Source organism: Azospirillum formosense (assembly GCF_040500525.1).
Classification (GTDB): domain Bacteria; phylum Pseudomonadota; class Alphaproteobacteria; order Azospirillales; family Azospirillaceae; genus Azospirillum; species Azospirillum formosense_A.
Map to the genome: position 1 here is coordinate 749,349 of NZ_CP159403.1, position 343,152 is coordinate 1,092,500.

The window sequence follows — 343,152 nt, forward strand, 5'->3', positions numbered from 1 at the left end:
GCCGGGGTCAGGCCGGGCTTCAGCATCGGCGCCGACTCGCACAGGTTCCAGCAGACGTGCAGCGCCGTGTGGCTGCCCGTCTTGGTGATCGACAGCATGTCGTAGCCGGACGGCGCGTGCAGCACCGACGCCTCCAGCGTGTTGGCGAGGACGAAGCCGGCCGCGGCGAGCGGGGTGATGGCGCCCTCCGCCCGGCAGCGCTCCTCCTCCAGCGTCACCTTGATCGCCCAGTCCTTTATGATCGCGTCCAGCAGATGGCACACGCTGTCGCGCAGGAAGCCGATCAGGGTCTCCGCCGGGGCGGCCTCCAGCCCGGCGGCGTCGGCGACGTCCAGCCCGTGCGGCGAATCCGGCGGGTTGCACAGCAGCAGATGGCCGTCGGCGTCCAGCGGCATCCGGTTGGTGATGTGGTCGCGCAGGTCGTTGTAGAGAAAGGCCAGCAGCGTGTTGATCGCGACCTTCTCGTAATCCTCCTTGCGGGTGTCCGCGTGGGCCGGGCAATGGCCGGCGAGGCGCTGAAGCTCCTCGGCGAAGAGGTAGTTCGGGTCCTCGGTGATGCGGTGCAGGATCGGCGCGAGGTTGACCCGGGTCATCCCGGCCTCCTCATGCGCGGCGAGATAGGTCAGGGCGAAGTCGTTGGAGCGGGCCATGATGGGGCGTCAATCTCGTGAATGAGGACGGTCAGCGGTCGCGAAGCCGGTCGTAGACGCCGTAGTCCATGGCGATGCTGGCCACGATGTCGAGATACAGTTTGATGAAGCCGGGCGTGTAGAAGGCCGGGCAGCCGGTGTAGTGCCGCTCCTCCGGCTTGGCGAAGCGGGTGATCGGCTCCGGGTTCAGGCAGATCAGCCCGGCCTCGTCGAGGACGAAGGCGGTCTGGTCCTTGGGCAGCAGGTGGATGGCGAGGCCGTCATGGGGTTCGATCCCCGATGCCTCCATGTAATGGACCAGCATGCCCAGGCTGGCCATGGACAGCGGCACCACCTGCTTCAGGCTGCGCCGCACGAGGTCGTCGTAGGCCGCCGCGTCCCTGTCCGGGAGCAGAAGGGGAGCGGCCTCGACCATCGCCCAGCAGATGTGGATGGCGGTGTGGCTGCCGGTCTTGGTGATCGACAGCATGTCGTAGCCGGCGCGCTGGTAGAGGGCCGAGTCCTCCAGCGTCGTGCGCAGGATGAAGGTGGCGGCGGCGGCGGCGGAGATCTCGCCGGTGCCCTGGGCGCGGTAATGCTCCTCCTCCGACAGCAGGTCGGCCGCCCAGCCGGTGATGAGGCCGTCCAGCAGATGGCAGGTGGCGTCGCGCAGGACCGAGGCCATGACGTCGAGCGGCGCCGCGGCCATCGCCGCGCGGTCGGCCGGGTCGATGCCGTGTGGGGAGCGCGGCGGGATCGGCAGCATCACCTGCCCGCGCTCGTCCAGCGGCAGCTTGGACGCCACATGGTCGCGCAGCCGTTCGAACAGATAGGCCAGCAGCGTGTTGACCGTCACCTTGTCCGCGTCGTCGGCGTTGGGGGCGGCGTGCATGGGGCACTGCCCGCCGCCGCGCCGCAACTCCTCGCTGAACAGGAAGGCGGGGTCCTTCTGGATGGTCTGGAGGATGTGGGCGATCGAGACGCGCTCCAGCCCGGCGTCGGCGTGGGCCTTGATGAAGCTGCTGGCGAAATCGTTGGAACGGGACATCGTGGCCTTGCCGGAACAGGGTAATCCCGTTCAGCCTAGGGCGATTGGCGGGGCGGTTGCAACGGCAACCTCTGTGACCGGTTGCCGCCGTCCCGTTGAAACAGGCGGTTTCAGGCTTCCGGAACCAGCCAGTCCACCGTGCAGCCGCCGCCGGTGGAGGGCAGGGCGGCGTGCAGCGCCGGCAGCAGGCCGCGCAGCGTGTCGTCCAGCGTCCAGGGCGGGTTGACGATCAGAAGCCCGGACCCGTTCAGCCGCAGGTGCGTGTCCTCCGGGTGCCAGGTCAGCTCGACCCTCAGGATCTTGCGGATGCCCGTGTTCTCGACCGCCTCCTGGAAGCGCCAGACGGCGGCACGTTCCTTGATCGGGTACCACAGGGCGTAGATGCCGGTGGACCAGCGCCGGTGCGCCGCCTTCAGCCCTTCGGCCATGCGGGCGAACTCGTCCGGCTGCTCGAAGGGCGGGTCGATCAGGACGAGGCCGCGCTTCTCCCGCGGCGGCAGATGCGCCTTCAGCGCCTGATAGGCGTCCGTCCTGAAGGCCGAGACCTGACGGTCCCCGGCGAACTCCGCCTTCAGGGTCTGCCAGTCCTCGGGGTGAAGCTCGTTGAGAAGTAGGCGGTCCTGCTCGCGCAGCAGCGCGCGGGCCAGACGGGGCGATCCGGGGTACCAGCGCAGCCGCCCGTCCGGGTTCAGGGCGGACACCGCGTCGAGATAGGGCCGCAGCGCCGGATGCGGCGCCGGCTGGCCGAACAGCCGTCCGATCCCGTCCTGGAACTCCAGCGTCTTGCGCGCCGGTTCGGAGTCCAGGTCGTAGCGCCCGATGCCGGCGTGGGCGTCGAGCACGCAGAAGGGCGCCGGCTTGGCGCGCACATGATCGATGATCAGCGCCAGGACGGCGTGCTTCATCACATCGGCGGGGTTGCCGGCGTGGAAAATGTGACGGTAGTTCATGGGGCAGGGATTTAGCCCATCAGGGCGTTCCGCGCCATCCCCTGAAAACGGGCCAGGGCGATGCCGAAATCACGGACGCCGGGGGCCGTAACCCCAGGGTCAATCCAGGGAGGCGACCTGCTGGGCGTTGCGGAAGGTGCGGCGGGTGCTCGGCGCGATGCTGGCGGGTTCGGAGTCGCCGCAACGGGCGGATTCCAGCAGCTTGGCGCTCTTCGGGTCCAACTCGTTCAGGTGCTGCCAGATCTTGCAGACGTAGTTCTGGGCCTGACGGGTGGAGCCGCCGTTGTAGCGGGCGACGGCGGTCTTCCAGCTGCCCTGCTCGCCGTGAAGGCGGAGGAGCAGGCGACCGGCGTAGTTGACGTTCTCGCGGGGGTCGACGATCCGCTCGATCGGCTGGAACTCGCCGCGGTGGGTGCCGAGCGAGATCTGCATGCAGCCGACATAGACGTTCTGCCGGAGTTGGCCGCGCTTGTCGCGCAGGTGCCGGGCGGCGTCGTTGGCGTTGCGGGCGTAGACCGGGCGGCCCTCCACGCTCATCGCGAAGGGGGTCGGGGCGCCGTCCTGGCCGCTTTCCACCAGAGCGATGGCGACGAGCAGGCCGGAGGGGATGTTGAACTTGCGTTCGGCTTCGACGGCGTGGGAGACGCAGCTGCTGTCCTGGGCGGCGGCGGGCTTGGCGAGGAGGACCGGAGCGGCGGCTAAGCCCAGCGCAAGAGCGATCCAGCCGCCATACGTGCGTCGCACGCGCTGAGTTCGATCCTGCATATCCTCGGTCCCCTCTTCGTTGCCGGGTTCATCCGGCTTCGTTTTGGCCCCCCGCGCGGGGCCGCCATTACCGGTCACCGAGTCGCTTACGGTGACCGCCTCCTACCCGAAAGTTCAACGCCCACCATCGGGCGCCGAAGCCACACTTCCAAAAATTTTATACAGCGTCAATCTATTTGCTGCCCGGTAATACCACGCCTTTCGCTCGAACGATGTCACAAGGCCGTGGGAAGAGCCTACTCACAGCCTCGGACTTAGCCATTAAGGCACTGATTCCGAAGCCGATTGAAAAACCGAAAGAGGTGGATCGCGCAAAGGGCGTACAATTTCATCCAAACGGTCTAATGCGACGGTCTGACGCTCGATTCGTCGCCGGACGACCTCCTTCGGATACCTCTTGCGCGCGCGCGCAAGCTGGTGCAGGAGTTCGCGTCTTCCATCGCATTCCGGAGTCTCCCGGAGCGGGGACGGCGACAGCGCATCTCCCATAGCGAAGTGATCGTGGATCGCGATTCGACGGCTCAAGCCGACCGTGAGGGGGCAGGTCCCCTCGTCCAGCCCGGAGACGTACCGGGCATTCTTTTCCAGACCGGCTACGACCGACTCTACGCCGCCGACGCGGCGGGAGCGGCCCGCGCCTTCCGCCTTGCCTGCGCCGCCGACCCGGCGTCGGGGGAGGCCTGGGGCGCCCTGGCCGACAGCACGCGGGACGCGGGCGAGGCCGCCGGGGCGCTGGCCGCCTGCGGGCGTGCGGTGGCCCTCGACCCGGGCATATGGCCCTGGCGGGTCGCCCTGGCCGAGGCCCTGCGCGCCGCGGGCCGGTTCGAGGAGGCGGTGATCACTGGGCAGGTGTTGACGGCGGAGCGGCCCGATTCCGCGACGGCCCGGCTCGCCTTCGCCCGAGCCCTGGCGGCGGCGGGGCGGCGGGACGCCGCGCTGGAGGAGTACCGCGAGGCCGTGGCCCTGCGTCCCGGCGACCGCGAGGCGGCCTTGGAACTGGCCGCCCTGCTGGTCGAGGCCGGCGACGCGCTGGGCGCGGTCGAACTGCTGCAGCCTCTGTCCCGCCGGGACCCGGAGAACGCGGAGTTGCTGGCCGCCATCGGGCGGGCCTGGATCGCGCTGCAGGAGCCGGAGAAGGCCCTGACCGCGCTGCGCCGTGCCGAGGGGCTCGACCCGGACGGGCGCCTCGGCTGTGCGGCGCTGATCGGCGCGCTGGAAAGCGGTGCGGGAGGGGACCTGTCGGCGGCGTATGTGCGCGCCCTGTTCGATCGCTACGCCGACCGTTTCGACCAGGACCTGGTGGGCAAGCTGGGCTACTCCGCGCCGGCCCTGCTGCGCGAGGCCGTGGACCGGCTGGGGCCGGGCTCCGGACCTGCGGCGTCCGGTTTGCGCGTTCTGGACCTCGGCTGCGGCACCGGTCTGGCAGGCGTGGCGTTTCGTCCGTTGGCGGGGCATCTCGCCGGGGTCGATCTCGCTCCGCGCATGGTCGAGAAGGCGCGCACCCGCGCTCTTTACGATGAGTTGACAGTCGGCGACGTGGTCGCGGCGCTGGCGCCGGCGCCGGCAAGCTGGGACCTGCTGGTCGCCGCCGACGTTCTGGTCTATCTCGGCGACCTGACCGCCCTGTTCGAGGGGGCCGCCAAGGCCCTGCGCCCGGCGGGCCGCTTCGCCGCGACGGTGGAGCGTCTGGACGGCGAGGCGGCGGCCTCGGGCTACGCGCTCGGCCCATCGCGGCGCTACGCCCACAGCGAAGCCTATCTGCGGGAGATGGCGGCGGCGGCGGGCCTGGCGGTGCGGCTGATGGAGCCCTGCTCCCCCCGCCGGGAAAAGGGCGTGGGTGTGCCGGGACTCCTCTTTATATTGGAGAGGCCGGCGGCCTGACGGACAGGCCGCCGGGGGCGGGGACGGCCGTCACGTCTCCGCCCGGAACGGCTGCAGGCTGAGCAGAGCGCAGTCCCAATAGGGGCGCGGGCCGAAGCGTTCGGCCAGGAAATCGACGAAGACACGCACCTTCGGCGAGAGGTGCCGGTTCTGTGGGTAGACCGCGAAGACGTTCGACTCCGCCATGTAGTAGTCCAGCAGCAGGCACTGGAGCTGCCCGTTGGACAGCGCCTCGCCGCACAGGAAGGTGGGCAGCACGATGATGCCGACGCCGGCGATGGCGGACTCGCGCAGCAGGTCGCCGTTGTTGGTGCGCAGCGACCCCGACACGCGGACCGACCGCATGGCGTCACCGACACGGAACTGCCACTGCTCGGCCGTCGGGATGTTGGTGTAGATCAGGCAGTTGTGATTGGACAGCTCATCCGGCGTCTGAGGCGTCCCGTGCTTTTCCAGATAGGCCGGGCTGGCGCAGACCACCTGCCGGTTGGGGGCCAGACGCTTGGCGATCAGCGAACTGTCGCGCAGCCGGCCGATGCGCACCGCCAGATCGTACCCCTCGTCGATCAGATCGACGTAGCGGTCGTTCAGGTCCATCTCGATTTCGATGGACGGGTAGCGTTCCAGGAACTCGGCCACCGCCTTGGCCAGATGCAGCAGGCCGAAGGACACCGGCGCGTTGACCTTCAGCCGACCGCGCGGGGCGGCGTGCAGGTCGGCGACGGCCTGCTCCGCCTCCTCGAGGTCGGCGATGATGCGGGTGCAGCGCTCGTAATAGGCCTGCCCGACCTCGGTCAGGCTGAGCTTGCGCGTGGTGCGGTTCAGCAGCCGCGCGCCCAGGCGGTTCTCCAGCTCCGCGATGCGGCGGGAAACCACGGACTTGGACAGGTTCAGGCGCTCCGCCGCGGTGGTGAAGCTCTTGGTGTCCACGACCTTGATAAAGGCCGTCATGTCGTCGAGGCGATCCATGCCATTGTTCTACACCGTGGAACAATGAAGTTCCAGCGCCCTGGATTTGCTGGAACGTGGCAACGCGCTATTTCTTTGGGACGCCGCAGCCTCCAGCGCGGCCGCAACGACAGAGGGGAGACGAGACATGGCGAAAGTTCTGGTGCTCTATTACAGCAGCTACGGCCACATCTCCACCATGGCGCAGGCGATGGCCGAAGGGGCGCGCTCGGTTCCGGGAACCGACGTGACGGTGAAGCGTGTGCCCGAGCTGGTCCCCGAGGAGGTGCGGCAGAAGGCGCACTTCAAGGAGGAGCCGAACATTCCCATCGCCGACCCGAACGAGCTGGCCAACTACGACGCCATCATCCTGGGCGTGCCGACGCGCTACGGCAACATGCCGGGCCAGATGAAGAATTTCCTCGACCAGACGGGCGGCCTGTGGGCGAAGGGCGCGCTGGTCGGCAAGGTGGGCGCCGCCTTCTCCTCCTCCGCCACCCAGCATGGCGGGCAGGAGAGCACCATCCTGACCACCCACACCGTGCTTCTGCATCTGGGCATGGTGATCGTCGGCCTGCCCTACAGCTTCCAGGGCCAGATGGGCGTGGACGAGGTGATGGGCAACAGCCCCTACGGCGCCAGCACCATCGCCGGCGGCGACGGCTCCCGCCAGCCGAGCGCGGTCGAGCTGGAGGGCGCCCGCTACCAGGGGCGGCATGTCGCGGAGATCACCAAGAAGCTGCACGGTTGACGATGGAGTGCGCCTCTTCCGCCGTCCGGGCGGGAGAGGCGGCACCAGGAAGAGGGGAGTTCAGGGCATGGGCCTGTTGATCGACGGCCGCTGGCACGACCAGTGGTACGACACCAAGACCAGCGGCGGCGCCTTCGTCCGTCCCGAAACCCAGTTCCGCAACTGGGTGCGGGCCGACGGTTCGACGCCGTTCCGGCCGGAGGCCGGGCGCTACCACCTGTTCGTGTCGCTGGCCTGCCCCTGGGCGCACCGCACGCTGATCCTGCGCAAGCTGAAGGGGCTGGAGGACGCCATCGGCGTCACGGTGGTCGATCCCCTGATGCGCGAGGAGGGCTGGACCTTCCCCGAGCCCGACCCGGTGACCGGCTCCACCCGCCTGCACGAGGTCTACACCAAGGCCGATCCCACCTATTCGGGGCGCGTCACCGTCCCGGTTCTGTGGGACAAGAAATCCGGGACCATCGTCAGCAACGAGTCCGCGGAGATCGTCCGCATGCTCAACCGGGAATTCGACGCCTTCGGCGACGCCTCGCTGGACTTCTACCCGGCGGATCTGGCGGAGGAGATCGACCGGCTCAACGCCTTCGTCTACGACCGCGTCAACAACGGAGTCTACAAGGCCGGCTTCGCGACCAGCCAGGAGAAGTACGAGCAGGCGTTCGACGCCCTCTTCGCGGCGCTCGACGAGCTGGACACGCGGCTGGCCGAGCGGCGCTATCTGCTGGGGAACCGGCAGACCGAGGCCGACTGGCGCCTGTTCACCACGCTGGTGCGGTTCGACGCCGTCTATGTCGGCCACTTCAAGTGCAACCTGCGCCGCATCGCCGACTATCCGAACCTGTCGGGCTATCTGCGCGACCTCTATCAGGTGCCCGGCGTGGCGGAGACGGTCGATTTCCACCACATCAAGCGGCACTACTACGCCAGCCACACCATGATCAACCCGACCGGCGTCGTGCCGAAGGGGCCGGCGCTGGACCTCGACGCGCCGCATGGACGGGATTCGGTGGGCTGACGGCGTGAGGTGATCGGGCCTCAGGGCTTGTAGCAGCGCGCCATGTCCTGGTTCTGGCCGATCATCTCGCACTGGAAGCTGTTGGAGAATTTGAAGCGGAACGGCCCGGTCTTGCGCACGCTGACCAGGGTCTGTCCGCCGGGGGTCTTGAAGGCCACCCAGGCCGAGGAATCGAAATGGGTGGTGATCCCGTTGCTCAGCCGCACGCGGCCCTGGTTGTCCTTAATGACCTGCACGCCGGTGTTGAAGGCCATGACGCCGTTCGGCGTCTCGGACGCCACGGCGAGGCCGTTCGTGCAGTTCACCCCCTCCGGCTGCACCGTCACGCACTCGTAGGGGCGCGGCTGCGACGCGGTGAGCACCATGGCGTAGATCGCCACTTCCAGAACATTCATGGGCATGCGGAATCTCCCGGCAATCCGCACAGGGGTGCAGCAATGCACCGTGTACAGAATAATTCCGCCGTGGTTACGAAAAGTATAATGTCGCGGTCAAGGTTCTACCCTTTCGCGGACAGCGCTTTTTCCAGCTTCTCGCGCAGGCCGACCGGGGTCAGCGGCTTCACCAGATAGCCGGTCGCCCCGGAGCGCAGGGCCGACAGAACGACGTCGGACCGGTCGTGCTTGGTCAGCATGATGACCGGCGCCCGGCCGTCCAAAGCCTCCAGAAAGGCCAGACCGCCCATCGGTGCCATGTCCACGTCGCAGAAGATCGCGTCGAAATCGACCCGGTTGCAGCGGGCCAGCGCCTCCGCCCCGTCGGCGGCCTCGATCACCGTGCCGACGCCCAACTGCCTCAGCAGCCGCACCGAGACGCTGCGGGTCACCACCTCATCCTCGACGACCAGCACCGCGCACGAATTGAACGACACGGCCACCCTCGCGCTTCGTCCTGTGGGAACCCCTGAGGGTTACGCCGGCATGATATATCAGCGCGAAAGAAACTCAAATGCGTGCGATCAGAATTTTCACGTCCGCCAGCGCGCGGTCGAGGGCCGCAGCGTCCCGCCGCGCCACCGACGCGTCGCCGCGCAGGGCCGCCTCCTCCACCGAGCCGAAGAGGTCGGCGAGCCGACCGGCCCCGGCGGTGCGGGCGGCGCCCGCCGCCGAATGGGCGGCCAGCCGGACGCCGTCCAGGTCGTCGAGGGCCAACCGCTCTTTCAGAACGCGCGACAACTCGTCCGCGTTTTCCAGGAACAGGGCGTAGAGCATGGTGACGGTGGGGCCAGGGCCACCGAAGTTGCGCAGCATCGGCTCCGCATCAAGGATCTCACGATCACGCGGCGTCGCGTTGGCCGGCGCCGGTTCGGATGGGCTGGACGGCGGCAGGGGCACGGCGGCGGCTCCCGGCTGGACACGGTATGGACGTAAAATGCGTTCAGCAATTCAACCCGGTCAAGCCGCGGCCGGCGCGGCGAATGGACGCTTTGGCGCTGCAGCATCCGGTCGCGGAACCGGGGCGCGCGCAGCCTGTTCCCCAACGTCGTCAACGACCGCTGGACCGCCCGAGCGATGACCGCCGCACCCGAAGAACAGCGTCTGGACACCCTGATCGTCGGCGGCGGCCCCGCCGGGCTGACCGCGGCGATCTATCTGGCGCGCTACCGCCGCCGCTTCCTGGTGGTGGATTCCGGGGCGAGCCGGGCCTCCTGGATTCCGCTGTCCCACAATCACGCCGGCTTTCCGGACGGGGTGAGCGGCGACGAGCTGCTGGCCCGCATGCGGGCCCAGGCGGAGCGCTACGGGGCCCGGATCGTGCCGGGAACGGTGACCAGGGTGGAGCGGGGCGATGAGGGCTACCAAGTGCGGACGGAGGACGGGCGGCTGTTCCGCGCCCGCACGGTGCTGGCCGCGACCGGCGTGATCGACCGCGAGCCGCAACTGCCCAACCTCTATCAGGCGGTGCAGCGGGGGCTGGTCCGCCATTGCCCGATCTGCGACGGGTTCGAGGTGACCGGCCATCGCATCGGCGTCATCGGGCACGGCACCGGCGCCCTGGGGGAAGCGCTGTTCCTGCGCACCTATTCCCGCGACATCACCGTCCTGACGCTGGGCGAGCCGATGAATCTGGAGGAGGCCGAGGAGCGCCGCATGTCCGAGGCCGGCCTTCGCGCCGTCGAGGAGCCGGTGGTGGAAATCCACACCGAAGGCGGGCGGATCGCCGCCCTGACCACGGCGTCCGGCGAGCGGCTGACCTTCGACACGCTGTACTCCGCGCTGGGCTGCCACCCGCGCGTCGAGCCGGTGAAGGGGCTGGGGGTGCGCATCGGTCCGGACGGCCGGCTGGTCACCGACGGCCACCAGCAGACCGGGATCGAGGGGCTCTACGCCGCAGGCGACATCGTGGAGGGGCTGAACCAGATCTCGGTCGCCATGGGGCAGGCGGCGATCGCCGCAACCGCCATCCACCGCCGACTCCTGGCGGAGGACGGGGACCTCTGACGGGATGATGCCGTCCCGTCGGGCGGACCGTTGTGCCGGGCAAAATGTCGCATTTGACATTAATGACCGGTAATACCACGCCGGTGGCTTGAGCTATGCTCTTGGTTTGATGGATCTTCCGGGAAGGGCATAAAGGGTTATGCCTTTTGGGCTCGGCCGGACGTTTACACCTGATTAAGAATTTGGGCCTTAGGACTCTCGCCATTGCGAAAGGCGGTCCGTGCGACGGGGTGTGGCCCGGCGCACAGCGGGACGAGCGGGACGGCGGCATGATGCCGTCACCCAGCAACCCGGCCAGCCTGCCAGAACGAACGGAACCTGCTTCATGGCCCAATCCGTGACCCGCGCGCTTCAAGCCATCAAACGCCACAACGCCAAGCCGGAGCAGATCGACCACGCCATCCTCAGCGCCATCAACGTGACGCTGTGCATGCAGTCCGGCGGCAACGACCGGGTCGCGGAAGGCTTCAACCAGGACATCGCGCTGAGCGGACGGGCCTTCGGCGTCCGGAGCTGATCTACTCCTCTTCTACCCCCCGCTTCCGCAGCTCGTCCTGCAGCAGATAGCGGGCTTCCGGCGGCAGATCGCCGATGGCTTCGGCCAACACGCGCAAGCGCCGCCGCAGCCCGTAGACGGTATCGAGCAGCGACAGCACGACCGGCATCGCCTCGTCGTCGAGCGCCAAATCCTCCCGCAGATCGCAGATCAATTCCAGCCGGGCCATGTCGGCCGCGCTGAAGACGAAACCGGTCCCTTCGTGCCGCGGCCTCAGCCAGTGCCGCTCCACCCACACCGTCAGCTGGCTGGAGGAGACGCGCCGGCAGGTGGCCAGCACCTCCTCGGTCCGCCACCCCGCGCCGTCCGCTTGCCTGTCGTCCTGGCCCATGTCACGCGGCCTCCATGTCCCGTCTCGGGTTGTGGTCGGACTTCCAATCCCGGACGAACGCCTCCAGCGCCGGGTCGGGCGCGTCGGGCAGGGCGATGCGCAGCGTCACGTACTGGTCGCCGCGCGTCCCGTCCGCTCCGGAAAGGCCCTTTCCCTTCAACCGCAGGCGCGTGCCGTTGTTCGCCCCCTTCGGGACGGTCAGCATCACCGGCCCGTCGATCGTGGGCACGCGCACCTTGCCGCCCAGCACCGCCTCGGCCAGGGTCACCGGCAGGTCGAGCTGGATGTCGTTGCCCTCGCGGCGGAACCAGGGATGGGGGGCGACCTTGACCGTCACCAGCGCGTCGCCGGGCGGACCGCCGTTGCTGCCGGGCAGGCCCTGGCCCTTGAGGCGGATGGTGCCGCCGTCCTCCAGCCCGGCGGGCAGGTCGATGTCCAGAGTCTTCCCGTCCGGCATGGTGACGCGGCGCTTGCCGCCCTTCGCCGCCGCCAGGAAGTCGACCGTCAGCGCCATGCTGAGGTTGCCGCCCTTCATCGGCATGGCGGCGCCGCGTGCGCCGCCGCGTCCACCGAACAGGTCGGCGAAGATGTGCTCCAGGTCGTCCGACGCGAAGCCCTCGGCGTGGGCGTAGCGGGCGCCCGCCGGGCCTTCGGCGAAGTCGCGGTAATATTGACGCTGCGGCCGTTCCTGGCCGGTGGCGTCGATCTCCCCGCGGTCGAAGCGGGCACGCTTGTCGGGATCGGACAGCAGGCTGTAGGCGGCGCTGATGTCCTTGAAGCGCTGTTCGGCGTCCGCCTTGCCGGGGTTGAGGTCGGGGTGGTGCTTCTTGGCCAGCTTGCGGTAGGCCTTGCGGATCTCGTCGTCCGACGCGGAGGGTGAAACGCCCAGAATCTCGTAAGGATTGCTCATAGCGATGACCGTATTTGAAAAGCGGGGGTCAGCGGCAGAAGGGTGAGCACGTTCGACGTGTATGTGTTCAACGCTCCCCCGCAAATCAAGAGGGCTGCCCTTTCGTCCGGTGCACGGGGCCTGTGCTTGCGGCCGGGATGACGACGGGACGGCGCGCGCCAATATGAGGCGGGCCGGACTTGCCTCCGGTTGAGCGGTCCCGAAAGGAACCCGAAAAGGAGATGGTGAAGGAGGGAATCCCCGTCATGCCGCACACGCCTCGGTCCTTCATGCCCACGGATCAGGCCGTCGCCGACCTGCGGCGGCGCCACAAGACCGCCAACGTGCTGCAGTCCCTCCTCCTGCTCGGCGGCATGGTGCTGTTGCTGGCGCTGTGCGGGATGATCCTGGCGGGGGTGGAGGGGGTCCTGTGGGCGCTGATCGGCGGAGGCGTCAGCCTGCTGTTCAGCCCGCGCCTGTCGCCGCGCATGATCCTCGGCATGTTCGGCGCCCGCCGCCTGACCTACGCGGAGGCCCCGGTCCTGTTCGACGCGCTGGCCGCCATCGCCCGCCGGGCGGAGCTGCCGACGGTGCCGGAGCTGTGGTACGTCGCCAGCCCGGCGCTGAACGCCTTCGCCGTGGGCAACCGCCGTCGTTCGGCCATCGCGATCACCGACGGGCTGCTGCGCGCGCTCAGCCTGCGCGAGCTGGCCGGCGTGCTGGCCCACGAGGTCAGCCACGTGCGCAACAACGACCTGACCGTGATGGGGCTGGCCGACACGGTGACCAGCCTGACCCGGCTGATGTCGGTCTTCGGCATGGCCCTGCTGATTCTCAACCTGCCCCTGCTGATGATGCGGCAGGAGGCGGTTCCCTGGCTGCTGGTGCTGCTGCTTATCGCCGCACCCTGGATCGGCGTGCTTCTGCAACTCGCCCTGTCGCGCACGCGGGAATTCGACGCCGACCTCGACGCCGCCCATCTGACCGGCGACCCGGAGGGCGTGGCGTCGGCGCTCGCCCGGATCGAGCGGCTTCAGCACAGCCCGTGGGATGGGCTGCGCTTTCCCGGCCGCCGCCGGGCGCAGAACATCCCGTCCCTGTTGCGCACCCACCCGGAAACCGAGGAACGCGTGCGCCGGCTGATGGCGCTGCGCACCCCTCCGCCGGTCCTGCCGGGGCTCGACGCCCACCCCCTGCACGCTCCGCCGCGCCTCGCCATGCCCGCGGCGCTGCGGCGCCCGCGCTATCGGATCGGCGGCTACTGGTACTGAGGTTGCCCGGTGCCGAGGTTACAGGCCCATACGTCCGCCACTCCTGGACTCGGGATGCCCGGCTGGGTAGAACCGACGGGCGCGGTCGGGCAATTTTCCCAAATCCCAGGCTTGTCCAGGGACGGCGGAGCGCCCGCGGCGGTCGGTTGGCTACAAAAGGCGGGTCCCCTCCATGACCTTTCAAGGGCGTTTGGTCCTCCTGATTTCCGGGCTGGTGACGCTGGCGGTGGCGCTGGTCACGATTCTGCTGGCCTGGACGACCCATTCGGCGATCCAGTCGCGGGTGGAAGCGGACGGCCGCAGCGCGGCGACCCTGCTGGCCCGCGGCGCCACCCTGGCGCGCGAGGTCCCGCGCGACGTCGAGGCTCTGCTCGGCGACCGGCTGCTGTCGGAGGCGACGCTCGCCGCCCACCTCGTGGCGGTGATGGAGGCGGGAAAGGCGCCGGTCAAGGCGGTGACCGACCGGCTGAAGGCCGTCGCCGACGGCGGCGGGCCGGACGAGATCTGGGTCACCGACAACCGGGGCCGCGCCTATCTGCACAACATTCCGGGTCCCGACATCACCTTCGGCCCCGACTCCCGGGCGCAGCCGCGCCAGGCGCCCTATTACGGCCTGCTGAACCGCGCGCCGGAAAAGGTGGTGACCGACGCCGCCACCGAAGGCGGCAAGCTGATGAAGTTCGCCGGCGTGGCCGGCGTCGACAAGCCGCGCATCGTCCAGGTCGGCGCCGACGTGCGCCGGCTGGGCGACATCGCCCGCAAGGCCGGTGTGGACGGGGTGTTGGCCTCGCTTCTGGCCGGCGGCACGGTCGAGGGCGCTTGGCTGCTGGAGCGTGACGGCCGGCTCGCCGCGCACGCCACCGGGCCCAGCGCCGGGCCGCTGTCGGAGCGGGCGGTGGAGGCGGCGAAGGCCGCGGCGGCGGCCGGCGAAACCGGCCTTCTGCGCGAGGGCGACCGCCTGACCGCCTTCGCTCCGGTGCCAGCGGTGGCCGGACAGGGGGCGGGGATCGCGGTGGTCCGCCTCCCGGCGGAGGACCTGTCCTCGGTGGTCGGCCGCCATGTGAAGATCGGCGTGCTGGTCGGCCTGCTCGTCCTGGCGGCGGGCGTCTACGGCGCCGTCCGCTTCGCGCGCAGCCAGATGGCCCCGATCGAGCGGCTGGGCGAGGCGGTCGCCGCGGTGGAGGCCGGGCGCTTCAACCCCTTCACCCTGAACGAGGCGATGGAGCGCAACGACGAGATGGGCCGCCTCGCCCGAGTCTTCCGCAGCATGGCGCTGGAGGCGTCCTACCGCGAGGAGACGCTGGACGCCCAGCTCCTGATGCGCACGGCGGAGCTGGAAACCCGCACCGAGAAGCTGGCCGCCGCCGAGAACCTGATCGAGGAGGAGCAGCGCGCCGCCCGCGACGTCCAGGCGAACCTGCTGCCGCAGCAGCTTCCCGCCGGGCGCGACAGCCAGTTCTTCGGCCTGCTGGTCCCCGGCCCGGCGGTCAGCGGCGACTTCTACGACGTGATCGAGCTGGACGAGCGCCATTGCCTGCTGGTGGTGGCCGGGGTCTCCGGCTGGGGTGTGCCGGCGGCCTTCCTGATGCTGCTGGTGCGCGGCGCGGTCCGCGAGGCGGCGGCCCGGTCGGGCATGTCCCCGGCCGCCATCCTGGCGGCGGCCAACGACCGGCTGTGCGGGCAGAGCCCCTTCGACGGCTTCGCCACCGCCTTCGTCGCCCTCTACGACCGCGAGACCGGGACGCTCAGCCATTCCAGCGCCGGCAACCGCGCGCCCTGCCGCATCCGGGCGGACGGCAGCGTTCTGACCCTGGCCGACGCTGGCGGCCCGGCGCTGGGCGTGCGCAAGGGCATCCCCTACGGCGAGGCAGTGACCCGGCTGGAGCAGGAGGACACGCTGTTCCTGTGCACCGAGGGCGTGCTGCGGGCGGTGAACGCCCAGCGCGAGCCGTTCGGCGAGGAGCGTCTGGCGGCCGTCCTGCACCAGGGCCGCGGCCTGTCGGCGCGCGACCGCTCCGAACTGCTGCTGCGCGCGGTGGAGGCCCATGTCGGACCGGGCGGGCAGACCGGCGACATCGTCTGCCTGACCGTCCGCCGCCTGCTGCCGGCGTCCGAACTGGCGCCGGAGTCCGAAGCGACGGCGTGATTCTCGAACCCTGGGAAAAGGGTGCTCAAGCGGGCGTTTCCGCCAAGATCGCCCACTCCCCGGCATCCTCCACCAGTGCCTCGCGGGTTCCGGCGCGGGTGGTGACGAGCTCGGCCAGACGGGCATAGGCGTCTTTCGCCCGGTCCACCGACTCGACCCAGATGTAAGGGATCGTCCATCCCTCCAATGCGGCGAGGCTGCCGCTTTGGAAGTCTCCCGCCATGAAGGCGGTGCTGCACAGGATCATCTGCGACGGCCCTGCCCGAAGCCCCACGCAGCCGGGGTCCTCCGTCTCGATGAGCGCGAACCTCAAACTCCGGTAACGGGCGAGGCTGGGGGCGATGTTTGGCAGGATTGTCAGCGGCGTGACGCGCCGGGCCATGCCCGTGCTGGCGGCCAGCGCTTCGAAGGGCAGGGCCAGAGCCGCCGCCATCGCCATCAGGGACGCGGGAGTCGCGGCGCCACTCCGTTCCAGACGCTGAACAGTGCGGACGCTGATTCCGCTCGCCTCGGCAAGATGCTCTTGCGACCAACCGCGGCGGCGGCGTTCAGAGGTCAGGCGGCTGCGGTTGACGTGAGTGCTCATCGGGGACGCTCCCGTCTGATGGGGGTGGCCCAACTGTAGCGCCGGATCACCCGTGCGACCACGACGCGGAGCCGCCATGCGCCCCCATGTCTGTCCTGAGTTCCGCCGTTCAGCTTCGGTTCAGTCGCCGCCGGACAGAATCGGCAGGACTTGCACGTTTCTGCCGATGAGAGGACTTCCAATGTCCAACGCTTGCTCCGAAGCGGCCGCCCGCCCGCCCGTCAAGACCCGCCCCGTCAAGACACGCTACGACGGGATGATGCTGTTCCTCCATTGGAGCGTCGCCCTGCTGATCCTCGTGGCCTTCGCCATCGCACAGGGGCGCGGGCTGGTGCCCCGTGGGCCGGAGCGGACCGCCCTGATGGATGTCCATCGCTCGCTCGGCGTTCTCGTGCTGGCGCTCGTGGCGCTGCGCATGGTCTGGCGCGCCGTCAGCCCGCCGCCGCCGATGCCCGCCGACACCGCGCCGCTGCTCCTGCTGGCGGCCAAGGCCGGGCATTTTGCTCTTTACGCCCTGATGATCGCCGTGCCGCTGGCCGGTGTGGCGATGACCCAGGCCCACGGCCACCCCGTCGCCTTTTTCGGCCTGTTCGCCCTGCCGACGCTGGTGGCGGAGAACCATGGCTTCGGCGACACCCTGGAAAAGCTGCACGAGCTTCTCGGCACCGCCATCATCGTGCTAGCCGGCCTGCATGCCGGCGCCGCCCTGATCCACCACTATGTCCTGAAGGACGGGACGCTGAGCCGCATGCTGCCCTGGGGAAACCGCTGAGATGAGAAAAGGGCGGGCGGCGCCGGTACCGGGGTGCCGGTGGGCGCCGCCCGCCGAGTGGCGAGGTCCTGCCTCCTCCATGGAAAGACCCACGCTCGGGTCCCCCATGGTCTGATGAACCCGCCCAAGCGGCTTCTCTTCCCGGCGCAATGGCGGTACCGCCCCCCGCTTTGACGCACCGCACCTGTTTTCCGGCTGTCCAGCGGGGGAGGTGGCGCGGTGACGGGCAAAGCGATTCGTATGGCGGCGGGAGCCGCGTTGCTGGCGTCGGCACCCGCCGGGGCGGTGCCGTTCGACCGGGTGTTCGTCTTCGGCGACAGCCTGTCCGACACCGGCCGCGTCTATGAGCTGACGCGCGGCGCCATTCCGCAGAGCCCGCCCTATTACGACGGGCGCTTCTCCAACGGCCCCGTCTGGGTCGAGCGGCTGGCCCCGCTGATCGGCAGCCAGCCCGACCAGAAGACCAACTTCGCCTATGGCGGCGCCGAGACCGGGACCCTGTCGCAGACCGGCGTTCCCGGCATCCAGGGACAGGTCGGGCAGTTCCTGCTCAGCCGGCCGGGCGGCACCGGCGGCGGGCTCTTCGCGGTGTGGGCGGGCGGCAACGACTATTTCAACCGCGTCTCCGCCGGGTCGGACCCGTCGGGCCTCGTGACCCAGACGGTCGGCAACATCGTCACCACGGTGGAGCGTCTGGCGGCGCTCGGCGGGAAGACCTTCCTGGTGCCGAACCTGCCCGACCTCGGCACGATCCCCGACACCCGCAATTCCGACCGCGCCGCCCTGCTGAACGCGGCCACCGCCTCGCACAATGCGCTGCTCTCCCAGGCGATGGCCGACGTGGAGAAGCGGCTGGGCGTCACCGTCGTGGTGGCCGACGTCAACGCCCTGTACCGCGCGGTGGCGGCCAACCCCACGGCCTACGGTTTCACCAACGCGGTGACGCCCTGCCTGTCGGACAACGCGCCGACCGGCGCCTGCGGGACCGAGGCGCAGGCCGACCAGACCGTCTATTGGGACGAGATACACCCGACCCGCGCCGCCCATCTGCTGATCGCGCAATACATGCAGGGCGCTCTGCTCGCCCTGAACGACGCTGCCGAAACCGTGGCGATGCAGCCGGAGCTGGCCTTCGAGGCGGCGCGGAGCTGGCACCGCGCGCTGCTCGGCTCCATCGCCGGCCCCGCCTCGACGCGGGTGGAGGCGCCGCTGGGCAACGGTGAGCTGAGAGCCTTCCTGATCGGCGACGCCGCCTGGGGCCGCCTCGGCGGCACGGCGGAGCGCCAGGGTTTCCGCTTCAACACCCAGTCGGGCGGTGTCGGCGCCGAACTGCCGGTCGGCCCGGCCTCGCGCGTCGGCCTGTCGGTCGGCGGGTCGCGCGGCCGCGCGAGACTGGACGAGGGGGCGGGCACTCTGGACATGACCAGCACCGTCATCGGCCTGCACGCGGTGACCGAGGCGCGGGGTTTCCAACTGGCCGTCGCGGGCAGCGTCTCCTTCGACCGCTACGGCGACATCGACCGGACCACCGGCTTCGCGCCGTTCCCCAACGCCTCGGCGGAGACGGACGGGCGGACCTACGCCCTGTCGGTCGCCGGGGGCTACACGGCGCAGCTCGGGCCGGTGGCGCTGGGGCCGCGGCTGGGCCTGCGCTACATCAACACGCGCATCGACGGCTATCAGGAGAGCGGCGCCGGCCTGCTGTCGCTCGGCGTCGAGCGGCAGAGCGTCGAATCCCTGGAGAGCAGCGTGGGCGCCGAAGCCTCGACGGTCGTGGAGATCGGACGGACTTTGCTCCAGCCCAGCCTGGGCATCGCCTGGGAGCACCAGTTCGCCGAGGACGCGCGCACCGTCACCGTCCGCCTGCCCGGCGGGGCCGCCAACAGCGTGAGCCCCAGCGGCGACGGCCGCGACTCCCTGGTGATCGGCGCCGGCCTGTCGGCCCAGCTCTGGCAGGCGGTCGGCGCCACGGTCGGCTACCGCGGCGAACTGTCGGGGGCGGAGGGCCACAACCACGCCTTCACCGCCCGCTTGCGAATGAGCTTCTGAGGAATCGCCCCCTCCATCCTCCCGGGCCGCTTTTTCCTTCTGGCGTTGCAGCGCCGCAGAAGGAACAATCGGAGCCGGTGCGTCGCCATCAGGCGCGCCCGTCCGAGCAAGAGCAACGGCCCGAACAAGAACAACGGGAGGAGTTTCATGGCCTACAAGCACATCCTCGTGCATCTCGATTCCGGCCCGCAGGTGGAGACCCGCCTCGACGCGGCCATCGCGCTGGCCAAATCCAGCGGCGCCTTCCTGCGCGGCCTGTTCGCCCAGCCGGACCGCAGCGCCACCAGCGTCATCGCCCGCCGCTCCAGCGACCATCTGGAGCAGGCCGCCGCCCGCAGCGAGGCGATGTTCCGCGACAAGCTGCAGGCGTCGGGCCTGCAGGGGCAATGGCACGGCCTGACCCACGGCGAGCACAACCACGTCATCCGCGAGGTCATCATCTGGTCGCGCTTCGCCGACCTGACGGTGCTCGGCCAGTTCGACCGCAGCGCCCCCGCCGACGGCGTGGCGCCGGAGGAGCTGAACGAGCAGGTGGTGCTGAACTCGGGCCGCCCGGTGCTGGTGCTGCCCTTCGCCGGCACCTTCCCGGTGATCGGCAAGCGCGTCGCCGTCGCCTGGAACGCCGAGCGCGAGGCCGCCCGTGCCCTGTCCGACGCCATGCCCTTCCTCCAGGCCGCCGACGAGGTCACGGTCATCACCGTGCTGACCCAGGCCGCCCCGCCCGCCGGGTCGGAGCCGCAGCGCATCGGCCTGCTCGACCATCTGGCGCTGCACGGCGTGACGGCCGAGCAGACCCACTTCACGGTGACCGACATCGGCGCGATGGACGCGCTTCTCGCCCGCAGCATCGACTCCGGTGCCGACCTGCTGGTGATGGGCGCGCACGGCCATTACGGCTTCCCCTTCCTGCACCGCGGCGGCGGGACGCGCCACGTCCTGCGCACCTGCCCGGTTCCGCTGCTGCTGTCGCACTGAGGGCATCCGGCCGGGGAAAGCGGCGGTGGGCTTTCCTCCGCCGGGCCGGGCAGCCATGTAGAGGCTTCCCGGCACCGGCTGGAGAGCGTGCATGTCCTGGCTCCGCGTCTTCCTGATCGCCTGTCCCGTCCTCGTCCTGGCGGCGCTGTTCGCCGCCTGGGCGGCGACGGGCTTCGACCTGTTCGGCCTCAGCCTGCCGGGCCTGCTCGCCCTGGTCGGCGGCGCCGTGCTGACCAGCGCCGTCGCCATCGGGCTGATGGCCCTGGTCTTCCTCAGCAACCGCAGCGGCCACGACGAGGCGGCGGGCCGCCCCGACCCCATGGACGGGCCGGACCGACCCTAGAAAATCCAGAACGCGAAAGGGGCCGTCGGCCCTTTCTTCCGTCTGATGTCCGCATGGTCGGCGGAACGCCTGCGACTCCCCACCGTTGCTGATGGGACGAAGGAGCCCCGGTTCTTGCGGCCGGACAGGCCATGCCTGCGGCCGGGGCGGGAAGGAGGGGAACGCCGCGATGGACGAACACCGCATCCGCCACCGTGCCTACGCGATCTGGGAGCAGGAGGGGCGCCCCGAAGGCCGCCGCGCCGAGCACTGGGAGCGCGCTTGCCGTGAACTCCAGGAGGAGGACGAGCGGGCGAAGGAGAAAGGTGCCGAACCGCGCGACCTTGCCCAAGCCTCCGCGGATACCGGCGCCGGCATCTGACGTCCATCACACCCTTTCCCCAAGGAGACGCCATGCCGCCCCGCCGTGACCCCGCTTCCTTCATGTGGTCGGAGGCCGTCGAGCTGCTGGACCGCGCCGAGCGGCTGCACCGCCAGTTCTTCCGCCCGGCCCCGCCCGGCCCGCGCCGCGCCTGCTGGACCCCGCCCATCGACGTCTACGAGACGGAGGACGCGGTGACCATCGTCGTCGCCCTTCCAGGCGTCGGCGCGGACCAGCTCCACGTCGCCGTCGAGGACGGCGTTCTGGTGGTCGCCGGCGAGCGGACTTTGCCGCTGGGCTGCGACGGGATCATCCACCGGCTTGAGATTCCCCATGGCCGCTTCGAGCGGCGGATCGAGCTGCCCGCAGGGGCCTTCCGCATGGGACGGCGCGAGCTGTCGGCGGGCTGCCTCGTGCTGACGCTCGACAAGATGGGATGAAGGACGTTCGAATGACTGACGAGCACGCTGCCGACGCCACCCCGACCCCCGAGACGCCACCCGCCCCGGCGCCCGCCTCCGGGCTGCCGGAGGATGTGATCCCGGTTATCCCGGTCCGCAACCTCGTGCAGTTTCCGGGGGTGGTGCTGCCGGTGACGGTCGGTCGGGCGCGCTCGGTCGCCGCGGCGCAGGAGGCGGCCCGCACCGAGCGGCCGGTCGGCATCCTGCTCCAGCGCGACGAGGCGGTGGAGGAGCCGACCGGCGCCGACATGCACCGCGTCGGGACGACCGCCAGCATCCTGCGCTACGTCACCACGCCCGACGGCTCGCACCATCTGGTGTGCCAGGGGCAGCAGCGCTTCCGCATCGTCGAGTGGGTGCCGGGCCATCCCTTCATGGCCGCCCGCGTGGAGATGATCGAGGAGAGCGACGCCGCCACGCCGGAGGTCATGGCCCGCTTCCTGAACCTGCGCAACGAGGCGGTGGAGGCGCTGCAACTGCTGCCCCAGGCCCCGCAGGAGCTTCTGGCCGCCGTCCAGGCCATCGAAAGCCCAGGCGAGCTGGCCGACATGACCGCCAGCTACATGGACCTGAAGCCCGCCGAGAAGCAGGAGGTGCTGGAGACCGTCGACCTGCCGGAACGGCTCGACAAGGTCGGCGGCCTGCTGGCCCGGCGGATCGAGGTGCTTCGGCTGTCCCGCGACCTCCGCGAGCGCACCCGCGAGGCGATGGACGAGCGGCAGCGCGAATATCTGCTGCGCGAGCAGCTGCGCGCCATCCAGAAGGAGCTGGGGGAGGCCGACGAGGGCCGTCAGGCCGAGATCGGCGAGCTTCAGGACGCCATCGCCAAGGCCGGCATGCCGCCCGACGTGCGCGAGCACGCCGAGAAGGAGCTGCGCCGGCTGGAGCGCATGCCGGAGGCGGCGGCGGAATATTCGATGGTGCGCAGCTATCTGGACTGGCTGATCGAGATGCCGTGGGACCGCCGGTCGGAATCGCGCATCGACATCGCCGAGGCCCGCCGCATCCTCGACGAGGACCATTACGGTCTGGAGAAGGTCAAGCGCCGCATCCTCGAATTCCTGGCGGTGCGCAAGCTGAACCCGGAGGGGCGCAGCCCCATCCTGTGCTTCGTCGGCCCGCCGGGTGTGGGCAAGACCTCGCTCGGCCAGAGCATCGCGCGGGCCACCGGCCGGGCCTTCGCCCGCGTCTCGCTGGGCGGCGTCCATGACGAGAGCGAGATCCGCGGCCACCGCCGCACCTATGTCGGCGCGCTTCCCGGCAACATCGTCCAGGCCATCCGCAAGGCCGGGACGCGCGACTGCGTGCTGATGCTGGACGAGATGGACAAGCTGGGGCAGGGCTTCCACGGAGACCCGTCGGCCGCCCTGCTGGAGGTGCTGGACCCGGAGCAGAACGCCACCTTCCGCGACCATTACCTGGGCGTGCCCTTCGACCTGTCGAAGGTGATGTTCATCGCCACGGCCAACATGCTGGACACCATCCCCGGCCCGCTGCGCGACCGCATGGAGGTGATCGAGCTGTCCGGCTACACCGAGGACGAGAAGCTGGAGATCGCCAAGCGCTACCTGCTGGCCCGCCAGCTCGCCGCCAATGGGCTGACGGCCGACCAGCTGGAGATCCCCGACGACACGCTGCGGGCGATCATCCGGGACCACACGCGGGAGGCCGGGAACCGCCAACTGGAACGGCTGATCGGCGCGGTCGGACGCTACGCCGCCGTGCGCATCGCCGAGGGCGAGGTCGAGCGGATGCGGGTCGAGCCGGCGGACCTGACGGCGATCCTCGGGCCGCCGCGCTTCGAGAACGACGTGGCGATGCGCACCAGCGTGCCAGGCGTGGCGACCGGCTTGGCCTGGACCCCGGTCGGCGGCGATATCCTGTTCATCGAGGCCAGCCGCTTTTCCGGCTCGGGGCGGCTGATCCTGACCGGCCAGCTGGGCGAGGTGATGAAGGAGAGCGCGCAGGCCGCCCTCAGCCTCGTCAAGTCGCGGGTGAAGGACCTCGGCCTCGACCCGGAGGGGCTGGACCGCTTCGACATCCACATCCACGTCCCGGCGGGCGCCATCCCGAAGGACGGGCCGTCCGCCGGGGTGGCGATCTTCACGGCGCTGGTGTCGCTGCTGTCCGGGCGCTGCATCCGTTCCGACACGGCGATGACCGGGGAAATCAGCCTGCGCGGTCTGGTGCTGCCGGTCGGCGGCATCCGCGAGAAGGTGGTGGCCGCCCAGCGCGCCGGGCTGAAGACGGTCATGCTGCCCGCCCGCAACCGCAAGGATTTCGACGACATTCCCGCGGCGGTGCGCGAACGGCTGAACTTCGTCTGGCTGGAGCGGGTGGACGACGCCGTCCGCGCCGCCCTGGTGCCGGAGTCCTCCGTGGAGGCGGTGGAGCGCAAGGCCGGGTAGCGTCTTCGCCGCGTCCGGGACCCTTGCGCACCGGGGGTGCGGTGCGCCACATGAATGGCGCGCCCGCACGGAGCGCGCACAGGAGACGATCATGACGCCCGAGGAACGCACCCTCCTTTCTGATCTGTTCACGCACCTGCGCGAGGTGGAGAACCAGCCCCGCGATCCGGAGGCGGAACGCTTCATTCAGCAGATGATCCAGGGCCAGCCCGCCGCCGCCTATTACATGGCGCAGTCGGTCCTGGTGCAGCAGCAGGCGCTGACCGCCGCCCAGCAGCGCATCGAGGATCTGGAGCGGCAGGTGAGGGAGGCGCAGTCCCGCGCCCAGCAGACCCAGCCGCAGCCGTCCGGCGGCAGCTTCCTGTCCAACGCCCTGGGGTTGGGGCGCAGCCCGTGGGCCGGCGGGGGCAACCGTCCGGCGGAACAGCGGCCCGCTCCGATGCCGCCGTCGCCCCAGGGGCCGGCCTACAACCCGCTGCAATCGCCGATGCAATCCCCCTCGGCCCCCTCGGCCCCCTCGGCCCCCTCGCGCAGCCCGTGGGGCGCCGCTCCGCAAGCCGGCGGGCAACCGGGTTACGGCCAGCCCTCCTATCCGCCCCAGCCCGGTTACGCCCCTCAGCCCGGGTTCGGGCCGCAGGGCTATGCGCCGCGCGGCGGCGGGTTCCTGAGCGGTGCCGCCCAGACCGCGGCGGGCGTGGCCGGCGGCATGCTGGCGGCCAGCGCCATCTCCTCCATGCTCAGCCATTCGCCGGGACCGTTCGGCGAGGCCGCCGCCGCGGCCGGGCAGACGGCCAGCCATGGCGAGACGATCATCAACAATTACTACGGCGACTCCGCGGATCAGGCTTCCGACCAGGGCTTCCCGCCGGAGGACAACAACCTTCAGAACGTCGATTACCAGACCGACGATTCCTCGTTCGACGACGGTGGTGGCGACTCCGGCGGCGACGACAGCTGGATCTGACCTTATCCAGTCCTTGGCGGAAGGCGCACCAACCCTTCGGGACGGCGCGGTGCGCCTTCAGGCCGCCATCACAGTTAATATAAATTAAACAGTTGGGTCCCTACGGTGCGTTGGGCAAGGCAGGCCACATTTCCCGATCCCCACGCAGAACCCGAGGCCCATGACGACGCTCGTTCAGCCCCAGCCGACCGAAGACGCCGAGCGCACCGACGCTGAGCGCAAGGCCTCCGCCACCCAGATGTACCACGAGGTGGCGCGGATCATCGAACGGATGCACCGCCGGTTCCTCGACGTTCTGCGAATCGAGCTGTCCCGCATCGGCATCGACGACATCAGCCCGGTGCAGGTGATGATGCTGCTGAACATCTCCAACGGCGAGATCAGCGTGCGGGACCTGATCGAGCGCGGCTACTACCTCGGGTCAAACGCCTCCTACAACCTGAAACAGCTGGTGGACAGCGGTTATGTGGACCGCTCCGCCTCGCCGCGCGACAAGCGTGCCGCCCGGCTGAAGCTGTCGGCGCGGGGGCTGGAACTGTGCGAGCGGCTGCGCCACATGGCGTCGGTCCATTCCGACGGGCTGATCCGCACCGATGGCGACAGCCAGGACTTCGAAGTCACCTACCGCACGCTGCGCCGTCTGGAGCGCAAATGGACGGATGTCATCCGCTCCGACGAAACGGAAATCCTCTGACGCGCATTGACCTCCCTCAGTGCGCGCGGCGGTGCGCCGTGCCACGGTAAGGCCGCTGGGCTTTACGGGGGTGTGGGATGAGGTTCGCCGTCGGCACGCAGGATTACCGCAGCATCGCCACCCATGGCGGCCGCATCCGCCGCTTCCTGGTCTTCGAGGCGGAGGCGGGCGGCGACCCTGTCGAGGTCGAGCGGATCGAGCTGGCCGAGAACGAGGTTCTCCACCTTGCCGGTGACGGGCGCCCACACCCCATCGACGCGGTGCGGGTGGTCATCACCGGCTCCTCCGGCGAGGGGTTCATCAACCACATGAAGCGCCGCGGCATCGAACCGGTGACCACGCTGGAGAGCGATCCGGTGCAGGCGATCCGCGACTGGTTCGCGGGGACCGTCAAGACGGCGCCGCCGCCCCAGCACCCCCACGAGCATCACGACCACGGCCCCGGGGGCGCCCCGCAGGAATGCCACGGGACGCCGGCCTAGATCATCGAGCCGCCGCCGCCGTCAGACGGGAAAGGACACGCTGGCGGTCGTGCCGGCGGCGTCGCTTTCGGTGTTGAGCGTGTCACCGAGCTGGGCGGCCAGCGCCTCGGCCAGCATCAGCCCGTCCTCCGCCGTCGTGTCGAAGCCGGCGGGCAGGGCGCGCCCGTTGTCCTCGACGATCAGGCGGGCGCGGCCGTTCTGCTCCTGAGTCACCGACACGCGGATCCAGCCCTGTTCGGGATAGGCGTGGTGCAGGCTGTTGGTGATCAGCTCCGCGGTGATCAGGCCCAGCGGCATGGCCTCGTAAAGGCCGATCTGGATGGGATCGCTCTTCACCTCGATCGGCACGTTGGCGAGGCCGCCGGGCGTCCCGTGCTTCACCGCGTCGGCGAGCGATTCGATGTAGCGGCCCAAATTCACATGGGTGCCGGTGCCCGACTCGTGGAGCTGGCGGTAGAGGATGGCCAGCGCTTCGATGCGCACCAGAGTCTGCTCGTAGGCGGCGCGGGCGTCGGGGTCGCGGATGCGGCCCGTCTGGAGCTTCAGCAGGCTGATGACGAGCTGAAGGCTGTTCTTGGCCCGGTGCTGAAGCTCGCGCAGTTCGGCCTCCAATTCGCGGATGCGTTCCGCGATTGGGTCCTCCGGCGCTCCCGAACCGGTGGCGGGGCGATCAGCAGGCAGGGCGACCGGCTGGGACCGGAGGGGATTGGGCATCACGCAATTCTCGGCTGAGGCGGGGCAATGTTTTACTTAGGTACAGAACAATTTATGCGCTTGAACCCACTCCCGAATTGGTTCTGAGGAAGTAACCCTCAGCGCATATCCAATTCGTTCGTCCACGTTTGGACGGAGGGGCAGGGCTTATGAGGCCGGCGGACAAAGGGTCGGAATCGCGGGCAGGCGGGGCAAGCCGGAAAATGCGTTCCCCTGGCCGCCCCATCGTGGCATGAGTGCCGCCATGCGTTTGAGAACCCTGGTGATTCCTTTCTGCGCCCTGCTGGCGGTGGCCGGCGGATGCGCCGCGGTGGCCGGCAACGGCGGACCGCTCGAGTCGTCTGTTCCTGTCGCGTTGGACCCGGACCGCCCCACTCTGTCGGAGGTCGGCGCCCTGCGCTTTCGCGGTGGCCTCCGTCTGCCCGGCGGGGCGGGGGTCGGGGGCTTGTCCGGTCTGTGGGTCAGCGACTCGGGCGACCGGTTCGTTGCCATCTCCGACCTCGGCAAGAGCGTCACCGGTCGGCTGTCCTACGACGCCCAGGGGCGTCTGGCCGGCGCCGGATCGTATGATGTCCGCCCGCTGGTCCTCGATAAGAACCCGGACTACCGCGGCCGGCTCAATGATTCGGAGGACCTCGCCCGCCTGCCGGACGGTGGCTGGCTTGTGCCGTTCGAGCGCAACCACCGCATCCTCCGTTACGAGGGCGCCACCCGGCCCGAGGGAACGCCGCGCAAGCTTCCGACCCCTCCGGGCCTGGACACGGCCCCGTCGAACGGCGGGGTGGAGGCTTTGGCGGTGCTGGCGGACGGCCGCATCCTGGCCATTGAGGAAGGGGACGACAACGGCGTCCGGGAGCGCCACGCCTGGATTGCTCCTCCCGACCTGAAACGGCGCGGGGACTGGGAACCGCTGACCTACCGCGCGGCGCCGCGCTTCCGCCCCACGGCGGCGGCGGCCCTGCCGGACGGCGGGGTTCTGGTGCTGGAACGGCGGGTGTCCCTGCTGGGCGGATGGGCGGCGCGCATCGTCCATGTGCCGGCGGAGTCGCTGCGCGGCGGCGCGACGATGGATGGGGTGGAGCTGGCGCGTTTGGAGCCGCCTCTGCCGACCGACAATTTCGAGGGGCTGTCGGTGCGGCCCGGGCCGGACGGCGACTTGCTGGTCTACGTCGTTTCCGACGACAACCGGAGCCCGCTCCAGCGGACCTACATAATGATGTTCCAGCTTCCGGCCAACGCCCTCAAGCCCAGCGTGGCGGGGCGCTGACCGGACAAGCGCGCCCCGCGGCGAACGGCACGGATCAGAAATTGGCGTAGGGGCCGCCCTGGCCGGGCATCTCCGGAGCGCCCGGAGCGGCTGGCCCTCCCATCGGCTCGCGGTGGTGATGGACGCGGGCGATGCTCGGGGCGAGGTCCTGAAGCTCGATGAAGTTGTCGGCCTGACGGCGCAGCTCGTCGGCGACCATCGGCGGCTGGGAGCGCACGGTGCTGATGACGCTGACCCGCACGCCCTTGCGCTGCACCGCCTCGACCAGCCGGCGGAAATCGCCGTCGCCGGAGAACAGCAGGATGTGATCGACGCGCTCGGCCATCTCCATGACGTCGATGGCCAGCTCTATGTCCATGTTGCCCTTGATCTTGCGGCGGCCCGAGGCGTCGGTGAACTCCTTGGTCGGCTTGGTCACCATGGTGTAGCCGTTGTAATCCAGCCAATCGACCAACGGCCGGATCGGCGAATATTCCTGATCCTCCACCAGGGCCGTGTAATAGAAGGCACGCACCAGTCGCCCTTCCGAGGCGAAGCCGTCGCGCAGGCGCTTATAGTCGATATCAAAGCCCAGGGACCGGGCAGCCGCGTACAAATTAGCGCCGTCGATGAACATCGCCAGACGCTCTTCCTTGTAAAAGAGCTTGGTAACATCTTTCGGCAAAGTCGTATTGCGGTCCAATTCCGTAATCCTTCCACGATGGATTGTATTATATGTCGGGCATACGCGAAATTGCGATTCACCAGATAAGTAACGTAGGGGGTCGTCTACGCACGAGCAAGGGGGCGCGCGGGCATGGAGCCCCTGCGGGCGGGGTACGGCGGGTGGACCCGACGAGGCTCGAAGCGCTTGCGCAGGCGCGAACGCATCAATATATTCGGTTCCCTTCGCAGATCCCGGAGTTGGTTTGGTATGGCCCGCGTTACCGTCGAAGATTGCGTCCTCAAGGTTCCGAACCGGTTTGAGCTGGTCATGATGGCGGCCCAGCGCGCGCGTGAGATCGCGTCCGGCGCCCCGCTGTCGATCGACCGCGACAACGACAAGAACCCGGTCGTTGCCCTGCGCGAGATCGCCGATGAGACGGTGATGCTGGAGCATCTGAAGAACGCCCTGATCAAGGGCCACCAGAAGCACGTCGAGCCGGACGAGCCCGAGGAGGAGATCGTCGAGCTGATGGCCGGCGAGCACGACTGGGCCGCCCGCGGCGACACGTCGCTGGAGGACGAGGACGGGATGAGCGAGGCGGAGGAGGTCGGCGAAGGCGACGACCTGCTGTCCGACATGGAGAGCGATCCGGCGGCGGCCTTCGGCATGACCGAGGACGACGTCGTCGGCCGCGATGCGGACGGGGATCTCTGACGCTGACCGACAGCGACCGGTATTGGGGGCCGACGGCCCCCCATTCCGTCGACCAACCAATCATTTGCGAAACTTCATGGCGCACGCTGCGCCGGGTCGGGTGGCATGATCCGGCAATATGAGCTTGTCGAACGCGTCAAGGCGTACGACCCCTCGGCGGACGAGGAGCTGCTCAACCGCGCCTACGTCTTCTCCATGAAGGCGCACGGCTCCCAGACCCGCGCCTCGGGCGATCCCTATTTCCTCCACCCGTTGGAGGTCGCCGGCATCCTCACCCAGCTCAAGCTGGACGCCGGGACCATCGCGACGGCGCTGCTGCACGACACGGTCGAAGACACGGTCGCCACGCTGGAGGACATCGAAAAGCACTTCGGCAAGGAGATCGCCCGTCTGGTCGACGGCGTGACCAAGCTGTCGCGCCTGGAACTGCACAGCGAGCAGGCCAAGCAGGCCGAGAATTTCCGTAAGCTGGTGCTGGCCATGTCGGAGGACATCCGTGTCCTCCTGGTGAAGCTCGCCGACCGCCTGCACAACATGCGCACGCTGTTCCACCTGAAGAATCCGGACAAGCGCAAGCGCATCGCGCGCGAAACGATCGAGATCTACGCGCCGCTCGCCGAGCGCATCGGCATGCACCAGGTCAAGGACGAGCTGGAGGATCTCTCCTTCGCGGAGCTGAACCCCGACGCCCGCGACAGCATCCTGGCCCAGCTCTCCCGCCTGCGCACCGAGGGCGAGAACCGCGTCCAGCGGATCATCCAGGAACTCCGCGGCACGCTGGCGGAGGAGGGGCTGCCCAACGCCGGGGTCACCGGGCGCGAGAAGACCGCCTATTCGATCTGGCGCAAGCTGCAGCGCAAGAACGTCAGCTTCGAGCAGCTGTCGGACATCATGGCCTTCCGGATCATGGTGGACACGGTGCCGGAATGCTACCAGGCGCTGGGCGTCATCCACGCCCATTACCCGGTCGTTCCCGGCCGCTTCAAGGACTACATCTCCACGCCCAAGCCCAACGGCTACCGCTCGCTCCACACCGGGGTGATCGGTCCGGAGCGCAACCGGATCGAGGTGCAGATCCGCACCAGCGACATGCACGAGATCTGCGAACTCGGCGTCGCCGCCCACTGGGCCTACAAGCAGGGCGAACAACGCACCCAGCAGGGGCGCGAGTACCGCTGGCTGCGCGAGCTTCTCGACATCCTGGAGCACGCCCAGAAGCCCGAGGAGTTCCTGGAGCACACCAAACTGGAGCTGTTCCAGGACCAGGTCTTCTGCTTCACGCCGAAGGGCGATCTGATCGCGCTGCCGCGCGGGGCGACCCCGGTGGACTTCGCCTACGCCGTCCACTCGGAGGTCGGCGACCACTGCGTCGGTGCCAAGATCAACGGGCGGATGCTGCCGCTGCGCACGCAGCTGCAGAACGGCGATCAGGTCGACATCATCACGTCCAAGGCCCAGACCCCGGTTCCGGGCTGGGAACGCTTCGTCGTCACCGGCAAGGCGCGGGCGCGCATCCGCAAGTTCCTGCGCACCCAGCAGCGCACCCAGTACATCGAGCTGGGCCGCGCCATCCTGCAGCGCCAGTTCAAGTCGGAAGGCTACGAGTTCTCGGAAAAGGCGCTGGAAGGCGTCATCAAGATCTTCCAGCAGCCGAGCGCCGACGACCTGCTGGCCAGCGTCGGGTCGGGTCTGCATTCGGGCCGCGAGGTCTTCCACGCCGTTTTCCCCGGCCACAAGCCGCATGTGGCGACGCCGAAGGAAGGCGACGACAAGAACGCCATCACGGTGCCGAAGCCCAAGCCGAAGGTGAAGGGCCACAACGCGCCGCTGCCGATCCGCGGACTGATCCCCGGCATGGCGGTCCATTACGCACGCTGCTGCCACCCACTGCCGGGCGACCGCATCGTCGGCATCGTGACCACCGGCAAGGGCGTGACCATCCACACCATCGACTGCGAGACGCTGGAAAGCTTCCACGAGTCGCCGGAGCGCTGGATCGACGTCGCCTGGGACATCGGGCCGGACAGCCCCGAGGAGCATGTCGGGCGCATCTCGCTGGTGGTCAACAACGAGCCGGGCTCTCTCGGCACGCTGTCCACGGTCATCGGCAAGAACGGCGGCAACATCACGAACCTGAAGATCACCAGCCGAAACACCGACTTCTTCGAGCTGCTGATCGACATCGACGTGAAGGACGCCAAGCATCTGACCAACATCATGGCGGCGCTGCGCGCCACCCCCGCCATCAACGCGGTGGAGCGGGCCCGCGGGCGGTGAGGGCACCCGCCCGGCCGCGCCTATCGGAGGCAAGGGAAGCATGTCCAGCCCGACCATCTTCAGCCGCCTGATCGCCGGGGAGCTGCCCTGCGCCGTGGTGTACGAGGATGCGGAGACCTTCGCCTTCATGGACGCCGGGCAGGTCAATCCCGGCCATGTGCTGGTGGCGCTGAAGCGCCCGGCCCCGACCATCCTGGACGTGACGGAGGACGAGGCGGCGGCTCTGTTCCGCACCGTCCACAAGGTCGCCCGCGCCGTCCAAGCGGCCTTTTCGCCGGAGGGGATCACGATTCTCCAGACGAACAAGCCGGCGGGCTGGCAGACGGTGCCGCACATCCATGTGCATGTGGTGCCGCGCTACGGGAACGACGGCGCCGATCTGGTCTGGCCGCGCCACGACCCGCCCATCGAGGAGTTGAAGGCGCTCGCCGCGCGGATCGCCGCGCATCACGTCGTCGAATGACGGCGTGACGCGACGCCACACCGCCGCTATATAGCAGGGAGAACCGGTGCCCGCCGGATGCAGGAGGCGGGACCGGCGCGACACAGGAGTTTCGAGCCTATGCCCCGCCCTCTGCGCCTCGGCGTGAACATCGACCATGTGGCGACCGTCCGCAACGCGCGGGGCGGGCGTCACCCCGATCCCGTGCGCGCGGCGAAGCTCGCCGCCGAGGCCGGGGCCGACGGCATCACCGCCCATCTGCGCGAGGACCGCCGGCATATCGTCGATTCCGACATCGAGCGGCTGATGGCGGAGATCCGGCTGCCGCTGAACCTGGAGATGGCGGCGACCGACGAGATGCTCGCCATCGCGCTGCGCCACAAACCGCACGCCTGCTGCCTCGTCCCGGAGAAGCGCACCGAGGTCACCACCGAAGGCGGGCTGGACGTCGCCGGGCAGATGGACAACCTCAAGCGCTTCGTCGGCGAACTCGGCGCCGCGGGCATCCGCGTCTCGCTGTTCATCGACCCGGAGCCGGCGCAGCTCGACGCGGCGAAGGCGCTGGGCGCGCCGGTGGTGGAGTTGCACACCGGCGCCTATTGCGACGCGCCCGCCGGGGAGCGGCGCGCGGCGGAGCTGGAGCGCATCGTCCGGGCGGCGGCCCACGCCGAGGCCATCGGGCTGGAGTGCCACGCCGGCCACGGGCTGAGCTACGAGACGGTCGGCGCGGTCGCCGCCATCCCGACCATCGTGGAGCTGAACATCGGTCATTTCCTGATCGGCGAGGCGATCTTCGTCGGGCTGGGCAACACGCTCCAGCGCATGCGCGCCGTCATGAAGGACGCCCGTGCGGCGGCTGGAGGCGTCTCATGATCCTGGGCATCGGGAACGACCTGATCGACATCCGCCGGATCGAGCAGTCGCTGGACCGCTTCGGCGACCGCTTCATCGCCCGCATCTTCACCGACGTGGAGCGCGCCAAGTCCGAGCGCCGCGCCGGTGCCGCCGGCAAGCACAGCGCGCGGGCCGCGACCTACGCCAAGCGCTTCGCGGCCAAGGAGGCCTGTTCCAAGGCGCTGGGCACCGGTTTCCGCGACGGCGTGTTCTGGCGCGACATGGGGGTGGTGAACCTGCCCTCCGGCCAGCCGACCATGCGCCTGACCGGCGGGGCGCTGGAGCGTCTGCAGGCGATCACCCCGCCGGGCATGCAGGCGCGCATCCACGTGACGCTGACCGACGAGTACCCGATGGCCGAGGCCTTCGTCATCATCAGCGCCGAACCGGCCGATACTTCCATCACCACCTCCACGGCACCCTCCGCATGACCATGAACAGAGAGACCGCCTTGACCGGCAAATCCAAAGAGACAGGCGGCTTTGCCGAGACGGTGAAGACGGTCTTCTACGCGGTCATCATCGCCTTCGGCGTGCGGACCTTCGCCTTCGAGCCCTTCAACATCCCGTCCGGGTCGATGATCCCGACGCTGCTGATCGGCGACTACCTGTTCGTGTCCAAGTTCTCCTATGGATACAGCAAGTACACGGTCGGCTTCGGGCTGCCCCTGTTCGAGGGCCGCATCCTGGGCCACGCGCCGGAGCGCGGCGACGTCGCCGTGTTCAAGCTGCCGCGCGACAACAAGACCGACTACATCAAGCGCGTCATCGGTCTGCCCGGCGACACCGTCCAGGTGACCGGCGGCGTCCTGCACATCAACGGCCAGCCTGTGAAGCGCGAGCGGATCGAGGACTATGTGTCCCGCGACGCGCTGGGCCGCGAGGTCCGCATCGCGCAGTATGTCGAGACCCTGCCGGGTGGGCGCAGCCATCGCATCATCGAGGAGTCGGACAACGGTCCGCTCGACAACACCCCGGCCTTCAAGGTGCCGGCGAACCACCTGTTCATGATGGGCGACAACCGCGACAACTCGCTGGACAGCCGCGTCCCGTCGCAGGTGGGGTATGTCCCGATGGAGAATCTGGTCGGGCGCGCCGAATTCCTGTTCTTCTCGCTGGAGGACGGGACGCGCTTCTTCGAGGTGTGGCGCTGGCCGGCGGACCTGCGGTTCAGCCGCCTGTTCAACGCTGTGAAGTGAGCCCCGTCGAGCACCGGGGCGTGGAGATCTGTTATTGTGAGCCCTGAAGAACGGGGGACCCCCATGGCGTCCGACGCGGACGTGAGCGCCGATTCCGCCGACCTTGCGGAGCTGGCCGCGGCCATCGGCCATCGCTTCGCCGACCCGCAGCGGTTGGCCGACGCGGTCACCCATCCCAGCCTGATGGGGCTGGAGCGCAACGCCCACGGCGGACGGCCCGAGCAGGGACCCGGCCTGGCCTACGAGCGGCTGGAGTTCCTGGGCGACCGGGTGCTCGGCCTCGTCATCGCGGAATGGCTGCTCGAACGCTTCCCCGGCGAACGCGAGGGCGCGCTCGCCAAGCGGCACGTTTCGCTGGTCCGGCGGGAAGCGCTCAGCCGCGTCGCCGACGCGCTGCAGCTCGGGCGCTACCTGCGCCTGTCGCCGTCGGAAGCGCAGGGCGGCGGGCGGAGCAACCGCACCATCCTGGCCGACGCCTGCGAGGCGGTGATCGGGGCGCTCTATCTGGACGGCGGCATGGACAAGGCGCGGGACTTCATCCGCTCCGCCTGGGCCGACCAGATCGACCGCGCGGACCCGCCGCCGCTGGATTCCAAGACGGCGTTGCAGGAATGGGCGCAGGGCCACAAGCGGCCCATCCCCACCTATGAACTGATCGAGCAGAGCGGCCCGGCGCACGAGCCGGTGTTCCGCATCGCGGTCCGGCTGAAGGGCATGGAGCCGGTGACGGCCACCGGCCCGTCCAAGCGGGTCGCCGAACGGAAAGCGGCCAGCGCCTTGCTGCGCCAATTGGGAGTGCAGGTCGATGACTGACGGCCGCGACAAGTTTGAAGACGACGATTTCGACGACAAGGATCAGGGCGTGGACGCTGCTCCGGACGGGACGGACGAGGATGCCGACGAGGGCACCTATGTGCCCGAGAACCCGCGCTGCGGCTTTGTCGCCCTGGTCGGCGCGCCGAACGCCGGCAAGTCGACCCTGCTGAACGCGATGGTCGGCTCCAAGGTGTCGATCGTCAGCTCCAAGGTGCAGACCACCCGCACGCGCGTGCTGGGCATCACCATCGCCGGCGACAGCCAGATCATCTTCGTCGACACCCCGGGCATCTTCAAGCCGAAGCGCCGCCTGGACCGCGCCATGGTGGCGGCGGCCTGGCAGGGGGCGGAGGACGCCGATCTGGTCGGCCTGCTGTTCGACGTGTCGCGCCGCAGCATCGACCAGGACACGCTGGGCATCATCGCCCGGCTGAAGGAGCAGGGGCGCAAGGCGATCCTGATCCTGAACAAGATCGATCTCGTGCCGCGCGAGAAGCTGCTGGGCCTCGCCGACAGCTTCAACCAGGAGGGCATCTTCACCGACATCTTCATGCTGTCCGCCTCGACGGGCGACGGCGTGGAGCATCTGCGCGGCTTCCTGGCCGCCCGCATGCCGGAAGGCCCCTGGCATTACCCGGAGGACCAGATCTCCGACATGCCGATGCGCCTCCTGGCGGCGGAGATCACCCGCGAGAAGCTGTTCCAGCAGCTTCACCAGGAGCTCCCCTACGCGGCGACGGTCGAGACCGAGCAGTGGGAGGAGTTCGAGAACGGGTCGGTCAAGATCTCCCAGGTCGTCTATGTCCAGCGCGACAGCCAGAAGGCCATTGTGCTCGGCAAGCAGGGCTCCCGCATAAAGGCGCTGGGGCAGGCCGCCCGCACCGAGCTGGAGGAGATGCTGGAGCAGCGCGTCCACCTGATGCTGTTCGTCAAGGTGCGCGAGGATTGGGAAAACGATCCGGAGCGCTACGAGGCCTGGAACCTCGACTTCGGGGCGTCCTAAAGCACCGGTCAGGGTATAGGCGTGGGCGGACGGTCTCCCATATAGAAGGGCGATCGTCCCCAACACTGACCGGCTGACCGTGCGCGTGCCCATTTTCAACGACCTGTACGACGCCGGCTCGCGCCTGTTGGGGCGGGCCGGCGATCTCGTTTCCGGCGGCATCCTGGAGCAGGACGTCCGTCTCGGCGTCACCGGCCTGCGGCGGGCCGGCAAGACCGTGTTCGTCACCTCTCTGGTTGACAACCTGCTGAAGGCCGGGCGGCTTCCCTTCCTCGACGTGGTGTCCTCCGGGCGCTTCCAGGCGTCGCGCCTGCGCCCCCAGCCCGACGCCCAGGTTCCCCGCTTCGAGGTCGAGCAGCGGCTGGCCGAGCTGACCGGGCCGATTCCCCGTTGGCCGAAGGAAACGCAGGGCATCAGCCAGCTCCGCCTGTCGATGCGCTACCGCCCGAACGCGGTTCTGAAGCGTACGGTGCAGCCGGTCGCCACGCTGAATCTCGACATCGTCGACTATCCCGGCGAATGGCTGCTCGACCTGCCGCTGCTCCACCAGTCCTTCGCGGAATGGAGCGCGCTGACCCTGGAGCTGGCCGGGCGGGCGCCGCGCGACGAGCTGTCGGTGTCCTGGCGCGGCTGGCTCGCCACCATCGACACGGCGGCCCCGGCGGAGGAGGAGCAGGCGCGGCGTGGTGCTGCGCTGTTCACCGACTATCTCCACGCCTGCCGCCGCTCCGACAATCTGCTCAGCCTGATCCAGCCGGGGCGGTTCGTCGAGCCGGGCGACATGGCCAACGCCCCGCTTCTGACCTTCTGCCCGCTGCCGGGCGACCGTCCGCGCACCCGCGGCAGCCTGTGGGCGCTGATGGAGGACCGTTACGAGGCGTACAAGTCCAAGGTGGTCCGCCGCTTCTTCGCCGAGCATTTCGCACGCCTCGACCGCCAGATCGTCCTGATCGACGTGCTGGGGGCGCTGAACTCCGGCCCGGCGGGCATGGCGGACATGAAGCGCGCCCTGGAACTGAGCCTGGAGCCCTTCCGCCACGGCTCCAGCAGTTGGCTCGACTGGCTGCTGGGCCGGAAGATCGACCGCGTGCTGTTCGCCGCGACCAAGGCCGACCATGTCGCCTCGCACCAGCACAGCAGCCTGCGCCACCTGCTGGACCGGCTGGTGTCCGACGCCCGTGCCGGCATCCGCTTCGAAGGGGCGCGGGTGGAGACCATGGCCATCGCCGCGCTGAAATCGACCGAGACGGTGGTGACCGAGCATGAGGGGCGGCAGTTGCGCTGCGTGCGCGGCGTGCCGCTCGGGCGCGACCGCCCGACGGTGCTGTTCCCCGGCGAGATTCCCGAGGACGCCGACTTCCCGCCGGGGCAGGAGCGGCCCTACAACTTCATGGCCTTCCAGCCGCCGGCCGACCTCGCCCGCGAGGCGCGCGGCCTGCCGCACATCCGGCTGGACCAGGCCATGCAGTTCCTGCTGGGGGATTATCTGGAATGAGCGAGCGCGCCCGCGACCGCCACTGGGTCCCGCCGATGGAGCTGGACCCCGCCCGCGCCGCCGCCGTTCCCGCGGCGGAGGAGGAGGCGATCATCGCCGGTCCCCTGGCCGGCCCCCTGTCCGGTTCGGCGGCGGAACGCCTGCCCGCGCTGCTGGCGGAGGACCGGCCGCGCAGCCGGTTTGGCCGCTGGCTCGCCGGGTCGGTCGCCGCGCTGGTGCTGATCGCGCTGGGCTTCGACACCTGGGACCTGTTCAACCGCGCCTTCGCCACCAGCGCCGCGCTGGGCGTGCTGGTGGCCGCCGCCGTGACGGTGGCCGGTGGGGCGGCGCTGGCCATGCTGCTGCGCGAACTGCGCGCGCTGCGCCGCCTGCGCAAGATCGAGGAACTGCGCGGCGAGGCCGGGCGCCTGTCCACGGAGATCGTCACGCAAGCCGGGGAGCCGGGCCACGCCGAGCGCTTCGCCGGGTCTCTGACCCGCCTCTATGAGGGCCGCGTCGATCTGGCGCCCGCGCTGGAGCGGGTGCGCGACCATGTGACCGACGCCCACGACGACGCGGAGATCCTGCGTCTGCTCGACCGCGAGGTGATGGGGCCGCTGGACCGCCGCGCCTACCAGACCGTTCTGCGCGCGTCGCGCGACACGGCGGTGGCGACGGCGCTCAGCCCGGCGGCGATCGTCGATCTCGCCGTGGTGCTGTGGCGGAACCTGAAGCTGGTGCGGGAGATCGCGGCGCTCTATGGCGCGCGCCCCGGCTATGTCGGGTCGCTGCGGCTGTTGCGGCGGATGCTCGCCAACCTCGCCGTCGCCGGGGTGGCGGAAAGCGCCCACCACGTCGCCGTCGAGGCGCTGGGCGGCTCCATCGCCGCCGCCATCTCCACCCGCATGGGGCAGGGGGTGATCAACGGGCTGCTGACCGCGCGGGTCGGGCTGACCGCCATGCATCTGTGCCGCCCCATCGCCTTCGGACCGGACAACCGCCCGAGCATGGGCCAGATCCGCAAGGAGCTGCTGTCCCTGCCGAAGCAGGTGTTGTAGCCGCTCACACCGTGGGGAAGGGCCGGCCGTGCCGGGGATGGGCGCGGTCGTGGATCAGGGCGCGATCGCGGATCATCGGCCAGACGATGCGGCGCAGGAACCGGTGGTCCTGCGCCCGGTCCGCCTCGGCGGCGGCGTGGCGCTCGGCCAGCGGCAACAGGTCGGGCAGCAGTCCGGCGACGCCGCCCCAATGCCCGCCCGTCATCACCTCCGTGTGAAGAACCCCGTCGCGCAGGACGTGGAAGGGCTGGCCGGAGGCGACCCAGGCATCGACGGCCGCCTTTCCGTCGGCGGACGGCAGCGCGTCCCAATCCCGGCAGAGGAAGCGCGCCACGGTCGGATCGTCGGCGGCGGCGAGGCGCCAATAGGGACCGCCGGTCGACGCGTCGGAGGCCAACGCCACGAGGTCCGCCCCCGCCGCGGCCAACTCGGCCAACCGGTCGGCGGCAAAGGTGCCGTCGTGATAAACCCGGCAGGCCCAGCCCGGATAGAGCGCCACGGTCCGCCGCAAAATCTCCGCCGGGTCGTGGGCGCCGGCCGGCTGGCCGTTCCACAGGCTGAAGGCGACGATGTCGCGGTGACGCCGCTCCACGCCGCGCGGCTGGGCGGGCAGCGGGGGCAGGGCGGGGGCCGTGTCCATCGCCGTCCGGTCCTTCAGGTCCAGCGCGCGCTCACCCCACACCGCGGCCTCGTCGTCCCGGCCGAGAAAGGCGAGGGCGACGACCAGCCGGTCGATGGCGTCGAGATGGCGTGGGTCCAGACGGGCCGCCCGCTCCAGCGCGCGGGCGGAGTCCCCCAGCCGGTCCACGACCCCCAGCGCGACCCCCAGATTGAAGGCGGCGGACGGGAAATCCGGGGTGATGGCCAGGGCGTTGCGGTAGGCGAGGGTGGAGTCCTCCCGCAGCCCCATGGCGAACAGAGCGTTGCCGTAGAGAAAGGCGACGTCGGCGTCCAGCGGCAGCAATTCCGCGGCGCGGGCCAGCGGGGGCAGGGCTTCGGTGCCGCGCCCCTGCTCGACCAGGAGGCGCCCCTCCTCGTGACGCAGCGCGCCCAGGCGCTCCACCGCGATGGCGAGGCTGGGGGCCGACGCGACGGCGCGTTCCAGAGCGGTGATCGCCCCGGCGGAGCGGCCCAGGCTGCGCAGGGCGTTCGCCATGTCGGTCCAGGCTTCCGCGAAATCGGGCCGGAGGGCGACGGCGCGCCGGTAGTCCCGCACCGCCGCCTCGGCTTGCCCGGACGAACGGCGGATGTTGCCGCTGTTGGCGTACATGTCCGCCGCCTCGGGGCGCTGGGCGATGGCGCGGGCGATGAGTTGCAGGCCGAGCGCCTGTTCCCCCACCTGCCCGGCCAGGACACCCAGGAAATGCAGGGCGTCCGGTTGCTCCGGCTCCACATCGAGGATGCGGTGGTAGAACTGCTGGGCCTCGGCCAGCCGGCCGGCCAGATGATGCTCCAGGGCGAGCGCCAGCGCTTCCGCGATCGTAGCCATGCCCACAGGCTTAAGCACCCCGGCGCCCCTCCGCAAGTGCCACGGCTGTGAGAAAGGGTGGGGAACGGGCCCGGCGGTCCTGGAATGCGAAACCTTGGTGCCGCAAACAGCCTGAGGGAGTCCGTCCTTCGGCATAGCCGGAAAAAAGGTGAACGAACCCTTTACAATGCACGAGTGCGGCTGCAATATATGATCTGGATTGTCCAAACATCGGTGTAATGTCATGAATGTGGCCCTCGCCACCGCAACGGCTGCAAGGCCGTTGGCCTTCATGACGGCCCGCAACAGCGACGCTGTTGAAAACGCGGCCGACGCCGGGACTCCGTCCGCAAAAGACCCCGCCACCGGACAGTCCGAACCGCTCACTTCCGGGCGCTACACGAAGACCGCCTACCGTTACGACGCCGAAGCGTCGCGGCTGGTGCTTCTGTTCCGCAGCCCGGAGGACGGGGCGACTCTCGACCAGATCCCCACCGAGGCGGCGTTGCGGCAGTACCGCGAGGCCCAGAAGGACCGGAAGAGCGGCAAGGCATCGCTTGAGCTTCTGGTCGGCGGCTCGGACGGGCAGGACCAGCCGAACGGCGCCGGCCAGAATGGAACCTCCGCCAGCGGTTCGAACGTGCACCGGTGGGCGGCGGTTCCTTCCGCGACCGGCGGGGGCCGCTCCAGCCCGTCACAGGGGACTTCCGCGCACACGCCGCCGGTGGTAGCCTCGACCCCGATGGCGGCTCACGCGGCGGCCGCTCCCTCGGCGGGTGCCGGCTCCGTCAACGTGGTCATCTGACCGGCGCGACGCGGACCGTGCGGCGTCGGCCGGCTGTTTCCTTTGAAGGCATCCTCCGATGGCTCTCGACATCTCCTCCTCCACCCTGGGTGCCGCGGTCGGCCTGCGGCAGGCGCAGGGACAGATTGACTTCGGCGTGAAGACGCTGAACCAGACCGCGCAGCAGCAGGACCAGGCGATCGCCACCCTGCTCCAGGGCGGCTCGGACGGCGCGTCGGCCGGTGGCAACGTCACGGCCACGCGCGGGCAGAATCTGAACATCGTCGTGTAACTGGCTGATTCGACGGGCTTGATCGCTCACGTCAAGCCGCGGCCATAAAAAAAGCCCCTCTCGCAGGAGAGGGGCTTTGTGCGTTCCGGAGATCCGCTTACTTCAACTCGTCGAAGCTCTCGATGACGTGGCTGACGATGCCGTACTCGCGGGCTTCGTCGGCCAGCATCCAGTAGTTCCGGTCGGTGTCCTTGGACACCTTCTCCACCGGCTGGCCGGTCTCGCGCGCGATGATGCGGTTCAGGCGCTCACGCATGCGGATGATTTCCTTCGCCTCGATGGCGATGTCCGTCGCCCGGCCACCGGTGCCGCCCAGCGGCTGGTGGATCAGGAAGCGGGTGTTCGGCAGGCAGAAGCGGTCTTCCTTCTTCGCGGCCAGGAAGATGTGGCAGCCGGCGCTGGCGACCCAGCCGGTGCCCAGCATCTTCACGCGCGGCTTCACAAAGCGGATCATGTCGTGAATGGTGTCGCCCGCCTCGACGTGGCCGCCGGGGGAGTTCACCACGACCGTGATGTCGTCGTTGCTCTCGTGGGCCAGAGCCAGCAGCTGGGCCGAGACGGCCTGCGCCAGCTTCATGTCGATCTGCCCGAAGATCAGCACCGTGCGCGCCTTGAACAGGTTCGACTGCACGGCAGCGAACGGCGGCGGGGCGCTTTCCTTCGACTTCTCGTCCGGCTCCTGCTCGGGTTCGTCGTCGAAGCGGGTGTATCCGTCTTGCGCCATCGTTTTTGAACTCCCTGAGGTCGGCGTGTCTACCGGGGGGCTTTGGCTTGCGGGGGCCTGGGATGTCGGATGGGGACCGAACCACGCCACTCGTTTCTCCACATAGCCCGTATCGGTTCCTTGTTCAACGGGCCGCGACGCCAAATCCCACCCCCGCACCGTCATAGTCGCGCTCAGGCTAGCCGCATCGGTGCGGATCGGCGCTTGCCGACCGTCCATCGGGACCGCAAACTGCTTCCCTGCACAATCGGAGGGCGGTGCATGGATGAGGGCGGCGGGAGCGGCGTCTCGGTCATCATTCCGGCCTTTCGGGCGCAGGACACCATCGCCCGCGCCGTCTCCAGCCTGCTGGCGCAGAGCTTTCCCCACTGGGAAGCGGTGGTGGTCAGCGACGACGGCACCGACTACCGCGCCCTTCTGGCGGCCGCCGGCATCGCCGACTCGCGCCTGACCTTCACCGGAACCGGCCGCGTCGGGTCCGGCGCTCCGGCGGCGCGCAACGCCGGGCTGCGCTGCGCGCGCTTGCCCCTGATCGCCCCGCTGGACGCCGACGACCGATTCGCGCCGGACCGGCTGGCGCGCTTGGCCCCGCTGGCGGCGGCGCAGGGGGCGACGGCGGACAATGTGGCGGTGGTGCGCGACGGCGACGGCGCGCCGCTCTGCACCCTGTTTCCGCCCGATGCCGGGACAACCACGCTGGACGCGGCGGCCTTCCTGGAGACCTCTGTCCCGATGTTTTTCGTGGTCCGCCGCGACCTCGTTCCCGGATGGGAGGAGGGGGTGGACTTCTGCGACGACGTGGTCTTCAACGTCCAGGTTCTTGACCGGCTGGGGCGCCTGCCGCTGGTGCTGGAACCGCTCTATGAATACCGGCAGCGGGAGGGGTCGATCACCTGCTCCGCCGACAGCGGCACGCGGGCGGACCTCTGCTATCGCCATGTCCTCGACCGCTTGAACGGCGACGGGCTGCGGATTGCCGACGCCGCGCTGCGCGACCGCTTCGCCGCCGCGCTGGGCGCCAAGCGCGCCCTGAACGCCGCCTACATGACCGCGCACGCCGCCGGGCGCTGCGCCAGTTTTCAGGAGTTCCTGGCCTTGCGCGAAAACTCCCTGCCGGGATAGTCGCCGATCACGCTGAGATGCGTGACCACCGACCCATCCGGACGGAACTGGTGGAGGGCGAGCGCGGAGGGCTCGTCCGTCCAGCGGTAGGGCGGTTCCGGCGCGAGGTCCAGGGCGATCTGGTAGGCCACGGATGGGGCGACGTAGCCGTGCGTCCCGTTCCAGGCGACCGCGGTCTGGCGATGGGTGTGACCGCACAGGACGGCCCGGACGTTGGGGCGGCTGCGCGTCAGCCGACCCAACTCCTCCGCACCCTCCAGGCAGCGCAGCGTGTCGAGGAAGGCCAGCCCGGTGTCGAATGGGGGATGGTGCAGCGCCAGCACGGTCGGCCGCTCCGGCTGCTCGGCCAGACGCTCCGCCAGCCAACGCAGCCGGTCCGCGCACAGTCCACCCACCGCGCTTCCGGCAACGACCGAATCGAGCATCAGGACGCGGACCGGAAACTCCTCGACGGCATAATGAAGGAAGGGACCCTCCATGGGCATCCAGCCGGTCGCGGCGAAGGTGCGGCGCAAGCCGTCGCGGTCGTCGTGGTTGCCCGGCAGCGCGCGGACGGGAAGGGCAAGCGGCTCCAGCAGGGCGGACAGCGCCTCGTACTCGCCGGGTTTCGGTCCGTTGATCAGGTCGCCGGTGATCAGGACGAGGTCGGGGCGCGGCACCAGCGCGTTCAGATGGGCCACCGCGGCGGCGAGCCGTGCGTTCGTGTCGTGGTCGGTTGTCGGGGCGGTGCCGGGGGCCGTGACGTGCAGGTCGGACATCTGGGCGATCAGCATCGGGCACCCCTGGCAAGGCGAAGGTCTGAGGACCAAGCCTTGTCACATCGCCGATTTCCCGGAAGTCTTCAAGAGTCCAACCAGAGCAAAACTTCCTTTACGCTTCCGTGACAGGCTGAGCCATCGGCCGAACGACAGAATTGCCGCCACTGCATCGGATCGGGGAATGAGCGCGTCCACCTCCTCCTGTCTGCTCGCCCGGTTGCTGGCGTCCGGGAAGTTCTGGTTGAAGCGTGCCCGCATCGACTCCCCGGACCTCGGCGAGGGGACCCCGCCGCCCGGAGCGGATGGCGCCCTGCTGGCTGATGTTCGCATTGAAGGCGATCGGATTCGCGCGGTTCTACCGGCGGGCGAGGCGCCCTGCTGCGCGCCCGGTCTCTGCCTTGATGGCGGGCCGGTTCGTCCGCGCGGCGGCTGCACCGCGGTCGGTCCCGGTCAACCCGCTGATTTGACGGTGATTCTTCCCGATGGCGCGCGGCTGGACATGGAGAAGGGACGGGTCGTGCAACCCGAACCGCCGCGTTCACGCGCCTGAACCCTTGCAACCGTCTCGACTCCGGAACTGAACTGAACGATATAGTTCAGTTTACCGCCCGCCGATCACAGCGGCCCGGTTGACACGAAACGCCCCGCGCGCCCGCCCGGCGGGCCGGCGGGCCTGTGCGGGTTCCGTATCCATGCGCCACACGCTTCGCATCGTCGCCCTTCTGGTCCTGGTCGCTCTCGGCGGCGGCGCCTACTGGTACTTCGTCAAGCAGGGCGGAACCATCAACACGCTGCTCGCCGGCAAGGTTCCGTCCCCCGGCGGCGCCTCCGCGGGGCCGGGGGCGGGCGGACCGCCGGGCGGCGCGCCGCCGATGCCGGTGGAGGCCCTGCCGGTCAAGATCGGCACCGTGTCGCGTCAGGTCACCGCGGTCGGCTCGCTGCTGTCCAGCGAGTCGGTGGTCATCCGGCCCGAGGTGGCGGGCAAGGTCTCCGAGATCGCCTTCCTGGAAGGGCAGGCGGTGAAGAAGGGCGCGGTGCTGATCCGGTTGGACGATTCCATCGCCCGCGCCACGCTGGCCCAGGCGCAGGCGAGCATCGCTTTCTCCCGCGCCGAACTCGCCCGCGCCGACGAGCTGTACCGCCAACGCACCGGCCCCGCCCGCAACCGCGAGCAGGCGCTCGCCAAGCTCCAGTCCGACGAGGCGGCGGTGCAACTCGCCAAGGCCCAGCTGGAGAAGCTGACCCTGACCGCGCCCTTCGACGGCGTGCTGGGCCTGCGCAAGGTCTCGGTGGGCGACGTGGTGGCCGCGGGCAAGGACATCGTGAACCTGGAGGCCATCGAGATCCTGAAGCTCGATTTCCGGGTGCCGGAGCTGTATCTGCCGACCGTCCGCACCGGCCAGACCCTGAAGGTCGCCGTGGACTCCTTCGGCGGGCGGACCTTCGACGGCACGGTCTACGCCATCGACCCGCTGGTCGACGTGAACGGCCGCGCCGTGGTGATCCGCGCCCGCGTCCCCAACAAGGACGGCGCGCTGCGCCCCGGCCTGTTCGCGCGGGTGGCCCTGACGCTGGACCAGACCCCGAACGCCGTTCTGGTGCCCGAGCAGGCGGTGAGCGCCTTCGGAAACAAGCAGTTCGTCTTCAAGGTGGTGGACGGCAAGGCGGTGCAGACCACCGTCACGCTGGGCGAGCGCCGCAACGCCGAGGTGGAGATCACCGCCGGCCTGCAGCCCGGCGACGTCGTGGTGACCGCCGGCCAGCTGAAGATCCGCGACGGCGCGCCTGTGGTGGTGATCAACAACAAGCCGGCGGGGAGCTGAGCCGATGGTCCTCTCCGACATCTCCATCCGCCGGCCGGTCCTGGCGACGGTCATGAGCCTCGCGCTCATGCTGATCGGCATCGTGTCGTACCAGCGCCTGTCGGTGCGCGAATACCCAAAGATCGACGAGCCCGTCGTCACGGTGGAAACCACCTACAAGGGCGCCTCGGCCGAGATCATCGAGAGCCAGGTCACCCAGATTCTGGAGGACTCGCTGTCGGGCATCGAGGGCATCGACGTGATGTCCTCGATCAGCCGCGCGGAGAAGAGCCAGATCACCCTGCGCTTCCGGCTGGACCGCAACGTCGACACGGCGGCCAGCGACGTGCGCGACCGCGTCGGCCGCGTGCGCGCCCAGCTTCCCAACGAGATCGACGAGCCGGTCATCGCGAAGGTGGAGGCCGACGCCCAGCCGATCATCTATCTGGCCTTCTCCTCCGACCGCCATTCGCCGCTGGACGTGACGGACTTCGCCGACCGCTACGTCAAGGACCGGCTGCAGAACCTGCCCGGCGTCGCCCAGGTGCGCATCTTCGGCGAGCGGCGCTTCGCCATGCGGCTGTGGCTCGACCCGCAGCGCATGGCCGCCTACCGCGTCACCCCGCAGGACGTCGAGAACGCGCTGCGCAAGCAGAACGTCGAGATTCCGGCCGGACGCGTCGAGAGCAAGGCGCGGGAGTTCACCGTCGTCTCCGAGACCGACCTGCGCACGCCGGAGGAGTTCGACCGCATCATCCTGCGCGACGACGGCGGTTATCTGGTCCGGCTGAAGGACGTCGGCCGGGCCGAGCTGGGGGCGCGGGACGAGCGGGTCAGCGCCCGCTTCAACGGGCGCGGCGCCGTCGCCATCGGCGTGGTCAAGCAGTCCACCGCCAACCCGCTGGACGTTTCCAAGGCGGTGAACGAGGCGCTGCCGAAGATCCGCGCCGCCCTGCCCGACGGCATGGGGGTGGATGTCGGCTACGACAGCTCCGTCTTCATCGCCAAGTCGATCGACGCGGTGTTCAGCACGATCTTCGAGGCCATTGTCCTGGTCGTGCTGGTCATCTTCGTGTTCCTGCGCAGCTTCCGCGCCACGCTGGTGCCGCTGGTGACCATCCCGGTGTCGCTGATCGGCGGCTTCGCGCTGATGTACGCTTTCGGCTTCTCGGTCAACACGCTGACCCTGCTGTCCATGGTGCTGGCCATCGGCCTCGTCGTGGACGACGCCATCGTGATGCTGGAGAACATCTACCGCCACATCGAGGAGGGCGTGCCGCCCTTCCAGGCGGCCTTGCAGGGGTCGAAGGAGATCGGCTTCGCGGTCATCGCGATGACGATCACGCTGGCCGCGGTCTACGCGCCCATCGGCTTCATGACCGGGCGCACCGGCCGTCTCTTCTCCGAGTTCGCCCTGACGCTGGCGGGAGCGGTGATCGTCTCGGGCTTCGTCGCCCTGACCCTGTCGCCGATGATGTGCTCCAAGCTGCTGAAGCACCAGACCAAGCACAACGCGCTCTACAACGCTATCGAGCGGCTGCTGAACGGGCTGACCAACGGCTACCGGGCCATCCTGCGCCTGTCGCTGAAGGCCCGTCCGCTGGTGCTGCTGGTTGGCGCGGTGGTGGCGGGGCTCAGCTACACGCTGTTCACCGGCCTGAAGTCGGAGCTGGCGCCGGTCGAGGACCGCGGCACCATCGTCGGCATCGCCATCGCGCCGGAGGGCTCGACGCTCGACTACACGGAAAGCTACGCCAAGCGCATGGAGGACCTGTTCCGCCAGATCCCCATCGTCGAAAAGTTCTTCGTCGTGGTCGGCTTCCCGGTGGTCAACCAGGGCATCTCCTTCGTCCGCCTGATCGACTGGGACGAGCGCGACGTGAAGCAGCAGGCGATCACCGCCCAACTCTTCCCCAAGATGTTCGGCATCCCCGGCATCCTCGCCTTCGTCACCAACCCACCTTCGCTGGGCCAGAGCCCGGTGGACAAGCCGGTCAACTTCGTCATCCAAAGCTCGCTGCCCTACGACGAGCTTCAAAAGATGGTCGACGGGCTGATGGCGGAGGCGCGGAAGTTCCCCGGCCTGACCAACCTCGACACCGACCTCAAGCTGAACAAGCCGGAACTGCGCATCACCATCGACCGCGACAAGGCCGCCGACCTCGGGGTGGACGTGGAGACGGTGGGCCGCACGCTGGAAACCCTGCTCGGCGGACGGCAGGTCACCCGCTTCAAGAAGGAGGGCAAGCAGTACGACGTGGTGGTCCAGGTCGGCGACGTCGACCGCCGCAACCCGGACGACATCGCCTCCATCTACGTCCGCGGCACGCCGACCATGGCGGCGGAGGCCGGGGTTGCCACCAGCGCCGGGGCGATGATCTCGCTCGCCAACCTCGTCCGCATCGAGGAGCGGGTGGCGCCCAAGGAATTGAACCACTTCAACAAGCTGCGCTCCGTCACCATCACCGCCACCCTGGCGCCCGGCACCTCACTGGGCGAGGCGCTGGGCTATCTCCAGGCGGCGGCGAACCGCGTGCTGCCGGCCACGGCACAGACCGACTATGCGGGGCAGAGCCGCGAGTTCCGGGAATCGGCGACGGGGCTCTACTTCGTCTTCATCCTGGCGCTGGCCTTCATCTATCTGGTGCTGGCGGCGCAGTTCGAGAGCTTCATCGACCCCTTCGTGATCATGCTGACGGTGCCGCTGTCGATGACCGGCGCGCTGGCCGCCCTGCATTTCACCGGCGGGACGATGAACGTCTACAGCCAGATCGGGTTGGTGACGCTCGTCGGCCTCATCACCAAGCACGGCATTCTGATCGTGGAGTTCGCCAACCAGCTCCAGCGCGAGGGGGTGGACATCCGCAAGGCGGTGGAGGAGGCCGCCGTGCTGCGCCTGCGGCCGATCCTGATGACGACGGGCGCCATGGTGCTGGGCGCTGTGCCGCTCGCCAACGCTCATGGGGCCGGTGCGGAGAGCCGGCAGGCCATCGGCGCGGTGATCGTCGGCGGCATGCTGCTGGGCACCTTCCTGACGCTGTTCGTGGTGCCGACGGTCTACAGCTACATCGCCAGGAAGAAGCCCTTCCCGGCGGTGGACGGCACCGCCAGCCACCCGACCGGCCATCCTCCCACCGGCGCGCACCCGCAGCCGGCGGAGTGATCGCCAAGCATTGGGGTTCATTGCAAATCCCCTCTCCCCTCTGGGGAGAGGGTTAGGGTGAGGGGGGTGTGCGTGGCAGTACGTCCGGCAAAAGCGCAACCCCCTCAGCGGCCCTCCGGGCCACCCTCTCCCCGGAGGGGAGAGGGTTGAAAGGACATCAGGACGCCCTGTTCTCCTCCAGCGGCTCGACATCGACGCTGACCGACAGCGTGTGGCCGGCGGCCCCCATCAGGACGCCGCGGGCGGGGCTGACGTCGTCGTAGTCGCGGCCCCAGGCGATGGTGATGAAATCCTGGTCGGCGCGGCGCGCGTTGGTCGGGCAGACGTCGACCCAGCCGGCCTCGGCGCCGCACCAGACTGAGGCCCAGGCGTGGCTGACGTCGGCGCCGATCAGGCGCGGCCGCCCCGGCGGGGGCAGGGTGCGCAGGTAGCCGGAGACGTAGCGGGCCGGCAGCCCCATCGCCCGGACGCAGCCCACCACGATGTGGGCGAAGTCCTGGCAGACGCCGCGGCGGTGCCGCATCACCTCGGCCAGCGGGGTGGCGATCGTCGTCGCGGCGGGGTCGAAGGTGAAGTCGTCGTGGATGCGCCGCATCAGATCCAGCGCGGCCTCCGCCGCCGGCCGGCTGGGCGTGAAGGATTGCGCGGCGTAGTCGTGCAGCGTCGGGCTGGCCGCGGCCAGCGTGCTGTCGAAGCGGTACTGGACCACCTCCGCCCCGTCCTCCGGTCCGCTCAGGCTGCCCAGCGAGTCCCGCACGCTTTCCCAGGACGGAGTCGCGGCGGCGTCCAGCGGCGGCGGCGGGCCGACCTCCACCTCGCTCTCCGCCGTGAGGACCAGTTGCCCGTGCGGCTCCTGCATGGCGACGTAGGTGACGGTGTTGCCGAAATAGTCGGTGTGGGACGACTGCACCGCCGGCGCCGGCAGGATGGTCAGCGCGCTGTGGTGGACGCGCTGGCGCGGGTGCGGACGGGCGGTCAGGTGCAGCAGATGGTGCGACACCGACACGTCCTCGCCATAGTCGTAGCGGGTCGTGTGGCGCACGCGGAAGCGCACGCCAAATCCGCCACCGGAGTGATCGTCAGCGGGGGCCGCGCCGGCCACGGACGGGGAGAGGTCAGGCCGGTCGGGCAAAGGCATGGCTGAAATAGGCGTGGGTCAGAAGGTTGGAAATCTCGGGCAGCGACAGGGCGAGCGTGTCCAGCAGCGTGTGCAGGGCGGCGCCCGAATCCAGCGCGTCCGGCGCGCGCAGCGAGGCGCGGGCGGCGCCGAGGATCGAACGGGCGGAGGCCGCCGTGTCGCCCGGCACGGCCTGCGACCCGCTGGGCAGGGCGGCGACGTGCCGTTCCAGCGCGGCCAGCTGGAAGTCCAGGGCGCGCGGGTTGGACTCGTCGGCCAGCAGCAGTTCCAGGACCGGGCGGCGGCGCACGCTGGTCAGGTAGCGGGACCGGTAGGTCATCACGCTCTCCCCCAGCTCCAGCAGCACGCTCAGCGTCGCCACCTGCACCGGCTCGTCCTGGCGGTCGAGCGCGTGGACCTGGGTGCCGCGCATCACCGAGATGATGTGGAGCGCCCGCTCGATGCGCCGGCCGATGTCGAGGAAGCGCCAGCCCTGGCCGCGCGTCATGCTCTCCTGCTCCAGCCCGGCGATGGCGGCGAGGCACGTCATCAGATCGTCCAGCCGCAGCAGCATGGCGGCGGCGTCGAGCTTGTGCGCAGGCGGCTGGCTCTGCCGCTCCAGCATCGTCACCACCCGCCACATGTCGAGCGACAGGCGGTCGCGCACCGAATAGGCGGTGCGGTGCACCCGCTGCACCTGGGCGCGCAGGCTGTTGGGATGGTCGGGATCGACGACGGAACTGTAGAGCGCCGCCCGCAGCGCCCGCCCGCCGCCCAGCGCGGTGACCCGCGTCAGGTCCCAGGGGATCATGCCTTCCCAGGCCATCAGATGGAGCAGCGGGCGCAGCTGCAGCGACGCGCCCGGCACGTTGCCGTCGGTCAGGCGGGAGTGGGTGGAGCGGAGCAGGCGCACCGTGCCCTCCGACCGCTCGGCGTAGCGGCCCAGCCAGTAGAGGCTGTCGGCCACCCGGCTGGGCAGGTCGGCGGAAGCCGCCTTGGGCGCCGGCTGCGGTTCCTGCGCCGGCTGGGCGCGCGGCGTCGCCGGGGTGGCCTCGGCGCGGCGGCCGGACAGGATCCAGGTGTCCTTGCTGCCGCCGCCCCGCTGCATGGAGACGACGAGCTTGCCGGATTCGGTGGACACGCGGGTCAGGCCGCCAGGCATGACGGTGTAGCTGCCGTCCGGGCGGGCGCAGAGAAAGACGCGCAGCACCAGGGGGCGCGGCTGCAGCCGCCCGCCCTGCCAGACCGGCGCGGTGGATAGGGCGAGCCGCTCCTGCGCGACGTAGCACCAGGGGCGGGCCTTGATGCGCTCGACCAGGGCGGCGCGCTCGGCCGAGGACAGGTCGGCGCCGAAGATCGGCTCGAAGGACAGGGAAGGGAAGGCCGGCTTCACCACCAGCCCATCCAGATGCTCGATGACGTAGGCGCGCTCGTCGTCGTTGCCGCACCACCAGACGGCGACGCCGGGCATCTTCAGCTCCTCGCCCAGCAGATGGCGGCAGAGCATGGGCAGCGACGGCTTGACCGCCATGGACTCCAGGAAGCCGGAGCCGAGCGAGTTGGCCACCACCACGTTCCCGGCGCGCACCGCCTCGATCAGCCCGGCCACGCCCAGAGAGCTGTCGGCGCGCAGCTCCAGCGGGTCGGCGAAATCGGCGTCCAGGCGGCGCAGGATCACGTCCACCGGTTCGAGACCCGACAGCGTTTTCAGATAGACCTGACGGTCGCGCACGGTCAGGTCGGCCCCCTCCACCAGCGTGATGCCGAGGTAGCGGGCCAGATAGACGTGCTCGAAATAGGTTTCGTTGTACGGGCCGGGCGTCAGCAGGACGATCCGCGGCTGGTCGCGGCGCGGGCTCAGCGACAGCAGAGTTTCCTTGTACGCTTCGAAGAAGGGCGTGAGGTGTTCCACCTGGCAGTGGCGGAAGCTGTCCGGCAGCACCTTCGCCAGGACCGCCCGGTTCTCCAGCGCGTAGCCGCTGCCGCTCGGCGCCTGGGTGCGGTCGGACAGCACCCACCAGCGCCCGTCCGGCGCGCGGGCGAGGTCCGCCGCGTAGAAATGCAGGTGGATGTCGTTGGGCACCGGAATCCCGTGCACGGCGCGGCGGAATCCGGGGTCGGCGTGGATCACCGCCGGGGACAGCCGCCCGCTGCGCGTCAGGGTCTGCGGCCCGTAGATGTCCGCCAGAACCGCGTTCAGCAGCGTGGCGCGCTGGATCAGGCCCGATTCGACCGCCTTCCACTCGTGGGCGGGGATCAGCAGCGGCACCATGTCGAGGGGCCAGGGCCGCTCCATTCCCTTGGGGTCGCCGTAGATGTTGTAGGTGACGCCGTTCTGGTGCAGCAGGCGCCGCGCCTCCTCCCAGCGCTCGGCCATCAGCTCCGGGTCGAGCGGCCCCAGCGTGCCCATGAAGGTCTGCCAGTGCGGGCGCAGTCGGCCCTGCCCGGTGACCATCTCGTCATAGACCTCGCCGCGGCCATAGCCCATGGCGTCAGCCTCGCCGAACAGCGACCCCTGGAGAAACGGCACCGGACGCAGCCCCGGAGGAGGGGGAGCGCTGGGGTCAAGAAAGGGCGAATCGCGGTCGGCCAAGGTTCGGATCGTACGTTCACGGCGGTGCAATGCGCGGCAAGTGTGAACGCCCGCCCCCGCCGATGCAAGCGGTGCATCGGCGTCCCCCGGCCGAAAGGCGTATTCCGGCCGGGGGAAGGGGAGGACCGGTCAGCCGCGCCGCAGGTCCAGGGTCATCGGGAACTGCGGATTGCGCTCCTCCGCCGGCGCGTCCATTGGACCGGGCGTGTGGCCGAAGGGGAAGAAGCGGGCGAGGCGCCGCCCCTCCGCCTCGTTGGCGTTGACCGGGAAGGTGTCGTAGTTGCGCCCGCCCGGATGCATGACGTGGTAGGTGCAGCCGCCGATGGAACGGCCCGCCCACAGGTCCAGGATGTCGAAGACCAGCGGCGTGTGCACCGGGATGGTCGGGTGCAGGCAGGCGGGCGGCTGCCACGCCCGGTACCGCACGCCGGCGACGAACTCGCCCTCCGTCCCCGTGGGGATCAGCGGCACGCGGCGGCCGTTGCAGGTGATGGCGTAGCGCGCGTCGGTCAGGCCGGTGACCCGCACCTGCACACGCTCGACCGAGCTGTCGACGTAGCGCACGGTGCCGCCGCCGCCCGGCTCCTCGCCCAGGACGTGCCAGGGCTCCAGCGCCATGCGCAGCTCAAGCGCGATGCCACGCTGGTTGACGTGGCCGTAGACCGGGAAGCGGAAGTTCATGTGCGGGTCGAACCAGCGCTCCTCGATGGGATAGCCGTGTTCGCGCAGATCGGCGACGACGTCCGCCAGATCCTGCTGCACGAAGTAGGGCAGCATGAAGCGGTCGTGCAGCTCCGTCCCCCAGCGCACCAGCTTGCCCTTGTAGGGGGCTTTCCAGAAGCGCGCGACCAGGGCGCGCAGCAGAAGCTGCTGGGTCAGGCTCATCTCGGCGTGGGGCGGCATCTCGAAGGCGCGGAACTCGACCAGCCCGAGGCGCCCGGTGGAGCTGTCCGGGGAGTAGAGCTTGTCGATGCAGAATTCGGCCCGGTGGGTGTTGCCCTGGACGTCGGTCAGCAGGTTGCGCAGCACGCGGTCGACCATCCAGGGCGGGCAGTCCCCCGTCGCCGCAGCCTTGTCGATCTGGTTGAAGGCGATCTCCAGCTCGTAGAGCGCGTCGTCGCGGGCCTCGTCCACGCGCGGCGCCTGGCTGGTCGGGCCGATGAACAGGCCGGAGAAGGCGTAGGACAGCGACGGGTGGTTCTGCCAGAAGGTGATCAGGCTGCGCAGCATGTCGGGCCGCCGCAGGAAGGGGCTGTCCGCCGCGGTGGCGCCGCCCATCACCACATGGTTGCCGCCGCCGGTGCCGCAGTGGCGCCCGTCGATCATGAACTTCTCGGCACCCAGCCGTGACTGGCGGGCGTCCTCGTAAAGCTCCAGCGTGTTGCGGACCAGCTCGTCCCAATCGTGCGCGGGGTGGATGTTCACCTCGATCACGCCGGGGTCGGGGGTGACGGCCAGCGAGTTCAGGCGCGGGTCCTTCGGCGGCTGGTAGCCCTCGATGACGACCGGCATGTCCAGCTCGACCGCCGTCGCCTCGATCTCCGCCAGCATCGCCAGATAGTCCTCCAGCGTGTTCATCGGCGGCATGAACAGGTGGATGCGGCCGTTGCGCGCCTCGCAGGTCAGGGCGGTGCGGACCACCCACCAGGCGGACTTGCCGTGGTCCGGCATCTCGCTGCGCACCTCGGCCATGGCGCGCTGAACGCGTTCGTTGCGCCGGGAGGCGTCCTGGCGGTCGGCCTCCTCGCGCAGGGTGTGCTGGCGCAGCGGCACCCGGTTGGGCGGCAGCGGCGCGCGCTCCTCGAACGGGTCGGTCTCCCAGGAATAGGGATAGTCCTGAGGCGCCACCCAGGGCAGCGAGCCGAGCGGCAGGCGGTAGCCGACCGGACTGTCGCCCGGCATCAGCAGCAGCCGTTCCTGGCGCAGCGGCCAGGCGCTGGACAGCCACACCGGCCCCTGCTGGGTCATCTTGCGGTTGATCGGCAGGGCGAAGCCGACCGGTTCGTTCAAGCCGCGGGTGAAGACGCGGGACAGGCGCGCGCGTTCCTCCTTGTCCTCCAGCTTGCTGTCCAGCGGATCGACGTTGACCGGCAGAAGCGATTCGCGGCGCAGGTAGTGCCACGGGTCCTCGTAGGCGGCCAGCACCAGCGACGGGTCCAGCCCCAGCTTACCGGCCAGCGTCACCAGGAAGGCGCCGGCGTCCTCCGCCGTGTGGCCGTAGTCGGTGTCCTCGCGGGCCAGCAGGTCGCTGTTCGCCCACAGCGCCTCGCCGTCGCGGCGCCAGTAGACGGTCATCGCCCAGCGCGGCAGCGATTCGCCGGGATACCACTTGCCTTGGCCGAAATGCAGCAGCCCGCCCGGCGCGAAGCGGTTGGCCAGCCGGTGCACGAGGTCGGCGGCGAGCTTGCGCTTGTTAGGGCCCAGCGCCGTGGTGTTCCACTCCGCCCCGTCCATGTCGTCGATGGACACGAAGGTCGGCTCGCCGCCCATGGTCAGGCGCACGTCGCCGGCGGCCAACTCCTCGTCGATGCGGTGGCCCAGCGCCTCGATCTCCGCCCACTGCCGGGGCGTGTAGGGCTTGGTGACGCGCGGCGCCTCATAGATGCGGGTGACCGACATCTTGTGGCCGAACTCCACCTCGCACTCGTCGATGAGGCCGGAGATGGGGGCGGCGGAGGAGGCGTCCGGCGTGCAGGCCAGCGGGATGTGCCCCTCGCCGGCCAGCAGGCCGGAGGTGGGGTCGAGACCGACCCAGCCGGCGCCGGGCAGGAACACCTCGGTCCAGGCGTGCAGGTCGGTGAAGTCCTCCTCGGGGCCGGACGGGCCGTCGAGCGCCTTCTGGTCGGCGGTGAGCTGGATCAGGTAGCCGGAGACGAAGCGCGCGGCCAGACCGAGGTTGCGCAGGATCTGCACCAGCAGCCACGCCGAATCGCGGCAGGACCCGGTGCGCTTGCCCAGCGTCTCCTCGCAGGTCTGGATGCCGGGCTCCAGGCGGATGACGTAGCCGATGTCCTTCTGAAGCCGCTGGTTGATGTCGACCAGGAAATTGATGGAGGCCGCCGGCTCCCGCGGAATACCGGTCAGGTAATCGGCCAGCAGCGGCCCCGGCTCCTCCACCTCCAGATAGGGGCGCAGTTCGCGCTCCAGCCACGGCTCGTAGGCGAAGGGGATGGTCTGGGCCTTCTCCTCCAGGAAGAAGTCGAAGGGGTTGATCGCCGCGATCTCCGCGACGAGATCGACCTCAACGATGAACTCGCGGGTCTTTTCCGGGAAGACGAAACGGGCCTGGTAGTTGGACTGCGGGTCCTGCTGCCAGTTCAGGAAATGATGCTTCGGGGTGACGCGCAGCGAATAGCTGAGGATCGGAGTGCGGCAGTGGGGAGCCGGGCGGAGCCGGATGATCTGTGGCCCCAGATTGACCAAACGGTCGTAACGGTAGACGGTCTTGTGGTTGAGAGCGACGTGGATCGCCATGAAGTTCCACCCGTTGTCTGCGCTGGCCGGTCCTCTGCGGCCCTCCGCCGCACGGACAAGGCATAGTACCATCGAAGAGTTCGCGCAGACCAGAGTGCCTTCGCGGGCGCGGCACGAACTGGTTGCACAAAAAACATGCAGTGTCAGAGTGGACCGGTTGCGCCTTTCATCATCGCTCCGCCCGCTTTATAAAGACCTGATCCCTGACCGTCGGCCCCGTCCGCCGAACGGGAGCGACCCAGGCAGAGTGTGAATCGGAAATGGCGACGCTGGCGGGCCTGTCCATGGGTGGCGGTGCTCCGGCGGGCGATGGAGCGCCCGGCGGTGCCACGCGCGGCGTCGTCACCGGAAAATACTTCAATTTCAACCCGCTGCCGCCGCCGTCGGACGTGCTCGGCAACCCGCTGGTCGTCGGCAACCTGCCGACGCACAAGGCGCCGAGGGAGACGTGGCGCAGCCGGTGGCAGCGCCGTCTGGCGCGTTTCCACATCGGCAAGCAGTCCGCGCAGGTGAAGCGGCGGTGGAAGATCCAGGACACCATTTCCTCGGTGATCGCCTCGGTGTCGCCGACCGCGACCATGCTGGGGGAGCGGGGGGGACGGGAAAAGCGTCCGGCGTCGAGCGTTCCGGTCATCATGGTCCGGCACCCCTACCATCTCCGCCACGTCTTCGAGATGATCCTGCAGACGCCCGATGATCTCGCGGCGGAGCGGCGCTTTCTCGAACTGCTGATGGGGCGCGTTCTGCGCAAGTATGGGGAACAGCTGGCCCAGATCCGCGGCTCCGCCTTCTCTTTCGAGAACGAAGCTCGGGAGTATTTTTTTGCCGGATTCAAACTGGAACGGCAGATTAAGAAATACACCAGCCCCGATGAGCGCTTCGCCGCCCTGCAGTCAATCTATGTCAATTATTTTCATGGTCGGAATTATTATCTTTACGCACTGCTGCGCCGGGAGAAGATGGCGCCGGACAACAAGCTGTTCATGTTGAACTCGCGTGCCGTCTATTTTATGGCGCGGATCGGCTGGAACGGTGAACTGCTGGACAAGCCCAACCCGCGCTCCCTGCCCAGCCGCGAGGACATCTTTTTCCTCGTTCAGCGTGACAAGACGGTCCTGACGCGCTATCGCAGCGACCAGGATTTCCAGCGGCAGGTGAAGGCCGTTCTGGAAGCGTTTCCGGCGTAAGGGATGTGTGCGATGCGGGCAGCGATTCTTCTGGCGGGCATGCTGGTGGCCGGAACGGCCATGGCGGCGGACACCGGCGGGGAGGCGGCCAAGCCCGCGGACTGCGCCGGGGATGCGCCGGTGGCGATTCTGCTCTGTCGCGACCCGTCGCTCGCCGCCGCCGCCGATAAGCTTGAGTTGGCGCTGCGGGCGTTGTCCGACGAGGCTGGAAAGGCCGGAGAGGAGGCGGTCGCCGCCGGCCAGCGCGCGTGGGTCCAGCGGCGGGACGCCGCCTGCCCGGTGGCGGAGGCCGACGTGGCCGACCCGAAGAAAGGCAAGGACCGCGCCGCCTGTCTGGCGCGCCAGATGGCCGACCGCACCAAGGCGCTGGAGACCGAGCTGGCCGCCCGCCGCGCCCCGGTGGCCGACGAGCCGCTGACCGTGTCGGCGTCCGCCCCGCAGCGCCCGGTTGCCACCGTCGCCCAAAGCCCGGCGAAACCGGGCCCGGCGAAGCGCTCGGCGGACCTGCCGGCCCTGACCGGCCGCTGGGCCAAGGCCGACCCGGCGACCCGGACGCCCATCGACGATTGCCGGACCTCCTATCTGGAGATCACCGGCGACGGCGGATTCAGCCTGCACGACCCGCGCATTGCCGCCTTCCCGCTGGAGGGCCCGTTGGCGCCCGGCGAGGGCGATCTGGCGGACGGCCTGTCCTTCGGCGGGGAGGAAGGGCTGCCGGAAGGCGTGCTGCGCCTGGACGCCGCCGAGGCGCCGCGGCTGGACCGCCTGTTCCTGACGCTCGACCCACCGGCCTTCGGCGCCACCTTCGTCCGCTGCCGCTGAGGCGGCGGACCGGACGTCCGAGCAGCGGCGTTCAGCGGAGGAGCGGTTCCAGGCGCAGGCGCAGGGTCCCGCTCAGCTCCTCGCCCGGTTCGAGACGGCGCAGGCCGCTGCCGGGTTCCTCCGGGCGGTTGACCGCGTCGGTCATGTGCGACACCGGCTCGACGCAGAGATAGTCCGCGTCCGGCGGGGCGTAGACGATGAGATGGCCAAACGGACCGTCGGTCTCGATCCACAGCCGCCGGTCGAGCGTCGGCCAGTCCAGCGCCGCCACCCCGTCCCAACCGGTGAAGCCATTGTCGAGAACGGTCCGGTCCATGACGACCCCGTCCGTAAAGGCCCATGCGGGCGGCACTGCGACACGCTCGACCGGGAGGATCGTCGGGCCGTTCAGCCAGACGCCGCCGACCCGGGCGGTCAGCCGGGTGCCCGGCGGCTTCGGGAAATAGGGGTGCAGTCCAATCCCGGCGGGCATCGGCCGGTCGTCCTCGTTGACAAGGGATAGGGTCAGGCTGGCCCCGTCCTCCTCCAGCGCTACGGTCTGCGTCGCGCGGTAGCGCCACGGCCAGGCGCCGGCGCGGTGCCGGAAGACCATGCGCGCGGACGAGGCGCTGGCGTCCTCAACCGTCCAATCGGCCCGCCAGCCGTGACCGTGGATGACGTGCGGGTTGCCGTCCCCGTCAAGCGGCAGCCGCACCCGCCGCCCATCGAAGGTGAATTCCCCCCCGGCGATGCGGTTGGAGAAGGGCACCAGCGGAAAACAGCCCATGTCGATCGCCGAACCGTGGCGCAGCGCCCAGTCGGACGCGGGGCGAAGCAGGTCGATGATGCCCTCCGCGCCGTGCCACGCGAGGCGGGCCACGACTCCCCCCCGCCCAGGGCACAGCATACACTCCAAAGAGCCCTTCGCAGCGCTGCGATTCAAGATTAGGGTGTGGGCGCCGATTCCCTGGTCGAACTCGACCTGCTGCATCCGGACCTCCTGCCGGCGGTGGTTGGACGCCGGTTTCGTTCGGGTATCGCACAGCCCGCGGGGGAAGGGAAGGGCGGGGCTGCGCGCAAAGGTGTGCCATGGGCCAAGCCCTATGGCCTCTTGCAACACCTTTGCGCAAGGCGAGCGGTGTCTTGCGCAACCGGACCGATCAGCCATTTTGGACCCCGTATACCGGCTGTTTACCGGATCGCCCGGATGATGACGCACCGTCCACGCCATCCGCGCGCCGCGCCGATTCCGCCAGCCGATTCCGCCCAAAGGCCGCCCGTGTCATTGCCCGCCCCCAGGACACCCGCTCCAGCAGGGGCGCCCGGCCCCGCCGGCGCGCTCGACGAGGCGGTGCTGTGCCACACGCTCGCCGATCACCATGGCGGGCCGGCGCGGATGGTCATCGGCATCGTTCTGCGCCAGTATCTCGACGGTCTCGTGCTGACCCCGACGGAGTTGATCCACAACAGCCGGCATTTGAAGGCGCTCCAGGTCAAGGTCACGCTGATGGAATCCGCCTTGGGCCGGATCGCCACGGTTCAGGCCCGCCTGCCCGGCCAGGAGGCGAAGGCCCGACGCCGCGTTCTCGACAACGCGGTGTCGGAAACCGTGGCGAAGGCGCGCGCCGCCCACACCGCCTTCTCCGGCGCGGGGCGGGGGCGCACCCTGATCGAGTCCATCCTGCGCGGCGCGCCGGGAACGTCGCCGACCGGCGACGCCGGGTTCGATTTGCGCGCGGCGCTCTCCATGAAATTGGAGGAATGCCGGACCTGGGCATCGAAGCTCGACGCGCTGATTCAGCTGTTCCCGGCGGAGCGGCAGGAGGCGCTGTCCGCGGCGCTCGACGAGCTGATCGGCGACGTGCTGGCCTCGCCCGCCGCCACACAGGAATTGTTCGGAAGCACGCCGGCCGACGGGGCGCCGCTGATCACGCTGTGCAACCTGCTGTTCGGGCGCGTGCCGATGGACGCCTTCGGGCCGAACCGGCTTGGCGTTCTCAACGGCCTGTTCCGCCAAGGCCGCCTTCCCGCCGCCCGCGCCATGGTGCTGGAGCGGTTGCGGCGCCAGCTCCGGGCGCCGCAGCCGCTCGGCCGCGGCACGGCGGAGCAGGAGGCCGAGCTGTTGCGGACGGTGACGGGGCATTTGCTCTCACCGGCGGGGCTGACCGGCGGCCCCCCCATGGCCGATGCCTTGACCGTCCGCTACTCCCGTCGCCTGGAGCAGGGCGGGGCGAGCGCCTACCGGCGGTCCATCGTCGGGCTCAGCGAAACGCAGCCGGACCTGATCTGCCGAATCCATTATCTGGCCGCCGTTTCCGCGGTGCCCGCCGCGGAGCGGCACATGGGCGAGATCGTGGACGCGCTGGACGCCGCGCTGAAGAACGAGCTTCTGGTGGAGAAAATGGTGCTCCAGACGCCGGACACGGCGCTGGTGCGGCAGGCGCTGACCGGCGCGGTGGAGGCCATCCGCGCTTCGGCCCTGGCGGAGCACGACCGCGAGCGGATCGCCGCCCGCGCGGCGTCGGTGGTCGACGAGTTTGCCCGCCGGGGCCGCCTCGTCCAGCGTCTGCGTCAGATCGAACCGCTGCCGCGCCGCCGGATCATCCGGCTGGCCGAGCTGGCCTGCGCCGGTCTGGTCGGCGATGACGGAGCGCTTTCGGTGCTGCGCCAGCACATCCTGGAAACGGTCCGCCAGCCGCAGTTCCAGGCCGAGCTGGCCGGGTCCCAGGGCGACGACATCGCCCAGGCGGAAATCCGCCGCCTCTACGAGTTGCTGGACCGGCTGAGCCAGATGCCGCTGCCCTCGGCCAAGCCGTCCCCGCCAGCCGCGGTGGAAGGCGCCGGTGCGTCCTTCGAGCCCTGCGGCGCGACGGCGCTGCCGACCGTGGTGGCTCCGGCGGTCCGCGCCGTCGCTCCTCCGCTCGGCGTCGCCGCCATGACGGCCGCCGTAACGGTCCAGGCGCCGGCCACCGGCGCCGCCGCGGGCCTGTGCCCGGCCTGCTTCGTGCCGAAGGCGCCGCGCGAGACGTGCCGGGACTGCGGCTATCCGGTCCGCGTGCAGAACCGCGCCGGAATCCATCTGCTTCCGGGAACGCGGCTTCTCGGGCGCTATCTCGTGGGCCGGGTGCTCGGGCAGGGGGGCTTCGGCGCCACCTATCTCGGTTGGGACGAGCGGCTTCAGATCAGGGTCGCCGTGAAGGAGTTCTATCCGGCCAATCTGGTGTCCCGCGTCGCCGGATCACCGGGGGTCGTCCCTTTCTCCGATGAGCATGCGCGCGGCTTCTCGGCCGGGCTTGCGAAGTTCCTGGAGGAGGCGCGCATGCTCGCCCGCCTGCGGGAGGTGAAGGAGATCGTCAGCGTCCAGGACTTCTTCGAGGAGAACGAGACCGCCTACCTCGTGATGGAGCTTCTCGACGGACGGACCCTGAAGCGGCACGTCTCGGACAGCGGTGGGCGGATCGTCGCGCGCCAAGCGCTGACCCTGCTGTCGCCGATCATCAAGGCGCTGCACGCCGTGCACGAACAGGGGCTCATTCACCGGGACATCAGCCCCGACAACATTTTCCTGACGAGCGGCGGCGAGCGCAAACTGCTGGATTTCGGGGCCGCGCGCCACGCCGCGGGAAAGAGCGCCGACCTGACGGTGATCCTGAAGCCGGGCTACGCGCCGCCCGAGCAATACGCGCCGGATGGCAAGCAGGGGCCTTGGACGGACGTCTACGCGCTGTGCGCGACCATCCATTACGCGCTGACCGGCAGAACCCCGCCCGACGCCACCAGCCGCTTCATGAACGACCGGGTGCCCCGTCTTGCCGACAGCGGCGCCACCGTGCCGGCGGGATTCGAGAAGGTGCTGCTGAGCGGGTTGTCGATGCGCTGGCAGGACCGTCCGCGCAGCATGCGGGACCTCCTGGTGGCGCTGACCGCGGCGATGAACGGGGCCTGAGCGCCGGGATGAGCGCTCAACAGACGCCCGGGGGCGTGCGACCGGAAACGGGGCGGTGCGCGGTATCACCGCCCCGGTCGCCTGAATAGGATCACCCGAGAAGGATCGCCGTGACGGGCGATCCTTACCCGGCGCCGTTACTTGGCGTCGGCGGCAACCTGCATCTTGACGATCTTGTCCGGGTCGCTGACCTGACCGTTGCGGGACTGGCTGCCCTTCTTGATCTTGTCGACGAACTCCATGCCTTCGACGACCTTGCCCCAGACGGTGTACTGCTTGTCCAGGAACGAGGCCGGGGCGAAGCAGATGAAGAACTGGCTGTCGGCGCTGTCCGGGTCCGGCGTGCGGGCCATCGACAGCGTGCCGCGGACATGCGGCTCGTTGCTGAACTCGGCCTTCAGCTTCTTGCCGGAGCCGCCGGTGCCGGTGCCGGTCGGGTCGCCGGTCTGGGCCATGAAGCCGTCGATCACACGGTGGAAGACGACGCCGTTGTAGAAGCCCTGACGGGTCAGCTCCTTGATGCGGGCGACGTGGTTCGGTGCCAGGTCGGGGCGCAGTTCAATGACCACGCGGCCGTCCTTGAGGTCGAGGTAGAGGGTGTTTTCCGGATCCAAGGCCTTGGCCTCCCCCTGAGCGAAAAAGAAAGTGGCGAACAGGGCCACCATGAGAATGCGCGTCCACCGCAACATGCGAAACACTCCGATGTGCCGATTCCGCGGACGCGACCATAGGGGAAACCGGCGCGGATGCAAAGACGCCCTGCGGGGCTGCCTTCATCGGCGCGGTCGGAGCCCCGTCCGGCGCCGGCTCATCATTGTCCCAGCGCTGCACGGTCGCGCCCGCCCCGCGATGGACGATAGACTGCCTTCGGGGTGTTCATACCCGAAAGAGACCGATGACGAGGGGTGGGGCGTGCGGCAGCAAGGCGTGCGGCGGTTGAGACGATGGCTGGTTCTGGTGAAGCTGGCGCTGATCGGCGGGGCGGTCGCCCTTGCCGTCGAGCACCGGGCCGATCTGGCCGGCGCTGCCGCCACCCAGGCGCTGCGCCGCGCCGGCTTCCCGGACGCCGCCGTGACGGTGACCGAGCTGTCGCTGGAGCAGACCCGCGCCATGGTCCGCCTGGACCGGCAAGGGACGGTCGGGGGCGCCCTCACCCTGCGCCACCCGCTGGAGGCCGTTCGGGAGGGGCGAATCGAACGCCTGGATCTCGCGGACGCCCGTTTGAGGCTGGACGTGGCCAAGGACGGCAGCCTGCGCATCGCCGGGTATCCGTTGACCGGCTCCGCCGCGGCGGGAGGCGACGCCGGCGCGACGGACGGCGGGACCTTCGCGATTCCCATCGACACCATCCAGCTCGGCGACACAGCCGTGAGTTTGGTCACACCGCGGGGCACCGCCAACGGGACGCTGCGCCTGACCATGACCCGCGACGGCGCGCTGCATCGGGGGCAGGCGACCCTGATCGCCCCGGCCAAGGGCCTGCCGGTCCTGACCCATTGGACCGGCGCCGGCACGATCGCCGAGACGGTCGGCACCCTGACGGCCAAGGCCCGCCTCACCTGGGACGGCACGGCGATGAAGGCCCAGGGCGACCTGCTGCTGGCCGACCTCGCCGGGCGGTTCGGGCCGGTGTCGGCCGGCGGCATCAACGGCGTGCTCTCGCTGCCCAGCCTGTTCCCGCCGGTGGTGGCGCCTGGCCAGACGCTGGCGGTGAAGCTGCTCGACGTCGGGTTGCCGCTGACCGACGGGACCGTCCGCTTCGGCTACGGGACGAAGGGGCGGCTGAGCGTGGAGCGCGCCGAATGGCATTGGGCCGGCGGGGTGTTGCGGGCGGACCCCTTCGCCATCGACCCGGTGGCGCCGCGCGGGACCGTCACGCTGCGGGCGGAGCGCGTCCATCTCGGCCCCATGCTGGCGATGGTCGCGGTGGACGGGCTGGAGGCCAGCGGAACGGTCAGCGGGCGCCTGCCGGTGCGCATCGGGTCCGACACCGTTCATCTCGACGGCGGGCTGCTGGAGGCCGACGCTCCGGGCACCCTGCGCTACGACCCCGAAAATCCGCCCGGCTTCCTGAAGGGGGAGGAAGGCAGCCCGACGGCCTTGCTGATGGGGGCGCTGACTGACTTCCGCTACGACACGCTGACCGCCACCGTCGATGGCCAGGCCGGCGGCGAGCTGGCGGTCGGCATCGCCATCCGGGGCTCCAACCCGGCATTCTACGATGGCTATCCGGTCGCGCTTAATCTTAAGGTGAGCGGCGCGCTCGACCGGATTCTGCGGCAGAGCCTGGACACCTACCGCATCCCCGAGACGGTGCGCGACCGCATGACGGAGTTTCAACGAAAGAATCCATGAGACACACGGTTCAAAGCCGGCGCGTCCCGACCGCCGCACTGATCGCCGGGTTGGTGGCCGGACTGGGCGCCTGCACCCCGACCGTCAAGGTCGAGGCACCCGACAAGCCCATCGAGATCAACCTGAACATCCGGATCGAACAGGAAGTCCGGGTGAAGGTCGAACGCGACCTCGAAAAGGCCATCGCGGACGATCCGGCCCTGTTCGGCCTGCCGCCGTCCCAGGACAGCCTGGGCGGCGCGAAGGGAGGGAAGAAGCCATGAAGCGCATGTTTGCCGCCGCCGGGCTGGTCCTGGCGCTCGCCCTGTCGGGTCCCGCGACGGCGCCGGCCCAGGACGCCCTGGGCGCCGCCAAGGCCGCCGGGCAGATCGGCGAGCGGCCGGACGGGCTGGTCGGGGCGGTCCCCGGCGCGCCGGCCGCCGCGGCCCAGCTCGCCGAGCAGGTCAACGCCCAGCGCATCGCCCGCTACCGCGAGATCGCCGGCAGCAATGGAACGTCGGTGGATCAGGTGCAGGCGCTGGCCGGAAAGCAGCTGATCGAACGCACCCCCGCCGGCCAGTATGTGCTGTCGGGCGGGCGCTGGATCCGCAAGTAAGCCACCGGCGCCCATGACCGCCGACCTCCGCGCCCGTATCGGGGAGTGCCGCTCGGCGCTGGCCGCCAAGCCCGGCGATCCCGCGGCGCTGGCCGGGCTGTTCGGCGCGCTCGACGCGCTGGGCGAGCCCGGCACGCCGGAGGAGGCGGTGGCCCGCTCCGCCTTCGGCGAGGCGCTGCGGCGGCAGGGCCGGGCGGCCGAGGCCGAGGCGCACCATCGCGCGGCCCTGTCCTGGCTGCCCGATTTCGGCGGCAACCATTTCAATCTGGGCCTGACGCTCCAGGCGCTTGGCCGCGCCGCCGAGGCGGCGGAGGCCTATGGGGAGGCCGCGCGACTGATGCCGTGCTTCGCCCCAGCCCCGTGCAACCAGGGCGTCCTGCTGCGGGCGCTGGGGCAGCGGGAGGCGGCGGAGGCGGCGTTGCGCCGGGCTGTGGCGCTCGACCCCACGCTGGTTCCCGGCTGGCTCAACCTCGGCGCTGTGGTCCAGGGGCACGGCCGGGCGGAGGCCGTCGCCGGTTGTTACCGCAACGCCCTGACCCTGCGCCCCGATCTGGCCGAGGCCCACGCGAATCTCGGGCTGCTGCTCAAGGAGGCCGGATGGCTCGCCGAGAGCCTCCCGTCCTTCGAGCGCGCCCTAACGCTCGGCCTGCCCGACGCCGGCGGGGCGCTCGCCCAGCTGGTCCAGCAGATGCGGCATCTCGGCCGCTGGGACGGGCTGGCGGAGCGCTCGGCCCAGCTGGGCGCGCTGGTGCGCGGCGGCGCGACGCGGCAGGTTCATCCCTGGATCTTTCTCGGCGAGGGAGCCGGCCCGGCGGCGGAGCTGGACTGTGCCCGCCGCTACGCGGACTGGCGGACGCGGGGCATCGCCGCCATGCCCGCCCGCCGCGACACCGGCCCGCGCGGCCGGCTGCGCATCGGCTATCTGTCCGCCGACTACCACGAACACGCCACCGCCGCCCTCATCGCGGAGTTGATCGAGCGGCACGACCGGAACCGGGTCGAGGTCGTCGGCTACAGCTATGGGTCCGACGACGGCGGCCCGATGCGGCGCCGGCTGGCCGCCGCCTTCGACCTCTTCGTGGACCTTGCCGCTTGCTCCCACGCCGACGCGGCGGCGCGCATCCGGTCGGACGGAGTGGACATACTCGTGGACCTCAAGGGCTACACCCAGCACGCCCGGCCGGAGATCGCCGCCCACCGGCCCGCCCCGCTGCAGGCGCAGTGGCTGGGCTATCCCGGGACGATGGGCGCCGGCTTCATCGATTACGTGATCGGCGACCCGCAGGTCACGCCGTTCGACCACCAGCCCTTCTACACGGAGCGCATCGTCCAGCTCCCGGTCTGCTACCAGCCCAACGACCGAATCCGGCCGATCGGCCCGGCGCCGTCGCGCGCCGCCTGCGGCCTGCCGGATCGGGGCATGGTGTTCTGCTGCTTCAACGCCGCCTACAAGATCACCCCGGACCTTTTCGACCGGTGGTGCCGCCTGCTGCGCGCGGTGCCGGACAGCGTGCTGTGGCTGCTCGACAGCCATCCCGAGGCAAGCGCGAATCTGCGGCGGGAGGCGTCATGCCGCGGCGTGGCGGAGGACCGGCTCATCTTCGCCCCCCGACGCCCACCGGCGGAGCATCTGGCGCGCCACCGTCTGGCCGATCTGTTCCTGGACACCACGCCGGTCGGCGCCCACACCACGGCCAGCGACGCGCTGTGGGCCGGTCTGCCGGTTCTGACGGTGCCGGGGGAGGGGTTCGCGTCCCGCGTCGGGGCAAGCCTGCTTCGCGCCGCCGGTCTGCCCGAACTGGCGGTGCGCTCGCTCGACGAGTACGAGGCCACGGCCCTGCGGTTGGCCGGCGATCCGGACGGAATCGCCCGGCTGAAGGCGCGCCTTGCCGCGGAGCGGGGCAGCGCGCCGCTGTTCGACACCGACCGTTTCGCCCGTGCCCTGGAGCGCGCCTACGCGACGATGTGGGACATCCACGCAGCGGGCCGGCCGCCCCGCCCGTTCTCCGTTTCGGACGGGGGTTAAGGGAAGGGGCAGCGGTCGGCGGTCACGTCCACGAAGGAGCGGGCGCCGGGCGCGAAGGTGAAGCGGTATTCGGTGTTGTCGATCACCACCGTCTGGTGGAGCGGCAGGACGCCCTTGGCGACCGTCTCCTTGCCGCCCGTGCCGGCGATCTTGATGGTCACCGGCTGGGCCGGATCGAACCAGCTCTCGGCATTGCCCTGGGCGTTGCGCGACGACTGGCCCTCGCCGCTGACCGTCACCGCGCCGTTGTTGAAGCTGGTGCTGCGGTTGCCCGATTTCAGGAGCGGGGTGGCCAGGGCGAAGCGTTTGGTTTCCGCCGGCTGGCAATTGCGCACCGCCTGGACCTGGGCGATCACGAAGGCGAGGCGGTTGGGGTCCATGCCGCCCTTCAGACGCTCCGACACCAGGCCGGCCAATCGGGCGAGATCACCCGAGGGCACCTCGCGCTGGAGCCGGGCCTCCAGCTCCGTCGCACGGGCTTCCGCCGTGCGGGCGGCGTGCTGCATCTGGCTGGCCAGCAGTTCCAGCTCAGCCTTCTGGCGCGACAGGGTGGAGATCTCCTCCCGTAGCGTGACGTCGCGGCCCTTCAGCTGCTCGATGCCCATCTGGTAGGCGAACAGACCGACACCGAGGAGAACGGCGGCGAACAGACCGAACTTCGCGAACCCCGCCCAGAAGCGGCGGCGATAACGGCGTTCGTAGTCGTAGCGTCCCAAGGCCATGTGCAGCAAACCCGAGCGGAGGAGGAGGGTGCTATGGCTACCCAGATCGGCCGTCCGATGCAACCCCTTGACCCTGGCAGCAAAAGCCCCTTCCGGTCAGTTGCTGGCCCCGGACGGGCCGAGGAACCCGGCGCTGATGCCCGGCGTGCGGAACTCGCCCACATTCTTGAACACGAAGCGGAAGAAGATGGTGTTCCCTTCCTGCTCGCCGTTCTGGATGGTGGTGTAGTCGCGCTGGGCGATGGTCTCGAAGGTCAGGCATTCGTCCTGATAGCGGAGCACGCCGGCGCTGGAGCGCGGGCCCGCATCGGGACGGAACGCCTGGGAATGCGACAGGCTGAACGACCAGTGTTGCGAGACCTGCGACGCCAGGGTGAGGCTGCCTTGCTCGACCTCGTTCCGCTCCACGACGTAGGGGTTCTCCGTCTGGTCCACGTAGGTGTAGGTGCCGTAGAGGCGGAGCAGCGGCACGCCGGCCGATGCGTTGACCGAATGGCGGCGCGGCTTCAGCGTGTCGTGGTCGATGCGGAAGCCGTAGTTCAGGTCCAGCCAGTCCGCCGGTCGCAGGTCGAGGCGGCCGACATAATCGGACGACTTCTTGTCGAGGCCCGATCCGCCGCGGAAATTCTCGGTGTCGTCGGCGCGGAAGCTCTGACCGACGAACAGGCTGGCCGACCCCGTCTTGTAGCCCTGGAACGTCGTGCGCAGGCCGTAGGTGGCGCGAAGGCCGCCGTCCAGACGATCGATGCCGGTGAAGCGGTTGGGCATCAGCAGGTTGATCTCGTCGAACTCGACGTCGAGGCTGTCCTCGTTCGGGAAGGCCGGATCGTTGTCCACCTTCGGCGACACGCTGATCTGACCAATGGGCTCGATGGTCTGGAAGTTGCTCTCGCCGTAGCGGACGAAGGGGTAGCGGACCGTCGTCGTGGCCTGCGGGAAGAAGCGGAGACGCTGCACGCTGTCATTGCCGGTTCCGGCCGGGTCGTTCGGATCGAACCGCTGGGCGGTGTAGCCGGCCAGCAGGACGCTTCCTTCAACCGTAGTGACGAAACCGAGATTGGAGTAGATGTCGCGCTGCCAGCCCGGCTGCATGGCCAGACGCTGGGTGTCCGGACCACTGCTGCCCGGCCGGGCGACGGCCAGAAGGCTGCTGTCCAGGGACCAGCGCCCTCCCATCAGGCTGCCCGGCTCGCCCAGCGCGTTGTAGCGCGCCTCGGGCAGCACGTAGGGTTCCTGCACCGCGTTGCCCCAGCGCAGATCCTGGAAGCTGTATGCGTTGACCGCGGCGTAGTTGCGGCCGTTGAAGCCTTCGACGAAGGCCCGGCTGGTCAGCACCTCGTCGCGGATGTTGAAGTAACGGCGCAGATACAGCTCGTCGCTGGCCCGCTTCAGGTTGAAGCCCCAGCGCCATGTCTCGTCGATGTCGAACAGGCCGGTGGCGAAGGCGTGGCCGCGCCAGCGCCGGTCGTCGGCGTCCTTCAGCGTGCCGTTGGGAATTTCGCCCCGCGTTCCCGACACGTCGAGCTGCAGCCGCCCGTTCTCGAAACGCTTGCGGTACTGGCCGCCGAGGAACAGGCCCTGGCTTGAATAGCCGCCAACGTCGAACGTCGCATCCTGATCGGGCGTGATGTCCCAGTAATAGTGGGAGATGACGCCGAAACCGAGAGTCGAGTTGTTGCGGAAGCTGGGCGTCAGGAAACCCGAGCGCCGGTCCACAGTCGGATCGGGGTGGGAGAGATACGGGGTGTAGAAGAATGGAACGCCGAACATTTCCATGAAGGCGTCGCGGTAGCGGACCTCGTGATCCTCGTTGTCCTGCACCACACGGGCGGCGCGGATCTGCCAGACCGGCGCGCGGGTCGGATCGGTCTTGCAGAGATCGCAGGGGCTGTAAACGGCGCGATTCAGGCGGATCAGGCGCCCGCCGCGCCGCTCGCCTTCGGTTCCGGCCATACGGCTGTTGTCGGTCATCAGCACGCGGACGTTTTCGACGAACGCGTCGCGCATGTCGTCGGTCAGTTCCGCGTAGCTGGAGAACAGGATGTCGCCCGATGGCTCGACCAGACGGACGTTGCCGGCGGCGATGACCACCTTGGTCTGCTGGTTGTAGGTGATCGTGTCGGCGTGGACGGACCGCGCGCCTTGCGACAGCTCCACGTTGCCCGACGCCGTGACGAGGCTGTTCGCCTCGTCAAACGTGACCGAGTCCGCTCCCAGAAGGACCGGGGGGTCCTGCAGCTTGCCGTCCGACGGCCCAGGCGATGGAACGACGACTTCGAGCCGTCCGTTCTGGTCCTGCCCAACCGGCGGCGCGGCGTTCGCCTGGGGCGCCGGAGCGGGAGGCTGCTGCGCGTCGGCCAGATCGGCCATGACGACGCCGCAGGCGGCCATCAGGGCGACGATGCCGGATCGCAGGACCAGCGACCGGCGGTCCAACGGGCGGTGCATCTTCGGGCTGGTGGCGCGGGCGCGCCGGGCATGTCGGGACGGGAGCTGGGACATGCCGAACGTTTGAGGTAACCAACCGGCCAAGTCAACGGTTTCGCGGCATCTTTCGCGAATTGTCCGAGGTCTGTTGCCGGCCGGTCGGGGCATGAAAAAAGGGGACCGGCCGCAACAGGCGGGCGTCCCCTTTTTCCGGCCCTTTCCGAGGCGGCGCGAGCGCCGCCCAAGCCTCAGGCGAAGGCCTTGTAGGCGATGAGGGTGAAGGTGTCCCTCACTCCGGTCAGGGTCTGGATGTTCTCGGTCACGAATCGACCGATGTCCAGATCCTGGGGCAGATAACACTTCATCAGCAGATCATACTGCCCGGAGATGGAATGCACCTCCGACACCTGCTCGATGTCCTGAACGGCCTGATCGGCGACCTGATAGGCCTTTCCCAGCTCGCACTTGACCATGACGAAGATGGTCTGCATGGCGATCAGCCCTCCTGCGAGGATTGCTCGGCGGGTTCGGCCGGGGCCGGGCGCCGCGCGGAGCGGAGCATGAAGGCCGGCATATGGTCGCCGAAGCCGATCACGGGTGTGTCGTCCTCGTCCTCGTCGCGGCGGCGGCGGCGATCGCGGTCACGATCCCGGCGCGGCTCCTGGCGGCGGCTCTCGGCGGCGGCCAGCGATTCGCGCGGCTGGCGCTCGTCACGGACCTGACGCTCCTCGCGCACCCGCTCCTCACGCACCGGGCGCTCGTCGCGGCTGGGCCGCTCCTCTCGCGGTTGCCGCTCCTCACGGGCCTGACGCTCCTCGCGGGGCGCCCGCTCTTCGCGGTCGGGACGTTCGGCGCGCTCGGCACGGGAAGCGCCGCGGTCGCCGCGCTCCTTGTCCTTGCCACGGCCACGGCTGCGGCCACGGCGCGCCTCGTCCTCGCTGAGGAACTCCGCCGACTCGAGGCCGTCAATGGCGATCAACGGAATCTCCCGCTTGATGAGGCGGCTGATGGCCGAAACCTGCTTTCCGTCCAGCGGGCTGGCCAGCGTGAAGGCGCGGCCCGAACGGCCGGCCCGGCCGGTGCGTCCGATGCGGTGGACATAGTCCTCCGCGTTGATCGGAACGTCGAAGTTGAAGACGTGGCTGAGTCCCTGCACGTCCAGGCCGCGCGCCGCCACGTCGGAGCAGACGAGCAGCGTGATCTCGCCCTTCTTGAAGGCGTCCAGCGTCTCCATCCGCTTGGACTGCACCATGTCGCCGTGCAGCGCGCCGGCGTTGAAGCCGTGGCTCTCCAGCGACTTCTGCAGGATGGCGACGTCGCGCTTGCGGTTGCAGAAGATGAAGGCGTTCTTGACGTCCTCGGTGCGCAGCAGGTGGCGCAGCGCCTTGCGCTTGTCCTCCTCCTGCACCAGGACCATGGCCTGGGTCACCGTCTCCGCCGGGGAGGCGGGCGGGGCGACGGTCACTTCCTTCGGGTTCGACAGGAAGGCGTCGGCCAGACGGCGGATTTCCGGCGGCATGGTGGCGGAGAAGAACAGCGTCTGGCGCAGCTTCGGCAGCTTGCTGACGATCCGCTCGATGTCCGGGATGAAGCCCATGTCGAGCATCCGGTCCGCCTCGTCGATGACGAAGACCTTGATGTCGTTGAGCATGATGTTGCCGCGCTCGAACAGGTCGATCAGGCGGCCCGGCGTCGCGATCAGCACGTCCACCCCGCGGTCCAGCCGCTTCACCTGCTCGGTGAAGGTCTCGCCGCCGATCAGGAGCGCCATGCTGAGCTTGTGGTGCTTGCCGTAGGTCTCGAAGCTCTCGGCGACCTGCGCCGCCAGCTCGCGAGTCGGCTCCAGGATGAGCGACCGGGGCATGCGCGCCCGGGCCCGGCCCGACGCCAGAATGCTGATCATCGGCAAGGTGAAGCTGGCCGTCTTCCCGGTGCCGGTTTGCGCGCAGCCGAGCACGTCGCGGCCTTGCAGGACCCAGGGAATGGCCTGTTCCTGAATTGGCGTCGGCTGGGTGTAACCTTTGTCCTCGATTGCCCGCAGGACGTCAGGTCCAAGCCCAAGTTCCGAAAAGAGCATCCAACCTGTTTCTGTCTGGAGTGCGAAAATCGTGCCGATACGGCCCGACGAGTAGATGGTGCGGCAGAATATGAAGTCAAAGGGCGCTGTCAATAGACCTTGTGATGGAATCGCGCATCGCGCGGGTCCGGACGGGCCGCTTGGCGCGCCGCGCCCGCTCGGCTAGGCTGTGAAAAGGCCGCGGAAACCGCGGAAATCCGGGGTCCGGAACGGTTGAAAGGCGGATTTCGGCCTCTTCCTCCGTCCGGGCCGGACCAAGAAAAAAGGCAGCCCTCCGATGCTACTGTCTCGCGAACGTTCCGTCCTGGTGGTGGTCGATATCCAGGAAAAGCTGATGCCGGCGATCGCCGAGTCCGCACGGGTGGAACGCAACGCCGCCACGCTGCTGAAGGCGGCCGCCCTGCTCGGCGTGCCCGCCTTCGCCACCGAACAGTATCCCAAGGGCCTCGGCCCGACCGCTGCGTCGCTGCGCGCATTGCTGCCGCCCGACGGGGTGGTGGAGAAGATCAGCTTCTCCGCCGCGCGGGAGCCGGCCTTCCTGGAGCGGCTGGAGCGGCTGGGCCGCCGTCAGGTCGTGCTGGCCGGGTCGGAGGCCCATGTCTGCGTCATGCAGACCGCGCTGTCGCTGGTCGGGCTAGGGTTCGAGGTGGTGCTGGTGGCCGACGCCGTGTCGTCGCGCACGCCCGCCAACGCGGAGTTGGGCATCGCCCGCATGCGCGCCGCAGGGGCGACCATCGTGAGCACGGAAATGGTTCTGTTCGAGTGGATGGAGCGGTCGGACATCCCCGCCTTCAAGGCGGTGCTGGACCTGATCCGCTGACGTTTGGAAAGGACGAGGAATGAGCGACCGGATTCCCCTGATCCTGCTGCCCGGCATGCCGCTGGACGCGGCGCTGTGGGAGCATCAGGCCCGCCATCTCGCCGATGTGGCGGAGCCGGCCGTCGGCGACCTGACCGGCCATGACTCGGTGGCCGCCCTCGCCGCTGCGGTGCTGGCGTCGGCGCCGGAGCGGTTCGCCCTCGCCGGCCTGTCGATGGGCGGCTACGTGGCCTTCGAGATTCTGCGGCAGGCGCCGGAGCGGGTGGCAAAGCTCGCCCTGCTCGACACCAGCGCCCGCCCGGACACGCCGGAGCAGACCGCCACCCGCCAGGACGCCGTGCGTCTGGTGGGGCAGGGCAGGTTGCGGCAGGTGGTCGCGGCCGGGATGCCGCGCCTCGTCCATCCCGACCGGACGGGCGAAGCGGCCTTGGTCGAGTCGGTGCAGGCCCAGGCCCAGCGGGTCGGGGCGGACGGCTACATCCGCCAGCAGACGGCCATCATGAACCGCCCGGACAGCCGCCCCGGGCTGGGGGCCATCGCCTGCCCGACGCTGGTGCTGTGCGGGCGGCAGGACGCCATCACGCCCCCCGCGCTGCACGAGGAGATCGCCGGGGGCATCCCCGGCGCCCGCCTCGCCCTGATCGAGGATTGCGGCCATTTGTCGGCCATGGAGCAACCGCAGGCGGTCACCGCCCTGCTGCGGCAGTGGCTGCTCTACGCCTGACCGCCGTCCTTCCCCGCCTCAGCAGTCAGGACCCCCGCCGCAGCCGTCCAGGTCGGCGCGGCGGGCCGGAAAAAGGGCGAAGGTCATGTCGCTGATGAGCGAGCGGAAATCCGGGTCGTTCGGTCCCTGCGGACGGTCGAGCCAGCCGGTGGCCGAGGACAGCGTCCCGCCGCCGCGGCAGAAGGCGCCCTGCACGACGATGGGGCCGCCGGGCGGGCTGGTGCGCAGGGGCTGGCCGCTGCACAGGTAGGAGTTCAGCGTCGTCTCGGCGGGGTTGAAGGCCAGGACGACCCGGTAGTCGGGGCGTGCCGTCTGGTTCGGCGTGGTGGTGAAGTTGGTGCGCACGCCGGAGATGCGGTTCTGCATGTTGGCCGTCACCAGCGGACCGAAGGTCTGCGGGTCCATGCCGAAGGGGTTGCCGTGGATCACCACGCGCAGGTCGCGGTCGGAGGCGGCGTAGGACACCTCGCTCAGCGTGTAGGCGGGGACGGGAAGGTCGGCCACCACGCGCTCGTTGGTGCAGGCCGCCGCCATCGCGCAGAGGGCGAGAAGGCTGGCACGGGACAGGAAGGTCATGGCTCGCCTGGGCTGCTGAGTGGACAGGGGGAACAAACATGGAATGCCGCCGGTCCGGCCGCAAGCCCGCGCCCCCGGAAGAGCCGCCGCTCAGCCGACCGCGTATCCCGGCGGAGTCCAGTCGGTGCGTAGCCAGTTCCGGGCGGCGCGCTCGATCAGCTCCGGGTAGTTGGCGACGTCCGCGGGGCCGATCAGCGGCAGCCCCATGCCCTCGACGATGCGGGCCACCGATGGTGCGTCCAGGGGCAGGCCGAGCTGGCGGGCGCGATGGACGATGTCCATCTCCTGGGCCCAGTAGTAGACACGGGAAGCGCCGGTGTTGTCCCGCATGCGGCGAACCTGCTCCAGCCGGTCGTCGCCGTAGAGCGGTTGCCAGATGTCGGCCATCAGGGTGTCCGCCGCCCCGTCGGGCGCATGGGCGAGGGCGTCGCCCTGGATCACCGTCACCTTGGCGGCGGCCTCGGGCGGAAGCTGGCCGAACACGTCCATGATGGCGTTCACCGCGATCACCTCGGGATCGAGTTCCACGACGGTCACGCGGGTCACCTCGGGCCGCAGGGCGGCGTTGGCGGCGGCCCAGCCCATGCCGAGCCCCATGACCACCGTGTGCCCCGCCGCGAAGCGGCAGCCGATCTCCTGGCTTTCGATCTCCATCGGGGTCATCGACATCCAAGTGCGCGACGCCGGCCCGTCACGGCGGATCAGCCCGGCCATGTCGGTGACCAGCATCGCCTCGCTCCAGTAGCCCTTGCAGATCAGCATCGGGGCGAGCAGAAGCTCCCAGCGTTCCCCCTTCCACGGGCGGTAGGTCGGGCGGAACAGGTCCGTCTGGAACAGGGTGAGCGGTGTGCTCATGCGGGCGGAGTCCATGCTGTTGGTTTGTGCACCAACGAGCGTACCGCGCCGCGGCTTACACGTCGATGTCGTCGACCCGCACGAACTTCGCGTTCTCCTGGATGAACTGGAAACGCAGCTCCGGTCGGCGGCCCATCAGCTCCTCCACGCGGGTCCTGGTGGCCTTCACGTCCTCCGCCTGCTCCGGATCGGCGCTGTTCGGCACGACGACGCGCAGCAGCGTGCGCTTGGCCGGATCCATCGTCGTCTCGCGGAGCTGCGCCGGCATCATCTCGCCCAAGCCCTTGAACCGGCTGATTTCCACCTTCTTGCCCTTGAAGGTCTTGTTCAGGAGTTGGTCCTTGTGCGCGTCGTCGCGGGCGTAGACCGACTTGGCGCCGTGGCTGATGCGGTAGAGCGGCGGCAGGGCGAGATACAGGTGCCCGTTCTGGATCAGCCCGCCCATCTCCCGGTAGAAGAAGGTCATCAGCAGCGAGGCGATGTGCGCGCCGTCCACGTCGGCGTCGGTCATGATGATGACCCGCTCGTAGCGCAGCTTGTCGCTGGAGAAGTCCTTGCCCACCCCGCAGCCCAGCGCCTGGGTGAGGTCGTTCAGCTCCTGGTTGGCCTTCATCTTGTCGGAGGAGGCCGAGGCGACGTTCAGGATCTTGCCGCGCAGCGGCAGGATGGCCTGGGTCTCGCGGTTGCGCGCCTGCTTGGCGGAGCCGCCCGCCGAATCGCCCTCGACCAGGAAGATTTCCGTCCCCTCCGGCGAATTGCGGGAGCAGTCGGCCAGCTTGCCGGGCAGGCGCAGGCGGCGGGTCGCGGACTTCCGTCCCAACTCCTTGGACTGCTTGCGCTTGGCGCGCTCCTCCGCCTTCTCGATCAGCCGTTCCAGAAGGGCCTTGGAGGAGGACGGGTCGCCCGACAGCCAGTGGTCGAAGTGATCCTTGATCGCCGCCTCGACCAGCCGGTGGGCTTCCGCCGTCACCAGCTTCTCCTTGGTCTGGCCCTGGAAATGCGGTTCGCGGATGAAGACCGACAGCAGGATGCAGGCGTCGCCCATCACGTCGTCCGCGGTGACCTGGGCGGCGCGCTTGTTGTTGGTCAGCTCGCCGTAGCCCTTCAGCCCGCGGGTCAGCGCGGCGCGCAGGCCGGCCTCGTGCGTGCCGCCCTGCGGCGTGGGCACCGTGTTGCAGTAGGTGTGCGAGAACCCCTCGTCATCCTCCGGCCAGGCGATGGCCCATTCCACGCGGCCCTGCTGGTTCGGGAAGTCCAGCGCGCCGGAGAAGGGCAGGCGGGTCAGCGTCCGGCGTTCCTTCAGGGCGGCGTTCAGGTAGTCGAGCAGGCCGCCGGGGAAATGCAGCGTTTCCTGCGCTGGGGTGGTGCTGTCCGGCGCCAGCAGCGACGGGTCGCAGCTCCAGCGGATCTCCACGCCCCGGTACAGGTAGGCCTTGGAGCGCGCCAGACGGTACAGCCGGTGCGGCTCGAAATGGGCGGCCTCGCCGAAGATCTCGGGGTCGGCGTGGAAGCGGATGGTCGTGCCGCGGCGATTCGCCGCGCCCTGGCGGGCCAGCGGCCCCTGCGGCAGCCCGCGGCTGTAGTGCTGCACGTAGAGCTGGCGGTCGCGCGCCACCTCGACCGTCAGCCGGTCGGACAGGGCATTGACCACCGACAGGCCGACGCCATGCAGGCCGCCGGAGGTCTGGTAGACCTTGTTGGAGAATTTGCCGCCCGAATGCAGGGTGGTGAGGATGACCTCCAGCGCCGACTTGCCGGGGTATTTCGGGTGGTCGTCGATGGGGATGCCGCGCCCGTTGTCGCGCACCACCACCGTGCCGTCGGCGGTCAGCTCCAGGTCGATGCGGCTGGCGTGTCCGGCCACCGCCTCGTCCATGGCGTTGTCCAGAACCTCGGCCACCAGATGGTGCAGCGCCCGGTCGTCGGTGCCGCCGATGTACATGCCGGGGCGCCGGCGGACGGGCTCAAGCCCCTCCAGAACCTCGATATCCTGGGCGGAATAGGTCTCGGCCTTGCGCGCCGTGTTCTCGAAAAGATCGCTCATGGCCCCAGTTATAGGAATTTCGTCAGGGCTGCGCAAGCGCATGCGGTGGCTCCTATATACTCCCCGCACCATATTTTGTGATGCGCTTTTTCGACCCCGGAACGAACGAGGGCGGAGGCACGATGAGCGACGGCACTCCCACCGATCAGAACCAAGTCCACCCGGATATGGCCCACCCGGATATGGAAGGCGGCCCGGCGCTGCGAACCATCGCCATGCCGGCGGACACCAACCCCAACGGCGACATCTTCGGCGGCTGGCTGCTGTCCCAGATGGATCTGGCCGGCGGCGTCGCCGCCCTGCGCCGCGCCGGCGGGCGCGTCGCGACGGTGGGGATCGAGGCGATGACCTTCCACAAGCCGGTCTATGTCGGCGACGAGGTGAGCTGCTTCGCCCATGTCACCAAGGTCGGCCGCACCTCCATCCGCGTCCGGGTGGAGACCTGGGTGCGCCGCCAGCGCAGCGCGGGGGAGGCGATCAAGGTGACGGAGGGCGTGTTCACCTACGTCGCCATCGGCGAGGACCGCCGCCCGCGCGAGGTCCCGCCGGAGTGAAGCGCAACCCGCCTTCTTTCGAAGGTTGTGCGCTGTGTCATTCTCCTTTGGGGGTGTAGGCCGCCTATTACTCGGCGGCGCAAAGAGCATGGCGCGGTGAATTCTTTCGGATTGCTTCTTTTCCGTTTGACCGAAGGAATCGCGTATGATTCCATCATGCCGCCATGACCATGCTCCAGAACCTCACCGACTCGCTGAAACGCGCCGCCAAAAGCGCCCTTCGCCAGGCTATCGGGCCGGCCATCGGCTCCTGCGTCGTCGCCTACTTCGTCTATTACGCCGTCCAGGGGGACCGCGGGCTGCTCGCCATGAACCACCTGAAGGCGGAGATCGCCACGGCGGAATCCGTCCTGGACCAGGTGAAGGCCGAGCGCGAGCGGATGGACCGCCGCGCGCAACTGATGCGCAGCGACCACCTCGACCGCGACATGCTGGACGAGCGCGCGCGCACGATGTTGAACCTTTCAGGGCCCCGCGACGTCATAATCGCACTCCCCCCGGCGCAGGTCGAAGGTGATGCTAGCGCTGAGAAGTAGGTCATATCAGTGAATTAACCGAAAGCCGGTTAACGCCGAATTTCGCGTTTAAAAACAGATATTTGCGTCCTGTGCGCTTGTCGTGTACTGTGCGCCCCGCATCCGCTTCCGGTGCGAGGGGGATGCACCCTCATAAGTGGGATGTACCCTCGCAACGTGCTGCAGCCCTAGCTGTTCGCTTGCCGTCGCTGCATAAACCCTGGGGAGGAAACATGGCCGCGTCACGACGCCGTCCGAAGGCGCAGACTGACTCCGCTTCGAAGCAGGCCGCTTCGACCGAGGACCTGATCAAGTACTACCGCGAGATGCTGCTGATCCGCCGCTTCGAGGAGAAGGCGGGCCAGCTCTACGGCATGGGCCTCATCGGCGGTTTCTGCCACCTCTACATCGGCCAGGAAGCCGTCGTGGTCGGCATCCAGGCCGCGCTCAAGGACAACGACGACGTCATCACCAGCTACCGTGACCATGGCCACATGCTGGCCTGCGGCATGGACCCGAAGGGTGTGATGGCTGAGCTGACCGGCCGCCGTGGAGGCTACTCCAAGGGCAAGGGCGGCTCGATGCACATGTTCAGCCGCGAGAAGAACTTCTACGGCGGCCACGGCATCGTCGGCGCGCAGGTCCCGCTGGGCACCGGTCTCGCCTTCTCGCACAAGTACAACAAGGATGATGGACTGTCCGCGGTCTATTGCGGCGACGGCGCCATCAACCAGGGCCAGGTTTACGAGAGCTTCAACATGGCGGCGCTGTGGAAGCTGCCGGTGCTCTACGTGATCGAGAACAACAAGTACGCCATGGGCACCTCGCAGGAGCGCGCCTCGGCGGGCGAACTGCACCAGCGCGGCGCGGCCTACGGCATTCCCGGCCATCAGGTCAACGGCATGGACGTCCTCGAGGTCCGCGAGGCCGCCGACAAGTGGGTGGAGTACATCCGCGCCGGCAACGGCCCGGTCATCCTCGAGATGAAGACCTACCGCTACCGCGGCCACTCGATGTCCGACCCGGCCAAGTACCGGACCAAGGAGGAGGTCGAGAAGATGCGGAGCGAGTCCGATCCGATCGACAACCTGAAGCGCGTCCTGCTGGAAGGCGCTTACGTGACCGAGGACCAGCTCAAAGAGATCGACCGCGAGGTCAAGGCCGTGGTGACCGAGGCTGCCGAATTCGCGCAGCAGAGCCCCGAGCCCGATCCCTCGGAGCTGTGGACCGACGTCCTGGTCGAAGCCTGACGACAACGATAAGCAGGAGCGGCGCCGAGGGCCGGAGGCTTCGCCTCCCGGTGAACCCGCGCCGCCGGAGGTTGAGGAATGCCGATCGAAGTGCTGATGCCGGCCCTGTCGCCCACCATGACCGAGGGCAAGCTGGCGAAGTGGGTCAAAAAAGAAGGTGACGAGGTCAAGTCCGGCGACGTGCTCGCCGAGATCGAGACCGACAAGGCGACCATGGAGGTCGAGGCGGTCGACGAGGGCCGCATCGGCAAGATCCTGGTCGCCGAGGGCACCGAGAACGTCGCCGTGAACACCCCCATCGCCGTGATCCTCGGCGAGGGCGAGAGCGTCACCGATGCCGTGTCCGGCTCCCCGGTGCCGGCCCCGAAGGTCACCGCCGAGCCGGTGGTGAAGGACACGGGCGCGCACGCCCCGGCCACCCTGCCGGTCGGTCCGGCCAGCGGCCCGGCCGCCGCGCCGCCGGCTTCGGACGAGGACAAGTTCTTCGACAAGACGGTGAAGAAGACCGTCCGCGAAGCGCTGCGCGACGCCATGGCCGAAGAGATGCGCCGCGACCCGACCGTCTTCCTGATGGGCGAGGAGGTCGCGCAGTACCAGGGCGCCTACAAGGTGTCGCAGGGCCTGCTCCAGGAGTTCGGCGCCGACCGCGTCATCGACACGCCGATCACCGAGATTGGCTTCGCCGGCCTGGGCGTTGGCGCGGCCTTCCGCGGCCTGCGCCCGATCGTCGAGTTCATGACCTTCAACTTCGCGATGCAGGCGATCGACCACATCGTGAACTCCGCCGCCAAGACGCTGTACATGTCCGGCGGCCAGATGGGTTGCCCGATCGTGTTCCGCGGCCCGAACGGCGCGGCCGCCCGCGTCGCCGCCCAGCACAGCCAGGACTTCACCCCCTGGTACGCCAGCGTGCCCGGCCTGAAGGTCGTCGCCCCCTACAGCGCGTCGGACTTCAAGGGCCTGATGAAGTCGGCCATCCGGGATCCGAACCCGGTCATCTTCCTCGAGAACGAGATCCTCTACGGCCAGTCCTTCGAGGTGCCGGAGAGCGAGGACTTCATCGTTCCGATCGGCCGCGCCAAGATCCGCCGCGCCGGCACGGACGTGACCATCACCGCCCATTCGCTGATGGTCAGCTACGCGCTCGCCGCCGCCGACCTGCTGGAGAAGGACGGGATCAGCGCCGAGGTCATCGACCTGCGCACCATCCGTCCGCTCGACACCGAGACCATCGTCAACTCGGTCAAGAAGACCAACCGCCTCATCACCGTGGAGGAGGCCTGGCCGACCTGCGGCATCGGCGCCGAACTGTCGGCCCTGATGATGGAGCAGGCCTTCGACTATCTGGACGCCCCGGTGATCCGCGTGACCGGCCTCGACGTGCCGATGCCCTACGCGGCGAACCTGGAAAAGCTCGTCCTTCCTTCGCCCGACCGCATCGCGGAAGCGGCGAAGAAGGCCTGCTACCGCAAGTAAGGAGGGCGAGCGAATGACCATCCAGATTCTGATGCCCGCCCTCTCTCCGACCATGACCGAGGGCAACCTCGCGAAGTGGCTGAAGAAGGAAGGCGACGCGGTGAAGTCCGGCGACGTGATCGCCGAGATCGAGACCGACAAGGCCACCATGGAAGTGGAGGCGGCCGACGAAGGCCGTCTCGGCAAGATCCTCGTGCAGGCCGGCACGCAGGGCGTCGCGGTGAACACCCCGATCGCCGTGCTGCTGGAAGAGGGCGAGGACGACAGCGCGCTCGCCAAGGCCGCCGCTCCCGCTCCGGCCGCGGCGCCCGCCGCGGCTCCGGCCCCGGCGGCTTCCGCTCCGGCGGCGGCTCCGGCCCCGCAGGCTGCGGCTGCCCCCGCTCCGGCACCGCAGGCCGCCGCCTCCGCCACCCAGGGCGGTGGCCGCGTGTTCGCCAGCCCGCTGGCCCGCCGTCTGGCCGAGCAGGCCGGTCTCGACCTGAAGGCCATCACGGGCACCGGCCCGAACGGCCGTATCGTCAAGGCCGACATCGAGGCCGCGAAGGCCGGCGGCACCGCCAAGGCCGCCGCTCCGCAGGCCGCCGCCCAGGCTCCCGCCGCGGCCCCGGCGGCTGCTCCGGCCGCCGCCGCTCCGGCCCCGAAGGCCGCGGGCATCGACGCCAAGGACCTGTCGGACAAGCTGGGCATGCGCTACAAGGCGCAGCCGAACAGCTCGATGCGCAAGACGATCTCCCGTCGTCTGACCGAGGTGCAGCAGACGGTGCCGGATTACTTCCTGGCCATCGACTGCGAGCTGGACGCGCTGCTGAAGGTCCGCGCCGACCTGAACGCCCGCTCCAAGGACTACAAGCTGTCGGTCAACGACTTCGTCATCCGCGCCGCCGCGCTGACGCTGAAGAAGTTCCCGAACATCAACGCCGCCTGGTCGGAGGAGGCCATCCTCCGCTACGACCACGTCGACATCTCGGTCGCCGTGGCCACCCCGACCGGCCTGATCACGCCCATCGTCAAGAAGGCGGAGACCAAGGGGCTGGCCGAGATCTCCAACGAGATGAAGGGTCTGGCGGAGCGCGCCCGCGACGGCAAGCTGAAGCCGGAAGAGTATCAGGGCGGCACCTTCTCGATCTCCAACCTAGGCATGTACGGCATCCGGGAGTTCGCGGCGATCATCAACCCGCCGCAGGCCTGCATCATGGCGGTCGGCGCCGGCGAGCAGCGTCCGGTCGTGAAGAACGGCGCGCTCGCCATCGCCACCGTGATGACCGTCTCGGTCACCGTGGACCACCGCGTCGCCGACGGCGCGCAGGGTGCGGAATTCCTCGCGGCTTTCAAGAAGCTGATCGAGGACCCGCTGAGCATGCTGCTGTAAGGGGACGCGGACCATGGCTGACATGAACTACGACCTCATCGTCATCGGCGGCGGTCCGGGCGGCTATGTAGCGGCGATCCGCGCCGCCCAGCTCGGCCTCAGCACCGCGGTGGTGGAGCGTGAGAACCTCGGCGGCATCTGCCTCAACTGGGGCTGCATCCCGACCAAGGCGCTTCTGCGCTCCGCCGAGGTGCTGCGCAACGCCAAGCACGCCACGGAGTACGGGCTGGTCATCCAGAACCCGTCCTTCGACCTGGACAAGGTCGTCCAGCGGTCCCGCAAGGTGGCGGGGCAACTCAACGGCGGCGTCAAGCACCTGCTGAAGAAGAACAAGGTCGCCGTCATCGAGGGCGAGGCCAAGCTGCTCGGCAAGGGGCAGGTGGCCGTGACCAAGGGCGGTGCGGCGGTCGGCACCTTCGGGGCGAAGAACATCATCATCGCCACGGGCGCCCGCGCCCGCACCCTGCCGGGTCTGGAGGACGATGGCAACCTCGTCTGGACCTACCGCAAGGCGATGACCCCGAACACGACGCCGAAGTCGCTGCTGGTCATCGGCTCCGGCGCCATCGGCATCGAGTTCGCCAGCTTCTACAACGAGCTGGGGGCCAAGGTGACGGTGGTCGAGGTGATGGACCGCATCCTGCCGGTCGAGGACGAGGAAATCTCGGCCTTCGCCCGCAAGCAGTTCGAAAAGCAGGGCATGCGGATCATCACCAACGGCAAGGCCGGCAACCTGCGCAAGGGCGCCGACAGCGTGACGGTGGCGGTTGAGGCCAACGGCAAGACCGAGGACATCACGGTCGACCGCGTGATCCTCGCCGTCGGCATTTCGCCGAACACGGAAAACCTGGGCCTGGAGAACACCAAAGTCCAGACCGACCGCGGCCACATCAAGACCAACGCCAACTGCCAGACCGACGAGCCGGGCGTCTACGCCATCGGCGACGTGACGGGGGCTCCCTGGCTCGCCCACAAGGCCAGCCACGAGGGCGTGATCGCCGTCGAGCACATCGCCGGCAAGCACCCGCACGCGCTCGACGTCCGCAACATCCCGGGCTGCACCTACTCGCACCCGCAGATCGCGTCGGTCGGCCTGACCGAGAAGAAGGCGAAGGAGGCGGGCTACGAGGTCCGCGTCGGCCGCTTCCCCTTCATCGGCAACGGCAAGGCCATCGCGCTCGGCGAGGCGGACGGCATAGTGAAGACCGTGTTCGACGCGAAGACCGGCGAGCTGCTGGGCGCCCACATGGTCGGCGCCGAGGTGACGGAGCTGATCCAGGGCTACACGGTCGCCAAGACCATGGAGACCACCGAGCAGGAGCTGATGCAGACGGTGTTCCCGCATCCGACCCTGTCGGAAATGATGCACGAGTCGGTTCTTGATGCCTACGGCCGGGCCATCCACTTCTAAGTGGCGGGTCTGATCGGCGGTCGTTTTCTCCCTCGCCCTCCGGGGCGGGGGAGCAACGTTTGCGACTCCGTCATCATTTTGGCGGCGTTGTTTCGTCGCGGCCGATAATCAGACTTGACCGGTCGGTCATTCCGGCCTATCCGGCGGGACCGCGACCGCCGGCTTTGCGCCGTTCCCTGCGCCCCCCTCGTGCGGTTGGCGGCGCGTTACCGTTCAGCATCGGCGCTGCCACCGGGCAGCCCGTGGGAGCACTTCAGACCATGACCGTGGCCGATCACCCCGAGAAGCTTCGCCATCCCGAAAAGGCCCACAAGCCCGACAACCCGATCCAGCGCAAACCGGGCTGGATTCGCGTCAAGGCGCCGACCAGCCAGGAATACAACGAGACGCGCAACCTGATGCGCGGTCTCAAGCTCAACACCGTGTGCGAGGAAGCCGCCTGCCCGAACATCGGGGAGTGCTGGAAGCACAAGCACGCGACCTTCATGATTCTCGGGTCCGTCTGCACCCGCGGCTGCGCCTTCTGCAACGTCGGCACGGGGCGCCCGGACCAGCTCGATCCGCACGAGCCGGACAACGTGGGCGAGGCGGTGGCCCAGCTGAAGCTGAGCCACGTCGTCGTCACCTCGGTGGATCGCGACGACCTGGAGGACGGCGGGGCGGAGCATTTCGCCCGGACCATCCGCGCCATCCGCGCGGCGTCGCCCGACACGACCATCGAAATCCTGACCCCCGACTTCCAGAAGAAGAAGGGTGCGGTGGAGGTGGTGGTCGAGGCGAAGCCCGACGTCTTCAACCACAATCTGGAGACCGCCCCGCGCCTTTACCCGACGATCCGTCCGGGCGCGCGCTACTTCACGTCGCTGCAGCTTCTGGCGCGGGTGAAGGAGCTGGACCCGTCCATGTTCACCAAGTCCGGAATCATGGTCGGGCTGGGCGAGACGAAGGAGGAAGTCGGGCAGGTGATGGACGACCTGCGCGCCGCCGATGTTGACTTCATGACGATCGGCCAGTACCTCCAGCCGACACCCAAGCACGCGGCGGTGGACCGGTTCGTGACTCCGGAAGAATTCCAGAGCTACGCAACACTTGGCCGCGGCAAGGGTTTCCTGATGGTGGCCTCGACGCCGCTGACCCGCTCCAGCTATCACGCGGGGGCGGACTTCGCCAAGCTGCGGGAGGCTCGCCTCCGCAAGCTCGCGGCAACGGCGGGCTGAAGGGCGGCGGGCTGAGAGGCGGCCGAAAGAGAAACGGAGCGGGTATGCCGACGCACGCGGAAAAGAAGGTTCTTCCCTACACGCCGGAGCAGATGTACCGGCTGGTCGCCGATGTGGAGAAGTATCCGGAATTCCTGCCCTGGTGCCTCGCCGCCCGCATCCGCCGTCGCGAAGGCGACGTGATGTTCGCGGACCTCGTCATCGGCTTCAAGATGGTCCGCGAACGCTTCACCTCGCGGGTGGAGCTGGACGAGGCGAACCGCCGCATCAACGTCCAGTACACCGAGGGGCCGTTCCAGTACCTGAACAACCACTGGATCTTCACCCCGCACGAGGGCGGCGTCTGCGTGGATTTCTATGTGGACTTCGAGTTCCGCTCGAAGATGCTGCAGAAGATCATGGGCGTGCTGTTCAACGAGGCCGTGCGCCGCATGGTGCAGGCCTTCGAGACCCGCGCCGCCCAGCTCTACGGCGCCGGCGCCACCCGGCCGGCCGCGGCGCGGACCGCCTGAGGCCCGCTCCCTCTCAGCGAATCGCGGTTTCCGGGCGGGCCGTGCGCAGCCGCTCCAGCGCGGTCTGCACGGTCGCCAGCCGCACCGCCTCGCGGTCGCCCGGGAACGTGTATTCCTTGTGCTTGGCGGCGCCGCGGCGGACCGCCGTGGCGATGTAGACCCGCCCGACCGGCTTCTCCGGCGTTCCACCGCCGGGGCCGGCGACTCCGGTCACCGCCACAGTCACGTCGGCCTTCGACTTCGCCAGGGCGCCCACCGCCATGGCCACCGCCACCTCCGGGCTGACCGCGCCGTGGGCGTAGATCAGGCTGGGTGGCACGCCGAGCATCTCGGACTTGGCGACGTTGGAATAGGTGACGAATCCGCGGTCCACCACCTTGGACGAGCCGGCGATGTCGGTCAGCGCTCCCGCGATGAGGCCGCCCGTGCAGGATTCGGCGGTCGCCAGGGTGTAGCCGGCCAACTCGTACTCGGCGAGCAGCTTGGCGGCGAGTTCGCGGATGTGATCGGGAAACATGCGGGTCCCTTTCGTCGTCGTTCAAGATCCCCTCTCCCGGAGGGGAGGGGGCTGAGAAGACCTATCCCGGTAGGCGGACCGTCGCCATCGCCTGCGCCGCGATGCCCTCGCCGCGCCCGGTGAAGCCCAGCCGCTCCGTCGTCGTCGCCTTCACGCTGACCCGGTCCACCGGCATGCCCAGAATTTCGGCAACACGCGCGGTCATCGCCTCGCGGTGCGGGCCGACCTTCGGGCGCTCGCAGATGATCGTCACGTCGACATGGGCGATCCGCCCGCCGCGCGCCGTCACCAGCTCCGCCGCGTGTTTCAGGAACAGCGCGCTGTCGGCGCCGCGCCATTGCGGGTCGCTGGGCGGGAAATGGCTGCCGATGTCCCCGGCGCAGAGCGCGCCCAGGATGGCGTCGGTGAGTGCGTGCAGCCCGACGTCGGCGTCCGAATGGCCTTCCAGCCGGTGCGTGTGCGGCACCCGCACACCGCAGAGCGTGACGTGGTCGCCCTCGGCGAAGCGGTGCACATCGAATCCCGATCCGGTGCGGATGTCCGACAGGGCGGCGTCGAGCGCCCGGGCGGCGCGGGTCAGGTCGTCGGGGGTGGTCACCTTGAAATTCTCCTCACTGGCGGGGACCAGAGCGACCGGCAGCCCGGCGCGTTCGGCGACCGCTGCGTCGTCGGTCAGTTCCAGCCCGGCGGCGGCGCGGTGCGCGGCCAGGATGTCGGGAAAGCGGAAGCCCTGCGGGGTCTGGGCGCGCCACAGGCCGCCGCGGTCCACCGTGCCGGCCACCAGCCCGTCCGTGCCGCGCTTCAGCGTATCGATGACCGGAACGGCGGCCAGCGCCGCGGGGTGGGTGCCCAGCGCGGCGATCACCGCGTCGATGGTTTCGGAATCGATCAGCGGGCGGGCCGCGTCGTGGATCAGCACGAGGTCCGGCGCCGACTCGGCCAGCGCCTCCAGCCCGTTGCGCACCGAATCCTGGCGGGACGCCCCGCCGGCAACCGGCTCGGGCAGGTCGAGCCCCGCGACCGCCGCATCGTAGAGATCGCGAAACGCGGGATTGATGACGACGCGCACCGCGCTCACCTTGGGGTGGCGCCGGAAAGCCTCGACCGTGCGCCGCAGAACGGGCCGGCCGGCCAAGTCGAGATATTGCTTGGGCCGCTCGGCGCCGAACCGCTGGCCGGTCCCGGCGGCGACGATCAGGGCGATGCAGGAAGACGCGTTCAAGGAAGACGCGTTCAAGGAAGACATGGGGCGTTTCCCCGCCGTTTGGGCTATGGTATCCGCGCTTGACGGGCCGTCCGCGTGACGCTTACGTCATGGCGGCCGAACGCCCCGGAGCCTAGCCGCTCGCCGGCGTTCCGCCAAGGGCTTCAGAGACTTGTCCGACAGCGACTTTGGGTTTCCGCAGAGAAGGGCACGGGTCCGCCGCATGTCGCAGAACATCGTGTACAGCCTGACCGCGCTCGTGGCGCTGCTGCCGGCGTCCATCTACCCGTACCACCGGATCGCGGGGCAGGGGGCGGACGGGCGGTCCGCCTATTTCTGGGGCGCCCTGGCGCTGGGATTCGCCGGGCCGGCGGCCTGGGCGCTGACCCAGGTGGCGGGACGCTGGCACACCGGCCTGTCCACGGCGCTGTGGGTGACCATTGCCGCCTGCATGCTGCTGTTCATGGCGATGAGCGCGGTGACCCGGTCGGCGTGGCGGCTGTCGCCGCTGCTGCTGCCCTATCTGCTGACCGTCGGTGCCTTCGCGACGCTGGCCCAGCAGGCACCGGCGCCGGTGCTGCGCGGCGGGGCGCCGGGCATCTGGATCGACCTACACATCGCGGTGTCGGTCATCACCTACGCGCTGCTGACCATGGCCGCGGTGGCGTCGCTCGCCGCCTTCCTGCAGGAGCGGGCGCTGAAATCGAAACGCCCAACTCCGTTGACCCGCTTCCTGCCCCCGGTGGCGGAAAGCGAGCGCATGCAACTCCATCTGCTCGCCGCGTCGGAGGCGGTGCTGGGCGCCGGTCTCGCCACGGGAATGGCGGTGCTCTATTACGAAACCGGCGCGCCGCTGCGCCCCGACCACAAGACGCTTCTGTCGGTCGCCAGCTTCGTCGTCATCGGCGGGTTGCTGCTGGCCCATGCCCGCACCGGCGTGCGCGGACGGATGGCGGCGCGTCTCGTGCTGATCGCCTATCTGCTGCTGACCCTCGCCTATCCGGGCGTCAAATTCGTCACCGACGTTCTGATCGGCTAACCCCGCCGCATGACAGCCACCGCGGCGCTCGCGGGATGTGCGCTTGCAACATGCCGAAACGCTGTGCTACCCTGCACAAATTCTCATCATATCGCTAATGTGCCCATCATGTGGGCAGGTGAACATGGCCATTCAAATCGGCACCATCTCGCTTGAGGGTCCGGTGATCCTCGCCCCTATGTCCGGCGTCACGGACCTGCCGTTCCGGCGGCTGGTAAAACAGTCCGGCTGCGGGCTGGTCGTGTCCGAGATGGTCGCGAGCCAGGCGATGATCCGCGAAAACCGCCAGACCCTGCGCATGGTCGAATGCGAGCCGGAGCAGTTCCCCATGGCGGTCCAGCTCGCCGGCTGCGAGCCCGAGGTGATGGCCGAGGCGGCGAAGCTGAACGAGGACCGCGGAGCGGCCGTCGTCGACATCAACTTCGGCTGCCCGGTGAAGAAGGTGGTCAACGGCCACGCCGGTTCCTCCCTGATGCGCGACGAGGCGCTCGCCGCCCGCATCCTGGAGGCCACGGTGAAGGCCGTTTCCATCCCGGTGACGCTGAAGATGCGCAAGGGATGGGACGACAACAGCCTGAACGCCCCCCAGCTGGCCCGCATTGCGGAGGAGTGCGGGATCAAGCTGGTCACCGTCCACGGCCGCACCCGCGAGCAGTTCTACACCGGCACCGCCGACTGGTCCTTCATCCGCTCCGTGAAGGAGGCGGTGTCGATCCCGGTGGTGGTCAATGGCGACATCACCTCCTTCGACGCCGTGGACCGCGCGCTCGCCGAGTCCGGCGCCGACGGGGTGATGATCGGGCGCGGCGCCTACGGGCGGCCCTGGTTCCCCGCCCAGGTGATGCATTACATCCGCACCGGCGAGCGGTTGCCCGACCCGCCGCTCCAAGAGCAGCTCGACACGCTGCTGGAGCATTACGACGCCATGCTGACCCATTACGGCGTCGAGGGCGGGCTGCGCGTCGCCCGCAAGCACATCTCCTGGTACTCCACGGGCCTGCGCGACTCCGCCGAATTCCGCTCGGAGGTCAACCGCATGTCCGATCCCGAACGAGTGCGCGGCTTCATCCGCGACTTCTACGCCCCGGCGATCGAAAGGATGGCTGCCTGATGGCCCGTGCATCTGCCGCTGCTCCACTGCCCCGCCGCCCGACGCGGCCCCGTGCGCCCTCCGGTTCCTATCGTCCCGTCCGCTCCAGCATCGACCCGTCCATCATGTTGAACGCCCTTCCGGACCCCGTGCTGGTCGTCGATGGCGCCGGCGACATCCGCTACGTGAATCTGGAGGCGCAGGAATTCTTCGGCCTGTCCGCCGCCATGATGGAAGGCATGCCCCTGGCGGAGCTGCTGCCACCCAACAGCCCGGTCAGCCAGCTGATCGAGCAGGTGCAGCAGGGCCGCCATCGCGCCTCCCAGGAAGGTGTCGTCATCGACACGCCGCGCATCGGTCCGCACCACGTCACCGTGCGGGTCACCGCGCTGGGCGAGCCGGCCGACCATGTTCTGCTGACGGTCAACGAGCGCACGCTGGCCCGAAAGATCGACAACTCGCTGACCCACCGCAACGCCGCCCGCTCGGTCACCGCCATGGCGTCGATGCTGGGGCACGAGGTGAAGAACCCGCTGTCGGGAATCCGCGGCGCCGCTCAGCTCCTGGAGGAGAACTGCAGCGAGTCCGACCGGGTGCTGACACGGCTGATCTGCGACGAGGCCGACCGCATCGTCGCCCTGGTCAACCGGATGGAGGTGTTTTCCGACCAGCGGCCTCTGGAGCGGGACGCCGTGAACATCCACACCGTCCTGGAGCACGTCCGGAAGGTGGCCCAGAGCGGCTTCGCGCGGAACATCCGCTTCATCGAGCGGTACGACCCGTCCCTGCCGCCGGTCTACGGCAACCGCGACCAGCTTATCCAGATTTTCCTCAACCTGATTAAAAATGCGGCAGAAGCTGCACCGGAATCGGGCGGCGAGATCATACTCAGCACATCTTATCAGCATGGCGTCCGCATGGCCCTGCCCGGCGGCGACACCCGTCTGCATCTGCCGTTGCTGGTGTCCGTTCAGGATAATGGGGACGGCATACCCGACGACCTGCGGTCCAACCTGTTCGATGCGTTCATTACGACGAAGGTCAATGGGACTGGCCTGGGGCTTGCATTGGTAGCCAAAATCGTCGGCGATCACGGCGGCGTCATCGAGTTTGACAGCCAGCCGCGCCGCACCGTCTTCAAGGTTTCGCTACCCATGTTCGATGAAGCGCAGATGAGCGGCGATCCGGCACCGGCCAGAGGCATCCGAGGGACCATCGGATGAGTGCAGCCACGATCCTGGTCGCGGACGACGACCGCGCCATCCGCACCGTCCTGACCCAGGCGCTCGCCCGTCTCGGGCACGAGGTCCGGACCACCGGCAACGCCTCCACGCTCTGGCGCTGGGTGGCGGACGGGCAGGGCGACCTCATCATCACCGACGTGGTGATGCCCGACGAGAACGGGCTGGACCTGATCCCGCGGATCAAGAAGATCCGGCCGGACCTGCGCATCATCGTGATGAGCGCCCAGAACACGCTGATCACCGCCGTGAAGGCGGCGGAGCGCGGCGCCTTCGAGTATCTGCCCAAGCCCTTCGACCTGAAGGAGCTGGTCTCGGTCGTCGAGCGGGCGCTGAACTCCAACACCCCGCCGGCTCCGCTGCCGGCCGACGCCGGGGAGGCGGACGAGCAGCTTCCCCTGATCGGCCGCTCGCCGGCGATGCAGGAGATCTACCGCGTCCTTGCCCGTTTGATGGGCACCGACCTGACGGTGACGATCACCGGCGAGTCGGGCACCGGCAAGGAGCTGGTGGCGCGGGCGCTGCACGATTACGGCAAGCGGCGCAACGGGCCCTTCGTCGCCATCAACATGGCGGCCATCCCGCGCGAGCTGATCGAATCCGAACTGTTCGGCCACGAGAAGGGCGCCTTCACCGGGGCGACCAACCGCTCCACCGGCCGCTTCGAGCAGGCCCAGGGCGGCACGCTGTTCCTCGATGAGATCGGCGACATGCCGCTGGAGGCGCAGACCCGCCTGCTGCGCGTCCTGCAGGAGGGCGAGTACACCACGGTCGGCGGGCGTACGCCCATCAAGACGGACGTACGCATCGTCGCGGCCACCCACCGCGACCTGCGCACCCTGATCCGCCAGGGCCTGTTCCGCGAGGACCTGTTCTACCGCCTGTGCGTCGTTCCCATCCGCCTGCCGCCGCTGCGCGAGCGTACGGAGGACGTGCCGCTCCTGGTCCGCCACTTCCTGAACCAGTGTTCGGCCCAGGGGCTGCCGGTGAAGAGCATCGACCAGCCCGCCATGGACCGGTTGAAGCGCTACCGCTGGCCGGGCAACGTGCGCGAGCTGGAGAATCTGGTTCGCCGCCTCGCCGCGCTTTATTCGCAGGAGGTCATCGGGTTGGACGTGGTGGAGGCGGAGCTTGCCGACGCCACACCAGCCGCCCAGCCGGTGGAGGAGCCGCAGGGGGAAGGGCTGTCCGCCGCCGTGGAGCGGCATTTGAAGGACTATTTCGCCGCGCACAAGGACGGCATGCCGTCGAACGGCCTGTATGACCGGGTGCTGCGCGAGGTGGAACGGCCGCTGATCTCGCTCAGCCTCTCGGCCACGCGGGGCAACCAGATCAAGGCGGCGCAACTGCTCGGTCTCAACCGCAACACGCTGCGCAAGAAGATCCGCGATCTCGACATCCAGGTGGTTCGCGGGTTGAAGTGATCCGGCGCCCGGCGGGTCGGCCGGGCGTCGCTCCCTTCCCACAGCGTGTTCTTTTTGCGACAGGCATCCGGTGCCTCTGTCCTTCGCAATGCTCCTTCGGGACTGTGCGAAAGGCAGAGGGGTTGCCGCTTGGCAGGACGGCAACAGCTCGTGTATCATTCTGGCAACAGACTGGTTGCCGGATTGATGTCGCCCACACCCCCTGAGACCGCAACGCCGCTTTGGCAGCAGTTCCTTCGCTGGGCAACCCGGATCGGGTTGGCGAAGCGGCTTGCCTTCGCGCTGTCGTTGGCCGCCCTGGTGGCCGGCTTCGCGACCTACACGGCGCTGACGGAGAGCGCGCCGTTCGGGGAAACCAACCCGCGCACCGTCACGTGGCTGCTCACCCTCGATCTGGCGCTTCTGCTGCTGCTCGGCGTGCTGATCGCCCGGCGCATCGTCTATCTGTGGATCGGACGGCGGCGCGGCCTCGCCGGGTCGCAGATGCATGTGCGGCTGGTCGCGGTGTTCAGCCTGCTCGCCGTCGCGCCGGCCATCATCATGGCCATTTTTTCCACGGTCTTCTTCTATGTCGGCGTGCAGTCCTGGTTCAGCGAACGGGTGCGCACCGCGGTCAACGAATCGCTGGCCGTCGCCAGCGCCTATCTGCACGAGCACCAGCAGAACATCCGCGCCGACGCGCTCGCCATGGCGAACGACCTGAATCAGGAGGCGGCGCGCCTCGCCAGCGATCCGGAGCGGTTCGAGCAGGTGGTCGCCACCCAGGCGATGCTGCGCGCCCTGTCGGAGGCGATCGTCTTCAACGGGACGACCGGCGCCATCGTCGCGCGCTCCGGCTACACCTTCGCCCTGGAGTTCGATCCGATCCCTGACGACAAGCTCGCCACCGCCCGCCGCGGCGAGGTGGCGATGATCGTCAGCGAGAACGACGACCGCGTGCGGGCCCTGGTCCGGCTCGACCGCTTCGCCGACACCTATCTCTATGTCGGCCGCATGGTCGAGCCGCGCGTGCTGTCGCACATGGCCTCGGCGGAAGGGGCGGTGCGGGAGTTCGGGGCGCTGGAAAGCCAGCGCGGCAGCCTGCAGATCACCTTCACCCTGATCTTCCTCGTCGTGGCGCTTCTCCTGCTGCTGGCCGCGGTGTGGGCGGGGCTGATCTTCGCGACGCGGCTGGCGCGGCCGATCAGCGCCCTGATCGGCGCTGCGGAGCGCGTGCGCGCCGGCGACCTGACCGTCCGCGTCACCGAACCGCCGGGCGAGGACGAGCTTGGCCTGCTGTCGCGCGCCTTCAACCGCATGACGACCGAGATCGAAAGCCAGCGGCACGAACTCCTCTCCGCCAACCGCTTGATCGACGAGCGCCGCCGCTTCACCGAGACCGTGTTGGGCGGCGTGTCGGCAGGCGTGATCGGGTTGGACGCCGAAGGGCGCATCACCCTGCCGAACTTCTCGGCCGCGCGTCTGCTGGGCGTCGAGGACGCGGAAAGCCTGATCGGGATGCGGCTGGCCGAGCTGTCGCCCGAGATGGGGGAGCTTCTCGACCACGCGCCCGGCCGCCCCGGCCGGGTGGTGCAGGACCAGATCCAGATCCGCCGCCCCGGCACGACGCCGCTGACCCTGCTCGTCCGCATCTCCACCGAAGGGCGGGGCAGCGGGGAGATTCGCGGTTATGTCGTGACCTTCGACGACATCACCGAGCTGGTTTCCGCCCAGCGCAAGGCGGCCTGGGCCGACGTCGCCCGCCGCATCGCCCACGAGATCAAGAACCCGCTGACGCCGATCCAGCTCTCCGCCGAGCGGTTGCGCCGCAAGTACCTGAAGGAGATCACCAGCGACACCGAGGTCTTCACCATGTGCACGGACACCATCGTCCGGCAGGTGGACGACATCCGGCGGATGGTGGACGAGTTCTCGGCCTTCGCGCGCATGCCGCAGCCGGTGATGAAGCCCTGCAACCTCAACGACCTCGTCCGGCAGGCGGTTTTCCTGCAGTCCAGCGCGCACGCCGGCAAGATCAAGTTCGACATGGCGCTTCCCCAGGGGCCGCTGACCGTGCCCTGCGACAGCCGCCAGATCAGCCAGGCGCTGACCAACCTTCTGCAGAACGCCGCGGACGCCATCGAGGGGCGCCCGCCGCCCGCCGATGGAACGGAACCGCCGCCCGGCCATGTCGCCATCCGGGTCGAGGCCGATGCCGAGCGCATCGCCGTGATCGTCGAGGACAACGGCAAGGGCCTGCCGACCGAGGAGCGCGACCGGCTGACCGAACCCTATGTGACCACGCGCGCCAAAGGCACGGGGCTGGGGTTGGCAATCGTCAAGAAGATCATGGAGGACCATGGCGGCGTGCTGACCCTGGAGGACCGCGAAGGCGGCGGGGCGCGCGTCGGTCTGGTCATCCCCAACACGTCCACCAGCTCCGGCACGGCCGCGGGCGACGTCCCCGGCGGCGTTGGCACGCCGGCGGAGAGCGGTGAAGAGAAGAGGCACGCAGCCCATGGCGCATGACATTCTGATCGTCGACGACGAAGCGGACATCCGGATGCTGATCGCCGGCATCCTGAACGACGAAGGTATGAAGACGCGCGAGGCCGCCGACGCCGACCAGGCGTTCGCCCAGGTGTCCGCGCGCCGGCCGAGCCTCGTGGTTCTGGACATCTGGCTGCAGGGAAGCCGGCTGGACGGGCTTCAGATCCTCGAGCAGCTGATGCGCGACCACCGGAACCTGCCGGTCATCATGATCTCGGGCCACGGCAACATTGAGACCGCCGTTTCGGCGATCAAGATCGGCGCCTACGACTTCATCGAAAAGCCCTTCAAGGCCGACCGGCTGCTGTTGATGGTGGACCGCGCCATCGAGGCGGCCCGGCTGAAGCGCGAGAACGAGGAGCTGAAGCTGCGCGCCGGCGGCGAGGTGGAGCTGGTCGGCCGGTCCACCGCCGTCAACCACGTCCGCCAGAGCATCGAGAAGGTCGCGCCCACCGGAAGCCGCGTCCTCATCACCGGCCCCGCCGGTTCCGGCAAGGAGGTGGTGGCCCGCCTGATCCACGCGCGCTCGCGCCGGGCCGGCGGCCCCTTCGTCGGGCTGAACTGCGCCACCATGCGCCCCGACCGGCTGGAGATGGAGCTGTTCGGGACGGAGGCCGGGGTGGACGGCGGCGGGCGCAAGATCGGCACCTTCGAACAGGCGCACGGCGGCACGCTGCTGCTCGACGAGGTGGCCGACATGCCTCTGGAAACCCAGGGCAAGATCGTCCGCGCCCTGCAGGAACAGGTCTTCGAGCGGGTCGGCGGCGGCCAGCGGGTCGAGGTGGACGTGCGCGTCGTCGCCACCTCCAACCGCGACCTCCAGGCGGAGATCGACCAGGGCCGCTTCCGCCAGGACCTGTTCTACCGGCTGGCCGTCGTTCCGATCCGCGTGCCCTCGCTGGCCGAGCGGCGCGAGGACATTCCGCTGCTGGCCCGCCATTTCATGCAGCGCTCCGCCGAAGCCGCCGGCCTGCCGATCCGGGAATTCGGCGAGGACGCCATGGCGGCGCTCCAGGCCTACGACTGGCCGGGCAACGTGCGCCAGCTGCGCAACGTGGTCGACTGGCTGCTCATCATGGCGCAGGGCGACCCCAAGGAGCCGATCCGCGCCGACCAGCTTCCGCCGGAGATTGGCGCCATCACCCCCACTGTCCTGAAATGGGACAAGGGGGGCGAGATCATGGGACTGCCGCTCCGCGAGGCCCGCGAGGTGTTCGAGCGCGAGTATCTGCTGGCCCAGGTGACCCGCTTCGGCGGCAACATTTCCCGCACCGCCTCCTTCGTTGGGATGGAGCGCTCCGCCCTGCACCGGAAGCTGAAATCGCTCGGCGTGCACGGCAGCGAAAAGGGCAAACTGTTCGTCGAGTGAGCGCGTCACCGACGCAAGTGGGGCAGGGAAGGGTGCAAAGGCCGTGAAGGTCATCGTTTGCGGGGCCGGGCAGGTCGGCTCGAACATCGCGCGCTATCTGGCGTCCGAAGGCAACAACGTCACGGTGATCGACCATTCGCCGGAACTCATCCAGCGGATCAGCGACACGCTCGACGTGCAGGCCATGGTCGGTCACGCCTCCCATCCCGACGTTCTGGAGGCGGCGGGGGCGGGCGAGACCGACATGATCATCGCGGTCACCCAGATCGACGAGATCAACATGGTGGCCTGCGAGGTCGCGCACGCGCTGTTCAAGGTGCCGACCAAGATCGCCCGTGTCCGCAACCAGAGCTACCTGAAGCCGATCTGGGCGGACCTGTTCAGCCGCGACCACATGCCGATCGACGTCATCATCTCGCCGGAGATCGCGGTGGCGCGGGCCATCGCCCGCCGGCTGCAGGTGCCGGGGGCCTTCGACATGATCCCGCTGGCGGACGGCAAGGTCCGCGTGGTCGGCGTGCTGTGCACGGAAACCTGTCCGGTGCTGCACACGCCGCTGCGCCAGCTGACCGGGCTGTTCCCCGACCTCGGGCTGGAGGTGGTGGCGATCATCCGCAACGACCGCTCCTTCATTCCCGGTGGCGACGACCAGATGCTGCCCGGCGACGAGGTCTATTTCGCCTGCGACAACCGCCACCTGAACCGCGCCATGGCCGCCTTCGGCCACGAGGAGGTCGAGGCCCGCCGCATCATCATCCTGGGCGGCGGCAACATCGGGCTGTGCCTGGCCGAGGAACTGGAGGCGAAATACCCCCACGTCACCGCCCGCATCATCGAGATGAACCGCAGCCGCGCCCAGTTCGTGGCGCAGCGCCTGTCGCGCACCATGGTGCTGCACGGCGACGGGCTGGACCCGGAAATCCTGGAGGAGGCGAACGTCCGCGCCACCGAGACGGTGGTCGCCGTGACCAACGACGACGAGGGCAACATCCTCTCCTCGCTGCTCGCCAAGCGGCACGGCGCGAAGCGCGCCATCACGCTGATCAACAAGGCGTCCTACACCTCGCTGGTGTCGCCGCTGGGGATCGACGCGGTGGTCAGCCCGCGCGCCATCACCGTGTCGAACATCCTCCAGCACGTCCGCCGCGGCCGCATCCGCGCGGTGCACAGCCTGCGCGACGGCTTCGCCGAGGTCATCGAGGCGGAGGCGCTGGAAACCTCCGCCGTGGTGAACACGCCGCTGCGCGAGGTGAAGCTGCCCTCCGGGGTCATCGTCGGCGCCATCGTGCGCGGCGACGAGGTGATCATCCCGCGCCCGGCCACGGTGATCCGCCCCAAGGACCGCGTCATCATCCTGGCCACCGCCGGTCAGGTGAAAAAGGTGGAAAAGATGTTCGCCGTCCGGCTTGAATTCTTCTGATCGCCTCCCGTATCGTTTTTGGCACCAACAAAAAAGAATCTCCATGGCTCGATGGGCATACGTCAACGGCCGCTACCTGCCGCACCGGCAGGCGGCGGTTCATGTCGAAGACCGCGGCTTCCAGTTCGCCGACGGCGTCTATGAGGTGGTCACCCTCCTCGACGGGCGCTTCGCGGACCTGGACGGCCATATGGAGCGTCTGGGCCGCAGCCTGTCGGAGCTGCGCATGGATTGGCCGGCGGCCCCGCGTGTCGTAACGATGATCGCCCGCGAGCTGGTGCGGCGGAACGGCGTCCGCAACGGCTCGCTCTACATCCAGGTCACCCGCGGCGTCGCCCCGCGCGACTTCAAGTTCCCGGCGGAGATCCCGGCGACGCTGGTGATGACCGTCAAGAAGGTCACCGCCTTCGCCAAGCCGGAGCAACTCGAGAAGGGCGTGGCCGTGGTCACGGTGCCGGACATCCGCTGGGGACGGCGCGACATCAAGACGGTCGGTCTTCTCGCCCCGGTGCTGGCGAAGCAGCAGGCCGCCGAATCGGGCGCCTACGAGGCGTGGCTGGTCGACCCGGACGGCACGGTGACGGAGGGCTCCTCCTCCAACGCCTGGATCGTCACGCAGGACGGCGTGCTGGTGACCCGCGCCCCGTCGCAGAAGATCCTCAACGGCATCACCCGGCTGTCGCTTCTGCGGTTGGCCGGGGAGCGCGGTATTCCGGTCGAGGAGCGCAGCTTCACCGTGGAGGAGGCGCTCGCCGCCCGCGAGGCCTTCGTGTCCTCCGCCGGCACCTTCGCGCTGCCGGTGACCCGCATCGACGGCAAGCCGGTGGGCGAGGGCAAGCCGGGGCCGGTCACCCGCACGCTGCGGCAGGCCTATCTCGATTACGTGGCCGCCGGGGTGCCGTCGTCATGAGCGACGCCGCCGCCGTCATCGACCGCCTTCCCGTTCTGCCGCGCGCCGTCCTCTATGACTGGGACAACACGCTGGTCGACAATTGGGGCACCGTGCGCGCCGCGCTGAACCACGCGCTGGTCACCTTCGGTCTTCCGGCCTGGAGCGAGGAGGAGGCGCGGGAGCGTATCAAGCAGTCGCTGCGCGACAGCTTCCCCCGCATCTTCGGCGAGCGCTGGACCGACGCGCGCGACCTCTTCTACGCCTATTTCGAGGCCCATCACCTGGAGCATCTCCGCCCCCTGCCGGGCGCCGAAGCGCTGCTGCGCGGCTTCGCCGAGCGCGGAATCTACCAGGCGGTGGTGTCGAACAAGACCGGACGGTTCCTGCGGGCGGAGGCCGACGCGCTGGGCTGGACCGGCTATTTCGGCCGTCTGGTCGGCGCCCAGGACGCCGAATTCGACAAGCCGCACGGCGCGCCGGTGTTGATGGCGCTGGAACCGGCGAACATTCCGCCGGGCCCGGACGTCTGGTTCGTGGGGGACGCCGACATCGACATGGAATGTGCCCATGGCGCGGGAATGGTGCCGGTGCTAATAGGGGCAGGCGAGGGCAGCGGCTTCACCCGCTTCCCTCCGGCCCATCGGTACGACACCTGCCATGCATTGTGCGGCTTGGTGGGCAGCGGTGGTGACACCATATCGGATGACCAGTAGTCGAGACGGTTGCGACCAACCATGACCTTATCGCTGCAGGGGGCGGGCTTCCAACAAGGAGCCCCAAAAAACACTGAAGAAGGGGGCGACATAAAATGTCTGAAAAAAGCCAAAATGTGCAGGACGTGTTCCTCAACCACGTCCGCAAGAACAAGACTCCCGTGACCGTGTTCCTCGTGAACGGTGTTAAACTTCAGGGAATCATCACCTGGTTCGACAACTTCTCGGTGCTTCTGCGGCGCGATGCGCATTCGCAGCTCGTCTACAAGCACGCCATTTCCACCGTGATGCCCGCGCATCCGATCCAACTTTTCGAGCCGCCCAAGGAAGGTGAAAACGTCTGATCTTCCGACCAATGGCAACGGCCGGACGCCTGATGCCTCCGGCCGCGCCATCGTGGTCCACCCCGTCCTCCGCAATGAGGCGGACGGGGTCCTGCGCCGTCCCGAATCCTGCCTGGACGAGGCGGTGGGCCTTGCCCGCGCCATCGATCTGGAGGTCGTGCACGCCGAATGCGCGCGGGTGAACCGCCCGCAGCCTTCGATCCTACTCGGGTCGGGGACGGTGGAGCATTTTGCCCAGATCGTGGAGGAGACGGAGGCATCCCTCGTCATCCTCGACCACGCGCTGTCGCCGGTGCAGCAGCGCAATCTGGAAAAGGCCCTCAAGGTCAAGGTCATCGACCGCACCGGCCTGATCCTGGAGATCTTCGGCGCCCGCGCCCGCACGCGCGAAGGCATGCTCCAGGTCGAGCTGGCCGCCCTGACCTACCAGAAATCGCGCCTCGTCCGCTCCTGGACCCACCTGGAACGCCAGCGCGGCGGCTTCGGCTTCCTCGGCGGCCCCGGCGAATCCCAGCTTGAGATGGACCGCCGCCTGATCGGCGACCGCATCGTCAAGATCAAGAAGGAACTGGAGGAGGTCCGCCGCACCCGCGGCCTGCACCGCAAGGCGCGCGCCAAGGTGCCCTACCCCGTGGTGGCGCTGGTCGGCTACACCAACGCCGGCAAGTCGACGCTGTTCAACCGGCTGGCCAACGCCGACGTCTTCGCCAAGGACCTGCTGTTCGCCACGCTGGACCCGACGATGCGTCAGGTGACCCTGCCGTCCGGGCGCAAGGTGATCCTGTCGGACACGGTCGGATTCATCTCCGACCTGCCGCACGGCCTCGTCGCCGCCTTCCGCGCCACGCTGGAGGAGGTGGACGCCGCCGACATCATCCTGCATGTCCGCGACGTGTCGCACCAGGACAGCGAGGCTCAGAAGGCCGACGTGCACACGGTCATGAGCGACATGGGCATCGATCCGGACGCAGACGACCGCGTGATCGAGGTACTGAACAAGATCGACGCGCTGGACGAGGAGTCCCGCGAGGCGGTCCTGGCCCAGACGGCCCGCAACCCGCGGGCCGTGGCGGTGTCCGCCCTGTCGGGGGCGGGTATCGCCGATCTCGACCGCCTGCTCGACCAGCGGATGAACGCCCACCGCCATGTGGTGGACCTGTCCGTCGAGTTGGGGGACGGAGCGGCGCTCGCGTGGCTCTATGCAAAAGGTGAGGTGCTGGAGCGGCGGGACGACGAGGTCCAGGCCCACATCCAGGTGGCCATCGACCCGGCGGATCTGGCCCGTTTCGAGAAACGGTTCGTGCACGGCTGATCTTTCGCCATAAAGGAAACGGGCGCGTCATAATTCGTTCGTGCACATGCGACGACATGACGCGCCCGATTTCAGCCCCGTCCTACGACGTCCGAGGTGTAGCCTTTTCCCAACGCGCCCCCGATATTTGAGCCGGGGAGCCGATGGGTTATCCCCGGGAGGAGGCCCGCCTATGCGTTTGCAGACCGATCCAACACACTTTTCGATCACCGCCTTTCTGGCCGACCAGGTGACCCTGGTCGCCCGGCAGGAGCAGTTGTCGCCCGGTGCCGCGGTGCTGCGCATCCAGGAATTGTCGCGCGACACCGCCGGCCGCGCGCGTCTGCTGGAAATCATCAGCGACGCCTGGCGCAAGGAGACCAACCCGACGGAAAGCAGCAAGATTGCCGCCCTGCGGTCCGAATTGGCCGCCTGGGCGCTGCACGCCACCCCGAGCGACAGCCTCCCGCGCTCCTGACCGGGGGCGGGCGTCGTGCCGGAACAAGGATTTGTCCGTGGCTATGCAGCGGGCAGGGCGCCATAATGGACGCTCGGCCCGCTTTCTTTTTTCGGATTCCCTTGCGCGTCCCGATCGCTCTCCTGTTTCTGGCGTTCCTGGCCTTCGCGGGCTCCGCCACCGCCGCCGAGCGGGTGCTGCCGCCGGGATTCGTGGAGGAGCCGCCGGTCGCGCCGGAAGATCCCCTGCCGCCGGAACCCGCGGAGTTTCCACCGGCGCCGCTCGGCCCGCTCGTGGTGGCGCCGGACCCCAAGGAACTGTTGAAGGCCTGCAAGGAAGCGACCTTCACCGACTGCTTCCGCCTGTGGCGTCCGCCCCCGCCGCCGCCCAAGGAGGAGACGCGCGAGGCGCGCGACGTGCCACAGTCCCCGCCCGATCCGAACGCGCCGCGCAAGCCGCCGGAACCCGGTCCCCTGACCGGCGCGCCGCCCGCCCCGAACCCCGCGGCCGATCAAGCCACCTATGACGCGCTGGTCAAAGCGTTGAAAGACAGTGGTTTGGACGGCAAAGTCATGCTGCCGGAACCGCCGAAGGATGGCGGAACGGTCCTGAGACTAGACCCCCGATCCAACAAAGCGGCACCGAAACCGTGACAGATTTTCCTATTCCCGACGTCGACCGTGTCTCCGCGATCATCCGCGAGGTCGCGGAAAGCGAAATCCTTCCCTATTTCCGCGATCTGGCGAACGCCGGCATCCGCGAGAAGACCGGGCCGGCCGATCTCGTGACCCTGGCCGACGAAGCGGGCGAGCGCGCCCTGACGCCGCGCCTGCTGGACCTGCTTCCCGGCAGCACGGTGGTGGGGGAGGAGGCCGTCTCCGAGGACAAGTCCCTGCTCGACCGCATCCACGGCGACGCGCCGGTCTGGATCATCGACCCGATCGACGGCACGCTGAATTTCGCGAACGGGCGGCCGCTCTTCGCGGTCATCATCGCCCTGGCTTGCCGCGGCGAGACGCTGGCCGGCTGGATCTACGACCCGTGCGACGGGCGCATCGCCACGGCGGTGAAAGGGCAGGGCGCCTACCTGAATGGCACGCGCGTCACGGTCGCCCCGGCGGTCCCCCTGGCCGAGATGACCGGAGCCCTGTCGACGCGATTCTGCGCGGAGGACCTGGGACGCCAGTTGGACGAGCGCGGCCGCTCCCTCGGCCCGCGCGTCTGCCTGTCCAGCGCCGCGCAGGAGTATCTGCGCCTGCTCGATGGCCGGGCGCATTTCTCGATGTACCATCGCCTGATGCCCTGGGATCACGCGGCGGGCGTCCTGCTCCACGCGGAAGCCGGCGGCTACAGCGCGCTGTTCGACGGCTCGCCCTATCGTCCGACCGCCCTCAACGGTGGGGTGATGCTGACACCCGACCGTGCGAGTTGGGAAGCGATGCACCGGCATCTGTTCGGCTAAGGCGGGGGCGCACCGGACTACCGCACACGTCCTCCGGCGGGGACCGGATTCGGCGGGAACTCCGTGGGCACGGCGGCCTTATAGTGCCAGGATGCCGGAAACGGCCGCCGTGAGCCTTGCGGAGCGCCCGATCATGAAGGCCATTGCCCTGAAGCGCGTGCTGTTGGTGGCGTCCCTGCTGGCGCCCACGGCCTGCGCGGAGCGGATCGCCGAGTGTCAGCCCCCAGGCGGCGCGGCCCAAGCCGCCGGCGTGACGCAGTGCTCCACCGAGTCCGAATCCGCGGACGTCGCCTTGGATCACGAGGTGGTTCGCGCGATCGACGCCGAGCCGGTGCTCAGCGTGGCGCCGCCACAGCGTCGGAAGGCGCGGCCGGCCACGCACGCACATTCCATGGAGTGAAATGGACCGAGGTCCCTCGGAACCCGCCATCGCCACCATGTGTTGGACCAACGCAACAACGGCGGGTGATCCATGCAAACGGCCAACATCCACGATCCCTCAAGCATCGAGAGCGTCTATCCGCGAAGCGCCTTCGACAACGACGCGCGGCAGAACGCGCGGGACAAGGAGGCGGTGGAGCATGGCGTGATGATCCTGTCGATGCCGGACACCGACGGGAATTTCTCTTTGACGCGTTCCCAGCGCCATGTCGGCGAACCGGACGCGACGACCCATTCGATTTTCCTGTCGCCAACCCTGGACAGCGCGGAGTATGGAGCGCTCGTCCCGAGCGACACCGGCTATGACGGGCCGATCGAGCCGGCGGAGGCGCCCCAGACGTCCGGCGATCCGTACCGGTCCTTCGTGGACTCGCTCATCCAGGCCGCCCGTGGAGCGGATTTCCCGCCGGCGCCGCCCGCCGAAAGCCTGAAAGGGTTTCGCGGAGGCTGACGCATCGGAGTGCAGAGGGCGCCCAGAGCCGCCCTCCTCGCTTCCTCCCGATCTTATTTACCATAATCTTACTTATATGATTTTGATGGGCCGGCAGGGCGTGTTTGCTTTTCTCCCCGCGACGGGTCGGCTAAGGTCGCTGTCCCGTCCCACCCCGCCGCCGAAGAAGACCTTCCCATGGCCCGCAACATCGACCGCCTGATCGACGTCATGGCCCGCCTGCGCGATCCCAACGGCGGATGCCCGTGGGATCTGGAGCAGACTTACGCCACCATCGCGCCGCACACGATCGAGGAAGCCTACGAGGTGGCCGACGCCATCGAGAAAGGCGACATGCCGGCGCTGCGCGAGGAGTTGGGCGACCTGCTTTTCCAGGTGGTCTATTACAGCCAGATGGCGCGTGAAGAGAATCTGTTCGACTTCGACGAGGTTGCGGGCGTCATCGCCGACAAGATGATCCGCCGCCACCCGCATGTCTTCGGCGCCGAGGAGGTGAAGGGCGCCGACATGCAGACCTCGCGCTGGGAGGACCACAAGGCCGCCGAGCGCGCCGCGAAGGCCGCCGAGGAGGGCCGCGCCCCGTCCGCCCTGGAAGGCGTGATCGCCGGTCTCCCTGCCCTCACCCGCGCCCTGAAGCTGCAGAACCGAGCCGCGCGCGTCGGCTTCGACTGGACCGACGCACGGGACATCCTCGACAAGATCGAGGAGGAGGTCCGCGAGCTTCGGCATGAGATGGACAGCGGCTCCGCCCCGGACCGGGTCGCCGACGAGCTGGGCGATCTGCTCTTCGCGCTGGTCAACCTCGCCCGCCGCCTGAAGGTCGAGCCGGAATCGGCGCTGCGCGGCACCAACGCCAAATTCGAACGGCGCTTCCACCGCATCGAGGCGCTGCTGTCCGAGCAGGGCCGCACACCCAAGGAGGCGACGCTGGACGAGATGGAAGCCTTCTGGCAGCAGGCCAAGCGCGAGGAACGCGGGGAGGCCTGACCGGCCCGTCAGCGCGCCGCGCTGGTCTCCAGCAAGGCCAGCAGTCCGGCCAGCAGATCGGTCGGCCGCGGCGGGCAGCCAGGAATGCGCAGGTCCACCGGCAGCACCGCCTCCACCGGGCCGACGCAGGCGTAACCGCCGGCGAACAGCCCGCCGCTGACCGCGCAGTCGCCGCAGGCCACCAGCCATTTCGGACCGGGCGTGGCGTCCCACGTGCGGAGCAGCGCCTCGCGCATGTTGCGGGCGACCGGTCCGGTGACCAGCAGGACGTCGGCGTGGCGCGGCGAGGCGACGAAGCGGATGCCGAACCGCTCCAGATCGTAGACCGGGTTGTTCAGCGCGTGGATTTCCAGCTCGCACCCGTTGCAGGACCCCGCATCGACCTCGCGGATCGACAGGCTGCGGCCCAACCGGGCCCTGGCGGCCTTGTCCAGCTTTCCGGCCAGCTCGGCCAGGGCCGGATCGGCGGGCGCCGGGGCGGTTTCGGTGACCGGGCCGCTGGTCAGGGAGGTCAGGATGTGCTTCAGCATCGGCGGCCTCCTTACAGGTCGTGTCCCGCGTAGGAACAGCTGAAGGACTTGTTGCACAGCGGGAAGTCGGCAACGATGTTGCCCCCGATGGCCGCCTCCAGCAATGGCCACTGGAACCAGGAGGGGTCGCGCGGGTGGCAACGGGTGACGACGCCCTCCCCGTCCAGCCGCACCCAGGTCAGAATCTCGCCGCGGAAGGATTCGACCAGGGCCATGCCCTCCCCGCCCCGCCCGGAGTCCAGCGCGACCGACGGATGGTCCAGGCCGCGGGAGATCGCCGGCAGGCGGGTGACGATCTGCTCGATCAGCGACAACGACTGTTCCACCTCGCGGATGCGCACCCAGACCCGCGCGTTCACGTCCCCCTCGGTCAGCACCGGCACCTCGAAGGCGAGTTCGTCGTAGGGCGCGTAGCCGGGGCTGCGGCGGGCGTCCTGGTCGCGGCCGGAGGCCCGCCCGACATGGCCGCCGGCGCCGAAGCGGGTGACCAGCTCCGCGGACACGAATCCCGTCGTGACCGTGCGGTCCTGCAAGGACGCCTTTCCGTCATAGATGGCGACCAGCGGCGGGAAGCGTTTGCGCAGTTCGGCCACCAGTTCCAGCAGCAGGCCGGCGCCGCGCTCGGGCAAATCGGTGGCGACGCCGCCGGGGATCACCCGGTCCATCATCAGACGGTGCCCGAAGCAGGCATCCGCCGTGCGCAGCACCCGCTCCCGCAACTGGCTGGTCTGGGCCAGCATGAAGGCGAAGGCGGCGTCGTTGCAGATGGCGCCGATGTCGCCCAGATGGTTGGCGATCCGCTCCAGTTCCGCCATCAGGGCGCGCAGCCACACCGCCCGCGCCGGCACCTCGACCCCCAACGCCGCCTCGACCGCGCGGGCGAAGGCGAGGCTGTGCGCCACCGTCGCGTCGCCGGAGATGCGGGCGGCCAGCCTCGCCGCCTGTGCCGCCGGCTTGCCCTGCATCAACCCTTCCACCCCGCGGTGGACGTAGCCGAGCCGCTCCTCCAGCCGGACGACCGTCTCACCGTTGGCGGTGAAGCGGAAATGGCCGGGCTCGATGATGCCGGCATGGACCGGGCCGACCGGAATCTGGTGCAGACCTTCGCCTTCGACCGGCAGGAAGGTGTAGGGGCCGGGGTTGGGCACCGGGGCCGCCGGCTGATCGGACAGCGGGCGGCGCACACCCCACGCATCATGATCCAGCCAGGAACGCGGATCGGTCGTGCGCTCCGCCACCAAGCCGTAGAGGTCGTGGGCGGCGCGCTCCAGCCGGTTGGCGGCGGGGCGCACGGCGCTCAGGCTCGGGAAACGGCCTTGCGGGCAGTCAAGGCTGACCACCGCGACGTCGCCGGAGAAATCCTCGCGGAAGGCGGCGTGGACCGCCTTGGGCTCGCCCCACAGGCCGAGCAGGCTCCAGCCGTTGCCGGCCAGCCCCTCGATCAGGCGCAGCCAGCCGTCGCGGCCCAGCCGGTAGCGCGGCCAGGGCCGGTGCCCCTCGACCAGAGTGCCGATGCGGTTCAACAGGCCGAACAGCGGTTCTTCCCCGTACATGCCGCCTCCCCTACCCCAGCAGCGCCGCGACGGTCTGGAACCACGCGACCAGCGGTCCCGGCAGCCAGATTCCCGCCACCAGCACCAGCGCCAGATGCGCGTAGAGTGGAACCAGCGTTCCCTGCACCGGTACCGACGCCACCGGCACTCCGCTGCTCTCCACCGTGCCGGGCGCTCCGAAGCACAGTTGCTGGACCCGCAGAACCAGCGCCCCGAAGGCGACCAGAATACCGGCCACCAGCGGCAGGGCCAGCAGCGGTTGCCGCGCGAAGGTGCTGGTGACCAGCAGGAATTCGCTCATGAAGACGCCGAAGGGCGGCAGCCCGGCAATGGCCACGACCCCGGCCAGCAGACCCCAGCCGAGGGCGGGATGGCTGACCGTCAGGCCGGAAATCCGCTCGATCCGCTGCGTCCCCGTCACCTGCACGGCGTGGCCGACCGCGAAGAAGATGGCCGACTTGGTCAGGCTGTGCATGGCCATGTGCAGCAACCCGGCGAAATTGGCGAGCGGCCCGCCCATGCCGAAGGCGAAGGTGATGATGCCCATATGCTCGATGGAGCTGTAGGCGAAGAAGCGCTTCACGTCGCGCCGCCGGTAGAGCATCAGCCCGGCCAGCAGCAGCGAGGCCAGCCCCATGGCGATCATCAGCGGCCCCGGCGCGATGGCCTGCCCGTTCGCCGCCAGCAGCATCTTGAAGCGCAGCACGGCGTAGAGCGCCACGTTCAGCAGCAGGCCCGACAGCACCGCGGAGATCGGCGTCGGCCCCTCCGCGTGGGCGTCCGGCAGCCAGGCGTGCAGCGGCGCCAGCCCGACCTTGGTGCCGTAGCCGATCAGCAGGAAGACGAAGGCGAGGTTGAGGATCGCCGGGCTGATCTTGGCGACGTGACCCATCAGCTCGGTCCAAGTCATCGCCGCCATCCCTGGTCCCATCACCGGCTGGGCGGCCATGTACATCAGGATGGTGCCGAACAAAGCAAGCGCGATGCCGACGCCGCACAGGATGAAGTACTTCCACGCCGCTTCGATGCTGGCCGCGGTGCGGTACAGGCTGACCATCAGGACGGTGGTCAGCGTCGCCCCCTCCACCGCCACCCACATGACGCCCAGGTTGTTGGCCGACAGGGCCAGCAGCATGGTGAACATGAAGGCCTGGTACATGGCGTGGTAAAAGCGCAGCTTGCGCTCGTCCAGCTTCCCGACCTCGATCTCATGCGCGATGTAGCCGGCGGAAAAGACGCTGGTGGTCAGCCCGACAAAGGCGGTGAGCGCGATCAGGTAGATGTTGAAGGCGTCCACCACGAACAGCGCACCGCTCGACGGCTCCAGCCCGAACAGCACGAGCGACGCCAGCAGCGTGACGGCCGAGAAGCCGATGTTGAGCCGCGCGCCCAGCCGGTGGCCGGGAACCAGGGCGAGGACGGCAGCGCCGATCAGCGGGGTGGCGACGATGATGGCGACGGCGCTCAATCGCTCTCCCCCCGGAAGCTCTCGATCTTCTGCATGTCGAGCGTGTCGAACCGCTCGCGGATGTGGAACAGGAAGATGCCGAAGATGATGAAGGCGACCATGACGGAGAAGGCCACCGACATCTCGACCACCAGCGGCATGCCGGCCGCCCCGACCGCCGCCAGGATCAGCCCGTTCTCGATGGACATGAAGCCGACGACCTGGCTGACCGCATTGCGCCGGGAGATCATCATCAGCAGGCCAAGCAGGACGACCGACAGCGACAGCGCCAGATTCTCGCGGGTCAGGGCGGTGGCGTCGGCGGTCACCGGCAGCACCAGCAGGATCGACAGGGTGACCAGGGACACCCCCGCCACCATGGTCAGCCCGATCCCCAGCGCCGGCTCGATGGTCCGGTGGATCTTCATCTTCACGATGATGCGGTGCAGCGCCACCGGGATCAGGATGGCCTTGAGGACCAGGGTCAGCAGGGCCGTGATGTAGAGATGCGGCTCGCCATGGGAGTAGGCCTGCCACGCCGCGGTCGCGGTCAGGGCGAGCGCCTGCATGGTGAAGACGTTGAGCAGGGAGAACAGCCGCCGCTGGTAGAGCAGAGCGAAGCTCATCAGCAGGACGACGGCCCCCAGCATGTGCGCGGCGTCATAACCCAGGTCGCTCACCTCACACCCCCCGCGACACGTAGAGGAAGATCGCGCCGAGCAGGCTGAGCAGCAGGGCGCCTCCGAGGAACTCGCCGACCCGGAAGACGCGCATCTTGGCGATGGAGGTCTCGAACAGCGCCAGCAGGGTGCCGCCGACGGCCAGCTTCGCCGCGAAGACGACCACGCCGCCCAGCGCGGCGGCCACGCCGGACCCGGCGGTGGCCATGCCCCAAGGCGCGAAGACGCAGGCGATCAGCGCCATGTAGAGCAGCATCTTGAGCATGCTCGCCGCCTCGACCAGGGCGAGATGGCGGCCGGAATATTCCAGCACCATGGCCTCGTGGACCATGGTCAGCTCCAGATGCGTGGCCGGGTTGTCGATGGGGATGCGCGCGTTCTCGGCGATCGCCACCATGACCAGCGCGATCAGCGCCAACGCCAGGGAGATGCGCAGCCCGACCGCGCCGGACACCATGAAATCGGCGATCTCGGCGAGCGAGGTGCTGCGGACCAGGATCGCCACCGAGAAGACGATCATCAGCATCGCCGGCTCGGCGAGAGCCGCGATCATCATCTCGCGCGACGAGCCGATGCCGCCGAAGCTGGTCCCCGTGTCCATCCCGGCGAGCGCCAGGAAGAAGCGCGCCGAGCCGAGCAGCGCGATCAGCGCGATCAGGTCCGCCGTGGGGGCGAGCGCCAGCTGCGTGGTGAAGATCGGCACCAGCCCGGCGGCCAGCCAGATCGCCGTGAACATCATGTAGGGCACGGCGCGGAACAGCCAGGAGGCGTTTCGGGCCAGCACCACCTCCTTGCGCAGCAGCCGCAGCAGATCGCGGTAGGGCTGGAGCATCGACGGCCCCCGCCGCCCGACCAGCCGGGCCTTGACCAGCCGCACCCAGCCGGTCAGCAGCGGCGCCAAGGCCAGCACCAGCAGCATCTGCAGGATCTGGTACAGCGTGGCGAGCAGAAGCGTCATCGTTGCGTCACCGCCACCATCACCAGCAGCACGACCAGCGCCAGGAACATCAGGGTCAGGTAGCGGCGGATGGTCAGGAACTGCAACCGGTTGGCCTTCTCGGCCAGCCACCCCACGGCGCGGGCCAGCGGCTCCACCACCACGACCCAGGCCGGGTCGGTCCAGGTCACCGACAGGCGTGCCGGGCGCGTGTCGCCCGGCGCCGGCATGTCCACATGGTCGCGGGCGCGGAACACCGTGCTGCCGAAGGCGCGGCGGATCGGCTGGCCGAAGCTGGAGGCCGTGTATTGGGTGACCGCCGCCGGGTCAGGCCCGTCGAAGCCGCAGCCCCAGGGGATCGACCAGCGCACCCGGTCGCTCGCCTTGCGGTGGATGCCCAGCACCAGAACGACCGACAGCAGCGCGATCACCACCAGCATGATCAGGCCGTTGTAGGAGTTGCCGATGGCCGAGGTCGGGGCCAGCCAGAACCACGGCTGGTAGGCGCGCCCGTCAAACGGCCCGGCCTCGACCAGCAGGCGCAGCGCCGGCTCGAACAGGCGGATCAGCGGGGTCGGCAGCACGCCGAGCACGACGCAAAGCACCGCCGGAACCGCCATGCCCAGCCGCATCGCCCGCCCGACCTCCACCGCCTCTCCGGCGGCGCGCGACCGCGGACGGCCGAGGAAGGCGATGCCGTAGAGGCGCACGAAGCAGGCGCCGGCAAGCGCGGTGGCGAGCGCCAGGGCGGCGCCGACCACGGCGATTTCGATCTTCAGCGACCATTCCGACAAGGCCGGGGCGTTCAGGATGGCCTGGAACAGCAGCCACTCACCGACGAAGCCATTCAGTGGCGGCAGTGCCGAAATCGCCGCGGCGCCGATCAGCGCGAGGACCGCGGTGGTCGGCATCCGGTGGATCAGCCCGCCCAGCCGGTTCAGGTCGCGCGCCCCCGTGGCGGTCAGCATGGCGCCCGCCGCGAAGAACAGCAGGCTCTTGAACAGGGAGTGGTTGACCACATGGAGCAGCGCCGCCGCCAGGGCGAGCGCGGCGATCACCGGCGTGTGGGCGGCCTTGAAGACCAGCGCCAGCCCCAGCGCGATGACGATGGCGCCGATGTTCTCCACCGTCGAATAGGCGAGCAGCCGCTTCACGTCGTCCTGCATCAGCGCGTAGAGCACGCCCATCACGGCGGTCAGCGCGCCGAACCCCATCGTCACTCCGCCCCACCACCACTCCGGCTCGCCCAGCAGGTCGAACAGCACGCGGATCATCGCGTAGACGGCGACCTTGGTCATCACCCCGGACATCAGGGCCGACACATGGCTGGGTGCGGCCGGATGGGCCAGCGGCAGCCAGACGTGCAGCGGCACCAGCCCGGCCTTCGACCCCGCCCCCAGCAGGATCAGCACGACGACGAGCGCCGCCGCCCCGGCTTCCGGCGCGTTGGCGCGGATGGTGGCGAAGCTGTAGTCGCCGTGGGCCGTCGCCAGCACCCCGAAGGCCAGCAGCAGGCAGGCCGTGCCGAAGCTCGCCATGATGATGTAGAGGCGCGCGGCCTTCGGTGTTTCCGGCTCCCGGTGCGTGGAGAGCACGAGCAGCCAGGAGGCCAGCGACATGAATTCCCAGGACAGCAGGAAGGTGAAGGCGTCGGCGGCGATCAGCACCATGTTCATGCCCGCCAGGAACAGCGGGTAGAGCGGCAGGACGGGACCGTCCTGGGAGCCGCCCTGGGAAGCGCCGTGGGACTCGTGGTGAGCGCGCCCGTATCCCCAGCCGAACAGGCTGGCGGTGATGCCGCCCAGATTGACGACGATCAGGAAGACCGCGGACAGCGCGTCGGCGCGCAGATGGGCCTGGATCCAGGGCAGACCGACCGGCAGGCTCATCGTCGCGTCCGGCCCGCCCCCGGCCAGCCGGAGCGCCGCCCACAGCGCGATCAACGCGCAAGCCCCCGCCGTTCCGCCATAGACCAGCGTGGACGCCTGCGGCAGCCGCTTCGCCGCGGCGCCCGCGACGGCGACGGCGAACAGGAGGGCGATTGCCGAAACGACCAGTCCCAAGGCAGCGAATCCGTTTGGATTAGACCCACATTCAGTAAGGATGTTTCCCCCAACGAACGCAAGGGGAAAAACTCTGTCGCATTCATCTTGCGGGTGCGCGTGCCTTGGGCGCCACGCGCACAGAAAAAAGGCGGCTCACCAAATCGGGAGCCGCCGGAGTCTGTTCGGGAGGAAACGCAACCAAGTTGCAGGGGAAGATATACGTCCGTTAAGGTTAACGACGCGTAAAGGGCGCGGTTTTTTTCTTTGACTATACTTTTTCGCAAAGACCGGACCCGTGACTCGCGCGTCCACTCCGGAACGGTCTGTCCGGCCTCTCCCAGATCGGCACTGGCCGGGCAGGCCCGCTTCGCGCTATAGGAGGCCCCCTTCCCTTTCACCAGTCACCGGTCCTCCATGCCGTCCACGTCCATCAGCCAACGCATCGCCGACGAGCTCTCGGTCCGCGAATCCCAGGTCGCCGCGGCCGTCAAGCTGCTCGACGAAGGATCGACCGTTCCCTTCATCGCCCGCTACCGCAAGGAGGCCACGGGCGGGCTCGACGACACGCAGTTGCGCACGCTGGAGGAGCGGCTGTCCTACCTGCGCGAGCTTGAGGACCGGCGCGAGGCCATCCTGTCCTCCATCCGCGAGCAGGAGAAGCTGACGCCGGAACTGGAGCGGCAGATCCGTCAGGCCGACACCAAGACGCGCCTGGAAGACCTCTACCTGCCCTACAAGCCGAAGCGCCGCACCAAGGCCCAGATCGCCCGCGAGGCGGGGCTGGAGCCGCTGGCCGATCGCCTGCTCGCCGACCCGTCCCTCCAGCCGGAGGCCGAGGCCGCCGGCTTCGTCAGCGCCGACAAGGGAGTGGCCGACATCAAGGCGGCGCTGGACGGCGCCCGCCACATCCTGGTCGAACGTTTCGGCGAGGACGCCGAGCTGGTCGGCAAGCTGCGCGCCGCCATGGCCGACAAGGGCGTGGTGACGGCCAAAGTGATCGAGGAGAAGCGGGCCGAGGGCACGAAGTTCTCCGATTACTTCGAGTTCGACGAGCCCTGGGCGAAGGTGCCCTCGCACCGCGCGCTGGCGCTGTTCCGCGGCCGGACGCAGGGCGTTCTGGACATCCGCCTGGACCTGCCGGTCGAGGAAGGCCAGCCCCACCCGGCGGAGCGCACCATCGCCGCCCACACCGGCATCCGCGACCAGGGCCGCCCGGCCGACAAGTGGCTGTCCGACGTGGTGCGCTGGACCTGGAAACTGAAGATCGGCCCGCATGTCGAGACCGACCTGATGGGCGACCTGCGCGAGCGCGCGGAGGACGAGGCCATCCGCGTCTTCGCCCGCAACCTGCACGATCTGCTGCTGGCCGCGCCCGCCGGCCCGCGCACCACCATCGGCCTCGACCCCGGCATCCGCACCGGCGTGAAGGTCGCCGTGGTGGACGCCACGGGCAAGCTGGTCGACACGGCCACCGTCTACCCGCACCAGCCGAAGAACGACTGGGACGGCTCCATCGCCACCATCGCCGCCCTGGCGGTGCGCCACAAGGCGGAGCTGATCTCCATCGGCAACGGCACGGCGAGCCGCGAGACGGACAAGCTGGTCGCCGACCTGTTCAAGCGCCACCCGGAGCTGAAGCTCACCAAGCTGGTGGTCAGCGAGGCCGGCGCGTCGGTCTATTCGGCCTCCGAGACGGCGGCGGCGGAATTCCCGAAGCTGGACGTCAGCCTGCGCGGCGCCGTCTCCATCGCCCGCCGCCTTCAGGACCCGCTGGCCGAACTGGTGAAGATCGAGCCGAAGTCCATCGGCGTCGGCCAGTACCAGCACGACGTGTCGGGCGGCAAGCTCGCCCGATCGCTCGACGCGGTGGTGGAGGACTGCGTGAACGCGGTCGGCGTGGACCTGAACACGGCGTCCGTTCCGCTGCTGACCCGCGTGTCCGGCCTGAACGAGACGATCGCCCGCAACATCGTGGAGCACCGCGACCGCAACGGCGCCTTCCGCTCGCGCAAGCAGCTGCTGGACGTGGCGCGCCTGGGCCCGAAGACGTTCGAGCAGGCGGCCGGCTTCCTGCGCATCCGCGAGGGCGACAACCCGCTCGACACCTCGGCCGTCCACCCCGAAGCCTACCCGCTGGTCGAGCGCATCCTGAAGAAGACCGGCAAGGATCTCGGCAGCGTCATCGGCGACGCGCGCTTCCTGCGCGGGCTGAACGCCGAGGACTTCACCGACGAGCGCTTCGGCGTGCCGACGATCGAGGACATTCTGAAGGAGCTTGAGAAGCCGGGCCGCGACCCGCGTCCGGAATTCAAGACCGCCACCTTCCAGGAGGGGGTCGAGGAGCTGAAGGACCTGCAGACCGGCATGGTTCTGGAAGGGGTGGTGACCAACGTCACCGCCTTCGGTGCCTTCGTGGACATCGGCGTGCACCAGGACGGCCTGGTTCACATCTCGCAGCTGTCCACCAGCTTCGTGAAGGACCCGCACACCGTCGTGAAGGCCGGCGACATCGTGAAGGTCAAGGTGATGGAGGTCGATATCCCGCGCAAGCGCATCGGCCTGACCATGCGCCTGACCGACGCCGCCCCGCGCCCGGAGAAGGGCCAGGGTCGGGGAGACGGCCAACGGGGAGATGGTCCGCGTGGCGACGACAGACGCCGCGACGACCGCCGCGGTCCGCCGCCCGGCAAGGGCGGTTCGGCTCCCAAGCCGGCCCCGAAGCCCGCCAAGGCGCCGGAGCCGATCAACAACGCCTTCGCCGAAGCCTTCGCGCGGGCACAGGCCGGCAAGAAGCGGTAAGGCCGCGACGGGCGCAGCGTGGGGCGGGTGCCGGACACACCCCGGTACTCTCCCCATGGACGGTTCGTGCGCCAATAGCTAGTCTGCACCGACGCCAACCGCAGCTGCGCCCATGCTTTCCTCGGCAACCCGAATTGTCGGCCTGTACACGGGCCTTGCCACCGCGTGGGTGGTGGGGTCGGACCGCGTTTTGGACGCCGCCGGGCTGGGCCAGGTGGTGCTGATCCAGAACGTCAAGGGCACGGCCTTCGTCCTGCTCACCGCCCTGGGGCTGTGGGGTGTCCTGCGCCAGGAATTCCGGCGGCGCACCCGGTCGGAGGACGCCCTGCGCTCCACCCTGGAGCGGCTGGCCCAATCGGAGGCCGATCTTCGCTCGGTGATCGAAAAACTGCCGGATTCCTTCTTCCGCACGGACCTGGACGGCCGGGTCAGCATGGCCTCCCCCCAGTTCGCGCGGCAGTTCGGGCTGAGTCCCGAGACGGTGATCGGCACCCGGATCGCCGACCATTACGTGGAGGCGGACGGGCGCGCCAAATTCCTCGCGGCGCTGGATGAGGCGGGCGGCGAGGTCCGCGACCACCGCATGCCGATGCGGCGGCAGGACGGGACCGTCTTCTGGATATCCGCCAACGCCTATACCCGCCGCGATCCCGCCGGGCGGCCGATCGGGATCGAGGGGATCGCCCGCGACACCACCGCCCAGCACCATCTGGAGGAGCGGCTGCGCTACCTCGCCGGTCATGACGCGCTGACCGGGCTGTGCAACCGCATCCGCTTCGAAGACCGGCTGGAGCACGCCATCGCCCGCGCCAAGCGTGAGGACAAGAGCTTCGCCCTGCTCTTCCTCGACCTCGACGGGTTCAAGGAGGTCAACGACACCCACGGCCACCAGAAGGGCGACGAGGTGCTAGTGACCACCGCCGGGCGCCTGTCCGGCGCCCTGCGCAGCAGCGACACCACCGCCCGCATCGGCGGGGACGAGTTCGCCGTTCTGCTGGAGGGCGACATCTCCGTCGAGAATGCCCGGTCCGTGGCGGAAAAGGTGATCGAGTGCATCGACCGGCCCATCCCCGGCCTGGACCTGCCGGTGTCGGCCAGCGTGGGCATGGCCTTCTTCCCGTCGGACGGCGCTGACGCCGGCGTGCTGCTGCGCTGCGCCGATCAGGCCATGTACCGCGCCAAGCGCCTGGGCAAGAACCGGTTGGAACTCGGCACCGCCTGACCGGGGCGGCCGCCATCGGGGATGGCCGTCAGGACGGCTCGACCGCGTCCACCACCAGCCGAACGCCCAGCGCACCGATGACCGAGGCCGCCAGCCGGTCGATCCACGTCTTGGACCGCAGATAGGCGGCGCGCGGCCGGCCGGCGGAAAAGGCTAAGGCGACGATGGCGTACCAGCCCGCCTCGATCAGGAACACGGCCGGCGGCAGGATCAGCAGAACCCAGGCCGGCGGCGCGGCCGGCAGGAGGGCGGCGAAAATGCTGCCGTAGACGATGGCGGTCTTCGGGTTGCTGATCTGCGTCGCCAGCCCGATCCCGAAGGCGCGCCAGGCACCGCCGGTGTCAACACCGGCGGCGGCCGGGTCCGGAACGTGGATCGGCTCCGCCGCCCCCCGCCAGATCCGCAGGGCCAAATGGACAAGGTAGAGGCCGCCGGCGACCTTCAGGGCCAGATGGAGCCAACTGACCTGTGCCAGCAGGGCGTTCAAACCGAGAAGGGCGAGTGTGGCGAACGCCACGCCGCCGATGCCCATGCCGACGGCGGCGGCAAGCCCGGCTCGGCGCGACACGGCGATGGAGGTGCGGGCCACCAGGACGAAGCTGGGGCCGGGGCTGACGGCGCCGACGGCCAGGGCGCCGAGGATGCTCAACAGGGCGAGAGTGGGTCCATCCATGGGCGCGGCTCCGCCGGTCGGGAAAACCGCAGTTTATGGATGGCAAGCGGGATCGTCAGCCCGAATCGGGACCGACGCTCCCGCCCGCTCATTCGGCGGCCATCAGAAAGCTCGTGCCGTGATGGGCGCGTGGCGGAATCTCCGGCAGCCCGATCGTACGGCCCACCTCTTCCGTCGTCGGCTGGCGCCGATAGGTCTCCACATAGCGGTCGAGGGCGGCGAGGCACTCGGCGATCGAACCGGAACCGACCGCCCGGCAATCCTCGAAGGCGTGCGGGTCGGGGCGGAACCAGTGGGTGATGTAGCCGTCCTCGGTCCCGTTCAGGGTGAGGGTCAGGGCGAAGCGTCCCTCATGCCCGATCCGGGCGTGGGCCGCGCGCAGCCGGGACTGGACCTCTTCGATGGTCATGGCGCGTGCATCCTTCTTCAACATCAGGCGGCCTTTCGATCACGCGGCGTTGCGGAGCAGCCGGTCTTCCAGGCTGCGCGCCCATTCGGCGTCGCGGGCCAGCGATTCGACCAGCAGGCGGGCCGGACCGGCGGAGTCCGCCGGGGTGTCGGGGCGGAGCAGCCCGGCCAGCCGCAGGGCCAGCGTTTCCGCCTCCGCCTCGACCCAGCGGGCGTACTGCTTGCGGCGCTCCGCCTCGTTCCAGTACCAGCGCGGAAGCTGGGGATGGCTGCGCTCCATCTCCCCTTCCCAGGCGCTCATGCGGAACAGGCCGCTGGGGGAGCGTTCGGCGTTGGTGTGTTGGGTGGTGGTTGCGGGTGTCATACAGGGCATCTCCCTTCCACGCCGCGGAGTGGCGTGGCTCAGGCGGCCTCCAGATCGCCGCCCTCGTCGTCGTCTTGCTTCAGGATTTCCGCCTTCTTCTGGGCGAACAGGCTGGTGATGCGGTGCTGGGCCGTGCGGTCCACCGTGCCGATCTCGCGCAGGCGGGTTCCGGCGCCGGTGCGCCACAGCTCCTCCAGGTCGTCCAGGTCCAGGCAGGCGCCGAGCCGCTTGCGGATCTCCTCCTCGAAGGCGGCGATGGCGGCCGGCTGCAGGTCCGGGTTCGATTTGGCGGCGTAGAAGGCCTCGGCCTCCTCCCGGTACTTGCTGTCGTCGAACTGGCCCATATGGACATCGGCGGCGAGGCCGAGCTGGACGAGGCATTTGCCCACCGCGTCGGTCATCGACATCTTGAAGCACTCGTCGTCGGGCGCCTCGATGCCGTTGCGGCGGCGGACCATCTCCGTGCCGCCCCACTGCGGGCCGGTCCAGCATTTCTCGCCCGTCTCCGGGTCGAGGTACCAGACGCGGGCGCAGATAAAGACCATGCGTTCGGCGATGGTCCAGTCCATCTGCTCATAGCCCCAGCCCTTGCCGACCGGGCCGAACACCTCGGTCATCATCATCAGGCGCCAGGTCGGGTCGATCTGCGTGCCGCGGAAGCCGCCGGAGCGGGTGAAGGGCTTGGTCGCCTTCGGGTCGGTCCGCTTCAGCCGGTTCCACAGATGCATGGGATCCGGGGCGGCGGAATCCGCGGTGGCGGTCTGGGAACCCGCGATCTTCGGAGCGGCCGTGCTGACGGTCTTCTCGGTTTCGGCAACGGTGTCGGTCTTGCTCATGCGTCCCATGGTCGTCGGGTTCCCCTTTTGGTCAGTAGCGTTCGTCTCTCCCCTCACCCCAGCCGCCGCTGAGCACAGCGTCCAGGCTCGGGTCAGGGGACGGACCGGCCGCGGCGGGCTGCCACGGTTCGGCGGTGTCGAGCGCCCGCCGCGGCGGCGCGCCGTAGCGCAGCGACAAGCGTCCCTCGCGGTCGCGGGCGAGGTACAGGCCGCGGCCCGGCTCGTCCCCCGCGACGAAGGCGATGCGCGCGTCGGCGGGCATCAGCGCCTTCAGGGCGGCCTCCGCCTCGCGGACGGCGAGCGCGGCGGCGCGGCGGTCGACCAACTCCGCCGCCAGAGCGGCGAAGCGGTTGTGCCGGGCCATGTCGACCACCCGGCGGGTCTCGTAGGCCGGAGCCTCGGCGGGCAGCGGGTCGCCGGGCTCCACATCGTTGGCGACATGCCACCAGAAGGCGTCCAGCGTCTCCATCAGCCGCCCGCAATCCGCCTCCCGCCGCGGCACGCGGACGAGCGCGTGGCCGGTGGGGCGCAGGATGGACAGCATCGCCCGGGTCAGCCCGGTGACCACCAGCTGGTGCTGGACCTGCCAGTGGTAGCGCTGGGCCAGCTCCGCGTCGGTCTGGAATCCGCCGGTGAACTTCGCCTCCACCAGCGTGTCCGGCGCGCCGCCCTCCGTGCCGTCCTCCCATGTCAGGAAGTCCAAATGGGCGACCATCCAGTCATGCTCCGGATGGACCCAGGTCCGCTCCGCCGGCACGCAGGGAAGGCCGGTGGCCTTCTCCACGAAGCGGGGGTGCAGATGCTCGGTCGCGATGCCGATCTGCACCGCGGCGACGAGGCCGAGGTCGGCCGGAGCCGACCGCCCCGTCTTCTCGCGCCACAGCGTCAGCCAGTCGCCCGCCATGATGCGTGTGGCGTCGGAAGACCCGATACGCCCTGCCCGCGCGGCGTGCTGCGCGTCCGTAATCGCCATTCCCCTGCCGGCCCCCAGCCGTTTCCCTGCGTTCTGGCTTCGAGTCGATGCGTCTTCGCAGCGCCATCGCCGTTAACCATAAACCGTATCGTGAATATGGGCTGCGAACACGCAGGATTCAAGAACAAAAAGAGAACCTGCGGCTTGGCCGTAGGATCGATTCTTCGAACCTTTTCAAAAAACTAAGTAGAATGCAGCGCGGCCGCGGTCATGCTGTGACCGAATCGGGCGACTCGGAACAAATGGGCATGGAATCGGGGCGTCAAAGGGGGTCGCGGAAAAGAATTTCCGCCGGCTGGATGCGCCGTTTTTCTTTTAGATTCCCGTCAAATACGGGCGGTCAAACGCGCAGGCAGCGGGTGATGTGAACAGCGACGCCCGCGACGTTGGCCCGCTCGATCGGCGTCGGGCGGCATCCGGGGTCGGTGCTGACCGGCAGCAGATGCGGCGGGAAGAAGCGGTAGCCGCACACCGTTCCGTCGCCGACCGTGACCACCACGTCGCCGGCCTGCGGCGCCAGCACGTCCAGCGGTTCCAGCACCACGCAGTCGTCCGGCAGGACACCGGCGGCGTTCAGGCTGGAGGAGGCGATGGTCAGCGCGAAGGCGCGGCGCGACGCCGGGCGGTCCACGGCGATGCCGCGCGCGCCGCCCGTCAAGGCAGCGGCGATGAAGGCCTCGCCAGCCCGGCGTCCCAGCTCCAGGAAATCGCGCACCTGCTCGACGGTCAGCAGCGGAACCCGCGCGACGGGCGAATAGGCGGTCTCGTCGAGGAATCGCGGTTCCGACCCGGCGACGCGGGCAAGCCGGCCAAGCGTCTCCGCGCTGGGAACGCTGCCCCGTACCGGGTCGCGCAGGAAGCGCGTGATGTTGGTCGGCGTGACCTCGGCCAGCCGCGCCCAGGCTCCGGCGCTCCAGCCCTGCGCCTCCATCACGCCGGTCATCCAGCGCAGGATCGCCCGCCGCGTGTCGTCCATACCGCCGTCCTCCCCGCCGAAAGAGCGCCCTATAAGAGAGAACGTTGACGGAACGCGCAAGGTTTCTTCGCTTATGTCGCAATTTCGCCGAGGATGCGCTGCGATTTCGCAGTATCGCGTTGGACTCCCGGACTCGCCGGCTGCGCCCCTTCCCCACCCATTGCGACGCATCGCCTGCGCCGCCATCTGGATGGCACGAAACCACACCCGGAGGACAAGATGATCGTCACCAGCACCGACACCGTCGAAGGCCGTCCCGTCACCCAGTATCTGGGCATGGTCGCCGGCGAGGCGATCCTGGGCGTGAACATGTTCCGCGACCTGTTCTCCGGCATCCGCGACATCGTCGGCGGACGGGCCGGCGGTTACCAGAACGCGCTGCGCGACGCCCGCGAAGCCGCCTTCGCCGATCTCCAGGACGCCGCGCGGGCGCTGGGGGCCGATGCCATCGTCGGCGTGGACATCGATTACGAGGTGCTGGGCAAGGAGAACGGCATGCTGATGGTCTCGATCAACGGAACCGCCGTCCGGCTGGGCTGAATTCTCCCAATCGTTTAGGCCGATTGCCCGCCTGGACGGGCGGTCGCACCCCCTTACACTCCCTCCCCGCATCGATAGGGACCTGAGAAACGGGAGGGACGACATGCGTTCTCTGGCGAAACGGCTCGGCGGCCTGGCCCTGGCCGCCGGGCTTTTCTGCGCGGCGCCAGCCCTGGCCTTCGAGGGCCTCGTGGAGAAGAAGGTGTTCGAGATGCCGGCCTACACCACGGTGGGCGGCGGCACGATCAAGAACGTCCGGATCGGCTGGGAAAGCTACGGCAAGCTGAACGACGCCAGGGACAACGTCATCCTCGTCACCCATTTCTTCAGCGGCAACAGCCACGCCGCCGGCAAGTACAAGATGGAGGACCCGGCTCCCGGCTATTGGGACTCCATCATCGGACCGGGCAAGCCGCTCGACACCGACAAATACTTCATCATCAGCTCCGACACGCTGGTGAACCTGTCGCCGAAGGACCCGACCGTCGTCACCACCGGTCCGGCCAGCATCAACCCCGACACCGGCAAGCCTTACGGCATGAGTTTCCCGGTCGTCACCATCCGCGATTTCGTAAATGTCCAGAAGGCTTTGCTGGACAGTCTTAACGTGAAGTCTCTGCACGCGGTGATGGGCGGCTCGATGGGGTCGCTCCAGGCGTTGGAATGGGGCGCCGCCCATCCGGAGATGGTCAAGCGCGTGGTCGCGGTGATCGGCGGGGCGGAGGCCGACCCCTTCCTCATCGGCTGGCTGAACCTGTGGGCGGCGCCCATCCGCGTCGATCCGAACTGGCAGGGTGGCGACTATTACGGCAAGGCGGAGCCGAAGGCCGGGCTGACCGAGGCGTTGAAGCTGGTGACCCTGCACGCCCGCCACTGGAAATGGGCCGACGCCACCTTCGGCCGCGGCTGGGCGGAGGACGGCAAGGACCCCGCCGCCAGCATGAACAACCAGTACGCCATCGAAGCGTGGCTGGACAAGGCGGCGGCGGCCCGCGCGGCGGTCAGCGACGCCAACCACTTCCTGTATCTGGTGAAGGCCAACCAGACGTTCCTGGTGGGCGGCGGCGGGGCCCTGGACGAAGGGCTGGCGAAGATCAAGGCGCCGGTCCTGCTGATCCCCTCCGCCGACGACCTCGTCTTCCCACCGGAGCGCGCCATGCATCCGCTGAAGGAGCGGCTGGAGAAGCAGGGCGTCGCGGTCACCTACACCGACGCGATCACCACCAGCCTCGGCCATCTCGACGGCATCGCCAACATCGCCAAGGCCGGCGACACCATAGCGACCTTCATGGCGAAGTGACGATCCACGCCGCCCCGCCGGGCCATGCCTCCGGCGGGGCCGCCGTCAGCGTTTTCTCAGGGGCCGACATAGTGCGGCATCAGCTTGGCCTGATCGCCGACATAGACGGTGCAGTGGCTGTCCTGGCCGTCGAAGAAATACACCTGACCGGTCTTTCGCTTGTTCTGCGGGTCGGACAGGTTTGCCCCGCCGGAGAAGGCCACGCCATACCGCTTGTCCGGCGTGCGCGCCCAATAGAATCCATCCATTTCCTGGCCGAAGGCCCCGCGCTGGCAGAGGCGTGACAAGGCGGGGTCGCGGGTCAGCCCCTCCAGCCCCTTCGGCAGGTTGTAGACCGCCTGGCTGCGCACATGGCGGGTCCGGGGCGGAATGACCTGCTGGGGAAGGAAAGAGCGGTTCAAGGCGCGCAGGTGGCCGGGATCGGTCCGCTCCACCCGCATGGGGTCCGCCGCCGCGGGCAAGGCCAGCAGCAGAAGCACCAAGGAGGCGGCGGCGTTGACTTTCATGCGTTGGACGACGGGCACGTCAGGGACGGCAGGAGCGTAGCATGGATCAACCACCGGCGAGGAGCACCCACCGGTAGGCTCTCGGAGGTTCGCCATCAAAGCCCCTATATTTCAATAATGTAGTGGCTGTTTCTCATATAAAAACTCAAAAGATGCTTGCAGAAAGTTCTTCGAAAAATTGTTTAGGAAATTCCCTTAAGTGACTGTTTGCGATAAATTTATATCCGTTCCCCCTTTCCGTCCAGATAGCCGTCGATGGTCGCCAGGAAGTCGCGTGGCTGGATCGGTTTGGCCACATGCCCGTCGAAGCCGGCGCGGGAGAAGCGCAGCATGTCGGTGGGCGTGGACAGGTTGGTGACCGCGACGACCTGAGTCGGCGCCAAGCCTTGGTCGGCGCGGATCAGCCGAACCAGTTCGACGCCGGACAGGCCGGGCATCACCACGTCCATGATCACCAGATCGGGCTTCAGCGCGCGCATGAGGTCGAGCACGCCGCGCGGATCGTCCGTGTCCACCACATGGTGGCCGCCTTCTTCCAGGCAACGGACCAGCAGCTTGCGCATCAGCGCGTTGTCATCGACGACGAGGATGGTCCGCGTCCTGTTCAGCGAATGCGCAGCCATGGCGTCCGTCCACCTCGTCAGGGCGTCTTGCCGGTGCCGGCGGCCGAGGCGTCCGACAGCCACCAGGAGTCGAAGGAGAGCGAATAGGGCGGCACGGTGTCGGGGCGCTTCAACCGGCTCCAATAGGCGACGCGGTAGACGCCGGAATACCAGTGCGGCACCACGTAATGGTTCCACAGGAGCACCCGGTCGAGCGCCGACACCGCGGACTTCAGATCCTCCTGGCTGTTGGCGCGGACGATCTCGCCGATCAGCTGATCGACCGCCTCGCTGCGCACGCCGGCCATGTTCTGGCTTCCCGGGCGGTCGGCGAAGGCCGAGCCCCAGTAGCCGGTCTGCTCGTTCCCCGGCGACAGGGACTGCGGCCAGACATGGACGATCATGTCGAAATCGAAGTCGCGGGTGCGGTTTTCGTATTGGGTGGTGTCCACCGTGCGGATGCTGGCCCGGATGCCGAGCCGCTTCAGATTCTCGATGAAGGGCAGCGTCACCCGCTCGAAGGTCGGGCTGTCCAGAAGGATTTCGAAGTCCAGCGGCTTACCGGTCGCGACGTCGACCCGCACCCCGTTGCGCACGTCGGTTCCCGCCTCGTCGAGCAGCCGCTTGGCCTCCAGAAGGTTGCGGCGCAGGCCGTTCTGCCCCTCCGTGCTGGGCGCGTGGTAGGTCTTCTCGAAGACCTCGGCGGGAATCTTGCCGCGCAGCGGCTCAAGGATCGCCAATTCGCGACCCTGCGGAAGCCCACGGGACTGCAGCGGCGAGTTTTCGAAATAGCTCTCGGTCCGCTTGTAGGCACCATAGAACAGGGTCTGGTTCGTCCATTCGAAGTCGAAGGCGTAGGCGATGGCCTGGCGCACCTTGGGGTTCGCGAAGACCGGGCGGCGCGTGTTGAAGACGAAGCCCTGCATGCCCGCCGGCACCTCGTTGGCGATCTCCTCCTTCACCACCTTGCCGTCGCGCACCGCGTCGAAGTCGTAGCCGGTGGCCCAGGTCTTGGCGACGTTCTCCTGGCGGAAATCGTACAGCCCACCACGGAAAGCCTGCAGGGCGACGCTGGCGTCCCGGTAATACTCGTAGGCCATGCTGCCGAAATTGTTCCTCCCGACATTCACGGGCAGGTCCTTGCCCCAATAGTCGGCGACCCGCTCATAGCTGATGCCGCGGCCCGGATCGAACGACGCGATGCGGTAGGGGCCGCTGCCCAGCGGCGGCTCCAGCGTCGTCGCCTGGAAATCCCTGCCCTCCCAGTAATGCTTCGGCAGCACCGGCAACTGGCCGACGATCATCGGAAGCTCGCGGTTGTCGCCCGGCTTGAAGGTGAAGCGGACGCGGCGTTCCCCCTCCGCCTCGACCTTGTCTACCGCGCCGTAATAGCTGCGGTAGAAGGGATGACTCTCCGTCAGGATGGTGAAGGAGAACACCACGTCCTCGGCGGTGACCGGCTTTCCGTCGTGCCACCGCGCGCCGGAGCGCAGGTTGAAGGTGATGGAGGAGCGGTCCTCCGGCATCTCAACGCTTTCGGCGAGCAGGCCGTATTCGGTGAAGGGCTCGTCCGCCGCCCCGGTCATCAGCGTATCATAGATCAGCGCCGCCCCCGCCGCCGGCACGCCGCGCAGCGTGAAGGGGTTCAGCGTGTCGAACGAGCCGATGGCCTGGAGGGTCACCTTCCCGCCCTTCGGGGCGTCCGGGTTGACATAGTCGAAATGCCGGAAATCCGGCCCGTATTTCGGCTCGCCGTACAGCGCCATGCCGTGCCGCGCCGCGCCGTTCTGTGTCTGGGCGCCCGCCGGTCCGGCCACGGCGGCGGCGATCAGCCCGATCAACAATCCAGCGGCCATACGGCGCATGCCCCATCCTCCCATCATTCTCTCCGGAGCGCTCGGCGCCGGTTCCGCTCTGATAACATGTGGGAGGGGAGAGGCGGTGCGAAACCCCCTTGCCCACCCCGCGGCATCGCGCTCCGCGATTTGCTCTGGTGTCCCGGCGGGCTTGCGGTCATGGTTTTCGGCAATCCGCGCCGATAAGCGCGACCAGCATGGAGGGTTCTTCGACCGTGTCCGCCGAATTCACCGTCTACGGCAATCTCAACTCGCAGCCCGCCACCCGCGTCGCCCTGTTCCTGTCGATGGCCGGCGTGCCCTACGCCTACCGCCATGTCGACCTGCGGGGCGGCCAGCAGAAGTCGGCGGACTATCTCGCCATCAACCGCTTCGGCCGGGTGCCGACCCTGGTCCACGGCGACCTCAGCATTTCCGAATCGGGCGTCATCCTGACCTATCTGGCGGAAAAGACCGGCCGGTTCGGCGGGCGGGACGAGGCGGAGCGCATCCGGCTGGCGGAGTGGCTGTCCTGGCTGGCCGACGTGCTGCTGCCGGTCCAGCGCGCCCGCGCGGTGCGCAAATTCCACGGCGACGCCAACGCCCTGCCATGGATCGACGCCGCGGCGGCCGGCGGGCTGGCCCAGTTCGACCGCCATCTGGCGGGCCGGACCTTCATCGAGGGCGAGCGGGTCACCATCGCCGATATCTTCGCCTTCCCCTGGATCGACCTCGTGGAGGAGTCGAACATCGACATCGCCACCTACCCCAACGTCCAGGCGTGGCACGCCCGCATGCTCGCCCAGCCCGGCGCCAAGCGCCAGATGGAACTGATGCCGCAGCAGGACGTCGGCTGACCCCAAAAGAAATGGCCCCCACCCGCAGTGCGGATGGGGGCCCCTCTCAAGCGGACGCGCTTACTTCTTGGTGCCGGCCGACGCGACGAAGCTGTCGTAGGGCAACTCGGCGACGCGGAACCAGAGCTGGGTCTCGTCCAGGAACGGCTTCCAGCTTTCGTAGACCGTCTTGAAGTTCGGGTTGGTCTTCGCCAACTCGTCGTAATACTCGAAGGCGATCTTGTGCGCCTGCTCCATCAGGTCGCGCGGGTAGGCACGCAGGAGCGTGCCCTTGGCGACCAGACGCTTCAGAGCCTTGGCGTTCTCCGAATCGTAGCGGGCGATCATGTAAGTGTTCGCCTCGGCGCAGGCGGCCGTCAGGATCGACTGGTAGGACTTGGGAAGCTTCTCCCACTCCTGCAGGTTGACGTAGAGCGAGACGTTCGGCCCGCCTTCCCACCAGCCCGGGTAGTAGTAGTACTTGGCGACCTGATGGAAGCCCAGCCGCTCGTCGTCGTAGGGGCCGACGAACTCGGTCGCGTCGATGGTGCCCTTCTCCAGCGCCGGATAGACGTCCGCGCCGGCGATCTGGGTCGGGGTGGCGCCCATCTTCGACATGATCTGGCCGGTGATGCCGGCGATGCGGATCTTCAGGCCCTGGAAGTCCGCGGCGGTCTTGATTTCCTTGCGGTACCAGCCGCCCATCTGGGCGCCGGTGTTGCCAGCCGGGAACTGGATGACGTTGTGGTTCTTCATGAACGCGCGCATCAGCTCCAGGCCGCCGGCCTGGAACCAGGCGGTGGTCTGGCGGGCGTTCGGGCCGAACGGAATGGCCGTGTCGAAGGCGAAGGTCGGGTCCTTGCCGACATAATAGTAGCCGCAGGTGTGGCCGCACTGGACCGAGCCGTTCTGCACGGCGTCGAGCACCTGGAGGCCGGGCACCAGTTCACCGCCCGGGAACGCGCGGATCTGGAACTTGCCGTCCGTGCTCTCGGCGACGCGGCGGGCGATCAGCTCCGAGGCGCCGAACAGGATGTCGGTGCTCTTCGGGAAGCTCGACGCCAAGCGCCACTGGATTTCCGGCTGCGACTGCGCAATGGCCGGCGCGGCAACGCCGGCAACCGCCAGCCCCGCACCCGTGGCCGCGGCGCCCGCACCTGCCGACTTCAGAAACGCACGTCTTTTCACGATTCTTCTCCCGTGGACTCCGCCTTCCCTTTTCGTTTCAAGCAGCCTGTCGGACCACTTGTTGCGAGGGAATTTTCACAACTGTAACAAAGCAGCGTTTTCGTTCCGATTCATCGCACAAAAGCGCATGACAGGTCTACCCCGGTCCTACGGATTAGCCGCCCCGTTCAGCCGCGCCGTCCCAGGAAGGCGGCGAACGGCGGCAGGACCAGCGTCCGCCCGTCCGCGCTGACCTCGGGAACCGGCGCTCCCGGCGGGCGCGGCAGGTCGAGCGCCGCCATCGGCGGCTTGCGCTTCAGCGCGTATTCCGCCGGCCGGTCGGACAGGTTGAAGACGGCCAGCAGCTCCTCGCCCTCCGCCGCGCGCTCGAAGGCCAGGACGCTGCCGGCCTCCTCCACCGCCGCCACGCCGCCGTGGGTCAGCGCCGGATGGCGGCGGCGCAGGCGCAGCGCGGACCGCCAGACGTCGAGCGGACTGCCGGCGCGCCGCTCCTGCGCGTCCACCGCCAGGGCATGATGGGGTTCCGCCACCGGCAGCCAGGTCTCGACCGCGCTGGAGAAGCCGGCGTTGGCGGCGCCGGACCGCCAGGGCATCGGCGTGCGGCTGCCGTCGCGCCCCTGGAAATCCGGCCAATAGGCGATGCCGAAGGGGTCGCGCAGTTCCTCCGGCCGCAGCGCCGCGTTGGGCAGCGCCAGCTCCTCCCCCTGATAAAGGCAGACGGTGCCGGGCAGCGTGGCGAACAGCGTGGCCAGCAGGGCGTTGAAGCGCTCCGGATCGGCGCCGGGCGGCAGCCAGCGGCTGGCGGCGCGCTCGACGTCGTGGTTGGAGAAGCTCCAGCAGATCGCCTCGGGCTGCGGCGTGCCGGTCAGCGCCCCGGCGAAGTTCCGGGCGGTGAAGGGCTGCTTGGCCAGCGACAGGGTGTAGGCGGCGTGCAACCCCTGCGGCCCGCAATAGGCGGCGATGCGCCGCGCGGCGCCCGGCTGGCTCGACAGCTCGCCCAGCAGCACCCGGTCGGGATAGCGATCGACCACGGAGCGCAGCCGACCCAGCACGGTGTGGATGGCCGGATGCATCATGTCGTAGAGATGCTGCTGAAGGCCGAAGAGCTTGGCCGGCGGCTCCGCCCCGCTCCAGGCCGCCGCGGGGTTGGAGCGGAGCTGCGGGTCATGGGCGAAGAAGTCCACCGCGTCGATGCGGAAGCCGTCCACCCCGCGCTCCAGCCAGAAAGCGGCGGTGTCGTCGAGCGCCTGGAGAACCGCCGCGTCGTGCAGGTTCAGGGCGGGCTGGCTGGACAGGAAATGGTGCAGGTAATACTGCCGCCGCCGCGGCTCCCAGGTCCAGGCGGGACCGCCGAACACCGACAGCCAGTTGTTGGGCGGCGTGCCGTCGGGGCGCGGGTCGGCCCAGACGTACCAGTCGGCGAACTCGCCGCCGCGCGACCGGCGGCTGGCGCTGAACCAGGGGTGCGCGTCGGAGGTGTGGCCGCAGACCAGATCGAGGATCACCTTCAGCCCGTGGCCGTGCGCCGCCTCGATGATCCGGTCGACCGTCTCCAGCCGGCCCATGCGCGGATCGACCGCCCGGTGGTCGGCGATGTCGTAGCCGAAATCCTTTTGCGGCGACGGGTAGAAGGGGCTGATCCACACCCCCTGCACGCCGAGCGACGCCACATGGCCGAGGCCGTCCAGCACGCCGTCCAGATCGCCCCAGCCGTCGCCGTTCGCGTCGAGGAAGCTGAGGGGATAGATCTGGTACAGCGCGGCACCGCGCAGCCACGAAGACGCCTGGGACATGAGGACCCTCCACAAGAGACTCGTGGAAAGGGTCCACCCATAGCCCTAACGATCGGTTACCGAGCCGGTTTTGGTCACGGCTTCCGAGCGCCCGGCGATGGCGTCAGGCGCAGCCAGGGCGCCCAGGCCTGCCGTACGGCGTCGCTCCACATCCGCATCGGCGCCGTCCACAGGGCCAGCATCGGGTTGGCGTTGGCGAGGGCCGGGTTGAGCAGCGGGTTGGCCGAGGCCAGCAGCGCCGGCCCCATCATCCCGCGCAGCGCGTCGAAGGACGGCGTGGCGGTGATCTGGATGGCGATCGTCTCGGCCCCGCGCTCCGGGTCGTCCCGGTGCAGGATCTGGATGTCCAGGTTCGGCAGGGCGGCGGTCAGCTTGGTCTCGTCCATCGTCCTCTTCCCTTCGGTGCCGGCGGGTGGCTTGGCCGGGGCCATGGTCGCCGAACGGCGCGCCCGCCGCAACCATGCAACCAAAACGCGGCGCCGATGTTTCACGCTGGCAGCCGATGGGCTGGCAACCGATGGGGATTCCAGCATGGACGGAGCGATGGTCACCGATCCCCGCACCGACGCGGAAGAGGCCGCGGCCTGCGCCGGGCTGAGCTATGTCTGCGACGACGAGCCGGGCATCCGGCGACGCCGCGCCGGCAAGGGCTTCTCCTACCGGTGGCCCGACGGCACGCGGGTGACCGAGGAGGACACGCTGCAGCGCATCCGCAAGCTGGCGATCCCGCCGGCCTACCGCGGCGTCTGGATCTGCCCGGACCCGGACGGCCACCTCCAGGCCACCGGCCGCGACACGCGCGGGCGCAAGCAGTACCGCTACCACCCGCGCTGGACCGAGATGCGCGAGGGCACGAAGTTCGGGCGCATGCTCGACTTCTGCCGGGCCCTGCCGGCCATCCGCCGTCAGGTGGACAGCGACCTCGCCCGCCGCGGCCTGCCGCGGGAAAAGGTGCTGGCCGCCGTGGTCCGGCTGCTCGAAACCACGCTGATCCGGGTCGGCAATGAAAGCTACGCGCGCGAAAACAGCAGCTATGGCCTGACCACCCTGCGCGACGACCACGCCGACATCGAGGGGTCGGAAATCCGCTTCACCTTCAAGGGCAAGTCCGGGAAGGAATGGAACGTCGCGTTGAAGGACCGCCGGCTGGCCCGCGTCGTCCGCGCCTGCCGCGACGTGCCGGGGGACGAGCTGTTCCAGTACATGGACCGCGACGGGCAGCGCCACGCGGTGAGTTCCGGCGACGTGAACGAGTATCTGCGCGCCGCCACCGGACAGGACTTCACCGCCAAGGACTTCCGCACCTGGGCCGGCACCGTCCTGGCCGCCATGGCGCTGCGGGAGTTCGAGAGTTTCGACAGCGCCGCCAAGGCCAAGCGCAACGTCACCCACGCCATCGAGCAGGTGGCCGCCCGCCTCGGCAACACCGCCAGCGTCTGCCGCAAGAGCTACGTCCACCCCGAGATCCTGGACGCCTATCTGGAGGGCAACCTGCTGGACTCCCTGACCCGCGAGGTGGAGACCGAGCTGCGCGAGGAGCTTCCCGAGCTGGAGGCCGAGGAGGCCGCCGTTCTCGCCTTCCTGCGCGGCCGGCTGGAGCGCGAGCGCCGGTCCCGCGCCAGCGAGGGCCGGCGGCGGCGCGCCGCGTAGGGTCTAGGACTCCGGCTGGTCCTGGCTGGACAGGCCGTCACCCCAGTCCAGCCGGCGCGCGGCCTTGAAGGCGGCGCCGTCGCGCTTGCCGAGAATCCGCTCCGTTTGAGCACCATCCTGGCCGCAGAGCTTGAAGCCGATGCGTCCGTTCCCGGCGTTCCAGGGCGGCGCGATGATGCGGGCCTCGGGGCGGGCGCCCGGCTGGCGGGAGGCGGCGACGTAGACGAACTTCTCGTCTTCCCACGGCACCTCCGCCCCCTTGGCCATGCGGTGCAGACGCGAGCGGGCGACCCGGCGGGAGAAATGGCACCAGTCCGGCGGCGCCAGCGGGCAGGCGGCGCTGTGCACGCAGGGCGCCACCAGATGGGCGCCGGCGGCGACCAGCCGCTCCCGCGCCCGGACGATCCGCGCCCAGCCGGCGGGCGTGCCGGGCTCCACGATCAGCAGCGTCCCGGCGGTGAGCGACCACAGCCGGTCGACCAGCCGGTCGCGCGCCGGCTCCGCCAGCTCGTCCAGCACATAGGCCAGGGTCACCAGATCGCGCGGCTCCAGACCGGGCAGGTCGCCCGTGGCGTCGCCGGCCCGCCATGCGATCCGCGCGGGCGCCGCCGCTTGCGACAGCGTCTCGCCGACCGCGCGGATGGCCGGACTGCCCTCGACCAGCAGGGCGTCGTCCAGGCTCGGCCAGCGGTCGGACGCCGCCCACAGCGCCGTTCCCGGCCCGGCCCCGACGTCCAGCGCGGTCACCGGTGCGAAGTCGGGAAGCGCCTCGGCCACCGCCTCCATGCTGGAGCGGACGGCGGCGAAGGTGGCCGGCAGGCGGGTGGCGAGATAGGCCCGCGCCGCCAGATCGTCCGACAGGTGGAAGCGCCCGTCCCGCACCTCCGCCCGGTAGCGCTGGGAGAGGCGGTCCGCCGCGCGCTTCAGGTCGGACAGGGCGATGCCGTCGAGCGCGCGATCCACCGCATGGCGGAGCGAGGGGGGAAGTTCCATGGATCCGGAAGGGGGCAGGCGTGGTCGTCGTCTCGCCTGTTAGCACGCCGCCCGCCCCCCGCACATAGACAAATCAGGGAACGGGACAAATCAGGGAACGCGACAAAACAGGGAGCGGGCGGCTACGCCCGCACCTGCCGGAGGAAATCGTCCACCGCGCCGTTCAGGGTGCCGGCCAGTTCCGACAGGCGGTCGGCCGCCCCCATCATGGCGTCGGCGGAGCGCCCGGTGTCCACCGCCACCCGGCTGACGTCGCCGATGTTCGACGACACGTCGGTGTTCATGCACTCCACGATGCGCACGTTGTGGGTGATCTCCGAGGTGGCCTGACGCTGCTGCTCGACCGCCGCGGCGATGCCGGACACGCTCTCGCCGATCACGGCGATGGTGGAGCCGATGCGGTCGATGGCCTCCACCACCCCCATCGTCGACCGCTGGATGCCGTGCACCAGCGTGGCGATCTCCTCCGTCGAGGCGGCGGTCTGGGAGGCGAGCGCCTTCACCTCGGTGGCGACGACGGCGAAGCCCTTGCCGGCGTCGCCGGCCCGCGCCGCCTCGATGCTGGCGTTGAGCGCCAGCAGGTTGGTTTGCTGGGCGATGGCGGTGATGATGGCGACCACCTCGCCGATCTTCTGGGCGGAGTCCGACAGGCCCTTGGTCAAGCCGTCGGCGCGCCGGGATTCGGCGACGGCGTCCTCCGCCACGCTGCGCGACTGGGCGATCTGTTGCCCGATCCCGTCGATGGAGGCGGACAGCTGCTCGCTGGCCGAGGCCACGGCGCCGACGTTGCTGGTCGCGGTGCCGGCGGCGTCAGCGGCGGCGCGGGTGCGCTGCGCGGTGTCCGACGCCATGCCGGCGACCGCGCGGGCGGAACCGGTGACCTCCGCCGCCGCCACGGACAGCGACCCGGCCACCGCCTGGACGGTGCGCTCCAGCCCATCGGCCAGTGTCGCCATCAGGGCTCGGCGTTCCTGCTCGGCGCGGCGTTCCTGGTCGCGGCGGGTCTCCTCCGCCCGCTGGCGGGCGTCCAGCGCGTCGCGGAAGGCCTCGACCGCGCCGTGGATGTCGGCGATCTCCCGCAGCGGCGAGGGGCGCAGAGGCACCGCGCTTTCACCGCGGATCAGCGCCTGGAGCGCCCGGCTGGCGTCGCGCACCGGCTGCATGATGAAGCGGTAGCCCAGCAGCATGTTCACGCCGCCGATCAGCCCGATCAGCAGGAAAGCGCCCAGCGCGATGAGCGTCAGCCGGTCGAGCACCGCGGTCAGCGCCGCCGCCCCCTCCTGGCTGCGCGCGGTCACCGCGTCGGACGCGGCGTTCATCCCCTGCACCAGCCCGTCGACCAGCGTGCGGACCTCCTGGTTGTGGGCGTGGGCGTCGGTGGTCAGGCGCAACGTTTCGGTGCGCTGAGCGAAGGCCTCGTCGAGCGCGGCGAAGGACGCGATGTCGTCGGCGACGCTCTCGAACTCGTCGGACGACGGCAGATGCCGGCGCAAATCCATGGCCTTCACCATGTGCTCGCGGAATTGGCGCAGGTCGTTGCCGACCGCCGGCGGGTAGAGCTGGGACGGCAGGCGGGTCAGCAGGAACTTGGCGTCGCGGATCGTCGAGAAGAGCGTGGCGAGCGCCTGCTCGTCCGCCGGCTGGGTCGTCGCGCGCATCGCCGCGGACAGGCCCCGGGCGATGTCGCCGGACAGGCTCTCCGCGCGGCTGATGTTGAAGCCGAATTTCCTGTCCAGCGCCTCCACCTTGGCGCCGATGGCCGCGGCCTCCCGGCTCGCCGCGACCGCCTTGGCGACGGTCTGGGCGATCTCCGGCGCGGCGTTGGCCGACATCCGCGCGGCGTGGGCATCCAGGCCGGACAGCGCGTCGGCCCGCGTCGCCTCGTCGGCGCTGGCGATCACCGCCTCGCCGAGCTTGGCGAGCCGTTCGGCCTCCAGGGCGATCCGCTGGTTCTCGGCCACCCGCTGCGCCAGTTCGGCGTTGCCGTCGGCGATGCGGGTCGCCTCCATGGCGGTCATGCCGCCCAACACCGCCAGAGCGGCCACCACGACGCCCGCAATCAGGCAATCCACCAGAACGACTTGAAAGGTCGAGCGTTTTGCCCGCTCACCTGCACCGGATACCATCTCCACACCTCATCCGCAGCGTTCCCCCGAACTCTTCGTTCTTCCGGATGGATCGCGCGGGGCGGTTCCTCCGGGGCTTTATCGTTTGAGTACCTATATGCTCGGGGATGTGGGTGTGAGGCTATTGTGGAAAACCGAAGACGGCGCCCGACCGTCCGGTGGGCGCCGCCTCTGGTTGTTGCCGATGCTGCGAAACGGGAACGGACGAAGCCGTTACAGGCCGGCGCCTTCTCCGCCGGCCAGGGCGACGCAGACGCGGTCCCGGCCCTCCAGGCTGCCGCAGCCGCCGCTGCGCTGGGACACGAAGCGGATGACCACCCGCTCGCCCTTGCCGACAGCGTGGGGCGGCAGCATCGCCTCGGCGACCAGGGTTTCCACCGTCCGGGACGGCGTCCGTCCGGAGCGTGCCGCGGCCGGCGCGTCGCGGTCGGTGGCGGCGACGAACTCCGCGGGCGGGCGAGCCTCGCCGCGCCCCATGGGCTCCACCACGAACGGGGCCGGGCGGGGCTCCAGAGCGGCCACGGCAACCGGTGCCGGGGCGGCCGGGGTCTGCGGCACCGGCGCCACCGGTTCCGGGACCACCGCGGCGACGGCGACCGGTTCCGGAGCCGCCGGCTTGGCGGCGGGCTTGGCGGCCACCGCCACGGGCGGCGGCGTGGGAGCGCTCGCCGGAACGATGGCGACCTCGATCGCGCTGGCGCCCGCCGCCTGCGACGGTTCGCGGGGCGCCACGCCGCGAAGGTTCGGCGTCAGGGCCGCGATGTACATCCGGGTTTCCCGCGGCAGCCTCTGCTTGCCGGCGAGGTGCGAGGCGTAGCAGGCCGGGCCGCAATTGTAGGCGGCGAGGAAGCCCGGCGCGCCGAACAGGTCGTACATCTCCCGCAGATAGGCGGTGCCGGCCAGGATGTTGTCGCGCGGATCGGACGGATCGGACCCCAATCCGTATTGCGTGCGCATCATGTCGTAGGTGCCGGGCATCACCTGCATCAGCCCGATGGCGCCGGCATGGCTGGTGATGGTGCGGCCGTTCACGACGGAGCGTCCGCCGCTCTCGCGCATCATCACGGCCCTAATCCACTTCTCCGGCACGTCGAACCGTTCCGACGCCTCGCGGATGTGGGGGACCCAGCGGCCGAGCGGGTCCTTCGGATCAATCGGAACCTCGGCCACCTCCGGGGCCTTGACGACAAGCTCCGCCGTTTCCGGAGCGTTCGAGGCGCAACCCGCCAAGCCGAGGGCGAGAATCAGGGCGGCACCGGCGGCGCGGGCCGCGGTGAAGTCGCGATAAGCCACGAGGAGGGGTCCGTGCTGGTTGCACAAAGATCGAAAGCGTTACCCTCTCTTTGCGATGTAATGGTGCCGGCTGTCAAGCAACAAGGCGGGTGTAATGTCCTGATTTTACGGCCTTTCCCTTTTTCATAGCCCATTGGAATGGTTTTCAGCCAAATGCTGTTCATCCGTATTGGCCCTTTTTCTGCCCCATTTGGCACTGTCGCCGTCTTTGCGGATGCAGGCGAGAGACCCATTCCTGTCACGCCCGGAACTTGCGGTCCGATTGCAGCGCCTCCCGCAACCGCTTGACTTTCCTGAGGCCATTCCATATTGAATGAACGTTCATTTATAGACGTCCGCCGATGCCCGACAGCTCTCCCCTTCCCCCGTCCCGCCGGTCCCGGCGCAAGGAGGCCCGCCCCGCCGAGGTGATCGAGGCGGCGCGCGACCTGTTCATCTCGCGCGGATTTGCCGCAACCAAGCTGGAGCATGTCGCCCGCAAGGCCGGGGTCAGTGTCGGACTGCCCTACCTCTATTTCGAGAACAAGGAAGGGCTGTTCAAAGCGGTCGTCCGGCAATCCATCCTGCCGCAGTTCCAGATGGGCGAGGACCTGCTGGACAGCTTCACCGGCACCAGCGAGGAGTTCCTGCGCGGCCTCGCCCGCGGCTTCTGGGAGATGGAGCAGAGCCCCAACGCCGGGCTGTCGAAGCTGGTCATCGCCGAGGCGCAGAACTTCCCCGACCTCGCCCGCTTCTACATGGAGGAGGTCGTCCTGCGCGGCCGGCGCTTCTTCGCGCGCATCCTGCGCCGCGGCATCGAGCGCGGGGAGTTCCGGCCCGTCGACGTCGAGCAGATGGCCCGCGTCATCGCCGCCCCGCTCAGCATGCTCTCGCTGTGGAACCACTCTCTGCGCCCCTTCGAGCCGGACCCCGCCGCGGCCTCCGCCGAATCCTACCTCGACGCCTATCTCGACCTCGTCCTCAACGGGCTGAGGGCCGAACCCAAGGACCGCACCCGATGATCGACGCCGCCCGTTCCGATGGTCCCGCCGCCAAGCCGCGGCGCCGCCTGCTGCTGCCCCTGCTGGTCGCCGGGGCGCTGGCCGCGGGCGGCGTCGCCTGGAAGGCCACGAGCAGCCATGACGCGGTGCCCCCCGCCGCGGCCGGCCTGCCCCCGGCGGAACGGGCGGTCGAGCTGTCGCCCGTCGAACTGACCCGCATGGCCCCGCACCGCCTGACCGAGCTGGTGCGCCTCAGCGGCTCCGTGAAGCCAATGGAACAGTCCATGGTGAAGTCGGAGGTCGCCGCCCGGCTGGTCGAGGTGCCGGTGCGCGAGGGGCAGGCCGTCCGGAAGGGCGAGGTGCTGGCCCGCTTCGACACGGTGGAGCTTCAGGCCAAGCTGGACGAGAAGCTGAGCAATCTGGAGGGCGCCAAGGCGCAGCTCGTCCTGGCCGACAAGACGCGCGCCAAGAATCTGGCGCTGCGCCAGAAGGACATCGTCTCGGAAGCCAACATGGATCAGGCGCAGAGCACCTTCCGCTTCCAGCAGGCCACCGTCGCGGCGCTGGAGGCGCAGGTGGACCTCGCCCGCAAGGCGCTGCGCGACGCGGTGGTGGCGAGCCCGATCGACGGAACGGTGGCCGAACGGGCGGTCAACCCCGGCGAGACGCTGGCGGTCAACGCCAAGATGTTCTCCGTCGTCGATCTCAGCCGCGTCGAGGTCGAGGCGGCGGTGCCCGCCGACGACGTGGCCCGTCTGAAGCCCGGCCAGACCGTGCGGCTGCGCGTGGAGGGCTTCGGCGAGCGCGACTTCGTCGGCCGGATCGCCCGCATCAACCCGATGGCCCGCGCCGGCACCCGCGCCATCCCCGTCTACATCGTCCTGGACAACGCCGACGGCAGTTTGCGCGGCGGCATGTTCGCCGCGGGCGACGCGGTGGTGGACGAGGTGGAGGGCGCCTTCGCCCTGCCCCCGGCCGCCGTCCGCCGCGACCAGGACGGCGACTTCGTGCTGGTCGTCTCCGGGGGGCGGGTGGAACGCCGCAAGGTCGAGGTGCTCGGCACCTGGGCGCGCGGCGATCTCGTGCAGGTGCGCGGGCTGGCCGACGGCGATCTGGCGGTGACCGCCCCCCTGCCCGGCCTGACCGCCGGACGGGCCGTCAAGGTCATGGGGTCTTAAGGGAACGCGCCGCGCCATGCCGATCACCCGCATCAGCGTCGACAACCCCGTCTTCGCCACCATGATGATGGTGGCGCTGATGGTGCTGGGCCTGTTCTCCTACAACCGGCTGGGCGTCGACCAGTTTCCCGACGTGGATTTTCCGCTGGTCGTCGTCTCCACCGAATATCCCGGCGCCAGCCCGGAATCGGTCGAGACCGACGTTACCCGCCCCATCGAGGACGCGGTCAACACCATCGCCGGCATCAAGACGCTGACCTCCCGCTCCTACGAGAGCCAGTCGGTGGTGATCGCCGAGTTCGACCTGAAGACCGCCTCGACCCAGGCGTTGCAGGACGTGCGCGAGAAGGTGTCGGCGCTGCGCCCCAAGTTCCGGGACGAGGTGAAGGACCCGCAGATCACCCGCTTCAACCCGGACGACCAGCCCATCCTGTCCCTCGCGGTCAAGTCGGACATCCGGTCCTTGCGCGACCTGACCACCATGACCGACCAGATCGTCCTGAAGCGCCTGCAGAACGTGCGTGGCGTCGGGCGGGCGACCATCGCCGGCGGGGTCAAGCGGCAGGTCCAGGTGCGGCTGCGCCCCGAACGGCTGGAGGCTCTGGGCGTCGGCGTCGATCAGGTCCTCAAGGCGATCCGCGACGAGAATCAGGATATCCCGGCCGGCACCGTCTCCGGCAACGGGGCGGAGCGCGTCGTCCAAGTCGATGGTCGCGTCATCAACCCGCGCGAGCTTCTCGACATCATCGTCACGCGCCGCGGCGGCGAGCCGGTGCGGCTGCGCCAGGTCGCCGAGGTGCTGGACGGCCAGGAGGAGCAGGACTCCGTCGCCCTGTTCAACGGGCAGCCGGCTCTGGCCGTCGACGTGGTGAAGATCCAGGGCTCCAACACCGTGGAGGTGGCGCGCGGGCTCTACAAGGCGCTGGACGAGCTGCGGCGCGATGGCTCCCTGCCCTCCGACGTCGCCCTGGAGGTGGTGCGCGACACCTCGCGCGGAATCACCAACTCGCTGAGCAACGTCCAGCGCACGCTGGTCGAAGGCGGCGTGCTGACCATCGCCATCGTCATGGTCTTCCTGGGGTCCTGGCGCAGCACGGTGATCACGGCGCTGACCCTGCCGGTGGCGGTGATGGGCACCTTCGGCGTCCTGGCGGCCTTCGGCTTCACGCTGAACACGATGACGCTGATGGCGCTGTCGCTGGCCATCGGCATCCTGATCGACGACGCCATCGTGGTGCGCGAGAACATCATGCGCCACCTCGGCAAGGGCCAGGGGCACCGGCAGGCGGCGCTGGACGGCACCAAGGAGATCGGTCTGGCGGTCCTGGCGACCACGCTGACCATCGTGGCGGTGTTCCTTCCCGTCGCCTTCATGGGCGGCATCATCGGGCGCTTCTTCCTGCAGTTCGGCATCACCGTGTCGGCGGCGGTGCTGATCTCGCTGTTCGTGTCCTTCACGCTGGACCCCATGCTGTCCAGCCTGTGGTACGACCCGGCGGCCCACGGGCGGCACGGCCGCGGCGTCTTCGGGCGCTTCGCGGCGGGCTTCCAGGGCGCCTTCGACGCGCTGGCGCGGGTCTATGGCCGGACGCTGCGCTGGGCGCTGCGCCGGCGCTGGCTGGTCCTGCTGATGGCCTTGGGAATCTTCGTCGGCAGCTTCTTCCTGGTGCCGCGCATCGGCGTCGAGTTCGTCCCCGCCGCCGACCTCGGCGAATCCATCGTCGACGTGGAGACCCCGGTCGGCTCGTCGCTCGACTACACGGCGGCCAAGCTGCGGCAGGTCGAGGCGGCGATCCGCGAGTTTCCGGAGGTCGCCTACACCTACTCCACGGTGAACACAGGCGCGTCGGTCGGCAAGAACCGGGGCAGCGTCTATGTCCGGCTGAAGCCGATCGACCAGCGCACGCGCACCCCGAACACGCTGGCCCCGCCGCTGCGCGAACGGCTGTCGGCGATCCCCGGCGTCCAGATCGGCATCGGCATTCCGGGCGTCGGCGGCGTGCAGAAGCAGATCCAGGTGTCCGTCCAGGGCCGCGACATCGCGGAGCTGGACCGCATCGGCAAGCAGGTGACCGCCGCCATGGCCGGCATCCGCGGCTTCGTGGACGTGGACGTCAGCCTGAAGGCCGCCAAGCCGACCCTGTCGGTGCGGTTGGAGCGCGATCTGGCGAGCGACCTCGGCGTCGGCACGGCGCAGGTGGCGAACACGCTGCGCCCCCTCTTCGCCGGCGACAAGGTGTCCACCTGGAAGGCGCCGGACGGCGAGACCTACGACGTGCTGGTCCGCCTGCCGGAAAGCGACCGGGTGGGCCGGGCCGACCTCGACCGCATCTACCTGACCGGCTCCAACGACGCCGAGGGGGCGCCGCGCATGGTGCCGCTGTCGCAGGTCAGCCGGGTCGAGACGACGCTCGGCGCCTCGCAGATCAACCGCCGCGACCTGTCGCGCGAGGTGAACGTCCAGGCCAACGTCCAGGGCCGCCCGGCCGGCGACGCCGGCAAGGAGCTTCAGGCGGCCATCGCGGAGATCAAGCTGCCGCCCGGATACCGCATCGTCTTCGGCGGCTCGACCAAGGACATCGCCGAGACGTCGGCCTACGCCACGCAAGCGCTGCTGCTGGCGGTGATCCTGATCTACCTGATCCTGGCCTCGCAGTTCGGCAGCTTCCTCCAGCCCATCGCCATCATGATGTCGCTGCCGCTGTCGCTGATCGGGGTGTTCCTGGGGCTACTGGTCGCCGGCTCCACGCTGAACATCTTCAGCGCCATCGGCTTCATCATGCTGATGGGTCTGGTGACCAAGAACGCGATCCTGCTGGTCGACTTCGCCAATCAGGCCCGCGCCCGCGGGGTGGACCTGCGCGACGCGGTGGTGGAGGCCGGCATTATCCGCCTGCGCCCCATCGTCATGACCACCATGGCGATGATCTTCGGCATGATCCCGCTGGCGCTCGGCATCGGCGAAGGCGCGCAGCAGCGCGCGCCCATGGCCCACGCGGTCATCGGCGGCCTCATCAGCTCCACCCTGCTCACGCTGCTGGTGGTGCCCGTGATCCTCACCTACCTCGACGCGCTGTCCCGGCGCTTCAAGCGTTGGTTCGCCCACAAGGACCCGGACGCGGTGGCGCACGGCACGGCTTCGCAGGGCACGGCGGCGGAGTAGCTCTTCACCCCAAATGCTCCAGCATCAGGAACAGCCCGAGCGCCAGCAGGCCGAGGAAGAAGCAGCGCCGGAACACCTCCGCCCGCACCCGCCGGCGGAGGCTCTGGCCGAGCGCCATCCCGGCCAGGGCCGGCGGCAGGGACGCCAGTGAGCCCCAGGCCAGCGCGCCGTCGAACAGCCCGTGCTGCGCCAGCCCGGCCGCCAGAGCCAGCGTGGACACCGTGAAGGACAGGCCGAGCGCCTGGATCAGCCGGTCGCGCTCCAACTCCAGCGCCTGGAGGTAGGGCACGGCGGGGATGACGAAGACCCCGGTGGCCGCCGTCACCACGCCGGTCGCCACGCCGACCAGCGGCGACAGCCAGGATTCCGCGGCGGGCGGCGCCCGCAGCGGCAGCTTTACCAACCCAACCACCGCGTAGAGCGCCAGCGCGCCGCCCAACGCCGCCGCGGCCTGCCCCGACGAGGCGCCGGCCAGCAGCCCCGCCGCGGCCCAGGTGCCCAGCGTGATTCCCAGCATCATCGGCCAGAACCGCTCGACCGTGGCGCCCAGGCCGGGGCCGAAGGCGAGCTGCCAGAGATTCGTCACGAGCGAAGGCACGATGAGGAGCACCGCCGCTTCGGCGGGCGGCATGACGAGGCCGAGCAGACCCATAGCGACGGTCGGCAGGCCCAGGCCGATCATGCCCTTGACGAATCCGGCCAACAGGAAGGTCAGGGCCATGGCGGCGACGATGAGGAAAGGCAGGTCGGTCATGCCTGCCACTTGAGGCCCGGCCACGGCTTCCGGCAATGTGGATGTCACGCGGTCAGCCTTCGGCTCAAACGAAGGCTGGTTCCCCACCGGAGACCCCACCCATGCGCTTCGACCTGACCGACCTGCGCCTGTTCCTGAACGTGGCGGAAGCGGAAAGCATCACCCACGGGGCGGAGCGCACGCACCTCGCCCTCGCCTCGGCGAGCGCGCGCATCCGCGGGATGGAGGAAACGCTCGGCGTGCCGCTGCTGGAACGCGGGCGGCGCGGCGTCCGCCCGACCCCGGCGGGACAGGCGCTGGTCCACCATTCCCGCCTCCTTCTCCAGCAAGTGGAGCGGATGCGCGGAGAGCTGGGCGATTACGCGAAGGGGCTGAAGGGCCATGTCCGACTGCTGTCAAACACCGCCGCCTTGGCGGAATTCCTGCCTGAGGCGCTGGTGCCCTTCCTCGCCGCTCACCCGAACATCGACATCGATCTGGAGGAGAGGCCCAGCCACGAGATCGTGCGGGCGGTGGCGGAGGGGCTGGCCGACGTCGGGGTGGTGTCCGATCACGCCGACCTGTCGGGACTGGAGGTCTTTCCCTTCCGCACCGACCGCATGGTGCTGGTCACGCCGCACGGCCACCCGCTGGCGAACCGCCGCAGCGTCGCCCTGCGCGAGGTTCTGGATGAGGATTTCGTCGGGCTGGCCGCGCGCAACGCCCTTCAGCAGCACATCAACGAGCACGCCATCCGCACCGGACGCCCGCTGAAGCTGCGCGTGCGGGTGCGCGGCTTCGACGGCATCTGCCGGATGGTCGAGCAGGGGGTGGGGCTCGGCATCGTTCCGGAAGCCTCGGCGAAGCGCTGCCGCCGCTTCACGAAGATCCGCGCGGTGCGCCTGACAGACCCCTGGGCGGTCCGGTCGCTGGTCGTCTGCGTCCGCCGGCTGGACGCGCTGCCCAGCCACAGCCGCGAGCTGGTGAAGCGGCTGGCCGGCGGCACCACCTAGCCTTTGCCCCTCATTCCGCGCCCGGCACCGGCTGCGGCGCCTCCGGGGCGGCGCCGTGACGGCGCTTCCACAGGCGGGAGACGGCGTTGCCGGCATCCTCCATGTAGAGGAACAGCACCGGCGTGATGTAGAGCGTCAGAATCTGCGACACGCACAGGCCGCCGACCACCGCGAGGCCGAGCGGCTGGCGAAGCTCCGCGGCGGCGCCGTGGGCGACGGCGATGGGCAGGGTGCCCATGATCGCCGCCATCGTCGTCATCATGATCGGGCGGAAGCGCAGCAGGCAGGCCTGCTCGATCGCCTCGCGCGCGGTCATGCCCTGGTTGCGCTGCGCGTCGATGGCGAAGTCGATCATCATGATCGCGTTCTTCTTCACGATGCCGATCAGCATCAGGATGCCGATGATCGCGATGACGCTCAGCTCCTGCCCGAACACCATCAGCGTCGCCAGCGCCCCGATGGCCGCCGAGGGCAGGCCGGACAGGATGGTCAGCGGGTGGATGAAGCTCTCGTACAGTACGCCGAGCACGATGTAGATCACCAGGACCGCCGCCAGCAGCAGCAGCCCCTGGCTCTTCTGCGCGTCCTCGAAGACCTGGGCGGTGCCGGCGAAGCCGGTGGTGATGCCCGGCGGCAGGGCCATCTCCAGCTCCGCCTGCCGGACGGCGCTCACCGCCTCGCCCAGCGAATGGCCGGGCGCCACGTTGAAGGACAGGGTGACGGCGGGCAGCTGCCCCTGGTGGTTGACCGTCAGCGGCCCGGCGGTGCGCTGCACGCTGGCGAAGGCGTCCAGCGGCACCAGCTTGCCAGAGCCGGAGCGGACATAGATGCGCGACAGGGCGTTGTCGTCCTGCTGGTACTTCGGCGCCAGCTCGATCAGCACCTGATAGTCGTTGGTCGGCGTGTAGATCGTCGAGACCTGCCGCTGGCCGAAAGCGCTGTAGAGGGTGGAGCGCACCTGATCGACGCCGATCCCCAGCGTCGCCGCCTTCTCGCGGTCCACATGCACATAGGCCTGCGGGCTGTTGAGCTGAAGGTCGCTGGTCACGTCCTGGAGGATCGGGATGTCGTGCATCGCCCGCTCCAGCCGTCCCGACCAGGCGTACAGCTCTTCGGGATTCAGGCCCTGGATGGTGTACTGGAACTCGTTCTTGGACGAACGGCCGCCGATGCGCAGATTCTGCACCGGCTGCATGTAGACCGCCATGCCGGGAATGCCGGCGAGCTGGCGGCGGAGCTGCTGGATGACCTCGCCGGCCGGCGGCCGCTCGCTGCGCGGCTTGAGCACGACGAACATGCGCCCGGTGTTGACCGAATTGCCGCCGATGGCGACCGACGAGGACATGTCCGCCACCGCCGGATGGGCCTGGATGATCCGCGCCACCTCCTGCTGCCGTTCGGCCATCGCCGGGAAGGAAATGTCGGGCGCGGCCTCCGTCGAGACGGAGATCTGGCCGATGTCCTCGGTCGGGAAGAAGCCCTTGGGGATCGCCTGGAACAGCAGGGCCGAGCCGACCACCGTCGCGATCATGACGAGCCCCATCACCGGGCGGTGCCTCAGCGCCATCCGCAGGGTGACGGCGTAGCCGCGGTGCAGCGCGCTGAACCCGCCCTCCAGGACGCGGCCGAACCAGCCCTCCTTGGCGCCGTGCGGCTCGTGGGTCAGCATGCGGGCGCACATCATCGGCGTCAGCGTCAGCGCCACGAAGGCCGAGGCGCTGATCGCCATGGTCACCACCAGCGCGAACTCGTGGAAGACGCGCCCCACCACCCCGCCCATCAGCAGGATCGGGATGAAGACCGCCACCAGCGACACGGTGATGGAGATGATGGTGAAGCCGATCTCCCGCGAGCCCTTGAGGGCCGCCTCGAAGGGCTGCATGCCCTCCTCGACGTAACGGACGATGTTCTCCATCATCACGATGGCGTCATCGACGACGAGGCCGACCGCCAGCGTCAGCGCCATCAGCGAGATGTTGTCGATGGAGAATCCCATCAGATGCATCCCGCCCGCCGTCGCGATCAGCGAGATCGGAACGGTCAGCGCCGGAATCATCGTCGCCGTCAGGCGGCGCAGGAACAGGAAGATGACCAGCACGACCAGCGCGATGGTCAGGCCCAGCGTGAACTGCACGTCCTCCACCGCCTCGCGGATCGAGGTGGAGCGGTCGTTCACCACCTCCACCTTCGCGCTGGGCGGAAGCTGCGCGCGGAAGCTGGGCAGCAGATTGCGCACCCGGTCCACCACGTCCACGGTGTTGGCGTCGGGCTGGCGCTGCACGGCCATGACGATGGCGCGGGTGCCGTTGTGCCAGCTCGCCGTTCGGGCGTTCTCGACGCTGTCCAGCACGTTCGCCACGTCGCCCAGACGGACCGGGGCGCCGTTGCGGTAGGCGACGATCAGGCCGCGGAAGGCCTCGGCGTCGGGAAGCTGCGGGTTGGCGGCGAGGACGAGCTGCTGCTTGGCGCCGGACAGCGTGCCGACCGGGGTGTTGGCGTTGGCGGCGGCCAGCGATTTCTGAAGCTCGTCGATACCGATGCCGCGCACGGCCAGCGCGTTGGGGTCGACCTGGACGCGCACGGCGTATTTCTGCGCGCCGTAGATCTGCACCTGGGCGACGCCCGGCAGGGTGGCGACCTTGGGCTGGACCGCGGTTTCGGCGAAATCGTTCAGCGCCGACAGGGTCAGCGTCGGCGACGACAGCGCCAGCATGAGCACCGGCTGGTCGGCCGGATTCACCTTGCGGTAGCTGGGCGCGGTGGTCATCTCCGCCGGCAGGCGGCGCTGGGTGCGGGCGATGGCCGCCTGCACGTCCTGCGCGGCGGCGTCGATGTCGCGCTCCAGGACGAACTGGATGGTGATCGAGGTGTTGCCGAGGCTCGACGTCGAGGTGATCGTGTCGATGCCGGCGATGGTCGAGAACTCGCGCTCCAGCGGGCTGGCGACCGAGGCCGCCATGGTTTCCGGGCTGGCGCCGGGCAGCGTCGCGGAGACGTTGATGACCGGGAAATCCACCCGCGGCAGCGCCGCGACGGGCAGCTGGCGGTAGGCGGCGAGCCCCCCCAGAACCAGCGCCGCCGTCAGCAGAATGGTCATCACCGGACGGCGGATGCACAGTTCCGAGAGGTTCATGACGCGCCTCCGGTGAGCGGAGCCTTGCCGTTGGCGCCATCCTTGCCGCCGTTCTTGGCGGCGGCGACCTTGGCGCCGGGATAGAGGCGGGACTGGCCGTCGACCACCACGCGCTCACCGGCCTGCACCCCGTCGGCGATGACGGCGATGCCCTCCTGGCTGCGCGCCACGGTGACGTTGCGGATCTCCACCGTGTCGTCGGGCTTGACCACATAGACGAAGCGGCCCTGCTGGCCGGTCTGCACCGCCTCCTCCGGCAGGGTCAAGGCCTGCGGCTCGACCCGCAGGGTCAGGACCACGTCGACGAACTGGCCGGGCCACAGCCGCGTGTCGGCGTTGTCGAACTGGCCCTTCACCAGGATCGTGCCGGTCTGCTGGTCGACCTGGCTGTCCACGAAATTCAGCACACCCTCGGCGGGCGGCACGGCGGCGCCGGGGATGCCGGCGGTGACCGCCAGCTTGCTCGTCTCCATCGCCGCGCGGATGGTCGGCAGATGGCGCTCCGGCACGTTGAAGGCGACGGTGATCGGGCGGAGCTGGGTCAGCGTGACCAGCGGCGTGGCGTCCGCCGCGCGGACCATCGTGCCCGGCTTGGCGTTCACCGCGCCGGTGCGCCCGTCCATGGGGGCGGCGATGCGGGTGAAGCTGAGTGAGACCTTGGCCGCCTCGATGGCCGCCTGCCCGGCCTTCACCGTGGCCTCCAGCGCGTCGGCGGCGGCCACCGCGGCGTCGTACTGCTGGCGGGCCACCGTGTTGGAGCGGACGAGCTGCTCATAGCGCTTCACGTCGCCGCGCGCCTTGTCGAGATTGGCGCGGTCGCGCTCCAGATTGGCCTGGGCCTGGCGGAGCTGCGCCTCCAGCGCGCGGGAGTCGAGGGTGAACAGCAGGTCGCCGGCCTTCACCTCCTGCCCCTCGGTGAAATGGACGGTCTCGACCACCGAATCGACCCGGGCCTTGATGGCGATGGCGGCCACCGGCTGGACCGAGCCGATGGTGCCCAGCCGCTCCGGCACGGCGCGCTGCTCGACCGGGCGGATGACCACCGGGAGCGCGCGCGGTCCCGCCGGGGTGGCGGCCTTTGCCGTCTGCGCGTCGGCCCCGCCCGCCCGGTGCGTGTACCAATAGCCGCCGCCGATCAGCGCGGCCAGCAGGAGCGCAAACAGCACTATGCGTTTCGTCACATCGAACTCCCGGTAGAGCTGCCCGGTCCGGCCGGAACGCGCCATCCCGCCATAAGGCAATGCGGCCCATTATCGCAGGAGAGGCTTTGCAGGTTAATGTCCATCCTACAGCCATTTGGTAACAGACTGTAACAGCGGGTATGGGCTGCGGAGCGATTCGGCGATGCTGGACCTAAAGAATTTGGAAGCCTTCGTGTGGATCGCCCGCCTGGGCGGCTTCCGCGCCGCGGCCGGCCGTCTGAACACCACCCAGCCGGCCATCTCCGCCCGCATCGCCCAGCTGGAGAAGGAGCTGGGCGTCCAGCTGTTCAACCGCGGCACGCGGCGGGTCACGCTGACGCTGAAGGGCATGGAGCTGCTGGACCATGCCGAGCGGATGCTGACGCTCCAGGCCGAGCTGGTCCACGCGGTGGCCGAATCGACGACCCTGCGCGGGCTGATCCGGCTGGGGGTGGCGGAGACCATCGTCCACACCTGGCTGAGCCGCCTGATCGAGCGGCTGCACAACCGCTTCCCCCTGGTCAGCCTGGAGATCGAGGTGGACACCTCCATCCACCTGCGCAACGGGCTGCTGGCCCACGACCTCGACATTGCCTTCATGCTGGGGCCGGTGGCCGAACCGGACATGCGCAACGAGGCGCTGAGCAGCTACCCCATGGCCTGGGTGGCCAGCCCCTCGCTCGACCTCCCCGCCGGACGGCTGGGGCTGGCCGATCTGGCGCGCTATCCGGTCATCACCTTTTCCCGCCAGACCAAGCCCTCGGTGGCCATCCAGCAGATGTTCAAGCGTCCCGGCCTGCCGCCGCTGCGCTTCTACGGCAACAGCTCGCTCGCCAGCATCGTGCGGATGACCCTGGACGGCATCGGCATCAGCGCCATCCCACCCGCGGTGATCGAGCGTGAACTGGCCGAAGGGCTGCTAAGGCTGATCCCGGCGGAAGACCCGCTGCCCGACCTCGACTTCACCATCTGCCACCCGGTGGACAGCGACAACCCGCTGGTCCCCATCGTGGCGGATATGGCATTGGAGATCGTACGGGCGCAGCGGCACAGGGCGCCCACCGATAAACGCCGTTTATCGCAAACGATCCAAAATGAAAATTTGACGGATCGGACGGATGCGTGAACCTTTAGGACACAACAGTTTGGTCACCGAGGTTTTGCCCGCCATGCAGTCCGTGACCCCAAGCACCCCGCTTCCGCCCGGCACCGCGTCCGCCGCCCTGCTGGCGCGTCTGGCGATCCGGCGGGGAGAGCACCGCGGTCCGACCGCCGGACTGGCGCCGGGCCATGTGCAGGCGAACCTCGCCATCGTTCCCGCCGATGTGGCCCCCGCCTTCGAGCGGTTCTGCCGCGCCAATCCGGTGCCCTGCCCGCTGCTCGCCGTGTCGCGGCCCGGCGACCACCGCTTCGCGGAGCTTGGCGCCGACCTCGACCTGCGCACCGACTTCCCGCGCTACCGCGTCTATCGCGACGGCCTGCTGGCGGAGGAGCCGGAGGATCTGCTGCCGGTCTGGCGCGACGATCTGGTCGCCTTCGCCATCGGCTGCTCCTTCTCCTTCGAGGAAGCGCTGCTCGCCGCCGGCCTGCCGGTGCGCCACATCGAGCGCGGCTGCAACGTGCCGATGTACGTGACCGACCGCGATTGCGTGGCCGTCCCGCCCTTCGCCGGCCGTATGGTGGTGTCGATGCGTCCGATGACTCCCGCCCAGGCCGAGCGCGCCGCCGCGGTGACCGGGCGCTACGCCGCCGTGCACGGCGCGCCGGTGCACATCGGCGACCCGGCGGCGCTCGGCATCCGCGATCTGTCGCGGCCGGAGTTCGGCGACGCCGTTCCGCTCGCCCCCGGCGAGGTCCCCGTCTTCTGGGCCTGCGGGGTCACCCCCCAGGTGGCGCTCGCCGCCGCCCGCCTGCCCTTCGCCATCGCCCACAGCCCCGGCCATATGCTGGTCACCGACCGGTTGAACGCCGAGCTGGAGGGCGTGTCCCCTTCGGTCGCGCAACTTTTCAGACAAGAACAGGGAGCTTCATGACATGACCGCGATCACCCTGCGGACCCGCCTCGCCGCCGCCGCCTTCGGAATCGGCCTCTGCGCCACCCCGGTCGCGGCCTTCGCCGAGACCTGGGACATGCCGACCCCCTACCCCGACACGAACCTGCACACCATCACGGTGCGCCAGTTCGCCGAGGACGTGAAGGCGGCGACCAACGGCAAGATCCAGATCACCGTCCATTCCAACGGCTCGCTGGTCAAGCATCCGGAGATCAAGCGCGCCGTCCAGTCGGGCCAGGCCCAGCTCGGCGAGGTGCTCATCAGCTCCTGGGCGAACGAGGACCCTCTCTACGGCCTCGACTCCGTGCCCTTCCTGGCGACCGACTTCGCCGCCTCGAAGAAGCTGTACGAGGTGTCCAAGCCCTACCTGGAGAAGAAGCTGGAGCGTCAGCGCCTGAAGCTCCTCTACTCGATCCCGTGGCCACCCCAGGGCCTCTACGTCAAGCAGGAGATCAGCTCCGTCGCCGACCTGAAGGGGCAGAAGTTCCGCGCCTACAACCCGGCCACCACCCGCATCGCCGAGCTGGCCGGCGCCGTGCCCACCAAGATCGAGGCCGCCGAGGTGTCGCAGGCCTTCGGCACCGGCATCGTCACCGCCATGATGACCTCCGCCGCCACCGGCGTGGACACCAAGGCTTGGGACTTCGTGAACGTCTATTACGACGTGCAGGCCTGGCTGCCGCGCAACATGGTGTTCGTCAGCACCGAGGTCTGGAAGGGCCTCGACGACGCCACGAAGAAGGCCGTCGAGCAGGCCGCCGCCAAGGCCGAGGCCACCGGCTGGACCGAGTGGGAGAAGAAGACGGCGGAGCTGAACAAGACGCTGTCCGGCAACGGCATGAAGGTGCTGACCCCGTCCCCGGCGATCAAGGACGGCTTCGCCGCCATCGGCAAGACGATGACCGACGAGTGGACCAAGGCCGCCGGCGCCGACGGCGAGGCGATCGTTTCGGCCTTCCGGAAGTAAGCGGCGCCTGCCCTCTCCCAACCTCCCCCCGCTGCGCAGGGGGAGGAGAGATTCCCTCCCCTGCGAAGCGGGGGAGGGTCAGGGAGGGGGCAACACGTCCACCACCAAAAAAAATCCCGCCCGCCCTACCCGGAGGTGGTCGCGCCATGCGCACCGCATTGACCTTCCTATACCGCGCCGCCGAGATCCTGGGCGCGGTGTTCCTGGTGCTGATCGCCGTGCTGATCGTGTCCCAGGTCTTCGCCCGGCTGGCCAACCGCATGGTGCCGGGAGCCGACGAACTGGCCGGCTACTGCATGGCCGCCTCCTTCTTCCTCATGCTGGGTCCGGCGCTGCGCCGCGGCGCGCACATCCGCGTCGGCGTGCTGGTGGATCGTCTGCGCGGCGGTCCCCGGCGCGTCGTGGAACTGCTCTGCCTCGGCTTCGGCACGGCGCTCAGCGCCTATTTCGCGTGGTACTGGCTGCGCATGACCTACGATTCCTACGATTTCGGCGATCTGGGACAGGGCGTGCTGCCCATCCCGCTGTGGATTCCGCAGGCCGCCATGGGCGTCGGGCTGGTCATCCTCGTGATCGCCTTCCTCGACGACCTGCTGGCGGTGATCCAGGGGCGCGAGGCGTCCTACCAGAGCGCCGGCATGCAGAGCGAGGGCTGACCCATGGACCAGACGACCGCATCCATCGTCGTCGTGGTGACGATGCTCCTGATGCTGGGAACCGGCATCTGGGTGGCCCTGGCGCTGGCCGGCGTCGGCTTCGTCGCCATGGCGCTGTTCACCACCCGTCCCGTCGGGATGGTCATGGCGACCAACATCTGGGGCGCCAGCACGAGCTGGACCCTGACCGCCCTGCCCCTGTTCATCTGGATGGGCGAAATCCTGTTCCGGACGCGAATCTCGTCGGACATGTTCAAGGGGCTGGCGCCCTGGACAGGCTGGCTGCCGGGGCGGCTGATGCACGTCAACATCGTCGGCTGCACAATCTTCGCCGCCGTCTCCGGCTCCTCCGCCGCGACCGCCGCGACCATCGGGCGGATGACCATCCCGGAACTGACCCGGCGCGGCTACGACCCGATGATGATCGTCGGCTCGCTGGCCGGCGCCGGCACGCTGGGACTGCTGATCCCGCCCTCGATCATCATGATCGTCTACGGCGTGGCGGCGGACGTGTCGATCGCCCGTCTGTTCATCGCCGGCGTCATCCCGGGCATCGTGCTGACCGGGCTGTTCATGCTCTATGTCGGCGGCTGGTCGCTGCTCAACCCCGACCGGGTGCCGCCGCGGGAGGCCCGCCAGAGCCTCATGGAGAAGATCCGCGACACCGGGTCGCTGATCCCCGTCATGCTGCTGATCGCCGGGGTGCTCGGCTCCATCTACGCGGGCATCGCCACGCCGACGGAGGCCGCGGGCATCGGCGTTCTGGGCTCGCTGGTGCTCGCCATGCTGACCGGCACGATGAGCTGGGCGACCTTCCGCGACAGCGTGATGGGGGCGGCCCACACGTCCTGCATGATCGGCTTCATCCTAGCGGGGGCGGCCTTCCTGACCGTCGCCATGGGCTACACCGGCATCCCGCGCCTGCTGGCGGAGTGGATCACCTCCATGCAGCTCTCCACCGCGGCGCTGCTGGTCGTGCTGACCCTGTTCTTCATCGTGATGGGCTGCTTCCTCGACGGCATTTCGATGGTCGTGCTGACCACCTCGGTCATCCTGCCCATGGTGCAGAACGCCGGGATCGACCTGCTGTGGTTCGGCATCTACATCATCATCGTGGTGGAGATGGCCCAGATCACCCCGCCGGTGGGCTTCAACCTGTTTGTCCTGCAATCCATGACGGGGAAGAGCATCTTCGCGGTCGGCAAGGCCAGCCTGCCCTTCTTCATGATGATGATCCTGATGGTGGCGCTGCTCTGGATCTTCCCGGGCATGGTGACGTGGCTGCCCTCGCTGATGATCGGGTGAGGAGCGGCATCATGGACGTCCGTTTCACCACGGCGGGCGACACGGCCTTCAACGTGGAGTTCGGCGAGGGCATCGACCGCCCGACCAACGCCCGCGTCATGGCCCTTCACGCCCGGCTGAAGGCCGCCGCGCTGCCGGGTCTGGTGGAGACGGTGCCGACCTTCCGCTCGCTCCAGGTCGTCTACGACCCGGCGCTGACCAGCCGCAGCGAGGTCCAGGCCGCCGTGGAGGCGGAGCTGGCCCACGCCGCGGACGCGCCGCTTGAAGGCACGCTGTGGCGCCTGCCGGTCTGCTACGACCCCGACCTCGGGCCGGACCTCGCGGAGCTATCCGCCTCGCTCGGCCTCTCGGAGGACCGGCTGATCGACCTCCACGGCTCGACGGAGTATTTCGTCTACATGCTGGGCTTCATGCCGGGCTTCGCCTACATGGGCGACCTGCCTCCGGAACTGGAGAAGCCGCGGCGCAGCGAGCCGCGGCTTCGCGTGCCGGCGGGCTCCGTCGCCACCGCCGGGCGGCTGACCACGGTCTACCCGTGGGAAAGCCCCGGCGGCTGGCACCTGATCGGGCGCTGCCCGGTGCCGCTCTATGACGGCGCCCGCCCCTCCCCGGTCCTGCTCGCCGCGGGCGACCGCGTGCGGTTCGAGGCGGTGGACCGCGCCCGTTTCGACAGTCTGACGGCCGAGGCCGCAACGGGGCGCTTCGATCCCGACACGCTGAGGGCCGCGCCATGATCACGCCCTGCCTCACCGTCGTCCGACCGGGACTGTTCGCCACCATCCAGGACCTCGGCCGCTTCGGCCATCAGGAACTCGGCATGCCGGTCGCCGGCGCGCTCGACCCCATCGCCCTGCGCCTCGCCAACGCGCTGGTCGGCAACCCGCCGGGCGCGGCGGGGGTGGAGGTCGTCCTGCTCGGCCCGGCGCTGAAGGTGGAGGCCGACGGCGTGCGCGTCGCCGTCGTCGGCCCGATGGCGCTGAGTGTGGAGCGCGAGGGGCAACCGCCCCAGCCGCTTGAGCCGCACCGCAGCCACACGCTGACGCGCGGCGACGTGCTGAAGCTGGGCGCCGTCAGCGGGGCGGCGGTCGCCTATCTGGCGGTGGCCGGCGGATTCGCGCTGGAGCCCTTCCTGGGCAGCCTGTCCACCTACGTGCGCGCTGGCATCGGGCCGCTCGGCGGCAAGCCGCTGGGCGACGGGGGGCGTCTGCCGCTCAACCGCAACGACGCCCCGCCGGGCGCCGACGTGGAACTGCCGGAGCCGCCCGACTACGGCGGCGGGCCCGTGCGGGTGGTGCTCGGCCCGCAGGACGACCGCTTCACGGCGGAGGCCGTGCAGACCTTCCTGTCGGCGGACTACCGCGTCGGCAAGGACGCCGACCGCATGGGCCTGCGGCTCGACGGTCCGACGCTCGCCCACACCGGCTCCGCCGACATCCCGTCGGACGGGCTGGTCACCGGCTCCATCCAGGTGCCGGGCAACGGCCAGCCGATCCTGCTGCTGAACGACCACCAGACGGCCGGCGGCTACGCCAAGATCGCCACGGTGATCTCCGCCGACCTGCCCCGCGTTGGCCGGCTGAGCCCCGGCGGTACCCTGAGCTTCCGCGCCGTGACGGTGGAGGAGGCGGAGGCCATCCGGCGGCGCCAGGAACAGACCATCGCCGCCTGGGTCCGCGCCATCCGCCCGGTGCGCCCGGCGGGCGGCGTCGATCTGGAGGCGCTCTACGCGGAAAATCTCGTGTCCGGGGTCGTCGACATCGTCAACGGCAACGGCGACATCCTGAACCGGGAAAACATGTGCGGGAGCTGCCCATGACCATCACCGTGAATCTGAACGCCGACCTGGGCGAGGGCTTCGGCGCCTACGACATCGGCGACGACGACTCCATGCTGGGCATCGTCGCCTCCGCCAACATCGCCTGCGGCTTCCACGCCGGCGACCCTCTGGTGATGACGCGGACCGTGCGGAACGCGGTGGCGAAGGGCGTCAGCCTGGGCGCCCACCCCTCCTACCCCGACCTTCAAGGGTTCGGGCGCCGCCCGCTGCGCATGTCGGCGGCCGAGGTCGAGGCGATGGTCGCCTACCAGATCGGCGCGCTGATGGGCATCGCCGCCACCGCCGGCGGTTCGGTCACCCATGTGAAGGCGCACGGCGCGCTGAACAACATGGCGGCGGTGGACGAGGGGCTGGCGATGGCGATCGGCCGCGCGATCAAGGGCGTCGATCCCAACTTGATCTACCTCGCCACCGCCGGTTCGGAGATGGCGCGGGCCGGGCGGACGCTGGGCCTGCCGACCGCGGAGGAGGTCTTCGCCGACCGCGCCTACGACGACAACGGCAACCTCGTGCCGCGCGGCCAGACCGGCGCGATGGTCCACGACCCGCACGTCGCGGCGGCCAACGTCCTGCGCATGCTGGAGGAGGGCGTGATCCTGTCGATCACCGGCAAACGCATTCCCTGCACCGTCCACTCCGTCTGCGTCCACGGCGACGAGCCGAGCGCCGTCGCCATGGCCGGCAATCTGCGCCGCACGCTGGAGGCCAAGGGGGTCCGCATCGTCCCCCTGCCGGCACTGCGCGACCGTTTCTAACGGTCGGCGATCATGCAGGCCGCAGCTTCGCCGCCTGGGCGAGGCTGACGAGCGTGTCCAGGATGACCTGCGGGCTGACCGGCTTGCGAAGCACCACCAGCGGCTGCCAGCGGTCGGCGGTCAGGTCGTCCTCCCCCGCCTCCATCGACAGGAATCCGGTCATCACCAGGATCGGCAGACCGGCCGCCCTGGTCCGCAACTCGCGGATCAGGGCGCGGCCGTCCATCCGCGGCATGCGCAGATCGGTGATGACGAGGTCGGCGGGGTCGGCGCTGTAGCGCTCCAGCCCCTCCTGCCCGTCCTGGGCCAGGGTCACCCGGAATCCCTTGCGGGACAGGAAGTCCTCCAGCGCCATGGCGGCCAGGGCTTCGTCCTCGGCCACCAGAACATGCAGCGGAGCGGTGACGGGGTCAGGCATGAGCGCGCTCCACGTCCTGAACGGAGGGATGGGACACCGGTACGGTGATGGTGAAACGGACGCCGCGGCTTCCATCCTCATGGGTCACGTTCGCCGCGTCGATCCGCCCGCCCATGGAATCGATGATGCCATAGCCGATGGACAGGCCGAGGCCCGATCCCTTCCCGACCTCCTTGGTGGTGAAGAAGGGATCGAAGATGCGCGGCAGGATGTCCGGATCGATGCCGCCGCCGTCGTCGGTGATGGTGATGACGGCCTTCCCGGCGGTCAGGTCGCAGCGCATCCCGACGGCGATCCGCCCGGCGCCGGGCGACCCTTTGGGGTCGGCGCGCCATTCCAGGATGGCGTCGCGCGCGTTGGACAGCAGATTGACCAGCACCTGCTCCAGTTGCAGGGGACGGCCGCGCGTGACGCACTCGACGGTCGGGACGTCGCTCACGACGTCGATGTTCTCCAGGGCGAACTGGTTGGACACCAGCTCGACGGCGGAGCGGACGCAGGCCGCGGGTTCGAAGCGCTGGGTCGCGCCGTCGCGGCGGCTGAAGGTGCGCATGTGGTCGATGATGCGGCCCATGCGCTCCGCCTGCTCGGACATGATGGTCAGCACCTTGTCCAGGCGCGCGGTGTCCGTGTCGCCGTCGCGCAGGCGGGACAGGGCGTTCTCCGCCCAGATCCGGATGATGTTCAGGGGCTGGCTCATTTCATGGGCCATGCCGGCGGCGAGCGTGCCCAGCGTCGCCAGCTTGGAGGTCTGGACCAGCTCCTCCTGAAGCCGCTTGCGGTCGGTGATGTCGCGGGAGCTGCCCAGAATCTGGACCACCCGTCCGTTTTCGCCGCGCACCGGCACCAGAACCGTGTGCCACGTGCGCCGACCGACGGGAAGGTCCAGCGTCTCCTCGTAATCGATCGGGCCGCCCGCGGCGACGCAGGCGCTGTAGCGTTCGATCACCGCCTCGGCCGTTTCCGGGGGAACGGCCTCGCGGACCAGACGGCCGCGGATCGTCTCCGGGTCGATCCCCGTCGCCCGCGCGTGGGCGGGGTTCAGCGTGTCGATGGCGAAGTCCCCGTCCGGCAGCACCGTGACGACGAACAGACCCTCGGCCAGATTGTTGAAGAAGCTGGCGTAGCGCAGTTCGGCCTGACGCCGGATCTCGATCTCGCGCTGAAGGGCCCCGTTGGCATCGGCGAGCTGGGTGGCGCTGGGCAGAGCGAGGGCCCTGGGCATCTGGACCCACAAGGCGACGGCGGTCAGCACGGACACCAGCGCGGTGAGCGCCTTGACGATGCCCTCCACGGCATAGTCGGGATACCACAGGGTCCACAGGCTGAAGAAATGCGTCGTTCCGCAGGCCAGGATGAAGGCGGCGAAAAGCCAGACGATCCAGGTGAAGGCAACATCGCGGCGCTTCAAAACGAAGTAAAGCAGCGCTATCGGAATTGAATAATAGGAAAGACCGATCAGCACATCAGACACAATGTGCAGAGCCAGAATTTCCGGACGCCAGAACAGGCACACGCCGTGAGGCAAGTACGCGCTGGTGTCGAAGAAGGCTTCCACGCCACCGAACATGCCGCCCCTCTAATTTTTGGCAACCGTCCGCGGCCCAGCCGGGTTCGGAAACGCCGCCGTTTCTCTGATTTCGCCACAAAACCTTGAAGCACAACGCCTTGCGGCACCATGCCGCGGAGGCTGCATCAGCAAACGCTACTCGAATCGGAGAAGCGGAGCAACACGCGGAACGCGACACCAGCCTTTGGTCAGCGCGCTCCGCATGGCTCCGGATGTATGCTACGCCGCGGTGTGCACCTTACGGTTTTGTTCGCGGGTCTTCAGGAAACGCAGGGCTGGAAAATCCTCCTGCGTGCGGTTCAGGTGCCAGGCGTTGCGGGCCAGGAAGACCAGCGCCCCGTCATGGTCCTCGGCCGCCGCGGAGCGGTTGAGATCGAGGAATTTCTTGAGCTGGTCCTCGTCGTCCGTCTCGATCCAGCGGGCGGCGTCCACGCCGGCCCCCTCGAAGCGGGCGGCAAGCCCGTACTCCGCCTCGATGCGGGCGGCCAGCACCTCGAACTGCAGCTGGCCGACGACGCCGACCACCCAATCCGCGCCGGTCAGCGGCTTGAACACCTGCGAGGCGCCCTCCTCCGCGAAATGCTCCAGCGCCTTGCGCAGGTGCTTCACGCGCATCGGATCCTCCAGCCGGACGCGCTGGAGCAGTTCCGGAGCGAAGCTCGGCACGCCGGTGAAGCGCAGATCCTCGCCCTCGGTCAGCGTGTCGCCGATGCGCAAGGAGCCGTGGTTGGGGATGCCCATGATGTCGCCGGGCCACGCCTCTTCCGCCAATTCGCGGTCGCGGGCCAGGAACAGCACGGCGTTGTTCACCGCCATCAGCTTGCCCGAGCGGACATGCTTCAGCTTGGCGCCGCGCTTGAACTTGCCGGAGCAGATGCGCACGAAGGCGATGCGGTCGCGGTGGTTGGGGTCCATGTTGGCCTGGACCTTGAACACGAAGCCGCTGAACTTGCCCTCATCCGGCTGCACGGAGCGCTGCTCCGCCGGCTGCGGGCGCGGCGGCGGGGCGTTCTCGGCCAGCCCCTGGAGAAGCTCGCGCACGCCGAAGTTGTTGATCGCCGATCCGAAATAGATCGGCGTCAGGTGGCCGGCGCGGTAGGCCTCCAGGTCGAAGGGCGGCATCAGCCCGCGGGCCATCTCCACCTCCTCGCGCAGCTTCGCCACGGCGTGGGGCGGCAGCAGCTCGTCGAGGCGCGGATCGTCGAGGCCGTTGCACTCGATGCCGTCGTCGATCTCGTCGCCCTTGGTGCGATCCATCAGGATCAGGCGGTCGCGGATCAGGTCGTAGCAGCCCAGGAAGTCGCGGCCCATGCCGATGGGCCAGCTCGCCGGGGTGACCTCCAGCGCCAGCGAGCTTTCGATCTCGGAGATGAGGTCGAAGGGGTCGCGGGCCTCGCGGTCCATCTTGTTGCAGAAGGTCACGATGGGCACGTCGCGCAGGCGGCAGACCTCGAACAGCTTCAGGGTCTGGCTCTCGATGCCCTTCGCGCCGTCGATCACCATGACGGCGCTGTCCACCGCGGTCAGCGTCCGGTAGGTGTCCTCCGAGAAGTCCTCGTGGCCCGGCGTGTCCAGCAGGTTGAAGGTGCGCCCCTCGTAATCGAAGGTCATGACGGAGGCGGTCACGGAGATGCCGCGCTCGCGCTCCACCTTCATCCAGTCCGACTTGGCGCGGCGCTGCTCGCCGCGGGCCTTCACGGCGCCGGCCATCTGGATGGCGCCGCCGAACAGCAGCAGCTTTTCGGTGAGGGTGGTCTTGCCGGCGTCGGGGTGCGCGATGATCGCGAAGGTTCGACGCCGGGAAACAGCGTCCAGAAGCTCGGACATGCGCGTTCCCGTAACTCAGCGGTGCAGACAACGGCGAAGAGGGCCGGGAGGCGGAACGCCCCACGGCCCTCTTCGTACGGACCTATAGATAGCAGCGAAGACCGCCCCGTTCCAGCCTTCATCCCTTCCACCCGTCGGATGGAGGGATGAAGGTGTGCGGGATGCCTTACAGGCTCAGTTCGGCGATCTGCACGGCGTTCAGCGCCGCGCCCTTCAGCAGCTGGTCGCCGCAGACGAACAGGTCGAGGCCGTGGTCGCCGAAGATCAGGCTGGTGCGGATGCGGCCGACCTCGACGTCGAACTGGCCGGTGGCGTTGATCGGCATCGGGTAGACGCCGTCCGCCGGCACGTCCTTCACCACCACGCCCGGCGCGTCGGCCAGAACGGCGCGAGCGGCGTCCGGGGTCACCGGCGACAGCGTCTCGACCGTGATCGCCTCGGAATGGGCGCGGTAGGTCGGGATGCGCACCGCGGTGCAGCTGACCGGCAGGTCCGGGATCTCAAGGATCTTCCGGGTCTCCCAGGTCACCTTCATCTCCTCCTTCGTGTAGCCGTTCTCTTGGAAGGCGTCGATCTGGGGGATCAGGTTGAAGGGGATCGGGTGGCGGAACACGCTGTTGACGACCGGCTTGCCGTCGAGCTGGTTGCGGGTCTGCTCCTCAAGCTCGGCCATGCCCTCCGCACCGGCGCCGCTGGTCGCCTGATAGGTGGAGACGATCACGCGCTTCAGGCCGAAGGCCTTGTGCAGGGGCCCGAGGGCCACGACGGCGATGGCGGTCGTGCAGTTCGGGTTGGCGATCAGCTTCCCCTTGCCCTGTTCGATGGCGCCCATGGCGTGGGCGTTGATCTCCGGCACGATCAGCGGGACGTTGTCGTCGTAGCGGAAGGCCGAGGAGTTGTCGATCACCAGCGCCCCGCCCGCGGCGATGGCCGGCGCATGCTCCTTGGCGAAATCACCGGACACCGCGAGCAGGACGATGTCGTAGCCCTTCACCTTCTCGACGTCGAACGCCACGAGGGTCTTCTCGCCGAACGGGGTCTCGACCGTGCGGCCGGCGCTGCGCTCCGACGCGAACAGACCGAGTTCCGCGACCGGGAACGAACGGCGGTGAAGAACATCGACCATCTCGCGGCCGACGGCGCCCGTGGCACCGACGATGGCGACGCGGCGGGGAGAAGAAGAAGAGGTGCTCATGGGTGTGGTCCGTCCTTTGGTCTTGCCCGGATCGAGCGTGGACGGCGGCCCCAGATGCACCAAGGCCCCGTCCGTGTCCGGCGGGGCCTTCGTGGTGGGTGAAGCGTCTTACTCGATCAACGCACGCCACCATCCGACGGCCCGCCGGAGCGGGTCGTTTTGGTAGTGGTGGTGGTGATGGCGAGCGAGCGATTCATAACTTGGTAGATAAACGAAAGGCGCGGGGCTTGTAAAGCGCCCGCGCCTTCGCCGCACAATTTTTGTCCGGTGCCGGACGGGACCGCGTCAGGTCTCGGTTTCGGCGGGATGCTCCGGCTTCACGGGATGCACGTCCCAGATCTCCGTCGCGTATTCCATGATGGTGCGGTCGGAGGAGAACCAGCCCATGTTGGCGGTGTTCAGGATGGCCTTGCGCGTCCATTCCTCCTGGTCGCGGTAGAGGTCCATGGCCGCCTGCTGCGCCTGGCAGTAGTCGGAGAAGTCCGCCGTCACCAGGAAATGGTCGCCGCCGTCGGTCAGCGCCTGGAGGATCGGGTGGTAGCGGTGGGGATCGTCCGGCGAGAAGACGCCGGTGGAGATCATGTCCAGCGCCCGCTTCAGGCTGGGGTTCGACGCAATGACGTCGCGCGGGTTGAAGCCGCCGCTGGCCCGCAGGTCGTTCACCTCCTCGGCGGTCAGGCCGAAGATGAAGATGTTGTCCTCGCCCACATGCTCGCGGATCTCGACGTTGGCCCCGTCCAGCGTGCCGATGGTCAGCGCGCCGTTGAGCGCCAGCTTCATGTTGCCGGTGCCCGACGCCTCCATGCCCGCGGTGGAGATCTGCTCGGACAGGTCGGCCGCCGGCATGATGATTTCCGCCGCCGTCACGTTGTAGTTCGGCAGCAGAACGATCTTCAGGTTGTCGTGGACCGACGGGTCGTGGTTCACCACCTTCGCCACATCGTTGATGAGCTTGATGATGAGCTTGGCCATGTGATAGCTCGGCGCCGCCTTGCCGGCGAAGATCTTGGTCACCGGCACCCAGGCGACGGTCGGGTTGTCGCGCATCTCGTTGTACAGCGCGATCGCCTGGAGGATGTTCAGGAGCTGGCGCTTGTACTCGTGCATGCGCTTGACCTGCACGTCGAACAGGCTGTCGACCTGCACGTCCACCCCGGTCTGGCGCGCGATGTAGGCGGCCAGCCGCTTCTTGTTCTTTCGCTTGGCGCGGCGGAACTCCTCGCGGAAGACCAGATCGTCGGCCTTCTCCGCCAGCGCGCTGATCTGGCTGAGGTCCTTGATCCAGCCGTTGCCGATGCGGCTGGTGATCAGCGCGGCCAGCGGCTGGTTCGCCTGGTGCAGCCAGCGGCGCGGCGTGATGCCGTTGGTCTTGTTGTTGATGCGGTCCGGAAACTCCGCGTGGAAATCGGCGAAGACCGTCTGCTTCATCAGCTCGGTGTGCAGGGCCGACACGCCGTTGACCTTGTGCGAGCCGAGGAAGGCCAGATTGCCCATGCGCACCCGGCGGTCGCCGCGCTCGTCGATCAGCGACAGGCGGGACAGCCGCCCATTGTCGCCCGCCGCCCGCGCCTTGGAGCGGTTGAGGAACTTGGCGTTGATCTCGTAGATGATCTGCATGTGGCGCGGCAGAACGCGCTCCATCATGCGCACCGGCCACGCCTCCAGCGCCTCCGGCAGCAGCGTGTGGTTGGTGTAGGAGAAGGTCGCGCGCGTGATGTCCCACGCCTTGTCCCAGGTCACGCCGTGCTGGTCCACCAGCAGCCGCATCAGTTCGGCGATGCCGATGGCCGGGTGCGTGTCGTTGAGCTGGATCGCCGCCTTGTCGGGCAGGCTGTCGAAGTTGGAATGGTGCTGCAGATAGCGGCGCAGGATGTCCTGCAGCGAGGCGGAGGTGAAGAAATACTCCTGCTTCAGCCGCAGCTCCTTGCCGCCCTCCGTCGCGTCGTTCGGGTAGAGGACGCGGCTCAGATTCTCGGTCAGCACCTTCTGCTCGACCGCCTTCATGTAGGCGCCGTCGTTGAAGTGGCCGAAGTTGAAGTCGCGCGTGGCGCGGGCCGACCACAGGCGCAGCGTGTTGATCGTGTCCCCGCCGTAGCCGACCACCGGCGTGTCGTAGGCCATCGCCAGCACGCGCTCGGCATCGACCCAGCGGTAGGCACGCTCGCCCACCGAATCCCGGAACTCCTCGACGCGGCCGTAGAACTGGACGGGGTAGAGCACCTCCGGACGCGGGAATTCCCACGGGTTGCCGAATTGCAGCCACTGCTCCGGATACTCGACCTGCCAGCCATGCTCGAAGCGCTGCTCGAACAGACCGAACTCGTAGCGGATGCCGTAGCCGTAGCCGGGAAGCGCTTCCGTCGCCATGCTGTCGAGGAAGCAGGCGGCGAGGCGCCCGAGGCCGCCGTTGCCGAGCGCGGCGTCCGGCTCCGCCTCCACCACGTCGTCGAGGTTTAGACCGATGCGGTCGAGCGCCTGGCGGCACTGGTCGGTGATGCCGAGGTTGGCGAGGCTGTTGGTCAGAAGGCGGCCGATCAGGAATTCCAGCGAGAGGTAGTAAACGCGCTTGGCGTCCTGCTGGTAATAGGTCCGCGTCGTGTCCATCCAGCGGTCCACGAGGCGGTCGCGCACGGCCAGCGCCACGGTGTGGAACCAGTCGCGCCGGGTCGCCGCCCGGGCGTCCTTGCCGACGGAATAAACCAGCCATTCCAGAAACGAGCGCTTCAGCCCGTCGACATCCAGACTGCGGCGTTCGATCTCGCGGGACTTATACCGAGCGTCCATGTCTTGACTTTCTTCTTTCCAGGGCCAACTGGAGCGGCGGTTATTCAGCCGGTCTTCCATCGGCGGCAGTTTCCGGGGTCCATGGTTAAGCAACGTTTAAGTCGCTGCGCCAACCAGTCGAATCGGCCTGTTGAATTGCCTAGGCCGTTCGTCCAGAGCAACAGCCAAGACTTGCCCTTGTGCCACACGCGCTGTGCCAAAATGGAAACCATCCCCGCGGCGCACCGGATGCCGGTAATCGCTGCGAAGCCCCGCTGGAGGGAGTAAGATGGCGTCCGTGTCAGCCTCTTTGAACCTCCCGATGCTCGACAATACCGTATCTGCGGACTCCCGCCAGGAGCTTCCCGGCGACGCCACCATCCTGCTCCGTCAGGCCCAGCCGGCGGACATCCCCGCGCTGCTGGCCATCGAGGAGCGGTGCTTCGCCACCGACCGCCTGACCCGACGTAGTTTTCAATATTTGCTGACGAAAGCCAAGGCCACTGGACTTGTGGAAGTCCACAGCGGCGCGGTGGTCGGCTACGCTCTGGTCTCCTTCCACTCCGGCACCTCGCTCGCGCGACTCTACTCCTTCGCCGTCGATCCCGACCACCGCGGCCGGGGCGTCGCCAAGCGCCTGCTGGCCGCGGCGGAACAGGCGGCGCGGTCGCGAGACTGCATCTACCTGCGGCTGGAGGTGCGGCGCGACAACGCCCCGGCCATCGATCTCTACAAGAAGGCCGGCTACCGCGAGTTCGGCGTCTACACCGATTATTACGAAGACCATATGGAGGCGCTGCGGCTGGAGAAGCGCCTCGGCCACAGCGGCCCCAGCGCCCCGCTGGGCGGCCCCCTGGTCCCCTACTACCAGCAGACCCTGGACTTCACCTGCGGCCCGTCGGCCCTGATGATGGCGATGAAGGCGCTGAAGCCCGCGGAAATCGAACTGGGGCGGAAGCTGGAGATCCGCCTCTGGCGGGAGTCCACCACGGTCTTCATGACCTCCGGCCATGGCGGCTGCGGTCCGTTCGGGCTGGCTTTGGCGGCGGCGCGGCGCGGCTTCGCGGTGGACATCCACATCAAGGACAACGCCACCCCCTTCCTGGACAGCGTGCGCAGCGACGAGAAGAAGGAGGTCATGCGCATCGTGCACGAGGACTTCCTCGACGAGCTGGAGGGCAGCGGCGCCACCGTCCGCCACAACACCCTGAGCGCCCAGGACATGGCCGACGCGGTGGCGGGCGGGGCCATCCCCATCGTGCTCATCAGCTCCTACCGGATCTATCACGAAAAATTTCCGCATTGGGTCGTCGTGACCGGTGCCGACGAGCGCTTTCTCTATGTTCATGATCCGCTTGTGTACGATCGTCACCACGCTCACATCGACCGGATGAACATGCCGATCCCGAAAGCCGACTTCGAGCGCATGGCCCGCTACGGCAAGGCCCAGTTGAAGGCCGCCCTTCTCCTCCGCCCCCAGTCTTCCGATCGGGCCGCCGATGGGTCTGCCAATGGGTCCGCCAACGGGTCCGCCGGCTGATGCCCGCGCATCTCCTGGTCGTCGACCGCCGGGCGGACGTGAAATGGGCGAAGGACGGGCTGCCGGTGATCAGCGCCCGCGACTACATCGCCCACCCGGAGCAGGCGCCGCGCGGCGCGCGGGTGCTGAACCTGTCGCGCAGCTACCGCTACCTGGGCACCGGCTACTACGTCTCGCTGCTGGCCGAGGCGCGCGGCGAGCGTGTGATCCCCTCCGTCCGGACCATCCTGGACCTGTCGCAGAAGTCCTTCTACCGCGCCCAGCTGGCCGAGGTGGAGGAGGCGCTGCGCAAGGCCATCAAACGGATGGACCACCCGCCGGAGGCCTCCTTCAACCTCACCCTCTTCTTCGGCCACGCCGACGACGCCCGGTTCCAGGACATCGCCCGGACGATCTTCGACCTCTTCCGCTGTCCCCTGCTGAAGGTTCAGGTGCGTCTGAAGGAGGGCTGGACCGTCCACGCCCTGGAGCCGCTCTCGCTGGCCGACCTGCGGCCCGACCAGGAGCCGCTGTTCCAGGCGGCCCTCGACGCCTACACCCGCACCTCCTGGCGGGAGCCGGCGGCCAAGGCGCCGCCGCGCTACACGCTGGCCATCCTGCACAACCCTAAGGAGGAGCTTCCCCCCTCCAGCCCGCGCGCGCTCCAGAAATTCGTGAAGGCCGGCGAGAGCCTGGGCATCGCGGTGGAACTGATCGAGAAGAAGGACTACGCGCGCCTCGCCGAGTTCGACGCGCTGTTCATCCGCGAGACGACGAATCTTGACCACCACACCTACCGCTTCGCCAAGAAGGCCGCGGCGGAAGGCATGCCGGTGATCGACGATCCGAACTCGATCCTGAAATGCACCAACAAGGTCTATCTGGCCGAGCTGCTGCGCGCCAACCGGATCCCGGCGCCGAAGACGGTGATCTTCGACAAGCGCGGTCTGGCGACGCTGGACCAGGAGATCCCCTACCCCATCGTCCTCAAGATTCCGGACGGGTCCTTCTCGCGCGGCGTCTTCAAGGTGCAGACCCGCAGCGAACTGGAGGCGACGGCGGAAAGCCTGTTCGAGCAGTCCGACGTGATCCTGGCCCAGGAGTTCATGTACACGGAGTTCGATTGGCGCGTCGGCGTGCTGAACCGGCAGCCGATTTATGTCTGCCAGTATCTGATGGCGAAGAAGCACTGGCAGATCGTCAAGCACGGCGGCAACGGCCGGGCCGAGCAGGGCTCCTCGCGCACGCTGGCCGTCGAGGAGGCGCCGCGCGAGGTCATCGAGACCGCCGTGAAGGCGGCGGGACTGATCGGCGACGGTCTTTACGGCGTGGACGTGAAGCAGAACGAGCGCGGCGTCTTCGTCATCGAGATCAACGACAACCCCAGCATCGACCTCGGCGTCGAGGACGCCAAGCTGAAGGACGGCCTGTACCGCCTCATCATGGGCGAATTCCTGCGCCGCCTGGAATCCCGGCCGCGCAAGCCCGGCCCGGGAGCCTGAAGCTCCCCTTCGGGCAGTTCCGCCATCCGTTCGGATGACCCCCGGATTCCAAACACTTCTCCTCCTAAGATGTTTTCGGCTGTGGCCGCCGGGGAACAAGCCTCTTCCCACCGCGTTATGAATTCAACGTCACCACGAACGGGAGCAACACCGAAGCGCATCAGCGCTTTGGAGTTGCCCAGGCTGGAGAGCGGGAGACCGTTGATGACGACGAACTGCTCGATGTGCTGCGCCGGACCGACGCCCGGACACTGCTAGGCAGCACCACCGGACCCTTAAACACCGACACGAACCGAAGGATCGGCACGGCCACAGGACCGGCGCCGCGAGGGACCACGCGTCGAAACAGGGACCGACTCCCGGCGAAGCCCCGGGAGCCGGAAACCCGGCAACTGAAATCACGGGACGGGGGCGCCGTCACCACGGACCGGCAGCCCCGCCGATTGAAGAGAAGCTGGAGGAAGAGCAACAATGGCGTATTGTTTCGAAGCCGAACTGATCCGTTGCATGCCGAACCTGCAGCGCTATGCCTGCAAGTTGACCCGCGACGCCAGCGCCGCCGAAGATCTGACCCAGGATTGTCTTGCCCGCGCCCTGTCCCGCCAGCATCGTTTCGAACCCGGCACCAACATGCAGGCTTGGCTGACCACGATGCTGAAGAATCTGCATTTCAACAACCTCCAGCGCGAAAAGCACGTCACCAAGGTCGAGTTGTGGGACGGCGCCATGTCGGTCGAGGCGTCCCAGATCGCCCGGCTCGTCTTCCGCGACGTCGACCGCGCCTTCGGCGCCCTCACCCCCAGCCAGCGCAAGGTGGTCAAGCTGGTCGCCATCGAGGGACGCCCCTACCAGGAGGCCGCGGAGAAGCTGAACGTCTCCATCGGCACCATCCGCTCCCGCCTGTGCCGGGCCCGCGAGCGGCTGAACAACCTGATGGCCGCCTGAGACGCGGCAGGGAATGCGCCGCGGGGTATGGCAACCGTACAACAGGTTGATTCTTCCAGTGCGTCCGGACCATCCGTCGCCGGAACAACCGATGAGAGCGGCTGTTACTTCCCCCGAGCGAGACGAGCAGGGCTGCTGCGGAGTGGCCGAACACCCACGGGGACCGAACGGATACGCCTCGCCAACCATTTGGCGGTACCGTCATCATCCCCATAAGAAGAGGTAAGACACCACTCCCGACGCCGCGCCCGCCGTACTATATTGAACTCTGCGTCGCGGATCGTTTCCGTCTCAGGGGGATGGCCTCCGGGGACGTTCCGGGATCAAAAGATATGAAGCGTGTGACGATGAACCATATCAACGCATATCTTGACGGTGCCTTGGACGATAAGGAGCGTCAGGAGTTCGAGCAGTCCGTAGAGGACGATGCCGACGCGAAGGCCGTGGTGACCTTCCACAGAAGCCATGTGGAGGAGCTTCACCGCCTTTACGATCCCGTGCTGGAAGAACCGGTACCGGCGCGCATGCTCGAACTGCTGAGGCAGCGCCGCAAGAGCTAGCTTCCCGAATCCCGTGTTCCATCGTCACACGAGGGGCGACCGGGCGACCCGGCCGCCCGCTTTTTTTTGTGAGGCCCCCGGCGTCGTCGCCGCTGTGGCGGGTTCTCCCGCTTTTCCAGGCGGCTTCCCCCTTCGGATCAACGCTTGCCCCTTTTACAGACCGGCGGCTTTTCCCATAAACAGGAGCCGCGAAAACGGAAGCTGGGCCATGGGCGCCCGGACCGGCGGGAACGAAGAGGATGAACAGCGTCCATGGCGCGCGGCAGGCCGGCACCGAACATCATTCTGGGTCCCGTCCTTTATTTCCGGGGAGAGCAAGGCGACCGCTGGTGGCTGTCGGCCCTCTTCGTGCTGGAGGGCGACGCCGAACCCTACGATCTGCGGGTGGACGGCGTGACGCTGCCCGTTCCGCCCCGTCACCTCGCGCAATGGCGCAACCGGCACGTCTGGCGGTTCGACTTCGCCATTCCGCGCGGCGCCCGCGATGCCGAGGCCGCCTATGGCTTCACCGATGGCGCGTCGCCGGGGCAAAACTGGGCGGTGACCGTGCCGGGTCGCGCCTCGCCGCCGCGGATCGCCTACGTCTCGTGCAACGGGGCGGAGGACGAGGACAAGATCGCCGGGCTGAACGCGCCGCGCAACGCCTTGTGGGGCGACCTGCGGCGGCGCCATGAAAGCGAACGCTTCCATCTCCTGCTGCAGGGCGGTGATCAGCTCTACGCCGACGCGGTGTGGCGCCAGCCGCCTCTGCTCAGCGCCTGGAAGACGCGGACCGACGACGCCCGACTGGAGGAGCCCTTCACCCCCGCGATGGCGGAGGAGGCGGCGGACTTCTACTTCGACCTTTATCTGCGGGTCTGGGGCCAGCCGGAAACGGCGGCGGTGACCGCCCGAATTCCGTCGGTGATGATGTGGGACGACCACGACATCTTCGACGGATGGGGCTCCCACCCCGACGAGGAGATGACGTCCCCAACCTGGCGCGGCGTCTACACCGCCGCCCGCCGCCATTTCTCGCTGTTCCAGCTCGCCGCCATGGAGGACGCCCAGCCGGAATGCGTGTGGGGCGCCGCGCTGAACTCCTTCAGCCAGGGGTTCCGGCTGGGCGACATCGGCATTCTGGCGCTGGACATGCGCAGCGACCGCACGCCCCGCCGCGTCCTGTCGGACCGGGTCTGGGACGCCCTGCCGGAGTGGCTGGAACGCTTCAAGGGCTGCCGGCACCTGATCCTCATGTCCAGCGTCCCGCTGCTCTACCTCGACACCGGCGTGATGGAGCGGGCCGTCGGCCTGTCTCCCGTGCGCGTCGGGATCGAGGACGATCTGCGCGACCAGTGGCGCAGCCCGGCCCACATTGAGGAGTGGCTGCGCCTGCTCGGCCAGTTGGCCGAGTTCTCGCGGCGCACCGGGTGCCGGGTCACCTCCGTGTCGGGTGAAATCCACGCGGGCGCGCGGGCGGTGTTGCGCGGCGGCGGCGTGGAGATCTGGCAGCTCATCGCGTCGGGGGTCGTCCACCCCCCACCCGCCAAGGCGACGGCCTTCGCCCTGGAATGGCTGGCCGGCCGCAAGGAGACGCTGGACAACGGCTATGTGTTCGAAATGCCGGCTTTCCCCGAATCGGGCAAGCGGATCATCCGGCAGCGCAACTGGCTGTCGCTGATCTTCGACGGCAAGGGGCAGATCCACGCCCGCTGGTCGGCCGAAGGCCAGCCGAACCGCTACACCCAGGTGATCTGACCGGAGCCGGGCCGGTTCACTCCGACTGGGCTCACTCCGACTGGGTTCACTCCGACTGGGGCGACCGGCGGCGGTTGCGCAGGTTGAGCGCGTTGAGGAAGCTGGTGGCCTGCGCCGGCGTGGCCGGGCCGCCGGCACCCGGCGCCTTGGCCGAGGTCGCCAGGAAGCCGCCGACGCGGGCGCGCAGCTCCACCGAATCATGGGCGGCCTGATCGGCGTTCTCCGCCACCTGGCGGCGCACGTCGGCGTCGAGCGTGTTGAAGGCGCGGGTGGCGAATTCGAAGGCCGGCTGGGACTTGGTGGCGATCACCTGCCGCAGCGCCTTGGAAACCAGAACCGTGTCCAGCCCGCCGGGGCCGTCCACCCCGTCCAGAACATCGGCCAGGATGCCGATGGCCTGCAGGGTCTGGTTGTCATCGAGCGAGATGGGCTCCAGGCCGTCCATGACACTCACTTCCGATGTGGTTTGCCGAAGCGTGGTTGAACCGGCGGGGACACCGCCGGATCTGTTGCCGGTGCGAGGAAGCATAGTCGGAGCGCACCGCCGAGGCAATGCGCACGGCATCAGGCCCCACGCTTGGCGCCCCGGTTGGCGGCGCTGCGGTTGACGGCACTGCGGTTGACCAGGGCGACCCCGGCCACCGCCAGCGCCATGCCCGACAGGGCCAGCAGCCCCAGCCGCTCCCCGAACATCGCCCAGGCGATCACCGCCGTCACCGGCGGGACCAGATAGAACAGGCTCGCCACCCGCGCCGCAGCGCCGCGCCGGATCAGCACGAACAGCAGGAAGATCGCCCCCACCGACAGCACGAAGCTGAGCCACAGCAGGGCGAAGACGAACTCGCCGGTCCAGTCGATGCGCATGGTCTCGAACAGCGGGGCCAGCACCGCCAGCACCGCCGCGGTGGCGGCGTATTGAATGGCCGCGCCGCTGCGCAGGTCCATCGCCGTGCCGTGGCGCTTCTGGTAGAGCGTGCCGAAGGTGATGCCCAGCAGGGCGGCCAGCGCTAGGCCGATGCCAAGCGCGTCCGTCGAGTCGAAATGGAGCTTCTCCCCCACGACCAGCCCCACTCCGGCCAGCCCCATCAGGAAGCCGACCCACTGCCGCCCGGTCACCCGCTCGCCCAGCAGAGGGCCGGAGAGAGCCGCGGTCAGCAGCGGCTGGATGCCGACGATCAGCGCGGTCACCCCCGCCGGCATGCCCTTGGCGATGGCGCAGAACACCCCGGTCAGATAGACGCCGTGCACCAGCAAGCCGGCCAGCGCGATGCGCCCGGCCTCGGCCCAGCTTTTCGGCCAGGGGGCGCCGGTGACCAGGGCGACGACGCCGAGGATCACCGCGACCAGCCCCAACCGGACCAGCAGGAAGGTCAGCGGCTCCGCGTAGGGGAGTCCGTACTTCGCGCCGATGAAGCCCGTGCTCCACAGCAGCACGAACACGCCCGGCATCAGGCCCACCCAGTCGGGCCGCCCGCCCGCGGCGGCGGTGGTCGCTTGCACGGTCATCGTCTCTCGTCGTCTCCTATCCCCGTGCCTGCGCGCTCTCGGCGGCGGGGGCCTCGACCGCCAGGGGCGTAACATCCGGGGCGGGCGCCGCAGCGCCGGACGGGTCCGGCCTGGGCGCTTCCACCTCACGCGCGTCCGCCGCCGGCGTCGCACCCTCCTGAACGGCCTCGGCCGGCTTCGGCGGCGGGTTGCGCCGCGCCTCGGCCACCGACTGGAGATGGGCGCGCAGGCTTGCGTCCTTCTTCACCAGCCGATGGAAGTCTCTCACATCCAGGACCAGCAGTTGGCAATAGCCCATCGCACGCACATCGGCGTTGCGCCTTTGGCGGGTCAGCAGGGCCATCTCGCCGAACACCTCCCCGGTGCCGAGCTGGACCGGCTCGTCCAGCCCCGGAACCAGCACCTCCACGGCGCCGGACGCGATGAAGAACATCGCGTCGCCGCGCTCGCCGCGCCGGACGATGGTTTCCCCCGGGAGGACCAGCCGCGGCTTCAGCAGGGTGGCAATTCCGCGCAGGCGGTCGCCCTCCAGCCCCTCGAACAGCGGCACCCGCCCGACGAGGTCCATCAGATCCAGCCGCAGATCGAGCTTCGGCAGGGCGTCGAGCGCGCGGCGGCGGTCGTCGAGATCGCGCTGCAGGTCGCTCAGGATCTCCTGGCTGATGATCGACTCGGCGAAGAGGGCCCGGTAGTCGGCCTCCTCCAGCCGCAGGGCGGCGCGGTTGACGTACCGGCTCTGCAGGAGCAGCGCATAGTCGGGATATTGCAGCTTCAGCGCCGCCAACGCCTGCTCGACCATGGCGAGGCGCACCGTCAGGATGCCTTCCAGCTCGCAGGCGACGTCGGTGCCCAGCACCTGCCCGACCTTGTCGTTGATGAACTCCAGCAGCTCGCGCTGCACGGTGCGCACCCCCAGAAGGATCTCGAACCGGAAGGCGAGCCGGCGGGCCAGCGGCGCGTGGATGCCCAGCCGGCGGTGCAGCAGGCTGGCGACCCGCATCCAGGGCGTGAAGGAGATGAAGGGTTCCTCGAAGGCGCGGTAACCGGCGCGGCCCTGGGCCTTCACCGCGTCGAGCAAGCGCCCGGTCCGGCGGTTCAGCAGCTCCGCAACCCCGCGCGACAGGATGCCCTCGCGGAAATGCTCGTAATACAGCTCCTCCTCGCGGTTCACCAGGATGACGAGGCCGATGGTCACGCGGTCCTCGTTGTTCAGCGGCGCTTCGGTCGACTGCTCCCGGAGGATGGCGTCGAGCCGGTCGCTGTATTGGGAGACGGTGGAGCCGACGGCCTGCTCGTCGACCTCGTAGCGGTGGGCCAGCCCCTCCACCCGCTCGCGCACCCCGGCCAGGGACAGGGCGAGCGCGCGGTTGCGCATGGCGTGCTCGACCGGCGACAGCTTGTTGAGGCCGAGCAGGTTGATGACGGCGCGCAGCGTCGTGCCGTTGATGAACAGCGTGTAGAAGACGAAGCCGGTGACCAGGACGGCGACGAAGCCCTGCACCCGGTCGGGCACGCGCCCGTTCTCGGTAACGGCCAGCGCCAGCGTCAGCGACACCGCGCCGCGCAGGCCGCCCCACAGCATCACCGCCTTGTAGGCGTGGCTGACCCGCTGGGCCAGTCCGGCGCCGGACAGCAGCGGCAGCAGGCCGAACAGCACCAGCGCGCGGGACAGCGTCGCCGCCCCGACCACGACCAGCACCAGCCCGACGTCGCTCCAACCGATGCCGCCCAGCAGGCGCGGCACCAACAGCGCCGTCATCAGGAAGATCAACGAGTTGGCCCAGAAACCGAGCTGTTTCCAGACATGCTCCAGAGCCCCCCAGGTGGCCGGCGAGATGCGCGTGCGTCCCACCGACCCGACGACCAGCGCCGCCGTGACCACCGCCACGACGCCCGAGGCGCCGACGTAATGCTCCGCCAGCACGTAGCTGAGATAGGCGAGCGCCACGGTCAGCGTGATCTCGGCCATCGGCTGGTCGCGCACCGGCTCCACGATCATGCAGACCACGCGCCCGCAGACATAACCGGTGGCCACGCCGCCCGCGAAGTCGCGCAGGAACTCCATCGCCGCTTCGGTCGCCCCGCCATGGGCGTTGCGGGTCAGCATGCCGAGCAGCAACGTGAACAGGGCGATGGCCGCGGCGTCGTTCAGCAGGCTCTCACCCTCGACCAGCATGGTCAGGCGGCGCGGCGCGCCCAGGTCGCGGAAGATGCTGACGACCGCCGCCGGATCGGTGGTGGCGACGATCGCCCCCAGCAGCAGGCAGGCGATCAGCCCCATGGAGGTGAAGAGGGTCAGCGCGTAGCCGACGGCGAAGGTGCAGACGAACACCGCCACCACGGCCATCAGCAGGATCGGCCAGACGTCGTCGAACAGCCGCCGCACGTCCACCGCCAGCGCCGTTTCGAACAGCAGCACCGGCAGGAAGATGTAGATCAGCACCTCGGACGAGATGTCCATCTCGGCCAGGGAATTCAGGAAGTCATGGAAGGGGCCGGTGCCGCCTTGGCCGGCGAAGGTCTGGATCACCAGCCCCAGAGCCACGCCCACGGCGGCCAGAAGCACCGTGTAGGGCACCCGCAGCCGGGCCGCCAGTGGCGGAAGCAGGCTGACCAGCGCCAGAAGGCCGGATACCGCGAGGACGTAGATGACGATGACGTGCATGGGGCTGCCTTGCCCTTGGGGGGTCGCGGCGCACGGTATCGCCCGATCGGGACGGTAGCAAGGTCAGGATAAGGGACAAAGCTGTTCCGTACGTGTGACCGGACGTACGGTCCGGCCACACCTGTGCGGAAGAGAACGTACAGCGGTCGCGCCCCGTCAGGCCACCGCCAGGGTCACCGTCATGCGGAACCCGCCGGTGGAGCGGTTCTCAGCCCGGACCTTGCCGCCGAAGGCCTCGATGTTCCGCCGCACGATCCACAGGCCGATTCCGAAATGGGTCGCCTCGGCCTGGTTCTGGGCCGCCGCGTCCTTCGGCATGCCCCGCCCCGGCTCGCGCTGGGAGAAGTAGCGTTCGAAGATGCGCGGCAGGTTCGCCGGATCGACGCCGGGCCCCTCGTCCTCGACCACCAGCTCCGCCCAGGCGCCGTTGCGCGACAGGCGCACGCTGACGGTGCCGTCGGGCGGCGAGAAGCTGACGGCGTTCTCCACCAGATTCTCGATGACGGTTTCCAAGATGTCCTCGCTGGCCCGGACGACCACCCCGGACTCGATGCGCGAACGCATGTGGAGCTGCCGTTCGGCGAGCAGGCTGGTGTAGCCGCCGGCCATGCGCTCGACCAGATCGGACAGGTCCACGCGGCGGCGCGGCGGAACCAGCAGGTCGGCGGCGGCCTCGTCCATGCGCCGCCCGAACGAGACCAGGCCGTCGAGCTTGTCCACCGACTTCTCGATCATGGTCAGGGCGCGCTGGCTGCGGTTGTCCTCGGCGGACAGGGAACGGCGCAGCGGCTCCACCGACTGGCGGATGACCGCGATGGGCGTCTTGTAGGCGTGGGCGTTGTCCTCCGCCGCACGGCGCAGCGACCGCGCGCTCTCGCGCAGGGTGTCGACCAGCCGGTCGAAGTCCTCGGCCACCCCCGACAGCTCCGGCACGGTGTTGCGGTTGGTGAAGGACCCCTGCCCGCCCTCGCCGATGCCGCCCGACACGATGTCGCGCGCCAGATCGCCGAAGCGGTGCAGGTTGCGCCACACCCCCAGCAGGACGGCCATGACCAGCGCCGCCATGACGATGTAGATCATCGCCGCGGCCTGAACGACCGGCGTGCTCCAGTAGGGCCGCCCCAGGGAGGATTCCAGATAGCCGCCGGCGGTGTGGCTGGTGACGAGCGCCCAGCAGCCGAAGGCGGTGTTGACCGGCGTGACCGAGGTCAGAATTTCATAGCCGCCGGAGGAACGCGGCAGGCGCAGCGCCAGCGGCTCGTTCCCGGCGCAGGAGGCGCCCAACCGGTCCAGCACCCCCTGTTCGAGGAGCTGGTGCCGCTCGGCGTCCAGATCGTCGGTGGGCACCGACGGGGCGGCGGCGACGTAGTAGAAGCCGTCGCTGCCCATCAGGTTGTTGCCGGCCAGCGCGCGCGGCCGGACCAGCAGCTTCAGCCGGGTGTTCCCGTCCGCGAAGCGGCGCAGGATGGGGCCGAGCTGCGGCAAGGCCGCGCGGTTGGCGCGGGACAGGTCCGGCTCCAACGCGCGGGCGATCAGCTCGCCCTGCCGCTGCGCGCTTTGCAGCAGCAGGGTCTGCGTCGTGGTGTCGGCGCGCTGGAACTGATCATAGATCAGCACCGGGACCGCCAGGAAGACGATGGTCAGCAGCGCCAGCCGGCTGGCCAGCGAGTGCCACAACCACCGCAACCGGCCGCCGGGGAAACCCGCCATGGAGAAGCCTCCCTTGGTGAGTTCCGCCCCGTCCCGCACCCCGTCAGGCCCGCGGGCCTCAATCGGCAGCAGCGCCATCGGCCATCACATCCGCGTCGTCGTCGCGCGTGCGGCCCGTGCCACCGGTGCCGTTGCCCCAGCGGTAGCCAAAGCCCGGATAGTTCTCAATGCAGTCGAACTCGGCATCCACCACGCGGAACTTCTGGCGAATGCGCTTGATGAAGGCACGGACGTTGGCGCGGTAGCCCGACGGGCCGTAGCCGGCCAGGAAGCCCTTGCCATGCACGAGGTCGTAGATCTCGCGGTAGGACACATCCTCTTCCGGACGGGTCGCCATCAGCTTGACGATGTTGAACTCGGTCAGCGTCAGGTCGATGCGCTTGCCGTTCCACAGGGCGCGGCTGTTGTCCAGGCGCAGGTCGAGATTGCCCAGCGCGTAGACGGATTCCTTCGGCCCCTCGGCCTCTTCCGGCGTGCCCTTGGAGCCGTCCACGATGAGGCGCATGCGCTTCAGCAGGATCGACAGGCTGCGCGACTTCTCGACGAAGTCGAGCGCGCCGCCGGCCAGGGCGGCCTCTTCGTAGATCTGGTCCGACAGCACGGTGAGGAAGATCACCGGCAGGTCGATGCCGCGGGAGCGCATCTGGCGCAGGACGTCGATGCCGTCCATCTTCGGCATGCGCCAGTCCAGCAGGACGATGTCCACCGAACCGCCCTCGGCGAAGAAGTCGAGCGCGGGTTCGCCACGGTCGAAGGTGATGACCTCATACCCCTCGTCGGCGAGGTTGAGGCTGAGGGATTCGCGGAACAGGTCGTCGTCGTCGACCAGCGCCACGCGGGCGACGGCGGCCTCAGTCATTGCGGACATCCCAGCCTTGGGCAAGGAGTTGAGCGAAGCATCGTTTATCGACATCTGGGACATTTTCGCTGCTCTTCATATCGTAGGAAAGGGCACGGAAGTCCTGGGAGGACGTCATGTCCATGAAGAAGAAGACTTTGAGCGAGCAATCGCCCTTAGCGTAATGCCACACCTTTGCAGGTGGCGCCTCTTCCGTTGCGGCAGGGGTGCCCAGGAGACGCCGGGTCTGGACTTGGTCCAGGCCGACGAGCGTTTCGGGGGACAGGGTGACGGGCGGGCTGGCGCCGCCGTACGGTACGGGGGGCAGCCCCGCCACCTCTGTCCCAGCCATGGCGATGACCTCGGCGGCGGGACCGGTCCCCGGACCGTTCACCGCCGGCGTGGCCGCCTGATCCTTGCCCGCGGCTTTGACGCGCGGAGGAGCAGGCTTCGTCTTCGGCACCGGAACGGCCATGGCGGTCGGTCCGGCGGTCTGCGTCTCGGGAGGAACCGTGGTGCCGGGGCACCCGGCCAGCAGAAGAACCGCCAGCACAAGGCCCGCCTTCCGCCGCCGGCACCCCACTCCGGCATTGGTTCCAGCCACTTCGCATATGGTACCCGTCATCGTCATCGTCGGGCCTTTCAAGCATCGTGGTTGAATTCGCGGGCTGTGTTGCTGGCCCCATGCCTGCACTTGCCGCCTCCGTGAGATCAAGGTCAGTCCAGTCTGGTTAATGTGGCGTTAAACCCCTGTTTGATACCCCCTTTTTGCGCACATTTGCGGCCAATTTTTGTTCCTACTCCTATCGATAGGTCGGATTTCGAACTAATTTGCCTATTTGTGGGTTAGAAGGGGCGGCGCTGGTCGCCTCAAATACCCACACTTCCCTTTGGCTTATCCTATGACGGGAGAAGCGCGAAGGGTCCGCGCACGGAGCGCGTGGCGCCGTGCGGCCATGGGCGGGAAAACCGGCGGGTGGGAAGGGAAAAGAAAAGGGCGAAAAAGAGCCCCAAAAACAATCGGCGGCGGAGCCACCCGGGTATGGCCCCACCGCCGGTCAGCCGGACGGGCAACAGTATCCATAAGATGAGAACGCCACTGAGACGTCTCACGCGATGTTGCCGCTTGAACTCCAGCCTTCTATCCGGCCGGCGTTACCGCCGGTCGGCACTGTGCGTACAATGCTTTTCGAGCATCAACCTTCACGCCGACCATCCTGCGCCCGTCCGATGCCCTCGTCAAGGCTGCTTTGACTGCAAAATGGGCTGGATTAACTCCGACGGCGATACTTCCGATGGCAATTGGCCAACACGCACAAAGGAGGTGCTCAAGAAGGCGGAGAGCGCCATAGGCACCGGAGGCCGATGCCCCTAGGCGAGCAGATTGACCGAACCGGACTGTGCGGGCACCCCCAGATCGCCTCCGCCAAACGCCGGCAGGCTGTCCGCCGAGGCCGCGATCGCGCCCCCCTCGGCGGACCCTTCCGGCTCGCCGGAACCACTGTCCGTGCCGTTCGGGTCGGTCATGGCCTCCACGAAGTCCTTCAGGGTCGTGCTGGACCCGAAAGCCGCTTGGCGCAGCTCGTTGACGTTGTCCTGGGACTCTTCGACAATCTTGTCGTAATCCTTGAAGGACTCTCGTCTTGCCTTGCGCCTCTCTTCAGCCTGATCCAGTTCGTTGGCGGCCTTTGCTTCGGCAATGATCGACTTCGCCGTGGCAAGGACGGCCTCCACCCGGCGCCCGAACTCGTCGGCCTCACGGTAGCGCGACATCTTCAGGTCGTTGTCGGCCATCATCCGCTGGATGTAGTTGCGGATCCGGTCGCCCTGTGGCGCGGCGGGGGCGGCGTTCAGGCTGGGCGCCTCCTCCGACATCAAGCGCTCCAGGTCGCTCCCCTGCCCGTCCGCCGCCTGCTCCTCGGCCTCCTTGTCGGCTTTTGCCTCAGCCCGGTCCTTTTCCTTCTCCTGCTCGGTCTTTGCGGTGGCGGCCTTGCCCTCCGACGACGCCTTGCCATCCGAAGCCACGCTTTGGACGGAGACCTGCCCGGCCAGACCGGCCGCCTCCGTCGCCACCGCCTCGGCGGAGCGCGCCTCCCCGTCCTCGGTCGCCTCTTCCACCGCCGCCGCATCCGCGGCGGCGGTGGTCCCCTCCGTGGCGGCGCCGTCGGTTGACAGCACGGACGGAACCGGTGCCATGGACGCGTCCGGCGGCGCGCCTTCGGCCGGGGCGCCCTCCCCGGGAGCACCATCGCCGCGGATGGTCACCGTCACATCGACGGCGATCTCCGTCTGGACCAGGGTGATGGAGGTGCGGGTGGTTGTCCGCTCAATGGTGATGCCGCCGGCGGACGGCGCTCCCGCACCGCCGGGAAGCCCCATTTCCGCGGCCGCGGCCACGCCGGCACCATACTCCTTGGCCGCCCGCCCGGCCTGCTTGGCGAGGATCGCGGCTTCGCGCGCCAGCTGCACCAGCTTTTCCCGGTCGCCCCGGCTGTGGCGCATCATCATCTTCAGTTCTTCGATCTTGCGCTCGACCTCATCCAGCCGTTGCGCGGCGACGGCCTTCGGCCCGCCGACGCGCTTGGCTTCCTCCAGCGCGTTGACGACGGCGGTGAAATTCTTCTGCTGCTCCGGAGTCATGGTGAAGGGCAGCTTCGCCTGGTCGGCCTTCTCGGTCAGGACCTGCTTGGCGTCCTTGCCCTCCATGGCCTCAAGCGCGCGCTCCCAGTCCTTCTTGGCCTTCTGAAGCTGGAAAAGGCTGTTCTGGCCGTTGGTCAGAGCGGAAAATATGCCGTTCACGGCCACCTCCTCCGGTTCGTCGGAACCTTCGCGAATTCGCGGAGAAGTTTAGCACAGTTTCGAAGCCCGTCCAATTCCGACAGCGCATCGGAAAGCTGGGCGGCAACCCCGCGTTGCTTCGCAGGAACGCAATACACACCTCGGAACTCCGATGCCCATGACGGTGTTTGATTCCCGACATCGGACGCCGCAAAGCGCGGCGAATTGCCGCAGGCTGCGGACCGGAACACACCCGCAGCCGACCCCGAGGAGGAAAACAGATGGCAGACCGCGATACGTTGGGCACCGGCGAACCGAACCGCAAGACGCCGGACCCGATGGCCGACCGTGGGGCGAACACGGGAATGGGGAACGACCGTTCGCAAAATCGGGGTTCCTCCCACGATATCAACCGTATGGCCGGCGAGGCCGCCGATGCCGGCCGCAACACCCTCGGCGACGCCCAGGGCCGCATCCGCTCCCTTCTGGAGATGCAGACCGACCGCGCCGCCGACCAGCTGGGCAGCGTCGCCAACGCGCTGCACAAGGCCGCGGAGCAGTTGAACGACGAGAACAACGGCACCGCCGCCCACTACGCCGGGCAGGCCGCCGACCGGGTGGAGCGGGTGGCCGACATGCTGCGCAACTCCACCGTGGACGACATGGTGGGTCAGGTGGAGCGCTTCGCGCGGCGCCAGCCGGAGGTCTTCGTCGGCGCCGCCTTCGCCGTGGGCTTCCTGTTCGCCCGCTTCGTCAAAAGCTCCGGGGAACGGCGATTTCGCGGCGCCTCGTCGTCGCATCTGACCGGTGGCTATGCCCGGCACGACCGCGGCTACGGCGGTCAAGGCCAGGAACATCACGATTACCGTGATTTCGGCCTGCGCGGCGCCGACCGTGCCGGTCAGGAGGCTCTGCGCACCGACCATGACCTCGCCGGCCACCGCCGGACCGGGACCGGCGGCTTCGGCGGCTCGGCCTCCACGGACGGTCCCGGCGCGGCGCGGCCGAGGTCCGGCCTGTCGTCCGGCATCGCCTCCTCCGGCATGACGTCGACGACGGCCATCACCTCGGCCGGCGGCGGGATCGGCCGCAACCAGGAGAGCCCGCGTCCGCTGAACGCCGCCACCGCGGCGACCACCGCCGCCCGCACCCGTGACGCCGCGGAAATGGTCGCCGCCTCCACGCCGGGCGGTGCCCAGGGCGGCGCCTCCGCCTCCAAGCCGGTGTCCGGCACGCCGACCCAGGAGGTCAAACCATGAGCGCTGCGGAGGACCGTTCCTACGATCCGCGGCAAGACCGACCCATCGCAGGCCTGTTCGCCGATCTGGCGCGCGAGACCACCAATCTCGCCCGCACCGAGATCGAGTTGGCCAAGGCCGAACTGACCGAAAAGGCCGGCCAGGCCGCGGGCGGCGCGGCCTATGTGGTCGCCGGCGGGCTCATCGCCTTCGCGGGCGTTCTGGTCCTGCTGGCCGCGGCGGTGCTGGCCCTGTCGAAGGTGGTCGAGCCCTGGCTGGCCGCCGTCATCGTCGGGGCCGTCGTGCTGGTCATCGGCGGCGTGCTGGCGATGATCGGCAAGAAGCGGCTCAGCCCGGAAAATCTTCAGCCGCAGCGCACCATCGAGACGCTGCGCGACGACAAGCGCTGGGCCCGCTCCCAGCTCGCGCGATGAGCGGCCCATGAGCGACGGATCAATGAACGGCGGTGAGAAGGGGCGCGGAAAGCCCCGCGACTACGACGCGATGCAACGGGAGATCCGCGAACGCCAGGCCCGGATCGGCGACACGATCCAGGTCCTGAAGCGCAAGACCGCGCGGCTCGCTCCCCGTCACCTGATGGAGCAGACCATGAACCGGATGCACACCACCCCCGGCGGCTACGGCGAACGCGCCCAGGACCGCTACTACGAGCCGATCCGCAACCAGACCCACCAGCGGTCCCATTCGGTCGGCGAGACCATGCGCAGCAACCCCATCCCGCTCGCCATGATCGGCATCGGGCTGGGCTGGCTGGCCCTGACCGCCTCGGGCTACGACCGGCGCATTGCGCGCAGCGGCACGATGCACAACGTCCGCGACCGCGCCGGCAGCGCCGCGCAGTACGCCCGCGACACCTTCTACAGCGCCGGCAGCAGCGTGCGCGAGGCCGCCAGCCACGCCTATGAACGGGCCAGCGACGCCGCGAGCCACGTCTACGAACGGGCGAGCGACGCCGTGGACGAGGCCGGCGACCGCGTGCGCGGCCTCGCCGACCATGCCCGCGACCGGGCGAGCGACCTGACCGACCACGCCCGCGACCGGGCGCACGGCATGCGCCGGGACATGAGCAGCCGTGTGGACAGCCACATCGGCAATCACGGGACCAGCCACTTCCGCGCGTCGGACCGGCTGCACAGCGCGACCGGGCGCTTCTGGGAGATGGTGGACGACCACCCGATGGTCGCCGGCATGATGGGCGTCGCGCTGGGTGCGGCGCTGGGCGCGAGCATCCCCTCCTCGCGCTATGAGGACCGCTGGGTCGGCGACTACGCCGACGAGGCGACGAACCGCGCCAAGGAGATGGCCCTCGACGCCATGGACCGCGGCACCCGCGCCGCCAGGGCGGCGGTCGAAGCCGCCAAGGAAGAGGTCGGAGACGCGGTGAGCGCGGCCAGCGACGCGGCGCGGGAGGAGGCGCGCAAGCCGGGCTGATCCGGTTTCGCTGACGGCTCCTTTCGGGTTCCACGCTGACTGCACCGGCCCCGCGGCCTCGACCGCGGGGCCGGCTTTTCATTTCCGACCGCGGCGTATGGTTTCCCGTGGGTGGAGGACGTCCGCGACAGTTCGCCGCAGCGTGCGCCGGGCGCAGCCCTGCCATCCTTATACCCGAGTGTTTTTCCCGGTTATCCCGCTCCGGTTCCGCTTGACAAAGGTCCTATGATGGCCACTTAATCTGGACCAATTTAGTCCTGTATCGGGGTGGTCATGATCCGGCTGAGCAAGCTGACCGACTACGCCATCGTCGTGATGAGCGAAATGGCGCGCCATGTGGGCACGGTGCACACCGTCTCCCATCTGGCGGAGCGCACGGGCGTGCCCTCCCCCACGGTCGCCAAGCTCATGAAGACGCTGACCCCGGCGGGGCTCACGACCTCGCACCGCGGCGCCGCCGGTGGTTATGCGCTCAGCCGCACCGCCGATGCAATCTCTATCGCCGAGATCATCACGGCGCTCGACGGCCCGATCGCGCTCACCGCCTGCGTGGAGGGCGGCGACAGCCAATGCGGCGTGCAGCGCCTGTGCCCGATGCGCGGCGGCTGGGAGAAGGTCAACAGCGCCATCCGCGGCGCGCTCGAACAGGTGACGCTGGCCGACATGATGGGTCCGCCCGCCTGGGCGGAGGGTCCACCCGGCCCGCTCGACAGCATTGGAGCCGGCCCAGGCCCGGCACGGCGCGCCGCCGTCTGACGTTTCGGCGCCTTCATCGGACAACGCTTTCAGGGAACGAGAGACAAGCATGGCCGCCACGACCGAAACCGTCGAACAGGTCCGCGCCGTCACGGAGCAGAAGTACAAGTACGGCTTCACGACGGACATCGAATCGGATGTCGCGCCCAAGGGCCTGAACGAGGACACCGTCCGCTTCATCTCCGCCAAGAAGGAGGAGCCGGAATGGCTTCTCGAATGGCGCCTGAAGGCGTTCCGCGTCTGGCAGGAGATGGAGGAGCCGCGCCATTGGGCGAAGCTGTCCTACCCGCCAATCGACTATCAGGACGCGCACTACTACGCCGCGCCCAAGATGAAGGACCGCCCGAAGTCGCTGGACGAGGTCGATCCCGAGCTGCTGAAGACCTACGAGAAGCTGGGCATCCCGCTGCGCGAGCAGGAGATCCTGGCCGGCGTCGAGGGGGCCGAGGGCAAGAGCCCGGCCATCGCCGTGGACGCCGTGTTCGACAGCGTGTCGGTCGCCACCACCTTCAAGGCCAAGCTGGAGGAGATGGGCATCATCTTCTGCTCGATCTCCGAGGCCGTGCACAAGTGCCCGGAGCTGGTCCAGAAGTATCTCGGCTCCGTCGTGCCGTACACGGACAACTTCTACGCGACGCTGAACTGCGCGGTCTTCACCGACGGCAGCTTCGTCTACATCCCGAAGGGCGTGCGCTGCCCGATGGAGCTGTCCACCTACTTCCGCATCAACCAAGCCAACACCGGCCAGTTCGAGCGGACGCTGATCATCGCCGACGAGGGCAGCTACGTCAGCTATCTGGAAGGCTGCACGGCGCCCCAGCGCGACGAGAACCAGCTGCACGCCGCGGTGGTCGAGCTGGTGGCCCTCGATGACGCCCAGATCAAGTACTCGACGGTCCAGAACTGGTACCCGGGCAACGCGGAGGGCATCGGCGGCATCTACAACTTCGTGACGAAGCGCGGCGCCTGCCGCGGCCGCAACTCGAAGATCTCCTGGACGCAGGTGGAAACCGGTTCGGCCATCACCTGGAAGTACCCGAGCTGCATCCTGCAGGGCGACAACTCGGTGGGCGAGTTCTATTCGGTCGCCATCACGAACAACTTCCAGCAGGCCGACACCGGCACCAAGATGATCCACATCGGCAAGAACACCCGCTCGACCATCGTGTCGAAGGGCATCTCCGCCGGGCGTGCGCAGCAGACCTACCGCGGGCTGGTGAAGATCCTGCCGAAGGCGGAGGGCGCGCGCAACCACACCCAGTGCGACAGCCTGTTGATCGGCGACCAGTGCGGCGCCCACACGGTGCCCTACATCGAGAACCGCAACCGCACCGCCCGCGTCGAGCACGAGGCGACGACCGCCAAGATCAGCGAGGACCAGCTGTTCTACTGCCGCCAGCGCGGCCTGTCGGAAGAGGACGCCGTGTCGCTGATCGTCAACGGCTTCTGCAAGGAAGTGCTGAAGGAGCTGCCCATGGAGTTCGCCGTGGAAGCCCAGAAGCTCGTCGGCATCAGCCTCGAAGGCAGCGTCGGCTGACCGCCCACCGTATCGCGAAGGAAGAAGAAACGATGATCGAGATCAAGAACCTGCACGCCACGGTGGACGGCAAGGAAATCCTCAAGGGCATCGACCTGACGATCAATCCGGGCGAGGTCCACGCCATCATGGGGCCGAATGGCTCGGGCAAGAGCACGCTCAGCTACGTGCTGGCCGGCCGCGACGGCTACGAGATCACCGAGGGCTCGGTGAGCTTCCTCGGCAAGGACCTGCTGGAGATGGAGCCGGAGGAGCGCGCCGCCGCCGGCCTGTTCCTGGCCTTCCAGTACCCGGTCGAGATCCCCGGCGTCGCCAACACCACCTTCCTGAAGTCCGCCCTGAACGCCATCCGCAAGCAGCGCGGCGAACCGGAGCTGGACGCCATGCAGTTCCTGAAGCTGGTGCGCGAGAAGACCAAGGCCCTGAACATGACCGACGAGATGCTGAAGCGCGCGGTCAACGTCGGCTTCTCCGGCGGCGAGAAGAAGCGGAACGAGACGCTCCAGATGGCCGTCCTCCAGCCGAAATTCGCCATCCTCGACGAGACGGACAGCGGCCTGGACATCGACGCGCTGAAGATCGTGGCCGAGGGCGTGAACGCGCTCCGCTCGCCCGAGCGGTCGATGCTGGTCATCACCCACTACCAGCGCCTGCTCGACTACATCGTGCCGGACCATGTGCACGTGCTGGCCTTCGGCAAGATCCAGCGCTCCGGCGGCAAGGAGCTGGCGCTGGAGCTGGAGAAGAACGGCTACGCCGAGTTCGGCGTGAACGAGGCGGCCTGACCATGGCGACGACGACCCTCACCAAGGCGCCGCGGGGCTACGACCCGGCGGCGGCCAAACCCTTCCTGGAGCAGCTCGACCGGGTCAAGGACGGCCTGCCCGGCGCCGACCTGTCCTGGCTGAACGAGCTGCGCGGCCAGGGCCACGACCGCTTCGCCGCGCTCGGCCTGCCGACCGTGAAGAACGAGTCCTGGCGCTACACCAACCTGCGCGCGCTCGACAAGCTGGCCTTCCAGCCGGCGGCCGCGACCGGCGAGGCGGTCCGCTTCGACGTGCTGCCGACCGTGCGGGCGGACGGCGCGACCGGCCCGCGGCTGGTCTTCGTGGACGGGCGCTTCCGGGCGGAGCTGTCCTCCACCGCCGGCCTGCCGGCGGGGGTCGAGCTGCTGAACCTCGCCGACGCCCTGGCGCGCAAGCCCGATCTGGTGGCCGAGCATCTGGGCCGCATCGCCGCCCCCGACGATCAGCCGCTGGTGGCGCTGAACACCGCCTTCCTGGAGGACGGCCCGGTCCTGCATGTGCCGCGCGGCGTCACGGTGGACGAGACCATCGAGCTGGTCTTCGTCTCCGTCGGCTCCGAGGCGCAGCCCACCGCCTTCCACCCGCGCGGCCTGATCGTCGCGGAGGCGGACTCCCGCGCCGTGATCGTCGAGCATCACGTGGGCCTGGGCTCCTGCACCACCCTGTCGAACGGCGTGACCGAGGTCTTCGTCGGCGCGGGCGCGTCGGTCCACCATTACAAGGTCCAGCGCGAGCACACGGAGTCCTTCCACCTGTCGCACACCGCGGCGAAGGTGGCCGGCAAGGGCGTCTACGACAACTTCATCCTGACCATCGGCGCCAAGCTGTCGCGCAACGAGGTCAACAGCGTCCTCGACGGCGAGGAAGGCGACACGCATGTCAGCGGCGCCTACATGGTGCGCGGCGGCCAGCATGTCGACACCACGACCTTCATCGACCACGCCAAGCCCTGCTGCACCAGCCGCGAGGTCTACAAGGGCGTGATCGACGACCAGGCCCGCGCCGTCTTCCAGGGCAAGATCATCGTCCGCCCCGACGCGCAGAAGACCGACGGCTACCAGCAGAACCGCGCGCTCCTGCTCTCCGACACCGCCGAGATCGACGCGAAGCCGGAGCTGGAGATCTACGCCGACGACGTGAAGTGCAGCCACGGCGCCACGGTGGGCGAGCTGGACGACGACCAGCTCTTCTACCTGCGCGCCCGCGGCATCGACAAGGCGGCTGCCCGCGGCCTGCTGATCGGCGCCTTCCTGTCCGAAGCGCTGGAGGAGATCGCCGAGGAGAGCGTCCGCGACGCCTTCCAGAGCTACGTCGCCGACTGGCAGAACGCGCGCTGAGGAGGGACCCGGAGATGGACACCCAGATCACCCTCCCCGCCTTCGATGTGGAGCGCGTCCGCGCCGACTTCCCCATCCTGTCGCGCACCGTGCACGAGCGGAAGGGCAAGCCCGGCAAGCCGCTCGTCTATCTGGACAGCGCCGCCTCCGCGCAGAAGCCGCGGCAGGTCATCGACGCCATGACCCGCTTCCTGGAGGAGGATTATTCCAACATCCACCGGGGCGTCCATTTCCTGTCGCAGACCGCCACCGACCAGTTCGAGGAGGCCCGCCGCAAGGTCGCCCGCTTCCTGAACGCCCCGTCGGAGCGCAACATCGTCTTCACCCGCAGCGCGACCGAGGCCGTCAACCTCGTCGCCCACAGCTACGGCCGGACCTTCCTGTCGGAAGGCGACGAGATCATCGTCTCGGTCATGGAGCACCACGCCAACATCGTGCCGTGGCAGCTCCTCCAGATGGACAAGGGCGTCCGCATCCGCGTCGTCCCGGTGGACGAGCACGGCGTGCTGGACCTGAACGCCTACGAGCACCTGCTGTCCGACCGCACGAAGCTGGTGGCGATGACCCACTGCTCCAACGTGCTGGGCACGGTGACGCCGGCCAAGATCATCGCCCGCATGGCCCACGAGCGCGGCGTGCCGGTGCTGTTCGACGGCAGCCAGGCCGCCGTGCACGGCGTGGTGGACGTGCAGGACATCGACGCCGACTTTTACATCATGACTGGCCACAAGCTCTACGGCCCGACCGGGACCGGCGTGCTCTACGGCAAGTACGACCTGCTGAAGAAGATGCCTCCCTACCAGGGCGGCGGCGACATGATCGAGAGCGTCAGCTTCGAAGGCACCACCTTCAAGGCTCCCCCGTCCCGCTTCGAGGCCGGCACCCCGGCGATCACCGAGGTCATCGGGCTGGGCGTGGCGCTGGATTACATGGAGACGCTGGGCCGCGAGGCCATCGCGGCGCACGAGCGCGACCTGCTCCAGTACGCCACGCAGCAGCTTTCCCAGATCGACGGCCTGCGCGTCTACGGCACCGCGCCGGGCAAGGGCCCGATCATCTCCTTCACGCTGGAGGGCGTGCACCCGCACGACCTCGGCACCATCGTGGACCAGTACGGCGTCGCCGTCCGCGTCGGCCGCCACTGCGCCGAGCCGCTGATGGAGCGTTTCGGCGTCGGCGCCACGGCGCGGGCCAGCTTCGCCCTTTACAACACGCGGGCGGAGGCCGACGCTCTCGTCGAATCGGTGATCGCGGTGAAGGAGTTCTTCGGAGCATGATGGACGAACTGCGCGAGCTGTACCAGGAAGTGATCCTGGACCACGGCAAGAACCCCCGGAACTTCCGGCATCCCGACGATGCCAACCGGGAGGCCAAGGGCGAGAACCCCATGTGCGGCGACCGCTTCATGGTCTATCTGAAGCTGAAGGACGGGGTGGTCGAGGACGTGGCCTTCCAGGGCCGCGGCTGCGCCATCTCCACCGCCAGCGCGTCCATGATGACCGAGGTGGTCAAGGGCAAGACCGAGGCGGAGGCCAAGGCCCTGTTCGAGACCTTCCACGACCTCTGCACCAAGGACGACCACGAGCATGGCGACCACGGTCCGGTGGACGAGGACGCCATGGAACGGCTGATGGTGCTGTCCGGCGTCCGTCAGTTCCCGGTGCGCGTGAAATGCGCCACCCTCGCTTGGCACGCGATGAACGCGGCCATCGAAGGCGAGGACAAGGCGAGCAGCGAGTAAGTTGCAGGAAACGGTGAAACGCGATGCCCGATGACGCGATCTCCAAGGAAGCCGACGCCGCGGAGGCCAAGCCGATGAACCAGACCGAAGCGGACATGGCGGCGGCCAAGGCCGCCTACGACCCGCGCGCCGCGCTGAGCGAGGCGGTGATCTCGGCGCTGAAGAGCTGCTATGACCCGGAAATCCCCGTGGACATCTGGGAACTCGGCCTGATCTACCGCGTCGACATCGGCCCGAACAACGAGGTCGAGATCGACATGACCCTGACCAGCCCCATGTGCCCGGTGGCCGGCGAGCTGCCGATGCAGGTGCAGCAGGCGGTTGAGTCCGTCGAGGACGTCACCACATGCAAGGTGGAACTGGTTTGGGAACCGCCCTGGCGCCAGGACATGATGTCCGAGGTCGCGCGGGTCCAACTGGACATGTTTTAAGGAGGCGAAGATCCCCCATGGCTACGGCTTCTACGGCTTCTCTCCCCAAGGCCCTTTCCATCACCGACGCCGCGGCTAACCGCGTGAAGGCGCTGATGGCGAAGGCGACCGACGACTACATCGGCCTGCGCATCGGCGTGAAGGCGAAGGGCTGCTCCGGCCTCAGCTACGACGTGCAGTACGCCAAGGAAAAAATGAAGTTCGACGAGGTGGTGGAGGACAAGGGCGTCACCGTCCTGATCGACCCCGCCGCCGTGATGTTCCTGATCGGCAGCGAGATGGACTACGTCGACGACAAGTTCCAGACCGGCTTCGTCTTCAAGAATCCGAACGAGAAGGGCCGCTGCGGCTGCGGCGAGAGCTTCCACGTTTGAGGTCGACTCGGTGTCTCCGGACCATGAAAGCCCCCTCCCACCGGAAGGGGGCTTTTTTCTTGGATCTTCCGAGAGCAACGGCAGCCCTGTCCAACGCCCCTTCGCGTCCCCACTCTCCATGCTAGAGTCCGTTCCCGCGACGCCGACACGGCCAAAACAAGGTTAGAGAAAAGCCCCATGGACAAAGGCACGCCCAAGGCCATCCGCCTCCAGGATTTCCGCCCGCCCGCGCATCTGATCGACACGGTCGACCTGTTCTTCGATCTCGGCGAGGAGGTGACCACGGTCCGCGCGCAGCTCGGGCTACGGCGCAACCCGGCGCGCGTCGACGCGGCGGCAACGCCGCTGACGCTGGACGGGCAGCGGCTGGAACTGGTGTCCGTGGCGCTGAACGGGCAGCCGCTGGGCGAGGCCGACTACACCGTCACGCCGGACCATCTGACCGTCCACAGCGTGCCGGAGAGCTTCACGCTGGAAACGGTCGTCCGCATCAAGCCGCAGGAGAACACGGCGCTGGAGGGGCTCTACAAGTCCTCCGGCAACTTCTGCACCCAGTGCGAGGCGGAAGGATTCCGCAAGATCACCTATTTCGCCGACCGGCCCGACGTGATGGCCCGCTACACCACCACGATCACCGCGGACAAGGCGCGCTATCCGGTGCTGCTGTCCAACGGCAACCTCATCGAATCCGGCGACCTGCCCGACGGGCGGCACCGCGCGGTGTGGGAGGACCCCTTCCCCAAGCCCTGCTACCTGTTCGCCCTGGTCGCCGGCACGCTGGTGCACCAGGAGGACCGCTTCCGCACCATGTCCGGTCGTGACGTGACCCTGCGCATCTATGTCGAGCCGGGGAACGAGGACAAGGTCGACCACGCCATGCGCTCGCTCATCAAGTCGATGCGATGGGACGAGGAGGTCTTCGGGCTGGAGTACGACCTCGACATCTTCAACATCGTCGCGGTCGGCGACTTCAACATGGGGGCGATGGAGAACAAGTCCCTCAACGTCTTCAACACGAAGTATATCCTGGCGAAGCCTGAAACCGCCACCGACCAGGATTTCCTGGGCATCGAGGCGGTGGTGGCCCACGAGTACTTCCACAATTGGACCGGCAACCGCGTCACCTGCCGCGACTGGTTCCAGCTCTCGCTGAAGGAAGGGCTGACCGTCTTCCGCGACCAGGAATTCTCCAGCGACATGAACTCGCGGGCGGTCAAGCGCATCGCCGACGTGCAGCGCCTGCGCACCGTGCAGTTCCCCGAGGATTCCGGCGCCATGGCCCACCCCGTGCGCCCGGACAGTTATGTGGAGATCAACAACTTCTACACCCCCACCGTCTACGACAAGGGGTCGGAAGTCATCCGCATGTACCACACGCTGCTGGGGCCGCAGGGCTTCCGCAAGGGCATGGACCTGTATTTCCAGCGCCACGACGGGCAGGCGGTGACCTGTGACGACTTCGCCGCGGCGATGTCCGACGCCACCGGCGTCGACCTGACCCAGTTCAAGCTCTGGTACCGGCAGGCCGGCACGCCGGAGCTGGACGTGAGCGGCGCCTTTGACGAAGCGGCCAAGACCTACCGGCTGACGGTCCGGCAGACCGTGCCGCCGACCCCCGGCCAGCCGGTGAAGGAGCCGATGTACATCCCGCTGGTCATGGGGCTGCTCGGTCCGGACGGGACCGACCTGCCGCTGCGCCTGACCGGCGAGGCGGAGTCCGCCGGCACCAGCCGCACCCTGCACATCACCCAGGCCGAGCAGACCTTCACCTTCGTGGACGTGCCGGCCCGCCCGGTGCCGTCGCTGCTGCGCGGCTTCTCCGCCCCGGTGAAGCTGCGGGCCGACCTGACGGACGGCGACCTGACCTTCCTGATGGCCAACGACAGCGACGCCTTCAACCGCTGGGAGGCCGGGCAGACGCTGGCGACCCGCCTGCTGCTCTCCCTCGTCGCCGACCGGCAGGCCGGGCGGGAGCTGGCGCTGCCGCAGAGCTTCATCGACGCGGTGGGCGCCGTCCTCAACGACGCCGACCAGGACCCGGCTTTCGCCGCGCAGGCCCTGGTTCTGCCGACCGAGAGCTACCTCGGCACGCAGATGGAGGTGATCGACCCCGACGCCATCCACGCCGTGCGCGAGTTCGCCCGCCGCCGGCTGGCCGAGGCGCTGCGTCCGGGCTGGCTGGACACGCACCGCCGCAACGCTGGCAACGAGCCCTTCTCGGTCGATGCCGCGGCCATCGGCCGGCGGGCGCTCAAGAATCTCTGCCTCGCCTATTTGATGGCGCTGGAGGATGAGGAGGCGCTCGGTCTCTGCCTCGGCCAGTATCGCGGCGCCCAGGCGATGACCGACGTGATGGCGGCGCTGCAGTTCCTCAGCAATTCCGGCGCGCCGGAGCGGGACGAGGCCATCGCCGATTTCTACGAGCGCTGGAAGGGCGAGGCGCTGGTGGTGGACAAGTGGTTCGGCGTGCAGGCGACCTCGCACCGGCCCGACACGCTGGAGCGGGTGACGAAACTGCTCTCCCACCCCGCCTTCGAGATCCGCAACCCAAACAAGGTCTACGCCCTGATCGGCGGCTTCGCGGGCGGCAACCCGGTGCGCTTCCACGACACCAGCGGGGCCGGCTATCGCTTCCTCGCGGATCAGGTCCTGCGGCTCGACCCCATGAATCCGCAGGTGGCGGCCCGCATGGTCGGTCCATTCTCGCGCCTGCGCCGCTACGACGCGACGCGACGCGCCCTGATGAAGGCCGAGCTGGAGCGCATCGTCGCCACGCCGGGCCTGTCGCCGGACGTCTTCGAGGTGGCGAGCAAGAGCCTGGAGGCCGCCGGCTGACCGGACGAGGCTGACGCAAAAGGAAAGGGCCGGAGGGTTTCCCCTCCGGCCCTTCTCCACCCCCGCGCCGAAACGCGGGCGTCTTTACTTCTGCTCGCCCAGGAAGGCGATCAGATCGTCCACCTTGCCGGCGTCCTTGATGCCCGCGAAGGCCATCGTGCCACCCGGAACGACTTCCTTCGGGGCGGTGATGTAGGCCTTCAGGTTGTCCGGGGTCCAGACCAGACCACCGGCGGCCTTCTCCTGCATCGGCTTGGAGTACTTGAAGCCGTCGATCGAGGCGGCCGGGCGGCCGACGACGCCGAACAGCGACGGACCGACCTTGTTCTTGCCCTGCTCGGCGGTGTGGCAGGCCATGCACTGCTTGAAGACGTCCTTACCGGCGGCGGCATCAGCGGCCTGCGCGGCGCCCGCGCCCATGGCAATGCCGGCGATCAGGGCGGCGCCCAGGATATGCTTGTTCATTGGTCAGATTCCCCCTTCCGGATGAGGCCGGCGTTCGGATGCCGGCAGGTTCGGGCGCAGCATACACATTCTGTGGTTAAGGCCAACCCCCCAACGTGTCGCGCCCACAGCACAAACACCAAATACGGGTTATTTCATCCACGCGAGAAGAAGAACAAGAACAGCCACGACTCCGAGCGCCGCCCAGGGAACATAGAAGCCTCCCCGCCCCCGGGCGGCGGGCAGGGGGATGGGGATTTCCGGGGCGGGCGCCGCCACGGCGGGCGTCACCGGTTGGGGCGCGGCGGCGCTGCGGGCCGTCGGCGGCGCGACGGTTCCGGGGACCGGTGCGGCGACCTTGTCAGTGATCGGCTCGGCAACCGGTTCCGGCGGCGGCCCGCCGACCAGGGCCGTGAATCGGTTGAAGAAGTCATCCGCCATCTTCCGCGCCGTGGCGTCCACCAGACGGGACCCGATCTGCGCCAGCTTGCCGCCGACCGTGGCGTTGGCGGTGTAGGACAGGACCGTCGCCGCTTCGCCGTCCGGTTGCAGGGACACCTTGGCGCCGCCCTTGCCGAAGCCGGCGGCCCCGCCGGACCCTTCGCCGGTGATGGTGTAGCCGTTGGGCGGATCGAGGTCGGAGAGCGTCACCTTGCCGGAGAACTTGGCGCTGACCGGCCCCACCTTGGCGACCACCTTGGCGGTGAACTCGGTGTCGGACGTCTTCTGCACCTCCTCGCAGCCGGGAATGCATTGGCGCAGGATCTCCGGGTCGTTCAGCGCCGCCCACACCTTGTCCCGCGGGGCCGTGATGCGCTGGCTGCCGCTCATGTCCATGACCTTGTCCTCCCCTGCCCTTTTTTTACAGCCAAGCCATAGCCGGACGATACGGCAAGGCCGCAACCGGCGACAGCCCCCCTTTCAGCCAGGACGGAACCAGACACTCAGCGCGGGGCTGGCGGAACGCAGTTCTGGACGATGGGCGTGCAGGCGGACAGCGAGGCGTTGCCCGGATAGGACACCTGCTCCACGGTCCCGCCCGGCCCCAGCACGACGGTGGCCTCGCACGAGCCCGGCGAGGAGGAACCGAACGGCAGCCCGAATCCCAGCCCGACGCCAACGCCGCTGGAACCGCCCCCACCGAAGCCGCCGACACCGATGCTGCTGCCGCCGAGCGGGCTGATCGCCACGCCGGGATCGGAGACGTACGTGTAATATTCCCGCCCGCCGGCCTGGGCCTGCCGCGCCGGAACACCGGCGCAGGCGAGCAACCGCTCCTTCGGCATGCCGACCAGTTCGGTCTGGGCCCGCCGGGCGATCTGCGGGTCCGGCCCCGTGGCGCATGACGCCAGGAATGCCCCGGCCATCCCAAGAAGCGCCGCCGTCCCGACCTGCCGAAGCGTCATGACCCTTGTCCTCCCACGCAGCATCGCACGACTGGCACAACCCCGCCCGCCGCTTGCGGTTCCCGGAGAAAGCCGGCTACCTAGACCGGAACGTGTTCCCAACCGATCCCGTTCGGGGTCGATCCTCCCAATGGGACGAGACGCCGGTTTGGGATGAGAGGGCGCTTTGACGGTTGATGGAGCGGAGGATCGTGGTATGACTGGCAAGGGTATGGTTTCGACTAGCGACGGTTCTGCGATGACCACGGTCTATCTCGCGCTTGGCAGCAATTTGGGCGATCGCGCCGCCAATCTGGCGGCCGCGCAGCAACGGCTCGCTCCGCAGGTCCGAATCACGCTGACCTCGCCCGTCTACGAAACCGCCCCGATGTATGTGACCGACCAGCCGGCCTTCCTGAACATGGCGCTGTGCGCCCAGACCGCGCTCGGCCCGTGGGAACTCCTGCGCCACGTCAAGAGCGTCGAGGCGGCGATGGGGCGCGACCTGGAGGGCGGCCCGCGCTTCGGGCCGCGCCCCATCGACATCGACATCCTGTTCTATGGCGGGCTGGTCATGTACGCGCCGGAACTGGAGATTCCCCATCCCCGCATCGCGGAGCGCGCCTTCGTCCTGGCCCCGCTGGCCGACATCGCGGGCGACCTCCAGCACCCGGCGATCGCGCGCAGCGTCGACGATCTGCTGGCCGCCGTGCCGGGCCGCGACACGGTGGTCCGCGCCGGAGTGGAGCGTCCGGTGACGGCCTGACTCCGGAGACGGATCAAGCGGACTGACCTTGCCGAATGGGCGGGCGCCTGCGCTATAGTGGGTGCGGCGCAGCGACGAGGCGGCCGCCCCCGGCGGGGAATGGACCAGGGCCGCCACCCGCCAGGAGATGTTTTTTGGCCAACGATCCCGTTACCCGACCCTCCGGCGCCGATGCTTCCGGCGCTGGGGCGACCTACACCATCCTGCTGCGCGACTTCACCGCCACCGTGTCGCTTGCCGGGCGGTCCGGACGCCCCACCGTCCGCATCAGCCTCGAGTTGAAAGTCAGCCACCCCGGCGTGAGCTTCCCCGACGACATCACCGCGGTCATGTCCTACGAGGACATCGTCGAGGACCTGCGCCGGCTGTGCGCCCAGGAGGCGGTTCCCGGCCCCGACTATCTGGCGGACCGCACGGCCGACTTGTGCCTGGCCCACCCCAAGGTGCGTCACGTGCGCGTCGATGTGGAGCTTTCATCCCCGTTTCCCGACACCGCCGGAGCCGGGGTCACGATCATCCGGAACCGTGACGCGGGCTGCTGACTCCGCCCACCGACCTTCCATCGGGTTAACCACATTGCCGGCATTGGCATGGGCGCGGGGATCAGGCATCAACATTCAGCGCTTTTTTACCCTTGCGCCGATTGTATTCGTTTGTTTCGCGGCGCATCTCTGTTGCGAAATACCGTATCTCGCGTACAATAGAAACAACGCCGCCTCTCGGCCGGCCGGAATGAACAGGGAGGGTAACATGGACCAATTGACGGCTCCGACCCTGTCGGAAATCCTGGACGAGCCCATCATCGTCGCCCTGATGCATCGGGACGGCATGACCGCTGAGACCCTGCGGCAACTTCTCGAACAGGTTGGACGCAATTTGCGCGACCGCGAGGAGCGGGTGGCCGCCTGACCGGGTGGAAACGCGCGGCGGGAGCGGACCGCCGCGGGCGCCGGCCGGCGTTCAGCGGACGGATACGACGCGGAAGGGGTGCTGCTCTCCGTCATGTTCGGTGATGGAGATGTATTCGCCCTCGACCAGCGTATGGCGGTCGAAGCGGAAGATCGGCTCGTCGTCGTCGGTGTCGTCGGCGTCGTAGTCGAACAGCCATCCCTTGCCCCGATGGACCAGATGACCGGACTGCTCGTCCTCCCCGCGCCAGAAGCGGCGGACCGTGCAGGCGGCTTTCTGGCTGCGCCATTCCTCGAGGTCGAGGTGACCGTCGGCGGTCAACGGAGCGGTGAATTCATAGCCATGCTCCGCGCTGCCTTCCGGATGTTCGGCGGTGCGGGCCAGTTCGAGGCGAATCGTCTTCAAGGGCACGGGCATCGTCCTTTGTGCTGGCGGCGGAATGAGACAGCGTGTCGCGGTGGCGCGACGGTTGGGGGAGCGCGCCGTGCGCACTCCCCGCCGCCCCCCCGACGCGAACCCGCCAATGCCAACCGGACGGAGGGCTGGTTGTTCCGCGCCTCCCCTCCTCCCAACGCACCGTCACGGCGCGGATGGGGCGTTTCCTTCCCACGTTCCTTCCCGGCGAGCCTTTGGTCCGCAGGCTCTTTCCGCTTCTACAGCGCCGGGTGCTGGTGCACGAAGCCGTCCAGGACCATCGTCAACTGACGGGCGTGGACGGCCTGCCCATGGCGGCGGGCCCGGTCAATGTCCTCGCGGATGATGCGGGCGATCCGGCGGATGCCTTCGGCGTCGTGGGCGAGGCAGCAGCCCAGCTCCACCGCCAGGATTTCCGGCAGATGCTCATGCTCCGCGATGGCGTCGATTTCCGCTTCGGTCAGATCGCTGAGCGCGATGCAATCGTCGATCGTCAACATGGCGCGTTCCCTTCCCGATTGCCGGGCCTTGCCCGGACCGGAGTCCGGGTGGCCCTTCTGGTTGAAAACCATCGGCGTGGAGGGCGCCGGACAGTGCGGCGCCGCGCGTCGGATCGGAGAAGCCCGGCCTTGCGACAGTGGGGCCCTTTGGTCAGTGGGCCATCAGGACGGGCAGGCTGGCGTGATTCAGCACATAGCGGGTCACGCCACCCAGGATCATTTCCCTCATCCGGCTGTGCCCGTACCCCCCCATCACGAGGAGGTCGGACCCAAGTTCGGCGGCCTTGTTGATGATGGCTTGGCCGACGGGTTCCGATCCCGGCTTCAATATGGTTACCTGAACATTAACGCCGTGCCAAGCGAGATGCTGGGCAATGCGACGACCTGCCGCAGCCTGGGTGTTGGAGGTCTCGGCGGTCAGCACGTGGACGGTGTCGGCGCCGGTCAGGAAGGGCATCGCAGCGGTCAGGGCGCGCACCGATTCGGGGCTGCCGTTCCAGGCGAGCGCCACCGTTCTCCCGATCTCGTCCGGCAGCGTGGCGGGGGCCAGCAGAAGCGGACGGGCCGCCCCCAGCAGGGCGCTTTCCACCGTGGCGTAGGCCTGGGTGTTGCTGTCCAGCGTGGTGTGGGCGAAGACCAGCAGGTCGGCCAGCCGCCCCTCGCGCGGCACCACCTCCTCGACGCGGCCGGTTTCCTCCCGCCACTGGGCGGTCGGCGCCTCGACGCCGGTGGGCATGTCGCGCAGTTCGATGTCCGCGGCGCGGATCACATCGTCGAAGGTGCGGCGGGCGGTGTGGAGGTGGGTCTTCGACTCCCCTTCGGCGGCGCGCATGATCTCCTCGACCATCGCCCCGGACATGCCCTCGCCCAGCATGGGCACGGCGTCGCGCGGATCAAGCGACACGAACAGGGCGTCGACATGGGCGTCGAATTCGCGCGCGATCTTCAGCGCGGCGTTCAAAGCCACCGTGTCGCCGTCGAGTCCGGCCAGCGGCACAAGGATCGTCTTGAATGACATGATCTCCCCCCGGGCCGTTTCCGCCGGCCCATCTTCTGGACGGTGCCTGTCGGAACGGCGGCTGGATGCACCGTTTCCAGCGCCGCGCCGCCCGTAGTCTAGACCATGGGGAACCGGCGGCGCCCGTTCCACCTGGAATTACACCAGTCGCTCCAGCACGGCCGCAAGCGTTTCCCCCGCATCCCTGCCAGCATTCGTACGCAGCCATTCAAGCGGGCCCAGATCATAGACGTCCTGCCGTTCGGCGACCTCCGCCGTCGCGTCGGAGGCGTCGCCGCGGCGGGCGGCGATTCGGGCGATCCGCGTGTCCAGCGGCGCGTCCAACCAGACCCCATCGAATCGCACGCCCACCGCCTCGGCAAGACCGGCGACGGCGGCCCGTTCGTCCGGGCGGGCGTGGACAGCGTCCAGCACCACGGCGTGCCCGGCGGTCAGCACGATCCGCGCCCGCTCCAGAAGCCCGGCATAAACCCTTCCGGTCATCGCCGGCGTGTAGGAGTCGGCGGGGAGCCGCTCGGTCTCAGCCACGCCGTTGAGGCGCTTGCGCAGCGCGTCGGAGCGCAGGACGACGGCACCGGGCGACGCTCCCAGCGACGGCGCCAGGGCGCGGGCCAGCCGGGTCTTTCCGCTGCCGGACAGGCCGCCGACGGCGACCAGCCGCGGCGGCGGCGGCTCCAACGCCGCAAGGGCCTGATCCAGATAGGCGATCGCCTCCCGTTCCAACGCCCGCGCCGCCTCCCCGCCGGGGCGGAGGGCCGCCGTCGTGGCGGCGATCTTGGCGCGGATGGCGGCCCGCGCCGACAAGAACAGGGGCAGCGGCGCCAGGGCGCCATAGTCCTCCGTCATGTCCAGGCTGCGGTTGAGGACGGCGTTGCCCAGCGGGCGAAGCCCACGCCGCTCCAGGTCCATCAGCAGGAAGGCGAGATCATAGGCGACGTCGATGACCGCCAGCCGCTCGTCGAACTCGATGCCGTCGAACAAGACCGGCTTCCCGTCCAGCCTGACGATGTTCCGCAGATGCAGGTCGCCATGGCAATGCCGGACGCAACCGCCGCGCCGCCGCTCCTCCAGCAGCGGGGCCAGCCGCTCCAGCGCCGCCGCCGACACCCAGGCCAGCCGCTCCACGCGCTCCGGCGGGAACAGGGACGCGTTGGCGCGCAACTCGGCGATGTTCCCCTCGACCACCTCCCGCATCGCCGCCGCCCCGCCGCCGTCCGGTCGCGGCTCGGCTGTCTGGTGAAAGGCGGTCACGGCGTCGGCCAAGCCGCGAGCCAGCGCCTCGTCGAGACCGCCCCGCTCCGCCACCCGGTCCAGCAGGTCGTCCTGGGAAAAGCGGCGCATCACGACCAGCCAGTCCAGCGCGGTTCCACCCGCCGCATCCTCGCCGCCGAAGGCGAGCGCTCCGTCCGCCCGCCGCACCACCGACTCCAGGCCGAGATAAAGGGATGGCGCCGTCCGCCGGTTCAGGCGCAGCTCCTCCAGGCAGGCCGCGCGCCGCCGCGCCGGCGTCGAGTAGTCCAGGTAGGGATAGCGCACCGCGCGCTTCAGCTTGTAGGCCCGGTCGCCCGCCAGGAAGACGATGGCCGCGTGGGTTTCGACGCGCTCCACCGCCGCCCCGCCGTGGCTCGCCGGATCGGCGAGGAAGGCGGCCACCATCGGCGTCGAACCCGGCGCTAGGTCCTGCTTCGGATCGGGTACGGCGTGCTGCATGAGGGCAGTCTAGCACGCTCCCCAGACCCCCGATGAGCCCCGCCAACCGCCTAGGCCGTCACAAACAGGGCAGCCCTGCCACCATTGACGCGGAGGAGGCCGCGCACGACATCTGGGAGTAGCCACCTTACGCCCTTGCGCGGGGGTGCGGTGCAACGCGTAATGCCACAACCGTGCCGGGATCGGACGCGGTAGGCTGGAGCAGCCGGAGTAGGACGGTCAACGATCGATCGGGAGCAGGCCGCCGTGCGTCATGGGACCTCGTGCCTCTGTCTGGTGGTTGCCGTGGCGGGCCTCGCGCTCTCCGGTTCCGCCGGCGCGCAGACCGTCTCCACGCCCGAAGACCGGATCGGCAACTGGAAGATCGGCGGCCTTGCCTACAGCGTCGGGGAAACGCCGGACACCAAGGTGTCGGACCTGCACAACAAGATCCGCATCGGCTCCTCCCTCCTGCCCAAGCTCGACGGCTACGCGGAGGTGCGCCCCTGGGTCGCCCTCGGCCCCAGCGCGCCGGACGGCAGCCTGCACGGCATGGGCGGCATCCTGATCGACGTGCCGCTGGGTGGGTCCTCCTTCGTCTTCACGCCCAGCTTCGGCGCCGGAACCCTGCCGGTCACGCCCCGCGATCCGGCGGCGACGGGCAGCGTGGTCGAGTTCCGCTCGCAGCTCGAACTCGGCTACCAGTTCGAAAACAAGGCCCGCTTCAGCCTCGGCTACAGCCGCATCGACACCAGCGGTCCGGCCGCCGACGCCGCCGCACCGGCCAACAACGTCTTCGGATTCTATTACCGCATGCCGTTCGGAGCCTTCACCGGACGCTGAATCCCCATCGGTTGTTTTGCAGCGCAGCATGGCCATCCGCGAATCACTTGGCCTTTGTTCTGACGCGGAGGCTGCGCAAAGGGGTTGGCAATACTCGCCTTAACCACTTGTTAATGACGGCTGGTTCTATTGACCTCGGGGACCAACGCCGGGGATTCGATCATGGCCAAGCGCAAGACCGCCACCGCAAAGACCGTCGAAGCCACTCCGTCGCTTGAAGCGGCCGAGGCGCTCGCCACCGACACCGGGGCGGAAATCGTCCTGAACACCAATTTCGCGGCCATCGAGCAGGACGCGGTCGCCTTGCTGCATGCCGCCAGCCTGCTGGTCGAAGCCGACACGCCGGAAAAGGCGAACCACGCGCTGGACCACAACCTGCGCCTCTGGGTCGCCATCAAGACGGTGCTCCAGAACGAGGAGAACACCCTCGACTCCGAGGTGAAGGCGAACCTGCGCAACCTCGCGCAGTACGTCACCGTCACCACCATGGAAGCGACCACGGGCTCCATCGAGACGCGCAAGCTGGTCTCGCTGTCGCGCATCAACATGCACATCGCGGAAGGCCTGCTGCACGGCCAGAAGACCCGCATGGTGCAGGAGCGCGCCTATGAGATCTGGGAGCGCGAGGGCCGCCCGAACGGGCGCGAGATGGACCATTGGCTGCTGGCCGAAGCCGAGATCGCCGATCTGATGAACAACCGCTGACCGGTTGGCAACGTCCGGATCGGCATGGCGCCGCAATCCGGCCATTCCGCCAGGACATGACCACCCGCGTCGCGGCAACGTGACGCGGGTGGTTGCGCTTGATAGCATTCGGGCGTGACCGCGCCTCCCCTCTCCCCCGCCCCCGCCCGTCCCGCGACGCCCCGCCACATCCGCGTGGAGAACATACCGCTCGGCATCGTCATGATGCTGGGGTCGGTGCTGCTCTTCTCCGTGATGAACGTGCTGGTGAAGCTGCTCTCGGAGACGTACCCCGTCATCGAGGTGACCTTCTTCCGCAACGCCATGGCGCTGATCCCCGTGGCGGTGGTCATCTCGCTTCAGGGCGGGTGGATCGACAACCTGCGCACCGAGCGGCCGATGGGGCATGTCTGGCGGTCGGTCGTCGGGCTGACCGCGATGTCGCTGACCTTCTGGTCGTTCAACCTGTTGCCCCTGGGCGACGCGGTGGCGCTGAACTTCTCGGCTCCGCTCTTCCTCACCGCCCTGTCGGTGCCGCTGCTCGGCGAGAAGGTCGGCATCCACCGGTGGAGCGCGGTGATGGTCGGCTTCGTCGGCGTCCTCATCATGGTCCAGCCGTCCGGCGAGATGCTGACGCATCTGGGCGCCCTGGTCGCCCTCGGGGCCGCCTTCTGCCAGTCCTTCGCGATGGTGGCGATCCGTCAGCTCAGCAAGACTGAACGCGCCAACACCATCGTCTTCTACTTCACGGCCATCACCACGCTGATCCTGGCGCTGGTCATGCCCTTCGTGTGGGTCACCCCGCGCAGCCTGACCGATCTCGCGCTGCTGTCGGCCACCGGCGTGCTGGGGGGCGGTGCGCAGCTGTTCCTGACCCGGGCCTATTCGTTGGCTCCGGCGGCGGTGGTCGCGCCCTTCAACTACGCCGCGCTGCTGTGGGCCGTGCTGTTCGGCTGGCTGCTGTGGAGCGAGATGCCGACCCTGCACATGGTGTCGGGCGCCGCCGTGGTGGCGGTGAGCGGCCTCTACATCCTGCACCGCGAGACCCGCCGCCGCCTTCCTCCCAGCCCGCCCGCGATGAGCGGCGGCGGCGACTGACCTCCAAAGTCGCCCTCACACCGCCGGTTGCAGCGAGCGTTCCATGGCCCCGGCGAGCTGACGCGGGGTTACCGGCTTGTGCATCAGGCCGAAGCCGTGGCGCACCGCGTCGCGCTGGCATTCCGGGCCGGTCTCCCCGGTCACGATGATCGCCGGGATCTCGGCGTCGAACAGCCGGCGGATGTCGAGGATGGCGTCGGTGCCGACCTTGCCCTCGCGCAGGCGGTAGTCGGCGATGATGATGTCCGGCTTGCGGCTGACCGAGCGCAGCTTGTCCACCGCCAGTTCCCCGGAGCCGGCGATCAGCACCTCGTAGCCCCATTCGCGCAGGATCGCCTGCAGGCCCAGCAGCACGATGGCGTCGTCGTCGATGACCATCGCCAGCCGCTCTTCCGCGCCGCCCGCCGCCGCCGGATGCGCCGCCACGGGATGCGCCGTTGACGCGAGATCGACGGGCTTCGAGGTTTCGCCCAGCGGCACTTCGATGGTGAAGACCGACCCGACGCCGGGCGTGGAGCGGACGGTCACCGGGTGGTCCAGAAGCAGCCCGATGCGCTGCACGATGGCGAGGCCCAGCCCGAGCCCCTGGCTGCGGTCGCGCTCCGGGTTTCCGACCTGATGGAACTCCTCGAAGATCCGGGGCAGATGCTCCTCCGAAATGCCGATGCCGGTGTCGGCGACCGTGATCCGCATCCGCCCGTCCACGACCGAGCAGGTGATGGCGATGTTGCCATGCTCGGTGTAGCGGATGGCGTTCTCCACGAGGTTGCGGATCATCCGCCCGAGAAGCACACGGTCGGAGCGGATGTTCAGCGGGCACCCCTCCATCGTCCAGTCCAGCCCCTTGCCGCGGGCCACCGGGGCGTAGCCCGCCGCGATGTGGTCGAGCAGCAGCGCCACCGGGAAGTCCTCCAGAGTCGGCTTGACCACACCGGCGTCCAGCCGCGACACGTCGAGCAGGCTGTCCAGCAACCCCTTCAGCGCGTCCAGCCCGCTTTCCAGGAGACGCAGCGCCTTCTGACCCTTCTCGCCCTGGACATGGCCGTGCAGCGCGCCAGAGAACAGGAACAGCGACTGCATCGGCTGGCGCAGGTCGTGGCTGGCCGACGCGAGGAACTTGGACTTGGACAAGGCCGCCCGTTCCGCCTCCTCCTTGGCCCGGCGCAGGGCGTCCTCGGCCTCCAGCCGGTCGGTCACGTCGGTGTTCGTGCCGAACCACAGAACGATGTCGCCGCCGGAATCGCGCACGGGCAGCGCCCGTGACAGGAACCAGCGGAAGGCGCCGTCCCGACCGGCCATGGGGAAGGTGTCCTCCCACGGTTCCCCCGTCCGGAAGGACCGCTGGAGACTGGCGGTGACGCGCTCGGCATGGTCGGCGGGAAGGATGCCGTCCCACAGCGGGCCGGTCGCGGAGTCCGTGCCCTCGACTCCCGTGTAGTCGCACCAGCGCTGGTTGTACCAGAAGATGCGGCCGTCCGGACGGGCCATCCAGGCAAGCTGCGGGATGGAGTCGGCCAGCGTGCGGAAGCGCAGCCCGACCTCCTCCGCCTCCTCCTTGGCGGCCTGCATCGCGTTGCGCGCTTCGAGGATGTCGGTGATGTCGGTGGAGGTGCCGAACCACCGCTCCTCCCCGCTTTCCGGATCGACGATCGCCAGCGCGCGCTGCTTGAACCAGCGGTAGGTGCCGTCGGCGCCGCGGATGCGCGCTTCCGTGTCGTAGATGATCCGTTGATCGACCGCCTGCGCCCAGATGGCGAGAATCCGCTCGCGGTCGTCGGGGTGGATGGAGTTGGCCCAGCCGAGGCCCTTGGCCGACGTCTCGGTCTGGCCGGTGTAGGCCAGCCACTGCCGGCTGAGATAGTCGCCGCTGCCGTCGGGCCGGCAGGTCCAGACCATCTGCGGCAGCGCCTCCAGGAGCGTGCGGTAGCGGTGTTCGCTGGCGCGCAGGGCGGCCTCCGCCGCGCGGTGGGCGGACACGTCGCGGAAATAGATGGACAGGCCGCCGCCCGCCTGCGGGTAGACGTTGAACATGGTCCAGCGCTGGAAGATGCCGGACAGCGCCTCGAACTCCCGCGGCTGCTGGTCGGCCATGGCCGCTTCGAAGGTGCGGATGATCGTGTTGCTGGCCACCTCCGGGTACAGGTCCAGCAGGCCGCGCCCGACGAGCTCGTCGCGCGGACGCTCGAACATCTCCTCCGCGCGCTTGTTCACGTAGGTGATCCGCCAGTCGCGGTCGATGGCGTAGAACGCGTCGCCGATGCTCTCCAGGATCTGGTTCGCCTGCTCCACCGCGCGTTCCAGCGCGCGCTCGGCGAGAAGGCGCTTGCTGATGTCCTGGAAATAGATGGCCAGCCCGGCGGACGACGGGAACACCCGCAGGAAGAGCCAGACACCAAGCGGCACGAAATAGGCCTCGAACTCGTCCGGCCGGCGGTCCCTCATGGCGACGTGCAGGCGGTCCCACAGCACCGTCCCCATGGCGTCGGGAAAGGCGTCCCACAAACGCTGTCCGGTCAGGTCGCTGCTGCCGCCCATCAGGCCGCGCGCGCGCCCGTTCATGTAAGCGATGCGCCAGGACCGGTCGACCTCGTAGACGCCGTCCGTCGTGCTTTCCAGAATGGCGTGGGACCGCCGGTCGGCCTCCGCCGCCGCCTCCGCCACGCGGGCGCGCCGCTCCGCCGCCTCCCGCCGGTCGTGCGACCGGGCGAGGACCCTGGCGATCAGCGCCGCCACCCCCAGCGCCCCCAGCCCGCCGCCGGCGACCGTGTAAACCGTGCGCCGCGCCGCCGCCTTGATCGGCGCCGACGGTGCTCCAAGAGCCAGGATCCAGCCGGGCGCGGCGATGGAGCCGGCTTTTGCCGACAGCACCTCCTCCCCCTGCCGCGTGTCGGACAGGAAGAACTCCTCGCCGGACTTCAGCGCCTTGGCCAATGAGTCATGGACGGGCTGCCCGACCACGGGATCGAACGCCGTGTTGGACCGGGTGCGGGCGATGACCAGACCGTCCTTGTCGAAAAGCGCAATGATCCAGTCCGGCCCCATGACCTGATCGACCAGGACCTGACGCAGGGACCAGGCCCGCACATAGGCGGTCAGGACCAACCGCACCTCGCCGACGCCCCACACCGGCACGCTGACGGCGAAAACCGGCTCCACCTTGCCGGTCGGATCGGTGATCACGCCGCTGACCCAGACCTCTCCCGAACGGAACACACGGTCCGTCTGCGCGGCGCGGGCGGCGGGATCGATGGTGTTGGCCTCCGGCTCCTGCGGCCGGTGGAGCAGGTTGATCTCGCCCCGGCGGTCGCGCACCTCCAGGGCGACCCAATCCGGACGCTGGCGCAGCGCGCGTTCCGACCGCTCCATCCAGACGGCGCGGTCGCCGATGTCCAGCGAACGGGCCGAGGACATGATTTCGAGCGCGCTGCGCGTCATAAGGACGCGCCCATCCACCGTCCGCACCGCCGCGTCGGTGGCGTGGCGGATCAGTTCCTCGACCGACCGCTCCTGTTGCCGGTCGACCAACATGATCGCGGCCACCGCGAAGGCGACGAGGGGAAGAAGCGCCAGCAGGGCCACAAAGGGGAGACGAAGGCGCATGCCCGATTTTCAGAAACTGTTGACGCCGCGCACTATAGACAGGCACTCAAGCGACTCCTACAGAATCCGCCCGTCTATCACTTTTTTCAGGAGCGAACGTTTGAAGTTCTTGGCGCTCTCAAATGAAATTTGGATGCACTACAAAAAGTGGTAATGGGCGGCGCGCAAGGCCACAGATTGGCGCAGCCCTGGATTTTCGATGACCAAATATCGATGGCGGGCCTGCGGGAATTCGATTTGCCGCGGGGACAGGTGGGCGGCACATTGGTCCAATGCCTGAATCCATGCCCCATTCCGCTTCCGCCGGCCGAAGCGGCGATATCCGCTTCGGCGAGTTCGTCGCGCTCATGGCCCTTCTGATGGCGCTGACGGCGCTGTCGATCGACATCATGCTCGTTGCCCTGCCGGACATCGCCGCGTCCTTCGGGGTGGTGCGGGAGAACGACCGGCAGCTCGTCATCACCGCCTACATGCTGGGTTTCGCGATCGGACAGCCGTTCCACGGGCCGCTGTCCGACCGCTTCGGGCGCAAGCCGGTGCTGGCCGCCGGGCTGGTGATCTTCGCCATAGGGTCGTTGGGCGCGGTCTTCGCCCCCAGCTTCACCACGCTTCTGGCCGCCCGCGCGCTTCAGGGCTTCGGCGCCGCCGCCCCGCGCGTCGTCGCCATCGCCATCGTGCGCGACCGCTTCGTCGGGCGCGACATGGCGCGGGTCATGTCCTTCGTGATGATGATCTTCATCATCGTGCCGATCATCGCGCCGGCCCTGGGCGAGGGCATCCTGCGTCTCGGCACCTGGCCGTGGGTGTTCGGCGCCCTGTTCCTGGCCGCCGTCGCCGCCTTCGCCTGGTCGATGCTGCGGCTGACGGAAACGCGAGCGGCGGAGGACCGGATGCCGCTGTCCCCGGCGGCGCTCGGCCACGCCTTCCGCAAGGTGGTGACGACGCGCGCGACGGTCGGCTACACCGCGGCGATGGGCCTCCTGTTCGGCGGGCTGCTGAGCTACGTCGGCAGCGCCCAGCAGATTTTCGTCGACGTCTACGGGCTGGGCGCGCTGTTCCCGGTGGCCTTCGGCGCCATCGCCGGCGTGATGGCGCTGGCCTCGCTGGTCAACGCGCGGCTGGTCGGGCGGGTCGGCATGCACCGGGTGTCGCACGTCGCCCTGATCGGCTACACGCTGACCGGCGTCGCCATGGCGCTGCTCGGCTTTCCGGAGCATCCGCCGCTGCTCGGCCTCGGCCTGTTCATGGCGGCGATCTTCTTCTGCTTCGGCCTGATCGCCCCGAACTTCAACGCCATGGCGATGGAACCGCTGGGCCATGTGGCGGGCATGGGATCGTCCTTCGTCGGCTTCTTCAGCACCGGCATGGCGGCGGTGGTCGGCTGGATCGTCGGCCAGTCCTTCGACGGCACCGTGCGCCCGCTGACCATCGGCTTCACCGTGCTGGGCGTGCTGGCGCTGCTGACGGTTTTGCTGACCGAGCGCGGAACCCTGATGCGTTCCACCCGCGCCGCCGCGGCGGCCCAGCCGGGGGACTGACGCCCGAGCCGGACGTCGGCCGGCACGGCGTCTCCGTCCTTGCCACCGGTGTGTCCAATTCGGCATAACGTGCGCGATGCCCGGAAGCGGGCCACGGGCGGGCACCGGCCCATCACGCTTGGGAGGGGACTGTGTTCCGCAAATTCGTCTATCTGCTGGCCTTGGCGCGCGAGCAGCATTTCGGCCGGGCGGCGGAGGCCTGCCACGTCTCCCAGCCGACGCTGTCCAACGCCATCCGCCAGCTCGAGGACGAACTGCGCGTGCCCATCGTCGAGCGCGGGCAGAAATTCTCCGGCTTCACGCCGGAAGGGCTGAAGGTGCTCGAATACGCGCGCCGCATCGTCGCGGAACGGGACGGGCTGTACCAGGAGCTGACGGCGCTCGGCCAGGGCCTGTCCGGCCATCTGCGGATCGGCGCCATCCCGACCGCTCTGCCCGCCGTCCCCCATGTGCTGGCCCGCTTCGCCGAGCGCTACCCGCAGATCCGCTCCAGCGTGCGTTCGCTCAGCTCGCGGGACATCCAGCGCGACCTCGACGGGTTCGAGCTGGACGCCGCCGTCACCTACCTCGACAACGAGCCGCTGAGCAACGTCCGCACCGTGCCGCTCTTCTCGGAGCGCTACTTCCTCCTGGCCCAGCGCCGCCAGGTCCGGGAGGGCGCCACCGGCATCCGCTGGGCGGACGCGGCGAAACTGCCGCTGTGCCTGCTCACCCCGGACATGCAGAACCGCCGCATCGCCGACACCGCCTTCCGCATGGCCGACCGGACGGTGGTTCCGCTGATGGAGACGAACTCCATCGTCACCATCTACACCATCGTGCGCAGCGGTCTGGCGGCCAGCGTGGTGCCCAGCCAGCTCCTCACCCTGGTCGCGCTCCACCCCGATCTGGTCGCCCTGCCGCTGACCGAGCCCGACCTGACCTACGCCGTCGGACTCGTCTACGCCGACCGCGATCCGCCGGCCCCGCTCGCCAAGGCGCTGGCCTCCGTCGCCGCCGAACCGGGCCTCGCCGAGCGCGTGCGCGCCTTGACCGACGAGGCCCTGGCCCCCTGGGGCCTGCCAAAAGGGCTATGATCTCAAGGACATAACCGCGCGATCCGTGTGGTGATAGCGAAACCCTATCACCGCATCAGAAAATCAAATTTGCGCGCCTCCTCCAATGTCCGTAACGCTGACGGACGAGACACCAACGAAGCGCCGCCGATCCAGGCGGACGCGGGGGAGGAGACCATGAACGCCCGATCTCCATGGAGCGAGGACCGCGCCACGGCGGTGATCGCCGCCAACCGTCACCTGCGCGGGGCCCTGCTGCCGATGCTGCACGCTCTGCAGGAAGAGTTCGGCTGCATCGACGAGGAGGCCATCCCGCTGCTGGCGCGTGAGCTGAACCTGTCGCGCGCCGACGTGCACGGGGTGGTGTCCTTCTACCACGAGTTCCGCCGCAGCCGTCCCGGCCGCCACACCATCAAGGTCTGCCGAGCCGAGGCCTGCCAGTCGATGAACGCCGACGGGCTGATCGAGCACATCCGCCGCCGCCTGAAGGTGGATTTCCACGAGACCACCGCCGACGACGCCTTCTCGCTGGAGCCGGTCTTCTGCCTGGGCAACTGCGCCCTGGCCCCCGCCGTGATGGTCGACGAGACGCTGCACGGCCGGGTCAGCCCGGCCCGCTTCGACGCCATCACCGCCTCCACCCTGGCCACGGAGGCCGCGCGATGAACGAGCCCCTGCACACGGTTTACGTGCCGCGCGACGCCGCCGCCCTGTCGGTGGGCGCCGACGAGACCGCCGCCGCCATCCGCGCGGAAGCCACCCGGCGCGGCATCCCGCTGCGCATCGTCCGCAACGGTTCCCGCGGCATGCTCTGGCTGGAGACCCTGGTCGAGGTGGAGACTCCCGAGGGCCGCGTCGCCTACGGCCCGGTGATGGCCGAGGACGTGGCCGGGCTGTTCGACGCCGGCTTCCTGGAGGGCGCCGACCACGCCCTGGCCCACGGCCTGACCGAGAAGATCCCCTACTTCGCCAAGCAGGAGCGGCTGACCTTCGCCCGCTGCGGCATCATCGACCCGCTGTCGGTCGAGGATTACCGGCTGCACGGCGGCTTCCGCGGGCTGGAGCGGGCGCTCGCCATGACCCCGGCGGAGATCGTCACCGAGGTCACCGAGTCCGGCCTGCGCGGCCGCGGCGGCGCCGGCTTCCCGACCGGCATCAAGTGGAACACGGTGCTGAACGCCAAGGCGGACCAGAAGTACATCTGCTGCAACGCCGACGAGGGCGACAGCGGCACCTTCGCCGACCGCATGATCATGGAAGGCGACCCCTTCTGCCTGATCGAGGGCATGACCATCGCCGCCATCGCGGTGGGCGCCACCGAGGGCTACATCTACATCCGCTCCGAATACCCGCACGCCGTCGCGACGATGCGCGAGGCGATCCGGCTGGCCTATGACGAGAAGTGGCTGGGCGACGAGATCCACGGCACCGGCCACCGCTTCCACCTCGACGTCCGCGTCGGCGCCGGCGCCTACATCTGCGGCGAGGAGACCTCCATGCTGGAAAGCCTGGAGGGCAAGCGCGGCACCGTCCGGGCCAAGCCGCCGCTGCCGGCGCTGGAGGGCCTGTTCGGCAAGCCGACCGTCGTCAACAACGTGCTGTCGCTGACCTCCGTCCCGATCATCCTGGACAAAGGCGCCAACCACTACCGCGACTTCGGCGTCGGCCGCTCGCGCGGCACGCTGGCCTTCCAGCTCGCCGGCAACATCAAGCACGGCGGCATCGTCGAGAAGGCCTTCGGCGTCACCCTGCACGAGCTGCTCTACGAGTTCGGCGGCGGCACCATCACCGGGCGCCCGATCCGCGCGGTGCAGGCCGGCGGCCCGCTCGGCGCCTACCTGCCGCCCTCGCTGTTCGAGCTGCCGAAGGATTACGAGGCCTTCGCGGCGGTCGAGGCGATGGTCGGCCACGGCGGCATCGTCGTCTTCGACGACAGCGTCGACATGGCCAAGCAGGCCCGTTTCGCCATGGAGTTCTGCGCCGCCGAATCCTGCGGCAAGTGTACCCCCTGCCGCATCGGCGCGGTGCGCGGCGTCGAGGTGATGGACCACATCATCGCCGGCGAGAAGGTGGAGGCGAACATCACGCTGCTCAACGACCTGTGCGAGGTCATGACCGACGGCTCGCTCTGCGCCATGGGCGGCATGACGCCGATCCCGGTGCGCAGCGCCCTGAAGCACTTCCCCGAGGATTTCACCCGCAGCCCCGCGGCTGTCGCGGCCGAGTGAGCGGAAAGGACCAGATCCCATGTCCATCCAAGACATCGATTACGGCACCCCGGCCCGCGAGTCCGCCACCATGGTGACGCTGGACATCGACGGCCGCACGGTGACCGTGCCGGAAGGCACCTCGGTGATGCGCGCGGCCATGGAGGCCGGCATCACCGTGCCCAAGCTGTGCGCCACCGACATGCTGGACGCCTATGGCTCCTGCCGCCTGTGCATGGTGGAGATCGAGGGACGGCGCGGCACGCCGGCCTCCTGCACCACGCCGGTCGCCCCGGGCATGAAGGTGCATACCCAGAACGAGCGTCTGGGCCGTCTGCGCCGCGGCGTGATGGAGCTGTACATCTCCGACCATCCGCTGGATTGCCTGACCTGCCCGACCAACGGCAATTGCGAGCTTCAGGACATGGCCGGCGCGGTCGGCCTGCGCAACGTCCGCTACGGCTACGAGGGTGAGAACCACCGCGCCGCCGTGAAGGACGAGAGCAACCCCTACTTCACCTTCGACCCGTCCAAGTGCATCGTCTGCTCGCGCTGCGTGCGGGCCTGCGGCGAGGTCCAGGGCACCTTCGCCCTGACCATCGACGGGCGCGGCTTCGACAGCAAGGTGTCGCCGGGCGCGCTGGAACAGTTCATGGACAGCGAGTGCGTGTCCTGCGGCGCCTGCGTCCAGGCCTGCCCGACCGCGACCCTGACCGAGAAGTCGCTGATCGAGCTGGGCCAGCCGGAGCACAGCGTCATCACCACCTGCGCCTATTGCGGCGTCGGCTGCTCCTTCAAGGCGGAGATGAAGGGCACCACCGTGGTCCGCATGGTCCCCCACAAGGACGGCGGCGCCAACGAGGGCCATTCCTGCGTCAAGGGCCGCTTCGCCTGGGGCTACGCCACCCACGCCGACCGCCAGATGCAGCCGATGATCCGCGAGAGCATCGACGATCCGTGGCGCGTCGTGTCCTGGGAGGAGGCGATCGCCTACGCCGCCACCCGCCTGCGCGCGGTCCAGCAGAAATACGGCCGCGGCTCCATCGGCGGCATCACCTCGTCCCGTTGCACGAACGAGGAGGTTTATGTCGTCCAGAAGATGATCCGCGCCGCCTTCGGCAACAACAACGTCGACACCTGCGCCCGCGTCTGCCATTCCCCGACCGGCTACGGCCTGAAGCAGACCTTCGGCACCTCCGCCGGCACGCAGGACTTCAAGAGCGTCGACAAGTCCGACGTGATCCTGGTCATCGGCGCCAACCCGACGGACGGCCACCCGGTCTTCGGCTCGCGCATGAAGAAGCGGCTGCGCCAGGGCGCCAAGCTGATCGTCATCGATCCGCGCCGCATCGACCTCGTGCGCAGCCCGCACGTCTCGGCGACGCACCACCTCCAGCTCCGTCCCGGCACCAACGTCGCCGCGATGAACGCGCTGGCCCATGTGATCGTCACCGAGGAACTGGTCGACCGCAACTTCGTGGCCGACCGTTGCGACCCGATGGAGTTCGCCCGGTGGGAAGCCTTCGTCCGCGACCCGCGCCACTCCCCGGAGAACACCGAGCAGTACACCGGCATCCCGGCGGCGGAGATGCGCGCGGCGGCCCGGCTTTACGCCACCGGCGGCAACGCGGCGATCTATTACGGCCTGGGCGTCACCGAGCACAGCCAGGGTTCGACCGCCGTGATGGGCATGGCGAACCTCGCCATGGCGACCGGCAACATCGGGCGTGACGGCGTCGGCGTGAACCCGCTGCGCGGACAGAACAACGTCCAGGGCTCCTGCGACATGGGCTCCTTCCCGCACGAGCTGACCGGCTACCGCCATGTCTCCGACGATGTGGTCCGCCAGCAGTTCGAGGAGGTGTGGAACGCGGCGCTCGACCCCGAGCCGGGCCTGCGCATCCCCAACATGTTCGACTCCGCGGTGGACGGCACCTTCAAGGGCATCTTCGTGCAGGGCGAGGACATCGCCCAGTCCGACCCGAACACCCAGCATGTGTTCGCCGCCCTGCGGGCCATGGAGATCGTCGTGGTGCAGGACCTGTTCCTGAACGAGACCGCGGCCTTCGCCCACGTCTTCCTGCCCGGCACCTCCTTCCTGGAGAAGGACGGCACCTTCACCAACGCCGAGCGCCGCATCAACCGCGTCCGCCCGGTGATGCCGTCCAAGACCGGCAAGCAGGAATGGGAGGTCGTCTGCGATCTGGCCACCGCCATGGGCTATCCCATGTTCTACCGCAGCGGCGCGCAGATCATGGACGAGATCGCCCGCCTGACCCCCACCTTCTCCGGCGTCAGCTTCGAGAAGCTGGACCGGGTGGGCAGCGTGCAGTGGCCCTGCACCGACGAGGAGTCGGTCGGCACGCCGATCATGCACGCCGACGGCTTCGTCCGCGGCCAGGGCCGCTTCATGATCACCGAGTATGTGCCGACGGAGGAGCGCGCTTCCCGCTTCTACCCGCTGATCCTGACGACGGGCCGCATCCTCAGCCACTACAACGTCGGCGCCCAGACCCGCCGTACCGCCAACGTGGCGTGGCACCCGGAGGACATTCTGGAACTCCACGCCCACGACGCCGAGGAGCGGGGCATCCGCGACGGCGATCTGGTCTCCATCGCCAGCCGCATCGGCGCCACGACGCTGCGGGCGCGCATCTCCGACCGGATGCCGCAGGGTGTGGTCTACACCACCTTCCACCACCCGGTGACGGGCGCCAACGTGGTCACCACCGAGAATTCGGATTGGGCCACCAACTGCCCCGAATACAAGGTGACCGCGGTGCAGGTGACGCTGAGCAACCACCCGTCCGACTGGCAGATCCGCCGCGGCGATCTGGTGGAAGTGGCGGCGGAGTAAAGCGGCAACGCGCAGCGGAGGACCAGCCATGCTCACTCACGCCCATTCCCTGCCGGCCAGCGGCACCGGCTTTCCGGAATTCGCCGATCAGGCGGCGAATCAGGCGGCCAGAACGGCGGACGTGACGTGGCTGGTCGCCGAGGAGACCCCGGTGGCGTTCGAATACAACGGACGCTCCCACGCCGTGATGATGGCGACGCCCGCCGATCTGGAGGACTTCGCGCTCGGCTTCAGCCTGTGCGAGGAAATCGTCGGCAGCGCCGCCGACATCGACCGCGTCGACGTCCGCCCGGTCGAGGACGGCATCGTCCTGTCCATCGAGGCGGACCCGTTGCGTCTTCTGCGCGGCTCGCTCCGCCGCCGTTCCATGGAAGGGCGGAGCGGCTGCGGCCTGTGCGGGGTGGACAGCCTCGCCAACGCGGTGCGCGAACCGCCGCGGGTGACGGCGGGCTTCACCCCGTCGGTGGAGGCGGTGGCCGCCGCCTTCACCGCCCTGCCCGACCACCAGCCGATGAACCGCGCCAACAGATCGTTGCACGCGGCGGCCTGGGCCGGGCCGGACGGTCGCATCGTGATGGCGCGGGAAGACGTCGGGCGGCACAACGCGCTCGACAAGCTGGCCGGCGCGCTGGCCCGCGCGGGCATCGACCCGTCCGGCGGCTTCGCGGTGATGAGCAGCCGTTGCAGCTTCGAACTGGTCCAGAAGGCCGCGACCATCGGCATCCCCATGCTCGCCACCATTTCCGCCCCCACGGCGCTGGCTCTGAAGCTCGCCCGCGCCGCCGGCATGACCCTGGCCGCCCGCGCGCGCGGCAACGGCGTCATGCTGTTCCGTTAAAATCACTATTCCGGGAACCGACCCATGGACACCACACGCGAACTCGTCCGCATGGCCAACCAGATCGCCAGCTATTTCCAGTCCTACCCGCAGGACGAGGCGGTGATCGAAACCGCCGGCCACATCCGCGCCTTCTGGGAGCCGCGCATGCGCCAGCGCCTTCTGGAGCACAGCAGCGCCGGCGGCGAGGGCCTGCACGAGATCGTCACCCAGGCGATCGAGCGGCTGAAGGGGCCGATGGCGGGGAGCGCGTAGTTCATTGGCGTTCTTGCCCCCTCCCCGGCCCTCCCCCGCTTCGCGGGAGAGGGGGTTTAGTTCCCTCCCCTGCGAAGCGGGGGAGGGCCGGGGAGGGGGCAACAGCACCTCTCCTGCTCAGGCCCGCTGGCTCAGCAACCCCTTGAGCACGCGCGACAGCAGGTCCGCGAGTTGGAACTGCTCCGGCCCCGGCAGGGCCGCGATGACCGCGGCGAAATCCTTCAACGGGTCGTATTCGAGAAGCGCCAACGCCTTCTCCGTCGGATGAAGCTGCACGACGCGGCGGTCTTCCGGCACCGGAACCCGCGTCAGCAACTCCTTCGTCACCAGAACCTCGACCATCTGGGACGCCGCGCCGCGGGTGGTCGCGTGGAAGTCCGCGAAGGCGGACACCGTCCGCTGGCTGTCGTTGGCGCGCGCGAAATAGCGCAGCGCCGTCCACTGCGACGGTTTCAAACCCTGCGTGTAGCCCATGCTGTCGGCGATGTGACCGATGTGCATCATGACCTCGGCGATCGCCTGCGCCGATGCCAGGGACTGGGGGCTTTTCGACATGGCAGCGGGGTCTCGACAGTTGTCAAAAATTGACCCGGAGCGCAGCGAAACAGCCGGCAACGAGTCTGTACGATGCAGAGACTATATGATTACAAAACTAACATACCCCAGTAGGCAAGTCCATGACTCCCCCACGCCCGACGACGGAGCGCACACTACGTCATTGGGACAGTAAACGAAACATTGACCTTAAGTCTCATCCAGCACAAGGTGTCGCACCCTCCCTGTGGCGCCGTCCGGTTCATCGGACCGGTGCGGAGACAACGCAGGGCACCTACCACCTCGTGTCGGGGCTGCGCCGCGCGTTTTGTCTGGCGTTGCGCCGCGACTCGCCTATATATGCGCGCCATGACCAGCACGCCCCCGTCCATTCCCGGTTTCAAGACCAACCCGGCCTCGTCCCCCAAGGTGGGGATCGTCAGCCTGGGCTGCCCCAAGGCGCTCGTCGACTCCGAGCGCATCCTCACGCGCCTGCGCGCCGAGGGCTACGACATCTCGCCGTCCTACGACGGCGCGGATGTCGTTTTGGTCAACACCTGCGGCTTCCTCGATTCCGCCAAGAAGGAATCGCTGGAGGCCATCGGCGAGGCGATCAAGGAGAACGGCCGCGTCATCGTGACCGGCTGCATGGGCGTGGAATCGGACATGATCCGGCAGGTCCATCCGGACGTGCTGGCTGTCACCGGTCCCCATCAGTACGAGCAGGTGGTCAACGCCGTGCACGACGCCGTGCCGCCGGTGCATGACCCCTTCACCGATCTGGTCCCGCCGGAAGGGCTGCGGCTGACCCCGCGCCACTACGCCTACCTGAAGATTTCCGAGGGCTGCAACAACCGCTGCAGCTTCTGCATCATCCCGTCCCTGCGCGGCGATCTGGTCAGCCGTCCGGTCGTCTCGGTACTGCGCGAGGCGGAGAAGCTGGCGACCGCCGGCGTCAAGGAGCTGCTGGTCATCTCCCAGGACACCAGCGCCTACGGCGTCGACCGCAAATACGCGGAAGAGGACTGGTACGGGCGCAAGGTGAAGGCCCGCTTCATCGACCTCTGTCGCGAGCTGGCGAACTTCGACGTCTGGGTGCGCCTGCACTACGTCTACCCCTACCCGCATGTGGACGAGGTGATCCCGCTGATGGCGGAGGGCCGCATCCTCCCCTATCTCGACATCCCGTTCCAGCACGCCTCCCCCACCGTCTTGAAGGCGATGCGCCGCCCGGCGGCCCAGGAGAAGCAGCTCGACCGCATCCGGAAGTGGCGGCAGGAATGCCCGCATCTGGTGCTGCGCTCCACCTTCATCACCGGCTTCCCCGGCGAGACGGAGGAGGATTTCCAGTTCATGCTGGACTGGCTGAAGGAAGCGCAGCTCGACCGCGTCGGCTGCTTCAAGTACGAGCCGGTCGAGGGCGCCACCGCCAACGACCTGCCCGGCGCCGTTCCGGAAGAGGTCAAGCAGGAGCGCTGGGAGCGCTTCATGGAGACCCAGAAGGCGATCAGCGCCGAGCGGCTCCAGCAGAAGGTCGGCTTCACGCTGGGCGTCCTCATCGACGAGGTCGACGAGGAGGGCGCCATCGGCCGCTCCTACGCCGACGCGCCGGAGATCGACGGCAACGTCTTCCTGAACGGCGAGACGAACGTGAAGCCGGGCGACATCGTGGACGTGACCATCGAACACGCCGACGAATACGACCTCTGGGGTTCCATCGAACGCGCCGAGTGAGCGGCGTCGACCAAAGAAAAAAGGCCGGGACGGCGAAGCCTCCCGGCCCTTTTTCTTTGGTTCACTCAGTACAGCCGGCCGCCGTTCGGCACGCCCTGCCCCGGCCCGACCAGCACGACCTCGCCCTCCGCATCGGGCAGGCCCAGGCACAGGACCTCGCTGGTGAAGGGGCCGATGCGCTTGGGCGGGAAATTCACCACACCCAGCACCTGCCGCCCCACCAGCTCGTCCGGCGTGTAGTGGCGGGTGATCTGGGCCGAACTGCGCCGGGTCCCGACCTCCGGTCCGAAATCGATGGTCAGCTTGTAGGCGGGCTTGCGCGCCTCCGGAAAAGGCTCCGCCACGGTGATGGTGCCGACGCGGATGTCCACCTTCAGGAAATCGTCGTAGCTGATGGTCACGGGTCTTGCCTCTGCCCTGCTTCAATGGTCGCGGGAAAGGCTAGCACCGGCGACGCCGAAGCCGAAACGCGAAAGGGCCGCCCCGGTGGGCGGCCCCTTGCAGCACGTCTCCAGCGGGAGAGGCGCTTACTTCTTGGCGATGGCGGCCTTGACCTCGTCCAGGCTCTCCGACACGCGCTTGGACAGCACGTCGGCGGCCTCGGTGTTGGACTTGGCGACCAGCTCGGCCAGTTCCTTGATGTTCGACAGGGCCTTCTCGAAGGCGACCTTGACCAGCTCGGCCTGCTTGGCGGCCTTCTCCTCCGGCGTGCCGGCGGCGGCGACCTGGTTCACATAGGTGCCGGCCTCCTCGACGGAGGAGCGGACGATCTCGGCCTGGCGGCGGAGAACGGCCTGCAGACCCTCGATCGCGAGCTGGTTGGCGGCGGTCACCGCCTCGATGTTCTTGCGCTGGCTCGCCAGGATCGACTCGACGTCGAGGCCGGGCACCTTGTAATCGCCCAGCATCTTGGACAGGTCGAATTCGAGGAACGGGTTACCGGTCTGCTTGGCCATGGTTCTCACCCCCGACGAAAGGATTCATTAGGCGTGCTGCGGCGCAGCAAACCTGTGGCGCGACTATGAAGATTGCCAAAAAGATAGTCAACGCCCTTGTGCGTCGCACCAGGGGCTACACTGCGTCCTACGGAACATCAACCGGCGGACGCGCTTCCCGGTTCCCTGCCCGGTTCTCCGGCGCCCTGCGGCACGTCTTGCGGTTCGGAGGGAGAGGCGCGCCCGGATCTGCGGCGTAATGCCCCAGCCCAGCGTTCGGCCCGCCGCAGTTCGGAATCGAGCGCCGCCATGGTCCGCGACAGGTCGGCGCTGTCGTCGTCAAGGAAGACGCGCATGACCCGCGCCTGCACCGCCCCCAGCCCGGCCGCAAGGATGGCGCCGCCGCCGCGGTCGGCGTCCACCCCGGCGGCGCGCAGCATCCAGGCCATCGACCGCCCGAAGTGCCGGGAAAAGGCCAGCGCGGTCAGCGGCTCCCGCCGCAGGTCGCGGACGACCGAGCGCAGCCCGTCCCGGTAGGGGAGCAACGCGTCGTAGCGGCGCATCATCACGTCGAACAGCCGGTCGCGGGCGCTCTCGTCGGCACCGGCCGGGGTGTCGTCGGAAAGGACCGCGGTGTCGGCGACCCGGGACACGGCGGCCAGCACGTCGGAGCGGGAGGGGAAACGGCGGTAGAAGACGCCGGGCGGCACCTCCGCCGCCCGCGCGATCGCCAGCAGGTCGGTGTTGCGCCACCCCTGACCGGCGGCGAGCCGCATCGCCGCGGCGGCCACCCGCCGGTCCAGCTCATCGGCGTTTCCCCCTTCCGCGGCGCGACCCGCGGAGTCGGGGGCTTCGGGATCGGTCTTCCAGCGGGTGTCGGCGGTGTCGTCCATGGGGTCGAACCTCGTGGTCAGCCTGTCCCCATGATGTGGGACGCCCGCGCCGCACCTCAACCGGGGCGGCAGAAGGGGAAGGGCTCGACGCGCTTCATATAGGTGGGAATCCAGCCGCACTGGCCGGCGGGGTTGGGCAGGCGGATGGCCTCGATGGCCGGCCAGACCTGGGCGACCACCACCACCAGCGCCACCACGCCGACGATCCAGCGCCGTGTCCGGACGCGGTCCAGCAGGCCGGGCAGGCGCAGCAGCACCCAGGCCGCGGCGAGCCCCATCAGCGGGTCGGTGTAGGCGGCGTAGGCCCGCTGGAAACCGCGCAGGGAGAACAGCGTCTCCAGCCCCCAGGCGACCAGCAGCAGAAGCGCCGCCTGGGCCGCGGCCGCCCGCTCCCCCCGGCGCCACAGGACGATGCAGCCGCCGATGATGAACCACTCCACCACGACGGTCTGCGGGATGTTGTCGGGGTGGAGGACGATGGTGCGGATCGCCAGCGTGCGCCAAAGCCCCTTCGCCAGCAGCGTCACCAGCCCGTCGGAGAGCACCTGCTCCTGGCCCTGGAGCGCCGCCTGATGCTTCCAGGTGGTGAAGACGAACATGTGCTCGATCAGGTTGGCGACGGCGATCACGTTCTGCTCATGGGGGCGGATCGTCAGGGCCAGCACGCCGAGCGCCAGCCCGAGCGCGACCGCCGCCATGGCCGCCACCGCGTAGGACAGGCGCACCCGCCACACCGCCGCGTAGACGGCCATGCCCAGGAAGACCCAGCCGATGATGATCCCCTGATAGACCCCCGACAGACCGCCGCCGACCGGGCGGTAGGGGTAGAGCGACTGGCCGGCGCCGGCGATGCCGTGCTGGATCAGGGCCGCCGCCGGCAGCGCCGCGATCCCCGCCGCCAGCACCAGAATTCCGGCGGCGATCCAACGCGGTCCGCCCTGCCCCACGAAGCGCCCCCCGAAGGCCAGCGCGATGACCGGAATGCCCAGCGCCAGGAAGATCGCCTGGATCTTCGTCACCACCGCCAGCCCGGCCAGCAGGCCGGCCAGCCCGAGCAGCAGAAGGGGCCGCCAGCCCGGCGCGGCGCGGACGGCGACCAGCACGAGAAGAAGCGCCGTCACCACGAAGGAGGCCGACAGCAGGTCGGTGCGCATCTGCCGCGCCTGGGTGGACAGGCCGATGCCGAAAGCCATCACCACGGCGGCCAGGAAGGCCACCCGCCGGTCCCCGACCAGCGCGCGGACGAGGATGGCGTAGACCAGCGCGAAGACGGTCGTGACGAGGATGGAGAGCGCCCGCCCGGCCTCCACGAGATTCTGCCAGGCCGCGTTGTAGGCGGCGGTGTCGGCGGCGGGCGGCAGGCCGGACAGGGTGATGACCGGCATCAGCCCCAAAGCGTGCAGCAGCCGGTACCAGACCTCGATCACCAGGAAGTAGGTGTAGCCGGGATGGTCGAAATACTCCTGGGGCAATCCCTCGCTGAACAGCAGCCCATGGTAGGCCAGCACCAGATCCTGGTCGGCGTGCGACCAGTAGGGGGTGCGGAAGCCGATCGCCAGAGCCGACGCCACCATCACCGCCGCCAGCGCCGCGCACAGCCCCCACCAGGGCCAGCGGTCCAGCAGGCCGGCCCCGGTCATCCCGGTGGTGCGGTTGGTCATGCCCCTATGGGGCGCGGCGGCGCCGCGGTCGAGTGATGACATGATCGGAGTATGTCCACAGGTTACACGCCAGCGGTTTGTGCACGATTCCGGACGGTTTTGGAACCGCGGCGGCGGCGGGCTGTTTTTTGCGGACCTGCAACTCTTGATCGATCAATCCCTTCGCCAATAGGAACGGTGCCAGCCCGATGCCTGATTCTGACGACCGTCCGTCACCCCGTTCCACCGCCGCCGTCTCCCGCAGCGCCCACGGCCAGGACCCTGACGGGGCGCGGCCGCCCTCCTCCGGCCGCGCCCTGGTCATCCTTCCCGTCCTGCCCGCCCATGCCGATGACGGGGATGGCCACCATGGACAGGGAGGATCACGCCAGCCCGACGCGCGGCTGTCCGAAGCGATCGCGCTTGCCCAGGCCATCCGCCTGGAGGTGCCGCACGCCGAGGTCATCCGCGTCGCCCGCCCCGATCCCGCGACCCTGTTCGGGCGCGGCACCGCCGAGCGGATCGGCGGCATGGTCGAAGCCTTCCACGCCGATCTGGTGGTGATCGACCATCCGCTGAGTCCGGTGCAGCAGCGCAACCTGGAGCGCCGCTGCATGGCCAAGGTGATCGACCGCACCGGCCTGATCCTGGAGATCTTCGGGGAGCGCGCCCAGACCCGCGAGGGCCAGTTGCAGGTCGAGCTGGCGGCCCTGACCTACCAGCGCTCCCGGCTCGTGCGGTCGTGGACCCACCTGGAGCGGCAGCGCGGCGGCTTCGGCTTCCTGGGCGGCCCCGGCGAAAGCCAGCTCGAGCTCGACCGCCGCCTGATCGCCGAGCGCATCAGCCGCCTGAAATCGGACCTGGAGGACGTGCGGCGGACGCGCAAACTGCACCGCTCCGCCCGGCAACGCGGCGGCACCCCGCTGGTGGCTTTGGTCGGCTACACCAACGCCGGCAAATCGACGCTGTTCAACCGCCTGTCCGGCGCCGGCGTCACCGCCGAGGACATGCTGTTCGCCACGCTCGACCCGACGGTGCGCCGGATCGTCCTGTCCTCCGGCAAGACCATGGCGCTGTCGGACACGGTGGGTTTCGTGTCGGAACTGCCGACCCAGCTCATCGCCGCCTTCCGCGCCACGCTGGAGGAGGTTCAGGCCGCCGATCTGATCCTGCACGTCCGCGACGTCTCGCACCCCGACACGGCGGCGCAGAAGGCCGACGTGGACTCGGTCCTGGCGGATCTCGGGATCGACGCCGCCAACGACCCGCGGGTGGTCGAGGTGCTCAACAAGACCGACCAGATGCCGGCAACCGCCCGGGGCGCGCTGCACATGCGCCTCGCCAACCAGCGGATGATGGAGGGGGAGGAGCGCGCCGTCGCCGTGTCCGCCCTGACCGGGGAGGGGCTGGACGATCTGCTGGAGTTGCTGGACCGGCGCATTTCGGCCGGGCGGCAGGTGCTGGAGCTGAGCGTGAATCTGTCGGACGGGCGCGCCCTGGCCTGGCTCTATGAGCATGGACAGGTGCTGGACCGGCGGGACGAGAACGGGGAGGCGCACGTTCACGTGGCCTTGACCCCCGCGGACGCCGCGCGTTTCGAGAACCGCTTCGTCGGGCAGGACAGCCGCTGAGGGGAAAACCGACCTCTTTCGGCGCTCCGCCTCGGATGGTTTGAAACCACCGCCGCTCTCCTGCGTTGTGACGGGAAGGCCGGTCCGCGACCCCGACCCGCCATGACCAGGAGGAGGCAGCCCCATGACTGAAAAGCCGGGCCAGGATCGGGCCGAGCGCGTGCGCCGGCGTGCCCACGACATCTGGGAACGTGAAGGCCGTCCCGAGGGCCGCCACGACGAGCATTGGGCCCAGGCCGAGGCCGAGGTCGACGACGAGATCCGGGCCGAACGGCAGAGCGAGGACACCGAAAGCAGCGCGCCGGATGCACCGCCGGCACGGCGCCCCAAGGCGACCGCCGCGAAGGCGACCGCCACAAAGGCCAAGCCGGAGCCAAAAGCCTCCCGCGAAGCCGCTCCCAAGGCCGGCCGGGGCGGCGGCACGCGGGCGGCGGCGGAGAATCTGTCGGCGGTGGCCGCCGGACGGACGGAGCAGACCGGCACCACCAAGACCGGTGGACAGATCTCGCGCGGCGGTGCGTCCAGCGGAAAACCCGGGAAGGCGTCGCGCCGGGACGCCTCGCGCGGTTGAGGGAACGGGGACGCCCTCCATCCCCCTGCCGCGCAGACCACCCATGCCCCATATGCCGGAAAATGGAGTGTGAAAGGGAACGAGAGGTCTGGTTTCCGCCCTTCGGGATTGCTAGTGTTGCTGCCCCTGCGCATCCGCACGCAATGTTCGATCCCTGAGGTAGAGACATGCCGCATTATCGCTCCCGCACTTCCACGCACGGCCGCAACATGGCGGGCGCCCGCGGCCTGTGGCGCGCGACGGGCATGAAGGACGGCGATTTCGGCAAGCCGATCATCGCGATTGCCAACTCCTTCACCCAGTTCGTGCCGGGGCACGTCCACCTGAAGGATCTGGGCCAGCTCGTCGCGCGCGAGATCGAGAAGGCCGGCGGCGTCGCCAAGGAATTCAACACCATCGCGGTGGACGACGGCATCGCCATGGGCCACGACGGCATGCTCTACAGCCTGCCCTCGCGCGAGCTGATCGCCGACGCCGTCGAGTATATGGTGAACGCCCACTGCGCCGACGCGCTGGTCTGCATCTCCAACTGCGACAAGATCACCCCCGGCATGCTGATGGCGGCCATGCGGCTGAACATCCCGGCGGTCTTCGTGTCGGGCGGTCCGATGGAGGCCGGCAAGGTCAACTGGCGCGGCAAGACCAAGGCCGTGGACCTGATCGACGCCATGGTCGCCGCCGCCGACCCGACGGTGACCGACGAGGAGGCGGCGGTCATGGAGCGTGGCTCCTGCCCGACCTGCGGCTCCTGCTCCGGCATGTTCACCGCCAATTCCATGAACTGCCTGACCGAGGCGCTGGGCCTCTCGCTGCCCGGCAACGGCACCATCCTGGCGACCCACGCCGACCGCAAGGAGCTGTTCCTGGCCGCCGGCCGCATGGCGGTGGAGCTGTGCCGCCGCTGGTACCAGGAGGAGGACGCCACCGCCCTGCCCCGCGGCATCGCCACCTTCGAGGCGTTCGAGAACGCCATGACGCTCGACATCGCCATGGGCGGCTCCACCAACACGGTGCTGCACCTGCTGGCCGCCGCGCAGGAGGGCCAGGTGCCCTTCACCATGGCCGACATCGACCGGCTGTCGCGCCGCGTGCCGAACGTCTGCAAGGTCGCCCCGGCGGTGTCCGACGTCCACATCGAGGACGTGCACAAGGCCGGCGGCATCTTCGGCATTCTGGGCGAACTCGACCGCGGCGGCCTGCTGAACCGCGACGTCGCGACCGTCCACGCCAAGACGCTGGGCGAGGCGCTGGACCGCTGGGACGTCAAGCGCACCCAGGACGAGGGCGTCCACACCATGTTCAAGGCCGCCCCCGGCGGCATCCCGACGACCATCGCCTTCAGCCAGGAGAAGCGCTGGCCGGACCTGGACCTCGACCGCGACAAGGGCGTCATCCGCTCGGTCGACAGCGCCTTCAGCAAGGACGGCGGCCTCGCCGTGCTGTTCGGCAACATCGCCGAGAAGGGCTGCATCGTGAAGACGGCGGGCGTCGATGCCTCCAACCTCGTCTTCGCCGGCCCGGCCCGCGTCTTTGAAAGCCAGGACGCGGCGGTCGAGGCCATCCTGGGCGACACCGTCAAGGCCGGCGAGGTGGTCGTCATCCGTTACGAAGGCCCGCGCGGCGGCCCCGGCATGCAGGAGATGCTCTACCCGACCAGCTACCTGAAGTCGAAGGGGCTGGGCAAGGCCTGCGCCCTGGTCACCGACGGCCGCTTCTCGGGCGGAACCTCGGGTCTGTCGATCGGCCACGCTTCGCCGGAAGCGGCGCAGGGCGGGGCCATCGGCCTCGTCCGGGACGGCGACCGGATCGAGATCGACATCCCCAACCGCAAGATCAACCTCGCCGTGTCCGAGGAAGAGCTGCAAAGCCGCCGCGACGCCGAGAACGCCAAGGGCGCCGATGCCTGGAAGCCGGCCAACCGCAACCGCGTCGTCTCGCCGGCTCTGCGCGCCTACGCCGCCCTGACCACCAGCGCCGACCGCGGCGCGGTCCGTGACGTGTCGCAGGTCGAAGGCATCGCCGTGAAACGCTGACGCGGCGCCGAAAGTGCAGCCGAAGGACCCCGCTCCTTCCGGCTGAGACTTCCGGAAAGGTTGTGAGCACACCCCACAGCAACGAACGGCACCGCGGCAATCCACGGTGCCGTTTCGCTTTGCGGGGGCAACGGGCGGCGGAAGGGCATGCGGCAGTATGTCTCCGATCCCCCCGCACTATCACCGAAAGAAGCGCAGGCTTTCGATCGCGAAATCTGTCATTGTCCTTGGGCATGCGCCGGCATGCCGGAACGGAACGCGCGGTCCGTAAGATCAACACCACGGGGAAGCCGATGGCGCGGCCGCGGTCCGTCGTCCGGGAGGATGCCGAAGCGACACCCTCGGGTGCCGCGTTCCGGCGCGCGCTGGCGGACATCGCGGATGCCCTGCGCCGCGCCGAGGAAGGCATCGGTTCCATCCTGGCCGTGACCGCGGCGGCGGAGGCCGGCCGCCTGATCGCCGCCCTCGTCCACAGCCCCGCCGCGGCCGGATTCAGCGTCCTGCGCTGGCCGCAATCGCTTCTGCCACCGCTGGGCGGACCCGACGATCTCGAAGCCGTGGCCCTCAGCCTCCTGCCTTTGGCCGACGGCCACCCGGACGAGGCCCGTCGCAACATCGCCCTGACCGCCGAGCGCGGCGGCGGCGAACTGGCCGGAGCGGCGGTGCGCGGCCTGCTGGGCCTGCCGTCGCACCAACCGCTCTGGCTGGGGCTCGACGGCGCGCAAAGGGCGGATTTCCAGGTGGAGGGGCTGGCCGCCACCATGCTGGACCTCTGCTACGAACGCCCGGTCCTGGTCGTTGTGGAGAATGCCCAGTGGGCACGCGGCTTGACGGTGCCGCTGCTCAACGCTCTGGCCAACGCCGTCGAGGACGCTCGGCTGTGCTTGATCGCCATCCGCTCACCGGCGTCCTGCGTGCGGCCCGGCGGATGGACGCCCCCCGTCACGGCACGGCGCCTGCTCCTGCCGGAAGCGGATGGCGGCCCAGCAGACGGCGGCCCAGCGGGCGCGGGCACGGAAGCCGATGATCCGGCGCCGCACGCCGCCTTGTTGGAGGCGCTGCGCCGGGACCGGCGGCCGGAACGGATCGAGTGGATGGCCCATCACGCGCCACTGGCCGGGGAATGGGCTCTGGCCTGCGCCTGCGCGCGTCACGCCGGACGGCGGGCGGAGGCGGACTGCCGTCCCGCCGACGCCGTCCGTCTTTACATGGCCGCGCTGTCCGCGCTGGACCGCTTGCCCGCGACGCGGCGGCACGCGCAACGCCGCATCGATCTGTGGACCGCCTTGGCGCGCACCCAAGCCCCAGCGGACGGCAGCGCGATCAAGGCGGCGGAGAGGGCCCATGCGCTCGCCGAGGATCTTGGCGACCCGATGCGCACCGCGCGCGCGCTGTCGATTCTGGCAACCCTGCGCTGGGTCGGCGGCAACCTGCCGGCGGCCCGGCGGACCGGCCTGCGGGCTTTGCGGATCTGGCGGCACACCAGGAGCCCCAGGCAGCAGGTCCAAACGCTCGTCAATCTCGGCCGTGGCTTGACCGAAGCGGGCCGCTTCCGCCACGCCGACACCGTCCTGCGCGCCGCTGCCGACCTGATCGCCGACTTGCCCGACGACCCGGCGCACCGGCGGGAGACGCGCCATCTCCACGGCCCGATCGCTCTGGCTCCAGTGTGCATCGCCGCGCACCGGGCGCGCTGCCGGGCGGAACTGGGCGATCCGCAGGAGGCTACGCGGCTGGCCCATGCAGCGCTTGCCCAGGCGGAGGACGGCGGCCACGCCGCGTCACGCGCCATGGCCTGTCTGCATGTCGGCTGGGCCGCCTTGACCGCACAGCGCTACGCCGTGGCGGTGGAGCCCCTGAAGCGGGCCGTCGCCATCACCGAGACGATCCGTCTGCACGCCTGCCAGCCGCTCGTCCTCGGGGCTTTGGGCTACGCGCTGGCCCGCACGGGGGCGCTCAACGACGGGGCGTCCCTGCTGCTGGGCAGCCGGGAGCATGCCCGGATGCTCGGCATCCGACGCCATGAGCCGCAGATCCTCATCTGGATCGCCGAGGCCGCCCTGCTGTCCGGCCAGCCGGATGACACCGTCCGCAACGCCCGCGACGCCGCCGAAAAGGCCGCGGGCGCCGGTCAGGCCGGCGACGAGGCCTGGGCACGACTTGCGCTGGCCCGCGGACTGGCCGCGCAGGGAAACGCCGCCGCGGCCCGGCACTCCCTGGAGGAGGCCGCCCGCATCGCCACGCGGCGCTCAATGGCGCCGGTGCTGGCGCAATGCGCCGATCTGCGCAAGACCGCAACGGCCGGGTGAAGTCCCGCCGCCAAGCGCTGGACAAACGCCACGAAGATCGAACTTAATTTGCCAAGCACCCGCATAAAAGGCGGTGCGTTCGCATACGAATCTCCATATCGTAGACGCTCTTCCCCGCGGACGGCATCGTCCGTTCCCTGCTTTCGAAACGGACGACCGCCGCCTATGACTCTTGCGCAGCTCTCCCGATTGCGCGGGCACAAGGGTTTGGGGTTCATGTTCGCGTTGGCGGCCTTTGCCGTCGCCTTGGTCGCGCGCCTTGCCTTGGACGACCGGTTGCCGGCGGGGTTTCCCTTCCTGACCTTCTTCCCGGCGGTCATCGTCACCACCTTCCTCGCCGGGCTGTGGCCGGGCATCCTGACAGCTCTGCTGAGCGGGATGGCCTCCTGGTACTTCTTCCTCGGCCCCAACCAATCGCTCGACCTCGCTCCCGGCAGCGCGCTGGCTCTGGGCTTCTTCGCGCTGGTCGTGGCGGTGGACATCGCCGTGATCCACATCATGAACGTGGCGCTGGAGCGGCTGGCGGAGGAGCGCAACCGCAGCGCCCGCCTGACGCAGCAGAGCCAGGTGATGTTCAGCGAGCTTCAGCACCGCGTCTCGAACAACCTTCAGCTCGCCTCGTCGCTGATCGCGATCCAGAAGTCCAAGGTGAAGGACCCCGAAGCCCGCCGCGCGCTGGAGGAGGCCGCCGGACGGCTGTCGACGCTCGGCCGCCTGCACCGCCGGCTCCACGCGCCCCATGACGGGCCGATGGACATGGAGCCGTTCCTGCGCGAGTTGTGCCAGGACATCCTCAAGACGTCCGGGGCGGAGCGGATCGACTGCACGGTCAGCGCCGCCGAATCCGATCTGTCGCCGGACACCCTGATCCCGCTCGCCCTCATCCTCGCCGAACTGGTCAGCAACGCCCTGGAGCACGGCTTCCCCAACGGCGAGGCCGGACGGATCGGCGTCGACCTGCAAGCGGGCGGCGGGGAGTTGGTTCTGACCGTGTGCGACAACGGGGCGGGCCTGCCCGAGGGCTTCACCCTGACCCGTCCCTCCAGTCTCGGCCTGAAGATCGTCAGTTCGCTGGCGGCCCAGATCGGGGCGACCTTCAGCATGACCGGGTCGCGCGGACAGGGCACCACGGCCCGGCTGGTTCTGTCCCAGACCACCCCGTCCTGACGGGCGCCGGTGGACAGCGGCGCGGCAATTGGGCAAAAGTCGCGCCCATGCCTTCCATGCCCACCCCCTCCACCTCTCCCGCGTCGACGGCCCCGGCAACGCGGCGCATCGGCGGCATCGACGTGGCGCGCGGCGTTGCGCTGCTCGCCATGGCCCTCTATCACGGCTCCTGGGACCTGACCTATCTGGGGCTGGCGGACTTCGACCTGTTCGGCGACCCGCTGTGGCTGGCCGCGCGCACCGGCATCCTCGGCAGCTTCCTGATTCTCTCCGGCCTCAGCCTTGTTCTGGCGGCGGCGGGTGGGATCGACCGGCGGCGCTTCCTGCGGCGCTTCGCCCTTCTCGTCCTGGCGGCGGCCGGCGTGTCGGCGGTGTCGCTGGTTCTGTTTCCGGACAGTCCGATCTTCTTCGGCGTGCTGCACCACATGGCGGTGGCGAGCCTGCTGGGGCTTGCGCTTCTGCGCCTGCCCTGGCCGGCGCTTCTGCTGCTTGGCGTGGCGGTGATCGCGCTGGGCGAGACGGTCGCCCTGCCGCTTTTCGACGCGCCCTGGCTGCGCTGGATCGGGCTGATGACCTTCTCGCCGGAATCGAACGACTATGTGCCGCTCTTTCCCTGGTTCGGCGGCTTCCTGTTCGGGATGGCTCTGGGACGCCTGTGGCACCCCGCCGCGCCGGGAACGCCGGGCGGAGCGCTCGGGCGGGCGTTCGCCTGGGCCGGTCGGCACAGCCTGGCGGTCTATCTGCTGCACCAGCCCATTCTGTTCGGCCTGTTGTCGCTGGCCGCGATGGCGATCGGCGCCGACCCGGCGGACGTCCGCAGCTTCCAGAACTCCTGCGTGGCGACCTGCACGTCCAGCGGCGGCGAGCCGGCGCATTGCACCGCCACCTGCCGCTGCGTGTCCGACGACCTCAACCGGGCCGGCTTGTGGTCCGACTTCGTCCACGACCGGCTGACCGCGGACAGCGCCCGCAAGGTCGACGGCGTCATCCAAAGCTGCGGAAGCCGCTGACCGGCACCGGCTCTACGCCCAGCGGCTCTAAGCCCGGCGCTTACCCACCGTGTCGGCGACGTAGGCGTCGCGGTGGCCCATCGGCTTCGGACCGCGCCCATCCTCCTCCGTGGTGTCGCGGGCGGTCTGGTGCTCGATCTCCGCGTTCAACTCGGCCCCCATCAGGATCACGTAGGACGTCAGGTTGAACCACAGCAGCAGCACCACGCCCGCCCCGACCGACCCATAGGTCTGGTTGTAGCTGCCGAAGTTGGAGACATAGATGGAAAAGCCCACCGACGCGATGATCCAAAGCCCCGTGGCGATGGCCGACCCCCAGGTGACCCAGCGCCACTTCGGCTGCCGCCGGTCCGGGCCGTAACGGTAGAGCACGGCGAGCGCCAGAACGATCGCCACCGCCAGGATGGGCCAGCGCGCGAGGCTGGCGGCCCAGGCGATGGGGGTGTCGCGCAGCCCGAAGAAATTGATGGCCGCCGGGACCGCGACGATCAACGCCAGGGTCACGATCACGAAGACCAGACCGGCCAGCGTCAGCACCAGGGACAGGCCGGCGAGCCAGATGAAGCTCCGCCGCTCCTGCTCCCCGTAGGCGATGTTGAGCGCGGTGATCAGGGAGTTGGTGCCGCGCGACGCGCTCCACAGCGTCAGGGCCAAGCCGAACAGGACGCCGAAGCCCAGCCCCTCCTGCGGCGCCGACGCCACGTTGCGCGCCTGATCGCGCAGCACGTTCAGCGCCTCCGGCGGCAGCAATCCAGCCAGCTGGTTGACCTGCTGTTCCACCCCCGCCGGGTCGAAGACGAGACCGTAAATCGAAACCAGGGCGGCGATGGCCGGGAAGATGGCGAACAGAGCGTAGTAGGCCACCCCCGCCGCCACGATGGAAATGTTGTCCTTCCCCTGCTCCTCCCAGGTGCGCCAGAGGATGTCCTTCCAGCCCGCCTTGGGAATGTCGGACGGACGGGCAGCCGACCGCCCCCGTCCCCCCATCTCGACGCGCGGGTACTGGTTGCGGTGGCGACGGCTCAACCCCAGCATGCCCCCTCCCTCACGCGACCGCTTCGCGCAGAGCGCCGACACGGTGGCGTACCGTCTCGATCTCATGGAAATGGGCGCCGACGATCACCGTCAGCTCCTCCGGCAGGTCATCGTGCAGACTGTTGCGGAACAGGCCCAGCGTGCCCTCCACACCGCTCTCCAGCCCGCGCAGCAGCCCACCGCGCGTCCGCGCACCGCCCAGTTCGGCGTCCAGGTCACGCCAGACCGCGTGCACCGGCAACCGCAGGTCGCGGCCGCCGCCGCGGCGCATCAGCTCCGCCTCCAGGGCGGCGGCGCTGCGCTCGAACTGGCTGGCGACCTGCGCCAACCGTGCCCTCAGGTCGGCGTCGTCCAGCACCATGTCGGCTTGACGGAATCCGGTGGCCCCCTGGCGGCAGGCGGCGACCAGAACGCTCAGCACATCCTGGATCGTACCGTCGGCGCCCCGTCCCGCCGGCGCTCCGGAAGCGACGGGTTCGACCTCCGGCGTGCGCGACACGGTCCAGGCGAACCACAGGGCGCCCGCCGCCATCAGGGCCAGCGGCCAGGGGTTGGACCGGATCGCGCGGGCCATGCGCGACGGGTTGCCCTCGACCACATCGCGCACCACCTCAATCACGCCGCCCGACATCTGGCCGGGCGACAGGCGGAATTCGATTTCGTCGAGAACCGCGTCCATGCGGCCCCGGATGGCGTGGATGTCCTGCTCGATCTCATCCGTCCCGCGCCGGCCGCGCGGCGATGCCGGGCCTTCGGACGTGGGTGTGGTGTCATTCGTGTTGCCCGCCGCGACGCCGCCCATGGTGTCGGCATACGGATCGGTGGCTCGGTTCATGCCGGCGACTCCCCCTCTTGACGCTGCCGCCAAGCAACACCGCAGGTTGGCGGAAGGTTCCGGCTTGCGGCCGGGGTGACACGAGGGATCGGCTATTCGATCTTTTTAAACAGGCGGCAACCGGGAGCGGTACCCCGCATCTTGCAAACCGCTGCGAACCGGTTTGCAGAAGGGGTCGGGATGGACGGCCCGTCAGGCCGTTAAACCATTGAGGGGAATGGTGATCCGGGTGGGATTCGAACCCACGGCCACATGATTAAAAGTCACGTGCTCTACCGACTGAGCTACCGGATCACAGAAGCGTTCGGCCTGTTGCCGATGCGGGGCGCAACATAGGGGGCGGTGACTCCCCCGTCAACAGCGGGGTTGGGCCGAGCGCACAAAAATTTCGCCGCCCGCCCCAACCTTCACGCCACCGCCGTACGCCGTCACTGCTTGAGCGTCTGCACCTGCTTGCTGGCGTCGCCGTTCCCGGCCTCCAGGGCGAAGCGCTCGGCCAGATGCTCCGCCACGCGGCCGCTGACGAAGCCGCGGATGTCGCCTCCCAGGCGCCCGATCTCCTTGACGAAGCGGGAGGAGATGAACTGGCTTTTCTCCGAGGCCATCAGGAACATGGTCTCGATCTTGGGGTTCAGGCGGGCGTTCATGCCCGCCATCTGGAACTCGTACTCGAAATCGGAAACCGCCCGCAGGCCGCGGATGATCACGGTGGCGTTCACCTCGACCGCGAAATGCATCAGCAGCGTGTCGAAGGCTCGCACCTCGATGCTGGCCCCGGCGTTGTTGAGGGCGGTCACATCCTCCCGAACCATCGCCACCCGCTCGTCCGTGGAGAAGAGCGGACCCTTGCCGGCGTTGCGGGCGACGCCGACGATCAGGTGATCGACGAGGCGCGACGCCCGCTGGATGATGTCCATGTGCCCGTTGGTGATCGGGTCGAAGGTGCCGGGATAGACACCGATGCGGCGCTTGGCCATGGGAGTACCTTCCGCCTCTTCTTATTCGATGGTGTCACCGGGCGTATCGCCGGGGCCGGCGGCGTCGGCACTGTCGTCCACGGAGGCCGTCCCACCGCCGTCGAGATCACCGCCCAGGCCACCGCTTCCGTTGGTCCCGTTCCCGTTGGTGTCCTCATCCTCCGCGATGGAGGCGACGGACACCACGCGCTCGTCGGCCCCAACGCGGAACAGCGTGACGCCCAGCGTCTTGCGGCCCGCGATGCGCACGTCGTGGATCGGCATGCGGATGACCTGACCGCCGTTGGTGACCATCATCACCTGGTGCGAGTCCTCCACCGGGAAGGCCGCGACGATGGAACCGTTGCGCTCGCCCATCTCCATGTTCCAGATGCCCTGGCCGCCGCGGCCGGTCACCCGGTACTCGTAGGAGGAGGTCCGCTTGCCGTAGCCGCGCTCGGTCACGGTCAGCACATACTGCTCCAGACCCTTCAGCTCCTCGTAGCGCTCGGGGCTGAGGGTGACGGCCTCGGTCGGGACCTCGTCGGCCTCCGGCGCCGCATCGCCCTCCATGTCCACGCCTTCCTCGCGCTTGCGCTTCAGGAAGGCGGCACGTTCCTCGGGCGAGGCATCGACATGGTGGAGCGTGGTCATCGAGATGACCTCGTCACCGTCGGCCAAACGGATGCCGCGCACGCCGGTCGAGGTGCGGCCCGCGAAGACGCGGACGTCGGCGACCTCGAAGCGGATGCACTTGCCGCCGCCGGTGGCCAGCAGGACGTCATCCGCCTCGGAGCAGGTACGGACGGCGATCAGACGCTCGCCCTCCTCCTCCAGCTTCATGGCGATCAGGCCGTTGGAGCGGATGTTGGCGAAGTCCGACAGGCGGTTGCGCCGCACGTTCCCCTTCGAGGTGGCGAAGACGACGTGCAGGTCCGCCCACACGGCCTCGTCCTCGGGCAGCGGCAGGACCGTGGTGATCGTCTCGCCGTCGATCAGCGGCAGCAAGTTCACGAAGGCCTTGCCGCGCGCCTGGGGGTTGCCCAGCGGCAGGCGATAGACCTTCAGCTTGTAGACCATGCCGCGCGACGAGAAGAGCAGGAGCGGCGTGTGGGTGTTGGCGACGAACAGGTCGCTGACCGCGTCCTCCGCCTTCATCGACATGCCCGACCGCCCCTTGCCGCCGCGCTTCTGCGCGCGGTAGGTGGACAGCGGCACGCGCTTCACGTAGCCGGACTGGCTGACGGTGACGACCATGTCCTCGCGCTGGATCAGGTCCTCGATGTCGGCCTCGAACTCCAGCTCCTGGATCTCGGTGCGGCGCGGGGTGCCGAACCGCTCCTTCATCTCCACGAGTTCCTCGCGGAGGATGCCCAGCAGCTTCGCCCGGTTGGCCAGGGTCTCCAGATAGTCGGCGATCTGGTCGGTGACGTCCTTCAGCTCCGCGCCGATCCGGTCGCGCTCCAGCCCGGTCAGGCGGTGCAGGCGCAGGTCGAGGATGGCGCGGGCCTGCTCCTCCGACAGCCGGTAGGTGCCGTTCTCCGACACACCGCGGCCCGGCTCGTCGATCAGCGCGATCAGCGGGGCGACGTCCATCGCCGGCCACTCGCGCTCCATCATCTGCTCGCGCGCCCAGACGGGGTCCGGGGCGCTGCGGATCAGCGCGATCATGGCGTCGAGGTTGGCGACGGCGACGGCCAGACCCACCAAGGTGTGGGCGCGCTCGCGCGCCTTGCCCAGCAGGAACTCGGTGCGCCGGGTGATGACCTGCTCGCGGAACCGGACGAAGGCGACAATGATGTCCTTCAGGTTCATCAGTTCCGGACGGCCGCCGTTCAGCGCCAGCATGTTGACGCCGAAGGACGTCTGGAGCTGGGTGTGGCGGAAGAGCTGGGCCAGCACCACGTCGGGCATGGCATCGCGCTTCAGCTCGATCACCACGCGCACGCCGTCGCGGTCCGATTCGTCGCGCAGGTCGGCGATGCCCTCGATCGTCTTGTCGTTGACGACCTCGCCGATGCGCTCCATCAGCTTGGACTTGTTGACTTGGTACGGGATCTCCGTCGCCACGATGGCGAGGCGGTCCTTGCGCACCTCCTCGATCTCGGTCTTGGCGCGGATGATGACGGAACCGCGCCCGGTCATCAGGGCCGAGCGGATGCCCGACCGGCCGAGAATCATGCCGCCCGTCGGGAAATCCGGGCCGGGCACGACCTCCATCAGCTCTTCGACGGTGACGTCGTTGTTGTCGATATAGGCGCAGCAGGCGTCCACCACCTCCCCCAGATTGTGGGTGGGGATGTTGGTCGCCATGCCGACGGCGATGCCGCCGGCGCCGTTGACCAGAAGATTGGGGAAGCGCGCCGGGACGACCGTGGGCTCCTTGCCCGAATCGTCGTAGTTGGCCTGGAAATCGACGGTGTCCTTGTCGATGTCGTCGAGCAGCGCCTCCGCCGCCTTGGCCAGCCGCGCCTCGGTGTAGCGCATGGCCGCGGGCGGGTCGCCGTCCATCGAGCCGAAGTTGCCCTGCCCGTCGATCAGCGGCAGGCGCATCGAGAAGTCCTGCGCCATGCGGACCATGGCGTCGTAGATCGCGCTGTCGCCGTGCGGGTGGTATTTACCCATCACGTCGCCGACGATGCGCGCCGACTTCTTGTAGGGCTTGGTCGAATCGTACCCGCCTTCCTTCATCGCGTAGAGGATGCGGCGGTGCACCGGCTTCAACCCGTCGCGGACGTCGGGCAGGGCGCGGCTCACGATCACGCTCATCGCGTAATCGAGATAGGACCGGCGCATCTCGTCTTCGATGGTGACCGGCGCGATGTCGGAGGCGGGAGGAAGGGGCGTCGTGCTCAAGGAGACAAACTCATTCTACGGGCTGCGGCGATGCTCGGTGTTCAGCGCTTGCTGTTCAACGCTCTCGGTTCAACACTTAAGGCTCAACGGTGCACGTCCGCACGGCCCTTCGGGCCGCTGCATGTAATATAAGAATTCCTATCAGCTTTCGCATGTGCACACAACGCTCCGGCAATCCCACGGTTTCTGGCCTTTGCAGGTCAATGGCCTCCGGCCTTGGCGGGCCGGGGGCGGCTCAACAGCGCGAAGCGCAGCGAAAGGATGGTCACGGATACCACACTGGCGATCAAAATTCCCTCAAAAAGACCGCGGGCGCCGCGCTCCAACCCGAAGGCGAGCAAGGCCGACACCGGAATCATCACCACCGCGTAGGAGATGAAGTGCAGCGCGGTGGGGACCCAGGCGTCGCCGCGCCCGCGCAGGGCGTTGGCCATGACCACCTGCCCGCCGTCCGCCACCAGAACCCAGGCGGTGAAGGCGATCAGCGGCGCCACCGCGGTGATCAGCTGGGGGTCGGCGCTGTAGATCGCCGCCAGCGGCTCCGGCACCCAGCGGTAGAGCACCCCGACTCCGGCCAGGATCAGGCTGGTGACGCCCAGCCCGGTCCAGCCGGCCAGCGCCATGTCGAGCGGGTCGCGCCGGCCATAGGCCACCCCCACCCGCACCGCCGTGGCCGAGGCCAGCCCGACCGCCGCCATGAAGGGCAGCGCCGTCAGGTTCAACCCGACCGTGTAGGCGCCCAGCGCCAGCGGCGAAATCATCCCGGCGAAAAGGCCCAGCGTGGCGAAGGCGCCGCTCTCCACGCCCAGGCTGACCCCGGCGGCGTAGCCGAGATGGCGCTGCTTGCGGCTGCCGCTCCACCAGTCGCGCACCGGGTCGCGCACCGCCCAGCGGGCGTGGTCGCTCATGTGCCAGGCGTAGAAGACGAGGCCGAGCCCCATCCCCCAACGCACCGCCGTGGTCGCCCAGGCGGAGCCGACCGCCCCCAGGGCCGGGAATCCGCCATGCCCCCAAACCAGCATCCAGGCGAGCAGCGCGTTCAGGAGATTGCCGAGGATCATCGCGACCATGCCCGGCACGGGCCTTTTCAGCCCTTCCAGGAAAAAGCCGGTGGCGACGTACAGCATCATGCCCGGCATGCCGTAGCCGAGCACCGCCATCACCTGGCCGCCGCCCGCCGCCAGATCCGCGGACTGGCCGGTCAGGCGGAAGAAGGGCTCTCCGGCCAGCGAGGCCAGCGCGAAGAGGATGCCGAGCAGCAGCGCGTAGGGGATCGCCCGGCGCCAGATGCGCCCGCACTCCGCGTCCTGCCCCGCCCCCAGGGCATGGGCGGTCACCGCCACCACGCCCATCATCAGGCCCACGCCGGTGGTGACCAGCAGGTTGGCCGGCAGATGGGCCAGCCCGTAATAGGCCAGTTCCTGCGCGCTGTAGCGGCCGACGATGGCCGTATCCACCGCCATCATGACGACCAGCCCGGCGCGCGAGACGATGACCGGGGCGGCCAGCCGCAGCAATTCGCCGGCATGGGTGCGCAGACGGTCGGCCAGGAGAGGGGCGGAAATCGCTTGGTCGGGCATGATCAGGGTGTCGGTCGCTTGTGTACGGGTGTCACCGCCGGTGGCGGAACCGGCCATCTTGACCGTGCGGCGTACCACGTCAAGTGGCGGCTTATTGTCCTTCCGCCCTGTTGCAAATCCGCCGAACGGGCCGGAACCAACGCCCGCGGCGCCGCGTTGACAAAGCAACAGCATCCATTGAGGAGTTCGGGATCATGAGCCGCGCCATGCCGTTCCCCGTCCGCCAGATTGCCCTCGCCAGCTTCGTCCTGACCTTCGCCGCGCTGCTCGTCGGCTGCAACACGATCGAAGGGGCCGGGCAGGATGTCCAGGCCGGCGGACGGGCCGTCGAACGCGCCGCCGAGTGAGGCGCGCCCCACCTCGCATGTCAACCACGGAAGAGACACCCGCATGAGCGACCCCATGACGCCGGAGCGCCCCACCGAGGTGCCGCCCCCGAGCAACCCGAACACCCCGCAGCCGGACCGCCCGACCACGCCGGACCCCTACCCGGTTCCCGAGAATCCCGACACCCCTCCGGAGATGCCGCCGCCGGCGGATCAGCCGGTCCCCGGCATGCCGTCGCCAACCCAGGCGTAAAGACGCCGGACCGGGCGTCCGTCCGCAACAGGCAATTTCCAGAAAGGCCGGTGCCACAAGGCGCCGGCCTTTTTCCTTGCCCGAACGCCGGTGTTTTGAAATCGAAGATTCGAATCTGGAAACAACACAGAAACACATGGGCAACAAAGACCAAAGGACCGTGGCAAAGTTTGGCATCGATACGTTAAGTGTTTTTTTACCTTTCCCTCGCCCCACCTTAATGTTAACGATTTGTTAATCATTGAGGAGAGGCAACCATGGCCAGGTTTTCGGGAACCAACGCCGCCGAACGCTATCTCGGCACCGACTCCGCCGACACGGTCTATGGCAATGGAGGGAATGATTCGCTCTCCGGAGGTCTCGGCAACGATTTTCTGGACGGCGGGCTCGGGAATGACTGGCTGGGCGATCCCTACGCCGGCGATCCGGGGAACGACCGCATGTACGGGCGCCAAGGCGACGACCAGCTGTTCGGCGGCGCCGGCAACGACTGGCTCGACGGCGGGTCGGGCAACGACACGGTGAAGGGCGGGCGCGGCGACGACACGCTGGTCGGCGGAACCGGCGACGACTGGCTGATCGACACGCTGCGCGACGACGGGTCCGATGTCTTCCTCCCCGGCGCCGGCAACGACCACATGGTCAGTTACCGGGACGGCGCGACGGACATCTTCCGCTTCGACGTGGCGCCGGGCGGCTTCGGCACCGACGACATCAGCTATTTCGAAGCGGGGGTCGACCGCATCGAGTTCCGCGGCTTCTCCGCCGCCGATCTGACCGTCTCCACCACGGCCACCAACACGGCCTTCGGCTTCCGTGACGGGTCGTCGCTGACCGTGGACACGGTGGGGCTGGTGTCCGGCCGTGACTATGTCTTCACCTGACAGCGTCCTCACACGACCGGCCCCCTCACCTGAAGGAAGTACCGCGGGCATGAGGGGCTGATGGCGCAAGGGGCGTGGCCGCGGCTGGCCGCGCCCTTTTCCGTTCCGGGCCGCGGCCCCTCCGCTCCGCTGCCGCGTTATAGCCTTGCCCACGCGACGGAGGAGCCACGCATGAACCATCGACGCCTCACCCCCCGCCCCGCCCCCCGGCTGCTCGCCGTCTGCGCCCTGGCGGCGCTCGGCGCCTGCGCGGAGACTGGCGCCGTGCAACGGCCCATGGCGCAGATGTCGCCGCTGGAACTGGTCGGGCTGACCGTCCAGTCCATTCCCGAGAACCGCATTCTGGGTTCGGTCGAGGACGTCGTCCTAACTCCGGCCCGCGAGCCGGTCCAACTCGTGGTGGCGAGCGGAGCGCCGGTCCATCCGGTGAAACGCCACGTGACGCTGGATTCCGGGCAGTTGCGCTATTCGGAAGAGCGACAGGCCCTCGTCCTGACCGGCATGAACGCGGACCAGTTCGACGCCCTGTTCGCCACGCCTGCCACGACGGCTCCGGCCCTCGCCCCCCTGCCCGGCAACCCGGCGGACGCCACCAACTGGAACCGCGCCACCGCCCCGCGCTGAGCCCTCCTCCGGCCAGACCATGCGACGAGCCCACCATGACGGGCCCGCAAGGTCTGGCCAGCGGGCATCCCTCGGCCTTTCAAAGGAAAGGCTATGACGTCCCATCACGCGGCCCATCACGCGGCGCGGTGTGGCGACGGCTGAAGGGGCGGGGAATGAGCAAGGATGGGGCTGCGCCGGACGTTCCGGAGGGCTTCGTGGCAGCGCTGACTCTGGTGCGTCCGCTGCAGGCCGACGGGCGGAACGATGGCGTGCCCAAGCGGTGGGTCGGCTGCGCGATGCCGGGCCTGGGCGATGCCGGGCCTGAGCGATGATATCGGCAATGATGGTTGAATCGATGGACCGGGTCGCCGCCCTGCATGGTCCGAGCGCGACGGAAGCCGTGACGGCGGCAAGGGCACTCGGGATGTGACGGCGCTGGGACGCCATGGCTGCTGCCGGATCACGACGGACGCTCGCCGTGGCCGATCCGTTGGCGGGGATCCCCCGTCAAGCCCGGCCCGCGCAGGTCATGCAAAAGCAAGCCAGCACCGGAAAAGGACGGGAGGGGGAAAACCCCCTCCCTCACCAAACCCCGGCTGATCAGAACGGGATTTCGTCGTCCAGGTCGTCGTGCTTGGGCGGAGCACCGCCGCCGCTGCGGCCGCCACCGCCGCCGCCATAGCCACCACCGCCGCTGCCGCCGCCGTAGCCGCCGCCACCACCGCCGCCACGCGACTCGTAGCCACCGCCGCCGCCGTAACCCCCGCCACCGCCACCTTCGCCTTCACGGCCGCCGGTGAAGTCGATCTCGGCGACGCGCACCGACAGGCCGGCGCCGCGGGTGCCGTCGCGCTTCTCGAACTCGCGGATCGTCACCTCGCCGGAGATCACCACGGCCTTGCCCTTGGTCAGGTGCGGCGCCAGAGCCTCCGCGCGGCGGCCCCAGATGGAGCAGTCCACCCACTGGGTGGTCTTGCGGTCGCCGAACCCCACGTCGTTGGCGACACGGAAGCCCAGAACCTTTTCGCCGCTCTGCGTGGAGCGAAGCTCGCCATCCGCGCCGAGGCGCCCCGTAAACGTCCATACATTCATCGCACGTGTCTCCTAGCGCGGGTTCCCGGTACCCCATCCGACCCGTTCGGGCGCCCGGCGGAAGGGCGTCCGGATACCGGGGGTGTCTGTTCGCAGGGCCGGTTTGATCCGTGGTCCGGTCCATGCCCGCCCCGCCTTGCGGTTCACAAAGCACGGGGGACGGGCACGGGTCAACCGCCGCCGCCGGAGCGCTTTGGCCCTTCCGTCCGGAACAACCCGCCCGGCCCGCACGAAAGAGAACACTCCATGAACAAACATAGCAGAGAGAGTCCGTGCCGCCAACCGTTTCCTTGGTGGCGCCCCATCATCGCTTTCCCGGCGTCTCCCGGCGTTCCCGCATCCCGCCCCTGCGTCCCACGCGGCCGGAAAGGGACGCGCGCCGGTGGCAAGTCGCCTGCGCGTGGCACATATCTGTCCGGGCTTTCGGAGCTTTTTTGGCGCCTTCCCTTCCCAACCGGTTTCGGCTAAGAACACTCCATGAACAAGCACATCAGTGTCCGCGGCGCGCGGGAGCACAACCTCAAGAACGTCGATGTCGATCTGCCTCGGGACGAGCTGATCGTCATCACCGGCTTGTCGGGATCGGGCAAGTCATCCCTGGCGTTCGACACGATCTACGCGGAAGGCCAGCGGCGCTACGTCGAGAGCCTGTCCGCCTACGCGCGCCAGTTCCTGGAACTGATGCAGAAGCCGGACGTCGATTCGATCGAGGGGCTGTCGCCGGCCATCTCGATCGAGCAGAAGACGACCTCGAAGAACCCGCGCTCCACCGTCGGCACGGTGACGGAGATCTACGACTACATGCGCCTGCTGTGGGCGCGGGTCGGCATCCCCTACTCCCCGGCCACCGGCCTGCCCATCGAAAGCCAGACGGTCAGCCAGATGGTCGACCGCATCCTGGCGATGCCGGAGGGCACGCGCCTGCTGCTGCTTGCACCGATCATCCGGGGCCGCAAGGGCGAGTACAAGAAGGAGATCCAGGACCTCCGCAAGCGCGGCTTCCAGCGCGTGCGCGTCGACGGCACGATGCATGAGATCGACGAGGTTCCGGCGCTCAACAAGAAGCTGAAGCACGACATCGATGTGGTGGTGGACCGCATCGTCGTCCGTGAAGGGCTGGGCAACCGGCTCGCCGATTCGCTGGAGACAGCGCTCGGCCTCGCCGACGGGATCGTCTTCGTCGAGGACGCCGAGTCGCACGAGCAGACCGTCTTCTCGCAGAAATTCGCCTGCCCGGTGTCCGGATTCACGATCCCGGAGATCGAGCCGCGGCTGTTCTCCTTCAACAACCCGTTCGGCGCCTGCCCGGCCTGCGACGGGCTGGGCAGCAAGATCTACTTCGATCCCATGCTGGTCGTCCCGGACGAGCGGCTGTCGCTGAAGAAGGGCGCCATCGCCCCCTGGGCGGGTTCCTCCTCCCAGTATTACGTGCAGACGCTGGAGAGCATCGCCCAGCATTTCGGCGTCTCCATGGACACGCCCTGGGAGAAGCTGCCGGAGAAGGTCCGCCAGACCATCCTCTACGGCTCCGACGGCGCTCCGATCACGATGACCTACGACGACGGGCTGCGCAGCTACCAGACGAACAAGGCCTTCGAGGGCATCGTCAACAACCTGGAGCGCCGCTACCGCGAGACGGAAAGCGCCTACATGCGGGAGGAGCTGTCCAAGTATCAGTCCTCCCAGCCCTGCGAGACCTGCAAGGGCGCCCGCCTGAAGCCGGAGGCGCTGGCCGTCAAGGTCCACGGCCAGCACATCTCCCAGGCGGCGGAGATGTCCATCGCCGACGCGGCGACCTGGTTCAGCACGCTGAACGACCATCTGCGCCCGAAGGACAAGGAGATCGCCTACCGAATCCTCAAGGAGATTAACGAGCGGCTGGGCTTCCTCAACGCGGTGGGGCTGGAATACCTGACGCTCAGCCGCGGCTCGGGATCGCTGTCCGGCGGCGAGAGCCAGCGCATCCGGCTGGCCTCGCAGATCGGGTCCGGCCTGACCGGCGTCCTCTACGTGCTGGACGAGCCGTCGATCGGCCTGCACCAGCGCGACAACGACCGGCTGCTGGCGACGCTGAAGCGCCTGCGCGACCTCGGCAACACCGTGATCGTGGTCGAGCATGACGAGGACGCCATCCGCACCGCCGACTATCTGGTGGACATGGGTCCCGGCGCCGGCCAGCACGGCGGCACCGTGATCGCCCAGGGCACCCCGGCGGAGGTCCAGGCCAATCCCGACAGCGTCACCGCCCAGTTCCTCAACGGCACCCGCTTCGTGCCGGTGCCGGACCAGCGCCGCCCCGGCCACAAGGGCCAGTTCCTGGAGGTGAAGGGTGCCCGCGCCAACAACCTCCAGAACGTCTCGGCGCGCATCCCGATGGGCACCTTCACCTGCGTGACCGGCGTGTCGGGCGGCGGCAAGTCCACCCTGATCATCGAGACGCTCTACAAGGCGGTGGCGCGCAAGCTGATGGGCGCCCGCGAGCACCCGGCGGAGCATGACGAACTGCTGGGGCTGGAAAATCTCGACAAGGTCATCGACATCGACCAGTCGCCGATCGGCCGCACCCCGCGCTCCAACCCGGCGACCTACACCGGCGCCTTCACCCCGATCCGCGACTGGTTCGCCGGCCTGCCGGAGGCCAAGGCCCGCGGCTACGGCCCCGGCCGCTTCTCCTTCAACGTGAAGGGCGGACGCTGCGAGGCGTGCCAGGGCGACGGCGTCATCAAGATCGAGATGCACTTCCTGCCCGACGTCTACGTCACCTGCGACGTCTGCCACGGCAAGCGCTACAACCGCGAGACACTGGAAGTCACCTACCGCGATAAGACCATCGCCGACGTGCTCGACATGACCGTCGAGGAGGGCAAGGAGTTCTTCAAGGCGGTGCCCGGCATCCGCGACAAGCTGGAAACCCTGGAGCGGGTGGGCCTCGGCTACATCCACATCGGCCAGCCCGCCACGACCCTGTCCGGCGGCGAGGCGCAGCGCGTGAAGCTGTCCAAGGAGCTGAGCCGCCGCGCCACCGGCCGCACCCTCTACATCCTCGACGAGCCGACCACCGGCCTGCATTTCGCCGACGTCGAGAAGCTGATGGAGGTGCTCCACGCGCTGGTCGACCAGGGCAACACGGTGCTGGTGATCGAGCACAATCTGGAGGTCATCAAGACCGCCGACTGGATCATCGACCTCGGCCCCGAAGGCGGCACCGGCGGCGGAGAGATCGTCGCGGAGGGCACCCCGGAAGACGTGGTGAAGGTCAAGCGGAGTTACACCGGCCAGTATCTGGCCCCTTACCTGAAGGCGAAGCCGAAAAGCCGGAAGAGGGCATGAAGAAGGGCCGGGGTCATCCCCGGCCTTTTTCTTAAGGCCGATTTTTGCCCCGGAAACAAAGCCGCGGCAGGGGCGTTTCCTCTTCATCGTTCGCCAAACAGGATGGAGACGGAGCATGTCCAGGACCATGATGTCCGGTGTGGCGCTGGCCTTCGGCGCGGCCCTGCTGGTCAGCGCCTGCGGGACCGACGAGACCACCAGCACCACGACCACCACCACGACCACCTCGCCCAACTACGGCAACTCCAGCCTGACCACCCCGCCGACCGGCGGCTCGACCACCACCGAGCGCACGACGACGACCAAGAGCGAATAAGGACTCTTCGTTTCGCTCACGAATGAAACGGCCGGCTCCGCACAAGCGGGACCGGCCGTTGTCTTGCCGATCCTTCCTTTGTTCGTCCTACCAACGTACAAGTTTCAAGCCCTTCCCGCTCGGCTAGGATTTCAGGGCGCGCCCAACGAAGCGCGCCGGAACAGCCGAACAACGGAGGGAACCCCATGCGCACACTGTTCGCGATCACGGCCGCCCTGATCGCGCTGGCAAGCCCGGCTCTGGCCGTCGAGGTCACGGAATCGGCCACCTTGCCCTACCCGGTCGAGAAGGTCTGGCAGCAGATCGGCCCCTTCTGCAACCTCGGCACCTGGCACCCGGCGGTGGAAAGCTGCACCCTGCGCCGCAAGGACGGCGCGCAGGAGCGCGTTCTGGCCCTCAAGGGCGGCGGCGCGATCGAGGAGCGCCTGCTCTCCTCCTCCGCCAGCAGCCACCGCATCCGCTACTCGATCCTGTCCAGCCCGCTGCCGGTCAAGGACTACGCGGCTTCCCTGTCGGCCGAACCGGCGGGCAAGGGCACGCGCGTCGTGTGGAAGGCGCGCTACACCTCCAACGGCGCCAGCGACGAGGAATCGCGCAAGGTGATCTCCGGCATCTTCACCTCGGGCTTCGACGGGCTGAAGCAGAAGCTCGCCGCTCAGTAAGTCACCGCCGTTCGGCGGAGCGGCCAGGATCGCCGGAATCCGCGGGCGACCCTGGCCGCGATTCCGTGCCGTGGTCCGGGTTGGCCTTGCCGTGGCGACAACGACGGTCTACTTGTTCGGCAACTTTGTGAAAGTTGCTGATATGGTCGACACGTCCCTTTCCCCCGTTCACGTCATCGGCGGCGGCCTCGCCGGGTCCGAAGCCGCGTGGCAGCTCGCCCAGCGCGGCGTCCCCGTCGTGCTGCACGAGATGCGGCCGGTCCGCCCGACCGAGGCGCACAGCACCGACCAGCTCGCCGAGCTGGTCTGCTCCAACTCCTTCCGGTCGGACGACGCGGAGTACAACGCGGTCGGGCTGCTGCACGAGGAGATGCGGCGCTGCGGTTCGCTGATCCTGCGTTGCGCCGACGCGCACAAGGTGCCGGCGGGCGGCGCGCTGGCCATGGACCGCGACGGCTTCGCGGGCGCGGTGACCGAGGCGATCACCGGCCACCCGCTCATCACCGTGGAGCGCGGCGAGGTTGCCGGCCTGCCGCCGGAGGACTGGGACAGCGTCGTCATCGCCACCGGCCCCCTCACCTCGCCGCCCCTGGCCGAGGCGATCCGCAGCTTCACGGGCGAGGAGTCGCTGGCCTTCTTCGACGCCATCGCCCCCATCGTCTATCTGGAGAGCGTGGACCTGTCCAAGGCGTGGTTCCAGTCGCGCTACGACAAGCCCGGCCCCGGCGGCACCGGCAAGGACTACATCAACTGCGCCTTCGAGAAGGACGAATACCGCGCCTTCATCGATGCCCTGCTGACCGCCGAAAAGGTGGACTTCAAGGAGTGGGAGAAGAGCACGCCCTACTTCGAAGGCTGCCTGCCCATCGAGGTGATGGCGGAGCGCGGGGTGGACACGCTGCGCTACGGCCCGATGAAGCCGGTCGGCCTGACCAACCCGCACAAGCCGGAACGCCGCCCCTACGCGGTGGTCCAACTCCGCCAGGACAACGCGCTGGGCACGCTCTACAACCTCGTCGGCTTCCAGACCAAGCTGCGCCACGCCGAGCAGGCGCGGGTCTTCCGCATGATCCCCGGCCTGGAAAACGCGGAGTTCGCGCGGCTGGGCGGCCTGCACCGCAACACCTTCCTGAACAGCCCGCGCCTTCTGGACGGCGCGCTGCGGCTGAAGGCCCAGCCGCGCATCCGCTTCGCCGGGCAGGTGACGGGCTGCGAGGGCTATGTGGAAAGCGCCGCGGTCGGCCTGCTCGCCGGTCGCTTCGCCGCCGCCGAGCGGCTGGGTGGGGAGCCGTCCGCTCCGCCGGTCACCACCGCGCTGGGGGCGATCCTCGGCCACATCACCGGCGGCGCCAACGCCGACACCTACCAGCCGATGAACGTCAATTTCGGCCTGTTCCCGCCGGTGGACGAGCGCATCCGCGGCCGCGACCGCAAGCTGGCCTACACCCGCCGCGCGCTGGAGGACCTGGAGGGCTGGCTGAAGGCCGCACCCGCTGTCGCGGTCTGAAGACCGGCAAATCCGGGGAAATTATCACGGAACCACAATAAAGATCATAAGTGAGCCTTAACCAATGCCGTGGAACACTTTCTTGCGAGTGAGCGAGAAAGTTTTCCAGCGGGATGGTTATGATTAAAATAAAATCATTGGTTGCCAAGCAGGTAATCGTCATCGTGGCGGTGACGATCATTTCGCTGACGGTCGGAATTGCGGCCCTGACGACCAAGAGCGGGTCGGACATTGAAACCCTGGCGTACCAGAGCGGGGAGCAGCTTGGCCACCGCTACGGCGAGATGGTGCAAGCCCGGCTGGGGAACGCGATGGAGGCCGGCCGCTTCATCGCGACCTCACTGGTCGGCCTGAAGGCCGCGGGCCGCACCGACCGGGAGCAGCTCTCTTCCTGGCTCAAGAGCATCGCCGAGGCCAACCCGGAGTTCCTCGGCGTCTGGGTGGGGATGGAGCCCAACGCCCTGGACGGCCGTGACGCGGAGTTCGCCAACAAGCCGGGCACCGACGCGTCCGGTCGGTTCCTTCCCTACTGGAACCGCGGGTCGGGAACGGTCGCGCTGGAGTCCCTCGTCGGCTATGACGATCCGGGTTCCGACGGCGCCTATTATCAGATCCCGAAGCGCACCGGACGCGCCATGGTGGTGGAGCCCTACAGCTACACGGTCGCCGGCCGGAAGGTGCTGATGGTGTCCATGTCCGTCCCGATCGTCGAGAACGGCCGGGTCATCGGAGTGGCCGGCATCGATCTGTCCACCGACGGCATCTGGTCCATGCTGAAAACGGTGAAGCCCTTCGACAGCGGGTCCATCCACCTGATTTCCAACGACGGCGTCTGGGCCGGTCATCCCGACGCCGAGCGGATGGGGCAACCGATCGGCGCGTCGGACCCGGCGCTCGACGCCGCCAAACCGGCCATCCGCGCGGGGCGGAGTTTCGAGCAGATGTCGGTCTCCGGGGGGCAGCCCGTGAAGCAGCTGTTCCTGCCGGTGAAGGTCGCGGGAACGGACACGCCCTGGTCCCTGCTGGTCAACCTGCCGCTCGACAAGATCAACGCCCCGGTCCGGGACCTGCGCAACGCCACCATCATCGGCGGGCTGGTCCTGCTGGCGGCCCTGGTGGCCGCGCTTCTGTTCGCCAGCCGCAGCATCGTCGGCCTGCCGTTGCGTCGCACCATCGCGACGCTGGACGCCGTGGTCGCCGGAGAGCGCGGCGTGGTCATCACCGACACCGGCCGCACCGACGAGATCGGCGCCATCAACAAGGCCCTGAAGCTCTTCCAGGAGAACACCGCCCGCATGGCGGAACTTGAGGAGGAACGCCACCGCGAAGAGCAGCGCGCCGCCGAACGCCGCAAGCGCGACCTCGCCGACGTCGCAAGCCGGTTCGAGGCGTCGGTGGGCGGGGTCGTGCGCAACGTGTCGGAGCAGGCGGACGAGATGCGCAGCACCGCGCAGAGCCTGTCGGCCATCGCCGCCCAGACCGACCGTCAGGCCGCCGCCGTGTCAACCGCCGCCGAGGAAGCCAGCCAGAACGTCCAGACGGTGGCCGCCGCCACGGAGGAACTCAGCTGCTCCATCCGCGAGATCAACGAGCGGATCGGCCGCTCCTCGCAGATGGCCGCCGAGGCCGTGGCCGAGGTGGAGCGCACCAACAGCACGCTCGAAGGGCTGGCCACCGCCGCGCAGAAGATCGGCGACGTGGTGAACCTCATCCAGGGCATCGCCGGGCAAACCAACCTGCTGGCGCTCAACGCCACCATCGAGGCCGCCCGCGCCGGCGAGGCCGGCAAGGGCTTCGCCGTCGTCGCCAGCGAGGTGAAGAATCTCGCCAACCAGACGGCCAAGGCGACCGAGGATATTTCCCGGCAGATCGCCGACATGCAGACCGTCAGCGGCACGGTGGTCGGCGTGATACAGGCGGTGGGGCGGAGCATCATCGCCATCAACGAGACGATCACCGCCATCGCCGCCGCCGCGGAGCAGCAGGGCGCCGCCACCCAGGAGATCAGCCGCAACGTCCAGCAGGCGTCGATGGGCACCGCCGCCGTGTCCGTGAACATCGGCGGTGTGACCCAGGCGGCGGGGTCCACCGGCTCGATGGCCGATCAGGCGCTCGATGCCGCCGGCGATCTGTCGCGGGAGGCCGATCAGCTCCGCCAGGAGGTGGAGCGGTTCGTCGCGATGATCCGCGCCGCCTGACCGGAAGGGGTCAGAACCGCCCGCGCAGCGCCGCCCAGGCCAGCTTGGCGTGGCGCAGCGGGTGGGGCATCAGCACGCGCGCGGCGAAGGGGTCGTCGCCCTCCCGCGCCAGCGCGTCCAGATGCAGCCCGGCCAGCACCGCCGGCAGGAGAGCCGACAGGGCGGAGCGCGGCACCGCGCGGCGCAGCGCGCGGGCCTTCGCCAAGTGTTCACGGGCGGCCTCCGCCACCTCGCGCACCACGGGGCGCAGTTCGGGGGTGGAGCGCAGCTCGAACAGGTCCCCTTGCTTGGCACCGTGGGCCGCCATGCGGTCGGCGGGGAGAAGCTGGCGGTGCTGGCGGGCGTGGAAGGGCACCGCCCGGGCGATGCCGGCCAGCGCGTAGCCGATCCCGGCCTGACGCCCGGCCTCCGCCGCCTCGGCGTCCTTCGCGCCGAGGATCTCCAACGCGAGCTGGACGAGCGGCGCGCCGGTGACCTCGGCGTAATTGACGAGGCAGGACAGGTTGGCCGGCGGGGTGTCGTCGAGGTCGGCCTCCCGCGCGTCGATCAGCCGGTCGAACAGGGCGCGGCTCAGCCCGCCCTCCCGCACGGCGGCGGCCAGCGGCTCCATCACCGCGTGCTTGGGAACGGCGGCACCCTCATAGACCTTGTCCAGCCCGTCGCGCCAGAATTGCAGCCGCATCTGGCCCAGCACCGGCTCGGTCACCACCTCGCGGGTCTTGGCGATCTCCAGGTTGAAGGCGTAGAGGGCGAACAGCGATTCGCGGCGCTCCGCCGGGGCGAATAGGCACGTCAGGAAACGGTCGTTGTCATATTTCCTCACCTCCCGTCCGCAATAGGACAGGTCGGGGGTCGCCTTCGCCATGTGATGCCTGTTCTGGAAAAATGGGGGTGGCACAGTTTGGAAGCGGGGCAAAGCCCGCTCGCGCCTTATATTAGGCAGACAGGCTCTCCACACCAGCCCCGACGCGCAGCAGGCGGAACAATGGCCGATTTCAACATCGCCCCCACCAAGCCCCGCAAACCCAGCCCGGTCGCCCGCAAGGATGCGGACTCGGAGAATTTTCCGGTCGCCTCGCGCCTGCTGCCGAAGCATCTCCGGCCGCATGTCATGGCCTTCTACCGGTTCGTCCGGCTGGGCGACGACATCGCCGACGACCCCGATCTCGAGCCGGAGACCAAGCTCGCCTATCTGGAGGCGCTGGAGCGCTCGCTGACCACCGGGCAGGCCAAGCACGCCTATCTGAAGCCGGCGCTGGACCTGCGCGCCAGCCTGCAGGCGACCGGCGTCAGCGACCGCCACCCCCGGCAGGTGTTGCGCGCCTTCCGGCGCGACGCGGTCGGCGCGCGCTGCCACAGCTGGAGCGATCTTCTGCTCTATTGCCGATTCTCCGCCAACCCGGTCGGCCGCTACCTGCTGGACCTGCATGGCGAGGGGGTGGCCGCCGGGCCGGCGTCGGACGCGCTGTGCACCGCCCTGCAGGTGCTGAACCACCTCCAGGACTGCCGGGAGGATTGGAGCCAGCTCGGGCGCTGCTACATTCCGCTGGTCTGGTTCGACGATTCGGCGATCAGCGTCGAACGGCTGGTCGAGACGGAGAGCGACGCCAAGCTGCGCGCCATCTTCGACCGCACGCTGGAACACACCGACCGGCTGCTGGAACGCGCCGCCCCCCTGCCCGGCCTGATCCAGCATCGCGGGTTGCGGATGGAGGCGTCGGTGATCCTCAGCCTCGCCGAGTCGCTGGCACAGCGGCTGCGCAGCCGCGACCCGCTGAAGAAGCGGGTGGTGCTCGGCACGCATCACAAGCTGTTCGCCACCGCACGCGGGCTGGCGCGCGCCATCGGGAGCAAATAGACTCCGGCTTCTTCGACCGCCATCACGCAGGACCGACGTATGCCGCAGCCATCGCTGGACTCGACGCAGAGCGACACCGCCGACAGTCCGGCTGCCGCGGCGGCGGCGGTGACCGGACGCTCGGGCAGCACCTTCTACTGGCCGATGCTGCTGCTGCCCCGCTCCAAGCGGGCGGCGATGTTCGCCATCTACGCCTTCTGCCGGCGGATCGACGACATCGCGGACGAGCCCGGCGAGCCGGCGGACAAGCGCGCGGCGCTCGACGCCTGGAGGACGGAAATCCGCGGCCTCTACGCCGGCGGCGCGCCGTCCAGCTCGCTGGGAGCGGCGCTGAAGGGCGCCATCGAGCGCTACGGGCTGCCGCGGGGCGAGTTGGAGGCGCTGATCGACGGCATGGCCATGGACATTCCCGCGGACGGCGGAAATGGCGGTCCCGTCAACGGGGGCATGACCGGCCCGGCGCTGCCGACTCTCCGCCTCTATTGCCGCCGCGTCGCCGGCGCGGTGGGCATGCTGGCGATTCGCGTCTTCGACCGCGCCGACGCCTCCACCGAGGCTTTCGCCCTGGCGCTGGGCGAGGCGCTGCAATTGACCAACATCCTGCGCGACCTGACCGAGGACGCGGAGATCGGCCGCCTCTACCTGCCGCGCGAGTTGCTCGACGAGGCCGGGATCGGCAGTTCGGACCCCGCCACGGTGCTCGCCCATCCCAACCTGCCGCAGACCTGCGAGGCGCTGGCCATGCTGGCCGAGGAGCGCTTCGCCGAGGCGCGCCGGGCGCTGGCCGAGGGGCAGTCCGCCGGGCGGCGCGGCTCGCTGTGGGCGGCGGTCGCCATGATGGTGCTGTACCACCGGCTGCTGGTGCGCCTGCGGGCCCGGGGCTGGCGCGATCTCGACCGGCGGGTCCGGGTCGGCAAGCGCGAATGCGCCCTGGTGGCCGTGCGCTGCGCGCTCGGCTATCCGCCCGCCGCCTGACGGGCGTCTTGGGCACCGTCCACATCGTCGGCGCCGGCCTCGCCGGCCTGTCCGCCGCCGTCCGCCTGACCGAGGCCGGGCGGCGGGTCGTCCTGCATGAAAGCGCGCCGCAGGCGGGAGGGCGATGCCGCTCCTTCCACGACGCCGCGCTGGACCGCGTGGTGGACAACGGCAGCCATCTGGCGCTCAGCGGCAACCGTTCCCTGCTCGGCTATCTGGAGCGGGTCGGCGCCCGCGGCGCCCTGTCCGAGTTGCGCCCCGCCGCCTTTCCCTTCCTCGACCTCGGCAGCGGTGAGCGGTGGTGCCTGCGTCCCGGCGGGCTGTGGCTGTTCGACAAGGCCCGCCGCGTGCCGGGAAGCCGCCCCGCCGACTACCTCGCCGCCCTGCGGACCCTCACCGCCCGCCCCGAGACGGCGGTGGCCGACGCCCTGCCTCCCGGCGGGCCGCTCTTTGAGCGGCTGTGGCGCCCGCTGGCCGTGTCGGTGATGAACGGGGCGCCGGAGCGGGTGTCCGCCCGCCTGTTCGGGGCCGTGCTGCGGGAAACGCTGCTGCGCGGCGAGGCTGCCTGCCGGCCGCTGTTCGCCGAGAAGGGCCTGTCCGCCGCCCTGGTCGATCCGGCGGTGGCGTGGCTGACGCGGCATGGCGCCGACCTGCGCACCGGAACGCGGGTGGACGGGCTGGAGCGCGCGGGGGAACGTCTCGCCGCCTTGTCGGTCGATGGGGAGCGCATTCCGCTCGGCGGCGGAGACGCGGTGATCCTGGCGGTCCCGGCCTGGATCGCCGGACGGCTGCTTCCCGAGGCCGTTCCCATGCCCGCCGCCGGCCGGGCCATCGTCAACGCCCACTTCCGCCTGCCCGACGCGATGGAGCTGCCGGGCGGCCTGCCCTTCCTGGGGCTGGTGGGCGGCACGGCGGACTGGCTGTTCCGGCGCGGCGACGTGCTGTCGGTGACGGCCAGCGACGCCGACGCACTCGCCGCCCAGACCGTCGAAGCGGTCGCCGCCACGCTGTGGCGCGACGTGGCTCGGGCCCTCGGCACGCCCGGCGCGGCTCTGCCGCCCTACCGAATCGTCAAGGAGCGCCGAGCGACTCCGGACCAGTCCCCTGTCCATGCGGCGAATCGCCCCGGTGCCCGGACGGCATTGAAAAACCTCGTTCTGGCCGGCGATTGGACGAACATGGGCCTTCCGGCAACGCTCGAAGGTGCGGTTCGCTCCGGCGAGTTCGCCGCGCGGGCGGTCCTGGACGCAAGGATTACCACCTTTTCGCGCCTCGGCCTTTTTCCAGCCTTCACTTTGCCGCGCCGCGGGCCTATTTGAGCGGACGGAGGTGCCGTGCCGCAAGGCGCGGGCCGAGATGGGACAATCCAAGAAGAGAGGGTAACTCAATGGCGTTCGAACTGCCGCCGCTCCCGTATGGCTATGATGCTCTGCAGCCGTTCATGTCGTCGGAGACGCTGCACCTGCACCACGACAAGCACCACCAGACCTACGTCACCAACCTGAACAACCTGACGAAGGACAGCCCGCTGGCCGACGCCAGCCTGGAAGACGTCATCAAGCAGAGCTACGGCGACGCCTCCAAGCAGGGCCTGTTCAACAACGCCGGCCAGGTGTGGAACCACACCTTCTACTGGCAGAGCATGAAGAAGAACGGTGGCGGCGCCATCCCGGGCGAGCTTGAGAAGCGCCTGATCGCCGACTTCGGCAGCGTCGACAAGTTCAAGGAAGAGTTCTCGAACGCCGCCATTACCCAGTTCGGCTCGGGCTGGGCTTGGCTGTACATCGACGGCGGCAAGCTGAAGGTCACCAAGACCTCCAACGCCGACACCCCGCTGGCCCAGGGCCACTTCCCGCTGCTGACCGCCGACGTGTGGGAGCACGCCTACTACGTCGACTACCAGAACCGCCGCGCGGACTTCGTGAAGGCGTTCCTGGAGAGCCTGGTGAACTGGGAATTCGTGGCCGAGCGCCTGTCGAAGGCCCCGGCCTGATCCTTCCCCGGATCGCCAGAACGGAAAAGGCCCCCGATCCGGGGGCCTTTTTTCGTTCGAACGGGTGCGGAGAAACACAGGAGCCGGATCACACCGGCAGCAGCGCCGCCCCCACCCGCCGGCCTTCGGCCAGCAGGACGTTGTAGGTGCGGCAGGCCGCCCCGGTGTCCATCACCTCCACCACCAGACCGGCGGCGCGCAGGCTCTGGCGCAGCGCCTTGGGCAGAAGCTGCATCCGCTCACCGGAGCCGAGCAGAAGGAACTCCACCCGCGGCTCCGCCTCGATGACGGGGGCGAAGTCCTCCGCGGTCAGGGCGGCGAAGTCCTGGGGGCGCCAGGGCTCCGTGCGGTCGGGAAGGACCACGACCGCACCGGTGCGCCATTGCCCGGACACACAGAACTGCCCGTCCCCATAGCCGTCGATGACCTGCCGGTCCGACGGGATGATCGGCGTGATGTCCGCCATCTCTTGTCCGTTTCCTGTTCTCGCCGGTCCGTGCTTGGTCGATCAGGGCGTCGGATTGGCGGCCGGGGCCGCGTTCTCCGCCGGCGCGTTGCGGCGCAGCCGGTTCTCGCCCAGGAACAGCAAGATGGGGGCGGCGATGAAGATGGACGAGGAGGTCGCCAGGAAAATGCCGAAGATCAGCACGATGCCGAAATCCTGCAGCGCCTCGCCGCCGAAGAAGGCCAGCGGCAGGATCGACAGCAGGGTCGACATGGAGGTGCCCAGCGTGCGGTTCAGCGTCTCGTTGATCGAGCGGTCGATCAGCTCGCGCAGCGGCATCTTCTTGTAGATGCGCAGGTTCTCGCGCATGCGGTCATAGACCACGACCTTGTCGTTGGTCGAATAGCCCATGATCGTCAGGATCGCCGCGATGGCCGTCAGATTGAACTGCATGCCGGTGATCGCGTAGAAGCCGACCACCTTCGTCACGTCCAGCAACAGCGTCACGATGGCGCCGAAGCCGAACTGCCATTCGAAGCGGAACCAGATGTAGACGAGCATCGCCAGCAGCGCGAGGCCGAGTGCCAGCATGCCGTTGAAGAACAACTCGCCGCTGACCGACGCGCCGACCGCCTCGACACGGCGCACGGTGGTGCCGGGGACCTCCTGGGCGAGCGTGGCCCTCACCTTGTCGGCGGCCACCTGCTGGGCGGCGTCATCGCCCGGCTGGCGCTCCAGGCGGATCAGCACGTCCTGGGGCGAACCGAACTCCTGCAACTGCACCTGCCCCATGTTGAGCTGGTTCAGCGTGTGGCGCAGCGAGGCGAAGTCGGCGGCCTGCGGCGTGCGCGCCTCGATGACGATGCCGCCGCGGAAGTCGATGCCGTAGTTCAGGCCGGGATAGAAGAACAGCACCACCGACGCGATCGACAGGAACGCCGACACGATCAGGCCGGCGTGTCGCCCGCGCATGAATTGGATGTTGGTGTTGTCAGGGACCAGACGAAGCCGGAACATGGGTATGACCTCTTACACCGGCAGGACGGCCGGCCGCGTCTTGCGCAGCCAACTGACCATCATGAGACGCACGAGCACGGTGGCCGTGAACAGCGAAATCAGGATGCCGAAGGTGATGGTGACGGCGAAGCCCTTGATCGCGCCGGTGCCCAGCACGAACAGGATGGCCATCTTGATGGCGGTGGTCAGGTTGGCGTCCACGATGGTGGAGTAGGCGCGGCTGAAGCCGGCCTCGACCGAGCCGAAGACGCCGCGGCCCTTCTTGGTTTCCTCGCGGACACGCTCGTTGATCAGGATGTTCGCGTCGACCGCCAGACCGAGCGACAGCAGGATGCCGGCGATGCCCGGCAGGGTCAGCGTCGCCTGGAGCAGGGACAGCGCGGCCAGCGTCAGGACGGTGTTGACCAGCAGCGCGAAGCAGGCGAAGGCCCCGAACAGGCCGTAGGCGGCGATCATGTAGACGCAGACCAGCACGAAGCCGATGCCCACGGCCATCAGGCCGGCGCGGATCGAATCGGCGCCCAGGTCGGGGCCGACCGTGCGCTCCTCGATGACCTTCAGCGGGGCGGGCAGGGCGCCGGCGCGCAGCAGGACGGCGAGGTCGTTGGCGTCGGCGGCGGTGAAGTTGCCGCTGATCTGGCCGCGCCCGCCGGTGATCGGCTCGCGGATCACCGGGGCGCTGATGACCTTGTTGTCGAGCACGATGGCGAAGGGCCGGCCGACGTTGGCGCGGGTCACGTCGGCGAAGCGGCGGGCGCCGATGCTGTCGAATTCGAAATTGACCACCCACTCGCCGGTCTGCGGGTTGCTGCCCGCGGTGGCGTTGGTCAGGTTGGCGCCGTCCACCTCGACCTTCTTGCGGATGACGTAGGCGGTCTGCGTCCGCCCGCCCTCCGCCGAGGGGAGGATGTCGGTGCCCGGAGGGGCGCGGCCCGCGCTCGGGTCGGCGTTCATGTCGACCAGACGGAAGGTCATCTTCGCGGTGGTGCCGAGCAGCCGCTTCACGCGGTCCGGATCCTCGACGCCGGGAAGCTGGACCAGGATGCGGTCGGCGCCCTGGCGGGCGATGGTCGGCTCGTTGACGCCGGTCTCGTCGATGCGGCGCCGCACGATCTCGATGGACTGCTCGATGGCCTGGGTGGCGCGCTCGCGCAGGGCGATCTCGCTGAGCCGGGCGGTGACGCTGCCACCGCTGGCGTTGACCTCCAGGTCCGGCTGGCCGCCGCCGAGCGGTCCGCCGCCGATGGTGTTGGCGAGCTGGCGGAGCGCCCGCACCGCCGTGTCGGCCTGTGCCGGATCGCGGAGCTGCACGGTGATGCCGCGGTCGCCCGGGGTGATCGCCGTGTAGCCGACATTGTCGTTGCGGAGCTGGGTGCGCGCCGAATCGACCAGGCCTTCGACGCGGTCACGGATGACCGCGCCCATGTCCACCTCGAGCAGCAGGTGCGACCCGCCGCGCAGATCGAGGCCGAGGTTGACCCGGTTGTGCGCGTACCAGTTCGGCAGGGCCGACAGCGTCTCACGGCTGAGAAAATTCGGCAGCGTGAGGATGGTCCCGAGCACGCAGATCGCGACGATCAGAAAAATCTTCCAGCGCGGAAAATACAGCATTCGTAAACCAGTCCCGTTCGCTACCGGAGAACCGCGTTACTTGCGGTCCGCAACCTTCTCTTCAGTCTTCTCGTCGGCGCTCTTGGCCGGCTCGGACTTCGACAGCACGAGGTTCACCGTGGAGCGCATGACGCGGACGCGGACGTTCTCGGCGATCTCGACCTGAAGCTCGTCCTCCGGACCGACCTTGGTCACGGTGCCGATGATGCCGCCGCCGGTCACCACGCGGTCGCCGCGACGGATGGCCTCCAGCATGCCCTTGTGTTCCTTCATCTTCTTCTGCTGCGGACGGATCAGCAGGAAGTAGAAGACGACGAAAATCAGGATCAGCGGCAGGAACTGCACGATCATGTCGGCCCCACCGGCGGCGGGCGCGGCGGTCTGTGCATAGGCCGTCGAAACGAACATCTGGAGGCTCCCTGTGGTTTGGTTCCGAAGGCGCAGCGGGCGCTCGCGGACGCGGCGACTATAACGGTCCGGGCCGTCGATGCAATGGAATAGGGGTACGCCAGCCGGGCTTCAAGGGCCGCGGCTGTCCATCACGGCAAAGAGAAGCAGGAAGCGGCGCAGGCAGGGCGCCGTGACGGGCTCCACCCCGTGGAAGGAGCGGTCGGACGGCGCGTAGGCCAGAAGATGGTTCGGCAGGAAGGGCGCGGTGCCGGCCAGCTCGAAGCCCTCGCGCGCAAACCGCTCCGTCGAGCGCCCGGCGTTGGCGGTGAAGGACGGGTCGCGCGGCCGGTACAGCGCCGTGCCGAGATCGGGGCGGCTGCCGTCCGCCGGCATGTAGAGCAGCATGGACAGGAAGGTGCCGAACACGTCGGTGTGGGGCAGCATGGAATGGCCCGCATGGTCCTCGACCAGCCGCGCGTAGACCACCGCCGGCCGGTTCCCCACCGGCGCCTCCAGCTTGGCGGCGAGGGAGGGGAAACGCGGGGCCAGCCGTTGCAGCGTCTCCGGCCCGAACAGGCAATCGCGCACCTCCCGCCAGACCGCCGCGGCCTCCGGCTCCATCTCCCTCAGGTTGCGGTCGGTCAGCACCATCTGATGGCGCTGGGGAAGGCTGTCCATCTGCAGGAGGGCCAGCGCCTCGAACCGCGGCCAATGGGCGACGGCGCGGGCGTAGAGGTCCGCCGGCAGGGCATCCGGCACCACCAGATGCGGGAAGGGCTCCTCGCTCAGCGGCGTCTCCTCCAACCGCCGCAGGACATGCGCGGCGCTCCCCGTCGGGATGGGGAGATCGGCGGAACGTTCTGCGTGCATGGCCGGCCCTCGGTTCGCGTTCCCGGCACCATAGCGGCGCGCACGCCGCCCCCGCAAGCGCGGCGCCCTGTCGCGCCTCCTTGTCTGGCGCCGGGCCGGCGGGTTAGGGTCGGCGCAACGAAACCGGAAGAAACGCCTGCAAAGGAACACGATGTCGGACGCCCAACTGCTGCCCCTCCTCACCCGCATCGCCGAGGCCCTGGAACGGCTCGCCCCGCCGCCGCCGGGCCGGCTCGACCTCGGCGCCGCCGACGCCTTTGTCTGGCACGCCGATCCCGACCGGCTGGAGCCGGTGCCCGCCGTCAACCGCGTGGAGATCAGCCTGCTGCGCGGCGTGGAGCGGCAGCGCGACATCCTGCTGGACAACACCACCCGCTTCGCCACCGGCCTGCCCGCCAACAACGCCCTGCTCTGGGGCTCGCGCGGCATGGGCAAAAGCTCGCTGGTCAAGTCGGTGCACGCCGCGGTGGCCCAGGAGCATCCCGGCACGCTGGCGCTGGTCGAGATCCACCGCGAGGACATCCCCACCCTGCCCCGCCTGCTCGCCCGGCTGAAGGACGAGCCGCGCCGCTTCATCCTGTTCTGCGACGACCTGTCCTTCGACCACGACGACGCGCATTACAAGTCGCTGAAGGCCGTCCTGGAGGGCGGGATCGAGGGGCGCCCGGAGAATGTGGTGTTCTACGCCACCTCCAACCGCCGCCACCTGATGCCGCGCGACATGATCGAGAACGAGCGCTCCACCGCCATCAACCCGGCCGAGGCGGTCGAGGAGAAGGTGTCGCTGTCCGACCGCTTCGGCCTGTGGCTGGGCTTCCACAATTGCGACCAGCCGACCTACTTCGCGATGATCGAGGGCTACGCCGCCCGCTTCGGGCTGGACATCCCGGCGGAGCAGCTGCGGGCCGAGGCCGTGGAATGGTCGGTGACCCGCGGCAGCCGCTCCGGCCGGGTGGCCTGGCAGTTCATCCAGGACCTGGCTGGCCGTCTGGGGAAGCCCCTTCGCTGACCCGCGGCTCCATGCGGTCGCGCGGGTCGACCGCCTGGCTGCCCTTGCGCAGTTCGAAGTGAAGCTGCGGGCTCGTCACCGATCCGGTCTGGCCGACCGTGCCGATGGCCTGCCCGCGCTTCACCGCCACGCCCCGCTCCACGTCGATGCGGTCGAGATGGGCGTAGGCGGTGATGAAGCCGTCCGAATGCTTCACCAGCAGCAGGTTGCCGAAGCCGCGCAGCTCGTTGCCGGCGTAGGCGACCACGCCGTTGTCGGCGGCGACCACCGTGGTTCCCTTGGCAGCGGCGATGTTCAGGCCGTCGTTGTGCAGACCGTCCGGCTTCGGCCCGAAGGTCGAGATCACCTTCCCCTTCACCGGCCAGAGCAGCCGCCCGGTGGCGCGCTGCGGCGTCGCCTCCTCGACCGCCTTCGGCGGCGGGGGTGGAGCGGCGGCGACCTCCTGGGCCGGGGCCGGTGGCGGAGGCGGGACCGGAGCGGCCTCGACGGCGCGCGGCGCGGGCGCCGGTTCGGGAATCGCGGGCTTCTGGCCCGGCGGGCGCAGCGAGGTCGGGGCCTGCCCCGGCTGGTAGACGGGCGCCGCGGTCGCCACCTCCGGCCCGGCGGCCGGCTTGGCACCCAGAACCGGGGCGAGGACGGTCGCGGTCTGCGAAGGGCTTTCCACCGGTGCCGGGGCCGGAGGTGGGGCCGCGGACCCCGGAGGCGGCAGCTCCGCCGCCTGGATGGAGCCGCGCGACACCTGTTTGACCGGCGCCGTGGCGACCACGCCGCCGACCGCGGCCCCCGCGCCGGAGGACGGCGCCTGGGCCACCGCCGTGCCGCCCGGCGCCTCGCCACCGCCCGGGCCGCCCGGCAGGCGCAACGGCTGCCCGGCCTGCACCGCGTAGGGGGCGGTCAGGCCGTTGAGCCGGGTCAGCTCGCTCATGTCCGCGCTGAACATGCGGGAGATGCCGTAGAGCGTGTCGCCGCGCTGGACGATGTACTGGCGCGACACCGGCAGGACGAGGCGCTGCCCGACCTGCAGCTGGTAGGGCGGCGACAGGTGATTGACCTCCAGCAGGTCGCGCAGCGGCACGTTGTAGCGCCTCGACAGCGAATAGGCGGAATCTCCGCGCTGCACGATAACGGCGCCGCCGATGGAATCCGGGGTGTTGGACACCGAGGTGACCGGCGCCAGCTCGCCCGTGCGCTGCTGACAGGCGGCGAGCAGCGGAATCACCGCAAGCGCCGCCAGGAGGGCGCGCCCGGACACGCCGAGTGTCACGCCGAACGGGCCGGCTACTCCGTTCCGGGAGGGGACGGAGGGTCGGACAGCAACGGTACGAAGCGGACGGGCCACAAATCCTCCCGTGTAAGACCGGTTTCGGTCCGCCGGATGCGGACGACCCGCTGGCCGCGGTAGTCGCCCCCCAGCGGGATGACCATGACACCACCAACGGCGAGCTGATCCGTCAAGTCCTTTGGCGCATCGGGGCCTCCGGCGGCCGTGACCAGTATGCGCTCGAACGGCGCCTGCTCGGGCCAGCCTTTCGTCCCGTCGCCGTGGCGGGTCGTGATGTTGTTCAGGCGCAGCGCCTGGAATCGCGCCTCCGCCTCGGTCAGCAGCGGGCGCAACCGCTCGACGGTGTAGACCCGCCGGCACAGCCGCGACAAAACGGCCGCCTGGTAGCCGGAGCCGGTGCCGATCTCCAGCACCGTCTGCCGCTCCCCCAGTTCCAGCGCCTGGGTCATCAGCGCCACGATCAGCGGCTGGCTGATGGTCTGCCCCAGATCGATGGGAAGCGCCGTGTCCTCCCACGCCTGATCCTGGAAGGGGTCGGGGACGAAGCGCTCGCGCGGGATTCGCTCGATCGCGGCCAGAACCCGGGTGTCGGTCACGCCGTTGCGGCGCAACGCCATCAGAAGCCGGATCTTGCGCGCCTCGACCGTCACACCTTACCCATTCACCTCTGAAACCATGTCACTCGAACGCGTGCCGCAGGGTCTGGAGCGTCGGCGTGTGCGTCAGATCCAGATAGATCGGCGTCACCGAAATGCCGCCGTGGAAAACCACGTGGATGTCGGTGTCGGGCGCCACGTCGGCCTCGCCGCGCAGGGTCCCGATCCAGATATAGGGCTTGCCGCGCGGATCGACACGCTCCACCAGCTCGTCGCCGATCTTGCGCTTGCCGTGGCGGACGACCTGGATGCCGGTGACCTGATCGGCCGGGCAGGCCGGGAAGTTCACATTGAGCAGGACGTATTTCGGCCAGGGCGTGGAGACCGCCTTGCGGACCACCTCCGCCCCCCAGCGCTCCGCCGCCGACCAGTCGATCTGGGCGCGGGTCTCGTAATGCTGGCTGAGCGCGATGGCCGGAACGCCCAGCAGGGTCGCCTCCATGGCCGCCGCGATCGTGCCGGAGTAGGTCACGTCCTCGCCGATGTTGGAGCCCTGGTTGACGCCGGACAGGACCAGCGTCGGGCGGGCGTCCCGCATCACCTTGTTGACGGCCAGCAGAACGCAGTCGGTCGGCGTGCCGTCCACCGTGAAGCGCCGCTCGTCCAGCTGGCGCAGGCGCAGCGGCCGGTTGATGGTCAGCGAGTGGCTGGCCGCCGACTGCTCCATCTCCGGCGCGACCACCCACACGTCGTCGGTGAGGGAGCGGGCGATGGCCTCCAGCACCTTCAGGCCCGGCGCGTGGATGCCGTCGTCGTTGGTGACGAGGATGCGCGCGTTCGACAGGTCGAGCGGGTGATCGAACATCAGCCGGTGATCCTTTCCAGCCCGCGCATGTAGGGCCGGAGCGCCTCGGGGACCAGGATGGAGCCGTCGGGCTGCTGATAGTTCTCCAGCACCGCGATCAGGCAGCGCCCGACCGCCACGCCCGAGCCGTTCAGCGTGTGGACGAACTGCGTCTGCTTCTCGCCCTTCGGACGGCAGCGGGCCTTCATGCGGCGCGCCTGGAAGTCGCCGCAGTTCGAGCAGCTCGAAATCTCGCGGTACATGTTCTGGCCGGGCAGCCAGACCTCGATGTCGAAGGTCTTGCGGGCGGAGAAGCCCATGTCGCCGGTGCACAGAGTCACCACGCGGTAGGGCAGCCCCAGCCGCTGCAGGATGGTCTCGGCGCACTGGGTCATGCGCAAATGCTCCGCCTCCGACTGGTCCGGGGCGGTGACGCTGACCATCTCCACCTTCCAGAACTGGTGCTGGCGGATCATGCCGCGGGTGTCACGCCCCGCCGACCCGGCCTCGGCGCGGAAGCAGGGGGTCAGAGCGGTGTAGCGGTAGGGCAGTTCCTCCGTCGCCACGATCTGGTCGTTGACGAGGTTGGTCAGAGGCACTTCCGAGGTCGGGATCAGATAATGATCGCCCGTGCGGAACAGGTCCTCCTCGAACTTCGGAAGCTGGCCGGTGCCGAACAGGGCGTTGTCGCGCACCATCAGCGGCGGCGCGATCTCGGTGTAACCGTGCTCGCCGGTGTGGATGTCCAGCATGAAGTCGGCGAGCGCGCGCTCCAGCCGGGCCAGCCCGCCCTTCAGAACGGTGAAGCGGGCACCGGACATGCGCGACGCCGCCTCGAAATCCATCAGGCCCAGCGCCTCGCCCAGCTCGAAATGCTGCTTGGCGTCCGCGATCGTCTTCGGCTCGCCCCAGCGGCGGATCTCGACGTTGGCGGTCTCGTCCGGGCCTTCCGGCACGTCGTCGGCGGGCAGGTTGGGGATGGAGGCGAGCAGGCCGTCCAGCTCGGCGCCCAGCGCCTTCTCCTCCTCCTCGACCTGGGGCAGCCGCTCCTTGAGCTGCGCCATCTCGTCCATCAGCGGCTGGGCGTCGCGGCCCTCCCGCTTGGCGAGGCCGATCTCCTTGGCCGCCTCGTTGCGGCGCGCCTGCATCTCCTGAAGCTGGGTCTGCGCGGCGCGGCGGCGCGAATCAAGGTCCAGCACCGTCGGCGACATCGCCTCAAGGCCCCGGCGGGCGAGGCCGCGGTCGAAGGATTCGGGGTTCTCACGGATGGCGCGAAGGTCGTGCATGGCTCACGGCGATACGGAATGGGTTGGGAGGCTGGTTATAGTCCGCCGCCCGATGAAGGTCCAGTGGTGGCGCCGCAATGGGTGGTGCGACCTCGAAACGATTCGTATGCTCTGCTTTTCGGTGGCGCCACGGTGAGGAATGGGTGAAAAACCCCAATCCGATTGCCGTCACCCATCCGGGACATGATGCTCGACACCCGCACCCTCGTCATCGCCCTGGTGGGCATTTGCCTTCTGCTGACCGCCGCGGCCTTCCTGGCCTGGAGGGTGCACCGCCACATCACCGCGCTGGCCTATTGGGCGGCGGGCGCCCTGGCCGGGGCCTGCGGGTTGGCCCTGATCGCGCTCTACGGCGTTTGGCCCGCCGCCTTGGTCGTGCCGCTGGCCAACGCGCTGGTGGCGTCGACCTACGTGCTGAATTGGTTCGGCGTGCGCAGCTTCGCCGCTCGGCCCATTCCCTGGCGATGCGGGCTGGCGGTGCTTGCGGCGATGACCGCCGGCAACATGTGGTTCGTGGTGATCGACAACGACGTGACGGCGCGAATCCTGATCGCGTGCACCGGATTCTGCGGCATGTCGCTGCTCGCGGCGCTGGAACTGTGGCGGATGGAGCCGGCGGACAAATTCCGGCAGGCGCAGCGGGTGACGGCCATGGTCTTCATCCTGCATGCCCTGTTCGTCGCCGGACGGGCCGTTTTGACCGCCTGGACCGAGCCGGTGGACAGCGTCCTGGACCCCGATCCGGTGCAGAGCGCCAGTTTCCTGGAGACCATCCTGGCGGTCACGGCCTGGGGCTACGGCTTCCTCTCCATGACCAGCGAGCGGCTTCAAGCCGATCTGGACCGGATCGCCACCATCGATCCGCTGACCGGCGCCTACAGCCGCCGGGCGTTCATGAACCACGCCGAGCGGGAGCTGGCGCGGGCGCAACGCAACGGGGCGCCGCTCACCCTGCTGCTGCTCGACCTCGACCGCTTCAAGCGGGTCAACGACACCTTCGGCCATCTGGCCGGCGATGCGCTTCTCCGCCTCTTTTCCGAAACCGTGACGACGCGGCTGCGCCGCACCGACCTGTTCGGGCGCTATGGCGGGGAGGAGTTCTGCCTGCTGCTTCCCGACACCGACCGCAGCGGGGCGGCGGCTCTGGCCGAGGCGCTGCGCCGCGACGTGGCGGCGCGGCCCCTGCCCTTCCAGGGCCACGAGATCACCGCCAGCGTCAGCATCGGCATCGCCGCCTGCCGCAGCGGCGAGGATCTCGACGCGGCTCTGGCCGCCGCCGACCTGGCCCTGTACCGGGCCAAGCGGAACGGCCGCAATCAGGTCATCGTCGCCGAGGCAGCCGGCTGAAGCTGAGCGTGCGGGATGAGGGCGGAGCGGCTCAGGCCTGCTCCGCTTCCGTCTCGTCGGCGTCGCCGCGCGTCTTCTCGATGCGGCGGCCGATCAGGATCGACACCTCGTAGAGCGCCAGCAGCGGGATGGCGAGGCCGACCTGGCTGATGACGTCCGGCGGCGTCAGGATCGCCGCGACGATGAAGACGAAGACGATGGCGTAGCGCCGCTTGGCGGCCAGGGTCTCCGTCGTCAGCAGCCCGGCGCGGATCAGCAGGGTCAGCAGGACCGGAAGCTGGAAGGCCAGACCGAAGGCGAAGATCAGGTGCATCACGAGGCCGAGATACTCGCTGACGCGGGCCTCGAACTCGATCGGCAGGGCGCCGGCGTCCATGCCCGGGTGGAACTCGAACCCCAGGAAGAAGCGCCAGGCCAGCGGGAAGATGAAGTAGTAGACCATCGCCCCGCCCAGGAAGAACAGGATCGGCGTGGCCACCAGGAAGGGCAGGAAGGCCTTGCGCTCGTGCTTGTAGAGGCCGGGCGCGACGAACATCCAGATCTGGCTGGCGACGATGGGGAAGGACAGGAAGCAGCCGGCCCAGAAGGCCACCTTCACATAGGTGAAGAAGGCTTCGGTCAGGCCGGTGTAGATCATCCGCCGCCCCTGTCCGGCCAGGATGTCGGCCAGGGGCTGGACGAGGAAGTTGTAGATGCGGTCCGAGAAGGCGTAGCAGACGAAGAAGGCGATGATGATCGCCAGCGTCGCGTACATCAGCCGGTTGCGCAGCTCGACCAGATGGTCGATCAGCGGCATCTTGCTTTCTTCGAGCTCGTCGTCGGAGTCGCCGGTCATGCGCGTTTCGCCGGACACTGGGTCACGCCTGCTTGTTCGTGGTTGCCGCCGCAGCGGAATCGGCGGAGGCCGGAACCGGCGGCTGGGCCGCCGGGGCCGGGACGAACTCCGCGGGCGGGGCCGGAGGAAGCGGGGCCGTGACCGGCGGCTCGGTCGCCGGCTGCGGCTGGGCCGCCGTCACCTGCGGCGAACCGACGGGGACCGCCGGGGCCGGACCGTCTTCCGGCGGGCTGCCGGGATGGCCGCCGTTGGCCCCGATGTCGGCCGCGACGTCGAAGGCGCCCTTCAGTTCCCCCTTCGGATCGATCGTGTTCTCGACCATCTTCTGGAGGTTCGTGTCGCGGACCTTCAGGGCTTCCTTGCGAAGCTCGTCAAGCTCCGCCTCGCGCATCATGTCGTCGATGTGGCCCTGAAAGTCGCGCGCGACGAGGCGCGCCTTCTTCACCCATTTTCCCAGGGTGTAGATGGCCTTGGGCAGGTCCTTCGGGCCGATCACCACGAGGGCGATGACCGCGATGACCATCAGTTCCGACCATGCGATGTCGAACATGGCTCCTCAGCCTTTCGAAGCGGCGCGGGGATGGGCGGCGCCGGACGGTCAGGTGCGGGCCGTCTCGTCCTTCTTCACGCCGGGATCGGCGGCGGGCGGAACCGGATGGACCGACGTCGCCGGCTGGACCGGGGACACCGGCTGGGCCGGCGGGACCGGCTGGTTCTGCAGGACCTTGGAGTCGGTGCCGGGCGTGGTGCCCTCCTCCTCGTCCTTCAGGCCGGCCTTGAAGTTCTTGATGCCCTTGGCGAGGTCGCCCATGACCTTCGGCAGCTTGCCGGCGCCGAACAGGAGCAGGACGATCAGAAGGACGATGACCCAATGCCAGACGCTGGAGAATCCCATGACACACGTTTCCTGAACAGGCAGCCCAATGGCGGGGCGGCACTATGGCAGAAAGGTTCCCCTCCCGCAACGATCGGTCGGGTGAAACCGCTCAAACGACTTAAGTGGGTGCACCGGCTAGAAAAACGAAGGCCTGGCACAGGTCCATGCACACCGAAACGTGACTTTGTTCGGCGGGCAGGAACTGGCCGGGCATGCGGGAGTGCAGATGCACCGACCCGCCCTTCCCGTCCGGCACGTCGAGATGGACCAGGCTGGTCCGGCCGAGCAGGCGCGCCGCCATAACCCGCGCCAGGACCGGCAGATCGCCGGCGGGAACCGTGGCGGCGGGCTGGGCGGACAGCTTCAGCGCCTCCGGACGGATCAGCACGTCGACGGCGGTGCCGTCGGCGATCTCCGTGGGGATCGGGCCGACCGGCGTATCCACCGTCCCGCCCCGCACGATGCCCGCCAACCGGTTGACCTCGCCGAAGAACTCCGCGGCGAAGGCGTTGACCGGGCGGGTGTAGAGATCCACCGGGTTGCCGACCTGGACGACCTTTCCGGCGCGCATCAGCGCGATGCGGTCGGCCAGGAACATGGCCTCCTCCGGGTCGTGGGTGACCAGCATGGTGGCGGCGCCGTTCTGCTTCAGCACATGCAGCGTCTCGTCGCGCACCTGCTCGCGCAGCCGGGCGTCCAGGCCCGAGAAGGGTTCGTCGAGGAGCAGCACCGCCGGGTTGGGGGCGAGAGCGCGGGCGAGCGCCACGCGCTGCTGCTGGCCGCCGGAGAGATGGTGCGGGAAGGAGTCGGCGTAGCCGGCCATGCCGACCTGCCCCAGCGTCTCCAGCGCGCGCTTGCGCTGCGCCTCGCCGGACAGGGCGGTCAGGCCGAAACGCACGTTGTCGAGCACCGACAGATGCGGGAACAGCGCGTAATCCTGGAAGACGAGGCCGACGCCGCGGCGTTCCGGCGGCACCGCGCCGCGTTCATCGGCCACCACGGAGCCGCCGATCCGGACGGAACCGGTCTGCACCGGCTCCAATCCCGCGGCGATGCGCAGCAGCGAGGACTTGCCGCAGCCGGACGGCCCGCACAGGCAGACGATCTCTCCCGCCCCGATGGTCACGCTGACGTCGTTCACGGCGACGACGCGTCCGTAACGGTGGGTGACGGCGTCCAGCGCCAGGGCCTCGACGGCGATGGCGGCCCCGGCGCCCTGCGGACCCGACGCGTCGAGATGCCGCCCGTTGGCCGGAAGCGTGACGGGCGCGGCCTCGCAGGGGGCGCCCTCCCGCGGGTCGGCCCCGCCGCGGCCGAACAGGGCCGACGCCTTGTCGCGCAGCGCGGTGCTCAGGCGGGGCGGGCGGGGTTCGGAGACGGCGTCTCCCGAGGCGGGGAAAGAGCGGGCGTCGGTGACGGACGGACGATCCATGGCGGTCCCAGTCTGAAGCGGCCCGGGGGTCGTTTGATAGCGGTCGATTGACCTTAGTACCGGCGCGCCGCCGGTGATGCAAATGGTTCTTATTTTCGAGCGTTTCGCTCAGGTATCGGAATCCTCAGTGTTTTCCGACGATTCCGCATCCTCCAGCCCGGCCCCGCCGATGCCCAGCAGCACGGGGCGCGAATCCAGCAGGCCGGCGGCGCGCAGGTCCTCCACGCCCGGCAGGTCGCGCAGCGTCTCCAGCCCGAAATGGTCGAGGAAATGGTCGGTGGTGATCCAGGTCAGCGGGCGGCCCGGCGTCTCGCGGCGGCGCCCCGGCCGGATCCAGCCGTTCTCCATCAGGATGTCCAGCGTGCCCTTGCTGGTCGCCACGCCGCGGATCGCCTCGATCTCGGCGCGGGTCACCGGCTGGTGGTAGGCGATGATCGCCAGCGTCTCGATGGCGGCGCGGGACAGCTTCTTGGAGACCTCCTCCTCCGGCCGCAGCAGCGGGGCGAGGTCCAGCGCCGTGCGGAAGGACCAGCCGGCGCCGGTGCGGATCAGGTTGACCCCGCGCGCCGCGTAATGGACGCGCAGCTCCTCCAGCAGCGCCCGCACGTCGGCGTCGCGGGTCAGCCGCCGGCCCAGCGTCTCCTCGTCCAGCGGGTCGGCGGAGGCGAACAGCAGCGCCTCCAGCAGGCGCAGGTCGCACAGCCGCTGCTCCACCTCCTCCGGATTCTCGATCTCCTGGATCATGCCGTCGGGTCCGCTCATTCCTCGTCGCCCTGCTCATGCTGGTGCTCATGCCGGCGCGATGCCCGGCGGACGTAGATGGGGGAAAAGGCGCCGTCCTGGCGAAGCTCCACGCGGCCGGCCTTGGCCAGCTCCAGCGTCGCCGCGAAGTGGGCGGCCAGCGCCGAGCGGGTCAGCAGGCCGCCGCGCACGCCGTCCGGCAGGAAGCTCGACAGGGTGGCCCAGTCCGGCATGCGGCCGAGCAGTTCGGACAGGCGGCGCACCGCGTCCTCCAGCGAATAGAGGCGCACCGGCTCGATGTGCAGGACGCCGCCCTCCTGCCGCTTCTTGTGCTCGCCGTAGGCCTTCAAAAGGTCGTAGAGCGTGACCTGGAAGACCGACTTGCGCAGGATGTCGAGGTCTTCCGGGGCGCCGCGGGCGAAGCGGTCGACGCCGAGCTGCGGGCGGGCGAACAGCTTGGCCGCCGCCCCCTTCATCGCCTCCAGCCGCTGGAGCTGGAAGGCCAGCGCCGCCGCCATGTCCTCGCCCGACGGCTCCTCGTCCTCGACCTCCGGGATCAGCAGCCGGGACTTCAGGTAGGCCAGCCACGCCGCCATGACGAGATAGTCCGCCGCCAACTCCAGCCTCACCTTCCGCGCCTCGGCGATGAAGGCGAGATACTGGTCGGCGAGTTGGAGGATCGAAATCTTCGTCAGATCCACCTTCTGCTCGCGCCCCAGCGCCAGCAGCATGTCGAGCGGCCCCTCGAACCCGTCCAGGACGAGGACGAGCTGTTCCGCCGGGCTGGCCGCCTCCGCGCCTTCGTCCTCGTGATCCGGGTGTTTCCTGCCGACCATGCCGTCAGTTGCCGCTGAGGATGCGGATCAGCTCGATCATGTAATCCACCGGCGGGCCGAGCACCCAGGAGAAGACGCTGAGGTCCATGCCAAGCTCCCGCCCGATGAAGGGCAGCAGGAAGAAGGCGCCGATCAGGATCAGCATGCCGTACTTCTCCAGCCGGGCCAGCGGGAAGGCCAGCGCGTCGGGCAGGATGCCGACCGCGACCCGGCCGCCGTCGAGCGGCGGCAGCGGGATCATGTTGAAGACCATCAGCACGACGTTGACCAGGACCGACACCTCCAGCGCGGCGCGGAACCACATCTCGGTCGCCCCGCCCTGCGGGCTGGTGAAGCCCCAGATGATCGCGGAGACCAGCGCCAGCACGAAGTTCACCCCCGGCCCGGCCAGCGCCACCCACACCATGTCGCGGCGCGGGTGGTGCAGGCGCCCGAAGTTCACCGGCACCGGCTTGGCCCAGCCGAAGACGAAGCCGGTGGTGAAATACATCACCGCCGGCAGCACCACCGTGCCCAGGGGGTCGATGTGGCGGAGCGGGTTCAGCGTCACCCGGCCCAGCCGCCACGCCGTGTCGTCGCCGCGCCACATCGCCACGAATCCGTGCGCCGCCTCGTGCATCGTGATGGCGAGAATCGCGGGTATGGCGACCGCGAAGATCATCGGTATGCGGTCGATCAGACCTTCCAGCACGCCCGTCTCTCCCGTTGCGCCCCCCGGATTTGCCGGGGAAGCCTGAGCATGGCCCTGAACCCGGCCGGCCTTAGATTTGGGGAGTTCCCAGCAGTTCCGCCAGACGCGCCCGCAGGTCGTCGGCGTCCACCGGCTGCGCCGGGCCGCGCAGCGCCTCGGCCCGCTCCCAGCGGCGGACGGCGGCGCCGCTCATCGCCGGAACGCCCCCGGCCACCGCCACCATCTCCCCCATCACGCCGTTGCAATGGAGCACGACGTCCAGCCCGGCGGCCAGGACCGCCTCGGCCCGGCCGCGCATGCCGCCGGCCAGGGCGCCCATCGACAGGTCGTCGCTGAACAGCAGCCCGTCGAAGCCGATGGGGGCGCCGCGCACGACGTCCCGCACCACGATCGCCGAGGTGCTGGCGGGCTGGTCCGGGTCGATGGCCTTCATCACCACATGGGCGACCATGCCGAGCGGCATGTCGGCCAGGGCGCGGAACGGCGCGAAGTCGGTGGCCTCCAGCGCCGCGCGCGGGGCGTCCACCACCGGCAGCTCGGCGTGGCTGTCGGTGAAGGCCCGGCCATGGCCGGGCAGATGCTTGATCACCGGCAGCACGCCGCCGTCCATCAACCCTGCGCAGGTCGCCCGCGCCAGATCGGCCACACGGGCCGGATCGCCGCAGAAGGCGCGGTCGCCGATGATGTCGTGGGCGCCCTCGACCGGCACGTCGCAGACCGGGGCGCAATCGACGGTCACGCCGCAATCGGCCAGCATCAGCGCCAGCAGCCGGGCGTTGATCCGGGCGGCCTCCCGCCCGGCGTCGGCGTCGCAGGCGGCGAGGTCGCCGAAGGCGCGCATCGGCGGGAAGGCCGGCCAGTGCGGCGGGCGCATGCGGGCCACCCGCCCTCCCTCCTGGTCGATCAGCACGGGAGCGTCGGCGCGGCCGACCGCCGCGCGCATCTCCGCCACCAGCGCGCGCACCTGCTCCGGCGTCTCGCAATTGCGCCGGAACAGGATGAAGCCCAGCGGATCGGCATCGCGGAAGAAGGCGCGCTCGTCCGCGGTCAGGGCGGTGCCGGCGGCGCCGAACACCACCGCCCGATGGGGAGCGCGATGGGGTCCGGAGGCGTTTCGGACGTTCGGCAGGGCCGGATCAGGGACGGACAACCACACACCCCACATTCTGGGACTTGAGCTGGGCGCAAACCGACTTGGCGCGCTCCTCGTCGAGGCCGACGCCCTGGATGCGGTAGAAGATGCCCTTCTCGCCCAGATCGGCCTTGGCGACCTGCATGGACAGCCCGCCGAGCGCCGCGCCGTAGCGGCTGGTCAGGCGCTTCCATTCCGTCGAGGCCTCGGCCTCGCTGCGCACCGCGGCGAGCTGAACGCGCCAATTTCCACCACCCGACGCCTTGGCCGGAGCGGGCGCCGGCTGCGGAGCCGGGGCGGCGGCCACCGGCGGCGCGGGCTGCGGCTTGGGCGCCGCGGCAGGCGGCGCCGGGGGCGGCGTCTGGGCCTGCGGCGGAGCCGGAGCCGGCTTGACCGCGGGCGGCGGAGCGGCCTTGGGAGCCGGAGCCGTCGGAGCCGGTGCGGGAAGCGCGGCCACGGCGGGCGGCGGGGCCGGAGCGGCGGCGGGCGGTGGTGCCCCCTCCCCGTCCTGGCGCGGGACCGTGGTGGTCGAGCCCGGCGGGGGCGGCGGCAGCTGGGCCACCGCGGGCGCCTCCGGCAGGGTCGGCGACGGCGGCAGCTGGGGAGCCACGACCGGCCGCGGCAGCGGCTCCTCCGGCGGCGGCAGCAGGCGCTCGATCTGCGACTTCGACCCGCGGTCGTTCAGCCGCTCGTAGACCAGCTTGTCCTGGTGCGGCACTTCCATGCCGCCGGGCTGCTCCGGGCGGGCCTTGGTCGGCGCGCTGTCGGCCATCAGCAGCGGCGGGCCGCCGTCCGGCGTGCCTTGCCCCTTGCCGCCGTAGACGACGACGATCGCGCCGGCGAAGGCCACGATGCCGACCACCGCCAGACCGAGGCCGAGCAGACCGCGCCGACCTCCCCGTTGCGGCGGCGTGCCGTAGGGATCGCTGGCGTGGTTGACATCGCCCTCATATCTCATGACCGCATTTCCTCCACCGGTTCCACACCCATGACGGCGAGACCGGAGGCGATCACCGTGGCGACCGCGCTGACCAGCGCCAGACGGGCCACCGTCACCTCCTCGTCGCCGTCGATCAGGAAGCGCAGGCTGGTGTCGTCGCGGCCCTTGTTCCACAGCGCGTGGAAGTCGCTGGCGAGATCGTAGAGGTAGAAGGCCACGCGGTGCGGCTCGTGCGCTTCGGCGGCGGATTCGACCAGGCGCGGCCAGGTCGCCATGCGCTTGGCCAGCGCCAACTCCTCCTCGCTGTCGAGGCGGGCGAGGTTGGCCCTGGCGGCCAGAGCCGCCAGCGACAGGTCGGCCCCCGGCAGCGCCGTCGCCGCGTGGCGCAGGACCGAGCGGCAGCGGGCGTGGGCGTACTGCACGTAGAAGACCGGGTTGTCCTTCGACTGCTCGACGACCTTGGCGAAGTCGAAGTCCAGCGTCTGGTCGTTGCGGCGGGTCAGCATGATGAAGCGGACGACGTCGCGGCCGACCTCCTCGATCACGTCGCGCAGCGTCACGAAGGTGCCGGCGCGCTTGGACATCTTCACCGGCTCGCCGTTCTTCATCAGATGGACGAGCTGGCAGAGCTTCACGTCCAGCGACGCCTTGCCCTCGGTGATCGCCGTGGTCGCCGCCTGCATGCGCTTGACGTAGCCGCCATGGTCGGCGCCCCACACGTCGATCTGCAGGTCGAAGCCGCGGCGGTGCTTGTCGTAGTGGTAGGCGATGTCGTTGGAGAAGTAGGTGAAGGACCCGTCCGACTTCTTCAGCGGACGGTCGACGTCGTCGCCGAAGTCGGTGGACTTGAACAGCGTCTGCGGGCGCGGCTCCCAGTCGTCGGGCTTCTTGCCCTTGGGCGGCTCCAGCACGCCGACGTAGATCAGGCCGCGGTCCTCCAGCGCCTTCAGCGCCGTGTCCACCGCCCCGGCCTTCACCAGCGCGCGCTCGGAGCTGTAGACGTCCATGCGGACGCCGAGGACGCCGAGGTCCTCCTTGATCCATTCCATGATCGTGGCGATGGCGAAGTCGCGGCAGGCCGGCAGCCAGTCGGCCTCGTCCGCGCCGACCCACCTGTTGCCGTCGCGCTCGGCCAGGGCCTGCCCGACCTCCTTCAGATACTCGCCGGGATAGAGGCCCGCCGGGATCTCTCCGATGTCCTCGCCCAGCGCCTCGCGGTAGCGCAGGAAGGTGGAGCGGCCCAGCACGTCGACCTGGGCGCCGGCGTCGTTGATGTAATACTCCCGGCTGACGGCGTAACCGGCCTTCTCCAGCAGCGCGGCCAGAGCGTCGCCGAAGACGGCGCCGCGCCCGTGGGCGGCGTGCAGCGGGCCGGTGGGGTTGGCCGAGACGTATTCGACGTTCACCGGACGCTTGCCGCCCAGCGTGCTCCCGCCATAGGCGGTGCCGGCGGTGAGCACGTCGCGGATGCGGTCGCGCCAGACGTCGGCCGACAGGCGCAGGTTCACGAAGCCCGGACCGGCGATCTCGGCGCTCGCCACGTCGGGGCGGGTCTTCAGCTTCGCCACCAGCAGCTCGGCCAGCGCGCGGGGCGGCTTGCCCGCCGGCTTGGCCAGGATCATCGCCGCGTTGGTCGACAGGTCGCCGTGCGCCGCCTCGCGCGGCGGCTCCACCGTCAGGCGCGCGGTGTCGAGCCCCGCCGGAATCTGGCCCTCGGCGGCCAGCTCGTCCAGCAGCTTGCGGATGTCGTTCTCGAAGACCTTGAAGATGTTCATCGGTTCAATTCTTGCTTTAGGTCTGGGCCGTTTTAGGTCTTGGCGTCCATGTCGAACAGGCGGGCGTATTCGGCGAGCGCGTAGCGGTCGGTCATCCCGGCGATGTAGTCGGCGACCAGCCGCGCCAGCACCGTCCGGTCCGCCTGCCCGCCCTGCTTCGCGACATCTTCCTGCCACTGGGTCGGCAGGGTGTTCGGCTCGGCCATGAACAGGTCGAACAGGGCGGTGACCACGCGCTTGCACTTGCTCATCTCCCGGTTCACCCGGTAGTGGCGGTACATGCGCTGTTTCAGGAAGGCGCGCAAGGGCCGCTGCGCCTCGAACATCGCGGGGGAGAAGCTGACGACCGGCTCCGGCAGGGCGCGCAGCTCGGCGGCGCTGCCGGGGCGGTGGCGGTCCAGCCGCTCCCGCGTCTCGGCCAGCAGATCGACGATCATGTTGTTGATCATCCGCCGGATCGTCTCGTGGATCAGGCGGGAGCGCTCCAGCCCCGGGTAGCGGTCGCAGACCTGCCGCACCACCGGGCCGACCAGCGGCAGCTCCGCCACCTCGTCCACCGTGAACAGGCCGGCGCGCAGCCCGTCGTCGATGTCGTGGTTGTTGTAGGCGATGTCGTCGGCCAGGGCCGCCACCTGCGCCTCGGCGCCGGGGTTGGTGTGAAGCTCCAGGTCCCAGCGCTCCTGGAAGGCGGCCAGCGTCGTCGGGAGGCGCGCGTCGCCGTGCAGCGGCAGCAGCGGGCCGTTGTGCTTGACCACGCCCTCCAGCGTCTCCCAGGTCAGGTTCAGCCCGTCGAAGTCGGCGTAGCGCCGCTCCAGCATCGTCAGGATGCGCAGCGTCTGGTCGTTGTGCGCGAAGCCGCCATAGGGCGCCATGCAGGCGTTCAGCGCGTCCTCGCCGGCGTGGCCGAAGGGGGTGTGGCCGAGATCGTGGGCGAGCGCCACCGCCTCCGCCAGATCCTCGTTCAGCCCCAGGGCGCGGCTGATCGAGCGGGCAATCTGCGCCACCTCCAGGCTGTGGGTCAGGCGGGTGCGGAAATAGTCGCCCTCGTGATAGACGAAGACCTGCGTCTTGTATTTCAGCTTGCGGAAGCCGCCGGAATGCACAATGCGGTCGCGGTCGCGCTGATAGCACGAGCGCGTCGGGCTTTCCGGCTCCGGGAACAGCCGGCCGCGCGTCTGTGCGGGGTCGCAGCCATAGGGCGCCGGGCGATCCTGGAAGAAGTCCGCCGTCATGGCGCGGACACTACCGGCGCAAACCGCGCTGCGCAACGGCGAAGGCGGAGACCCGCCGAGACATCCGGCAGCCGCACGCAGGCAAACCGCAGGTCAGGCATGAGTTCGCCGGACATGCCTTTGACGAAAGGCGGACGCACCCTTACATTCGTCATCGTGTCGTCTGTCCCGCGAAACACCCGCGAAACACCGAGGTCCGTCCCATGCCCGACACCGCCCTTCCCGCCACCGCGCAAGAGGGTGCGCGCGTTCTGACCGTGTCCGACAGCGCTGCCAAGCGCGTCGCCTTCCTGATCGAGCACGAGGGCGATCCGGCCCTGATGCTGCGCCTGACCGTGTCGGGCGGCGGCTGCTCCGGCTTCCAGTACGGCTTCGCCTTCGACGCCACGGCGAACGAGGACGATCATGTCTTCGAGAAGAACGGCGTGAAGGTCGTGACCGACGACGTCTCGCTGGACCTGCTGGCCGGCTCCACCCTCGACTATGTCGAGGACCTGATGGGCGCCGCGTTCCAGATCAAGAACCCGAACGCCACGGCCTCCTGCGGCTGCGGCAACTCCTTCGCCGCCTGACGGTTCCGTCCTCCCCCGACCTTTGCCGAACAAGAAGAACACGACGTGAAGATCGCCACCTGGAACGTCAACTCGGCGAAGGCCCGCCTTCCGCTGATCACCGACTGGCTGCGCGCGGAGTCCCCGGACGTCGCGCTGCTCCAGGAAATCAAGTGCGAGACCGCGGCCTTCCCCCGCGCCGCCTTCGAGGATTTGGGCTATCACGTCACGCCGGTGGGGCAGAAGTCCTACAACGGCGTGGCCTTCCTCTCCAAAGCGCCGCACGAGGACGTTCTGATCCGCCTGCCCGGCGAGCCGGAGGACGAGCAGGCCCGCTACGTCGAGGCCACGGTGGCCGGTGTGCGCATCGCCTCGCTCTACCTGCCCAACGGCAATCCGCTCGGGACGGAGAAGTTCGCCTACAAGCTCCGCTGGATGGACCGGCTGCACGCCCATGCCCACGGTCTGTTGGCGCAGGAAATCCCCTTCGTGCTGGGCGGCGACTACAACATCATTCCGGAGCCGCGCGACGTCTTCGACCCGGTGGCCTTCGCCGGTGACGCCCTGTTCCAGCCCGAATCGCGGGCGAAGTTCCGCGCCCTGCTGAATCTGGGGCTGACCGAAGCCTACCGCGCCCTGCACGACGACGACCACGCCTACACCTTCTGGGACTATCAGGCGGGCTGCTGGCCGCGCGATCTCGGGTTGCGGATCGACCACTTCCTGTTGTCCCCGCAGGCCGCCGACCGTCTGGTGGACTGCCGCATCGACCGCCGCCCGCGCGGCGCGGAAAAGGCGTCCGATCACACGCCCGTCCTGCTCGAACTGCGCGACGGGTCAGACATTTCTTAAATTTTTTCGCGCATCCTCTAGACCGACTCGGAAACCGAGCGAACGTCCATCCGCGGGGGAGAGGCGGCAAGACGATGGTCTGGGGACAGGACAGCGGCCGCAGAGCGATCGAAGAGCTGTTGACGGCCATCGAGCAGCAGGCCGGCGAAGCGGTCGCCCTGGGAGCGCGCGCGCAGCGCGACATCGAAGAGGACCGTTTCTCCTCCTTCCTCGGCTTCCGCCGCAAGGTCGAGGAGGTGCGCGCCCTCGTCGCCCTGACGGAAGAGCGCCTGACGACCGTCACCACGGCCAAGCTGGCCGACCTGCGCACGGAATTCGAGCGGATCGACCTGTTGCTGACCGGCCTGCTGGCCCGCGCCACCCGCAATTATTTCGAACGCATGCGTGACGATCAGGCGCTTCCCATCGGCGCGCGCGAGTTGTTCGAGCCGGAACTGAAGATCATCGAAGAGATGCGCGGCAAGCTGGACCGCCCGCATTACGCGGGCCGCGTGTCGGCAACGGTGATCGAGGATCTGGAGGCGACCGGCGTCATGATCCGCAAGGTCATCAGCCGCGCCCCCAGCCTGCCCGATTTCTCCGACTCCCCAACACCGCCGAAGCCGACGAAGCGGCTGTCGAATCTGGGCCGCCCGATCCGGATGTGACGCGCCCGCGTGGAACGGTTGCCCACCGCGCCGCAAGGACCATTCCCGGACGGCACCGGTGTGACCGAGCGCCCTGAAAAGCGGCGTGGTGATGCGAACACGATCACATAGGCGCCTCCGCCGCGGGGGTGCCCCCACAGACCTCCCCACAGCGGACTTGCCCCGGCTTGTTCAAGCGGCGACCGAACCCCGGCCGCCGCAGACCCAAGCCCTTGACATCACTCCCACTCGATGGTGCCGGGCGGCTTCGAGGTGATGTCGTAGACGACGCGGTTGACGCCGCGCACCTCGTTGACGATGCGGTTCGACACGCGGGCCAGGAAGTCGTGCGGGAACGGGTACCAATCGGCGGTCATGCCGTCGGTCGAGGTCACCGCGCGCAGGGCCAGCACGTGGTCGTAGGTCCGCCCGTCGCCCATCACGCCCACGGTGCGCACCGGGAGCAGCACCGCGAAGGCCTGCCAGATCGCGTCGTAGAGGCCGGCGTTGCGGATTTCCTCCAGATAGACCGTGTCGGCCTTGCGCAGGATGTCCAGCTTCTCCGGCGTGATCTCGCCGGGAACGCGGATGGCGAGGCCGGGACCGGGGAAGGGGTGGCGGCCGATGAAGGCGGCCGGCAGGCCGAGTTCACGGCCGAGCGCGCGGACCTCGTCCTTGAACAGCTCGCGCAGCGGCTCCACCAGCTTCAGCTTCATGCGCTCCGGCAGGCCGCCGACGTTGTGGTGCGACTTGATGGTGACCGACGGGCCGCCGGTGAAGGACACGCTCTCGATCACGTCGGGGTACAGCGTTCCCTGGGCCAGGAACTGCGCGCCGCCGACCTTGGCGCTCTCCTCGTCGAAGACCTCGATGAACAGGCCGCCGATGATCTTGCGCTTCTGCTCCGGGTCGGTGACGCCGGCCAGCTTGCCCAGGAACAGCTCGGACGCGTTCCGGTGGACCAGCGGGATGTTGTAGTGGTCGCGGAACAGCGTCACCACCTCCTCCGCCTCGCCGGCGCGCATCAGGCCGGTGTCGACGAAGATGCAGGTGAGCTGGTCGCCGATGGCCTCGTGGATCAGCACGGCGGCCACCGAGGAATCGACGCCGCCCGACAGGCCGCAGATCACCTTGCCGGTGCCGACCTGGGCGCGGATCTTCTCGATGGCCTGCTGCTTGAAGGCGGCCATGGTCCAGTCGCCCTTCAGGCCCGCGACGCGGTGCACGAAGTTCGACAGGAGCTGCGCGCCGTGCGGGGTGTGCACGACCTCCGGGTGGAACTGCACGCCGTAGAACTGGCGGGCGTCGTCGGCGATGGCGGCGAAGGGCGCGCCGTCGCTGACCGCGACGGCCTGGAAGCCGTCCGGCAGGGCGGTGACGCGGTCGCCGTGGCTCATCCACACCTGCTCGCGCGAGCCGACCGCCCACAGCCCGTCGAACAGGGCGCAGGTCTGCTTCACCTCGATGAAGGCGCGCCCGAACTCGCGGTGGTCGGAGCCCGAGACGGTGCCGCCGAGCTGGTGGCACATCGTCTGCTGGCCGTAGCAGATGCCCAGGACCGGAACGCCCAGCGTGAAGACCACCTCCGGCGCGCGGGGGCCGTTCTCTTCGGTGACCGAGGCCGGGCTGCCCGACAGGATGATCGCCTTCGGCGCGTAGTCGCGAATCCGCTCCTCGCTCATGCTGAACGGATGGATTTCGCAGTAAACGCCGGCTTCACGGACGCGGCGGGCGATGAGCTGGGTCACCTGCGACCCGAAATCGAGGATGAGAACGCGCTCGGCGGACATGGACGACAACCTGATGCGGGGGGACAAGCCCCTGACTACCGCATTTCAGGCCCCGCGGACAAGCGTGCAAGCGGGGCGAGGTCGCGCCAGCCATAGGCGATCTCCACCAGTTCCTTCCCGGCGAAGCGGATGGGGCGCTCCGCCACGCGGACACCGCCCAACCGCTCGTAGAACCAGCGCGCCGGATTGTCGCGCAGGCACCAGACCACGGCGGTGCGCTTGCCGCCCTCCTGGAGCCGTTCGGCCATGGTCGCCATCAGGCGGCGGCCGAGCCCCTGCCCCTGCGCCTCGTCCAGCAGATAGAGGGCGTAGAATTCCCCCTCGTACCCCTCGACGGGAATGCGGCGCCCGCCGTAGGTGGCGAATCCGACCACGGAGTCCGCGGCGTCCGCCACGACCAGGGCGCCCTGCCCCGGCCCATGCGCCTGGACGGCGTTGTGCCAGCGCATCGCCGCGGCGGCTTCCGACAGGTTGACGAGGTAGGCGTCGGGGACGAGGCCCGGATAGGTGGATTGCCATGTGGCGACGTGGACCTTGGCGATGCCCACCGCGTCCGACGGGCGCGCGTCGCGAATCACCAGCGCTTCATCCATGGGACACCTCCGGACCCGTTGCCCACCCTAATGGAAACTGGGAGCCGGGCCGGAGGATATCCAGTCAGCCAAAAGGGCCGGAACGGGGCGGCGGTGGAAGGCCGCCGCACCGCCGGCCTTCGGGTTACTGGGCCGGAAGGGCCGGAACGCCCGCCTGCCACTGGTCCCAGTGGGACACGATGTGGTCGGTCATGCGCGAACCGACCAGGGCCACGTTCTCCACCGTCTCGGCGAAACCGCCGGCGGTCTCGCCCGGCTTCGGGTCGAGATGCTCCAGCGTGGTTTCCTTGGGGTTGCCCTGGTCGAAGTTCACGGCACCGCGCAGGCTCATCACCCGGTCGGAGCCCAGCGTGCGCTTGATGACCAGCGTGATCGCCGCGGCCTCCATCTCAGTGATGACGTAGTCGTCGGCGCCGTAGAGCTTGGCGATGTACTGGGCCTGCTCGGACATGCCGGGGCCGTGGAAGAAGGTGTCGCCGGTCATGTGCGTGCCGGTGCCGACGAAGGGCGCGCGCCGGGCGGCATCCTGCGGGTAGCGCTGGCGGTAGGCTCGGGCGCTGTCGGAATCCTTCAGCGGCGTATCACCGGTCAGCTTCATCGCCCAGGAGACCAGCGTCGGGTTCAGCTGGAACAGGCGGACGGACTCGTAGCCCTTGCGCGGCATGAAGGTCGGCTCGCCCGGCTTGCCCTCCTCCGGCGCCCAGCGGTGGCCCAGATCGTAATCCACCAGCCAGGTCGCCCAGTTGACCTCGGCGATGGTGCCGCGCGACGGCGGCGTGCCGGCCACGCCGGAGATGATGAAATAGGCCTGCGACAGGTCGAGCTGCGGGTTCAGCAGGATGGCCTGCATGGACGCGGAGGAGCTGACCTTGCCCATCCCCAGGACCGCGCCGCAGACGCCGTCGGCGTTGCAGTAGACGGGGTTCAGCGCGCCCTTCACGGCGATCGGCTCGGCAGACTGCCAGTAGCGCTCATACCAGTTCTGGAACTCGCCGGCGCGGTCGCCGGTGTTCTTGCCGATCTCGAACATGGCGCCGACGAACACCTTGACCTTGACCGGCTCAGCCGCTTCGGCGGAGGTGCCCAGCCCCAATAGGAATAAGGCGGACAGGGCGGCGCTCCGCCAGCGGGACGTGTTCCACATCATTGCGCTCCAACATGCGGGGAAAAGTCGCACCCTAACCGCAAACCTCGCGGTATGACCCGCACGAAATCAGCAGAGCCCCCCGTGCGTCCCCGCATGAGGACGGCCCTCACTCCACGTCTGTCCGGGCCGCAAGCCCGCTCCCTTGCTGCCCCCCTCACTTCCGCTTCCCAACAAACAATCTCCATCAGTTCGCGAACACTCTCATATCCATCTCAGTTCAATGCCCTTCAAAGAAAAAACCGTTACTGAAATCGCTGGCGAGCAAGGCGACTTTCAACCGCTACGTCTCCGAGCGCCCCCGTGACGAGGAGGACAAGCAGCGGCTCGCTGATTCGGAGGCCGCTTGGCAGAAACTGCAGGCCTACGGCAGCCGGATGTCCGGTGCGCTGTCCGAGGTCGGGCGCAAGACCCAAGAAATTCTGGAAGCCCAACAGCGCGGCGACATTTCGATGGACGAGATGAACGAACGCCTGAAGCCGGTCCAGGACTCGTTCAAGGGCGAGATCGCGGCGACCCGTGGCGCCTATGGAAAGCCGACCGACCAGACGGCCATTCTCAGCGACGCCAGCGGATTTGCGAAAAACATGCAAGGCTTCAAATCCGCGCTGGCCTCCATGGGCGAGGACGCTGGCTTTGCGGAACTGTACGCGCCGGACGGCGAGGCCGCCGAGCAGAAGCTTGAGGAACTCGGCTTCGACCGGACCGTCTTCGGCAACGCGTTCCAGACATTTGCGGAAACCGTGGACATTCCCGGCATCGGGCCCAAATCCGCTTCCCTGAAGGCCGACGCCGCCGCTCCGACCCCGGCGCCCACCGCGGAAAGCAAAATTGCCACGGAGACGCCAGCCGTCACGGAAATGCCGGCCGCCGAAAGCCCATCGCCGCCGGACACCGTCGGCAAGCCGGCTTCGAGCGCCCCTGGCAACGCGCAGGCGGCGTTGTCCTTGCTCCAATCGGCCCTTGCGTCGGGCGCGTCGAAAGGCGGAACCGGTGTCCTGGGCGCGATTGCCGGAAACGCCGGCGAAGGCCAGAACACGGTCGCCAGCGGCCTGCTGGAAGCCCTGAAGGCCGGAACGGGAAAGCCGCAAACCGGAAACGCGCAGACCGGCGACACACCGCCGGCCTGACGCATGCCACCGGAGAGGGGTCTCCCCGCCGATGTTACCCCTCTGAAGGCGCCGGATCAGCCTCGGCCATCCGGTCCACCTCCGCCTCCGGCTCCTCATCCGCCTTGCGCACCATCACGGCGGCGAAAAAGCCGTCGGTATCGTGGCGCGCCGGGGTCAGGCGCAGATACGGCCCTTCGGCCGGCGGCGTGCCCGCGCCTTCCTCCGCCCAAACCTCGGCGACCGGCAGCACGGTGAAGTCGGGATGGGTCTCCAGGAAGGCGGCGACCTGCTTCTCGTTCTCCTCCGGCAGCAGCGAGCAGGTGGCGTAGACCAGCCGCCCGCCGGGCTTCACCAGCCGGGCCGCGCTGTCCAGGATGTTGGCCTGGAGCGGCACCAGCTCCGCCAGACCGGGGCCGAGCTGGCGCCAGCGGCTGTCGGGGTTGCGGCGCCAGGTGCCGGTGCCGCTGCACGGCGCGTCCACCAGCACGCGGTCGAACTTGCGCTTGTGCCGCTTCACCCAGGGGTCGCGCTCGCTGGACAGCGGGTGCGCCTCGATGTTGTGCAGGCCGGCGCGGCGGAACCGCTCGGCGGCGCGTTTCAAGCGCCCGGCCAGCACGTCGCAGGCGACGACGCGGCCCTTGTTCTTCATCAGCGCGGCGATGGCCAGCGTCTTGCCGCCGGCCCCGGCGCAGAAGTCCACCACCTGCTGCCCCGGCTTCGGCGCCACCGCGATCGCCACGAGCTGCGAGCCCTCGTCCTGGATCTCGACCAGACCCTCCTTGAAGGCGTCCACGGTGCCCAGCGGCGGGCGGCCCTGAACGCGCAGGCCCAGCGGCGACCACTGCGTCGGCGTCGCCGTGATCTGGGCGCGGGCCAGCGCCTTGATCGCGCTCTCGCGGTTGGCCTTCACCGGGTTGATGCGCAGGTCGAGCGGTGCGGAGTCCAGCAGCGTCCGCATCTCCACCGCAAAGCGGTCGCCCATGGCGGCGCGCATCGGCTCCTCCGCCCAGGGCGGGCATTCCACGGCCACGCTTTCCGGCATCTGCGGATGCTCCAGCGTGTGGGTGTCCAGCTCGTTGGCGAGCTTCGCCTCCTCCGGCGCCAGCGGGTCCGGGGCGAACTTGGAGGAGCCGAACAGCGCCTTCACCGTCGCGGCGGCCTTGCCCTCGGCCAGGATCTCGTTGGCGAGCGCGCGGGCGCGCGGGGTCGGCGGATGGCCCTGACGCTCCAGCCACCAGCACAGCCGGGCGTGCCGCCGCAGGATCGCGTAGGCCGTCTGCGCCACCGCGGTGCGGTCTTTCGACCCGATGTAGCGGCGGGCGCGGAAATAGGCGCTCATCACCGCGTCGGCGGGGCGCGGGGTTTCGTCGATCTCGGTCAGCAGGTCGATGACCGCCTGAAGGCGGGCGGCGGGGGTCATGGGATGGTCCTCGGCTAGATTCCCTGCTCGATAACCCGAGCGGGGGGCGGTTGTCATCCCCCGCGCACGCGCGGCAGCCTTTCGAGTCGCTGTCTTTCGAGTCGCCGTCCCGGGCGCGCGCCCTGTGACAAGACGGCCCGATCGAAACCATCCGCGCGAAGAGCGGTTGACCGCAATCCCATGATTGAGGCAAAAAAGGGGTAGTTGTTCTTGCCCTGGCTTTCTTGCGGGCGGCAAGTCCAGCGCACCCTCTTCTTCGGCGTCTTCTTGAAATCTGGTGCGGGGTCCGCGATGGCGGCTGCGGTCGGCAGTGTCATGGCGCGTGCGATGGCGCGCGTCTCCACCCTTCTTGCGTTCGGCCTTCTGGCGGGCTGTGCGGGCGACGCGGCGACCGGGGCCGGTCCAGGCGGCGGCGTCACCGCGGCGTCCTGGCGGCCGGGCATGGAGAAGGTGTCCGCGGATTTCCGCGGCCTGCCGGGCTGGATCGACGACGACCACGCGCAGGCCCTGCCCGCCCTTCAGCGCACCTGCCGTTGGGTGGCGTCGCAGCCGGCCGGAAAGCCGCTCGGCCCCAACCCCGCCGCCGGCACCACGTCGGACTGGCGCCCGATCTGCGAGGCGTTGCGCGGCCTGCCCGACGCCCAGCCCGAGACGGCCCGCCGCTTCTTCGAGGACCATTTCACTCCCGTCGCCCTGTCCGAGGGGCAGGAGGGCCTGTTCACCGGCTACTACGAGGTCGAGCTGCGCGGAAGCTGGACCCGGACCGAACGCTACAACGTCCCCCTTTACAAGGCGCCGAAGCGGACCAAGCGCGGCCTGCCCAGCCGCGCCCGCATCACCGACGGCGCGCTGAAGGGCAAGGGGCTGGAAATCCTGTGGGTGGACGACTCCATCGACGCCTTCTTCCTGGAAATCCAGGGGTCGGGCCGGGTGCGGATGACCGACGGGTCGGTGGTGGCTCTGGGCTATGGCGGGCAGAACGGCCACCGCTACGTCCCCATCGGGCGGCACCTGATCGACATCGGCTACGCCACGCCGGAGCAGGTGACCATGCCGCTGATCCGCCGCTGGCTGACCGAGCACCCCGGCGAGGCCAAGCGGGTGATGAACATGAACCCGTCCTACGTCTTCTTCCAGCTTCGCCCCGACGTCGGCGCGCGCGGGGCGCGCAACATGGAGCTGACGGCGGGCCGCAGCCTCGCCGTGGACCCCGGCTACGTCCCGCTGGGCGTGCCGCTGTGGCTGGACGTGCGCGAGGCGCCGGTGCCGCAGGGCGAGATCAAGCGCCTCGTCGTCGCCCAGGACACCGGCGGCGCCATCAAGGGGGCGGTGCGCGGCGACCTGTTCTGGGGCCACGGGGCGGAGGCCGCTGAGGGTGCCGGCGTGATGAAGGCCAAGGGCCGCTACACGATGCTGGCGCCGCGCACCACCTCCTTCACGCTGGCGCAACGCCGCTGAGGTCTGGTCGTCGATGCTGGTTCGCCTGTCCGCCCTGCCCGACCGGGAGGCCGCCCTCGCTGCGCTGGAGGACATCTTCTTCCTGTCCACGCTGCGCAGGGACTTCGCCTCGGCGGAGGAGCGCGCGACCTTCTTCCGCACCTGGACGGGCTGGTACGTGGATCGGGCGCCGGACGACCTGTGGTTCGCCGTGGCCGAGGACGGCGCCATCATCGGCTATCTGACCGGCTGCAAGGACAGCGCCGGGGCGGCGGACCTCGCCCGCATCATCCCGAAATACGAGGTCTTCGCCGACCGCTTCGCCGCCTTTCCCGCCCATCTGCACGTCAATGTCCGGCCCGGCTTCCGTGATCATGGGATCGGGCGGGCGCTGGTGGACCGCTTCGCGGAGGACTGCCGCGCCGACGGCCTGCCCGGCCTGCATCTGGTGACCGGGGTTTTCGCGCGGAACGTCGCCTTCTACCAGCGCGCCGGCTTCACCGCGGCGACCCAGCGGGGGGCGCTGCTGTTCCTCGGCCGGCGCCTGGATTGATGGCCGCTCAGAACGCCGATGGGCAGCCGTCGGCCTTGAGCACCCGCTGCGTCGAGGCCGGGTTGTTGACCAGCTTCCCAGCCGGGCGGATGGGTCGCCGCACCAGTTCGCCCCCGCAGTTCGGACAGTGCCCCTTCAGCACCCCATCCCGGCAGTCGCCGCAGAAGGTGCATTCGAAGGAGCAGATATAAGCATTGCGGGAGTCCGGGGGCAGATCCCGGTCGCAGCATTCGCAGTTGGGCCGCAGCGCAAGCATGATCGGCGTCGCCTTTCCGTGGGTTCACGATGATAGCAGCGGCGCGGCGCTGGGAGAATGGGGCGGCGATGGATCGGCCTTCCCAACGCGGCGCCTCGCGCCTTAAGGTCCACGATCACGACGACCGCCCGCCTTTGAAAGCCCCTCCCGCATGACCCGCCCGCCGCGCCTGATCGAAAGTTCGCAGAATCCGCAGTTCAAGCTGTGGGAATCGCTGCTGGAGAGCCGTGGCCTGAAGAAGCAGGGCAAGTTCCTGCTCGCCGGGTTGAAGACGGTGCCGGAGGCGCTGGCCCGCTGGCCCGAGCGCTTTTCCACCCTGCTTCTCACCGACCCGGCGCAGGCCGAGAGCTGGCGACTGCCCGCAGGGCTGGAAATCGTCCAACTGGCCCCCGCCCTGTTCCGCACCCTGGATGCTCCCGGCACCGGCTTTCCGCTGCTCGTCGGCACGGTGCCGGACACGCCGTCGATCGACCTGTCGCAACCGCCGCAGGGGCTGGAGCTGATCTGCGCGCTCGGCGACCCCAACAACCTCGGCGCCCTGCTGCGCAGCGCCGCCGCCTTCGGCGCCCGGCGGGTGATCCTGCTCGACGGCGCGGCGCACCCCTATCACCCCAAATGCCTGCGCGCCGCGTCGAACGCCCAGTTCGAGCTGACCCTGCTGCGCGGCGGCCGGTGGGAGGACGTGAACCGGGCCGCCGGGCCGCTGGTCGCCCTGGACGCCGGTGGCGCCGACATGGCGGCCTACCGCTGGCCGCGCGACGTCCGGCTGATCCTGGGCGAGGAAGGCCAGGGCATTCCCGCCGCCCTGCCCGTTCAGCGCCTGGCGATCCCGACCACGGGCGCCGTGGAATCGCTGAACGCCACCGTCGCGGCGAGCCTGGCCCTGTTCAGCCACTTCGCCGCCAACCGCTGACCCGGAGGCCCGAAACGCGGGCATGAAAAAATGGCGAGGGGACGCCCCCCTCGCCTCTTCAACGCTAACCCAAGGAACGCCCGATCAGCCCTGACGGTAGTTCGGCGACTCGTTGGTGATCGTGATGTCGTGGACGTGGCTCTCGCGCAGACCGGCGTTGGTGATGCGGACGAACTCGCACTTCGTCTGCATCTCGGCGATGGACTGGCTGCCGGTGTAGCCCATGGCCGCGCGCAGGCCGCCGACGAGCTGGTGGATGACCGCCGCCACCGGGCCCTTGTAGGGCACGCGGCCTTCGACGCCTTCCGGCACCAGCTTCATGGTCGACACTTCCTGCTGGAAGTAGCGGTCGGCCGAACCGCGGGCCATGGCGCCCACCGAGCCCATGCCGCGGTAGCTCTTGTAGGAGCGGCCCTGGTAGAGGATGACCTCGCCGGGGCTCTCGTCGGTGCCGGCGAACAGGCTGCCCAGCATCGCCACGCTGGCACCCGCCGCGATGGCCTTGGCGAGATCGCCCGAGAACTTGATGCCGCCGTCGGCGATCACCGGGATGCCCATCTTCTCACAGGCCTCGACCACGTCCATGATGGCGGTGAGCTGCGGAACGCCGACGCCCGCGACGATGCGGGTGGTGCAGATCGAGCCGGGGCCGATGCCGACCTTCACGGCGTCCGCACCAGCATCGACCAGCGCCTTGGCCGCCTCGGCGGTCGCCACGTTGCCGGCGATCACCTGGGTGTAGTTGGACATGTTGCGCGCGGCGCGCACCTGATCGAGCACCTTCAGCGAATGGCCGTGCGCGGTGTCGACCACCAGGACGTCCACGCCGGCGTCGAACAGCGCCTCGGCGCGGCGCAGCCCGTCCGAGCCGGTGCCGGTGGCGGCGGCGACGCGCAGGCGGCCATGGGCATCCTTGCAGGCGTTCGGGTAGGCCTGGGCCTTCTCCATGTCCTTCACCGTGACGAGGCCGATGCAGCGATGGGCCTCGTCCACCACCAGCAGCTTCTCGATGCGGTGCTGGTGCAGCAGGCGCTTGGCCTCGTCCTGGCTGACGCCTTCGCGCACCGACACCACGTCCTTGGTCATCAGTTCGCTGACCGGCTGGTTCGGGTTGGTGGCGAAGCGGACGTCGCGGTTGGTCAGGATGCCGACCAGCTTGCCGCTGCCGCGGGAGTCCCGGCTTTCCACAACCGGGATGCCGGAGATTCGGTAATCGGCCATGAGTTGGAGCGCGTCGGCCAGCGTCTGGCCCGGCGTGATGGTGATCGGGTTGACCACCATGCCGGACTCGTACCGCTTGACCTTGCGGACCTCCTCGGCCTGCTGCTCGATGGTCAGGTTGCGGTGGACGACACCGATGCCGCCGGCCTGGGCCATGGCGATGGCGAGGCTGCTTTCGGTCACCGTGTCCATCGCGGAGGACATCAGGGGGATGCCCAGTTCGATGGTCTTGGTCAGGCGCGTCCGGGTGTCCACCTCGTTCGGCAGGACCGAACTTTCGGCCGGAACCAAGAGGACGTCGTCGAAGGTCAGAGCTTCGCGGATCGTGGACGAGCGGGCCATCGGCGGTCTCCCGGGAGATAAAAAGGGGCCGGAAAAAAATTTGGCGCACTATACACAAGACCGTGGGCTTGTGAAGGCGCCTGAACCACAAACTGTCGTGTGCCGGGCCTCATCCGCGCAAGCCAGCCATGACCTGCGCGAACGGACCGCAGCCTGAGGTGGACCTAGTCGTTCATGTTGGCCCCACGGAAACCGGTGGCGACCACATAGGTTTCGGAGGACTCCGCGCGGCTGGCCGGCGGCTTGGCGTGGCGCACCGTGGCGAAGTCGCGCTTCAGACGCTCCAGCAGGGACCTTTCCGCCCCGCCCTGGAACAGCTTGGCGACGAACGCCCCGCCGGGGGCCAGAACCTCCTCCGCGAAGTCATAGGCGGCCTCGGCCAGCGCCATGATGCGCAGATGGTCGGTGGACTGGTGCCCGATGGTCGGGGCGGCCATGTCGCTCAGCACCACGTCGGCCGGACCGCCCAGCGCCTCCTTCAGACGCTCGGCCGCGCCCTCCTCCAGGAAATCGGCCTGCATGGTGGTGGCGCCGGGCACCGGGTCCATGGGCAGGATGTCAAGCCCGACGACCTTCCAGCCCTCGCGCCCGGTCTGCACCTTGTCCACCGCCACCTGGGTCCAGCCGCCGGGGGCGGCGCCGAGGTCGACCACACGCTTGCCCGGCCCCAGCAGATGGAACTTCTCGTCCAGCTGCAGCAGCTTGAAGGCCGCGCGGGAGCGGAAGCCGCGCTTCGTCGCCTCATGCACGTAGGGGTCGTTCAGATGCCGCTCCAGCCAGCGGGCCGAGGAGGTGGTGCGCTTGGCCGCGGACTTCACGCGGACGGTGGCGCGGCGCCCACCCGGCGTCGAGGAGGACGGAGGCTTTCCAACCATGGTCTCACATTTCCTTAATAGATTTGCCGCGTCGACCCGATCAGCTCCACGAGGATTCCCTCGCGCAGGCCGCGGTCGGCGATGCGCAGGCGCTCCACCGGCCAACAGTCGCACAGCGCGTCCAGCACCGCGCATCCGGCGATCACCAGATCCGCGCGGTCCTGTCCGATGCAGGGATGCCGCGCCCGCCCGTCGAAGTCCAGCGCGACGAGACGTTCGATGACCGCGCGGGCGTGGTCGATGCGCAGAAAGCTGCCGTCCACCGCCCGCCGGTCGTAGCGGCAGAGGCCGAGATGCACCCCCGCCAGCGTCGTCACCGTGCCGGAGGTGCCGAGCATTTGCACCTGCCCGGCCAGCACACGCTCCCGGATGCCGTTGCGCGCCTCGAAGGAGGCGATGGCCGACGCCACCTCCTCGACCATGCGCCGGTACATGCCGTGGTCGGCGTCCGCGCCGCCGAACTGCTCGGTCAGCCCGATGACGCCGCACTGGATGGAGGTCTGGTCGAGGATGCGCGGGGACCGTCCCCGCTCCACCGCCAGCCACATCAACTCGGTCGAGCCGCCGCCGATGTCGAACACCACCGCATAGGGCACGTTCGGGTCGAGCAGAGACGCGCATCCGGCCAGCGCGAGGCGCCCCTCCTCCTGGCTGGAGATGATCTCGATGGCGATGCCGGTTTCCCGCTCCACCGCGTCAATGAACTCGCTGCAGTTCCGGGCGCGGCGGCAGGCCTCGGTCGCCACGGCGCGCGCCGCGGTGACTCCGCGCCGCTCGATCTTGGAGCCGCAGATTCGAAGGGCGGCGAGGGTGCGTTCCATTGCCGAGTCGGACAACCGGTCGTTCCGCGTCAACCCCTCGCCCAGCCGGACGATCCGCGAGAAGGCGTCGATGACGCGGAAACCACCGGGAATTGGCCGGGCGATCAGGAGTCGGCAATTGTTGGTGCCGAGGTCGAGGGCCGCGAAGACCGGGCGCGCAGGGGCCGACGAACGCAACCGTCCGGTGTCGTTCTGCCGCTCGCTGTGCACCTGAAGGTCCACGTCTCCTCCCCGCCATGCTTAAGGGAGTCATACTAACCCGGTTTCACGTCCCAGTGAAAGCCCACGATTGGCCTTGAATTGTGTCTGCAGGCCCACACTCGGGCTTCGCAGCCGAAAAAAGGGCTATACAAGCCCTGCTCGCTTTGCTAAAAGGGCGGCCCACGACGGGACGCGCCGCAGCGCCGCCCCGGCGACGGTCTGGGGGATCGTCTAGCGGTAGGACAGCGGACTCTGACTCCGCCAGCCTAGGTTCGAATCCTAGTCCCCCAACCAATCCTCCCCGAACATCGCCGCTTCCAATCGCTCACGGGCCGCCCGCATTCCGCGCCACCGGGTCCGTGCGGCACAGCGCCGGCACACCGTCGCACATTGCGCGCCCCGCCCGCGTGCCGCTGATCAGCCAGTGGCGCGTGAAGGCCCACGTCAGCCATGCCGCGGCGCTGATCGCGGCTCCCAACGTTGACACTCCCGCCCAGCCGGCGTGGGCATAGGCCTTCGTTGCGGCGAGAGCGCCGATGGCGCTTCCGAGGGCGTAGAACACCATGTAGCCGCCGACGAGACGGCTGCGCGCCTGCGGGTGTCGGTCGAAAATGATGCTCTGGTTGCTGACATGGACCGCCTGCACCGCAAGGTCGAGCAACACGACGCCGACGAGAAGGGCGGGAATGGACTTCGGCAACAACGCGATCAATCCCCATGACGCCAGAAGCAGCGTGAGCGAGACGCCGGTGGTCCACTGACCGAGCCCGCGATCCGCCAGCCGGCCCGCCCCCGTCGCGGCTATGGCACCCGCCATGCCAACCAGCCCGAACAGGCCGATTTGTGTGTGGGAATAGCCGAACGGTTCGGCGCTGAGCGGCAGCACCAGCGCGGTCCAGAATGCGCTGAACGCCGCGAAGATCAGCAGGGCGAGGACGCCGCGCACCAGCAGCAGGCGGTCGGTCAGGAACAGGATGGGGATCGAACGCAGCGCCGAGGTGTAGCTGTCCGTGCTGTCCGGTGGCAGGTTGCGCGGGAGGACCCGCCAGAGCAGGCCGGCCATCGCCAGCGCGAGAGCCGCCGATGCCAGATAGACCGCGCGCCAGCCTCCAAGGTCGGCGAGCAGCCCGGCAACGGAACGCGCGCCGAGAATGCCGATCACGACGCCACTCGTAACCATGCCGACGGCCTTGCCACGCTCGGCGGGGGTGGCGAGCGTGGCCGCGAAGGACACCAGCACCTGAACGACCACCGCGAGCAGCCCGACCGCCGCCATGCCGGCGAACAGGATCGCCTCCGTGCGGGCCGTGGCGACGGCCGCCAGCGCGACGGCGGACAGGACGCCTTGGCCGACGACCAAGCGGCGACGGTCCACGAGGTCCCCAAGTGGGACCAGGACGATCAGGCCCACCCCATAGCCGAGCTGCGTCAGCGTCACCACGAGACCGATTGCGGCGGGTGGAATCCCGAAATCCCGCGCCATCGCGTCGAGCAGGGGATGAGCGAAATAGATGTTGGCGACGCCGAGACCGGCGGCGGCGGCGAGGATCAGCGTGGTGACCCTCGGCAATCCGCCGCCCGGCCGGTGTCGTGGGGTGCTTTCGCGCTGCATGGTCGCTCCGTCGGTTGATGCTTAATCCGGTTCCATTTTGAGACCACTTGCGCGCCGCGAAATCCAGTTCTATTTCAAGACCACATTGGGCGGTTGGAGGGTTCTGGTCATGGTCAAGCGGGTCAGCCTTTGGGACGCCGGTTGCCCGGTCGCACGCGCGCTCGACGTCATTGGCGACTGGTGGTCGCTGCTCATCATCCGCGACGCTTTCGACGGGGTGCGGCGGTTCAGCGAGTTCCAGACCGGCCTCGGCATCGCCAAGGGCATGCTGGCAACGCGGCTGCGCGACCTGACCCAGCGCGGCATTCTGGAAACCGCGCCGGCCTCCGATGGCAGTGCGTATCGCGAATATGTCCTGACCGAGAAAGGGCGCGGCCTCTTTCTCGTCATCGTCGCGCTGCGGCAATGGGGCGAAGACCATCTCTACCGCCCCGACGCCCCACGCTCCTCGCTGGTCGATGCCGACACCGGGGCTCCGGTCGCGCGGCTGGCGTTGCGCGCGCAGGATGGACGGCTTCTCGGATGGAACGATACGCGCGTTCAGAAACCGGCGACGACCAGTTGATGGATCAGGAGATGCATCCATACATGGGCACGGATGCTTTGGCCTCCGGCACCACCGCAACGGGTGATTGATTGTCGCCGCCGGACATCTCGGTATTCTCCTTTGCTCAAGGCGCCCCCAAGTTTTCTCTTTTCAGTTGAATTAGAGAAAATTTTATTAGTTTTTGGTTGCATTGACACCATTTTCGGTCGAGCAGGGCCAAGGCGACCGGTGATGCGGGTTCATTCAGAAATCCATACGGTTGTAATGTTTCCTTCAAGGCTTTGTGCTTCTCTGGCGCGATGGTCGTGGAGGCCGCATGCGGATTTTGGTGGTGGACGATTCGCGCATGGCGCGTGCGGTGCTGTGCCAGCAGCTTGAAGGTTTCGGCCATCAGGCGGCCTTTGCCGAAAGCGGTCAGGCGGCGCTGGCCCGCTGCCGCGAAGAGCCCATCGACATCGCGCTGGTCGATTTCCGCGTCGGTGAGATGGAGGGCGTGGAGGTGTGCTGGCACCTGCGCGCGGCGCAGCGGGAGCGGCACCTCTACCTGATGCTGATGATCCCCGGCAGCATCACCAACCAGTTCTTCGAGGTGGTGGAGAACGGGGCCGACGAGTTCCTGCGCAAGCCGCTGGACCTGACATGGCTGCGCGCCCGGCTGCTCGCCGCCTCCCGCGTGGTCGACATGCAGCGCCAACTGGAACGGCTCGCCACCACCGACTCGCTGACCGGGGCGCTGAACCGCGGACGTTTTATGGCGCGCGCCGCCGAAGAGGTGGCGCGCGCGCAACGCGGGGGCCAGCCGCTGTCCGCGATCATGCTGGACATCGACCATTTCAAGAAGGTCAACGATACCCACGGCCACGCCACCGGGGACGAGGCGATCCGCACGGTCGTCCGCGTCTGCCGGTCCATGGTACGCGGGGCCGACGTCCTGGGACGGCTGGGCGGCGAGGAGTTCGCCATCCTGCTGCCCGAGACGCCGCCGCAGGGTGCGGCGCTGCTGGCGGAGCGGCTGCGTCAAGCGCTGGCGGAAACCGTCGTGCGCATCGCCAACGGCGCCGGGTCCGTCCTCTCCGTCACCGTCAGCATCGGCGTCAGCGCGCTGCGGCCGGGCGAGACCGGCGTCGCCGCGCTGCTCGCGCGGGCGGACGAAGCGCTGTACCGCGCGAAGAGCGGCGGCCGCAACCGAGTGGTGTGCGACGCGTCGCCGTGATCCTGCCGGGCGCCGTCAGGCTCCCGGCACCAGCCAGGGCCGCGCCTCGGCGTCCGCGCGGTCGAAGGCGTCGATGGCGTCCTGGTGGCGCAGCGTCAGGGCCACGTCGTCAAGGCCGTCGATCAGGCATTCCTTCTTGAACGGGTCGATGGCGAAGGCCCGCGGCCGCCCGTCCGGACCGGTCAGGGTCTGGGCCGGCAGGTCCACGGTGACGGCGGCGCCCGGCGCCTCCTGCAGCTGGCGGCGCAGCTCCGCCACCGTCTCCTCCGGCAGGGTTATGGTCAGCAGACCGTTCTTGGCGGCGTTGGCGGCGAAGATGTCGCCGAAGCTGGGCGCGACGACGCAGCGGAAGCCGCCGTCCACCAGCGCGTAGACCGCCCCCTCCCGCGACGACCCGCAGCCGAAGTTGCGGTCGGTCACCAGCACGCGCGCCCCGGCATAGGCGGGATCGTCCAGCGGGAAGCCGGGCTTGCGCTCGTCATGGAGCAGGAAGTTGCCATAGCCGGCGCTGCGCGGCTTCTTCAGGAAGCGCGCCGGGAGCAGCTGGTCGGTGTCGATGTTGGCGATGTCGAGCGGCACCGCGGGCGCGGTCAGCGTGACGAAGGGGTCCATCCTTACGAATCTCCCAGCTTGCGGACATCGGTGAGTTTGCCGGTCACGGCGGCGGCGGCGGCCATCGCCGGGCTCATCAGATGCGTGCGCGCGTTCGGCCCCTGACGGCCGGGGAAGTTGCGGTTGGTGGTGGAGGCGCAACGCTCGCCGGCCGGGACGAGGTCGCCGTTGATGCCGACGCACATGGAACAGCCGGGCTCGCCCCATTCCAGACCCGCGTCGGTGAAGACGCGGTCCAGCCCCTCCGCCTCGGCCTGACGGCGCACCGGCACCGACCCCGGAACCACCAGCCCGGGCACCACGGCGCGGCGGCCGCGCAGCACGGCGGCGGCGGCGCGCAGATCCTCCAGCCGGGCGTTGGTGCAGGAGCCGATGAAGACGCGGTCGATGCCGACCTCCTCCAGCCGCGTGCCGGGGGTCAGCGCCATGTAGTCCAGCATCTTGCGCATCTGGCCGGCGCGCACCGGGTCGCTCTCGGCGCCGGGATCGGGAACCGCGCCGGTCACCGGAACCGCGGTCTCCGGGCTGGTGCCCCAGGTGACCGACGGGGCGATGGCAGCGGCGTCGAGCGACACCTCGCGGTCGAAGGCGGCGTCCGGGTCGCTGGGCAGGGTCCGCCAGTGCGCCACGGCGCGGTCGAACACGTCCCCCTTGGGGGCGTAGGGCCGCCCGTCGATCCAGGAAAAGGTGGTGTCGTCGGGGGCGATCATGCCGGCCCGCGCCCCCGCCTCGATCGACATGTTGCAGACGGTCAGCCGGCCCTCCATCGACAGGGCGCGGATGGCGCTGCCGGCGTATTCGATGACGTGGCCGGCCGCCCCGTCGGCGCCGATGAAGCCGATCACCGCCAGGATCAGGTCCTTGGCCGTCACATGCGCGCCCAGCTCGCCGTCGACGGTGACGCGCATGGTCTTGGGCCGGCGCTGCCACAGCGTCTGGGTCGCCAGCACATGCGACACCTCGGTGGCGCCGATGCCGAAGGCGAGCGCGCCGAAGGCGCCGTGGGTGGAGGTGTGGCTGTCGCCGCAGACGATGGTCAGGCCCGGCAGGGTCAGCCCCTGCTCCGGCGCAAGCACATGGACGATGCCCTGCGCCGGGTCGTGCAGGCCGAAATGGCGCAGGCCATGGCGCCCGGCGTTCGCCTCCAGCATCGTCACCATGTTGGCGATCTCGGGATCGGCGATCGGCCTGGTCCGGCTGTGCGAGGGCACGTAATGGTCGGCGACGGCGAAGGTCAGCTCAGGCCGGCGCACCTTGCGGCCGGCATGGTCGATCATGCCGAAGGCGTGGAACGAGCCCTCGTGCAGGAAATGGCGGTCGATGGCGAGCAGCGCCTGCCCGTCCGGCCGGGTCGCCACCAGATGGGCGTCCCAGACCTTGTCGAACAGGCTGCGGGGGTGTTGCGTCATGGGTTGCTTCCCTCCTTCACGGAGTCCGCTGCGGCCGCCCCGGCGATGCGCCCCAGCGCCACCGCGGTCAGCAAGCCATTGCCGGACAGGTAGCCGGACGCCTTCGACCCCGACACGCCGCAGGCGGCCCCGCCGGCGGCGTAGAGGTTGGGCAGCGCACCGCCCTGCCCGTCCGACGTCCCGACCAGCACGCGAGCATCGTCATCGACGACCAGCCCGCCCTGGGTGTGGAACAGGGCGCCGGTGACGCGGACGGCGCGGTACGGTGCCACCAGCGGCGCCGAGCCGGCGAAGCTCCGGCCGAAGCCGTCGGTTCCCCCCGCTGCCTTCAACCGGTCGACCTCGGCCAATGTGACGGTCAGCGCCTCCGCGTCGATCTTCATCAGACGGGCGAGGTCCGCCGGGCTGTCGGCACCGAGCACCGCGCCCATCGCCTCGGCCTGCCGGAAATCCTCGAACTGGCGGGCGACGGCGGCGATGCGCTCGTCGAAGACGGTCCAGGCGATGCCATCGGGCTGGCGCAGCACGACGGCGGCCTGCTCGGAATAGCCCTGCGCCTCGTTGGAGAAGCGCCTGCCCTCGGTGTTCACCTGCACGCCGCCCTCGGTGACCGTCGCCCAGGTGACCAGGATGCCGGCGGGGTGAGCGACCGAACCGTGGCCCTGATGCCCCGACAGGTGCCGCGTCGCCGCCCCCAGCGCCTCGCCCCACAGGAGCGCGTCGCCCTGGTTGCCGGGATGCCCGAAATAGAGCGCGTCGGCCAACTCCGGCACATGGCGTTCGACCAGCGCCCTGTTGCCGCCATAGCCGTTGCAGGCGAGGATCAGCGCCGCGCAGCCGACCCGCTCGACGCTGCCGTCGGGCCGGGTGACCTCCACACCGCGGACACGCGGGCCGTCGGCGTAGAGCGCGGTCACATGCGCCTCGCACAGCACGTCGATGCCGGCGGTCTCGACGGCGCCGCGCAGCCGGTCGATCAGCTCCGTCCCCGACCGGCTGGGCAGCCCGTGCATGCGCCGGGCGCTGTGGCCGGGATAGGTGAAGTTGTCGATCACCGAGAACGGCAGGCCGTAGCGGTCGGCCAGCCATTCCAGCGCTGGACCGACGGCACGGACGACGCGGGACACCTCCGCCGGGTCGGGTTCCCCCTTCGCCTTGGCGATGATGTCGGCGGCGAAGCGCTCCGGGCTGTCCTCGATCCCGGCGGCGCGCTGCCAGCGCGTGCCCGGTGCCGGAATCAGCCCGGCCGACAGTGCGGTGGAGCCCTGGGGCAGCGCGTCGCGCTCCAGCACCAGCACCTCCGCCCCGCGCTCCTGGGCGGCGAGGGCCGCGATCATTCCGGCCGCCCCGCCGCCGATCACCACGACGGGCACCGTGAATTCGAACGTCACCCCGTCGGCGGGCAGGATGCGGCTCATGACGCGGTCAACTCCTCCAGCATCGCCGCGACCGTCGCCACACGGCAGACCGGGCGCAGGGCGGCGACCGAGACGTCATGGACCTGCGGCGTGAAGGCGGCGCAGCCGTCCTCCAGCAAAATGGTGTCGAAGTCGCGGACATGGGCGTCGCGCACGGTCGAGGCGACGCCGCCGTTGGTGACGATGCCGCAGACCAGCAGCCGCTCCACCCCGCATTTGCGCAGCACCCACTCCAGCCGCGACATATAGAAGGCGGAGTAGGCGATCTTCTCCACCTCGACATCGACGGGCTGGAGCGTGTCCACCGTGCGATGCCCCCAGCCTCCCGGCTGGAAGTCGCCCTTCGCCAGGAAGGGCCGCAGCGCCTTCAGGTGGGGCGAGATCATCGGCTCGCCGCCGCGGCCGGGAACCAGGGTGAAATTGGTCGAGATCACCCAGCCGCCGCGCGACCGCAGAAGGTCGGCCAACGGCTTCACCCGCTCCGGCAGGGCCAGAATTTCCGGTGCCGTCTGGCCGGCGCGGCCATAAGCCCCCTCCGGGTGCAGGAAATCGTTCTGCAGGTCGCAGACCAGCAGGGCGGTGCGCTCGATGGGAATTAGCGCGGCGCTCATCGGGCGCTCCTTTCCACGATGACGTTGCCGTACCCGTCGACGCGGGCGCTGAGGTCGGGATCGATGACGGTGGTGGCGTCCGGCTGCTCCAGGATCGCCGGACCCTGGATGTGCGCGCCGACCGGCAGGTCGAGACGGTTGTAGACCGCCGTCTCGTGCCAAGCCCCGTCGAACCACACCGGCCGCGACCCTGCGTAGGCGCCTTCCACCGTCGTTCCGGCGGCCGGGGCCAGGGCGGCGAGGTCGAAATGCGGACGGCGGCCGATGGCGGCGGTGCGCAGGTTGACGATCTTGGCTCCTACCCCCGGCAGAAGCCGGCTGAAGGACGCCTGATAGGCGCGCTCGAAGGCGGCGCGGATGGTCGCCTCGTCGACCCCGGTGGTGCCGTTTTCGACCGACACGGGCAGCGGCACGGCGACCGTGTGGGTCTGGCCGATGTAGTGCATGTCGAGTTCGAATACGAGGTCGATGCGCTCGACGCTGAGGCCGGCGGACTCCACGACGGCACGGGCGGCCGCAGCCTCCTCCACCATGCGGCGGTCGAGCGACGCGGCGTCGATGCCGGCCAGCGGCAGGTTCACCGTCTGCACCTGATCGTGGCGGATGTCGGCGATGACGCAGCCGAGCGCCGAAGTCACGCCGGGAAAGCGCGGCACCAGCGCCGCCTTCAGACCGACCTCCTTGATCAGCGCGCCGACATGCAGCGCGCCGCCGCCGCCGAAGGGCACCGCGGCGAACTTGGCCGGATCGTGCCCGCGCTCGATGGAGACGAGGCGGATGGCGCCGGCCATCTTGCTGTTGGCGATGCGCACCACCGCCTCCGCCGCCGCCATGACGTCGAGGCCCAGGGGCTCGGCGACGTGGGTGGCGATGGCGGTGCGGGCGGCATCGACGTCCAGCCGGGCGAGCTTGCCGCCGATCGGCCGCTCCGCGTTGATGCGGCCGAGCAGCACGTTGGCGTCGGTCAGCGTCGGGCGCGTGTTGCCCTGGCCGTAGCAGACCGGTCCCGGACGCGAGCCGGCGCTCTCCGGCCCGACCTGCAGCATGCCACCGGGATCGACCCCGGCGATGGAGCCGCCGCCGGCGCCGATGGTGGTGATCTCGATCATCGGCGTGCGGACGACCAGACCGAAGTCGATGGTGGTCTGGGCGGCCAGCATGGTCTGCCCCTCCACCACCAGCGACACGTCGAAGCTGGTGCCGCCGAGGTCGCCGGTGATGACGTTGGGGAAGCCCGCCGCCTTGGAGATCGCCGCGGCGGCGATGACGCCAGCCGCCGGCCCCGACAGGGCGGTGCGCACCGGCAGGCGCCGCGCGGTGTCTGTGGACATGACGCCGCCGTTCGACTGCACGATGTGGAAGCGTCCGCCGAACCCCTCCCCGGCCAGCGCGTTGTCGAGCTTGGCGAGGTAGCTGCCGACCACCGGCTGGAGATAGGCGTTGAGCGCGGTGGTCGAGGTGCGCTCGAACTCGCGGATTTCCGGCAGGATGCGGGACGAGCATTCCAAGTTGGCGTTGGGCCAGACCTCGCGCGCCGCCTCCAGCGCCGCCAGTTCGTTCGACGGGTTGGCGTAGGCGTTGATGAAGACGATGGCCAGCGCCTCCGCCCCCATCGCGGCCAGACGGCGGGCGCAAGCGCGCACCTCCTCCGGATCGACGGCGGCGCGGACGGTGCCGTCGGCCAGCGTGCGCTCCGACACTTCAAGCCTCAGATCGCGGTCGACGACCGGGACGAAATCGCCCCACAGGCCCCAGGTTTGGCGGCGGTCGCGGCGGCGCATCTCCAGCACGTCGCGGAATCCGGCGGTGGTGATCAGCCCGACCTTGGCGCCCTTGCGCTCCAGCAGAGCGTTGGTGCCGACCGTGGTGCCGTGGACGATGGAGCCCAACTCGGCGACCGGGCCGAAGCTCTGCAGGCCGGCGAGGAAGCCGACCGCCTCGTCGCCGCGGTTGGACGGGACCTTGGCGGTGCGGAAGCTGCCGCGCGCCTCGTCGTAATGGAACAGGTCGGTGAAGGTGCCGCCGACATCGACGCCGACGATCGCACCCGTGGAGATATCGTTGCTCATGGTCTTGCTTCCGGATTCGTCAGGCGGCGGAGGTTTCGCGGAGCGCCGCGGTGGCGGCGATGTCGAGCGCGCCGTCGTCGGTCAGCGCCACGCCGTAGGCGCTGCGCGCGGCCTCGGCGCCGAGATAGCCGAGCCGCACGTCGCGGGCCACGGCCTCGGCGTCGCGCCGCCGCGGGTCGCCCCAACCGCCGCCGCCCGGCGTCTCCAGCCGGACGCGCTGGCCGTCGCGGATCTTCACGTCGGTGACCTTGGAGGCGAGCGGCGGCGACTTTTCGCCCTCGTCGCTCTGCCAGACGAAGCGATTCAGCGCGGCGGGCGTGCCGCCGGCCACCCCGAAGGGGGCGAAGACGCCGCGCTCGCCCAGCAGAAAGACGTCGGCGGCGGTCAGCGCCTCGATCTCGTAGACCGCGCCCAGCCCGCCGCGGTGCAGGCCGGCTCCGGCGGAATCCGGGCGCAGCGCCCATTGGGTGAACATCACCGGGTAGGCCGCTTCGAGGATTTCCACCGGCGGGATGGTGGCGGTGGAGATCGGGTTGTTGGCGTGGTTCAGCCCGTCGCTCTCCGGGTTGCCGCCCAGGCCGCCGCCGAAGAAGGAGAACATCACCCAGCGCGAGCCGTCCGGACGGTGGCCGGCCAGCGACAGCGCGTTGATCGTGCCGAAGGGGGCGGCGGTGGCGCGGGCCGGGTCGGCCAGGGCCAGCGCGCCGAACACCACGCCGATGACGCGCAGGATGGTCTCGGTGTAGCCGCCGACCGGCTTGGGCGGCTTCACCGCCAGCAAGGTCGTCTCGGGGATGACGAAGGTGATCGGGTTGAGGCAGCCGGCGTTGGCCGGCACGTCGGTGAAAACGTGCTTCAGCGCGACGTAGCAGCAGGCGACCGCCGTGGAATAGGCGATGTTCAGCGGCCCGGCGCAGGGTGCGGAGGAGCGGGAGAAGTCCAGCACCATGCGGTCGCCCGCGATGGTCAGGTCGAGCGCGATGCGCAGCTTCTCCGATGTGATGCCGTCGTTGTCGAGATAATCCTCGAAGCTGTAGGTGCCGTCGGGCAGCCTGGACAGCGCGCTGCGCATCAGCGCCTCGGCCCGCGCGGTGAAGGCGTCGAAGGCCGCCGCGACGGTGTCCTCGCCATGCTCGTCCAGCAGCTCGGTCAGCCGGCGCACGCCGAGGTCGAGCGCGTTGAGCTGCCCGTTCAGGTCGCCGTAGTTGGACACCGGCACGCGGGAGTTGGCGGCGAGGATCGCCAGCAGGTCGTGGTTCATCGCCCCGGCCTTGACCAGCTTCACCGGCGGGATTCGCACGCCCTCCTGGAAGCTGTCGGTGGCCCGCGCGTTGAAGTTGCCCGGCACGTTGCCGCCGATGTCGAGCCAGTGCCCGACCGACGCCATCCAGCAGAACAGCCGGCCCCGGCGGAAGATCGGGCGCACCAGCCGGAAGTCGTTCAGGTGCGTGCCGCCGTCATAGGGGTCGTTGAACAGGAAGATGTCGTCGGGATGCAGGTCGCCTTCCTTCGCCACCTTGTCGATCACCGCCTTGACCGCGAAGGCCATGGCGCCGACGAAGATCGGCAGGCCGTTGGTTCCCTGCACCAGCGTGGCCCCGGTCTCGGCGTGGTAGAGGCCGTGGCAGGCGTCGCGCGCCTCGGCGATGATCGGGTTGAAGGCCGAGCGGTAGAGCGTCGCGTCCATCTCGTCGGCGATCTGCTCCAGCCGGCCCTTGAGGACGGCCAGCGTGACGGGGTCGATTGTGGTGGTCTTGGTGGTGGTCTTGGTGGTGGTCTTGGTAGTGGTCTTGGTGGTGGTCTGGGTGGTCATGCCGCGTCCTCCCGCTTGGCGGAGGTGAAGTCCTTGTAGGTTTCGCCGAGCGCCAGCATCTCCGGCGTGCCGATGAGATCGTTCAGCGCGTTGAAGTCGAACATGCGGTCGCGGAACGGCTGGGTGGTGCCGTGCTGGGCCAGCGAGGCGTAATAGTCCTGCGCCTGCCGGGCCAGCGCCCGCACGATGCCGCCGGGGAAGATCACCAGCCGGTAGCCGAGATCGCCGAGGTCGGCGGCGGAGCTGATCGGCGTCTGCCCGCCCTCCACCATGTTCGCCAGCAGCGGGCGGATGCCGCCCAGGTCGGTGGCGATGGCGGAAAGCTGCTCGCGGCTCTTCGGCGCCTCGACGAACAGCACGTCGGCCCCGGCCTCGACGTAGAGGCGGGCACGGTCGAGCGCCGCCGGGACGCCCTCCACCGCCACCGCGTCGGTGCGGGCGATGATGAGCGTGCCCTCGCTGGTCCGGGCATCGACCGCCGCCTTGATCTTGCCGGCCATCTCGCCGGCCGGGATCACCGCCTTGTCGGTCAGGTGGCCGCAGCGCTTGGGAAAGCTCTGGTCCTCGAGCTGGAGCGCGGTGGCGCCGGCCCGCTCGAACATGCGCACGGTGCGCTGCACGTTCAGCGCGTTGCCGTAGCCGGTGTCGGCGTCCACCACCAGCGGCGTCGGCACGCGGTCGCGCACCAGCGCGATGGTGTCCGCCACCTCGCTGACCGAGACCAGCCCGATGTCGGGCCGGCCGAGCCGGGTGTAGGCGATGGCCGCCCCCGACAGGTACAGCGCCTCGAACCCCGCCGCCGCCGCCAGCGAGGCGGTGAAGGCGTCGTAGACGCCGGGGGCCAGGACGACGCGGTCCTCGGAAAGCCGCTGTTTGAAGGTGAGGTCGGGTCGGGTCATCTCAGACGCTCCCCCCGGCGGCGGCGGGCGCCGACAGAAGCCGGGTCAGGGTTGAAAGGTCGGCCGCGCGGTCGATCGACGCGACGCAGTCGGCAATGGCGGCGGCGTGGGAGGCACCCCAGACCGGACCGGCGAGGTCGGCGAACTTGGCGCGCACCTCGTCCGGGCTGTAGGGATCCTCGGTGTCGCCCTTGTTGGTCAGCGCCTCCGCCTCGAAGCGCCGTCCGTCGGCGAGCGTCAGGCGGACGCGGGCCGGGCGCAGGCCGGGAAGACGGGCGGTCAGGCCGGGGTCCTCGCGCACGGTCACCCGGCGGGCGAGGTCGCGGGTCGCCGCGTCCTGGCGGGCTCCGTCGCGGAAGGCCTCGGGGGTGGCCGCGCCGTTGGCGACGAAGGTCGCCAGCGCGAAGGGCAGCGAGAACTTCGCGGCCAGCATGTTCTTCGGCTCGGCCCCGTCGAGTTGGGCGGCCCAGACGTAGGTGTCGACCTCGATGGCCGCGACCTCCGCCGGGGCGATCCGCCCGCCGGCCTGCGCCACGATGTCGCCCAGCGCGTCGAGCGCGCCGTGGGTGTAGCGGCAGGCGGCGTGGCGCTTGAAGTAGTTGCGGGCGATCTCCCAGCGTTCGCCCAGCTCCTCGATCATCAGCTCCGGCCGGAAATCGGTGGCGATGACGCCGCCGAACACGCTGCCCACCCCGTCGGTCTCGCCGATGATGCCGCTCGCCGCCAGATCCCAAGCGGTCAGACCAAGCTGGTTCGACACCCCGGCGTAGGCGTTGCGCACCGTGCCGCCCTCCAGCATCGTCCGCCGGCTGGTGGCGAGGCCGAGGGTCGAGGCGATGTTGAGCGTCTCGATCATCATCGCCGCGTCGGCCCGGTTCAGATGGGCGACGGCCAGCGCCGCCCCCGCCGTGCCCCAGGTGCCGTGCGGGTGGGTGGTGACCAGCAGCTTGGCGGCGATGCCGATGCGCGACCCGATCTCATAGCCGAGCGCCAGCGCGGTCAGCAAATCGGCGCCGGACGCCTTCAGGCGCGGCCCGGCGGCCAGGAGGGCCGGAACGACATGGATCGCCGGATGGCCGCGGGCGTACTGGTTCCCCTCGTCCAGCTCCAGCATGGTTCCGGCCAGACCGTTGAGCAGGGCGGCGGACCCGGCGGCGAAACCGCGGCCGCTGCCGATGGCCGGGCAATCGCCGGAACCGCCGGTCTCAGCCATACGGCCCGCCAGCGCTTGGCATTCCGGCTCCTGCATGCCGGCGGCGATCACGCCGACGCAGTCCAGCAGCACCAGCTTCGCCCGCTCCACCACCGGGGCCGGCAGGTCGGCAAAGGTCAGGCCGGCGGCGAAGGTGCCCCAACGGTCGAGCCAGGACGGCCGGGCGGCGGCGAGCAATTCGCTCGCCGGCTTCACGTCAAAGGACAGGCTTGTCATGTCACCGCTCCCGAGCGGACGGCCCCTAGAGGCCGAGATAGGTGCGTTTCAATTCGGGGTCGCGCACGATCTCGTCGGACGGTCCCGACAGCGCGAAGACGCCGTTTTCGAGGATGTAGGCGCGGCGGGCGACCTCCAGCGACTGGACGACGTTCTGCTCGACCAGCAGGATCGCCAGCCCGCCCGCGTTCAGCTTCCGGATCAGCCCGAACATCTCCTCGACCACCAGCGGCGACAGCCCGAGCGACGGCTCGTCGAGGATCAGCAGCAGCGGTTCGGCCATCATGCCGCGCCCGATGGCGAGCATCTGCTGCTCGCCGCCCGACAGCGTGCCGGCGAGCTGGCCCTCGCGCTCCTTCAGGCGGGGGAAGGTGGTGAAGATGCGCTCCAGGTTCCGCGCCCGGTTCGGCTTGCCGCGCCGGTAGCTGCCCAGCTCCAGATTCTCGCGGATCGACAGGTTGGGGAAGATCTTGCGGCCTTCCGGCACCTGGATCAGCCCCTCCTCCACGATGCGCGCGGCGGAGCGGCCGTCGATGCGGCTGCCGGCGAAGCGGATCTCGCCCGCCCAGGGCGGCAGAACGCCCGACAGCACCTTGTTCAGCGTCGTCTTGCCGACGCCGTTGGAGCCGAGGACCGTGACGATCTCGCCGTCCTGCACCGCCATGTCGATGCCGCGCAGCACCTCGGTGGCGCCGTAGCCGGTCTTCAGCCCCTGGATGCTCAGAAGCGCCTCAGCCATGGGCCGCCCCCTCCGCCGCAAGGCGGGCGGCGGCGCCGTGGCCGAGATAGGCCTCGATCACGCGGGGGTCGGCGCAGACGGCGGCGGGCTTGCCCTCGGCGATCATGCGACCCTGCGCCAGCACATAGACGCGCTCGCACAGGTTCATCACCGCCTGCATGACGTGTTCGATCATCAGGATCGTCACCCCTTCGTCGCGGATGCCCCGGATCACCGGGATGATGTCGCGGATCTCCGACGGGTTCAGGCCGGCCAGCACCTCGTCCAGCAGCAGCAGCTTCGGCTCGGTGGCGAGCGCGCGGGCCAGCTCCAGCCGCTTGCGCCCCGCCACGGTCAGCCCGCCCGCCGGCCGGTCCAGCTCGGCCGCCAGCCCGACGCGGCGGGCCACCTCGCGCGCCCTGGCGATGGCGTCGGCGCGCCTGGCGTGGCGCAGATAGGCGCCGACCGCGATGTTCTCGCACACCGTCAGCCCGGCGAAGGGCTGGACGATCTGGAAGGTGCGGCCGATGCCGCGCTCGGCGCGGCGGTGCGGCTCCTCGCCGGTGATGTCGGTGCCCTCGAACAGGATCCGTCCGTCGCTCGGCGCGACGAAGCCGGAGATCATCGAGAACAGCGTGGTCTTGCCGGCGCCGTTCGGCCCGATCAGGCCGATGATGCCGCCGGGCTCCAGCGCGAGCGACGCGTTGTCCACCGCCATCAGACCGCCGAAGCGCTTGGAGACGGACTCAACGGCCAGCATGGGACACCTCCTTGGCGCCGCGCGTCATCATCCCGCGACCGCGGTCGCGCAGCCGCTCCAGCAGGCCCAGGATGCCGCCGCGGGCGAAGGCGACGGCCAGCACCAGCACGCCGCCGAAGACGATCAGATCGATGCCGGGGATGCGGCCGGCGAACTGTTTGGCGAGTTCGCCCAGCCCGTGCAGGGTCAGCGCGCCCACCACCGGCCCGAAGACGGTGCCGACGCCGCCGATGATCGGGGCGAGCAGCAGTTCCACCGAGATCCAGCTGCCGTAGGCGATGTGAGCGTCAATGTAGAGAAAATACTGGGCGTAGAGGCAGCCGGACAGCGCTGTCACCGCACCCGACAGGGCAATGGCGCGCAGTTTGACCTTCAAGGAGTCGACGCCCAGCGCCTTGGCCGCGTCCTCGTTCTCGCGCACCGCGACGAGCTGCGCCCCGAAGCGCGAACGCTGGATCCAGCGAGTCAGCAGCAGCACCCCGGTGACGAAGGCCAGCACCAGCCAATAGAAGACGGCGCGGTCGGCGAACTGCAGGTTGGCGGGGTGGACATCCAGCTTGATCAGCAGGCCGGCGGCACCGCCGGTGAAGGCCGTCGCATTGGCGAGGATGCGGAACACCTCGGCGAAGGCCAGCGTCACCAGCGCGAAGTAGGAGCCCCGCAGGCCGGAACGGAAGCTGAGGAAGCCGATCACCCAGGCGACCGCCGCCCCCGCCGCCATCGCCAGCAGCAGCCCGGCCCAGGCGTTGATCCCGTAGCGAAGCTGCAGGATCGCCGTCACATAGGCGCCGGTGCCGAAGAAGGCGGCGTGGCCGAAGCTGAACTGGCCGCCGAAGCCGCCCAGGATGTTCCAGCCCTGCGCGCCCAGCGCCACGATCAGCGTGAAGACGAGGAAGTTCATCACCGGGCTGGACGTCACCACCAGCGGCAGCAGCGCGGCGAGGACGGCCAGGACGGCGATCGGGATCAGGTCGCGCGCGGTCATGCCTTGGCTCCGAACAGGCCGGTCGGCCGCACCAGCAGCACGGCGATGAAGATCAGGAAGATGCCGATCTGCCCCAGGCTGTCGCCCAGGAACAGGCCGCACAGGCTCTCCACCACGCCGATGAACAGGCCGCCCAGCAGCGCGCCGGGGAGCGAGCCCATGCCGCCCAGCACGACCACTGTGAAGGCGACCAGCACGAAGGCGCTGCCGATGCGCGGGTTGACGTAGAAGGTCGGCATCAGCAGGCCGGCCGCCACGGCGAGGCAGGCGCAGCCCAGCCCGAAGGTGATGGCGTAGACGTGCGGGACGTCGATGCCGACCAGATTGGCGCCCAGCTTCTCCTTGGCGACGGCGCGGATCGCCTTGCCGGTGTCGGTGCGGTTCAGCACCAGCCAGAGAAGCCCGGTCACCACCACCGCCACGCCCAGCCCGATCACCCGCGGGTAGGAGAGCAGCAGCGGCCCCAGCGCGACCACCTGGAAGGAATAATCGGTGTCGAGTGTGCGGGTGTCCGACTGGAAGACCGCCAGCAGCACGTTCTCCAGCACGATCGACAGGCCGAGCGTGACCAGCAGGATGTTGCCGTCGTCGCCGTGGCTGGCCGGCCCGATGACGAAGCGCTGCAGCCCGTAGCCCAGCACGAACATCAGCGGCACCAGCGGCACGATCACCAGATATGGGTCGAGGCCGAGCCAGGCCCAGGCGACCCAGACCGCGAACATGGCGCAGGTCAGCAGCGCGCCATGGGCGAAGTTGATGATGTGGAGCACGCCGTAGATCAGCGTCAGGCCAAGCGCGATCAGCGCGTAGACCGCGCCGGTCATCAGCCCGTTCAGCGCCGCTTCCAGGATGATCTGAGGGGAATACATGGCAGCCCGCGCATGAGGGAAACGGTTCCCCCACCCGTCCGGGCGGCCGGTGAACGGCGCCGCGGGGCGGGCGGGGAAACGGCGGGAGGTACGAAGGCGGCGGGACGGGTCACGTCGCCGGGAAGTTGGCCTTCGCCTCCGCAAAGGTTTCGGGGAAGATCACCTTGATGTCCTCGCCCTGGATCTGCGTGTTGATCGGGGTCGCGCCCTCGTTCTGGCCGTTGACGAACTTCGTCGCGCCGTAGGGCATGATGTGCCCCTCGAAGGTGGAGCCGTTGAGCGCCTCGATGATCGTCTTGCGGTCGGCGGAACCGGCGCGCTCGATCGCGTCGGCCAGCAGCAGGACGTTCGAGTAGTTCAGCGGAACGTTGTAGGCGAAGGACTTGCCCTGAGCCTCCACCGCCTTGCGCAGAGCGAGAGCCTTCGGGTTCTTCGGATCGTGCCAGTGGTTGCAGTCGATGACGTTCTGGGCGGCCTGCGGGAACTCCTTGACGAAGCGCCCGTTCGACGCCGCCCCGCCCAGCACCGCGTAGACGCCCTTCGGCTTGATCCGCTGCTGCTGCATGGTGCGGGCGAGCAGAACGAACTCGCCGTAGTAGTTGGACGGAATGACGAGGTCCGGGTTCAGCGAACGGATGCGCAGCGCCACGTTGGACATGTCGCGCGCCGGGGTCGGGTGGGCGATGGTCTCCAGGATCTCGAAGCCGCGCTTGGGCAGTTCCGTCTGCAGCAGCTTGGCGAGACCCGAGCCGAACAGCCCGTCCTCATGCACCAGCACGACGGTCTTCGCCGGCTTGCCGGCCAGCTCGTTGATCTTGGTCAGGTTGTCGAGGGCGACCTGGGTGACCTTGCCGAAGCCGGGGCTGAAGCGGAAGGTATTGGTCAGGCCGCGCGCCATGATCTGGTCCGACACGCCGACATCGACCAGATAGGGCAGATCGTAGCGCGCCGCCGCCTGGGAGGCGGCGAGGCAGATCGGGCTGGCGAAGCCGCCGACGATGGCGCACACGCCCTCGGCCTGCATGCGCTCGACCTCCTGCGTGCCGGCCTCCGGCGTGGAGCGGGCGTCGCCGAAGAGCATCTCGATCTTGGCCCCGCCCAGCGCCTTGAGGCCGCCCGCGGCGTTGATCTCGTTGATCGCCATCTCGGCGCCGAGCCGGCCGAGGTCGCCGTCATGGGCGAGCGCGCCGGTCACCGGCTGGAGGATGCCGATCTTCACGGCCGGGGTCTGCGCCCGCAGAATCGACGGGGCACCCACCGTCGCGAAGGCCGCCGCCGCGGCGCCCGCCTTGAGCACCGTGCGGCGGGAAACGCCGGAGAGTGCGGAGTCCTGAACCGAACGTCCCATAACGCTCAACTCCTCTGCTTGATGGCCCGCGAGCCGCGGGTGGGCTTTTCGCCCGCTTTGTTCTTGTCGGCCTTGGCTTTCTCGGCCCTGGCAGCCTCGGATGCGCGCGGCCGGCCCAGGGCCGGGCTCCAGCGCCGCTCCCCGTCGTCGCCGATGCGCACCAGATCCATGTGAAAGCTGTAGCGGTCGGGCCGGTACAGCGCGTGCAAGTGCTCCACCCCGCGGCCGGAGGGGTCGTGCACGATTCGGGTCAGCGTCAGCAGCGGCGAGCCGATCTCCAGATCGAGCGCCGCCGCCGCCTCCGGCCCGGCCAGCGTGGCGTTGATCGCCTGGGTGGCGCGCTCGGTCTTCACGCCCGACCGCTCGATCAACTCCAGCAGCGGGCGCGCCGCCAGTTCCGCCTCCGAATAGGTCAGGCCCAGCCATTCCGGCACATGGGTGGTCAGGTAGGAGAAGGGCTCCCCGTCGATCAGGCGCACGCGCACCGACCGCTGGACCCGCTCGCCCGGCTTCAGCCCCAGGCTTTCGGCGATGGCCTCGGGCGGCGCGACATAGCCGAAGGACAGCAGCTTCACATCGGTGCTGCGCCCCATGTCGATCAGGTGCGACAGCACGTTGGAAAGGTCGGCGACGATGGGGCGGACGCTGCGGCTGTCATGGACGAAGGTGCCCGAGCCGGCCTTGCGCTGCACGAGCCCTTCCTTCTCCAGAAGGTCGAGCGCCCGGCGCACGGTCACCCGCGACACCGCGTGCTCCGCGGCCAGCGCCGGCTCCCCCGGCAGGCGCCCGCCCGGCGGCAGGTCGCCGGCGATGATGCGGTCGCGCAGCAGCAGGTAGATCCGGCGCGCCTTCAGCGGTTCGACCGACGACTTCACAGTGCCCCGCCTCCCTCTCGCTGGAAACCGGTGTCTGTCTCTGCATAAGACAGGAACCTGTATGATCGATAATACAGCTTTGGTCAACAGCGATGTTGGGAGCGCGGACGATTGGGGGAGGGTCCCTTCGGATTCCAGCGCCGGAAAAGCAAACGGCCCGCCTCGGGGGAGGCGGGCCGTTCGGTGTCGGTGGTCACAAAGGCGTCAGTGGCTGATCATCCACGGCCTTGCCGTCGGGAAGCCCTTCGCCCCGTCGGGGGTGCGCAGCACCGACCGCCCCTTCCCGCCGCAACCGCAGCCCGGCCCGTGCTTGTGCTTCGGCCCGACCTCCGACAGCAGCTTCGGCCGGTCGGCGCTGCGTTCGTTGGTGGCGTGCGCGGTCCGCGTCGCCGCCGACAGCGCGGAGAAGGCCGGCGCCATGCGGATCACCCGCGGCGACGGCGTTCCGCAATCGGGGCACGGCTGCGGCGCGCCGCTTTCCGCCATCGGCCGCATTCCCGTGAAGTCACCGCAGGTCGGGCACTCGTAATCGTACATCGGCATGGCGCGGCCTCCCCTCTCCCGTTACACGCGGTCCTGGGCGATCGGCATGTCGACGTCGCCCTTGATGAACGTCGTCGGGCCGTCGGCGTTCGGGGTGATGTCGAAGTCGAAGATCTGCGTCGGCAGGAACAGAGTGGCGCAGGCGTTCGGCACGTCGACCACGCCGCTGATGTGGCCCTGCACCGGTGCGGTGCCGAGGATCGAATAGGCCTGGGCGCCGGAGTAGCCGAACTTCTTCAGATACTCGATGGCGTTGAGGCAGGCCTGCCGGTAGGCGACGTGGACGTCCAGGTAATGCTGCTCGCCCGCCTCGTCGACCGAGATGCCCTCGAAGATCAGGTAGTCGTTGTAGGTCGGGACGATCGGGCTCGGCTTGAAGATCGGGTTCCTGATGCCGTACTTCGCCATGCCGTCCTTGATCAGGTTGACCTTGAGATGGGCCCAGCCGGCCATCTCGATGGCGCCGCAGAAGGTGATCTCGCCGTCGCCCTGGCTGAAATGCAGGTCGCCCATCGACAGGCCGGCGCCCTTCACATAGACCGGGAAGTAGATGCGCGAGCCGCGCGACAGGTCCTTGATGTCGCAATTGCCGCCATGCTCGCGCGGCGGCACGGTGCGCGCACCCTCCGCCGCCGCCTTGTCGCGGGCCTCGCCCTTCAGCCGACCCATGTGCGCGGTCGGCGCGTAGGGCGGGTTGGCGAGGCCGGGGACGCGGGTCGGGTTGGTGTCGATCAGCGCCTGCTCGCGCTTGTTCCATTTGGCCAGCAGGTCGTGCGACGGCAGGCAGCCGATCAGGCCGGGGTGGATCAGCCCGGCGAAGCGCACACCGGGGATGTGGCGCGACTTGGTGAACATGCCCTCGAAGTCCCAGATCGACTTCTGGGCCAGCGGGAAATGCTCGGTCAGGAAGCCACCGCCGTTCTGCTTGGAGAAGAAGCCGTTGAAGCCCCACTGCTGCTGCGGAAAGGCGCCGATGTCCAGCAGGTCGACGACCAGGAGGTCGCCCGGCTCCGCCCCCTCGACCCCGACCGGGCCGGACAGGAAATGCACCTGGCTGAGATCGACGTCGCGCACGTCGGCGGCATCGTCGTCGTTTTTGATCTGGCCGCCGGTCCAGTCGTAGCATTCCAGGATGAAGTCGTCGCCCGGCTTCACCGTCACCGCCATCGGGATGTCCGGGTGCCAGCGGTTGTGGATCATGTCGTTCTCGTAGGGAGACTGCGACAGGTCGGCCTTGATCAGGGTGTCAGCCATGGTTTGCTCTTCCTTATTGGTGGACTGATTGGTGACGAAGGGGTGGATGCTGCGAGCCCCCTCCCCGGCCCTCCCCCGCTCCGCGGGAGAGGGGGCTTTTGCACATGGCGGCGTCTGTCCCCTCTCCCGCGAAGCGGGGGAGGGTTAGGGAGGGGGCCTCAGGCCGCCAGTTCCCGGAAGCCGTCCGGGAAGGGGTTGGGCTCGATCAGGTCCCGGGTCTCGAAGACCACGTCGAACTGGCCGTCGCGCCGGGCGCGGCCGATGCGGGTGCGGGTCCACAAGTGATGGTTCTCGTGGATGCGCAGCGGCCCGGCCGGCGCCCCGGTGAACTCGATTCCGGGCGAGGCGGCGATGACGCGCGCCACGTCGAAGCTGCCGGCCTTCTCGACCGCCAGCTTCCACAGCCAGGGGCCGAGATAGGCGTTGTGGGTGACGTCGCCGATGACGCTGTCCGCCCCCCACATCGCCTTGAAGGCAGCCACGAAGGCGCGGTTGGCCGGCAGTTCCAGGCTCTGGAAATACTTGGCGCAGGTGAAGGCGCCGGCGATGTAGTCACCGCCGATGCCCATCATCTCGTCCTCGGTGACGCTGTTGGTCATCAGGATCTGGCGGTCCAGCTCGATCCCGGCGGCCTTGAGCTGCTTGTAGAAGGCGACGTTCGAGCCGCCGACGACGATGGCATAGACGACGTCGGGCTTGGCCGCCTTGATCCGCGCGACGATGCCCTCGAAGCGGGTGTCGCCGAGTTCGGCGTAGTCCTCGCCGACGACGCGGCAGCCCTTGGCCTCGATGTGGCGCCGCGCGATGGCGTTCGACGCGCGCGGCCAGATGTAGTCCGACCCGACGAGGAAGAAGCTCTTCGCCCCCTTCTCGCGCATCACCCAGTCCAGCCCGGCCAGGATCTGCTGAGTCGCCTCCTGCCCGGTGTAGATGACGTGGCGGGACTGCTCCAGACCCTCGTAGAAGGTCGGGTAGTAGAGCAGGCCGTCGCGCTTCTCCAGCACCGGCAGCACCTCCTTGCGCGAGGCCGAGGTCCAGCAGCCGAAGATCGCCGCCACCTTGTCCTGCACCAGCAGCTTGTCGGCGCGGGCCGCGAAGGTCGGCCAGTCGCTGGCGCCGTCCTCCTGCACGATCTCGATCCGCCGGCCCAGCACGCCGCCGGACTCGTTGATCTGCTGGATCGCCAGCATCTCCGCCTGGATCGACCCGCCCTCGCTCAGCGCCATGGTGCCGGTGGCGGAATGGAGGATGCCGACCGTCACCGCCTCGTCGGTGACCGCGATGCCTCTCCTGTTCACCGCCGCGGTGGCCGGCGCGCCCGGCGCCAGGCCTTGGGCGCGCCGCGCCGTGCCCGCCGCCATCAGGCGCCCGGCCACCGAGGCGCGGCGGCGCAGCGCCGATTGCAGGCTGACCTCCGCCAGGAAGTTGTTGACCTCGCGGCTCAGCTCGTCGGCGTGGCCGGCGACCTGGGACGCGGCGCCGAGCACCTGCCCGGCCGCCATGCCGGTGTCGGACGCGGCGTCCGACACGCCGACGATGTTGGAGGCCACGCTCTCGGTGCCGCGCGCCGCCTCCTGCACGTTCCGGGCGATCTCGCGGGTGGCCGCCCCCTGCTGCTCGACGGCGGCGGCGATGGCCGAGGCAATCTCGTTGATCTCGGCGATGGTGCCGGCGATGGCGCGGATGGCCTCGACCGCTTCGCCCGTCGCCGACTGGATGGCGCCGACCTGGGTGGAAATGTCCTCGGTCGCCCTGGCGGTCTGGTTGGCCAGCGTCTTGACCTCGCTGGCGACGACGGCGAAGCCCTTGCCGGCCTCCCCCGCCCGCGCCGCCTCAATGGTCGCGTTCAGCGCCAGCAGGTTGGTCTGCCCGGCGATGCCCTGGATCAGCCCGATCACCTGCCCGATCCGCGCGGCGCTGTCGGCGAGGCTCTGCACCACCGCATCAGTCCGGCGGGTGTCGGCCACCGCCTTGCCGGCGATGGCCGCCGACGAGGCGACCTGCCGGCCGATCTCCTGGATCGAGGCCGACAGCTCCTCGGTCGCCGTCGCCACGGTCTGGACGTTCATCGACGCCTGGGCCGAGGATTGCGACATCGCCGCCGACAGCCGGTTGCTGCGCTCGGCAGTGCCGCTCATCGCGGTGGCGGTGTCGGTCATCTCGCCGGCGGCCGAGGAGACGGTCTGCACCAGCCGGCCGACCTTGCCTTCGAAGTCGCGGGTCAGCGCCTCCAGCCGGGCGGCCCGCTCCTCCGTCGCCGTGCGCTCGGCCTCGCGCTGCGCCTCGTGGGCGGCGCGGGCCTCGGCGGCGGCGGCGATGCGGTCGAGGGCGGCGGCGAGGTCGCGCTGCGGATCGCTCCCCGCTCCCGCCGCTTCACCGGCCAGCGCGGCGGCCCGGTCGCCGAGCCGCCGGAGCCCGGCCCCCTGGCCGTGGGCCAGCACGGCGGCGGCGGCGGCCAGCGCGGCCGAGAGGACGAGGCCGGCGGTCGGCACCGCCGATGACCCGGTCAGCGGCGTCGCCACGGCGGTCAGCAGGGCGACCACGGCGCAGGCGGTGGACGCGGACTTGGCGGATGTCATGGCGCATCCTTCTGTGGTGGGAGATGGGGTGCGGGCAGTGGGTGCCCCCACCCCGACCCTCCCCCGCTCACGCAGGGGAGGGAGAACAAAGTCCCCTCCCCCGCCCAGCGGGGGAGGGTTAGGGAGGGGGCAATCCCCGCCGCGCCCTAAACCGAGAGCAACCGCGCGACCTTCGCCTCGTCGACCTGATCGCGGCTGTCCTCGTGGACGATCTCGCCGTTCTCGATCACCAGCACGCGGTCGGCGATGTCGAGCGCGAAGCTCAGCACCTGCTCAGACACGATGATGCCGAGGCCCTTCTCGTCGCGGATGCGGCGCAGGGTGCGGGCCATCTCGCGGATGATCGACGGCTGGATGCCCTCCGTCGGCTCGTCCAGCAGCAACACCTTCGGCTTGGTGGCGAGCGCGCGGGCGATGGCAAGCTGCTGCTGCTGCCCGCCCGACAGGTTGCCGCCGCGCCGGCCCTTCATCTCCAGCAGCACCGGGAACAGCTCGTACAGGTCGCCCGGCACGCTGCGCCCGCCATGGACGCTGAGCCCCGTCTCGATGTTCTCCTGGACCGTCATGGTCGGGAAGATCATGCGGCCCTGCGGGACATAGGCGACGCCCTTCGCCACCCGCTCGTAGCTCTTCAGTCCGGTGATTTCGTCGCCGCCGATGCGGATGGCGCCGGAACGCGTCGGCACGATCCCCATCAGCGACTTCATCAGCGTCGTCTTGCCCATGCCGTTGCGGCCCATGATGGCGACGATCTCGTTGGGCGCCACGGTGAAGTCCAGACCGTGCAGGACCTCGCTCTCACCGTAGGACACGCGGAGTTGATTGACGGACAGCATCTCTTGATCCCCCGCTGAATGGCCTGGATAGACTCAGTGGCCCAGATAGACTTCGACGACCTTGGGATCGTTCTTCACCCGCTCCATGCTGCCCTCCGACAGGATCTTGCCCTGGTGCAGGACGGTGACGCGGTGGGCTATGTCCTCGACGAACTTCATGTCGTGCTCGATCACCAGCACCGAGCGGTTCTGGATGATGCGGTTCAGCAGCTCCGCGGTCTTCTTGCGCTCGTTCACGCTCATGCCGGCGACCGGCTCGTCGAGCATCAGCAGCTCGGGGTCCTGGATCAGCAGCATGCCGATCTCCAGCCATTGCTTCTGCCCGTGGCTGAGATACTCGGCGCGCTGATCGAGATGGTCGGACAGGAAGATCATCTCGGCGATCTCGGCCACCCGCTCGCGCACCGCGGCGTCGCGCTTGAAGGCGAGCGCGCCGAACACGCTGCGCCCGCGGGGGTAGGAGATTTCCAGATTTTCGAACACCGTCAGGTCGTCGTAGATCGACGGGTTCTGGAACTTGCGCCCAACGCCGGCGGTGACGATCTGGTGCTCCTTCATCGCGGTCAGTTCCTTGTTGCGGAACTTGATGGAGCCGCCGGACGCCTTGGTCCGCCCGCAGATGAGGTCGAGCACCGTGGTCTTGCCGGCACCGTTGGGGCCGATGATGACGTGGATCTCGTTGCTGTCGACGTAGAAGGACAGGTCGTTGACCGCCTTGAACCCGTCGAAGGACACGGTCAGCCCTTCGACCGCCAGCAGGTAATCGGTGTTGTTGGCCATGGTCTCCGTCCCTCCTCAGTCGGCGGCGGTGTGGGGCGGGATGATCGGCGCCGCGGCGGCCGGCATCTTGGCCCGGCCGACGGTCGGGCGGCGCAGCCGCGGGGCGATGTATTGCTGGTAGAGCCCGGCCAGCCCGTTGGGGAACATCATCACCACGCCGATGAACAGGGCGCCCATGGCGAACAGCCACAGCTCCGGGAAGCTCTCCGACAGCATGGTCTTGGCCCAGTTGACCAGCAGCGTGCCGTAGACCGCGCCCAGCAGCGACAGCCGGCCGCCGACCGCGCAGTAGATGACCATCTCGATCGACGGCACGATGCCGACGAAGGACGGCGACATGAAGCCGACCTGCAGCGTGAACATCGCGCCGCCCACCGCCGACAGCGCCGCGGCGAAGCAGAAGACGAAGATCTTGAAGTTGGCGACGTCGTAGCCGGAGAAGCGGACCCGGTCCTCCTTGTCGCGCAGCGCCACCAGGATGCGCCCGAGCTTGGAGCGGCGGACAGTGAGGCAGAGCAGGATGCAGCCGATCAGCAGCGCCGCGTTGACGAAGTAGAGCACCAGCTTCGCCTCGTCGGTGCGGATGTCCCAGCCTTTCAGCGTGCGCAGGTCGGTGATGCCGTTGATGCCGCCGGTGTAGCCCTGCTGGCCGACGATCAGGATGGTCAGGATGGCGGCGAAGGCCTGGGTGATGATGGCGAAATAGACGCCGCCGACCCGCCGCTTGAACATCGCCAGCCCGACGATGAGGGCGAGCAGCGCCGGGACCGCCACCACCGCGACGATGGAGAAGGTCAGGCTGTGGAACGGCTCCCAGAACCAGGGCAGCGCCGTCAGCTGGTTCCAGTCCATGAAGTCGGGGATGCCGGGGGTGGACTGGATCTTGGTCGCCTCGGGGCTGGAGGCCTCCAGCTTCAGGAACATCGCCATGCAGTAGCCGCCGATGCCGAAGAAGATGCCCTGCCCCAGCGACAGGATGCCGGCGCTGCCCCAGCACAGCACGAGGCCGAGCGCCACGAAGGCATAGGTCAGGTACTTGCCGACCATGTTCAGCCGGAAGATGTCGAGCCCCAGCGGGAGGACGATCACCAGCAGGGCGGCCAGCAGCAGGATGCCGGCGACGTCGCCGTCGATGCGCCCGAGTAGGCCGTTTTGAGGGTTGCGCGTCATGGTGAAGGACTCCTCAGCGGCGGACTTTGAGGACGAACAGGCCCTGCGGGCGCAGCATCAGGATCACGACGACGGTCAGCAGCGTCAGCACCTTGGCGGTCGAGCCGCTGAGGAAGAACTCCATTGTCGACTGGGCCTGGCTGATGGTGAAGGCCGACGCGATGGTGCCGATCAGGCTCTGGGCGCCGCCGAACACCACCACCAGGAAGGTGTCGACGATGTAGAGCTGGCCCGAGGTCGGGCCGGTCGAGCCGACCATGGTGAAGGCGCTGCCCGCCACCCCGGCGATGCCGCAGCCGAGACCGAAGGTGTAGCGGTCGACCTTCTCGGTGTTGATGCCGACGGCGCCGGCCATCGTGCGGTTCTGCATCACCGCCCGCACGCCCTGGCCCCAGCGCGAGCGGAACATCACGGCGTAAATGACGGCGGTGATGGCCATGGTCAGGCCCATGACGAACAGGCCGTTGATCGGCACCTCGATGGTGTCGGTGACGGCGACCGAGCCCATCAGCCAGTCCGGCAGGACCACGCCGACCTCGCGCGCGCCGAAGACCGAGCGGAAGACCTGCTGGAGGATCAGGCTCAGCCCCCAGGTCGCCAGCAGCGTGTCGAGCGGTCGGCGGTAGAGGAAGCGGATCATCCCCCACTCCACCAGCATCCCCAGCGCCCCGCTGGCGACGAAGGCCAGGATCATGGCGATGAAGAAATAGGCCGGGAACAGCGCCGGCACGGTGCTGGAGATGACGTTGGAGCAGAGATAGGTCACGTAGGCGCCGAGGATCATGAACTCCCCGTGCGCCATGTTGATGACGCCCATCTGCCCGAAGATGATGGCGAGGCCCAGCGCCATCAGCACGAAAACGGAAAAGAGAATGAGCCCCGCGAATCCCTGCATGGCAAAGATCGACCCGAGCTCGGCCAGGCTGTAGCCCTCGAACATGATGGGAACTCCCGTGCGGTGATGCGGCGGAGTGCGAAGGCGGTTGCCCCCTCCCCGACCCTCCCCCTCTTCGAGGGAGAGGGGGGCCAACTGCGAAGCGGCGGCCGTCCCCTCTCCCGCGGCAGCGGGGGAGGGTTAGGGAGGGGGCAACCGAAGCCGACGCCCCCGCCCCTTACTGCCCGCCCCTTACTGGTAGCCCTTCGGGAACGGGTTCGGCTCGATGAGGTCCGCCGTCTCGTAGACGACGTCGAACTGGCCGTCGGGGCGGGCGCGGCCGACGCGGGTCTTGCTCCACAGGTGATGGTTGCCGTGGACGCGGACATAGCCTTCCGGCGCGCCGCTGAACTCGATTCCCTCCGACGCGACGGCGATCTTGTCGATGTCGAAGCTCTGGGCCTTCTCCACCGTCAGCTTCCACAGCCAGGGGCCGAGGTAGCCGGCCTGGGTCACGTCGCCGATGACGCTGTTGGCGCCCCACATCGCCTTGAAGGCGGCGACGAACTTCTCGTTGTTGGGATTCTGCAGCGACTGGAAGTACTTCATGCAGGCGTAGGCGCCGGCGATGTTCTCGCCGCCGATGCCGAGCATCTCGTCCTCGGTGACCGAGATGGTCATCAGCACCTGCTTGTTCAGGTCGATGCCCGCCGCCTTCATCTGCTTGTAGAAGGCGACGTTCGAGCCGCCGACCACCGAGGCGTAGATGACGTCCGGCTTGGTCAGCTTGATCTTGTTGATGACCGAGTTGAACTGGGTGTGGCCGAGCGGGAAATACTCCTCGCCCACCACCTTCTGGCCCTTCATCTCGATGTGCTTGCGGGCGATCTTGTTGGAGGTGCGCGGCCAGATGTAGTCGGAGCCGATGAGGAAGAAGCTCTTGGCGCCCTTCTCCTTGGTCACCCAGTCCAGCCCGGCGAGGATCTGCTGGGTCGCCTCCTGCCCGGTGTAGATGACGTTCTTCGACTGCTCCAGCCCCTCGTAGAAGGTCGGGTAGTAGAGCATGCCGTTGTACTGCTCGAACACCGGCAGCACCGCCTTGCGCGAGGCGGAGGTCCAGCAGCCGAACACCGCCGCCACCTTGTCCTCGACCAGCAGCTTGCGCGCCTTCTCGGCGAAGGTCGGCCAGTCGCTGGCCCCGTCCTCCTGGATCACCTCGATCTTGCGGCCGAGCACGCCGCCCATCTCGTTGATCTGGGCGATGGCCAGCTTTTCGGCCTGCACCGAGCCGGTCTCCGAGATCGCCATGGTGCCGGTGGTGGAATGCAGGATGCCGACCTTCACCGTGCTGTCGGTGACCGCCAGCTTCGTCGTGTTGACGGCGTCCGTCGGCAGCGCCTGGGCCAGCGCGCCGCGCGGCAGCAGCCCGACGGCCGGCAGCGCCGCCATGCCGAGGAGGAGCTTGCGGCGGAGCGGAGACGGCAGCCCGCCAACGGGCTTCCCCGCATCAAACTTGTCTGAGGACATAAAACCTCCTGATGTTCGCCGTTGTCGCCCTGCAACGGCGGCGCGCAAGCAGGCGCGGCCGTCGGACAGGCGGTGATTTTGGGGGGTGGGCGGAACGTTCCGCGTTAGGACAGCCCGATGGTTGGCCGAACAGTGCATCGCAGCAATACGTGGATTTGCGTATAGGGGCGCCGGCCGGCAAATCGTTATAAAATCGCGGGAGACTGGAACCGCCCGAGCGCCCGCAACCACTCGGAAGCGAGTGGAACAGTTGCCTCCACCCGCAAGAAACGACGCAATTCAACTCTGTTGTCTGGCCGATCTGTTCCTGACAGACTGGCGGGGACGAAGGATTTATTAGCGAAAATGCCCGGAAACAGGGCCAAGAAACAATCAGTGAGACAAACATATCCTCAGGAGGGTGAATGGGGCCGATGGCGGGGCGCCAGAGGGTGGTCGCGATCCGGCGGACCTACAACCGGTGGGTCGCCAACCAGACGCTGGAGGATTACGCGCTGCGCTTCACCGCGCGGAAGGCGCGGCGGTGGTCGCCGTTGCGCGTCGCCAACACCGCGCTCGGCTCGATCTCCTTCCTGGCGCTGGAGGCCATCGGCGGGGCGATCACGCTGAGCTATGGATTCACCAACGCGGCCCTCGCCATCCTGGCCGCCGCCGTCCTGATCTTCGCCAGCGCGCTGCCGATCAGCTACTACGCCAGCCGCTACGGCGTGGACATGGACCTGCTGACGCGCGGCGCCGGCTTCGGCTACATCGGCTCCACCATCACGTCGCTGATCTACGCCTCCTTCACCTTCATCTTCTTCGCCATCGAGGCGGCGATCATGGCGACGGCGCTGGAGATGGTCTTCGGCCTGCCGCTGGCCGCCGGCTACGTCGTCAGCTCGCTTCTGGTCATCCCGCTGGTGGCCTACGGCTTCACCGTCATCAGCCGCCTCCAGCTGTGGACCCAGCCGCTGTGGCTGGCGCTGCACGCCCTGCCCTTCCTGTTCATCGCCGTCCAGGATCGCGAGGCCTTCGACGCCTGGACCGGCTTCACCGGCCAAGCAGGCGACGCCGGCGGCACCTTCGACCTGATGCTGTTTGGTGCTGCGGCGTCGGTGGTGTTCTCGCTGCTGGCGCAGATCGGGGAGCAGGTGGATTTCATCCGCTTCCTGCCCTACGACCCCGCCGCCACCGGCGCCAAGCGGCTGCGCTGGTGGGCGGCGCTGATCGCCGCCGGGCCGGGCTGGATCGTCATCGGCACGATCAAGCTGCTGCTCGGCTCCTTCCTGGTGGTGCTGGCGCTGCAGAACGCCGTGCCGCTGGAGATGGCGGCGGAGCCGACGCGGATGTACCTCGTCGCCTTCCAGTACGTGACGCCGTCGCCGCAGGTCGCCCTCGGCCTGACCGGCCTGTTCGTCGTGCTGTCGCAGCTCAAGATCAACGTCACCAACACCTACGCCGGCTCCATCGCCTGGTCGAACTTCTTCTCGCGCCTGACCCACAGCCATCCCGGCCGGGTGGTGTGGGTGGTGTTCAACGTCGTCATCGGCCTGATGCTGATGGAACTCGGCATCTACAAGACGCTGGAGCCGGTGCTCGGGCTCTATTCCAGCGTCGCCGCCTCCTGGATCGGGGCGCTGGTCGCCGATCTGGTGGTGAACAAGCCGCTGGGCCTCAGCCCGCGCCACGTCGAGTTCAAGCGCGCCCACCTCTACGACATCAACCCGGTGGGCGTCGGCGCCATGCTGATGGCGACGGTGCTGTCGATGCTGGCTTTCCTCGACGCACTGGGGCCGACGCTGAAGGTCTGCGCGCCCTTCCTTGCCTTCGGCACTGCCTTCGCCGCCGCCCCGGCCATCGCCTGGGCGACGCGCGGCGGCACCTACATCGCGCGCCGCCCCTTCGACGACTGGAACGGTGCGGAGGTGGTCCGCTGCTGCATCTGCCAGCACGCCTTCGAGACGGAGGACATGGCCCACTGCCCGGTCTATGCCGGGGCGATCTGCTCGCTCTGCTGCTCGCTGGACGCCCGTTGCGGCGACGGCTGCAAGACCGACGCCCGGCTGGGCGTGCAGCTGCGCCGCGCGCTCGACGCCGTGCTGCCGCCGCGGGCCGCGACGGCGCTGAAGTCCCGGCTCGGCCATTATCTGGGCGTCCTGCTGATGCTGGCGCTGGCGGTCGGCGCGGTTCTGGCGCTGGTCTACGTCGAGGTCGCCTCGGTCAACGCCGAGGCGCAGGCGCTGATTGGCAGCACGCTGTGGAAGGTCTTCTTCATCCTGATGATCGTCGCTGGCGTCGCCACCTGGCTGTTCGTGCTGGCGCGCGAGAGTCGCAAGGTGGCCCAGGAGGAGACGCAGAAGCAGACCGCCCTGCTGATCCGGGAGATCGAGGCCCACGAGCGCACCGACGCTCAGCTCCAGAAGGCGAAGGAGGCGGCGGAGGCGGCCAACCTCGCCAAGAGCCGCTATCTGGTCGGCATCGGCCACGAGTTCCGCACGCCGCTGAGCGCCATCTTCGGCTACGCGCAGATCCTGGAGCGCGACCCCGCCATGCCGCCGCACCGGGTCGACGCCGTCCGCGTCATCCGGCGCAGCGCCGAGCATCTGGCCGGCCTGCTCGACGGGCTGCTCGACGTGTCGAAGATCGAAAGCGGCCGACTGCAGCTGAACCGCGGGGAGGTCCGCTTCGGCGACCTGCTCGACCAGCTCGTCGGCATGTTCCACCTGCAGGCGGAGGCCAAGGGCATCGCCTTCCGCTTCGACGCGCCGGAGGACCTGCCGCCGGTCGTCTTCACCGACGAGGGGCGCATCCGCCAGATCCTCATCAACCTGCTGTCCAACGCCATCAAATTCACAGACTCCGGCTCGGTCTGCCTGCGCGTGCGCCACCGCAGCCAGATCGCCGAGTTCGAGGTGGAGGACACCGGCCCCGGCATCGCCGAGGCCGACCGCGAGCGCATCTTCGAACCGTTCGAGCGCGGATCGGCCGCCAACCCGATGGTGCCCGGCATGGGCCTCGGCCTGACCATCACCAAGCTGCTGACCGAGGTGATGGGCGGCGAGATCACCGTGACCAGCACGCCCGGCAAGGGCAGCCTGTTCCGGGTGCGGCTGATGATGTCGGCGGCGATGCTGTCCGCCGCCGCAAGCCAGCCCGACCACCCGATCCGCGGCTATAGCGGGCCGCGCCTGACCGTGCTGGTCACCGACGACGACCTCGCCCACCGCAACCTGCTGGCCGATCTGCTGGCGGAGCTGGGCTTCACCGTGTTCAAGGCGACCGACGGGCCGACCTGCCTCGCCATGGCGGAGTTGCACCGGCCGGACATCCTCCTGCTCGACATCTCCATGCCCGGCATGAACGGGCTGGAGGTGGCGCGGCGGCTGCGCGCCGCCGGCCACAGCGACACCACCATCATTCTGGTGTCCGCCGACACGCGGGAGGACCGCGCCGGTCCCGGCCCCGACGGCGACCAGCCCCACGACGGCTTCGCCGCCAAGCCGGTGTCGATCCCGAAGCTGCTGGCCTGCATCGGCCGGCTGCGCGGCGTCGAGTGGGAGTACGAGGCGCCGACCGACACCGACGCCGGGTCGCCTGTCTTCGCCCCGTCGGAGCTGCCGCCGCAGCACCACATCGCCGAGCTGATCCATCTCGGCCGCATCGGCTACGTGCGCGGCATGCAGGCCAAGCTCGCCGAGATCGCCGCCGCCCATCCGGAGCTGGAACGCTTCGTCGGCCGCATGCGCACGCTCGTCAGCAATTACGACCTCAACCAGTATATGGCCGCGCTGGAGGCAGTGTACCGCGATGACAAGCCCCGCCATGACAACTCCCGCCATGACGAGTCCAGCCATGACGATGAAGCCCGTAACCAAACCGCGTGACGTCGTCCTGGTCGTCGACGATTCACCCGAAGCCCTAAGCTTCCTGACCGACGCGCTGGAGGAGGCCGGGGTGACCGTGCTGGTGGCGCTGGACGGCCGCAAGGCGCTGGCCCTGCTGGAGCAGGTGACCCCCGACGTGATCCTGATGGACGCGATCATGCCGGGGCTGGACGGTTTCGAAACCTGCCGGCAGCTCAAGCGCAGCAGCCAGGTCGCCCATGTCCCGGTGATCTTCATGACCGGGCTGACCGAGACGGAGCACATCCTGAAGGGCTTCGCCGCCGGCGGGGTCGATTACGTCACCAAGCCCATCGTCGCCGAGACCCTGATCGCCCGCATGTACGCCCACCTCGCCAACGCCCGCGTCGCCCAGAGCACGCGGGCGGCGCTGGACGTCACCGGCCGCACCCTGCTGGCCGCCAACCACCGCGGCGAGGTGCTGTGGTGCACGCCGCAGACCACCCGCATGCTGGAGGCCGCCTTCGGCACCGCCGCCGGGGGGGACGGCGTCTCCTTGCCGGAGGAGGCGCGGCGCTGGCTGGCCGACCGCCAGGCCGGCGGCCCCGGACGCAAGCCCGACAGCGTGCTAATCGCCACCGGCGCGGACGGCCGCCGCCTGCGCCTCAGCCCGGTCGGCCAGACCGGTCCTGACGAAATCCTCCTTCAACTGGCCGAGGAGTCCGGGGCCGGCGAGGACACCCAGCTCAAGAACAAGCTGTCCCTGACGCCGCGCGAGGCGGAGGTGCTGATGTGGGTCGCCAACGGCAAGCCCAACCGCGACATCGCCGAAATCCTCGGCCTCAGCCCGCGCACGGTCGACAAGCATCTGGAGCAGATCTACGCGAAGCTCGGCGTCGAGAATCGCGCCGCCGCCGCCGCGATGGCGGTGCGGGCGCTGAACGGCCGGTAGGAGGCCTCAGCCGGTCAGCCGGACATAGACGGCCGGCAGAATCTCGGGAAGCCGCTCCACCCGGTCGACCGGCAGCACGTTGCGCCGGCCGAAGATGCCGTGATGCGTTTGCGGATCGCCCCCCAGCGCCACGCAGACCACGTCGATGCCCCGCCCGGCCAGCTCCCGCACTGCCTTGCGGGCGTCCTCCACCAGATGGCGGAGATCGGGGCAGTCGATGTCGGACGGCTCACCGTCGGTGACCAGCAGCAGCAGGCGGCGCAGCGTCGGCTGAGCGGCGAGCGTCGTGCCGGCGTGGCGGATCGCCGCCCCCATCCGCGTCGACCAGCGCCCGTCCAGCCCGGCGAGGCGCCCGCGCGCCGCCGCGTCGTAGGGCTCGGCGAAGCGCTTGACCGGCAGCCAATGCACCGCCTCCCGCCCGTCGGAACGGAAGGCCGCCAGGGCGAAGCGGTCTCCGGCCGCGGCCAGCGCGCCGGCCAGCAGGTCGGCCGACCGGCGTTCGAGGTCCAGCACCGTGCCGTCCTCCACTGAGTCGTTGGTGGAGTGCGACGCGTCGAGCAGCAGCAGGACCGACAGGTCGCGGCCGTGGCGCCGCACCCGCCGGTAGACGCGCAGGTCCGGGACGTGGCCGTGGCGTCGGGCCGCGCTCGCCGCGACGCAAGCGTCGAGGTCGAGATCGTCCCCGTCCTTCTGTCGCCGCAACCGCACCGGCCGCCCCACCACCGCGTGGCGGACCAAGGCGCGGACCCGCTGGACGAGGCGGGGATCGGCGGGCGCGTCCAACGGCGGTCCATGCTCCGGAAGGGCCTCGATCACCTGGACGAAGTCGGGCCGGTGCAGGCCGATGCGGTGGTCCCATTCCGGGTAGCGCGCCACCGGCCGCAGAGCGGCGGTTTCGGCGACGGCGAGCGGGGCCGACGACGGTGACGCCTGCGGCGGTCCATTCCGGCGGGCCCCCTCGCCTTCCACAGGCTCCGGCCGAACCGCCTCCAGCGGGTCGTCGGCGTCGCGCGGCGGCTCCGGCGAGGTGTCGTAGAGCCAGAGACCTGCGTTGTCGTCGCGGTAGGCGGGGTCGACGCGGTGCCCCCGGGCATTGATGTGAACCCGCGTCTTGCCAAGGTCGCCGGCCAGATCGCCGCCGAGCCGCAAACTGAACTCCGGATCGTCCCAGCGCTCCGGCCGCTCGAAGAACCGGCGCTGCCCCTTGTCGATCCAGGCATTGCCGTCCCGGTAGCCGGGGTCGAACAGGGCGCGCGCCAGCCGTTCCAGCAAGTCCGCCGCCATCAGCGACGGCGAGGGTTCGACGCGATGGAACGGCGCCCACAGCCGCCGCAGGCCGGGCAGGCGCCGCATCGCCAGATGCTCGACCCGCGCGTCCTCGACCAGCGAGACGACGATGGTCAGCAGCGGCTTCAGCCCCTTGGCCGGCCAGGGGCGCGAGAACTTACGATGCGCCCCGACATGCGCCAGCGCCGCCCGGTAAAGATCCAGGGAGGGCCAGACCGCCGGCAGCCGGACGAGGTCGGCGTCGAAGCGGGGCCGCAGCGCCGCCGGGTCGCCCTCCCCGACCAGGGGCCGCAAGGGCGGATCGCTTCCCCACAGCGCCGCCCCGTAGGCCCTCAGCCGCCGCTCGACATCGGCCAGGGCGATGTCACCGTCCATAGCCGGTCAGAAGCAGGCGCCGACCGCCGCCGCCAGCGCGTCGCGCAGGTCGGGGTCGTCGGTCAGCGGCAGGACGATGGCCATGCGGCAGGCGGCCTCGGGCGCCACGCCGCGGGCGATCAACCGGCCGGCGTGAATGAGCATGCGGGTCGAGGCGCCCTCCTCCAACCCGCGGCCGCGCAGGTTGCGGCTGCGTTCCGCCACCGCCACCACGCGCCGGGCCATCGCCGGTTCGATCCCGGCCTCGTGCGCGACGATCTCGGCCTCGATGGCGGCCGCCGGATAGCCGAACTCCAGCGCGGCGAAGCGCTGCTTGGTGGATTCCTTCAAATCCTTCGCCACGCTCTGGTAGCCGGGATTGTAGGCGACGACGAACTGGAAGTCGGGGTGGGCGGTCAGCAGTTCGTTGCGCTTGTCGAGCGGCAGCGCCCGCCGGTCGTCGGTCAGGGGATGGATGACGACCGTGGTGTCGGCCCGCGCCTCGACGACCTCGTCGAGGTAGCAGATGGCGCCGTGGCGCACCGCCAGGGTCAGCGGCCCGTCCTGCCACACCGTCCCCTCCGCCTCCAGCAGGTAACGGCCGACGAGGTCGGAGGCGGTCAGGTCCTCGTTGCAGGCCACGGTGACGAGCGGGCGGCCGAGCCGCCACGCCATGTGCTCGACGAAGCGGGTCTTGCCGCAGCCGGTCGGCCCCTTCAGCATCACCGGCAAGCGGTCGGCGTGCGCCGCCTCGAACAGGGCGATCTCGTCGCCGGCCGAGCGATAGTAGGGTTCCCGCACGATCCGGTAGCTGTGGAGCGCCATGCCGTCCGCCTTTCGCAAAGCGCTTGCCGGGGCTCAGCGGTGCGCCGGTTCGTCCGCCGGGATGCCGTCGATCGGGCATTCGGGCGTTCCGACCGTCGGGCGGGTGAAGGATTCGACCATGGCCCGCGTGCCCTCGGGATCGCTCACCCACTGGCGATAGAAGTCGTAGGGGCAGGCCGCCTCCCCTTTCACCCCGTCGTGGCTGTTGATCATGCCGGTGTAGCCGCGGTGGACCAGCTTGAAGAGGTGGTTTTCCGACTGGCCGTGCTTGCGGAAGTCGCGGATCAGCGACTTGGAGAGCTGGGCGTACTGGATGCCGTACTCCTCCTCGCCGCATTCGCCCAGTGTGCGGCCGTCGAAGCCGACGATGGCGGAATGGCCGAAGTAGGAATAGACGCCGTCGAAGCCGGCGGCGTTGGCCACCGCGACGTAGGTGTTGTTGGCCCAGGCCATCGCCTTGGCCATCAGCACCTGCTGGTCCTTGGCCGGGTACATGTAGCCCTGGCAGCGGACGATCAGCTCCGCCCCCTTCATCGCGCAGTCGCGCCAGATCTCCGGATAATTGCCGTCGTCGCAGATGATCAGGCTGATTTTCAGCCCCTTCGGCCCGTCCGACACATAGGTGCAGGTGCCGGGGTACCAGCCCTCGATCGGCACCCAGGGCATGATCTTGCGGTATCTCTGCACGATCTCGCCCCGGTCGTTCATCAGGATGAGCGTGTTGTAGGGCGCCTTGTGCGGATGCTCCTCGTGCCGCTCGCCGGTGAGTGAGAAAACGCCCCACACCTTCGCCTTGCGGCAGGCGGCGGCGAAGATATCCGTCTCGTCACCGGGGATGGTCGCGGCGGTCTCGTACATCTCCTTGGAATCGTACATGATTCCGTGGGTGGAATATTCGGGGAAGATCACGAGGTCGAGGCCGGGCAGACCGGTCTTCATGCCGATCAGCATGTCGGCGATCTTCTGCGCGTTCGCCAGCACCTCCGCCTTGGTGTGAAGGCGCGGCATCTTGTAATTGACGACGGCGACGCCGACGGTGTCGTTGCTGCTGGTGATATCGCCGTGGATCATCTCAATCTCCCTTGCGTGACGGGGGCACGGGGCGGCGCGCGCGGGAAGCGGGCTGAGCATCCGGCTTCCGCATTGTTTTCGCACGCTTTCTTGTCCCAACCGATCATCGGGGAGCGGCGGATGGACGGGAATACGCGATTCCCCGTATGGCCGGCGCGGCGCGCGGGCGGAAACGGTGCGATGCCGCTCCGGGGGCAACCTATACGCAGGTATGGATGGCGCGCCCTGGCCAAGCTGTTGAAATGGAACGCCCGCGACGGACGTGCTTGAGGAGGCGGGCCCCGGTTGGAGTGCGATGTCGTGTTGAGCGTTCCCACCATCTGTGTCGTCGACGACGACGAAGGCGTCCGCGAGAGCCTCGGCAATTTCCTGCGCTCGGCCGGCATGCGGGTCCGCAGCTTCGCCACGGCGGAAGCGTTCCTCGCCTACGTGGGGGACGCCGACTGCCTCGTCACCGACCTGAACCTCAAGGGCATGGATGGATTCAGCCTGCAGATGGTGCTGCTGCAATTGGGCCGCCGCCCGCCCGTGATCGTGATGACCGCCTTTGCGACGCCGGCGGTGCGCAGCCGCTCGCTGGCGCTGGGGGCCTGTGCCTTCATGACCAAGCCGCTCGACCCGGAAACCCTGCTCCTCCTCATCGAGGACGCCCTCTCGACACGCCAGGGGACTCCCGAACCATGACCGGAACGGTGCCGCAGGGCGGCACACCCATCCGGAGGTACGACCTCGACGGCTTTGCCGCCGGGGAGCGGACGGGCTACCATGCCGCGGCCGGCCGCGCGCTGCGGCGGCGCGGGGACGTGACGGAGGAACCCATGGGGGATCGCACCATCGTCGACGGCGGCAGGTCCACGGACGCCGCCCCCACTCCGGCCATCCCCACCCAGGAAGGCCCCGCCCTGGTCTGCATCATCGACGACGACGCCGACGTGCGCTGCGCGATGGAGAGCCTTCTGCGCTCCGCCGACTATCGGGTTCTGGCCTTCGCCGCTCCGGAGGCGTTTCTGGCCTGCGCGGAGGCGGCGGACGCCGCCTGCCTGCTGCTGGACGTTTATCTCGACGGCGCCGACGGGTTGGAGGTGCAGCAGGCGCTGCACGACCGGTCCATCGCCGTGCCGGTGGTGCTGATGACCGGCCAGGGCGACATCCCGATGACGGTGCGCGGCATGAAGGCGGGCGCCGTCGATTTCCTGACCAAGCCCTTCGCCGAGCAGGACGTGCTGCAGGCGGTCGGCGAAGCGGTGGCGCTGGACGGCCGCCGCCGATCCGCGCGCGGCGAGGACGACGCGGTGCGCACCCTCTACGCCACCCTGACCCCGCGGGAACGCGACGTGATGGGGCTGGTCACCGCCGGGCTGATGAACAAGCAGGTGGCGGCCAAGCTGGCTTTGAGCGAGGTCACGGTGAAGATCCACCGCGGCAACCTGATGCGCAAGATGCACGCCCAATCGCTGGCCGACCTCGTGCGGATGGCCGAGACCCTGGGCGCCCGCGAGCGCACCGTCACCCGCTACGGCGCGACGGGCTGAGGTCCCTCGCCGCCGATGCCACCGGCGGGGAGGGCGCTGCCGCCGGCAGGGCAAAGCACGGCGTGGCGCCCGGCGCGCCGTTGGCTGCCCACAGCCGGCCGCCATGCTCCTCCACCATCGTCTGGCCGATCGACAAGCCCAGCCCCATCCCCTCCTCCTTGGTCGAGAAGAAGGGCTCGAACATCCGCGCCAGCACCGCCTCCGGAGTGCCCGGAGCGGTGTCGGAGACGCTGAAGGTCACCGCCGCCGCGCCTCATCGAGCGCATGTTCGGACGCCTCAAGGATTTCCGGCGCATCGCCACCCGTTACGACTGCTCCGCCACCAACTTCATGGCCGTCGTCCAGATCGTGGCAACCGTGGCCTACTGGCTATGAGTCCGGACCCTAGCGTCTTAAAAGTGGCGCCTGCCGACACTTTTCTGACACGGAAAAATGCCGAAACCAGCCTATAATTCAACGCATAAGCAAATTTTCCGCACGCTTCTCCGGAGGGAGGGACCCCCGGAGAAGCGCTCTCAAACATTACCACTGATCGCGGTCTATGCGTTCCACCGGAAGCCCAGCCGCCTTCCACGAGTCTATACCGCCCCGGTACCAGCCGACGTTGGCGTAGCCGAGGCGCTGGGCACGCAGCGCAGCATTGTAGGACAGCCAGCACTCCGAACTCAGGCAATAGAAAACCACCGGCTTGGTTTTGTCGCCGCCAGTCAGTTCATCCAAGCGCTTCGCCATGCGCGCTTGGGTCGCGTCGTCGAAGCCGGCGCCCTGTCCTGCGCCGCTCAGCCACACGGAGCCGGGCAGCGCGTTAACCCAGGCGCCGGTCAGCACATTGATCAAGATCGGCTTGCTATTGCCCTGGAGCGATTGGGCAAGGGCATGGGTAGCGACCACCTTGGCACCGGGCAAGATGACCGGAGTCGGCGCATGATAACTGCCCTTGCGAATGACATCCTGAGGTGCAACCCCCCAGTCCTTATCCTCGGCGCTGAAAGGACGCGCTTCAGGCTGCGACGACAGCTGGGGCACTGGTTGATTAGAGGTGCTCGAAGCTTGGCAAGCAGCAAGAAAAAGTGACGATGCAGCGATAACAAATGCAAGCCTTCGCATAATCACAGAGGCTCCTCTTCCTGAGAACCAGCAAAACATCATTGTTTTGAGTTGCACTCTTAGCTTGACGCCTTGGTCAGCGCGAGATCGGCACGGCCACGGCCGGTGATGACCTGCCCCTCCATCGCACCCGGCTTCGACATCGAGTGCGCCTCAACTCGACCGGACGCTGCATCGAAGAGGATGCTGTAGCCGCTATTCGTGACTTCAATGTCGATGTCGGTCGGACGCCCGCGCCCGTTTGAACGCTCGCTGGCGGTGTAGCCCTTCGCCTTGAGGGTGCTGTTACTCGATCCCTTGGTCACGCTCTCGATGGCAAGAGTGATCTTCACGCCACCAGTGCCAGCCCCGCTTGCGCTGCCGTTCCAGATACCGGCGAGTTCTTTGGCGACGTTGGCCAAGCGCGGATCACCGGAGGCAACCGATGGATCGATGGTCGTACGGAAGTCAGAGCCGATGATTTTCGTCTCACCGTCCGCCCCGGACGTGGTCTGGCAGGCCGACAGCGCGGCAGCGGCGAGCAACAGGCCGATGGCGCTGAAACGACCCAAACCGTTCAAGGTACGCATTTATGTAAAATCCTGTTCTTCTAACCGACATTATCACTCGGAAAGCGGAATCTGCAATTTGGAGGCGCGACAGTCAAGCCAAATACATTATTGAATAGTTCTTGATCTTATTACTCAGCCTTGGATATTTCCGAGGTTCCGATATGCGCCACAACAAAATCTGGAGTCCGCGGGCGAACACCAACTGCGTGTTCCAGAACGCCTTTGAGAACGATACCAGTATTCGGATCATACCAAAGCAGATAGCGGCCGTGGGTGCGCCGAAGCAGCATTTTGTAAGCACGCTCGATAACATAGGTATCGAACGTACCCGCTGGTGTTGTCAGGCGTTCAGAGCGCAGAACTGTAATCGTCTCCTCGATTTCCGTTGAAAACTTTTTATCGATGTCGTCATCCCCGGTGAGGATCAGATCATGATCCGCTACGGCTTGCTTGTTAACTTCCAGGGGCCATAGCTTCGCCATGGCTTGCCGGAACCTCTCGGCGCGCGGTTGGTCCGTGCGGGACATGCTGTAGATGCGAGTTTCGGTTGTTGTGCCTACAGCGTACACGCACGTATCATCATGCCGATCCAGGGCGGTGGCGGTGCGGCCATCTTGGAATGTGATGGTCGTACCCTTGGCCGGGCAGCGAAAGGCGGCTGGCGCCAAGCTCACAGGCTCTCCGGGGGGGACCGTTGGTTTTGTGGCCGCGGTCTGGCAGGCCGACAGGGCGACAGCCAACAGGGGGACCGCAGCAAAGCGATTCAAGCCACGCATCGAGCACATTTCCCAAAAATCCTTTTTATATGAATTCCGCAGTTTGGCTGGCAGATTCGGCATTAAGCGATGCCATACGCCGAACAATGAAAATGCATAAGATCACACAGATTCCTTAGCCATCTATGTTGAATACACACAAAAATATCCTTTACTGTTATTCCTATCGGGTGGATTCCCATGAACCGCAACACTCAGATTTCAACAAACCTGTCGATGCAAGGCTGCACTCAACCTCCCTCTTCCGTTGCGTCGCGCAGCCTCCCCTCAATGTACTGGACCATCACCGAAAATGCTGTATTTGGCGCAGCTTCCGTTGCCAGGTCCACGAGAAACTCGTCGTGTCGTTTTTTCCGCTTGCCCGCGTGGCGCTGATCGGGGTTCCGTCGGCCATTCGATGAACGACTTCTTTATGAAGGCTTCCTCGACGAGATCGCCGACGCCGGCGGCCGGGACCCCTTTGCCCTGCGGATGGATGGCGCTTCTGAAGGACAAGCCGCGCCACCGCAATCTGCTGGAGACCGTGGGGGCGATATCCGGCGGCTGGAAGCGCGGCCCCTGCGAGGTGAATGGGAGGCGGCGGGCGCGCGGCGTCTCCATGGCCTCGCCCTTCGGGTCGGAGACCGCGGCCATTGCCGAGGTGTCGGTCCGGGACGGCGAGACCCAGGTCCACAATGTCTGGGTGGCCCTCGACCCCGGCAGCATCGTCAACCCGGCCATCGTGACATCACAGGTGGAGTCCGCCGTGGCGCTGGGCCTGTCGGCCACCCTGTTCGAGGGATGGTCTACAAGGACGGGGGCCGCCGGTCGCACAATTTCGACGACTGTCCCATCCCGGCGCGCCGCTCGATGCCCGCGTGCGTGTCCAGATCGTGGAGAGCGGCACCCCGATGGGCGGTGTCGGCGAACGCAGCCTGCCCGGCGTGCCGCCGGCGGTGGTGAACGCGGTGGCGGCTCCGACCAGCCAACGCATCCGCAGCCTTCCGCTGGCGAAAAACCGGATCGGGGTCTGAGGCTGGTCCGTCGGCGTGAGTGTTTGGAAACGTGGTTTTCATGACATTCACGCCGCCTCCTGCTTGTCCGAGACTTCGGACATTCGCCGATCCCCGCCGCCTGTCGATCGGCCGGGCGCCAGCGCTCCCATCGTCGGGGGCGCTCACCCCCGATGGTCCGCGCCGTCCGGGATGGACCTGCAACGGGACTCCTCCATGGCCTTCCTCAACGTTCCATCTAGGGCGCCCCTCTATCGGCTGGCCCTCGGGTCCTTCGCCGTCGGGACCGAGAGCGTCATGATCGCGGCGATCCTGCCGGACATCGCCGCCGACCTGTCGGTCAGCGAGTGGGGGGCTGCCTGCTGGAGTTCGCCCCGGCGGAGTGACGCCGCGCGCACGGAAAAGGGCCGCCCGGCGACACCCCGGCGGCCCTTTCCGCGTCCGCTCCGGTCAGACCGGGATCGGATTCTCGGCGATGTAGCTGTTGAATCCCATCACCAGAGCGTGCTCGTTCGGGCCGGCGTTGTCGCGCATGGGACGGGCGCTTTCGACGATGGCCTCCTCCGCGTCGGTGGCCAGCGCGGCCATCGTCTGTTCGATGAAGGCGTCCAGCGGCATGGCGCGGGGGTCGTCGCCTTTCCTGATCAGGTCGGTGTTGACCCAGGGCGGCGCGATTTCCTGCACGGTGACGCTGGTGTCGCGCAGCATGAAGCGCTGGGACAGCGTGTAGCTGTGCAGCGCGGCCTTGCTGGCCGAATAGACCGCCGTGCTGGCCAGCGGCGTGAAGGCGAGCACCGAGGTGTTGTTGACGATCACCGCCCGCGGCTGCGCCTTCAGATGCTCGATCAGCGCCGAGGTCATGCGGATCGGGCCGAGGAGGTTGGTGGCGAGGATCGCCTGCGCCTGTGCGTCGTCCATGGGGCCGGAGGCGTCGTCGAACGGCATGATGCCGGCGTTGTTGATCAGCACGTTCAACGTCGGGTTCTCGGCGATCAGCCGCTCGGCCGCGGCCTTGATGCTGGCTGGGTCGGCGATGTCCAGCTCGACGGCCGTCATGCCGGGGTTGGCGGCGGTCACCTCATCGAGAAGGCCTTTGCGCCGGCCAGCGATGATGACCTGATTGCCCAACTTGTGGAAGGCCTCGGCCAGCCCGCGGCCGATGCCGGAGGTTGCGCCGGTGATGACGATGGTGTTGCCGGTGAGTTGCATGGTTCCGTGTCCGTCCGCTTGGAAAATGGGCGAGCGGGCGCGTTTAGGGAAGGCGAAGCATTCCCAGGAAAAACGCCGTCTCTGTTGATGGAAAGGGCTACCGCAGCCGAATCTTCGCGGGAGCCATATCCAGGTGTTAGGAAAGGAGCGACGCCTGTCGGGCGTTCACTCCAGCGCCGACAGGCGGCCGCTCTCCACCGCGCGGCGGACCACCTGGGGCGGCTGGCCGTAGGCGCGCAGGAAGGCGCGGCGCATGCGCTCGCGGTCGGCGAAGCCGGTCTCGCGGGCGATGATGTCCATGGAGTGGCGCCCTTCCTCCATCATGACGCGCGCCGCCTCCAGCCGCAGATGCTCGACGGCCTTGGCCGGGGTCTGGCCGGTCTCCTGGCGGAACAGGCGGCTGAACTGGCGCGGGCTGAGAGTCGCCGCCTCCGCCAGTTCCTCGACAGACAACTCGTTCTTAAGGTTCTCTTTGGCGTAGACCAGCACCCGCCGGACCCGGTCGGAGCGCGGCTCCAGATCCAGCAGGGCGAAGAATTGCGACTGCCCGCCGGGACGGCGCAGGTAGACCACCAGCTTGCGCGCCACCTGCTTGGCGACCTCGGCTCCGAAATCGTCCTCGACCAGCGCCATGGCGAGATCGATGCCGGCGGTCATCCCGGCGGAGGTCCAGACGGAGCCGTCAACGCTGAAGATCCGGTCCTCCTCCACCTTCACCTTGGGATAGAGGCGCTGGAGCTTGCGGGCGTGGTTCCAATGGGTGGTGGCGCGGCGCCCGTCGAGCAGGCCGGCCTCGGCCAGCACATAGGCGCCGGTGCAGATGCCGGCGATCCGCCGCGAGGTGGCGGCGGCGTCGCGCAGATAGCTGAGCAGGCCGGGTGTGGAGGGTTTGACCCGCAGCGACCCGATGGTGATGGTCGTGTCGTGGAAGCCGTCACCGAACGGGTCGGTGTCGATGGCGAAGCCCAGCGAGTTGCGCACCGGCCCTCCCCGCTCCGACAGCACATGGACCCGGTAGGCCGGGCGGTCGAGCACGAGATTGGCCATCTCGAAGGCCGACAGCGCGGCCATGCCCATCACCTGGAAATCGTCGAACACCACGAATCCGATGGTGAGCATGTCCCTCTCCGCCTCGCCGCCCTGTCCCGTTCCGACGCCGCAGGCCCTGACCTTTAACCGCCGGGTGCTTGCGCGCCGGGCACAGAGTATGCGGTGGCGCGATTGGCTGGAATGTCAAAGACACCACGATTCCAGCCATGCCCGTGGAACGGGCCGTCTGGTTTTGCCTGGATCGGTGGCCGGAATCGCGCCGCTCCCCCGGCCGGACGGCCGGGTGGGACCCCATACTCAGCCGTTGATCGCTGGTTGCGGAATGGCTGCCTCAGACCCACCCTCCGCGAAATGGCAGGCGACGTGATGGCCCGGCGACAACGCCCGCATGGCCGGTGACTCGCGCCGGCAGACGTCGGCGGCGATCGGGCAGCGGGTGTGGAAACGACAGCCCGGCGGCAGATCGTAGGGGCTGGGCGTGTCGCCGGTCAAACCCGGCCCGGCGGGAGCGGACGGACCGTCGATGCGCGGGGCGGCGTCGAGCAGGGCACGGGTGTAGGGATGGGCGGGCCGGCGCCACAGGCTGTCGCGGCCGCCCAGTTCGACGATCCGGCCGAGATACATCACCGCCACGCGATCGGAGACATACTCCACCACCGACAGGTCATGGCCGATGAACAGGAAGCTGACGCCCAGCGTCCGCTGGAGGTCGGTCAGCAGATTGAGGATCTGCGCCTGGACCGAAACGTCGAGCGCCGAGACGGGCTCGTCCAGAACCACGACCTTCGGCTCCAGCGCCAGCGCGCGAGCGATGCCGATGCGCTGGCGCTGGCCGCCGGAGAACTCGTGCGGCCGACGCTGCGCCGCCCCGGGCGGCAGCCCCACCTTGCCCAGCAGGTCGGCGACGCGCGCGCGCCGCTCGGCCCGGGTGCCGATGCCGTGGATATCCAGCGGCTCGGCCAGCAGGTCGCCGACCGTCCAGCGCGGATCGAGCGAGGCCGCCGGGTCCTGCAACACCATCTGGAGGTCGCGCCGCGCCGCGCGCATCCGCCGCCGCGAGGCGTGGGTGATGTCCGTGTCCCCCAACCGGATGGCGCCGGCGCTGGGGTCGAGCAGCCGGACCACCGCCCGCGCCAGCGTCGATTTCCCGCAGCCGGATTCGCCGACGATGCCCAGCGTCTCGCCGGGCGCCAGTTCGAAGGACACGTCGTCCAGCGCGTGGACCACGCCGCGCGCCGTCCGATACTCGACGGACAGCCCGCTCACCCGCAGCACCGGGGTGGCGGCGACGGGGGCGGAAACCGCGGGCGTGGCGAGGGCGGCGTCAGGGGGCATGGGTCTCTCCCGCATGATGGCAGGCGACAAGGCCGCTTCCGGCCCGCCGCGGCGGCGGAACGGCCTGGACACAGCGTTCGTCGGCCAGCGGACAGCGCGGAGCGAAGGCGCAGCCGGGGGGCATCGCCGCCAGCGCCGGCACGGTTCCGGGAATTTCGGCCAGACGCTCCCGCACCGCGCCGGCCGCTCCGGCCCCGGCTCTCGGCTGCGCCGCGATCAGGCCGCGGGTGTAGGGGTGGAGCGGATCGGCGAAGAGGTCGCGGGTGTCCCGCTCCTCCACCTTGCGACCGGCGTACATCACCAGAACGCGGTCGACATAGCGCGACACCACGCCGAGGTCGTGGGTGATGAAGACCACGGCGGTGCCCTGCTCCCGCCGCAGCTCGTCGATCAGGCCGAGGATCTGCGCCTGGATGGTGACGTCGAGCGCGGTCGTCGGCTCGTCGGCGACCAGCACGGCCGGGGCGCCGGCCAGCGCCATGGCGATCATCACCCGCTGGCGCATGCCGCCCGACAGGCGGTGCGGGTATTCGGCGAAGCGGCGCTCCGGATCGGGAATGCGCACCCGTTCCAGAAGCGCCAGAGTCCGCTCGCGCGCCGCCTTTCGGCTGACCGGCTCGTGTTCGAGGATCGCCTCCATGATCTGCTCACCCACGGTCAGCACCGGGTTGAGCGCGGTCATAGGCTCCTGGAAGATCATCGCGATGCGGGCGCCGCGCACGCGCCGCAGCGCCGCCTCGTCGAGCGCCAGCAGGTCGCGGCCCTCCAGCCGCACCGTGCCCCCGGTCACCCGGCCGGGCGGCGGGATGAGGCCAAGCAGGGCCAGCGCGGTCAGCGACTTGCCGCAGCCGCTCTCGCCGACGATGGCGAGCATCTCGCCGCTCCCGACCGAGAAGGACAGATCGCGCACCGCCGGCAGCAGGCCGCGGCGGGTCTGGAAGCCGATCGACAGGCCATCGACGGCCAGCACCGGTTCCTTCGGCACGTCGTGGCTCATCGCCGTTCCCCCTTGCCGCTCAGCACGTCGTTCAGCCCGTCGCCCAGCAGGTTCAGCGCCAGCACGGCGATGACGATGGCCACGCCGGGAATGGCGGCGACGTGCGGATCGGTGCGGATCGTCTCGCGCCCCGCCCCGACCATGCCGCCCCAGCTGACGACGTTGGGATCGCCGAGGCCGAGGAAGGACAGCGAGGATTCGGTGAGGATGGCGGTCGCCACCAGGATGGAGGCCGACACGATCACCGGCGCCAGCGCGTTCGGCAGGATGTGCCGGACAATGATCCGGGCGTCGGACGCGCCGAGGATGATCGAGGCCTGGGCCAGCTCGCTGTTGCGCAGCCGCAGCACCTCCGCCCGCACCAGCCGCGCCAGCCCCGACCAGGAGGTGATGCCAATGGCCGCGGTGATGGTGGCGATGGACGGCTGCAGGATGGCGACCAGGGCCAGCGTGAACAGGAAGGGCGGAATGGTCTGGAACAGCTCGGTCACCCGCATCAGCGCCCGGTCGATCCTCCCGCCGTAATAGCCGGCGAGCGAGCCGATGCCGATGCCGATCACCAGCGACACCAGGGCCGCCACCCCGCCGATCAACAGCGAGACGCGGGCACCGTGGAAGATGCCCGACGCCAGATCCCGGCCCATCATGTCGGTGCCGAGGGGAAACGCGGCGTCCTCGCCCGGGCGCAGCAGCGGCATCCCCGCCATGTCCAGCGGGTCGCCGGTGAAGGCGATGTCGGCGAAGGCCGCCATGGCGAGGATGCCGGCCAGCAGGATCAGCCCCAGCAGCGCCGACGGACGGCGCAGCAGCCGCCCGACGGTGGTGTCGCGGAAATCCGCCCGCGCCGGCGGGAGGGAAGCGGTCTCGGGAAGAGCCATCGGTCAGTTGAGTTCAATGCGAGGGTCGAGCAGCGTGTAGACGAGATCGACCGCGATGTTGACGAGGACCACGACCACCGACGAGCAGAAGAGGATGCCGAGCAGCAGATTGAGGTCGCGCTGAAAGAGCGCCGCGAAGGCCAGCCGGCCCAGCCCCGGCCAGGAGAACACCGTCTCCACCAGAACCGCCCCGCCGAGGATGGAGCCGAGCTGCACGCCGAGCGTGGTGACGATCGGCAGCAGGGCGTTGCGCAGCACGTGGCGCCAGGCGATGCGGCGGGGCCGCACCCCCTTGGCCCGCGCGGTGCGGACGAAGTCCTGGCCGTAGACCTCCAGCATCGCCGCCCGCATCAGCCGGGCGTATATGGCGAGGTAGAACAGCCCGAGCGTCACCGCCGGCAGCACCAGATGCAGCGCCACGTCGCCGACCAGGGCAAGGCCGCTGAGGTTGGCCTCGACGCTGGTCATTCCGCCGACCGGCAGCCAGTCCAGGATGACGGAGAAGACGACGATCAGCATGATGCCGACCCAGAAGACCGGGGTGGCGTAGAACAGCAGCGCCACGATGGAGATCACCGTGTCGGTCAGCTTCCCCGCCTGCCGGGCGGCGAGGAAGCCCAGCGAGCAGCCGGCGACCAGCGCGAAGCCGATGGCCGTTCCCATCAGCAGCAGCGTCGCCGGAAGGCGCTGCAGGATCAGCTCCGACACCGGCAGCGACTGGCGGAAGGAATAGCCGAGGTCGAAGGTCACCAGATTGCCGAGATAGCGCAGGAACTGGACGTGGAGTGGCTGGTCGAGCCCGAACTGCCGCCGCAGCGCCTCCATATACTCCGGCGTCGCCGCCCCGGACTCCCCCGCCAGCACCTGGGCCGCGTCGCCGGGCGCCAGATGCAGCAGGAAGAAGTTGATCAGCGCGATGCCCAGGAGGACGAAGACCACCTGGGCGGCGCTGCGCCTGAGATAGGTCAGCACGGCGCGTCAGTTCCCCTTCGGGGCGTCGACGAAGCGGGCGTTCTTCAGCGAGGAGTAGACCTGATCGCCCTGCTCGACGATGCCCTGGAGGTCGGCCGAATAGACCGAGAAGAAGTTCAGCTCCAGCAGCGGCAGCGAGGGCACATCGCCTAGGACGATGTCCTGGAACTCGTTGAACTGGGCGACGCGCGTGGCCGGATCGCCCTCGACGCCGGCCGCCTGGATCAGCGCGTCGGCCTTGGCGTTGCGGTAGCCCGACCCGTTGGTCCAGGGCGTGCCGGTGCCGAGCCAGCCCGACCAGAAGGCGCGCACCACACCGATCTGCGGATCGGGGAAGGCGTTGTTGTAGGAGATGGCGAAGTCGAAATCACGGTCGACATAGACGCGCTTGATGAAGGCGGCGCTGTCCTGCGAGCGGATGGTCACCTCGATGCCGACGCGCTTCAGCGCCTGCTTGAGGAACTCGCCGGTGCGGCGGTAATCGTCGCCGTAGGGCAGGAAGTCATGGGTCAGCGTGAAGCGCACGCCGTTGGCGTCGCGCTTGAGGCCGGCCTCGTCCAGCAGCGCCTCGGCCTTCTTCACGTCGAAGGGATACTGCGGCAGCTTGGCGTTGTGGAAGGTGACGAGCGACGACGGCACCGGGCTGATCGCCGGCTTGGCGTAGCCGAACCAGACGATCTTCGCCAGGGCGGCGCGGTCGATGGCGTGGGCGATGGCCCGGCGCACCCGGACGTCCTTGAGATACTGGTTCTCGATGTTGAAATCGAGGTAGAGCAGCGGCGACAGCCATTCGTAGCCGCGGGTGTCGACCTTCAGGCGCGGCATCTTGGCCAGCCGCTCGGCGTCGCGGAAGGGCACCGGGTTGTAGGGGGCGTACTGGATCTCCCCCTTTTCGATCGCCGCGGCGCGGGCGGCCGCGTCGGGGATCATGCGGAACAGCAGCCGGTCGAGGTGCGGCTTGCCGGCCTCCCAATAATCCGGGTTGCGGGTCAGCTCGACGAACTCGCCGCGCTTCCACTCCTTGAAGACGAAGGGGCCGGTGCCGACCGGCTTGTTGTTGTACGGGTTGTTGAGGACGTCGGTGCCCTCGTAGAGGTGCTTGGGCAGGATCGGGGCGCCGACGCCGTTCAGCACCGACAGGATCGGCAGCGACGGCTTGGACAGGCGCAGGATGACGGTGGCGTCGTCCGGGGTGTCGACCTGGGTGACGTTCTCGAACAGCGACTTGTTGCGCGGGTGGATGGTTTTCCAGACATTCTCCAGCGACCATTTCACGTCGGCGGCGGAGAAGGGCTTCCCGTCATGCCATTTCACACCGCTGCGCAGGTGGAACGTGATGGTCAACCCGTCGGGCGCCACCTCCCAGCGTTCGGCCAGGGCCGGTTTCGGCTTCAGCTCGAAGTCGTAGGTGACCAGGCCGTCGAAGATGTTGCCGGCAACCACCTGGGTCGGCTGCGCCATGTTGGTCGAGGGCGTGAGGGTCACCGGCTCCGGCTGCAGGATGATGCTGAGCGTGCCGCCCTGGCGCGCCTCCTGCGCCGCGGCGCTTTCCAGCGAGCCCGGAAGCACGCCGACCACCACCGCGGCCGTCATCATCGCCGCCGCGGCCACCACCAGCCTCCGGCGAATCCCCGTTCCGACCTGCCGATCCCGTCCCATCATTCTGCTCTCCGGCGCGAACTGTGTAAGGCGGCCGATTAAGCCCAGCGACCGTCTGGAGGTCAATACGATTTCACATAAAAGCATCTCTGGTATGCCACAAAAATTAACTGTTATATTAGTAAATACTTAACGCGAAAATCCCCCCGGATCGGCGCGGTCGGCGGACCATGCGCGGGAATGGCTCGGCGCGCAGAGGGCGGCGCCGGTTGCCGACCAGGGCACACGCGTCCGCCAACCCGCCCTGGAATGATGCTTTTGCACACGTTGCGCCAAGCGCGAGCGCATTGGTACCATCGGCACCAAATTTTCAGTGTGCCGAACCAAGCAAAAGCCACTTGGGAGGATCGACGATGAAAAGCGCGCGGACGGCGCACATCGACGAGCTTTTGCGCGTTTCCGAAGGGGTGGGGTCCGGGCGTGACGCGATCATCCAGGAGTCCTGGCGCCGTTGCGTGGCCGACCACAAGCTCGACCCGGCTGTCGCGCGCGAGGCCTACATCCTGCCTCACGAACGGCTGCGCGTGCACCGCGACGCGATGGACGAGTTCCTGCGCATGGCGCGCTTCGGGCTGGAGGCGCTGTACCGGCAGGTGGCGGGCATGGGCTATGTGCTGCTGCTGACCGACAGCAACGGCATCACCGTCGATTTCATCGGCGACCCGACCTTCGACGATCACCTGCGCCACGCCGGGCTGTATCTGGGGGCGGATTGGAACGAGGGGCGCGCCGGCACCTGCGCCGTCGGCACCTGCATCGCGACGGGCGAGCCGCTGACCGTGCACCAGACCGACCATTTCGACGCCACCCACATCGGCCTGACCTGCACGGCCTCCCCCGTCTACGACAGCGGCGGTGAGCTTGCCGCGGTCTTGGACATCTCGGCGCTGCGCTCGCCGGAACCGAAGATCAGCCAGCATCTGGCGCTGCAGATGGTCCGCGGCTACGCGCACAAGATCGAGACGGCCAACCTCTACAACAACTTCCGGCGGGACTGGGTGGTCAAGCTCTCCTCCTCGCAGGAGTTCGCGGAGGTCGACCCGGATCTGGTCGTCGCGCTGGACGGCGCCGGCCGGATCATCGGTTTCAACGACCGCGCCCGCCGGGTTCTGACGCAGGGCGAGAACAGCGGCGCGCCTCTGCTCGGCCGCTCCTTCTCCGACGTCTTCGACGCGGAGGTGGACGACCTGCTGCGGTTCGTGCGCTCCATGCCGTCCGACCAGCGCACGCTGCGGCTGAAGCGCTGCGGCACCCCCCTCTTCGCCCAGGCGATGCCGCCGCCGGCCATCACCGTGCCGCGCCCGCGCCCCGCGGAGGAGACCAAACTGCCGACGCCGCTCCAGGCCGTGTCCGGCGGCGACCCTGCCCTGGCGTCCATGCTGGCGCGGGCGGCGAAGCTGGTGAACACGCGCATGAGCCTGCTGATCCACGGCGAGACCGGAACCGGCAAGGAGCATTTCGCCAAGGCCCTGCACCGGGCCAGCGTGCGCGCCGGGAAACCCTTCGTCGCCGTGAACTGCGCCGCCCTGCCGGAATCGCTGATCGAAAGCGAGCTGTTCGGGCACGAGCCCGGTTCCTTCACCGGCGCGGCGTCGCGCGGCAAGAAGGGTCTGGTGCTGGAGGCGGATGGCGGCACCCTGTTCCTGGACGAGATCGGGGACATGCCGCTGTCCTCGCAGACCCGCCTGCTGCGCGTGCTGGCGGAGCGGGAGGTGACTCCGGTCGGCCGAACCAGGGCCGTGTCGGTGGACGTGCGCGTGATCGCGGCGACGCACCGCAATCTGGTCGACCTCGTGAAGTCCGGCGCCTTCCGCGACGACCTGTATTTCCGCCTGAATGGCGCCGTCTTCACCCTGCCGCCGTTGCGCCAGCGCGGCGACCTCGACTGGCTGATCGACCGTCTGCTGGCCGAGCGGGTGGACCGCGAGGGCATCGACTTCGCCATAACCGCTCCGGCTCTGGCGGCCTTGCGCGCCCACAGCTGGCCCGGCAACGTGCGGGAACTGGTGAACGTGCTCGACTATGCCTGCGCCGTCTGCGCGGACGGAATGATCACGTTGGACGACCTGCCCGAACCGGTCCATCGCAGCGGCGAGTTCGAGGCCTGGCCGGCTGACGCCCCGCCACTGTCGTTCCCCGCCGCGGCGGACGATCAGGCCGACCGCCTGCGCGAGGCGCTGCGCCGGCAGCACTGGAACGTGTCGGCCGTGGCGCGCGACCTGGGGGTCGACCGCTCGACCATCCACCGCCAGATGCGCCGCCATGGGATCGTGCCGCCGCATCGGGCGTAGGACCCGCCCCGCCTCCGGGGAGCGGGCTTCACCGATGCAACACCTGTGGCGTCCGCCTGCGGCAGGTCGTGCAACACCGCCCCGCCTCACCCGCACGAGACTCCCGGATTTCTCAGACAATCAGCCGCGCAAACAAACTGGCACGCCTCCTGCAATTCGTCCCGCGACGCAGAAGCTGGGAAGGAGTGCAGCGTGGTTCCGGTTGTCGGCATCATCGCCAATCCAGTCTCCGCCCGTGACATACGCCGGGTCGTCGCCAACGCGGCCAGCCTGCAGATCACGGATCGGGCGAACATCGTCCTGCGCGTCCTGGCCGCACTCCGCGCCTGCGGGGTGGCCGACGTCCTGATGATGCCGGAGCAGGGCGGCATTCGCGGCCATGTGGAGCGCGGCGTCGCCCGCGCCCGCGCGCACGGCGACACGCCCTATCCCGCCATTCACCTCGTGGACATGCCGGTGACTGGCACCGTTGCCGACACCCACCGGGCCGCCACGGCCATGCGGCAGGCCGGCGTGGCCGCCGTCGTGGTGCTGGGCGGCGACGGCACGCATCGCGCCGTGGCCGCCCATTGCGGCGACATGCCCATCGCCGGCATCTCCACCGGCACCAACAACGCCTTCCCCGAACACCGGGAGCCGACCATCACCGGGCTGGCGACCGGCCTTGCGGTGACGGGCCGGGTGCCCGCCTCCATCGCCTTTTCCATGAACAAGCGCATCGACGTCTGCGTCAACGGCGGCGATGTGCGGGAGATCGCGCTGGTGGACGTGGCGCTGGTGACGGAGCGCTACATCGGCGCCCGCGCGCTTTACCGGACGGAGAATTTCCGGGAGCTGTTCGTGACCTTCGCCGATCCGGAGGTGATCGGCATGTCCGCCATCGCCGGCCTGCTGGAACCCGTCGCCCGCGACGAGAGCGGCGGGCTGATGGTCCGCCTCGCCACGCCCGCCCAGCGGCAGGCCGGCAATTGCCGGACCGAGCTGCGCGCCCCCATAGCGCCGGGGATGGTCACCGCGGTCGGCGTCACCGACTGGCGCCGCATGCCGGCCGGCGTGCCCTTCGTTCCGGAGGTGAAGGCGGGCTCCATCGCGCTGGATGGCGAGCGCGAGGTGTCCTTTTCGGCGCGCGACCGCGTGTCCCTGACATTGCGGGACGACGCCTTCCGCACCGTCGACGTGAGCGGCTGCATGCGGTTCGCCGCCCAGAACCGGCTGCTAGCCGGCGTTCCGGCGCCCGCCCCGGCCACGCTCTCAAAAGCCGCCCTTTAAGAACCAGCCCGTCAAAAAGCCAACCCATCAAAAAGCCAACAAGGGGAGAAACACCATGACCGAGGATCTTGCTTCCCAGGGGCCGTTTCCCTTGAGCCGCGACGACCTGCTGAAAGCCTACCGGATCATGCGGACGATCCGCGAGTTCGAGGAGCGGCTGCACATCGACTTCGCCAAGGGCGACATCCCCGGCTTCGTTCATCTCTACGCCGGCGAGGAGGCAAGCGCCGCCGGCATCATGATGCACCTCAAGGACAACGACCGCATCGCCTCCACCCACCGCGGCCACGGGCACTGCATCGCCAAGGGCGTGGACGTGCACGAGATGATGGCGGAGATCTACGGCCGCTCCACCGGCGCTTGCCGGGGCAAGGGCGGGTCGATGCACATCGCGGATCTGTCCAAGGGCATGATGGGCGCGAACGGGATTCTCGGAGCCGGCGCTCCGCTGGCCTGCGGGGCGGCACTGGCCGCCAAGGTGCGCGGCGACGGCGGGGTCGGCATCAGCTTCGTCGGCGACGGCGCGTCCAACCAGGGCACCTTCCTGGAAAGCCTGAACCTCGCCGCGGTGTGGAACCTGCCGGCCATCTTCGTGGTGGAGAACAACGGCTACGCCGAATCCACGTCCCGCAACTGGGCGGTGGCGGTGGACTCCTACATCGACCGGGCCAGCGGCTTCGGCCTTCCCGGCGTCACGGTGGACGGCACCGACTTCTTCGCCGTGTACGAGGCGGCGGGCGAGATCATCCGCCGGGCGCGCGAGGGCGGCGGCCCGGCGCTGCTCGAATGCAACATGGTCCGCTTCTTCGGCCACTTCGAAGGCGACGCCCAGACCTACCGGGCGAAGGGCGAGGTGGAGGCGATCCGCGCCAGCCGCGACTGCATCCGGATGTTCGCCGAGCGCGTGATCGAGGCCGGCGTCATCTCCCGCGCCGAGTTGGAGACCATCGACAAAGAGGTGATGGAACTGATCGAGGACGCCGTCCGCTCGGCCAAGTCCGCCCCGCTGCCCGGTCCGGCCGACCTGCTGACCGACGTCTACGTCTCCTACTGACAACGCCTGCGAAACGGAGGAATGCACCATGGCGCGCAAAATCAGCATGAAGCAGGCGATCAACGAAGCGCTGGACCTGGAGATGACCCGCGACCCGACCGTGGTCGTGATGGGCGAGGACATCGTGGGCGGCACCGGATCGCCCGGCGAGGAGGATGCCTGGGGCGGCGTGCTGGGCGTCACCAAGGGGCTGTACGCCAAGCACGGCGACCGGCTGATGGACACGCCGCTGTCGGAATCCGCCTATGTCGGAGCGGCCATCGGGGCGGCGACCTGCGGGCTGCGCCCGGTGGCGGAGCTGATGTTCATCGACTTCATGGGCGTCTGCTTCGACCAGATCTTCAACCAGGCGGCCAAGTTCCGCTACATGTTCGGCGGCAAGGCGGAAACGCCGGTGGTCATCCGCGCCATGGTCGGCGCCGGGTTCCGCGCGGCGGCCCAGCATTCGCAGATGCTGACCCCCGTCTTCACCCACATCCCGGGCGTGAAGGTGGTTTGCCCGTCCAACGCCTACGACGCCAAGGGCCTGCTGATCCAGTCGATCCGCGACAACGACCCGGTGATCTTCTGCGAGCACAAGAACCTGTACGGCCTGGAATGCGACGTGCCGGCGGAGTCCTACGCCATCCCCTTCGGCGAGGCGAACGTGCTTCGCGACGGCGGCGACGTGACCATCGTCAGCTATGGCCTGACCGTCCACCGCGCCATGGAGGCCGCGGAGTCGCTCGCCAAGGACGGGGTGGAGGCGGAGGTGATCGACCTGCGCACCCTCTCGCCCATTGACTGGGACACCGTCATCGACAGCGTGGAGCGCACCGGTCGGCTGGTGGTGGTGGACGAGGCGCATCCGCGTTGCAGCATCGCGTCGGACGTCGCCGCCTTCGTCGGACAGAACGCCTTCGGCGCGTTGAAGGCCGGCGTGCAGATGGTCACGGCGCCGCACGTGCCGGTGCCCTTCTCCCCCGTGCTGGAAGACCTCTACATCCCCGACGCGTCGTCCATCGCCGACGCCGTGCGGCGGACGTTGTCGCCCACCGGCACCTCCCCGCGCAGCATCGCGGCCTGATCTGGAGCACGGTTCATGCAGAATGAGCGCATCAAGCCCATCGTCATGCCGAAGTGGGGCCTGTCCATGTCGGAGGGCAAGATCACCGGCTGGCTGAAGCAGCCGGGATCGACCATCAACGTCGGCGACGATCTGCTGGAGGTCGAAACCGACAAGATCACCAACGTGGTGGAGGCCGGCGATGCCGGCACGCTGCGCCGCGTGCTGGCCGAACCGGGGAACGTCTATCCGGTGAAGGCGCTGATCGCCGTGCTGGCCGATACCGACGTGCCGGACGCGGAGGTGGACGCCTTCGTCGCCAGCTACGCCGTGCCCAAGGGCGACGAGGGGGAGAAAGAGGAGGCTCCCCGCTACCTGTTCGCCGACACGACGGCCGGCACGCTCCGCTACGCCAAGCGCGGGGACGGCGGACCGACGGTGTTGCTGGTCCACGGCTTCGGCGGCGATCTCGACAACTGGCTGTTCACCATCGATGCGCTCGCCGAGAACGCCACGGTCTACGCGCTGGACCTGCCGGGCCACGGCCAGTCCACCAAGGCCGTGGCCGACCCGACGCTGGCTGGCCTGTCGGCGGCTCTGCGCGGCTTCATGGACACGGTGGGCATCGGTTCGGCCCATCTGGTTGGGCATTCGATGGGCGGGGCGGTGTCCATGCGGACGGCGCTCGACGCGCCGGACCGCGTGGCGTCCCTATCCCTCATCGCCTCGGCCGGTCTGGGGCCGGAGATCAACCACGCCTACATCCAGGGCTACATCGCGGCCACGGGGCGGCGCGACCTGAAGCCCGTGCTGGAGAACCTGTTCGCCGACCCCGGCCTCGTCAGCCGCCAGATGACCGAGGACGTCCTGAAGTTCAAGCGCCTGGACGGGGTGGACGGTGCATTGCGGGCGCTGTCCGCGGCCCTGTTCGACGGTGGCGCTCAGACCGGCGTCCTGCACGAAGCGGTGGCCGCAGCGGGCAAACCTGTGCTGGTGGTGTGGGGCGGGCAGGACCGCGTCATCCCCGCGGCCCACGCCACGGCGCTCGGCTCCCACGCCCGCGTGGAGGTCATTCCGAACGCCGGCCACATGGTGCAGATGGAGGCCGCCGGCACGGTGAACGCGCTGCTGAAGGAGCACATCGGCAGACGGTGAACGCGACGCCCCGCTCCCGTCGGTTTCGGCAGCGCTCATGCCGAACCGCCCGGAGCGGGGCACTGTGGCCACGCCCCCTCCCGGGCCGAAAGCGGCGCTTCGGTGGGTGATTTGGAACGGGCGCTGGCCGACCGCGGGGTGGCCATCCATCGCACGGCGCTCTTCTCGTCAATGCGTGTCGAGCGATGTCCAGCCGCCGATATGCGCGTAAACGGAATCGCGCAGCTGCGCGATCTCGCGGTTGAGCCTTGCCAACGCGGCGGGTGACTCCCCGGAGGCCTGGAGCAATGCATCGCCCAGGCAACCGGCCCGGGAGCGCAGATCCGCTCCCTTGGCCGTCAACGACACGATCACCTGCCTCTCGTTGGTCGGGTTGCGCGTGCGCTGGATCATCTCCGCGGCCTCGAGGCGTTTGAGCAGAGGCGTCAGCGTGCTGGATTCAAGGGCAAGCTGCTGGGCGATGCTCCCCACCGTCTGTCCGTCTTCCCGCCACAGGACGTTGAGGACGAGATACTGCGGATAGGTGAGATCAAGGGCGTCCAGCAGCGGCTTGTAGGCGCGCTGGATGGCGATGCCGGCCGAGTAGATCGCGAAGCAGAGCTGCTCCTCCAACGGCACCGGCGGCTTGTTCTCATCCGACATAGGCAGGCTCCCTTCGCAGCGCATCTTCCGCAAACATATATCGCGATAAATTTCCCTGGACAAGGACGCGCCTCAGCGGTACACAATGTTATCGCGATAACTGTTATTGCGCATGAACGGAGGCGAACATGAAGAACACCCTTCAGACCCTGCTCCTGGCCGCTTCGGTCGTCACGCTCCCGCTGTCGGTCTCGCAGGCGCAGCCGACCAACCGCTCCATCGATCAGGCGGTTGTCCGGAACATCGTCCTCGTCCATGGCGCCTTTGCCGACGGGTCGGGATGGCGGAAGGTCTACGAGGATCTGACCAACCGCGGCTACCGGGTCACGATCGTCCAGAATCCGCTCACCTCCTTCGAAGACGATGTGGCGGCCACGCGGCGCGCGCTCGACCGGCAGGATGGTCCCGCCGTTCTGGTCGGCCACAGCTGGGGCGGCACGGTCATCACCGAAGCCGGCGTCCACCCCAAGGTGCGTGGGCTGGTCTATGTGTCCGCCCTGGCGCCCGACGCCGGCGAGACCACGGCGCAGCAATATGACGGCTATACGACACCCCCCGAGTTCGTCATCGAGACGAGCGGGGACGGTTTCGGCTTCATCAAGCCCGAGAATTTCGCCGCCGGATTTGCGGCGGACGCGACGAAGGCCGACGTCGATTTCCTGAAGGCGTCGCAAGTTCCGATCAACATGGCGAGCTTCGGCGTGAAGCTTCAGCATGCCGCTTGGCGGACCAAGCCCAGCTGGGCGGTGGTCGCGACGGAGGACAAGGCCTTCGATCAGCGGATGCTCCAGGACATGGCGCGACGCATCGGTGCCAAGGTCACGAACGTCCGGGCCAGCCATGCCGTCTACGTCACGCAGGCGGAGGTCGTCGCGACGGTGATCGACGCCGCCGCCCGGCAGTCCGGCGCGGCTT

General features: G+C 69.0%; 309 protein-coding genes, 2 tRNA genes and 4 pseudogenes (2 of these 315 running past the window's edge). 161 read left to right on the forward strand and 154 right to left on the reverse strand.

The window, feature by feature from the left end:
* The 4 genes from ABVN73_RS16580 to ABVN73_RS16595 all read right to left on the reverse strand — a co-directional run.
* Nucleotides 1-650: the 5' portion of a hypothetical protein gene (locus ABVN73_RS16580; RefSeq protein WP_353860715.1), read on the reverse strand. The gene continues 352 nt to the left of window position 1, outside the view; only the first 650 of its 1,002 coding nucleotides appear in the window; the start codon lies at nucleotides 648-650; its stop codon lies beyond the left edge, outside the window.
* A gap of 31 nt (nucleotides 651-681) precedes the next feature.
* On the reverse strand, nucleotides 682-1,677 hold the full coding sequence (locus ABVN73_RS16585) for a hypothetical protein (RefSeq protein ID WP_353860716.1): 996 nt from the start codon (nucleotides 1,675-1,677) through the stop codon (nucleotides 682-684).
* Between the two features lie 110 nt (nucleotides 1,678-1,787).
* Nucleotides 1,788-2,627, reverse strand: a complete 840-nt coding sequence (gene rlmJ, locus ABVN73_RS16590) for a 23S rRNA (adenine(2030)-N(6))-methyltransferase RlmJ (RefSeq protein WP_353860717.1) — start codon at nucleotides 2,625-2,627, stop codon at nucleotides 1,788-1,790.
* Between the two features lie 99 nt (nucleotides 2,628-2,726).
* A complete protein-coding gene (locus ABVN73_RS16595; protein ID WP_353860718.1) occupies nucleotides 2,727-3,371 on the reverse strand; it encodes a transglycosylase SLT domain-containing protein in 645 nt (214 codons plus the stop codon).
* Nucleotides 3,372-3,893: 522 nt separating this feature from the next.
* Here ABVN73_RS16595 and ABVN73_RS16600 point away from each other — a divergent pair.
* Complete coding sequence (locus tag ABVN73_RS16600) at nucleotides 3,894-5,273, forward strand: tetratricopeptide repeat protein (protein ID WP_353860719.1); 1,380 nt, start codon at nucleotides 3,894-3,896, stop codon at nucleotides 5,271-5,273.
* Between the two features lie 30 nt (nucleotides 5,274-5,303).
* Here the strand turns inward: ABVN73_RS16600 and ABVN73_RS16605 are convergent, their stop codons facing one another.
* On the reverse strand, nucleotides 5,304-6,242 hold the full coding sequence (locus ABVN73_RS16605) for a LysR family transcriptional regulator (protein WP_353860720.1): 939 nt from the start codon (nucleotides 6,240-6,242) through the stop codon (nucleotides 5,304-5,306).
* 127 nt (nucleotides 6,243-6,369) lie between these two features.
* On the opposite strand from ABVN73_RS16605, the gene wrbA reads away from it, so the two are divergent.
* Nucleotides 6,370-6,972 carry an NAD(P)H:quinone oxidoreductase gene (gene wrbA, locus ABVN73_RS16610; RefSeq protein WP_353860721.1) on the forward strand — a complete coding sequence of 201 codons (603 nt, stop codon included), beginning with the start codon at nucleotides 6,370-6,372 and terminating at the stop codon, nucleotides 6,970-6,972.
* 67 nt (nucleotides 6,973-7,039) lie between these two features.
* Nucleotides 7,040-7,987 carry a glutathione S-transferase family protein gene (locus ABVN73_RS16615; protein ID WP_353860722.1) on the forward strand — a complete coding sequence of 316 codons (948 nt, stop codon included), beginning with the start codon at nucleotides 7,040-7,042 and terminating at the stop codon, nucleotides 7,985-7,987.
* Nucleotides 7,988-8,007: 20 nt separating this feature from the next.
* Here ABVN73_RS16615 and ABVN73_RS16620 read toward each other — a convergent pair whose 3' ends face one another.
* The 3 genes from ABVN73_RS16620 to ABVN73_RS16630 all read right to left on the reverse strand — a co-directional run bounded on the left by ABVN73_RS16620 (nucleotide 8,008) and on the right by ABVN73_RS16630 (nucleotide 9,321).
* The gene (locus ABVN73_RS16620) at nucleotides 8,008-8,388 is read right to left on the reverse strand and encodes a hypothetical protein (protein ID WP_353860723.1); all 381 of its coding nucleotides are present in this window, start codon (nucleotides 8,386-8,388) and stop codon (nucleotides 8,008-8,010) included.
* A gap of 98 nt (nucleotides 8,389-8,486) precedes the next feature.
* Complete coding sequence (locus ABVN73_RS16625; protein ID WP_353860724.1) at nucleotides 8,487-8,858, reverse strand: response regulator; 372 nt, start codon at nucleotides 8,856-8,858, stop codon at nucleotides 8,487-8,489.
* A 73-nt stretch (nucleotides 8,859-8,931) separates the two neighbouring features.
* On the reverse strand, nucleotides 8,932-9,321 hold the full coding sequence (locus tag ABVN73_RS16630) for an Hpt domain-containing protein (RefSeq protein WP_353860725.1): 390 nt from the start codon (nucleotides 9,319-9,321) through the stop codon (nucleotides 8,932-8,934).
* A gap of 177 nt (nucleotides 9,322-9,498) precedes the next feature.
* Between ABVN73_RS16630 and ABVN73_RS16635 the strand changes: the two genes are divergently transcribed.
* Together ABVN73_RS16635 and ABVN73_RS16640 are read left to right on the forward strand one after the other, a co-directional pair.
* A complete protein-coding gene (locus ABVN73_RS16635) occupies nucleotides 9,499-10,428 on the forward strand; it encodes an NAD(P)/FAD-dependent oxidoreductase (protein ID WP_353860726.1) in 930 nt (309 codons plus the stop codon).
* A gap of 325 nt (nucleotides 10,429-10,753) precedes the next feature.
* Nucleotides 10,754-10,945 carry a hypothetical protein gene (locus tag ABVN73_RS16640; protein WP_014198714.1) on the forward strand — a complete coding sequence of 64 codons (192 nt, stop codon included), beginning with the start codon at nucleotides 10,754-10,756 and terminating at the stop codon, nucleotides 10,943-10,945.
* Nucleotide 10,946: 1 nt separating this feature from the next.
* Here the strand turns inward: ABVN73_RS16640 and ABVN73_RS16645 are convergent, their stop codons facing one another.
* Together ABVN73_RS16645 and ABVN73_RS16650 are read right to left on the reverse strand one after the other, a co-directional pair.
* On the reverse strand, nucleotides 10,947-11,315 hold the full coding sequence (locus tag ABVN73_RS16645; protein WP_353860727.1) for a chaperone modulator CbpM: 369 nt from the start codon (nucleotides 11,313-11,315) through the stop codon (nucleotides 10,947-10,949).
* 1 nt (nucleotide 11,316) lies between these two features.
* Nucleotides 11,317-12,225 (reverse strand): DnaJ C-terminal domain-containing protein, encoded by a 909-nt coding sequence (locus tag ABVN73_RS16650; protein WP_353860728.1) that lies wholly within the window; start codon nucleotides 12,223-12,225, stop codon nucleotides 11,317-11,319.
* A 245-nt stretch (nucleotides 12,226-12,470) separates the two neighbouring features.
* Here ABVN73_RS16650 and ABVN73_RS16655 point away from each other — a divergent pair, with 245 nt between their 5' ends.
* Together ABVN73_RS16655 and ABVN73_RS16660 are read left to right on the forward strand one after the other, a co-directional pair.
* Nucleotides 12,471-13,475 carry a zinc metalloprotease HtpX gene (locus ABVN73_RS16655; RefSeq protein ID WP_353860729.1) on the forward strand — a complete coding sequence of 335 codons (1,005 nt, stop codon included), beginning with the start codon at nucleotides 12,471-12,473 and terminating at the stop codon, nucleotides 13,473-13,475.
* 172 nt (nucleotides 13,476-13,647) lie between these two features.
* On the forward strand, nucleotides 13,648-15,621 hold the full coding sequence (locus ABVN73_RS16660) for a SpoIIE family protein phosphatase (protein ID WP_353860730.1): 1,974 nt from the start codon (nucleotides 13,648-13,650) through the stop codon (nucleotides 15,619-15,621).
* Nucleotides 15,622-15,646: 25 nt separating this feature from the next.
* Here ABVN73_RS16660 and ABVN73_RS16665 read toward each other — a convergent pair whose 3' ends face one another.
* On the reverse strand, nucleotides 15,647-16,207 hold the full coding sequence (locus tag ABVN73_RS16665; protein ID WP_353860731.1) for a helix-turn-helix transcriptional regulator: 561 nt from the start codon (nucleotides 16,205-16,207) through the stop codon (nucleotides 15,647-15,649).
* A gap of 181 nt (nucleotides 16,208-16,388) precedes the next feature.
* Here ABVN73_RS16665 and ABVN73_RS16670 point away from each other — a divergent pair, with 181 nt between their 5' ends.
* The 10 genes from ABVN73_RS16670 (at nucleotide 16,389) to ABVN73_RS16715 (ending at nucleotide 25,716) form a co-directional block, all read left to right on the forward strand.
* Entirely contained in the window at nucleotides 16,389-16,979 is a 591-nt protein-coding gene (locus tag ABVN73_RS16670) for a cytochrome b (RefSeq protein WP_353860732.1), read from the forward strand.
* Nucleotides 16,980-17,198: 219 nt separating this feature from the next.
* The gene (locus ABVN73_RS16675) at nucleotides 17,199-19,028 is read left to right on the forward strand and encodes an autotransporter domain-containing protein (protein ID WP_353860733.1); all 1,830 of its coding nucleotides are present in this window, start codon (nucleotides 17,199-17,201) and stop codon (nucleotides 19,026-19,028) included.
* A 147-nt stretch (nucleotides 19,029-19,175) separates the two neighbouring features.
* On the forward strand, nucleotides 19,176-20,003 hold the full coding sequence (locus ABVN73_RS16680) for a universal stress protein (RefSeq protein WP_353860734.1): 828 nt from the start codon (nucleotides 19,176-19,178) through the stop codon (nucleotides 20,001-20,003).
* A 91-nt stretch (nucleotides 20,004-20,094) separates the two neighbouring features.
* Nucleotides 20,095-20,346, forward strand: coding sequence for a hypothetical protein (locus ABVN73_RS16685; RefSeq protein WP_353860735.1), 252 nt, complete (start codon nucleotides 20,095-20,097; stop codon nucleotides 20,344-20,346).
* Between the two features lie 169 nt (nucleotides 20,347-20,515).
* The gene (locus ABVN73_RS16690; protein WP_353860736.1) at nucleotides 20,516-20,707 is read left to right on the forward strand and encodes a DUF2934 domain-containing protein; all 192 of its coding nucleotides are present in this window, start codon (nucleotides 20,516-20,518) and stop codon (nucleotides 20,705-20,707) included.
* A gap of 32 nt (nucleotides 20,708-20,739) precedes the next feature.
* Nucleotides 20,740-21,147, forward strand: a complete 408-nt coding sequence (locus ABVN73_RS16695; RefSeq protein ID WP_109069403.1) for an Hsp20/alpha crystallin family protein — start codon at nucleotides 20,740-20,742, stop codon at nucleotides 21,145-21,147.
* 11 nt (nucleotides 21,148-21,158) lie between these two features.
* Nucleotides 21,159-23,576: an endopeptidase La gene (gene lon, locus ABVN73_RS16700; RefSeq protein ID WP_353860737.1), complete on the forward strand. Its 2,418-nt coding sequence runs from the start codon at nucleotides 21,159-21,161 to the stop codon at nucleotides 23,574-23,576.
* Nucleotides 23,577-23,667: 91 nt separating this feature from the next.
* On the forward strand, nucleotides 23,668-24,540 hold the full coding sequence (locus tag ABVN73_RS16705) for a DUF2076 domain-containing protein (protein WP_353860738.1): 873 nt from the start codon (nucleotides 23,668-23,670) through the stop codon (nucleotides 24,538-24,540).
* Nucleotides 24,541-24,700: 160 nt separating this feature from the next.
* Nucleotides 24,701-25,234, forward strand: a complete 534-nt coding sequence (locus ABVN73_RS16710) for a MarR family transcriptional regulator (RefSeq protein ID WP_353860739.1) — start codon at nucleotides 24,701-24,703, stop codon at nucleotides 25,232-25,234.
* 77 nt (nucleotides 25,235-25,311) lie between these two features.
* Complete coding sequence (locus ABVN73_RS16715; RefSeq protein ID WP_353860740.1) at nucleotides 25,312-25,716, forward strand: nitrogenase accessory factor; 405 nt, start codon at nucleotides 25,312-25,314, stop codon at nucleotides 25,714-25,716.
* A gap of 21 nt (nucleotides 25,717-25,737) precedes the next feature.
* On the opposite strand, the gene ABVN73_RS16720 is transcribed toward ABVN73_RS16715, so the two are convergent.
* On the reverse strand, nucleotides 25,738-26,430 hold the full coding sequence (locus ABVN73_RS16720; protein ID WP_094302574.1) for a histidine kinase dimerization/phosphoacceptor domain -containing protein: 693 nt from the start codon (nucleotides 26,428-26,430) through the stop codon (nucleotides 25,738-25,740).
* Nucleotides 26,431-26,674: 244 nt separating this feature from the next.
* Between ABVN73_RS16720 and ABVN73_RS16725 the strand changes: the two genes are divergently transcribed.
* A complete protein-coding gene (locus ABVN73_RS16725) occupies nucleotides 26,675-27,697 on the forward strand; it encodes an esterase-like activity of phytase family protein (RefSeq protein WP_353860741.1) in 1,023 nt (340 codons plus the stop codon).
* A gap of 34 nt (nucleotides 27,698-27,731) precedes the next feature.
* Here the strand turns inward: ABVN73_RS16725 and ABVN73_RS16730 are convergent, their stop codons facing one another.
* Nucleotides 27,732-28,313 (reverse strand): NYN domain-containing protein, encoded by a 582-nt coding sequence (locus ABVN73_RS16730; protein ID WP_353860742.1) that lies wholly within the window; start codon nucleotides 28,311-28,313, stop codon nucleotides 27,732-27,734.
* Nucleotides 28,314-28,610: 297 nt separating this feature from the next.
* Between ABVN73_RS16730 and rpoZ the strand changes: the two genes are divergently transcribed.
* The 10 genes from rpoZ (at nucleotide 28,611) to ABVN73_RS16780 (ending at nucleotide 38,219) form a co-directional block, all read left to right on the forward strand.
* Complete coding sequence (rpoZ, locus tag ABVN73_RS16735; RefSeq protein ID WP_094302572.1) at nucleotides 28,611-29,057, forward strand: DNA-directed RNA polymerase subunit omega; 447 nt, start codon at nucleotides 28,611-28,613, stop codon at nucleotides 29,055-29,057.
* Between the two features lie 105 nt (nucleotides 29,058-29,162).
* Entirely contained in the window at nucleotides 29,163-31,334 is a 2,172-nt protein-coding gene (locus tag ABVN73_RS16740) for a bifunctional (p)ppGpp synthetase/guanosine-3',5'-bis(diphosphate) 3'-pyrophosphohydrolase (protein WP_353860743.1), read from the forward strand.
* Nucleotides 31,335-31,374: 40 nt separating this feature from the next.
* Entirely contained in the window at nucleotides 31,375-31,797 is a 423-nt protein-coding gene (locus tag ABVN73_RS16745; RefSeq protein ID WP_353860744.1) for an HIT family protein, read from the forward strand.
* 99 nt (nucleotides 31,798-31,896) lie between these two features.
* On the forward strand, nucleotides 31,897-32,649 hold the full coding sequence (locus ABVN73_RS16750; protein ID WP_353860745.1) for a pyridoxine 5'-phosphate synthase: 753 nt from the start codon (nucleotides 31,897-31,899) through the stop codon (nucleotides 32,647-32,649).
* On the forward strand, nucleotides 32,646-33,101 hold the full coding sequence (acpS, locus tag ABVN73_RS16755; protein ID WP_114859997.1) for a holo-ACP synthase: 456 nt from the start codon (nucleotides 32,646-32,648) through the stop codon (nucleotides 33,099-33,101). Before ABVN73_RS16750 ends, acpS begins: the two co-directional genes overlap by 4 nt.
* The gene (gene lepB, locus ABVN73_RS16760; RefSeq protein WP_014198741.1) at nucleotides 33,098-33,868 is read left to right on the forward strand and encodes a signal peptidase I; all 771 of its coding nucleotides are present in this window, start codon (nucleotides 33,098-33,100) and stop codon (nucleotides 33,866-33,868) included. Before acpS ends, lepB begins: the two co-directional genes overlap by 4 nt.
* A gap of 63 nt (nucleotides 33,869-33,931) precedes the next feature.
* Nucleotides 33,932-34,681, forward strand: coding sequence for a ribonuclease III (rnc, locus tag ABVN73_RS16765; RefSeq protein ID WP_353860746.1), 750 nt, complete (start codon nucleotides 33,932-33,934; stop codon nucleotides 34,679-34,681).
* Nucleotides 34,674-35,687 carry a GTPase Era gene (gene era, locus ABVN73_RS16770; protein ID WP_353860747.1) on the forward strand — a complete coding sequence of 338 codons (1,014 nt, stop codon included), beginning with the start codon at nucleotides 34,674-34,676 and terminating at the stop codon, nucleotides 35,685-35,687. The genes rnc and era overlap by 8 nt, the downstream gene beginning before the upstream one ends.
* 85 nt (nucleotides 35,688-35,772) lie before the next feature.
* Complete coding sequence (locus ABVN73_RS16775; RefSeq protein ID WP_353860748.1) at nucleotides 35,773-37,182, forward strand: YcjX family protein; 1,410 nt, start codon at nucleotides 35,773-35,775, stop codon at nucleotides 37,180-37,182.
* Complete coding sequence (locus ABVN73_RS16780; RefSeq protein ID WP_353860749.1) at nucleotides 37,179-38,219, forward strand: TIGR01620 family protein; 1,041 nt, start codon at nucleotides 37,179-37,181, stop codon at nucleotides 38,217-38,219. Before ABVN73_RS16775 ends, ABVN73_RS16780 begins: the two co-directional genes overlap by 4 nt.
* A gap of 4 nt (nucleotides 38,220-38,223) precedes the next feature.
* Here ABVN73_RS16780 and ABVN73_RS16785 read toward each other — a convergent pair whose 3' ends face one another.
* Complete coding sequence (locus tag ABVN73_RS16785; RefSeq protein ID WP_353860750.1) at nucleotides 38,224-39,708, reverse strand: tetratricopeptide repeat protein; 1,485 nt, start codon at nucleotides 39,706-39,708, stop codon at nucleotides 38,224-38,226.
* Nucleotides 39,709-39,979: 271 nt separating this feature from the next.
* Here ABVN73_RS16785 and ABVN73_RS16790 point away from each other — a divergent pair, with 271 nt between their 5' ends.
* On the forward strand, nucleotides 39,980-40,492 hold the full coding sequence (locus tag ABVN73_RS16790) for a hypothetical protein (RefSeq protein ID WP_353860751.1): 513 nt from the start codon (nucleotides 39,980-39,982) through the stop codon (nucleotides 40,490-40,492).
* A 58-nt stretch (nucleotides 40,493-40,550) separates the two neighbouring features.
* Entirely contained in the window at nucleotides 40,551-40,763 is a 213-nt protein-coding gene (locus ABVN73_RS16795; RefSeq protein WP_353860752.1) for a hypothetical protein, read from the forward strand.
* Between the two features lie 97 nt (nucleotides 40,764-40,860).
* On the opposite strand, the gene ABVN73_RS16800 is transcribed toward ABVN73_RS16795, so the two are convergent.
* Nucleotides 40,861-41,487, reverse strand: a complete 627-nt coding sequence (locus ABVN73_RS16800; RefSeq protein ID WP_353860753.1) for an ATP-dependent Clp protease proteolytic subunit — start codon at nucleotides 41,485-41,487, stop codon at nucleotides 40,861-40,863.
* A gap of 261 nt (nucleotides 41,488-41,748) precedes the next feature.
* Here ABVN73_RS16800 and ABVN73_RS16805 point away from each other — a divergent pair, with 261 nt between their 5' ends.
* The gene (locus ABVN73_RS16805) at nucleotides 41,749-42,609 is read left to right on the forward strand and encodes a glycosyltransferase (protein ID WP_353860754.1); all 861 of its coding nucleotides are present in this window, start codon (nucleotides 41,749-41,751) and stop codon (nucleotides 42,607-42,609) included.
* Here ABVN73_RS16805 and ABVN73_RS16810 read toward each other — a convergent pair.
* A complete protein-coding gene (locus ABVN73_RS16810; protein WP_353860755.1) occupies nucleotides 42,567-43,382 on the reverse strand; it encodes a phosphodiesterase in 816 nt (271 codons plus the stop codon). The two genes, ABVN73_RS16805 and ABVN73_RS16810, sit on opposite strands and share 43 nt — an antisense overlap.
* 166 nt (nucleotides 43,383-43,548) lie before the next feature.
* Here ABVN73_RS16810 and ABVN73_RS16815 point away from each other — a divergent pair, with 166 nt between their 5' ends.
* From ABVN73_RS16815 to ABVN73_RS16825, 3 genes are all read left to right on the forward strand, one after another.
* On the forward strand, nucleotides 43,549-43,917 hold the full coding sequence (locus ABVN73_RS16815; protein ID WP_353860756.1) for a hypothetical protein: 369 nt from the start codon (nucleotides 43,549-43,551) through the stop codon (nucleotides 43,915-43,917).
* Nucleotides 43,918-44,059: 142 nt separating this feature from the next.
* On the forward strand, nucleotides 44,060-45,190 hold the full coding sequence (locus ABVN73_RS16820) for an efflux RND transporter periplasmic adaptor subunit (RefSeq protein WP_353860757.1): 1,131 nt from the start codon (nucleotides 44,060-44,062) through the stop codon (nucleotides 45,188-45,190).
* A 4-nt stretch (nucleotides 45,191-45,194) separates the two neighbouring features.
* Entirely contained in the window at nucleotides 45,195-48,332 is a 3,138-nt protein-coding gene (locus ABVN73_RS16825) for an efflux RND transporter permease subunit (protein WP_353860758.1), read from the forward strand.
* 157 nt (nucleotides 48,333-48,489) lie between these two features.
* Here the strand turns inward: ABVN73_RS16825 and ABVN73_RS16830 are convergent, their stop codons facing one another.
* From ABVN73_RS16830 to ABVN73_RS16840, 3 genes are all read right to left on the reverse strand, one after another.
* Nucleotides 48,490-49,386 (reverse strand): transglutaminase family protein, encoded by an 897-nt coding sequence (locus ABVN73_RS16830; protein ID WP_353860759.1) that lies wholly within the window; start codon nucleotides 49,384-49,386, stop codon nucleotides 48,490-48,492.
* A 61-nt stretch (nucleotides 49,387-49,447) separates the two neighbouring features.
* A complete protein-coding gene (locus ABVN73_RS16835; RefSeq protein ID WP_353860760.1) occupies nucleotides 49,448-51,979 on the reverse strand; it encodes a circularly permuted type 2 ATP-grasp protein in 2,532 nt (843 codons plus the stop codon).
* Between the two features lie 192 nt (nucleotides 51,980-52,171).
* Nucleotides 52,172-55,516, reverse strand: a complete 3,345-nt coding sequence (locus tag ABVN73_RS16840; RefSeq protein ID WP_353860761.1) for a transglutaminase family protein — start codon at nucleotides 55,514-55,516, stop codon at nucleotides 52,172-52,174.
* A gap of 260 nt (nucleotides 55,517-55,776) precedes the next feature.
* Here ABVN73_RS16840 and ABVN73_RS16845 point away from each other — a divergent pair, with 260 nt between their 5' ends.
* Together ABVN73_RS16845 and ABVN73_RS16850 are read left to right on the forward strand one after the other, a co-directional pair.
* A complete protein-coding gene (locus ABVN73_RS16845) occupies nucleotides 55,777-56,703 on the forward strand; it encodes a hypothetical protein (RefSeq protein ID WP_353860762.1) in 927 nt (308 codons plus the stop codon).
* 12 nt (nucleotides 56,704-56,715) lie between these two features.
* On the forward strand, nucleotides 56,716-57,525 hold the full coding sequence (locus ABVN73_RS16850) for a lysozyme inhibitor LprI family protein (protein ID WP_353860763.1): 810 nt from the start codon (nucleotides 56,716-56,718) through the stop codon (nucleotides 57,523-57,525).
* A gap of 31 nt (nucleotides 57,526-57,556) precedes the next feature.
* On the opposite strand, the gene ABVN73_RS16855 is transcribed toward ABVN73_RS16850, so the two are convergent.
* On the reverse strand, nucleotides 57,557-58,735 hold the full coding sequence (locus ABVN73_RS16855; protein WP_353860764.1) for an aldose 1-epimerase: 1,179 nt from the start codon (nucleotides 58,733-58,735) through the stop codon (nucleotides 57,557-57,559).
* Nucleotides 58,736-58,783: 48 nt separating this feature from the next.
* Between ABVN73_RS16855 and ABVN73_RS16860 the strand changes: the two genes are divergently transcribed.
* Nucleotides 58,784-61,450: a serine/threonine-protein kinase gene (locus tag ABVN73_RS16860; protein ID WP_353860765.1), complete on the forward strand. Its 2,667-nt coding sequence runs from the start codon at nucleotides 58,784-58,786 to the stop codon at nucleotides 61,448-61,450.
* A 137-nt stretch (nucleotides 61,451-61,587) separates the two neighbouring features.
* On the opposite strand, the gene ABVN73_RS16865 is transcribed toward ABVN73_RS16860, so the two are convergent.
* Entirely contained in the window at nucleotides 61,588-62,115 is a 528-nt protein-coding gene (locus tag ABVN73_RS16865; RefSeq protein WP_247888126.1) for a peptidylprolyl isomerase, read from the reverse strand.
* A 247-nt stretch (nucleotides 62,116-62,362) separates the two neighbouring features.
* On the opposite strand from ABVN73_RS16865, the gene ABVN73_RS16870 reads away from it, so the two are divergent.
* From ABVN73_RS16870 to ABVN73_RS16885, 4 genes are read left to right on the forward strand one after another with little or no spacing between them, the layout of a single operon-like run.
* Complete coding sequence (locus ABVN73_RS16870) at nucleotides 62,363-63,805, forward strand: YdbH domain-containing protein (RefSeq protein ID WP_353860766.1); 1,443 nt, start codon at nucleotides 62,363-62,365, stop codon at nucleotides 63,803-63,805.
* A complete protein-coding gene (locus ABVN73_RS16875; RefSeq protein WP_353860767.1) occupies nucleotides 63,802-64,068 on the forward strand; it encodes a YnbE family lipoprotein in 267 nt (88 codons plus the stop codon). Before ABVN73_RS16870 ends, ABVN73_RS16875 begins: the two co-directional genes overlap by 4 nt.
* Entirely contained in the window at nucleotides 64,065-64,400 is a 336-nt protein-coding gene (locus ABVN73_RS16880; protein ID WP_353860768.1) for a YdbL family protein, read from the forward strand. The genes ABVN73_RS16875 and ABVN73_RS16880 overlap by 4 nt, the downstream gene beginning before the upstream one ends.
* Before the next feature lie 13 nt (nucleotides 64,401-64,413).
* Complete coding sequence (locus ABVN73_RS16885) at nucleotides 64,414-66,426, forward strand: glycosyltransferase (RefSeq protein WP_353860769.1); 2,013 nt, start codon at nucleotides 64,414-64,416, stop codon at nucleotides 66,424-66,426.
* Here ABVN73_RS16885 and ABVN73_RS16890 read toward each other — a convergent pair.
* From ABVN73_RS16890 to ABVN73_RS16905, 4 genes are all read right to left on the reverse strand, one after another.
* Nucleotides 66,423-67,148 carry a hypothetical protein gene (locus ABVN73_RS16890; RefSeq protein WP_353860770.1) on the reverse strand — a complete coding sequence of 242 codons (726 nt, stop codon included), beginning with the start codon at nucleotides 67,146-67,148 and terminating at the stop codon, nucleotides 66,423-66,425. The two genes, ABVN73_RS16885 and ABVN73_RS16890, sit on opposite strands and share 4 nt — an antisense overlap.
* Nucleotides 67,149-67,244: 96 nt before the next feature.
* Nucleotides 67,245-69,650: an LPS assembly protein LptD gene (gene lptD, locus ABVN73_RS16895; RefSeq protein WP_353860771.1), complete on the reverse strand. Its 2,406-nt coding sequence runs from the start codon at nucleotides 69,648-69,650 to the stop codon at nucleotides 67,245-67,247.
* 173 nt (nucleotides 69,651-69,823) lie between these two features.
* Entirely contained in the window at nucleotides 69,824-70,066 is a 243-nt protein-coding gene (locus ABVN73_RS16900) for an Lrp/AsnC ligand binding domain-containing protein (RefSeq protein ID WP_014198771.1), read from the reverse strand.
* A 5-nt stretch (nucleotides 70,067-70,071) separates the two neighbouring features.
* Nucleotides 70,072-71,652 (reverse strand): DEAD/DEAH box helicase, encoded by a 1,581-nt coding sequence (locus ABVN73_RS16905; RefSeq protein ID WP_353860772.1) that lies wholly within the window; start codon nucleotides 71,650-71,652, stop codon nucleotides 70,072-70,074.
* A 277-nt stretch (nucleotides 71,653-71,929) separates the two neighbouring features.
* On the opposite strand from ABVN73_RS16905, the gene ABVN73_RS16910 reads away from it, so the two are divergent.
* Nucleotides 71,930-72,472: a hydrolase gene (locus ABVN73_RS16910; RefSeq protein ID WP_353860773.1), complete on the forward strand. Its 543-nt coding sequence runs from the start codon at nucleotides 71,930-71,932 to the stop codon at nucleotides 72,470-72,472.
* 19 nt (nucleotides 72,473-72,491) lie between these two features.
* Complete coding sequence (locus ABVN73_RS16915) at nucleotides 72,492-73,196, forward strand: alpha/beta fold hydrolase (protein WP_353860774.1); 705 nt, start codon at nucleotides 72,492-72,494, stop codon at nucleotides 73,194-73,196.
* Nucleotides 73,197-73,214: 18 nt separating this feature from the next.
* Here ABVN73_RS16915 and ABVN73_RS16920 read toward each other — a convergent pair whose 3' ends face one another.
* From ABVN73_RS16920 to parE, 3 genes are all read right to left on the reverse strand, one after another.
* Nucleotides 73,215-73,772, reverse strand: a complete 558-nt coding sequence (locus ABVN73_RS16920; RefSeq protein WP_353860775.1) for a hypothetical protein — start codon at nucleotides 73,770-73,772, stop codon at nucleotides 73,215-73,217.
* A 90-nt stretch (nucleotides 73,773-73,862) separates the two neighbouring features.
* The gene (locus tag ABVN73_RS16925) at nucleotides 73,863-74,627 is read right to left on the reverse strand and encodes a hypothetical protein (protein ID WP_353860776.1); all 765 of its coding nucleotides are present in this window, start codon (nucleotides 74,625-74,627) and stop codon (nucleotides 73,863-73,865) included.
* A 55-nt stretch (nucleotides 74,628-74,682) separates the two neighbouring features.
* Entirely contained in the window at nucleotides 74,683-76,671 is a 1,989-nt protein-coding gene (gene parE, locus ABVN73_RS16930) for a DNA topoisomerase IV subunit B (protein WP_353860777.1), read from the reverse strand.
* Nucleotides 76,672-76,838: 167 nt separating this feature from the next.
* Here parE and ABVN73_RS16935 point away from each other — a divergent pair, with 167 nt between their 5' ends.
* The 8 genes from ABVN73_RS16935 to ABVN73_RS16970 all read left to right on the forward strand — a co-directional run bounded on the left by ABVN73_RS16935 (nucleotide 76,839) and on the right by ABVN73_RS16970 (nucleotide 84,975).
* Nucleotides 76,839-77,225: an acyl-CoA thioesterase gene (locus ABVN73_RS16935; RefSeq protein ID WP_040135423.1), complete on the forward strand. Its 387-nt coding sequence runs from the start codon at nucleotides 76,839-76,841 to the stop codon at nucleotides 77,223-77,225.
* A gap of 164 nt (nucleotides 77,226-77,389) precedes the next feature.
* On the forward strand, nucleotides 77,390-77,761 hold the full coding sequence (locus ABVN73_RS16940) for a septum formation initiator family protein (RefSeq protein ID WP_014198780.1): 372 nt from the start codon (nucleotides 77,390-77,392) through the stop codon (nucleotides 77,759-77,761).
* Nucleotides 77,762-77,973: 212 nt separating this feature from the next.
* Nucleotides 77,974-78,990, forward strand: a complete 1,017-nt coding sequence (pdhA, locus tag ABVN73_RS16945) for a pyruvate dehydrogenase (acetyl-transferring) E1 component subunit alpha (RefSeq protein ID WP_353860778.1) — start codon at nucleotides 77,974-77,976, stop codon at nucleotides 78,988-78,990.
* Between the two features lie 78 nt (nucleotides 78,991-79,068).
* The gene (locus tag ABVN73_RS16950) at nucleotides 79,069-80,466 is read left to right on the forward strand and encodes a pyruvate dehydrogenase complex E1 component subunit beta (RefSeq protein ID WP_353860779.1); all 1,398 of its coding nucleotides are present in this window, start codon (nucleotides 79,069-79,071) and stop codon (nucleotides 80,464-80,466) included.
* A gap of 13 nt (nucleotides 80,467-80,479) precedes the next feature.
* The gene (locus ABVN73_RS16955; RefSeq protein WP_353860780.1) at nucleotides 80,480-81,835 is read left to right on the forward strand and encodes a pyruvate dehydrogenase complex dihydrolipoamide acetyltransferase; all 1,356 of its coding nucleotides are present in this window, start codon (nucleotides 80,480-80,482) and stop codon (nucleotides 81,833-81,835) included.
* A 13-nt stretch (nucleotides 81,836-81,848) separates the two neighbouring features.
* On the forward strand, nucleotides 81,849-83,246 hold the full coding sequence (gene lpdA, locus ABVN73_RS16960; protein WP_353860781.1) for a dihydrolipoyl dehydrogenase: 1,398 nt from the start codon (nucleotides 81,849-81,851) through the stop codon (nucleotides 83,244-83,246).
* Between the two features lie 260 nt (nucleotides 83,247-83,506).
* Complete coding sequence (lipA, locus tag ABVN73_RS16965) at nucleotides 83,507-84,463, forward strand: lipoyl synthase (protein WP_137116308.1); 957 nt, start codon at nucleotides 83,507-83,509, stop codon at nucleotides 84,461-84,463.
* A 44-nt stretch (nucleotides 84,464-84,507) separates the two neighbouring features.
* The gene (locus ABVN73_RS16970; protein WP_353860782.1) at nucleotides 84,508-84,975 is read left to right on the forward strand and encodes a type II toxin-antitoxin system RatA family toxin; all 468 of its coding nucleotides are present in this window, start codon (nucleotides 84,508-84,510) and stop codon (nucleotides 84,973-84,975) included.
* Between the two features lie 13 nt (nucleotides 84,976-84,988).
* On the opposite strand, the gene ABVN73_RS16975 is transcribed toward ABVN73_RS16970, so the two are convergent.
* Together ABVN73_RS16975 and ABVN73_RS16980 are read right to left on the reverse strand one after the other, a co-directional pair.
* Nucleotides 84,989-85,492 carry a CinA family protein gene (locus tag ABVN73_RS16975; protein WP_145700164.1) on the reverse strand — a complete coding sequence of 168 codons (504 nt, stop codon included), beginning with the start codon at nucleotides 85,490-85,492 and terminating at the stop codon, nucleotides 84,989-84,991.
* A gap of 61 nt (nucleotides 85,493-85,553) precedes the next feature.
* Nucleotides 85,554-86,738, reverse strand: a complete 1,185-nt coding sequence (locus ABVN73_RS16980) for a bifunctional 2-C-methyl-D-erythritol 4-phosphate cytidylyltransferase/2-C-methyl-D-erythritol 2,4-cyclodiphosphate synthase (RefSeq protein WP_353860783.1) — start codon at nucleotides 86,736-86,738, stop codon at nucleotides 85,554-85,556.
* Nucleotides 86,739-86,919: 181 nt separating this feature from the next.
* On the opposite strand from ABVN73_RS16980, the gene ccsA reads away from it, so the two are divergent.
* The 17 genes and pseudogenes from ccsA to mazG all read left to right on the forward strand — a co-directional run bounded on the left by ccsA (nucleotide 86,920) and on the right by mazG (nucleotide 103,846).
* A complete protein-coding gene (gene ccsA, locus ABVN73_RS16985; RefSeq protein ID WP_353860784.1) occupies nucleotides 86,920-87,735 on the forward strand; it encodes a cytochrome c biogenesis protein CcsA in 816 nt (271 codons plus the stop codon).
* Nucleotides 87,736-87,859: 124 nt separating this feature from the next.
* On the forward strand, nucleotides 87,860-88,846 hold the full coding sequence (gene dusB / locus ABVN73_RS16990) for a tRNA dihydrouridine synthase DusB (protein ID WP_353860785.1): 987 nt from the start codon (nucleotides 87,860-87,862) through the stop codon (nucleotides 88,844-88,846).
* Nucleotides 88,846-90,048 carry an ATP-binding protein gene (locus ABVN73_RS16995; protein ID WP_353860786.1) on the forward strand — a complete coding sequence of 401 codons (1,203 nt, stop codon included), beginning with the start codon at nucleotides 88,846-88,848 and terminating at the stop codon, nucleotides 90,046-90,048. The genes dusB and ABVN73_RS16995 overlap by 1 nt, the downstream gene beginning before the upstream one ends.
* Complete coding sequence (gene ntrC / locus ABVN73_RS17000) at nucleotides 90,045-91,490, forward strand: nitrogen regulation protein NR(I) (protein WP_353860787.1); 1,446 nt, start codon at nucleotides 90,045-90,047, stop codon at nucleotides 91,488-91,490. The genes ABVN73_RS16995 and ntrC overlap by 4 nt, the downstream gene beginning before the upstream one ends.
* A 258-nt stretch (nucleotides 91,491-91,748) precedes the next feature.
* The gene (locus ABVN73_RS17005) at nucleotides 91,749-93,998 is read left to right on the forward strand and encodes a PAS domain-containing sensor histidine kinase (RefSeq protein WP_353860788.1); all 2,250 of its coding nucleotides are present in this window, start codon (nucleotides 91,749-91,751) and stop codon (nucleotides 93,996-93,998) included.
* Nucleotides 93,988-95,388, forward strand: coding sequence for a sigma-54 dependent transcriptional regulator (locus ABVN73_RS17010; protein WP_353860789.1), 1,401 nt, complete (start codon nucleotides 93,988-93,990; stop codon nucleotides 95,386-95,388). Before ABVN73_RS17005 ends, ABVN73_RS17010 begins: the two co-directional genes overlap by 11 nt.
* A gap of 13 nt (nucleotides 95,389-95,401) precedes the next feature.
* Nucleotides 95,402-96,808: pseudogene (trkA, locus tag ABVN73_RS17015) on the forward strand (Trk system potassium transporter TrkA); the annotation flags it as partial.
* A gap of 43 nt (nucleotides 96,809-96,851) precedes the next feature.
* Nucleotides 96,852-97,718, forward strand: coding sequence for a D-amino-acid transaminase (locus tag ABVN73_RS17020; protein ID WP_353860790.1), 867 nt, complete (start codon nucleotides 96,852-96,854; stop codon nucleotides 97,716-97,718).
* A complete protein-coding gene (locus ABVN73_RS17025) occupies nucleotides 97,715-98,413 on the forward strand; it encodes an HAD family hydrolase (RefSeq protein ID WP_353860791.1) in 699 nt (232 codons plus the stop codon). Before ABVN73_RS17020 ends, ABVN73_RS17025 begins: the two co-directional genes overlap by 4 nt.
* 95 nt (nucleotides 98,414-98,508) lie before the next feature.
* Nucleotides 98,509-98,757 carry an RNA chaperone Hfq gene (gene hfq / locus ABVN73_RS17030; RefSeq protein WP_035675971.1) on the forward strand — a complete coding sequence of 83 codons (249 nt, stop codon included), beginning with the start codon at nucleotides 98,509-98,511 and terminating at the stop codon, nucleotides 98,755-98,757.
* 52 nt (nucleotides 98,758-98,809) lie between these two features.
* On the forward strand, nucleotides 98,810-100,069 hold the full coding sequence (gene hflX, locus ABVN73_RS17035; RefSeq protein ID WP_353860792.1) for a GTPase HflX: 1,260 nt from the start codon (nucleotides 98,810-98,812) through the stop codon (nucleotides 100,067-100,069).
* Nucleotides 100,070-100,241: 172 nt separating this feature from the next.
* Entirely contained in the window at nucleotides 100,242-100,526 is a 285-nt protein-coding gene (locus tag ABVN73_RS17040) for a hypothetical protein (RefSeq protein WP_353860793.1), read from the forward strand.
* 65 nt (nucleotides 100,527-100,591) lie between these two features.
* A complete protein-coding gene (locus ABVN73_RS17045; RefSeq protein ID WP_353860794.1) occupies nucleotides 100,592-101,158 on the forward strand; it encodes a hypothetical protein in 567 nt (188 codons plus the stop codon).
* Entirely contained in the window at nucleotides 101,155-101,967 is an 813-nt protein-coding gene (locus ABVN73_RS17050; RefSeq protein ID WP_353860795.1) for an inositol monophosphatase family protein, read from the forward strand. The genes ABVN73_RS17045 and ABVN73_RS17050 overlap by 4 nt, the downstream gene beginning before the upstream one ends.
* Before the next feature lie 133 nt (nucleotides 101,968-102,100).
* On the forward strand, nucleotides 102,101-102,367 hold the full coding sequence (locus tag ABVN73_RS17055; RefSeq protein WP_353860796.1) for a hypothetical protein: 267 nt from the start codon (nucleotides 102,101-102,103) through the stop codon (nucleotides 102,365-102,367).
* A gap of 72 nt (nucleotides 102,368-102,439) precedes the next feature.
* Nucleotides 102,440-102,859, forward strand: coding sequence for a hypothetical protein (locus tag ABVN73_RS17060; protein ID WP_353860797.1), 420 nt, complete (start codon nucleotides 102,440-102,442; stop codon nucleotides 102,857-102,859).
* A 177-nt stretch (nucleotides 102,860-103,036) separates the two neighbouring features.
* Complete coding sequence (gene mazG / locus ABVN73_RS17065) at nucleotides 103,037-103,846, forward strand: nucleoside triphosphate pyrophosphohydrolase (RefSeq protein ID WP_137140978.1); 810 nt, start codon at nucleotides 103,037-103,039, stop codon at nucleotides 103,844-103,846.
* A gap of 8 nt (nucleotides 103,847-103,854) precedes the next feature.
* On the opposite strand, the gene nuoB is transcribed toward mazG, so the two are convergent.
* From nuoB to hyfB, 6 genes are read right to left on the reverse strand one after another with little or no spacing between them, the layout of a single operon-like run.
* On the reverse strand, nucleotides 103,855-104,376 hold the full coding sequence (gene nuoB, locus ABVN73_RS17070) for an NADH-quinone oxidoreductase subunit NuoB (protein WP_353860798.1): 522 nt from the start codon (nucleotides 104,374-104,376) through the stop codon (nucleotides 103,855-103,857).
* Nucleotides 104,377-104,387: 11 nt separating this feature from the next.
* Nucleotides 104,388-105,929, reverse strand: a complete 1,542-nt coding sequence (locus ABVN73_RS17075) for a nickel-dependent hydrogenase large subunit (RefSeq protein ID WP_353859493.1) — start codon at nucleotides 105,927-105,929, stop codon at nucleotides 104,388-104,390.
* Between the two features lie 10 nt (nucleotides 105,930-105,939).
* The gene (locus ABVN73_RS17080) at nucleotides 105,940-107,397 is read right to left on the reverse strand and encodes a hydrogenase 4 subunit F (RefSeq protein WP_353859494.1); all 1,458 of its coding nucleotides are present in this window, start codon (nucleotides 107,395-107,397) and stop codon (nucleotides 105,940-105,942) included.
* Entirely contained in the window at nucleotides 107,394-108,056 is a 663-nt protein-coding gene (locus ABVN73_RS17085) for a hydrogenase-4 component E (protein ID WP_114858200.1), read from the reverse strand. Before ABVN73_RS17085 ends, ABVN73_RS17080 begins: the two co-directional genes overlap by 4 nt.
* Before the next feature lies 1 nt (nucleotide 108,057).
* The gene (locus ABVN73_RS17090; RefSeq protein ID WP_353859495.1) at nucleotides 108,058-109,014 is read right to left on the reverse strand and encodes an NADH-quinone oxidoreductase subunit H; all 957 of its coding nucleotides are present in this window, start codon (nucleotides 109,012-109,014) and stop codon (nucleotides 108,058-108,060) included.
* On the reverse strand, nucleotides 109,011-111,056 hold the full coding sequence (gene hyfB, locus ABVN73_RS17095; protein ID WP_353859496.1) for a hydrogenase 4 subunit B: 2,046 nt from the start codon (nucleotides 111,054-111,056) through the stop codon (nucleotides 109,011-109,013). Before hyfB ends, ABVN73_RS17090 begins: the two co-directional genes overlap by 4 nt.
* Before the next feature lie 396 nt (nucleotides 111,057-111,452).
* On the opposite strand from hyfB, the gene ABVN73_RS17100 reads away from it, so the two are divergent.
* Entirely contained in the window at nucleotides 111,453-113,837 is a 2,385-nt protein-coding gene (locus tag ABVN73_RS17100; protein WP_353859497.1) for a Tex family protein, read from the forward strand.
* A 112-nt stretch (nucleotides 113,838-113,949) separates the two neighbouring features.
* The gene (locus ABVN73_RS17105; RefSeq protein WP_353859498.1) at nucleotides 113,950-115,059 is read left to right on the forward strand and encodes a diguanylate cyclase; all 1,110 of its coding nucleotides are present in this window, start codon (nucleotides 113,950-113,952) and stop codon (nucleotides 115,057-115,059) included.
* A gap of 28 nt (nucleotides 115,060-115,087) precedes the next feature.
* Here ABVN73_RS17105 and ABVN73_RS17110 read toward each other — a convergent pair whose 3' ends face one another.
* From ABVN73_RS17110 to ABVN73_RS17135, 6 genes are all read right to left on the reverse strand, one after another.
* On the reverse strand, nucleotides 115,088-115,732 hold the full coding sequence (locus tag ABVN73_RS17110) for a LysE family transporter (RefSeq protein WP_353859499.1): 645 nt from the start codon (nucleotides 115,730-115,732) through the stop codon (nucleotides 115,088-115,090).
* An 88-nt stretch (nucleotides 115,733-115,820) separates the two neighbouring features.
* Nucleotides 115,821-116,141, reverse strand: a complete 321-nt coding sequence (locus ABVN73_RS17115) for a hypothetical protein (protein WP_353859500.1) — start codon at nucleotides 116,139-116,141, stop codon at nucleotides 115,821-115,823.
* A 39-nt stretch (nucleotides 116,142-116,180) separates the two neighbouring features.
* Complete coding sequence (locus tag ABVN73_RS17120; RefSeq protein ID WP_353859501.1) at nucleotides 116,181-116,504, reverse strand: hypothetical protein; 324 nt, start codon at nucleotides 116,502-116,504, stop codon at nucleotides 116,181-116,183.
* 38 nt (nucleotides 116,505-116,542) lie between these two features.
* Nucleotides 116,543-117,340 carry a hypothetical protein gene (locus ABVN73_RS17125; protein ID WP_353859502.1) on the reverse strand — a complete coding sequence of 266 codons (798 nt, stop codon included), beginning with the start codon at nucleotides 117,338-117,340 and terminating at the stop codon, nucleotides 116,543-116,545.
* A 31-nt stretch (nucleotides 117,341-117,371) separates the two neighbouring features.
* Complete coding sequence (locus tag ABVN73_RS17130; protein ID WP_353859503.1) at nucleotides 117,372-118,313, reverse strand: YqaJ viral recombinase family protein; 942 nt, start codon at nucleotides 118,311-118,313, stop codon at nucleotides 117,372-117,374.
* Nucleotides 118,314-118,653: 340 nt separating this feature from the next.
* A complete protein-coding gene (locus ABVN73_RS17135; protein ID WP_353859504.1) occupies nucleotides 118,654-119,289 on the reverse strand; it encodes an XRE family transcriptional regulator in 636 nt (211 codons plus the stop codon).
* 219 nt (nucleotides 119,290-119,508) lie between these two features.
* Here ABVN73_RS17135 and ABVN73_RS17140 point away from each other — a divergent pair, with 219 nt between their 5' ends.
* Both ABVN73_RS17140 and ABVN73_RS17145 read left to right on the forward strand, forming a co-directional pair.
* Nucleotides 119,509-119,829: a heavy metal-binding domain-containing protein gene (locus ABVN73_RS17140; RefSeq protein ID WP_014197078.1), complete on the forward strand. Its 321-nt coding sequence runs from the start codon at nucleotides 119,509-119,511 to the stop codon at nucleotides 119,827-119,829.
* Nucleotides 119,830-119,932: 103 nt separating this feature from the next.
* Entirely contained in the window at nucleotides 119,933-121,129 is a 1,197-nt protein-coding gene (locus ABVN73_RS17145) for a homoserine O-acetyltransferase (RefSeq protein ID WP_353859505.1), read from the forward strand.
* A 56-nt stretch (nucleotides 121,130-121,185) separates the two neighbouring features.
* On the opposite strand, the gene ABVN73_RS17150 is transcribed toward ABVN73_RS17145, so the two are convergent.
* The 3 genes from ABVN73_RS17150 to ABVN73_RS17160 all read right to left on the reverse strand — a co-directional run bounded on the left by ABVN73_RS17150 (nucleotide 121,186) and on the right by ABVN73_RS17160 (nucleotide 124,102).
* Nucleotides 121,186-121,635 (reverse strand): hypothetical protein, encoded by a 450-nt coding sequence (locus ABVN73_RS17150; RefSeq protein WP_353859506.1) that lies wholly within the window; start codon nucleotides 121,633-121,635, stop codon nucleotides 121,186-121,188.
* Between the two features lie 218 nt (nucleotides 121,636-121,853).
* Nucleotides 121,854-122,258, reverse strand: coding sequence for a response regulator (locus tag ABVN73_RS17155; RefSeq protein WP_353859507.1), 405 nt, complete (start codon nucleotides 122,256-122,258; stop codon nucleotides 121,854-121,856).
* Between the two features lie 17 nt (nucleotides 122,259-122,275).
* A complete protein-coding gene (locus ABVN73_RS17160; RefSeq protein ID WP_353859508.1) occupies nucleotides 122,276-124,102 on the reverse strand; it encodes an extracellular solute-binding protein in 1,827 nt (608 codons plus the stop codon).
* 188 nt (nucleotides 124,103-124,290) lie between these two features.
* Between ABVN73_RS17160 and ABVN73_RS17165 the strand changes: the two genes are divergently transcribed.
* Nucleotides 124,291-124,929 (forward strand): glutathione S-transferase family protein, encoded by a 639-nt coding sequence (locus ABVN73_RS17165; protein ID WP_353859509.1) that lies wholly within the window; start codon nucleotides 124,291-124,293, stop codon nucleotides 124,927-124,929.
* 60 nt (nucleotides 124,930-124,989) lie between these two features.
* On the opposite strand, the gene ABVN73_RS17170 is transcribed toward ABVN73_RS17165, so the two are convergent.
* From ABVN73_RS17170 to ABVN73_RS17180, 3 genes are all read right to left on the reverse strand, one after another.
* Nucleotides 124,990-126,096 (reverse strand): TRAP transporter substrate-binding protein, encoded by a 1,107-nt coding sequence (locus tag ABVN73_RS17170; RefSeq protein ID WP_353859510.1) that lies wholly within the window; start codon nucleotides 126,094-126,096, stop codon nucleotides 124,990-124,992.
* Nucleotides 126,097-126,263: 167 nt separating this feature from the next.
* Nucleotides 126,264-127,889, reverse strand: a complete 1,626-nt coding sequence (locus ABVN73_RS17175) for an alpha-glucosidase family protein (RefSeq protein ID WP_353859511.1) — start codon at nucleotides 127,887-127,889, stop codon at nucleotides 126,264-126,266.
* Between the two features lie 74 nt (nucleotides 127,890-127,963).
* Nucleotides 127,964-128,275 (reverse strand): hypothetical protein, encoded by a 312-nt coding sequence (locus ABVN73_RS17180; protein WP_353859512.1) that lies wholly within the window; start codon nucleotides 128,273-128,275, stop codon nucleotides 127,964-127,966.
* Between the two features lie 145 nt (nucleotides 128,276-128,420).
* Between ABVN73_RS17180 and ABVN73_RS17185 the strand changes: the two genes are divergently transcribed.
* A complete protein-coding gene (locus ABVN73_RS17185; protein ID WP_353859513.1) occupies nucleotides 128,421-129,539 on the forward strand; it encodes a DNA topoisomerase IB in 1,119 nt (372 codons plus the stop codon).
* Nucleotides 129,540-129,542: 3 nt separating this feature from the next.
* Here the strand turns inward: ABVN73_RS17185 and ABVN73_RS17190 are convergent, their stop codons facing one another.
* The 3 genes from ABVN73_RS17190 to ABVN73_RS17200 all read right to left on the reverse strand — a co-directional run bounded on the left by ABVN73_RS17190 (nucleotide 129,543) and on the right by ABVN73_RS17200 (nucleotide 133,951).
* Entirely contained in the window at nucleotides 129,543-130,532 is a 990-nt protein-coding gene (locus ABVN73_RS17190; protein ID WP_353859514.1) for a small ribosomal subunit Rsm22 family protein, read from the reverse strand.
* A 122-nt stretch (nucleotides 130,533-130,654) separates the two neighbouring features.
* Entirely contained in the window at nucleotides 130,655-132,604 is a 1,950-nt protein-coding gene (locus ABVN73_RS17195; protein WP_353859515.1) for a methyl-accepting chemotaxis protein, read from the reverse strand.
* A 267-nt stretch (nucleotides 132,605-132,871) separates the two neighbouring features.
* Nucleotides 132,872-133,951, reverse strand: a complete 1,080-nt coding sequence (locus ABVN73_RS17200) for a lytic transglycosylase domain-containing protein (protein ID WP_353859516.1) — start codon at nucleotides 133,949-133,951, stop codon at nucleotides 132,872-132,874.
* A gap of 341 nt (nucleotides 133,952-134,292) precedes the next feature.
* Here ABVN73_RS17200 and ABVN73_RS17205 point away from each other — a divergent pair, with 341 nt between their 5' ends.
* The 3 genes from ABVN73_RS17205 to ABVN73_RS17215 are packed head-to-tail and all read left to right on the forward strand — an operon-like array spanning nucleotide 134,293 to nucleotide 139,272.
* Nucleotides 134,293-134,952, forward strand: coding sequence for a TetR/AcrR family transcriptional regulator (locus ABVN73_RS17205; RefSeq protein ID WP_353859517.1), 660 nt, complete (start codon nucleotides 134,293-134,295; stop codon nucleotides 134,950-134,952).
* Nucleotides 134,949-136,109, forward strand: coding sequence for an efflux RND transporter periplasmic adaptor subunit (locus ABVN73_RS17210; RefSeq protein WP_353859518.1), 1,161 nt, complete (start codon nucleotides 134,949-134,951; stop codon nucleotides 136,107-136,109). The genes ABVN73_RS17205 and ABVN73_RS17210 overlap by 4 nt, the downstream gene beginning before the upstream one ends.
* A 16-nt stretch (nucleotides 136,110-136,125) precedes the next feature.
* Nucleotides 136,126-139,272, forward strand: coding sequence for an efflux RND transporter permease subunit (locus ABVN73_RS17215; RefSeq protein ID WP_353859519.1), 3,147 nt, complete (start codon nucleotides 136,126-136,128; stop codon nucleotides 139,270-139,272).
* A 4-nt stretch (nucleotides 139,273-139,276) separates the two neighbouring features.
* Here ABVN73_RS17215 and ABVN73_RS17220 read toward each other — a convergent pair whose 3' ends face one another.
* Nucleotides 139,277-140,026 (reverse strand): sulfite exporter TauE/SafE family protein, encoded by a 750-nt coding sequence (locus tag ABVN73_RS17220; RefSeq protein ID WP_353859520.1) that lies wholly within the window; start codon nucleotides 140,024-140,026, stop codon nucleotides 139,277-139,279.
* A 101-nt stretch (nucleotides 140,027-140,127) separates the two neighbouring features.
* Between ABVN73_RS17220 and ABVN73_RS17225 the strand changes: the two genes are divergently transcribed.
* Nucleotides 140,128-141,018 (forward strand): LysR substrate-binding domain-containing protein, encoded by an 891-nt coding sequence (locus tag ABVN73_RS17225; RefSeq protein ID WP_353859521.1) that lies wholly within the window; start codon nucleotides 140,128-140,130, stop codon nucleotides 141,016-141,018.
* Nucleotides 141,019-141,028: 10 nt separating this feature from the next.
* Here the strand turns inward: ABVN73_RS17225 and ABVN73_RS17230 are convergent, their stop codons facing one another.
* Both ABVN73_RS17230 and ABVN73_RS17235 read right to left on the reverse strand, forming a co-directional pair.
* Complete coding sequence (locus ABVN73_RS17230) at nucleotides 141,029-144,151, reverse strand: efflux RND transporter permease subunit (protein WP_353859522.1); 3,123 nt, start codon at nucleotides 144,149-144,151, stop codon at nucleotides 141,029-141,031.
* On the reverse strand, nucleotides 144,148-145,332 hold the full coding sequence (locus ABVN73_RS17235; RefSeq protein ID WP_353859523.1) for an efflux RND transporter periplasmic adaptor subunit: 1,185 nt from the start codon (nucleotides 145,330-145,332) through the stop codon (nucleotides 144,148-144,150). Before ABVN73_RS17235 ends, ABVN73_RS17230 begins: the two co-directional genes overlap by 4 nt.
* A 163-nt stretch (nucleotides 145,333-145,495) precedes the next feature.
* On the opposite strand from ABVN73_RS17235, the gene ABVN73_RS17240 reads away from it, so the two are divergent.
* The 8 genes from ABVN73_RS17240 to ABVN73_RS17275 all read left to right on the forward strand — a co-directional run bounded on the left by ABVN73_RS17240 (nucleotide 145,496) and on the right by ABVN73_RS17275 (nucleotide 152,906).
* Nucleotides 145,496-146,458, forward strand: a complete 963-nt coding sequence (locus ABVN73_RS17240) for a LysR family transcriptional regulator (RefSeq protein ID WP_353859524.1) — start codon at nucleotides 145,496-145,498, stop codon at nucleotides 146,456-146,458.
* Nucleotides 146,459-146,501: 43 nt separating this feature from the next.
* A complete protein-coding gene (locus ABVN73_RS17245) occupies nucleotides 146,502-147,365 on the forward strand; it encodes a putative hydro-lyase (RefSeq protein ID WP_353859525.1) in 864 nt (287 codons plus the stop codon).
* Between the two features lies 1 nt (nucleotide 147,366).
* Complete coding sequence (locus tag ABVN73_RS17250; protein ID WP_353859526.1) at nucleotides 147,367-148,353, forward strand: TRAP transporter substrate-binding protein; 987 nt, start codon at nucleotides 147,367-147,369, stop codon at nucleotides 148,351-148,353.
* 146 nt (nucleotides 148,354-148,499) lie between these two features.
* Nucleotides 148,500-149,009 (forward strand): TRAP transporter small permease, encoded by a 510-nt coding sequence (locus ABVN73_RS17255; RefSeq protein ID WP_353859527.1) that lies wholly within the window; start codon nucleotides 148,500-148,502, stop codon nucleotides 149,007-149,009.
* Nucleotides 149,010-149,012: 3 nt separating this feature from the next.
* A complete protein-coding gene (locus tag ABVN73_RS17260; RefSeq protein ID WP_353859528.1) occupies nucleotides 149,013-150,314 on the forward strand; it encodes a TRAP transporter large permease subunit in 1,302 nt (433 codons plus the stop codon).
* Between the two features lie 11 nt (nucleotides 150,315-150,325).
* Nucleotides 150,326-151,048: a 5-oxoprolinase subunit PxpB gene (gene pxpB / locus ABVN73_RS17265; RefSeq protein WP_353859529.1), complete on the forward strand. Its 723-nt coding sequence runs from the start codon at nucleotides 150,326-150,328 to the stop codon at nucleotides 151,046-151,048.
* Nucleotides 151,045-152,130, forward strand: coding sequence for a biotin-dependent carboxyltransferase family protein (locus tag ABVN73_RS17270; RefSeq protein ID WP_353859530.1), 1,086 nt, complete (start codon nucleotides 151,045-151,047; stop codon nucleotides 152,128-152,130). Before pxpB ends, ABVN73_RS17270 begins: the two co-directional genes overlap by 4 nt.
* Nucleotides 152,127-152,906: a 5-oxoprolinase subunit PxpA gene (locus ABVN73_RS17275; RefSeq protein ID WP_353859531.1), complete on the forward strand. Its 780-nt coding sequence runs from the start codon at nucleotides 152,127-152,129 to the stop codon at nucleotides 152,904-152,906. The genes ABVN73_RS17270 and ABVN73_RS17275 overlap by 4 nt, the downstream gene beginning before the upstream one ends.
* Nucleotides 152,907-152,916: 10 nt before the next feature.
* Here the strand turns inward: ABVN73_RS17275 and ABVN73_RS17280 are convergent, their stop codons facing one another.
* The 5 genes from ABVN73_RS17280 to ABVN73_RS17300 form a co-directional block, all read right to left on the reverse strand.
* Entirely contained in the window at nucleotides 152,917-153,324 is a 408-nt protein-coding gene (locus ABVN73_RS17280) for a response regulator (RefSeq protein ID WP_353859532.1), read from the reverse strand.
* Entirely contained in the window at nucleotides 153,317-154,735 is a 1,419-nt protein-coding gene (locus ABVN73_RS17285; protein WP_353859533.1) for an ATP-binding protein, read from the reverse strand. The genes ABVN73_RS17280 and ABVN73_RS17285 overlap by 8 nt, the downstream gene beginning before the upstream one ends.
* Nucleotides 154,736-155,113: 378 nt before the next feature.
* A complete protein-coding gene (locus tag ABVN73_RS17290; RefSeq protein ID WP_353859534.1) occupies nucleotides 155,114-156,721 on the reverse strand; it encodes a peptide chain release factor 3 in 1,608 nt (535 codons plus the stop codon).
* A gap of 166 nt (nucleotides 156,722-156,887) precedes the next feature.
* A complete protein-coding gene (locus ABVN73_RS17295; RefSeq protein ID WP_353859535.1) occupies nucleotides 156,888-157,916 on the reverse strand; it encodes an aspartate-semialdehyde dehydrogenase in 1,029 nt (342 codons plus the stop codon).
* Between the two features lie 285 nt (nucleotides 157,917-158,201).
* Entirely contained in the window at nucleotides 158,202-160,700 is a 2,499-nt protein-coding gene (locus ABVN73_RS17300; protein WP_353859536.1) for a glycogen/starch/alpha-glucan phosphorylase, read from the reverse strand.
* Nucleotides 160,701-161,001: 301 nt separating this feature from the next.
* On the opposite strand from ABVN73_RS17300, the gene rimI reads away from it, so the two are divergent.
* The 5 genes from rimI to ABVN73_RS17325 all read left to right on the forward strand — a co-directional run bounded on the left by rimI (nucleotide 161,002) and on the right by ABVN73_RS17325 (nucleotide 166,942).
* A complete protein-coding gene (gene rimI / locus ABVN73_RS17305) occupies nucleotides 161,002-162,219 on the forward strand; it encodes a ribosomal protein S18-alanine N-acetyltransferase (RefSeq protein ID WP_353859537.1) in 1,218 nt (405 codons plus the stop codon).
* Nucleotides 162,219-163,700: a RimK family protein gene (locus ABVN73_RS17310; RefSeq protein ID WP_353859538.1), complete on the forward strand. Its 1,482-nt coding sequence runs from the start codon at nucleotides 162,219-162,221 to the stop codon at nucleotides 163,698-163,700. The genes rimI and ABVN73_RS17310 overlap by 1 nt, the downstream gene beginning before the upstream one ends.
* 471 nt (nucleotides 163,701-164,171) lie before the next feature.
* Complete coding sequence (locus ABVN73_RS17315) at nucleotides 164,172-164,645, forward strand: sigma-70 family RNA polymerase sigma factor (RefSeq protein ID WP_137141024.1); 474 nt, start codon at nucleotides 164,172-164,174, stop codon at nucleotides 164,643-164,645.
* A 332-nt stretch (nucleotides 164,646-164,977) separates the two neighbouring features.
* Nucleotides 164,978-165,205: a NepR family anti-sigma factor gene (locus ABVN73_RS17320; RefSeq protein ID WP_246653896.1), complete on the forward strand. Its 228-nt coding sequence runs from the start codon at nucleotides 164,978-164,980 to the stop codon at nucleotides 165,203-165,205.
* A 252-nt stretch (nucleotides 165,206-165,457) separates the two neighbouring features.
* On the forward strand, nucleotides 165,458-166,942 hold the full coding sequence (locus ABVN73_RS17325; protein WP_353859539.1) for an alkaline phosphatase D family protein: 1,485 nt from the start codon (nucleotides 165,458-165,460) through the stop codon (nucleotides 166,940-166,942).
* Nucleotides 166,943-166,988: 46 nt separating this feature from the next.
* Here the strand turns inward: ABVN73_RS17325 and ABVN73_RS17330 are convergent, their stop codons facing one another.
* From ABVN73_RS17330 to ABVN73_RS17360, 7 genes are all read right to left on the reverse strand, one after another.
* Nucleotides 166,989-167,387, reverse strand: coding sequence for a hypothetical protein (locus tag ABVN73_RS17330; RefSeq protein ID WP_109069503.1), 399 nt, complete (start codon nucleotides 167,385-167,387; stop codon nucleotides 166,989-166,991).
* Nucleotides 167,388-167,506: 119 nt separating this feature from the next.
* Nucleotides 167,507-168,448 (reverse strand): DMT family transporter, encoded by a 942-nt coding sequence (locus ABVN73_RS17335; RefSeq protein ID WP_353859540.1) that lies wholly within the window; start codon nucleotides 168,446-168,448, stop codon nucleotides 167,507-167,509.
* Nucleotides 168,449-168,464: 16 nt separating this feature from the next.
* On the reverse strand, nucleotides 168,465-171,113 hold the full coding sequence (locus ABVN73_RS17340; protein WP_353859541.1) for a cation:proton antiporter: 2,649 nt from the start codon (nucleotides 171,111-171,113) through the stop codon (nucleotides 168,465-168,467).
* Nucleotides 171,114-171,269: 156 nt separating this feature from the next.
* A complete protein-coding gene (locus tag ABVN73_RS17345) occupies nucleotides 171,270-172,901 on the reverse strand; it encodes a HAMP domain-containing sensor histidine kinase (protein ID WP_353859542.1) in 1,632 nt (543 codons plus the stop codon).
* Complete coding sequence (locus ABVN73_RS17350) at nucleotides 172,882-173,691, reverse strand: response regulator transcription factor (protein ID WP_353859543.1); 810 nt, start codon at nucleotides 173,689-173,691, stop codon at nucleotides 172,882-172,884. The genes ABVN73_RS17345 and ABVN73_RS17350 overlap by 20 nt, the downstream gene beginning before the upstream one ends.
* Nucleotides 173,675-174,214, reverse strand: a complete 540-nt coding sequence (locus ABVN73_RS17355) for a hypothetical protein (protein WP_353859544.1) — start codon at nucleotides 174,212-174,214, stop codon at nucleotides 173,675-173,677. Before ABVN73_RS17355 ends, ABVN73_RS17350 begins: the two co-directional genes overlap by 17 nt.
* An 818-nt stretch (nucleotides 174,215-175,032) precedes the next feature.
* Entirely contained in the window at nucleotides 175,033-176,460 is a 1,428-nt protein-coding gene (locus tag ABVN73_RS17360) for a hypothetical protein (RefSeq protein ID WP_353859545.1), read from the reverse strand.
* Nucleotides 176,461-176,720: 260 nt separating this feature from the next.
* Here ABVN73_RS17360 and ABVN73_RS17365 point away from each other — a divergent pair, with 260 nt between their 5' ends.
* The 12 genes from ABVN73_RS17365 (at nucleotide 176,721) to pepN (ending at nucleotide 188,946) form a co-directional block, all read left to right on the forward strand.
* A complete protein-coding gene (locus ABVN73_RS17365; RefSeq protein ID WP_353859546.1) occupies nucleotides 176,721-177,698 on the forward strand; it encodes a hypothetical protein in 978 nt (325 codons plus the stop codon).
* A complete protein-coding gene (locus tag ABVN73_RS17370) occupies nucleotides 177,695-178,111 on the forward strand; it encodes a phage holin family protein (protein WP_035676152.1) in 417 nt (138 codons plus the stop codon). Before ABVN73_RS17365 ends, ABVN73_RS17370 begins: the two co-directional genes overlap by 4 nt.
* Before the next feature lie 7 nt (nucleotides 178,112-178,118).
* Complete coding sequence (locus tag ABVN73_RS17375) at nucleotides 178,119-179,129, forward strand: hypothetical protein (protein ID WP_353859547.1); 1,011 nt, start codon at nucleotides 178,119-178,121, stop codon at nucleotides 179,127-179,129.
* Nucleotides 179,130-179,402: 273 nt separating this feature from the next.
* Nucleotides 179,403-179,885: an SUF system Fe-S cluster assembly regulator gene (locus ABVN73_RS17380; protein ID WP_145671907.1), complete on the forward strand. Its 483-nt coding sequence runs from the start codon at nucleotides 179,403-179,405 to the stop codon at nucleotides 179,883-179,885.
* Nucleotides 179,886-179,934: 49 nt separating this feature from the next.
* A complete protein-coding gene (sufB, locus tag ABVN73_RS17385; RefSeq protein WP_353859548.1) occupies nucleotides 179,935-181,422 on the forward strand; it encodes a Fe-S cluster assembly protein SufB in 1,488 nt (495 codons plus the stop codon).
* A gap of 32 nt (nucleotides 181,423-181,454) precedes the next feature.
* Nucleotides 181,455-182,207 (forward strand): Fe-S cluster assembly ATPase SufC, encoded by a 753-nt coding sequence (sufC, locus tag ABVN73_RS17390; protein WP_353859549.1) that lies wholly within the window; start codon nucleotides 181,455-181,457, stop codon nucleotides 182,205-182,207.
* Nucleotides 182,208-182,209: 2 nt separating this feature from the next.
* Nucleotides 182,210-183,565 (forward strand): Fe-S cluster assembly protein SufD, encoded by a 1,356-nt coding sequence (gene sufD, locus ABVN73_RS17395; protein ID WP_353859550.1) that lies wholly within the window; start codon nucleotides 182,210-182,212, stop codon nucleotides 183,563-183,565.
* Between the two features lie 14 nt (nucleotides 183,566-183,579).
* Complete coding sequence (locus tag ABVN73_RS17400; protein WP_353859551.1) at nucleotides 183,580-184,842, forward strand: cysteine desulfurase; 1,263 nt, start codon at nucleotides 183,580-183,582, stop codon at nucleotides 184,840-184,842.
* Entirely contained in the window at nucleotides 184,839-185,306 is a 468-nt protein-coding gene (sufU, locus tag ABVN73_RS17405) for a Fe-S cluster assembly sulfur transfer protein SufU (RefSeq protein ID WP_109069516.1), read from the forward strand. Before ABVN73_RS17400 ends, sufU begins: the two co-directional genes overlap by 4 nt.
* Nucleotides 185,307-185,329: 23 nt before the next feature.
* Nucleotides 185,330-185,737 (forward strand): iron-sulfur cluster assembly protein, encoded by a 408-nt coding sequence (locus ABVN73_RS17410; RefSeq protein ID WP_014197142.1) that lies wholly within the window; start codon nucleotides 185,330-185,332, stop codon nucleotides 185,735-185,737.
* Nucleotides 185,738-185,754: 17 nt separating this feature from the next.
* Nucleotides 185,755-186,111: an iron-sulfur cluster assembly accessory protein gene (locus tag ABVN73_RS17415; RefSeq protein WP_353859552.1), complete on the forward strand. Its 357-nt coding sequence runs from the start codon at nucleotides 185,755-185,757 to the stop codon at nucleotides 186,109-186,111.
* A gap of 177 nt (nucleotides 186,112-186,288) precedes the next feature.
* Entirely contained in the window at nucleotides 186,289-188,946 is a 2,658-nt protein-coding gene (gene pepN, locus ABVN73_RS17420; protein WP_353859553.1) for an aminopeptidase N, read from the forward strand.
* Between the two features lie 84 nt (nucleotides 188,947-189,030).
* Here pepN and ABVN73_RS17425 read toward each other — a convergent pair whose 3' ends face one another.
* From ABVN73_RS17425 to ABVN73_RS17435, 3 genes are all read right to left on the reverse strand, one after another.
* Nucleotides 189,031-189,411, reverse strand: coding sequence for a cytochrome c family protein (locus tag ABVN73_RS17425; protein WP_035676169.1), 381 nt, complete (start codon nucleotides 189,409-189,411; stop codon nucleotides 189,031-189,033).
* A 129-nt stretch (nucleotides 189,412-189,540) separates the two neighbouring features.
* Nucleotides 189,541-190,227 carry an SRPBCC domain-containing protein gene (locus ABVN73_RS17430; protein WP_353859554.1) on the reverse strand — a complete coding sequence of 229 codons (687 nt, stop codon included), beginning with the start codon at nucleotides 190,225-190,227 and terminating at the stop codon, nucleotides 189,541-189,543.
* Nucleotides 190,228-190,334: 107 nt separating this feature from the next.
* The gene (locus ABVN73_RS17435; protein WP_353859555.1) at nucleotides 190,335-190,796 is read right to left on the reverse strand and encodes a hypothetical protein; all 462 of its coding nucleotides are present in this window, start codon (nucleotides 190,794-190,796) and stop codon (nucleotides 190,335-190,337) included.
* 238 nt (nucleotides 190,797-191,034) lie between these two features.
* On the opposite strand from ABVN73_RS17435, the gene folK reads away from it, so the two are divergent.
* From folK to ABVN73_RS17450, 3 genes are all read left to right on the forward strand, one after another.
* Nucleotides 191,035-191,541, forward strand: coding sequence for a 2-amino-4-hydroxy-6-hydroxymethyldihydropteridine diphosphokinase (gene folK / locus ABVN73_RS17440; protein ID WP_353859556.1), 507 nt, complete (start codon nucleotides 191,035-191,037; stop codon nucleotides 191,539-191,541).
* A gap of 134 nt (nucleotides 191,542-191,675) precedes the next feature.
* Nucleotides 191,676-192,083, forward strand: a complete 408-nt coding sequence (locus ABVN73_RS17445; RefSeq protein ID WP_353859557.1) for a hypothetical protein — start codon at nucleotides 191,676-191,678, stop codon at nucleotides 192,081-192,083.
* A 208-nt stretch (nucleotides 192,084-192,291) separates the two neighbouring features.
* Nucleotides 192,292-192,450, forward strand: coding sequence for a hypothetical protein (locus ABVN73_RS17450; protein WP_353859558.1), 159 nt, complete (start codon nucleotides 192,292-192,294; stop codon nucleotides 192,448-192,450).
* Between the two features lie 51 nt (nucleotides 192,451-192,501).
* On the opposite strand, the gene ABVN73_RS17455 is transcribed toward ABVN73_RS17450, so the two are convergent.
* The 4 genes from ABVN73_RS17455 to ABVN73_RS17470 form a co-directional block, all read right to left on the reverse strand.
* Nucleotides 192,502-192,861, reverse strand: a complete 360-nt coding sequence (locus tag ABVN73_RS17455; protein ID WP_353859559.1) for a hypothetical protein — start codon at nucleotides 192,859-192,861, stop codon at nucleotides 192,502-192,504.
* Between the two features lie 242 nt (nucleotides 192,862-193,103).
* Nucleotides 193,104-193,364, reverse strand: coding sequence for a hypothetical protein (locus ABVN73_RS17460; RefSeq protein WP_353859560.1), 261 nt, complete (start codon nucleotides 193,362-193,364; stop codon nucleotides 193,104-193,106).
* Nucleotides 193,365-193,515: 151 nt separating this feature from the next.
* Nucleotides 193,516-194,382: a universal stress protein gene (locus tag ABVN73_RS17465; RefSeq protein ID WP_353859561.1), complete on the reverse strand. Its 867-nt coding sequence runs from the start codon at nucleotides 194,380-194,382 to the stop codon at nucleotides 193,516-193,518.
* 138 nt (nucleotides 194,383-194,520) lie between these two features.
* Nucleotides 194,521-196,092, reverse strand: coding sequence for an AAA family ATPase (locus ABVN73_RS17470; RefSeq protein WP_353859562.1), 1,572 nt, complete (start codon nucleotides 196,090-196,092; stop codon nucleotides 194,521-194,523).
* 285 nt (nucleotides 196,093-196,377) lie between these two features.
* On the opposite strand from ABVN73_RS17470, the gene ABVN73_RS17475 reads away from it, so the two are divergent.
* The 3 genes from ABVN73_RS17475 to ABVN73_RS17485 all read left to right on the forward strand — a co-directional run bounded on the left by ABVN73_RS17475 (nucleotide 196,378) and on the right by ABVN73_RS17485 (nucleotide 198,696).
* The gene (locus ABVN73_RS17475; protein WP_353859563.1) at nucleotides 196,378-196,914 is read left to right on the forward strand and encodes an acyloxyacyl hydrolase; all 537 of its coding nucleotides are present in this window, start codon (nucleotides 196,378-196,380) and stop codon (nucleotides 196,912-196,914) included.
* Between the two features lie 162 nt (nucleotides 196,915-197,076).
* On the forward strand, nucleotides 197,077-197,619 hold the full coding sequence (locus ABVN73_RS17480; RefSeq protein WP_353859564.1) for a DUF2934 domain-containing protein: 543 nt from the start codon (nucleotides 197,077-197,079) through the stop codon (nucleotides 197,617-197,619).
* Nucleotides 197,620-197,733: 114 nt separating this feature from the next.
* On the forward strand, nucleotides 197,734-198,696 hold the full coding sequence (locus ABVN73_RS17485; protein ID WP_353859565.1) for a DMT family transporter: 963 nt from the start codon (nucleotides 197,734-197,736) through the stop codon (nucleotides 198,694-198,696).
* Between the two features lie 15 nt (nucleotides 198,697-198,711).
* Here the strand turns inward: ABVN73_RS17485 and ABVN73_RS17490 are convergent, their stop codons facing one another.
* Entirely contained in the window at nucleotides 198,712-202,296 is a 3,585-nt protein-coding gene (locus ABVN73_RS17490; protein WP_353859566.1) for a PAS domain S-box protein, read from the reverse strand.
* Between the two features lie 284 nt (nucleotides 202,297-202,580).
* Between ABVN73_RS17490 and ABVN73_RS17495 the strand changes: the two genes are divergently transcribed.
* From ABVN73_RS17495 to ABVN73_RS17525, 7 genes are all read left to right on the forward strand, one after another.
* The gene (locus ABVN73_RS17495) at nucleotides 202,581-203,834 is read left to right on the forward strand and encodes a multidrug effflux MFS transporter (RefSeq protein ID WP_353859567.1); all 1,254 of its coding nucleotides are present in this window, start codon (nucleotides 202,581-202,583) and stop codon (nucleotides 203,832-203,834) included.
* 131 nt (nucleotides 203,835-203,965) lie between these two features.
* On the forward strand, nucleotides 203,966-204,910 hold the full coding sequence (locus ABVN73_RS17500) for a LysR family transcriptional regulator (RefSeq protein WP_353859568.1): 945 nt from the start codon (nucleotides 203,966-203,968) through the stop codon (nucleotides 204,908-204,910).
* Between the two features lie 156 nt (nucleotides 204,911-205,066).
* A complete protein-coding gene (locus ABVN73_RS17505) occupies nucleotides 205,067-205,555 on the forward strand; it encodes a formate dehydrogenase subunit gamma (protein ID WP_014197167.1) in 489 nt (162 codons plus the stop codon).
* On the forward strand, nucleotides 205,552-207,117 hold the full coding sequence (locus tag ABVN73_RS17510; protein WP_353859569.1) for an NADH-ubiquinone oxidoreductase-F iron-sulfur binding region domain-containing protein: 1,566 nt from the start codon (nucleotides 205,552-205,554) through the stop codon (nucleotides 207,115-207,117). Before ABVN73_RS17505 ends, ABVN73_RS17510 begins: the two co-directional genes overlap by 4 nt.
* 19 nt (nucleotides 207,118-207,136) lie before the next feature.
* Complete coding sequence (gene fdhF, locus ABVN73_RS17515; protein ID WP_353859570.1) at nucleotides 207,137-209,953, forward strand: formate dehydrogenase subunit alpha; 2,817 nt, start codon at nucleotides 207,137-207,139, stop codon at nucleotides 209,951-209,953.
* Nucleotides 209,954-209,981: 28 nt separating this feature from the next.
* Nucleotides 209,982-210,791 (forward strand): formate dehydrogenase accessory sulfurtransferase FdhD, encoded by an 810-nt coding sequence (gene fdhD, locus ABVN73_RS17520; protein ID WP_353859571.1) that lies wholly within the window; start codon nucleotides 209,982-209,984, stop codon nucleotides 210,789-210,791.
* 24 nt (nucleotides 210,792-210,815) lie between these two features.
* Nucleotides 210,816-211,046, forward strand: coding sequence for a formate dehydrogenase subunit delta (locus ABVN73_RS17525; RefSeq protein WP_353859572.1), 231 nt, complete (start codon nucleotides 210,816-210,818; stop codon nucleotides 211,044-211,046).
* Nucleotides 211,047-211,163: 117 nt separating this feature from the next.
* On the opposite strand, the gene ABVN73_RS17530 is transcribed toward ABVN73_RS17525, so the two are convergent.
* Nucleotides 211,164-211,601, reverse strand: coding sequence for a MarR family winged helix-turn-helix transcriptional regulator (locus ABVN73_RS17530; protein ID WP_094302447.1), 438 nt, complete (start codon nucleotides 211,599-211,601; stop codon nucleotides 211,164-211,166).
* 348 nt (nucleotides 211,602-211,949) lie between these two features.
* Between ABVN73_RS17530 and rimO the strand changes: the two genes are divergently transcribed.
* Nucleotides 211,950-213,314, forward strand: coding sequence for a 30S ribosomal protein S12 methylthiotransferase RimO (gene rimO, locus ABVN73_RS17535; RefSeq protein WP_137116378.1), 1,365 nt, complete (start codon nucleotides 211,950-211,952; stop codon nucleotides 213,312-213,314).
* A gap of 65 nt (nucleotides 213,315-213,379) precedes the next feature.
* Here rimO and ABVN73_RS17540 read toward each other — a convergent pair whose 3' ends face one another.
* From ABVN73_RS17540 to ABVN73_RS17555, 4 genes are all read right to left on the reverse strand, one after another.
* Nucleotides 213,380-213,715: a tRNA-binding protein gene (locus ABVN73_RS17540; RefSeq protein WP_353859573.1), complete on the reverse strand. Its 336-nt coding sequence runs from the start codon at nucleotides 213,713-213,715 to the stop codon at nucleotides 213,380-213,382.
* A gap of 126 nt (nucleotides 213,716-213,841) precedes the next feature.
* Nucleotides 213,842-214,270, reverse strand: coding sequence for a phasin family protein (locus tag ABVN73_RS17545; protein ID WP_183178542.1), 429 nt, complete (start codon nucleotides 214,268-214,270; stop codon nucleotides 213,842-213,844).
* A 137-nt stretch (nucleotides 214,271-214,407) separates the two neighbouring features.
* Nucleotides 214,408-215,142 (reverse strand): helix-turn-helix domain-containing protein, encoded by a 735-nt coding sequence (locus ABVN73_RS17550; RefSeq protein WP_353859574.1) that lies wholly within the window; start codon nucleotides 215,140-215,142, stop codon nucleotides 214,408-214,410.
* A gap of 56 nt (nucleotides 215,143-215,198) precedes the next feature.
* Nucleotides 215,199-216,845 carry a hypothetical protein gene (locus tag ABVN73_RS17555; protein WP_353859575.1) on the reverse strand — a complete coding sequence of 549 codons (1,647 nt, stop codon included), beginning with the start codon at nucleotides 216,843-216,845 and terminating at the stop codon, nucleotides 215,199-215,201.
* Between the two features lie 146 nt (nucleotides 216,846-216,991).
* Here ABVN73_RS17555 and hflX (ABVN73_RS17560) point away from each other — a divergent pair, with 146 nt between their 5' ends.
* The 6 genes from hflX (ABVN73_RS17560) (at nucleotide 216,992) to ABVN73_RS17585 (ending at nucleotide 225,503) form a co-directional block, all read left to right on the forward strand.
* Nucleotides 216,992-218,413: a GTPase HflX gene (gene hflX, locus ABVN73_RS17560; RefSeq protein ID WP_353859576.1), complete on the forward strand. Its 1,422-nt coding sequence runs from the start codon at nucleotides 216,992-216,994 to the stop codon at nucleotides 218,411-218,413.
* 124 nt (nucleotides 218,414-218,537) lie between these two features.
* The gene (locus tag ABVN73_RS17565) at nucleotides 218,538-218,984 is read left to right on the forward strand and encodes a DUF2934 domain-containing protein (protein ID WP_353859577.1); all 447 of its coding nucleotides are present in this window, start codon (nucleotides 218,538-218,540) and stop codon (nucleotides 218,982-218,984) included.
* A 167-nt stretch (nucleotides 218,985-219,151) separates the two neighbouring features.
* Nucleotides 219,152-221,017 (forward strand): dihydroxy-acid dehydratase, encoded by a 1,866-nt coding sequence (gene ilvD / locus ABVN73_RS17570; RefSeq protein ID WP_353859578.1) that lies wholly within the window; start codon nucleotides 219,152-219,154, stop codon nucleotides 221,015-221,017.
* Between the two features lie 293 nt (nucleotides 221,018-221,310).
* Nucleotides 221,311-223,326 (forward strand): hypothetical protein, encoded by a 2,016-nt coding sequence (locus tag ABVN73_RS17575; protein ID WP_353859579.1) that lies wholly within the window; start codon nucleotides 221,311-221,313, stop codon nucleotides 223,324-223,326.
* 216 nt (nucleotides 223,327-223,542) lie between these two features.
* Nucleotides 223,543-224,493, forward strand: coding sequence for a histidine kinase dimerization/phosphoacceptor domain -containing protein (locus ABVN73_RS17580; RefSeq protein ID WP_353859580.1), 951 nt, complete (start codon nucleotides 223,543-223,545; stop codon nucleotides 224,491-224,493).
* 47 nt (nucleotides 224,494-224,540) lie between these two features.
* Nucleotides 224,541-225,503 (forward strand): heparan-alpha-glucosaminide N-acetyltransferase, encoded by a 963-nt coding sequence (locus ABVN73_RS17585; protein WP_353859581.1) that lies wholly within the window; start codon nucleotides 224,541-224,543, stop codon nucleotides 225,501-225,503.
* A gap of 27 nt (nucleotides 225,504-225,530) precedes the next feature.
* On the opposite strand, the gene ABVN73_RS17590 is transcribed toward ABVN73_RS17585, so the two are convergent.
* The 6 genes from ABVN73_RS17590 to ABVN73_RS17615 all read right to left on the reverse strand — a co-directional run bounded on the left by ABVN73_RS17590 (nucleotide 225,531) and on the right by ABVN73_RS17615 (nucleotide 232,843).
* Nucleotides 225,531-226,538 carry a YihY/virulence factor BrkB family protein gene (locus ABVN73_RS17590; RefSeq protein ID WP_353859582.1) on the reverse strand — a complete coding sequence of 336 codons (1,008 nt, stop codon included), beginning with the start codon at nucleotides 226,536-226,538 and terminating at the stop codon, nucleotides 225,531-225,533.
* A 10-nt stretch (nucleotides 226,539-226,548) separates the two neighbouring features.
* Entirely contained in the window at nucleotides 226,549-227,373 is an 825-nt protein-coding gene (locus ABVN73_RS17595) for a hypothetical protein (protein ID WP_353859583.1), read from the reverse strand.
* A gap of 218 nt (nucleotides 227,374-227,591) precedes the next feature.
* Nucleotides 227,592-227,667, reverse strand: a tRNA-Lys gene (locus tag ABVN73_RS17600).
* 134 nt (nucleotides 227,668-227,801) lie between these two features.
* Nucleotides 227,802-228,350, reverse strand: coding sequence for a pantetheine-phosphate adenylyltransferase (gene coaD, locus ABVN73_RS17605; RefSeq protein WP_035675985.1), 549 nt, complete (start codon nucleotides 228,348-228,350; stop codon nucleotides 227,802-227,804).
* 21 nt (nucleotides 228,351-228,371) lie between these two features.
* A complete protein-coding gene (gyrA, locus tag ABVN73_RS17610; protein WP_353859584.1) occupies nucleotides 228,372-231,185 on the reverse strand; it encodes a DNA gyrase subunit A in 2,814 nt (937 codons plus the stop codon).
* 200 nt (nucleotides 231,186-231,385) lie between these two features.
* Nucleotides 231,386-232,843, reverse strand: a complete 1,458-nt coding sequence (locus ABVN73_RS17615) for an MATE family efflux transporter (RefSeq protein WP_353859585.1) — start codon at nucleotides 232,841-232,843, stop codon at nucleotides 231,386-231,388.
* 116 nt (nucleotides 232,844-232,959) lie between these two features.
* Between ABVN73_RS17615 and ABVN73_RS17620 the strand changes: the two genes are divergently transcribed.
* The 5 genes from ABVN73_RS17620 (at nucleotide 232,960) to ABVN73_RS17640 (ending at nucleotide 235,166) form a co-directional block, all read left to right on the forward strand.
* Nucleotides 232,960-233,112: an entericidin A/B family lipoprotein gene (locus ABVN73_RS17620; protein WP_137141072.1), complete on the forward strand. Its 153-nt coding sequence runs from the start codon at nucleotides 232,960-232,962 to the stop codon at nucleotides 233,110-233,112.
* 43 nt (nucleotides 233,113-233,155) lie between these two features.
* The gene (locus tag ABVN73_RS17625; protein ID WP_137141073.1) at nucleotides 233,156-233,344 is read left to right on the forward strand and encodes a hypothetical protein; all 189 of its coding nucleotides are present in this window, start codon (nucleotides 233,156-233,158) and stop codon (nucleotides 233,342-233,344) included.
* A 257-nt stretch (nucleotides 233,345-233,601) separates the two neighbouring features.
* Entirely contained in the window at nucleotides 233,602-234,228 is a 627-nt protein-coding gene (locus ABVN73_RS17630) for a calcium-binding protein (protein WP_353859586.1), read from the forward strand.
* 171 nt (nucleotides 234,229-234,399) lie between these two features.
* Complete coding sequence (locus ABVN73_RS17635) at nucleotides 234,400-234,852, forward strand: hypothetical protein (protein WP_353859587.1); 453 nt, start codon at nucleotides 234,400-234,402, stop codon at nucleotides 234,850-234,852.
* Nucleotides 234,853-235,007: 155 nt separating this feature from the next.
* Nucleotides 235,008-235,166, forward strand: a complete 159-nt coding sequence (locus tag ABVN73_RS17640) for a hypothetical protein (RefSeq protein WP_353859588.1) — start codon at nucleotides 235,008-235,010, stop codon at nucleotides 235,164-235,166.
* A 268-nt stretch (nucleotides 235,167-235,434) separates the two neighbouring features.
* On the opposite strand, the gene ABVN73_RS17645 is transcribed toward ABVN73_RS17640, so the two are convergent.
* The gene (locus ABVN73_RS17645) at nucleotides 235,435-235,926 is read right to left on the reverse strand and encodes a single-stranded DNA-binding protein (RefSeq protein ID WP_353859589.1); all 492 of its coding nucleotides are present in this window, start codon (nucleotides 235,924-235,926) and stop codon (nucleotides 235,435-235,437) included.
* Between the two features lie 477 nt (nucleotides 235,927-236,403).
* Between ABVN73_RS17645 and uvrA the strand changes: the two genes are divergently transcribed.
* From uvrA to ABVN73_RS17670, 5 genes are all read left to right on the forward strand, one after another.
* Nucleotides 236,404-239,256: an excinuclease ABC subunit UvrA gene (gene uvrA / locus ABVN73_RS17650; RefSeq protein WP_353859590.1), complete on the forward strand. Its 2,853-nt coding sequence runs from the start codon at nucleotides 236,404-236,406 to the stop codon at nucleotides 239,254-239,256.
* 115 nt (nucleotides 239,257-239,371) lie between these two features.
* Nucleotides 239,372-239,572: a hypothetical protein gene (locus ABVN73_RS17655; protein ID WP_353859591.1), complete on the forward strand. Its 201-nt coding sequence runs from the start codon at nucleotides 239,372-239,374 to the stop codon at nucleotides 239,570-239,572.
* Between the two features lie 185 nt (nucleotides 239,573-239,757).
* Complete coding sequence (locus ABVN73_RS17660; protein ID WP_353859592.1) at nucleotides 239,758-240,234, forward strand: SRPBCC family protein; 477 nt, start codon at nucleotides 239,758-239,760, stop codon at nucleotides 240,232-240,234.
* A gap of 142 nt (nucleotides 240,235-240,376) precedes the next feature.
* Nucleotides 240,377-241,741: a methylenetetrahydrofolate--tRNA-(uracil(54)-C(5))-methyltransferase (FADH(2)-oxidizing) TrmFO gene (gene trmFO / locus ABVN73_RS17665; RefSeq protein WP_353859593.1), complete on the forward strand. Its 1,365-nt coding sequence runs from the start codon at nucleotides 240,377-240,379 to the stop codon at nucleotides 241,739-241,741.
* A 137-nt stretch (nucleotides 241,742-241,878) separates the two neighbouring features.
* Nucleotides 241,879-243,939, forward strand: a complete 2,061-nt coding sequence (locus ABVN73_RS17670; protein ID WP_353859594.1) for a methyl-accepting chemotaxis protein — start codon at nucleotides 241,879-241,881, stop codon at nucleotides 243,937-243,939.
* A 10-nt stretch (nucleotides 243,940-243,949) separates the two neighbouring features.
* Here the strand turns inward: ABVN73_RS17670 and ABVN73_RS17675 are convergent, their stop codons facing one another.
* Nucleotides 243,950-244,804 carry a phytoene/squalene synthase family protein gene (locus tag ABVN73_RS17675; RefSeq protein ID WP_353859595.1) on the reverse strand — a complete coding sequence of 285 codons (855 nt, stop codon included), beginning with the start codon at nucleotides 244,802-244,804 and terminating at the stop codon, nucleotides 243,950-243,952.
* 120 nt (nucleotides 244,805-244,924) lie between these two features.
* Between ABVN73_RS17675 and ABVN73_RS17680 the strand changes: the two genes are divergently transcribed.
* The 4 genes from ABVN73_RS17680 (at nucleotide 244,925) to ABVN73_RS17695 (ending at nucleotide 248,765) form a co-directional block, all read left to right on the forward strand.
* Complete coding sequence (locus ABVN73_RS17680; RefSeq protein ID WP_109072636.1) at nucleotides 244,925-245,797, forward strand: squalene/phytoene synthase family protein; 873 nt, start codon at nucleotides 244,925-244,927, stop codon at nucleotides 245,795-245,797.
* Between the two features lie 39 nt (nucleotides 245,798-245,836).
* Complete coding sequence (hpnD, locus tag ABVN73_RS17685; RefSeq protein WP_353859596.1) at nucleotides 245,837-246,772, forward strand: presqualene diphosphate synthase HpnD; 936 nt, start codon at nucleotides 245,837-245,839, stop codon at nucleotides 246,770-246,772.
* An 8-nt stretch (nucleotides 246,773-246,780) separates the two neighbouring features.
* On the forward strand, nucleotides 246,781-248,091 hold the full coding sequence (gene hpnE / locus ABVN73_RS17690) for a hydroxysqualene dehydroxylase HpnE (RefSeq protein WP_353859597.1): 1,311 nt from the start codon (nucleotides 246,781-246,783) through the stop codon (nucleotides 248,089-248,091).
* A gap of 68 nt (nucleotides 248,092-248,159) precedes the next feature.
* Nucleotides 248,160-248,765: a superoxide dismutase gene (locus tag ABVN73_RS17695; protein WP_014197280.1), complete on the forward strand. Its 606-nt coding sequence runs from the start codon at nucleotides 248,160-248,162 to the stop codon at nucleotides 248,763-248,765.
* An 88-nt stretch (nucleotides 248,766-248,853) separates the two neighbouring features.
* Here the strand turns inward: ABVN73_RS17695 and ABVN73_RS17700 are convergent, their stop codons facing one another.
* The 5 genes from ABVN73_RS17700 to ABVN73_RS17720 all read right to left on the reverse strand — a co-directional run bounded on the left by ABVN73_RS17700 (nucleotide 248,854) and on the right by ABVN73_RS17720 (nucleotide 253,098).
* The gene (locus ABVN73_RS17700; RefSeq protein ID WP_353859598.1) at nucleotides 248,854-249,231 is read right to left on the reverse strand and encodes an Mth938-like domain-containing protein; all 378 of its coding nucleotides are present in this window, start codon (nucleotides 249,229-249,231) and stop codon (nucleotides 248,854-248,856) included.
* 42 nt (nucleotides 249,232-249,273) lie between these two features.
* Complete coding sequence (gene secF / locus ABVN73_RS17705; protein WP_353859599.1) at nucleotides 249,274-250,227, reverse strand: protein translocase subunit SecF; 954 nt, start codon at nucleotides 250,225-250,227, stop codon at nucleotides 249,274-249,276.
* A gap of 12 nt (nucleotides 250,228-250,239) precedes the next feature.
* Nucleotides 250,240-251,838, reverse strand: a complete 1,599-nt coding sequence (secD, locus tag ABVN73_RS17710; protein ID WP_353859600.1) for a protein translocase subunit SecD — start codon at nucleotides 251,836-251,838, stop codon at nucleotides 250,240-250,242.
* A gap of 36 nt (nucleotides 251,839-251,874) precedes the next feature.
* Nucleotides 251,875-252,246, reverse strand: coding sequence for a preprotein translocase subunit YajC (gene yajC, locus ABVN73_RS17715; RefSeq protein ID WP_353859601.1), 372 nt, complete (start codon nucleotides 252,244-252,246; stop codon nucleotides 251,875-251,877).
* Nucleotides 252,247-252,357: 111 nt separating this feature from the next.
* Nucleotides 252,358-253,098 carry a hypothetical protein gene (locus ABVN73_RS17720; RefSeq protein WP_353859602.1) on the reverse strand — a complete coding sequence of 247 codons (741 nt, stop codon included), beginning with the start codon at nucleotides 253,096-253,098 and terminating at the stop codon, nucleotides 252,358-252,360.
* A 151-nt stretch (nucleotides 253,099-253,249) separates the two neighbouring features.
* Here ABVN73_RS17720 and ABVN73_RS17725 point away from each other — a divergent pair, with 151 nt between their 5' ends.
* Nucleotides 253,250-254,107 carry an ATP-binding protein gene (locus ABVN73_RS17725; protein ID WP_353859603.1) on the forward strand — a complete coding sequence of 286 codons (858 nt, stop codon included), beginning with the start codon at nucleotides 253,250-253,252 and terminating at the stop codon, nucleotides 254,105-254,107.
* Here ABVN73_RS17725 and ABVN73_RS17730 read toward each other — a convergent pair.
* The 4 genes from ABVN73_RS17730 to serS are packed head-to-tail and all read right to left on the reverse strand — an operon-like array spanning nucleotide 254,064 to nucleotide 258,115.
* The gene (locus ABVN73_RS17730) at nucleotides 254,064-255,359 is read right to left on the reverse strand and encodes a peptidoglycan DD-metalloendopeptidase family protein (RefSeq protein ID WP_353859604.1); all 1,296 of its coding nucleotides are present in this window, start codon (nucleotides 255,357-255,359) and stop codon (nucleotides 254,064-254,066) included. The genes ABVN73_RS17725 and ABVN73_RS17730 overlap by 44 nt on opposite strands.
* Before the next feature lie 26 nt (nucleotides 255,360-255,385).
* Complete coding sequence (locus tag ABVN73_RS17735; RefSeq protein ID WP_149164869.1) at nucleotides 255,386-256,039, reverse strand: protein-L-isoaspartate(D-aspartate) O-methyltransferase; 654 nt, start codon at nucleotides 256,037-256,039, stop codon at nucleotides 255,386-255,388.
* A 28-nt stretch (nucleotides 256,040-256,067) separates the two neighbouring features.
* A complete protein-coding gene (surE, locus tag ABVN73_RS17740; RefSeq protein WP_353859605.1) occupies nucleotides 256,068-256,850 on the reverse strand; it encodes a 5'/3'-nucleotidase SurE in 783 nt (260 codons plus the stop codon).
* On the reverse strand, nucleotides 256,850-258,115 hold the full coding sequence (gene serS / locus ABVN73_RS17745) for a serine--tRNA ligase (RefSeq protein ID WP_353859606.1): 1,266 nt from the start codon (nucleotides 258,113-258,115) through the stop codon (nucleotides 256,850-256,852). Before serS ends, surE begins: the two co-directional genes overlap by 1 nt.
* A 162-nt stretch (nucleotides 258,116-258,277) precedes the next feature.
* On the opposite strand from serS, the gene ABVN73_RS17750 reads away from it, so the two are divergent.
* Entirely contained in the window at nucleotides 258,278-259,462 is a 1,185-nt protein-coding gene (locus ABVN73_RS17750; protein ID WP_353859607.1) for a GGDEF domain-containing protein, read from the forward strand.
* A gap of 31 nt (nucleotides 259,463-259,493) precedes the next feature.
* On the opposite strand, the gene tatC is transcribed toward ABVN73_RS17750, so the two are convergent.
* The 11 genes from tatC to ABVN73_RS17805 form a co-directional block, all read right to left on the reverse strand.
* The gene (gene tatC, locus ABVN73_RS17755) at nucleotides 259,494-260,297 is read right to left on the reverse strand and encodes a twin-arginine translocase subunit TatC (protein ID WP_353859608.1); all 804 of its coding nucleotides are present in this window, start codon (nucleotides 260,295-260,297) and stop codon (nucleotides 259,494-259,496) included.
* Between the two features lie 22 nt (nucleotides 260,298-260,319).
* The gene (tatB, locus tag ABVN73_RS17760; RefSeq protein ID WP_353859609.1) at nucleotides 260,320-260,847 is read right to left on the reverse strand and encodes a Sec-independent protein translocase protein TatB; all 528 of its coding nucleotides are present in this window, start codon (nucleotides 260,845-260,847) and stop codon (nucleotides 260,320-260,322) included.
* A 48-nt stretch (nucleotides 260,848-260,895) separates the two neighbouring features.
* Entirely contained in the window at nucleotides 260,896-261,192 is a 297-nt protein-coding gene (locus tag ABVN73_RS17765) for a twin-arginine translocase TatA/TatE family subunit (RefSeq protein ID WP_353859610.1), read from the reverse strand.
* Nucleotides 261,193-261,292: 100 nt separating this feature from the next.
* Nucleotides 261,293-262,606 carry an ABC transporter ATP-binding protein gene (locus ABVN73_RS17770; RefSeq protein WP_353859611.1) on the reverse strand — a complete coding sequence of 438 codons (1,314 nt, stop codon included), beginning with the start codon at nucleotides 262,604-262,606 and terminating at the stop codon, nucleotides 261,293-261,295.
* Between the two features lie 108 nt (nucleotides 262,607-262,714).
* Nucleotides 262,715-263,350 carry an SMC-Scp complex subunit ScpB gene (gene scpB / locus ABVN73_RS17775; RefSeq protein WP_353860818.1) on the reverse strand — a complete coding sequence of 212 codons (636 nt, stop codon included), beginning with the start codon at nucleotides 263,348-263,350 and terminating at the stop codon, nucleotides 262,715-262,717.
* A gap of 14 nt (nucleotides 263,351-263,364) precedes the next feature.
* On the reverse strand, nucleotides 263,365-264,183 hold the full coding sequence (locus ABVN73_RS17780; protein WP_353859612.1) for a ScpA family protein: 819 nt from the start codon (nucleotides 264,181-264,183) through the stop codon (nucleotides 263,365-263,367).
* Nucleotides 264,184-264,187: 4 nt separating this feature from the next.
* A complete protein-coding gene (locus ABVN73_RS17785; protein ID WP_079285439.1) occupies nucleotides 264,188-264,874 on the reverse strand; it encodes a site-2 protease family protein in 687 nt (228 codons plus the stop codon).
* 70 nt (nucleotides 264,875-264,944) lie between these two features.
* On the reverse strand, nucleotides 264,945-266,024 hold the full coding sequence (nagZ, locus tag ABVN73_RS17790; protein WP_353859613.1) for a beta-N-acetylhexosaminidase: 1,080 nt from the start codon (nucleotides 266,022-266,024) through the stop codon (nucleotides 264,945-264,947).
* Nucleotides 266,011-266,964, reverse strand: coding sequence for an SPOR domain-containing protein (locus ABVN73_RS17795; RefSeq protein ID WP_353859614.1), 954 nt, complete (start codon nucleotides 266,962-266,964; stop codon nucleotides 266,011-266,013). The genes nagZ and ABVN73_RS17795 overlap by 14 nt, the downstream gene beginning before the upstream one ends.
* The gene (gene argS, locus ABVN73_RS17800; RefSeq protein WP_353859615.1) at nucleotides 266,961-268,721 is read right to left on the reverse strand and encodes an arginine--tRNA ligase; all 1,761 of its coding nucleotides are present in this window, start codon (nucleotides 268,719-268,721) and stop codon (nucleotides 266,961-266,963) included. The genes ABVN73_RS17795 and argS overlap by 4 nt, the downstream gene beginning before the upstream one ends.
* A 32-nt stretch (nucleotides 268,722-268,753) precedes the next feature.
* The gene (locus ABVN73_RS17805; RefSeq protein WP_353859616.1) at nucleotides 268,754-269,953 is read right to left on the reverse strand and encodes a deoxyguanosinetriphosphate triphosphohydrolase; all 1,200 of its coding nucleotides are present in this window, start codon (nucleotides 269,951-269,953) and stop codon (nucleotides 268,754-268,756) included.
* A 203-nt stretch (nucleotides 269,954-270,156) separates the two neighbouring features.
* Here ABVN73_RS17805 and erpA point away from each other — a divergent pair, with 203 nt between their 5' ends.
* The 3 genes from erpA (at nucleotide 270,157) to ABVN73_RS17820 (ending at nucleotide 272,003) form a co-directional block, all read left to right on the forward strand.
* Nucleotides 270,157-270,525: an iron-sulfur cluster insertion protein ErpA gene (erpA, locus tag ABVN73_RS17810; RefSeq protein WP_040134010.1), complete on the forward strand. Its 369-nt coding sequence runs from the start codon at nucleotides 270,157-270,159 to the stop codon at nucleotides 270,523-270,525.
* 45 nt (nucleotides 270,526-270,570) lie between these two features.
* Nucleotides 270,571-271,356, forward strand: coding sequence for an exodeoxyribonuclease III (locus ABVN73_RS17815; RefSeq protein ID WP_353859617.1), 786 nt, complete (start codon nucleotides 270,571-270,573; stop codon nucleotides 271,354-271,356).
* A gap of 74 nt (nucleotides 271,357-271,430) precedes the next feature.
* The gene (locus ABVN73_RS17820) at nucleotides 271,431-272,003 is read left to right on the forward strand and encodes a hypothetical protein (protein WP_353859618.1); all 573 of its coding nucleotides are present in this window, start codon (nucleotides 271,431-271,433) and stop codon (nucleotides 272,001-272,003) included.
* Nucleotides 272,004-272,221: 218 nt separating this feature from the next.
* Here ABVN73_RS17820 and guaA read toward each other — a convergent pair whose 3' ends face one another.
* The 3 genes from guaA to ABVN73_RS17835 all read right to left on the reverse strand — a co-directional run bounded on the left by guaA (nucleotide 272,222) and on the right by ABVN73_RS17835 (nucleotide 275,509).
* Nucleotides 272,222-273,772, reverse strand: coding sequence for a glutamine-hydrolyzing GMP synthase (gene guaA, locus ABVN73_RS17825; protein ID WP_137105381.1), 1,551 nt, complete (start codon nucleotides 273,770-273,772; stop codon nucleotides 272,222-272,224).
* Between the two features lie 35 nt (nucleotides 273,773-273,807).
* The gene (locus tag ABVN73_RS17830) at nucleotides 273,808-274,365 is read right to left on the reverse strand and encodes a GNAT family N-acetyltransferase (RefSeq protein ID WP_353859619.1); all 558 of its coding nucleotides are present in this window, start codon (nucleotides 274,363-274,365) and stop codon (nucleotides 273,808-273,810) included.
* A 124-nt stretch (nucleotides 274,366-274,489) separates the two neighbouring features.
* Nucleotides 274,490-275,509 (reverse strand): purine nucleoside permease, encoded by a 1,020-nt coding sequence (locus ABVN73_RS17835; protein ID WP_353860819.1) that lies wholly within the window; start codon nucleotides 275,507-275,509, stop codon nucleotides 274,490-274,492.
* 377 nt (nucleotides 275,510-275,886) lie between these two features.
* Between ABVN73_RS17835 and ABVN73_RS17840 the strand changes: the two genes are divergently transcribed.
* Nucleotides 275,887-276,639 (forward strand): hypothetical protein, encoded by a 753-nt coding sequence (locus tag ABVN73_RS17840; protein WP_353859620.1) that lies wholly within the window; start codon nucleotides 275,887-275,889, stop codon nucleotides 276,637-276,639.
* Between the two features lie 34 nt (nucleotides 276,640-276,673).
* Here the strand turns inward: ABVN73_RS17840 and ABVN73_RS17845 are convergent, their stop codons facing one another.
* A complete protein-coding gene (locus ABVN73_RS17845; RefSeq protein WP_353859621.1) occupies nucleotides 276,674-278,041 on the reverse strand; it encodes an RsmB/NOP family class I SAM-dependent RNA methyltransferase in 1,368 nt (455 codons plus the stop codon).
* A gap of 315 nt (nucleotides 278,042-278,356) precedes the next feature.
* On the opposite strand from ABVN73_RS17845, the gene ABVN73_RS17850 reads away from it, so the two are divergent.
* Both ABVN73_RS17850 and ABVN73_RS17855 read left to right on the forward strand, forming a co-directional pair.
* On the forward strand, nucleotides 278,357-279,499 hold the full coding sequence (locus ABVN73_RS17850; RefSeq protein ID WP_353859622.1) for a murein transglycosylase A: 1,143 nt from the start codon (nucleotides 278,357-278,359) through the stop codon (nucleotides 279,497-279,499).
* A gap of 13 nt (nucleotides 279,500-279,512) precedes the next feature.
* Complete coding sequence (locus tag ABVN73_RS17855; RefSeq protein ID WP_353859623.1) at nucleotides 279,513-280,031, forward strand: GNAT family N-acetyltransferase; 519 nt, start codon at nucleotides 279,513-279,515, stop codon at nucleotides 280,029-280,031.
* Between the two features lie 7 nt (nucleotides 280,032-280,038).
* Here the strand turns inward: ABVN73_RS17855 and ABVN73_RS17860 are convergent, their stop codons facing one another.
* The gene (locus ABVN73_RS17860; RefSeq protein WP_353859624.1) at nucleotides 280,039-280,287 is read right to left on the reverse strand and encodes a DUF1272 domain-containing protein; all 249 of its coding nucleotides are present in this window, start codon (nucleotides 280,285-280,287) and stop codon (nucleotides 280,039-280,041) included.
* A 151-nt stretch (nucleotides 280,288-280,438) separates the two neighbouring features.
* Here ABVN73_RS17860 and ABVN73_RS17865 point away from each other — a divergent pair, with 151 nt between their 5' ends.
* Nucleotides 280,439-281,200 carry an RNA methyltransferase gene (locus ABVN73_RS17865; protein WP_353859625.1) on the forward strand — a complete coding sequence of 254 codons (762 nt, stop codon included), beginning with the start codon at nucleotides 280,439-280,441 and terminating at the stop codon, nucleotides 281,198-281,200.
* Between the two features lie 84 nt (nucleotides 281,201-281,284).
* On the opposite strand, the gene guaB is transcribed toward ABVN73_RS17865, so the two are convergent.
* The 3 genes from guaB to ABVN73_RS17880 all read right to left on the reverse strand — a co-directional run bounded on the left by guaB (nucleotide 281,285) and on the right by ABVN73_RS17880 (nucleotide 284,681).
* The gene (gene guaB, locus ABVN73_RS17870) at nucleotides 281,285-282,763 is read right to left on the reverse strand and encodes an IMP dehydrogenase (RefSeq protein WP_353859626.1); all 1,479 of its coding nucleotides are present in this window, start codon (nucleotides 282,761-282,763) and stop codon (nucleotides 281,285-281,287) included.
* Nucleotides 282,764-282,927: 164 nt separating this feature from the next.
* A complete protein-coding gene (locus tag ABVN73_RS17875) occupies nucleotides 282,928-283,638 on the reverse strand; it encodes an RlmE family RNA methyltransferase (RefSeq protein ID WP_353859627.1) in 711 nt (236 codons plus the stop codon).
* 14 nt (nucleotides 283,639-283,652) lie between these two features.
* Complete coding sequence (locus ABVN73_RS17880; protein ID WP_353859628.1) at nucleotides 283,653-284,681, reverse strand: Ppx/GppA phosphatase family protein; 1,029 nt, start codon at nucleotides 284,679-284,681, stop codon at nucleotides 283,653-283,655.
* A gap of 199 nt (nucleotides 284,682-284,880) precedes the next feature.
* Here ABVN73_RS17880 and ABVN73_RS17885 point away from each other — a divergent pair.
* Nucleotides 284,881-284,954: transfer RNA gene (locus ABVN73_RS17885), tRNA-Gln, on the forward strand.
* A gap of 31 nt (nucleotides 284,955-284,985) precedes the next feature.
* On the opposite strand, the gene ABVN73_RS17890 is transcribed toward ABVN73_RS17885, so the two are convergent.
* Nucleotides 284,986-286,272, reverse strand: coding sequence for an MFS transporter (locus ABVN73_RS17890; protein ID WP_353859629.1), 1,287 nt, complete (start codon nucleotides 286,270-286,272; stop codon nucleotides 284,986-284,988).
* A 109-nt stretch (nucleotides 286,273-286,381) separates the two neighbouring features.
* Between ABVN73_RS17890 and ABVN73_RS17895 the strand changes: the two genes are divergently transcribed.
* Both ABVN73_RS17895 and ABVN73_RS17900 read left to right on the forward strand, forming a co-directional pair.
* Nucleotides 286,382-286,837: a helix-turn-helix domain-containing protein gene (locus tag ABVN73_RS17895; protein WP_353859630.1), complete on the forward strand. Its 456-nt coding sequence runs from the start codon at nucleotides 286,382-286,384 to the stop codon at nucleotides 286,835-286,837.
* A gap of 298 nt (nucleotides 286,838-287,135) precedes the next feature.
* A complete protein-coding gene (locus ABVN73_RS17900) occupies nucleotides 287,136-288,032 on the forward strand; it encodes a diguanylate cyclase (protein ID WP_353859631.1) in 897 nt (298 codons plus the stop codon).
* A 15-nt stretch (nucleotides 288,033-288,047) separates the two neighbouring features.
* On the opposite strand, the gene leuD is transcribed toward ABVN73_RS17900, so the two are convergent.
* The 23 genes and pseudogenes from leuD to urtA (ABVN73_RS18015) all read right to left on the reverse strand — a co-directional run bounded on the left by leuD (nucleotide 288,048) and on the right by urtA (ABVN73_RS18015) (nucleotide 313,410).
* On the reverse strand, nucleotides 288,048-288,644 hold the full coding sequence (gene leuD / locus ABVN73_RS17905; RefSeq protein WP_353859632.1) for a 3-isopropylmalate dehydratase small subunit: 597 nt from the start codon (nucleotides 288,642-288,644) through the stop codon (nucleotides 288,048-288,050).
* Nucleotides 288,645-288,646: 2 nt separating this feature from the next.
* Nucleotides 288,647-290,053, reverse strand: coding sequence for a 3-isopropylmalate dehydratase large subunit (gene leuC / locus ABVN73_RS17910; protein ID WP_353859633.1), 1,407 nt, complete (start codon nucleotides 290,051-290,053; stop codon nucleotides 288,647-288,649).
* Complete coding sequence (locus tag ABVN73_RS17915; RefSeq protein WP_353859634.1) at nucleotides 290,050-291,471, reverse strand: FAD-dependent oxidoreductase; 1,422 nt, start codon at nucleotides 291,469-291,471, stop codon at nucleotides 290,050-290,052. Before ABVN73_RS17915 ends, leuC begins: the two co-directional genes overlap by 4 nt.
* Complete coding sequence (locus ABVN73_RS17920; RefSeq protein WP_353859635.1) at nucleotides 291,468-292,082, reverse strand: cysteine hydrolase; 615 nt, start codon at nucleotides 292,080-292,082, stop codon at nucleotides 291,468-291,470. Before ABVN73_RS17920 ends, ABVN73_RS17915 begins: the two co-directional genes overlap by 4 nt.
* Entirely contained in the window at nucleotides 292,079-294,151 is a 2,073-nt protein-coding gene (locus ABVN73_RS17925) for a hydantoinase/oxoprolinase family protein (RefSeq protein WP_353859636.1), read from the reverse strand. The genes ABVN73_RS17920 and ABVN73_RS17925 overlap by 4 nt, the downstream gene beginning before the upstream one ends.
* Nucleotides 294,152-294,170: 19 nt before the next feature.
* Nucleotides 294,171-295,964: a hydantoinase B/oxoprolinase family protein gene (locus tag ABVN73_RS17930; protein ID WP_353859637.1), complete on the reverse strand. Its 1,794-nt coding sequence runs from the start codon at nucleotides 295,962-295,964 to the stop codon at nucleotides 294,171-294,173.
* Entirely contained in the window at nucleotides 295,961-296,863 is a 903-nt protein-coding gene (locus ABVN73_RS17935) for an isocitrate lyase/phosphoenolpyruvate mutase family protein (RefSeq protein WP_137141170.1), read from the reverse strand. Before ABVN73_RS17935 ends, ABVN73_RS17930 begins: the two co-directional genes overlap by 4 nt.
* Nucleotide 296,864: 1 nt before the next feature.
* Nucleotides 296,865-298,292, reverse strand: coding sequence for an MmgE/PrpD family protein (locus ABVN73_RS17940; protein WP_353859638.1), 1,428 nt, complete (start codon nucleotides 298,290-298,292; stop codon nucleotides 296,865-296,867).
* A gap of 25 nt (nucleotides 298,293-298,317) precedes the next feature.
* Nucleotides 298,318-299,031: an ABC transporter ATP-binding protein gene (locus ABVN73_RS17945; protein ID WP_353859639.1), complete on the reverse strand. Its 714-nt coding sequence runs from the start codon at nucleotides 299,029-299,031 to the stop codon at nucleotides 298,318-298,320.
* Nucleotides 299,024-299,770 (reverse strand): ABC transporter ATP-binding protein, encoded by a 747-nt coding sequence (locus ABVN73_RS17950; protein WP_353859640.1) that lies wholly within the window; start codon nucleotides 299,768-299,770, stop codon nucleotides 299,024-299,026. The genes ABVN73_RS17945 and ABVN73_RS17950 overlap by 8 nt, the downstream gene beginning before the upstream one ends.
* The gene (locus ABVN73_RS17955) at nucleotides 299,757-300,755 is read right to left on the reverse strand and encodes a branched-chain amino acid ABC transporter permease (protein WP_353859641.1); all 999 of its coding nucleotides are present in this window, start codon (nucleotides 300,753-300,755) and stop codon (nucleotides 299,757-299,759) included. The genes ABVN73_RS17950 and ABVN73_RS17955 overlap by 14 nt, the downstream gene beginning before the upstream one ends.
* Complete coding sequence (locus ABVN73_RS17960) at nucleotides 300,752-301,624, reverse strand: branched-chain amino acid ABC transporter permease (protein ID WP_014197324.1); 873 nt, start codon at nucleotides 301,622-301,624, stop codon at nucleotides 300,752-300,754. Before ABVN73_RS17960 ends, ABVN73_RS17955 begins: the two co-directional genes overlap by 4 nt.
* 109 nt (nucleotides 301,625-301,733) lie before the next feature.
* Nucleotides 301,734-302,972 carry an ABC transporter substrate-binding protein gene (locus ABVN73_RS17965; protein ID WP_353859642.1) on the reverse strand — a complete coding sequence of 413 codons (1,239 nt, stop codon included), beginning with the start codon at nucleotides 302,970-302,972 and terminating at the stop codon, nucleotides 301,734-301,736.
* 5 nt (nucleotides 302,973-302,977) lie between these two features.
* Nucleotides 302,978-303,847, reverse strand: a complete 870-nt coding sequence (locus tag ABVN73_RS17970) for a GntR family transcriptional regulator (protein WP_353859643.1) — start codon at nucleotides 303,845-303,847, stop codon at nucleotides 302,978-302,980.
* A gap of 204 nt (nucleotides 303,848-304,051) precedes the next feature.
* On the reverse strand, nucleotides 304,052-304,390 hold the full coding sequence (locus tag ABVN73_RS17975) for a zinc ribbon domain-containing protein (protein ID WP_353859644.1): 339 nt from the start codon (nucleotides 304,388-304,390) through the stop codon (nucleotides 304,052-304,054).
* A 21-nt stretch (nucleotides 304,391-304,411) separates the two neighbouring features.
* Nucleotides 304,412-305,644, reverse strand: coding sequence for a formamidase (gene fmdA, locus ABVN73_RS17980; RefSeq protein ID WP_353859645.1), 1,233 nt, complete (start codon nucleotides 305,642-305,644; stop codon nucleotides 304,412-304,414).
* 158 nt (nucleotides 305,645-305,802) lie between these two features.
* Nucleotides 305,803-307,005, reverse strand: a complete 1,203-nt coding sequence (gene urtA, locus ABVN73_RS17985) for an urea ABC transporter substrate-binding protein (RefSeq protein WP_353860820.1) — start codon at nucleotides 307,003-307,005, stop codon at nucleotides 305,803-305,805.
* 168 nt (nucleotides 307,006-307,173) lie between these two features.
* Nucleotides 307,174-308,223 (reverse strand): annotated as a pseudogene (locus ABVN73_RS17990) (methyl-accepting chemotaxis protein); the annotation flags it as partial.
* A gap of 146 nt (nucleotides 308,224-308,369) precedes the next feature.
* On the reverse strand, nucleotides 308,370-309,059 hold the full coding sequence (gene urtE / locus ABVN73_RS17995) for an urea ABC transporter ATP-binding subunit UrtE (RefSeq protein ID WP_353859646.1): 690 nt from the start codon (nucleotides 309,057-309,059) through the stop codon (nucleotides 308,370-308,372).
* A gap of 33 nt (nucleotides 309,060-309,092) precedes the next feature.
* Nucleotides 309,093-309,839, reverse strand: coding sequence for an urea ABC transporter ATP-binding protein UrtD (urtD, locus tag ABVN73_RS18000; RefSeq protein WP_137141180.1), 747 nt, complete (start codon nucleotides 309,837-309,839; stop codon nucleotides 309,093-309,095).
* A 15-nt stretch (nucleotides 309,840-309,854) separates the two neighbouring features.
* Nucleotides 309,855-311,009, reverse strand: coding sequence for an urea ABC transporter permease subunit UrtC (urtC, locus tag ABVN73_RS18005; RefSeq protein ID WP_353859647.1), 1,155 nt, complete (start codon nucleotides 311,007-311,009; stop codon nucleotides 309,855-309,857).
* 13 nt (nucleotides 311,010-311,022) lie between these two features.
* Nucleotides 311,023-311,949 (reverse strand): urea ABC transporter permease subunit UrtB, encoded by a 927-nt coding sequence (urtB, locus tag ABVN73_RS18010; protein ID WP_353859648.1) that lies wholly within the window; start codon nucleotides 311,947-311,949, stop codon nucleotides 311,023-311,025.
* A gap of 186 nt (nucleotides 311,950-312,135) precedes the next feature.
* A complete protein-coding gene (gene urtA, locus ABVN73_RS18015) occupies nucleotides 312,136-313,410 on the reverse strand; it encodes an urea ABC transporter substrate-binding protein (RefSeq protein ID WP_200478470.1) in 1,275 nt (424 codons plus the stop codon).
* 413 nt (nucleotides 313,411-313,823) lie between these two features.
* Here urtA (ABVN73_RS18015) and ABVN73_RS18020 point away from each other — a divergent pair, with 413 nt between their 5' ends.
* Nucleotides 313,824-317,276 (forward strand): ATP-binding protein, encoded by a 3,453-nt coding sequence (locus tag ABVN73_RS18020; protein WP_353859649.1) that lies wholly within the window; start codon nucleotides 313,824-313,826, stop codon nucleotides 317,274-317,276.
* A complete protein-coding gene (locus ABVN73_RS18025; protein ID WP_353860821.1) occupies nucleotides 317,251-318,186 on the forward strand; it encodes a response regulator transcription factor in 936 nt (311 codons plus the stop codon). Before ABVN73_RS18020 ends, ABVN73_RS18025 begins: the two co-directional genes overlap by 26 nt.
* 6 nt (nucleotides 318,187-318,192) lie before the next feature.
* On the opposite strand, the gene ABVN73_RS18030 is transcribed toward ABVN73_RS18025, so the two are convergent.
* The 3 genes from ABVN73_RS18030 to ABVN73_RS18040 are packed head-to-tail and all read right to left on the reverse strand — an operon-like array spanning nucleotide 318,193 to nucleotide 321,723.
* Nucleotides 318,193-319,848: a hypothetical protein gene (locus tag ABVN73_RS18030; protein WP_353859650.1), complete on the reverse strand. Its 1,656-nt coding sequence runs from the start codon at nucleotides 319,846-319,848 to the stop codon at nucleotides 318,193-318,195.
* A 6-nt stretch (nucleotides 319,849-319,854) separates the two neighbouring features.
* Nucleotides 319,855-320,652, reverse strand: a complete 798-nt coding sequence (locus tag ABVN73_RS18035; protein WP_353859651.1) for a CbbQ/NirQ/NorQ/GpvN family protein — start codon at nucleotides 320,650-320,652, stop codon at nucleotides 319,855-319,857.
* 33 nt (nucleotides 320,653-320,685) lie between these two features.
* A complete protein-coding gene (locus tag ABVN73_RS18040) occupies nucleotides 320,686-321,723 on the reverse strand; it encodes an aliphatic amidase (protein WP_353859652.1) in 1,038 nt (345 codons plus the stop codon).
* 300 nt (nucleotides 321,724-322,023) lie between these two features.
* Here ABVN73_RS18040 and ABVN73_RS18045 point away from each other — a divergent pair, with 300 nt between their 5' ends.
* Nucleotides 322,024-322,407, forward strand: coding sequence for a response regulator (locus ABVN73_RS18045; protein WP_353859653.1), 384 nt, complete (start codon nucleotides 322,024-322,026; stop codon nucleotides 322,405-322,407).
* On the forward strand, nucleotides 322,404-323,255 hold the full coding sequence (locus ABVN73_RS18050) for a response regulator (protein ID WP_353859654.1): 852 nt from the start codon (nucleotides 322,404-322,406) through the stop codon (nucleotides 323,253-323,255). The genes ABVN73_RS18045 and ABVN73_RS18050 overlap by 4 nt, the downstream gene beginning before the upstream one ends.
* Here the strand turns inward: ABVN73_RS18050 and ABVN73_RS18055 are convergent.
* Nucleotides 323,230-323,496 carry an ATP-binding protein gene (locus ABVN73_RS18055; protein WP_353859655.1) on the reverse strand — a complete coding sequence of 89 codons (267 nt, stop codon included), beginning with the start codon at nucleotides 323,494-323,496 and terminating at the stop codon, nucleotides 323,230-323,232. The genes ABVN73_RS18050 and ABVN73_RS18055 overlap by 26 nt on opposite strands.
* Before the next feature lie 14 nt (nucleotides 323,497-323,510).
* Here ABVN73_RS18055 and ABVN73_RS18060 point away from each other — a divergent pair.
* Nucleotides 323,511-323,630 (forward strand): annotated as a pseudogene (locus tag ABVN73_RS18060) (IS5/IS1182 family transposase); the annotation flags it as partial.
* A gap of 147 nt (nucleotides 323,631-323,777) precedes the next feature.
* Here ABVN73_RS18060 and ABVN73_RS18065 read toward each other — a convergent pair.
* The 3 genes from ABVN73_RS18065 to ABVN73_RS18075 all read right to left on the reverse strand — a co-directional run bounded on the left by ABVN73_RS18065 (nucleotide 323,778) and on the right by ABVN73_RS18075 (nucleotide 325,581).
* On the reverse strand, nucleotides 323,778-324,281 hold the full coding sequence (locus ABVN73_RS18065) for a rhodanese-like domain-containing protein (RefSeq protein ID WP_353859656.1): 504 nt from the start codon (nucleotides 324,279-324,281) through the stop codon (nucleotides 323,778-323,780).
* 140 nt (nucleotides 324,282-324,421) lie between these two features.
* Nucleotides 324,422-324,931, reverse strand: a complete 510-nt coding sequence (locus ABVN73_RS18070) for a hypothetical protein (RefSeq protein WP_353859657.1) — start codon at nucleotides 324,929-324,931, stop codon at nucleotides 324,422-324,424.
* 110 nt (nucleotides 324,932-325,041) lie between these two features.
* On the reverse strand, nucleotides 325,042-325,581 hold the full coding sequence (locus tag ABVN73_RS18075; RefSeq protein ID WP_353859658.1) for a hypothetical protein: 540 nt from the start codon (nucleotides 325,579-325,581) through the stop codon (nucleotides 325,042-325,044).
* Nucleotides 325,582-326,071: 490 nt separating this feature from the next.
* Here ABVN73_RS18075 and ABVN73_RS18080 point away from each other — a divergent pair.
* A pseudogene (locus tag ABVN73_RS18080) lies at nucleotides 326,072-326,702 on the forward strand (molybdopterin cofactor-binding domain-containing protein); the annotation flags it as partial.
* Between the two features lie 429 nt (nucleotides 326,703-327,131).
* On the opposite strand, the gene ABVN73_RS18085 reads toward ABVN73_RS18080, so the two are convergent.
* From ABVN73_RS18085 to ABVN73_RS18115, 7 genes are all read right to left on the reverse strand, one after another.
* Nucleotides 327,132-327,890 (reverse strand): SDR family NAD(P)-dependent oxidoreductase, encoded by a 759-nt coding sequence (locus ABVN73_RS18085; protein ID WP_353859659.1) that lies wholly within the window; start codon nucleotides 327,888-327,890, stop codon nucleotides 327,132-327,134.
* Between the two features lie 165 nt (nucleotides 327,891-328,055).
* The gene (locus ABVN73_RS18090) at nucleotides 328,056-329,009 is read right to left on the reverse strand and encodes a GlxA family transcriptional regulator (protein ID WP_353859660.1); all 954 of its coding nucleotides are present in this window, start codon (nucleotides 329,007-329,009) and stop codon (nucleotides 328,056-328,058) included.
* A gap of 228 nt (nucleotides 329,010-329,237) precedes the next feature.
* Nucleotides 329,238-330,275 (reverse strand): oligopeptide/dipeptide ABC transporter ATP-binding protein, encoded by a 1,038-nt coding sequence (locus ABVN73_RS18095; protein ID WP_353859661.1) that lies wholly within the window; start codon nucleotides 330,273-330,275, stop codon nucleotides 329,238-329,240.
* On the reverse strand, nucleotides 330,265-331,272 hold the full coding sequence (locus ABVN73_RS18100; RefSeq protein WP_353859662.1) for an ABC transporter ATP-binding protein: 1,008 nt from the start codon (nucleotides 331,270-331,272) through the stop codon (nucleotides 330,265-330,267). Before ABVN73_RS18100 ends, ABVN73_RS18095 begins: the two co-directional genes overlap by 11 nt.
* Nucleotides 331,269-332,150 carry an ABC transporter permease gene (locus ABVN73_RS18105; RefSeq protein WP_353859663.1) on the reverse strand — a complete coding sequence of 294 codons (882 nt, stop codon included), beginning with the start codon at nucleotides 332,148-332,150 and terminating at the stop codon, nucleotides 331,269-331,271. The genes ABVN73_RS18100 and ABVN73_RS18105 overlap by 4 nt, the downstream gene beginning before the upstream one ends.
* 3 nt (nucleotides 332,151-332,153) lie before the next feature.
* Nucleotides 332,154-333,122 (reverse strand): ABC transporter permease, encoded by a 969-nt coding sequence (locus ABVN73_RS18110; protein ID WP_353859664.1) that lies wholly within the window; start codon nucleotides 333,120-333,122, stop codon nucleotides 332,154-332,156.
* Between the two features lie 6 nt (nucleotides 333,123-333,128).
* Nucleotides 333,129-334,784 (reverse strand): ABC transporter substrate-binding protein, encoded by a 1,656-nt coding sequence (locus ABVN73_RS18115; protein ID WP_353859665.1) that lies wholly within the window; start codon nucleotides 334,782-334,784, stop codon nucleotides 333,129-333,131.
* A gap of 350 nt (nucleotides 334,785-335,134) precedes the next feature.
* Between ABVN73_RS18115 and ABVN73_RS18120 the strand changes: the two genes are divergently transcribed.
* From ABVN73_RS18120 to ABVN73_RS18140, 5 genes are all read left to right on the forward strand, one after another.
* Nucleotides 335,135-337,072, forward strand: coding sequence for a sigma-54-dependent Fis family transcriptional regulator (locus ABVN73_RS18120; protein WP_353859666.1), 1,938 nt, complete (start codon nucleotides 335,135-335,137; stop codon nucleotides 337,070-337,072).
* Nucleotides 337,073-337,264: 192 nt separating this feature from the next.
* The gene (locus tag ABVN73_RS18125; RefSeq protein WP_353859667.1) at nucleotides 337,265-338,341 is read left to right on the forward strand and encodes an NAD(+)/NADH kinase; all 1,077 of its coding nucleotides are present in this window, start codon (nucleotides 337,265-337,267) and stop codon (nucleotides 338,339-338,341) included.
* 55 nt (nucleotides 338,342-338,396) lie between these two features.
* Complete coding sequence (locus tag ABVN73_RS18130) at nucleotides 338,397-339,395, forward strand: thiamine pyrophosphate-dependent dehydrogenase E1 component subunit alpha (protein WP_353859668.1); 999 nt, start codon at nucleotides 338,397-338,399, stop codon at nucleotides 339,393-339,395.
* A gap of 28 nt (nucleotides 339,396-339,423) precedes the next feature.
* Nucleotides 339,424-340,461, forward strand: a complete 1,038-nt coding sequence (locus tag ABVN73_RS18135) for an alpha-ketoacid dehydrogenase subunit beta (protein WP_353859669.1) — start codon at nucleotides 339,424-339,426, stop codon at nucleotides 340,459-340,461.
* Between the two features lie 15 nt (nucleotides 340,462-340,476).
* Nucleotides 340,477-341,595, forward strand: a complete 1,119-nt coding sequence (locus tag ABVN73_RS18140; protein ID WP_353859670.1) for an acetoin dehydrogenase dihydrolipoyllysine-residue acetyltransferase subunit — start codon at nucleotides 340,477-340,479, stop codon at nucleotides 341,593-341,595.
* Between the two features lie 168 nt (nucleotides 341,596-341,763).
* Here the strand turns inward: ABVN73_RS18140 and ABVN73_RS18145 are convergent, their stop codons facing one another.
* Nucleotides 341,764-342,237, reverse strand: coding sequence for a MarR family transcriptional regulator (locus ABVN73_RS18145; RefSeq protein WP_353859671.1), 474 nt, complete (start codon nucleotides 342,235-342,237; stop codon nucleotides 341,764-341,766).
* Nucleotides 342,238-342,365: 128 nt separating this feature from the next.
* Between ABVN73_RS18145 and ABVN73_RS18150 the strand changes: the two genes are divergently transcribed.
* A protein-coding gene (locus ABVN73_RS18150) for an alpha/beta hydrolase (RefSeq protein ID WP_353859672.1) crosses the window boundary here: on the forward strand, nucleotides 342,366-343,152 show its 5' portion. The gene runs 8 nt beyond the window's last position; only the first 787 of its 795 coding nucleotides appear in the window; the start codon lies at nucleotides 342,366-342,368; its stop codon lies off the right edge, out of view.

What these genes read in the sequence shown, in the direction of transcription:
- ABVN73_RS16585 (WP_353860716.1), bottom strand. Translation starts at nt 1,677, where the DNA reads ATGTCCCGTTCCAACGATTTCGCCAGCAGCTTCATCAAGGCCCACGCC.
- rlmJ (WP_353860717.1), bottom strand. Translation starts at nt 2,627, where the DNA reads ATGAACTACCGTCACATTTTCCACGCCGGCAACCCCGCCGATGTGATG.
- ABVN73_RS16605 (WP_353860720.1), bottom strand. Translation starts at nt 6,242, where the DNA reads ATGGATCGCCTCGACGACATGACGGCCTTTATCAAGGTCGTGGACACC.
- wrbA (WP_353860721.1), top strand. Translation starts at nt 6,370, where the DNA reads ATGGCGAAAGTTCTGGTGCTCTATTACAGCAGCTACGGCCACATCTCC.
- ABVN73_RS16615 (WP_353860722.1), top strand. Translation starts at nt 7,040, where the DNA reads ATGGGCCTGTTGATCGACGGCCGCTGGCACGACCAGTGGTACGACACC.
- ABVN73_RS16620 (WP_353860723.1), bottom strand. Translation starts at nt 8,388, where the DNA reads ATGCCCATGAATGTTCTGGAAGTGGCGATCTACGCCATGGTGCTCACC.
- ABVN73_RS16635 (WP_353860726.1), top strand. Translation starts at nt 9,499, where the DNA reads ATGACCGCCGCACCCGAAGAACAGCGTCTGGACACCCTGATCGTCGGC.
- ABVN73_RS16640 (WP_014198714.1), top strand. Translation starts at nt 10,754, where the DNA reads ATGGCCCAATCCGTGACCCGCGCGCTTCAAGCCATCAAACGCCACAAC.
- ABVN73_RS16645 (WP_353860727.1), bottom strand. Translation starts at nt 11,315, where the DNA reads ATGGGCCAGGACGACAGGCAAGCGGACGGCGCGGGGTGGCGGACCGAG.
- ABVN73_RS16650 (WP_353860728.1), bottom strand. Translation starts at nt 12,225, where the DNA reads ATGAGCAATCCTTACGAGATTCTGGGCGTTTCACCCTCCGCGTCGGAC.
- ABVN73_RS16655 (WP_353860729.1), top strand. Translation starts at nt 12,471, where the DNA reads ATGCCGCACACGCCTCGGTCCTTCATGCCCACGGATCAGGCCGTCGCC.
- ABVN73_RS16660 (WP_353860730.1), top strand. Translation starts at nt 13,648, where the DNA reads ATGACCTTTCAAGGGCGTTTGGTCCTCCTGATTTCCGGGCTGGTGACG.
- ABVN73_RS16665 (WP_353860731.1), bottom strand. Translation starts at nt 16,207, where the DNA reads ATGAGCACTCACGTCAACCGCAGCCGCCTGACCTCTGAACGCCGCCGC.
- ABVN73_RS16670 (WP_353860732.1), top strand. Translation starts at nt 16,389, where the DNA reads ATGTCCAACGCTTGCTCCGAAGCGGCCGCCCGCCCGCCCGTCAAGACC.
- ABVN73_RS16680 (WP_353860734.1), top strand. Translation starts at nt 19,176, where the DNA reads ATGGCCTACAAGCACATCCTCGTGCATCTCGATTCCGGCCCGCAGGTG.
- ABVN73_RS16685 (WP_353860735.1), top strand. Translation starts at nt 20,095, where the DNA reads ATGTCCTGGCTCCGCGTCTTCCTGATCGCCTGTCCCGTCCTCGTCCTG.
- ABVN73_RS16690 (WP_353860736.1), top strand. Translation starts at nt 20,516, where the DNA reads ATGGACGAACACCGCATCCGCCACCGTGCCTACGCGATCTGGGAGCAG.
- ABVN73_RS16695 (WP_109069403.1), top strand. Translation starts at nt 20,740, where the DNA reads ATGCCGCCCCGCCGTGACCCCGCTTCCTTCATGTGGTCGGAGGCCGTC.
- lon (WP_353860737.1), top strand. Translation starts at nt 21,159, where the DNA reads ATGACTGACGAGCACGCTGCCGACGCCACCCCGACCCCCGAGACGCCA.
- ABVN73_RS16705 (WP_353860738.1), top strand. Translation starts at nt 23,668, where the DNA reads ATGACGCCCGAGGAACGCACCCTCCTTTCTGATCTGTTCACGCACCTG.
- ABVN73_RS16710 (WP_353860739.1), top strand. Translation starts at nt 24,701, where the DNA reads ATGACGACGCTCGTTCAGCCCCAGCCGACCGAAGACGCCGAGCGCACC.
- ABVN73_RS16715 (WP_353860740.1), top strand. Translation starts at nt 25,312, where the DNA reads ATGAGGTTCGCCGTCGGCACGCAGGATTACCGCAGCATCGCCACCCAT.
- ABVN73_RS16720 (WP_094302574.1), bottom strand. Translation starts at nt 26,430, where the DNA reads ATGCCCAATCCCCTCCGGTCCCAGCCGGTCGCCCTGCCTGCTGATCGC.
- ABVN73_RS16725 (WP_353860741.1), top strand. Translation starts at nt 26,675, where the DNA reads ATGCGTTTGAGAACCCTGGTGATTCCTTTCTGCGCCCTGCTGGCGGTG.
- ABVN73_RS16730 (WP_353860742.1), bottom strand. Translation starts at nt 28,313, where the DNA reads ATGTTCATCGACGGCGCTAATTTGTACGCGGCTGCCCGGTCCCTGGGC.
- rpoZ (WP_094302572.1), top strand. Translation starts at nt 28,611, where the DNA reads ATGGCCCGCGTTACCGTCGAAGATTGCGTCCTCAAGGTTCCGAACCGG.
- ABVN73_RS16740 (WP_353860743.1), top strand. Translation starts at nt 29,163, where the DNA reads ATGATCCGGCAATATGAGCTTGTCGAACGCGTCAAGGCGTACGACCCC.
- ABVN73_RS16745 (WP_353860744.1), top strand. Translation starts at nt 31,375, where the DNA reads ATGTCCAGCCCGACCATCTTCAGCCGCCTGATCGCCGGGGAGCTGCCC.
- ABVN73_RS16750 (WP_353860745.1), top strand. Translation starts at nt 31,897, where the DNA reads ATGCCCCGCCCTCTGCGCCTCGGCGTGAACATCGACCATGTGGCGACC.
- acpS (WP_114859997.1), top strand. Translation starts at nt 32,646, where the DNA reads ATGATCCTGGGCATCGGGAACGACCTGATCGACATCCGCCGGATCGAG.
- lepB (WP_014198741.1), top strand. Translation starts at nt 33,098, where the DNA reads ATGACCATGAACAGAGAGACCGCCTTGACCGGCAAATCCAAAGAGACA.
- rnc (WP_353860746.1), top strand. Translation starts at nt 33,932, where the DNA reads ATGGCGTCCGACGCGGACGTGAGCGCCGATTCCGCCGACCTTGCGGAG.
- era (WP_353860747.1), top strand. Translation starts at nt 34,674, where the DNA reads ATGACTGACGGCCGCGACAAGTTTGAAGACGACGATTTCGACGACAAG.
- ABVN73_RS16780 (WP_353860749.1), top strand. Translation starts at nt 37,179, where the DNA reads ATGAGCGAGCGCGCCCGCGACCGCCACTGGGTCCCGCCGATGGAGCTG.
- ABVN73_RS16785 (WP_353860750.1), bottom strand. Translation starts at nt 39,708, where the DNA reads ATGGCTACGATCGCGGAAGCGCTGGCGCTCGCCCTGGAGCATCATCTG.
- ABVN73_RS16790 (WP_353860751.1), top strand. Translation starts at nt 39,980, where the DNA reads ATGACGGCCCGCAACAGCGACGCTGTTGAAAACGCGGCCGACGCCGGG.
- ABVN73_RS16795 (WP_353860752.1), top strand. Translation starts at nt 40,551, where the DNA reads ATGGCTCTCGACATCTCCTCCTCCACCCTGGGTGCCGCGGTCGGCCTG.
- ABVN73_RS16800 (WP_353860753.1), bottom strand. Translation starts at nt 41,487, where the DNA reads ATGGCGCAAGACGGATACACCCGCTTCGACGACGAACCCGAGCAGGAG.
- ABVN73_RS16805 (WP_353860754.1), top strand. Translation starts at nt 41,749, where the DNA reads ATGGATGAGGGCGGCGGGAGCGGCGTCTCGGTCATCATTCCGGCCTTT.
- ABVN73_RS16810 (WP_353860755.1), bottom strand. Translation starts at nt 43,382, where the DNA reads ATGCTGATCGCCCAGATGTCCGACCTGCACGTCACGGCCCCCGGCACC.
- ABVN73_RS16815 (WP_353860756.1), top strand. Translation starts at nt 43,549, where the DNA reads ATGAGCGCGTCCACCTCCTCCTGTCTGCTCGCCCGGTTGCTGGCGTCC.
- ABVN73_RS16820 (WP_353860757.1), top strand. Translation starts at nt 44,060, where the DNA reads ATGCGCCACACGCTTCGCATCGTCGCCCTTCTGGTCCTGGTCGCTCTC.
- ABVN73_RS16825 (WP_353860758.1), top strand. Translation starts at nt 45,195, where the DNA reads ATGGTCCTCTCCGACATCTCCATCCGCCGGCCGGTCCTGGCGACGGTC.
- ABVN73_RS16840 (WP_353860761.1), bottom strand. Translation starts at nt 55,516, where the DNA reads ATGGCGATCCACGTCGCTCTCAACCACAAGACCGTCTACCGTTACGAC.
- ABVN73_RS16845 (WP_353860762.1), top strand. Translation starts at nt 55,777, where the DNA reads ATGGCGACGCTGGCGGGCCTGTCCATGGGTGGCGGTGCTCCGGCGGGC.
- ABVN73_RS16850 (WP_353860763.1), top strand. Translation starts at nt 56,716, where the DNA reads ATGCGGGCAGCGATTCTTCTGGCGGGCATGCTGGTGGCCGGAACGGCC.
- ABVN73_RS16855 (WP_353860764.1), bottom strand. Translation starts at nt 58,735, where the DNA reads ATGGCGTGGACGGTGCGTCATCATCCGGGCGATCCGGTAAACAGCCGG.
- ABVN73_RS16865 (WP_247888126.1), bottom strand. Translation starts at nt 62,115, where the DNA reads ATGGTGGCCCTGTTCGCCACTTTCTTTTTCGCTCAGGGGGAGGCCAAG.
- ABVN73_RS16875 (WP_353860767.1), top strand. Translation starts at nt 63,802, where the DNA reads ATGAGACACACGGTTCAAAGCCGGCGCGTCCCGACCGCCGCACTGATC.
- ABVN73_RS16880 (WP_353860768.1), top strand. Translation starts at nt 64,065, where the DNA reads ATGAAGCGCATGTTTGCCGCCGCCGGGCTGGTCCTGGCGCTCGCCCTG.
- ABVN73_RS16885 (WP_353860769.1), top strand. Translation starts at nt 64,414, where the DNA reads ATGACCGCCGACCTCCGCGCCCGTATCGGGGAGTGCCGCTCGGCGCTG.
- ABVN73_RS16890 (WP_353860770.1), bottom strand. Translation starts at nt 67,148, where the DNA reads ATGGCCTTGGGACGCTACGACTACGAACGCCGTTATCGCCGCCGCTTC.
- lptD (WP_353860771.1), bottom strand. Translation starts at nt 69,650, where the DNA reads ATGTCCCAGCTCCCGTCCCGACATGCCCGGCGCGCCCGCGCCACCAGC.
- ABVN73_RS16900 (WP_014198771.1), bottom strand. Translation starts at nt 70,066, where the DNA reads ATGCAGACCATCTTCGTCATGGTCAAGTGCGAGCTGGGAAAGGCCTAT.
- ABVN73_RS16905 (WP_353860772.1), bottom strand. Translation starts at nt 71,652, where the DNA reads ATGCTCTTTTCGGAACTTGGGCTTGGACCTGACGTCCTGCGGGCAATC.
- ABVN73_RS16910 (WP_353860773.1), top strand. Translation starts at nt 71,930, where the DNA reads ATGCTACTGTCTCGCGAACGTTCCGTCCTGGTGGTGGTCGATATCCAG.
- ABVN73_RS16915 (WP_353860774.1), top strand. Translation starts at nt 72,492, where the DNA reads ATGAGCGACCGGATTCCCCTGATCCTGCTGCCCGGCATGCCGCTGGAC.
- ABVN73_RS16920 (WP_353860775.1), bottom strand. Translation starts at nt 73,772, where the DNA reads ATGACCTTCCTGTCCCGTGCCAGCCTTCTCGCCCTCTGCGCGATGGCG.
- ABVN73_RS16925 (WP_353860776.1), bottom strand. Translation starts at nt 74,627, where the DNA reads ATGAGCACACCGCTCACCCTGTTCCAGACGGACCTGTTCCGCCCGACC.
- parE (WP_353860777.1), bottom strand. Translation starts at nt 76,671, where the DNA reads ATGAGCGATCTTTTCGAGAACACGGCGCGCAAGGCCGAGACCTATTCC.
- ABVN73_RS16935 (WP_040135423.1), top strand. Translation starts at nt 76,839, where the DNA reads ATGGCCCACCCGGATATGGAAGGCGGCCCGGCGCTGCGAACCATCGCC.
- ABVN73_RS16940 (WP_014198780.1), top strand. Translation starts at nt 77,390, where the DNA reads ATGACCATGCTCCAGAACCTCACCGACTCGCTGAAACGCGCCGCCAAA.
- pdhA (WP_353860778.1), top strand. Translation starts at nt 77,974, where the DNA reads ATGGCCGCGTCACGACGCCGTCCGAAGGCGCAGACTGACTCCGCTTCG.
- ABVN73_RS16950 (WP_353860779.1), top strand. Translation starts at nt 79,069, where the DNA reads ATGCCGATCGAAGTGCTGATGCCGGCCCTGTCGCCCACCATGACCGAG.
- ABVN73_RS16955 (WP_353860780.1), top strand. Translation starts at nt 80,480, where the DNA reads ATGACCATCCAGATTCTGATGCCCGCCCTCTCTCCGACCATGACCGAG.
- lpdA (WP_353860781.1), top strand. Translation starts at nt 81,849, where the DNA reads ATGGCTGACATGAACTACGACCTCATCGTCATCGGCGGCGGTCCGGGC.
- lipA (WP_137116308.1), top strand. Translation starts at nt 83,507, where the DNA reads ATGACCGTGGCCGATCACCCCGAGAAGCTTCGCCATCCCGAAAAGGCC.
- ABVN73_RS16970 (WP_353860782.1), top strand. Translation starts at nt 84,508, where the DNA reads ATGCCGACGCACGCGGAAAAGAAGGTTCTTCCCTACACGCCGGAGCAG.
- ABVN73_RS16975 (WP_145700164.1), bottom strand. Translation starts at nt 85,492, where the DNA reads ATGTTTCCCGATCACATCCGCGAACTCGCCGCCAAGCTGCTCGCCGAG.
- ABVN73_RS16980 (WP_353860783.1), bottom strand. Translation starts at nt 86,738, where the DNA reads ATGTCTTCCTTGAACGCGTCTTCCTTGAACGCGTCTTCCTGCATCGCC.
- ccsA (WP_353860784.1), top strand. Translation starts at nt 86,920, where the DNA reads ATGTCGCAGAACATCGTGTACAGCCTGACCGCGCTCGTGGCGCTGCTG.
- dusB (WP_353860785.1), top strand. Translation starts at nt 87,860, where the DNA reads ATGGCCATTCAAATCGGCACCATCTCGCTTGAGGGTCCGGTGATCCTC.
- ABVN73_RS16995 (WP_353860786.1), top strand. Translation starts at nt 88,846, where the DNA reads ATGGCCCGTGCATCTGCCGCTGCTCCACTGCCCCGCCGCCCGACGCGG.
- ntrC (WP_353860787.1), top strand. Translation starts at nt 90,045, where the DNA reads ATGAGTGCAGCCACGATCCTGGTCGCGGACGACGACCGCGCCATCCGC.
- ABVN73_RS17010 (WP_353860789.1), top strand. Translation starts at nt 93,988, where the DNA reads ATGGCGCATGACATTCTGATCGTCGACGACGAAGCGGACATCCGGATG.
- ABVN73_RS17020 (WP_353860790.1), top strand. Translation starts at nt 96,852, where the DNA reads ATGGCTCGATGGGCATACGTCAACGGCCGCTACCTGCCGCACCGGCAG.
- ABVN73_RS17025 (WP_353860791.1), top strand. Translation starts at nt 97,715, where the DNA reads ATGAGCGACGCCGCCGCCGTCATCGACCGCCTTCCCGTTCTGCCGCGC.
- hfq (WP_035675971.1), top strand. Translation starts at nt 98,509, where the DNA reads ATGTCTGAAAAAAGCCAAAATGTGCAGGACGTGTTCCTCAACCACGTC.
- ABVN73_RS17040 (WP_353860793.1), top strand. Translation starts at nt 100,242, where the DNA reads ATGCGTTTGCAGACCGATCCAACACACTTTTCGATCACCGCCTTTCTG.
- ABVN73_RS17045 (WP_353860794.1), top strand. Translation starts at nt 100,592, where the DNA reads ATGGACGCTCGGCCCGCTTTCTTTTTTCGGATTCCCTTGCGCGTCCCG.
- ABVN73_RS17055 (WP_353860796.1), top strand. Translation starts at nt 102,101, where the DNA reads ATGAAGGCCATTGCCCTGAAGCGCGTGCTGTTGGTGGCGTCCCTGCTG.
- ABVN73_RS17060 (WP_353860797.1), top strand. Translation starts at nt 102,440, where the DNA reads ATGCAAACGGCCAACATCCACGATCCCTCAAGCATCGAGAGCGTCTAT.
- mazG (WP_137140978.1), top strand. Translation starts at nt 103,037, where the DNA reads ATGGCCCGCAACATCGACCGCCTGATCGACGTCATGGCCCGCCTGCGC.
- nuoB (WP_353860798.1), bottom strand. Translation starts at nt 104,376, where the DNA reads ATGCTGAAGCACATCCTGACCTCCCTGACCAGCGGCCCGGTCACCGAA.
- ABVN73_RS17075 (WP_353859493.1), bottom strand. Translation starts at nt 105,929, where the DNA reads ATGTACGGGGAAGAACCGCTGTTCGGCCTGTTGAACCGCATCGGCACT.
- ABVN73_RS17090 (WP_353859495.1), bottom strand. Translation starts at nt 109,014, where the DNA reads ATGACGCTTCTGCTCGCCACGCTGTACCAGATCCTGCAGATGCTGCTG.
- ABVN73_RS17100 (WP_353859497.1), top strand. Translation starts at nt 111,453, where the DNA reads ATGCCGTCCACGTCCATCAGCCAACGCATCGCCGACGAGCTCTCGGTC.
- ABVN73_RS17105 (WP_353859498.1), top strand. Translation starts at nt 113,950, where the DNA reads ATGCTTTCCTCGGCAACCCGAATTGTCGGCCTGTACACGGGCCTTGCC.
- ABVN73_RS17110 (WP_353859499.1), bottom strand. Translation starts at nt 115,732, where the DNA reads ATGGATGGACCCACTCTCGCCCTGTTGAGCATCCTCGGCGCCCTGGCC.
- ABVN73_RS17115 (WP_353859500.1), bottom strand. Translation starts at nt 116,141, where the DNA reads ATGACCATCGAAGAGGTCCAGTCCCGGCTGCGCGCGGCCCACGCCCGG.
- ABVN73_RS17120 (WP_353859501.1), bottom strand. Translation starts at nt 116,504, where the DNA reads ATGACACCCGCAACCACCACCCAACACACCAACGCCGAACGCTCCCCC.
- ABVN73_RS17125 (WP_353859502.1), bottom strand. Translation starts at nt 117,340, where the DNA reads ATGAGCAAGACCGACACCGTTGCCGAAACCGAGAAGACCGTCAGCACG.
- ABVN73_RS17130 (WP_353859503.1), bottom strand. Translation starts at nt 118,313, where the DNA reads ATGGCGATTACGGACGCGCAGCACGCCGCGCGGGCAGGGCGTATCGGG.
- ABVN73_RS17135 (WP_353859504.1), bottom strand. Translation starts at nt 119,289, where the DNA reads ATGGACGACACGCGGCGGGCGATCCTGCGCTGGATGACCGGCGTGATG.
- ABVN73_RS17140 (WP_014197078.1), top strand. Translation starts at nt 119,509, where the DNA reads ATGATCGTCACCAGCACCGACACCGTCGAAGGCCGTCCCGTCACCCAG.
- ABVN73_RS17145 (WP_353859505.1), top strand. Translation starts at nt 119,933, where the DNA reads ATGCGTTCTCTGGCGAAACGGCTCGGCGGCCTGGCCCTGGCCGCCGGG.
- ABVN73_RS17150 (WP_353859506.1), bottom strand. Translation starts at nt 121,635, where the DNA reads ATGAAAGTCAACGCCGCCGCCTCCTTGGTGCTTCTGCTGCTGGCCTTG.
- ABVN73_RS17155 (WP_353859507.1), bottom strand. Translation starts at nt 122,258, where the DNA reads ATGGCTGCGCATTCGCTGAACAGGACGCGGACCATCCTCGTCGTCGAT.
- ABVN73_RS17160 (WP_353859508.1), bottom strand. Translation starts at nt 124,102, where the DNA reads ATGCGCCGTATGGCCGCTGGATTGTTGATCGGGCTGATCGCCGCCGCC.
- ABVN73_RS17165 (WP_353859509.1), top strand. Translation starts at nt 124,291, where the DNA reads ATGGAGGGTTCTTCGACCGTGTCCGCCGAATTCACCGTCTACGGCAAT.
- ABVN73_RS17175 (WP_353859511.1), bottom strand. Translation starts at nt 127,889, where the DNA reads ATGTCCCAGGCGTCTTCGTGGCTGCGCGGTGCCGCGCTGTACCAGATC.
- ABVN73_RS17180 (WP_353859512.1), bottom strand. Translation starts at nt 128,275, where the DNA reads ATGGACGAGACCAAGCTGACCGCCGCCCTGCCGAACCTGGACATCCAG.
- ABVN73_RS17185 (WP_353859513.1), top strand. Translation starts at nt 128,421, where the DNA reads ATGGACGGAGCGATGGTCACCGATCCCCGCACCGACGCGGAAGAGGCC.
- ABVN73_RS17190 (WP_353859514.1), bottom strand. Translation starts at nt 130,532, where the DNA reads ATGGAACTTCCCCCCTCGCTCCGCCATGCGGTGGATCGCGCGCTCGAC.
- ABVN73_RS17205 (WP_353859517.1), top strand. Translation starts at nt 134,293, where the DNA reads ATGCCCGACAGCTCTCCCCTTCCCCCGTCCCGCCGGTCCCGGCGCAAG.
- ABVN73_RS17210 (WP_353859518.1), top strand. Translation starts at nt 134,949, where the DNA reads ATGATCGACGCCGCCCGTTCCGATGGTCCCGCCGCCAAGCCGCGGCGC.
- ABVN73_RS17215 (WP_353859519.1), top strand. Translation starts at nt 136,126, where the DNA reads ATGCCGATCACCCGCATCAGCGTCGACAACCCCGTCTTCGCCACCATG.
- ABVN73_RS17220 (WP_353859520.1), bottom strand. Translation starts at nt 140,026, where the DNA reads ATGACCGACCTGCCTTTCCTCATCGTCGCCGCCATGGCCCTGACCTTC.
- ABVN73_RS17225 (WP_353859521.1), top strand. Translation starts at nt 140,128, where the DNA reads ATGCGCTTCGACCTGACCGACCTGCGCCTGTTCCTGAACGTGGCGGAA.
- ABVN73_RS17230 (WP_353859522.1), bottom strand. Translation starts at nt 144,151, where the DNA reads ATGAACCTCTCGGAACTGTGCATCCGCCGTCCGGTGATGACCATTCTG.
- ABVN73_RS17240 (WP_353859524.1), top strand. Translation starts at nt 145,496, where the DNA reads ATGCTGGACCTAAAGAATTTGGAAGCCTTCGTGTGGATCGCCCGCCTG.
- ABVN73_RS17245 (WP_353859525.1), top strand. Translation starts at nt 146,502, where the DNA reads ATGCAGTCCGTGACCCCAAGCACCCCGCTTCCGCCCGGCACCGCGTCC.
- ABVN73_RS17250 (WP_353859526.1), top strand. Translation starts at nt 147,367, where the DNA reads ATGACCGCGATCACCCTGCGGACCCGCCTCGCCGCCGCCGCCTTCGGA.
- ABVN73_RS17255 (WP_353859527.1), top strand. Translation starts at nt 148,500, where the DNA reads ATGCGCACCGCATTGACCTTCCTATACCGCGCCGCCGAGATCCTGGGC.
- ABVN73_RS17260 (WP_353859528.1), top strand. Translation starts at nt 149,013, where the DNA reads ATGGACCAGACGACCGCATCCATCGTCGTCGTGGTGACGATGCTCCTG.
- pxpB (WP_353859529.1), top strand. Translation starts at nt 150,326, where the DNA reads ATGGACGTCCGTTTCACCACGGCGGGCGACACGGCCTTCAACGTGGAG.
- ABVN73_RS17270 (WP_353859530.1), top strand. Translation starts at nt 151,045, where the DNA reads ATGATCACGCCCTGCCTCACCGTCGTCCGACCGGGACTGTTCGCCACC.
- ABVN73_RS17275 (WP_353859531.1), top strand. Translation starts at nt 152,127, where the DNA reads ATGACCATCACCGTGAATCTGAACGCCGACCTGGGCGAGGGCTTCGGC.
- ABVN73_RS17280 (WP_353859532.1), bottom strand. Translation starts at nt 153,324, where the DNA reads ATGCCTGACCCCGTCACCGCTCCGCTGCATGTTCTGGTGGCCGAGGAC.
- ABVN73_RS17290 (WP_353859534.1), bottom strand. Translation starts at nt 156,721, where the DNA reads ATGTCCGAGCTTCTGGACGCTGTTTCCCGGCGTCGAACCTTCGCGATC.
- ABVN73_RS17295 (WP_353859535.1), bottom strand. Translation starts at nt 157,916, where the DNA reads ATGAGCACCTCTTCTTCTTCTCCCCGCCGCGTCGCCATCGTCGGTGCC.
- ABVN73_RS17300 (WP_353859536.1), bottom strand. Translation starts at nt 160,700, where the DNA reads ATGGACGCTCGGTATAAGTCCCGCGAGATCGAACGCCGCAGTCTGGAT.
- rimI (WP_353859537.1), top strand. Translation starts at nt 161,002, where the DNA reads ATGCTCGACAATACCGTATCTGCGGACTCCCGCCAGGAGCTTCCCGGC.
- ABVN73_RS17310 (WP_353859538.1), top strand. Translation starts at nt 162,219, where the DNA reads ATGCCCGCGCATCTCCTGGTCGTCGACCGCCGGGCGGACGTGAAATGG.
- ABVN73_RS17315 (WP_137141024.1), top strand. Translation starts at nt 164,172, where the DNA reads ATGGCGTATTGTTTCGAAGCCGAACTGATCCGTTGCATGCCGAACCTG.
- ABVN73_RS17320 (WP_246653896.1), top strand. Translation starts at nt 164,978, where the DNA reads ATGAAGCGTGTGACGATGAACCATATCAACGCATATCTTGACGGTGCC.
- ABVN73_RS17325 (WP_353859539.1), top strand. Translation starts at nt 165,458, where the DNA reads ATGGCGCGCGGCAGGCCGGCACCGAACATCATTCTGGGTCCCGTCCTT.
- ABVN73_RS17330 (WP_109069503.1), bottom strand. Translation starts at nt 167,387, where the DNA reads ATGGACGGCCTGGAGCCCATCTCGCTCGATGACAACCAGACCCTGCAG.
- ABVN73_RS17335 (WP_353859540.1), bottom strand. Translation starts at nt 168,448, where the DNA reads ATGACCGTGCAAGCGACCACCGCCGCCGCGGGCGGGCGGCCCGACTGG.
- ABVN73_RS17340 (WP_353859541.1), bottom strand. Translation starts at nt 171,113, where the DNA reads ATGCACGTCATCGTCATCTACGTCCTCGCGGTATCCGGCCTTCTGGCG.
- ABVN73_RS17345 (WP_353859542.1), bottom strand. Translation starts at nt 172,901, where the DNA reads ATGGCGCTGCTGCCGATTGAGGCCCGCGGGCCTGACGGGGTGCGGGAC.
- ABVN73_RS17350 (WP_353859543.1), bottom strand. Translation starts at nt 173,691, where the DNA reads ATGTCCGCAATGACTGAGGCCGCCGTCGCCCGCGTGGCGCTGGTCGAC.
- ABVN73_RS17365 (WP_353859546.1), top strand. Translation starts at nt 176,721, where the DNA reads ATGGCAGACCGCGATACGTTGGGCACCGGCGAACCGAACCGCAAGACG.
- ABVN73_RS17370 (WP_035676152.1), top strand. Translation starts at nt 177,695, where the DNA reads ATGAGCGCTGCGGAGGACCGTTCCTACGATCCGCGGCAAGACCGACCC.
- ABVN73_RS17375 (WP_353859547.1), top strand. Translation starts at nt 178,119, where the DNA reads ATGAGCGACGGATCAATGAACGGCGGTGAGAAGGGGCGCGGAAAGCCC.
- ABVN73_RS17380 (WP_145671907.1), top strand. Translation starts at nt 179,403, where the DNA reads ATGATCCGGCTGAGCAAGCTGACCGACTACGCCATCGTCGTGATGAGC.
- sufB (WP_353859548.1), top strand. Translation starts at nt 179,935, where the DNA reads ATGGCCGCCACGACCGAAACCGTCGAACAGGTCCGCGCCGTCACGGAG.
- sufC (WP_353859549.1), top strand. Translation starts at nt 181,455, where the DNA reads ATGATCGAGATCAAGAACCTGCACGCCACGGTGGACGGCAAGGAAATC.
- sufD (WP_353859550.1), top strand. Translation starts at nt 182,210, where the DNA reads ATGGCGACGACGACCCTCACCAAGGCGCCGCGGGGCTACGACCCGGCG.
- ABVN73_RS17400 (WP_353859551.1), top strand. Translation starts at nt 183,580, where the DNA reads ATGGACACCCAGATCACCCTCCCCGCCTTCGATGTGGAGCGCGTCCGC.
- sufU (WP_109069516.1), top strand. Translation starts at nt 184,839, where the DNA reads ATGATGGACGAACTGCGCGAGCTGTACCAGGAAGTGATCCTGGACCAC.
- ABVN73_RS17410 (WP_014197142.1), top strand. Translation starts at nt 185,330, where the DNA reads ATGCCCGATGACGCGATCTCCAAGGAAGCCGACGCCGCGGAGGCCAAG.
- ABVN73_RS17415 (WP_353859552.1), top strand. Translation starts at nt 185,755, where the DNA reads ATGGCTACGGCTTCTACGGCTTCTCTCCCCAAGGCCCTTTCCATCACC.
- pepN (WP_353859553.1), top strand. Translation starts at nt 186,289, where the DNA reads ATGGACAAAGGCACGCCCAAGGCCATCCGCCTCCAGGATTTCCGCCCG.
- ABVN73_RS17425 (WP_035676169.1), bottom strand. Translation starts at nt 189,411, where the DNA reads ATGAACAAGCATATCCTGGGCGCCGCCCTGATCGCCGGCATTGCCATG.
- ABVN73_RS17430 (WP_353859554.1), bottom strand. Translation starts at nt 190,227, where the DNA reads ATGGACATGAGCGGCAGCCAGCGCATCACGGCCCCGCGGGACAAGGTG.
- ABVN73_RS17435 (WP_353859555.1), bottom strand. Translation starts at nt 190,796, where the DNA reads ATGACGCTTCGGCAGGTCGGGACGGCGGCGCTTCTTGGGATGGCCGGG.
- folK (WP_353859556.1), top strand. Translation starts at nt 191,035, where the DNA reads ATGACCACGGTCTATCTCGCGCTTGGCAGCAATTTGGGCGATCGCGCC.
- ABVN73_RS17450 (WP_353859558.1), top strand. Translation starts at nt 192,292, where the DNA reads ATGGACCAATTGACGGCTCCGACCCTGTCGGAAATCCTGGACGAGCCC.
- ABVN73_RS17460 (WP_353859560.1), bottom strand. Translation starts at nt 193,364, where the DNA reads ATGTTGACGATCGACGATTGCATCGCGCTCAGCGATCTGACCGAAGCG.
- ABVN73_RS17465 (WP_353859561.1), bottom strand. Translation starts at nt 194,382, where the DNA reads ATGTCATTCAAGACGATCCTTGTGCCGCTGGCCGGACTCGACGGCGAC.
- ABVN73_RS17470 (WP_353859562.1), bottom strand. Translation starts at nt 196,092, where the DNA reads ATGCAGCACGCCGTACCCGATCCGAAGCAGGACCTAGCGCCGGGTTCG.
- ABVN73_RS17480 (WP_353859564.1), top strand. Translation starts at nt 197,077, where the DNA reads ATGGCCAAGCGCAAGACCGCCACCGCAAAGACCGTCGAAGCCACTCCG.
- ABVN73_RS17490 (WP_353859566.1), bottom strand. Translation starts at nt 202,296, where the DNA reads ATGCGCCTTCGTCTCCCCTTTGTGGCCCTGCTGGCGCTTCTTCCCCTC.
- ABVN73_RS17495 (WP_353859567.1), top strand. Translation starts at nt 202,581, where the DNA reads ATGCCCCATTCCGCTTCCGCCGGCCGAAGCGGCGATATCCGCTTCGGC.
- ABVN73_RS17505 (WP_014197167.1), top strand. Translation starts at nt 205,067, where the DNA reads ATGAACGCCCGATCTCCATGGAGCGAGGACCGCGCCACGGCGGTGATC.
- ABVN73_RS17510 (WP_353859569.1), top strand. Translation starts at nt 205,552, where the DNA reads ATGAACGAGCCCCTGCACACGGTTTACGTGCCGCGCGACGCCGCCGCC.
- fdhF (WP_353859570.1), top strand. Translation starts at nt 207,137, where the DNA reads ATGTCCATCCAAGACATCGATTACGGCACCCCGGCCCGCGAGTCCGCC.
- fdhD (WP_353859571.1), top strand. Translation starts at nt 209,982, where the DNA reads ATGCTCACTCACGCCCATTCCCTGCCGGCCAGCGGCACCGGCTTTCCG.
- ABVN73_RS17525 (WP_353859572.1), top strand. Translation starts at nt 210,816, where the DNA reads ATGGACACCACACGCGAACTCGTCCGCATGGCCAACCAGATCGCCAGC.
- ABVN73_RS17530 (WP_094302447.1), bottom strand. Translation starts at nt 211,601, where the DNA reads ATGTCGAAAAGCCCCCAGTCCCTGGCATCGGCGCAGGCGATCGCCGAG.
- rimO (WP_137116378.1), top strand. Translation starts at nt 211,950, where the DNA reads ATGACCAGCACGCCCCCGTCCATTCCCGGTTTCAAGACCAACCCGGCC.
- ABVN73_RS17545 (WP_183178542.1), bottom strand. Translation starts at nt 214,270, where the DNA reads ATGGCCAAGCAGACCGGTAACCCGTTCCTCGAATTCGACCTGTCCAAG.
- ABVN73_RS17550 (WP_353859574.1), bottom strand. Translation starts at nt 215,142, where the DNA reads ATGGACGACACCGCCGACACCCGCTGGAAGACCGATCCCGAAGCCCCC.
- ABVN73_RS17555 (WP_353859575.1), bottom strand. Translation starts at nt 216,845, where the DNA reads ATGTCATCACTCGACCGCGGCGCCGCCGCGCCCCATAGGGGCATGACC.
- hflX (WP_353859576.1), top strand. Translation starts at nt 216,992, where the DNA reads ATGCCTGATTCTGACGACCGTCCGTCACCCCGTTCCACCGCCGCCGTC.
- ABVN73_RS17565 (WP_353859577.1), top strand. Translation starts at nt 218,538, where the DNA reads ATGACTGAAAAGCCGGGCCAGGATCGGGCCGAGCGCGTGCGCCGGCGT.
- ilvD (WP_353859578.1), top strand. Translation starts at nt 219,152, where the DNA reads ATGCCGCATTATCGCTCCCGCACTTCCACGCACGGCCGCAACATGGCG.
- ABVN73_RS17575 (WP_353859579.1), top strand. Translation starts at nt 221,311, where the DNA reads ATGGCGCGGCCGCGGTCCGTCGTCCGGGAGGATGCCGAAGCGACACCC.
- ABVN73_RS17580 (WP_353859580.1), top strand. Translation starts at nt 223,543, where the DNA reads ATGTTCGCGTTGGCGGCCTTTGCCGTCGCCTTGGTCGCGCGCCTTGCC.
- ABVN73_RS17585 (WP_353859581.1), top strand. Translation starts at nt 224,541, where the DNA reads ATGCCTTCCATGCCCACCCCCTCCACCTCTCCCGCGTCGACGGCCCCG.
- ABVN73_RS17590 (WP_353859582.1), bottom strand. Translation starts at nt 226,538, where the DNA reads ATGCTGGGGTTGAGCCGTCGCCACCGCAACCAGTACCCGCGCGTCGAG.
- ABVN73_RS17595 (WP_353859583.1), bottom strand. Translation starts at nt 227,373, where the DNA reads ATGAACCGAGCCACCGATCCGTATGCCGACACCATGGGCGGCGTCGCG.
- coaD (WP_035675985.1), bottom strand. Translation starts at nt 228,350, where the DNA reads ATGGCCAAGCGCCGCATCGGTGTCTATCCCGGCACCTTCGACCCGATC.
- ABVN73_RS17620 (WP_137141072.1), top strand. Translation starts at nt 232,960, where the DNA reads ATGAGCCGCGCCATGCCGTTCCCCGTCCGCCAGATTGCCCTCGCCAGC.
- ABVN73_RS17625 (WP_137141073.1), top strand. Translation starts at nt 233,156, where the DNA reads ATGAGCGACCCCATGACGCCGGAGCGCCCCACCGAGGTGCCGCCCCCG.
- ABVN73_RS17630 (WP_353859586.1), top strand. Translation starts at nt 233,602, where the DNA reads ATGGCCAGGTTTTCGGGAACCAACGCCGCCGAACGCTATCTCGGCACC.
- ABVN73_RS17635 (WP_353859587.1), top strand. Translation starts at nt 234,400, where the DNA reads ATGAACCATCGACGCCTCACCCCCCGCCCCGCCCCCCGGCTGCTCGCC.
- ABVN73_RS17640 (WP_353859588.1), top strand. Translation starts at nt 235,008, where the DNA reads ATGAGCAAGGATGGGGCTGCGCCGGACGTTCCGGAGGGCTTCGTGGCA.
- ABVN73_RS17645 (WP_353859589.1), bottom strand. Translation starts at nt 235,926, where the DNA reads ATGAATGTATGGACGTTTACGGGGCGCCTCGGCGCGGATGGCGAGCTT.
- uvrA (WP_353859590.1), top strand. Translation starts at nt 236,404, where the DNA reads ATGAACAAGCACATCAGTGTCCGCGGCGCGCGGGAGCACAACCTCAAG.
- ABVN73_RS17655 (WP_353859591.1), top strand. Translation starts at nt 239,372, where the DNA reads ATGTCCAGGACCATGATGTCCGGTGTGGCGCTGGCCTTCGGCGCGGCC.
- ABVN73_RS17660 (WP_353859592.1), top strand. Translation starts at nt 239,758, where the DNA reads ATGCGCACACTGTTCGCGATCACGGCCGCCCTGATCGCGCTGGCAAGC.
- trmFO (WP_353859593.1), top strand. Translation starts at nt 240,377, where the DNA reads ATGGTCGACACGTCCCTTTCCCCCGTTCACGTCATCGGCGGCGGCCTC.
- ABVN73_RS17675 (WP_353859595.1), bottom strand. Translation starts at nt 244,804, where the DNA reads ATGGCGAAGGCGACCCCCGACCTGTCCTATTGCGGACGGGAGGTGAGG.
- ABVN73_RS17680 (WP_109072636.1), top strand. Translation starts at nt 244,925, where the DNA reads ATGGCCGATTTCAACATCGCCCCCACCAAGCCCCGCAAACCCAGCCCG.
- hpnD (WP_353859596.1), top strand. Translation starts at nt 245,837, where the DNA reads ATGCCGCAGCCATCGCTGGACTCGACGCAGAGCGACACCGCCGACAGT.
- ABVN73_RS17695 (WP_014197280.1), top strand. Translation starts at nt 248,160, where the DNA reads ATGGCGTTCGAACTGCCGCCGCTCCCGTATGGCTATGATGCTCTGCAG.
- ABVN73_RS17700 (WP_353859598.1), bottom strand. Translation starts at nt 249,231, where the DNA reads ATGGCGGACATCACGCCGATCATCCCGTCGGACCGGCAGGTCATCGAC.
- secF (WP_353859599.1), bottom strand. Translation starts at nt 250,227, where the DNA reads ATGTTCCGGCTTCGTCTGGTCCCTGACAACACCAACATCCAATTCATG.
- secD (WP_353859600.1), bottom strand. Translation starts at nt 251,838, where the DNA reads ATGCTGTATTTTCCGCGCTGGAAGATTTTTCTGATCGTCGCGATCTGC.
- yajC (WP_353859601.1), bottom strand. Translation starts at nt 252,246, where the DNA reads ATGTTCGTTTCGACGGCCTATGCACAGACCGCCGCGCCCGCCGCCGGT.
- ABVN73_RS17720 (WP_353859602.1), bottom strand. Translation starts at nt 253,098, where the DNA reads ATGCACGCAGAACGTTCCGCCGATCTCCCCATCCCGACGGGGAGCGCC.
- ABVN73_RS17725 (WP_353859603.1), top strand. Translation starts at nt 253,250, where the DNA reads ATGTCGGACGCCCAACTGCTGCCCCTCCTCACCCGCATCGCCGAGGCC.
- surE (WP_353859605.1), bottom strand. Translation starts at nt 256,850, where the DNA reads ATGTTCGATCACCCGCTCGACCTGTCGAACGCGCGCATCCTCGTCACC.
- serS (WP_353859606.1), bottom strand. Translation starts at nt 258,115, where the DNA reads ATGCACGACCTTCGCGCCATCCGTGAGAACCCCGAATCCTTCGACCGC.
- tatC (WP_353859608.1), bottom strand. Translation starts at nt 260,297, where the DNA reads ATGACCGGCGACTCCGACGACGAGCTCGAAGAAAGCAAGATGCCGCTG.
- tatB (WP_353859609.1), bottom strand. Translation starts at nt 260,847, where the DNA reads ATGTTCGACATCGCATGGTCGGAACTGATGGTCATCGCGGTCATCGCC.
- ABVN73_RS17765 (WP_353859610.1), bottom strand. Translation starts at nt 261,192, where the DNA reads ATGGGATTCTCCAGCGTCTGGCATTGGGTCATCGTCCTTCTGATCGTC.
- ABVN73_RS17770 (WP_353859611.1), bottom strand. Translation starts at nt 262,606, where the DNA reads ATGGATCGTCCGTCCGTCACCGACGCCCGCTCTTTCCCCGCCTCGGGA.
- scpB (WP_353860818.1), bottom strand. Translation starts at nt 263,350, where the DNA reads ATGATCCAGGAGATCGAGAATCCGGAGGAGGTGGAGCAGCGGCTGTGC.
- ABVN73_RS17780 (WP_353859612.1), bottom strand. Translation starts at nt 264,183, where the DNA reads ATGGTCGGCAGGAAACACCCGGATCACGAGGACGAAGGCGCGGAGGCG.
- ABVN73_RS17795 (WP_353859614.1), bottom strand. Translation starts at nt 266,964, where the DNA reads ATGAGATATGAGGGCGATGTCAACCACGCCAGCGATCCCTACGGCACG.
- argS (WP_353859615.1), bottom strand. Translation starts at nt 268,721, where the DNA reads ATGAACATCTTCAAGGTCTTCGAGAACGACATCCGCAAGCTGCTGGAC.
- ABVN73_RS17805 (WP_353859616.1), bottom strand. Translation starts at nt 269,953, where the DNA reads ATGACGGCGGACTTCTTCCAGGATCGCCCGGCGCCCTATGGCTGCGAC.
- erpA (WP_040134010.1), top strand. Translation starts at nt 270,157, where the DNA reads ATGCCCGACACCGCCCTTCCCGCCACCGCGCAAGAGGGTGCGCGCGTT.
- ABVN73_RS17820 (WP_353859618.1), top strand. Translation starts at nt 271,431, where the DNA reads ATGGTCTGGGGACAGGACAGCGGCCGCAGAGCGATCGAAGAGCTGTTG.
- guaA (WP_137105381.1), bottom strand. Translation starts at nt 273,772, where the DNA reads ATGTCCGCCGAGCGCGTTCTCATCCTCGATTTCGGGTCGCAGGTGACC.
- ABVN73_RS17830 (WP_353859619.1), bottom strand. Translation starts at nt 274,365, where the DNA reads ATGGATGAAGCGCTGGTGATTCGCGACGCGCGCCCGTCGGACGCGGTG.
- ABVN73_RS17835 (WP_353860819.1), bottom strand. Translation starts at nt 275,509, where the DNA reads ATGTGGAACACGTCCCGCTGGCGGAGCGCCGCCCTGTCCGCCTTATTC.
- ABVN73_RS17840 (WP_353859620.1), top strand. Translation starts at nt 275,887, where the DNA reads ATGTCCGGTGCGCTGTCCGAGGTCGGGCGCAAGACCCAAGAAATTCTG.
- ABVN73_RS17845 (WP_353859621.1), bottom strand. Translation starts at nt 278,041, where the DNA reads ATGACCCCCGCCGCCCGCCTTCAGGCGGTCATCGACCTGCTGACCGAG.
- ABVN73_RS17850 (WP_353859622.1), top strand. Translation starts at nt 278,357, where the DNA reads ATGGCGCGTGCGATGGCGCGCGTCTCCACCCTTCTTGCGTTCGGCCTT.
- ABVN73_RS17855 (WP_353859623.1), top strand. Translation starts at nt 279,513, where the DNA reads ATGCTGGTTCGCCTGTCCGCCCTGCCCGACCGGGAGGCCGCCCTCGCT.
- ABVN73_RS17860 (WP_353859624.1), bottom strand. Translation starts at nt 280,287, where the DNA reads ATGCTTGCGCTGCGGCCCAACTGCGAATGCTGCGACCGGGATCTGCCC.
- ABVN73_RS17865 (WP_353859625.1), top strand. Translation starts at nt 280,439, where the DNA reads ATGACCCGCCCGCCGCGCCTGATCGAAAGTTCGCAGAATCCGCAGTTC.
- guaB (WP_353859626.1), bottom strand. Translation starts at nt 282,763, where the DNA reads ATGGCCCGCTCGTCCACGATCCGCGAAGCTCTGACCTTCGACGACGTC.
- ABVN73_RS17875 (WP_353859627.1), bottom strand. Translation starts at nt 283,638, where the DNA reads ATGGTTGGAAAGCCTCCGTCCTCCTCGACGCCGGGTGGGCGCCGCGCC.
- ABVN73_RS17890 (WP_353859629.1), bottom strand. Translation starts at nt 286,272, where the DNA reads ATGCAGCGCGAAAGCACCCCACGACACCGGCCGGGCGGCGGATTGCCG.
- ABVN73_RS17895 (WP_353859630.1), top strand. Translation starts at nt 286,382, where the DNA reads ATGGTCAAGCGGGTCAGCCTTTGGGACGCCGGTTGCCCGGTCGCACGC.
- ABVN73_RS17900 (WP_353859631.1), top strand. Translation starts at nt 287,136, where the DNA reads ATGCGGATTTTGGTGGTGGACGATTCGCGCATGGCGCGTGCGGTGCTG.
- leuD (WP_353859632.1), bottom strand. Translation starts at nt 288,644, where the DNA reads ATGGACCCCTTCGTCACGCTGACCGCGCCCGCGGTGCCGCTCGACATC.
- leuC (WP_353859633.1), bottom strand. Translation starts at nt 290,053, where the DNA reads ATGACGCAACACCCCCGCAGCCTGTTCGACAAGGTCTGGGACGCCCAT.
- ABVN73_RS17915 (WP_353859634.1), bottom strand. Translation starts at nt 291,471, where the DNA reads ATGAGCCGCATCCTGCCCGCCGACGGGGTGACGTTCGAATTCACGGTG.
- ABVN73_RS17920 (WP_353859635.1), bottom strand. Translation starts at nt 292,082, where the DNA reads ATGAGCGCCGCGCTAATTCCCATCGAGCGCACCGCCCTGCTGGTCTGC.
- ABVN73_RS17925 (WP_353859636.1), bottom strand. Translation starts at nt 294,151, where the DNA reads ATGAGCAACGATATCTCCACGGGTGCGATCGTCGGCGTCGATGTCGGC.
- ABVN73_RS17930 (WP_353859637.1), bottom strand. Translation starts at nt 295,964, where the DNA reads ATGACCACCCAGACCACCACCAAGACCACTACCAAGACCACCACCAAG.
- ABVN73_RS17935 (WP_137141170.1), bottom strand. Translation starts at nt 296,863, where the DNA reads ATGACCCGACCCGACCTCACCTTCAAACAGCGGCTTTCCGAGGACCGC.
- ABVN73_RS17940 (WP_353859638.1), bottom strand. Translation starts at nt 298,292, where the DNA reads ATGACAAGCCTGTCCTTTGACGTGAAGCCGGCGAGCGAATTGCTCGCC.
- ABVN73_RS17945 (WP_353859639.1), bottom strand. Translation starts at nt 299,031, where the DNA reads ATGGCTGAGGCGCTTCTGAGCATCCAGGGGCTGAAGACCGGCTACGGC.
- ABVN73_RS17950 (WP_353859640.1), bottom strand. Translation starts at nt 299,770, where the DNA reads ATGCTGGCCGTTGAGTCCGTCTCCAAGCGCTTCGGCGGTCTGATGGCG.
- ABVN73_RS17955 (WP_353859641.1), bottom strand. Translation starts at nt 300,755, where the DNA reads ATGACCGCGCGCGACCTGATCCCGATCGCCGTCCTGGCCGTCCTCGCC.
- ABVN73_RS17960 (WP_014197324.1), bottom strand. Translation starts at nt 301,624, where the DNA reads ATGTATTCCCCTCAGATCATCCTGGAAGCGGCGCTGAACGGGCTGATG.
- ABVN73_RS17965 (WP_353859642.1), bottom strand. Translation starts at nt 302,972, where the DNA reads ATGGGACGTTCGGTTCAGGACTCCGCACTCTCCGGCGTTTCCCGCCGC.
- ABVN73_RS17975 (WP_353859644.1), bottom strand. Translation starts at nt 304,390, where the DNA reads ATGCCGATGTACGATTACGAGTGCCCGACCTGCGGTGACTTCACGGGA.
- fmdA (WP_353859645.1), bottom strand. Translation starts at nt 305,644, where the DNA reads ATGGCTGACACCCTGATCAAGGCCGACCTGTCGCAGTCTCCCTACGAG.
- urtA (WP_353860820.1), bottom strand. Translation starts at nt 307,005, where the DNA reads ATGGCGGCGGGCACGGCGCGGCGCGCCCAAGGCCTGGCGCCGGGCGCG.
- urtE (WP_353859646.1), bottom strand. Translation starts at nt 309,059, where the DNA reads ATGCTGTCCGTCAATCAACTCCGCGTGTCCTACGGTGAGAGCGAGGTC.
- urtD (WP_137141180.1), bottom strand. Translation starts at nt 309,839, where the DNA reads ATGGCCAACAACACCGATTACCTGCTGGCGGTCGAAGGGCTGACCGTG.
- urtC (WP_353859647.1), bottom strand. Translation starts at nt 311,009, where the DNA reads ATGACGCGCAACCCTCAAAACGGCCTACTCGGGCGCATCGACGGCGAC.
- urtB (WP_353859648.1), bottom strand. Translation starts at nt 311,949, where the DNA reads ATGTTCGAGGGCTACAGCCTGGCCGAGCTCGGGTCGATCTTTGCCATG.
- urtA (WP_200478470.1), bottom strand. Translation starts at nt 313,410, where the DNA reads ATGTCCTCAGACAAGTTTGATGCGGGGAAGCCCGTTGGCGGGCTGCCG.
- ABVN73_RS18020 (WP_353859649.1), top strand. Translation starts at nt 313,824, where the DNA reads ATGGCGGGGCGCCAGAGGGTGGTCGCGATCCGGCGGACCTACAACCGG.
- ABVN73_RS18025 (WP_353860821.1), top strand. Translation starts at nt 317,251, where the DNA reads ATGAAGCCCGTAACCAAACCGCGTGACGTCGTCCTGGTCGTCGACGAT.
- ABVN73_RS18030 (WP_353859650.1), bottom strand. Translation starts at nt 319,848, where the DNA reads ATGGACGGTGACATCGCCCTGGCCGATGTCGAGCGGCGGCTGAGGGCC.
- ABVN73_RS18035 (WP_353859651.1), bottom strand. Translation starts at nt 320,652, where the DNA reads ATGGCGCTCCACAGCTACCGGATCGTGCGGGAACCCTACTATCGCTCG.
- ABVN73_RS18040 (WP_353859652.1), bottom strand. Translation starts at nt 321,723, where the DNA reads ATGATCCACGGCGATATCACCAGCAGCAACGACACCGTCGGCGTCGCC.
- ABVN73_RS18050 (WP_353859654.1), top strand. Translation starts at nt 322,404, where the DNA reads ATGACCGGAACGGTGCCGCAGGGCGGCACACCCATCCGGAGGTACGAC.
- ABVN73_RS18070 (WP_353859657.1), bottom strand. Translation starts at nt 324,931, where the DNA reads ATGCGTACCTTGAACGGTTTGGGTCGTTTCAGCGCCATCGGCCTGTTG.
- ABVN73_RS18085 (WP_353859659.1), bottom strand. Translation starts at nt 327,890, where the DNA reads ATGCAACTCACCGGCAACACCATCGTCATCACCGGCGCAACCTCCGGC.
- ABVN73_RS18090 (WP_353859660.1), bottom strand. Translation starts at nt 329,009, where the DNA reads ATGCTCACCATCGGATTCGTGGTGTTCGACGATTTCCAGGTGATGGGC.
- ABVN73_RS18095 (WP_353859661.1), bottom strand. Translation starts at nt 330,275, where the DNA reads ATGCCCCCTGACGCCGCCCTCGCCACGCCCGCGGTTTCCGCCCCCGTC.
- ABVN73_RS18100 (WP_353859662.1), bottom strand. Translation starts at nt 331,272, where the DNA reads ATGAGCCACGACGTGCCGAAGGAACCGGTGCTGGCCGTCGATGGCCTG.
- ABVN73_RS18105 (WP_353859663.1), bottom strand. Translation starts at nt 332,150, where the DNA reads ATGGCTCTTCCCGAGACCGCTTCCCTCCCGCCGGCGCGGGCGGATTTC.
- ABVN73_RS18115 (WP_353859665.1), bottom strand. Translation starts at nt 334,784, where the DNA reads ATGATGGGACGGGATCGGCAGGTCGGAACGGGGATTCGCCGGAGGCTG.
- ABVN73_RS18120 (WP_353859666.1), top strand. Translation starts at nt 335,135, where the DNA reads ATGAAAAGCGCGCGGACGGCGCACATCGACGAGCTTTTGCGCGTTTCC.
- ABVN73_RS18130 (WP_353859668.1), top strand. Translation starts at nt 338,397, where the DNA reads ATGACCGAGGATCTTGCTTCCCAGGGGCCGTTTCCCTTGAGCCGCGAC.
- ABVN73_RS18135 (WP_353859669.1), top strand. Translation starts at nt 339,424, where the DNA reads ATGGCGCGCAAAATCAGCATGAAGCAGGCGATCAACGAAGCGCTGGAC.
- ABVN73_RS18140 (WP_353859670.1), top strand. Translation starts at nt 340,477, where the DNA reads ATGCAGAATGAGCGCATCAAGCCCATCGTCATGCCGAAGTGGGGCCTG.
- ABVN73_RS18145 (WP_353859671.1), bottom strand. Translation starts at nt 342,237, where the DNA reads ATGTCGGATGAGAACAAGCCGCCGGTGCCGTTGGAGGAGCAGCTCTGC.